319 protein-coding genes, 2 pseudogenes and 1 riboswitch (1 of these 322 cut by a window edge) are annotated in these 461,373 nt (G+C 45.0%); of the genes and pseudogenes, 59 read left to right on the top strand and 262 right to left on the bottom strand.

Features of this window, described 5'->3' with window-relative positions:
* Positions 1 to 58: 58 nt before the first annotated feature.
* Complete coding sequence (locus tag ACSQ8O_RS14915) at positions 59 to 952, top strand: helix-turn-helix domain-containing protein (RefSeq protein ID WP_436242329.1); 894 nt, start codon at positions 59 to 61, stop codon at positions 950 to 952.
* A 132-nt stretch (positions 953 to 1,084) separates the two neighbouring features.
* The gene (locus ACSQ8O_RS14910; protein ID WP_436242328.1) at positions 1,085 to 2,653 is read left to right on the top strand and encodes an MGH1-like glycoside hydrolase domain-containing protein; all 1,569 of its coding nucleotides are present in this window, start codon (positions 1,085 to 1,087) and stop codon (positions 2,651 to 2,653) included.
* A 91-nt stretch (positions 2,654 to 2,744) separates the two neighbouring features.
* Here ACSQ8O_RS14910 and ACSQ8O_RS14905 read toward each other — a convergent pair whose 3' ends face one another.
* The 15 genes from ACSQ8O_RS14905 to ACSQ8O_RS14835 form a co-directional block, all read right to left on the bottom strand.
* Entirely contained in the window at positions 2,745 to 6,314 is a 3,570-nt protein-coding gene (locus tag ACSQ8O_RS14905) for a polysaccharide lyase 8 family protein (protein WP_436242327.1), read from the bottom strand.
* A 182-nt stretch (positions 6,315 to 6,496) separates the two neighbouring features.
* Entirely contained in the window at positions 6,497 to 8,170 is a 1,674-nt protein-coding gene (locus tag ACSQ8O_RS14900; RefSeq protein ID WP_436242326.1) for an extracellular solute-binding protein, read from the bottom strand.
* A 124-nt stretch (positions 8,171 to 8,294) separates the two neighbouring features.
* Positions 8,295 to 9,170 carry a carbohydrate ABC transporter permease gene (locus tag ACSQ8O_RS14895; RefSeq protein WP_436242325.1) on the bottom strand — a complete coding sequence of 292 codons (876 nt, stop codon included), beginning with the start codon at positions 9,168 to 9,170 and terminating at the stop codon, positions 8,295 to 8,297.
* 43 nt (positions 9,171 to 9,213) lie between these two features.
* Positions 9,214 to 10,200 (bottom strand): ABC transporter permease, encoded by a 987-nt coding sequence (locus ACSQ8O_RS14890; RefSeq protein WP_436242324.1) that lies wholly within the window; start codon positions 10,198 to 10,200, stop codon positions 9,214 to 9,216.
* A 164-nt stretch (positions 10,201 to 10,364) separates the two neighbouring features.
* Positions 10,365 to 11,489, bottom strand: coding sequence for a glycoside hydrolase family 88 protein (locus ACSQ8O_RS14885; RefSeq protein ID WP_436242323.1), 1,125 nt, complete (start codon positions 11,487 to 11,489; stop codon positions 10,365 to 10,367).
* Positions 11,490 to 11,742: 253 nt separating this feature from the next.
* Complete coding sequence (locus tag ACSQ8O_RS14880; RefSeq protein WP_436242322.1) at positions 11,743 to 14,364, bottom strand: cadherin-like beta sandwich domain-containing protein; 2,622 nt, start codon at positions 14,362 to 14,364, stop codon at positions 11,743 to 11,745.
* Between the two features lie 92 nt (positions 14,365 to 14,456).
* Positions 14,457 to 18,575: an S-layer homology domain-containing protein gene (locus ACSQ8O_RS14875; protein ID WP_436242321.1), complete on the bottom strand. Its 4,119-nt coding sequence runs from the start codon at positions 18,573 to 18,575 to the stop codon at positions 14,457 to 14,459.
* 46 nt (positions 18,576 to 18,621) lie between these two features.
* On the bottom strand, positions 18,622 to 20,571 hold the full coding sequence (locus ACSQ8O_RS14870; RefSeq protein WP_436242320.1) for a hypothetical protein: 1,950 nt from the start codon (positions 20,569 to 20,571) through the stop codon (positions 18,622 to 18,624).
* Positions 20,572 to 20,644: 73 nt separating this feature from the next.
* Positions 20,645 to 22,513 carry an FAD-dependent oxidoreductase gene (locus tag ACSQ8O_RS14865; RefSeq protein ID WP_436242319.1) on the bottom strand — a complete coding sequence of 623 codons (1,869 nt, stop codon included), beginning with the start codon at positions 22,511 to 22,513 and terminating at the stop codon, positions 20,645 to 20,647.
* A 1-nt stretch (position 22,514) separates the two neighbouring features.
* Positions 22,515 to 23,318: a hypothetical protein gene (locus ACSQ8O_RS14860; protein WP_436242318.1), complete on the bottom strand. Its 804-nt coding sequence runs from the start codon at positions 23,316 to 23,318 to the stop codon at positions 22,515 to 22,517.
* A 21-nt stretch (positions 23,319 to 23,339) separates the two neighbouring features.
* Positions 23,340 to 25,673 (bottom strand): helix-turn-helix domain-containing protein, encoded by a 2,334-nt coding sequence (locus ACSQ8O_RS14855; protein ID WP_436242317.1) that lies wholly within the window; start codon positions 25,671 to 25,673, stop codon positions 23,340 to 23,342.
* Between the two features lie 27 nt (positions 25,674 to 25,700).
* Complete coding sequence (locus tag ACSQ8O_RS14850; protein ID WP_436242316.1) at positions 25,701 to 26,528, bottom strand: carbohydrate ABC transporter permease; 828 nt, start codon at positions 26,526 to 26,528, stop codon at positions 25,701 to 25,703.
* Positions 26,529 to 26,587: 59 nt separating this feature from the next.
* Complete coding sequence (locus ACSQ8O_RS14845) at positions 26,588 to 27,493, bottom strand: ABC transporter permease (protein ID WP_436242315.1); 906 nt, start codon at positions 27,491 to 27,493, stop codon at positions 26,588 to 26,590.
* 73 nt (positions 27,494 to 27,566) lie between these two features.
* Positions 27,567 to 29,174: an extracellular solute-binding protein gene (locus ACSQ8O_RS14840; protein ID WP_436242314.1), complete on the bottom strand. Its 1,608-nt coding sequence runs from the start codon at positions 29,172 to 29,174 to the stop codon at positions 27,567 to 27,569.
* A gap of 312 nt (positions 29,175 to 29,486) precedes the next feature.
* On the bottom strand, positions 29,487 to 30,071 hold the full coding sequence (locus ACSQ8O_RS14835) for a TetR/AcrR family transcriptional regulator C-terminal domain-containing protein (RefSeq protein WP_436242313.1): 585 nt from the start codon (positions 30,069 to 30,071) through the stop codon (positions 29,487 to 29,489).
* 243 nt (positions 30,072 to 30,314) lie between these two features.
* Between ACSQ8O_RS14835 and gdhA the strand changes: the two genes are divergently transcribed.
* Positions 30,315 to 31,685, top strand: coding sequence for an NADP-specific glutamate dehydrogenase (gene gdhA, locus ACSQ8O_RS14830; RefSeq protein ID WP_436242312.1), 1,371 nt, complete (start codon positions 30,315 to 30,317; stop codon positions 31,683 to 31,685).
* 444 nt (positions 31,686 to 32,129) lie between these two features.
* Here gdhA and ACSQ8O_RS14825 read toward each other — a convergent pair whose 3' ends face one another.
* From ACSQ8O_RS14825 to ACSQ8O_RS14775, 11 genes are all read right to left on the bottom strand, one after another.
* Positions 32,130 to 33,020, bottom strand: a complete 891-nt coding sequence (locus tag ACSQ8O_RS14825; RefSeq protein WP_436242944.1) for a glycoside hydrolase family 43 protein — start codon at positions 33,018 to 33,020, stop codon at positions 32,130 to 32,132.
* A gap of 23 nt (positions 33,021 to 33,043) precedes the next feature.
* Positions 33,044 to 34,699 carry an MGH1-like glycoside hydrolase domain-containing protein gene (locus ACSQ8O_RS14820; RefSeq protein ID WP_436242311.1) on the bottom strand — a complete coding sequence of 552 codons (1,656 nt, stop codon included), beginning with the start codon at positions 34,697 to 34,699 and terminating at the stop codon, positions 33,044 to 33,046.
* A gap of 51 nt (positions 34,700 to 34,750) precedes the next feature.
* Positions 34,751 to 35,629: a carbohydrate ABC transporter permease gene (locus ACSQ8O_RS14815; RefSeq protein WP_436242310.1), complete on the bottom strand. Its 879-nt coding sequence runs from the start codon at positions 35,627 to 35,629 to the stop codon at positions 34,751 to 34,753.
* A gap of 17 nt (positions 35,630 to 35,646) precedes the next feature.
* Positions 35,647 to 36,540, bottom strand: a complete 894-nt coding sequence (locus tag ACSQ8O_RS14810; RefSeq protein WP_056620062.1) for an ABC transporter permease — start codon at positions 36,538 to 36,540, stop codon at positions 35,647 to 35,649.
* A gap of 108 nt (positions 36,541 to 36,648) precedes the next feature.
* Complete coding sequence (locus ACSQ8O_RS14805; protein ID WP_436242309.1) at positions 36,649 to 38,310, bottom strand: extracellular solute-binding protein; 1,662 nt, start codon at positions 38,308 to 38,310, stop codon at positions 36,649 to 36,651.
* A 114-nt stretch (positions 38,311 to 38,424) separates the two neighbouring features.
* Positions 38,425 to 40,089, bottom strand: coding sequence for a response regulator transcription factor (locus tag ACSQ8O_RS14800; RefSeq protein WP_436242308.1), 1,665 nt, complete (start codon positions 40,087 to 40,089; stop codon positions 38,425 to 38,427).
* Positions 40,090 to 41,838: a sensor histidine kinase gene (locus ACSQ8O_RS14795; RefSeq protein ID WP_436242307.1), complete on the bottom strand. Its 1,749-nt coding sequence runs from the start codon at positions 41,836 to 41,838 to the stop codon at positions 40,090 to 40,092.
* 632 nt (positions 41,839 to 42,470) lie between these two features.
* Entirely contained in the window at positions 42,471 to 43,880 is a 1,410-nt protein-coding gene (locus tag ACSQ8O_RS14790) for an MATE family efflux transporter (RefSeq protein WP_436242306.1), read from the bottom strand.
* Positions 43,881 to 43,928: 48 nt separating this feature from the next.
* Positions 43,929 to 45,779 (bottom strand): cache domain-containing sensor histidine kinase, encoded by a 1,851-nt coding sequence (locus tag ACSQ8O_RS14785; RefSeq protein ID WP_436242305.1) that lies wholly within the window; start codon positions 45,777 to 45,779, stop codon positions 43,929 to 43,931.
* Entirely contained in the window at positions 45,755 to 47,263 is a 1,509-nt protein-coding gene (locus tag ACSQ8O_RS14780; protein ID WP_436242304.1) for an extracellular solute-binding protein, read from the bottom strand. The genes ACSQ8O_RS14785 and ACSQ8O_RS14780 overlap by 25 nt, the downstream gene beginning before the upstream one ends.
* Before the next feature lie 29 nt (positions 47,264 to 47,292).
* Positions 47,293 to 48,393, bottom strand: coding sequence for an SGNH/GDSL hydrolase family protein (locus tag ACSQ8O_RS14775; protein ID WP_436242303.1), 1,101 nt, complete (start codon positions 48,391 to 48,393; stop codon positions 47,293 to 47,295).
* Positions 48,394 to 48,619: 226 nt separating this feature from the next.
* On the opposite strand from ACSQ8O_RS14775, the gene ACSQ8O_RS14770 reads away from it, so the two are divergent.
* The 3 genes from ACSQ8O_RS14770 to ACSQ8O_RS14760 are packed head-to-tail and all read left to right on the top strand — an operon-like array spanning position 48,620 to position 54,484.
* On the top strand, positions 48,620 to 50,218 hold the full coding sequence (locus tag ACSQ8O_RS14770; RefSeq protein ID WP_436242302.1) for an FAD-dependent oxidoreductase: 1,599 nt from the start codon (positions 48,620 to 48,622) through the stop codon (positions 50,216 to 50,218).
* A 32-nt stretch (positions 50,219 to 50,250) separates the two neighbouring features.
* The gene (locus ACSQ8O_RS14765; RefSeq protein ID WP_436242301.1) at positions 50,251 to 51,309 is read left to right on the top strand and encodes a Gfo/Idh/MocA family protein; all 1,059 of its coding nucleotides are present in this window, start codon (positions 50,251 to 50,253) and stop codon (positions 51,307 to 51,309) included.
* A 43-nt stretch (positions 51,310 to 51,352) separates the two neighbouring features.
* On the top strand, positions 51,353 to 54,484 hold the full coding sequence (locus ACSQ8O_RS14760) for an Ig-like domain-containing protein (protein ID WP_436242300.1): 3,132 nt from the start codon (positions 51,353 to 51,355) through the stop codon (positions 54,482 to 54,484).
* 230 nt (positions 54,485 to 54,714) lie between these two features.
* Here the strand turns inward: ACSQ8O_RS14760 and ACSQ8O_RS14755 are convergent, their stop codons facing one another.
* The 19 genes from ACSQ8O_RS14755 to ACSQ8O_RS14665 all read right to left on the bottom strand — a co-directional run bounded on the left by ACSQ8O_RS14755 (position 54,715) and on the right by ACSQ8O_RS14665 (position 83,614).
* Positions 54,715 to 55,551 (bottom strand): Gfo/Idh/MocA family oxidoreductase, encoded by an 837-nt coding sequence (locus ACSQ8O_RS14755; RefSeq protein WP_436242299.1) that lies wholly within the window; start codon positions 55,549 to 55,551, stop codon positions 54,715 to 54,717.
* A gap of 114 nt (positions 55,552 to 55,665) precedes the next feature.
* Positions 55,666 to 57,198: an extracellular solute-binding protein gene (locus ACSQ8O_RS14750; RefSeq protein ID WP_436242298.1), complete on the bottom strand. Its 1,533-nt coding sequence runs from the start codon at positions 57,196 to 57,198 to the stop codon at positions 55,666 to 55,668.
* 110 nt (positions 57,199 to 57,308) lie between these two features.
* Positions 57,309 to 58,229, bottom strand: a complete 921-nt coding sequence (locus ACSQ8O_RS14745; RefSeq protein WP_236283937.1) for a carbohydrate ABC transporter permease — start codon at positions 58,227 to 58,229, stop codon at positions 57,309 to 57,311.
* 30 nt (positions 58,230 to 58,259) lie between these two features.
* Positions 58,260 to 59,165: an ABC transporter permease gene (locus ACSQ8O_RS14740; protein WP_056620265.1), complete on the bottom strand. Its 906-nt coding sequence runs from the start codon at positions 59,163 to 59,165 to the stop codon at positions 58,260 to 58,262.
* A gap of 448 nt (positions 59,166 to 59,613) precedes the next feature.
* Positions 59,614 to 61,212 carry a response regulator gene (locus tag ACSQ8O_RS14735; protein ID WP_436242297.1) on the bottom strand — a complete coding sequence of 533 codons (1,599 nt, stop codon included), beginning with the start codon at positions 61,210 to 61,212 and terminating at the stop codon, positions 59,614 to 59,616.
* A 20-nt stretch (positions 61,213 to 61,232) separates the two neighbouring features.
* Positions 61,233 to 62,858: a glycoside hydrolase family 10 protein gene (locus tag ACSQ8O_RS14730; protein WP_436242296.1), complete on the bottom strand. Its 1,626-nt coding sequence runs from the start codon at positions 62,856 to 62,858 to the stop codon at positions 61,233 to 61,235.
* Between the two features lie 157 nt (positions 62,859 to 63,015).
* A complete protein-coding gene (locus tag ACSQ8O_RS14725) occupies positions 63,016 to 63,807 on the bottom strand; it encodes an IclR family transcriptional regulator (protein WP_436242295.1) in 792 nt (263 codons plus the stop codon).
* Positions 63,808 to 63,828: 21 nt separating this feature from the next.
* Positions 63,829 to 64,587 (bottom strand): SDR family NAD(P)-dependent oxidoreductase, encoded by a 759-nt coding sequence (locus tag ACSQ8O_RS14720; RefSeq protein ID WP_436242294.1) that lies wholly within the window; start codon positions 64,585 to 64,587, stop codon positions 63,829 to 63,831.
* Positions 64,588 to 64,599: 12 nt separating this feature from the next.
* A complete protein-coding gene (locus ACSQ8O_RS14715) occupies positions 64,600 to 65,919 on the bottom strand; it encodes an aspartate aminotransferase family protein (protein ID WP_436242293.1) in 1,320 nt (439 codons plus the stop codon).
* A gap of 63 nt (positions 65,920 to 65,982) precedes the next feature.
* A complete protein-coding gene (locus tag ACSQ8O_RS14710; protein WP_436242292.1) occupies positions 65,983 to 67,479 on the bottom strand; it encodes a M81 family metallopeptidase in 1,497 nt (498 codons plus the stop codon).
* 1 nt (position 67,480) lies between these two features.
* The gene (locus tag ACSQ8O_RS14705; protein ID WP_436242291.1) at positions 67,481 to 67,876 is read right to left on the bottom strand and encodes a RidA family protein; all 396 of its coding nucleotides are present in this window, start codon (positions 67,874 to 67,876) and stop codon (positions 67,481 to 67,483) included.
* Positions 67,877 to 67,917: 41 nt separating this feature from the next.
* Positions 67,918 to 69,027, bottom strand: a complete 1,110-nt coding sequence (locus ACSQ8O_RS14700; RefSeq protein ID WP_436242290.1) for an alanine racemase — start codon at positions 69,025 to 69,027, stop codon at positions 67,918 to 67,920.
* Positions 69,028 to 69,163: 136 nt separating this feature from the next.
* On the bottom strand, positions 69,164 to 70,309 hold the full coding sequence (locus ACSQ8O_RS14695; protein WP_436242289.1) for an N-acetylglucosamine-6-phosphate deacetylase: 1,146 nt from the start codon (positions 70,307 to 70,309) through the stop codon (positions 69,164 to 69,166).
* 670 nt (positions 70,310 to 70,979) lie between these two features.
* Positions 70,980 to 74,198, bottom strand: coding sequence for a galactose-binding domain-containing protein (locus ACSQ8O_RS14690; protein WP_436242288.1), 3,219 nt, complete (start codon positions 74,196 to 74,198; stop codon positions 70,980 to 70,982).
* Positions 74,199 to 74,286: 88 nt separating this feature from the next.
* Positions 74,287 to 77,397 carry a glycosyl hydrolase family 95 catalytic domain-containing protein gene (locus ACSQ8O_RS14685; RefSeq protein ID WP_436242287.1) on the bottom strand — a complete coding sequence of 1,037 codons (3,111 nt, stop codon included), beginning with the start codon at positions 77,395 to 77,397 and terminating at the stop codon, positions 74,287 to 74,289.
* Positions 77,398 to 77,443: 46 nt separating this feature from the next.
* Positions 77,444 to 78,316, bottom strand: coding sequence for a carbohydrate ABC transporter permease (locus ACSQ8O_RS14680; protein ID WP_436242286.1), 873 nt, complete (start codon positions 78,314 to 78,316; stop codon positions 77,444 to 77,446).
* Between the two features lie 12 nt (positions 78,317 to 78,328).
* Entirely contained in the window at positions 78,329 to 79,297 is a 969-nt protein-coding gene (locus ACSQ8O_RS14675) for an ABC transporter permease (RefSeq protein ID WP_436242285.1), read from the bottom strand.
* A gap of 87 nt (positions 79,298 to 79,384) precedes the next feature.
* Positions 79,385 to 81,025: an extracellular solute-binding protein gene (locus ACSQ8O_RS14670; protein WP_436242284.1), complete on the bottom strand. Its 1,641-nt coding sequence runs from the start codon at positions 81,023 to 81,025 to the stop codon at positions 79,385 to 79,387.
* Positions 81,026 to 81,259: 234 nt separating this feature from the next.
* A complete protein-coding gene (locus ACSQ8O_RS14665; protein WP_436242943.1) occupies positions 81,260 to 83,614 on the bottom strand; it encodes a helix-turn-helix domain-containing protein in 2,355 nt (784 codons plus the stop codon).
* 185 nt (positions 83,615 to 83,799) lie between these two features.
* Here ACSQ8O_RS14665 and ACSQ8O_RS14660 point away from each other — a divergent pair, with 185 nt between their 5' ends.
* A complete protein-coding gene (locus ACSQ8O_RS14660) occupies positions 83,800 to 84,792 on the top strand; it encodes an aldo/keto reductase (protein ID WP_436242283.1) in 993 nt (330 codons plus the stop codon).
* A 23-nt stretch (positions 84,793 to 84,815) separates the two neighbouring features.
* Here the strand turns inward: ACSQ8O_RS14660 and ACSQ8O_RS14655 are convergent, their stop codons facing one another.
* The 3 genes from ACSQ8O_RS14655 to ACSQ8O_RS14645 form a co-directional block, all read right to left on the bottom strand.
* Entirely contained in the window at positions 84,816 to 85,655 is an 840-nt protein-coding gene (locus ACSQ8O_RS14655; protein WP_436242282.1) for an AraC family transcriptional regulator, read from the bottom strand.
* A gap of 48 nt (positions 85,656 to 85,703) precedes the next feature.
* Positions 85,704 to 86,312 (bottom strand): pentapeptide repeat-containing protein, encoded by a 609-nt coding sequence (locus tag ACSQ8O_RS14650; RefSeq protein WP_436242281.1) that lies wholly within the window; start codon positions 86,310 to 86,312, stop codon positions 85,704 to 85,706.
* A gap of 164 nt (positions 86,313 to 86,476) precedes the next feature.
* Positions 86,477 to 86,776: a helix-turn-helix transcriptional regulator gene (locus ACSQ8O_RS14645; protein WP_436242280.1), complete on the bottom strand. Its 300-nt coding sequence runs from the start codon at positions 86,774 to 86,776 to the stop codon at positions 86,477 to 86,479.
* A gap of 47 nt (positions 86,777 to 86,823) precedes the next feature.
* Here ACSQ8O_RS14645 and ACSQ8O_RS14640 point away from each other — a divergent pair, with 47 nt between their 5' ends.
* Positions 86,824 to 87,234, top strand: coding sequence for a hypothetical protein (locus tag ACSQ8O_RS14640; RefSeq protein WP_436242279.1), 411 nt, complete (start codon positions 86,824 to 86,826; stop codon positions 87,232 to 87,234).
* 12 nt (positions 87,235 to 87,246) lie between these two features.
* Here ACSQ8O_RS14640 and ACSQ8O_RS14635 read toward each other — a convergent pair whose 3' ends face one another.
* Complete coding sequence (locus ACSQ8O_RS14635) at positions 87,247 to 88,128, bottom strand: SDR family oxidoreductase (protein WP_436242278.1); 882 nt, start codon at positions 88,126 to 88,128, stop codon at positions 87,247 to 87,249.
* Between the two features lie 129 nt (positions 88,129 to 88,257).
* Here ACSQ8O_RS14635 and ACSQ8O_RS14630 point away from each other — a divergent pair, with 129 nt between their 5' ends.
* The gene (locus ACSQ8O_RS14630) at positions 88,258 to 89,250 is read left to right on the top strand and encodes a helix-turn-helix transcriptional regulator (RefSeq protein ID WP_436242277.1); all 993 of its coding nucleotides are present in this window, start codon (positions 88,258 to 88,260) and stop codon (positions 89,248 to 89,250) included.
* Between the two features lie 35 nt (positions 89,251 to 89,285).
* Here ACSQ8O_RS14630 and ACSQ8O_RS14625 read toward each other — a convergent pair whose 3' ends face one another.
* From ACSQ8O_RS14625 to ACSQ8O_RS14580, 10 genes are all read right to left on the bottom strand, one after another.
* On the bottom strand, positions 89,286 to 89,534 hold the full coding sequence (locus ACSQ8O_RS14625) for a hypothetical protein (RefSeq protein ID WP_436242276.1): 249 nt from the start codon (positions 89,532 to 89,534) through the stop codon (positions 89,286 to 89,288).
* Positions 89,531 to 90,061 (bottom strand): GrpB family protein, encoded by a 531-nt coding sequence (locus tag ACSQ8O_RS14620; RefSeq protein WP_436242275.1) that lies wholly within the window; start codon positions 90,059 to 90,061, stop codon positions 89,531 to 89,533. Before ACSQ8O_RS14620 ends, ACSQ8O_RS14625 begins: the two co-directional genes overlap by 4 nt.
* 357 nt (positions 90,062 to 90,418) lie before the next feature.
* Positions 90,419 to 91,570 carry an acyltransferase domain-containing protein gene (locus ACSQ8O_RS14615; RefSeq protein ID WP_436242274.1) on the bottom strand — a complete coding sequence of 384 codons (1,152 nt, stop codon included), beginning with the start codon at positions 91,568 to 91,570 and terminating at the stop codon, positions 90,419 to 90,421.
* Between the two features lie 107 nt (positions 91,571 to 91,677).
* Positions 91,678 to 92,322, bottom strand: coding sequence for a zinc dependent phospholipase C family protein (locus ACSQ8O_RS14610; RefSeq protein ID WP_436242273.1), 645 nt, complete (start codon positions 92,320 to 92,322; stop codon positions 91,678 to 91,680).
* Positions 92,323 to 92,405: 83 nt separating this feature from the next.
* Positions 92,406 to 94,211, bottom strand: a complete 1,806-nt coding sequence (locus ACSQ8O_RS14605; RefSeq protein ID WP_436242272.1) for a sensor histidine kinase — start codon at positions 94,209 to 94,211, stop codon at positions 92,406 to 92,408.
* 8 nt (positions 94,212 to 94,219) lie between these two features.
* A complete protein-coding gene (locus tag ACSQ8O_RS14600; RefSeq protein WP_436242271.1) occupies positions 94,220 to 95,656 on the bottom strand; it encodes a response regulator transcription factor in 1,437 nt (478 codons plus the stop codon).
* A 153-nt stretch (positions 95,657 to 95,809) separates the two neighbouring features.
* Positions 95,810 to 97,402, bottom strand: coding sequence for an extracellular solute-binding protein (locus tag ACSQ8O_RS14595; RefSeq protein ID WP_436242270.1), 1,593 nt, complete (start codon positions 97,400 to 97,402; stop codon positions 95,810 to 95,812).
* A 130-nt stretch (positions 97,403 to 97,532) separates the two neighbouring features.
* Positions 97,533 to 98,393 (bottom strand): carbohydrate ABC transporter permease, encoded by an 861-nt coding sequence (locus ACSQ8O_RS14590; RefSeq protein WP_436242942.1) that lies wholly within the window; start codon positions 98,391 to 98,393, stop codon positions 97,533 to 97,535.
* Between the two features lie 26 nt (positions 98,394 to 98,419).
* Positions 98,420 to 99,337, bottom strand: a complete 918-nt coding sequence (locus ACSQ8O_RS14585; protein ID WP_436242941.1) for an ABC transporter permease — start codon at positions 99,335 to 99,337, stop codon at positions 98,420 to 98,422.
* Between the two features lie 255 nt (positions 99,338 to 99,592).
* Complete coding sequence (locus ACSQ8O_RS14580; protein WP_436242269.1) at positions 99,593 to 100,486, bottom strand: AraC family transcriptional regulator; 894 nt, start codon at positions 100,484 to 100,486, stop codon at positions 99,593 to 99,595.
* Positions 100,487 to 100,634: 148 nt separating this feature from the next.
* Between ACSQ8O_RS14580 and ACSQ8O_RS14575 the strand changes: the two genes are divergently transcribed.
* A complete protein-coding gene (locus ACSQ8O_RS14575; RefSeq protein ID WP_436242268.1) occupies positions 100,635 to 103,349 on the top strand; it encodes an MGH1-like glycoside hydrolase domain-containing protein in 2,715 nt (904 codons plus the stop codon).
* 69 nt (positions 103,350 to 103,418) lie between these two features.
* Here the strand turns inward: ACSQ8O_RS14575 and ACSQ8O_RS14570 are convergent, their stop codons facing one another.
* The 4 genes from ACSQ8O_RS14570 to ACSQ8O_RS14555 are packed head-to-tail and all read right to left on the bottom strand — an operon-like array spanning position 103,419 to position 105,269.
* Positions 103,419 to 103,838, bottom strand: coding sequence for an NUDIX hydrolase (locus ACSQ8O_RS14570; RefSeq protein WP_436242267.1), 420 nt, complete (start codon positions 103,836 to 103,838; stop codon positions 103,419 to 103,421).
* 18 nt (positions 103,839 to 103,856) lie between these two features.
* Complete coding sequence (locus ACSQ8O_RS14565; protein WP_436242266.1) at positions 103,857 to 104,192, bottom strand: hypothetical protein; 336 nt, start codon at positions 104,190 to 104,192, stop codon at positions 103,857 to 103,859.
* Between the two features lie 31 nt (positions 104,193 to 104,223).
* Positions 104,224 to 104,745: an AAA family ATPase gene (locus tag ACSQ8O_RS14560; RefSeq protein ID WP_436242940.1), complete on the bottom strand. Its 522-nt coding sequence runs from the start codon at positions 104,743 to 104,745 to the stop codon at positions 104,224 to 104,226.
* A 35-nt stretch (positions 104,746 to 104,780) separates the two neighbouring features.
* Positions 104,781 to 105,269 carry an NUDIX hydrolase gene (locus tag ACSQ8O_RS14555; RefSeq protein WP_436242265.1) on the bottom strand — a complete coding sequence of 163 codons (489 nt, stop codon included), beginning with the start codon at positions 105,267 to 105,269 and terminating at the stop codon, positions 104,781 to 104,783.
* Between the two features lie 270 nt (positions 105,270 to 105,539).
* Here ACSQ8O_RS14555 and ACSQ8O_RS14550 point away from each other — a divergent pair, with 270 nt between their 5' ends.
* Positions 105,540 to 106,889 (top strand): MATE family efflux transporter, encoded by a 1,350-nt coding sequence (locus tag ACSQ8O_RS14550; protein WP_436242264.1) that lies wholly within the window; start codon positions 105,540 to 105,542, stop codon positions 106,887 to 106,889.
* 93 nt (positions 106,890 to 106,982) lie between these two features.
* Here ACSQ8O_RS14550 and ACSQ8O_RS14545 read toward each other — a convergent pair whose 3' ends face one another.
* Positions 106,983 to 107,285 carry a hypothetical protein gene (locus ACSQ8O_RS14545; protein WP_436242263.1) on the bottom strand — a complete coding sequence of 101 codons (303 nt, stop codon included), beginning with the start codon at positions 107,283 to 107,285 and terminating at the stop codon, positions 106,983 to 106,985.
* Between the two features lie 197 nt (positions 107,286 to 107,482).
* Complete coding sequence (locus tag ACSQ8O_RS14540) at positions 107,483 to 108,451, bottom strand: helix-turn-helix transcriptional regulator (RefSeq protein ID WP_436242262.1); 969 nt, start codon at positions 108,449 to 108,451, stop codon at positions 107,483 to 107,485.
* 146 nt (positions 108,452 to 108,597) lie between these two features.
* On the opposite strand from ACSQ8O_RS14540, the gene ACSQ8O_RS14535 reads away from it, so the two are divergent.
* A complete protein-coding gene (locus tag ACSQ8O_RS14535) occupies positions 108,598 to 109,080 on the top strand; it encodes a hypothetical protein (protein ID WP_436242261.1) in 483 nt (160 codons plus the stop codon).
* A 47-nt stretch (positions 109,081 to 109,127) separates the two neighbouring features.
* Positions 109,128 to 109,604 carry a GyrI-like domain-containing protein gene (locus ACSQ8O_RS14530; RefSeq protein ID WP_056619875.1) on the top strand — a complete coding sequence of 159 codons (477 nt, stop codon included), beginning with the start codon at positions 109,128 to 109,130 and terminating at the stop codon, positions 109,602 to 109,604.
* A gap of 306 nt (positions 109,605 to 109,910) precedes the next feature.
* Here the strand turns inward: ACSQ8O_RS14530 and ACSQ8O_RS14525 are convergent, their stop codons facing one another.
* Entirely contained in the window at positions 109,911 to 110,366 is a 456-nt protein-coding gene (locus tag ACSQ8O_RS14525; protein WP_436242260.1) for a VOC family protein, read from the bottom strand.
* A gap of 200 nt (positions 110,367 to 110,566) precedes the next feature.
* Between ACSQ8O_RS14525 and ACSQ8O_RS14520 the strand changes: the two genes are divergently transcribed.
* Positions 110,567 to 110,962: a VOC family protein gene (locus ACSQ8O_RS14520; protein WP_436242259.1), complete on the top strand. Its 396-nt coding sequence runs from the start codon at positions 110,567 to 110,569 to the stop codon at positions 110,960 to 110,962.
* A gap of 86 nt (positions 110,963 to 111,048) precedes the next feature.
* Here the strand turns inward: ACSQ8O_RS14520 and ACSQ8O_RS14515 are convergent, their stop codons facing one another.
* The 8 genes from ACSQ8O_RS14515 to ACSQ8O_RS14480 all read right to left on the bottom strand — a co-directional run bounded on the left by ACSQ8O_RS14515 (position 111,049) and on the right by ACSQ8O_RS14480 (position 121,897).
* Positions 111,049 to 112,998: a PAS domain S-box protein gene (locus ACSQ8O_RS14515; RefSeq protein WP_436242258.1), complete on the bottom strand. Its 1,950-nt coding sequence runs from the start codon at positions 112,996 to 112,998 to the stop codon at positions 111,049 to 111,051.
* Positions 112,999 to 113,116: 118 nt separating this feature from the next.
* Positions 113,117 to 114,568, bottom strand: a complete 1,452-nt coding sequence (locus tag ACSQ8O_RS14510) for a glycoside hydrolase family 88 protein (RefSeq protein WP_436242257.1) — start codon at positions 114,566 to 114,568, stop codon at positions 113,117 to 113,119.
* 15 nt (positions 114,569 to 114,583) lie between these two features.
* Positions 114,584 to 116,893: an AraC family transcriptional regulator gene (locus ACSQ8O_RS14505; RefSeq protein ID WP_436242256.1), complete on the bottom strand. Its 2,310-nt coding sequence runs from the start codon at positions 116,891 to 116,893 to the stop codon at positions 114,584 to 114,586.
* Between the two features lie 97 nt (positions 116,894 to 116,990).
* Complete coding sequence (locus tag ACSQ8O_RS14500) at positions 116,991 to 118,490, bottom strand: extracellular solute-binding protein (protein ID WP_436242255.1); 1,500 nt, start codon at positions 118,488 to 118,490, stop codon at positions 116,991 to 116,993.
* A 74-nt stretch (positions 118,491 to 118,564) separates the two neighbouring features.
* Positions 118,565 to 118,960 (bottom strand): Rieske (2Fe-2S) protein, encoded by a 396-nt coding sequence (locus ACSQ8O_RS14495; RefSeq protein WP_436242254.1) that lies wholly within the window; start codon positions 118,958 to 118,960, stop codon positions 118,565 to 118,567.
* Positions 118,961 to 118,981: 21 nt separating this feature from the next.
* Entirely contained in the window at positions 118,982 to 119,857 is an 876-nt protein-coding gene (locus ACSQ8O_RS14490; RefSeq protein WP_436242253.1) for a carbohydrate ABC transporter permease, read from the bottom strand.
* Positions 119,858 to 120,781: an ABC transporter permease gene (locus tag ACSQ8O_RS14485; RefSeq protein WP_436242252.1), complete on the bottom strand. Its 924-nt coding sequence runs from the start codon at positions 120,779 to 120,781 to the stop codon at positions 119,858 to 119,860.
* 12 nt (positions 120,782 to 120,793) lie between these two features.
* On the bottom strand, positions 120,794 to 121,897 hold the full coding sequence (locus ACSQ8O_RS14480; protein ID WP_436242251.1) for an amidohydrolase family protein: 1,104 nt from the start codon (positions 121,895 to 121,897) through the stop codon (positions 120,794 to 120,796).
* 510 nt (positions 121,898 to 122,407) lie between these two features.
* Between ACSQ8O_RS14480 and ACSQ8O_RS14475 the strand changes: the two genes are divergently transcribed.
* Positions 122,408 to 123,277, top strand: a complete 870-nt coding sequence (locus tag ACSQ8O_RS14475) for an SDR family oxidoreductase (protein WP_436242250.1) — start codon at positions 122,408 to 122,410, stop codon at positions 123,275 to 123,277.
* A gap of 102 nt (positions 123,278 to 123,379) precedes the next feature.
* On the opposite strand, the gene ACSQ8O_RS14470 is transcribed toward ACSQ8O_RS14475, so the two are convergent.
* The 10 genes from ACSQ8O_RS14470 to ACSQ8O_RS14425 form a co-directional block, all read right to left on the bottom strand.
* Positions 123,380 to 124,123 (bottom strand): hypothetical protein, encoded by a 744-nt coding sequence (locus ACSQ8O_RS14470; RefSeq protein ID WP_436242249.1) that lies wholly within the window; start codon positions 124,121 to 124,123, stop codon positions 123,380 to 123,382.
* A 357-nt stretch (positions 124,124 to 124,480) separates the two neighbouring features.
* A complete protein-coding gene (locus ACSQ8O_RS14465; RefSeq protein ID WP_436242248.1) occupies positions 124,481 to 127,192 on the bottom strand; it encodes an MGH1-like glycoside hydrolase domain-containing protein in 2,712 nt (903 codons plus the stop codon).
* Between the two features lie 17 nt (positions 127,193 to 127,209).
* Positions 127,210 to 128,760: an extracellular solute-binding protein gene (locus ACSQ8O_RS14460; RefSeq protein ID WP_436242247.1), complete on the bottom strand. Its 1,551-nt coding sequence runs from the start codon at positions 128,758 to 128,760 to the stop codon at positions 127,210 to 127,212.
* A gap of 44 nt (positions 128,761 to 128,804) precedes the next feature.
* On the bottom strand, positions 128,805 to 129,677 hold the full coding sequence (locus ACSQ8O_RS14455) for a carbohydrate ABC transporter permease (protein ID WP_436242246.1): 873 nt from the start codon (positions 129,675 to 129,677) through the stop codon (positions 128,805 to 128,807).
* Positions 129,678 to 129,695: 18 nt separating this feature from the next.
* The gene (locus ACSQ8O_RS14450) at positions 129,696 to 130,658 is read right to left on the bottom strand and encodes an ABC transporter permease (RefSeq protein WP_436242245.1); all 963 of its coding nucleotides are present in this window, start codon (positions 130,656 to 130,658) and stop codon (positions 129,696 to 129,698) included.
* A gap of 196 nt (positions 130,659 to 130,854) precedes the next feature.
* Positions 130,855 to 131,916 (bottom strand): response regulator transcription factor, encoded by a 1,062-nt coding sequence (locus ACSQ8O_RS14445; RefSeq protein ID WP_436242244.1) that lies wholly within the window; start codon positions 131,914 to 131,916, stop codon positions 130,855 to 130,857.
* A gap of 11 nt (positions 131,917 to 131,927) precedes the next feature.
* On the bottom strand, positions 131,928 to 133,727 hold the full coding sequence (locus ACSQ8O_RS14440; protein ID WP_436242243.1) for a sensor histidine kinase: 1,800 nt from the start codon (positions 133,725 to 133,727) through the stop codon (positions 131,928 to 131,930).
* 50 nt (positions 133,728 to 133,777) lie between these two features.
* Entirely contained in the window at positions 133,778 to 136,939 is a 3,162-nt protein-coding gene (locus ACSQ8O_RS14435) for an alpha-mannosidase (protein WP_436242242.1), read from the bottom strand.
* A 51-nt stretch (positions 136,940 to 136,990) separates the two neighbouring features.
* The gene (locus ACSQ8O_RS14430) at positions 136,991 to 138,022 is read right to left on the bottom strand and encodes a LacI family DNA-binding transcriptional regulator (protein WP_436242241.1); all 1,032 of its coding nucleotides are present in this window, start codon (positions 138,020 to 138,022) and stop codon (positions 136,991 to 136,993) included.
* 158 nt (positions 138,023 to 138,180) lie between these two features.
* Positions 138,181 to 139,176 (bottom strand): phosphotransferase, encoded by a 996-nt coding sequence (locus tag ACSQ8O_RS14425; RefSeq protein WP_436242240.1) that lies wholly within the window; start codon positions 139,174 to 139,176, stop codon positions 138,181 to 138,183.
* 90 nt (positions 139,177 to 139,266) lie between these two features.
* On the opposite strand from ACSQ8O_RS14425, the gene ACSQ8O_RS14420 reads away from it, so the two are divergent.
* Complete coding sequence (locus ACSQ8O_RS14420) at positions 139,267 to 139,776, top strand: tetratricopeptide repeat protein (RefSeq protein ID WP_436242239.1); 510 nt, start codon at positions 139,267 to 139,269, stop codon at positions 139,774 to 139,776.
* 83 nt (positions 139,777 to 139,859) lie between these two features.
* Here ACSQ8O_RS14420 and ACSQ8O_RS14415 read toward each other — a convergent pair whose 3' ends face one another.
* The 13 genes from ACSQ8O_RS14415 to ACSQ8O_RS14355 all read right to left on the bottom strand — a co-directional run bounded on the left by ACSQ8O_RS14415 (position 139,860) and on the right by ACSQ8O_RS14355 (position 156,978).
* Positions 139,860 to 140,771, bottom strand: a complete 912-nt coding sequence (locus ACSQ8O_RS14415) for an aminoglycoside phosphotransferase family protein (protein WP_436242238.1) — start codon at positions 140,769 to 140,771, stop codon at positions 139,860 to 139,862.
* Between the two features lie 22 nt (positions 140,772 to 140,793).
* Positions 140,794 to 141,078 (bottom strand): hypothetical protein, encoded by a 285-nt coding sequence (locus ACSQ8O_RS14410; protein ID WP_436242237.1) that lies wholly within the window; start codon positions 141,076 to 141,078, stop codon positions 140,794 to 140,796.
* Positions 141,079 to 141,395: 317 nt separating this feature from the next.
* On the bottom strand, positions 141,396 to 141,746 hold the full coding sequence (locus tag ACSQ8O_RS14405) for an FAD-dependent monooxygenase (protein ID WP_436242236.1): 351 nt from the start codon (positions 141,744 to 141,746) through the stop codon (positions 141,396 to 141,398).
* A gap of 183 nt (positions 141,747 to 141,929) precedes the next feature.
* The gene (locus ACSQ8O_RS14400) at positions 141,930 to 142,544 is read right to left on the bottom strand and encodes a polysaccharide deacetylase family protein (protein WP_436242235.1); all 615 of its coding nucleotides are present in this window, start codon (positions 142,542 to 142,544) and stop codon (positions 141,930 to 141,932) included.
* Between the two features lie 73 nt (positions 142,545 to 142,617).
* A complete protein-coding gene (locus tag ACSQ8O_RS14395) occupies positions 142,618 to 147,549 on the bottom strand; it encodes a sugar-binding protein (RefSeq protein WP_436242234.1) in 4,932 nt (1,643 codons plus the stop codon).
* A gap of 143 nt (positions 147,550 to 147,692) precedes the next feature.
* Positions 147,693 to 149,231 carry an extracellular solute-binding protein gene (locus tag ACSQ8O_RS14390; protein ID WP_436242233.1) on the bottom strand — a complete coding sequence of 513 codons (1,539 nt, stop codon included), beginning with the start codon at positions 149,229 to 149,231 and terminating at the stop codon, positions 147,693 to 147,695.
* Between the two features lie 73 nt (positions 149,232 to 149,304).
* A complete protein-coding gene (locus tag ACSQ8O_RS14385) occupies positions 149,305 to 150,186 on the bottom strand; it encodes a carbohydrate ABC transporter permease (protein ID WP_436242232.1) in 882 nt (293 codons plus the stop codon).
* An 11-nt stretch (positions 150,187 to 150,197) separates the two neighbouring features.
* The gene (locus ACSQ8O_RS14380) at positions 150,198 to 151,163 is read right to left on the bottom strand and encodes an ABC transporter permease (RefSeq protein WP_436242231.1); all 966 of its coding nucleotides are present in this window, start codon (positions 151,161 to 151,163) and stop codon (positions 150,198 to 150,200) included.
* Positions 151,164 to 151,254: 91 nt separating this feature from the next.
* Positions 151,255 to 152,940: a sensor histidine kinase gene (locus tag ACSQ8O_RS14375; RefSeq protein ID WP_436242939.1), complete on the bottom strand. Its 1,686-nt coding sequence runs from the start codon at positions 152,938 to 152,940 to the stop codon at positions 151,255 to 151,257.
* A 154-nt stretch (positions 152,941 to 153,094) separates the two neighbouring features.
* Positions 153,095 to 154,711 carry a response regulator gene (locus ACSQ8O_RS14370; protein WP_436242230.1) on the bottom strand — a complete coding sequence of 539 codons (1,617 nt, stop codon included), beginning with the start codon at positions 154,709 to 154,711 and terminating at the stop codon, positions 153,095 to 153,097.
* 234 nt (positions 154,712 to 154,945) lie between these two features.
* Complete coding sequence (locus ACSQ8O_RS14365) at positions 154,946 to 155,929, bottom strand: zinc-dependent alcohol dehydrogenase family protein (protein WP_436242229.1); 984 nt, start codon at positions 155,927 to 155,929, stop codon at positions 154,946 to 154,948.
* Between the two features lie 111 nt (positions 155,930 to 156,040).
* Positions 156,041 to 156,388 (bottom strand): VOC family protein, encoded by a 348-nt coding sequence (locus ACSQ8O_RS14360; RefSeq protein ID WP_436242228.1) that lies wholly within the window; start codon positions 156,386 to 156,388, stop codon positions 156,041 to 156,043.
* Positions 156,389 to 156,747: 359 nt separating this feature from the next.
* On the bottom strand, positions 156,748 to 156,978 hold the full coding sequence (locus tag ACSQ8O_RS14355; RefSeq protein WP_236284010.1) for a hypothetical protein: 231 nt from the start codon (positions 156,976 to 156,978) through the stop codon (positions 156,748 to 156,750).
* 306 nt (positions 156,979 to 157,284) lie between these two features.
* On the opposite strand from ACSQ8O_RS14355, the gene ACSQ8O_RS14350 reads away from it, so the two are divergent.
* Positions 157,285 to 157,527: a hypothetical protein gene (locus ACSQ8O_RS14350; protein ID WP_436242227.1), complete on the top strand. Its 243-nt coding sequence runs from the start codon at positions 157,285 to 157,287 to the stop codon at positions 157,525 to 157,527.
* Between the two features lie 264 nt (positions 157,528 to 157,791).
* On the opposite strand, the gene ACSQ8O_RS14345 is transcribed toward ACSQ8O_RS14350, so the two are convergent.
* From ACSQ8O_RS14345 to ACSQ8O_RS14335, 3 genes are all read right to left on the bottom strand, one after another.
* Positions 157,792 to 158,592, bottom strand: coding sequence for a sporulation protein (locus ACSQ8O_RS14345; protein ID WP_436242226.1), 801 nt, complete (start codon positions 158,590 to 158,592; stop codon positions 157,792 to 157,794).
* Positions 158,593 to 158,594: 2 nt separating this feature from the next.
* Entirely contained in the window at positions 158,595 to 158,996 is a 402-nt protein-coding gene (locus ACSQ8O_RS14340; protein WP_436242225.1) for a VOC family protein, read from the bottom strand.
* 223 nt (positions 158,997 to 159,219) lie between these two features.
* A complete protein-coding gene (locus tag ACSQ8O_RS14335) occupies positions 159,220 to 160,104 on the bottom strand; it encodes a LysR family transcriptional regulator (RefSeq protein WP_436242224.1) in 885 nt (294 codons plus the stop codon).
* Positions 160,105 to 160,220: 116 nt separating this feature from the next.
* On the opposite strand from ACSQ8O_RS14335, the gene ACSQ8O_RS14330 reads away from it, so the two are divergent.
* The 5 genes from ACSQ8O_RS14330 (at position 160,221) to ACSQ8O_RS14310 (ending at position 165,743) form a co-directional block, all read left to right on the top strand.
* On the top strand, positions 160,221 to 161,615 hold the full coding sequence (locus tag ACSQ8O_RS14330; protein ID WP_436242223.1) for an MFS transporter: 1,395 nt from the start codon (positions 160,221 to 160,223) through the stop codon (positions 161,613 to 161,615).
* A 140-nt stretch (positions 161,616 to 161,755) separates the two neighbouring features.
* Entirely contained in the window at positions 161,756 to 163,273 is a 1,518-nt protein-coding gene (locus ACSQ8O_RS14325; protein WP_436242222.1) for a spore germination protein, read from the top strand.
* Positions 163,260 to 164,426 carry a Ger(x)C family spore germination protein gene (locus ACSQ8O_RS14320; RefSeq protein ID WP_436242221.1) on the top strand — a complete coding sequence of 389 codons (1,167 nt, stop codon included), beginning with the start codon at positions 163,260 to 163,262 and terminating at the stop codon, positions 164,424 to 164,426. The genes ACSQ8O_RS14325 and ACSQ8O_RS14320 overlap by 14 nt, the downstream gene beginning before the upstream one ends.
* Positions 164,416 to 164,649: a hypothetical protein gene (locus tag ACSQ8O_RS14315; protein WP_436242220.1), complete on the top strand. Its 234-nt coding sequence runs from the start codon at positions 164,416 to 164,418 to the stop codon at positions 164,647 to 164,649. Before ACSQ8O_RS14320 ends, ACSQ8O_RS14315 begins: the two co-directional genes overlap by 11 nt.
* Positions 164,650 to 164,657: 8 nt before the next feature.
* A complete protein-coding gene (locus ACSQ8O_RS14310) occupies positions 164,658 to 165,743 on the top strand; it encodes a GerAB/ArcD/ProY family transporter (protein WP_436242219.1) in 1,086 nt (361 codons plus the stop codon).
* Between the two features lie 142 nt (positions 165,744 to 165,885).
* Here the strand turns inward: ACSQ8O_RS14310 and ACSQ8O_RS14305 are convergent, their stop codons facing one another.
* Positions 165,886 to 168,801, bottom strand: coding sequence for a family 78 glycoside hydrolase catalytic domain (locus ACSQ8O_RS14305; RefSeq protein WP_436242218.1), 2,916 nt, complete (start codon positions 168,799 to 168,801; stop codon positions 165,886 to 165,888).
* A 131-nt stretch (positions 168,802 to 168,932) separates the two neighbouring features.
* On the opposite strand from ACSQ8O_RS14305, the gene ACSQ8O_RS14300 reads away from it, so the two are divergent.
* Entirely contained in the window at positions 168,933 to 169,805 is an 873-nt protein-coding gene (locus ACSQ8O_RS14300; RefSeq protein ID WP_436242217.1) for a helix-turn-helix domain-containing protein, read from the top strand.
* A gap of 118 nt (positions 169,806 to 169,923) precedes the next feature.
* Here the strand turns inward: ACSQ8O_RS14300 and ACSQ8O_RS14295 are convergent, their stop codons facing one another.
* The 31 genes from ACSQ8O_RS14295 to ACSQ8O_RS14145 form a co-directional block, all read right to left on the bottom strand.
* Positions 169,924 to 171,093 carry a Gfo/Idh/MocA family protein gene (locus ACSQ8O_RS14295; RefSeq protein ID WP_436242216.1) on the bottom strand — a complete coding sequence of 390 codons (1,170 nt, stop codon included), beginning with the start codon at positions 171,091 to 171,093 and terminating at the stop codon, positions 169,924 to 169,926.
* Positions 171,094 to 171,134: 41 nt separating this feature from the next.
* Entirely contained in the window at positions 171,135 to 172,226 is a 1,092-nt protein-coding gene (locus tag ACSQ8O_RS14290) for a Gfo/Idh/MocA family protein (RefSeq protein WP_436242215.1), read from the bottom strand.
* An 89-nt stretch (positions 172,227 to 172,315) separates the two neighbouring features.
* Complete coding sequence (locus tag ACSQ8O_RS14285; protein WP_436242214.1) at positions 172,316 to 173,332, bottom strand: LacI family DNA-binding transcriptional regulator; 1,017 nt, start codon at positions 173,330 to 173,332, stop codon at positions 172,316 to 172,318.
* A gap of 555 nt (positions 173,333 to 173,887) precedes the next feature.
* On the bottom strand, positions 173,888 to 174,973 hold the full coding sequence (locus ACSQ8O_RS14280; protein WP_436242213.1) for a Gfo/Idh/MocA family protein: 1,086 nt from the start codon (positions 174,971 to 174,973) through the stop codon (positions 173,888 to 173,890).
* Between the two features lie 367 nt (positions 174,974 to 175,340).
* Complete coding sequence (locus tag ACSQ8O_RS14275; protein ID WP_436242212.1) at positions 175,341 to 176,396, bottom strand: alpha/beta hydrolase family protein; 1,056 nt, start codon at positions 176,394 to 176,396, stop codon at positions 175,341 to 175,343.
* Between the two features lie 191 nt (positions 176,397 to 176,587).
* Positions 176,588 to 178,828, bottom strand: a complete 2,241-nt coding sequence (locus tag ACSQ8O_RS14270; protein WP_436242211.1) for a glycosyl hydrolase family 95 catalytic domain-containing protein — start codon at positions 178,826 to 178,828, stop codon at positions 176,588 to 176,590.
* Positions 178,829 to 178,843: 15 nt separating this feature from the next.
* On the bottom strand, positions 178,844 to 179,722 hold the full coding sequence (locus ACSQ8O_RS14265; protein WP_436242938.1) for a carbohydrate ABC transporter permease: 879 nt from the start codon (positions 179,720 to 179,722) through the stop codon (positions 178,844 to 178,846).
* A 16-nt stretch (positions 179,723 to 179,738) separates the two neighbouring features.
* Positions 179,739 to 180,704 carry an ABC transporter permease gene (locus ACSQ8O_RS14260; RefSeq protein ID WP_436242937.1) on the bottom strand — a complete coding sequence of 322 codons (966 nt, stop codon included), beginning with the start codon at positions 180,702 to 180,704 and terminating at the stop codon, positions 179,739 to 179,741.
* An 86-nt stretch (positions 180,705 to 180,790) separates the two neighbouring features.
* Complete coding sequence (locus tag ACSQ8O_RS14255) at positions 180,791 to 182,425, bottom strand: extracellular solute-binding protein (RefSeq protein WP_236284037.1); 1,635 nt, start codon at positions 182,423 to 182,425, stop codon at positions 180,791 to 180,793.
* A gap of 212 nt (positions 182,426 to 182,637) precedes the next feature.
* Positions 182,638 to 184,953 (bottom strand): helix-turn-helix domain-containing protein, encoded by a 2,316-nt coding sequence (locus ACSQ8O_RS14250; protein WP_436235476.1) that lies wholly within the window; start codon positions 184,951 to 184,953, stop codon positions 182,638 to 182,640.
* A gap of 83 nt (positions 184,954 to 185,036) precedes the next feature.
* Positions 185,037 to 186,164, bottom strand: a complete 1,128-nt coding sequence (locus ACSQ8O_RS14245; RefSeq protein WP_436242210.1) for an alginate lyase family protein — start codon at positions 186,162 to 186,164, stop codon at positions 185,037 to 185,039.
* 140 nt (positions 186,165 to 186,304) lie between these two features.
* Positions 186,305 to 191,227 (bottom strand): S-layer homology domain-containing protein, encoded by a 4,923-nt coding sequence (locus ACSQ8O_RS14240; protein ID WP_436242209.1) that lies wholly within the window; start codon positions 191,225 to 191,227, stop codon positions 186,305 to 186,307.
* A gap of 620 nt (positions 191,228 to 191,847) precedes the next feature.
* Positions 191,848 to 193,326: a protein adenylyltransferase SelO gene (locus ACSQ8O_RS14235; protein ID WP_436242208.1), complete on the bottom strand. Its 1,479-nt coding sequence runs from the start codon at positions 193,324 to 193,326 to the stop codon at positions 191,848 to 191,850.
* 21 nt (positions 193,327 to 193,347) lie between these two features.
* Entirely contained in the window at positions 193,348 to 195,387 is a 2,040-nt protein-coding gene (locus tag ACSQ8O_RS14230; protein ID WP_436242207.1) for a dipeptide ABC transporter ATP-binding protein, read from the bottom strand.
* Between the two features lie 17 nt (positions 195,388 to 195,404).
* Positions 195,405 to 196,181 carry an ABC transporter permease gene (locus tag ACSQ8O_RS14225; protein WP_436242936.1) on the bottom strand — a complete coding sequence of 259 codons (777 nt, stop codon included), beginning with the start codon at positions 196,179 to 196,181 and terminating at the stop codon, positions 195,405 to 195,407.
* Between the two features lie 156 nt (positions 196,182 to 196,337).
* A complete protein-coding gene (locus tag ACSQ8O_RS14220) occupies positions 196,338 to 197,264 on the bottom strand; it encodes an ABC transporter permease (RefSeq protein ID WP_171631346.1) in 927 nt (308 codons plus the stop codon).
* A 21-nt stretch (positions 197,265 to 197,285) separates the two neighbouring features.
* The gene (locus ACSQ8O_RS14215) at positions 197,286 to 198,938 is read right to left on the bottom strand and encodes an ABC transporter substrate-binding protein (RefSeq protein ID WP_436242206.1); all 1,653 of its coding nucleotides are present in this window, start codon (positions 198,936 to 198,938) and stop codon (positions 197,286 to 197,288) included.
* A 32-nt stretch (positions 198,939 to 198,970) separates the two neighbouring features.
* Complete coding sequence (locus ACSQ8O_RS14210) at positions 198,971 to 200,305, bottom strand: LLM class flavin-dependent oxidoreductase (RefSeq protein ID WP_436242205.1); 1,335 nt, start codon at positions 200,303 to 200,305, stop codon at positions 198,971 to 198,973.
* Positions 200,306 to 200,439: 134 nt separating this feature from the next.
* Positions 200,440 to 201,333 (bottom strand): LysR family transcriptional regulator, encoded by an 894-nt coding sequence (locus ACSQ8O_RS14205; RefSeq protein ID WP_436242204.1) that lies wholly within the window; start codon positions 201,331 to 201,333, stop codon positions 200,440 to 200,442.
* Between the two features lie 32 nt (positions 201,334 to 201,365).
* Positions 201,366 to 201,659, bottom strand: coding sequence for an HPr family phosphocarrier protein (locus ACSQ8O_RS14200; protein ID WP_436242203.1), 294 nt, complete (start codon positions 201,657 to 201,659; stop codon positions 201,366 to 201,368).
* Between the two features lie 194 nt (positions 201,660 to 201,853).
* Positions 201,854 to 203,053, bottom strand: a complete 1,200-nt coding sequence (locus ACSQ8O_RS14195; RefSeq protein ID WP_436242202.1) for an MFS transporter — start codon at positions 203,051 to 203,053, stop codon at positions 201,854 to 201,856.
* Between the two features lie 85 nt (positions 203,054 to 203,138).
* Positions 203,139 to 203,759, bottom strand: coding sequence for a thioredoxin family protein (locus tag ACSQ8O_RS14190; protein ID WP_436242201.1), 621 nt, complete (start codon positions 203,757 to 203,759; stop codon positions 203,139 to 203,141).
* A 25-nt stretch (positions 203,760 to 203,784) separates the two neighbouring features.
* On the bottom strand, positions 203,785 to 204,843 hold the full coding sequence (locus tag ACSQ8O_RS14185) for an LLM class flavin-dependent oxidoreductase (RefSeq protein ID WP_436242200.1): 1,059 nt from the start codon (positions 204,841 to 204,843) through the stop codon (positions 203,785 to 203,787).
* A 29-nt stretch (positions 204,844 to 204,872) separates the two neighbouring features.
* The gene (locus ACSQ8O_RS14180) at positions 204,873 to 205,151 is read right to left on the bottom strand and encodes a hypothetical protein (protein WP_436242199.1); all 279 of its coding nucleotides are present in this window, start codon (positions 205,149 to 205,151) and stop codon (positions 204,873 to 204,875) included.
* 213 nt (positions 205,152 to 205,364) lie between these two features.
* On the bottom strand, positions 205,365 to 206,795 hold the full coding sequence (locus ACSQ8O_RS14175) for a PAS domain S-box protein (RefSeq protein ID WP_436242198.1): 1,431 nt from the start codon (positions 206,793 to 206,795) through the stop codon (positions 205,365 to 205,367).
* Between the two features lie 210 nt (positions 206,796 to 207,005).
* Positions 207,006 to 212,006, bottom strand: a complete 5,001-nt coding sequence (locus ACSQ8O_RS14170; protein ID WP_436242197.1) for a polysaccharide lyase family 8 super-sandwich domain-containing protein — start codon at positions 212,004 to 212,006, stop codon at positions 207,006 to 207,008.
* A 151-nt stretch (positions 212,007 to 212,157) separates the two neighbouring features.
* A complete protein-coding gene (locus ACSQ8O_RS14165; protein ID WP_436242935.1) occupies positions 212,158 to 213,288 on the bottom strand; it encodes a glycoside hydrolase family 88 protein in 1,131 nt (376 codons plus the stop codon).
* A 46-nt stretch (positions 213,289 to 213,334) separates the two neighbouring features.
* A complete protein-coding gene (locus tag ACSQ8O_RS14160) occupies positions 213,335 to 214,744 on the bottom strand; it encodes a sulfatase family protein (protein ID WP_436242195.1) in 1,410 nt (469 codons plus the stop codon).
* 7 nt (positions 214,745 to 214,751) lie between these two features.
* The gene (locus ACSQ8O_RS14155; RefSeq protein ID WP_436242194.1) at positions 214,752 to 215,630 is read right to left on the bottom strand and encodes a carbohydrate ABC transporter permease; all 879 of its coding nucleotides are present in this window, start codon (positions 215,628 to 215,630) and stop codon (positions 214,752 to 214,754) included.
* A 34-nt stretch (positions 215,631 to 215,664) separates the two neighbouring features.
* Positions 215,665 to 216,555, bottom strand: a complete 891-nt coding sequence (locus ACSQ8O_RS14150; protein WP_056619655.1) for a carbohydrate ABC transporter permease — start codon at positions 216,553 to 216,555, stop codon at positions 215,665 to 215,667.
* 72 nt (positions 216,556 to 216,627) lie between these two features.
* Positions 216,628 to 217,947 (bottom strand): ABC transporter substrate-binding protein, encoded by a 1,320-nt coding sequence (locus ACSQ8O_RS14145; protein ID WP_436242193.1) that lies wholly within the window; start codon positions 217,945 to 217,947, stop codon positions 216,628 to 216,630.
* Positions 217,948 to 218,075: 128 nt separating this feature from the next.
* On the opposite strand from ACSQ8O_RS14145, the gene ACSQ8O_RS14140 reads away from it, so the two are divergent.
* A complete protein-coding gene (locus ACSQ8O_RS14140; protein ID WP_436242192.1) occupies positions 218,076 to 219,548 on the top strand; it encodes a sensor histidine kinase in 1,473 nt (490 codons plus the stop codon).
* Between the two features lie 36 nt (positions 219,549 to 219,584).
* Positions 219,585 to 220,271 (top strand): response regulator transcription factor, encoded by a 687-nt coding sequence (locus ACSQ8O_RS14135; RefSeq protein WP_436242191.1) that lies wholly within the window; start codon positions 219,585 to 219,587, stop codon positions 220,269 to 220,271.
* A gap of 413 nt (positions 220,272 to 220,684) precedes the next feature.
* On the opposite strand, the gene ACSQ8O_RS14130 is transcribed toward ACSQ8O_RS14135, so the two are convergent.
* Positions 220,685 to 221,848: a serine hydrolase domain-containing protein gene (locus ACSQ8O_RS14130; protein ID WP_436242190.1), complete on the bottom strand. Its 1,164-nt coding sequence runs from the start codon at positions 221,846 to 221,848 to the stop codon at positions 220,685 to 220,687.
* A gap of 158 nt (positions 221,849 to 222,006) precedes the next feature.
* The gene (locus ACSQ8O_RS14125) at positions 222,007 to 222,831 is read right to left on the bottom strand and encodes a phytanoyl-CoA dioxygenase family protein (protein ID WP_436242189.1); all 825 of its coding nucleotides are present in this window, start codon (positions 222,829 to 222,831) and stop codon (positions 222,007 to 222,009) included.
* 138 nt (positions 222,832 to 222,969) lie between these two features.
* On the opposite strand from ACSQ8O_RS14125, the gene ACSQ8O_RS14120 reads away from it, so the two are divergent.
* Positions 222,970 to 223,794, top strand: a complete 825-nt coding sequence (locus tag ACSQ8O_RS14120) for an AraC family transcriptional regulator (RefSeq protein ID WP_436242188.1) — start codon at positions 222,970 to 222,972, stop codon at positions 223,792 to 223,794.
* A 5-nt stretch (positions 223,795 to 223,799) separates the two neighbouring features.
* Here the strand turns inward: ACSQ8O_RS14120 and ACSQ8O_RS14115 are convergent, their stop codons facing one another.
* From ACSQ8O_RS14115 to ACSQ8O_RS14080, 8 genes are all read right to left on the bottom strand, one after another.
* Complete coding sequence (locus ACSQ8O_RS14115; RefSeq protein ID WP_436242187.1) at positions 223,800 to 230,036, bottom strand: endo-alpha-N-acetylgalactosaminidase family protein; 6,237 nt, start codon at positions 230,034 to 230,036, stop codon at positions 223,800 to 223,802.
* Positions 230,037 to 230,290: 254 nt separating this feature from the next.
* Positions 230,291 to 231,952: a helix-turn-helix domain-containing protein gene (locus ACSQ8O_RS14110; RefSeq protein WP_436242934.1), complete on the bottom strand. Its 1,662-nt coding sequence runs from the start codon at positions 231,950 to 231,952 to the stop codon at positions 230,291 to 230,293.
* A 47-nt stretch (positions 231,953 to 231,999) separates the two neighbouring features.
* Positions 232,000 to 232,896, bottom strand: a complete 897-nt coding sequence (locus ACSQ8O_RS14105; RefSeq protein ID WP_436242186.1) for a carbohydrate ABC transporter permease — start codon at positions 232,894 to 232,896, stop codon at positions 232,000 to 232,002.
* 1 nt (position 232,897) lies between these two features.
* Entirely contained in the window at positions 232,898 to 233,779 is an 882-nt protein-coding gene (locus ACSQ8O_RS14100) for a carbohydrate ABC transporter permease (RefSeq protein ID WP_436242185.1), read from the bottom strand.
* Positions 233,780 to 233,847: 68 nt separating this feature from the next.
* The gene (locus ACSQ8O_RS14095) at positions 233,848 to 235,164 is read right to left on the bottom strand and encodes an ABC transporter substrate-binding protein (protein WP_436242184.1); all 1,317 of its coding nucleotides are present in this window, start codon (positions 235,162 to 235,164) and stop codon (positions 233,848 to 233,850) included.
* A 127-nt stretch (positions 235,165 to 235,291) separates the two neighbouring features.
* Entirely contained in the window at positions 235,292 to 237,085 is a 1,794-nt protein-coding gene (locus ACSQ8O_RS14090; protein ID WP_056619625.1) for a sensor histidine kinase, read from the bottom strand.
* 75 nt (positions 237,086 to 237,160) lie between these two features.
* Positions 237,161 to 238,174, bottom strand: a complete 1,014-nt coding sequence (locus tag ACSQ8O_RS14085; RefSeq protein ID WP_436242183.1) for an S-layer homology domain-containing protein — start codon at positions 238,172 to 238,174, stop codon at positions 237,161 to 237,163.
* Between the two features lie 309 nt (positions 238,175 to 238,483).
* The gene (locus ACSQ8O_RS14080; protein ID WP_436242182.1) at positions 238,484 to 238,720 is read right to left on the bottom strand and encodes a dockerin type I domain-containing protein; all 237 of its coding nucleotides are present in this window, start codon (positions 238,718 to 238,720) and stop codon (positions 238,484 to 238,486) included.
* 224 nt (positions 238,721 to 238,944) lie between these two features.
* Here ACSQ8O_RS14080 and katG point away from each other — a divergent pair, with 224 nt between their 5' ends.
* Positions 238,945 to 241,134 (top strand): catalase/peroxidase HPI, encoded by a 2,190-nt coding sequence (gene katG, locus ACSQ8O_RS14075; RefSeq protein ID WP_056619617.1) that lies wholly within the window; start codon positions 238,945 to 238,947, stop codon positions 241,132 to 241,134.
* 227 nt (positions 241,135 to 241,361) lie between these two features.
* Here the strand turns inward: katG and ACSQ8O_RS14070 are convergent, their stop codons facing one another.
* The 5 genes from ACSQ8O_RS14070 to ACSQ8O_RS14050 form a co-directional block, all read right to left on the bottom strand.
* On the bottom strand, positions 241,362 to 242,318 hold the full coding sequence (locus ACSQ8O_RS14070) for an NAD-dependent epimerase/dehydratase family protein (RefSeq protein WP_200962472.1): 957 nt from the start codon (positions 242,316 to 242,318) through the stop codon (positions 241,362 to 241,364).
* Positions 242,319 to 242,439: 121 nt separating this feature from the next.
* On the bottom strand, positions 242,440 to 243,924 hold the full coding sequence (locus ACSQ8O_RS14065) for a multicopper oxidase family protein (RefSeq protein ID WP_436242181.1): 1,485 nt from the start codon (positions 243,922 to 243,924) through the stop codon (positions 242,440 to 242,442).
* A 111-nt stretch (positions 243,925 to 244,035) separates the two neighbouring features.
* Positions 244,036 to 244,866, bottom strand: coding sequence for an NAD-dependent epimerase/dehydratase family protein (locus ACSQ8O_RS14060; protein WP_436242180.1), 831 nt, complete (start codon positions 244,864 to 244,866; stop codon positions 244,036 to 244,038).
* Entirely contained in the window at positions 244,859 to 246,304 is a 1,446-nt protein-coding gene (locus tag ACSQ8O_RS14055; protein ID WP_436242179.1) for a DHA2 family efflux MFS transporter permease subunit, read from the bottom strand. Before ACSQ8O_RS14055 ends, ACSQ8O_RS14060 begins: the two co-directional genes overlap by 8 nt.
* A gap of 224 nt (positions 246,305 to 246,528) precedes the next feature.
* Complete coding sequence (locus ACSQ8O_RS14050) at positions 246,529 to 247,050, bottom strand: TetR/AcrR family transcriptional regulator (protein WP_056619603.1); 522 nt, start codon at positions 247,048 to 247,050, stop codon at positions 246,529 to 246,531.
* A gap of 368 nt (positions 247,051 to 247,418) precedes the next feature.
* Between ACSQ8O_RS14050 and ACSQ8O_RS14045 the strand changes: the two genes are divergently transcribed.
* Complete coding sequence (locus ACSQ8O_RS14045) at positions 247,419 to 248,063, top strand: 50S ribosomal protein L25 (protein ID WP_436242178.1); 645 nt, start codon at positions 247,419 to 247,421, stop codon at positions 248,061 to 248,063.
* A gap of 300 nt (positions 248,064 to 248,363) precedes the next feature.
* Here ACSQ8O_RS14045 and ACSQ8O_RS14040 read toward each other — a convergent pair whose 3' ends face one another.
* The 7 genes from ACSQ8O_RS14040 to ACSQ8O_RS14010 all read right to left on the bottom strand — a co-directional run bounded on the left by ACSQ8O_RS14040 (position 248,364) and on the right by ACSQ8O_RS14010 (position 260,207).
* Complete coding sequence (locus tag ACSQ8O_RS14040; protein ID WP_436242177.1) at positions 248,364 to 251,609, bottom strand: hypothetical protein; 3,246 nt, start codon at positions 251,607 to 251,609, stop codon at positions 248,364 to 248,366.
* Positions 251,610 to 251,731: 122 nt separating this feature from the next.
* The gene (locus ACSQ8O_RS14035) at positions 251,732 to 252,733 is read right to left on the bottom strand and encodes a zinc-dependent alcohol dehydrogenase (RefSeq protein ID WP_436242176.1); all 1,002 of its coding nucleotides are present in this window, start codon (positions 252,731 to 252,733) and stop codon (positions 251,732 to 251,734) included.
* Positions 252,734 to 252,760: 27 nt separating this feature from the next.
* A complete protein-coding gene (locus ACSQ8O_RS14030; protein WP_436242175.1) occupies positions 252,761 to 255,040 on the bottom strand; it encodes a helix-turn-helix transcriptional regulator in 2,280 nt (759 codons plus the stop codon).
* 22 nt (positions 255,041 to 255,062) lie between these two features.
* Complete coding sequence (locus tag ACSQ8O_RS14025) at positions 255,063 to 255,926, bottom strand: carbohydrate ABC transporter permease (protein WP_436242174.1); 864 nt, start codon at positions 255,924 to 255,926, stop codon at positions 255,063 to 255,065.
* Complete coding sequence (locus tag ACSQ8O_RS14020; protein ID WP_436242933.1) at positions 255,920 to 256,804, bottom strand: ABC transporter permease; 885 nt, start codon at positions 256,802 to 256,804, stop codon at positions 255,920 to 255,922. The genes ACSQ8O_RS14025 and ACSQ8O_RS14020 overlap by 7 nt, the downstream gene beginning before the upstream one ends.
* A gap of 174 nt (positions 256,805 to 256,978) precedes the next feature.
* Entirely contained in the window at positions 256,979 to 258,586 is a 1,608-nt protein-coding gene (locus ACSQ8O_RS14015) for an extracellular solute-binding protein (RefSeq protein WP_436242173.1), read from the bottom strand.
* Positions 258,587 to 258,956: 370 nt separating this feature from the next.
* Positions 258,957 to 260,207, bottom strand: coding sequence for a hypothetical protein (locus ACSQ8O_RS14010; protein ID WP_436242172.1), 1,251 nt, complete (start codon positions 260,205 to 260,207; stop codon positions 258,957 to 258,959).
* Positions 260,208 to 260,423: 216 nt separating this feature from the next.
* Here ACSQ8O_RS14010 and ACSQ8O_RS14005 point away from each other — a divergent pair, with 216 nt between their 5' ends.
* Positions 260,424 to 260,714: a hypothetical protein gene (locus tag ACSQ8O_RS14005; RefSeq protein WP_436242171.1), complete on the top strand. Its 291-nt coding sequence runs from the start codon at positions 260,424 to 260,426 to the stop codon at positions 260,712 to 260,714.
* A gap of 142 nt (positions 260,715 to 260,856) precedes the next feature.
* On the opposite strand, the gene ACSQ8O_RS14000 is transcribed toward ACSQ8O_RS14005, so the two are convergent.
* From ACSQ8O_RS14000 to ACSQ8O_RS13965, 8 genes are all read right to left on the bottom strand, one after another.
* On the bottom strand, positions 260,857 to 261,525 hold the full coding sequence (locus ACSQ8O_RS14000; protein ID WP_436242170.1) for a CPBP family intramembrane glutamic endopeptidase: 669 nt from the start codon (positions 261,523 to 261,525) through the stop codon (positions 260,857 to 260,859).
* 238 nt (positions 261,526 to 261,763) lie between these two features.
* Positions 261,764 to 262,333: a dihydrofolate reductase family protein gene (locus ACSQ8O_RS13995; protein ID WP_436242169.1), complete on the bottom strand. Its 570-nt coding sequence runs from the start codon at positions 262,331 to 262,333 to the stop codon at positions 261,764 to 261,766.
* Positions 262,334 to 262,704: 371 nt separating this feature from the next.
* Entirely contained in the window at positions 262,705 to 263,709 is a 1,005-nt protein-coding gene (locus ACSQ8O_RS13990) for an asparaginase (RefSeq protein ID WP_436242168.1), read from the bottom strand.
* Positions 263,710 to 263,727: 18 nt separating this feature from the next.
* The gene (locus ACSQ8O_RS13985) at positions 263,728 to 264,600 is read right to left on the bottom strand and encodes a sugar phosphate isomerase/epimerase family protein (protein WP_436242167.1); all 873 of its coding nucleotides are present in this window, start codon (positions 264,598 to 264,600) and stop codon (positions 263,728 to 263,730) included.
* A gap of 20 nt (positions 264,601 to 264,620) precedes the next feature.
* Positions 264,621 to 265,895, bottom strand: a complete 1,275-nt coding sequence (locus tag ACSQ8O_RS13980) for an alpha-L-fucosidase (RefSeq protein ID WP_436242166.1) — start codon at positions 265,893 to 265,895, stop codon at positions 264,621 to 264,623.
* A 35-nt stretch (positions 265,896 to 265,930) separates the two neighbouring features.
* Positions 265,931 to 267,634, bottom strand: coding sequence for an ABC transporter substrate-binding protein (locus ACSQ8O_RS13975; protein WP_436242165.1), 1,704 nt, complete (start codon positions 267,632 to 267,634; stop codon positions 265,931 to 265,933).
* Between the two features lie 97 nt (positions 267,635 to 267,731).
* Positions 267,732 to 268,667, bottom strand: a complete 936-nt coding sequence (locus ACSQ8O_RS13970) for a carbohydrate ABC transporter permease (protein WP_436242164.1) — start codon at positions 268,665 to 268,667, stop codon at positions 267,732 to 267,734.
* Positions 268,668 to 268,679: 12 nt separating this feature from the next.
* The gene (locus ACSQ8O_RS13965; protein WP_056619564.1) at positions 268,680 to 269,585 is read right to left on the bottom strand and encodes an ABC transporter permease; all 906 of its coding nucleotides are present in this window, start codon (positions 269,583 to 269,585) and stop codon (positions 268,680 to 268,682) included.
* 138 nt (positions 269,586 to 269,723) lie between these two features.
* Between ACSQ8O_RS13965 and ACSQ8O_RS13960 the strand changes: the two genes are divergently transcribed.
* The 4 genes from ACSQ8O_RS13960 (at position 269,724) to ACSQ8O_RS13945 (ending at position 274,971) form a co-directional block, all read left to right on the top strand.
* A complete protein-coding gene (locus ACSQ8O_RS13960) occupies positions 269,724 to 271,496 on the top strand; it encodes a sensor histidine kinase (RefSeq protein ID WP_436242932.1) in 1,773 nt (590 codons plus the stop codon).
* Positions 271,493 to 273,013: a response regulator transcription factor gene (locus ACSQ8O_RS13955; protein ID WP_436242163.1), complete on the top strand. Its 1,521-nt coding sequence runs from the start codon at positions 271,493 to 271,495 to the stop codon at positions 273,011 to 273,013. Before ACSQ8O_RS13960 ends, ACSQ8O_RS13955 begins: the two co-directional genes overlap by 4 nt.
* Positions 273,014 to 273,139: 126 nt before the next feature.
* The gene (locus ACSQ8O_RS13950; RefSeq protein WP_436242162.1) at positions 273,140 to 273,913 is read left to right on the top strand and encodes a CPBP family intramembrane glutamic endopeptidase; all 774 of its coding nucleotides are present in this window, start codon (positions 273,140 to 273,142) and stop codon (positions 273,911 to 273,913) included.
* Between the two features lie 443 nt (positions 273,914 to 274,356).
* Positions 274,357 to 274,971: a 50S ribosomal protein L25 gene (locus tag ACSQ8O_RS13945; RefSeq protein ID WP_436242161.1), complete on the top strand. Its 615-nt coding sequence runs from the start codon at positions 274,357 to 274,359 to the stop codon at positions 274,969 to 274,971.
* A 254-nt stretch (positions 274,972 to 275,225) separates the two neighbouring features.
* Here ACSQ8O_RS13945 and ACSQ8O_RS13940 read toward each other — a convergent pair whose 3' ends face one another.
* Both ACSQ8O_RS13940 and ACSQ8O_RS13935 read right to left on the bottom strand, forming a co-directional pair.
* Positions 275,226 to 275,696 carry a pentapeptide repeat-containing protein gene (locus tag ACSQ8O_RS13940; protein WP_436242160.1) on the bottom strand — a complete coding sequence of 157 codons (471 nt, stop codon included), beginning with the start codon at positions 275,694 to 275,696 and terminating at the stop codon, positions 275,226 to 275,228.
* A gap of 156 nt (positions 275,697 to 275,852) precedes the next feature.
* Positions 275,853 to 276,416 (bottom strand): SF0329 family protein, encoded by a 564-nt coding sequence (locus tag ACSQ8O_RS13935; RefSeq protein WP_436242159.1) that lies wholly within the window; start codon positions 276,414 to 276,416, stop codon positions 275,853 to 275,855.
* Between the two features lie 506 nt (positions 276,417 to 276,922).
* On the opposite strand from ACSQ8O_RS13935, the gene ACSQ8O_RS13930 reads away from it, so the two are divergent.
* Positions 276,923 to 278,587 carry a P-loop domain-containing protein gene (locus tag ACSQ8O_RS13930; protein ID WP_436242158.1) on the top strand — a complete coding sequence of 555 codons (1,665 nt, stop codon included), beginning with the start codon at positions 276,923 to 276,925 and terminating at the stop codon, positions 278,585 to 278,587.
* A gap of 186 nt (positions 278,588 to 278,773) precedes the next feature.
* On the opposite strand, the gene ACSQ8O_RS13925 is transcribed toward ACSQ8O_RS13930, so the two are convergent.
* The 3 genes from ACSQ8O_RS13925 to ACSQ8O_RS13915 form a co-directional block, all read right to left on the bottom strand.
* A complete protein-coding gene (locus ACSQ8O_RS13925; RefSeq protein ID WP_436242157.1) occupies positions 278,774 to 279,259 on the bottom strand; it encodes a DinB family protein in 486 nt (161 codons plus the stop codon).
* 74 nt (positions 279,260 to 279,333) lie between these two features.
* Positions 279,334 to 279,654 carry a DUF2809 domain-containing protein gene (locus ACSQ8O_RS13920; RefSeq protein ID WP_436242156.1) on the bottom strand — a complete coding sequence of 107 codons (321 nt, stop codon included), beginning with the start codon at positions 279,652 to 279,654 and terminating at the stop codon, positions 279,334 to 279,336.
* Between the two features lie 119 nt (positions 279,655 to 279,773).
* A complete protein-coding gene (locus ACSQ8O_RS13915; protein ID WP_436242155.1) occupies positions 279,774 to 280,052 on the bottom strand; it encodes a hypothetical protein in 279 nt (92 codons plus the stop codon).
* A gap of 353 nt (positions 280,053 to 280,405) precedes the next feature.
* Between ACSQ8O_RS13915 and ACSQ8O_RS13910 the strand changes: the two genes are divergently transcribed.
* Positions 280,406 to 281,476, top strand: coding sequence for an SDR family oxidoreductase (locus tag ACSQ8O_RS13910; protein ID WP_436242154.1), 1,071 nt, complete (start codon positions 280,406 to 280,408; stop codon positions 281,474 to 281,476).
* A gap of 46 nt (positions 281,477 to 281,522) precedes the next feature.
* Here ACSQ8O_RS13910 and ACSQ8O_RS13905 read toward each other — a convergent pair whose 3' ends face one another.
* The 3 genes from ACSQ8O_RS13905 to ACSQ8O_RS13895 form a co-directional block, all read right to left on the bottom strand.
* Positions 281,523 to 281,903, bottom strand: coding sequence for a winged helix-turn-helix transcriptional regulator (locus ACSQ8O_RS13905; RefSeq protein ID WP_436242153.1), 381 nt, complete (start codon positions 281,901 to 281,903; stop codon positions 281,523 to 281,525).
* A gap of 341 nt (positions 281,904 to 282,244) precedes the next feature.
* Positions 282,245 to 282,745, bottom strand: a complete 501-nt coding sequence (locus tag ACSQ8O_RS13900; protein ID WP_436242152.1) for a DeoR/GlpR family DNA-binding transcription regulator — start codon at positions 282,743 to 282,745, stop codon at positions 282,245 to 282,247.
* Positions 282,746 to 282,794: 49 nt separating this feature from the next.
* Positions 282,795 to 283,673 carry an ABC transporter permease subunit gene (locus ACSQ8O_RS13895; protein ID WP_436242151.1) on the bottom strand — a complete coding sequence of 293 codons (879 nt, stop codon included), beginning with the start codon at positions 283,671 to 283,673 and terminating at the stop codon, positions 282,795 to 282,797.
* A gap of 344 nt (positions 283,674 to 284,017) precedes the next feature.
* On the opposite strand from ACSQ8O_RS13895, the gene ACSQ8O_RS13890 reads away from it, so the two are divergent.
* The gene (locus ACSQ8O_RS13890; RefSeq protein ID WP_436242150.1) at positions 284,018 to 284,281 is read left to right on the top strand and encodes an HAD family hydrolase; all 264 of its coding nucleotides are present in this window, start codon (positions 284,018 to 284,020) and stop codon (positions 284,279 to 284,281) included.
* Positions 284,282 to 284,442: 161 nt separating this feature from the next.
* Here ACSQ8O_RS13890 and ACSQ8O_RS13885 read toward each other — a convergent pair whose 3' ends face one another.
* The 8 genes from ACSQ8O_RS13885 to ACSQ8O_RS13850 form a co-directional block, all read right to left on the bottom strand.
* On the bottom strand, positions 284,443 to 286,800 hold the full coding sequence (locus tag ACSQ8O_RS13885; protein WP_436242149.1) for a family 43 glycosylhydrolase: 2,358 nt from the start codon (positions 286,798 to 286,800) through the stop codon (positions 284,443 to 284,445).
* Between the two features lie 4 nt (positions 286,801 to 286,804).
* The gene (locus tag ACSQ8O_RS13880) at positions 286,805 to 288,826 is read right to left on the bottom strand and encodes an alpha-L-arabinofuranosidase C-terminal domain-containing protein (RefSeq protein WP_436242148.1); all 2,022 of its coding nucleotides are present in this window, start codon (positions 288,824 to 288,826) and stop codon (positions 286,805 to 286,807) included.
* A 24-nt stretch (positions 288,827 to 288,850) separates the two neighbouring features.
* Entirely contained in the window at positions 288,851 to 289,744 is an 894-nt protein-coding gene (locus ACSQ8O_RS13875; protein ID WP_436242147.1) for a carbohydrate ABC transporter permease, read from the bottom strand.
* 13 nt (positions 289,745 to 289,757) lie between these two features.
* On the bottom strand, positions 289,758 to 290,714 hold the full coding sequence (locus tag ACSQ8O_RS13870) for an ABC transporter permease (protein ID WP_436242146.1): 957 nt from the start codon (positions 290,712 to 290,714) through the stop codon (positions 289,758 to 289,760).
* Between the two features lie 27 nt (positions 290,715 to 290,741).
* Positions 290,742 to 292,325 carry an extracellular solute-binding protein gene (locus ACSQ8O_RS13865; RefSeq protein WP_436242145.1) on the bottom strand — a complete coding sequence of 528 codons (1,584 nt, stop codon included), beginning with the start codon at positions 292,323 to 292,325 and terminating at the stop codon, positions 290,742 to 290,744.
* 118 nt (positions 292,326 to 292,443) lie between these two features.
* Positions 292,444 to 294,039, bottom strand: coding sequence for a response regulator transcription factor (locus ACSQ8O_RS13860; RefSeq protein ID WP_436242144.1), 1,596 nt, complete (start codon positions 294,037 to 294,039; stop codon positions 292,444 to 292,446).
* The gene (locus ACSQ8O_RS13855) at positions 294,040 to 295,818 is read right to left on the bottom strand and encodes a cache domain-containing sensor histidine kinase (RefSeq protein ID WP_436242143.1); all 1,779 of its coding nucleotides are present in this window, start codon (positions 295,816 to 295,818) and stop codon (positions 294,040 to 294,042) included.
* 84 nt (positions 295,819 to 295,902) lie between these two features.
* Positions 295,903 to 297,708 carry a family 43 glycosylhydrolase gene (locus ACSQ8O_RS13850; protein WP_436242142.1) on the bottom strand — a complete coding sequence of 602 codons (1,806 nt, stop codon included), beginning with the start codon at positions 297,706 to 297,708 and terminating at the stop codon, positions 295,903 to 295,905.
* A 206-nt stretch (positions 297,709 to 297,914) separates the two neighbouring features.
* Between ACSQ8O_RS13850 and ACSQ8O_RS13845 the strand changes: the two genes are divergently transcribed.
* Complete coding sequence (locus ACSQ8O_RS13845; RefSeq protein WP_436242141.1) at positions 297,915 to 298,754, top strand: helix-turn-helix domain-containing protein; 840 nt, start codon at positions 297,915 to 297,917, stop codon at positions 298,752 to 298,754.
* A 44-nt stretch (positions 298,755 to 298,798) separates the two neighbouring features.
* Here ACSQ8O_RS13845 and ACSQ8O_RS13840 read toward each other — a convergent pair whose 3' ends face one another.
* The 7 genes from ACSQ8O_RS13840 to ACSQ8O_RS13810 all read right to left on the bottom strand — a co-directional run bounded on the left by ACSQ8O_RS13840 (position 298,799) and on the right by ACSQ8O_RS13810 (position 309,011).
* A complete protein-coding gene (locus ACSQ8O_RS13840; protein WP_436242140.1) occupies positions 298,799 to 299,611 on the bottom strand; it encodes a TatD family hydrolase in 813 nt (270 codons plus the stop codon).
* Between the two features lie 59 nt (positions 299,612 to 299,670).
* Positions 299,671 to 300,978, bottom strand: a complete 1,308-nt coding sequence (locus ACSQ8O_RS13835) for an AAA family ATPase (protein WP_436242139.1) — start codon at positions 300,976 to 300,978, stop codon at positions 299,671 to 299,673.
* Positions 300,975 to 302,396, bottom strand: coding sequence for an RtcB family protein (locus ACSQ8O_RS13830; protein WP_436242137.1), 1,422 nt, complete (start codon positions 302,394 to 302,396; stop codon positions 300,975 to 300,977). The genes ACSQ8O_RS13835 and ACSQ8O_RS13830 overlap by 4 nt, the downstream gene beginning before the upstream one ends.
* A gap of 310 nt (positions 302,397 to 302,706) precedes the next feature.
* A complete protein-coding gene (locus tag ACSQ8O_RS13825; RefSeq protein ID WP_436242136.1) occupies positions 302,707 to 303,822 on the bottom strand; it encodes a slipin family protein in 1,116 nt (371 codons plus the stop codon).
* 500 nt (positions 303,823 to 304,322) lie between these two features.
* The gene (locus tag ACSQ8O_RS13820; RefSeq protein ID WP_436242931.1) at positions 304,323 to 305,735 is read right to left on the bottom strand and encodes an RtcB family protein; all 1,413 of its coding nucleotides are present in this window, start codon (positions 305,733 to 305,735) and stop codon (positions 304,323 to 304,325) included.
* 208 nt (positions 305,736 to 305,943) lie between these two features.
* Positions 305,944 to 306,801, bottom strand: coding sequence for a sugar phosphate isomerase/epimerase family protein (locus ACSQ8O_RS13815; protein ID WP_436242135.1), 858 nt, complete (start codon positions 306,799 to 306,801; stop codon positions 305,944 to 305,946).
* Positions 306,802 to 306,944: 143 nt separating this feature from the next.
* A complete protein-coding gene (locus tag ACSQ8O_RS13810) occupies positions 306,945 to 309,011 on the bottom strand; it encodes a beta-galactosidase (protein ID WP_436242134.1) in 2,067 nt (688 codons plus the stop codon).
* A 164-nt stretch (positions 309,012 to 309,175) separates the two neighbouring features.
* On the opposite strand from ACSQ8O_RS13810, the gene ACSQ8O_RS13805 reads away from it, so the two are divergent.
* Positions 309,176 to 309,982: an AraC family transcriptional regulator gene (locus ACSQ8O_RS13805; RefSeq protein WP_436242133.1), complete on the top strand. Its 807-nt coding sequence runs from the start codon at positions 309,176 to 309,178 to the stop codon at positions 309,980 to 309,982.
* Complete coding sequence (locus tag ACSQ8O_RS13800; RefSeq protein WP_436242132.1) at positions 309,975 to 310,175, top strand: hypothetical protein; 201 nt, start codon at positions 309,975 to 309,977, stop codon at positions 310,173 to 310,175. The genes ACSQ8O_RS13805 and ACSQ8O_RS13800 overlap by 8 nt, the downstream gene beginning before the upstream one ends.
* Positions 310,176 to 310,245: 70 nt before the next feature.
* Here the strand turns inward: ACSQ8O_RS13800 and ACSQ8O_RS13795 are convergent, their stop codons facing one another.
* Complete coding sequence (locus ACSQ8O_RS13795; RefSeq protein ID WP_436242131.1) at positions 310,246 to 311,094, bottom strand: helix-turn-helix domain-containing protein; 849 nt, start codon at positions 311,092 to 311,094, stop codon at positions 310,246 to 310,248.
* Positions 311,095 to 311,274: 180 nt separating this feature from the next.
* On the opposite strand from ACSQ8O_RS13795, the gene ACSQ8O_RS13790 reads away from it, so the two are divergent.
* Positions 311,275 to 312,342: a Gfo/Idh/MocA family protein gene (locus tag ACSQ8O_RS13790; RefSeq protein WP_436242130.1), complete on the top strand. Its 1,068-nt coding sequence runs from the start codon at positions 311,275 to 311,277 to the stop codon at positions 312,340 to 312,342.
* A 58-nt stretch (positions 312,343 to 312,400) separates the two neighbouring features.
* Here ACSQ8O_RS13790 and ACSQ8O_RS13785 read toward each other — a convergent pair whose 3' ends face one another.
* The 4 genes from ACSQ8O_RS13785 to ACSQ8O_RS13770 all read right to left on the bottom strand — a co-directional run bounded on the left by ACSQ8O_RS13785 (position 312,401) and on the right by ACSQ8O_RS13770 (position 320,768).
* The gene (locus tag ACSQ8O_RS13785; RefSeq protein WP_436242129.1) at positions 312,401 to 317,014 is read right to left on the bottom strand and encodes a family 16 glycoside hydrolase; all 4,614 of its coding nucleotides are present in this window, start codon (positions 317,012 to 317,014) and stop codon (positions 312,401 to 312,403) included.
* A 212-nt stretch (positions 317,015 to 317,226) separates the two neighbouring features.
* Positions 317,227 to 318,855, bottom strand: a complete 1,629-nt coding sequence (locus ACSQ8O_RS13780) for an extracellular solute-binding protein (protein ID WP_436242128.1) — start codon at positions 318,853 to 318,855, stop codon at positions 317,227 to 317,229.
* Between the two features lie 28 nt (positions 318,856 to 318,883).
* Positions 318,884 to 319,774 carry a carbohydrate ABC transporter permease gene (locus ACSQ8O_RS13775; protein ID WP_436242127.1) on the bottom strand — a complete coding sequence of 297 codons (891 nt, stop codon included), beginning with the start codon at positions 319,772 to 319,774 and terminating at the stop codon, positions 318,884 to 318,886.
* Positions 319,775 to 319,805: 31 nt separating this feature from the next.
* Entirely contained in the window at positions 319,806 to 320,768 is a 963-nt protein-coding gene (locus ACSQ8O_RS13770) for an ABC transporter permease (RefSeq protein ID WP_436242126.1), read from the bottom strand.
* A gap of 278 nt (positions 320,769 to 321,046) precedes the next feature.
* Here ACSQ8O_RS13770 and ACSQ8O_RS13765 point away from each other — a divergent pair, with 278 nt between their 5' ends.
* A complete protein-coding gene (locus ACSQ8O_RS13765; protein WP_436242125.1) occupies positions 321,047 to 322,723 on the top strand; it encodes a sensor histidine kinase in 1,677 nt (558 codons plus the stop codon).
* The gene (locus tag ACSQ8O_RS13760; RefSeq protein ID WP_436242124.1) at positions 322,701 to 324,263 is read left to right on the top strand and encodes a response regulator transcription factor; all 1,563 of its coding nucleotides are present in this window, start codon (positions 322,701 to 322,703) and stop codon (positions 324,261 to 324,263) included. The genes ACSQ8O_RS13765 and ACSQ8O_RS13760 overlap by 23 nt, the downstream gene beginning before the upstream one ends.
* A 378-nt stretch (positions 324,264 to 324,641) precedes the next feature.
* Here ACSQ8O_RS13760 and ACSQ8O_RS13755 read toward each other — a convergent pair whose 3' ends face one another.
* The 10 genes from ACSQ8O_RS13755 to ACSQ8O_RS13710 all read right to left on the bottom strand — a co-directional run bounded on the left by ACSQ8O_RS13755 (position 324,642) and on the right by ACSQ8O_RS13710 (position 342,092).
* Complete coding sequence (locus ACSQ8O_RS13755) at positions 324,642 to 326,981, bottom strand: FAD-dependent oxidoreductase (RefSeq protein WP_436242123.1); 2,340 nt, start codon at positions 326,979 to 326,981, stop codon at positions 324,642 to 324,644.
* 141 nt (positions 326,982 to 327,122) lie between these two features.
* Positions 327,123 to 328,964, bottom strand: a complete 1,842-nt coding sequence (locus ACSQ8O_RS13750) for a right-handed parallel beta-helix repeat-containing protein (protein ID WP_436242122.1) — start codon at positions 328,962 to 328,964, stop codon at positions 327,123 to 327,125.
* Between the two features lie 384 nt (positions 328,965 to 329,348).
* Positions 329,349 to 331,013 carry a glycoside hydrolase family 3 protein gene (locus ACSQ8O_RS13745; RefSeq protein WP_436242121.1) on the bottom strand — a complete coding sequence of 555 codons (1,665 nt, stop codon included), beginning with the start codon at positions 331,011 to 331,013 and terminating at the stop codon, positions 329,349 to 329,351.
* Between the two features lie 18 nt (positions 331,014 to 331,031).
* A complete protein-coding gene (locus tag ACSQ8O_RS13740) occupies positions 331,032 to 332,576 on the bottom strand; it encodes a sugar hydrolase (protein ID WP_436242120.1) in 1,545 nt (514 codons plus the stop codon).
* Between the two features lie 36 nt (positions 332,577 to 332,612).
* A complete protein-coding gene (locus ACSQ8O_RS13735; RefSeq protein ID WP_436242119.1) occupies positions 332,613 to 335,510 on the bottom strand; it encodes a family 78 glycoside hydrolase catalytic domain in 2,898 nt (965 codons plus the stop codon).
* A 29-nt stretch (positions 335,511 to 335,539) separates the two neighbouring features.
* Positions 335,540 to 336,370 carry a carbohydrate ABC transporter permease gene (locus tag ACSQ8O_RS13730; protein WP_436242118.1) on the bottom strand — a complete coding sequence of 277 codons (831 nt, stop codon included), beginning with the start codon at positions 336,368 to 336,370 and terminating at the stop codon, positions 335,540 to 335,542.
* The gene (locus ACSQ8O_RS13725; protein WP_436242117.1) at positions 336,367 to 337,284 is read right to left on the bottom strand and encodes a carbohydrate ABC transporter permease; all 918 of its coding nucleotides are present in this window, start codon (positions 337,282 to 337,284) and stop codon (positions 336,367 to 336,369) included. The genes ACSQ8O_RS13730 and ACSQ8O_RS13725 overlap by 4 nt, the downstream gene beginning before the upstream one ends.
* A 30-nt stretch (positions 337,285 to 337,314) precedes the next feature.
* Positions 337,315 to 338,664, bottom strand: a complete 1,350-nt coding sequence (locus ACSQ8O_RS13720) for an ABC transporter substrate-binding protein (protein WP_436242116.1) — start codon at positions 338,662 to 338,664, stop codon at positions 337,315 to 337,317.
* A gap of 142 nt (positions 338,665 to 338,806) precedes the next feature.
* A complete protein-coding gene (locus tag ACSQ8O_RS13715; protein ID WP_436242115.1) occupies positions 338,807 to 340,312 on the bottom strand; it encodes a response regulator in 1,506 nt (501 codons plus the stop codon).
* Positions 340,305 to 342,092, bottom strand: coding sequence for a cache domain-containing sensor histidine kinase (locus ACSQ8O_RS13710; protein ID WP_436242114.1), 1,788 nt, complete (start codon positions 342,090 to 342,092; stop codon positions 340,305 to 340,307). The genes ACSQ8O_RS13715 and ACSQ8O_RS13710 overlap by 8 nt, the downstream gene beginning before the upstream one ends.
* 350 nt (positions 342,093 to 342,442) lie before the next feature.
* Here ACSQ8O_RS13710 and ACSQ8O_RS13705 point away from each other — a divergent pair, with 350 nt between their 5' ends.
* Positions 342,443 to 342,886: a universal stress protein gene (locus tag ACSQ8O_RS13705; protein ID WP_436242113.1), complete on the top strand. Its 444-nt coding sequence runs from the start codon at positions 342,443 to 342,445 to the stop codon at positions 342,884 to 342,886.
* 361 nt (positions 342,887 to 343,247) lie between these two features.
* Complete coding sequence (locus ACSQ8O_RS13700; protein ID WP_436242112.1) at positions 343,248 to 345,761, top strand: heparinase II/III domain-containing protein; 2,514 nt, start codon at positions 343,248 to 343,250, stop codon at positions 345,759 to 345,761.
* 42 nt (positions 345,762 to 345,803) lie between these two features.
* Here the strand turns inward: ACSQ8O_RS13700 and ACSQ8O_RS13695 are convergent, their stop codons facing one another.
* The 9 genes from ACSQ8O_RS13695 to ACSQ8O_RS13655 all read right to left on the bottom strand — a co-directional run bounded on the left by ACSQ8O_RS13695 (position 345,804) and on the right by ACSQ8O_RS13655 (position 360,962).
* On the bottom strand, positions 345,804 to 348,911 hold the full coding sequence (locus ACSQ8O_RS13695) for a glycoside hydrolase family 2 TIM barrel-domain containing protein (protein WP_436242111.1): 3,108 nt from the start codon (positions 348,909 to 348,911) through the stop codon (positions 345,804 to 345,806).
* 25 nt (positions 348,912 to 348,936) lie between these two features.
* Positions 348,937 to 350,547 (bottom strand): response regulator, encoded by a 1,611-nt coding sequence (locus tag ACSQ8O_RS13690; RefSeq protein WP_436242110.1) that lies wholly within the window; start codon positions 350,545 to 350,547, stop codon positions 348,937 to 348,939.
* 7 nt (positions 350,548 to 350,554) lie between these two features.
* Complete coding sequence (locus tag ACSQ8O_RS13685) at positions 350,555 to 352,306, bottom strand: cache domain-containing sensor histidine kinase (RefSeq protein ID WP_436242109.1); 1,752 nt, start codon at positions 352,304 to 352,306, stop codon at positions 350,555 to 350,557.
* 93 nt (positions 352,307 to 352,399) lie between these two features.
* Positions 352,400 to 353,806, bottom strand: a complete 1,407-nt coding sequence (locus tag ACSQ8O_RS13680) for an ABC transporter substrate-binding protein (protein WP_436242108.1) — start codon at positions 353,804 to 353,806, stop codon at positions 352,400 to 352,402.
* Positions 353,807 to 353,954: 148 nt separating this feature from the next.
* Entirely contained in the window at positions 353,955 to 354,815 is an 861-nt protein-coding gene (locus tag ACSQ8O_RS13675; RefSeq protein WP_436242107.1) for a carbohydrate ABC transporter permease, read from the bottom strand.
* An 18-nt stretch (positions 354,816 to 354,833) separates the two neighbouring features.
* Positions 354,834 to 355,727 (bottom strand): carbohydrate ABC transporter permease, encoded by an 894-nt coding sequence (locus ACSQ8O_RS13670; RefSeq protein WP_436242106.1) that lies wholly within the window; start codon positions 355,725 to 355,727, stop codon positions 354,834 to 354,836.
* A gap of 186 nt (positions 355,728 to 355,913) precedes the next feature.
* Complete coding sequence (locus ACSQ8O_RS13665; protein ID WP_436242105.1) at positions 355,914 to 359,054, bottom strand: alpha-mannosidase; 3,141 nt, start codon at positions 359,052 to 359,054, stop codon at positions 355,914 to 355,916.
* A 284-nt stretch (positions 359,055 to 359,338) separates the two neighbouring features.
* Positions 359,339 to 360,694: a tyrosine-protein phosphatase gene (locus tag ACSQ8O_RS13660; RefSeq protein ID WP_436242930.1), complete on the bottom strand. Its 1,356-nt coding sequence runs from the start codon at positions 360,692 to 360,694 to the stop codon at positions 359,339 to 359,341.
* A gap of 109 nt (positions 360,695 to 360,803) precedes the next feature.
* A complete protein-coding gene (locus ACSQ8O_RS13655; RefSeq protein WP_436242970.1) occupies positions 360,804 to 360,962 on the bottom strand; it encodes a hypothetical protein in 159 nt (52 codons plus the stop codon).
* Positions 360,963 to 361,321: 359 nt separating this feature from the next.
* Here ACSQ8O_RS13655 and ACSQ8O_RS13650 point away from each other — a divergent pair, with 359 nt between their 5' ends.
* Positions 361,322 to 362,020 (top strand): GntR family transcriptional regulator, encoded by a 699-nt coding sequence (locus ACSQ8O_RS13650; RefSeq protein ID WP_436242104.1) that lies wholly within the window; start codon positions 361,322 to 361,324, stop codon positions 362,018 to 362,020.
* Between the two features lie 74 nt (positions 362,021 to 362,094).
* On the opposite strand, the pseudogene ACSQ8O_RS13645 reads toward ACSQ8O_RS13650, so the two are convergent.
* The 7 genes and pseudogenes from ACSQ8O_RS13645 to ACSQ8O_RS13615 form a co-directional block, all read right to left on the bottom strand.
* Positions 362,095 to 362,628 (bottom strand): annotated as a pseudogene (locus ACSQ8O_RS13645) (PhnE/PtxC family ABC transporter permease); the annotation flags it as partial.
* A gap of 48 nt (positions 362,629 to 362,676) precedes the next feature.
* A complete protein-coding gene (locus tag ACSQ8O_RS13640) occupies positions 362,677 to 364,737 on the bottom strand; it encodes a hypothetical protein (protein ID WP_436242103.1) in 2,061 nt (686 codons plus the stop codon).
* A 152-nt stretch (positions 364,738 to 364,889) separates the two neighbouring features.
* Positions 364,890 to 367,748, bottom strand: a complete 2,859-nt coding sequence (locus ACSQ8O_RS13635; protein ID WP_436242102.1) for a carbohydrate binding domain-containing protein — start codon at positions 367,746 to 367,748, stop codon at positions 364,890 to 364,892.
* A 181-nt stretch (positions 367,749 to 367,929) separates the two neighbouring features.
* On the bottom strand, positions 367,930 to 369,783 hold the full coding sequence (locus ACSQ8O_RS13630; RefSeq protein ID WP_436242101.1) for a hypothetical protein: 1,854 nt from the start codon (positions 369,781 to 369,783) through the stop codon (positions 367,930 to 367,932).
* A gap of 69 nt (positions 369,784 to 369,852) precedes the next feature.
* A complete protein-coding gene (locus ACSQ8O_RS13625; protein ID WP_436242100.1) occupies positions 369,853 to 371,334 on the bottom strand; it encodes an ABC transporter substrate-binding protein in 1,482 nt (493 codons plus the stop codon).
* A gap of 75 nt (positions 371,335 to 371,409) precedes the next feature.
* Positions 371,410 to 372,303: a carbohydrate ABC transporter permease gene (locus tag ACSQ8O_RS13620; RefSeq protein ID WP_436242099.1), complete on the bottom strand. Its 894-nt coding sequence runs from the start codon at positions 372,301 to 372,303 to the stop codon at positions 371,410 to 371,412.
* Positions 372,304 to 372,327: 24 nt separating this feature from the next.
* Positions 372,328 to 373,248, bottom strand: a complete 921-nt coding sequence (locus tag ACSQ8O_RS13615; RefSeq protein WP_436242098.1) for an ABC transporter permease — start codon at positions 373,246 to 373,248, stop codon at positions 372,328 to 372,330.
* Positions 373,249 to 373,451: 203 nt separating this feature from the next.
* Between ACSQ8O_RS13615 and ACSQ8O_RS13610 the strand changes: the two genes are divergently transcribed.
* The gene (locus tag ACSQ8O_RS13610) at positions 373,452 to 375,830 is read left to right on the top strand and encodes an AraC family transcriptional regulator (RefSeq protein WP_436242097.1); all 2,379 of its coding nucleotides are present in this window, start codon (positions 373,452 to 373,454) and stop codon (positions 375,828 to 375,830) included.
* A gap of 109 nt (positions 375,831 to 375,939) precedes the next feature.
* Here the strand turns inward: ACSQ8O_RS13610 and ACSQ8O_RS13605 are convergent, their stop codons facing one another.
* Positions 375,940 to 377,085: a glycoside hydrolase family 88 protein gene (locus ACSQ8O_RS13605; RefSeq protein WP_436242096.1), complete on the bottom strand. Its 1,146-nt coding sequence runs from the start codon at positions 377,083 to 377,085 to the stop codon at positions 375,940 to 375,942.
* Between the two features lie 16 nt (positions 377,086 to 377,101).
* Positions 377,102 to 378,007 carry an aldo/keto reductase gene (locus tag ACSQ8O_RS13600; RefSeq protein ID WP_436242095.1) on the bottom strand — a complete coding sequence of 302 codons (906 nt, stop codon included), beginning with the start codon at positions 378,005 to 378,007 and terminating at the stop codon, positions 377,102 to 377,104.
* A gap of 178 nt (positions 378,008 to 378,185) precedes the next feature.
* On the opposite strand from ACSQ8O_RS13600, the gene ACSQ8O_RS13595 reads away from it, so the two are divergent.
* On the top strand, positions 378,186 to 379,064 hold the full coding sequence (locus tag ACSQ8O_RS13595) for a helix-turn-helix domain-containing protein (RefSeq protein ID WP_436242094.1): 879 nt from the start codon (positions 378,186 to 378,188) through the stop codon (positions 379,062 to 379,064).
* A gap of 298 nt (positions 379,065 to 379,362) precedes the next feature.
* On the opposite strand, the gene ACSQ8O_RS13590 is transcribed toward ACSQ8O_RS13595, so the two are convergent.
* Entirely contained in the window at positions 379,363 to 381,036 is a 1,674-nt protein-coding gene (locus ACSQ8O_RS13590; RefSeq protein ID WP_436242093.1) for a ribonuclease J, read from the bottom strand.
* Positions 381,037 to 381,385: 349 nt separating this feature from the next.
* Here ACSQ8O_RS13590 and ACSQ8O_RS13585 point away from each other — a divergent pair, with 349 nt between their 5' ends.
* A complete protein-coding gene (locus tag ACSQ8O_RS13585; RefSeq protein ID WP_436242092.1) occupies positions 381,386 to 382,195 on the top strand; it encodes a hypothetical protein in 810 nt (269 codons plus the stop codon).
* A gap of 157 nt (positions 382,196 to 382,352) precedes the next feature.
* Positions 382,353 to 382,739 (top strand): WGxxGxxG family protein, encoded by a 387-nt coding sequence (locus tag ACSQ8O_RS13580; RefSeq protein WP_436242091.1) that lies wholly within the window; start codon positions 382,353 to 382,355, stop codon positions 382,737 to 382,739.
* Positions 382,740 to 382,905: 166 nt separating this feature from the next.
* On the opposite strand, the gene ACSQ8O_RS13575 is transcribed toward ACSQ8O_RS13580, so the two are convergent.
* Complete coding sequence (locus ACSQ8O_RS13575) at positions 382,906 to 385,488, bottom strand: GH116 family glycosyl-hydrolase (RefSeq protein WP_436242090.1); 2,583 nt, start codon at positions 385,486 to 385,488, stop codon at positions 382,906 to 382,908.
* A gap of 145 nt (positions 385,489 to 385,633) precedes the next feature.
* Between ACSQ8O_RS13575 and ACSQ8O_RS13570 the strand changes: the two genes are divergently transcribed.
* Positions 385,634 to 386,512 carry a helix-turn-helix domain-containing protein gene (locus ACSQ8O_RS13570; protein WP_436242929.1) on the top strand — a complete coding sequence of 293 codons (879 nt, stop codon included), beginning with the start codon at positions 385,634 to 385,636 and terminating at the stop codon, positions 386,510 to 386,512.
* A 40-nt stretch (positions 386,513 to 386,552) separates the two neighbouring features.
* On the opposite strand, the gene ACSQ8O_RS13565 is transcribed toward ACSQ8O_RS13570, so the two are convergent.
* The 5 genes from ACSQ8O_RS13565 to ACSQ8O_RS13545 all read right to left on the bottom strand — a co-directional run bounded on the left by ACSQ8O_RS13565 (position 386,553) and on the right by ACSQ8O_RS13545 (position 390,720).
* Positions 386,553 to 386,969, bottom strand: a complete 417-nt coding sequence (locus ACSQ8O_RS13565) for a hypothetical protein (RefSeq protein WP_436242089.1) — start codon at positions 386,967 to 386,969, stop codon at positions 386,553 to 386,555.
* A complete protein-coding gene (locus ACSQ8O_RS13560) occupies positions 386,944 to 387,129 on the bottom strand; it encodes a hypothetical protein (protein WP_436242088.1) in 186 nt (61 codons plus the stop codon). The genes ACSQ8O_RS13565 and ACSQ8O_RS13560 overlap by 26 nt, the downstream gene beginning before the upstream one ends.
* 148 nt (positions 387,130 to 387,277) lie before the next feature.
* Positions 387,278 to 388,825: an ABC transporter substrate-binding protein gene (locus ACSQ8O_RS13555; protein WP_436242087.1), complete on the bottom strand. Its 1,548-nt coding sequence runs from the start codon at positions 388,823 to 388,825 to the stop codon at positions 387,278 to 387,280.
* A gap of 71 nt (positions 388,826 to 388,896) precedes the next feature.
* The gene (locus tag ACSQ8O_RS13550) at positions 388,897 to 389,805 is read right to left on the bottom strand and encodes a carbohydrate ABC transporter permease (RefSeq protein WP_436242086.1); all 909 of its coding nucleotides are present in this window, start codon (positions 389,803 to 389,805) and stop codon (positions 388,897 to 388,899) included.
* Positions 389,806 to 389,817: 12 nt separating this feature from the next.
* Complete coding sequence (locus ACSQ8O_RS13545; RefSeq protein ID WP_436242085.1) at positions 389,818 to 390,720, bottom strand: ABC transporter permease; 903 nt, start codon at positions 390,718 to 390,720, stop codon at positions 389,818 to 389,820.
* Positions 390,721 to 390,991: 271 nt separating this feature from the next.
* On the opposite strand from ACSQ8O_RS13545, the gene ACSQ8O_RS13540 reads away from it, so the two are divergent.
* On the top strand, positions 390,992 to 391,858 hold the full coding sequence (locus tag ACSQ8O_RS13540; protein WP_436242084.1) for an AraC family transcriptional regulator: 867 nt from the start codon (positions 390,992 to 390,994) through the stop codon (positions 391,856 to 391,858).
* Between the two features lie 4 nt (positions 391,859 to 391,862).
* Here ACSQ8O_RS13540 and ACSQ8O_RS13535 read toward each other — a convergent pair whose 3' ends face one another.
* Entirely contained in the window at positions 391,863 to 392,027 is a 165-nt protein-coding gene (locus ACSQ8O_RS13535; RefSeq protein ID WP_436242083.1) for an FAD-dependent oxidoreductase, read from the bottom strand.
* A 151-nt stretch (positions 392,028 to 392,178) separates the two neighbouring features.
* Between ACSQ8O_RS13535 and ACSQ8O_RS13530 the strand changes: the two genes are divergently transcribed.
* Genes ACSQ8O_RS13530 through ACSQ8O_RS13520 form a run of 3 tightly spaced genes read left to right on the top strand, consistent with a single transcriptional unit; the run spans position 392,179 to position 396,141 of the window.
* Positions 392,179 to 394,512, top strand: a complete 2,334-nt coding sequence (locus ACSQ8O_RS13530; RefSeq protein WP_436242082.1) for a glycoside hydrolase family 2 protein — start codon at positions 392,179 to 392,181, stop codon at positions 394,510 to 394,512.
* Between the two features lie 13 nt (positions 394,513 to 394,525).
* A complete protein-coding gene (locus ACSQ8O_RS13525; RefSeq protein WP_436242081.1) occupies positions 394,526 to 395,176 on the top strand; it encodes a D-sedoheptulose-7-phosphate isomerase in 651 nt (216 codons plus the stop codon).
* Positions 395,173 to 396,141: an ROK family protein gene (locus ACSQ8O_RS13520; RefSeq protein WP_436242080.1), complete on the top strand. Its 969-nt coding sequence runs from the start codon at positions 395,173 to 395,175 to the stop codon at positions 396,139 to 396,141. The genes ACSQ8O_RS13525 and ACSQ8O_RS13520 overlap by 4 nt, the downstream gene beginning before the upstream one ends.
* Positions 396,142 to 396,163: 22 nt before the next feature.
* Here ACSQ8O_RS13520 and ACSQ8O_RS13515 read toward each other — a convergent pair whose 3' ends face one another.
* The 4 genes from ACSQ8O_RS13515 to ACSQ8O_RS13500 all read right to left on the bottom strand — a co-directional run bounded on the left by ACSQ8O_RS13515 (position 396,164) and on the right by ACSQ8O_RS13500 (position 403,822).
* The gene (locus ACSQ8O_RS13515) at positions 396,164 to 398,515 is read right to left on the bottom strand and encodes an AraC family transcriptional regulator (protein ID WP_436242079.1); all 2,352 of its coding nucleotides are present in this window, start codon (positions 398,513 to 398,515) and stop codon (positions 396,164 to 396,166) included.
* Between the two features lie 231 nt (positions 398,516 to 398,746).
* Positions 398,747 to 399,844: an SGNH/GDSL hydrolase family protein gene (locus ACSQ8O_RS13510; protein WP_436242078.1), complete on the bottom strand. Its 1,098-nt coding sequence runs from the start codon at positions 399,842 to 399,844 to the stop codon at positions 398,747 to 398,749.
* A 58-nt stretch (positions 399,845 to 399,902) separates the two neighbouring features.
* Complete coding sequence (locus tag ACSQ8O_RS13505) at positions 399,903 to 402,383, bottom strand: hypothetical protein (RefSeq protein WP_436242077.1); 2,481 nt, start codon at positions 402,381 to 402,383, stop codon at positions 399,903 to 399,905.
* Positions 402,380 to 403,822 (bottom strand): L-arabinose isomerase family protein, encoded by a 1,443-nt coding sequence (locus tag ACSQ8O_RS13500; RefSeq protein ID WP_436242076.1) that lies wholly within the window; start codon positions 403,820 to 403,822, stop codon positions 402,380 to 402,382. Before ACSQ8O_RS13500 ends, ACSQ8O_RS13505 begins: the two co-directional genes overlap by 4 nt.
* A 169-nt stretch (positions 403,823 to 403,991) precedes the next feature.
* Between ACSQ8O_RS13500 and ACSQ8O_RS13495 the strand changes: the two genes are divergently transcribed.
* Complete coding sequence (locus ACSQ8O_RS13495; protein ID WP_436242075.1) at positions 403,992 to 404,780, top strand: helix-turn-helix domain-containing protein; 789 nt, start codon at positions 403,992 to 403,994, stop codon at positions 404,778 to 404,780.
* 67 nt (positions 404,781 to 404,847) lie between these two features.
* Here the strand turns inward: ACSQ8O_RS13495 and ACSQ8O_RS13490 are convergent, their stop codons facing one another.
* The 8 genes from ACSQ8O_RS13490 to ACSQ8O_RS13455 all read right to left on the bottom strand — a co-directional run bounded on the left by ACSQ8O_RS13490 (position 404,848) and on the right by ACSQ8O_RS13455 (position 416,808).
* Positions 404,848 to 405,618: a sugar phosphate isomerase/epimerase family protein gene (locus ACSQ8O_RS13490; RefSeq protein ID WP_436242074.1), complete on the bottom strand. Its 771-nt coding sequence runs from the start codon at positions 405,616 to 405,618 to the stop codon at positions 404,848 to 404,850.
* Positions 405,619 to 408,180, bottom strand: coding sequence for a glycoside hydrolase family 2 protein (locus tag ACSQ8O_RS13485; RefSeq protein ID WP_436242073.1), 2,562 nt, complete (start codon positions 408,178 to 408,180; stop codon positions 405,619 to 405,621).
* A 15-nt stretch (positions 408,181 to 408,195) separates the two neighbouring features.
* On the bottom strand, positions 408,196 to 409,293 hold the full coding sequence (locus ACSQ8O_RS13480; RefSeq protein ID WP_436242072.1) for a GDSL-type esterase/lipase family protein: 1,098 nt from the start codon (positions 409,291 to 409,293) through the stop codon (positions 408,196 to 408,198).
* Between the two features lie 263 nt (positions 409,294 to 409,556).
* Positions 409,557 to 410,357, bottom strand: a complete 801-nt coding sequence (locus ACSQ8O_RS13475) for a pyruvate, water dikinase regulatory protein (protein ID WP_436242071.1) — start codon at positions 410,355 to 410,357, stop codon at positions 409,557 to 409,559.
* Positions 410,358 to 410,381: 24 nt separating this feature from the next.
* A complete protein-coding gene (ppdK, locus tag ACSQ8O_RS13470; RefSeq protein ID WP_436242070.1) occupies positions 410,382 to 413,066 on the bottom strand; it encodes a pyruvate, phosphate dikinase in 2,685 nt (894 codons plus the stop codon).
* Positions 413,063 to 413,251 (bottom strand): hypothetical protein, encoded by a 189-nt coding sequence (locus ACSQ8O_RS13465; RefSeq protein ID WP_436242069.1) that lies wholly within the window; start codon positions 413,249 to 413,251, stop codon positions 413,063 to 413,065. Before ACSQ8O_RS13465 ends, ppdK begins: the two co-directional genes overlap by 4 nt.
* A gap of 249 nt (positions 413,252 to 413,500) precedes the next feature.
* On the bottom strand, positions 413,501 to 414,538 hold the full coding sequence (locus ACSQ8O_RS13460) for a glycoside hydrolase family 88/105 protein (protein WP_436242068.1): 1,038 nt from the start codon (positions 414,536 to 414,538) through the stop codon (positions 413,501 to 413,503).
* 38 nt (positions 414,539 to 414,576) lie between these two features.
* Positions 414,577 to 416,808 (bottom strand): rhamnogalacturonan lyase, encoded by a 2,232-nt coding sequence (locus ACSQ8O_RS13455; RefSeq protein WP_436242067.1) that lies wholly within the window; start codon positions 416,806 to 416,808, stop codon positions 414,577 to 414,579.
* Positions 416,809 to 417,148: 340 nt separating this feature from the next.
* Positions 417,149 to 417,233, top strand: a riboswitch (cyclic di-GMP riboswitch).
* Between the two features lie 151 nt (positions 417,234 to 417,384).
* Between ACSQ8O_RS13455 and ACSQ8O_RS13450 the strand changes: the two genes are divergently transcribed.
* A complete protein-coding gene (locus ACSQ8O_RS13450; RefSeq protein ID WP_436242066.1) occupies positions 417,385 to 419,127 on the top strand; it encodes a methyl-accepting chemotaxis protein in 1,743 nt (580 codons plus the stop codon).
* Positions 419,128 to 419,211: 84 nt separating this feature from the next.
* Complete coding sequence (locus ACSQ8O_RS13445) at positions 419,212 to 422,274, top strand: amino acid adenylation domain-containing protein (protein WP_436242065.1); 3,063 nt, start codon at positions 419,212 to 419,214, stop codon at positions 422,272 to 422,274.
* Positions 422,275 to 422,522: 248 nt separating this feature from the next.
* Here the strand turns inward: ACSQ8O_RS13445 and ACSQ8O_RS13440 are convergent, their stop codons facing one another.
* The 15 genes from ACSQ8O_RS13440 to ACSQ8O_RS13370 form a co-directional block, all read right to left on the bottom strand.
* On the bottom strand, positions 422,523 to 425,252 hold the full coding sequence (locus ACSQ8O_RS13440; RefSeq protein WP_436242064.1) for an alpha-mannosidase: 2,730 nt from the start codon (positions 425,250 to 425,252) through the stop codon (positions 422,523 to 422,525).
* 3 nt (positions 425,253 to 425,255) lie between these two features.
* Entirely contained in the window at positions 425,256 to 428,369 is a 3,114-nt protein-coding gene (locus ACSQ8O_RS13435; RefSeq protein WP_436242063.1) for a beta-galactosidase, read from the bottom strand.
* Positions 428,366 to 429,685: a glycoside hydrolase family 125 protein gene (locus tag ACSQ8O_RS13430; RefSeq protein WP_436242062.1), complete on the bottom strand. Its 1,320-nt coding sequence runs from the start codon at positions 429,683 to 429,685 to the stop codon at positions 428,366 to 428,368. The genes ACSQ8O_RS13435 and ACSQ8O_RS13430 overlap by 4 nt, the downstream gene beginning before the upstream one ends.
* Before the next feature lie 45 nt (positions 429,686 to 429,730).
* Positions 429,731 to 430,651, bottom strand: coding sequence for a carbohydrate ABC transporter permease (locus tag ACSQ8O_RS13425; protein WP_436242061.1), 921 nt, complete (start codon positions 430,649 to 430,651; stop codon positions 429,731 to 429,733).
* Between the two features lie 29 nt (positions 430,652 to 430,680).
* On the bottom strand, positions 430,681 to 431,619 hold the full coding sequence (locus ACSQ8O_RS13420; protein WP_238172796.1) for an ABC transporter permease: 939 nt from the start codon (positions 431,617 to 431,619) through the stop codon (positions 430,681 to 430,683).
* Positions 431,620 to 431,694: 75 nt separating this feature from the next.
* Positions 431,695 to 433,173 (bottom strand): ABC transporter substrate-binding protein, encoded by a 1,479-nt coding sequence (locus tag ACSQ8O_RS13415; RefSeq protein ID WP_436242060.1) that lies wholly within the window; start codon positions 433,171 to 433,173, stop codon positions 431,695 to 431,697.
* Positions 433,174 to 433,348: 175 nt separating this feature from the next.
* Entirely contained in the window at positions 433,349 to 434,869 is a 1,521-nt protein-coding gene (locus tag ACSQ8O_RS13410; RefSeq protein ID WP_436242059.1) for a response regulator, read from the bottom strand.
* The gene (locus tag ACSQ8O_RS13405) at positions 434,862 to 436,685 is read right to left on the bottom strand and encodes a sensor histidine kinase (protein ID WP_436242058.1); all 1,824 of its coding nucleotides are present in this window, start codon (positions 436,683 to 436,685) and stop codon (positions 434,862 to 434,864) included. Before ACSQ8O_RS13405 ends, ACSQ8O_RS13410 begins: the two co-directional genes overlap by 8 nt.
* Positions 436,686 to 436,846: 161 nt before the next feature.
* Positions 436,847 to 439,999, bottom strand: a complete 3,153-nt coding sequence (locus ACSQ8O_RS13400) for a glycoside hydrolase family 2 TIM barrel-domain containing protein (RefSeq protein WP_436242057.1) — start codon at positions 439,997 to 439,999, stop codon at positions 436,847 to 436,849.
* An 82-nt stretch (positions 440,000 to 440,081) separates the two neighbouring features.
* Positions 440,082 to 441,791: a hypothetical protein gene (locus ACSQ8O_RS13395; RefSeq protein ID WP_436242056.1), complete on the bottom strand. Its 1,710-nt coding sequence runs from the start codon at positions 441,789 to 441,791 to the stop codon at positions 440,082 to 440,084.
* A 143-nt stretch (positions 441,792 to 441,934) separates the two neighbouring features.
* Positions 441,935 to 442,804 carry a carbohydrate ABC transporter permease gene (locus ACSQ8O_RS13390; RefSeq protein ID WP_056619271.1) on the bottom strand — a complete coding sequence of 290 codons (870 nt, stop codon included), beginning with the start codon at positions 442,802 to 442,804 and terminating at the stop codon, positions 441,935 to 441,937.
* An 11-nt stretch (positions 442,805 to 442,815) separates the two neighbouring features.
* On the bottom strand, positions 442,816 to 443,745 hold the full coding sequence (locus ACSQ8O_RS13385; protein ID WP_436242055.1) for an ABC transporter permease: 930 nt from the start codon (positions 443,743 to 443,745) through the stop codon (positions 442,816 to 442,818).
* A 12-nt stretch (positions 443,746 to 443,757) separates the two neighbouring features.
* Positions 443,758 to 445,701, bottom strand: a complete 1,944-nt coding sequence (locus ACSQ8O_RS13380) for an alpha-glucuronidase (RefSeq protein ID WP_436242054.1) — start codon at positions 445,699 to 445,701, stop codon at positions 443,758 to 443,760.
* A 138-nt stretch (positions 445,702 to 445,839) separates the two neighbouring features.
* A complete protein-coding gene (locus ACSQ8O_RS13375; protein ID WP_436242053.1) occupies positions 445,840 to 446,631 on the bottom strand; it encodes an AraC family transcriptional regulator in 792 nt (263 codons plus the stop codon).
* 332 nt (positions 446,632 to 446,963) lie between these two features.
* Positions 446,964 to 447,455: a hypothetical protein gene (locus tag ACSQ8O_RS13370; protein ID WP_436242052.1), complete on the bottom strand. Its 492-nt coding sequence runs from the start codon at positions 447,453 to 447,455 to the stop codon at positions 446,964 to 446,966.
* Between the two features lie 261 nt (positions 447,456 to 447,716).
* Here ACSQ8O_RS13370 and ACSQ8O_RS13365 point away from each other — a divergent pair, with 261 nt between their 5' ends.
* The gene (locus ACSQ8O_RS13365) at positions 447,717 to 448,121 is read left to right on the top strand and encodes a VOC family protein (RefSeq protein ID WP_436242051.1); all 405 of its coding nucleotides are present in this window, start codon (positions 447,717 to 447,719) and stop codon (positions 448,119 to 448,121) included.
* Between the two features lie 469 nt (positions 448,122 to 448,590).
* Positions 448,591 to 449,376, top strand: a complete 786-nt coding sequence (locus ACSQ8O_RS13360; protein ID WP_436242050.1) for a HipA family kinase — start codon at positions 448,591 to 448,593, stop codon at positions 449,374 to 449,376.
* A gap of 479 nt (positions 449,377 to 449,855) precedes the next feature.
* Here ACSQ8O_RS13360 and ACSQ8O_RS13355 read toward each other — a convergent pair whose 3' ends face one another.
* From ACSQ8O_RS13355 to ACSQ8O_RS13315, 9 genes and pseudogenes are all read right to left on the bottom strand, one after another.
* On the bottom strand, positions 449,856 to 450,461 hold the full coding sequence (locus ACSQ8O_RS13355; RefSeq protein WP_436242049.1) for a hypothetical protein: 606 nt from the start codon (positions 450,459 to 450,461) through the stop codon (positions 449,856 to 449,858).
* 534 nt (positions 450,462 to 450,995) lie between these two features.
* A pseudogene (locus tag ACSQ8O_RS13350) lies at positions 450,996 to 451,269 on the bottom strand (sigma factor); the annotation flags it as partial.
* A gap of 267 nt (positions 451,270 to 451,536) precedes the next feature.
* Entirely contained in the window at positions 451,537 to 452,517 is a 981-nt protein-coding gene (locus tag ACSQ8O_RS13345; RefSeq protein ID WP_436242048.1) for a Gfo/Idh/MocA family protein, read from the bottom strand.
* Positions 452,518 to 452,541: 24 nt separating this feature from the next.
* On the bottom strand, positions 452,542 to 452,913 hold the full coding sequence (locus ACSQ8O_RS13340; protein WP_436242047.1) for a cupin domain-containing protein: 372 nt from the start codon (positions 452,911 to 452,913) through the stop codon (positions 452,542 to 452,544).
* A gap of 55 nt (positions 452,914 to 452,968) precedes the next feature.
* Complete coding sequence (locus ACSQ8O_RS13335; RefSeq protein ID WP_436242046.1) at positions 452,969 to 455,512, bottom strand: glycosyl hydrolase family 95 catalytic domain-containing protein; 2,544 nt, start codon at positions 455,510 to 455,512, stop codon at positions 452,969 to 452,971.
* 12 nt (positions 455,513 to 455,524) lie between these two features.
* The gene (locus ACSQ8O_RS13330) at positions 455,525 to 457,021 is read right to left on the bottom strand and encodes an extracellular solute-binding protein (RefSeq protein WP_436242045.1); all 1,497 of its coding nucleotides are present in this window, start codon (positions 457,019 to 457,021) and stop codon (positions 455,525 to 455,527) included.
* Between the two features lie 55 nt (positions 457,022 to 457,076).
* The gene (locus ACSQ8O_RS13325) at positions 457,077 to 457,949 is read right to left on the bottom strand and encodes a carbohydrate ABC transporter permease (RefSeq protein WP_436242044.1); all 873 of its coding nucleotides are present in this window, start codon (positions 457,947 to 457,949) and stop codon (positions 457,077 to 457,079) included.
* Between the two features lie 30 nt (positions 457,950 to 457,979).
* Positions 457,980 to 458,837: an ABC transporter permease gene (locus ACSQ8O_RS13320; protein ID WP_436242928.1), complete on the bottom strand. Its 858-nt coding sequence runs from the start codon at positions 458,835 to 458,837 to the stop codon at positions 457,980 to 457,982.
* Positions 458,838 to 459,221: 384 nt separating this feature from the next.
* On the bottom strand, positions 459,222 to 461,373 hold the 3' portion of the coding sequence (locus ACSQ8O_RS13315; RefSeq protein ID WP_436242043.1) for a helix-turn-helix domain-containing protein. 125 nt of this gene lie beyond the right edge of the window; only the last 2,152 of its 2,277 coding nucleotides appear in the window; the start codon falls outside the window, past its right edge; the stop codon is at positions 459,222 to 459,224.

Genomic DNA, 461,373 nt, shown 5'->3' with positions numbered 1-461,373 from the left:
ACACTCTTGAAATATCGGTACACGCGGTATAAAATTCGTATGAAAGGCGGTGGACGTGATGGAAAACCCCAAGTATAAAGCTCTTTTTGACTACCTGACCCATATCAGCCAGCAATATCAATTGCAAATTTGCATTCTTGATTATCAAGGCGTGACCACAAGGGATCATGAATTTGCCAATATGCTGCACCCTTTTTTACTCCATCGCAATCCTTATTGCTTATATATTAAACAGTCTAATAAACGTCTTTTTGACCGATGTTTGTGCAGAAAAGATGTTGCGGAGAAAGGCGAAAAGCTCAAACAACCTTTCTATGGCATGTGTTACGCGGGGGTGGAAGAATTCGTCGTTCCCATCTTTCATCATGACGAATTGGTACTTACCATTTTTGCAGGTGCATTTCGTACCCGTCAGAAGACAGCCCTATATCGGATGAAGAAAATCGCTAAAGCACACAACTTAAGCTACGAGACCATGCTTGAGCATTATTATTCTTCCTTATCTCCAGAAGCCGTCCAGCCGGAACTTATCAACTCTCTTTTATCGATTGCTGCGCAATATTTGACATATATTTTTACCGATGCTGTTAGTCAATTCCCACCCAGCAGTGTCAATGTGAAAAAGAATACACATTCGGATCATATTCTAATCCATGCCTTGGAGTATATTCATAACAATTACTGTGAGCAAATCTTTGTTGCCCAGATCTCCGAACACTGCCACTGCAGTGAATCCTACATCAACCATATGTTTAAGAATAAGATGGGCGTAACCCTGAACCACTACATGAATCAACTAAGAATTGACCGTGCAAAAAAATACCTGATAGAAGCCGATGCACCTATCAAAGAGATTGCAATGAATGTTGGTTTTAATGATCCCAACTATTTTAGTAAAGTATTTAATGACCTGTCGGGGTGCTCCCCCACGCAATATAGAAATAAAGCCTGAAATAACTTGCCGACACAGAGCAGGTTATTTTTTTGCATAATTTTCAAGGGTATATGCAGATCATTCAAGGGAAACACAAGATTTCCTGTTATATAATTCGATCTATAACTATGATTGAGTGAGGGAAATCACATGAGCAGAAAAGTGAACATCGATAATACCAATTTGCCTGAAACCCAAGTCATTTTCGCTACAAATAACGATTCTCTGCAAAGGCTGTTTGATCGTAGTGAAGAAATGATAAAGAAGAATATCACCCCATTTTTGAACAAAAAAGTACTTGTCGAGGGCTCCTACTATCCAAATGTATGGTTGGAAACCCAACCCATGGGTGGGGAAATGGTTGCGAAACGCAATATCGAGGTTGCTCTCAACAACCAACTGATCTTCATGGAACATCAACGAGAGGATGGCAGATTGCCGGGGATGATTTCTATAGTGGACGGGAAAACTCACCCAGATTATGCCTGGTTCCAGGGTTACTGTTTCCCTGTACCAGCATTCAACATGTACTACTGGATCAAGAAGGATCAAGGTTATCTTCAAACGCTATACGAAGTCTTGGAGGCATTCGACAACTATCTCTGGAAAACCCGGGATTCTAATGGGGATGGCTGCCTGGAAACCTGGTGCGTATGGGATACCGGAGAAGATCACTGCACACGTCTTGATGGAGCACCTGATTCATGGGAAGGTGACACCGCACCGCATGGACTCGGCCAAGTTCCTTACGCATCCATGGATGTCATGGGCTTTTCCTGCAACGGAAGAGATGTACTTGCCCTCATATCCAAGGAGCTAGGGAACAGTAAAGAGTGTTATTGGCTGGAAAAAGCAGCTGAGGTGCGGGCCAAGATACAATCTTATCTGTGGCATCCTGAAAAAATGGCTTGTTATGACCGAGACTGTAATAACGAATTTATGGATGTTTTGGTCCACAATAATCTCCGGGTCATGTATTATGGAGGATTCACCCAAGAGATGGCAGACCAATTTATCGCCAACCATATGTTAAATCCAAAAGAGTTCTGGACGCCAATGCCGCTGCCCTCTATCGCTGTCAATGATCCGCTGTTCCGTAATATTCCAAGTAATAATTGGAGCGGACAGCCACAAAGCTTGACCTATCAACGAGCCATTCAAGCTCTGGAAAACTACGGCCATGTTGCAGAAATAACCCTTTTAGGGAGAATCTATTTGAGCGTGATGGAAAAGGCTTCCTTCTTCCCGCAGCAATTTGACCCATTTACAGCCGAACCTAGTGAAGCCAAGGATGGGTATGGCCCTTCCATTCTCTCCGTATTGGAATATGTTGCGCGCCTATATGGCGTATCCATCAGCTGTGATGAAGTGTTTTGGGGTGGGCTTCAGGACGGTAAATATGAGCGAACTTATACCCAAAGATGGGACCAAGACCGTTATACGCTCGAAAGTCGCAATGGCTTCTTCTACGGCTATATCAACGACATACAAGTGTTCCGTGCTAGCCATGGCGTCAGGATTGTCACTGATTTGCAGGGTCGCATCAAAGCAATCATCGGTATCGAACAGGAACCAGTAACGACCCATCTGACCATTGAAGATCAGAGCTATGATTTTACGGTCAAGCCCAATGAGGTTTATGCCATCGAGAACCAAAGAATCATTCAAATAAAGCAAGTAGCTTTTGATTATACGCCGACGGGGTCAACTGCCTCTTAAGTGTTTGTCATTGCTGTGATAGAAAAAAAGGCTGTCTGGGCATGTAACGTCCTAGACAGCCTTTTTAGCTAAAACTAACTACATTAAAACCTTAAGGGTTATAGCTCACATTGACATCATCTACACTCATCGAGCTGGCATTGCCACCGATCGCTGAGCCCAGCCGGTCAACCTTGGTTAATCCGGTATAACGATAGTTCCACTGTGAGCTTTGCAGCTCGCCATTCACGTAGACATCGAACTTCTTCGTTGCTGTGTTGATGATGACTTTCAGACGGTAGGATTCACCGTTCGTGATCGAGGTTAGCACGTTCGTTTGGGTACCACCGTTGTAGCCCCAGATTCTACCGTTCTGCATAATGAGATGGACTGCACTGTTGTTCGAAGTAAGACTGCTGTCAGCGATGACTAAGGCATTTTTCCAGTTGTTGTCATCGGCCGTCACGGTCGCTTCTACGATAACAGTGCTGTTTGCCGGTGCGGTAAACACCTGATACGCCTCGGCTTTACCGTTGGTGGACGTCGTTGTCAGTTTAGCCGCTTTGTTCGTAGTCGATCCGCTTACCATCTGCACTACGCCTGTGTTCCCCGTGATACCACCGTTATCGAATACCCAACCGCCTTGCCCATTCAGGTTACCGAGCGCCAGACCGTTAAAGTTCTCATTAACTAGTGTAGTTAAAGTAAGAGGTGCATACGATACTTTCACATCGTCCACGCTCATCGAGCTTGCATTGCCAGCGATGGAGGTAGAGAACTTGTCGAGTGTGTTCACTCCCGTAAATCGATAATTCCAGCCAGTCGCAAGCAACGTATCGTTGACGTAAACATCGTATTTTTTCGTATACGTATTGATCACAACTTTCAAGCGATACGGCTGGCCATTCGTGATCCCTGTTAACACATCGGTTTTAGTACTGCCGTTATAGCCCCAAATTTTGCCGCTTTGCAGTACCAATTGAGCCGCTACGTTATTGGCAGTTAAGCTGTTGTCCGTTATGATTAAAGCATTTTTCCAATTGCTATCATCAGCTATAACAGTCGCTTCCGCTGTGATGTAGCCGCCTTGAGGCGCATTAAATAGACGATAAGCTTCAGCACTTCCACTTGTTGAGGCAGTCGTTACTTTCAGCGATTTGTCCCCGCTCACGTCATTCTCCTTCTGTACAATAACGGTATTTGCAGCCACGCCTGCGTTATTGAAAATCCAACCGTTTTGGCCGGTCAATGTGCCAGGCAGCATGTCATCAAAATCTTCGTTGACCGTGTAACCAGTAACTGGGCCTGCCGAAGGCGTTGCAAAAAACGCCTTAATGCTCTTGCCGCCTGCGCCATTCACATTGACGGTGAGGGTAGTCGTACCGCCGCTAGTGCTGGCTGTTATCCTTGAATCCTTATAAGCCACTGGCCCCAGAGGTTGGGTGAGCGTAAGTTGAATAGTCCCCGTATTGGCCAACGTTGGATCAGCTACAGAAACTTCGGTTCCATTCTCGGTCGTGCGGACCATCACGGATGCCTTTTTGTTGCTGGTGACACCGCTAACGGTTTTGGAAGCATCATTCCAAAAGTTAATTCCTAGTATGCCAAGTGCATTCTCTTGCACAGCCTGTGCAGCGGTAGAATTCTCAATCACCGTAATATCCGGATTTGCGGCGTAAGTGTCCAATTGCCCACTAGATTTGCCTGGTAGCAACACATAGGCATACCCCGCATTTGTCGGATTTGTGCCATGATCGAACCACATATTCATGTAGTTGCGTGTATAGTTCGTCGTGTATTCCGTACCTGTATAGTACTGATTAATGCTCGACCATGAGTCTGTTCGTGCCTCGCGCACTCCCTTAATTGTCGTCGCTGTCGGGAAATAGTAGCCGATGTCCGAACCTGCGACATTCCCAGCCAAATGAACCTTGTTCACGCCAGTCATGGTTTCGCTCCAACCTAGTGACGTTGACTTTGCAGCACCGTTCACTGTAAGAGCATTGTTTCCACTGCTATTCAATTTGCGGTTTTCAACAATAGACTCGACAACCTTGTTATCAGTAGACGTAATACCCGCACCTAGATTCACAATCTCATCATCAAACATGAACCATGATTTCTTCGCTGTCAGCGTAGCGCCATTTGCCGTATACTGCATACCTGTGATCCCGTATTGTCCCGATATTTCCGTGCCACCAACCCAAGAATTCGGATTTTTAGCATTCGCTGTTGCTGTCGTGTTCTGATTGACCGTCGTGCCAGGTAAGCGATAGCTGTTTACGGTAGGCCAGTAAGAATCCTTATACTGGGTCAAATCCGAATTATAGAGATAAGTCATCCCGTCGCCAGTATGCCAGCCTTTTAAATTCTCATTATTGACGATTTCAAAATTTCCGATTTTATTCGAAGACATACTGATGCCAAATGCGAATCCCGGTCTATGGTGGATGGCCCTAGCCATATTCGGGTATTGTTTGTTCATGACAAGCGCATCTCTCGTGGTAACGGATGGATCGCTCATGATTTGTTTCGTTTGCACGATGGAGCTGATCATTACCAAATCTGCATACTTGGTAGGAGACGTAGCGTCTGTCATCCATTTTTTAACCATAGATTTATAGGCTGCCCGATCTTCGGCGGATGGTGCTGACAAAGCCATCCTTGCCACAGAAGCACCAAGCGCTCCCATTGACGTTAACCCATTATCATCGCTGGCTAATCTTGCAATGTTTCTTCCTCTGACCATATCGGCCATGGAGGTATTATAAAATAAAGGCTCAAAGGCATTATAAATCCATTGATAGATGTTATTCACATCCGGATCCGTAATATCCCAAGTAGACCCTGCAACTACGTACATCACCTTGGTTAAATTGTCGAGCAAACTTATGCCATATCCGCCGTTGTAGGGAATAAGTGCAGTATGTTGAAGAAACGAACCGTCGCTATACATGCCTTCACCGGAAGTCACATAATCAAATACCGAACTAAGCTGGTCTCTTCCCTCAATGATTTTTGCACTGTTCTTAACAATAATCCCGCTTGTTATTTTAATGTTACAAGCCCATACACGATTGGCTCCAGTCAGACCAGCTCCCCAAGTAAGCGCTTGATAGTCTATTACAGCGTGCCAATTCGTAATCTGTGTTGAGGTTAAACTGGAATAAATCCATGTTGTTATGTTGTTGATGCTGAGTGGTGAGGAGATTTGCCAATCAAACCAATTGTCATAGCCTCTAAACGGTACACTAGTGTTATATCTGTTCGTGTACATCCAATCCATGGCACTTTTAATATCTACAAGCAAAGTCGCGTTGTTCTGAAGCGTTGAACCTCTAGTTACATAAGCTAGCGTCATCGCTTCTAAACGTTGGTAACTTCCTGAAACATGCTCCGATTCCGTTGTCGTTGCCATATCACTCCACAGATACGTTCTTCCTGCAGCCTTATTCATCGTATCCCAGTTCGTCTGAGCAAGCGTCGTAATATTGGTAATCTTGCCGCTGATGTCAGGGTCTGCTGGATCGTAAGTAGGTCCTCCCGTGGTAAAATCATAAATTTTTGCTCGTAACGTGTCATACTCATCTGCCGCATAGGCAGGTTGAATGGGCAGTGCCAGTACATTGACAACCATAGCCAGTACTATTAAAAGCGCTTTCATAAAACGAAATTTACCCATTAACATAATTAGCCCCCTCTTAAGTCAAACGATTTGTTGGCTTTTCTTCAGCCGCTCCTTGCAGAAATCGAGTCATTGTATTGAAAAAATATGCTTCCTTCCAAACTAACTTGCAGCAGGAAGGAAGCACATGATGGACTAAAGCATTGATTTAACTGGTTGTGTAAATGATTCTAGTTAACTTACTTCGTCAACAATTTATAATAATCTTTCGTGTAAATAACGTCTTTTTTGTTATCCGTATAAGCTTTTGTATAGAAGTCGTCGACTTTCTTACCGCCGCCTTTTTCCCAAGCCTCTTGTGCATCTTTCATTGCTTGTTCAACCGTATAACTTGCTCCACCAACAACAGCTTTTGTATAAATATTTGTCAATGTATTCTTCAACGTGTTTTTAATAACTGTCAGATCATCCGTCAGAGTAACTGGAAGTACAACCTCGGACGTTGTTGGACGATCTGGTGTGATATAAGCCGCTTTAGCTTGTTTGATCAAATCGGCATACGCTTTATCAACTGGCTTCGATTGATCCAATGTGTTTGTATACTCCACACATTTCCCCATCTCGCCTGTTTGAGACATCATTTGGAAATCGCCATTCCAATTTAATTCTTTCTTGTTTTTCTCTGTATCAATTGGTTTCGGACAACCGTCTACCATTTTATAGTGAACGCCTTCCATCCCATACAGCAACGTCTGTTGAACTTCAGGTTTCATTAACCAATCCACATATTGAACTACGGCTTCTACATTTTTGGCAGTTGCATTAATAGCGGATGTAAATTGCATAGGCACAGCACCAGCTGGTGAGAATTGACCGATTTCAGACTTCGGAAGCGGTAGAATCGTCACTTTGGCATCTGGATTATTTTTGATAAGCGTATTGTAGACATCGTAACCTTTAGCTCCTTCAATTACATCTGAACCGTAGATGCCAAGCTTGCCGTTCACCCAATCTTGCTGTGCTTTAGCCATATTTTTGTCTGTGAACGTATCTTTATCTACAGTGCCAGCATCATACAAACTCTTTTTGAATGCTAAATCTGCTTTTGGACGATCCCATGTCCGTACATATTGATCATTGATCAGATGATAGGACGTGATCATTGGCAATGTTTCATCACTCGCTTGCCCTAGTTGGAACATATAGTCTACGTCCCAGAAAGTCGAACCAAGTGTATCTTTCTTGCCATTACCGTCAGGATCTTGTTCTGTGAATGCTTTGGCAACTTGGAGATACTCTTCCGTTGTTTTTGGCACTGGAAGCTTTAATTTATCCAGCCAGTCCTGGCGAACCATCACATAATGGTTGGCTGCAAAAGGAAGCGTGCGACCAAAGAAGTACGTTTTCCCATTAAATCTTGTTAATTTCTGTAATGACTCATTGCCACCAATCACCTTTTTGTAATTCGTGGAATACTTCGCAATGGCATCATCAAGCGGAATAATTTGCCCTTTGGACGCCAAATCCTTCATATAAGGATTTGAGAATTCCATGATTAAGTCAGGTGCTTGCCCCGAAGCGAACAGTACGTTCCACTTCTCCGAAGAGTTCGTACGTGGAACAGGGATAAACTCAACTTGCACCGGAGCATTGTCGTTAATCCATTTCGTCCAGCGGTTATTTGTAATTGTGCCTTCACCCTCAGGTACATTGTTACGATCATAAATGGAAACCGTAATCTTCGGCTTAGGTCCAGCTGGTTTCGCACTTGCCGCAGCCGTGCTTGCAGCGCCTGGTGTCGTTGTTGCACTCTCTGTCTTTTTATCCGATGCACAAGCTGCTAGTAGTGTCGTGCTTGAGAGTACTAATGCTAAGGAAATGGATGTTGCTTTTAATTTGCTAATTTTCTTCATATGAATAAGTCACCCCTCATGTAATGTACGTGCAATTTTAAGATAACCCCAATAATTTCATCTACTTGTAAAACTAAGACTACCATGTTTAGTGCTGCACATCACCCCTTTCAAGGAATTACCATTATCCTTTTACAGCACCGACCATGACACCCTTGACGAAAAACCGTTGTAAGAATGGATATACGATTAACATCGGTAATGTCATAACAATAACCCCTGCCGCTTTAACACCCTCTGGCGTGATTGCTGCTGCTAATTCAGGCTGTGTATTTGTCAGCTCCTGCATCAAACTTTGATTCTGAATCATTTGTTGCACGAGTACTGCTAAATTCAGCTTGCTGGAATCATTGATATAAATCAGTACATTCATGAAAGCATTCCAGTGGCCTACCCCATAGAATAAGGTTAATGCAGCTAGCACTGGCAATGACAATGGCAACACAATTTGAATGATTAAGCGCCATTCGGAGCAACCATCAATACGCGAAGCCTCTTCCAACTCTTCTGGCAATCCCTCGAAAAAGCTTCTCAAAACCAAGAGATTCCACACCGTGATCAAACCAGGTAACCACAAAGCACCATAGCTATTGATGAGCCCTAATTTTTGGACTAATAAATAAGTAGGAATGAGACCCGCTGAGAAGAGCATGGTGAAAATAATAGCGAACGAATAGAATTTGCGCCCGATAAAATAACGCTTGGACAAGGGGTATGCAGCTAGGATTGTGAACACGATATTCAAGCATGTCCCTACCACCGTAATAATCACACTATTCGTAAAATCCTTGATGATTGGGCTTTCCTTGAACAGCGCGTTATAGCCGTCTAAGCTCAAATTAACAGGCCAAAAGCTAACCGTTCCTGACATTAACGCATGTTTATCACTCAGTGACAACGCTAGGATATGAATAATCGGCAACAAACAGCTGAGACCAATGATCATTAAAAATATATTGTTGAGGGCGTAAAATACCTTCTCTCCTCGTGTATGCTTCATAAGCTTCTCCTTCTTAACTTTTGTCAGTACGTCATGTGATTGCCTACCATAAGCCTTGGCCGAAGCTGCGTGCAATGCGATTGGCTACGAGCACCAAGATTAAACCAACCAAGGATTCGAATAACCCCATTGCTGTCGCAAGGCTGAAATTCGCTTGCTGAATTCCGATTTTGTACATGAAGGTACTAATGACCTCGGAGATTTCAAGGGTGGCATTATTTTGCAGGACAAACACTTGATCGAAGCCTAATTCCATCAGATGTCCGATCTTCAGAATTAACATAATAATGATCGTTGGCAGAATTGCCGGCAATGTAATACGAGTGGTTTGCTGCCATTTATTAGCGCCATCTATGCTGGATGCTTCATATAAGCTTTGGTCAATGGCCGTTAGTGCTGCAAGATAAATAATCGCGTTCCAACCGGCTTCCTTCCAAACACCTGATGCCAGAAAAATGGAAATCCAGGAAAACTCTTTATATAAGAATGGATACGATTCACCAAAAATCTTTTCGATCAGATGATTGAGCGTTCCTGTACTTTGGGAGAATACCGTAACAACAATGCCGCCAACGATAACCCAGTTGAGAAAATGCGGCAGATAAACCAGCGTCTGAACTAGCTTTTTGAACTGAGTCCTTCTTACCTCATTGAGCAGCAGCGCTAATATGATCGGAACCGGGAAGCCAATGACGATGCTTAATCCACTCAGTTTTAAAGTGTTCCAAACGATACTAAAAATTTGTTTCGTCTGAAAGATCATTTTAAAGTTGTCCAAGCCTGCCCAAGGGCTGCCCCAGATCCCTTTAATAAAGCTGTATTTCTTAAAAGCAATAACGAGCCCCGTCATCGGGTAGTATTTAAATATAAAGAAGAAAAGGATGATAGGCACAAACATGATGTACAACGGTATGTTCTGTTTTAATACGCGTTTGCCATACTTCCTTACTAGCCAATTGCTTTTGTTTTTTGCTTTACTCGCCTTCGGATTAACCATCGCTGGTGATGAAGGAGGGAGTGTCTGACTCATCGGTGTCACTTCCTTGCTCTGTAATTTGAACTCATCGTACCTGCTGATCCGTCATCCGTACAATATACATGATTTCGATCAGTTAACAGGCTGATATAATGCGGATATTAGCTGTCCAATATACACTTTTTCTAGGTATATACATGCACGAATGGCTTGATATATTAGGCTTTAGCTATTCCTATTTCCCAGAAAGAGGGATGTCCTTGCAGCTTCGCCAATGCTTCCATAAAGTAATAATCACCGTAAATCAGCGGCTTATTGATATTCTGATTCATGGGCACGTTGCCCGTACCAGAGAGTAGGATCGCTTCTTCGGAATCATCTGCGGAATAATGCTGAGATAAGGATTGCAAGATCGAACACGCTTGTTCCTTATAAAAGAGTGCCCGATCGCCTGCACATACTGCAGCCAGATCCAGCAGTCCGCTTGCCGCAATCGCTGCAGCACTTGTATCGCGCGATGCCCCATCGAAGGTAGGCAATCGGAAATCCCAATACGGCACCTTATCCTCGGGTAAGTGTGCTAAGAAGAATGAGGCTGCATGCTCCGCTGCTGCCAGAAGGTCGGCACGGCCGGTATGACGGTAGCTGAGCACCGAGCCATAGATCGACCAGGCCGACCCCCGTGCCCATGCGGACTCTTCCGCATAGCCTTGGCCACCAAGCGCACCGGTACGTTCGCCCGTCTCAGGGTCGAAGCAGACAATATGATACGCGGAGCCATCCTCGCGAATAAACTGCTTGGCGGCCATTCCCGCGTGGCCCTCTGCAACATGCTTAAAGCGAGGGTCGTTCGTTTGTTGCGACGCCCAGTAGAGCAGCGGCAAATTCATCATGCAATCGATGATCGCCCACCCTACGCGCTCCGGGCTGTTCCAAGCGCGAATGAAGCTTCCCTTGATGTTGAATCGCCCCGCCAAATGACTGGCAATCTTCAAAGCTCGGCGTCTGGACTGCTCATTGCCGGTGAGATGCCAATTCGCTATCGAAGTTAGCGTCCACATGAAACCCATATCATGATCTAGAGGCTCGTAAGCCTCAATAACAGCATCCATTTGTGTTTCACAGCTCTCTGCCAAGAGGCGCAATTGTTCATCTTGGCGATCTTGATAAATGAGCCATAGGATCCCAGGCCAGAAGCCTGCTGTCCAGTAATGCGGCGAAGTTAATTGAAATTGACCCTCGTTCGAACCGTGAGGAAATGCTGCACCTACTCGCAGGCTCGTGTTCTTTACTTTGCGGACGCCTTGTTCCCAGGCGTCTCTTATCCATTGTTCTTGTGTCATTCTCTGTCCACTCCCTCCGTTGAATGTCCCAAGCATATCCATAGGAGGCCGCTTGCTCAATATACATGTTTTCGTTGGGTTAACAGGTTGGGTGTGTGGGCAGCCTGAAACATGAAAAAGGCGCCATGCAAGGGGTTTAACCTTGCATGGCGCCTCGTTTTCAAAATAGTTTGTTGTATAGCCAGAGTTAGCGATTTCTAGGTGAGAAAAACCCGTCAAAGAAGATTACTCTGACGGGTCCAATACTGCATTCTTAATTACTAACACTAATGATGAGACTGCCCAGCCGTACAGCATCCCCTTGCGTTGCCATGACAGTGATGCGTGCTTCTCCTACCCCAGTCAGCAGAACATGACCCGCTTGATCCACCTCAGCAATCGCAGCATTATCGGTATAGAACGCGATTGTGGTCGTATCTGGGTTCAAATTATGCTCAACACCTTCTGATGTCAATCCTTTCACTGACAACTTCAATTGGTCCCCCAATTTATTAGAAGAAGGAGCAAAATACTCATCCCATTTGGAAGCATCTAAATTGGCCTGTTCCTGACTGGAATAGAAACGAACCTCAGAAAATCCGTTCCAACCATCCCGTGTTGGACCATAGCCATAAGATGGCAGCCTGACATATCGGGTCTGAACATCTCCCAGTTGGAACATCTCTGGATACAGAACAGTTCCGCTAGTTGCCTGCATCGGAAGCAACTGCTGCCAGTTCACCCCATCATCCGAAATCTCTACATCGAAATTGTAGGAACGTTCATTGCCCAAATATCCTGCAACAGACATCGAGTGAACATTGACCTTACTTCCCAAATCGTAACGAATCCATTTAACCTCACCTTGGCTAGTAGCCGACCATCTGGTGTTCAGATCATTATCTATTGTCTTATTTGGCGTATTCACATTCGCATATCCGTCATTAGCATCTACATATGCCACTGGAATCCAAGTAGGTACAAATTCCACTTCCTCTTCACCTTCAACCATTACTTTGAGTCCCGCAAGCGCAGGAGGTGATGTGTCCGCAATCGTATCCTCCACGAATGTGAACGAATAGGTGCCGACACCCTCAATAGTCAGAATGGTTGCTTCATCAAGATTCACTGCCTGTTTCACCGTAAAGCTCGTTCCAGCCCCACTCTCGAGGTCAATGAAAGGAATGTGCCCATCTGCTGCCAGCAGAAGACGATATTCTGTCTGTTTGGGATTGAAAAATGCAGCATGTTCACCATCCACTTTCAATCGAAGGTTGAGGAGTCGCGTCAGTTCTTCTTGTAGAGCAGTATCCGCAGGACTGGCGAATTCAAAAGGGCGTTCACTATAAACAAGTAGACCCGAAGTGTCTTCATGCAAATGTACCCCTAACGCCTCCGCAATTTTTTCCGCAGGAAGTGTTACAGTGCCATTGACCATCTGAGCATTGGCCTTAGCATCCAAACGTGTGATGTTGACCATATACATCATTTGTCGCTGTGCCTTTGACGTCACTTCAATGGCAACTGAATTCTCCCCTACAGTCAATGGGATGTTATAAGGCATACCTGAAACATGAGGAACTCCGTTAACTGTCATATGATCGAAAAACCCAGACGTAGAGGCAGGCGTCAATGCAAGTGTGTCTACTTTATTGCCCACATAGATGCTATATGCTGTTCGCCACGGACTGAAATTCAAGGCCCCTCTGGTGAGAAACAAGCTGCTCAGCGTGGCCACTTCTCCCTGTTTGCTCACATGTACGGTATACTCCTTAGTTGTACCGTCTTGCGCTATCACTTGAATAGCGATCACATTATTGCCTGTTACTAGAGGCATCTGGTAGGAAACGCCTGAAGATTGGGAATGGCCATTAACCGTAAGGCTTTTGTACACTGCTGATAGAACAACTGGCGTCACCTCCAGACTGTTCACTTCATCACCCACTTGCACCTGGTAACTGGTCACATCCGGACTAAAGTCCAACGTCCCCCGGTCGAGTGTCAGGTTGCTCAAGGACGCCTCATTGCTTAGCAATATACGATTGATCTGAAGATTATACGTAAGAGTCGTATTATCCTGCGCAGTAACTACAATAGCTATGGAATTGCTGCCTGGCATTAGCTGAACCGTATAGGTACTGCCCGATACCGTCTCCTGTCCGTTGATTTGCAGACTTTTATAAACAGTTGAAGTAACTGTAGGTGTTACGTTGATACTGCTGTACACATTCCCCAGAACATCCAAATTATAGTCTTTGATCTGGGGATTGAAATCAATTAAGCCAGGATTGACCTGCAAGCTTGAAAGCGTCGCATCATTACTTAGGTTGGGAGGCGTGGGCGTAAACATCGGCTGGAATCGCACAGCATCCGCTAACACATGGCCTTCAGCGCCATCCACTTTTATTTGAATATAGTTGCCGTCACCCTCTTGAAATTCAAATTCACCAATCAGAATCCAAACCGCACCTGTGCTCCCCTTCTGGCTCACCGTGACTGAACTTAGCGTTGTGACATTAACATCATTCAAATGAAAAATATCTACTGGCACATTCGTAGAGCGGTTAGATTGTGATCGATACGTTGATAAATAAACCTTGTATCTCCCCTGCTGAAATGAAGCAGGCGTATTGTATTGCAGGAATTGGCCGTTGTGGTCGGCTGGCTTTACGGTCGAATAGTCATTGCCAATTGATCTTTCAGGATTGCTAGCCGTAGAAGTTGTGTCCCAAGCTCCTTGAATCGTTACCCCCGAGTTACTATTGTCAATGACAATATCATGCATTCCCAGGGCATCCTCCAACACAGCAGCTTCAACAACGTGGACATTGCCTACTAGCAAAGCAAGAATCATCACAAGAAGAAAAGCCTTTAAGGTCATTCTTTTTTGTTTCATTGTCATCCTCCTCCTATACACATGCTACCGTAAGCTAAATGCCCAAGGCGAAGGTCGTCGCAGCTGCCTACTTCCCTCGCCCCGATGGGCGCTTACTTGTTATATATCCGGTATAGCATGATTGCTGCTTCCGCTCTCGTGATTTGCTCCTTAGGGCGTATCCCTTGTCCGTCTCCCTCTAGGATACCTGCTCCTGCTAAGAGCGAAATACCCTCTCTCGCATACGATGCCACTTCCGCTCCGTCATTGAAGGAAGCAAGATCCGCTTTCAGCCCCATCTGCTCCAATTTGCCAGCAATCAGTAATGCACGAGCCGTCAAAGTGAATATATCTTGGCGGGATACCGGCGTCTGTGGGTCGAATTGATTGCCTCCTGTGCCCTCGGTTATTCCCAAGATACGGGAGATCCCGACAGCTTGAGCATAATAAGCCTTCGCGTCCACATCACTGAAATTATCTTGGAAAGCAGCCGACAAACCGAGAGACTTTACTAGTAACATAAGGAAATCTGCCCTTGTCATCTGCTCACCTGGAGCGAAGTTAGCTTCGTAGATACCTGCAATAATACCCTTGGATGCTAGTACACGGACAGCTTTGTCCGCCCAGGCATACGCGTTCAAATCTTGGAATTTCTTATCTACGAAAGTTACAACGAATAACGTAGGATCCAAACTGCGGACATGGAAGCCAATCCTACCTGTTGCTTGATCATATTTGCTATCCACGATAGGAACAACTGCGCCATCCGCTCCAATACGCCATACGACGATATGCTCAGAATTCGCCAGTTCCTCAGCTGTCGGCTTATACGGGAGAGAAATTCCGATAGACGGAAGCAAGGTATCTTGCTTCGGAATGGCGACGTCAGTTAACAGATTCACTCGAATAATCGGTTGATCACCAACCACCTTTTGCGTTAAACCATCCAATTGAGCTGGGTTGACCTTTTCCATGACCAATGCAATCCGAGTTGACTCCGTTTGAGTGAACAAGCTGCCTGGTAGTATCACTTCGCCAATTGGAGTACCTACCTCCACGACTAGTTTGCTCCCCTGCGCTTTCATTGTACCGATGGGAAGATCCAGGATATAGGAAGTTGCCTTATCAACGGGTTTGACATTCAATCTTATTCTTAGCACGCCATTGGCGTCAGGTGTTGCCTGCTTCAAAGCATCCAAATAAGCTTTACTATCTACCTTTCCTCTAGCGGGGCCGTCTGATTGCACAATCGGACTTACTTCCACCGAGTTTCCGATTACCTTGTTGCCCTCTTGCGGAATTCCGGGGTTGGATGGAGTAACCGACTCGTTATTCGAACCCTGTGTCTGCTCTTGCAAAGGTAAGACAACTAGCCGATCCTGATATCGGATCATCGTCGTCCCACTTGCTTCATCTCGCTCCACACTGGCTCCAAGCGCGTTGGCGGTAAATTCTACAGGCACCATCAACTCCCCATCTACCTCCACTGGGCTAACGACAGGATTACTTGCATTCACCATGACTTTCGTACCACCCGCATAGGCATAAGGGCTGTTCGCAAGAAGTGCCGCATTATCCCCTAATTTCTCGCTCAACAGCAGGAGATGATCAGGGTCAGCATGCCACTCCGACAAGTTGACAACCTCTGCATGTTCATCTGGCGGTGCTTCTCCACTTTGCAAAGGGACAAACTGTACAGCCAGACGAGCACTTGTTACATCTTTCATGTGAATAGCCAACTTAGTCCCATAGTTGCTGCTTTGAATTGTCGGATTAGGCGACCAAGGAAAAGGTTTCGCATCCATGACGCTGAAGGTCGCATCCTGCGGTCCATCTGCGATATGTGCCCACATTCTTTTCCCATTCTGGGTTAACATGACAGACTTTCCATTATCGGCGATCTGGATGGAAGCAGCCGTATGCATGAACCACCAGACATCTGCAGGCTGTGTCGCCGTGATCTCATCCTGCACGAGCACCTTAGAGCGGTCATCGTATAGCCGCATGCCTCTCCGGGCACTTGTCACATCCCGTGCATACGCCTGTGACATGTCCATGATTCCGAACGCCTCGGTGGAATTGCTCTGATAATCTACAACAGTACCTGTCGCATTGATATCTTGGTCAACGCCGCCTTTGGCCGGATTGATGACCAGTGTATTCTGACCTTCCGCCCGATTATTGTAATATTGGAAGCGTCCCCCAGTGAGGTCATTATAGTTAGGCCAATCGTAGTTGCCGGCTCCTCGCATGGTTGCCCACCTCTGACCCTCTGCCTCTAGGATGAAGGTTCCGATGGAGAGGGACGAGTGATTTTCCCGGTTATATCCTCCCTTTAGCCCTGCATACACACCGTTTGTATCCTGCCATGAGCTTCTCATCAAGACACTGTTCGTACCAGTTGGATTCTGATAGGCCTTATCTAGAGGGAAGCTTTCCGTAATGGATCGATACGCTGAGTTGTACCATAGTAAAGCGTATACAGTTCCCCTGGATGTCACGCTGGCACTATCCTCGGCTGCCTCTTGATTTCGTAAGTAATACCAGGCATACTGCGGTTTATTGAATTGTTTTGCAAACCACATCATCGTCGGTGAGTTGACTTTCCCAATGGAGCTATCCCCATAATTGAAGGAGCCCGTCATGCCTGCCAAATAAATCGGAAATTCGGGTGCTTTGGCAACGCCAGGTGCTTCATATAGTTTGTACTTTGCCGGACGCTGGAAATCCGCTTCGAAAGCGGTTTCAAAAGCAGCCATCGTATAGGTTAAATAATTGGTCCCATATGCCCAATACATAGCCCCTTCTGGGTAAGCACCTAGAGGTGCGTAAGCTGTCAAGCCTTTCTTGATGTTTTCGCTTCCTTTTTCTAGAACGAATTCAGCTACATCGGGATATTCATTGGCAATGGCTAAGGCCGCTATCATCAATCCCCCATTGCAAACCACATTCCAGTTATGGGTAACTTCCGTAAATCGAGTCCCCCCTTGGCTTTTGCCATTATACCGGTCGACACCGTACGTCAATCCCTTATCGAGCATGGTGTCTACAATTAGCTTGCGCTGTTCCTCTGTCCAATCATAATAATTCCAGTCATAGGCGACAGCGTAAGCCTGAAGCATCTCTGCTACGGACAGGAAGCTCTCTGGCTTCCAAGTAGGATATGAAGCGGTATTCTGGATTTCCAGCCATAGTCGGTCCAGATACTTCCGTTCCCGCTCCATTTGGAAAGCCATAGACAGAAGGAAGGTGCGGTTCTCCATTTCCCGCGCATGTTCCAGCACAGCCCCGTTATCTGGATTCGTCCCGAAACTCCTTACCGGCGTATTTAACAATTCGTCGGCTTGAGCTTTGATGCGACTGTACCAATTCATGGGAATGTAATCTGAAGAGATTTTACGCTTAATATCCTGAAAATCCTGAATGAATATCCGTGGATGCTCATTCCGAATATGTGCTGCCACAGGCACACTTGGTGGTATCGTTAGCTTGGTTTCCCTCACGTCGGGGGCTGGAATTGGAATCCCTCTCACGATCAGATTATCCACATAGAAATTAGGTGCGGCGGGGTTACTTTTGGTCAGACTGAATCTAATCTCATTAATTTCGGTAATTTTGGCATCGTTATAAAAGGGTTGGTTGTCCGCAACCTTCGTATTGTCTACCCAGACAGAAAACAAATCGGTTTCCGTGTCCATCTCTACTTTTACCGCCATCCAGGTTTTGAAGGGCATGCTGTCATATCGGATTCTTTTGGTGGGGCCGGTAGGAATATCAAAGCGGAAGAAGTTCTCTGCGTTAATCGTGGAGTTAATAGCCGAAATGGAAGTTAGCAACGTAGCACCAGCATAAATCTCCGGTAATTTAATCTGATCGATTGGTTTACCATCTAACCGCAGATCATAGTTGATTTCTAGCTTACCGCTTAAGGAAGGAAACTTTCTCACGGGTCTGTGTGCGGCGCCTAGCGTACGAATCGTTGACATCAGCGCTTTATTGCCCTCTTCTAACGTTTCTGTTCCACCGTTTTTTGGTCGGTCAACGATTGAAACGGTGGTTGCTGGATAGCTCCAGTCCGCCAAATCGCTATTTCCCTCTGCGTCGTCGAAAGTGTCCTGCACCACAATGGGTAACACCTCGGCTGCTGCACGCGTGTGGCCCGAGGGCAGGAGTAATAATCCTGCCGCCAGTCCAAACAGTGCAATAGTTAGTTTCCCTGTTCTTCTCAACATACTACCTCCTTGTACACTGTATAATCCCTATCTAGTTGAATCGGGCTTATAACGGCTCCAAACGAATGGCATCCGCCATGACATAGCCGCTAGTTCCCGCGCTATTAATCTGTACATAATTTCCTGTGCCCGACGAGAAATAATAATCCCCAAGTGGATACCACATTTTATGATAGGAGGTAATTCTCTGATTGACCGACACTGTCGAGGTTACACCATTATGAAAGATCGTATAAGGTACGCTATTGGAACGATTGGAAGAGCCAATGAAGGTCGCGTAGACTCTGTACATGCCGGCGGTGGAAATGACAGGGCTATAAGTTGCAGTCTGACCAGTGCCGTTATTAACGAAGTTGTAATCGCTGCCGTAAAATTTACCAGGATTACTGTTACCAGTAGACCAGACACCTGTTTTGACTGCTCCCGTACTTGTATTGTCTACAACGATATCGTTAGGTCCTACTGCATTTCGCAGAGCGGCATCTGGGGCCATCGATGGCCAGAACTCCAGATCGTCCCAAAATATTTGCAGCGCGCCGCCGTGGTCTTTAACAAAGTTCGTCAGTGATCGGCTGGTATATAATTTAAGAGGGTGAAAATGCGTGAGCCCTTCTGGTGCTGGATTCTGTGGGTGGTAGGTCCAATTGGTCACATCGAACACTACCCGCTTTTCTCCGCCATCAGGCGTAATGGCCAGATAGAATCTGCCTGAATTCCCATCACCTTGCTTGTAATACACTTCCATATTCAACCAGACACCAGTGGGCACATTCCAGTCATTTCTTTCTTCCCATATTGTCACGAATTGGGTCGTGTCATCTTCACTTGAAGTCGGCGTTGTTTGACCTGAAATACGAAGTTTAAACGGCTTCCCTACACCTAGATCCTTAGTCAAATTAAGAGACATTCGAAATGGGTACTGTGCGCCTGAGGTCCAGCTAGGCTGATTCCAGAACTCTGCCAACGTAAACCAACCGTTAGGATCTACACTTTGCTTCACTAGCTCAATATCGGGATGGAGATACATACGGTATTTGTAGAACACTTCTGTCAGATTCGTATTATTCTTGAGTAGCGCTTGCACACGCCCCCGATCCGCTGATCCGCCGGAATTTCCCAACCAATACTGAAGCACTTTATTCCCGCTCCCGCCAGGTGTGGGATCAGATACGATCTTGGCGAATCTTGAAGTGGACGTGTCGCCACCGGAATGCCCTTCGAAGACCAGGTCGCCAAATTTGGAATACCCGTTCAAATGTGTGGTCCAATCATTCGGGGCTGAAACCGAAGTATCCGTGCCAGTTATTCGCGTAATTGTACCTGTGTCTGAGGGATCAGTCACTCCCACTGAACCCGCTTCGAAGCCAGAACGGAAAATGACCGGTCCTAATGGCTCGTTGACTGCAAGTGGACCCGGATCTACAGGATCAGGTACGGGTACTGCGAAGCGTATGGCGTCTGCTATCACATAACCATTCGCCCCAGAGACGTTAATCTGCACATAGCCGCTGCTCCCAGCGGTAAACGTATATTGCCCCAGCGGATACCAGACTGCGCCATTCTTTTCCTGGTTCACGGTTTGCGTAGCAACCCCCCCTTGATGGGAAACTTGAACAGTTACATTATCCGCACGATTGGAAGAGGAGCTGAACACCATGAACACTTCATAAACCCCCGTTTGGGGTATACTCGGCGTATATTTAATGGTTTGCACCTGCCCTGTACCACCGTTAACGAACTCGTAATTACTTCCAAAATACTTGCCAGGATTACTAGTGCCTGTGCTCCATGTCCCCGTCCTAGTAACGGCAGTATCCGTATTGTCCACAACGATGTCATTTTCCCCCAATACATCACGAAGTGCCGCATCAGGCAGTGGATCGTCAGCCCACGTTTTCGCAGGAATAGCAACCCACAGAAGCAGAAAACTAATGAATGCCAGAACGATAAGCCTACCAACTTGCTTGTGTTGCTTCTCACCTGTTTTAATTTGCATGATACATTCCCTTCCTTTGCCATAGAATGAATGCCCAGTCGCTTCTGCTTTCTCCACGCTGCTATAATCCTTACTATGCCCAACGCAAAAGCTTGCGCTCGACCACCGATCGGATATTCTCGGCGATCGAATAAAGATAAGTACCATTCGGTTTATGCGTAATTCTTTCGATATACTCACCATTGCCAACCGCTTGCTTTAAAGCTGTTCCAATCACCTCCTGCAACGTAGTATGATGCTCGCCGATATGGATCAATGCCATGATGGAATGAGAAAAAAATTGAAAATATACGTCATTGTATTTATTTTGACGTACTTTATCTGCGCCGTCCTCCAGTTGATAGAGCGGCCTTTCCATTTCTTCAGGATCCGTGATGAGGCGGATCAGCTCCAGTACAACATCCTTATCCCGCATTCTTCCTAGAAGGTAAATAGCCATATATCCACGAAGTTGGTTGTTTTTTCTGCAGTCCTGGAGCATGACAGCATCTCGCTCCCTCATCATTTCCCTAAGCATGGGAAGGCAAGCCTCATCATCAATCAGCGCTAGAGCAAAAGCGCTGTGTTTACGAAGCTTCTCATCTTCCTCATGTATCCATGCCTTCAACGATTCGCGTATCGATTCGCCTAGCCTGCTTGAAGACCATATAGCGACCCCCGGTTGAATGCTGGTCAAGCCTTGATGAATCTCCGCAGGATCCGTTAGCCATGTAATCGGCTGCGCTGGTTTCCGATCCCCCGGATAGGCAAATTGATAGCCTTTATTATTCGCAGGGTTAAAGCAGCCTGTTTCCGCAAGATGCGCGATTAACTCCTCATAGGAGATCTCCTTGATGGACGTTCCTTTGGTAATCGCCAGCCACGCCGCTGTTGCCGCTGCTTCCCCAGATTTTTGCATATCACGGTTCATCCTGACACATGTAGACAAATCGTGATCAACAGCCAGACAGCGCCCTGCAGCAAGCAGCCCCTCAAACCCCTTCGGAATCATGGCCCCGAGCGGGATGGGAACGGTTACATTAACAGCACCTAGATTACTTGCTACGAACCAATCCTTCAGTAGCTGACTCTCAAAAGCGTTGTCACGGCCGTGCTTATCAATATCTGCATACGCATAAAATACCGGTTTGTTGGAGGTCTCATCAGCAAAGAAATGTTGAAGTGTAACCGTTTCCTCTCCTTCAATCAAACGCCCTTCCCTGATTCCTAACAGTGGAGCCAAGTGCAGCAGACGGTTCTCATCCGAATAACTATCTTCCAAATGTTGGGCATGTGCAAATACGAGTGCCTTGGATAGTTCATTCCCATCCGTTTGGTTCGTACAACCTGAATCGAAATTTCGCCAGCTCACTTTGTTTCCCGCCGCAAATACCTTAACGCTCGTGAAAGGCTGCGTCTTTCCATCTAACGTCCTGCCGTAATTAAATGTGCAACCAGCCAGATTGCACACTTCACCATCTCCCGTGCAATCGATCAGCACCTTACAGCTAGCCGATTGTATGCCATCAGGTCCGACCCAACTCGCGCCTTTCACTTGTTGTCCATCCAAATAAACGCCCGTAATCGCGGATTCGAAGGCAAGCTCTGCACCGTACTTTATCGCTTCCTGCTCCAACACATATTTCTTCGCTTCTACGTTGTAAGCGCTTGACTTCGTGTAGACGGTATCGACTAGCGCCGTTACTTTTTGATCTAACTGCTCGTATAATCCACCTGAGGATCCGAAGTAGTAGCCGTTAACGGATCCAGCCGTTCCCATGCCTCCCATGCAATTCATTCGTTCAATGCCAAGCACTTTCAGCCCTTTGCTGGCTGCCATTATTAAAGCAATCGCGCCTGATGTACCAAGACCGGCTACAATGACGTCGTATTGTTGATCTAGTTCGATGTCACCGACTTCCACAGTGACCATTTCTCCGTTCACTTTTTGAGATAAATGCAATCTAATACCTCCTTTCAACTAACAAGCCTGCTTCAAACGCTTCCAATGGATTTCTATAAGCAGCTGACGGCATACTGAACCAACTAGGCCTAATTTCACTACCTGTTTCCGGTTCGATTTGCAGCTCAAAGAAGCCAGCTACCGATGAAATCGTCCAGCTTTCCCACTCCTTCGGTCTGCCCGCCCACAATTGATGCAGTTTATGCCTTGCAGTAATCCAGTCGTCTTCCACTTCTACGGGAACCTTCGCAACTACTTCACCCTTTAATTTCCCTTTGGTTAATAAAAGGTAACTTCCAGTTGTAGTTGAAACTTCCGGATCATCCTCCCCACAGTTCAGCATCGCATTTAGGCTCTTCGACTTAATCCAGTGTGATGGTGCGTACTCCGGCCTCGTATCTATGATTCGGTCTGTTCTGTAGCTGTTAAAGCCCGAAGCATTGTAGATCGTAACCTCATAGCCAGCTTCTGACAGGCGGATATCAGCTACATCTGAATGCAAGAGGATCGGGAGCGAATCGCAACCTATTTTGTTATAAAGCACCGGAGCAATGGCGGGAATATGTACTCTGCCATCTTCGGATAATATCCCCCGCTCCAGTAGTTCGTTCTTCAACTTCTCCCCCTCTTTGGAAAGTAAAGTTGCATGCCAGGCTTCACCAAAGTTATAGCTGTTAATAAATTCGTAGCCGACAAGAGCCGATCTTTCGATAAGAAGTGCTTCCTTCCCACAGGCATAGGCTGCACCCAATCCGGCAAACGTCGCTCCCAAAATAATCGTCGGGTAATATCTATTGTCCGACATTATCGAATCACCTCAATTTATTTAATTACTCTTTCCTTCCCGGTAAACACTCGGCGTCACGCCTTCGTACTTTTTGAACAGACGAATATACGTACTGATACTATAAAATCCAACCATATCGCTGACATCACGTATAAAAATATGTGGCTGTTGCAGCAATGTCTTGGATTGCTCAACACGGTATTTATTCAGATAATCCGTCAGATTGTCGCCTACCTGCTCTTTGAAATAGCGTGATAGATAAGAAGGATGTACACTGAAATACTCAGCAATGGTGCTGATGTTAAGCTCTTGGTTCTGGTAGTTTTCACTAATGTGGGCCAAGACGCTTTCCTTCAAGCGTATTTTTTTGTTGCTTTTCTTACGTTCATCCACATACCCGCAAACTTTATGCAAAAACTGGGTCATTCGCTCACGCATGGAAGCTACCGTACTACCGCTCATCAGTTCGCGAATCGCCTGCAAATTCTCTTCATACAGTTCGGATCCATCCATATTGGTCTCCATCGCCGCTTTCATCATCGTGCTGCACATATCAAACATCAGACAACGGATCATATCCACGGATAGGTTATCCCCAGCTAAATTGCTATCAATAATTTCATCCAGCATCGCAGTTGCTCCGAGAAAATCGCCGGCATTCACATTATTGATCAGTTTCTGCTCCATCTCCATCGAATAGTCGTAGGAAGGCTTTTGCTGTTGAAGCTGGTTATGCCAAATAATGGACTGAACTCCTAGCAACATGCGGTATTCCATGGCTTCCAGGGCTTCCAGATAAGCGACCGGAAGTTCCGCAGATGACCTATGGATGGAACTGACTGAAATGGTAAACAAAATGTGAAAGCGATTTCCAATAAAGCGCTGTGCTTCTTCGATCAAGCTCTTCAGATCTTCCAACGCTGATTCAGGTGACGTATCTGGCCGGAAATTTACAATGCATGCCAGCATTTCGTCAACTTCCGTCATCCAGCCCTGATGTTTCTGAGCGGCAAGCTCCTCCACGATATTGGACATAATGTGATGAACGAATTCTCTTTTTTTCTCTGCGTCCTGTTCGTCTTGACGGAAGAAGCCGCTGTAATCCTCTAGATAAAACAAGACGATTGCGAACTTCTCGGAATGGAGCTTAATACCGTACTCTGGCAATACATCAGCTATTGGAAAACCATTTTCAATCCGGCCTTTCAGAAGACGTGTAAGCAAATTCGAACGAAGTGTCTTGTTCTGCTTCTCCAGTGTGCGATTCATTAATGTATAGCGATCTAGTGCATTATCGAGTACTTCTTCCAAGTAGTCATATTCATTCGATTCCGACATGTTAATAATGCTTAATTCGCTTCGTTCTGCAACATTGCGAACTAATCTGCGTAGAGGCGAATAGTTCTTCCTTGCAAGCAAGACGGCAATAATAAATCCGACTACAGCAGCAACTGCAAGCATTAGAACTGTCATATTCCAGACATATTCGGCTTTCTCACTATACAAGCGTGCTGGCAGCACATATACATATTTCCAGTTATTCCGACCTGATTCAATATAAGACAGGATAACTTCTTCCCCATCCCATATGGCAGAGGTCTTAAGAATGCGTTGTTCCCCTTCACCGCGCGGAATATCAAATACGCGTTCCCCATGTCCTTCTGCTTCGGATGTTGCCAACAGCTTATTCTCGGCATCAAGGATATATACTTTACCCTGATTGTAGGATTGAATATTGCTAATAGAAGACATCAGCTGTTCTTCGTTCAACTCAATCGCTAGTGTTGCAAGAGGTACACTTCCAAGTTGGAGTGGTAGTGATTGCGTTTGCATGATTGTGCCTTTTCTCTCTCCGCCAAATTCGCGAAATGTGGAGAATGAACCCTTATGCAATTGCATCAAATAGCCTCTCCATTGCTCTAACGACACCCCTATTGGTGTAAGATGTTGGTGAACAAACATTTCCGTCTCGTAATAGGAGCTGTCGGTCAAAACAAAATCTCCCTCATGAAAGTAAATATAGAAACCACTCACATATCGCTTTGTAATATTATAAGCTTTGAATTCCGCGAGCAACTGAACTATAGAGATGCGTTCTGCGGTGCCAATCTCTTTCTGGCTACGAATCAAAGAGCTCACCTTCGGATTGAGTGAGATCACCTCCGATAAGCGATAGGTATAATCGATGTAGTTGTCGATTTCCTGTTGAAGTTGAGAGAGCAAAGCGGAGTTCGCCTTTGAAATCTCGTCTTCAATGACCCGCTGCGTTTGCAGATGGGTTACCGCCATCACAATAATTGGAATTAGAAGCACAATGGCATAGGACCACAACCACCTGCTCAGCATACCTTTCCATCTCCAATTAATCTTCACTCATCAACACTCCCATAGCCAGTTTACCTACTCTTTAATCGACCCTATCATAACACCTTTCACAAAATATTTCTGTAAGAAGGGGTATACGAACAGAATCGGCAACGTGGCAATGACGATGGTTGCATATTTAATACTTTCTCCTACAGCCTCTACATCTTCAATAGAAGAATTGCCCGACATATAATTCGTATTATTCTGAATTAAGATCTCCCGTAGGATTAATTGCAATGGAAATAGATCCCGATCCCGAAGGTAAATCATAGCTCCAAACCAGGAATTCCAGTGACCTACGCCATAGAATAGAACCATTACCGCCATGACTGGCAAAGAAAGCGGAATAACAATCCGAAACAGGATGGTGAAATCTTGTGCACCGTCCATCCGTGCTGATTCAATTAGACTATCGGGGATCGCACTGAACGACGTACGCAGTATTATCAAATTCCACGTTGAGATGATGCCAGGAACGATTAGTGCAAGCAGATTATTCCCCATATGCAACCAATTATTGACCAGCAAATACATTGGAATCAGACCGCCAGAGAAAAACATCGTAAACACGATCATCAGCATGACATGTCTACTCCAAGCAACCCCTTTGCGTGATAGCACATAAGCACCAAAACTTGTCATGATCAAATTGAGTGCTGTTCCTATCGAGACTAGGAATAAGGTATTGATATATCCCCCTACAACATTAGGATTCTTGAAAACCATCGCATAAGCAGCCAAAGTAAAGCCTTTGGGACTCAGCAGCACACCGGTGTGCGAGAGCAGCTGTTTTGAGTCGCTGACAGATGAGAATACTACATAAATAAACGGGTACAACGTGATCACAATCATTAGCACCATAAATAGCGTATTGACAGTTTGGAAGGTGACTCCTCCCACGTTTTTGCGAATCGTGCCGTTTACCATAAGCTGTTCTCACTCACCTTTTTACTGATTCGGTTAGCCATGATCAGCAGGATAAAGTTAACTGCTGCTTGAAATAACCCAACAGCGGTTGCATAGCTGAATTCGAAGGACCCCTCAAGGCCTTTGCGATATACGAAGGTACTAATCATATCAGCAGTTTCATACGTATTCGGATTATACAGCAGAATGATTTTCTCGAATCCTACATCCAGCATGTGACCGATTTTCAAGATGAACAAAATGACGATAATGGGTAATATTCCTGGTAAGGTAATATGCAGCGTTTGCTTCCATCGATTGGCCCCATCCATTCGCGAAGCCTCATATAGATCAGGATTAATACCGGTAATGGCAGCTAAATAAACGATGGAGCCCCAGCCTACCCCTTGCCAGATATCCGAAATAATATAAATACTGCGGAAATATTGCGGATGTGCCAGTAGTACCTGCCGCTCCATCCCTAACCATACAAGGAAATCTGTAATGAAACCTTCCCTAGCTAAGAACTGAGTGATCATCCCACATACGACGATCATTGAAATAAAGTGGGGGAGATAGGTTATCGTTTGTACGATCCTCTTAAATCTCTGGCCGACGATCTCATTAATTAGGAGCGCAAAGATAATCGGTGCTGGAAATGAGATCAACAACATGTAAACATTGAGGAGAAGTGTATTTCGAATCAATCTCCAAAAATAATAGCTTTGGAAGAAGCTAGTGAAATGATCGAACCCTACCCACGGACTGTGTAAGAAGCCTTCGGCGATCCGATAGTCCTTGAAAGCAATTATCGCCCCATACATGGGCACGTAATGGAAAATTAAATAGTACAGGATAACCGGAAATATCATATAGTACAAATATTTATGCTTTCGGTAATCCTTAGACAGCGCTTTCATTTCCATCCTCCTATCCACCGGTTTAACCGGAGGGCACCTTGCCATTCGGTGCCCTATTTATAGTTAACTATGACTATTTCCTTGTTTTGAATCGCTCGAAAGCTGCTTGCTTGAGTGCAATCGCGCGTTCAATCTTCATACTTTTCAATTGCTTGATATATTTATCATAGTTATCAAACGATTCCGAACCCATTACAAACTTAAGGAACATTTCATCCTTATACGTATCAACCTCTGCCATAATCGCAGATAGTTCTTGTGCTTCTTCAGGAGTTTGAGAAATGCGCGGTATTCGCGTTTGCTCTAGATTTTTATAATATTTATTGTAAACAGTTAAAGCTTCCTTCTGCTGGTCATACTTGTAATACTGCTCCGTATAGCGATCATCTCCAACAAAGCCAGGTGCTGGCGTTGCCACGCGAAGATATTTGGCCATAGCCTCTCCGATGGACAGCTTCTCCGGATTGTTCGTGATCAAGTCCGTATATTTAGGGAAGCCGTTGACCTTATTGAAGGTGGTTCCCTCCACTCCGAACGATTTCAGCGTGTTGCCTTCATCGGAGTATAAATAATCGAGCCACTTTGCCGTTGACGCCGCATTCTTATTGTTAGGCGTTATTACTGCGCTGCCATCGCCGCGATATTCATAGGCTGCCGTGAAAATTTTAGGTTGCTCACCCTTCTTCAACACAGGATGTTGGGCTGCCACCAGATCGAATGTTTTAGCACTTTCTGGAATAGCATTCAAATACTTACCCATACCACTTCCGATATTTGCTGCGAATGCACCAGAGCTGCTATTCGTAATTTTGCCATCCTTCGCTTTTGCGTCCTGAGTAGCAAAATCCTTATCTAGCAGACCTTCCTTATACCAAGCATTGAGCTGCATCAAATAATCTTTAAACACCGGTTCGTACGGTCCATATTTAATCTTGCCGTTGTCGATATAATACGTTACACCTATATTGAAAGCCCCATTTAAACGATCAACCTTAAAATCATCTCTCGTTAACGTCAACGGGCTTTTCGCGCCTTTCTTCTCCTTAAACGCTCGAAGCACTGTAGTCCATTCTTCGATCGTCTCCGGTGTCTTCAGCCCCAGTTCATTCAACCAATCCTTACGCAGCATTAACCCGCTGCTCACGTTAGAGTTTCCAACACCGATCGCCGGGAATGCATAGATCGTACCAGAATCGGTGGTCACGTCCCTCTTCAACTCGGGATGCTCATCCAAATATTTTTTCAAATTCGGCGCATTCTTCGCAATGAGATCGTTAAGTGGAATAGCGACTTTATCGGAGATCGCCTTCTCAGGGCCCCCAGGATAGTTCATGAAATTGTATTCAATGACATCCGGTAAATTACCCGAGGCAATAAGCAGATTGAACTGTTCCTTCTCAGAGCCAATCGCCGGGTGCTGGAAATCAACCTTCACGCTCGTTTTTTTCTCTAATTCCTGATAGAACAGCGAATCATTATAATTCTTCATTACCCGAGCACCGTCTGTAGGCATGCCGACCCAATAAGACAGTTTCAATGGAGCTGCTGGTGCAGTCGTACCTTTTGGTGCTTCTGATGAAGATTCTACATTTGTGCTAGAGCCACAACCCGTTACAAAAATCATAGATAAAGCAACGACAGAAGCCAATTTGATTGGAGCCGTTTTTTTTCTAAAACTCATTTGAGAAGACCTCCTTAATAATGTTAAGTCGCGAATGACAAGGACATGCTTCGTGATTTCCACCTGCGGATCGTGATTCGATCTCTCGCCCTTACATGCCATCATGTTCGTCTTTCATCGATTCGCCCTAAGTATATCTAGCGGCCATTTAGGTGACAATCGCTAATTCGTGATATCAGTTTCCACTGATTGACTATGTCATGAGATGCATATCAGGAGCATCAGATAGAAATTCATCTGCTACAAATGAATACAGCAGAAGCCTTGAACGACTACATTTGTCCAAGGCTCCCGCTGTTTTTCTATTCATTCCTATGAAAGGGTACGCATCATAATAAATTGCTTAGCCAGATAGACAGGTGTATACGGCATATCTTGACGAAGCCAAGCAACAATTGTACCAATTAAGGCAGAAGAACCGTACCATATGGCAATATCCTTTTGAATACCTGCTGTAGCTAAAACGGATTCATCCCCCATCCTCTCAATACGTGAGGTTACCAATTCCGTTAGAAGCCTTAACATGCGATCTGTAAAAATCGGGGTTCGTCTTGACGCAAGTACAACTTTATAAAACTTCGCATGTTCGGCAAAGTGCTCCAGCAAGTTCACCAACATCGGCCAATCCTCTTCTTCCTTTGAATGCTGATTCGCCGACGCATGGGTCAAAATGCGATTGATGTCTTCAATCATTTCATCCGCCATCTTCTCCAACATATCTGGAATATCTCGATAATGCAGATAGAACGTAACTCTGTTAATGGTAGCGCGCTCTGCTATGCGATTGACTGAAATTTTCTCGATATCCATTTCCTGAAGCAATTCGACGAAAGCGTCTTTAAGCAATTGACGTGTTCGAAGAACCCGAGGATCTACGCGTGGTGTTCGATTATCCATGTATCCCAATTCCTTTTCTTTTCCATAATAAACTTGTAACTATGTATGTTGCACATTTTTAACCTAATTCACACTTTGCAAAGTATACTACAAGTTGTAAATTTAGTCTAATGGTCACTTTCGTAACACCAATTAGTAAGCTTACATGACATGTAAATTTTGATTGCCCAATTGGCTCGAATAAGGTAAAACTATACTAATAAACTTTTTTATTATATTTAAATTGCGAAGGTGGATGACAGTGTGTTAGTTCAAGTGGACAATGATGTAGCTGCAAGAGAGTATGTACAAGGCATATACGAAACCGTAGTCAAGCGTAATCCGAACGAGACAGAGTTCCATCAAGCTGTGAAAGAAATTATTGAATCTTTAATTCCAGTTCTCACCAAGCAGCCGAAGTACATGAAACACGGCATTCTTGAGCGGATCGTGGAGCCAGAGCGCTTGATCACTTTCCGAGTACCCTGGGTAAATGACCAAGGGATTACGCAAGTAAATCGTGGTTTCCGTGTGCAATTTAACGGTGCAATTGGACCGTACAAGGGTGGTTTGCGTTTCCATCCTTCCGTTAATGCTAGCATTATCAAATTTCTTGGATTTGAGCAAACGCTCAAGAACTCCCTTACTGGTCAACCGATCGGCGGCGGTAAAGGCGGCTCTGATTTCGATCCTAAAGGTAAATCAGATAATGAAATTATGCGTTTTACGCAAAGTTTCATGACTGAGCTTTATAAATATATTGGCCCGGACACTGACGTACCGGCTGGAGACATTGGTGTAGGCGCACGCGAGATTGGGTATATGTTTGGTCAGTATAAGCGTATTAGCGGTGCTCACGAGTCTGGTGTACTGACTGGGAAGGGTATCATCTATGGCGGTAGCTTAGGCCGTACTGAGGCGACTGGATATGGCTGTGTTTACTTTGTTAATGAGATGCTGAATTCCAAGGGCCTTAGCTTCGAGGGAAGCACCGTCGTCGTTTCTGGATCCGGTAATGTGGCTATCTACTCCATTGAAAAAGCCGTACAATTAGGCGCTAAAGTCGTTGCTTGCAGCGATTCCAATGGTTATATCCATGATCCAAACGGAATCTGTCTCGAAACGGTTCGACGTCTGAAGGAAGTTGAGCGTACTAGAATCAGTGAGTATGTGAAAGAACATCCAACTGCGACGTATCATGAAGGTTGTCACGGCATATGGTCCATTCCGTGCGACATTGCGCTGCCTAGTGCAACACAGAACGAGATCAATGAGGAGTCCGCAAGGATTCTTGTAAGAAATGGGGTAAAAGCCGTAGGGGAAGGCGCGAATATGCCATCTACCTTAGAGGCGATTGATGTCTTCCTGCAGGCGGGCGTTTTGTTCGGGCCAGCCAAAGCAGCGAATGCAGGCGGCGTTGCTGTATCAGCGCTAGAAATGTCTCAAAACAGCATGAGATACTCCTGGCAGTTCCATGAGGTAGACGATAAGCTCCACGCGATTATGAAAAATATTTACAGAAGCGCTGTGCAAGCAGCTGAGGAATATGGCCATCCTGGCAATCTTGTTGTCGGCGCCAATATTGCAGGATTTACCAAAGTAGCCGATGCTATGATCGCACAAGGTGTCGTTTAGAAGCTATTGTAAAGAGAACTCACATGTTCCATTACGGCAAATTTAAGAAATGAACATCGAGTGGGAACTTTAGTGCCTTAAAGGGATAGGGTGTCCCGAAGTAGAGAAATCTGCTTCGGGACACCCTATTTGTAGTTGTTTTTATGTGAGATATACGCCAATTGTTGAAATGGCACGTTCCAAACGCCACTCTATATACCACTAGCTTAGCTCCAAACACACATACAAACACCCAAAAGCCTTCGCGCACACCTGTAAGTCGAAATGATCGACTTACAGACTCACAAAAGCCCTCTCGTACACCTGTAAGTCGATTTATTCGACTATCTCCTCCCGCTAGGGCCCCGTTTCTCTCCAGTTAGTCGATTTATTCGACTATCTCCTCTCCTTCAGCTCCACAAACAAAAAGAGCTACCTCTCGGTAGCTCTCATCATTCCTTATCCCTACATGCCAATTACCCTCAGTTTCCCTGCCACCTCTTCGATTTTCAGAAAAAGTGGGCGCTCATTCGGCGTCTGATTTGGCGTGTGGACAGCCAACATCAAGCTCTCATCGAATGCGTGGAACAGCATCCCATGCCCACCGTCGCTCCGAAAGAGCGCTTCCTCCTCCTGCACCCACGGACCCAGGACGGTTCCTGAGACCGAGGTAGCAACACCTAAGGCATACGTGTTGTTGATAAAACTTGCCCACAACATTAGCAACACGCCTGCACTAGTTCGATACATCGATGGCCCATCGGTCACATAGTTGTCTTGCCCTGGATAACGAGCATGCTGAAATGCCGTTGGCCATGCAGCTTGCGAAGCGGAAAATAAAACCACAGGCTCACCGATTGTTCCCTTAAGCTCCTTAGTCAATCTGACTGCGCACACTTGGCCGTCCGCTACTTGCTGCCATTCACGGCAAAATACAATCCACGGCAATCCTTCTTCATCGATGAACAATGTCCCGTCTAGAGAGCACCAATCCTTCGGTGTAACAGGACCCTCACTGTGCGGCGTAAAAGGCCCTAGCAGACTGTCGCTTACAAGCACCGCTGTCCCCAGCAAATCGTTGTCCTTCCGCCTGAAGGTCGCAAACATATAATAGCGATCCTCGTACTTATGCACCTCAGGTGCCCAGAAATTGTTCTCGGCATAGAAATCCGCTTCTGGTCTAAACACAGCATACGGACCTTCCCACTCCATGAGGTCTCGTCCTACATAGACATTAAATCCAGTCCCTTTGCCCCAAATATTCGTATCGGTACTGCCGAACAGATAGTACTTTCCCTCCTGGGCAACGGGTACAACAAAGGGATCACGGATCTGTAAGTTACTATTTTTTATCATCGCCATACCTACTTACCTCCCTTTTACCGATATGTTGGATAAATAACGCCTACATCGCGCACACTAGTAAACTGTCCATTCACCAACTCAACTTGCTCATTTCCTTTCACAACCAACGAAAACTCTTGCCCTTCATACCGAACTGTCCCCTCAATGGTGCGAACGCTCATCCCGATGATGGCTTTCAATTGCCCTTTACGATCCGTCACAGCCCTTGTTCCGAAGGGAATCTGCAAATATGCCTCTCCATTGCGATATACCGTTCCACCGTCTCTCGTTGTGATGAATTCGAAGGAGACACCGTCGACGATCCGACTGTAACCTGTTTCCGCAGCCATAACCTCGCCATGATCCTGCGGATACGGCACCAGAGCCGTGAACCAAAGCTCACCATCCGGCCTTGGCACGATACCACACATCCGCTCAACGAAGTCTAGCAGGCACAGAATAGCTGGCGAATAGGACTCCGTATAGCCCTCTTTTCCTGTCCACGGGCTTACCGTTTGGGCGAAACGCGTCATCTGCGCCAATGCTGTAACAATCGGGTTCAGCACCCAAGTCAACTCCACATAGCGATGATGATGCTCAAAGGCGTGCGGCGTACGGATCAAGCTCAAGAAATTCGACGTACCAGCCCATGTATTGTAGCTCGAGAAAGGATCGAAGCGCGGATCGTCCATAGCAACGGATGTAAATGGATATTTCGCGAAAAACTTGCTTGTATTGAGCAAATACTTCCGCAGTGACGCTGCGAAGAAATCCCCATCGCCTACCTCACAGGCAAGCACACGCAACAAAACATCAGACTGCACGCGAACCCATTCGTCATTTCGATCTACATCATAGAAGAAAGCATCCTCTTTATCGAAGCAATGTACGAACAAGCTGTTCAAGCTCATCTCTGCCTTTGCATTCCACTCCCCCGCCGTCTGCTCATCCCCAAGCTCCTGCGCCATGCGCGATAAATAAAGACGCTGACAATACACATTCGCCGTCAAATCTGGCGCTAAGAAGGGCAACGTAGGTGAATCGGGGTTATACTGCCGAGCATCGTCCAGATGGGCGGAATCCGGCACGTGCCAGAAACGCGGGGACAAGTCGTGTCCCGTATCGAACGTGCAAAATGCCTCGACACATCCTGTTTGACGAGTATCACGATACGTCGCGAGCCATCCGTCATGACGTACCATGGCCTCATACATTTTCCGCAAGAAGGTTTGATTGCGACCGTTTAACACATAATGGTTCCACACGCTCCTAGCAAGCGGGGTCACCATTTGGATCTGCCTAAACGCTGGACCGTTCTCCGTCACTTTATAAGGTAGCTGACCATCTTCCTTCTGATAATCTGCGAATAGTTGAAAAGTATCCTCCGATACCGAAGGCAGGAAACGCGACAACAATTCATTGTTGATCGTCCCCGTGCTTTCCATCCAGCAGCCTAGATAAATGCCACCCTCATGCAGCACAGGCGCATCCCCCATCGTAGGTACGATGCAATCGAACAGCTTGCTCAGCCCGTTATAATACGTCTCCTCCAAACGCCCACCTGTCGAAGCAAACTTCACACCTGTACCAAGCCACTCTTTTAGCACATCATGATCTGTTGCTTTTTTTAGTTCACCTAACTGTGCCTCCACGGAAATACCACGAAGCCGATTTATCATGTTCTCACTCATACGAATAGTCCCCCTTTAAAAGAAATGGACTGCCTTAGGCAGCCCACTCTATTATCCTTTCACACTGCCCATAACGAGGCCTTTCATGAAATATTTCTGTAAGAATGGATAAAAGATCAAAATCGGCAATGCCGCTAAGAATACTTGCGCCGCCTTAAAAGTACGATCGGATACTTCTGACATGTACAACTCAGTCGACGAAAGTGTACTGGAGTCAGGATTGACAATAATCGTTTGCAAATAGCTTTGCAGCGGATAATTCGAAGGTGAATTCATATAAATTAAACCGTCGAACCACGAATTCCAATGCATAACCACGGTAAATAAGGTGATCGTTGCCAAGGCAGGCTTAGACAATGGAATGTACATGCTCCAAAGCACCTTCCAATGACCCGCTCCATCAATGTACGCAGCTTCTTCAATTTCCTTGGGTAAATTCCGGAAAAAGTTCAACAGCAAAATCATATTAAAGACATGAACAGCTCCAGGAAGCACTAGTGCCCAAATGGTGTCCAGCAAGCCGAGTGCTTTCATTGTCATATAGCTAGGAATTAATCCGCCATGGAATAGCATCGTGATGATAAAAAACCATGCATATACATTTCTTGCCCGAAGCGTCGTTGTTTCTTTGGAAAGTGGATAGGCAATCAAGATCGTAATCACCATATTAATGCCATAACCGAGCACGACTCTTTGAATGGAAACGATTAAGCCTTCAAGAAATTCCTTTTTCGTTAAAGCATGTTTATATGAAGCAATCGTGAAATCCACGGGCCAGAGCTTGACGAAACCACCTGCCGCAGCGCTGCTAGAACTGAAAGAGACAGCCAGTACGTTAATAAGCGGCAATAGACATAGGAATGCGATCAAACCAAGCCCTATATAGTTAACTAACAGAAATACTTTTCTGCTCGTTGTCACTTTCTGCATAACCTTTCCCCCTCACCTTAAAATATCCGATAACCCGTATACCGATTGGCAAGCTTATTCGAAATCACAATCAAGATGAACGCAATAACGGATTTAAACAATCCAACTGCCGTCGCTACACCATATTGCGCATCTACTAAGCCGATCCGGTAAACCATCGTATCAATAATATCCCCTGTGCTGTAGACCATCGGACTGTACAGATTGAACACCTGATCAAAACCAGCGTTCAGCACATTACCTAAGCTTAGAACAGTCATCAGCGTGACAATAGGCAGCATGCCGGGGATTGTAACATGGAGTGTTTGCTTCCAACGATTCGCGCCATCCACAACTGCAGCTTCGTACAAAGATTGATCTATGGCTGTGAGGGCTGCTAAATAAACGATCGTGCTATATCCGAATTCCTTCCAAGTGTCTGAAGCGACAAGTGTAAAAGGAAACCAGTTTTCGTTGCCAAGGAAAAAAATAGGCTTGATGCCAATTAGGCCAAGCATCTGATTCACAATGCCGCCTGAAGGCGAGAGAATATCAATTAATATGCCTCCCAGAATGACCCAGGACAGAAAATAAGGAAAATAAATAATCGTTTGAATCGTACGTTTGAAAGCCGTGCTTATGACCTCATTTAATAGAAGAGCAAAAATAACTGGCACAATTAAGTGTACGATGATCTTCATGACAGCAATGAAAACCGTGTTCCATACTACACTCGAAAAATTAGGCATCTCCAGCATGTAGCGAAAATTATCAAGCCCGATCCATTTGGAATGAAAAATCCCTTTGGATGGTACAAATTTTTGAAAAGCAATGACAATCCCTGCAATCGGGACATAGCTAAAGATAATCGTAAGAATGACACCGGGTAATAGCATAAGATGCAAAGGAATTTCCTGCAGTTTTTTATTCATATCCGTTTGTACTCCTCTCCGTTTGCATACATGGACAAATAACGAAGGGGAAAGCAGTGTACGACCGCTTCCCCCTAAGCTCCAATCTCGTATTAAGCCGTCAACTTCTTATTTACTTTTTGCGTACCATTCGTTGACTTCCTTCGTAATCTGTTCACCGCCAAGCTTCTTCCAGTCTTCAACGAATTTATCAAACGTATCGATGGATTGGCCCATAATAATCTTTGTAAATACTTCCTCTTCCAACTTCAGAAGAGATGCATTCTTCTCAACCATCGTAGGTGTTGCTGCACCATAGAAAGCATCTAACATATAGTTATCATCTTTCACGTACTTGCTGATGACGTCGAAGCTGCTCGGCGTACCGAATACGCGCTCTGTTCCCCAATTCGCATTGTTACCTTTACGGTAGTCTACAATTTTGTCGTAGTAGCCCTTTTCTTCCGTCGTCAGTTTGGACGGATCGTTCGAAGCAATCGCACTAAGCGTGTTGTTATGTGCGCTCAAGTTTTTGTTCGCAGGCTCTGGATTCATCAGGCTATAGAGGTAAACAGGGACATTCGTAGGGCTGAAGCTCATCTCTGGTTTCGGCTTCTTACTCTCGTCATAACCATCCATCGCGAAGTTGAGAAGCTTAATAATCGCTTCCGGATTCTTGCTCTTCTTGCTAACTGCATAATATCGTTGAATTGGCATTTTACCGATTGGTGTTGCCTTCTTATCATCAACAGAAACCAGCGGGATCGCTTTCCAATCTGCTTTCGGATCGTTATCGATGTTCTTCTGAATAATCGACAATGGTGCAGACATGCTGCCGTAGAAGATACCGACTTTGCCGCCGACAACGGATTCTGTAACTTTAGCACGGTCTTTTACACCGAATTCCTTATCGAGCAAACCTTGTGCGTACATATCTTGGAGCTGCTTCAGCGCAGTTTTCACTTCTGGTTGAATACTTCCATACACAAGTTGTTTACCTGATGCGTCCTTCACCCATTTACCCGCATAAGCATGAAAACCGGAGAAGAAGCCCGTTGTTCCGAAATGTGTATCCGCTAAGAACGACTTCGTAAAGGCCATCCCGAAGGTATCATCTTTGCCGTTACCGTCTGGATCTTTCTTCGTGAATGCTTCAGCAACCGCCAGAACTTCCTTCATCGACTTCGGCTCCGAAAGTCCAAGCTTCGTTAACCAATCCGCACGTACATACAAGAGCGGTAATCCGTCAATTGCCGACGATGTCTGTGGAATCGCCATCAGCTTGCCGCCAATTTTAGCTGTATCGAACGCCTTCTGATCCTGCTGCAGAATACTCTTTGCCATCGGCGATGCATACTTGTCATACAGTTCTGTCAAGTCATATAGCATATCATTATCAGCCAAATCGGTGAGTTGCTTGTTTTTCAACCACATAACATCCGGCAGATCTCCCGCCGCAATCGCCACATTCAACTTTTGATCGAATTGCTCAACAGGCACGGTCCATTGATATTTTAAGTTGATATTCAGGTCATTTTGATAAGCTTTTGTATAAATATTATTCTCGATCGTGTCGCCATTTTCATACTTATAAGTTGCTTCTGTGTAGCGCCATGCTGTAATATCCACTGGTTTCTCATACTTCGCCATTAAGTTCGCGTTAGGTGTTGCAGAAGCATTAGGTGTCGCCGTTGCACTATCTTTCGAACCCTCTGTGCTACAAGCAGAGAGCACCAATAGTCCTGCTGCCGAGAGAATTACCGCTGTTTTCGCTTTATCTCTTTGTCTCATGTGAACCTCCCCGAATGATCTAAATATACTAGAGTTGCTACATCTCTAATGGTAATGCGCAATCAATCGGCATTCAATATTCATGTCTTTACATTTGAATCACTTGTTTACTTGTTATTTGTTGAATATCGATGTCCGATACTCCAGTGGCGTCATATGCGTGATCTTGCGAAAATATCTCGTAAAGTTCGTCGCCGTTCCATAACCAACTTGCTCAGCGACCTCTTGAATTTTAATATTCGGATTCTCCAGAAGACTCTTGGCTCTTGTCATACGGGTTGAAGAAATATAATCGGATAAATTGCTTCCTGTCACCTGCTTAAATAATCGTGATAAATAGGACGGATTGAAATATACTAATTCCGCTAATTTCACCAACGAAACCTCATCTGGATTATGGAGGTTATCCTTAATATGCTTTTGAATCAAGGAAATAATGGCATTCGCCCTTCGCTCTTCCTCTTGATTCTGAAGATTGAACAGAATGTCTTCTACGCGGGCTAGATACTCAAATGCAACCTTCCATGACTCATGCTCGCCTGGCTGCATAAGCTTATGCAGTCCAATCTGCGTTGCAACCGTCTCAACCAAATGCCAACGATTCATATAGGATAAAAATACCAATCCAATGGAATAATACAGTTCTTGGGCAGGGACGTCATGCATGCTATCAATCTCCTTCACCGAATCGGCACAGGCAAGCAGCGTCTTGCTGAACTCCACCCGTTGCCCATGCTCTAATTGATCAGCGAGCTGCTCCAATTTGGCTTGGCGGATCTGCGACTTCTCCCGGTGGCTGCCGTCCGACTGCTGAAGCTCTTGCTCCACCATTTGCTTGTCCAGGAGGAGCATACCACCGCCCTGACCAATACGATAATTCATCAACATCGTTAATGTCGCGAACCGTTCTGCTGCTTCGGTCCACGCTACAGTGCTATCATCCAATACAAAGGACAGTAACTCACCGACAGACTCCCGACAAGCCGCCTGCACCAACTCCAGATTCCCTTTTACGAATGTCAGCGTTCGCTCCCATCCCTCTTTATCCAAGTTATTCCCGAGTGGCTGAATCAGCCAAATCAGATCCATATGCTCATTCACCACATCGACAAAAGAAACGTGCGAAGATAAATATTGCTCAGCGATCAGCTTGATCCTATAGAGCTGCCGGGACTTTTCCGAATAAGTCGTCCGATTGGATAAGCTGTTAATTCTTCCGAGCATGATGAGAATAGGCCGATCTGCTTGAAGGGGTATCGCTAGCTCATCAAATTGTTCTTGATGAATCTCTTTCACGTCTAGCTGTTCATTCAAAATCCGCTTCACATACTCGTTCTGAAGCATCCCGCGCATGTTATCCAATTGCTCTTGGGCTATCTTCAGCAATGACTGTGCTTTTAGCTCAGTTTCAATCTCAGCCACCGCATGCTCCACCATCTGAATCACTTTCTCGTATCCTTCGGTCTTCAGTAAATAACTTACCTTCTCATACTGAATAGCGGAGTAAATATAAGAAAATTCATTGTATCCCGTTAGAAAAATGACTCGGCATTGCGGCCATCTCTCGCGAATTTTCTCTAGGAGCTGCAAGCCGTCCAGTCCCGGCATACGAATGTCAGTAAGCACGATATCGAAGCGCGTCCGATCGAATTGCCGAACGGCTTCCATGCCAGAATAGGCTTTATACACATCCAGCTCCAGCTGTGGAATGGTCTGAAGCACTTCATATAACCCGTCAGCAATAATCATTTCATCGTCTACAACCAGTACTCTGTACATTTAAACGCCTCCGCCTCCGTTCGTGTGATCAATCACAATCGTCGCCTTCATACCGCCCCATTCACTACGCTCTACAAATAAACCGCTTGTATGGCCAAATTTCAAACGAATTCGTTGGTGGATATTCAAAATACCCGTCATCTCCAACCCTTCTTGATTAGATAACGCCTCCTTAAGGGACGCAATCCGCTCTCCATTCAATTCCTCTCCATTATCCTCTACGATCATCTGGATCTCGTTCCCAAACTTAAGGAGACGAACCCGCAAAATACCTTTCTCAGGCTTCCGTTCTAGACCGTGTTCGAATGCATTCTCAATGATCGGCTGTAAAATTAACCTCGGTACCATAACGTGTCCGATATTGTCAGGCAAATCATCGAATTCGACTCGAAGCCGATTCGAAAATCGCATTGTTTGAATCTCCGCATATACTTTGGCGTGATTGACTTCTTTCCAGAGCGGCACCTCATCTGAGCTATTCCGTGTGACGAATTGAAAATACTCACCTAACTGATTCGTAAATTGCTCGAGATTTTCGTAATCACCAAGACGTGCCATCGTACTTAGAATAAATAGGTTATTGTAAAGGAAGTGAGGATTTATCTGCGATTGCAGCTGCTTCAATTCCGCTTTCTGCGTTAAAATCTGCTGTTTATACACCTGATCAATTAAAGATTTCAAGTTTCCTAGCATCACATTAAACCGCTTATAAATGTACTGAAACTCGTCATTAATCGCATGCTCGATGCGAACATCGAAATCGCCATGCTCGATTTTCCGGAAAGCTTTGACCAGCTTATCCAGCGGTTTGTGAATGTATTTATACACATATAAAGAGTAAATAACTATAATAATGAGGGCTACGGCTGCTAATAATAGAAACCAACTTCTATACTTCTGGAGCGGTTGAAACACAGCGTTTTCGGGCACGTATTTGCTCAACACAGCGCCAAAAAAGTCAGATGACGTATACACAGCCAAATAATGCTTGTCATGGATGACAAGTTTCTGTGCATTGCCAATATTCGCGTTAGTGGACATATGGGCAGAGATTTCCTTATCGAATGCCGCATCGTGACTTGTTGTGATGACAAACTGTGAGCTATTAAAAATCAATCCCTCATCAGGGGAGTTAATCATTAATTTCAAATGTTCCTCCAACTTTTCCTTGGACAGCTCGATGGCCACAATGAAGAGCGGACCTCTTTTACTGCTAGGCGTAGAGAAGGGATACACAGCACTTAGATACATACTGCCGTCCACATTCATAACTTGCGAATCCAGTGTCAATGGAATATTCCTCAACTTTTCAAATTCTTTCTGATTAAATGAGGAAATCGTCAAGGCTGATACGTTTTTTTGAATAGCAGGGATGTAAGCGTACACATCTTTGATATACGTCGAACTGTTGCGAATGGCATTAAGTCGCTGCTGAAGTCGTAGAATGCTTTGCATTTTCTCTATATCATTCAACGAATCTGGAATAGCTCCTAATGCATTTAAATTATCATCGCTTAACACATCGTACTGCAACGTTTGAATGCGTCTGAACTCTTCCTCCAACCCGCTGAAATACCCCGATACTTGTGAGATCATGGATTTGGATATTTCATCCTGCAACGTTCGGATCCCCCAATTATAAATAATCATACTAAGGATATAGAGCGGTAATAGAATACAAATAAACGAAAGAATCAATCTTCTAAGGGCATTTTTCTTCCAAGGATGCCTCGTTAGATTCAGATTCATAGTAGTCCCCCTTTTGTGGTAAAATTATCCACTTCTTTATTCATTCGGATCCTATGTAAGACTACCCGAAAGTTAGTTTAGTAGCAATACTAACATGAACCGTACCAACTTTGAAGTGAACAATTCAACGCGTTAAGCCTCTATGCAGTATAACCATTCATTGGCGTTAGCATTTCTTCCTCTACTCCTGTTCTTACACTTACACTTACACTTACACTTACACTTACACTTACACTTACACTTACACTTACACTTACTCCTACTCCTACTCCTACTCCTATTCTTATTCCTATTCTTACTTCTACCCTACTCTTACTCCTGCCTCTACTGCGGCAACTACACCTTCCTCCAGCGCCACAAATCAATTAAATGGATTTTATGTTGTTATTTTTGTTGATTATCACCATTTAAGAGCAATAGATGGATTTCCTACAGCTAATTTCTGCTTCAATCCACCAAACTACCAACTTCGCTTAATTTAGATGTAGATTTTCCATTTATTTACTAAAAATCAGCAAAAACGGCAACATTAACTGTATATTTTACATTTATTTGAAAACAGGGCTGCGAAGACAAGAAAAACACCTTCGGAAGGAAGGTGTTTTTCTTGTCTTCGTTACTTCGTGTTTTCCTTATTTGGTATCCGCTGCTGGCTCGATCAATCGATGACGATACCATTGATCCCCCTTGAAGCGCCAAAGGAAGATAAGCCCACGAACGCCCCATTCGATATTCATCGCTAACCACACACCAATAATGCCCATGTGAAACACGATGCCAAGCACGTAGCCCAGAACAACCCGGAACAGCCACATAGACAGCATCGAAGTTACGGAAGTGAATTTGGAATCCCCCGCAGCTCGAAGCGCAGCTGGCAAGAGGAAGCTGATCGGCCAGAGCGGGACCTGTGCAATCGCATTGATCAACACGATGATGAATAACTCCCGAATGATATCATCTGGTGGGTGAAATAAGCTGACCAGCGGCTTAAACAACGGAAGGAGGATCAGCGCCATCAGCAAAAGTGTAAAGGACGCAAGCCAGAGAAACGATTTGGCAAATTTGCGTGCGTCTTTCACATTTTGCCCCCCCATACATTGTCCAATCACAGTTACCGTTGTCAGAGATAACGCGGCAGCCGGAATCTGTAACACACCTGCGAGCGTACCGCCGATTGCATTCGTCGCCATGGCATGCGTGCCAAGACTAACGATAAACACTTGCGTTACAATTTTACCGCCATTAAAGAACATCTGCTCCGCCGCAAATGGAAGCCCGATAAATAAAATCTTCTTCATCATTACGATATTGACATGTAATAAATCGTACAATCGCATTTGGAAATTGGTGTCTAATTTCACCACATATAGGACCGCTACAAATGCCGCGAGAAATCTGGACACATTCACAGCGATGATCAATCCATGTACCCCCATATGCAAGAAATGGATACATATCACGTTCAGTAGGACATACGAAAGATTCATGATTAAAGAGAGTTTCAAGGAAGTTCGGGACTTTCCGATCCCTCTCAATGCACCGCAAACAGCCTCTACAATGGCGATTCCCACATAAGATACACTGCTCCCTATCAGATACGTCTTGGCATAAGCGAACACTTCCGAAGAGGCTGTCCCAAACAGCAGAGACAAGACTGGCGTATGAAACAGAATCATTAACAAGCTAATGCCAATCGCAAATGACGACACCAAGGAAATAGAGCTAGCTGCAGCTTTGGCAACCATCCCGTCGTTACCGCTACCTTTGTACTGGGCGACCACTACCGTTCCACCTGTCGAGACGGCCACGAATACGCTGATCAGAAATATGTTAAGCGAATCTATCATACTTACTGCGCTAACGGCGGCAACACCCGACGAACTAATCATCGCAATGTTCACCAAGTTAAGTCCGACAAGGAAAGACTGGTCAATGAGAATCGGTATATACAAGCCAATAATCTGTTGATAATCCATCACTTTGCCGGAGAAATACTTATGCATAAAAGCTTTTCGTCTCAAGCTAAATGCGGGTTCCATCACATCATCTTCTTTTTCGTATATTTATCATGCTGATTACTTCCGTGAGCGTTACCCTGCCTGCTCCTCTATCGGTGATTCACACATGCCCAGTGGGAGACGGAGAGTAATCCGCGTTCCCATCTGATGACCGCTCTCAAATCGAAATTGTGATTCATTACCGTAATACATCTTCATTCGCGCGACGACATTTCGCAACCCGAATAGATCCTTTTCTTTTTTCGTCTCCGTAGAAATCCCTTCTGCCGCTAGTCTCGCTGCCTCTTCCAATTTAGCGCAAATATAGATCAACCTTTCCTCGCTGACACCGACACCATTGTCGCGTACTTCGAGGACGAGATGACCGCCATCCAAATAGGAGGAAATAGCGAGCTCCCCACCGTTGCTCTGTTTCTCTAAGCCATGCAGCACGGCATTTTCTACCAATGGCTGCAGAAGTAATTTAAGAACATGATAATGCGCGCTTTCCTCCGCAATGTCGAAGCGTACTGTGAAATGGTCCAGGAATCGCAACTGCTGCACTTTAATATAATACTTCAAATGCTCGATCGTTTCCTTAACCGTAAAGGTCTCATTTCCTTTATTTAAGCTTAAACGGAAAAATTTCGATAGATTCAACACCATTTCACTGATTTCATCTGCTTCATAGTTTTTGGCCGTCCAATAAATCGAATCCAGTGTGTTGTAGAGGAAATGCGGATTAATTTGAGACTGCAAAAATTTCAGTTCCATTTTGGACAATAAAAGCTGCTTCTCGTAGTGATCCCGGATCAGTGTTTTCTGATTTTCCGCCATCCGATTAAAAGATTCTATTACGTATCCTAATTCATCAACGCGTGTATCCTCCAGTTGGATAGTGAAATTCCCCGTGCGGAGCTGCTTCATCCCATAAGCTAATTTACGAAGTGGCGCAGATATGCCTCGATAAATGATCCAAGAAGTCCAAATGGCCAAGACTAAACTGACGACTAAAATACCATATGAAAAAATCTTCAGCGAGTCCGTATGACTCCGGATTTCCCATAAAGGCTGCTCCATCATAAGCGACCAACCAGATAACTTCGACTTCACGCTGATCGTTACCATTTCCGTCCCTGTTTGAGGTGATTTACGAATCGTTCTTACCTGGTCTACCTTCTCCCACGTTTGCGCATTTACACTTCCACCTGTCCCTGTGATCGATTTCCCGTCATTATCGAAGAGATAAATATTCGCGTTTTTGGATGGCAGCAGAGGTTTCGCAAGCTCAATTAGAGCACTCTTTTTGACAGATAAAATAAGTAAATTCGGATTCATCAGTGTGCGGTTATACGGATCCATCGTCCGAATCAGATGCACACTGTCTGCATCGAAATAGGATTCACCCGCCTGCGGTGTAAAAAAAATCGTCCCCCCGTTAGCCTCCATCAAATGCTGATACCATTCTTGATTCTCAGCCCCGGATGGCAGCTTGCCTCCACCGAATTTGGTGGAAATAACCGTACGTGAAGGCATGTGGATAATCGTGATTTGGTCCACAATCAGATTGACCGTCGTCATACTTGTAATCTGATCCATTACTTGGGCAAAGTGAACGAACGACTGCTTTTCCGGCTCTTGACCTACAGACTGCAGCGTGGTGTTAACATTCGTATCGAACGCGATCAAGGAGGACAGCTGTTCAATATTTTGCAAGGTCAGATCCAGATAATCCGTCATTGTATGCAGGGCTCCCTGCGTTCTTTCCCCGGTCTGTACTTCCAGAATTACTTGCGATTTGGCTATCGCAAACAGGCTAAATCCAGCTAACGGGAGTAGAATTAGCAGAAAATACCAGGTTAGCCGAACTTGGATATAACCGGTTAGTAATTTACGAATTTTGGATAAGAACTCTTTGATCATTTGTTGGTTTCTCGCCACCATTCATTCACTTCCCCAGTAATTTCATCGCCGCCAGCTTCCTTCCACTTTTTCACAAAAGCGTCAAACTCCTCTATGGGGCTTAAGCCTGCAATAATTCGCGTAAAGGTATCCTCTTGCAGCTTAGACAGCTTAATTTGATGCTTACCCATAGCTGGTGTTGGGGGCCCATTGAATCGGTCAACCATCAGATTCTGTTCGATCCGTTGGATGTTATCATACAGGCGGAACTGTGAACCAAGGGCATCCAGTCGATCTCGTGTCACATTCGGATCTGCCATATCCGCCAATGCACCATAGATACCACGGTAGCCATGCTTCGAATGTTCATCAAAGCGAATGGATAATTTCCCGTCGACCCTCGTCCAAATTTCGTTCTCAAAGCCGAGCTTTAAGCTGGTTTGTCCTGGACCTGCGACGAAATCCAAGAACTTAACGACAGCCTCAGCTTTGTCGCTCTTGTTGGGTATCACGTTGTAGGAACGGACGTTGGACGTGCTGTAGACACCATGCTTCCCATTCGGTCCAACCGGGAAATCCAGTGGAATCCATTCCGCTTTCGGATCGATTTTCCGATTTGCGGCAATATGTGCGCGAGTGTCCGACCAGGCTGCTGAGAATAGACCGACTCGACCGCTAACAATCTTTTCACCTAGCACATCAATTTTATTCAAAGGGAACTCGGGGTCTAGTATGTCAGCATCATATAAGCCTCGCAGATACAGAAGCGCCTCCTTCATTTCCGGTAGTACGCCCGAGTAAACCAATTTCCCGTCGCGTTCATACCAAGCTTTCATTTGTACTCCAAATGCGCCTAGAAATGGCGAAGTTCTGCGAAGCCGCTCCAGAATCGATAGGCCATACGTATCTTTTTTCCCATTTCCATCTGGATCTCTCTCAGCAAATGCCTTCATCACCGCCGTGTACTCCTCGATCGTCTTCGGAGGCTGCAGCCCAAGCTTATCCAGCCAATCCTTCCTGGCATAGATGATCTCAGTTCCTTTCACCTCATTCAAACTCGGTATCGCATAGATCTTGCCATCCACAGTGACATTATCCCAAGCTTCCTTGGGGATTTTGACTTTCAGATTTGTACCGTATTTCTCAATATAATCATTCAAAGGCGTCAGCGCTTTTTGATTTACGAAATGGATAAACCACGATGGATCACTGGTATTCAGCAAATCCGGGGGCTCGCCAGACGCCATAATGACGTTAAGCTTTTCATCATAACCATTGAGCGGAGGAAGCGTCACATTGACCTGAACACCAATGTTTTTCTCAATATAACTAAGATAAGGATTATGATTCTCATCCATCCCCTCCGGAAAATTCATACCTAGGCTGTTCGCGACGATTCGAATAGCAGGTTCGCTTGTTGAACCCGCCTTATTCTCTACCTTCAAGGTCAAATTCGGAATGCCGCAGCCAGCAGTTGAACAACAAGCGAGCATGACTAGAATAGCTGCCCTCATTCTTTTCATCATTCCAATCCCCTTCCATCGTCGGCAAGCAACTAAGCGAGTATTTTCTTAAGAATAGGAGTGAGTCCGTCCGCCATACGCATAAATCCGAGATCAGTCGGATGCACACCATCGACGGTACATTCGTGCGCATGTTCCCCTAGTAAAGTTGATCCATCGTAAAAATAGATGTTGGCATCTCCATTTTCACGCAGTTGCTCGACCGTCCGGAACTGGACTCCTTTACGCTCTTCCTTTTCAAACTTCAACTGCTTGCTGTACCTTTCTTTCGCATAAGGAATACAAGAAACCACGAGAATCGGCGTATGTGGATGTTTATTTCGATAGATACGAATGAATTCGGGCAAAGTCTTTTGCAGGCTCTCCGTGGATACGCAGTTTGCCTCATAATCCAAGACGAGACAGGCAGGATCCGATATTTCTGCTAGAATGTGCGCAAGCTCAGGTTCTCCTTTGCCATTACCTGAAAAGCCTAAATTCAGAAATTCCATATTTACTCGCCTGGATATGATATTGGGATAGGCCATGCCAGGACGGGTAGCACAACCTCCCTGCGTAATGGAAGTACCGTAGAAGAGAATCTTTTTACTGTTATCGTAAGCTGGTGGAGGAGCGATTTGTGCAGATGGGTTTAGGCCAATCCACACCTCTTGAACGCCTTGGTACAGTGGAAAATTCAAAGTAATGCTTCTATCTATGGGTTCCATATCCGTAAACATAACGCTTTCATATTCGGTTTGTTTCGAGTCATAACGAGTCGTACTGTAATAGAACTGTTCACCTGTCTCTCCGATGTAACAATCGAATCCGCATTGACCTGTTGCTGGCATGTGATACATATTCGCAGCGCTGGACAACTTCACCTTAATGGATAGGGAGAGCGCATTCGTTGTAAACCGAATTTGCCCGCCAGCCGTACAATTCGCCAAATTATCCACCGCCTCGGGCAGTGTCCACGTGGGCTTTTCTGGCAGTCTGCGGTATAGTTGCTTCTCCTTCAGCCATCCAAAGCCTGCCAAATAAAAGGGTTGTTCCAATGGTGAGTACCATTCCAATCGTTGATCATCGAGTTGTGGAATCCTCATATTCGCATCCAATTTTAAGACGTCACCTGATTGATGTTGATTATTCATTAAGAATCTCTCCCTAAATTATGATTTCGCATCCACACACTATTATCTTATTAGGTAATCAATCTTCGCCCTCGCTTGTACAATCCCTTTTTTTTCACGGCTAATGGGTTATTAAAGTACCAAAAGAAGTCATGGTCCTCCGCTGTGGCTATTTTCCAGCTGTAATACAATAGGGATAACCTGTGAATGCCTGCAGGCGAATTGGTTAAAGGAGGGACAATCATCGTTGGTTAACACGAAAAGCAATCCCCATACGCACAACCACCAGACTGATATCGTCGTGATTGGCGGTGGAACTGGCGGATATGCAGCCGCACTAGCAGCTGCCAAATCCGGAAAAAAAGTAATCTTGACTGAAGAAACAGATTGGATCGGCGGACAATTAACGAGCCAAGCCGTTCCGCCAGATGAGCACCCATGGATCGAACAATTTGGCTGTACACGCAGTTATCGACAGTTCCGAGAAGGTGTGCGTGACTATTACCGAAGTCATTTCCCACTTACCTCAGAGGCACGTTCACGTACGCTTCTTAATCCTGGTAATGGTGGCGTATCACGATTATGCCATGAGCCGCGGGTTGCGTTAGCCGTCCTGCAAGATATGCTCGCTCCCTTTGTCAACAGCGGGCGGTTACAAATTCTAACTCGCCACCGACTAGAATCCGTATCCGTGGACGGCGATGATGTACGTTCCGTCACAGTTCGCAACTTGACGAGCGGCGATAGCGTGACGCTGCATGCTGCTTATTTCCTTGACGCCACCGAGTGTGGCGATGCGCTGCCGCTTGCGGGTGCGGAATATGTGACAGGTGCTGAGTCTAAAAGTCAGACTGGCGAGCCGAATGCCGTAGAGGGTGATGCACTACCGCAAGACATGCAGGGATTCACCTATTGCTTTGCCATGGATTACATCGAAGGGGAGGATCACACCATTGCGCGCCCCGAGCGCTATGACTTCTGGAAGACATACAAAGCAGACTTCTGGCCTGATCGTCTGCTCAGCTGGTCTGGTGTTCGCCCGAGCACGCTGGAACATGTCTCCTACGAACTGTTTGAAGGCACGGACAAGTACTCCTTATTCTTCTATCGGCGCATTATCGATAGCCGTAACTTCGAAGAAGGCTTTTACCCTGGTGACATTACATTGGTCAATTGGCCGCAGAACGACTACTGGCTAGGCTCAGTTATTGATGTCAGCGCAGAGGACAGAGAGCAACATCTATGGGATGCGAAACAGCTCAGCTTATCCCTGCTCTATTGGCTGCAAACAGAAGCGCCTCGGCCTGATGGCGGGCAAGGTTACCCTGGTCTTCGCCTGCGTCCAGATATCGTCGGTACAGATGACGGGCTGGCTATGTATCCGTACATAAGAGAGTCGCGCAGGATCAAGGCGGAGTTTACCGTTCTGGAACAACATGTGAGCACAGCGTGCCGTCCTGACGGGAAAGCCGAACAGTTCCATGATTCAGTTGGTATCGGTTGTTACCGCATCGACCTCCATCCGAGTACTGGTAACCGTCATTATATAGATGTCTCTTCTCTACCTTTCCAGATTCCACTCGGCAGCTTGATCCCGATCCGCATGAACAATTTACTGCCAGCTTGCAAAAATCTGGGTGTCACCCACATCACCAACGGATGTTACCGACTGCATCCCGTCGAGTGGAACATTGGCGAAGCGGTCGGTTTTCTCGCAAGCCGCTGCATCGACCGTGGCATCTCGCCTCGGGAAGTACGCAATGAGGCTTCTGAGCTTCGCACTTTCCAGAATATGCTTGAAAGCTACGGCATCGAGTTGGCTTGGCCTACGATTCGTCCTGTCTAACATTATTCATTCATAAGAAGAGGAGCATGTACATGAGTAAAATACGTATTGGTGTTATTGGCGCAGGTTCCATATCCGAAATGCATTTGAAATCGTATCATACGAATCCGGATGCTGAACTATATGCCATCTGTGACTTGAACGAGGAACGTGCGAAAGCAAAAGCTGAAAAATACGGCATCACACATATCTATACGAACTATGAGGATTTGCTTGCTAATGATGCTATAGATGCAATTAGCATCTGTACATGGAACAATAGCCATGCCCAAATATCCATTGCCGCCTTGGAGGCTGGTAAAAACGTACTCACCGAAAAGCCGCTATGTACATCGGTGAGAGAGGCGTTAGACGTCGAAGATGCGGTTCGTCGTACTGGCAAAACGCTACAAGTTGGTTTCGTTCGCCGCTACGCTTCGAATACCCGCATCATCAAATCGTTCCTCGATAACAACGAGCTCGGTGACATTTACTACGCGAAGGCATCGTGTATTCGTCGTTTGGGCAACCCCGGCGGCTGGTTCTCCGATGTGGATCGTTCGGGCGGCGGCCCTCTGATTGACGTAGGTGTACATGTCATAGACCTTTGCTGGTACTTGATGGGACGTCCTAAAGTAAAATCTATTTCTGGTAATACCTATAAAAAATTGGGTAATCGCGCCAATGTGAAGAATCTGGCTTTTTACAAAGCTGCTGATTATGACCCTACTCATAATACGGTCGAGGATTTGGCCAATGCCTTGATTCGATTTGAGAACGGCGCTTCGATTCTCGTTGATGTTAGCTTTACACTACATGCTAAGGAAGACGAATTGACGGTGAAGCTGTACGGGGAAAAAGGCGGAGCAGAATTAGAGCCTCAGTTATCCATCATAACAGAGAAGTACGATACCATCTTGAACCTCACACCGCAGATTAATAACCTTTCCTTTGATTTTGTTGCCGGTTTTCAGGATGAAATCAATTACTTTATTGAAGTCTGTCAAGGTAAAAAGGAGACCCTATCACCTGTACAGGACGGGGTTGAGATGATGAAAATACTTTGTGGTGTCTATGAATCTAGCGAAAAAGGTGAAGAAATCCGCTTCTAGGGAAGGAATGTGAAACCAATTGAAAAAATCGAAATGGCTAATCATGACTTTATTGATTACATTACTCGCTTCTTCTTGGTCCATAACCGCATCTGCGGCAACCAGCCCCACTGATTTTATTGAAGTCGAAGCAGCTCCCGTCGATATCACCATCGATATTGAGGGTCCGCGCAAGCAAATCAATGCTATTGATACGGATATGAGTAGAATTACCGATTACGTCGCTTTATTCACCACAGAATTTGCAACATCCGTTACCGTTGGCACCACCTCCGTCGGCGTTGTCGTCGATGCGACAAATCATGTGACTCGGGTTGTCAATCCATCTGTTAACGGCGGTGTGCCCGTCTGGACTGGGCCTACTACGCTGAACATCCCGCAAGGCGGCTTCATCCTTGTCGCGAACGATGACAGTTGGGCGAATAAAACCTTTAAGCAGTATCTGGCGAAAAATTTCAAGGTTGGCGACCTCATTAAGCTGCGTAAAAATGGTGAAGTGGTCCCCGTCTCCGCACTCATGACGGGTCAAGGACTTCAAGCGCGTCTTAAACTCGACAATGACGATTGGTTTACGGTAACCGCGCCGAAAACGACGGTTTCCGGCAAGCTGGAAAACCTGGAATCTGGCGTCACGTATGCAATTCGCATTAACCAAACTTCGGTTGCTTTGCAAGCGAATGGCTCTTTCCAGAGTGAGTTTAGCCTCGCTGAAGGCGTGAATTACCTAGATGTCGTCGCGTCGAAGAACGGCGTTGAGAATGATCGAAAGACGCTTGTTGTATTTTATAAAAAACAAACCAGTGCTGCCAAGGAAGTCGTCCTCTGGGTCGACCAAGGCACCAATATTTTCAAGCTGCAAACGCCTGAAAATATCCGTGATATGCTAACCAAAGCCAAAGATGCTGGTGTGACAGCCATTGCGCTTGATGTCAAAGGCGTCGAAGGCTTCGCCAACTATAAGAAGAACGATTTGACGAATCGTCCGCACATCTCACAAATGACAGCACCGACGCGTGCGGGTGCCAATCCGAATCTGGATATGTTGGAAGAGTTTATCAAGTATGGGCATCAGCTTGGTATCAAAATCCATGCAGCCTTTAACGTTTTTGCTGAAGGCTCACCTGCACATAACGAATATGGACTGCTGAACCAGCATCTGGATTGGGAAGAGCATGTATATCGGCCCGAGGATAATGGTCAAATTTTGCGCCTGCGTGAGAGCAAGTACTATACATCAGGCAAGTCACTTGTAGCTTTTGTGAACCCCGCCAACGATGATGTTAGAGCTTTTGAGCTAAAAAACATGGAAGAAGTGATTAAGAACTACGATGTAGATGGCGTTGTTCTCGATCGTACCCGCTATGACAACGAAACGGCCGACTTCAGCCCCTTGACGCGTGCGAAATTTGAAGCGTTTCTCGCCACACGGGGTAAGCAGTTGACGAATTGGCCAGCGGATGTGTTCAGCTATGTGAACAATGTTCGCCAAGCGGGTCCGCTCATCAATGACTGGTGGGAGTTCCGTTCGCAAACGATCAAAACGTTTACAGATGAGGTCCGTTTACTAACGGATCGGTACTCCGCCTTGAAAGGTCATAAGGTTTATTCATCCGCTTATGTAGGTTCCTGGTTTGAGTCTTACTACTTAAACGGCGTTCATTGGGGCAGCCCGAATTTCAAGTACGACAACCGTTTGCAACTACCGGATGACAGCCTTTATACCGACTCTTATGCGCAGACTGGTTATTCGGGCAACATCGATTTCCTCATGATTGGTACGTATCAAACGACACAAAAGGAAATCGAACATCATATTACCTTGGGCAATATCGTAACCAACGGTGAAGTTCCGATGTACGCTAGTATTGCTTTGGCGAACATTCAAGACCCTCCACTGCAACGTTCTGTGTTCCAAGCTGGCTTGTCGCAATCCAATGGCCTCATGCTCTTCGATCTTTCACAAGTGAACTGGTCCGTGGTGAAGGCATCGCTCCATGATGTGGCCTATGTAAAGGATTATCAAATCGGCTCAAGCATCCCAGGTAGTCCGGAGTCATTCCTTGAAGCGGATCTCTTCAATGTGAGCCGGAACGAGAATAATCTCAACATTTATTCCAATGACTTCGGCCAAACAACAGCCACCAGCACGTTCGGTGTAGAAGCTATCGTGGACAGTTCCGGCAAAGTCACGAAAGTTGTGAACCAACAGCAGGCGCTTACCTGGAACTGGACCAACATGTCGCCGAATAACAGTGTGATTCCACAAGGCGGCTTCGTTATCTCTGCGCTGGATGCTTCCGGTGTACGGACGAGAAGGCAACTGGTCGCTAAAACCTACAAAGTCGGTGATGCTGTACGTTCGGCTGTGCTGCGAGGGTATTTGGATTATGCGAATACGAGTACAGCACTGCGTAATCTAGAGATCAAAGGCGAAGTCGAAGTGATTGGACCGGGGACGGCACGTGTTCTTCTAAACGGCGTACCGGCTGAGGTGTCCAGTAATGGGAACTTTATTGGAAGTGTCCCTCTCGCAATCGGCGTTAATAATGTGCAGATTTCCGTCTATGTGGACGATCGCAAGACGAATGAGAAAACCATTAGCATCACACGTACAGCCCCAACGCTAACAGGCATCGAACTGGATGCTGCAGCTTATCGTCTAGTTGCAGGCGATACGCATGCTTCCGTTACGACCGCTGTGTACTCGGATCAATCAAGAGTCGTTGTCGCTGGACCTTCGTACAGCTCCAGTAATCCATCGGTAGCAACTGTTGCCGCAGATGGTAACGTTACCGCATTGAAAGCAGGTACGACAGAAATTACGGCTACCTACGAGGGCAAAACCGCTAAATCCGTCGTAACTGTCGTGGAGGTAGCGAGTCTCAGCTTCGATGAAAACAAGCACAGTCTTGTTAAAGGCGAAACCTACCAAGCACCGCTTAAAGTAATTTACTCTGATGGCTTAGTTGGCTACATCAACCAAGGCGTGACCTACAGCTCTTCACTTGATAAAGTGGCGTCCATTACAGCCGACGGCATCATCACAGCTGTGAAGCCCGGAACGGCAACAATAATAGCTTCCTATCGTGGCAAGCAGGCTGACATTAAGATTAAAGTGTTCAACAGCTATAAGGACAAAAATGACGATGCCATGATGGAGGAATCCATCGACTGAGATTACTCCAAACAAGTCCCTGCATCTGCACACGAGTTAGTCGATTTATCGATTAACCCGTGTGCTTTGCTCTGTCGGCAACATTAGTCCGAAAATACCGAATTAATCTCAGTATCCGCATTATAAATTCCCGATTAGTCCTAAATCGCCTAACTAAATCCTCACATACACCTAAAAAAGATCCGGCCCCCTCCAGATGGAAGGTGCTGGATCTTTCTATGCGATACGTCTTATGGTAGCTGCAGCCACTGATAAGGCGTCTTCGCAGCTTTCATGCCGACCTCTAGAATCGTAGCAATCACTATCGTTTCCTCTTGGGAAACTGGTGGCTTGCCCGACTCGAAAAACCCAACCAAATTCTCGATAAACGCCCCGAAGAAATCCGACTCAATCTTAAGAAATTTCGATGCCCCTCCATCATAATAAAGGGCCATACTAAATGGACATTCCCAGCCGTATTGATGAAATATCGCTTGCCGGCCATCCCCATATCCAATTAACAACGCTGGCGTTTGGTCCGTGCCAACCCACATCACACGTCTCACATCCGTCCCCATCAAGGAGACGATTGGCTCCACCTGATGAATAGCATAGTTGGCAAACATCCCTGGCCCTAAGCTAATGATGGACTCGATCCCTTGTTTCTCGATGCCCGCATACTCCGCTGCAAACCGCAGCGCAGAGGTCGAATACATCGGGGTGCGGTGCTTCTCCGCGAGCTCAAACATCCGTAAGGCAGCTGCTCGATCTGGAGCAAACGTTTTATCAATATAAGTAGGCTTGCCCGACTGAAGCGCCAACTGTGCCAGCTCTTCATGATACTCGGGATGATCCGGTGAAAGAACGACCAAATAATCGCTCTGCTCCACAACCTCCTCGATCGAATCAAGCAGCTGAATCCCCTTCCTCTGGCTCCATTCTGCATTACTAAGCTTCCCATCCAGATTCGTTTTCCCATAAGCATACGCAACCTGCATGCGTCCACTTGACGCCTTATCGATCCAGCCTGGGTATTTCTCCGCATGCCATTCATCAAGAAAATAATCGATAAACCCAATCTTCTTCATCTCAATATCCACTCCCTCTGTGCATAATAAACGGCTTCACTGTCCAAATCGAACAGGTAGATGCGCTTATCTAGAAGTAAAACCCCCACGGCATCACCGCAGGGGATTTCGCTGCTACTTTTTGTTTGCTGCGTACCATTCATTGGCCGCTTTCGTCATTTCTTCCCCGCCATCTGCTTTCCATTGCGCTACGAACTTGTCATAGTTTTCAAGTGGTTCTGCACCTGTGATGTATTTCAAGAACGTATCTTCCATCAGCTTTTGCAGCTTCAAATTGTATTTTCCAATCGCTTCCAGTGGCGGTGCAAAAGCAAGTGGATCTAGAACAATGTTGCCTTTGGCTGCTTCTTGAATTTTATTGAAGGAATCCGTTAAAATCGGATCTTTGCGAACACGCGCTTGCCAGTAGATCGGGTAATTTTTCTCATCCACACCCGTTAAGAACGTGGAAGCATTGTTATATTCATCATTGAATTTCGGCAGTATAGGGAAGTAATTGCCATTTTCAAACTTATAGTGAACGCCTTCTTTACCAATCGCCGCTTCTTTGAAAATATCTTTATCCAGCTTAAGATCCAAATATTTAATAATATCTTCTTTGTTCTCTGCCCATTTCGGAATACCCACATAGAAGCTGATGCCTGCACTGCCCATGACTTGGACTTTGCCATCATCCCCTTTGAAGTAAGGGAAACTTCCGATTTTGGCATTTGGCGAGTTTTTCAACAACGCATTTTGCACAGTTGGCGCGTTAAAATAAGCATTTGAAATGATCGCCGCTTTACCGCTTGTGAAGTTCTCGATGACTTTATTGGCTTGGTTCAGTGACCATTCCTGATCGATCAATTTCTCCGAGTAGAGCTTTTTCATGAATTCCAAATATTTCTTCATATTCGGATTCTCAATCGCATTCACCAATTTACCATTGACATCCTGCCATCCGGTCGTTGCTGTCGCCGAAACCATCGGTATACCAAACGTAGGAAGTACCTCAGGTAAAAGCGGACTTTTCCCTCCGGTTAATCCAATTACATTTTTCTTCTCTTTCAACGTTTTCAGGACCGTATACAATTCATCACGTGTCGTAGGTGCTTTTAAACCAAGCTCATCCATCCAATCCTGACGGACAATTAACTGTGTATTCACAATTGTCCCTGATCCCGTTTGCGGTATGCCAAAAATTTTGCCATTCAGCTTCGCGCCGTTCCAAGAGGTTTGTGAAATCACATTCTTCATATTCGTACCGTATTTGTTGACCAGCTCATCAATCGGCTCAAGCGCACCAGAGGCAGCAAGCTTCGAATATTGAGGTCCACTGAGCAGCATGTAAGCATATTTCTCTTTGTTCGCCATCAGTAGATTAAGCTTGTCATCTGGATTTTCAACAGGCAGCATGTCGTAGGTCACCTTGTAGCCCGTTTTTTCATTCAGGAACTTGGCAACGACTTCGGTATTCGGATCAAATCGCGCATATTGCAGCAGTGCTTTGAACTCCGGCTTTGGTTTATTGGCTTCTACGGTTGCAACAGGTGCGGTAGATGCAGCTGGCGTTGTAGAACTGCTCGTGGTTTGACTGGATCCACCACAAGCCGTAATCGCTGCTGTCATTGCTGTGATGGACATGAGAACTAACATTTTTTTTACCATGTAAGAGCCTCCCTATTTTTCCCTTTGAGTATGGATACTGCCATATACCAACTATTATGGAACCCTTGTAGAGCTGGCCCACCACCACCCTTCATAATTCGCCTTTGACTTCATCCCTTTACAGAACCTACCAGCACGCCTTTAACAAAATATTTCTGTAAAAATGGATACACACATATGATCGGAAGTGTAGCTAGAATGATCGAAGCAGCCTGAATCGACTGCGGTGATACGTTCAACGAAGCGTCGACATTTGTACGCATGAATGTATCTGTCGAGGAAACGAACAATTCCTTCAAGTACAGCTGCAAAGGCTTCAAATCGGCGGAGTTAATATAGATAAGTGAAGTAAAATAATCGTTCCAGAATGTAACCGCATAGAACAAGGCAATCGTCGCAAGTACAGGCATGGAAAGCGGTAGAATTATTTGCGCAAATATCCGCATATTGCTAGCCCCATCCATTTTGGCCGATTCCTCAAGGCTGTCTGGCAGGCCTTCGAAGTAGCTTTTGACAATGAGCATATTGTAGACGTTAATCATATATGGCAGGAAGAGAACCGGCAGCTTATCAATGAGATGCAGCTTGTGCATGAGCAGATACGTCGGGATCAGACCACCGCTGAACAGCATCGTAAATAAATACATGAGGATGAACAACTTACGTCCCCTTAGTCTAGGTTTGGAGAGCGGATAGGCGGCAAGTGTCGTCATGAACAACGCGATGAGTGATCCAACAAGCGTTACCGTGATGGAGATCGTAAATGCACTCAGAAACATGGCATTGCTTGCCACATACGTATAGGTCCCTATTTGAAAATCAATCGGATATAGATTCACCATCCCCGCAACAACAGCCGCCTCACTACTTAGTGATTTGGCAATCAGGTTAATAAACGGAAAGATGGTCGATAAGCCCAAAAGAATAAAGAATAGGTGATTGGCCACAGTGAAAATTTTCTCGCCGAGCGATAACGGGATGGCTGAGGATTTCCTGCTGGACCTAGGTTGTAAACTGCTTTTCATATTCATCTCAGATCCTCCTTATGCTTGATACACCGTTTACCAGATACCTCGTCCAAAAAACTTTCGGGCCAGCCCGTTACCCGTTAGGATCAAAATAAACGCAACAACGGATTCGAATACCCCTACAGCTGTTGAAAAGCTATAATCCTGTTCGCCGAGTCCGATCCGGTACACATACGTGCCAATCACGTCTGCGACGTTGTAAACACTTGGGTTATACATGACGAGAATTTGTTCCGTTCCGGCTTCCAAAACATAACCCAGACGAAGAATGAACATAAGTAAAATAATCGGGATCAAGCCAGGCAGTGTGATATGTACAATTTGCTTCCATTTATTGGCGCCATCGATCTTAGCTGCTTCATACAAACCAGGATCAATACTAGCTAAAGCAGCCAGATAGATGATCGTATTCCAACCGGTTTCTTTCCAACCTGCCGTCCCAATGAGAACAGAACGAAAAATCTGACTGTCTAAGAAGAATCGAATGGGCTCGCCGCCCATGGCGACAATAATTTTGTTCACGATACCGCCATTCGTAGAAAGTAGATCAATGAATAATCCGCTGACAATGACCCAAGACAAAAAGTGAGGTAAGTAGACTACGGTTTGTACGCTTCGCTTGAACGCCATGTTTTTCAATTCATTGAGTAGTATGGCTATGATGATCGGAAGGGGGAAGAGGAACAAGATTTTGTAAACGGATATGAGCAACGTGTTCTGGAATACCTGCAAAAAGCTTGCTGATGAAATCAATTTATCGAAATGCTTCATCCCAACCCATGGACTTGCTGCCATCCCATCGAAAATATTAAAATCCTTGAACGCAATGATAATTCCGTACATCGGGGTGTACTTGAACAGCAGGAGAAATGCGATGCCAGGCAGGAGTGCGAGATACAAATCCCAATCTTTCCTGACATCGATCCACAATTGACGCATATATCTTTTTTTAACATTTTTATTAATGGGTAGGACCGTTTCTTTCGTCGTGTTCGTTTCGCTCAAGGTGCCTCCTCCTTCGTACTCTCTTTCTAAACTTAGTGTACCATCCCCCGTTTTAATGCGAATTAGAGGAATATTACTTGTTTTGGTACTTTCATAACTTCTCGAATAGGAAAATGAAAATACCGCGTAAGCCGACCTCTTAGGTCGAGTCCTTATCACTGAAGTTAGTCGGTTTCATCGACACTCCTCTCCATTTGCCTCTGGCTCCCTCGAGTTTGTCGGTTTTATCGACTAACTCCTCTCCAATTGCCTCTGGTTCCCTCGAGTTAGTCGGTTTCATCGTTTAATTCCAATCCTTATAAAGAAGTCAACTTATAAATTCTGACGATAAAAAAACCTTCCCGAGAAATCCGAGAAGGCTGCCGAATCGCATATTTGGTTATTAATTACGTATTTCCCCAGGTGTGACACCCCAGTATTTACGGAATACTCTTGTAAAATAACTAACATCTCTGTACCCAACGGCAGAAGCGGCATCATAAACACGCGAGCCTTCTTGTAGGATCGCTTTGGCCCGCTCCATTTTCCGTTCCATCACATAAGTGGAGAACGCTTTACCGGTTTCCTGCTTGAACAGACGGCTTAAATAAGAGGAATTCACATACATCCTGTCTGCAACAGCATGCAGGGTCATTTCCTGATCAATTTCATTTTCCACGAGACTAAGAATCGTCTTGATCATGCCATGACTGCTCGATTTGCGCCTATGGCCTGCATAAGTTAGATACGCCTTAATCATGCGCTCCAGCCAGAATAAGATCTGTTCTTTGGTTGCCAGTTCCGAATGGTTATGAAAATAAACATAATCCTCGCCGGCTACTTCCCGTACGGGCCATCCCTGCTTTTGAATCATCCCGACGAATAAATAAGTAAAATACAGAATATGCTCATTAATCTCATCTACGCTCTCCGCCTTCGCCATCCCGCTGTCCCAAAGTGCCGTTAACATGTCTAATGCCTTTTCCCCATCTCCGGTTTCAAGGGCAATTTCCAGCGTTTTCTCATGGTTCGGTTGAAACGTCAGTTCCGGCTCTCTCCCTTGCTCCGCCCGGTAAGGGATCGCCAGATCATGGCCCAGTACAATTCGATCTTGCAGTGCGCGAACAGCTTGTACATAGAGCTTATTCATATCCGCTAAGCCGCCGGTCATCCCACTGATCCCGGCACTCGCACTAAGTTTGAGACAGCTCTTTACCGTAAATAACAGTTTTTCGGTCAAAGCATTGATTTTTTGCAATGCCAATTTGGGTTCCTCTTCACGATCCATTTGAAAAATGATGACCGTACATCCCGCATAATTAGTAGATACCCAGCAGAGTGTAGACGCTAGAGCTTCCTTCACGATACTACTGAGCGAGAATTGAAGCAGTGACATGTCCTTTCTGCTAAACCGGTTGTCCGTCTCTGAGATTGGGTCCATATCCACGATGGTAACAGCATAAGCGGCATCATTTGGCAAATCTAATTGCAGATCCCTACATTTCTGACCAATCTCCCAGTTTTCGTACTTCCCATTCAACAAGCCTTGGAAAAATTCATTGACCAAGTAAGGAAGATGAAGCTTCCATTTCAATTTCAACTCATCTTCGTTATGACGCTGCTCAAGTTCGCTTTTCAACTTCTCTGCAGCTTCGAGCACGGTCCCCAAGATTTCTTCATCACCTGCTGGCTTTAACAAATACTTCATAATACCAAGCCCCAGCGCCTCCTGTGCATAAGTGAAATCATCATGTCCGCTAAGTACGATGATTTTCAACAAAGGATCTACTTGGCGAAGATGTCTTGCCAGCGTTAATCCGTCCATTTCTGGCATCTGCACATCCAGCAAAATAATGTCCGGCTTTTTACGGTCAATGATTCGAAGGGCTTCCGCACCATTACCTGCTTGGCCCACGACCTCGATGCCATGCTTATCCCATGGAATATTATTAGCCAGCGCATTTCGGAGACGGATTTCATCTTCCACAATTAATAAATTCATTATGAGACCCCCGCTCGGATTTACTTCACTTGCTTCATCTGTGCGTAATGTAGAAGCTCTTGTACGTCTGTTAATGTGTTCGTCAATTGTTCCACGACAACAGGATGAATCATCCCATCCACTTGATGTTGAAGCAGTAATGGCTTGAACTCCGCGATCTTCTCATCCAAAGTGATCGTTAGCTCTTCTCCCTCATGCCTTTGCAAAGCATCAAGAAACACATCCAACCTTGCTATGATGACAAGCGCCGCTTGTTCATGAACCGCAAGCCGAGGAAGGTAAACGTGTTTCATATCTGTTTTTACTGCTTCCAATAAGGCTTGAATCGCGCGTAGTGGATACATCCCTGTGGAAATCGCAGCGTTTCGCCACGGCCCTAAACGCAGAGCACGAATCGTTTCGTCCGTCGCTTGGCCAAAGGCAAAGATGACCGTACCCATGTCTATATCCTGCGCTGCAAGCACCTGTTCAATCGTTTCCTGTGCACCTAATTGTGCGTACATCGGGTAAATGCCGCTGTATACAAGATTACCAGGCATAAGCTCTTTTTTGTGCAACAGGACAGAGGGTCGCACCTCAGGGGCTGTAGCATAATAAGCCTGTGGGATAACAACATCAACGTGCTGCGACCAGTTGCCAATTTTAGTAGACTCCGCCCCTGGCTCAGGTGCAGCCGATACAATTAGATTCGGGCTGATCCGCTTCATCTCCTTGTACAAGTGCGATACAAATTCGTCTTCCTGCTGCTCCAACCATTTCGTCCATATCGTCCAAAGCTCCCTCTGCTCACTAGAAATCTCAAGCGGATCCCAGTGATGTTCACGCTGGAATGCCTCACGGGCATACAAGCTGAAGCAATAAGTATCCTGCCAGTCTTCATCCGTATGGGGGAACCTCATAAAATCCAAATTAATACCAGCAACTCTGTACGTAGAAACAATCTCTATAACAATATCTAAGAGATACTTGCGTACAGAGGGATTAGTCAGATCAAGCCAAAAGTAACCCGTCCCTTGTTGAGGTAATGGCTTCTCTGAATGTGCTTGTCTGTGCGAAAGCGCAGACCATTCTGGATAGGCTCGCAGCACTGGCCCTCCCGTCGTGTCAACACCAACCATGAACCCGTCCAACCAAGCATGAACAGCGATTCCCCGCGACTCTCCCTCCTTAACGAAAGCTTCCAACGGGTCATACCCACGAAACGCTGGATGCTGCGCCTCTATCCCTTTCACCATGGCCGTATGACTCGGGTAGATCGTATATCCCCAAAGCCATGTCTCTAGATACAGCTCATTGAAGCCAGCCGCTAGCATACGGTCCAACGTGCGCCCCACTTCTTCGTGGTTTTTCTCTACGGGTCGATACCAGACACCTCGTGCTTCCGCTACACGACTGGGCAGAGATAATAAGTACCCTTCCCATGCCTCCGTTGACGCAAGCGTCGCTTTGGATCGACATCCCTCCATATCGGTAGACGCTAATTGTCGCGCCTCTTCAAGCAGCTGATCAGCTCTCGCTAGATGAAGTCTAGCCAAGTCATAAGGAGCGTTGATATAGCGATCCCAGTTGTTCTCAATCATCCTTTTCGCACTAGCAATACGCGTAGTAACCTGCTCTAAGCATCGGGCGGTTTCCTGATCAGCCATGGCTTAAGCTCCCCTTTTGAGTGTTTGGTATAGAAAATAACATATCCATCCTGATCTTCCTAGAGGGCTTTGATGACTTCCTTTGGTAATTTGATGTGGGTGAACTAGAAGAAAAAGCAAGTCTCAACCATCAGAGATGGAAGAGCTTGCTTATCTTTTAGTGCACAGTTTCATATCCTAGCTTTCGAGAAATCCGATTCGCTGCTGCTTTCATACTTTCGGCCATTTCAGGAATGACCTCATCTGCAAACCGATGCATAGCACCTGACATGCTAACTGCTCCCTCTATGTTTCCGTACATGTTGAATATCGGTGCGGCTAAGCAACGTGCGCCTTCCACAATTTCTTGATCATCCAAAGCAAACCCTTGCTCACGAACCTGCTGCAGCTTTAGTTGAAATTGCTTTTCTGAAACAATCGTATTTTTAGTTAGTGCAGGCAATCCTTGAAGCATAATCAGTTCTTTCACCTTCTCTTCTGGCAAAAAAGCAGCCATCGCTTTTCCCATCGCTGTCGCGTGGAACGGTGATTTGGATCCCACCGTATCGGTCATCCGAAGTGGCTGTGTGCTTTCCAGAATTTCGACGTACAGCACTTCGCCCTCCAAGAGCACACCCAAATTAATCGTGTCGCCATACATTTCAGAAAGCTTCTTCATTTCGTGAAGCGCTGCCGATCGCAGCGTATTTCTTTCTAACATGCCTCGCGTCAACATCAATTGTTTATAACCAAGACAGTATTTACCGTTCTCGTCATCTCTGCTGATGAATCCACGATTCTCAAGCGTTAACACGATCCGGTAGGTCGAAGATTTGGGCTGATCCAGCAAATCCGTTAATTCCAATAAATTGAGGGAACCGTGTTCCGCCAACAACTCCAGTAAATCCAACGCTTTGTCAATCGATTGAATCGTATAGCGTTCTTGTTTCTCTCCTGTATCCTTGCTCATAATTTCATATGATCTCCTTTGTCAAGATAGCTTGATGAGTTGACCGCCATCTACGACAAGGCAGTGGCCTGTCATGTAGCGCGAATCATTCGTCGCCATAAAAAGGGCAACATCTGCGATTTCCTCTGGGACGCCGGCACGACCCATAGGTATCGTTCGTAAATAAGGCGCAAAAGCAGTAGGATTGTCGATCAAAGGCTTCGTGAGCCGTGTCTCGATAAATCCTGGGCACAGTGCGTTGACGCGAATACCAAGCGGTGCTAGCTCAAGCGCCATCGACATCGTGAGCAAGTTAATGCCGCCTTTCGTTGCGTTATAATGGGCTTGATCACCTTCCGCAGCCAACCCGTTCACACTGGACATATTAATAATGGAACCGCCTTTTCCCTGTGCAACCAGCACTTTAGCAACCGCTTGCCCAACAAGAAAGGTTCCCTTCAAATTAATTGCCATGTGCCTATCCCACTCCGATTCCTCGATGTCTAGGAAAGCAGCCGGGCTGCAAATACCAGCATTGTTAACCAGTACATCTATGGTGCCCCATTGGCTCATTACGGTATCAAGCATGCGATTGACGTCCGATTTTAGCTGCACGTCTCCGTCGATCCAAATGACCTCGCCGTTCTGTGCCGCAATTTCCTCAGCTGTCGCTTGCAGCGCTGCTTTATCTCGGCCTGTTATAGCGACCTTGGCACCTTCTGCAGCGAACCTGACAGCCGTCGCTTTACCGATGCCTGTTGAGCCGCCAGTAATGAGAGCAATAGAGTCTTTCAGCCTCATGTGATGTCCCCCTTATAGATGCGCTAGCGCTCGATCGACCGCTGCCAGCGTTTCTTCAATCTCTTGCTCCCCATGCACAGTGGATAGATACCACAGTCCGTTCGACCTGACGAGCACGCCTTCCTCCAACATTTCACTTGAAAATTCGGAGTACTTCGCAGCATCCCGCTTCGTGAAAGCAGCGAAATCTTCCACTCTGGACTCCTGCGTAAACATCATATGAAATACCGGACCAATCTGGTTGATGATACCTGGAAGGCTGTGTTTGGCGAGTAAGCGGCGAATTCCTTCAACCAGCAGATCGGCGTTCTTTGTCATTTTCGCATAAACCGCACCCTCGTCTTTGGAAAGCTCAGCAATAGTTGCCAAGGCAGCCGCGGTCGCAACACCATTTCCGTTCAATGTACCGAGGTGGCTCACCGTCCCGTTCTCAATTAGCGCCATGATGTCGTGAGAGCCAGCGACCGCGCTTACGGCAATCCCTCCTCCTAACGCTTTCCCGATCGTTACCAGATCAGGCTTCAAGCCGAACTTGCCATGAGCACCACTCAGGCCAAGCCTAAATCCGGTAATCACTTCATCAAGAATCATGACGATGCTCAATTCATTCGTTAGGTTGCGCATCTGCTCCAGATAGCCCGGTTTCGGGAGAACGCAGCCAGAATTACACATCACTGGCTCTGAAATAACAGCAGCGATATCCTCGTGATGGTCACGTAAAGCTGTCTCCAGCGCAGCATAGTCGTTCCACGGCAAAAGAATAATATCTTCAAGCGCAATCTCACTCTGTCCACTCGTACCTGGTAATATGGTTTGATCCACAGGAGAACCTGGTGCAGTTGTATCGGACTGACGCATATCCGAGCTTGGGAATGCCGTGAAAATCGTATCCGACCACCCATGATAATGACCATGAAAACGTACAATCTTGCGTTTACCGGTATATGCTCGTGCTAAGCGAAGCGCCAGCATGACCGCTTCCGTGCCTGAACCGCTTAAGGCCACTTTATCTGCACAGGGTAAAATCTCGGTTAGCTTTCGTGCTACTTCAATTTCTCCCTCGTGCTGAAGTCCGTATGTAATCCCACGTTTCATCGCTGCATAGACGCTCTCCGTGGTTGCTTCATGCGCATGACCCAAGATTAATGGACCGTAGCCAAGCAAATAATCAATATAGGCATTGCCGTCTACATCCCAGATGCGTGGACCCGATCCTTTGGATGCAAACAAGGGGGTGGGCTTCATAGCACTTCTTAAGGAGCTCGCGACCCCACCAGCCAAATAGGCTTGCGATTCGGTGTATTTATGCTTCGACTTCTCAACATTCTTCATAGGGGAACGCCTCCTCATTCTGATGTCTTCGGAGAGTGGTTTCGTCAACAAAAGTCTAAGGTGTCATACATACAATCCGAATCTCGGTTGTGGCTCCGCATCCAATGGATACACGGGCCGACGTACATGGTTATATGGAAAATGCATAAGATTAGCGTTGCAGCATCCTGGTGAATCCACATTGATGATATGTTTCGCAAACGACCCAAACGCCGTCTGCCAGGCGAGCGCCGACTTGGCAACGATGATATGATAATCGCCAGGCCATAGCCCGACTGAGCGCACATGGCCCACATCCCAAGGAGCGACCCGCTTCTCAGTCAAAATGATGGTCAATTGTCCGCATTCGAGGACAGCCGTCTTCCCCATTTCAGCCTGTTGACCAGTCATATACGGTCCGACATGTCGGTAATGACCATCAAACAACAGCCGAATCCGTCCATTAACTGCGACAGGCTTGCCGTGCAAGATATCGCTTTTGCCCCCGATTTCACCTGCAAATGCACCTCCGACACCCATTCGCCATGCGGTTTCCACCGCTTGCTGATCGCGAATCACGATCAACGCTTTGCGTGGTACCGTCGTTAGTTCCGCAAGGAGATGCGTAGCATCTGCTGGGGCACCACCGCCAACATTATCCGAACCTTCCGATAAGATAACCGGTCCTTCTGGCTGTGCCAATGCCTCATCTACTGCCTCACGCGGTGTGACATAGGAAACATTAAATGCTGCCTTGTCGTGGGTAGCCATCTGCGCAAGTTCCGCCGCACAACGCTCGGCTAGCTCCGCATTATCATTTGTCGTCACCACAAATGACATCCCTGCATCCGGCACATCACTGTATGGAAAGCCACCAGCCACGGTCACGTTCAGTACGCCGGGCTGAAGCTCCATGCTAAACGCACGCTCCATCAATGCTTTCATGCTGCCTTCCTCTGTCATCATGCCCTGTGGAACAACAAGCATTCCCGTATGAGCGAGTGCCCTTACCGGGCGGATTTCCCCACGGATTGTTCGGATAAGTAAACCGAAGGCCTCGATAGCCCGTTCATACATATCCACATGCGGGTACGTATCGTATCCAACAATCAGGTCTGACTGTTGAACCATCTCTTGGCTTATATTCCCATGAAGGTCGAGGGTCATTGCGATTGGGAAATCCGCCCCGAACCTAGCACGCAGACGACGAAGACATTCACCCTCGTAGTCAAGGTACTGCTCCGATACCATGGCGCCATGCATGATTAACACGAGTCCGTCCGTTTGACTGTCGAGGGATTCGACAAGTGCTTCGATCAACGCGTCGCCTGTTGACGCATCGACCATGCCGCTTGGGGTTGCCGCGACATACAAGCCAGGAACCAACGCGATGCCTTGCATCTCGGCTGCCGCGATGACACCCCCCATCGACGTTCGAGTTCCTGCGTACCTTGCGGTGAATGCCTCGCCTCCGACCGTCCACTGCTCTCGGAAATGTCCAATGTCGGTAAATCCGGGAGCAAATGTATTCGTTTCATGTAAAATGCCAGCCACCGCAATCCGAAGTTGATGGCTGCTCATGTTAGTTGCTCTCTCCGCGAACGGAACCCGCGTATGCAATTGCATCAATTTCTACCAAATAGCTTCCAATGTTACAACCAATTGAGGTTCTTGTTGGAAAAGGCCGCCTCATGATACTTTCATACGCTTTATTGTAGTTTGGAAAATCTTCTTGTCTGGACACGAAGGCATTCATTTTGACAATATGATCGAGGGAAAGTCCGGCTGCTGTGAGGATTGTTTCAATATTACGTAAACATTGTATGGTTTGTTCTTCGATCGTTTCTCCGACGACTTCACGCGTTGTGGGATCTACGCCGACTTGACCCGAAACATAAACGAAATCGCCAGCCCGGAGCGCTTGAGAGAAAGGAAGAGGAAATTCTGGTGCCAGGTTCGTATGAATTTGTTGTGACATTCGTATCAATCTCCTTTATAGGTAAGGTGTAGATAGGCCAGCTAGGTAACTTTCCCTCTTGCATCTACGGTAATGATTCGCTCAATCTGCCCATTCCGCATGCCGAGCAGCCGATCATGCAGATTCGTTACGGCGCAGCAATGATTGGGGATAATGGCTACTGTGTCGCCAACTTGCAGCGTAATTTCTTCTGGGACGGATAAAATTCCATGCTCTTCACTAAGGCGCTCGACATAAATGTCAGGCAGCTCTGGGATGATGCCAAAACCTCTGCGATGAGCACTGCTGTCATTCGATAGCGTCTTCGAGCCAGAATCGATGATCACTGTTCCCGGCCTCGGTGTACTGACGACTGTGGCATAGATACTCATCGCACATTCCTCTTCTTCGATAAGGCCCGTGTATAACTGCGAACCATCGCCGAAAACGTACGCGCCAGGTCGCATCTCCGTTACGCCTAAACCAGCGAGTGCGCTGATAAACTTTGAAGTCGGTGTGGAACCGACGCTAATGTCCGGCACATCTACGCCCAAGCGTCGCAGCACGCGCTGCGATTCCAAGAGTGCTTCTGCTTCGGCTAGCGCTACCTCCAAGCAATCGTCGGCACGACTCTTGCTGTATGCCTGACCCGCATGGGTCATTAGTGCAGCCAGTCGAATGCCCGGCAGCTTCGCTATCGCCAGCGCCAGCTCCGCTGTTTCTTCACCAGGTTCCTTCCCACAGCGGTTCAAACCGCTATTCACATCTACGTAAAGTGGCACACGCAGCTTCAACTGCACACCGAGATCCGACAATCCCTTGGCCACCTCGTAGCTATCCACGCTGACAGACACTTGTATCCGCTGCAGCAGCCGTGCCAAGCGTTCGAGCTTCAATCGCCCAACGATCGGGTAAGCGATTAAAATATCATCGATGCCGCCTTCCGCCATGACCTCCGCTTCGCCAAGCTTCGCAACCGTAATGCCAGAAGCCCCATGTCGCAGCTGCTCTTGCGCGATCCAAATGCTCTTATGCGTTTTCGTATGTGGTCTTAATCGGACGCCCGCTGTGGCAGCTAATTCAGCCGTTCGTTTCAAATTAGCCTCCAATCGATCGAGATCAATGACAATCGATGGGGTATCCAGCGTTTCCTTCCATGAATCTAATCTCACAACTGCACCGCCTTTAGGTTTCATTAAATAAAACCTTGGTTTCATTAATTTGCATTATATCAAATCACACGAGGATATGACTACCATTTTTTCTCAACTATTTCTCAGAAATAGCGGCATGCCGACTTTCTTTTTATCAGCTCACGAGTTGGCCTTGCAAAATCACCTGTTGTATGTTTATTTCTCCATCTATAAGGATCAGGTTCGCCAGTTTGCCTCGCTCAATGCTCCCCATCCGATCATCCATATGAATGACTTTAGATGGATTTAGCGAGGCCATACGGAACGCATCCACGAGATCTACTTCTGCATGTCTCATCATATTGCGAACAGCCCTATCCATCGTTAGGCGACTACCTGCCAAATGTCCGAGATGGTTCCAATTCAAATCCGAACCATTTCCATTGTCCACGCCAGCTTCAGGCATGGCGTCCGTAATGATGATCACACGGTCTGTTCCTTTGGTTTTGTGAATCAGTTTCAACATCAAGGGACGCACATGAACGCCTTCTGAATCCGGAATGACTTCCGCATAGATGTCGTCATGCACGAGGACAGCTTCGTCGACACCCACTTCGCGTGTTCCACCATATCTAGACGGAGAAGGTGTCGTACCCGATGCGTTCGTACAGTGACAGCCAATGCGAAGACCTTGAGGGACAAACCGGAAAATCTCTTCCGCAGTTGCCTCGGAATGACCGACAGATAACGAAATCTGATATTTCGCTGCCTCGTTCACGAAGGCTTCCTGTCCTTCCAGCTCCGGTGCGAGTGTCCATACCTTGATGCGGTCGCCAGCTACTCGCAAAATTTCCTCGTATTCAACCGGATCAACGGCTCGGATTGGCGAGGTGATGGCACCATATTTTTTATTAATATACGGCCCTTCCATATGGATACCGACTATTGCGTTGGCGAACGGCTCCCTTGAATCCATGGCCTCTAGAATCGTCTGGAGCCCATCTCGTACCTGTTCCCGACTTTCATTGTAAGTAAATGTAGGTAAGATGGCTGTTGTCCCATGTTTCAAATGCGCAAGCGCAAACGCATTGGGATGTTCCCACGACCATACCCCGCCACCGCCATGACAGTGAATATCGACGAAGCCTGGGGCAATGTAGGCGCCTTTCGCATCCACGACAGGTAGATCAGCTGGCACCTCTACCTCCCCCGCTTCCCCGAAATCGGTAATTAAGCCCCCTACAATTAGAACAACCCCATTTGGGATTAACCTGTTAGCCGTAATTAGCGTACCGTTCTGAACAACTAAACTACCATTCACTTGCATCCATCCACCTTCTCTCTAAAAATAAAACCATGGTTTCATTTTATTATATCACCTCAATAACCTCGCTTGAAGAAAATTTTTCCAATCCACATCCTATCCTGAACGGATATACCAAAGACCCTTCTTAAACATGAATCCTACTCCCCTTCATTATCCTTGAAGCATCTCACGTGGATTTCGACTACCAAATACAAGGAAATCACACAATCCGAATATTTCGACCTTTTTTGGAGGTTATTTTTCTGCCTATGATTGAAATTACATGGAATAGGGGGAGGTGAATAAAACAATAAGGGAATGAAAGCGTCACCTAGATCCGACATCAAGCGGTGCATGAACAGCGAATCGTATAGATCACAATTTGATCTGTATGACGCACTTCTTTATGCGGCCGAACTACCGACAGCCTAAGCGCTGCGAATCGATGGAGGGAACCAAGGATGAGAATCATTATGCCTCGTAAGCCGGCAGCCCTACTGCGCATCATAATTTGATGAATCGAGTAAATCGAAGGAATTTAACTACAGAAAATCCAGTTACATGCGGGGAGCAGGTTTATTACTCATCGGACATTAACGAAAAAAGAGGCTATTTCAAAAGTCAAAATTGACTTTTGAGACAGCCTCTTCTTTTCAATTCGTTTCGTGTCGGGAATGCAGCTTTATTAATTATACACCTTGAACTCATAGGCCGAAGCACTTCCACCAGTGTAAGTAGAGCCTATGACGGTAACTTTGACATATCTGTAAGTGGCACTATAGGTATCTGTGGTCAAGCCTTGCGTTGTATTACTTGTTCGATCAAGGATGGTTGTATAGGTCACATCGTCATTGCTTCCTTCAATTTTGTAGGCGTATGACCTTGGATAGGTCGTACTGTTGTACCAGTAGCTTTCAAGCTTCGTAAGCGCCATGCTGCTTCCGAGATCTACTTTCCACCACTGCGGATACGTGTTGGTGACAGCTGCCCACCGAGTTGTCGTTGTGTTTCCGTCGTTGGCATTGCTTACATCATAACCAGTTTGGACGGAGCTTGCCGTCGTTGTCTTACTCTGTGAAACAACTTGCCCTGTTGGGTTTGTGCCTTCAAATACTCTGAATTCATAGGCGGAAGCACTACCACCGCTGTAACTGGAGCCTGTTACAGTAACCCTGACATATCTGTAAGTGGCATTGAATGTATCTGTCGTTAAACCTTGTGTCGTATTACTACTCCGGTCAAGGATCGTTGTATACGTCACATCATCATGACTTCCTTCTATTTTATACTGGTAGGATCTTGGATAGGACGAGCTGTTGTACCAGTGGCTTTCGAGTTTGGAAATTGGCATGGAGCTGCCTAAATCAACCTTCCACCACTGCGGATACGTATTCGTAACCGCTGCCCATCGGGTTGATGTCGTGTTCCCGTCATTGGCATTACTTACCTCATTGCCCGTTTGAAAAGAGCTTGCCGTCGTTGTCTTGCCTTGTGAGACAATGCCTGTACCTGTAGTTGCACTTACAGTTGAACTCCACATACTCGAGCCTTGGCTATTCTTGGCCCTTACCGTATACGTGTGTGTGGAACCATCCGTCAGACCTGTATGTGCATAGGGACTGCTTACGTTACTAACCACTGCGCCATCGACGATCAGGTCATACCCGGTAGCGCCTGTGACATTATTCCAGCTGACGTTGATCTGAGACATATTGGCCGCCGTTGCGCTTAACCCTGTTGGCATCAATGGCAAATTTGGATTTGATGCAACTGGGGTGATGCTCATCGCTTGCGGGTTACTTCCACCAAATTTGATACTCTGAATGCTTGCTTGACCTGAAGAAAACTCCACACCAAGTGCACTTGCTCGGTTAACCAGTCGATACGTCGTTAGCCCATTCAGACTCGTATTCGTTGCCGCTGCGATCGTGGAGGCAGAGGAAGATGGTGTGAGATAGGCAGGTGTTGCGTTTCCGACAGGCAAAAGATACCATTGATCACTGCCGCTTGCTGCGCCATTGCCACCATTTCCGCTTGGATTGGCATTGGCATCGGCTGCACCAGTAATCACCGTCGAACCCATCGCCCGTGTTGCTGGCGCCGTTGACCCGGCCACCTTCAAATACTTACCTGTGGAGATGTTCTGTAAGCGATAAAACCCGCTGTTCTTGGAAGCATCAAATTCATCAGGAACAGGAACGAATTGCCACTGCCCAGCGGTTCCATCTTGGAGAGTATTTCCGCCTATGGCGATGGTATAAGCTGCAGACGTCGAAATCGCCGTACCATTCTGATCTTTTGGTGAGTTATATGCTGAGTAGTACGACTGTCCTGCACTAGGTACCGCTGTCGTATAATTTTTCTGAGAACCCGATAAATCGGAAATTGTTCGGAAGGAATACCCGCTCACTTGTTGATTAGTCAGACTGCCTGTGTCGAGTTGAGACAAATAGCTCCCTACCGTTGAAGGAAGTTTACCTACCACTTTGAATGTGTCTGGTTTACCTAAATCATCCGTCTCGTAAACGTACCCGTCATAGCCGACAGAGCGGTATTTGCCACTATAGGCATTATAGGAGAAGGCATTTTGGTATTGTGTATTGACTGGAAGGAACAATCGTTGCGTCGCCGTATTTTTGAATACGGCATTGCCGCTTGATCCGGCTTGAATGGAAGTCAGGTATCCTGTGGAGTTGTTTTCTTGGTCAATCCAAACTTGGCTGTTTTTAATATAAACGGTTATTGTAGCATCCAGTGCTGGATCTGAGTAGGAGACTGAAGGAATGCTGGTACCGCTCGCATTTTTAATTGTTCCATTGGTCTTATTGGCCGTATAAGTGTTGCCTGCGAGATCTTGGAAGGTGAAATCTCCACTGCTTGTTAGCTTCGTATAGGTGATATTTAAGGCGGAACCGTCCATGCCCGTACCTGTTAAAGTCAGACTGTCTGTAGCTGGTGTATAATTGACGGTCAGATTATGATCACTACCAGCACCCATTGGACTTCCAATCCAACCTGCATAACCTTTCAGTGCGGATCGGGTCCATGTCCCGTTATACCATACATCCCAAGAGCCTTCCGCCATTTTGGCAGAGATTGGAGAGCGGGCCAGACTGAAGTAAGTAAGAATGTTGCTGTAGCCAGGTTTCCAATTAATGTGATTGTTGTAGAGAGCATAGAAGTAACCATTGACATTATCGACAAAAAAACGAGTGCCTGCCACACCATATGACCAAGTCGTGCCAGGAAAGTTCGTACTGGTTGCGGCTTCATTGCTATCGTTCCATGGCGAAGTCGCAACCTGCCCAATTAACTGCCAGGTAGCTCCTTTATCTGTCGAGTAGGTGGATAGAACCCGATTGTTGTGGATACCCGTGGCAATCCGCTCATTGTTCGTCGGGTTATTCGTCGCAAATGGCGAGAATTGATATTCATCATTGATCAATGCATACCAGTAACCTGTATCCGGATCAATCCAGACGCCAATGCCATCATTATGGTCATCTTGGTATGGCGTTGGAATACCATAGGTTTCGTCTATCTTATAGTTGAAGGTTCCCGGTCGATTCCAATACGAATTATAAATGGTTGTCGTACCCCAATTCGTGTTTAGGCTTCCCATGTCTGTATTCGTATTGTATTTAATCCACGATCCCCCGCTGTCCGATGCTGAGTAGTCGGCTAGTGAATACATCCAGTGAAAATCCCCGTCTTTGTCGACGAACGCAGAGCCAGCAATATCTGCTCTGCCCGATGTGAGACTTGGAACGGCTGTATTCTGTACATACGTTGGGAATTTCTCTGTCGCAGCAGAAGCTGTCTGTCCCCCCCCTACTGCTTGAACCGTTAGCAATGTCAGAATAGCAAGTGATCTTGTTAATTTCACTTTCTTATGAACACGCATACCGTAACCTCCATGATATTCATATTTGCCCCGCAACAACCACTTGACCTACATCAGAAATAACTCACCCCCCTTTCAGAAATTTCTTTTATAAGTACGTGTAATTTTTATTGATAATCAACACGTTTACTCGCCACGCCATACCGTTGCAGCTGTTAAATTTAATTCTCACATACCCGTCCTTTCTCTGGGTGATAGGCAATATCTCTGTGGCAAATTGTCCGGCTTTCAATGCCAATTCGGGCTTCCATCTGCTGTGCTGGACGATCTCAATCTCCGTATAGGTGGGTTCCCTCTGATCCCCAGTTACGAATAGCACATCATAACGTCCCTTCGGAAGCTCTACGATAAAAGTGGCATCGCACGTTCCCCCAATGAAGTCTCTGCGCAGCTCATCAGGTACTTCACGATCCATTGCATGTAGATGATCTCTGCTTTCCCATCCGATCCCTGTGTACGGTTGAAACACGGTTTCTGGCGTTATTTTACGAAACGTTTGACCGAGAACGCCCTCCATATGGACCTGTCTTGGCAACACTTTCGTGTAATCTTTCTCCAAAACATGAGAGGCTACACCAAAATCAAGCCGATAGGCAGCCAATCTGGATTCTCGATAATTGCCTGAATAATAGTCAAAAGTAAAATGGTCAAGCATTCTGTCGTGCTGCGTGTCTCTGTTTTTGCCAAGGAATACTCGTCGATGGGTATGGGCTACATGAACCAAGGGATCATTCTTCTTCACCGTTAGGCAAGTAGACTCCGCTGCATAGAGCTCAGGTTGGAAAGATGCCAACACCGGATATATGGCATACTCTGCTCCCTGCTCTGTCTCAAATGAAATGCGCTCATTTTCCTGAACGGCATCCATGGTACGCCACGTTGAACCGACTTTGCATGAAACTACGATTTGTTTATTCGCATCAAATGGGTTGCGCATAACAACCTTGTTCCCTGCCTTACTTCGAATCGTGACCCAAGTCGTGCGACCGTCCTTCATTTCAGCACTCACTTCAAAAGCGCCAACGGCCAATAATCCCCGAAAAGAGCAGTTGCTCCATTTCTCATATTGCTTTACCTTCGTCTCTACCACATGGTCATATAAACCAATCGTCCGTTCCGGTTCAGGCTCGCCTGAAGGCAATGCCGGGAACACCTCGATCACCCCTTGATAGCTCTGCAGCAGCATTTCGTTCACTGCAGCTACCATTTCTCCCGATGCCTCCATCATGTGTGGATGGTACATGGGTTCATTCGTGATGTTGCAGTAGTTCATCCAACGTTCGGTTTCTTCTGCAAACAGACCGTTGCTGCGGAGTGACAAGTCAATGCCTTGCTCATACAGCAGTCTAAGTGCCGTATTGCCCTTGCCCAATCTTGAGGCAGCACAGGAAAGCCACCCGAACTGAAACATGCCATATTCCGTCTGATGTTCCGCATAACGAAGCGTATTCTCTGCTCTTTTCTTCAACGAAAACTCACTGTCTTTATTGATTTCTCCAATCGGATAAATCGGCATAAGCAGCGAAGGATGCCGCAAATGCAAATCAACGGGTGCCCATTCAGAATCCCGCAGGACATCCCCATAACGCTTGGAATCAGCCGTTGGATAAGGCGCCAAATTGTCTATCAATTGTTTCCACTTCAGCTTATCGGCCTCATTTTCACCAAGTAACGCATTCGCTTCAACAGCTATTTTCAACACATATTTGACTGTCGATAGACTGCAGGTTGAGTTTCGGGTCAAAGGCCCCTGTTCTGGCGAAATATCCGGAAATATCTCATAAAGTCCTGACTTCGGATTCACCTGCAAATAGCCTTCGAAAAAACGTGCAATCCCCTTAAATAACGGGTACGCCTTATCCTTAAGGAATTCATAGTCCATACTGTATCGATAGTAGTCCCACAGGAACTGCGCACACCATGGCCAGATGCTGACATACAGCGCATGCGGATAATCTCCGGCAATACCTTCCAGACCATGAAACTCCTTCGACATCTGTGACGCTAGATCAACGTAGGATAGCAGTCCTTCATTGAAAACTTCCGCAACTTCGAGGTGATTAGCCGTATAAAGCGGCCAAAACGCCGCTTGAATATTCACATCCCAATACCACATGCTGCCCCACTTGGTCGGCTGTTTAATATCCCATAATCCGTTCAATCCGCATGCTTGCTCGCGCATCCTGCCGCCTTTTCCACTGCAGCAAGCGATTGCATATAAATTGATATACCAGAGTTCTTCCACCATTTTATCCGGCAAATGAATGGAGGAACGCGACCAGAAGCTGCGCCAATAATCTTGATGATGGACAATCCGTTCCTCCACCTGGGTTGACGCCTCATCCAGTCTCCTCTGAGCAGTAAGAAGCAGATCCTTCGTTTCCTCCTCCGTCACCACCGTTGTAAGCAAGGTTATGTTTTCCTCGGCATCCTCAAGTACAATTCGGAGGGAAGCCGTTGAACTATCGATTCGGCCTTTGGCTCCAATCATCTTCATCATTACGATGAACGTGAAGGGTTCATATTGTTCCCTATCCTCACCATCGGGATAAAAACTGCCTTGGTAGTAGAAGGTCTCCTCATCCAGACCATGATACCCCACTTGCATATCCACATATCTCCCTTGTGGGACGGACATCGCAACGGATTGCAACAAGGATGACGCTGTCTGCTTGATTTCCGTAATGACCAAGTCGCCATCCTGAGCGATTCTCGTCTTCACGTCTAGCTGATCGAGGTCTTTCTCCACTCGCAAGTGAATAACGGCCTTTTCCAAATCAAGCCCAAGGGAGTAATGATCAGGTTCTGCCAGATTCTCCGAAGGAAAGAGCCCTATCTCACCAGTTGGGTAGTGCGATGTTCCACCAGAGGATTTGCCATATTTTCTATACATACTATTGTCAGATAACGCATCCCCATATAGAAATACGGGGTTCTGCTCAGGATCACGATACCTTTCTGCAGCCAGCGCGCTCAGTTCTTCAAAAGTCCGTCCATATTGGAGTGAGAAATCAGGCACTTCCCCCTTTCGGTACTTCTGACTATAACGATGGAGCTTCTGATAATAAACCTCATAATGATTCAGCGCTAGCGTCAGCTTGTTATCCTCGAAATAGGCCATGCCTCCAAAATGTCCGTTGCCAATCGGTAAAGCCTCGTTCCAGCTGCTCGGCGCATTCTCGAATGTAACGCCTCTCACACAGATCTCTCCTTCTGTCTTTCTATCGTGGTGATACGACGTGTATCTATTCCTTAATGGCTCCAATCATGACGCCTTGAACAAAATACTTCTGAAGAAACGGATACAAACAGATGATTGGTAGCGTCGAGACCATGATCGCAGCATACTTAATGGTTTCTCCGATCGCATATTTGTCGTCGCCTCCCCCTGACATCATCGAATCCGTATTGTTGGAAATCAGAATTTCACGGAGCACTAACTGGAGGGGATAGGCTTCCCTATTGCGCAGATAGATCAGCGCGTTAAAGTAGGAATTCCAATGCCCTACGGCATACCACAAGATCATGACAGCAATGACCGGCATCGAAAGCGGGATGACAATTCGGAATAGAATCTTCCAATCTCCTGCGCCATCCATTCTAGCGGATTCCTCCAAACTGACCGGGATGCCTTGAAAAGAAGTACGCATTATAATCATATTAAACGTGTTGATCGCACCTGGAATGAGAATAGCCCACATGGTATTCATCATGCCGAGATCGTTCACGAGCAGGTAACTCGGAATAAGTCCCCCATGGAACACCATTGTCACGACAATAAAGAACATGATGATATTTTTAAAATAGAGATTTGGCCTGGACAATACGTAAGCGCCAATTGCCGTCATAAGTAGGTTTATCGCCGTACCGAGAAACACGTATACGAGCGTGTTCTGATACCCTTTCACGATCATCGGGTTCTCGAAAACGGCTTTATAGGCACCCAGATCAAAGCCTGCTGGCTTGAGCATAATACCGCGTTGCTGCAGCAGGGATGTCGCATCACTAAGCGAAGCAAGTGCCACATACAAGAATGGATATAAGGTGACCGCGCAAAGTATGAGCATGAATAATATGTTGAAGTAGCCGAATGTACGCTCTCCACGGGTTAGTTTCATATGCAAATCTCCTTACCACAGTTTGTTCTCACTAATCCGCTTAACAAAGCTATTGGCCGTTACAATCAGAATAAAGCTGATCACCGAGTTGAACAGACCCACAGCTGCTGTAAAGCTATAACTTGCTTCTAGTACCCCTTTGCGGTACACATAGGTCGAAATCACGTCTGCTGTTCCGTAGGTCAGTGGATTGTACAACAGGAGCACCTTTTCACTGCCAACCGTCAGCATATTCCCCATTTGCAAAATAAATAAGATAACGATCGTTGGCATGATGCCTGGAATCGTAATATGCAGCGTCTGCTTCCAGCGGTTTGCGCCATCCATCCTAGCTGCTTCATACAGCGTTGGATCAATGGTAGACATGGCCGCCAAATACACGATGGAACCCCAGCCAATGCCTTGCCAGATGCCAGAGGAAACGAACAGAAAGCGGAACCAGCCTTCTTTTTGCAAAAAATCAATCGATTCAATGCCAAAGCTGCCCAGGATTTGATTTATGAGTCCATTACGGCTTAGAAAATCAATCATCATCCCCGCCACTACAACAATCGAGATGAAATGCGGCAAATAGGAGATAGACTGCACGACTCTTTTAAACACGCTATGGCGGATTTCGTTGAGCAATAACGCGAGAACGATCGCTGCAGGGAAGCCGAACAACAAATCGTAAAGGTTAATTAAGATGGTATTCTTGATTAATCGCCAAAAGTAAATTCCGTTAAAAAAGCTCTCGAAATGTTTAAAGCCCACCCATGGGCTTCCCAAAATCCCTTTCGCTGGGGAGAAGTCTTTAAACGCAATTTGCAATCCGTACATCGGTCCATAATGAAAAATCAAATAATACGCAATAACAGGAATGGCCATGACATAAATGGACCAATGCCGTTTCAAATCCCTACGTATGGTTTCCAGAACAGTCGGATTGCGATAGGTTTTCGTTGTCTTTATGGCCTCTATAGGTGCATGGCTTTGCCTCATCGTTTCCCCTACCCTTTCATTCAGTGTCTCTAATTAGAAAAAGGGGATAAACCCTAACCGCCCGTTCATCCCCAGTTACACCCTGCCTTAGCGTTTATTGAAACGCTCCAAAGCTCCTTGCTGGATTTTGATCGCATCGTCAATGCCCATGCTCTTAATCTTTTTGACATAGGAATCAAAGTTATCAATCGGTTCCACGCCCATGATGAATTTCAACAGCATTTCGTCTTGATACGTCTGAATGTCCGTCACGATCGAAGCAAATTTGCTGCTTTCATCCTGCGTTGGAGAGACGAGCGGGATCTTACGCTCAGCTGTTGGTTTCGACCAAACCTCCAAGGCTTTCTTTTGCTGTGGCAACGCGAGATATTGCATTTGGAAATTATCGCTGAGGACAAAAGGCGCACTCCAGGTGGCACGATTATATTTGGCAATCGATTGCTGAATGCTCGTTCCCGCTGGCGGGTTCAAAATTTCTGGTAAGAAGGTTGCTTTGCCATTCTCCATCTTATAGCTCGTACCTTCCACACCATAGTTGAACAGCAGATCGCCCTTCTCCCCATAAGCGTAATCGAGCCATTTCACCGTTTCGATTGGGTTCTTGTTTACTGCCGAAATGGCTGCCCCAACACCGTTATAGGCAAAATCCTTTTGTCCCCAAATCGCTTTGTCGCCAGCTTTCAATACCGGATAGGGAGCCGCTTCCAAATCGAATTTAGGATCTTTATCCTTCATAAGACCAGCATATTTCCCAATGCCTCCGCCATTGAAGGACGCTGTTGCACCTAAGAGGTTGGTCGTCATTTTGTTATCAAATAATTTATCGTTCGGAGCTGCGAAATCCTTATCCAGTAAGCCTTCCTTGTACCATTTGTTCATGGTTGCGAGGAATTCCTTATATTCAGGCTGAATCGGACCGTATTTGACTGTGCCGCCATCTTGATAGAAGCTGTAGTTAATGCCCCATGCGCCAAGGAAAGGAGCATCGGTTGAGAATAAATTTTTATCCAGATAGATTGGAATCTCATCCGCTTTGCCATTGCCATTTGGATCTTTTTCTTTAAAAGCTTTCAGCACGGTATACCACTCGTCGATGGTCGTCGGCATCTTGAGGCCTAACTTATCCAACCAATCTTGACGGATTGAGGGTCCAAAAAACACTCTGACTTTATCATCACCACGTAAGAACGGAAACGCATAGATGCTTCCTTCATCTGTTGATATCTGCTTTTTCCAATCCGGATGAGCCGCAAGCAGCTTCTTCAGGTTCGGGGCATATTTATCGATGAGATCGTTCAGCTTAATAATTTTCTTATCTAAAATCGCTTTCTCCGGTCCGCCTGGATAACGGATTACGGCACCACTTGTTGCTCCCCAACTCGCTTCAATCACGTCCGGAAGTTCATTTGTCGCAATCATGAGGTTGAATTGTTCTTGTGCTTGCGGTACCTCGAGCGGTGGATGCTGGAAGTCAACCTTAACCCCAGTAGCTTTTTCGAGCTCCTTATACATGCCCATTTCTGCGTACGTTTTCATTTGACCGGAGGCTGCGGAGTGATTAGCTACCCAATACGTTAATTTCGTCAATTTGGGCGGCTGGGATTCTGCACTTGACTGCGGCGTTGCCGATGAGCTAGAACTGCTCGTATCATCGCCGCATGCGGTTACTGAAATGACTAGGGCAGAAAGCAATACAACAGATCCTACTTGTGTTAATCTTTTCTTCATTTTTCTAGCCTCCCTTTAATATGAGCAACGCTTAACTTGATTGGCACCGATGTTCTCGTCGTCTTCAGTACCTGTTCCCAAGTATGCTTCTTTAGTCCCAATATGAATACTGCCTAGTTCTCATTTCCATTGTATTTTCCTAAGAAATACAGGCGTTCTGAGAAATCATCAGTCCGTATTAGAAATCGGCAGTAGCTATTTTGATGCAAATAAGCAGCCCCTAAAGGCTGCTCTTTATGTGTCTGAGCCGGTATTCTCCGCTAAGCTCGTTTCACGATATTTTCCTGGCGTCACACCTTCAAGCTTCTTGAACGCTCGGATGAAGACGACATCATTGTTATATCCGACCTTCTGTGCGATTTGGACAATTGTCAGTTCTTTGTTCTGCATGAGCTGCTTCGCATGTTGAATCCGTTTCGTTGTGATGTAATCCAGCAGATTCTGACCTTGCTGTTTTTTGAAGAAGGTGGACAAATATTGTGGTGTCATCTGGATACGTTCAGCAATCTGTGCAACCCCCAAATTCGAGTCATCTAGATTATCGTGCACAATACGGACGATTTCCTGAAGTCTAATCAAACTGTGATCAGAACGATCGAGATTAAACGAACGAGTAAGCGTTTCGTATAACTCCTTCGTTTTCGTATACATCCCCTGTGCCGTTGGATAACTGAATACTTCTCTAATCGGATCAAAGTCTGCACCAAGCACTTCTTCTTGATTCGTATTCGTCGCGTTCATAATTTTCAAGAGCGTACTCGTCACATTGAAAAATAAAGCTTTGCCTAGCTCTGGTGTAATCTGATTGGCATCGAAATTCATCGAATACATTTTATCGAGCAATTTCCCTACATTTTCGGCATCGCCGCTGCGCACAAAATTAATCAACTGAATTTCGATTTCCAATGGATAATAATAATGCTGCTTCACATCGACAATATCCTGATAATAAATAATGGCATGTGTACCCTGAATAAGTCGATATTCAAGCGCTGCCAGTGCTTCTGGATACGAATCACGAATAGCTTTAGGGCCTTCATGAATGCCACCAACGGCGATGGTGATACCAATTTGGAAGCGTTGTGACGTGATGGTGAAGAGCGAATGAGCTATTTCCCGAATATCCGCCTCAGCGAATTTTTCCCGATTTGCCGATAGATTCATGAGAAGAGCAATACGATCACGGTCGAGCTCCAGCGAAAATCCGCGATGATGTGTCGCGATGAGATCCGTACCAATATTCGAGGCGATAAATCTGGCATGTGCCCATTGCTGCTCATTTTCACCTAGTAAATCAATATCCTCGATCTTCACGATAAGAACGGCAAAACGGTCACTGACATATTTCAAATCCATGAACTGCAGCGACTCTCCATTAGCTGCCGAAATATCTACATCCATGTGACCATTCAGAAGGCGAGACAAGTAATTCGCTCGAATAAAAGGTGTTTGCTGTGCCAAGGTACTTCGCAGATGTTTCTCTTCATGGATAGAACCTTCAACGGTTAGCCTGATAAACTCGTATTCATTCGAGAAAGGACGCTTAATCAATTCTTTTCCAGACATAATGGCATGTACGGTTTTCTGAAGTGGTTTATACGTACGATATACTCCGACGCTGACCGCGATAAGTCCGGAAAACAAACAGAGGATAAATAGACCGACTGACCAACTCTTAATTTGATTTACCTGCTGCATGAAAACATCGCCCGGCATAATGGACACGTATTTCCATCCTGCTTTTTGCGAGGAAGTAAACGATACGACTTGATCTACACCCGCCAGTCGGTAATCAAATGGTTCCGTACCGCCATGGATACGAGTCAGCAAGTCAGACGGAAACGGTGTCTCACTGTTGCTCATAATGGTTTTTCCCGCATCATCAATGATGTAGACTAAGCTATGGCTGGCCGATTCCATCTGTGCAAACAGTTGCTTAACCTGATCGACGTCAATCAATACGATAAAGCTTCCCAGATTTTGAGATTGTGAATGAATGGGAAGTGACTGTATATAGGTAATAACATCTTTCGGTGATTGTTCCGCTCCATTGGATACCGAAGTGAGCGGCATGTAGGACATGCGATGCTCCTGATCTAGAAGCTGACGCCAACCTTCGTATGACATGTTCTTATAGGAATAGTAGAGGGAATAAAAGGTACGAGAGTTCGTCACCAAATCCGATTTGACAATCGAATCACTGCTTGCGAAATACACGTAGTAATCTAAAATGAAGCTGCTGGTCATACTGTGATATTTACTCATCTTGTCCCGCATGAATTGGATAAACTCATATTTATCCGTATCCGTCGAATTGGCAGGAATTCTAAGCATGTAATCCAGCTTCGGATCAAATACGACTTGGCGCATTAACGTATCCACTTCCGATAGCTTGTTATCGAGTGACAGTTTCAGCTGCTCAAGCATGGCCACATTGGATCTTGTCGAGCTCTTCTCCAGGCTTTGTTCCACCTTCGCGTACAGAAAAAGACCCATTGCAAGCGGTATCAATAAGATAAATAAATTGGAGGCGATGATCGTTGAAAGTGCGCTTTTGCGACTATTGAAAAGACGTAATATGAAAGGCATTTTCAAACCAAGCTCACCATCCAGTCCGCAAACGAATTTACTAAAAATTGTAGCCTCTCTTCATCAAAGTTGCAATATAACATTTTGTGCAGACATTAGGACATAAACAACATCCTTATGAACATTGTCTTATGAATCAAATCTCTCTAGAATGAAACTTATTCACACCATTAGGAGGTTCAAAGATGATTTATTCAGCTAGTACGTCCAGATATGATTCCATGACTTATAACCGGAGTGGTCGCAGCGGCCTGTTGCTGCCAGCCATTTCGTTAGGACTTTGGCATAATTTCGGCGGGATTGACACGTTTGAGAATGGGAGAACGATGCTCAAGAGAGCGTTTGATTTGGGGATTACGCATTTCGATTTAGCGAATAATTACGGACCGCCGCCTGGTTCAGCTGAAGAAATGTTCGGGAAGATGCTGAAAGGTGACCTCGCTGCTTATCGAGACGAACTTATCATTTCGACGAAAGCGGGATACTACATGTGGCCGGGGCCTTATGGGGAGTGGGGTTCCAAGAAGAACTTGATTGCCAGCTTGGATCAAAGCTTGAAGCGGATGCAAGTGGACTATGTCGACATCTTCTATCATCACCGTCCAGATCCGAATACACCGCTTGAAGAAACGATGGCTGCCTTGCATCAAATCGTTCAACAAGGCAAAGCGTTATATGTTGGTATTTCTAACTATAAACCTGAAGAAGCAAAAGAAGCATCCCGTATCTTGAAGCGACTGGGGACGCCTTGTGTGATTCATCAACCGAGTTATTCCATGATGAACCGTTGGATTGAGGATGGTCTTCAGGATGTTTTGGAAGAGGAGGGAATCGGTTCGATTGCCTTTTCACCCTTGTTCAAAGGGATTCTTACAGATCGTTATTTGAACGGTATCGCTCCTGATTCACGAGCTGCAAGCTCAAGCGTATTCCTTAAAGAATCCGATATCAATGAAGAAAGAATTTCGAAGGTTAGACAATTAAACACACTTGCTGCTGAACGTGGCCAGAAAATGTCTCAGATGGCACTAGCGTGGGTGTTGCGCGGTGGTCGTGTCACATCAGCTCTTATCGGTGCAAGTAAAGTCAGCCAAATTGAAGATGCGGTTGATGCCTTGAAGGTTCCTACATTTACCCAAGAGGAATTAAACCTGATCGATGGGATTTTGAATTCATAAGCACACGCAAACTTCGGCAAATATCAGGCGTTCTTATATGTCTGATTCCGAAATTGTTTCGGGGATACGCCTTTTACTCGCTTAAACATTTTGGAGAAGATCAATTGATCCTGATACCCGACCGAGTTCGCAATTTCCCCTATGGCATAGTTGCTCTTCTCCAGTAATTCACTTGCTTTATTCATCCTATATTGCAGGAGATATTGCTGGGGAGGCAGCCCTGTCGCCTCTTTGAAAATAGCTGAAAAATATTTACGATCCAGCTTCAGAAGTGCAGCAAGCCCCTCGATCGAAATAGACTCATTATAATGAGCATGAATAAATTCCATAGCTTGGATCATATAGCTATCCCATTTATTAGGAAATACATCCCCCATCGAAGAGGCGGGAGCCGCTTCAACCAGTGCCGTCATAAATTCATATAAGATGACTTTAAGCTGTAAGTCAGCGCTATGGGCATGCGCATTCGCTTCCGTTAATTGTTCATACATGCTCGGCATGACTCTCCGATCCATCGGAAAAACGGGCTGCTCCGGCGATAATCTTGTTCGTGATAAGATCGATTCCACTTGTACTCCTTGGAAGCCAATCCATGAATACGTCCAAGGCTCAGCCTCATCCGCTTCATAATAACTAATCACATGCGGATAAATAAGAAATCCTTGCCCCGGATTCAACTGATGTGTCTCATTTCCAATTCGGACAAGTCCCGTACCTTTATGAATAAAATGAATCTTGTACAAATCACGAACCCCTGGCCCTACGGTATGACCAGGTTTACAATCCTCTTTGCCCCAATACAACAAATGTAGATCCGGATCCTTCCGATATAAACGTTCCTGATTGTATTGAAAGATCGCCATTCGTCATATCCCCTCCCTCTTGCACACAGACATTATACCATAAAGGGATCAACCATTTATCTTGGCTCCATGAGAAATCGTGAATAAGACAGCTTGCTCTCGATCCATTCGCATGCCCGAAATGGTTAATGATTTGAAATCTACGCCAGCCATTTGGGCTCCTCTGACATCAGCGCCTTGTAAATTGGCTTTGGCGAGGATAGCCATGGTCAGATCACTGTCTCTTAAATCAGCTTTTTCCAAATTGGATCCGGAGAAATCTGCTTCATGAAATTTCACCCCACGCAAATCCTGTCTGATCAATCGGCTATGCCTCAAATTCGTGTAAGACCAATCCCCGCGATAAATCGTAATCCCATCTAAATTCGCGTTGGAAAAATCTGATCCCATCATTTTACAATTATCGAATTTGGTAACAAACAGATTGGCACCGTTAAAGCTACAATTTTCAAATGCGGATTCTTTATGTAGAGAGCCATTTAACGAAGCTCCGCGAAAGTCACAGGCAATAAAGCGACAATGACTGGTATTAATTTCCTCTAAAGAACCGTTCGCAAACGAGCATCCATCAAATAGGCAACTGATCAGCTCGCCGTATCTTAAATCTTGTGTACCAAAGTGAACTCCTGAATAAGTCTGATTCATTTGCTGAAACATGAGATGCCTCCTAAGTGTGGTTATATTAATATAGCACATGGCAGTCAAGTACTTGCATACCATACCATGAATGTCAATCCTATTATTTTTTCATGAGAAGAAGCGCCATCCTGGCTTCAACTAGAAGCTCCCGGTGTCGCCTTATTCCGTGTGTATCAGCCGCACTAAGCGTTTCTGTAGTCCCGTGGATTCATTCCTGTATCTCTAGAGAAAATCTGCGAGAAATAGAAGGAGTCCGTGAACCCGCAGTCCTTCGCGAGTTGTTTAACTGGCAGCTTCGTACTTTTCAGCAAAAATTTCGCCCGATCCAACCTGATTTTGGTCACATATTCGATTAAACTTAACCCTTTATGCTTCTTAAAAGTAATGGATAAATAACCTGGGGACATTGCAACATAATCCGCAATTATTTCCCGGGTGATATTTTCTTGATAGTTGGTTCGAATATAAGCTGAATGGCTCAAGAAGCATACGACGAGAAAGTACCGCGCAAGATCCGGGGAACTTCGGTATGTACGTCATTCGGAAAACGGTGCCTGAGGCCAAGATGAAACAACTCTTAGGCTTTATGGATAAAATTTTATCCGATGATGTCGCAGACCTCGCTGCTTATATTCTTGACAAGCATTATACGATTAAGGATGGATTTAAACAGGCGACTGAACAAGCCAAAGTGGACAACCTCCCTGACGTTTCTAATAATTTGCTACAGATTGCTCAGAAGTACGATAAATACACACGCGCTTACTACAACGGTATTCCCAAAGATTTCTATGATCGCAGCAAGAAGATTATTGATGACCGTGGCGCTTTCAGTAAACCGAATGTCGCGTATGGCCTCATTTCACAAACCAACTTAACGAGCGGTCCTGAATTGAACAAGCCTATTTCGCATCTGCAAGCGTACACTGGTCGTAGCTGATTTAGCCACAACTCAGAATCCATTCTCCTCAGCGTACCTTCCCCAATGTGGACTACGCCCATCGATATCGATGAAGCCGTAATCGTCGGACAAAGACCAGGAACTGAGCAGTTGCCCGGATTTCTCCGCCACCTGCGGATCAGCAGCGAGTGCAGCTATCCCCTGAGCAACGAAGTAAGGGGTCTCGGACTGTAGGAAATGGATGTCCTGCTCCGCAGCATCCCGCCAATTCTCCTCCTGCACCCCGAAATACTCCAACATCGCTTCCGATCGAAGGAAGCCCGGCGTTACCGCAAGAGCTGTCACACCGTGAGGTTTCAGATCTGCCGCCATCCCTTGCGCCAAATGGGAAACTCCGATTTTGGCCAGACTATAGTACAAGTTACCCCGATAGTGATAGCCGACGCCATCTGTGATTTCTACAATAAGACCAGCCTTGCGTTCGACCATCAATGGAGCTGCATAATAAGCGGTCATGATATGAGAGTGGACAGCTTGTTTCTGAATCAACAATCCGTTTGCAAGCGGGGTCTCCCAGAAGCCTTTGCCCCATTCGGTAAGCGGGTCCCCTCCCCAGAGATCATTGACTAGAACGTCCAGACGTCCTTGCTGCTCACTCTTAATTTGATTGAACAGCGCCACAACATCCTCTTCCTTCGTATGATCCATGCAGACTGCGATGCCTTTGCCCCCTGCTTCCGTAACAAGTTCAGCAGTTTCCTCAATCGTCTCTGGTCGGTTCATCGGCGATCGTTTCGCCCTGGTCGAACGTCCTGTCACATAAACCGTTGCTCCAGCACGGCCGAGTTCGACCGCAATCGCGCGTCCCGCTCCTCGAGTCGCTCCTGCGACTAAGGCGATTTGATTACGCAATGGTTGATTTTTCGTTGTCATGGAAACAACTCCTTCAAATATAAGATAGTAAACTGTATGAACTTAACGTTAGTAGCATCATACCTTTTGTATCATGTCACCTGTTGTCATATATGTATGTTAGAATCAAATTACATTGGGGGGATGCAGATGAGAGCGGACCGGTTATTGCAAATAATGATGCTGTTGCAAACTCGCGGCGGCATGACAACTCGAGAGTTAGCCGCAAGACTCGAAGTCTCGGAACGGACCATTCATCGGGATATGGAAGCGCTAAGCACAGCGGGAGTTCCCGTCTATGCGGAACGCGGAGCTGCAGGTGGATGGCGGCTAATGGAAGGGTATCGGGCAGATTGGGCAGGCCTGCACAAAGACGAGCTATTGGCATTACTTGCCGCTGAGCCCCATCGACATTTAACCGATTTAGGTTTCGGCGATGCTTATGAAGCCGCGGTTTTGAAAGTGCTCGCTTCGCTCTCTCCTACCTTGCGACGCGATGCAGATTATATGCGACAACGGGTCTACGTGGATGCAGTAGGCTGGCATCACAATGTCGAAGAATTACCATGGTTGTCCCTCCTGCAGGAGGCCGTGTGGGAAGACCGTCAACTGCGATTACTATACGCCTCAGGTGGTGACGCGGCAGCAAGCGAACGAGTTGTGAGCCCTCTTGGGCTTGTCCTCAAGGGGTCACTCTGGTATCTCGTTGCGGCTGGCATCGAACAAGAACCACGTACCTATCGTGTTTCACGCATCCAGGATGCTTCCTTACTGGATGAGCCGGTGGTGCGCCCGGATCATTTCAACCTCGCTGCTTATTGGCAGCGTTCGGTCGACTTGTTCCGCAGTGGACTTCCACAGTATGCGGCTCAAGCACTTGTGCATCCGAGCGTCTCCACTCGGCTTGAGCAGACCCGCTTCGTTCGCGTAGTCGCATGGCACGAGGGACACGAAGAAGCAACCAGCCCGGCAAGCGCCACCGTGATTTGGCGCAAAGCAGATCTGGAGTTCAACACGCAGAGCTCCGCATGCGAAATTCTGCTCGGCTTTGGGACGATGGTCCGTGTCTTGGAACCATTGGAGCTCCGCGAAGCACTGCTAGAGGCAGCGAACAACATTGCTTCTATGTATAGAAGCACGTGAAGACTCATAATAAGTATGTTTAACCTCAAATGTCCCTATGCTTTTCGCCTAACGTATCGCACGACCCTAGAAATTGCTGCATACATAATGAAAGTAATTACAGCAATGACTGGAAACATGAATGGATCTATATGAACCACGGTGAAGGAAGAATCATGATACTGAAAATCTTCTTGAGGCTCTTGTAAACTACTAAGATTGACACTAGCAACCATTGCAAAATACGCTAATAAAGGTACAATCAAGGATACTAGTATCCCGGCAACCATGTTCTTCCTACTCATTCCATTCGCTTCCTTTCTTCTTCTCCCCATCGCAGAGCCTTCTCAACCAAGTGATTGATGCGATTTTCCTTCACTTGTTGGTATTGATCATTCGGATAGGACGCTAGTATGTCCAGCTTGAGTTGACCGTATTTTTCAGCTTCAGATGGATGTTGCATCAAATATGCTTTAAAATCCAAATAGGTTAGTATCCTTGAATCACCCCTCTGGTAAATATGAACGTGATGTGTTCGTTGTAACTCCCCTTTAGTGAAGTACCTTCTATTCGGAATGCCGTTCTCTCCTCTTACTCGGTATCCGGCTTGGATCATTTGCTCGTTATATACATTCACTTGTTCAATATCTTTCACAATGATCAAAATGTCGATAATCGATTTAGCATAACCAATTGAAGGCACCGAGGTACTTCCAACATGATGGATGTCAACAAGTTCAGTCTGAAAAATTACCCCTAAAACATTGGACTCTTTCTCAAATTGTAGGTCCCATTCCTTTGTCCAAGGTGAAATCGTCCATTGTCTCTTCAATTCATTAACTCCTCCTATACACAGACTGCTTCTAAACTAGCAGGCGTATTTTTTACTATTTCAATATGGATCGGAAAAAACCTCCTCACCACTTGCGATGTAGTACGACGCTACATACTTATACTAACTGGAAAACATGTAGTTAAATTTGGCTCTTTTGCTCAGATCGGGTGAAATGGCTAAAATTAACTGTAGGTTATCCATTTATTCTGCGTTCGACGGGAAAATCTTAAAAATTAACTACAGAAAATCCATCTATTTGCTGGAAGCACAAAGTTGTTAGTATCGTCAGGCGAACAGCAAAAAGGAGCAATGCCCCGCGGCAAGCTCCTCCACTACCGATTCTTGATAGCGTTCCTAGTTGACTTCCTTTTGATAAGTAACCGTTCCGAAATCACCACATATATCAAGAAATACGCCATTCATATCAAAGATCTCTTTATCTTCTTCTAAATAAGCAAGGACCTTTCTCCTTAACGATGTATCCGGTTTCGCATCCTTTACTTCGGTCAACTCATTAAATACAAAATTCCATAAAAAACGCACCGAACCCGCCGTCGGATAGAGATAGAATTGCTCTTGGAATCTGACGATATTGCTAGTAGGCGGTAACATTTCCCTAAGTTGTGGCGTAAAAAGCCATGTATGGCATGCCATACCTTTATATTGGACTTCTGGAAAATACGTAGCATAAAATTTCTTGGCTTGTATGTAGGTGTCTTTGATTTGTTCCATATCAAAAGCCGTATCTCTCGGGATATGAATCTCAAGCATCGTATCTTCCTTGTCTAATACTTTTTCCCATTCATCCCGCTTAAGCTTCACGGGTTCGTTTAAACCTTTGCCATCAGGTGTAATTGGATTTCCAATGAAATAATCATCTGTTTCCTCATATTCCGTCACAAATCCATCCATAGTCTTCTCTTTATTGCAAACACCTTGCTTATCACCATTTGCTCTTAACTCCATGCCAGCACTGCATAACAGCAACAAACTATCTTCTTTCGCGTTGTAAAAGCCTTTAACGATGCCAGAAAAATTCGTTGCAATAAACTGCATGCCACCAATCCGAAACATTCTGGCCTCCAGATGCCTCCAGATCCAACTGAAATTTCTAATGGCATAATACCCTACTAAATTGTAGGCATTTTGAACCCATACACCGATATCCCTTAAGGTTTCTACAAATAACTCTTCACTCAGTCCTCTTTCGGCATACTTCTGCTCGGCAAGAGGCAGTCTTTGTAGTGCTGCATGCAAATAAAACAGGGAAGCCGAATTTCCGAGTACTTCTTCTACATAAGAATCTATAGCCAGCGGTTCCCAAACGGTTGTCCAATGGCCACTTTCAATATTTTTCTTATAAAATTCCATGTAAATATCCAAAAGTTTTGGATCATTATTTATTTGATCGGTGATATTCATCAAGATTTCTGTTGCGCCTTCAGGCATCAAAATTTTCCGGCAGTACTGCTCTGTCACGTCTTTCTTTAATAACAAAAATTCCATACTTGTACTCCTTTCAAATTAAACAATTGTTACCTAAACAATTATAACCGATTGTCTTACGGATAGTAATTCCGTTCACATATTCAGCGCCGCGTATTGTTATTTTGCTAACCATTCTTCCAAGCTTTTATTAGACTTTTCAGCTCATCTACGGTGTCTTTAATAAACAACTTCACAATGTCATCCGTGATATAAATGGGTACAATACAAGGTTCTTTTTCTTCATTTCTAAGATTCTGCATGATGTGCGCACGATACTGCGTAATTTCTTTGCTAGTGAGTAGGTCAGGAACTGAATATTCTCTAGCTTTTAGCAAAGAATCGAAAATCTTATTTGACCAAGCTTCATTCCTATACAAATTATAATCAATTTGACAAACCTCTATATTGTATCGACTTTTAATAGATTCATTTTGTCCGTCTATCACAGGTTTCATTTTATCGACATAATCATTCCAAACGGTCTCAGTCCATTTTAAATCAGCATACAGATGTGAGACATATCCAAGTATAAATTGATCATTATCATGGTCATTGTGCGTTATGTGTCGTTTACAAAAATCAGAGAAGGTTTGAAGATTGGGCATCGTACCGTCATCCTCACACAAATGAGTTCTACCCTTATCTTTCCTAGTGGTATTCGCTCTCATATGAATGGCATCAGGTGCGATACTTCCCAGCAAAAATTCTGGCGATGGATCATGATCAAAACATTTTTCTGCAATGCTAAAATGTACCATTGGCCAAGGCATGATAGTTCACTCCACGTATCAGTTTCACAACATTCAAGCATCATAAAGACGCCAGAAAGTGGAAAATAGTTCAAGCAAGTCCCTCACATACACGGAATCTTAACGATCACCGTAGTGCCGTGACCAATCTCACTTTCAATCCCTACCCCATAACCTTCTCCAAACAGCAGCTGTATTCTGTTATTTATATTGGAAATCCCGATACTGTTCCCAACAAAGCTGTTTTCCACTCTCTCCGAGTAGGCCATATTCAGTTTCGCTTTCATGCTTTCGAGCTGATCTTTACCTATCCCTTTTCCAGAATCCGATATTTGAAAACAGACATCGCCATTGGCATCTATCTGTCCGCTCACACGAAGATGTCCTCCGGCGTCCATACTTTCAAGTCCATGATAGACTGAATTTTCAACAATAGGCTGCAAGATCATTTTAGGCGTTTTCATTTCTAGAATCTTTTCATCCACATTTATTTCCATATCAAACTTGTTTTCATAGCGAATTGAAATAATTTTCAGATAAGCCTGGATGCATTGAATTTCTTCACTGATCATCACAAGATCGTCTTTTTTAATACTATATCGAAAAATCTTTGACATCGATGAAGTGATCATCGCTATTTCCTTGCTGCCGTATTCAAGCCCAATACTGCTTATGCAGTTTAATGTATTATAAAGGAAATGCGGATTTATTTGGCTTTGTAAGGCTGAGAATTCAGCCTGTTTTTTGCTGAGCTCAGACTCATATAATCTTGCTTGTGTGTGGAATATATTGCTTGTCATCTCTTCCATTTTGTCAATCATGCGATTGATATCATAAGCCAACACGCCGACTTCATTGGTTGAACGCACCTTCACTCTAAACCCTACATCTCTTTTACCAATTTTCTTCATATCTGCTATAAGGCCCATAACAGGTCGTGTCAGGTTATTTAAGAAGAAATACCCCAGAATAATCATACTCAGAATGATACCAATGCCAGCTATGATACTGATGTTTTTAATAGCATTCATGTCTGTTGTCAACTCTTGCACTGGAATAATACTTACAATACGCCAGCCATCAGCCTGCTCCAAATCTTTTTCCTGGACGATTACCTCTTCATCATTAATTGTCGTTTTTACCCCATTAGTTAAACGGTTCCGATCTACGGAAAGGATATCCTCGTACAAAATACCACGGAAATTTGCATTATTTGATACAATAACCTCATTTTGGCTGTTTAGAATGTACAACGTAGAGTTAGGCGTTAATTCCGTATTCTCAACCAGTTCTTTCAACTTTTCCGTGTTCACCATAATAGAACAATAGCCTGTCCTCTGAGAGAATTGAACCCCGCCAATCGATTCAATAATGGGTGCTATATAAAAGAAATATTCGTTTCCAGTTTTTTCGTCTTTTAGAAGGTTTGTAAACTGTCCTATTTCAACTGAATCCCTATCATTTTTATAGCTACTAATAAATTCTTCGTATTTTTTCGAATAAAAAATATCACCGTTTCCCGTACTATGGACTCGTCGTCCTTGATTATCATTAATAACAATGCCATTCACATAGGAATTAAAGGATCTCATATATTCCATAAGTTCAATTACATATGTACCTATATCAAAACTCCGCTTATAATCATCATCAGCGATCGTAAATTCTTGTATTTTTTTATTATCAACAGCTATTTTGGTACTAACTTTTATATCGTTAAAAACGGAATTTATCTTTTGGCTTGTTTGTTCAATGATCTTATTCCCATAATTTGCAGCTCTGTTCTGCGTCAGATTATAGAAGCTATAATAGGAATAAAACTCCATTATTGAAAAAATGATAACCGAAAATAAAAATATCAGTAATATCTGATGCTTTAGTTTCAGCCTACTAATCTGCAAATTCCCCACCCCGACCCTCAACTCTTTCTGAACTTCGTAGGCGTAATCCCACTTTGTTTCTTAAATACTTTGTTGAAATAATAATAATCCATATAGCCTACTTTTGCTGCAATTTCATCAATGGACAATTCGGTATGTTTCAAAAGCTCACAAGCTTTCTTAATCCTCAAATCAGTGACATATTCTGAAAAGGTTTTGCCCAAATTCTTCTTGAATAGTTGGCAACAATAGACTTGATTGATTAAAAACTTCACGGATAAATCTTTAAGGTAGAGCTCGCTCTGAAAATTAGTGTCGATGTATTTCACCATTTGGGCAAAATAGGAGTTTTTATCCCCTTCATTCGCAGATTGATAGTTCAGTTGCTTTACGTACGTCATAATGTCAGTTAAAAAACTGCACAATGACTCAAAAGTTTCAAAACGCTCCTTCAGTTCAGAATAATTCAGGAAATCAAGTTCCATGTATTGCAGCTCATCGTAATAGCTGCCAACCAAGCTGCTCACCACTTGATTCCATAAATAAACGACCTCTCCCATCCCTAACTTATTGTGATCAAAGTAATACATGAGTCTATCCAAGATGTCGTCCATTTCTTCAAACTTTTTCTCTTGAATAATAGAACAAATACCATCTATATACGGCTTAGCCAAATTAAGCTTTTGTTCATACTCAAAGATACCATTGGCTTCATTTATAAATACGGTTGACGCAGCGATATCTGCTTCTTTAATAAGCTTTGCCATATGATCATATTGATTCGAAATGCTACTGATTCCTACCGCTTTTATATCTAAATCATTGAAAACGGCTGAATCAAATCGAACATCCAAATCCGTTATATTCTCACTTTTGAGAATATATAGTGTCTTTCTTGATCCCAAATCAACTGTCAATGTAGGTTTAAAATTGAAAGCACTTATGTCATGATCATGCTTTTTCTCACCATTTGCATACATGATAAATACACGGAAGTAGTAGTCCGTTGAATGATCAAATAACTGAGTTAAACGATTCAATTCACTTTTATCCGATGAGGTTAGCGCCTCTAAGATCTGGTTATTTTTTATACCTCTCTTCGTAGAAAAGTGCAACGCCAGTTTCTCTATTAATGGATCTGCCATCTCAATATCTAAAGGTTTTAGGCAATAATCCAGCGCACCATACCTTAGGGCTTCCTGCGCATAAGCAAACTCAGCGAAACCGCTTACAATAACAAATTCAACATCCAATCCCATGTCTTTGGTCTTTTTCATAAGATCAAGGCCAGAAATCTCAGGCATTCTTATGTCTGTAAAAACCAGATCAGGACGATCCTCACAAATAAAATCAAATGCTTTATGAACACTGGTAAATTGGCCAGTAATTTCAAACCCGTATTTCGTCCAGTTAAATGCGTTCCGTATTCCTTTTATCGCCCATGGTTCGTCATCTACAATAATAACACGATTCATAAGTACCCCCTGTGTCAGCTTATTTGATCGTTATAAAATATTAACTCTTTGGTAGCGAGATAACAAGTTGACTACTGTAGACGTTCCATAATAAGAGCCTATGGATATAACGCCGTTATGTCCATAGGCTTTGTACGCTATAAAGCAAATTTATTATTTCTTAGTTGTTTGCATAGCCTTGTAGATCTTCACATTCTCATCCATAACGGCCTGCCCGCCTGCTGCCATATATTCTGCAACGAGCTTATCGTACAAACTATCGAATTCTGCTGGCTTACAGACGATTAGCTTATCCGTCATTTGTTTGTTCATATCCCCAAGCGTTTTGCCAAACTTAATATTGGATTCACTTGGTGTATCAAAGAAGTAACCCGTGTACGTGTCCGTCGTATTTATTTTGTAGGATTGTTCTGCAACAGCTTCGAGTCCCGGAGCCGATGCAGCTAATGCTTTGATATTCTTCTGCTGATCACCAAGCTCCACACCATTCACAATCAATGTAAGATCTAGATTTAGATAGCTGGTTTGCATATTGTCACCTGTTTGATTGATAACCTGTGGAATACCATCTACCATCTTATGATTAACCCCTTCTTGACCGTATTGCAGAAAGAATAATACTTTGGGGTCGGACATCCAGTTTAGATATTTAATTGCCAATTCTGCATTTTTACTGCTCTTAGGGATAAACACATTCACGCCATTTTCGTTGTACGCAATTTTCTTATATTTCCCTTCATAATTCTTGAAAAAATCAATAGGTACAAAGTTTGCGCTAGGCACATTTGTTTTTAAAGGTACACTGATATTTTGACGTAATGGATAATCCCAGTTTGCACTGAAGAATCCGACTTTACCGTTAGTAACATCTGCATCCGCTTGCTTGGCTGTTTTGTCTAACGCAAAATCAGGGCTAATTAATTTTTCATTGTAGAGCTTGTTAAGAAACTTTAGTGCATCCTTATTTCCGGGTTTTAACCAGTTCGGAGCTGTAACGAATTCTTCCTCTGACTGTTTCCCCCAGTAAGATTCACTTAGATTTCCAGTGTTGTAATTAAAACCTGTTGCTGCCAATCCCCATGGAATCACACCATTAACGCCACCTGGATTTTTATCTCGGAACGCAATTAGCGTATTATATAACTCATCCCTCGTAGTAGGAATCGGCATCCCTAATTTATCTAGCCAATCCTTTCTAATAAACATACCACCCCAAGCCAGTGAAGTTCTTTTAGCAGGGATCGCCATCTGTTTCCCGTTGAAAAGTCCATAAGAAAGAACCGTCTTACCTAGATAATTCGTTAGTTCCTTACCCTGTTTAGCCAACAAATCATCCAACTGAAGGATACCATTCACCTTAGCGTATCTTGAGACGGTCGGGCTGTCATAGGTAAACGAAATATCCGGTGCCTCACCCGCTGCCATCAATACATTGAGCTTATCAATTTCCTGGTTCCTAGGAACTGGTATAAATTTAACAATCGCATTATTTTGCTTGCCAAAATTATCATTAATATACCTTGTCCACGTATTATTGTTTAGATCAGGCTGCCCCTGAATGCCTCTGTCAAATATTTCAACCGTTAGTGTAGTCGGTGGACCTGAAGGTTTTGCAGAAGGGGCTTCTGATGTCGTCGTCGCTGACGTTGCTTTGCTTTCATTTTTATTATCGCTGCTACATCCGGCCAATGCACTTGTTAGGAGTGTTAATACTGGTAATATAACCAACATTTTTTGTATTTTCATTGTTCAACCTCACCTTTATCTTATAATGATTTCGAGTTTCGTTCACATAATGATCTAATCGTAGCTGATCGGTAACTGAACCACCACCTTTCATCCTATTAACAACCAACTTGCTTGAGTAACCTATGTCTCAGCCTTTAATGGCGCCCGTCATGACACCTTCAACAAAATATTTTTGAAGTTTAGGGTACACCACTAAGATAGGAACTGTAGCAAACATGACACTTGCAGCTTTCAATGATTCAGGAACAATATAAGCACCAACACTACCTTCACCTTGCTGGGTATCTAACTGTTGATTTGCCGTAATGATTTGGTATAGCTTTAATTGCATGGGATACAAATTCTTATCGGTTATGTAAAAGAGAGCATCCTGGAATCCATTCCATCTGTCTACCGCGTAGAAGAGACTTAAAGTTGCGATCGACGGCAAAGAAAGCGGAAGAACAATTCGAAAAAGTATCCCTAGTTCGTTACAACCATCTATAGAGGCCGATTCTTCCAAACTTTCTGGAAGTGATGAGAAAAATGTTTTTAGAATAATTAAATTGAACACACTCATCGCACCAGGCAATAGTAAGCTCCATATGGAATTCATCATTCCTAAATTTTTCACCAACAAATAACTTGGAATTAATCCACCGCTGAAGTACATGGTAATGACCAAAATCGATAAAAAAAAGCTTCTTCCCTTCAATCTCTTCTTTGTAAGCGGATACGCAGCACATATCGTTAAAAACATACAAATGAGTGTATATACAATGGTAAGCACAATGGAATACCCCAGCGTATAGATCATTTCTACATCACTTAAGATCGTTTTATAGGTCTCAAGTGTGAATTCTACCGGCCAAAGTGTTACCTTCTGTGAAATAATGGCACTATTCGAACTTAGAGAAAGCGCGATCATATACAAAAATGGTACAAGGCATGTAATGGATACAGCTACGATGAATACGATAATACCCATATCAACCCAATTAAATCTCATCTTCTTGCTCAACAAACTCACACTCCCTACCAAATTCCCTGCTCACCAATTTTTTTGGCAATATAATTTGCTGTCACTAAAAATACTAACCCTACAACCGATTGAAACAATCCAACTGCTGTTGCTTGCGAGAAATCCCCAGACCCAATTCCTATTCGATATACAAATGTACTGATGACATCCGAGTATTCACTTACTAGGGAATTCCCCATGACAAAGGGCCGATCAAACCCAATCGAGAGCATCCTTCCAATTTGCAAAATAAGCAAAATAATAATGGTCGGTTTTATGCCAGGCAAAGTAATATGCCATATTTTACGAAGTCTGCTGCACCCATCCATATCTGCAGCCTCATATAACTCCTTATTGATGCCAATGATTGATGCTAAGTAGATGATTGTACCCCATCCTGCACTTTGCCACACCCCAACCGCTAGATACATGATTAGCCAGTTGTTTTTTTGTGAAAGAAACTCCATGTGACCAATACCAAAGCTAGATAAGACGCTATTCGCCATGCCTCCTGAAGAAAACATCAGGTAGACCATACCGCCAATAATGACCCAGGATAAAAAGTGCGGTAAATATAAAATGGTTTGAGTCACTTTTTTTAATCTGACATGCCGAATTTCATTCAACAAAATAGCCATTATAATGGGTGCCGGGAAACCTGCTACTAAATCCAGAAAGTTTAAAACAAGTGTGTTTTTAAGCGCACGGTAAAAACTACTTTGTTCAAAAATGAATTTGAATACGTCAAGCCCAACCCATTCGCTCCCGCTAATTCCTTCGAAAATGTTATAATCCTGAAAAGCCATCACTACGCCGTATATTGGCGCATATTTAAATAGGATTAGATAGGACATTGGCAATAGTAAGAGCACATATAGTAGAAAATCTCTTTTTAAATAATATACGAAACTGTTCTTTCTTCTTAGATTCATATTGTCCTGATACTTTCCTAAAACCGCTTTCAACGATATCATCCCTCCCACTACAAAGTTGTTTTCTCCAGCAATTTGCGCTACAAATCAGGATATCTCATGTAAAAAATTATACTCGCCAGAATTTTTAATAAAATGTATTAATTTAAATTAATTTTGTAATAATTTAATCTTTGGAAATTCGTATAAAGAATGCGTCAAATAGCCCCCACCACGTTGCCGTGTTGGGGGCCGTAATATATCGAAATGGATTATTCACATTTTTTGGAGATTCCTTCTCTCAACAAACTGTCTCGGACTGCAGCCGAAATGCCTTTTAAACAACTGATAAAACTGGGCAGGGCTTGTAAAGCCGACTCTACCGCTTATTTCTGTTACCGACCATGTCTCTGTCAACAAGAGTTGTTCCGCTCGTTTCATTCTACGCATTTGCACATAGGACGTAAACGTCATCCCCATTCCTTTCTTGAACAGCTTGGTAAAATAACTGCTATTGTAGTTCAACTTAGAGCTGATATCTGTGATCTGGCAAGACGATTCTAACTGCTGTTCAATATAGGCTAACGCAGGGCGCAATTTGAGGGCTAGTTGATGATCCATCGGTTCAATAATTTGCTCATCGTCAATTTGAATCAGCGTGTATAGGAGCTTTTTCAAACTAGCATTTACGGCAAGTTCGTAACCTCTCCCTTTATCCGTTATTTCTCGAAGCATCTGAATAAGGAGCTCATGAATGAGTTGAATGCTTAACGGATATTTCCTCAACGCGTCATTCAACCGTGTTAAATTGGCTGATCTACCACTAAATGCGGCCAGATAGGATAGCAACGATGGGTCCATGAAAGCGGACATATCAACATGGCAAACAATGTATATCAGAGGAGATTGTCCGTATTTGTGAGACCGATGAAGCTCATTCGAACCTAACATCACCACATCGCCGGCTTGCAACGTGTATGTTTGCTGTGTCGTCTCAATGGTCATCGTCCCCTTCAGAACCGTGATCCACTCCACTTCCTCATGGTAGTGCCAGGGACCATATTGAATGGTCGCTTGAATTGGATGACTAATCGTCCATATTTTAATCCGGAAATTCGGGTCTGCATAATCGACTTGTTCGTTATCGTAAGCGGTCAAATTTACGGCCATTTTATTATTGTCCTTTCTTTCATATACTCCTGCTATCATATCACGAATGTCCGTTTTCAAGATAAATTGATCCGCTATCAAGAGGCTTTTAGCTTTCAATTATTTTAAAATAAAGTGAATATGACATCTGTAAAAGGAGTGATACTTCATGCACGAATTTGACAGCCTCACCACTGATCATGACCTTAGACTGCCTGCTTGGGGACCTTACACCAAACAATACATGGGTATCTCTCATATTAGTGATCCGGCGAGAGGGTTACGATTTGATCTGAGTTTCATGCCTGGGTTCTATCGAAGAAAAATAGATATTCCAAGTGTCTTATGGGAATCCGGCTATCATCCTTGGGAAGCTACACCGGATTACAGCTTCTTTTCCCACCGCCATGAGCTGGAGTGGAAGGATCGTGTCTACGCTGATATTTCATTCAGTCGGATTGACGATCATAGCCGTCTCATCCGCGCTGCGTTGGCCAATCACACGGAGCATCCACAGAATCTTGTGCTGCACTGGATGGCTTCCCTTCAGCCGCCTCGGCTTCCAGGACACGGTGAAGTTCATGTATACGCGGATGCACAGCTTCCTGAGGGTGTAGCGTGGGTGGATGCGTTAGATTACAGCGAATTGACATTCGCACAACCGCGACCTTCCGATGGATTAGTCTATGATGGATTTGCACGTGGAGAGATTCGTGGACAGCATTATACAGGCGGATCGGCAATCGGATGCCAATTTGGAGAAGATGTTGGTGACATGCTGCAATATGAAGTAAATGTCACAACCCCCTTACAAGATGGTGTGCTTCTGTTACGCTATCAAGCGGCGCAAGGAGGGGAGCTTGAGATTGGACTTGGACAGGAGAGACATAGTCTTCTCTTGGAGCCGTCAGGCACATTGATCGTTGCAGAGCTTCCCGTGGGGAAACTTTCTGCTGGCAAGGTCACTCTTAGCTTGCACAACGCTTTGGGCTCTAGTCCAACGATCATTGACGGATTCACACTCCTTGAGCGCAGCGCATGCAAAGATGTCGCTTTCATTGATCGTCCTTGGCATATTGAGCCTGAATTACTACCAGGTCCCGTTCCAGGAAGTCTCATTCTTCGATATCCAGACAGTCCCTTTCATTATGGCCTCCTGTGGAATTATTCAAATGCCCAGATTCGTCAGATCCGAAATGACGAATTGGATCGCTTTGCCCGCCATACCGTACATAATCACGTCGATGACATTTTGCAGGGAAATGGAAAGGGTCATTACACAAATGTGTTTATACGTCCTATTCATTTACTCCCCGATTCAACCATGATACTTCACGGCATGGTTTGCTCGGGGACTTACGAAGAAGTGCTTGCCTATATGTCCAACTTTACACTTGACTATGAGAAGTGCGAGTCGATCTATCAAGCTGAACGTACCAAGTTGAATCCGCCTCCTTCCTATCCATCCGGTGATCGCTATGCGTTCAGCCAGCAGCTCATGCGTGCTACTTTACTAACGAATACCGTCTATCCCGTCTATACGAAACGAACATATATAAGGCACAGTACACCTGGCCGATGGTGGGATTCGCTGTATACTTGGGATTCTGGGTTTATCGGACTCGGCTTCTCGGATATCGATACTCAGCGGGCAATGGATTGCTTGAATGCTTATATGACGGAGCCTGGTGACCCACAAGCCGCTTTCATACATCACGGCAGCCCCGTACCTGTGCAGCATTATGTGTTCCAAGAGTTGTGGAATCACGGACAATCTCCTGACTTCCTGCAACATTTTTACCCGCGATTGCGGCAATATTACTTGTTCTTCGCTGGCAAAACCAGCAGTTCAACGACCAATACACTACGTACCGGACTACTGAAAACATGGGATTATTTCTATAACTCAGGGGGCTGGGACGACTATCCACCACAGAAATACGTGCATGAGCACGATCTGGAAGCTACAGTTGCTCCCATCATTACAACGAGCCAAGCGATTCGAATCGCCAAGATACTTAAGATGGCAGCAGCAATGTCTGATGATTGGCAAATGGATATTCGGGGATACGAAGAGGATATTCGGCTATGGAGCGAAGCGTTGGAAGCCCATGCATGGGATGAAAAAGCCGGCTTCTACGGTTATGTAGTACATAATCAGCAGGGCGAATCTGTAGGCCATTTACATCATGCCTCTGGTGCCAATTACAACATGGGGATGGACGGCCTCTACCCACTGGTTGCTGGTGTCTGTGATAGCGATCGTGCAAACCGTTTAATTACCGCACTGTTTGATGAAGCCCGCTTATGGACATCAATTGGCTTATCAACCGTTGACCAAAGCGCACCTTATTATCGAGCGGATGGTTATTGGAACGGTGCGGTCTGGATGCCGCATCAGTGGTTTTTCTGGAAAACAATGCTCGACTTGGGTTTCCCTGATTATGCTTTCCGCATAGCCAATACCGCTCTAGAATTATGGAAACGCGAGACCGAGGCTACCTACAATTGTTACGAGCATTTTATCGTACAGACAGGCCGTGGCGCAGGATGGCATCATTTCGGCGGTTTATCGGCCCCTGTCATCAATTGGTTTGCTTCCTATTATCAACTAGGCAAAGTTTCTACTGGCTTCAATGTGTGGATGCTGCAACAACACTTCAATGAAGAATTCACGGAATACCGTGCGGAATTTCACTATGCCGGGGAAGCTGAACAAGCATTTAGCATGCTGATCAATCTAACTGAGGGAGTACCGTATATAGTTGTTGGCACGGGTTGTAACGTACGAAGCTCGCTTCGAACCAGCGGAGGATTGGCGTTGATAATAACTGACTGCTTGCCACGTGCGGAGATATCGATTCAACCTGTTGATAGAGAATGAACGAATAGCGATAAGAAGGGCTCCCCAGGATTGACTCACACACATCAATCCTCGGGATTATGCCCCGACTTACAGCGGAATTTCCAAAAAGTCCACACAAAACGGTTGATCCTCTTCATTTAAACAATATTCTATTCTCTGCCTGAAATTCAGAAAAGTCACCATCTCTAAAGCTCTTTCAATTGGGAAAAAGCCTACCTCGAGAGACTCAGAACTCGTTGTTAACTCTCCTCCGATTGGTCTACCTAAAAACAACGTGTTACAAATAGACTGAGTGACATTTTGAAAAATACCACAAAATTTGGTCACTTCGATCTCAATTCCGCTCTCTTCCTTAGTTTCCCTAATCGCTGCATCTTTTAACGATTCGCCTTCTTCAACCACGCCACCGGGCATTTCCCAACCTCGTTCAGGACCCTTGATTAATAGAATTTCGTTACGATCATTAAGTACAATTGTTGCTGCAGAAAGAAAATGTTTTGGCGTCATCTTTGTGTCATCCTCCTTTTATCTGTGTCGAGACCTAGCATCCCTAATCATCAAAATACCCGCAATCAGGTACATAACTGAAGTAATTCCAAACATTTTAAACATACTCGGGGTCATTGCGGTATATAAACTTATAGGAAGTGACCACACAAATGCAATAAACATTAGCGATGGCCTTCTAATAACTGTCGCTAACAATGCTACACATGCTGGAATAAATAGCGTAAATAATGTAATTACCAAAACGTCATTCTCGACACGCTCATGGGTGTAAGGATTGAACAAAGCGAAAATTATCCAAAGGATCATTGAACCAATTGAAGCGAGTAAACCAATGAGCTTCGTTATTTTCATTTCCCATTTCCTCCAAGATAAAACCTCGTTGTTAGACTTCATTTAAGTACTGGTCTATCCTACGATTATCCTTTATAATCAAAGACTTCATCTTATCCTGACGGAACATATCCAAAATCTTCGGTTTACTTTTCTTTTCGAAGCCAGCATTCCATTCAAACATTCTCATGAAAATTTTAAATGTTGGTGTATAATTTGCTTTTTCGACTCCAAGTTTTTGCAAAATAAATCTTCTTATGATCCTAATAATTCGTACCACATAGGGTGTATCCAAGAAAATGATTATTTCAGCATTATGGAAACATTTGGAAACCCAATCATGATTATGAGCACCTTCTATGATCCATCGGTCTGAAGACATTATTTCGTTCAAAAGATTATCTCTTTCCTCGTCAGATCTTCTTATATCTTCATCTTCATGCCTTTTCCAAACTACGTTATCTAATTCATAGTAGGGTATGCTGTATTTGCGAGATAAATTTCTAGCAAGGGTGGTTTTACCGCTTCCGACTGAGCCTATGATATGTATTTTCCTCGGAATATTCCCGTTCAGATGGAGCACCCCACTTTTGTAAAAGTTGTTCTTTCTTAATTCTGCTCCATATATTTCAAATAAAATATAACTCCCGCTCTATCTACACTCGAGAATTGTAAGGGATCATCACTCATCAATTGTCTTAATTCATCTACGCTAATCCACCTAGGATTCTTCGTTTCATCGCCTAATTGTAGTAACTCGCCTTGTACTTTGCAACGGAAGTAAACACCTACCGAATCAAAAGGACCTTTTAAGGTTTGATACACTCCAAATGGTTGAATACATTCCACTTCAAAACTTGGATCCACCCCCACGGTATCAATCCTTGTATCCTCACCTTCAATTTCTACTACATCAAGTCCAGTCTCTTCCTTAACTTCCCTAATGAGTGCTGTGACTAATGATTCATACTGTTCAATTCTCCCACCAGGAAGTTCAATCCGTTGAGATTCTCCAGGTTTATTTCGTGTCTGAACCACAATCTCTATGGATCCATTACAGGTTCTTTCAATAATTGCACGAGAATTAACTAAAAACATCCGTCATCACAACACCTTTCTTTTTCTACCATTAAAATTTCTAGATTATCCCAACAATCCCTCCCTACACGCCAAAGTTACGCAATGGCTGCAACAAAATGTATCGCCATCAATTGCCTCACATTCTATAAACATAAAATCGGCATTTAATTACGAATTCCCATCAATTTAAGCATTCATTTGCACAAATTTCGCAATGAAAACGATTTCGTTATACCTCAAAATAAAGAAGAGATCCATATCGAGGACTATCGAAGGAGTACCATCCCCATGACGAATCCTAAAAAGTTAAATTTATTTGCTATTACATGGCCTTTATTTATTGAATCGTCACTTCTCGTGTTTATGCGAACCTCTGATACGTTCATCGTCAGTCATGTGTCGGATGAAGCCGTCGCCGCGGTAGGCGTCAGCAACCAGCTTATTATCTTTTTATTCTTGCTGCTCCAGGTGGTTTCAACCGGTTCAGCCATCGTCATTTCTCAATATTTGGGTGCAAATAAACTTAGAGATGTCAAGAAGTTTGCCGCTGGGGCCATCTCGCTTAATTGTATATTCGGCTTCTTCATAAGTGTATGTATCGTTTGCTTCAGCAAACAGCTGCTGCAGCCCTTCGGCTTGCAACCAGCGACACTGGAGCAGGCGCGCATCTTCCTATCGATCGTTGGTTGTTCCTTATTTATTCAAGCCATCAATCTGACCATTTCGGCCATTACTCAGGTGCATGGTTATACGAGATACACAATGACGGTCAGCTTGGGAATCAATCTCGTCAATTTGACCGGCAGTATTTTATTTATTTTCGGTCCTCTCGGCTTTCCTAAGCTCGGCATACCAGGTGTCGCCATTTCAGCCGTATTCAGCCAATTACTCGGACTAGTTATTTATAGCATCATTTTAACCAAAATCGTTCGATTGAACTTATCCTTCCGTGACTTTTACAAAGCGAGATTCGCAGAAATAAAAAAGATATTAACCATCGGTATTCCCACTGCCGGGAGCCAGCTCATATACTCCATCAGTCAACTGATGACGACCTATTTTATCACTCAACTAGGCGCTGAGATGCTTTCCACTCGGATTTACACCCAAAATATCATGACGTTCATCATGGTACTGGCCATTTCCTTGGGACGCGGGACGCAAATCATCATTGGTCGATTGGTGGGTGCAGGAGAAAAGGAAGAGGCCTACAAGCAATTGTTTCGTAGTTTGATACTTAGTTTATTTCTATCACTTGCCGCGGTTACGTTGACCGTTTTGTTCAGAAAACAATTGATCGGTATGTTTACGGATAACGTCGAAATTATCACATTAGGTGCGTTTTTATTGACCTACGGTTTCCTCCTAGAGCCTGTACGCTGTTTGAATATTGTCATTGGAGAGGCTCTTCGAGCTACTGGTGACGCGAGATTTCTTCTCTTTGTCGGCTCAAGTGTCATATTGGGACTGTGCGTCCCGCTAACTTATTGGATAGGTGTCCATCTGGGGTACGGGTTGGTAGGGATGTGGTGCGTGTTCATCATGGACGAAGGGGTCAGAGGACTTCTGTTATTATTACGCTGGAGAAGCAGAGCATGGGAGAAGAAAGTGTTGGTGAGTAGAGAGGAAATGGCTTAGTTTGCAGAAAATCTACATTAGTCTGCTTGAGAAAAGGCAACCAATCCGTCTAGACTGGCTGCCTTCATATTTTTATTGAAATCTCGTTTCTCGTTACCAAAGCTTGAATCTGAGCAAATGATCGGTCAAATGTTCTTTCTTTAAGATTTCAATCTGCTTGTTCCCTATTAGATCGTAATGTGGATATTCTTCACGAAAATGTATGTAAGCTGGATTTAAACCATTCGCCAAGCACCATTCCTTCAATCGTTCTAGATCACAGCAGCCCACCTTCGTGATCGTCTTCACTCCTGGAAAACGAGGCTCTACCCAATAATGCGTCAAAAAGGCAATTTCCCCCTGTGAGCATTTGCTTTTCCATTCATTCAGTTCATGTCTGGATATTCCGAAAGCCATGTCATCTATCTCCTATTCGGTGCAGATGTCCGATTGCACTACTAATAAAAAAATCCGCGTATTAAGCGACTTTCGTTTTAACGGTGTTCTTGTCACTCGACAGCATCTTACTTCCATTTGCGTTAAATATCTCCACTTTGCTAATTCGTTAAATTCTCTACTGGTTTATCGCAAAAAAGAAAAATCTCAGGTACGACTCAAGAGAATCTTAAAGTGGCTAAACGCTCTTCCAAAATTACACGCAGTTCATCAGGAATCCGCTCGAACTTGACCCCTTGCCCCAAAAACAATAGCCAATCCGCATAATACGCCAGCGCCTCAACATCGGTCACATCCAACTGAACATTGAAAATCCCGCTCGACTGAAACATCCCAGTTAAAGACAAAATTATCCCAGGCGGGTGCATACGCTTAAAGCGCTGAATCCCAATCGTATCAAGTTTCACAACAAGATTGGATTCACGTGCACGAAGCAGTTTCTTGTTTAAAATCTCTTGTTCAGTCCACTTCATCTCCTGCTCAGAAATTGCTGAATCCCGTAGCATCTCAACAGGTAGATAAGTAAACTCATCCGTATCAAAATTATAAACCTCGACCAGCCACTGAGCGTTCGAGTTAAATATATGAAGCAAATAAACGTCCAGTAACTGTGGCCAGCCAAGACTCAGCTCATATGTCACACGTAAATGTTTATCCCGCACAGCAAGCGAAATCAGCTGGTTTAGCTCTGCAGGCGCCGCGTCATCGAGCTCCAAAAGATGCGGATTGGCGGGATTCGTATTTTCGAAAAGCAAGATATTATTCAGCTCGATCAGCTCATCTTGCTGGGTTTGCGATGCGATGCCGATAAGTTTCTCAGTGATTGAGCGGCGATTTTGCAGATAAGGCAGCTGTGAATTCTTCGAAGCGATAAAGCTGATAAAAATCGCCTTCAGCTCATCTGGCGTGAAGCGGGCGGCTGGCAAATATTGATTTTGCATGACAAAGTATCCACCACCGCGCCCAAGCTCGGACGTCAGCGGAAAACCCATCGCCTGAATCTCGTTTATGTCGCGGATCGCCGTCGCGCGGGAAATCTTGAACTCTCGTTGAATCTCGGCAATCGTAAAATGTGCGCGGTTATTAATGTAACGCATAATCAGGTTCACTCGTTCTGTTTTCTTCATGATTTTATTATATCAAAAATGTAGCATAAAATGTCAGCACTGACGGTTTTACATTTTTGCTTTCCAATAATAAGTATCAATTTTTGATACATTTGACGAATAGAATCAGTCTTGTAAAGATTAAATACCACAAAGGAGAGAACAATATGACTAACTACTCAATCAACACAATCTCAGAAAACTACAAAATGACTGCTTTCGGTGTTTCATTTGACGACTACAACGACTGGGCAGGTAATGCAGCAAAAACGGCAGCGAAAAAAGCTGAAATCACTGAAAACGGCAAGCTTGCTGAACTTCTCGCACTCGCTGACGGGCAAGAATATCAAATCAACTACAACCTCGACCGCAAGCCTTGGCGCGGCTTCGGCGTAATGGGTGAGTTCAACGTGGAAGGCGCGGTTGTCCTTGATTTCCTCGCTGGCGATTACCTCGTCGTGCCTGGTACAGGTGCTGACAAAGACCGCCTTGCTGACGAAATCACAGGCAAAGTTTTCGGCGGCCTGATCCAAGAAATCACAGAATACAAATACGTTGGACCTGGTAACTCAACGTTCGTTAAAGCAAATGAAACAGGTGAATTCTACGGCGAAATGTGGCTTCGTGTAAATAAAGTCGAAAAAAACTAATCCTTGTCAAATCCACCAGAAGTTATACCGATTAAAGGAGCATGCACATGGCAGAATACACACTTGAACACAAAAAATCATTCACATTGACCGCTTATGGTTTTTCAATCCAGTCGAATTTTCAAGACATGCCAGCTTTGCAAAAAGAGAAAACCGAATTTTGGGACAGACTCAAGGCAGACGGTCGTTTTAATAAACTCAAAGGCGCGGCAAAAGATGATCGCGAATGGTCAGTCAATGAGGTTTATCAAGGAAAACCGTGGAATTATTTCGCTGTAGAAGCTGGCAAATCAGTGGCTGACGCAACGCGCATCATCGAGTTTCCAGAGAGCGAGTACATCGTGGTCGCAGGGAATGGCGACAAGGAAACTTTGTTTGATAAGCTGACTTACCGTGCTTTTGGCGAAGTCCTGACCCAAATCACAGATTATGCTTACATTGGTGGTCCAAATGCGACTTATCGCAAAGATAACGGCGACGGCACTTTCTACGGCGAATTTTGGGTGCCTGTGGTTAAAAAATAAGGAAATTCGGAAGACAAGTAGCCCGATGAAAGAAATCAACAGCTGCCTCTCTCGTATAAAATTTGAGGAATTTTCATGTTATGAAAAATACGACAAAATTATTTCCACAAATGGAAAAGAACCTTGTTAAATCAAGGTTCTTTTTGTGAGCTTTATGTCGTTGTACTTTTTTAAATGCCAACCCACTCGCAATTCAACTACTCCCTTTATTCACCAATATAAATTTTGGAAAAGAGACCCACAGCAACGGGCTGGGGGTCTAATTTATACTTCTTGAATCCGGGACCAAGGGTCGCCCAGAGTCACTTATTTATTATTCAGTTGTTCAGCTAAACCGATTAGAATCCCTTCATTTCCACGAATGTAGCAGAGTCGATACGAGTCCTCGTACTGAACCACTTCGCCAACGAGCTGAGCACCATGCTTAGTGATGAGTCTGGATACCATTTCGTCAATGTCTTCAACAGCGAACATGACGCGAAGATAACCGAGGGCATTTACAGGATCAGTTCGGTGATCTGATATAGTAGGTGGGGTGAGAAATCGCGAAAGTTCAATTCGGCTGTGGCCATCTGGGGTAACCATCATAGCGATCTCTACACACTGTGTACCCAGCCCGGTTACGCGACCAGCCCATTCACCTTCGACAGTAGCTCGCCCTTCGAGCTTCAAGCCAATCTCCTCGAAGAAAGAGATTGCGTCTTCAAGAGATTCTACAACGATGCCAACATTGTCCATTCTTAGTAATTTGTTTTTTGCCATAGTTTTATCTCCTTAGGTGTACCAATTTATTACCTGATCAACTTCATATTTATTCTATCAAGAATTACCGATTCCTTCCAAACGACTAACATCTTGTCATAGTACCGTAATAAGATCGTTTGTAAAAAACTTATATTTCAACAAGGAATGGAAACCCTGACTAGAGAACAGATGATGAAGTCCAATTCTAGGAGGAAACCATGGGAAGAATTGTTCATTTCGAAATTCACGTTAATGATATGGAACGTGCCAAAACATTTTACGGAGAAATCTTCGGTTGGGTATTTGAGGATTGGAGCCAGTATGCCGGCATGCCTTATTTCGGCGCCGTCACTGGCGATGCGGAGGAAATGGGCATCAATGGTGCACTCATGCAGCGGCATGGCCCTGCTCCAGATCCCGGCCAGCCATTGAACGGTTTCGCGTGCACCATCGGCGTCGGAGACTACGACGCTGCGGAAGTGGCAATTCTCCGTCTCGGCGGTACCATCGCTATACCGAAATACGCGCTTCCCGGCATGGCATGGCAGGGATATTATATCGATACAGAAGGAAACATTTTCGGTATTCATCAACCGGATAAGAATGCCGGTTAAGAATGCAAAAAAGGCTGCCAACCAATTTTTCGGAGCAGCCTTTTTCTCTTCAGATATTTTAAGCTTTGACTGAGAACTGTTACAATCTAAAATATGAATTTCATCTTCTCATATCGATCAATGATTTCTGCTATCGCATTAATGTTGATCGGCTTGCTGATGTAGGCATCCATACCTTCAGATAGATATTTCTCACTGTCGCCTTTAATGGCGTGAGCTGTCACTGCCACAATATACGGGCGCTTCTTACCCTTTAACATGTCATTAATTAATTTCGTCGCCGTTAATCCATCCATCCAAGGCATTTGAATATCCATAAAGATGATATCATAAGGATAACGCTTAACAGCTTCCACGGCTTCTTTTCCGTTATGTACTAAGGTCGTTTTGTGACCCAGTTTCTCTAACATTTTCTTTATCACAACTTGATTCACTTCATTGTCTTCCGCAATTAAAATTTTCAATGATTGTTCCGTTGAATTTTCGACAATGTCATTATTCTGGGGCCACATATCATACTGCGATGAGTCAAATTGATTGGATTGGACCCGCAAGTTGGCCGTGAACAGGAATGTTGATCCTGGTTGATCTTTGGAAGCTTCATGCCAGATTTCACCGTCCATGAGCTCAACAAGCTTTTTACAGATAGCTAATCCTAATCCGGTCCCCTCTGTTCTCCGAGTCATAAAATGATCAACTTGATAAAAAGGGTCAAATAAATGACCTGCTTGTTCCTTCGGTACACCGATACCTGTATCCTTGATTGCAAATTGAAGACGAACGGAATTCAGGTCTTGCGACACCGTATCAACACTGATCGAAATCGCTCCATTAGGAGTGAATTTGATGGCATTGCTGAGTAAGTTCATCAATACTTGTCTCAACTTCGTAATATCTCCGTAAACCAAGCTAGGAACCTTAGGACAGACCGATGTCGTGATCTCCAGATTTTTTTCAAGAGCTTTAGACATGACCAAATTAAGCGTTTCTGATAAAATATCTTTCACATTCAAAGGTTCTTCCATTAATTCGGTCTTGCCGGATTCGATTTTGGAGAAGTCTAGAATATCGTTGATAATCATGAGCAGCGTAGCGCCACTCTTTTTAATAATTTGTACATATTCGATCTGCTCTTCATCCAATTCCGTCTCTAAAAGTACATCCGTCATACCGATAACCCCGTTCATAGGCGTACGGATTTCATGACTCATCATGGCTAAAAACTCGCTTTTAGCTTTATTCGTCTTTTCAGCGGCTTCTTTCTCAATGATCAACTTCTTCTGTTCCGTCATGTCTTTCGCAATGATGTAAAAGCCCATAGTCTGAGACTGGATGATAATTGGAGCTAGCGTCACCAACACTTCAACGGAATAACCATCCTTGTGTTGAATGAAAGTAATGTCTTTTTCAACTTTTTCAATTTCCAAATGATCGTTTAAAGCCAAAAGCAAATGCTTTGAACTTTTTTCGCCAATTAATTTGGACATTCTATTACCAATTAGCTCTTCAATGAGATATCCGGTCGTCTGTTGCACCATATTATTGCCATTGATTATAATGCCGTCCAAACCAAAAGAAATAATCGCATCGTGGTTGTATTTCTTTAACGACGTATACCGTTCAATACTTTCTTGCAGCTTTAGTTCCGCTAGCTTGTTCTTGGTTACATCGATAAATTGGGTAATAAAATACAAAGGTTTCCCGTCAATCTCATCACGAACTAATGAAACATATACGGAGGTCCAAACAACATTACCATTTTTATTAAAATACCGATTTTCTAATTGAAATGAAGGGATGGCACCATCCAATAATTCGGTTAGTAAACCCTTAGACTTGTTACAATCATCAGGATGTCGAATATCTTCAAGTGGAAAGTTCATGAATTCTTCTTCTGTATAGCCGAAAATGCTGCAAACCGCCGGGTTAACATTCATCCATTTGCGATCCAGAGAGATTAAAGCGATCCCAATCGGAGCATTTTTATATAAGTGTCCAAATAAGGCTTCGGGGTCAAATAACTTTAGATCCTGCATTCATGCATTCCTCCTTTAGACTTAACGCAACAGCTCCCTCTTATTTTTCTCTTGGCAGCTACTCCTATATTACCATAAAATGAGTACCTGTCCGTTAGCTTAATCTATGTAGATCTATCTAGTGCCTCAAATACGCATAAAGTTGTGCCCAAAGCCCTAGCCCCATTTGTGAGTGTACCCGATATCCGCTCTGTTGCAGCTCCATTCCTCCTGCATTATGTTGGGCAACTCCTGTCAAAATACCATCGGGTGTCAAATAAGAAGATAGCTTCAGGAAATTATGCCGGGCAAGCGACATGTACCCGTTCGGTAACAATTGATGACTAGCGGCCAGTGCGAATGCGGCAGAAATCCCTGCCGATCCCGAGGTATCAATTCCTGTAGTGGCATCATCTAGGAAACAAGACCACAACCCGTCAGGCTGCCTCCACTCTACGGCCACCTGAGCAATGCGGTTGATTTCGGCCTCTAACTCAGCCATTCCTGCCAGACTCGCGAATTGAGAAGCTTTCAGCTCGATGCAAGTCTTGACCAAACCTAAGCAGTACCAAGCAAAGGCCCTCGCCCAGCTGCGAAATGTATGTTCTTGTGATTTCCGATGATAGCGCAGAAACACATGCTGCTCGCGTGCCAGGCAATCTCGTCGTAGCAGGATCTGCGCAATGGCTTGCTCCGCCATATCTTGACGGTTGAATTGCCTCGCCATAACGGCAAGCGGATACGCCACCGTATACGAGCCTTCAGCTGTGACCACGTCACCATCAATGACAGCGCCACCGTTCCTGCGACCTGCAGCTTCAAAAAATTCAAGCGCTTTGAGAATCACAGGATGATCCATGCGATATTTCGCAATGACAGCCAGCGGCAGAGTTGCTTCAATCGTTGTAAACGTACCATCGGACTGTTGACCGTGTAAGTCCTCATAGAGCAAATCTCCTTGAGCGTTAAAAAACTGGCTGAAATGCAAATCCAGGATGGGATTCACACGGTCTTCCCCCAGAATCGACTGTAAACTATGCAGCCCATCCAACACACATCCCTCCATCCAGCCAAAGGGTTGTAACGAGGATAGGGAAAGCATCGTATTCAAAGCTTCATCGACACGTGAATCTGGTTCACCCATCAACAAGTGAGGAACGAATAGCACACGTTCCGCCACATCATCCTGAGCGTCAAATACCCAAAGCGGCTCCTTACCACCTATGAGCTCCAATCGGACCCCCTCATTCAGCACGGCTGCAGTCTGTTCCTCCGTTAGCAGAAGTTCAAAGGGCTGAAATACATAAGCGTACCGAATATCTATGGCTCCGATTCTTTCATTGGATTGAAGCAAGATCACGTCAACCTGCTGGGCATCCCGATAATCTAATGCGACGGTGATCCGCAACCGACTACATTGTCCTGCTGATTGCTTTAACTGATCCCCTTGCAGCTGCCATGTCAAGGATAGTTGCTCCTGACCTTCTCCCAGGTGTACCGCACGCCACCCTCTAGCAATATGTTTACCCTCAGGTAATAGAGTCTTCGACTCACTGATAACGAGGGCCGGAAAATAATGAACTTGTCTCATCTTCGATCCCTCTCCCTATTTGAATTGTTCACGATATTGGCTCGGTGTTACTTGTACAATCTTTTTAAAATTTCGATTGAAGTTTGAAGGAGTGCTGTATTGCAGCCTTTCTGCAATATCCGCAATCTTCATATCTGTCTCTTGCAACCAGCGTTTAGCAACCTCTATGCGATGGTTCGACACATACTCAGAGAAATTAACACCTGTATCCTTTTTAAACACACGGCTAATATAACTAGGATGGTAATGAAACCGCGCGGCAAACATCTCAACACTTAAATCCTGATCAAAATGTTGCTCAATCTCTGAAATAATCAGATTGGATATATTCACATCCTGCTTACGCTGACGCTCCTCAGTCCATGCAAGAAGCGGTTGAATAATCTGTTTCCAGAACCACTCCTCAATCTGCTTGGCTGAATGCATGCGAATCAAAATTTCCGAGGTGAAAATCTCCTTTTGGAAAACTTCTTGTACCGATTCACCTGCATCCTGAACAAGCCCAGTTAAATTGTTAAATAAACGTCCGATAAAATGCTGATAATCGTAGTGATTCATCTGGTTTTTCAGAAAATCAGCAATAATCGCCTGTAATCTTTCCTGTGCCTGCTCTTCATTCGACTGCTTGATAGCCTCCATAATCTGAAATTCAAGCTCTTTCGGATAACGGAACATCTGTGCTTTATTAGGCTCCACCTCGTCAATGAACAGAATGGACTCAGACCCCAGTCTAACGCGATAAGCCAATGCATCCAGACTTTCTTGATGAGCGAGCGACGCATACATAAAATTCGAATACCTCCTGCTAATCCCTATGCTTATTTTCAAATTCAAATATTGCTTAATGCTATTACGTATTTCTTCCGATTTATTAAAAACCTGAACTTTAAATGGCGTATCATCTTCTAGACCGCCACCTAAGAACAGAACGACTCCTTGGTTCTGAACAATCGAGCTGAACCGCATGGACTGAGGGACAATCTCTTCGATCATATTATGAATAGCGTAAAGCATGAGATCCATATCCTTTTCGGAATAGCGCGTCCCTTCCAACGTATCAATTTGTAGGGCCAGCACACACCAACGATCCCAATTTGTCGGAAAATCATGCCGTTCTAATTGATCTTCCATCGACTCAAGCCGAATATCGCCAGATAGCAGCTTAAATACAAAAAATTCACGCGTCTGACTATGCAGAAATACCATTTCCTCCTTTAGCTTCGTACTTGATTTCGTCAAATGATTCAAATGCTCACTGATATAAGTCAACTCATTGTTCTGCCTCTGTTTGTGATCCGGCTGAATAGAGCGATAAATCCGATGAATCGGTGAATACAACTTATGCGAAAAAAAGAAAGATGTGGTGATTACAAGCGTAATCAAAATGGCTACAAAAATAATCGTATATAGCTTGATTCCATTCGATTTGCTCATCACATACTCCAAAGGGGTAATCGATGCATAAATCCAATTGTTATATAGCGCATGATTATAATGAATGACAAACTCCTGGCCATCCTGCTTATAGAAGAAAAAACCTTCCTGCTCACCGCTTGTGAGAATTTGCCGATAATAGCTCTCGGCCTTCATATTCATTCCGATGTCATGCTTGTTCAAACTGGCGACGACGGATCCTAGTTCATCGATAATTAATGTACGTCCTTTACTAACATCACCAGCAAGACGCTTGCTGAGCTCTTGCAAGGGAACATTGATCGAGATAATGCCATCCGGGTTAATCGCATTCAGCGGAATATGCTTAATAAGCTTAAACACATAACCGGATTTCTCATCCTCTGTCATCTTCCAATAAGAACGACGGGAATCATCACGATAGGAGATCAGTAATTTTTGCAAATCATATAAACGTTTATCATGCGTCTCGATCAAGGGACGATCTTTCATTGGATAAACAGCACCGCCCTCAACAATCCAATCCTGACGGTAGCTCATCAAATTGACATCTTGAATACCCAATTCGAACACTTGAATATGGACGAGCTCATAGAGCAGTTTCTCGAAGAGATCATGGTATTCGTAGTCAAAAGGCACATCTAATACCGTCTGCATGGAAATCGCATTCGTCATGACAGTTCCGCTAATCGTTTGCGTCGCTAAGGTATCAATGGTTTTAAGTAAATATTCGACTTTCTCCTTGTTCTGCTTCAGGATGAGTCGATTGCTGGCGATGATCTCTTCCTCCAGAATGGCTGAGGATTTATTAAAGGAGAGATAGCCAAGAAGCACAACAGGCAGTATCCCGATAATGCAGCTAAGCAACACTAGGTTTTTGAAAAATCTGGATGTCTGGAATCTACTCATCATAAGCCCCTCGCTCTTCCCCATATTCCTTACACCATTCATCATATCATGGAAGGGAGTAAAGGGGCTGCATCCTTAGATACGCCCCTTTATGCCTTGCTTACTTTTTCTTATAAAGCTCGGAAAGCTCTTTGGCTACTTGATCGCCGCCAACTTTTTTCCATTGTTGGACAGCGGCATCGAAGCCGACATCATCGATTTTGCCCATAATATACTGTGCCCGCGCATCAATGAGGAGGGTTTTCAACTGCGCATCCTTCTCTGTTTGGGTTGGCGAAATCAGACCCATGGATGGATCCTGAACGCTTGCGGCAGCAAGCTCTGTCATCCGCTTTTTCAATAGGACATCCGTATCTGTCGTGCCTGTTGGGTACACAATCGCATCCGTTGTAATCAAGTTTTTGAGGTCATCTACATTAAATTGCTCTGCCGCTGGCTTTTTATCATTCTCTTGGGAAATACGGACAAATTCTGCTTTTGCTTCATCACTATTTTCTGTATTGAAATAACGTAGAACCTCACGAAGTTCTTTTTCTGTTTTGACACTCGTTTTCGGAATCAAAGCACCGCCGAAATGGCCAGCAGCCGCATACGATTTACCGTTAATAGGCGGACTTACCGTCATTGGATACTTATTTTTCGTGTCTGCCATTTGGAGATAGTAGAACGGTACGACAGCATCAATAGATTCGATACTGAGGCCCACTTTATTGTTGTATAAATCTTTTCTAGCTTCATTCCGCACAACGATCGCAAAGTTTTTATTAATTAAATTCTCGTTATACAATTTACGAAGGAAGGTCAAACCTTCACGATACTCTTTGGTTTCTACATCTTTAATAAAATTCCCACTCTTATCTACCATCCAGTTATTCGGTGCGCCAAACCATGCGAATATATCAGCTGGGATACTATTTTCATAGAGCATGAGGCCATATGTATCATTGACACCATTTTTATCTGGATCCTTCTCTTTAAATGCTTTCAGCACGTTGTAAAATTCATCGATCGTCTTCGGTTCCGTAAGACCCACATTATCCAGCCAATCCTTGCGGATAATTGTACCTATCCGTACAAGGGGACGTGGACGCGGAATCACATAGTATTTCCCATCAATAGCGAGATTGTTTAAGATGTTCTGATCGTATTTTTTCAAATTTGGAAACTCATTTAAGTATGGTGTTAAATCCCAGAACATACCAGATCGCACACCGTTAAGCACCGAGGTAATGAATGGATTTTCTACCATAATCGTTTGAGGCATCTCACCGGAAGTCATCGTAACATTTAATTTCTCGCTGTATACGTTGAATGGCACATACGTAATATCCAACTTCGCATTCGCGATACGCTCTGTCTCTTTGACAACGGGCCCATCTGCTTTCGGAGCCGTGTTGGATAAATACACATTCAACATCGACACTTTAGCAGGTCCTGTCGACGCAGCCGGGCTCGCTGCAGGTCCGGAACTCCCACCTGGACTTGGACTTGATGTCCCCGATGTGTCTGTTGATGTTGTACAGCCCGATAGTATAGCTGACACAGCTAGAACCATCGTGAGTGAGAGCCCCCATGACTTAACCACTTTTTTGCTTTTCACATTAACTCCTCCTTAGTTGTTGAACATGTCTATTTAAGGCGGCTGTATGTCTAAGTATAGCCGCTTTGACACCCTTATACCCACATATAAATGCCATCTGTCTGCAATTCCAGCTCTGCTTTCTCTAAACTTTCCTGCCCCGCACTTGTGAAGTCCAACTTTCCTTGACGAAGCTTGGTCTGAGGATCAACCAGGTGTTCGCCTGTCATCAGATCGAATTCCCAACCATGCCAAGGGCATCTGACAATCTCGTTTTCCCGCCCAAGCTTATACTCGTATACGAGAGAGGGCAGACGCGTCCCCGTAATGATCCCTTTGCAGACGGGAGCACCGAAGTGCGGGCACGCATTGCGCCATGCGTAATATTCGCCCTTCACCTTATAAATGCCGTATTCGGTATTTTTGACTTTTACAATTTTACAAGTACCTTCCATAATCTCATCTTTTGCAGCTACCCAAACCTTTTCCATTAGATCGTGCCCTCCTTTCGACTATCCCTTCACAGAGCCAACTAAAGCGCCTTTTGCAAAGTACTTTTGTAAAAATGGATAGACGACTAAAATCGGCATTGTAGCTACCGTGATCACGGCCATTTTCACTGTTTCTGGGGGTATCGCAGATTCCCCGGCTATCGAGCCCTGCTCGACAAAGCCTGCCTGAGAAACCATGACAATCTGTCTAAGCAGCACCTGGATGGGCCATTTCTCCGTATCGTTTATGTACAGAATGGCATGCATGTAGGTGTTCCATTGAAGCACAGCGTAGAACAAAGTTAGTGTGGCAATCGCCGGTAAGGAAAGTGGAATAATAATACGGAAAAGCATCCGTAAGTCCCCGCATCCGTCGATTTTGGCGGATTCCTCAAGCTCCTCGGGAATGTTCTTGAAGAAATTAATCATGATAATGAGATAGAAAGCGATAATCCCTCTTGGCAAAATCAACGACCAATAGGAATCCAGCAGGCCAAGTTCTTTTACAACAAGATAATCCGGAATCATGCCGCCTTGAAAAATCATCGTCACAACAATGAGAAACATGATACTACGGCGGAAGTGAAAGCGATTCCTCGATAAGGGATACGCAAACAACGTCGTTAACAATAAGCTTGTCAGTGTACCTGCAACGGTAATCCATACGGTAATCCCTAAACTTTTGGGCAGCGCATTGGTTGTAAAGATGTACGAATAAGCCTTCAGGGAGAACTCCGTTGGAAACAGCAGGAACGATCGTGAGTTATACTCGGCAACAGAGGCAAAGGAACTGGAAATCACATGAATAAATGGCACAACCGTAATTAATGCAAACAAGGTAAGCAGAATGATATTAACTCCATCAAACAAATAATTTCCCCAACGTTTATCCATCATTTAGTAGAGACCCTCCTCGCCTGATTTCTTTACAAGCCAGTTTGCCAACACGACAAGGATTAGGCCTACAACACCCTTAAATAGGCCCACTGAAGTCGCATAGCTAAGCTGCCCGTTAACTAAGCCCACGCGATACACATAGGTATCGAATACCTCCCCCACATCACGCGTCAGCGAGTTGACAATATTGAAGACATGATCAAAACTTGTTTCCAAGATGTCACTTATTTTCAGCAAAAGCAGGATCACAATCGTACTGCGTATGCCTGGCAATGTGATGTGCCAAATTTGACGGAAACGTCCAGCGCCATCCATTTTAGCTGCCTCATATAACTCTGGACTTATTGCCGCCAGCGCCGCTAGATAAATAACGGTTCCCCATCCGCTATCCCGCCAGATGACTTGCAGAATGTACATGGGACGGAAAAATTCAGGGTCCATCATGATCGAAAACTTTTGGAAACCTAGTGATGCAAGCAAGGATTGGAATAAGCTTTGTTCGGATTCAAAGATAACAAAAAACATCGCGACAACAACGACCCAAGACATAAAATGCGGAATATAGACGAGCGTTTGAATCCAGCGTTTGAACCATTCACGGCGCAATTCATTCAACATTAAGGACAGTATGATGGGTGCCGGAAAGGCAAAGACCAATTGATAGAACGAAAGCATTAACGTATTGCGCAACAGCATAAAGAAATCGGGATCTGAGAATAAGCGATGAAAATGCTTCAACCCTACCCATTCGCTTCCGAAGAAACCGGTGAATGGTTGAAAGTTCTGAAAGGCGATTATGATGCCGCCCATTGGCCAATATTTAAACAAGATAAAATAGAGAATACCTGGCAAGGCCATGATATACAGCCAGTGATCACGTCGTAGATCTTTGAGCAATGTTAATCTGATTCTGGATGCCTTCACCGATAATCCCCCTCACTTCAAATTCTCTTTCTTATGCAAACCGTATAAGGCTGCCGCATTTCCGCCTTGAACTTTCTTGCGAAGCTCCTTTGGAAAGGCAGAAAGCACCATCTTGGGATGATCGAAATCCCAATGCGGATAATCACTCGAGTAGAGGATCCGATCCTCCATTTTACACATCTGAATAATGTGCACGAGATGCTCCGGCGCGTCCGGTTCCTCAATCGGCTGTGTCGTTACATAGACATGTTCCCGAATGTATTCCGAGGGCAGCTTTGTCAGCCATGGCGTCGTATCCCGCAGCGCTTTGTAGTTCTTGTCCATTCGCCACATCAGATGTGGCAGCCAGGCAATCCCGCCTTCGATCGCGACCACTTTTACACCTGGAAATTTCTCGAAAACCCCTTCGCACACCAAGCTATTCACATGCGCCATATAATTGATAGGCAGAATATTATGCCATTCCATATAGCGCGATGGATAACCGGAAGGGGTCGGCGCTCCTGTCATACCGCGTCCTTCAGTCCCCGGATGGATGGCGATCGGCAAACCCATCTTCTCTGCTGCTTCATAAATAGGATGAAAGAATCGATTCCCATATAAACGCGTACTGCCGCTGCACATGATGACTTGAATAATATCTGGATGTCCCCCGATTCGCGTAATTTCCTTTGCCGCGTACAAGGGATCCGAATGGTTAATCACCATAGCGCCTTTATAGCGATCATCTTTAGATAACCAACGATCAATTAAATAGTCGTTATAGGCGGATATCACCGCATTCCCATAATCGCTATCTGGATTGAGCGACATTTCCAGCACATTTTGCCCCGTTAAAATAACATAATCAAAGCCATAACGTTCAATGTGATCCTTCACCATGAAAACCGGATCACTGCCAGAGCTGCCGCCGTCATCGGGAATTGCATCTCTTCTTAACACACCTACCGGTGAGTAATACGGTTGTCCTACACCAGTCCCAACACCGATCCACTGCTTGTGCCATGGCTTATCCATATAAGGAAGCAAATCTTGAGGGTCTCTAATCCCGTTGTGCACATCGGTATCAATGAGCATCGACTGTGTATGTCCGTGTTGGCTATCGTTGTGATTCATCTGTTTTCACCTTTCTTCGTCGTTGTTATGTCCTGCTTGCTATTTATCTTAGCCCGCCGTTTACTTACCGCCTATAATCAATACCTGACAGTCCAGAAACGTAAGCGGCATAAGGTTTTTTAGATGTAAATAATCCCTACCTTCACACAGATAATCATTACGTGACTACATGACATCTAAGGAAATTTATTTGGGACATAACAAAAAAGGGCAGTTATCACCATCTGCCCTTCCAGTTTCTTACATAATGAGAGTATGTTATTGAATCACATCCGCCGTCGGCAAGGGAATATAGACAGCATCGATTTCACTTTTATCATCCATTCATGCTTTTGCAATTCTATGCCCCCATCATATCGTTTCTTCGTTAGTTTAAAACGCGTGTTGCTGTTTCGTTATATGAAAAACTTGGTTATAAGACCATGTAAGGGTATCACTACCGATTGTAGTATGATTTTCCAACCTTTGCACGTAACTAAAATTTGTAGAGCATGGAAGGAGCCCTTAAACATGGCAACAAAAACACAACCGAAAACTGTTTTTCCTCCCCAGCATCAGAATCAGCAGCCGGGCATCGAATCACAAATGAACCCGCTGCCCGAGTTTGACAATACCGCATACATGGCAGCTGGCAAGCTGAAGAACAAAGTCGCGCTAATTACCGGAGGCGACAGCGGTATCGGCCGCGCCATTGCGCTCGCCTATGCAAAGGAGGGCGCAGACGTCGTACTTGTCTACCTGAACGAGCATGACGATGCAGATGAAACCAAGCGCCACGTCGAGAGTGCCGGTCGCCAATGCCTACATGTCGCAGGCGATATCGGCGACGAAAGCTTTTGCCAGCAAATTATTAAACAAGCGGTGCAAAAATTCGGCAAACTGGATATTCTCGTGAACAATGCCGCCGAGCAGCACCCGCAAAATTGCATTGAGGATATTACAAGCGAGCAGCTGGAGAAGACATTTCGCACGAACATCTTTTCTTTCTTTTACTTAACGAAAGCAGCCGTCAAGCATTTAAAAGCCGGTAGCGCCATCATCAATACGACATCGATCACGGCTTATCACGGGCATGAGCAGCTGCTTGATTATTCTGCCACAAAAGGAGCTATTGTGACGTTCACCCGCTCTCTATCGCTTCAGCTTCATGCCAAAGGCATTCGTGTCAACGCTGTAGCGCCGGGCCCAATCTGGACACCGCTCATTCCTTCTACGTTCACGGAGCAGGAGGTTGCTACTTTTGGTTCGACAACGCCGATGAAACGCGCTGGTCAACCAAGCGAGCTTGCCGCGAGCTACGTCTTCCTAGCTAGCGAAGATTCATCTTATATGGCCGGGCAGGTGCTCCATGTGAACGGCGGTACAATTGTTAACGGATAAGCAGGGGCTTGATCCCCATTCGATAGTTGCACAAATAGACCTGGCTAACGGAACTCGCTGCCAGGTCTTTTTCCTTTTTATTTAGGGATTTCTCCACAGTAGTTATATATCGATAGGCTTCACTTGATTTGTACTTTTTAGAATCATAGACTTTTTATTTGGATCATATTTAAAATGATAGACGTTAATGAAATCCTGTCCCGCCCCATTTCCGCCAGTTACAATAAATTCGCCATTGGCAACTTTGAATGGATGTTGTGGCAATTGGCTTATAGAAGCCCAATTCACTCCAGGTTTTATCTCAAACGTAATCGGAAAAGCCTTCCTATTACTTACTCCGAAAAGGTAAGTTTCGAGACCATGACAATCGGTGTAACGAGGAACATAAGCGAATATATCCATATCTTCCAAGGTAAATGGCTGCATGATGACTGGTGAGTCACTTGGCTGTACAATTTCGAAGTCTATTGGAAACGTACTGATTGGGGTTGCAATTCCCTCAGATTTGGATTCCCATACCGCCTCATAATCTCCTGTCCAATGGAGATCAGTCTCCATCCCATAACAGCTAGGTGCCCCCAAAGGAGCTACGCTCGCTTTGTTCGCTGGTTTGACGAGTAGTCGTCCATCCAAATGCGTACCTATTGCTCTGATGGAGTCATCTTCTTTCGCTAAGTTTGCCTCTGTAACTAGCGGAGACGAACCTGGTGTTGCGCTAAGAGACTCAGATGCTGCAGGCATTGGAGAAAGGGACGATACAGACGTATCTGCACCATTTCCCTTATCCTCACATCCTATGAGCATAAGGAGGAGCAATAATAACCCAAGTGAGATCATGTTTTTCATTCTAATAGCCTCCTCTAGCTGCTGGACGCATTCGACCCGAAATAACGCAATATTAATGGACGGTTCCTTACATTATCTGACGTACTCGCTATGTAATTGTTTCGTTCAAATTTAACATTCCTGCACGTTAGCTTAAAAAGGCCACCGATGCATCTGCACTCCCAGCCAAACGTGTTTCCGACTCGTTTTTATTATACCATATTTTCCTTTTTATTCCATTAAACTACTCGTAAGTGCTATAACGGCTGCCTCAGAAACCCCCAGCATGTTCCCAGCATAGGTAAATTGTTTTCAGTCCCCAAAATACAAACAGCAGCAGCCATGGACGAGAAAATAAAGTCCTTGACTGCTGCTGTTTTATTCCAATGCCTTTATACTCAACCGAACCTCTTTGTCACCAGGCAGTCTTATTTCTAACGTACCGTCTGATAGACTAATCACCTTTATTTCTTGACCATTCCATAAAACCCTATATTGGTGCCCGAAATTCATACAAGCAATTATTGTATGCTCATGGGTTGAATCCCCAAAATAACGGATCTCGGCATACAAGGAGGTATTGCCTTTGGAAAATTCGGAATTATTCACCCAAACGTCATATCCACATGTCAATGTGCCTGGACGATAGTAAGCAGCAAACCAGTTCAGCACGGGTGTGGACAAGCCTCCGAAATGATGCCATCCAGCGCCTCTACCCGATTGGACAATAAAATGCTCGTAACAATTGTAGGTTTGCTCAGCTTCTTTCTTCCATAGACCTAAAGCAGTATATGCTATTCGATGTGCTCCTTCTGACCTGCCATGACTGAGCATCGCCTTCCACATAAACCATTGATGCGGCATCCATACCGCACCGTTCCAATAACCGTCGGCCCGGTAATATGGTGCGCTTTGGTCAACTGTTGATAAGCCAATTGGACTCCATAGACGGGAGGGATCTTGCAGATAATCTAGGAGCCGGTCTTCCTGCTCCTTGGAGGTGATTCCCGCTACCAGTGGATATGCCCCGTCAAGTCCCATATTATAATTGTGACCACTCTCGTGACGCAAAAGTCCTGTAGGGTTACCCTGCTGATCGTGAACCACATAACCAAAATACCCAGCTTCTTCATCCCAGCTATTTTGCTGAATGGAGCTGCTGAAGGAGGCAATATCATTATCGTATTCCTTCACATGATCCTGCATACGACCAATAGCAGTTGCTGCCATCTTTAGAATCTTGGCAATACGGATCCCATGGCAAGAATTAGATATCGGCGCAACCTCTGCCCTTAACTTTTGCTTATGGACATGTACTTGTGGCGGGTAGTCATCCCAACCTCCTGAATTGTAGAAATAATCCCAAGTTTTGAGTAACCCAGATTGAAGCGTGCGTGTAGCGGAGCCTTCACTTTTACCCGCATAGAACAAATAATATTGGCGAAGCCTCGGATAAAAATGCTCTAGCAGTTCCTTTGATTGTGTTTTGTTCCAAAGCTCAAGAAATAAATAGTGCTGTACTGGAACCATGCTGCCATGGTGTATGAAAGCTGCTTGGGTATCCCCAGGGTCCGTCATATAAGCGTTCAAGCATTCAATCGCGCGCTGTGTATCGAGCTGAGCCAAACCAAGCCCTACGAACCCGGAGTCCCATGTGTACAGGCAATCCCACCAACGACCAGGCGTATAGTGCCGAATATAACTACGCTTTGTGTATACGGGATACACGATATTCGTTAAGAGAGTTGCTGACAACAGTTGCTGGCTAAATGCAAATTGCTTACCTTCAGGTTGAACTTCATGCTCAAAGGCAGCAATCTTAGATTCACCCTCTACAAATGCATTCAGATATTGAGGACTTTCCACATTCCAGTCCAAGATCACTCGATTGACCTCATCCAATGATCCGGAGGTTACCATGCCATATAGCGTATTCTCACTTTGCGCGCTAAGCGGAATTGGCCGTAGATACACATTGGTGAAATGACCCTCACCTTCACCTTTGAGTATGGGATGAACATGATGATGGACATTATGCCTCATGAAACGATCCAGCTCATCACTATGGTATTGCTTGATCTCATAATCCTCAAACTGCCATAACATGCCGTAAACATGATCTATACCCTCATATTGTAGAATTAAGCTGTTGGGTACTGGACCTGGTATGAGTTCTGGGTGAACGTTAGTAGAAACAAGGTTAAACTTAATTAGGTCCTTTTGTGCTCGCTCCACCAAGAAAATACCATCCAATTCCAAGTGCCTAGAGCCCTCGCTTTGAGCAATGAGATCGAGTCTGAGCGTCCCTGGTAAGCATCTGCCAATATTGACTTCGACTACCTCGGCCTTACCTGTACCTAGGAGCTCTACACTGCCAGCCCAATTACCTGCGATTGAGAACCTGACAGATTCTCCCTTTGGTAATCTAAACCTCAATCCTAGCTCTGCATCGCTAAGTGTTTGAGATAACTTTATCTGATACGAAACTTGATCGCCTTTTTCCTGTGCAAAGCCCATCCCAATTCCTGAGCCTTTAACAAATTGCTCTGCTCGCACCTCTGCACGATACAAACCATCGTACACAAGACGATCCGTTATCCTTGGCGTCGCAAATACTAGATCCTCATAATCCAATGCATCGAGCCATACCGCTCCTTCTGGATGCTCAACCTCTACGATTTGTAGAACCTTGCCGTGGGAATGCACCTGAGGCAAGTGAAGTGATGCCATCCAGTGGAGAACTAAATTCTGCTCCGCTTCGGTTCGATTAACCAGCTTACAACGGATAAGTCGAATATCAGCACCTGCCGATGCATAAGCGATATCTGCATAAACTTGATCCTTCCATTCCAGCTCATGGCGATGAGAATAATAGCTAAGATCTGGTGATGCCTCCCAAGGGTGATAGCCCGACTCCCACATGACACTTGGAATATCTACTTTGCGCCTATAAAATCCTGGAAACACGCTAAGATCAAACCGGATACCTTGTTCACTATTTGAAATATGGGAAATTCCCATATATTTTTTAGTAAAGGGCCCCCATAACGGGAGCCCCTTTTGATCATGTGTGCCAACCAAGTTTTGCATGATAGATTATCTCCTCTTTATTTATGAGTGCTCTTATACCAATCTGTTGCTTCCTTGATCGCTTGGTCTCCACCCCTCTTCTTCCAATCCTCAACGAATTTATCAAAAGAGTCTACAGGTTCTTTACCCGTGATAATTTTGGCAGCAGTTTCTAACCACAAGCCATCTCTTGCGAGCTCAGGACGCGTTTGCATAGTTGGTAGCGAAGGCATGCCCAGCGCATCATTTTTACGACCTTCTTTGGAAGCAACATCCATTCCTTTAAGCACCTTGTCCCCAGCTGGACGATTTTTCATAAACTCGGCATCCGTCAAATGAAGAGGACCTACCATGCGCAACCAAGTTAAATGCATTTCTTCACGGTAAATGTCTTCCTGCTTCTCCGGATACTTATATTTCATTTTGCCGTTTTCTAGCGTATAGTCCTTGCCTTCAAGTCCGTAAGTAAGGAACTTCTGTGCTTCGTCACTATAGAACCAATCCAAGAACTTGATCACGTTTTCCGGATTTTTGGTCGTCTTAGGAACAACCCATACGTTCCCCCCTACCGTTGATCCAATACTATGGCCACCTTTCCCATCTGGACCTACTGGGGATTGGATAACTTCAAGTTGAGCACTTGACGTTCCTGTCTTAACCTCTGCTGACCATTTGTCAGCAAGGCGCGGAGCATGTGTCCATAAACCTACAATGCCTTGTGCTTTAATTTTCGCATCCCATACTGGCGCTTTTTGTACGAACACCTCATTATCTAAAAGCTTCTCTTCATACATCTTCCGGTAAGTTGCTAATGCCTGCTTCATCTGTGGACGTATAAGGTTAGGGATCAATTGGCCATTCTCAAACTTCCAATCGAGAGGAAGTGCGTCATAGGCTCCAAAGAACGCTTCTGTAAACGCTAACTTTTCACGACCAGAATACGGAATTTCATCATTTTTCCCATTACCATTAGGATCCTTATCACGGAATGCCCGCAGCATATCTAGATATTCGTCTACCGTTTTCGGTGCCTTTAATCCCAGCTTATCTAGCCAATCCTTGCGGACCATCATGACACTGCCGTTTGGAGTCGCGTTTACAGAAGGGATCCCGTAGATTTTTCCGTCTTTACTAACACTTGCGAATTCCCAAGCTTCTTTTGAAATATTTTTTTTCAGGTTCGGACCATATTTGTCGATCAGGTCGTTTAGAGGAATAATTACTCCTGTATCCACAGCAGGTGCTACTTCCGGTTTATTAATACCATGTGTTTGCAATAGATCTGGCAGATCTCCGCCAGCAAAAAGCAGTGTTAATTTCTGATCAAATTCACGGTGTGGTATGAGCTCAAGCGTCACATCAGATTTGGAAATCTCACGAAGCTTCTTCGTGTACTCATCTTCATTGATGTTTGGAGATCCTTCGATGTACTGCAGGCCTTCCGTACCAATGCCTACTTTGAACTTAGCCGGTTTACTGACGCTCTGTGTTGAACCGGGTGTCGGTGCTGCATTGTCGTTAGAAGAGCAGCCTACCATTGTCCCTACTACCGTTACTGCTAAAGCAACCTTCGTCCATTTTTTGTTCATCTGACCTTCTCCTTTTTTTTTGAACTTTTGTCATCGTTTTTATCTTAACCCTTCACAGAACCAAGCATCGCACCTTTAATAAAATGCTTTTGGACAAGAGGGTAGACAAACAAAATAGGAAGTGTCGCTACCATGATGGTTGCCATTTTAATACCCTCCGCTGACTGCAAAGTTAGGCTGACACTTTGAGCGACCCCTTGTGTATCGCCATCAACTAATAACTGCCTTAACTTCACTTGCAAAGGGTAAAGCGCGGGGTTACGGATGAACATAATAGCACTAAAGTAACCATTCCAGTGTCCGACTGCGTAAAATAACCCAACTGTGCTAAGGGACGGCAGTGATAAAGGCAGCACCACGCTCCACCAAGTGCGATATTCGCCGGCACCATCGATTTTGGCGGCATCCACCAACCCCTCAGGGATTTGCCGAAAGAACGAAACCATGATGATCAAGTTAAACGCACTGATCGTCCCCGGGATAATGAGTGCCCATAGCGAATTGAGCATGCCTAATGATTTGACAAGTAGATATCCCGGTATAATTGGCACTTGAAAAATCATAGTAAAAACAACTAAAAGTAATATGAAAGAGCGGCCCTTAAGTTCATTTTTGGCTAAGGCGTATGCCATTAACGATGTGAAGAATAGATTAATGGCCGTGCCCCCTACTGTCAGCAGCACCGTGACGCCGAAGGATTTCCAAATCGCCATATTTTTGAGGACGCCCACATAATTAATCAATGTAAACTCAACGGGAAAAATGGTAACTTTTCCTTGAGAAAGTGCTGATCCTGAACTTAAAGAGCCTGCTACGATATGTAGAAATGGAAGAAGCATGGCGGCACTTGTAAGGATGAGTAACGTATAGTTAAGGGAAGCAAATGCTTCTCGTGAGAAAGTTGGTTTTTTCGTCATTTGAGAGCCTCCCTCCTTTTAATAAATTGAATTGCCGGTTGTTTTTTTACTTAGCTGATTCGCTCCTACGACTAAAATGAGACCTATTACGGATTTGAACAGCCCGATTGCCGTTGTATAGCTATATTGACCACCTAGCAAGCCGACACGGTAAATATAAGTATCAATGATCTCACCTGTCGAAGTGACGAGTGGATTCATCAGCATGTAAACTTGTTCAAAGCCGAGATCGAGAATGTGCCCGATCCTTAACAGCAGGAGCACCATAATCGTAGGCAGTAAGGATGGTAGAGTAATACTGAACACTTGCCTTAATTTGCTCGCTCCATCCACCTCGGCAGATTCATATAACTCTGGGTTAATCCCTGCAAGTGCGGCGAGATAAATGATCGTGCCCCAGCCAACTTCTTTCCATATTCCCGAAGTCACGACAATTGTGCGAAAATAATTAGGCTCTTGCATGAAGAAGATCTTCTCTCTGCCCAGCATGTGAAGAACCTCATTGAGCATGCCCGAGGACGGGGATAGAAAGTTAATGACAAGCCCGCCGACAATGACCCAAGATAGGAAGTGAGGCAGGTACAGCACGGTTTGCACAACTTTTTTGAAAGCCATCTTTCTGACGTCATTCATTAGAAGTGCCAGAATGATCGGAGCCGGAAATCCGAAGAAAAGCTGATATATACTTATTAAGAACGTATTCTTGGTCACCGTCAGAAACTCCGGATATGTAAATAAGTTGATAAAATGCTTCATACCAACGAATTTGCTGCTCAAAATCCCTGTAAACACGCTATAGTCCTGAAAAGCTATAATGATGCCAGCTAAAGGAACGTATTTGAATAAGATAAAGAAAAGAAGTCCAGGAAGTACCATCGAATAGATCTGCCAATATTTAACGACATACAGCTTGGGCTTTACTGTTGGCCGTCCCGTTAATCCAGCTGATCCTGTCACAATTCTCTCTTTACTGACATTCATTGCTTCATTTCTCCTCTCCATGCGCATGCGCTAGCCTTGCTGTGATGTAACTTTATTGTATACGGTTACAAATGCATTAACCATGTGATCTCTTGCGAAAGTTGTGTTTTTATATTCTAAATGGTTACGCTTTCAAATTAAAAAGACCATTCCGGCAAGAACGGTCTCCTTTAGTTCCAGTTAGTTACACAATAAACTAGGAGCCTGTCACCCTTTTTTTGTATTCATTAGGTGACAAGCCATAATATTTCTTGAATGTCTTCGCAAAATGCGGATAATCCTCGTAACCAACCGCCAGAGCAGCCTCGGAGGCTCTGACTCCAGGAGCCTTCAGCAATTCCTTAACCTTCTCCATACGCAGTTTTATAACGTAATCGGTGAAACTTAGCCCTAGCTCATCTTTAAAACAGCGGCTGAAATAAGACAAGGACATCCCTGACTTCTCTGCCGCTTTCTGCAAGGAGATATCCTCTTGGAAATAATTCAAAACAATATAATCGATAGCCTTCGCAATCGATTGTCGCTGTCCCCAATTTCTGGAAGCTCTAACCTTCTCCGCCAAATCTTTCAGGCTGCTTCTTGCTTGCACGAGCCATCCCTCCAGTGGCATTTCATTGCCCTCTGTCAGAAAGGGTTTGCTCGACTCGGACATTCCGCCGCCTGAGCGATGCAGGAGTTCCGCCTCGACCATGGTCAGCAGATCTTCCGTACAACTTCGAGCGACCTCATCAGAAACACCTTCTTCTCTAAGCTTCTGAACCATTTCTTTCATAAGCTGTAGTGCCTCTTCTTCGTTTAACAGCCACAGTTGCTCCGATACAGCTTCACTTCGAGCTTTGGATTGCTTCACCCATTGGCTTCTGCCAGTTGCTAACTTATGTCTTTCTTTAAATCTGCCGTCAATGTCAGAGAGCAGTTCATATAGCTGCTCCTCCTTAAGTGGCTTGAGCAAGTAATCGGTAACGTCTTGCCGTAGCGCTTGTTGCGCATAAGCAAAGTCACCATATCCGGAAATGATAATAATTTCCATGTCCCATTTCCTTCTACGCACCTCTCGAATCAACTCCAAGCCATCCATGACTGGCATAGAGATATCGGTAATCAGCAGGTCAGGACGCAGCTTCTCACATAGTGCCAGCGCCTCCATGCCATCATCAGCTTCACCGAATACTTCAAAGCCATAGGGGCTTTCGGCGATGAGTTTACACAAACTGCGTTTAATCATAATCTCGTCGTCTACAATGAGCACCTTATACATGGTCAGCCTCCTTACTTGTGAGTTGCATATTTAAGCATCAGCTCTACAACGGTTCCCGTCTCATCCGATTTGGCAATGTAAAGACCAAAGGGAGATCCAAAAGAGAGGCGAATTCGCTGATGAACATTCCAAAGTCCTATCGACTCCGAGGAGCCATCTGTTATTACTGCTGAATCTCTACGAAAATTAACATCATTGTTATTGAATGCTTGATTATATTCATTTCTTAGCACATTATCCATACCCTTGCCCTGATCTATAATCCGAAGCAAATAGCCGTCTTCTGAACGTTCACCTGTGAGGCCAATATACGTAGGCTTAATTCTATGTCGTTCATAACCGTGCTTAAAGGCATTTTCCACAAGAGGTTGAATCATGAGGCGGAGCGCTAATACGTTAAGGTGATCCTCATCGTGTAACTTTAGTTCTACTCGAAGCGTTTTAAATCTCTCCTGCTGAATTTCAAGGTAGGTGCTAATATAACGAAGCTCATCCTTAAGTGTCACAGTCTGCTGAGGATGACCAATACTATACCGAAAAATATCAGCTAAGGAGGTTGCCATTCGACTAATAGGTTTGACTCCCTCAATAATCGCATACGAATTCATAATTTCTAGTGTGTTGTATAAAAAATGCGGATTGATCTGAGACTGCATGACCAGAAGTGCCGACTCTCGTTGGCGGAGTTCCATCTCGATCTCTTTCTGCCTAGAATGCTGGATCTCATCAATCAGTCTTCGAATTTCTCCAACCATTCGGTTAAAACTTCGATTTAAGCCTCCAATTTCGTCGTTGCGTTTCTCTGGCGCTCGGACATTTAAGTCCCCCTCTTCCGCCCGGCGCATCAACCGCCGCAAATGCGACAGCGATTGAGTAAGATACACAGAGAAGCCTCCCACCAAGAATAAGGCCAAACTTACAAGCAACAACCCGACCCAAACCGTTACATTACGCCAGCGAACAAGATCGCCATTAAGTTCATTCAGCGGCACCTCAGAAATAAGTGTCCACTTGGTCAAAGAAGAACGTTCGGTGAGGATCAGCTTTTTGGTGCCGTTAATCGTTACAACCGAGTTCCCACTTGGCTCTTCTTGTGTTAAACGTATGTTTTGCTCGTTGACGGCCTTTCCCCACTTTTCCTTGTCTGGGTGATAAACGACCTTACCATCTTGGTCCATAATCCATACAAACCCGCTCTGTCCAAGTTTAATTTTTTCGCATATTTTAATAATTTCATTCATTTTCAAATGCAAAACAAGCAGTCCTGCTGACTGATACGACAAGGTATCTACAAATCTTCGGGTAATCGTCAGCACAGTTGTAGTATCTATCACGGACAACCCCGTAATCTTGTAATTCTGCTCTCCCGTCAGCGCATCCTTATACAGATCATAGCTAGCCTGGGCAGCAATGGCATTATAGCTCGAGGCCACTGTACCGCCCTTGGTTACGATTGATACCCCATATATATCCGGGCGTCCAAATAGAATCGTGGGAAACAACTCATCGGATATTTTTTTACTAATAGCAAATCGTTCATATTGATCGTTCGGATCCAGCTTCATAAAAGTTTGAATTTGGGGATGCAGCAGTAATGGATAGGTAACACGCTGCAAATCCTCAAAATAAGAATCAAGCTGCTCATTGATTTGCCGTACCAGCTGCTCACTATAGCCTATTGCATTCTTCTCAATACTTTCGGTGGAGCTTGTATACCACAAAGTACCGAAGGCAAGTAAGGGGACGCATAGGAAAAATAAAATAATACATACAAGTTTCGCATTAATGGTCAGCACTTTCTGTTTAATCATGGGCAGTCTCATCTCCAAACCGTGATTCCTTATTCATAGTTGTAAACGATTTATTTGGTAATTACAATCATAAATGTTTTAATTTCGTAAGGTTTAATTTCAAAGCGAAGCGCTTCCCCATAGTTAGGCTCCTCTATAGGCCGCTCCATCAGGTCACATTCTTGCCAAGAAATGATCTTCATTGCGCTTTCCAGAACAATCTCATTGCGCGCACCTGTATATTCATGAAGACGCAGGATCAATACATCTTGGTCCTCTGCCTTCTTCACAGCATCCACAATCACATGTCCCCCCTTAGCTTTGAACAGGGACAAAGCCTCCCAGGTATGAGCCGCTCCTGGCGTAATGCGAAGTGGATTATTTAAATCCCAAGCAGCCTCGACGGTACCGCCTTCAAGCCAATCTCCTCGATGCGGAAATAATGCATAGGTGAAAATATGCTCACCTAAATCTGCTGTCGGGTCTGGAACCATCGCCGATTTAATAAGCGTTAAGCGCATAACATTGTCTTTAATGTCATAGCCATATTTACAATCGTTAAGCAAACTGACTCCATAACCGCGTTCTGACAAATCAGCCCACTGTTGGCCAACTGTCTCGTAACGCGCATAATCCCAGCTCGTATTCCAATGCGTTGGCCGCTTCACGTTACCAAATTGAATGTCAAAGGTGGCTTCCGTACTGCGCACCTTTACCGGGAAGGCCACTTTAAGCAGTTGACGACGCTCCTGCCAATCAACCTTCGTATCGAAGTCGATTCTTCGGCTGTCGGCATATACGATCAACTGTTGCGTAATGGTCGATCTCCCATAAAGCCACTCAAAACAAAGGATTGCACGAAACGGGCCGCTTTCAACTAGACGAACCGATTGGAGATCTCCGATCAATCGCATTTTTTGCTGATAAAACAAATCAATTTCCCAGGCTTCATGACGTCCCTTCGGCTTATCCTCGAACACTTGAAACACATTGCCGGATTCGCCTTCAGCGAGCACTTCACGGTTCTCACTCTTGTCATAAATCCGTGTGAGGTGACCGGCGGAATCCCACTCAAGCTTGTAAAAAGGAGTAGACATCCAGTCGTCACCATGTTCGAAGACATCCTTATGATCATCTTGAAGAGCAGCAGGGCTAATCGTATAGTAAATGGTGCAGTAACCCATAGACGGAATTTGTCTAACAGGGATCAACCACTGATCACCCGAAAGGGTGGCGTCGAGCTTTATGCCTTCATGGTCAGTCCAAAATCCTGTTGTGGGCAGTGAATCGCTTGACAGCGCTACAACCCCATCACGATCCCAAAGAGCGCTATTGAATACCAAGTAGCTCTTGTTACCGTCAAGCTCTCTCTTTGGATCAGCCATAGCATCTGCAGCACGATTCCATACTCGATGACCAAGCTCGAATGCTTCCGCATATTCCAACCTACAATCTTCATACACTTCACGAATGGAAGAGCCTGGGATAATATCATGAAACTGATTACGCAAAATGATTTTCCAACCATCTGCCAGTTCAGATTGTCCATATTCCGTCCAATCGGAACGAAGCACGCTGTTCAAAGCACTTAACCATTCTGTCTCCCGGTATAAAAGCTCCAGCTTGCGATTCGCCCGCTTATTGTAAGCTTGGCTCGTGTAAGTCCCGCGATGCAGTTCCAGGTAAAGCTCTCCATCCCATGTGTGCACATATTGATCTGTTTGATCGACCGTTTTCTTTAGTTGTTCAAAATAAGTATCCGCCCGACCTGTCGTCACCTTCGGCACTCCTGGCATGTTCTCAAGTCTGCGTCGCATTTCGAGCATTTCGCGGTTCACACCACCTCCACCATCCCCATAACCGTAGGAAAGCAGTAACGATTGATTAAGTTCCTTATTGCGATAAGCTTCCCAAATCCCTTGTATAGAATGAGGCGTCACCTTTCCGTTGTATGTATAGAAGAAGGCCCCCTCATTACCACCTGGGTCAGGTGTTGTAATGAAATGAGTGAGTACCTCACTACCATCAATTCCTCTCCATTGGAAGGTGTCATGGGGCATCCGATTGTATTGGTTCCAGCTGATTTTGGTTGTCATGAACATATCGATTCCAAATTTCCGCAAAATTTGTGGAAGCGCCCAGCTATAACCGAACACATCCGGAAGCCACAAATATTTGCAATCAACACCGAATTCTTCTTTGAAGAATCGCATCCCGTACATCATTTGTCTGACGAGGGATTCACCCGACGTTAGGTTGCAATCGGCCTCAAGCCACATCGCGCCTCCGGCCTCCCAGCGTCCCTCTTTCACCCTCATTCGGATTCGTTCGTAAATTTCCGGATAGTCCGATTTTATATATTCATAAAGCTGAGGCTGGGTTTGCAAAAAAACATATTCCGGATATTGCTCCATCAGACGGAGTACAGTCGAGAACGATCTAGCTGCCTTTTCACGTGTATGCTTTAAGCGCCATAGCCAAGCTACGTCAATATGCGTGTGACCAATGCAATGCACCGTTACGGGGTGCCGATTCGTTAAAAGCGCAAGTTCACTTTGCAGTGTATCTCTTGCCTCTGAAATTGAGGTGTAGAAATCCTCAGAGCCAGGATAAGACCAATCAATCTGCAGAAAGGCACGATCTAGCGCCTTCGATAAATCGTGATAGTCCGGTGTATTCTCGTTTAGTCCTCTCACCGTATCTAAAGCTGAGCGGGCAGTAAAGAAAAGATCATCAGCTGCTTCATCCAACCAACCTAAACGCGCTAGGCGCAGTGTATTTTCTATAGGAGCTTCAGGAGCATACCCATTCAAGCCGGACCAAAGCCGGAATTGAAGGCTCACACTCGTTCCGATCAACTCGGGAGTGAAGAACACCTCCTCGTGATTGGAATCCACACCTTGATAGGGCTTGCCGTTCACAAATAGCAAGGACTCAAAACCGCTGTTGTGGCCTCCTCCAGTCTGACCGAAATCAAATCGTCCGAGCACTTTACGACCTTCCCATGCTGAAGGAATCTCTACATCTATCCTTAGCCAAAGGTAATAATCACGTCCGGTCCAACGATCCCCCAGGTTTACTTCAACCCATTGTCCCTCGCATGAAGGGTAGGCTCCCACTATTCCCTCATTATCCACCTGCTTGCGAATATCTGTCAGCGTTTTTTCCTCACGATACCTGTAACCGCTTAACTCCTTTAGTCTTGCCTCCAGCTTCTCCATGATCCAAAACATGCCTATTCCCCCTATAACACGTGTTATGTAAGATAATAAAAAAGGGTAGGTCTACCTGCTCCTACCTATCATTACACTATCCCTCATCGATAGCTTTGCTGGTACCCATTGCTTTTCCTTGCTATCAATCGGTTTCTTTCCCTCGATGTACTCGATAATACGGCTTGCAGCTGCTCTGCCCATGTCTGGGTAGGGAACCTCTACAGCGCTTAATGCGGGAACCAAGAATGCATTAACACTTTCTGTGTTATCTGCTGCCATAATATGCACATCTTCACCGATGCGTAGGCCCAGCTTATTGGCGGCACGGTATATATATATGGCCCCTCTCGACCAATTGGAAATGATAGAAACAGGCTTAGGCAGCATCTCCAGCCATTTCTCCCAATCCTTAGGTGCATATAGCCAAGACTCTTCCTGGAGCAATTCAATAGAAACCTCGCAGCTGTGTTGGCTCATCCACTCCCGATAACCTTGTAGTCGTTCACGGTCTCCCCAATTCGGCTTATACTCAGCCCCTCTGTATACTCCCAGATAAACTGGAGGCAACTTAGTTAGCGCCCACATGGCGTTCAGTGCGTCATGCACACTTTGCTTATAATTCATGAGGATCGAAGTCGTTCTCGAGCTCTCTGGGTATCCTTCAACCGAAATGAAGGGAACTTGCTGATCGTTCAGTTCCTTCTCCCAACTCTCATCAGCGTAGCCCGTCGTGTCTTTGGTCACGATGCCGTCAATTCGCTTTTGCATGAACAGCTCGATCAGCTCAGTTCGGTTTTCCACACCGCATAAAAGGACGTGGTACCCCCTCTCTTTGCAGGCTTCCTGAAGCCCCTGCAGCATTTGTGTAAACATCGGGTTGCTTAAATCCCCATGCACTCCGATACAGTAACTTCGACCGGTTCTCATCCCCTTTGCCTGTGCATCAACCCGATAGTTCAGCTCCTCAATTGCGTCCAGAACCGCTTTTCGCTTCTCTTCGCCAACTCCGATACCGGGCGTGTTGTTAAGAACCGCTGACACAATACTTCTGGACACTCCTGCACGTCTAGCGACGTCAAAACTCGTTACGCGCTTTGCCATTCAATCACCTTCTCCAGAACAAAATAACACGTGTTATAACACATGTCAATATTCATTTATGGGATTGCAATCTCCAATTTACATTTTTTTACAACTCCATTCGGATTATACGAATTGCTCTTTCCATTATCAATGCCACTATGGTTGAGAAATTCAAATCAAATCAGGTAATTCTCAATTAGTTTCTTTATTAAAGAACAATGTTTGTTCAACCATTCATTCCTTAATTGAAATTGACTTAGGATGTAATTGAAGTTCTGCTCGATATTTTTACCAGAATAATGTTGGCCTATGTAAATATGAAGTACTGCAATATGATAAATTCGAGTCAAAAGTTCCAGTTGATTTATCTCTTGATATGTACATTTTCGAAATTTAGAGTAGCCTTTTATAAATGCTTCCGTCATATCCCATGATCCGTTTGTCAGTTGTATGACGTGATTAAGAGAGATGGTAAATTCCATAAAACTAATATCATGTGATGTAAAATCAAAATCTAAAACACCATGGATTTTATTCTCTTTTGAGAGTAAGTTGTAGATTAACAAATCATGATGAACTAGTTGCTTAGGCAAATCCATCCATTCAAGTTTCTTCTGTTCTACGAAAGAGATCATTTCTTCATAAAAATTAAGGGCTGCTTGAGAAATTTCAAAGGGTGGGGCCTTCATAAAAGTTGCTACAGCAGAATAATTGGCTAAAGGATGCAGACTATAAAATTCAGTAAAGGGAACCCCTCGATAATTACAATCTATCGTGCATTGACTTAGTGCAGAACTAACTTCACCGACAATAGAGCCAAACTCAGTAGCTTGTTGAATATTGATTATCTCAGGAACAGCACCTTCAACAAATGAAACGATTGCACCTAATGTTCCATCGGACAAGCGTACAAACTGTTCTCTTACATTCGTATATAAAAAAATGGGTACGACAAATGAAAGATTCTGTTTACTCAAACACGATATTACTTGTGCTTCAAATTTAATACTCTCTACATTTTTTGTATGACGATTGTAGTTTCGAATCACATATTTTTCGTCATTCAGTATCATAATTTTCGTTATGTTCGTAAGACCGAATGGTACCGACTCGATCTCGTACAATGTATTCTCAAAGTAATTACGTACGATCTCATCAATAATGTCTTGCATGATAATCCTCCATTCGTTAACTCAATGAGCACAAGCTTATGTTAAGATGTTCTTAACTCAACAGACTACCAAACACAGGATGGTGATCATATGAAGATTGATGATCTAAACAAATTGATAGAACGGCGCGAAGAAGGACGAGCTAAACAAGATCAAGCGATCTTAGGCGAAGTTCGTGCGCATTTATTAGAGCTATTGTCAAATTATCCAGATAATGCGGAGATCAACTACCAAACTGGAATCGCACATGACAATTCTGGTATGGGACGTCAGGCTATTCCATATTATGTACGAGCACTTGAATTAGGTTTGTCTGGTCCTGATCTTGAAAGATGCCTAATGGGACTGGGGAGTACATATCGCTACTGGGGTGACTATGAAAAAGCGGTGAAGACGTTGCGCAAGGGCGCAAGGGAATTTCCGGAGAACAGGGCAATTCAAGTGTTTCTCGCCATGGCGCTGTACAATAGCCAAAACTACAAAGAAAGCGTCGAACTTTTGATAACCACTCTAATGGAAACTACCTCCGACGAAAAGCTGCATTATTTTAAACGCGGGATACTGGCTTACAATGAAGATCTTGATGAAACTGCTGAATGACTACATTATCCGTTAATTAAGAAAACGGCAGCTAACACGCAAGCTGCCGTTTCGTATGTTTAAAAAAACTTTGTTACTAGACTTCAATCCAGAAATTTGGCGAAGCGTTCCGTGATTTGGATGCCTCTATGCCAATCCGTTCCTCCGTCTTCAATCGTCCAGCACGCCTCCAACACACCTCGTGCCACACCCCACATCGCGATGCGACGAGGGTCAAGACCAAGACGATCGGCCATTTTCGCTACTCGGTTATGTAGCACTTGCTCGCAGTCACCACCCCGATCCTCGTAGTTAAGTAGATACTGGACGGTATCAAAATGGATGTCACCGATGATTCCTTTGGGGTCAATGACAGCCCATTTCTCTTCGCCTTGGCGAAGAATGTTATCATGATGCAGATCGCCATGCAGCAAGAAATACTCACTCGTGGTCGCGATGAGATACTCCAGACATTCTTCGGCATTCTCCACCCAGCTCGGAGGCAATGGTCCGTCAACTTCCATGTCTTTGATTCGCTCTCGGTATCGCTCAATTGCCGCAAAATGCTGTTTCATTGAAGGGTACTCACTACCCTTTGGTGGCGGAAGGTGAAGGCTGCGAAATACTTCACAAAAGATATCTGTTGCAAGTGCATCATTCTCAATTGTCGATAAAGGTATGCCTGGCTCGGCACTCTCCAGTAGTGCAACTCCCCATTCCTCATCTGCATCAATCACTTGAATCGCCCCTCGGCCTTCAAAAGCGCGAAGAACACTTACTTCTCTAGCTAGCTCATTTTTCTTGTAAGATAATTTAAGGACGACTCGCTTACCCTCGTTGCGCGTTGCGCGGAGCACGAAGTTATAAGATAAATTAGAAAATGGAACTTCAGGGCTAAAGTCGAAGCGGCTAGCACAGTCGGCAATTAGCCTGGGCAGCGCCTCCGACCAGGCGGCACCTTGCTCACCGTGGAGTTCATGCATTCTTTTAATAAATGTATCTGGGATCGCAATCATCGCCGGAAAAGCTCCTTTCAGGTTAATGATGTGTACTAGTTTTCAGCCTACAAAACAAAATCGCCATAAATATCCAACAGATGGCACCCATCATATACGGTAAAAGTCTAAAATTATAATTTATCACATCATCCATTCCTAGAAGCACTTTAATGGGAAATTGAATGTTTGAAAGTAAGTTAGCGTATACTTGGTAATTTCCTTCTGTTACTCCCTTTTTCCATCCTATTTCGTCAATGAACCAAGCCACAAGTGTGAATAGTGTATACAATGATAATGAGGCAATGCACCATTTTAAATATCTCATTAAAATGAACTCCTTACTTATAGCTCGTTAATTATGCCTTTCCTTACTACTATTAAATCATTATCAGCAACTGATTACATCAACAAATCTCATGCCAGAATCAACAGTCTGATAATTTCTAGATGATATGGATTTGTCACTGCCGAGTACTGTTCCGTCCAAGTCTAATACAATTGCCTTTATGTCCGACATCTACATCTCTCCTCACAAATAACTCTTCCAAATATAACCTAATTTTAGGAGAGATGATGACTCCATTTATAATTAATTTGCCAGTACAACGAAAAGCAGCCGATCGTTTCGACCGACTGCAATCTCTAGCCATGTCCTATGTCGGACGGTGCTTGCGAATTTCTTTCGCGAATGGCTTCTTCAGTGCGTGGTACAAGAAACTCTACGCCAAATTTCGCCGCGCTCGCTTGCACATCCTCAATGAAAGGACGGAAACTCTTATTGCATTCTTGGAACGCAAGTTCGAAATTGCCATGGCATTTTTGGAAAGCATCCGCCAAAGCAGCCGCCCCATCTATTGCCAGTGATCCACCCATGCCAGCAGCCGGAGAGGCGCAGTATCCAGCATCACCGACTAGCGCTACCCTGCCTTTTGACCACGTCGGCATTTTCATTTGGCACAGCTTGTCAAAGTAAAAAGTTTTCGAGTTCTTCACTTTCCTCCAGCAATTCTGGCGTGACTTTGTATAGAATAAAATAACTTTATAAACTGAATATATACACGCCCTTTTCCCCAAATTCACATAGAAAAGCTGCGTAGAATTAAATTCTACGCAGCTTCTCTCATCTACCTCTCAATATTTATGTTGTACGAATGATGTCCAGATTGCTGTTGCTTATTAGGACTCCGCCATTTGCAAGAGCTCACTAACCGTTACAAGTTGATAACCTTGTGCTGTTAATTCCTTTACCAAAATTCGAACGGCCTCTATCGTTTGAGAACGATCTCCAAAGCCATCATGAAAGAGTAAGATGCTCCCGCTTCCAACTTGTTCTCGGGTTACCTCAAGAATGTGGTCTACGCCCGGCATCTCCCAATCCCTTGTGCCTCCGTTATTGGATCCAATGACAGGATAACCCATTTTTTCAGTAATTGCCTGAACCTCCTCGTTGAAATCCAAGTAAGGTGGACGCATGACAACTGGCTTAGTTCCTGTTACCTGTGTAATTAATTCGTCCGTAACAAGAAGTTCTCGCTCACATTCCTCTAAGCTAATTTGAGTCATAAAAGGATGTGAGTACGTATGGTTGCCAATTTCATGTTGCCTGATATGCACATCGAGCGCGGTTTCGGGATAAAGTTCGATTTGTTTTCCCATCATAAAAAAGGTAGCACGACCGGAAACCTCATCGAAAATATCTAGCAATTGAGGCGTATACTCAGGGTTAGGGCCATCATCAAATGTAAAAGCAACAGCTTTCTGTGTTGTTGAAACTTGTTGAATGATATTCATGCGTTTAGCCCCCAATCAATTTGATCTCTGAATTTCGTTCCACGACAAAGTTGCTCCATTCATGCAGTCGCAGTTATGGCAATACCAGCTTCAGCTCTCCGAATGCAGACGTGCTCGACCAGTTATTGGATGTTCCTGCCCATACCGTCTGGCTATGTCGACCGTTTCCATCGTCCTCGTCATTGTTCGCAATGTCGAAGCCGATCATCATCCCGACGGATGGCGTAATACCGAGGGAACTCCATGGAATCGCCATTTCTACACTGTATCCAGCAGCCGTCGCAGCCCATGCATGTTGAACCCCATTCGTGAGGCTTCGAGCCTCGTACAGAGCGGAGTCGTTCCAACCTTTGATAAATTGCCGGTCATAGCTGTCATAAGTTGCGGCTTGGTTATGATTACCGTCAATATAAATCTCGACGGAATCATCGGAGTAAGGCTCCGGCGAATTGTTATACAGATTTCCGTCGGTGACGATGACCCCGACATACAAGTAAGTATTATCCCATATTACACCAAATTGTGTTGTATTGTTAGAGGTTGCGAGTACGTTTTTGTTCGCTTGATACGTTACGGCCCATACCGTTTCGTCCAGCAAGCCATCGACTTGGATGGCGGCATTCGTTTTGGTAACAGGGATCAGCGTGTAGGATGCATCCATCGTGACACTGACCGTGTTGCTCGCTGCCGACACATTGTTTTCCGCGTCTTTTGCTTTAACCGTAAAGCTGTAGCTAGTTCCCGGCGTTAACCCAGTGACCGTATAAGTCGTTGAAGTTACCGTTGCAACTAGATTTCCGCCGTTGTAAATCTCGTATCCGGTAACACCGACATTATCCGTAGATGCAGTCCAAGACAATACTGCGGTCCTGTCCGTGTGCGAAGGCGATGTCAGATTCATCGGGACTGAAGGCGGCTGCATATCCCCGATTGAGACGGAGGAAAGTTGCAAGCTCCCGAATGCGGACGTATTCGTCCAGTTATCGTTCGTTCCGGCCCACATCAGCTGGCTTTGCCGGCCATTGCCGTCGTCCGTATCATTGTTCGCCACATCGAAGCCGATGATAATGCCAGCGGTCGGTGTTAGACCCAGCGTGTTCCACGGAATCGCCAGTTCCACGCTGTATCCGCCTGGAATCGCGGCCCATCCATGCAGAACACCGTTTGGCATTACTCTCTTCAGCCATAGCGTGCTGTCATTCCAGCCCTTGACATACTGTTGATCATAGCTGTCATACGTCGTACCCTTATTGTTGTTGCTGTCGATATAAATCTCGATGGAGTCATCATAATAAGGCAGAACAGAAGTATTATACAGATTACCGTCGATGACTTTGACGCCAACATATAAATAATTATTGTCCCAGAGCGAGCTGAATTCCGCCGTATTGTTCGGAGTGCCAATAATCGGTTTCTTTAATTGCTTGAACGTGGACCACACTTGTTCGTCCAGGGATCCGTTAACGGTAATGGCGGTAATGGATTTCTTTGCTTGATACAGGTACGGGTCTGTCGTAACGCTCAGCGAGGAGCTCGATCCGGACACATTCCCTGCCGCATCCCTTGCCTTTACGCTGAAAATGTAATTGGTATTCGCCGCTAAGTTGGTTGCGGAATACGTGTTGGACGTAACAGTTCCTATTAAAGCTGAACCATGATACACCTCGTAATGGGTTACACCGGTATTGTCCGATGATGTATCCCAAGTCAAATCTGCAGTGGTCTCACTTTTGGACATTAAGCGCAAGTTTCCAGGAGCCGTCGGCGGTGTGAAATCGCGATCATGAACGACTTTCACATTGTCAAACTCAACACTCGTTTTGAAGGCATATAGACCTATTTTTCCCGAGGTAAGACTCGTATCCGTAACCGTTAATTCCTTAAACCCATTCACATAAAACTCGAGTGTGCTGTTGTTTAATACTGCGGTGAACGAGTAAACATCATTCGTCGTCATCGTATAACTTTTCTGAGTCAAGATCGTGACGGTTCCGTTCACCGATTTGCCAATCTGCAGCTTGCCTGCTTTGATTCGGAAATAGTAAAAATTGTTCGGATCTTGATAGCGAGCCGTTATACCAGCTGCTAGGTCGATATCGTTCTGGGTAAGTTTGATATTCGTATCCACGCTATAGTTGGTATATGTGCTGGTATCGACAGTGCTGAACGCATTCGTCCCCAGCCAGGAAGATTGCTTGTAAACCTTGGACCCGCCTGATGTTACGACAGACCATGTACCGTTCGCAGGCGTCCAACCATCCGCGACCCCATCCTGAAAATCGTCGCTGAAGGCAAGCGTGCCTGGGCCTGTCGCAGTTGTCGCAGCCAGTGTGTTGCTAGCTACTGACGTACTGCCTGTGGCATCTACGGAACGAACTGTAACCGTGTACGTTCGGTCAGGCAGTAAATTCGTGAGTGTATACGTACTGCCTGAGGTAGCAGCCACCTGCTTGGCTCCGACGTAAATGGTATATCCGACTACACCAGAGAGATTAGTTGGCGGATTCCAACTCAGGCTGAGGCTCGTGAGCGTAGCCGATGTTGTTGTCAGATTCGTCGGCGGCGCCGGCGGAGGTGCCGTCGTCACACTCAGCGAATTGCTCACAGCCGAGAGATTGCCCGCTCCATCTTTGGCTTTCACCGTAAACGAATAGGTTGTGCTTGGCGTTAAGCCGTTTACAGTATAGTTTGTACTCGAAAGCGTTGTCGTGGCTCCGACATAGACGCCTCCGTTATAAATGTTGTACCCCGCTACACCGGTGTTATCGGTTGAAGCTGTCCAAGAAAGGTTAACGCTCGTAGATGTATGCGATAGAGATGACAGGTTCGAAGGAGCTGTCGGAGCTTCCGTATCGGTTCCTTCGCTCATCAAGGTGTCACCGTAGAAAACACCGGTTCCGTTCGTTCCGATATAAACGCGCCCCCATGTTTGACGGTCGCCCTCCATCGTATTGGCTTCAGCGCCAATCGCCGGATCGATGACGTCAATCTTCACCCAGGTCGTGCCGAAATCATCGGACCGGAAAATACCCACACTATTATCCACCTTGCCATAGACGAAGACAGTAGGATCCGGAGAACCGAGCTTATTTTTACCAAATGCAAACAATGTCGCCTGCTGTACATTCGGCAGCTGCGTCCAAGAATCACCGGAGTTGCTGGAACGCCAGAGGCCTCCCCCATCCAGACTAACCCACACTTCGCCCGCCTTACCCGGAGCTGCCTTGATGCTAAAATACGCGGGAGTTTTTGCCGGAATTGTTGGCATCGTGGACGCAACATTCCAAGACGCCCCTCCGTCTGTACTGCGGAATAGTTTCCACGTGTTACGTTCCAACAGATAGAACGTATTGGAATTGACGCGATCGGACGCTAGCGGCTGGTACCAGACCCAGAAATCGTGAACGGTTCCTGATGGTGCCCCTGTTCCCGGTGTCCATGATTGTCCACGGTCAGTTGAATATAGCGGACTTCCGTGCTGTGGGACCCAGACCATCGTTTCGCTGCCAGCGGATACGGCGATACGGCCTGCGATTCCGGGCGGATTGGGAAACGCCGTCCAGGTTGCCCCGTTGTTGGTGCTGTAGCCGCCGCCCCCTGAGCCGGCATAACGGGTGGAACCGACCCGAGCGATGAAGTTCGGATTACTCTCTTGAAAATCGATGGAAACCGTATCGCCTAGTGACGGACTACCTAATTTGCTGCTTGGATACGTCGTGAGCGAGGTATGACGCATACCATCGACATCCGCGTGCCCACTAATCAGCGGTGCACCGATCGGCGTGCTGCGTAAGGCGAACGTCACCACTTCCTCGTGGCCCTCTTCGTACGTATACCAATGGGATGGACTTGCCGTTATATCATCTGTACGCCACGTGCCGTAAAAGTCGGTTAACCAAACCCGATTTGGAAAATGGGGATCGATGGTCAAGGTCGATGTATTAGCAGCAAACCAGTTACTCGTCCACCAGGGAACATTCTGATGTTTGACGAAAGTGATTTGCGACCAATTCACGCCTCCATTGGTCGACCCGTAGATCGGCGCCGGCGTGTTCGCCCCATCCTCTATGGCTGTCATCACGATGTTCGGGTTTGTAGGATCTACCGTAATGCCGTTGTATCTCCCTACAGCCGGTGGCGATATGTCGGTCCATACGCCGTTTGCAAACTTCGTAACACCAGATTCATATGTGACATATAGGGTGCCGCCATCCGCCAGAACAGCCCGACGTGGAGTAAGCGGGCTTCCATTCATCAGCGTCCATGTTGTTCCCCCATTCACACTCTGGTAGATACCGGTGCCTTTGACCCCGACATAGATGGTTTGTGTCGAAATGCCGGGAGATCCTGTACTCTTATCAAATAATACGAAATTGAGTCCAGTCGGAGCGGCACCGATGCTCGGGAAGTTAGTAACCTGCTCCCACGAGCCTACGCTTGCCCCCGATGTGCTTTTCCACAGCCCGTCATAACGAGTTCCCATATAAATGATTTGACTATTATTGGGGTCTACCGCAAGCCGTTCACCCAAATCTCGTCCTGACCCGTTGCCATAATGCCTGGGAGCAAACCCGGTTGACGTCCATGAGGCTCCCCGATCTGTTGATTTCAGAATATCCGAAGGAGCTCCTACATAGTCGAACTTACCCGCTGCAACGTAAACCACATTCGGATCCGCCGGATCAAGGGCAATGCTGTCAATGCCGTACAAATTGTATTTTTCCCTTGGAAGCGCATTCAATAGTGGGATCCACTTCTGATTAACCGAGTCCCAGCGTAAGGCTCCACCGACGTCGGTACGAATATAGACGAGATTCGGCTCAGTTGGATGAATGGCGATCCCGGTTACAAATCCGCCTCCGCCGATTCGCACATTCTGCCAATTGTAAGGCTCTTGTTGAGCGGCATTGACGGAAGAAGCGGATACTAGAAGCATACCGATCAGAAAGAAGAACATCATGAAACCGAGCAATTTCCACCTTTTCGAAAATTCCAAAGCAATCATCCCTTTTCCCTCCCATAATGGTGTTCATCTTGCTTGTCTTGCAGCATTCACCCCCTCTCATCTTCCTTATACTCGCCTGAAAAGGCACAGCAGATGCGGCAGCCTGCACCGCCTAAGCGAATTCGTCAGCCTGCCGCACTATTTTATTTACGAGTTGTTGCGTACCATGCGTTAATTTCGTCGTAGCTGGTTTGGCCACCGGCTTTTTTGAATTTTTCCGTGAAGGCATCGAAACCAGTAAGCTGCTCGCCACCGACGATGATTTTGACGGCATAATCATTGACCATCTGGTTGAGCTGCGCATTTTCCTTGGAGTAATTCGGGAAGTAAGGCGCTAAGCCCAGTGGATTCTGCTTGAACACTTCTGGCTTCTGCAACTTGTTCAGAAACTCCCAGCCCTTGTAGAGACGATCATCTTTGCGGACGCGAGCCTGCCAGTAGATCGGATATTTGGTTTCGTCGATACCGGTCAAATAGTTGCTCGCAGATCCTCGCTCGTCATTGAAAATAGGCAAAACCGGGTAATAATTTCCGTCTTTCACTGTATGGTGCGTGCCCTCTACGCCGATCGCCATGTTTTTGAACGTATCGGGTTCCAACTTGGCATCCATCCATTTGATTGCATCTTCCGGATGTTTGGAAGCTTTCGGAATAAACGTCAACCTATCGAATCCCGATGATTGTGCCAGACCTGCCTTGCCGTCTTTGCCCGTCAGCGCAGGAATGTAAGCATACGTGGCACCTGGGAAATTTTTCTTCAGCGCATCGTCAATCGACGGAATATCGGCCCAATGCAACACGATGGCACCTGCCTTACCATTCGTAAACTTCTCCTTCACGGTTGCGTCCTTGTTAATCGCAAACTCTTGATCAAGTAGCCCTTGTTTGTAAAGATCGGACATATAAGTCAGATATTCCTTAAAAGCAGGATTCATCGCGCGAGGAATCAGCTTACCGCTCACATCGTTCCAATCGTTCACCATGCCGAAGGCGCCGACGAGGTTGTCGACCAATGGATTGTCGCCCTTAATAGACATCGGAATATTTTTGGCTCCGTTACCACCAGGATCCTTCTCCTTGAATGCCTTGAGTACAACCAACAGCTCGTCAAGCGTTGTCGGGACTTTCAGACCCAGCTTATCCAACCAATCCTTACGGATCATCAGACTCGTGCCGACTGATTCGAGGGTTCGCGTCGGAATGGCATAGATTTTACCGTCGACTTTAGCCATTTCCAGTGTCTCTTTGGACAACGAGGCTTTGATGTTTTTACCGTACTTCTCAATAAGCGGAGTTAGATCGACCAATGCGCCTTTTTTGGCATAATCGGCATAGATCGCTTTGGAACTGCTGTCCCCAGCCGTCGAGACGATATCATAAGGCTCCGAGGAAGCAATCAGAAGATTGAGTTTGTCCTCCGGCTTATCGACCGGAAGCGCTTCGTAATTGACTTTGTACCCGGTCTTCTCTTCCAGCATCGTAGCGATTGGGTCTTTAGCGAAGTTAGGGCCCAATCGCATAAGCGCTTTCAGTTCAGGCTTGGGGCCGGCAGTCGCTGGCTGTGTGGACGGGGCCGGTGTTGGGGAGCTGCTTTTCTCACCTTCGCTACTTGCGCCACAAGCGGTAAGCAGCATCAGGCTGACTGCAACCGGGAGTGCAGCCCATTTCATCGTTTTCTTCATTTTTAAACCCTCCTATATATGTTGTGAAATTTATCATTAAGCAGCGGTGGATTCCGCCGGCGTTAATGCAGCATTAGCCTTTGACGGAACCAATCAATACACCCTTAATAAAATACTTCTGAAGGAACGGATATACGAGAAGGATCGGCACGGTAGATGCGACAACGGTAGCGGCACGGATACTTTCCGGTGACATATTCATCAGATCGTCTGCCGACTTGTTGAGCGCGTTCGCCGTATCGTTCTCCATCACGATATCGCGCAGATGCAGTTGAAGCGTTTTCAATAATGGATCGCTAATGTAAAGCATCGGACTGAAGTAATCGTTCCAAAAGCCGACGGCATAGAACAAGGCGATCGCAGCGAGTACAGGCATACTGAGCGGTAGAATGATGCGGAACAAAATCATATACGTTTTTGCTCCATCCATCCGCGCCGATTCTTCAAGTGCTTCGGGAAGACCTTCATAATAGCTCTTGATGACCAGCATATTGAAAACACTGATCATGGCAGGCAAAATGAGCGACCATAAATTGTTTAGCAAATGCAGCTCACGAATTAACAGGTAATTAGGAATGAGTCCTCCGTTAAATAGCATGGTGAAAACGAACAATACCATGATTCCCGAGATACCGGGCAAATGCCGCTTAGATAGCGGATAAGCTGTAATGGCGGTCACCAATATGCTCAATAGTGTCCCAACTACAGTCACGATAACCGAAATGACGAATGCCCGGCCAAATGCGTAGGAGGTGGCGACTTTTACGAGCGTATCCAGCTGAAAGCCTACCGGGAGCAGATTCACCCGTCCGGATACAAGCGCCCAGTCCGAGCTGACGGATTTGGAGAACACGTGGATCATCGGCAATAAGGTAATCAGTCCTAACACGATCATGAAGCCGTAGACGAAACTATCTAATACCCAGTCGCTGAATGTTCTTTTACGGATTTGCATGCCAGGCCTCCTTACCATATTCCGCGGTTCAGCGTTTTTTTGCTGAGCCAGTTGCCGGAGATGATGAGAATAAAGCCGACGACCGAATTGAAAAGGCCGACTGCCGTGCTGAAGCTGTAATCCATCTTTCCGAGACCTATTCGGTAAACAAAAGTACCGATAACATCGCCGGATGCGTAGACAGTAGGGTTATACATCGTCAGGATCTGTTCTGTACCTGCATCCAGCACCATACCAAGGCGGAGAATGAGCATCAGGATAATCGTCGGCACAATGCCGGGAAGCGAAATATGCCACATCTGCTGCAGGCGATTCGCTCCGTCGATAGAAGCCGCCTCGTACTGTTCCTGCTCAACGCTCGCTAAGGCAGCGATGAAGATGATCGCATTCCAGCCGATCTCCTTCCAGCCTGCCGTGAACACGACGACACTTCTAAATACGTGGTTGTCCATAAAAAATCGTATGGATTCGCCGCCGAACCATTGGATGACGGTATTGACAAGTCCGTCAGAAGGGGACAAGATCGTCATGAACAAGCCAGAGATAATGACCCAGGACAAGAAGTGAGGCATGTAGATAATCGTCTGGATGGTCCGTTTGAACGCTGGGAACCGAATTTCGTTCAACAGCAGAGCGATCAGGATGGGTATCGGGAACAGCAACACAATCTTGTAAATACTGATGAGCAATGTATTCGTGAACACTTGCATAAATTCTGACGATTGCATGAGCTTTCGGAACTGCTCAAATCCGACCCATTGACTTCCTCTGATCCCGTCAAAAATGTTGAAGTCCTGAAAAGCGATTAAGACTCCGTACATCGGTGTGTATTTGAACAATAGCAGTAGAAGCAGCCCAGGCACCAGCAGTACATAAGTATCGAGGTTCCGCCATACCCTTCGCCATCTGCCTTCACGCTTGCGAGAAAACTTGGTCTCCCCTGCCTTTCCATTCAACTGTGTGATGATTTCGCTCATATTGTGGTTGCACCTCCTGCACTTATGGCTTTATTGTACCTACAGGAGAGTACGTCATGTAGAGGGTAATCCGACACTTTCTAGTCGTATCCTACTTAGTTTGTTCCTCTTGCATTGCCTTGAGACGAACGATCACAACAGTACCTTCGCCTAGACGGGAACGGACCGTCAGTCCATAATCGGAACCAGCCATAAGCTTGATTCTCTCGTTCACATTGTATAGACCATACGAGCTGCCGTTTCCTTCAGCATGCAGCAAAGGGCGCGAAGTAGACAACAAACTGGAAGCTAACTGCTCGTCCATGCCAATCCCATTATCTTTGATGGTAATCTCGAGCACGTCTCCGCACCGCTTCGCGTGAATGTTAATCATTCCGATTTTGCCTTTATTTTTGCGTATGCCATGCAGCAGCGCATTCTCAACGATGGGTTGCAGCGTCAGCTTCGGAATGACGCACCGACTCGCCTCCGGATCCGCTTCAATGACGAACTCAAATGTGGAAGGGAAGCGATTCTGTTGAATCTCCAAATAGACTCTCGAGAGCTCGAGCTCATCCACTACGCAGACATGATCCTTCCCTTTATTCAGGCTAAGCCGAAAATAATCAGACAGACTCTCAATCAGATGGCTGATATCATCGGCTTCGCGAGAGATAGCCAACCAATTAATGGTATCCAGCGTATTATAGAGAAAATGGGGATTGATCTGAGCTTGCAGCGCACGCAGTTCCGCCTCTCGCTCCAGCATTTTCGAACGGTAGGCCTCCTCCATCAAATCCTTCACGCGATGCACCAAATGATCGACAACTCGCTCAAGCAACCGAAAGTCGCCTCCCGGCTCCTCCAGCCCTTCAACACCTTCCGTGCGGATCGTCTTGACGACCGATTTGATTCGCCGGTTCATCCCGTTAATAACGAACGCCAATAACATGAACACGAGAATCAAAAACATGATCGTCATGCCAACGACCGTCGCGATGCCAGACCACTGACTTAACGTGGTTGTGCGATGCGTCAGTCCGGTCTTGGGCACCTCCAGCACGAGACGCCAATCCGCAGCACGAATGGGTGCACGCACTTCAAACACCTCTACACCGTTTTCAGACCGTTTGATGATTCCTTCATCCGATTCTCTCTCGAGGGCAGTCTTGGTGCCGATTACTGATTGCTCCGCGCTATAAATGATAGTCCCACTGCGATCCACGATATATACACGACTTTGAGCTGGAAAATTAAGCTCGGAAATAATTTCAGTTAGCATCTTCTCGGGAACGTCAAGCATAAGCACACCAAGACTCTGAGCAAAATTTCGCGGATGTCTCAGCAATCGAGCACAGGAAAGAATCCGTGCAGGTCCCGAGTCCAGATAGTTTTCTTCGTAGATGCCCGTCCACACGATACTGCCGCCAGCGTTCATGACCTCATTGTTCCATGGGCGATCTTTCAAGCTATCTAGCGGAAAAAGATTCAATAAATCGAATCCGTATAAATTCCCTGGATCGGTAAAAACACGCGCCCTAACAATGTCTGGTGCCGTTTGAACCGATTCGAGCAAATTGCGAAGCTCCTTTGACTGAGCGATGCGCTCGATAATCGGAGAAGCGGGATCCAAATTTTCATACAGTTTATTGTTCATAAATATAGAATTGGATGAATTCTGCACATAGTTGAGCCGCGAGCTTAAATTAATACCTGCCTGTTTCAACGTCTGCTGCATGGTCTGGGTCACCTCCTCCTGCAATATCCGGGAGGACTGTTCATAATACACGAACAACATCATACATACTGGCAGGAAAATCATCAGACCGTAGGCGAGCATCCACCTCCTGGCCGCTACAACGCCTTCCCACAAATTAGAGGGACGGATCCTTCTTTTTTGCAAAACCCCTCTCACGGGATCAACTCCTTTTGAATGCTAAACACTTCTTCTCCTATTGTTGGTCCCGATAAGCGCTTGGCGTAAGTCCGGTCATCTTCTTAAACAGCTTGCTGAAATAGCTCGGATCCGTATAGCCGACTAGCTCGCACACTTCGTAGAACTTGATGCGAGGATCTAACAGCAATTCCTTCGCTTTCGCAATACGGACTTTCATCAAATATTCGTAAATCGTCTCGCCAGTCTCCTGCTTGAACAATAAGCTGACGTAAGTTTGACTGAGATAAACGTAAGCAGCGATCTCCGCGATGGCCAAGTTTTTGGCGTAATTATCGGAAATAAACTTCTGAATCTGTTCGATTACATTACTCGATCGTCCGCTCCGCTTCTCCTGAATCCAGCAGCATATGCTATATAGGTAATCGCTAACAAAGGTTTTTAACTCGGCCATCGTTTCCAGCTTCAGGAGTCGATCAAGCGCCCAAGCTTCCTCCTCTTCTTTCTCACGGGTTAGCAAATTAAGATCAAGCAGCAACCTTCCGGCGAGCGCAATCATTTGCAGTCCTACCTGCCGGCCGTACTTAAAGCCGTCCTTGCGAATTTGCGCCAGCGGCTCGAGAATGCTTTCCATTTCCAACTCCAATTGTTGCTTTTCCCCTGATTTCAGCACGGATACCAGTCGCTCACTCTGACTGCTATCGAACCGAATCGGACTGGCAGCTCCAACTTCTAAACTGTCCATCGTGATCACTTGATTCTTGCCCATGTACCACTTTTGATCCGCCGCATCGCGTGCATGCCGAAAAGATGCTGGAAGCATCCGGATATTATCGGCACGTTCGCCTACCCCAATCGTAACGCTGATATTCAGCCAGCGCTTCAGATTGTCGCGAATCTCCTCTGCCAGCAAAAGCAGCGTTGCTTCCGGGTCTTTCATCGGATCATCAAGCACTAACAGTCCAACGAATTCAGCAGCTCTGTTCTCAAATGCATACCCATGCAGGTACTGATCAATCAGTTCTTGAACGACGTTCAAGAGTGAGTACGACAACAACTGCTTGTCCCTCTCCGAACGACTACCTAGAACCTCCCTTGCATCGTCAATGGTTATAACGAGTACAAGATATGGCGTTTCAAGCGGCAGTTCCAGATTGAGAAACGCCGCTCTTTGCAGCAGCACCTCTGGTTTTGCGTCCCCGTCTTGGATCAATGCCATCAAAAATTTCTCCCTAAGCAGTGGCATACTCTGGGTCAATTTGACCTCCATGTCTTTAAGGCGTTGCCGCTCCTTCTCTTCCGAACGCAAGTCTCGCACGACACCTTCAATAACCTTCTGGAGCTCAGTTCGTTTGACTGGTTTGAAAATATAATCGGCAGCATGAACCTGCAAGGCCGAACGCAAAAGGTTGGCTTCATTGTGGCCGCTGATAAATACGATTTTCGTCTCAGGGAGCCGCTCTCGAATCTCCCTCGACATTTGGATCCCGTCCATGACCGGCATCATCACATCTGTCAGTACGATATCGGGCTTTACTCGCTCGATCAGCTCCAGCCCCGTATCTCCATCGTCCGCTGTTCCGGCGAGAACAATCCCATAGTCGCTCCACTGGACGAATTTACTGAGCCCTCCTCGGACGGCAGGTTCATCGTCGACAATGACCAGTTTATACATAATTTCAGTCTCCTTATCAGAAATTGGCAGAATGATATCGAATAAAAATTAACTTCTATTATAAGAGTTTTTCGGTAAATACTGCAGGGGGAATCCTACTATTTCTAGTCTGATGTGACTGAATATACGATCTTTTTTGCAGGTCAGCTCGTTTACATGGAAAAGGCAGCTGATAGTCAACGACCAGCTACCTCCGTGTCTATATTTATCAATCGTTCATCGTATGAGGATCTATCATGTAAGTAGCACTTTCCCCTGTCGGCCCGTTAGTTCGGCTATCTGCACCGCTTTTGTAATCTCGATTAACTTGTAGCTCGCTTCAGCCTTTCCAAAGATGAGTTGCTTTTGACGAAGCAATGCAAAAATCTGTAGAAAGGAATTTTGCCATTCATCGACTGAGATACATTGTATCCATTGTCGCAAATGAAAAATTTTCGATTGAATATCAAGTTCAATTGCGATTCGCTTCCAATCCACTTGCAGCCCTGATAGCAATCCAATGGATATAAAGAAACCACCTCGTCGCACAGCAAGTGCAAGTTCGTATCCTTCTTTTCCACCGATAGAATCAATCGCAGCATGAACACCTTGCCCCTTCGTTAAGTCCATCACAGTTTTATAGACATCGCTCTGTGAACAGTTAATCACATACCAAGCACCTAATTGCAACAAATCTTCTGTATACGCTGAACTTCGCACTACGGCTATAAGCCTATATCCAAAAACAGCTGATAATTGAGCAAAAATTCGGCCGATTGCAGAGTTACACGCATTAACTAATAGAAAAGAATTGTTGGAGCGTTTAAAAAGCTCCTTACAAATGATCCAGGCAGTGAGAGGATTAATATATGATTGGGAAGCCTCATCGTCAGTGATGAAATTCGGTACTTCAATAGACAACGAAGAAGATGTTTTTACATATTGCTGCCAAGTCCCCTCTCCACGGAGAGGTAATACACGCTTACCAAGCATGGACTTTTGCACGCTACTACCCATATCGATCACAGATCCTACGCCCTCATAACCAGGAATACATGGCAACGAGATACGGTGTCTATAAGCACCACGAATAGGAATCAAGTCAGAGGGATTTATTGGACGAACAATCATTTCTACCAAAATCTCATCAGACTTTAGTGGAGTAACTTCTTGCTGTTTTACTCCTAAGACGTCTTGTGGTTCACCGAATTCATGAAAACAAATTGTTTGTCCATACATATGGCCCATCCCTTTATCTATTTCAGTAGTTTAAATATTCTCATTATCTGCTGCACACTACATTCATACATAATAAAGGAGCGCTGCTGTATAACAGGCTCCTCATGCTCATTATTTCTCCCAAAGCTCGATCAATCGACCATCAGGATCTTCTATCCAAACAAACTTTCCATAATCACTACTTTCTTTTTTCTTGGCAAGAGGTACACCAATTTCCTCAAGATGTTTAATAGTCTCGTCTAGATTATCTACTTGGAAGTTTAACATCACTTGTTGATCTGTTGGAAAATAACTGTCATTCTCGGCAAAGAAAGAAAAGATCGTCTCATTTCCTAATTGAGGTTTTATTATAGTCCCATTCCAATTTTCTATCTCAAGCTTCAACACTTCACTGTACCATTTTCTTATTACTTCAAGATTCTTAGTTCTCCAAAAAATGCCTCCAAAACCTTTTATCATCGTATCTAACTCCTGTCTGTCATTAAATTTTTCAACTAATAAGATTACATTAGATATTCGAGCTATACATTTAAGTTCCTTTTTTGACTATTCTGGAATTACGTGGTTTATTAACGATCTCGTTTCTTAGCAAATCTGTTAATCCATTTGGATATAGTATCTTATTCCCAGATAATAATTCTTCTATCAAAAGGATAGCAGCGGGACAACTGCCAAGACGGTCACGCTGGAAGCCTTGAAGTACCTCCGCATTTTGTGATAAGTGATATCCGCAAGTTCATCTGGGGATTTCGGTTAATAAACAATAAAAAGGATGCCGTATATTTCCCGGCATCCTTTTTACCATAGAGACTATCTCCTTAAATCAAACTCTTCATGCCTCGCAGCCACTCATAAAAACCATCATCAAAGAAGAGATCAGGGATGTACGTCTGCGTATAATTGCAATTAGGGCAAAGAAGAACCAACCCTTGTTCAAGTACCTTAGGGTATAATTTCTCGTGCTTACTGTTATTACCGCAAGTGAGTGGGCGAACTCCATCTGCCTGCTGGTAATCCTTAATACGTTGCTTGATATCCTCTTGGTCCATTATTATCCCCTTTATTAGTTGAGCCCTGCATTCTTCCAAGATATAGTTTATTCGATATTTATTTCTTGCATGTTAACTCTACCATACTTGAAACCATCAAATGCAAGTTAAGCCCATCGTTACGGTTATAATTATACACGATCTACTCATTCACAACACCAGAATAATCTAAGCGTTGTCATCTCTAATAATCTCTTAAAAACTAGAAAAAAATCCACTTATTCACTAGTATCTAAGTACAAGCATTTGCCAAAATTTTCCTTATACTATATAGATTTAATATCTATTTTTTAGGAGGTGTTCATTTTGTCAAAGCGTTCACTAGTCGAGAGTGTATTGTCCCTACTTGATATCGAAGATATCGAGAAGCTCAAAGCGGAGTATTTTAATGGTAATGAAGAAAAATTATCATTTAATGATGCCCAGAATGAAGAAGAAAGAGAAGAAATGCTAGAGGAGTGGTTAGACAGCATCAAATGGAAATTTGTAGAGGAGTTAAAGATTGAACTGTACGACGGAATTAAATATAAAATCAAATTTTGTGACTGAACGGTACCTATATGAAACAAATTCACGATTGATTTCAGAGATGGCATAATTGTCATCTCTTTTTGTTTTTAACAAAGATATCTTCCGCACTTTAAATTATTTACTAGCCTCAACTATTATCCCTACGACTTTAAAACTAGCCTTTCTAACTTTCTCCAATATAAAGCCCCCAAACTTTTGATAATTAATTAAGAAAAGGCAACCGATCCAATTGGGTCAGCCGCCTTCTTAACTTCATATGCACTTGTCACCAGACAAGCTTCGTTACACATCCAGCAAGTCGTTAAAAATGCCTCTGAACTTATTAGCCACCGCTGAAGCCCCTTCCTCTAGCTCATCGGTACTGAAGTAATAACGGTGATGGGACTCATCCATATCCATCATTTCTGCTAAAAGCCCGCTAAATCCACGCGCTTTGCGGTCGAATTCCATAAGGATTTTAACCCCGTTATTATCCGGGTAAAATACAAGCTCTAGCTCTTCAACAGAGCGGCTGTATTCGCTATTTTTATAGGGGACAAATTCAAAATTCTGAATAAATGGCAGGTGATAATTATGTTGCGGAAAATATTCGTTCTCTGCTTTATGTAAATAAAAGCCCAAATCCTCCAACGCTTCAAAAATAGCGGAGGTGTGCGGATGAGCCAATACTTCAATATCATCACGATCTGATGGATCAATAGCGTTGTCAATATCCATGCTTGTACGAATCCAGATCGGGCTTACGCCAATAGAAATGGGTGTCTCATGCGGCAGCACGAATTGAAAAGGAATCTCTATCGATTGTCCTGGTGCAAACTCCAAACTTTCTCCCAACAGAATATTGGCTATATCAACCGATTCTGTCACCATACGATTCGGATCGCTCTCAGAGGGCGAGGGCTTGCGGTATTGTGTTATAATTTTAAAATAAATTTTGTCCACTTTTTGCTCTACACTGCCGCCTTTAGCAATAATGACGCCCTCTACCAGCTCACCTGGTATGAAGGCCTCCGTATGGAACTGTGTATCGATATCAATGTTCCCGATCCCTACTTTAGCCATCATCTTCTTAAAAAAAGACATAATTATTCCTCTCCTTTATTATTCTTATTTCCCGAACCGAAACCGATTACATATCCATCTAAATCTTGAACCGAAAAATCTTTCCATGTACCCCAATCGTACGTTGTTTCTTTAGGTTCTGAAACAATAATTGCCCCATTTGTTTTAAGCTCTATGAATAAAGCGTCCAATTCATCATGATTTTTTATATAGGCATATGTATTCCAAGTCCCTTTGTTAGGTCTAACATCTTCTATATTGGTTGCTTGAATTAACTTAAATCCGAATCCGAAATTATCTCGAATAGCCCAAAACTCGTTTACTTCGCATCCAAGGGCATCTTCATAGTACTTCTTAGACTTTTCATAATTGGATACCAACAAGACTGTAAGCGAACTCTCAATCTTCGTTTTGATAATTTCCATATGTATCACTCCCTTGGCTATTGGGAAATCCACCCATACAAACAATAACGAATGTACGTTCGTTTGTAAAGAGCCTTTTCTCTTAAATTGCAAGGGCAACTGCTGATTCCAATAATTCTTGCCCGTTAGAAGTCAACAAGCTGCCAATGATATTGGCAGCTTGTCGTTGTGCTCTCGTTTTGTGAAGCAATACGTAATCGACTCCATAACCATAAGATCTACATCAAGCATTCACAGACATCTCCAGAAAATAGGCGACTACGACTTCACGAAATTCCTGTGCAGCCCGGGAAATGTATCGACTTTTGTGCCATATTAAAGCAATTTCCCGCACCAATTCATGATCTTCGATGTGTAGATAAGCGATCTGTTCCCGTGAGTTTCTTGCAGAACTTGGTAAGAAGGCAATGCCGATCTCAGCTTCCACAAGCGCGCTTAATCTAGCAGGTTCATTCCCCTCATACACATACTTGGGTTCAAATCCAACCGAATTACATATGGAGTCAACTAAATCGCGGGTACCATAGCCTTTCTTTACACCGACAAATGATTCATTTCTAAGCTCGCTTAAGGACACGCTGGTTCTGCCTGCCAATCGGTGCCCCAAAGGAACAGCTAATAGGATTGGGTCCATGCACACGATTTGACATTCGATGTCATCCCCTTGAACCGGCGGTGAGGACAAGCAAAAATCGACCTCCCCACGATGAAGCAGAGTCACCATTTCCTGCGTGGACAGCATTTGTACATGAAATTGGAGATGAGGCTGTTTTTTCCTGAACGCTCGCAGGATATTGGGCAAGGTACTTGCGGCAGTAACCGCCAATTCGAGGGCGCCATGTTCCGGACTGGATAAATCGCTTAACTCCTGCTTCCCCTGTTCCAATTCAAATAAAGCTCTTTCAGCACGCTGTAGGAATCTGCTTCCGAACTCATTCAATCGTAGTTTCCTTCCGATTCGATCGAAGAGTGGAACACCTAAGTCCTCTTCCAAGCGTTGAATCGTTTTACTCAGGGACGATTGCGTAACATGTAAGCTCTGCGCGGCCTCCGTCATATGTTCCAATCGAGCCACCGTGATGAAATATTGCAATTGAAGTAGTTCCATTTTGTACCGCCGCCTCCGACTCATTCCTTCTAATCAATGAAATCATAACATAAAAGTGATTGGAATAAATAATGAAATTCAAGTACGATGACATCAGTAAACAGGGGGTGTCAGACATGAATAGTCGCAGCAAATGGTTGTTGATTTCAGTTGGATTGGGGGTGCTGCTGAACCCCTTAAATTCTTCGATGATTGCTGTTGCAATGGCAAGGCTGCAAAATGTGTACCAACTTGCATTCACAGAGGTGTCCTGGATCATATTTGTATTCTACTTAGCGAGTGCTGTAGCACAGCCTGTGATGGGAAAGGCAAGTGATTTATTCGGTCGCAAGAAGATATTTCTTGCTGGGCTGATTATCGCCTTCATTGCTTCCTTATTAGCTCCTCTATCGCCCCACTTCGGGTTGCTCCTCGTGTTTCGTATTATACAAGCGATAGGAACAAGCATGATGGTTGCAGTTGGCATGGCCATTGTGCGGATTCATATAACGGAGAAACAAGCGGCTGCTCTATCCGTCATGTCCATATTCCTATCCGGAGCTGCAGCACTTGGCCCTTTCATAGGCGGGATCCTGATTCACTGGTGGGACTGGCAGGCAATCTTCCTCGTCAATATTCCGTTCGTGGTGGCGAGCTTTTTACTCGCGTGGAGGTTCATCCCCAATGACCAACAGGCAACATCTCTTACACACGAACTATCTTTTCGAAAATGGATAGCATTGATCGATGCCTCTGGGATTCTGCTGTTCACAGTTGGGCTAGTTGGGCTGCTCGTTGGCGTACTGTCAGCCAAATCAGTCGGACACATCTCCATGATGCATGTCATCGTCGGGCTGATTGGCCTCGTTTCACTGGGGGCTTTCGTACGCCATGAATTAAGAACGACAACTCCCTTTATACCTCTACGCACATTCGCCAAATATCCGGCAATGACAAGGGTCAATATCGAATTCATGCTCGTTAACGTACTATTTTACTCCCTCTTTTTCGGGCTTCCGTCCTATTTGCAGATGGTACGTCATGTCAGTGAATTCCACACTGGGCTTCTCATGTTAAGCCTAGGCTTATGTTCACTCATCGTATCTCCCTTAGCAGGCCGATGGATTGATAAATCAGGACCACGGCCAGCCTTGCTGCTATCCGCGATCCTGATGACACTTGGGTCCATATGGATTGTGACATGGCAACCAACTTCTCCGATGGTCAGTGTATGTTTAGCTTTAGCCGCGTTCGGAGTTAGCAATGGCTTGAACAATGTCGGGATGCAAGCCGCTTTGTTCCAAAGCTCACCGAAAGAAATGATCGGGGTAGCCTCCGGATTGTTCAATACATCCAGATATTTGGGCACCATTCTCTCTTCTTTATTGATCAGCATCGTAATGGGAGATACGTTCAGCGCGGGTGGTTTGCGATTACTCGGGATTATTCTCACAGTGATTGCTATGTGTCTACTATTCTTGAATCGGAGACGCTTGGCCTCCCCACCACGTGAAGCATCCCTGAATTCTTAAATCAGCCATCATGCTGCTCATTTTTACTTAACGCAAGGTATATTTTGGGTGCCGCAAGATGATAATTAATGAGAAACGGTTGCTTCTTATCTTATTCGTTTCATTCAAATAGTTCCTTAGGGTTTACGGAGGGCTTGTTTATGAAACTAAAGTTAGATAACATTAATTCTTCCATTAGCATTAATTTGCAAAAAATCCAACAAATTTTCTCAAACTGTGATTCTTTAGTTATACGTAATTTCACAGGAGGAAAAGGAACTATACACGCTTGCATCATCTACTTAGATGTCCTTATCGATGAAAAAAGTTTGAATCAACATATCATTCGTAAAATTAACGAAGACATGCGTCTCATGTCGAAACTTACTTGTGAATCCATCCTAGAAACGATTTACTCACTTGGTACTATTCATGTAATGACAGATATTGAACATATCGTAAGTTTGATTACAGATGCTGGTTTTGTAGTATTAATTGAAGGCCATACTGAAGCTTATGGCATGTTACTTCCAGGATATGAGACTCGTCCTATCGAAGAACCGAAAATCGAGATCAATGTTCGTGGTCCAAGAGAGAGCTTTACTGAAGATCTACATAAAAATTTGAGCATGGTGTACAGGAAGCTTAAGACACCAGACCTAAAATCACAATTGTACGTTCTTGGACAGAAAAGCAACACAAAAGTCATGATTTTATATCTTGAAAACCTTGTCGATTTAGATATTCTTACTGCTCTACAACATAAACTTGAATCCATTCAATTGGATTTTTTAATTGCTAACACTCAAATTGAGGAGTTGATTCAGGGGAGTACGTTCTCCCCCTTTCCTCAGCTTGTCACAACTGAAAGACCAGATAGAGTGGCTACAGCTCTATCTAGGGGTAAAATAGGAATTATAACGGATGGTACACCCATTGCTTTACTTACACCATCCACTTTTTTTGAAATGCTGCACCCCAGTGAAGATCTTTATGAAAGGTTCTATTTCGCAAACTTTTTGCGGATCATTCGTTTGATCAGTCTGTTTCTATCCTTGTTTGGACCTTCCTTATATATCGCCTTGACGACCTTTCATCTCGAGATGATTCCCACCCCATTAATGATGACTTTTATTTCCTCAAAAGCAGGTATTCCATTCCCTACGTTTGTGGAAGCTCTCCTCATGGAAACATCCTTCGAGCTTCTGCGAGAAGCCAGTCTTCGTCTTCCCCGTGCTGTTGGACAATCAGTTAGCATTGTCGGTGCACTTATTATAGGAGAAGCTGCTGTACAGTCTGGTATTGTATCCCGCCCAATGGTGATTGTAGTTGCAATGACAGGAATTGCCTCTTTTGCTATTCCATCCTTTAGCACGGCTATCGCGTTACGTATGCTTCGTTTTCCTGTCATGCTTTTTACAGCTTATTGTGGTGTGTTTGGACTCTCGTTGTCCTTGTTCATACTTATCTTACATCTATGTTCTTTACAATCCTTTGGTGTCCCTTTTTTAGCGGTCACCAATAATGGCAGCAGCATAAGAAGTAATATCATGAAGTATGTACTCCTTCCAGTCAGATACAGATCTAATATGAAAGGTAAAAACGAAATGACAGGTACTTCTCACAACAAGGAAGGACTACTTTTAGAGGATGTTGAGCAGAATTATGAAAAGGACTAACCTATATTTGATTTTGTGTTCTATCTCCTTATTCCTAGCGGGATGTACACAGGATAGGATAGAAATTAGCGATATAGCTTTAGTTACAGCAACGGGGATAGATTATGATCTCGATAAGAATAGGTATGTATTTACTGCGTATTGCTTGCTTCCATCATCAAAAAGTACCGATAAAACGAGTGGGCTTTCTGAGTGGGTTGCAAGTGCAACCGGCATCTCTATTTTGGATTCTGCCAAAAACTTACGAAGCCGCGCAGGCAAAACATTGACTTGGCAGCACAATAAATATATTCTCGTTGGCGAAAATGCAGCACGTCATTCTTTGTATGAAATACTGGATTTCATAACAAGAAATCGGCAAGTCCGGCTTTCCAGTTATCTTTTTATTAATGATGGCAATGCGGCAGACGTATTAAACTTAAAATCGGAAACTGGAGATTTACTTTTCAACGATTTGCAGGGAAAAGTTCGAAATGAAAAAGAGTGGGGAAAAAGTATTAGTCAGATCATACAAGATGTTGCCAATTGGAGTATTAATCCATACAGAGGCTACGTTGTAGGTAGGTTGAGTACTTCGAAGCAAAGTAAATCTAGTGAGGTTCTATATTTTAACGGTGGAGCAGTAATAAACAAGGATAAAATGACGGATTGGTTGAAGGGATCCGATGTGCTAGTTGTTCACTTATTGGCAGAGAAAAAGAAATGGAACAGCCTAATTTTCAACGAAACTATTCCTTATAACTCTAATAAAGTGACATTATTTTTTAAAGTTAAAAAGAAATTCATCCAAAGCAATTTCGTTGATGGTAAACCCAGCATCGATATTCATTTAGATTTAACTTCAACAATAGGAGAAATAGCTAAACCTCTACCGTTTGCTAATCCGGATACAATCGATCAATTAGAGCAAGAGGCTTCCAAAGTCATAGAAAAGTTGATCCAGAAAAGCTTGAATCACCTACAAAAAGAGTTGAAGGTAGACGTTCTAGGATTCTCTGAGCTACTTAAACAACATCATCCCCATGAATGGAATCGGATAAAAAATAACTGGAATGAGCTCTATCCAACAATTCCGATCCAGACAAATGTTCATGTTGCCATTGAAAAAATAGGATTGATTCAAAATTTAGGAGAAAATGGATATGTTGAATAGTATCATCTGTGTACTGACTATAGGTTATGGCATCAAACAATTCCTAAATTCACGAAATCAAACAAATAATCACGATGCGATAGCCATGCTTCTGCTGTCCGCAGTTATTGTAGGTTACTGTATTCCGATAGGACACTACACCCTGCCAACAGTGGAGTCACTCTACACCAAGTTGTATAAACCAGTCTCGGATTATATGTTGGAACAATTAAAAGTAAGTTAGGGGTCGTCATGAAGTCAGTTAAAATAACTTATGTCCAGTTTGGGTTCTTATTATTCAGCTATTTGTCTGGCTTCTCTACTCTGTTTTTGAACGAAGCTAAGTTCTTAAAACAAGATGTTTGGATTTCCTATACCCTAGGGACTACCCTTGCCATTATTATGATGCAGTTGATGTGCTATATACAGAAGCAGTACCCTAACTTAAAAATGGTTGAGATTTTTGATAACCTAGTAGGAAGCAAGCTAGCAAAATTATTAATTTGTATTTATCTGCTCTACATTCTTGAAATTCAGACGGCAGCCTGTCGGGCTTTATCGTTCTTTTATACGACAGTTGTTCTTCCAAATTTACCATCTAACCAAATCGTGCTATTTATTATCTTATGTACGACATATGCCACATTTCTAGGTCTTGGTACGATAGTTCGGTCCACACAAGTGATTATGCCCTTCTTTTTAGTGGGCATTGCAATCATTTGTTTATTTATTATAAGAGAATTGGAAACCAATCCTTTCCTGCCCCAGTTTCAACATAGTATTTCGGAACTTGTCTACGGTGGGTGGCTTTCCTTCTATTTTCCGTTTGGAAAATCTATCGTTTTTGTTTTTATCCTCTATCGTGTGAAGAATTTGGATAAGATATTCACAATTAGCTTAAGTGCCTTAGTTCTCTCATTTCTCTATTTATTACTAGCGACTTATTTAACATTAGGTTCGCTTGGACTAGATTTGGCAGGAACAATTATGTTCCCCTTTTTCTCGTCAATTCAAATGGTTAAATTCGGAGAATATCTGGAAAGAATTGAGATCGTCATCATCGGTATTTGGACCATATTTACCTTATTCGAAATTGTCGTTCTCCAACATATTTTTATCAAGCTGCTCGCTCATACACTACAATTAAAAAATACGCGAAATTTTATTCTCCCAGTTGGGCTTTTATTTTTTGCGATGACACAAAAAAGCTTTATCCGTATGAGCGACCTTTATCTTTATAACACTACAATTGCGCTGGTTTCTTCCCTACTTCCGACTGCGATTATTCCCATCGTATTAGTTTTTTTAACCTTGATGAGAAAACGCAAGCGAATATAGCGTATCCCGCGGTTTAAATTGGACGATATTCTTGGCATGGTTCGGCCAACGGATCCTAACGGGACTATATTCTTGTCACCCAACAGAACTACACAAAAGGTTTGCCCACAATGTCCCTAAACATAACAGGCAAACCTTTTCCCTATTCAAGTAGCTGCAGTTTCAATTCTTTCACATTGCCTGTATAGCCTTCTGGCATCCGAACTTGAACAGACACACTTGCCGGATAACTGACGGTAAGTTCCATCGTTTTACTAGCTTCGTTCACCGTCCAGGACACATCGATTCGTCCCCCTGCTGGATGTGGAACGCTCCCTTTCGCCCATGTCAATCCACTCGGTGCTGGCGCAACTTCGATCTCTGACCATCCAGGTGCAAGACTTCTCACACCTAGCACTTCCCTGCCCAAGAAATATGCTGGAGCCGAAGACCAGGCATGACAATGACTACGGGTAAGCATGTTCGGATTCGCACGATTTTCAAGGAAATTCGGATACTGTTCCCAACATGTTGTCGCTCCATTGCGAATCATCATCCCATAGTTATGGCGAATATCCGCTAGCACGAGATCAACTTCCCCCAATTTCGCAAGCGCTTCGTAATAGAAGAACGACATAAATGGACTACCAATTTGCACAAAATGAGACGGCGGAGACACGAGGTAACTGTCGATCTTCTGTTTTCGGTCACCGAACGCTACGCCAGTTAATGAGGCAACTACCTGTGTCTGCATACTCACAACTTGCGAGCGTCTTCCATCCGCATGGATGCAATCGATATACGCCAATGCATCCTCATTCCACAAATGGTTGTTGATGGCTGTTTCCAGTCGCAATGCCGCATCTTCGAATAAAGCAACTCCCTGCTCATCGCCTGAGATGCGTGCCATTCGTGCGCCAACTCTTAACGTATGCGCCAGAAACATATTTTGATGCGTGACAATGCCGTCATTCGGCTGATCAATCGGTGACCAGTCGAGTAAATTCCAGCCTTTAATCGCAAAGAGGCCTTGATCATTGATGTTCATTAAATAATGCTCGAGTGTAAATCGGATATGTTCATACATCTCCGAAGCAAATGATTCATCTGCCGTCTGATCGTAATATTCTGCACAAGCAATCGCCCAGAAGAACGTCCAATTGGGAATCACACTGCTCCACCCGCTAGGCACTTGGTCTGCGAACAACGGGGTTTGGTGCTTAGAACCAGGTACAAGGCTTAAGCAGCGTTTAACAATATCTTGCACACCATATAGATAGTTACTTACCAATGCTTCATTCCGACTGTCTCCAACCCAGAATACCTGCTCAAAAGCAGGACAATCTACGAAAGTATCCTCCATACACACCTTCGTTGTGTGGCGGGATATTTCCCAAATATCATTCAAGAGTTCGTCCGAACACGTGAATTGCCCGACTTCTGCAACGGGATAATTACTCTGAATCATCGTGACGTTGTAGAGTTTAATAGGCTGCTTAGCTCCTCGTACCGTCATGGACACATATCGGAAACCTCGCCGAATCGGAGTTTCATAGCGCTGGCGGCCCGCTTTACATACATAGCGAAGCGTATGGTCAAGTCCAAACATGTCCTGTCTATACTCACCTGCCATGTACTCGAAGCCATACCAATCTAGGATATCTCCCTCATTGGCTTCCACCTCGAAGGCCAAATAACCGGAATATTCTTTCCCTAAATCAAATAGCACTTCCGTATCGTATCCTTCAAAAACAGGTACGCTAGCTGCTTCCGCGTTTGGAATAATCGCATTTTGCAGCTGGGGAGGAACTGCGAAGCGAATGTTTTCTTTTCTCCATACACTTAGAGCAAATACATCTGCCTCAGACACGTACTTAGGATTTACAGGTTGAATCCAGTCCTTGTACACGCTTAAGTCTTCCACAGTTCTCACGTTGTCGTGCAGTTCTAGGTAGCTCGGATGTTCCGACTCCAAGGCGCGATCACGTTGGTGATCGATTAACTCAACGACATCGAAAGGTCCTATTCTGAGCCAAGCAGATTCCGCATGTTCTCGGTAGTTAGCTGGCGCCTGGAAGGAGACAACTTGATCTTCCTCCGCGTATAAGCCAATCTGTAGCTTGCCTGTATGAATATTACTAGACACATCAATCAAGAGCAGATTATCTCCTGCCTGAAGATCAACGTCCACGTATCGTTCTGGCGCCGAACCGTAGATGCGATTACTCTTAATCCACTCCCCATTTATCGATAGGGCTTTGAAACATTCTCCGCTTTGAAGAAATCCAATCGTCACCTTGCCGGCTTTGCTGGACACAAGGGATGTCGCTGTGTAACCGAGGAAATGAATGCGATTCGCATGAACCTCGCTTCCGTCCATCCAACCGTTTCGGATATCTAGTGTCGCAGTCACCTGAAACGTCTTGATCTTCGCGAGGGATTCGACTCGAACTGGCGTAATGATTTCTTCCGTCAAAAGAGGAATATCACGCGGTTTAACAACCGTCCACGGTTCCATGCCAACAGGCCCAAGCACGATCGACTGCATCCAGTTTACAGGGTCATACTCCCTCTGCATCCATGACGAATCCCAGCGACTTGCATCTATATATTCGGCAAAAGCATGCTGACAAGATGCTCTCGATGCACGTGGATGATGTCCCACATGCTCAGACGTATGCCATGTCGCATCTGTTGCTGCGAGTACATGTCCCTCGGAATCGTTTACTTCCGCTAGTAAGCCCCCGCGCCCCCTTACATAATAGAAGGTGGAAACACCGAAATGCATGACGAGAACAGCTACAGTGTTCATTTCGCCTGGTTTTAGTAAATGACCGATTTCATACGTATCGTAGGCTAATTCAAATGGCCAAGAGCGAACCGGCCCTCTCCCCACCTGAGTGCCATTTACCGTGAGCACATATCTTGAATCCGCAGTAATTCTTAGCGAAGCTGTAGGATTACTTAGCCCCTCGCTGTGCGGAACTTCGAACGATTTGCGAAAACATCTCCATTCATTCCGCGGACTTTCTTCCCCATCTCCCCAAATCCACTGGGCTTGCCAATTCGTCATTGTCATCGCGTTAGCGTCCTCCTTACGTTCCTATCTCTTCTTTAATTATAAAAAAAGAGAGGAGCAATGTTATTGGTTGATTACGACATATACTAGGTATATGATGACATTATCCTAAACGAAGTAAAGGAGTTCCTATGCGCAGACCTGATATGCACGTTGAGAAAGGCGAAGAGTTTTTTGAGAATGAATTTGCGATATTCGTCAATAAAGTTTATGAACATTTCGATCTTCCTGAACATTTGCATGATTTCTATGAAATCAGCTATGTATGGGAGGGGAGCGGCTTTCACTATATTGGAGATCAGACGATCCGCGTCAGTAAAGGTGATTTATTTTTCATTCCTATTGGCATCTCCCATATTTTCCGCCCCTCATCTCCCCATCCGAATAAGCCACTGCGGATAGGCAACTGCATCTTCGACGCATCGCTATTTCATTTTCTTACCTCCATTCTGCCAGAGCAGTACTACATGTACAAGTTCAATGATCTGGTTGCGCATGGCGGTCAATGGCTGCAAATGAGAGAACAATCGGGAGAGTTTGAACAAATGATGTCATCTCTATTAAGTGAATTCCAACAGAAGCGGACTGGCTACGAAACTATGATGTGCGGATTACTCCTCCAGCTGCTCATCGTCATGGAACGCGCCATAGAACACAAAGAAGCTTCATCCTCTCCCAATCAAGACAGAATGGAAACTGCCCTGCGGTCGATTCGAAGCCGATTAGCTGACAAGATTACCTTAGTTAGCTTAGCTAAAGAGGTGGGAATTGGTACAAGACAATTACAGCGCATTATTACCGAACATACAGGTGCTTCCTTTTCGGAGCTGATTTCTCATGAGCGAATCAACCAAAGCTGCCGTCTATTAGCTGATCCTTCCAATCGCGACCTATCCATTGCAGATATCGCCGCAGCCGTTGGGATTCAGGATCCGAAAAGATTCTATCGACTATTTAAAGAGAAAACAGGTGTAACACCGGCTATGTATCGCAGGAGGAATTGAATGTGATAAACACTCACCTGCTTCATACATCTAGCAACCTTTGGCGGACAAGGGTTGGGAGTAGGCTCAGCTTGGAGCCGAGGTGCGGTTTGGGCGTTATATGTTACATCCTCTTCTGTCATCCCCTAGTCTGCTTTACTTTCACCCATTGCCCCTTCGCATAACTATCCAATATGGCTTCAGTAATCAACATAGAGCAGTGCCCATCCTCAAAGGTCGCAAAGTTAGCCTGCTCTGTTAACGGGTCTTTCCCTTCCCTAAGGAAAGAATAGAAGTGCAACATCATATGCTTGACCGAGTCTGGCCAGCCTTCGTTATGCCCCCCAGGATGATGGATGGTTGAACGTGCTTCTTGTAAAAAGAGGGCTGGGTCAGCCAATAGCACTTCATTAGCTTGGTCTCGATGGCCGATCCACAACTTTTCGGCTTCTTCTTGGTTCCAACATGCAGACTTTTTGCTGCCGTTTAGTTCAAAGCTAAGCTTATTCTTCCTTCCCGCACTCACTTGTGAAACGGAAAAGACTCCTTTGGCGCCATCATCAAAGCGAAGTAGAACAGATGCATAGTCTTCCGTTACAATGGCGGCATCCTCATAGTCAACCGCTGTGCCCCCTTGTGAAGCATAGGTCGTTACTTTGTGAATAGGTTTTTTCCTGATCGGAATGACCGTTGCCAAATCGGCAAATACTTCAACCACTTTTTTACCTGTGACATATTGAATGGTATCGCACCAGTGAGAGCCAATATCTGCAACAGCCCTAGATGCACCGCCAATTTCCGGAGCAAGTCGCCAATTATAGTCCGTTTCATAGAGCAACCAGTCCTGCAGATAACTGCCATGAATAAGATGAATAGGCCCCAGATCATCCCGTTGAATCATAGAGGCAAGCTGCCGTAGAATTGGGAATTGTCTATAATTGAAATTGACGCCATGTACAATACCCTTGGATTTCGCTAGAGCCACTAGCTCCGCAGACTCTACACTTGAGATCGCCAGGGGCTTCTCTGACAAAATATGCTTGCCAGCTAAGATAGCCTCCTTATTAATTTGAAAATGAAGATAATTAGGTGTGCAGTTGTGTACAACCCCGATGTCCGGATCCTGTAGCAGTTCTCGATAATCTCCATAAGCCTTGGGAATGCCTAACCGCTGAGCTTTCTTCTCGGCTGAAGCGAGATTAGATTCCGCGATAGCCACAACTTCTACGAATCCCAGCCTTCTTATCGCTTCGATATGAGCAGGTCCGATAAATCCTGTTCCAATAATGCCTACAGTAATTTTACGCATAAGTTCCTCTTTTCAGCAGATAACACTTTAAATCTAAACGTTTAGATTTTATTACGCGATAGCGCATCCAGGATCATTTTGAAAATAACAAGATCTTGCTTATAATCCTCTGGGGTCGTCTTCGGTGTTAAATCCTGCGTGATGACGTCGTACAGGTATTGCAGCTCTAAGGTGTACGAGTCTGTCCAAGTAGGACGAATCACAGATTCAGTATAGGCTTCGCCGACCGTTTCATGCACATGGAGCTTCGTGGGAAGATGGCGAATATAGGGTGTATCATATTGAACACGGACAGATTTATGCGTCGCATATACTTCCAAATGAGCATCGAAGCGTCCCTGACCGTCTGTACCCGTTTCGAACGTAACTGCAAATTGATCGTAATCGAAGATCGCCGTCAAAAATAAACTGCCATTGTTCGTTACTTTAGCACCAACGATCCCTTTGGGCATACCAAGCGCTTCGCGCATAGCGGAAAGATCATGGCTAGATAAGCCGCAAAGTAGGCGATATAACTGACCATTTGGTGATTCCGCGTTTACCCCCGTCGCTTCCTTCACTAATTTCTCACTTCTATGACGCTTATCCGCCTTCAACGCTTCCGGAATATCATCAAAGGAAACGACATGACTCGTTGGCTTAACGAATAAGCGGTTGGGTCCAATGATATCCCTTACTCTCGCATATTGGATATTCTCAAAGCCGCCAATTTGCTTTACCGCTTCCACGAAGGATGCCGCGTATCTGCGCATATAGCCAACCATGATTTTCACCCCATTGCGTTGTTGGGCTTCAATGATGGCGTCAGCTTCGCTCTCCGTTAAACACATCGGCTTCTCGATCAACACATGCTTCTTATGATTCGCAGCTGCAATCGCACATTCTGCATGGTATTCATCACTATTCAACACAAAAACGACATCCAGATCCGCTTGCTTGACTAGCTCGGCGGCGTCTGTGTATAGGTTTTCCACGTTATATTTGTCACCTAAATGAGCTACTAGCTTTGGCGAAATATCGCATAAAGCTGCAATGCGGAACTGCTTAGGAAGCGTTTCTAGTACAGGCAAATGAATCACTTGCGCGACTTCTCCAAGACCGATAATGCCGACGTTTAACGTTTTCACTGTCATACGTATATCTCTCCTTAGATAATGGGATTTTCAACGATAAAATCTAAACGTTTAGATTTCATGAAAAAGCGATACAGTTAGTTCTTGTATCAGCCTTTTGAGGAGATGGAGCTTTCGCGCACGACCACTGTCATCGGGAATGTAATTTTTCGTGCGATGGATTGCCCATCGGGTTGTTCAATTTGTTCAATGAGTGCCGCAACCACTGAGCCTGCCATCTCACCAATCGGTTGCTTAACAGTCGTTATGGCTGGACTATAGAGCGCAGCCATAGCAATATCATCAAACCCTGCGACAGCCACATCATGAGGAACGCGAAGTCCCGAATCCTGCAACGCTTTGATCGCACCAATGGCAATCAGATCATTCGCGCCAAATAATGCCGTGAATTCACACTTGTCCGCGACCAGCTGCTTCATTGTTTGATAGCCGTACTGACTGAAATTGTGTACTTCCTCGGATTTCCCGTTTCTTACAAGTGCTTCATCGACTGGTATTTCTGCGATAGCTAGCGCATTCCGATAGCCTAACTCGCGTCCAATACCGGTTGACATCGATCCGATGTAGGCAATTTTCGTGTGACCTTGTTGAATGAGATGTTCCACGACTTCTCTGGAGCTGTTCAAATTATCTCCCCACACGGAAGTGACATCCTTATGGACCGGTGCAATCGAAACGAGTGGAATCCTACGATCCATAAACATCTGAATGTAGTGGTCATCAGGATCACTCACGATTCGCCCACCTAGAATAACCCCATCCACGTTTCTTTCAAGCAGCGAGTTGATCGTAAGCTCAGCCGACTTCATCCCTGCGGTGCAAATCATCAGCGTATAACCCCGAAGAATAAGTTCTTCTTGAATTTGTTCAGCAAGCTCCGCCCAGTACTCGTTCGTAAGAAGCGGTACGATTAAGCCAACCGTCCTAGTCTTCTTTTTGATCATCGTTCGTGCAGCTTGATCTGGGACATAATTCAATTTCTGAATAGCTAGCAGAACGCGTTCTTTTGTATTCTTCTTCACCTTATCGATCCCATTGACGACGAAAGAAACCGTGGCAGTAGATACCTTCGCCTCTCTGGCTACATCCTTGATGGTAGCTTTCATTCACTCACACCTCAACAAATTCTAAACGTTTAGATTATGGTCGCACATTCTTCCTTTGAAGTCAATGATGAGTTTAAAGCACACTTAGAATTGCACATTGGGATAGTATTGAATGTCTCAGAAGTCAAAGATGCAAAAGTACACTTAATTTCGGGGAAAATGGCTCAAAGTAGATGAATACGTGCAAATAAGCATCCTTTGTGACCGAAATGGACCAATTTGATACGCGTCAGCAGAAATTGTTGCACTTTCGCAAGCCTTTCAGATTGAGAGGCAATTTCGATGAGAAAGGTTGTACTTTTGTACTTTTGCATGCTTCACAGCTGTATGCACGACATCGGCGAGCGGCAGCTCTTTCCGTTGAAATTCGCCGAAGGGAGTCTCGTCGGGATACCAAGCAGAAACCATGTCGCATGCCGCTCTGGCAATCCCTTATCTCCCCATAGCCGGGAAAAATAATAACACATGGCGGCTTCTCTGAAACTGGAACACCCTCACGCATACGCTCAGGAACGAGAAACCAGGCATGGATTGGCGTCCCAAATGATCCTCCCTCTATTGCGGCTTATAGGTGATCAGCATTTGATCGACCATCATTTTGAATATCGTCAAATCCTGCTTATAGTCTTCCGGTGTCGTCTTCAGGCTCTTATCCTGCGTGATGGATTCATGGAAAATTTCCATTTCAATGGTGTAGGGATCTTTAAACGTCGGCCGATGGACCCGCTCCTCGTAAGCTTCTCCTACCGTTTCACCTATATGTAAGGTCGTTGGCAAATGCCGGATATAGGGTGTGTTGTACTGTATTTTCAACTGTTTCGTGGATCCGAACACCTCGATATGGGCATCGAAACGTCGGTTCTGATCCAGACCCGTTTCATACGTCGCGTAGAAACCATCGTATTCGAAGGTAGCTGCCATACACGAACCCCCTTGCCATTGCACAGCGGAAACGACGCGATTCGGGACACCAATAAGCTCGCGCATTGCTGAAATATCATGTGAACCTAAGCCAAGCAGCAACGAATAGGAATTATAGATCTCCTGCGGAACCTCACCAATCGCTTGCTTCATCAATCGCTGATGGATGGTTTTGCGTTCGATAACCGCTTCAGACGGAATGTCTGTAAAGCGATGAACAGTGCTTGTTTGATTCGTAAAAAAATGATTCATCCCAATAATGCCACGAATTACCGCATATTGAATGCGCCCCATATCTCTGACATCCTGGGCAGCCTGTGTAAATGCCGGTGCATACCGGCGCATATAGCCAACCATAACCTTCACACCATATTCATCTCGTGCTTCTATGATGGCGTCTGCCTCTTGCTGGGTCATCGTCATCGGTTTTTCAATAAACACATGTTTCTTCTGCCTGATTGCAGCAATCGCACATGTCGTATGATACTCGTTGCTATTTAGGATAAAAACAGCGTCAAGATCAGACTGCTTAACGAGCTCCAATGCATCTGTGTACTGCTGGTGGACACCGTATCGAGAACCTGCCCACTGCACTAAACGGGGAGATATATCACAGATCGCAGCTATTTCATAACATTCGCTTAGTGATTCTAGGATCGGCAAATGAATTATTTGAGCAACCTCACCAAGCCCAATGACCCCAACTTTGAGTTTCTTCATGTCAATAACCTACCTCCGATTAACTTCGTAAATTGAACGCTACTTCCACTACAACAAGTAATGGATTGTGGAAGAGCGGCATCTACCTGAACAGTACGATAGTTGAGCGTCGGTGTATATTTCAATTTAGGTCGTTTACTTCGAATCGATGCGCAATCCCCTTACAAGAACACTGCAAAATAAGCCAAAATCTTCAAAATCAGTTTGGATAGCCTCCTATTTCACTACTGAATATAAAGTGATGCACGGTATAGTGAAACAATCGCGTAAAAAAAGTAAAAATCCGCTCCTATGGTTTTAACCATGGGTTCGGATTTCGCTTTTTCTATAAATCCCTGCTACATTAAGCAGGGAGCTCACAGGCCAGTTACTCTTTTGCACGTTGCACACAGCAACCGCTCATAACAGTCCCATCTGCCCATTGAAGATGATACGTATAATCTGCTGAAGCGGTTATTCTAACACTGCGTTCCTCAACGTCATACACCAGTTCAGCGAGATGATTCACAGAGTCTAAATGAAGCTTGAAGTACTTCGTGTACACATACCCGCCAACTAGAAGTTTCCCCTGTAACGGAAGCTGAATTGGCATCGGGTGGTCGCTCCGATTACGCTCTGATTCTACTTTCACTCGGAGTGACTGTTCGGGTCGAATATGCGCTAGATGTCCTTGATCCCCGACACCTGCAAGCTCATCATAACGAACAAGCTGCCCTTTGTTCAGTTGCTGCATCTCATCTACAAAATTACGCGAGTGAGTGACAGGCACCCGAATATCCCCATCACCATGGGTGATGTAGATCGGAGTATGCACATTCATAGCCAAGTGCAAGCCACTTCGTGCCTGGTATCGCTCCATATCTTCTTGCGGCGTGCAGCCAATCCAGACATCCATTTCGTCGCGAAATTCTCCTGTTCGATCTTCTTCGTACCAAACAGCGTAATCAGACATCCCGTACAAGGCCGACGCTGCTGCAAATAGATCAGGAAACTTGGCTACAGTAGCAAGTACATTACCGCCGCCACCACTTCCACCTTCCAAGTAAGTAGGCTCCTCAGCGAGCAGCCAGTCTTTGTACTCTTGACGAACGAACTGGACGGCATCGTAGATATCAATCAGCTCGAACCCATTACAATCTGCGTTCCCTTGGGAGAAGGCACGCCCACGCATATCCACTTGTACAATCAAATACGAGCTTTCATTAGGGGTATCACGCCGTTGCGGCTTCGGCATACTCATATGCCAGCCGTGCAATTGAATAAGGAGTAAACCTGGATTCCCCGGTTTAATCACATTCATTCCGAGTTGAATTCCTGGTGTAACCGAAGAAGGATATAGTCGAAAATCCTGATACGGCGAATAGGCTTCTGTCAAGCCTTCCATCTTATCTAGTCGTTCGGAGTCCTCGTACTGTGCAAACATGCAGCCACCTCATTTTAATTAAAGTAACACACCATCACACTCTGCTATTCGACACGAGGTAAGTCTTCCCCTTTGGCATGCCTGATACAATAAAATGTGTCTACATAAATAAAGCCGTCCTAAAGTAGAAAAATCTACTTATGGGACAGCCTCATTTTCATTCCATTATCGCGCCAGAACTATTTACCTCTTTATTTGTCCGAATGAAACCCGTATAACCGCCAAGGCTTGTGTCCGCCGAAATAGCGCACAACCTTGTCCCTTCCTCCGACCGGACGTATATGGAAATCTGGAACCTCTTCACCTGGGTAGAGAAAAGCCTCTTCACCCTTCTTCAACTCCAGTGATAGTTCATCGTGGATAACCGTTTCACCAGACACTCGCTCCGTGCCGTCCAAACCGATGATGTTCCATCGAATCCGTCCATGCCAGCCCGTCTTGATCAGACATGCTTCTCCAGCCAAGCTCTTCACCCTGATCCACTGTGTGGCACCATCCTTGCGGACAGCGCTGACCAAGAAGGCGCCTTCCCCTCGCAAGTCATGGAAGGCCAGCTCTGTCCACGCTTCCGGCACAGCTGGAAATACCCGCAGCTTACCGCCCCAGCTCTGAAGCAGCATATCCTGGATCGATTCCGCACCGGCCAGCGGCGTTTCGATCACCGGTCCCGCTTCCTTATACATCGTATTCGGCTTGATGATGAGCAGCAGCGATTGCAGAAGCCGCATCGCCTCATCTCCCCATCCAAGTACTGCGGCAATCGAGGCCGCTCCGGTCATACTGAAGCCGCGCAGGTCGCCTTCTTTCGCTAACCAATGACGCAGAGAAGTTGCGATTAAAGCCCGCTCTTCCTCCGCTTCTCCGCTGAACAGATGCAGCGGAAAAATCGCCAGCAAGTGACTAAAGTGACGATGCCCGTAGGCAAGCGGCATTTCGTGACCAACCATAAAGCCAGTCTCATCGACAGGCAGCGGAACCAAACGCGCCAGAATGTTTTCCCATTTCGGATTGAGCGGATCGCTAATGCTCAACCTCTTGCATATCGCAAGCAAGGTCTCACAGCCCCAGCGCAGCAAGGAAAGATCATAATGGCAGTCCGGCACCGTCGTCCGCATGAACGAGCCATATTCGGGAGATATCGTCGGAGGCAGATGCAAGCAACCGTCCTCTCCCTCCTCCAGCAGATGGATATAATAATTCACACTCCGCTTGAGAATCGGAAATAACACTTCCTCCAACATGCCATCATCCATGGTATATCGGTAGTGCCGCCACACGTTATGACAAATCCACGTTAAATTGCCAATCTCATCCTCTACATTCGTCTGCAAGTCGAAGCTGCAGCTTCGTCCTAAACCAGCCGAATCGTGCTGGAAAGGTTCAGGCACATTGCGAATCAGCTGATGCCTATTCGCATGCAGCGAATGAACAAGAGATTCCCCCATCTCCAAACGATTAGCCGTATAAACCGGTGAATAACTCATCTGTACATTCATATTGAACCAGACACCTGGCCAAGGCGTCGATGTAAGCCAAGGACCTTGATTATCAATCAAGGGTTTGTCTTCTCGCGTAGCTGAAGCCAACTTATACATTTGTATCCAGTAAAAGCTTTCTAATCGTCCATCCGGCAGCGAAACGAAGCTTTGCTGGTAATAGCGGTGCCACCAATCCCTATGTGCTTGCACCCATTCTTCGAAATTCGCTGCTGAAGCCTGCGCAACCGCCTCTACAGCTTCAGCCTTTGTCGCTTCACTATGCCCCCGTGCAATGGACAGCCAGCAGATGCGCCGATTCGGCGAAACCTGCACGTCCTTCCAAGCGGTTACGCAGCCATCTTCGCCCGAATACCGCTGGGTACACACGCGGATGCCATCCTCATCTTCCGTATAGGCTACTTCCGTCTGCGGCACATATTGATTTAAATTCACGCCGTCTGCGTTCTTCAGAACAGGATCGACTTCTGGAAAAGGGTACCATGCAAACCGAGCACCACTTTCTCCATCTGTCGTCTCGATCTCTATGGCGATCACCGGATCAAGACTGTGAACGATTGAGCGCAGCTTAACCTCTCCGCTTGTTGTCGTCAGCGTAGCCTGCAATTCAGCGTTCCACAAGCTAATGCGCATCTGTGTGGGATGATAGATCTTCCCTTCCAATTCCAGATCCAGCTCACCAAGCTGAACGCGGGGCGGGAATCCCGGTTTGTCCATGCGGATTGCCGTCACATCCGTACGGCCGGTCACCATGCGAAGCACATTTCGCTTACTCGCATGCTCCTCGCCATAAACCATCGTGCCGAGCAAGCCATTGCCGAGGAAAGCTCCTTCGTCCCAGCTTACAGGCTTAACTACCCATTCCATATCGTTATTGGCCATGTAGGTTTCCCAATCGACCTCTAGTTTAACCGCTGAGCTGTTTACTTCTTTCACGCAAAGATCCCTCCTCTATCCTTTGACGGCTCCGATCAGAGCACCTTTCACAAAGTATTTCTGTAAAAATGGATATACGAACAAAATCGGAACCGTCGCAACGATGATCGTCGCATACTTCAAGGTAGCGGCAAGCATGGCGGCATCGTCATCGGAAGCGCCTGAATTGGCATTGGTTTCCCCTTGCAGCAAAATCCCCCGCAGCACTAGCTGCAATGGATAAAGCGAACGCTCCTGCAAGAAAATCATTGCATTAAACCAGGAATTCCAATGGCCCACGCCGTAATACAGCAGCATGACCGCGATAACGGGCATCGAGAGCGGGAGCACAATCCGAAATAGAATGACGAAGTCGTTCGCCCCATCTATTTTGGCCGATTCCTCAAGTGCATCTGGAATCGCTTCGAATGCCGTCTTCATTAGAATCAGATTAAACGTATTAATGGCAGTTGGAATAATAAGCGACCATAAAGAATCGATTAATCCCACACCTTTGACCGTCAAGTAGAGGGGGATCAACCCACCGCTAAAGAACATGGTAAAAATGATAAACAGCATGATCGGTTTGCGGTACTTCAAGCTCTTTCGCGAGAGGGCGTAAGCCCCGAACGCAGTGAGTGTAATGTTCAGCACCAGACCCGCCAGTACAACAAACAGCGTATTGCCGTAGCCTCTCACAATCATCGGATTGCGGAATACATTCGTATAAGCATCAAGTGAGAATCCGAGAGGACGCCATAACATACCCTTATAGCCCATCAGAGTTCCTGCGTCACTAACCGAAGCAAACAACACATAAATAAGTGGATATACGGTAAGCAGCATCATCAGGATCAGCAGCACAACATTGATCGTATCGAAGCATTTTTCTGCAAAGCTCGTCTTGTTCAGCATCATCATGCACTCTCCTTTACCACAAGCTTGTATCGTTAAATTTGCGGCTCAGCCAGTTGGAGGAAATGAGCAGGGCAAAGTTGATGACCGAGTTAAACAAGCCCACCGCTGAACTGTAGCTATAATTGAAATCCTGCAGACCAACGCGGTACACATAGGAAGAAATGACGTCAGCCGTCTCATACGTGCCCGGATTGTATAGCAAAATAATTTTCTCAAACCCGACATTCATCATCTTGCCAATATCGAGAATAAGCAAAATAATGATGATTGGCATAATCCCTGGCAGCGTGACGTGTGTCATTTGTTTCCATCGACCAGCGCCATCGATTCTGGCTGCCTCGTACTGCTCTTGATCGATTCCGGTTAAAGCCGCCAAAAAAATAATCGTGCCCCAACCAATATTTTGCCAGATGCCGGAAGAAACATAGACGGTACGGAACAGACTAGGCTCAAGTAAGAAAGTTGACCGTTCTCCACCGAAGAAGGCAATGATATCGTTGATGACACCGTCGCTAGTCGTAAAATCTTTCAAAATCCCGCAAATGACAATTAAGGAAATAAAATGCGGCATATAAGTCACGGTTTGCACAATTCTTTTAAAGAAAGCATGCCTTAATTCATTCAGCAGAAGGGCCAAAATAATAGGCGCCGGAAACCCGAATAACAACTGGTAGAAGCTGATCAGAACCGTATTCTTAATCGTTCGCCAGAAATAGGCTCCATTAAAGAAATTAACAAAATGCTCAAATCCGACCCAATCACTCCCCCAAATACCTATTCTTGGAGAGTAATCCTTGAAAGCAATCAGGGCGCCATACATCGGCGCATAATGAAAGACGACATAATACAGCAGAACCGGAAGCAACATCACATAAAGCAGTTTGTTTTTACGTATATCCAGCAGTAGCCCGAAACGAAATACTTTTCGTTTGTCTTCATTGGCTGTAATCGGCTTCGTTTTGGAAATCATGGTGTTCATCGCATCACCTTCTCCTGCCACGGCCCTATTCTTGCGGAAGGTTAGAACAGTTCTTTCTTCCTCCCGCAAGAATTGCCGTAAACTAATTATCGCTTATTGTATCGATCCAGCGCTTGTTGATAAATTTGGGTCACCTTGTCGATTCCCATTTCATTAATCCGTTTGACATAGTCATCGAATTTGCTGATCGGCTCTTTGCCCATGACAAATTTCACGAACATTTCTTCTTTATAGCTCGTAATCGCTGTACTCAATTTTGCCAGCTCTTTGCTTTCTTCTGTTGTCGGCGTCAAGAAAGGAGGCATCACATGCTTAGCAGCGTCCGTTTGCTCCCAAATCTTGACAGCGTCATCTTGCTCTTTGTACGTATTGAAGCTCTTCCGGCTGTCACCCAAGAACGGACCGTTCGGCTTCGTATACTGGGATACCATTTGCTGCAGGCTGAATTTCGGATCTTTGGTGATTTTATCAGTAAACGTAGGCACGCCATTGTTCATCGTATAACTTTCGCCTTCAATACCGAAGTTGAAGAGTAATGCGCCCTTCTCGCCAAACGCATAATCCATCCACTTGACAGCCAGCTCCGCATGTTTGGAATCCCCTGCAACAGCTTTACTTACAGCTGGGTTGTATTTAAAGTCACGTTGACCGATGAAAGCACGTTCGCCTTTGTTCAACGTTGGGTATGGAGCAGCTACTAGCTGGTAGTTCGGGTTCGTCTTCTTGCCCGTATCCATCCATTTACCCACAGCGCTGAGTAAGCCAACTGTCGCTCCGGAAGCGTTGCTCAGTAATTTCGTATCCTGCGATTTGGAATCCGTATTCAACGCGAAATCCTTATCCAGCAAACCTTCCGCATACCATTTGTTCAGCAGAGTCAAAGCATCTTTGAATTGAGGGTCGATCGGCCCGTATTTCACCTTGCCTTGATCATCAACGTAGAAACGGTTGGCTGTTTTATAAGCGCCAATGAAAGCATCCTGGATATTCAATTCATTGCTGTATTGAGCGGTCAAAGCTGCGGAAGCTCCTTTTTTCTCCTTAAATGCTTTCAATACGGTGTACCATTCATCAATTGTTGTAGGCACTTTGAGGTTCATCTCATCCAGCCAGTCTTTGCGAAGCATCGGTCCGCGGAAAACCAGGCCATTGTCCGGACGAATCATTGGAAAAGCGTAGTAGGTGCCGTTGTCCGTTTTAATCATTTTGTCCAGCTCTTTATCCTGTTGCAACAGCTTCTTCAAATTAGGTGCATTCTTATCGATCAAGTCGTTAAGAGGTAGGATGACCTTGTCGGCAATCGCCTTCTCCGGTCCACCTGGATACGCCGCCGTTCCGCCGCCGCCCCAATTATATTCAATCACATCCGGCAGATTGTTCGAAGCGATCAGCAAGTTGAATTGTTCCTTCGATTGACCGTCAGCAGGATGCGTATACTTGACCTTAACGCCGGTTTCGCTCTCCAATCGCTTACCAAAAGGGGAATCGCCAAGGTTAGGAAATAACGTTGTCAAGTTCGGGTTAATTTGCTCCCAAGATGTTAGTGTTTCTTGCGTAGCAATTGGATATTTGCCTGCTGCGGCAGTTGGTGCTGTCGTTGTAGTAGCTCCCGTTTCACTTGGAGACTTCGTTGCCTCTTTGGAACATGCGGCGAACATACTGGAAGCGACCACAACGCTAAGCGCCAGGCTAATGGATTTTCTTTTTGATCGACTGCTCATGTGGAATCCCCCTCATATTGTCTAGTGCGATTGATTTCGTTGCAGCACTGTACCTTCAGTATGGCTCGTAAAGCCCCCTTTTGAATATCGTCAAAACTGCAAATCACTATTTAAAATCCGTAGAATGCAATCATCAGAATCCAAAATCACTGTGCAAATAATGAAAAGTCGCGCAAGCAAGCTTGTACGACTCCACGTTTAACGATAACGTATCACTTTAGTTCTTTGTATTTCCCTGGCGTAATGCCCTCAAATTTCTTGAAGGTTCGATTAAACGTATTGATATCCGCATACCCAACCTTACGTGCAATCTCCATAATGGAAAGCGATTGTTCGCTTAGCAGCTTCTTGGCCTCTTCCAACCGTGTTCGACTAATAAAATCAAGCAGTGCATCGCCGGTTTGTGCCTTAAATTGTTTGGATAAATAGGAAGGTGTAATTCCGAACTTCTCTCCAATCATCGAAATGTTCAAATTATCTTCCGCGTAATTGGCTTTCACAAATGAAATTACAAGCTCGCCAAGCGGACTGTACTCCTGTTTACGCTCAGCTTGGATAGACTGGCAGACCTGTCCAAGAATCGAGAGGATTTCCCCTTTCATTTCTTTCATCGTTTCGCATCCGAAAAGTCGTTCCACTGGATGAAACTGTTCAATAAAGGATGCTTTATTACCTTGCGAGCCAATTTCATTCATCGTTTTCAACATCGTGCTAGCCAGATCAAACATGAGACACTTGCCGAGTGGGACGGACAACACCGCATTAGATGCATTTGTTTCTATAATTTGCTCAATGATGGAGCTCGACTTCTCATAATCGCCTGTTTTGACAAAATTAATCAATTGCTGCTCCACATGCAACGGGTAATAATAATTTCCGGCCTGGTGGGCAGCTTCGGAACTCGGTAATTCATCGTATCTAATGATTGCTCCCCCTCCGACAACAAGTCTATAAGCCATCGCCGACAGCGCTTCTTGATAAGCCCCGGCAATTCCTAACAGCTCGGTATGAATCCCGCTGATGGACACCGTCAAATGGACATGGAAATGGTCAAGCAAGAACAATTTCACCTGCTCGGCAACCTGCCGCAGCTCCTCTGGGTCCTGCCCCGTGTCAAAATTAAAAATACATGCCTGCATGTCATCAATTTCAGTTACGAAACCTCGATGCTGGCTGCCGATCACTTCTTCCACCACATTCATCAGGATGAACTGCATCAACTTCACTTTCTGTGGATCTACCGTGACATCGTCCTGGAACTTGCCAAAATGATCGATATGGAACAAGAGTACAGCAAAATGAGGCGAAGACAGCCGAATATCGTGCGCTGAGAGTGATTCATGCACTGGAATGTCCTGCTCCAGATTCCCCTTTAGGAGCCCTTGCAGAAAATGTGAGCGAATAGCATCGCGGTGCTGATGCAAACGGCGATCAACCTGCTCTTTCTCCGCGAATGTATTGTTGAGCGCATCTTGCAGGAAGCCATACTCATTCGTTCCCTCGGCAAATGAAATCCCTGCTTTCATTGAGAAGCTGCGGATAAGGAGATTAATCGGATTGTAATTTTTGCGAAGGAACAAGAAAGTGACCACTCCGCCTAGCAGAAGGCTGAGTAAAATGCTAGCATACACGAGCCTTTTCATGTATCTCATCTTGTCGTCAAAGCGCTCAGCAGGAATCATCGACATGTATTTCCAACCTGTCCTAGCTGAGGTGGTATAGGATACAGCGACCTGCTCCCCGGCTACATCCCCGTAGAAGAGTCCATTTTCACCAGTAAATTTGTCATAGGTAAGAAATTGCGGCCTTTGCTCAAGACCACTAGAAGCAACAAGTCGGTTTTCTTTATCCAGCAGCGCAACAGATGTCGCTTCAGATGGCGGAAGATTGGCAAGCAGTTTCGTATCTTTCATCACGAACAGAAGCACTGCTCCTGGCTGATCGCGATTCGCCAATGAAACCGATTTGGCAAATAAAACAGCTTTGTACGAATTGTCATTCTCTTTCATCGTCACTGGCATATAGGCCTGGACATAGCGATCGTCTAGAAACGACTTCCAAGCATCATAACCTCTCAGGGTTTGTCCGTCTAACATCTGAAACAATTGTCGGCCATCCGTCCGATTACGAGTCGATATGACCGTATCGCTATTTTTGTAATACAGATAAATTTGTTCAATGAACTCATTCGCTGTCTGGTACACCCGCAAATCATTCGAAATGGTGACTAAATCGTAATAATCGTTATCCGAAAGCGGCAGTGAGGTATTGATAAACGCATTTACCTGCTTATTGAGGGAAATTTCCAGACTTAATCGCTCAATACCTCCCAAACTGTTATCTATCGCCAATTCCATCTGCTTCAATGCGTTCGTGTTGGCACGATTTACTTCCGATTCGACCACATGCCATGAAGCCGCGTATAGAATTCCGCTTATGATGATTGGGACGAGCAGCACGGAAATATAAGAAGTAAACCAAGTAAACATTACGCTGCGTTTATTAAACCGGATCCGATTAAACTTCATTAGCACTAACCCCTTATCCCCATTTGTAACTGTTTTCATATATTATAGCGAAAATAGAGGAACCCGTCTCGGATTTAAGTCCCTCATATCCAAAGCAGCGGCTGCTTAATGGCCATATTCCGCCGCAGTTCATCTTCTTTCGGCTTTTGATCTAATTTATGCCATAACGCAAGAAGCCTTTCAGCATCATAAGCCAACCCTGCAAGCAGTAAAAATGACATAGCTACAGGCCATTGCGCATCATATTCGACATCTCGACCATAGGGCCAAGTTTGCTTATTTTCTATATAGGGTAATAAAAAGTTGATTCCTTTCTCTATACCTCTGCCATCTGACAGCTGAAATTCCCACAAATTATCGTTAGGCGTGGAAAGAAGATGCGTAAGCGTAACGAAATTATCGAGTGTAAAAAGAGAGTAGGCATAGGGCTTCGTACGGGACAATTCCCGCGGAAAACTGCCATCTGTGGCCATCTGTTCGACCAGTAGTTTGGTCTTGTATTGTTCTCTGCACCAATCCAGCATCGTATGTTGACCGGTCAACCGTGCGAATGCGGCCGCCTGCACATACCAGCATACCCCATGATTGTTTGGTTCGTTTCTCTCTTCTACCCCTTGCGGATGCTCATTCAACCATTTCAAGTAATCTGCGAACCATGCGGAAACATCTTGTAGGACGAGAGACTCTGCTAAGGACATATGACCGCGTTGTAGAATCTGAACAGCTGCTGCCACATCAATCAAATGCAGCGTATCGATCACACCGATCCCTCTCCCATCACAGACGCCAGGCACAGCTTGCGCATAAAGCAGATGCGGATTCATTCGTGTGCTCTCATTGACAAAGAATGCGTCTAGCAGCCGAACGGCGTGGGAAGCGTAATGTTGCTCACCCGTTATCCGATACGCGGCAGCCAGACAAGCGACCCGAGATCGCATTCGGCGAAGCAGAATCCGATGTGCATGAAAATTACCTGGATTACTTTCACCATCTCGGCGCACATACGGCAGTCCATCAGGCGTATCGGGATTTGGCCACCAGTAATCACCATTTGAATAATAGTCATGAGCGCTTCCCGGGCTATGCGGGGCTATCTCATCCGTAATCTGTACAGGAAGAGTCGTCAGGCAGGCATCAGCCTGTTGGATTATCGCGGTCAGATCAACATATAAACTCCAATGTTCTTTATTTAGTTGACTAAAATGTTCCATATTTATTGGCTCCCTTCCTATATGCAAACAAAGCACTAAATGCAGCAGGCCAGATCCCGAAAAATACGGGATGCCAGGCCTACTGCATATGATCTTCCCTTTATGTGTAATTGTGCATGAGATATGAGATCGAAATGACGTTATCGTTCCAATAACCGCATAATAATCGTTACCGCTTCCGCTCTCGTTGCTCCAGCTAATGGCTCGAACATATTTTGCTCACGTCCGGTTACTAGCCCTAGGGAAACGGCTTGCGAAATGGCTGGCAATGCCCAAGCTGGAATTTGGGAAATGTCGCTAAATGACACTTGGGATGAAACTCCCCCTTGTTGATTATAAGCCCTTATTAGCATAGCAACCATTTCTGTACGGTTGATCGGCTTATTAGGCCGCAAGGACTCATCTTCATATCCTTGCAAAATGCCCGCTTTCAGCGCTGCCCCCAATTCGCCGACTGCCCAGGCTGGTATGTCTGCCCCATCGGCAAACTTAGTCGCTGACGTTTCGGCCTTCAAACCAAGAGCTCGAACCAGCATAGCTGCAAATTGCATTCTCGTCATGGGCTCGTCAGGTTTGAAGCTGCCATCTGCGTAACCGTTCACGATGCCTTTGGCAGCAGCGCGAGAGATAACCTCCGACGCCCAGTGATTCGGCACATCAGCAAATGATTCCTGCGTCGGTACGACAGGTGGTTTGCCCGGTTCCGGTGTCGGCTTTGGTGTTGGTGTTGGTACAGGCACCGGGATAGAGCCCGATGAGGAACCCGATGAAGACGAACCACTTGCCGCTGGACGCTGTGCCAGTATCGTGTACGTTTTATGTACACCGGAAGGCATTGTCACTTCCAACAGAACTACACTGCCGCTTGCGGCAATGGCGAGTGGTCTGCTCTCACTGCCACTGAGAACGGTTTGCTGTGCACCACCGTCAACGCTAACTTGAAACGCAGCTCCCTTAGATAGGGAAGTCGGCGTCAATGTCAAGCTGTTAATCCCCGTTGGAACCGTCACCGTGTAGTAAGTGATCTCTGAACTGAATGCCGGTGAGATTGTCAGATTCGAACTGATTTGAAGGCCGCTTAAAGCAGGCTTATCCTCTTCGACTGGCACGTTCCGTCCTGCGGCTGGCCCAACATCGGCTGACGTTAGCGGTCGTTGTGTCAGTTCACTTGCAGGTATATACTCATCCGCACCGACGTCAACCGTATTTGTCCGTCTTTGACCGTCCATATCATCCGACGGCAGGTACGGGCCTTGTGCGGCGTCAACCGCTGGACTTAACGGCGATAAACGGATCAGTCCGTCAATGCCACGGACTAGCTTCAGATCACCTTTGTACGTAGCGTTTACAACAGTCGCAGTTGCTGACACAGCCGCAAGACCGTCTGTCATGTTGCCGACATAGGTCGGTCTGCCATCAACCGTAATTTTACTGGTCTCATTAAATATGGTTCCCGCATTGCTGAAGATCACATTATTATACACTTGCGTCCCAGTCGGCTCGAATGTCCGTTTGTCCATTTTCAGCGCGGAAGCTTTGCTGGCTAAATTGACGATCGTATTATTAAAAATCTGTACGTTATATTGCCGCCAATGTCCGCGAAGCAATTCCGTCTGTCTTTCCTCTGACAAGCTCCGGAGTGGAGCCACCTCATTCACGCCGATCCCCCAGTGGATCATCGGATTCGCACTGCCATCCGGTCCCGCATCCTCCGTGCCGCCATCAACTGTAATGGCATCGTCAGTCAAGCCTTCCATGTAATTGTTATAGATTTGATGATCATTCCCATAAATTCGGAATCCACTGGTACCTTCTTTTTTCCCGTCTGCAATAATAAAGTTACCATAGAAGCTGTTACGATGACCATGCCGAGCCACCAAGCCTCCAAAGGAATTCAGAATCGTATTGTACCGAATCGTATTGTCGCTGCTTTTCACCGACACGATCTCATCTTCGCCGTTCAAACCATCGAATAGGTTGTATTGCACGGTCACATGCCCAGGTACCAGAGACAATCCCGAGAGTCCGAGACGAATCGCTTCCATCCCATTGGAGACCCGTGGACCCATATCGTGGAAATAATTGTACTCAATCACGTCGTATTGCGAAACCATATCCTTGCCATCGTACGTAATTGCAGCGCCAAAGCCGGTCTTCGGTCCAATATCGTTGTAGGCAATCCGGTTATGACTGCCGTTGCCCTCTACTCGGATATAGTGCCGATCCGTCCCACCATCCGTGGGCAGCGTTGAGCCCGGTGTATGCGACGTTTCCCCTGTATAGACGGCGTTGTTAGCATTATATTCGCTGCCATAACGGCAGCTGTTCTCCACACCGATGACGCACCAGATGATCTTATTCACACCGTTCTCACTCTTTGTAAAACGGTATTTCTGCCCCGTTTCATCTAAGGCAAATGTGTTGCGCAGAATGGAGACATTGTTGGTGTCATACAGTTCTACACCAGGGTGCAACCCTTTCAAAGTGTCTAAAAAATTATTGTCAACAATACCTCGACTTTTCAACGAATCTTCGCTATTCGCCGACCCGCCGCCGGAATGGAACGTAAGCCCTTCCACGCTGACGTAGCTGGCATTGTGGATATACATATAGCTATCCCCAGCGATAATCGCCTTCCCTTGCTCCACGGCCACCACCCGAATCGGTTGCGCAGCCGTTCCATGCTTATCCTTAATGATGAATGGCCCTTGCTGCTCGTAGGTGCCATTTTGCAACTCAATTGTCGTGCCTGGCGCAGCCTGATCGAGCGCAGTCTGCAACTCGCTTGCTGTATTGACACGAACAACCTGAACTGGCGGCAGCGGATCTACCGGTTTATCTCCCGCTTGCGGTGGGCCAGTTGGCCCCGTTGGCTCGTTCACTTCTGGAGGTGTTCCCGTGTATAGTTCAACTTCGGTTATACTATTCCAACTGCTTGAGCTTCCTGACGCATTATTGCCATACCCAACCAACCGTAAATAGCGGTAGGCTCCAGGCTGACTAAATACATAGGGCTGTAAAATGCTGTCGCCAGCGCGCAGTGACCGGCTAAGCCGCTTGGGCAACAGAACCGTCGATTGCTGGAAATCTGCCTGATTCGAGCCTAGAATTTCAAAGGAAGACAGACGATCGACCGCATTCAAAAAAGCAATGTTCAGATACGTCACTGTCTCCGACTGGCCCATATCGAACTGCAGCCACTCCCCTTGCCCCGAAGCCGACCAACGCACATCGCCATCCCAGATCCCGTCTACGACATTGGCCGGAATATTCGTTGTGTTCGGTTGGTACGAACTGGCAGTCACTGTAGTCGCGTTCATCGGAATGCGGCCGTTCGTTCCTTTGGCCGACAACCGATACGCTTGCAAGGCATATGTATTCATCGAGTTGCCGCTGGATGCGTTCACCTTTATTTTGTTAATTCCAGGCGTCATGGCAATTTGGTTCATATCGCCTACCGGCTGGTTCGCCACCGCGTTGTTCGTCAACGTCGCATCCGCTGAAATCCCAGCGTCCGCCTGCCAATCCAAGCGAATTGTACCCGCATCCTCAGGGACAGTCACCTCATAACCGTCTAGCTTGGTCGGTAAGAAAGATGGTGTCATACCCAGATGCTGACTACCCGCCCAAATGTCCAAAGCGGATAATTGAATGTCCGGCAATTTCTCTGCAAAGGTAAAATACGTACCGTTGGCAAGCATTACATCCGCTGCATAGTAAGTCTCCCCATGCAAGTTAACCTGGGTTAAAGGCAGAGACACGGCATCGCTGAAATCACCGCTGCTGCTCGTTAATAAAAGTCCGCCTGACGGAAGCGTCCCTAGCGGAAATGCGACCTGCACAGCGCCAACATTACCGGTGTTCTGAGCCTTCCAAGTTCGTGTCGATCGCTTAAAGCCTGTGCCGTAAGGAATAGAAGGCGCAGTGCTCTCATTATCTCCCCAGAGCAGATACTGTTTATCGGTGAGCGGTTGTTTTGCGCTGATGATGATTTGCGATGCTGTCGGATCTTCACTGCTTCGGCTCGTATCCAGAACTAACGCGCCTTCCTCGTCCTTGGCAATTCCCGCTACATTATTGTTGAATGCCGCGTTAATCGTGGACGGCCACACTACTTGCGGAGACACCCCTGCCGAGACGTAATCCTTCCCTTTCAGCGGCGTTCCGAATTTGAGGGCCATATATGTTTGCACTTGATTGTGCTGCATAGTGGTCAGCGCACTGTTAAATACAATCAACTCGCCGAGTTGTCCGTCGTAACCGGAGCCACCGCTGAGTGCAGAGCCAATTGTCATCGGATTGCTCCCGACTCCTTTCATCGGAAGTCGTGAAGCTGTTGAAGTCGCATACGATTGACCGTCAAGCGTAACGGATTGGTAGACGTTTCCTGTCACTGGCTGCGAATCAAATTGAAACCCCCAACTGTTATATTGACGAAGAGGGACGCTATATCCTGCTGTAAGACGTGGATTGCTACCCGAGGCGAGATCCCCCGCATCCCACAAAATTTGGGTGTTAGGATTAGAGTAGAAAGGAAGGTATGCCCCCAATTTTCCTTTCCCTTGTAACGTTTCATAGAAAATTTGTGAAGACTTATTCGTTTCCGACAATCCGCCGGCCGTCACATACACACTTGCACGATCTACGATTTCATCTTGTGCGAACAGCCCGTCCCTGTCTACCAAGAGACTGCCTTTGCCTGCGCTGCCTGAACGAATGAATTGCACCGCAGGCTGGTAATTCAGCGAAGAATTAGAGGGAACATACTTCGGGTTCGCCCGGGGACTACTGTCACCTACGGTCCCATCATTAATAAAATCATTCCCGTTCGGACTACTGTCCTTCCAAACGGTCACTTCCCCGCTCCCATTCACGGTCATACTAGCCGGATCCGCTTTTAACCATAATTTCAGCAAGCTCTCGTCTACGCCCCCCGGCGTTCCTGCCACAGCACTATCGGCATGCGCTTTGGATAAACCTGCAGGCAGTCCTGCTAAAGTTAAAGCGCTTGCAAGCAACAAGCTAATGATCCGTTTTGCGTATAAGCTTGATCCTTTCTTCAATTCACCATCACCTCTTCGTTAGGATTGCGCTCTTCGGCAACAGGGCTGATTAGCGTACAAGCAATTACACTCATCATATGGAAACCCTTACAAATAGGAAATCGTCAAAACCCAAACTCATCATCAAAATCTGGAATTGCACTGATCAATATGTAGAATGAACGTGCAAATTAAGGAATCGTTCCGTGCAGCGTATCCACTCATACAAGCTTTCTCACAAACATCACGCTTTCTTAACAGAGTTACGTATAATGAAAAGAAAAACCAGTTACCATCCGATTAGGGGATGGTAACTGGTTTTTGCAGGTGCAGCAAATCGCACACTCGTAGTTTTGGCTCAACAAATTAGTTCAAAACTTTCGGCTTGGTGATACTCCGATATAGACTTGCGGAATGAGCGTGAGATGCGGACGGACCAAGTCACTATTCTTACTCAGCAATCTCTACTTCTACTTCTACTTCTACTTCTACTTCTACTTCTACTTTTCCCTCTCTTTCACTTCTCTTTCTTCTCCTTCAACAATAACTCACTTAACTCTACTCACAACCAACATGTCACTCATCGTTTCGCCCGACCAAAAAGCCTTACGAAAAACTAAGGCGAATCTATTCTTCATTTCTCAAGTACCGCAAAAAGTGCGATAAGGACAGGCTGTTAGCTCAGCTGGACTGGCATAATCAACCTGCTCAGAGGAGTATGCAAAGGGGTTTGTCAGAACACGAAGCAACCGCTCCATCACACGATAGTCTCCTTGATTGACCGCTGATGTTAGTGCTTCTTCTACCCGGTGATTACGTGGGATAATGGCTGGATTATGATTCCTCATGAGTTGATGCGAGTAAGCTTTGGTTCCCTGCTGTCTACTTAATCTAGCCTGCCACAGTTCAAACCACTGCCTGAAATCCAATTTGTCATACATAAGCGTATCCTCAGGCTTATCCAAAGTTAACGCACGAAACGTATTCGTGTAATCCGCGCGATACGTTTGCATTAAAAGGAGAAGTCCTTCAATCAGTGATTCATCCTCTGATTCCTCATGAAATATCCCCAATTTGGACCTCATACCCGTTAACCAATTAGCGCGATACTGCTCGGAAAATTGTGCAATCGCATCCGCGATTAGCTGGGCACCCTGCTTTTGATCATCATGCAGCAATGGTAAGAGAGTTTCAGCAAATCTAGTGAGATTCCAAGCAGCTATTTCCGGCTGTTTACCAAAGGCATAGCGGCCCTCCGTGTCTCTGGTGCTGAATACCGTCGCTGGATCATAGGCATCCAAAAAGGCGCAAGGACCATAATCAATGGTTTCTCCACTGATGGCTATGTTATCTGTGTTCATTACTCCGTGAACAAACCCAACGAGCTGCCAATTAGCAATTAATTGCGCTTGGCGCGTAATTACCTCTTGCAGCAGCGCTAGATAGCGATTCTCAGCAACATCAGCCTCTGGGAAATGTCGAGTTAACGTGTAATCAGCTAGCGCTTGGAGCTCATCCACCGTGCCAAAATGCGAAGCATATTGAAAGGTTGCAAACCGAATATGACTGGCTGCGACACGGGTTAGAATTGCACCTTGTTGTTCCGTATCACGCAAGAAGGATTCGCCTGTTGTAACAACAGCTAGACTTCGCGTTGTTGGAATCCCCAGTGCAAACATGGCTTCGCTCATTATATACTCCCGTAACATCGGTCCAAGTCCCGCTCGACCATCCAAATAACGGGAGTATGGCGTTTTACCTGAACCTTTCAGCTGAATATCAACTCGTTCTCCTTGTGGAGTCAACTGCTCACCAAGGAGATGGGTTCTCCCATCACCTAACATGTTAAAAGTTCCAAATTGATGCCCGGCATAGGCCTGAGCAAGAGGCAGTGCTCCACCTGGAATCAAGTTACCCGCAAATATGGCTAAGCTCTCACTACTTTGCAACACCTCTTCATCCAACCCCAAAGTTGCTCCCAATGGAGCATTCAGTTTAACTAACCTCGGTGAGCTCACAGGAGTTGGATTGATTTTGCTATAAAAGAAATTAGGCAACCGCGAATAGCTGTTGTCGAAGTTCCATCCCGCATCTTTCTTTGCTTGTTTGTCTGACATCATGTCTCCTTCTCATTTAACTTTTTACAAAGGGTAATGGCAGGCCGTCCAGTGGCCTTCCCTGATTTGCAATAAGGCAGGCTGCTCTTCTTTACACCTTGCGGTTGCTGCTGGGCAGCGCGTGTGGAATCTACAGCCAGAAGGTGGATTCGCAGGGGATGGGATTTCCCCTTCGATCTCGATCCACGCTCTCTTTTGAGTAGGATCTGCCGATGGAATAGAAGACAGCAGACCCTTCGTGTAGGGATGGGAAGGATGGAGAAACAGCTCCTCACTTGGAGCAATTTCAACCAGTTTCCCCAAGTACATAACACCAATACGGTCGGATAGATGGCGAACAATATTTAAGCCATGGGCGATAAATAAATAGGTTAATCCCAACTTTTTCTGTAGATCCTGCATGAGATTTACAATTTGAGCCTGTACGGATACATCCAACGCAGATACGGCTTCATCCGCGAGGATAAACTTGGGATTGAGCGCGATGGCTCTAGCAATACCAATTCGCTGCCGTTGACCTCCCGAAAACTCATGAGGGAACCGATCATATACGGAACGATTCAGCCCAACTAACTCCAATAAGTCTTCCACCTTGGCCCGCTTCTCTGTCTTGCTTAACGATTCATGGATATCAAAAGGTTCACCAATAATATCGCCAACCTTCCAACGCGGGTTCACAGAACCGTAAGGATCTTGGAAAATGACCTGCATGTCTCGGCGTGCTTCTTGCAGTCCTTTGCTCGAAAGTTTAGATAAATCTTCGCCTTCGAACAGAACCTCTCCCTCCGTGGCTTTCTCCAGCTGCAGCAACACCCGGCCTAAGGTAGACTTGCCGCTACCTGATTCACCGACTAAACCAAATGTCTCGCCCTTCTTGATCGAAAAGGAAACATCTTCAACCGCGCGAATGTAGGACTTCGAACGACTGAATGTTCCTTTCCCTATGGGATAAAATTTACTTAACCCTTTCACCTCGAAGAGGGTCTCGTTAGTTAAAACATGTTCGCCAACAACATTGGAAGATTCGAGATCTCTCTTTGTATCTACCTGTGTATCTACAACCCCTGCATATTGCTGCCAATCTGCACGCTCAACTAATTCTTCCGAGTACCAACATGCAGTCAGACGTTCATTCACGAGCCGTAAGGGAGGACTATCTTTCACACAGCGTTCCGTCGCAAAAGGACACCTAGGATGAAATCGGCAACCCGATGGCAGATCCGATAGATGGGGAATCGTCCCTTCAATGGAGAACAATCGGGATAACCGATTGCTATCCATCGTAGTAATGGATCGAAGTAACCCTCTCGTATAAGGATGATGGGGCTTAGCGAACAATTGCTCGACACTTGCTTGCTCAACGATTTGTCCCGCATACATCACGATGATTTTGTCTGCCATCTCAGCAGCGATGCCCAAATCGTGAGTAATGAGAAGGATGGACATATTGAATTCTTCTTTAAGCTCCTGCAGCAGATGAAGAATCTGCGCCTGAATCGTTACATCAAGCGCAGTTGTTGGTTCATCCGCAATAAGCAGTTGCGGACTGCATGTGAGCGCCATAGCAATCATCGCTCGTTGCAGCATCCCGCCAGAAAGCTCGCCAGGATATTGGTTCATTCGGATTTCTGGCTCTGGGATGCCTACACGCTTTAATAAATATACAGCCCGTTCCCAGGCTTGTTCCCGATTCCCCTGTTTATGTTGAATAATGACTTCGGTAATTTGACTACCTATCGTAAATACCGGATCAAATGCAGCCATGGGCTCTTGGAAGACCATAGCCATCTTTTTCCCTCGTAATGCCCGAAGATCTTTCTGTGACAATGTCGTTAAATCATCGCCATCGAGTACGATTTGACCACCGGAAATATGACCATTTTCATAATCGATTAAGCGCATGACGGATTTTGAAGTTACCGATTTACCACTGCCTGATTCTCCGACTAGACAGATGGTTTCTCCTACGCCAATTTTCAAAGAAACGTCTTGAATGGCCGTGAACGACCCTTTATTCGTTGTGAATTGTACACTTAAGTTGTCAATCTCAAGCAGTTGCTTCAACTTGCGCCGCCTCCTAGCTATGCCCTTCTCTGCTTTGGATCTAGGGAGTCACGTAGTTTATCTCCAATTAAATTAACGGATATGACGAACAACGTAATCGCGAGGCCGGGAAATGTACATATCCACCAAGCCACTGTGAGGTAACCTCGTCCTTGTGAGAGGAGGGATCCCCAATCAGGAATCTCTTTGAGCACGCCTAGCCCAAGGAAACTTAGCCCTGCACCGACCAGAATGGATGCACCTAAACCGATTGTGGACATGACCAAGAGTGGCGACCAAGCATTCGTTAAGACATGGCGAAAAAATATACGGAATTTAGAAGCGCCTATTGACCTAGAGGCAGTAATGAAGGAACGATTCTTGATGCTCAGAATCTGACCTCGCATGACCCTTGCGTATTGCGGAATGGATGCAGCAGCAACAGCAAAGATCAAATTAAATAAATGAGGGCCAAGGGCAGCAGCTATGGCTAGTGCCAATAGAATGCCTGGAATCGTCATAAGCACATCGATAATCCGCATGAAGATCGTGTCAATAACGCCGCCAATGTATCCAGATAGTGCACCAATGCTTCCTCCAATGATGCCTCCTGCGAGTACAGAGGAGAAACCAATAATGAGCGAATCACGACTTCCATATACGACAAGACTGAACACATCTCTGCCAAAATAGTCCGTTCCAAACAAATGTGATTTACTTGGCGCATGCATAATCTGATCACCGAGCATCGCTGTAGGTGCATACGGAGCAATCCATTGCGGAAAAAGCGCACATCCAATAATAAACAAAGCCATAATCGCTGCTAGATAAACCAGTATCTCTGAAGCATTCCATGTTCTGGGTATCTTTGTAATTCGAAGATTCCACTTATGTTTAAGCCAAACCGTTCTCGCAGAAAGAACATCTTTCATTGTCACCCTTCTCCTCTCCACTACGCTTTCATATCCGAATTATTGTGTTCGGCGAACCCGTGGATCTATGAATACATAAGAAATATCAACTAGCAAATTTACAATGACATAGATGATAGCTGAGAAAAATACCACGCCTTGCACAACAGGCAAGTCTTTGGACATAATGGCGTCCGCGAGAATTCGGCCAATCCCCTGCCTGGAGAAGACGGTTTCGATCACAACGGTACCCGCCATCAAATCTCCGATATGAATGCCAATGATCGTGACCGCAGGAATTAATGCATTGCGAAGCGCATGTCGATACATCACTAATCGTTCGGATAATCCTTTAGCGCGCAGTGTCACAATGAAGTGCTCGTTGATGACTTCGAGCATCGAGTTACGTACCATCCGAACAATAAAGCCAGCTCCCACGAACCCGAGTGTAAGTGAAGGAAGAACAAGTGTAATGAATCCCTTTGATCCCATAGCTGGAAACCAACCTAGAGATACGGAAAAGATGAGGATCAGCAGAATACCAGACCAGAACGTCGGCATGGATATACCGAACAACCCGACAATGCGAGCTAATACATCGATCCATCGATTGCGGTGTACGGCTGAAAGAACACCGAGCCCTACACCGATAATCGTGGATATAAGCGTACTAGCTAAAGTGAGTGCCAACGTTGCTGGGAGATGTTTAAGAATTTTGGGCAACACAGGTTCACTGTTTAGTAAAGATTTCCCGAAATCCCCATGGATCATGGCCATGAAATAATGTCCAAATTGCACATAGAAGGGTTCATTCAAGCCGAGTTGATGCCTTAAATTTGCAATTGCCTCCGGTGACATGGAGGAAGGATCAATCATAGAAAGCACAGGATCTCCCGGCAGCACATACAAAATACAGAATACAAGGATTAAGGAACCAAGAATGACCAGCAATGAAACTAGTAGCCGCTCCGTTAATATCCTGCTCATACCAATTAGCTCCCTATAACATTATTTTTGAATAAACGTATCATTAAAGAGCGGATAACCTAACGAGTCAAATTTCAACCCTTTCACGGTCTTCGAAGCGGCTACCGTATAAGGGAATACATAAATAGGAATGATGACCGCATTATCGATAATGGATTTCTGCACTTGTTTATACAGATCCGCTCTCTTTTTATCATCAGGCTCGATGGCCCCTTGTTCCAGCCACTTATCTACTTGCGGATCTGCAAGTCCTGGAAGCGTTGGTCGAGCTTTCGGATCGCTTGTATGATAGAAGGCATAGAGCGCATTGGGATCCGAGTTCACTTGACTGTTTCCATAGATATCATAGTCACCTTTGGTATAAACAACATTGGCTGTATCCTTTGTAATTTCTACTTCAACTACAATACCTACTTGTTTTAACTGTTGCTGAATGATGACAGCAATATCATTGCGTTTCTCACGGTTAGGTGAACCATCTACGTAATGCAGAGTAAGCTTCTTCCCATCTTTTACACGAATGCCATCTGTTCCCTTGAGCCAACCGAGTTCATCCAATAATTTGTTCGCTTTCGCAAGATCCGGCTTAACCCCATTTTCTAAGGAAGCATCGTAACCGAACACACCAGGAGATAATGGTGACCAAGCACGTGGATATGTCCCCAGATAAAGTGTTTTGACAATTGCATCCACATCAATCGCTGCTTGAAGCGCTTGTCTTGCCTTCACCTCACCCCAGGGAGCTTTTCGTTGATTAATAAATAACGTATAAGGCAATCCATTGGTATTAACTTGGTGAACTTGGATACTGGAATCCGTCTTTAACGAAACAATATTTTGCGGTGGAATCGTCTCACCAGCAAGAACTTGCTTACTTTGAACACTGCCGATCCGAGTCGCTTCTTCCGGAACAATACTAAAGGTGATTTGATCCAAGTAGGATTTTCCTTTGTTTTCAACAATCTCCGGAGCCCAGTTGTAATCAGGACTACGCTTAACTTGAATGGAAGCATTCTCTTCCCATTTCACAAATGAGAATGGACCTGAACCAACCGGGTTTTTACCAAATTGATCTCCATATTTCTTCGCCGCTGTTGGTGAAACAATACCAAGTAACGCTTGACTCAGGTTACCTAGAAATGCTCTGGAAGGTGTCTCGAGATTGATTTTTATCGTGAACTCATCGATGACTTCTGAAGATTTATAGGGTTTAAGTAAAGCCACTGAGTTGGCCGCTTTCGTTGCTGGATCAAGAATCCGATCATAATTGTATTTCACAGCTTCGGCATTCAATGGCGTCCCATCATGAAACTTTACGTCTTTCCTTAATTTGAACGTGTAACTAAGACCGTCAGGAGAAACCGTCCATTCGGTTGCCAGCCACGGTTTAATCGAACCATCAGGCAATTGAACAACCAAACTATCATAAATGGTGCGAAGTACCCTTACTGCTACGGCAAGGCCGCTACGATGCGGATCTAGAGAATCAGGGGAAGTTGCCAGCGCATAAGTAAGCTCTCCGCCAACCACCGCTGTTTGTTTACCCTCTTGCTTTGGACTCACTGATTGTGAGGCATCCGAACTTCCTTTTTCTGCCGAACCACACCCCGTTAACACAAGTGCAATGGCTAACGACAGCGCACTAAACTTAATCCAACCTTTTGATCTATTCATATTCTACTCTCCCCCTTAATTTATCTATCAGATTAGTTACTTACAGTCTCTTTCACATAGCGATTTGTTGGAAAAGGAAGACCCAAATTTCCTCTGAGCGTATCCGACTCATAGTCCGTTCGATAAATGCCACGTTCCTGTAGAATAGGAATGACCAGATCTACAAAATCGCTCAAACCATTCGGAACACCCGATCCAACTATAAATCCGTCTGCTGCGCCGCTCTCGTACCATTCTTGTATGCGATCTGCTACTTGTATCGGAGTACCAATAAAAAGTGGTCTTGGAGTTGCGGATTGCAAGGCAACTTGGCGAAGGGTTAACCCTTGTTCTTGCGCATTTTGTTTGATGCGATCCGTCGTACTTTGGAAGCTATTTTTACCCAACTCGCCCAAGTCTGGGAAAGGAGCATCCAGATCATATTGCGTGAAATCGTGATGTTCAAAGAAACGACCTAGATACGCAAGTGCTTCTCCAATCGTCACCAAGTTGGCGACTTCCTGGTATTTACGCTCTGCCTCTTCTTCTGTAACGCCAATGATCGGACCAATACCTGGCATAACGACAATCTCATCGGGATTTCTACCGAAGTTAGCGGCTCTGCCTTTCACATCTTCATAAAAGCGTTTCGCATCCTCCACAGTCGGTTGACCTGTAAAGATCGCATCAGCTTCTTTAGCAGCTAAATTTTTCCCATCCTCCGATGATCCTGCTTGGAAAATAACCGGTCTGCCTTGCTTCGATCTACCGATATTAAGCGGTCCCTGTACGGAGAAAAATTCGCCCTTATGATCTAAACGGTGGAGTTTATCCGGATCGAAGAAAACCCCCGATTGTTTATCCCTTGTAAAAGCATCATCCTCCCATGAATCCCATAATCCTTTCGATACCTGTAGATATTCAGATGCAATTCGATAGCGCTTAGGATGATCCGGATGTTCTTCCAGCTTCTTATTGTAGTTCAGCGCTGAGCCCTCCAGCGGGGAAGTGACCACATTCCAACCTGCTCTGCCATCGCTGATATGATCAAGTGAGGAGAATTGTCTCGACACTGTGAAGGGTTCACTGTAAGACGTAGATAGCGTACCTACCAGACCGATCTTAGAAGTTACGGAAGCCAGTGCGGATAGAATAGTAATCGGCTCAAACCGATTCAAGAAATGGGGAATCGACTTCTCATTGATGAACAATCCGTCAGCGATAAACAGTAAATCAAATTTGCCAGCTTCCGCTTTCTGTGCTTGTTCTTTGTAATACTTGAAATTCACACTGGCATCCACAATCGCATCTGGATGTTTCCATGATGACATATTGCCACCAACTCCATGAATGATAGCCCCAAGTTTTAGTTGCTTTTGTTTCGGCATCCTAATTCCTCCCTTTTTCAATTAACAATAATTCCTATTGGTTTAATTGGTTTTAAGCTTTGTACTTACTGTATCACCGCCAAATACGACGGTCAATCTTAGATAAAGATGTTCTATTGATGAATAGAATTGTTCTATGTAGCGGTTATTTTCCAATCGAATTCTTTCAATACGTCCAGAAATAAGTGGGAAACATCGAGGCTGGATTCTTTCAGTGTAATGAGGATTGTACGCAAAGAGAGACCTCCCAACGCCTGAATATCAATAGGTACAAGCAGCCCTTCTTTCACTTCTTGACGTACACACAGTTCCGGCAGAAAGGAAATCCCCAAGCCTTTGGCCACAAGCTTCTTGGCTGTTTCCAGGTTATCGATTTGGTACTCAATATGTGGAGGATGATCCAGTGTTGCAAAAAGCCGATGGATCTTCACCCAATCGAGTGATCCACACTCAAAGAAGACCAGCGATTCGCGACCTACATCATTAATCGTCAAAGGTTTCTTTTTCACAAAAGGATGGCTAGGATGAACGAAAAGACGGATAGGATCCTCGTAAAAACCCAGAATGTCTACATGGGGATGAGTCACATTTCGAACAAAACCGATATCAATTTCTTTATTGAGAAGCATCTCCAGAATAGCCTCTGTTGGTGCTGTCGTTACTTTAATCTGAAGATGAGCATGTTTGTTTTTAATCCATGGAAGAATTTCGGGGATCATATAATTGGAAACAGAAACGGTACAGCCGACTCTGAGTTCATTGTAATCCTTATTGACATGTTGGAGCAGTTGCTTCCCCTTCTTATAGGATTGGAGGATTTGCCCCGCAAAGGGAAGAAACTGCTTTCCTTTATCTGTCAGTGTGAAGTTCCTACCTTCTCTATCGAAGAGTAACGTGTTCAAATCACGTTCCAATGATTGAATTCGGGCTGTTACGGAAGGCTGCGATAAGAATAACGCATCCGCTGCCTTGTTGAAACTGTTATAATGAATGACATAGACGAATGCTTCGATATTTTCAATATTCATTTACCCATGACTTCCTCTCCGACTTACCCATCTCAAGAACTACGAGAGTACGTTGTATGTAAAGCATCATCCTGATTTTGTAGATAGGTAGATACACCCTCGAACGCTTCCTGTGCATCGATTCCTTCAAGTTGAAGAGCAATGGTTGAGTGTTCACGAAGTGACATACTCCAGGATACGATGCCTAGTAAGCCTTTCGCATTCACCTTTTCTCCGTGCGAACCTAAATAAATCTGACTCGTATATTGATTAGCCATGGTCACAAAATTCAACACGCGATCCAGCGTCCAAGGTTGATCCAACGTAAATGTCCAATCTATTTTCATAAGAACTCCTCCTCTACGCTATTACCGAAAAAAAGAGACACAAACATCCTAATAAGGATGAAGCATCTCCAGTTATCTGGTTGATTCCGATAATTCCGATTAATTTACTTGTATTTAAATTATAGTAAGTCAGACAACCTTTAGTCAACGATCGTTTTCATAAATTCCCATTTTTTCTTATACGTAAATGACCCTCATCCAAGCAGCTTCTGGTCCGTACGCTTCGTATTGACCACCTTCCTCTTCCATGCAGCTCCAAGAAGAGTTAAACCTGTCAGGAGAAATACGAATTGAATGCTCAGCCAGCTTCCCATGAACCCGCCCAGTAAGGGGCCAACCACAATGCCGAATTGACTGGATGATTGGTTCAAGCTCACGGCTCTACCGCGGAAATCAGCTTCTGTATATTTGACGATAAGCGCATTCAGCGCTGGAAAAACAGCAGCAAAAAACAAACCATAACTAAAACGAAGAATGCCAAAGCCAATAAGATGATGAACGCCGAGCTGTAGCAGATTGCCAATACCACCGCCTAGCAACCCAATAAGCAATACCTTCTCATAACCGATTCGCCCGCCGATGATTCCCCACCGAGGACCCATAATAACCGTGGCTACGCCCACTGCTGAGAATACAACCCCCGAGCTCAGGGTAGCTTTATCTACACTTCCGCCGATTTGCACGACATAGAGTGTCAGCAGCGGCTCCATAATCATAACTGAAGTAGAGACGAGTAAAGTTAACCCTAATATCCCCATTAGTTTGGAGTTACGAGCCGCATGTTTAAGATCCTTGAAGACACTTATACGAGCTTCATCTTGTCGCTTATGAACTTCTTTCACACCCACAAGTACGATAAGAGCAGAAATTAGCGTAATTAGGCCCGAAGCAACGAAGCACACTCGCAGTCCCATCCAATGACTCAGTACACCTCCAACAAGAGGTCCAATAATTCCTCCAGCTGCCGTTGATGTGGATATCACACCTAGCGCGTAGCCGACGTGCTTCTCCGGTGTATTCGTGCCAACTAAAGCGATGGAAGCTGGGCCAAAGCCTGCCATTAGTCCTTGAAATATCCGAACAAGAATGAAAGAGAACAAATCATACACAAAATAATTGGCAAAATGAGCCAAAGCTAAGCCAATACCTGAACGAATTAACATGGGTTTCTTCCCAAACTTATCGGCTAGCGACCCCCAAAAGGGCGCACACAACCCACTTATCAGAAAACTAATGGAGATGGAAATACCTGACCACATTTCAAGCCTATGCCGAATACCTAGATCATTTTGCAAGAAAATTGGAAAGAACGGGACAGATAGGGTATATGCGATATGGCTAATAAATAAACCCAGCCATAATATATGCAGATTGCGTTTCCAATAGCGTTCCATTTGTCACTCCTTTTGTAACCTCCAAGCATGAAAAGAACCTCACAGGCGATGCTGTAAGGCGCATAACGGGGCTATGGTTCTCTCACTAGCCTAGAATGGAGCGGATGATTTGGATGATAGCCGTCTTTTCCAACTCACGCGCTTGTGGGCGCTGTTCCTTTAAATAATCAAATAACGCCTTCCTTACGTCTTCATCGACCTCGGAAAGTGCTTTGCCTTCGCCCTCCCATTCGGGGTGGGATTCCCAAAACTCATCGATCCAATCGCGGTTTAAATACGTAATTTGGTCGGGACGTTCAGAGAAAAAGCCTAATTCCTCGCCCGCACCGTTGAAAAATACATAGGTTGGAATATGATTACGCCCATCTGCGTGCAGGTAAGCGGCAGCAATATCAAGGTTATCTGGGTCTCGTGGTAAAATATGCAGCTTTAGGTTACCCGTGACTTGTTCAATTTTGCCGAATAGCGGTAAATTCGCAATCACATCCCCACACCAGTCATGCGCAAGTACCAGTACATCAATGTGCTCGGTAAGCCCATCAAAATAAGCCAGTTCCTGCTCCGTCAATTCATAACGTTCGAAATTCTCATGCAACCTCTCCACATTTACTTTGGCGCCGCTAACAAATTGCTCATACGTTACGGCTTCTTGAAAGGCTTTCGCCCTTCTCTCCTTCGAAATCCCTTCTGCTTTCTGAATGCTCATCGTGACATCCCTCCAGAAATGGTTTTCAAACCGTTATGCCCACTGGTGAATGGTTCCATACTGTACTTGGAATCTCTCGCCGCAAAATAGGGGCAACCTCGGTGGCAAATCGCTCAATCTGCTCGCGCTGTTCCGTTTCGGTCAAGCCATCTACACTGATACTGACAACTTGGTGACCATAAGCATCATAATAGTTCAGGATCTTCTCGATCACTTGATCTGGACTTCCAATTAAAACAGGCCCATTCCTTACATTGTCCTCAAGGTCTTTGAAAGGTGAATTGTTGACCTGTGATGCCGCCGTTGCATGGAAAGCCTCGTAATAAGGACGAAAGCGCTCAATAGCTTCTTCTGTGGTGTTAGCCAAATACAAGCTTCCAAATCCTGAGCCTACAACAGCCTGTTGCGGATCATGGCCATAATAAGCCAATCGTTCACGATAGTGATCGATTAACGCTTTGTATTTGGCTTGTGGATGGAACGTATTCGAAGAGAAAATCGGTTCACCATATTTCGCAGCCAACTCCGTTGACAATGTACTTGATGCGCTGCCATGCCATACAGGAATAGCAGACTGAAAGGGTCTCGGCTGTGTCGTCACATTATCCAATGGTGAACGGTACTTGCCCTGCCAAGTGACGTTCTCTTCCTTCCACAAACGTTTCAGGAGTGCATATCTCTCCGCAAGGGATTCCCACTGTTCCTCTTCCGTAATGCCAAAAAGCGGATAGTGGCGAGGGTCATTGCCTTTGCCAATAATCATCTCAATTCTTCCGCCTGAGAGATGATCGAGTGTGGCATAATCCTCAGCAACACGGATCGGATCAAGCACACTTAGTACAGTAACCGTTGTTAACAATCGTATACGGGAGGTTCTAGCAGCAATTGCGGTTAGAACGACGGGTGGCGAAGATGAGATAAAAGGTGCGCCATGCCTCTCCCCCACACCATAAGCATCAAAGCCCAGTTCTTCAGCAAGGACGGCCTGTTTCAGCACGTTCTCGAATTTCTGATTAGTAGTCAGGGTTTCTCCGCTTACCGCATTCGGTATATTCATCATTAAGCTAAATAAGGCAAACTTCAAGGTCTACATTCTCCTCTCTACCACCGGGATCAAAACAACGGCACTCTGTATTTATCTCCTTGTTCCGAGTAGAGAATTGCCTCTGAGTTATACAAATCAACTTGCTTTAAAGAGGATTGAATATTCCCTAGCGTTAGTTTATTCGTCTTTAATGCATGCAGCAAAGAAGGGATCTGTTTATGATCCGTACCGATTAAATTCACGTTCACCATTTCTTGATTGAATAGGATATTGGTTTTATTAAATTCAGCCCAACGATCCACTTTATTTAAGCTTGTAAGTTTTAAAGAGTCCAATAATACGCCCATTTACATATCCACTCCTCTTATTAAAATGAGAAAAAGCATGGATTCAAGGATCCATGCTTCCGGGTGACCAGTCAGCTTTTTAATTCCGATTAATTCAATGTGTTTTATAAGTTTTAAATTATCATTGTTTTACTGGAATGTCAACCCAGGCAAAATGATTCGCACACAAAATCTAATTTCAAATTATACCTAGTGAGTTTTAAAAATATTTATTCATATACGATATCTTGAGTTAAATATAGGTAGTGCAATTTCAACGGTAGTCCCTTGACTAATTTGGCTCTGAATGGATAATTTACCACCATGACCTTCCACAATCCGCTTGCAAACCATGAGTCCTAAACCGGTTCCATTCGCCTTTGTTGTAAAAAATGGCTCACCTAACTGGGCTAACATTTCTTCAGAAATACCTATGCCTTGATCTTTAACACAAATAATTAAGTCTTGATTCATTCGATTTCTACAGGATATTTGTATTAATCCCCCACTGTCCATCGACTCTATCGCATTCTTCAACACATTAATTAATACTTGTTTGATTTGGTCAGGTATACAAGTTATGACAGGTATGTCTGGGTCCATTTCCAATTGTATTTGAACATTATACAGAAGTGCATGCGGTTGTAAGAAACTAATGACACTTTGAACTAGCTCTATAGCCCTACTCTCTATGTAATGACTTAGATGTGGCTTTGCTAGCATCATAAATTCATTGACAACATAATTGATATGTTCAAGTTCTTCCATCATAACGTCAACATAGTCTGTATTTTTATATTTAAGTAATTGTACAAACCCTTTTAAAGAAGTCAATGGATTACGTATATCATGTGCGATACCAGCAGCCAGTTGACCAATTAAAGCTAATTTTTCAGACCTAATCATCGTTTCTTCGGACTTTTTACGCTCAGTGAGATCACGAATCACACTCTGAACAACAGGAAATCCCAAATTTTTATAAACATACATAGAAGAAATTTCTACATCAAATAAAGTGCCATCTAACTTCCGCATCTTTCGCTCAATAAATTCACTGTAGTTATCCATATCCGAATGCATGACCTGCTGAAGTCGCGCTACAACGAAGTTCCTATCATTTGGGCAAAAAAATTCATAGATGGATTTTCCTTTGAACTCGTCTGAAGAAGCACCGCCAAAAAGTTTACAACAAGCATCATTGACAAACTGAATGATTCCATCCATATGTAGCGCGATGGGTTCAGGGTTGAGTTTGAGTAACTTTCTAAACTGTTTTTCTCTTTCTAAAAGCTCTTCTTCCGCTTTTTTCTTTTCGCTAATATCCCTTTCCACACCAACAAATCCAATAACCAACCCTTCTGTATTTTTCACAGGAGAAACTGTTACATTTGCGTAAAATGAAGATCCATCTTTTCTAAGTTTCATCGTTTCGAAATTCTTGATGGGCTCGCCATTTATTAATGATTGATATAGTCTAAGCGCATCTTCTTTGTACTCGTCAGGAGTCATCGGCAATACTTGCCCAATAACCTCTTCCCTCGTCCACCCATGTAACTCTTCAAATTTCGTATTTACCTCCAACACTACGCCATTTAAATCAACGATTACTATCCCATCCGAGGTTGCGTTCATTAGGGAATTGATTACATATTCTTTTAGACTCACAAGTAATCGTCCCCCATTTATTCAATCGATTTTGGTTGTATTCTTCTTAAATTGATAAAATCCTCTATTAATCGTCCTTAAATTTGAGAGTTTGTACGAATCGACAAAAGCAGACAGCCAATCTACATCACTCGACTGTTCCACGATACAAATAAATTCTGCGAACAAAGAAAAAGGCAGCCGCTCTCACGGCTACCTCTTACTTGGTTTCTATTTTTTCCTGAGGAAATTGTACAACGCTTCAGCCGCTTCCATTCGTAAAGCTGTGGAAGAAGGAGAGAATCGCTCGTTCGAGATACCAGAAAGAATGCCGAGCTCGATCGCCTTATTCACATCTTCTAATGCCCAGGTAGAAATTTCGCTTTGATCTGCATAGTCATCAAGTTTACTCTTGATAGACGTATAGCTGCCATTCAAATACTCATAAGCTCTGACTAATAGGATCGCCATCTGTTCACGTGTCATTTCTGCATTCGGATCGAATGTCTGTTCCGTTACACCTGAGACCAAACCGGCTCGTCTTGCTGCAGCAACATCTTGGGCATACCAGTCATCTGCCTTAACATCTTCAAATTCCGAAGTCCATGTTGCCTGCTTCTTCAAATGTAAAGAGCGAACCAACAACGTAGTAAATTGTGCCCTCGTCGTTTTCCCATTAGGATTAAATTCACCCGAAGTCATACCTTCAACGATATGTTTCGCAGACAATACCTGCACAGCTCGTGAGGCCCAATGTGATTCAGGCATATCATCAAACTTCTTATCATACGCCAGTACAGCGTAAATGCCCGGTTGGTCCGGTGTGAATAGGACTACTTTAGCCGATAGATCGATTGTTCCACCTACGTATTCCCATTTCCCGCTCGCTTTATCATACCTATATACACCAAGCAACGCTGAATCCTTACCTGCAGGATCAAATGGTAGAACAATTTCAACTCCAGATTGGAGCTCAGTTGCTGACCACGTTTCACCATCCTCAGAACGTATGCGTAGTGCAAGTTCAATAGCTTGACTTGCTAGATTTACACGAACGGTAGGATCTGTTGCACCTGCCTTCAAAATGGAAGGCTCTGAGATGGACCGTACCGTAATATCTAGTGTTGTTTGACTACCGTCGCCAACTACTTTCTCCTTCAGTGCTTTGACTACTTCAGGCTGAACAGTAATTTGAGCTGTCTCTCCGTTAATTTCAAGAGGAACATTCGGAATCTGTGCTGTTGGCACGGAGACCGTTTCCTTGTCATGTCCCATTTCTACAGTAGCTTTATCATCTTTCACGATGATGATATCTGGTTTTTCCGTTGGTTCAGGTTTTGTTTCTTCAGGCTCTGTCGCGTCAGGAGCTGTTGGATCAGGATCGGTTGTGCCAGGTCCCGTTTCTTCTTCAGGTTCAGGTTCAAATTGCAATGAGATATGCTGCGATTTCCCCATCGTATCCTGTACATTTACTTTGAATTTCAACTTAGGGCTTAGCGTTTGAATCTCTATTCGATCATCCTTGCTAATCACGCGTTGAGCATGCTTATCTAACTCAATTTCAATGAACCCATTATTCTCCAGCGTTGGATCAGCAACTGAAATCTCATATGCACCTGTAGATTTATTTCCATGCATCATAATGGATGCTTGGCGATTTGAAGTTAAACCGTCAACCGAAGTTACTTTATCCTTCCAGAAATTGAAGCCCGTCATGCCCAGCTTATTCTCACGGACCGCTTGAACGTCCTGTGAATTAGCCAGAACCGTATAATCGGGAGATAAGGCATACGCAGAGGTTTCGGTCTTGCTAGCATTAGGCAGGATCGCATATTCATAGCTGTCACTGGTTGGATTTGAACCATGATCAAACCACATGGTCAAATAATTATTTTTTAACAACTCCGTAGGTACCGTTGCTTCAGGCGGATTGCTCAGGCTTGTATCCGAATATCGGCCTTCTTGTTCCGCACGCATCAGTTTAAGTGATTGTGATCCCGGAAAGACGTAACCTATATCGGCACCAGCCACATTTCCTTGCAAATGAACCCATTCAGGATGATCCAGAGTTTCTTCTCCAAAGAATCCATTCTTTGGCTCCCCATTCACATAAAGTTCATTCGTATTATTTCCTGAGAGCTTGCGCTGTTCTACGATCGACTCTACGCTCTTATTATCTGTACTTGTAATATCCGAACCTAATGCAATAATTTCATTGTCAAAAGTAAACCACGACTTATTCGCTTTCAGCTGTGTGCCATTCTGAATTAAATTCATGCCCGTAACCCCATATTTACCTAGAACCGCGCCACCAGCCCAGGCGTTCGCAGGAGATGATTCCCCATCGCCATATTGGTATTGGTCTGACGTCCTAGGTCTCACAACGACAGTTGTACCTGGCAAGCGATACCAATTAAGGGTTGCCCAATAATGATTCGTATACTGTGATAAATCGTTATTGTACAGATAGGTCATGCCATCACCGGTGTACCAGCCTTTCGCATTTTCACCATTCGTTAACTCGTAGGTTGCGATTCGTTTAGAACTCTTACTTACGCCAAAAAGATAGCCATCACCTACATGTATGCTGCGAGCCATCGCGTTCATTTCAACATGTTCTGGTAGTTCAGCTATAGGTTGTATAGCTGAGTCTTCCATCCATTCTTTCATCGTATCCGCCAAATCAAAAGGAAGTTGACTGTATGTCAGCCCTCTAGCCAAAAGAAACTGAAAGTGATATTTTATGAAGCTTTTTAAATACGCAGCCCTCTCCTCTGAAGCCGTTTGCGCGATACGGGACATTCCGATTAAAATATTTAGGCCTGATCCATAGGCATCTAAACCTTTCCTAACGATTGCACGGCCACGTGTCATATCTAGGATCTGCCCTTTGTACATGACCGGAGCATATCCTTCTCTGATCCATCGATAAACATGCTCTACCTCAGGAACGACAGGCTGCCAAGTGCTCCCATTCAATAACAGCAGCAAATTGCCCATCCCGCTAATAAGCACTTCACCATAACTACCTGTATAAGCAATCTTACTATGCTGTATAAATGAACCATCCTCATAGAAACCATCGCCCGTTGTCACATAATCAAAAAGAGGCGTCAATCCATCACGTGCATGAATAAGACGATCATAGTTTTTCTCAACAAGACCCATTCGCGTTTCAATCAACATAATATCCGAACGATTGGCCCCTACCTGGGTAAACGTAGGTAAACTAATATCTCCAATGTAATGATCGATGCTTGCTGTATTTCTTGCAATTTGCTCTGGTGTCAAATCATCATACATAAGGATGAGAATATCCGCTAAGCGAGTTGGGGTACCGATATCCCAGTTCCACCAATTACCATATTCCACCCCAGTGTTCGTGTATAGATGATCTAACATCCAATCCATAGCTTGAAGAATGTCTGCCTTTAACTCAGGGTTGTTAGTGAGCAGTGTTCCCTTCGTTGCGTATGACAATGCCATAACTTTCAAACGTGTATAGTGATCGAGTACAAAGGTTGAATCCGAAGCGGAAGGTACTAAATCTGACCATAGCGTCGTACTGGCACCATTTATTTGCAAGCTATCCCAATACAATTGTGCTTTCGCTGCATTATCTTCAATTCTGCTTTTTATCTCACTATTCGTAATGTCCAAAGAGTCTCTGCCCGTTAGCGTTTCTTTCCAACGAATTCTAAGTTTATCGTATTCTTGCGGATCTTTCAGCACAGGAGCCTTAACTTCAATCGTAGCCGTTGCTTGCTTACCATTGGACGAAGTTGCTGTTATGATTGCCGTGCCTACTTTCAATGCCCTTACAAGTCCATTCTCATCAACACGAATAATACTTGGTTGACTCGATTGCCATGTCAGCAATTTATCGGTTGCGTTGGCTGGCTCAACGACAGTTTCCAATTGAAAAGTATCATAGTTGGTCATTTGTAATGGCGCATTCGTAAAACTTACACTTGTAAGGGGAATAAACGGTGTTACGGTTACCGTTGTATGGCTTGTAATCGCATTGTTTGATTCAGATGTAGCCGTAATTGTTGTATGGCCTTCACCAATTCCGGTTACGATCCCACTCGTATCTACGTTTGCAACACTCGGATCGGATGATTGCCAGATCAACTTTTTGTTCGTCGCGTTATCAGGTTGGAATGTGACCTGTAACGGAAGGGATTTCCCTTCTACCAAGGAAGCCTGGTTGGGTAAGGTAACGTTGGTCAATTGGACTGGTTTGATGACAGTTATCGGAATCGTTTTCGTGAATACACCTCCATATGTGCTTACCGAAACGGTCGTGTTGCCCTCCTTTACTGCGCTAACCAAGCCATAAGTGACGGTAGCAATTGTTGGATCGTCCACGTGCCATAAGAAGCGTTGATCGGATGCATCAACTGGTAGGGTAATTGCCGTGATGGTGGAACTGGTAGTCTCAGCTAATTCGAGTGCATCAAGTGAGGTAGTTAGACCAGTCACCGGTACATAATCCGAGAGTTTTAAATCGTCCACATACCACTCACCCAGAACGCCACTTTTAAAATATTGATACAAATAGATATGTCGGATATTCAACCATGCCGCTGGAAGGGGGGCTTCTCCTAGAAATTGACCATTGGCAAAGTAACTAATTCTTCTGGAAGCGTTATCAACAAATAGTTTTAAATGATACCACGTATTTGCTGCATAGTTGGCCAACGCTAGATTATTCGCATCCCTTATTTTCCCTGTGTTATCAAATGAAAGGACAGAGACATTCGTCGTTGCCGAGGCAGGAACTGGCGCGTTTAAACTTCTGAATTGAATATCCCTGCGATGCTGGGTACTATTCATATAAACGGAAGCTTCGAACACAAGATTACCCGAAATCCCGGTATTTCCTGCTACGGAACCGCCTAAGTTGTTTCTTCCCGTATTGATGTTTGTTGTATTGGAAACCATCTTGAGACTGTAATCATCACGCAAAGGAGCTTGTGTCATCATGACATAATCTGTATTAGCAGCAGAATTATAAGTCCCCCAGGCGCCTCCAATCGTACCATTGTAGGTTGTCCCATTGTAAATCTTCGTGTTTTTAGCCGTTGCACTTTCATCATAATTCACACTAACATGCACGGTAGCAGCAGCCTTAGACCTTGGCAACCCACCGCCCCCTGGAAACCCAATTGAGAAACATATTGCAAAAACCACGACACCAGCTAACCATTTCTTAAACGATAGGCTCATACCTTACCTCCAGCATCCATCAATTTTTTCAATCATTCTTATGACAGTTCGCCTATGAATTGGAACGCTCTACACAACCTCCTTGATCAAAAAGAAGAACGTACATTGTATAAAATGTGCGCCCTTCTTCTGCCTAGTTACCTTCGTAAAATTACTTGGTCTTCCGTTCATACCAATAACCTGGAATTCCGCGTTCCAAACGCATTAACGCTTCCAAATAGTAATAATCGCCCCAAATCATATAGTCATCCAAGCCGCTATTGCCTCTTACATGGTAGGAACCGTGCTTCAGCAAGCCTTCCGCTTCTTCGCCAATGGTTGCATACTGGTTCACAAGGGAATTCATGGTTTGATTCAGTCCCTGCTGGATCCAGCTGCGATCTGCATCTTCTTCCGGAATGAGGTCTAGCAGCTCCAGCATTCCGCAGGCCGTGATGGCCGATGCCGAGCTGTCGCGACTCGTATTCGCTTCAATCGGCACGTTGAAATCCCAATAAGCAACATAATCTTCTGGTAAATGATCAAGGAAATAGCTTAACAACCGTTTAGCTGTTTGCAGGAAGGCAGGATCTTTGGTGTAACGGTAAGAAAGTGCGAAGCCGTAGATACCCCACGCCTGACCTCGCGTCCAAGTCGAGCCATCCGTATAGCCTTGATGGGTGCCTCCGCCAAGCGGATCTCCTGTCTCCTTATTAAAATAAAATGTATGATACGAAGAATCATCGCCCCGTACCAGATACCGTCTAGAAAGCTCGGCCTGCTTGTAGGCAACTTCTGCATATTTCGGTAGACCCGTCACTTCGGAAGCCCAATATAACAAAGGCAAATTCAGTAAGCAATCAATAATGATTCGTCCGCCATTTTTCTCATCGTTTTCTGGACCCCATGCTTGCAAAAATCCGCCTTGCTCACGCCATCTTCCTAACAAATGATCCGCCGCTTGCAGAGCAAGATCACGAGCACGCTCGTCCTTCTCTACGATCCATCCGGCTAACGCCGATAGTCCGTACAGGAAACCGATATCGTGATGCTCTAAACATACTTTCGCTCCCAGCCGCTGTTTAAAATCTGCAATTTGCTGCTTCGCTTGATCTAGGAAGAATGTATCTTGACTGTACTCATAGCTCAGCCAAGTAAGCCCAGTATGAAACCCTTCAATCCAATCTTCATTCGCAGACCATGCATACCGCTTTTCATTGGTGATATGCGGAAAAGTGCCTGGATGCTGCTCCAAGTTCCGGCGAATTTTGCCGATTGCATCTTCAATTGCTTCACGCCACATCGCTGTCATCCTCTCTTTGCCCGTTTCCTATTCGTTATTTCAACTCTCATGCCAATTCAAACTTATCATGAGTACGATCTAACCAGCTTTGCAGTTCTTCCTCTAATGACAACAGTAGCTCCGTCTGTGGCCGTTCTTTTAACACAATAGGATTGAGCTGATACGGGTCCTTTTCATGTTCATAAAATAAACGCTGCACTTCTGCGCCAGGCGCATACCCTTTATGCACGACATAGGTGTACTGGCTTGTGCGGATTCCCCGCCAGCCAAATCTCCGATTGTCTAAGCCAGCGGAAGCGAAGAGATCAATTGCATCCTTCCTTCCGGGGAATGCACAGATAAAAGCAGAAGAAACGTCAGTATGGCTCGTTCCAAGAAGATCACCGGACAGATCAACTCCTTCAACTGTCGTAGGAACGGTGACCCCAGCAAGACCGAGTAACGTAGGCATAATATCCACACTATTAAAAAGCATATCCGTGCTGCCCTGCCCAATCGTGCCTTTCCAGCTCATCAAACAAGGGATCGCAATGGATTCCTCATGCCAGGAATGCTTTGCCATGAGTCCGTGAGAGCCCATTAGCTCACCGTGATCGGATGTGAGAACGATCAGCGTGTTCTCCGCAAGTCCAAGATCTTGAATTTCCCGGTAAATTCGGCCGAACTGCTCATCCATCCCAGACACAGCAGCGAAATAATCACGGGTGTACCTGTGCAAGGCCTCATCCCCACTATGAAAAGGCTCACCTGTATGCGCTGCTAGATGCACCGAGCTCACATTCGGACGTAGGTTCAGCTCTCGACCATTGTATAGCTCCTTGTAGCGTTCAGGTACAAGTTCGAAGGGACTATGCGGCGGATTCCAAGAGACAAATAAAGCAAACGGATCCGTTTGTTCTTTTCCTCGAGCCCGAATAAAGTCTAACGCCACATCGGTCTCATGCTCCAAGGACCATTGGTCGACTTGAATCATCTCCGGCGTATCTTTCCAATAATGCGGCTTCAGATGATGATCATACGCACCGTAGGAATACCAGAAATCAAAGCCGTGCCGTTTCGGCCCTGGCGGTGTAAACGCATCCCACTCGCGCGCGCCAGATTCAGGCTCTGGACACACATTTTGCTCAGGTAAATCGAGATGCCATTTACCGATATAACCCGTTTGATACCCCGCAGCCTTCAGCGCATCTCCGATACCTACCTCGTCGGGACTCAGCATAACGTCCGCGCCGATTTTACAGTTCGTATAGACCCCCGTCGATTGCGGATATTTGCCCGTCATGAGCGCTGCCCGGTGCGGCGAGCATAGCGGCGTACAAGAGAGCGCATGGTTAAATACCAAACTCTCCTGTGCGAACTTGTCGATATTCGGTGTGATTACCGGATCTTCACCAGTAAAACCAACAGCTTGCTTTCGCCATTGATCTGCAAAAATATAAATGATATTGGGCTTCATTTCGGGCTCACCCTTTAACCGCGCCTGCGGAAATCCCTTCAACAAAATGGTCTTGGGCCATAAAGTAAATCAGAATGGTTGGAATAATGGCGCATACCGCAGCTGCCATCAACGGCCCATACTCCGTCGCATGCTCGGATTGGAAATGCTGCATACCGAGCTGGAGTGTAAACAAGCTATCCGAATTCAAGTAGATTAAAGGACCGAGGAAATCGTTCCACGCATGCATGAAGGTGAAAATCGTTAAGCTGGCAATCGCCGGCCGAATTAAGGGTAGAATGACCCGAGAATAAATGCCGAACTCGCTTAGTCCGTCAATTCTGGCCGCTTCGGAGAGTTCCTCCGGAATAGCCATAAAGAACTGTCTGAACAAGAACACACCGAATGGACTAAATGCTCCTAAGAGAATCAACGCCCAGTGCGAATCAATGAGTCCGATTTTCTTCATTAACATGAACTGAGGAATCATCATGACTTGGTAAGGTACCATCATCGTCGCCACATATAGGAAGAACAATTTATCCCGTTCAGGAAATTTCACTTTGGCAAACGCATACGCAGCCGTGGAACATGTAACAATTTGCAGCAGCGTGGTAAGCACGGCAATTTTGATTGTATTCAAGTAGTAGGTGAAAAAAGGAAGCTCCGTCCATACCTTGCTATAATTCGACCAGTAAAAGTGGCTCGGTATCCACTGAATCGGGAAGCTGAATATTTCTGCCTCAGATTTCACGGATGCCGAGAGCATCCAAAGAAAAGGAACAACCATGGACAAGGCAACAGCGGTAACGACTACATATAATACTGCTTTTCTAACTACTGCGCCAAGCTGTGGACGCCTCGACAGCCTCATGCTGATCTGGCTTGATTCTAATTGCATACTCATGATGGCTTCTCCTTTCTTTAAAGCAATCCGCTCGTTAGGAATAGTTCACCCAACGTTTTTGCCCTCTAAATTGAATCAATGTAATAATGAGAATAATCGTGAATAGCACGTATGCCATTGCAGAAGCATAGCCGTATTCAAAACGTTGGAAAGCCGTGTAATAAATGTCGTAAACCAACATGTGCGTTGAACGACCTGGTCCTCCTTTGGTCAAGACGAACACAAGATCGAACACTTTAAATGAATTGATGATGCCCATAATCACCGTGAAGAAAATAACAGGCGACAGCATGGGCACCGTAATTTTGCGGAATTGTGCGACTTTACCTGCACCATCGATTTCAGCTGCTTCATACAGATCCTTAGGAATCCCCTGCAAGCCTGCTAAGTAAAGTACCATGTAGTAACCGATGGAATGCCAGATACTGACGATAATCACCGAGGCCAGTGCCCATTGTGTCGAAGCAAGCCACATAGGCGGATTATCGATTCCGATGCTTCTGAGTATCCCGTTAATGGGACCCATGGTCGGGTTATAGAGCAGCTGCCACACGACAGCTACGGCAATCGTTGCTGTAATGTGCGGCAGGAAAATCGCCGTTCGGAATATTTTAACGCCTCTCAAGCCTTTATTGAGGGCGACTGCTGCCAAAATTGCAAGGAACAATGTCACCGGTACAGACACAGCTGTCATAATTAAACTGTTGAACAGTGAGATACGAAACGTTTCATCCTGCCATAAGTGCGTATAATTCGAAATTCCAGCCCATTTAATTTCGCCAAACCCGTTCCATTCTGTAAAGCTCATAAGGAAGGAAGCACACACTGGCAAGCAAATAAAAATTAAAAATCCAAGTATATTGGGAAGCAAAAATGTATACCCTGTCAACCGATTACGTCGTAATGCTTTGCTTGTTACCTTCATATACTTCACCCCTATTGAAGCAATCGAGCCCCACCTTCATTCGGTGAAGCCCGACTGTTTCTGTTCTATGACTTATTTCTTGCCTGCTTTATAATCCTTGGCATATTTATCTGCCCATTCAGAAGCAACACGCTGACCGATCTTTTGAATCGCTTGATCGACGGTTTGAGCGCCTGTTAATGCCATTTCGCCTTCTTGCTTGTAGACGCTGTTCACCAGAATGTTTTTCACACCAGGTAGCAAAGGATATTCTGGATATTCCTTTTGTTCCACGAAATAGTGAATGTTCTTAGGCTTCAAGCTACCGTCGCCAATATACGTCTTGCGAATATCATCATTGATATAGCCTGTGAGGAAGCCTTTGGCTGCGAATTGCTTCGCGCCTTTCACACCAGTCATGAATTGAACCACTTTGAACGCTTCTTCTTTGTGCTTGGAGTTTTTACTGACCATCAAAGATACCGGAGTCGCCAAGCTTGTATTAGCAGCTACGCCTTCTGGATGCGGAACTGGCACAACGTCCCAATCAAAGCTAATTTTCTTCTCTGTTTCTGCTTGTCTAAGCTGTGCCACATGCCAATCCCCGATTAGGTTCATCGCGATATTTCCTTTTTGGAAAGCAGCGTTGTAATGCGCGGATGTTGTAATTTGTTCGGCCCAGCCCATGATGGAGCCGTCTTTCTCCATGTCCATTCGGAATTGAAGTCCCTTCTTGAACGCGGATAAGTCTTTATCGATGATCGAAGCGCCAGTTTGGACGCCTTGCATATACCATGTTTGTGCCCATGGATGTACGAATGCTCCATACACTTTGTTGGAGCCCTCGCCTTTCGTCATCTTCTTCGCTAGTTCACGGAAATCGTTCCATGTCATATCCGCTTTCGGATAAGCAACGCCGGCTTGGTCGAACAACGTTTTGTTGTAGAACAGCATCCAGTTGGATTTCCGATACGGAAGTCCGAACACTTTATCATTTACTTTTAACGCATCGTACAACGGGCCAAATCCGGATACATCTACATTCGCTTTTTTGACATAATCATCTAGAGGCTCTAGAATGCCAGTATCCAAGAACACGTCCATCGTCCCGCCGAATAAATCCATATCCTCACCCGAGGACAGCTGCATGCGAAGCTTCTCATAATACTGCGCTTGTGGAATCGTTTCGAATTGCACTTGAATATTCGGGTTCTCTTTGTTAAATTCGGCATAAGCCGTTTTAAACGTTTCCAAATCATCCGGAAGTACAGTAGCTTTCAAATTAACTTGTGCCGCTTTGGCATCCGGAGAAGTTGTATTTTTATCTCCCGCCGTTGTCCCAGCGGAGCCGCATCCTGCCAGCAATCCCATCAGCAATGTGCCAGTCACACCAAGCTTCAAACTTTTTTTCATTGGACACTCACCCTTTTTTTGATATGATTTGTTTGCGTTTTCTTAATTTGAATTATACGTAGATGCCAAAGAGTCTGACAGATGAATGTTTTATTCCCCCATTTGGCTGCTGAGAAGGAAGTGATCCGATGCTGTTCGTTACGTTAGTCCTGCTAATTTTCACCATTTTATTCACATACAAAAAGCTAAATCATGCGTCAACCCGCTTCATGTACGGCATTATTATCGGTTGGGTGCTTTCTTTCGTATCCTTTACGTTATACCTGAGTAAATTCAATTACTACTTCAATGTCATTCACAGCTTCTTTGATTTCAGCCCTGGCACATGGAATTACTTGGTTTTGACCAAGTTTAACCCCAATTGGCTCATTCGTATGCTGAACGTCGGCGTAGGACTGTTCTACTGCTCGCTGCTTGGCTTTGCCATCGCCTTCACCCGCAGTCTTAGCCTATCCAAGCAGCGGTTCGTTTATGGCGGCATCTCGCTCTTTTTTATTATCGAGACGGCTTACTATGATCCCGCTTTTCATATTGCACTAAGCCATTGGATCGACAGCCTGCTATTCTTGAACACGATCGAAATTACCTTAATGAGCCTTCGCTACCTCATACTTATAGTTGCTTTTGGTGTGCTCATCAACTATTATTTGAATTATCCGAAAATTAGGTTTATCAAAAATTTAACACTGTATCATGTTTTGCTCTTTATTCCACTCGTCGTCATCCATCTATTTATTTTCTCATGGGCCCCGAAAGTATTGGTTAAGGAAACGTATTTGAAAGGATATTTCAACTATCTGCAGCCACCCCTTGGCTATCAGTCGATCTTACTACCTGTATTTCCTTTTGCCATTTATTTAACACTAATCTTGATGATTTACCTGGTTTACAAATTTAACTCGATAGAGAATTACCGCAAAAACCGCGATATACAAATCAATAAAAGCATCGACACGGCGACGCTCGGAACGCGCGCTTTTACACATGCCCTCAAAAATCATTTGATCGGCATACAGTCCGAAGCAAGCTATCTGAAAGAGCGCCATCAGGCGGACAGCGAATCCTTATACAGTCTTGACCTCATCTTACAATCGTCGCAGTCGGCACTCACCAGCATTAACGAAGCCGCAGATAAGTTGAAAAATATGAACTTGAATCTCCAGCCGATGTCTATTGATATTCCGGTTGTGCAGGCTATTGCTCGGTTAAGTGAACAAGCTATTGGCTGCCAAGTCGACTATTCGCCCGGTACACCTGCTACTAGCTATATTGATCCCGGTCATTTGACCGAAGCCATTTATAATCTACTTCTTAATGCCAGCGAATCCCTGCAGTTCCGCGAGGATGGCCGCATTATGGTTGAACGCAGCCAGCAGAACGGCTGGGCGCTTATCCGGATTTCCGATAATGGCCCTGGCGTTGCCGAGGAGCATTTGGATGCGATTTTCGATCCTTTTTTCACCACGAAAGCATCGGTAAATAACTGGGGGATCGGCTTGTCCTACTGTCATAAAATCATCTTAGGCCACGATGGCAAGATTGTCGTAGAAAGCAAGAAAGACGTTGGAACGACCTTTACGGTGTTCCTGCCGATTATCTAAAGAATGGGACAGCTGACGAAAGGGGAGGACTGCACAATGACACAACAACCTATCCGTATTCTCATCGCAGATGACATGGAAGCCCACCTCAGAAGGCTGGAAAGGACATTCGCCAAACACGATGATTTTGCCTGTGTGGCGCGTGCTTCATCTGGACATGATGCCGTTATTCAAGCAGCCCTGCATCAACCGGATGTCATTCTCATGGATATCGAGATGGAATCCCAGTTTGCAGGTATACAAGCGGCGAAATTAATTCATGAGAAATATCCTCGGATGAAAATCATCGTTCTCACCGTTCACAAGGATGAGAACTTCATTTTCGCAGCCTTCCAGACGGGCATCACGGACTATTTGCTTAAAAATGCTGCTGACGGCGAGATCATGGAAGCTGTGCGCTCCGCCTTCATGAATGCTTCGCCTATCCGCCCGATGATCGCCGAGAAGATACGCGAAGAATTTGTACGCGTGAAGCGAGCTGAGAGCTCCCTGCTGAATATTATTCAGATTATTTCGGAGCTTACCCCCAGCGAATTACAGGTACTAAGACTGTTATGTGAAGGCAAGAAGCGAAAGCAAATCGCCGAAGAACGGTGCGTTGAGTATGAAACGATCAAGAAGCAGATCAATTCTATTCTGAAGAAATTTCAAATGCCAGATTCAACGATGGTTATCCAAACGATTAATGATTTGCGTATTTTCGAGGTCATGAAGAAGCTATAGGGATACCGCGCGCACTTCTGGATCGCGATATCTCCGCATCTCGCCGAAAGATACGGAACGTGGTTCCCTTTCACAGTACCATAGTCCTCGCTGGAGCAAAAAAAAGAGGATGTCTCGAAAGGTCGATTTAGACCTTGAGACATCCTCTTTTTCGTTAACTGGAAAACCTCCAGTTAGATTCCTGATTTAATTTGGAATTTGTTGATTAACTGGAAAATAGGTAGGTAATTTATAAATTTCTGCTGTTTTCGGGGTGATTACTTAAAATTAGATGTAAATTTTCCATTTATTACATAAAAATCAAGAATTCTCACAATATTAACTGTATGTTCTCCCGTTATTACGTCTAATCTAAAAAGAACCCAACCAACGAGGCTGGGTCCTCTGTTTAAACGAATATAAGAATCTCCCTCTTAGTCCAATGCCCCGTAAATCGCAGCACGCAGTCGCGGATGTATGAAGGGCTCCTGGCTCGGCAGCATCTGCTGCATGTACACAACGGAAAGCTCTTCTTTCGGATCAATTAACATGTACGACCCGGCTAGACCAGCCCAACCGAATTCACCAATGGAGCTGTTACTGCCACCAGCAGCTGGATCCATCATGACGCGAACACCTAAACCATAGCCATAACCACGCAATTGCTGCCAATTGAAATCCTTGAGCTGTTGCGGATTTAAGTGATTAGTCGCCATCAATTGAATTGTTTTCGAACTAAGAAGACGCACCCCTTCATGCTCCCCGCCTTTGGCAAGCAGCTGTGCAAACTGGCTGTAATCCCCAATCGTCGAAAGCAGGCCACCTCCTCCGCTTTCATAGCGGCTTCCAGGTTGATAGCTGGCATCTGTCTTTGTATTAGGTGTAAGCGCGCCGCCTTCTGGACGATCGTAGATGGTGCATAGACGATTTCGCTTATCTTCCGTTATCCGGAATGAGGTGTCGATCATCCCTAACGGATCGAAAATTTCCTTCTTGAGAAACTCGCCAACCGTTTGCCCCGTAAGCACTTCAATCAATGCGGTCAGAACATCGTGACTGAAACCATACTTCCAGCGCGTGCCGGGATCGAATTCCAGCGGAATGGTTGCCAATCCTTTGGATAACGCCTGCATGTCCATCGTCTCTCTTTTAACGTTCTCCAGCATAGTACGAGTTTGTCTTTCGGTTTCCGTGTCTTCTCCAGGATAGGTAAGCCCAGAAGTCATCGTGAACAGGTCCTTGATCAGGATTGGATTGGTCACAGGAGACAAAGATTTCGTACCATTGTTATCTCGAAATGTCTGTTGATTTTTGAAGGCGGGTAAGTATTCCTCCAATGGATCGTTAAGCAAATAGAGCCCTTTCTCATACAGCATCAGTGCCGCAACGCATGTAATTACTTTCGTCATTGAATAGATCCGGTAGATCGTATCTGGCGTTATCTCCTGCTTCTTCTCCAAATCCGCATATCCTAGGGTTTCCTTATAGAGTACTTCTCCTCGTTGCACAACGGTACAGGCGCAGCCCGCTGGTCCTTTTTCCGTGATACTTTTAAGAAGTGGCGTCAATCGTTCTTCAAGTCGTTTACTTGTGTTCATTTTGCTATTCCCTCCTAGGAACGATTTTTCACCTAAATCTGCTCAGCTTTATTAGACATTCGATAATTAACATATTTATATTCTAACTTTTATTGGTACTTGCTACAATAAAAAAACCAGCTAACATCCGATTTTACGGAGGTTAACTGGCAGTCGACTTATTTAACATGGCCCTTCGGTTTCTTACCGCTCCATCTTTCATCTACTTTCTCGTTCATCGACTGATACCTTGCATCTACACTAATCCGGTACTGGTTCGTCGTATTTTCAAGGGAACAGTGCATCAAGAACATGCCGAAGATAAGCACATCCCCTGCCTGGAATTCGGTTGTTGCCCACTTACCGCCAAATTTCTCCGTAATGAACAGCGGATCATCTGTATAATGATTCACGCCATCACGATCAGCATCCTTAGAACCGTAGGACGCTTTCAATTTTTCGAAACGGTGTGAGCCAAGACAGATAGCTAGACCTCCCATCTCATAGGAGATATCACCCAGCGGGGACCATACCGTATACACATTATGCGTTCCTCTCCCCATGTAAACGATATCATAATGCGCCCCTGTGAAATCACCTTTCCCAACGGCTCTCAGCCATTTGTAGTGGTAGGTTAACGATTTGTCACCAAGAAATTCATCAAAGAAGCGCATAATATGATCGCCATTCAAGACATTTAAGAGTGCTGGCAAATCTTCATTCGTCCCGCCCATGAAAATGGTTTTGCTGCCATCGGCCATCACGCCATCTTCAAGCTGAGTGTCACGATCTAGCTTCCCCATCTGGGCCATTTTTTCCAAAATGCTTGTACGAGCTTCCAACACCTTGTCCCGATTATGAAATCCGCGAATGAGTAAGTATCCATCCTCTTCCATACGTTCACGCAATGCTCCGATATCATGAAAAATATCATTAGAGCTTCTAAGTTCCTCTAAATGCTGCCCATGCATCTCTAATTCGCGGTTGCCGACTTTTACCATCATCTTCATCCACACTCCTCAGCGTTTTCTTGCTTGCTTATAGTCTAAGTATAGGATGAACAGCTCATATCAACCATGGATAAGCGTTATCATTTCATGTATAATCGTACAATAACGGAGCGCTAAACGAAGGAGCACACAATGACCTTTATCAACATTCCTTATGAGTTAGAAAAGAGAGACATTCCTTTCCCCGTCTTTCACTCGATCTGGAAAGTTCATGCCGATAACAGGTATGAAGTATCGAAACGGGAAGGCTTCGATATGCCAGGACTATTCCTTACATTCGATGGGAAAGGCATCATTACACTGGCAAATCATACGTACGAACTGGAGAAGAACACCTTTTTCTTAGTGGAAGAAGGCATTCCCACCATGTACAAATGTCTGAATAATGATTGGAAGTTTTATTTTTTAGATTTCAACCAACTGAGCATGGCTCGCTATCTGCAGCTTCCAGTAGGGGAAGTTATCTCTACCGGCAAAATGGCAGAAGCCACGCAATTGTGCGAACGAATGATTGACGGCTTAATCGCTCAGCCCCTTGGCTACGAATATGCGTCAAATATCTTGCTGCAAGACATGTTACTCCTCTTTACAAGAGAACATTCCTTGGTTGCCCTCTCTCATCACACTGAGCTCAACCAAATCCTCATCTATATCCATCGAAATTTAGACAAGCAAATTCGCATTGAAGACCTGCTCCAGCTAAGCGGCTGGTCGCGTACGACCTTTTTCACCCGGTTCCGTGCACTGACAGGCTTGTCTCCAACCGATTATCTCCTAAAACTAAAGCTAGCGGCTGCGAGAGTTGCTCTCGAAACCACTAGCTTATCGTTGAAAGAAATTGCAGCTAAGCTGCATTTTTATGACGAATTTCATTTTTCCAAGCTATTTAAGAAGGCATTCGACCAATCCCCTAGCACGTACCGCAAACTGAAATTAATGGGTACTGAGAAGTCCTAGTAAGACTAGTTTAAAATCTTAGTAGCAATCCAAGCAAGATCAGCAATATCGATCATGCCGTCCTGATTAACGTCTGCTGCTTTAATGGAATTCCAGTCTGCATCCGCCGAAGTTGCGCCATAGTGCTTCGCAACAATAGCCAAGTCACCGATACTTACTTTGGTATCGTTGTTCAGATCTCCTGGTGTTCCAATAATGACTGAAGCTTTGAAGGTTGCAAGCGCAGCACTTAGTGCAGTTGCTGCTTGTGCAACATCATCTTGGTTAGCAGACGCATTATTAATGACCGCAATTGCCGTGCTAATAGCAGCAAGTAGATTCGCTTTAGATCCAACTGGATATTGACCAACTAGCGTGCCCTCCGCTGCCCCATCATGCCATTGCTGAGCTTCCGATATGAGGGCTTGCAACGCCGCTTTATCCACATAGGCAATGGCTATGCCATGCGAAGTGACTGCGAGACTTGTTTCCTCTCCAATGGCATTGGCGATCAACAGCTTGGAAATCGTAATCGTAGTACTCGACGATTCGTGAAGTGATTTGGATTTCCAATGAAGCTGCAATAGATCGTCGTTAGCAACCGCTTCTGCATGACTTCCAATTTTGACTACAAGAATTCGAACCTGACCTTCTGTCAGTTTTTTGTCTACAATAGTCAAACCGTCACTGACAGATTCCACACCAAGGAATTCTACTTTGGCTGGATCATAGGTGAACGTCAAATCCTGAGCTAAGATGTTATCCGCTGTATTGGCCAATCCGTAGGTCAAATCAAACGTGCCTCCCGTCATGACCGTGTTCACACCATCGAGAAGAACTTTATTCGGTTGTTCTGACTTCGCTGGTACGACAACGGGCAAGCTCACAGTCACGGCTTTGGTACCATCGGATGTCCGCGTTACTTCCAACACGAGATTCACTGTGTTCTCCATACTGGATGGCACTATAGTTCCATCCATGTGAATGATGGCAGGTTGATCCGTACTTTTAATTGCAATGGTATAACCGGCTGGCACATTTGGCAGTGTCAAGCTGCCTGCATCCTGTGCAGGAGCTGTGATACTCGTAATTCCAGCAGCAACTTGTGCAGCTGTGGGCGCTTGCGGATTTGTTAAATCATCAACAACTAAATCATCCACCACAAGTACAACATCTATGGCTGATAATTGCGGCTGTGCCATTTGTTTTACCGAATCAATAGCAATGTAATAATCGTCCTTAGCACCTGTTTCAAAATCTAATACCGCGTTCGCAGTACCTGTAGATTTGATAATTGGCAGCGTAAAACCAGGAATTAGGGACTTACCTGTGCCAGTTGCAGAAGACAACGGCACGCTATAGGTCTGACCATTCGATCTTGATTTAGCCGAGAGCTGATACAGCCCGGCTTTATTCGCCTCATAATTCATGCTGACTTTATAATGGGTATTCGGCAATAGCTTCAGCGTTGATGGTACGGTTGCCAAAAGCTCAGCAACAAGTGGTGTACTTGCATTTGAAATGAAATCTTGTTCGTTCGACTTCAAGGAAAAATTCCCATTAATCACGTAGGTCATCGGCTGTGTAATCGTTGGATCGGCAGCTTTCACTGCATCGCTCACCTTCTCAGCCAAATGCGTTTGACCTCCGCTTGAAGCTGCTTGGAACATAAACGGACCATAGCCTTCTGAGACATTTTCAAAGTCCTCGTAGAAGTAATGAGTGCCAAAATCCGTTTTGCTTGGATTCTCCCACAGCTTCACATCATCCCACCATACATTGGAATTCGCAACGCTCGTAGCATCAGCTTTCAAGTAAATCGTTGCTTTTCCCGTAGCATCCGCCGTAAAATCAACTTTCATCCGTTGATAGTACGTATTTTTGAATTTACTAGGCTCTTCTAAGTTTTTAATTTTCGAAGAAGTAATGAAATTCGTTACTTCCGGTCCGCCGTAGTTTTTCACACCAATCGTAACGGTTCTGTCGGAAGTACTGCGCGACTTATTTTCGTTACCAGTTGATGTAGAAGCATTATTAATGTCTACCCAAACCGAAGCCGTGTACGTTTTCCCCGCTTCAAGTCCATAGACGTTCTGTGTAATCGTAGCATCGTCTTTCCCTGCTATTTTCAGGAAGTTATTTTTCAAAGAATCATGCTCAACGGTTACATTCGCAGCTGTCGCATTCGCAGTAGAGGTTTTCTCCCATGAAGCAAAAGCACCGCTATCAAAACCTGGATCCTTCACAGGCCCACCGAATCCGAAATCACCGGCTTGCTGTGTATCTGCACCTTGTTCCTCGGCTTTGGATTTGTATATGACATACGGAACGCCGATTGTGGTGTTGTTGATCGTTACTGAACCATTGGTAACTGGCAATGTACGCTCCCAGACACGCCCTGTATCCGTCAGTTTATACATCTCAATTGAAGATAAACCACTCCAACTATTAGGCAATTCCCAAGTCGTTGAACCGCCTTTCGGATTCCAATAGTAGATCTTGGATTCATTTTGCGGATCCCACGGTAGGAACAATTGGCTTTTTTGATTACTTACATCCAATTGGCCAACACCGGTATCTCCCCAGTCTTTATGATTCAGCACATCATATTTGGCAATCGTTTTGCCGTCCTTCTTGAGCGAAGCTGTGCCAATGATATAGTTGGAATCTGCGCTATCTGCATGATATTCATCCAAGGAAGCGACGACTCCGCCCCCGAAAACGACCGTTTTATCCATACCGGAAGCATCATGCGTCGTATTGAGAATAGGGAAATGCTGCATATATTTCGTTAACAAATTGTTATTATAAAATAAATCAATCCCGTTCTGAATATCCGTTCTTCCTTGCCAAGTACCAACTCCAGCTTGCAACATACCTCTCAATAGAACGCTGGTATACGGGCTTGGTGCCTGGAACGTGTCTTGATACTGGTTTTTAATAAAACGGATAATCTGACTGCCCGGCGTTTTACTTGGATAATAAGGATCGGTTCCCCAGTGCGTCCAAATCACATTTTCCTCTAATGGCCCAGAGAACTCTGTGGCAAACCAGAAACCTAATTTGTTCTGAATTACATTCGCAAATTGATTGGCGTGCCAACCAGCACCGCTATACACATCATCGTAAATCATGGCAAGGTTAGGAACCTCTTGTTTAAGCTGGGTATATCTTTTCACCAAATCTCCGCCTGCTAAATCTTTGGCATGATCAGACGGATATGTAGGGTCAACCCAGTCATAGTTCGAACTTGTGCTGCCCCAATTTTCGGGTTTTGCATAATAAGCATCTGGATCTTGACCATCGATGTTCGTATGAACGCCGACTTTCACATTGTATTTTAACCCTTCATCGACAAGTGTGTTAAAATCTTTCAGCCCACCTTCACGAATGCCGAAGTGGCCCGCGAGGTCTGGATGACTGTCATCATGCCCTTCAGCCTGATATCCTTTTTCCAAAATGAGCTGTCCGAAGCCATCGTACAAATTGTAAAGCTTCTTCGCGTTATCCAATGTACGTAAGAATGGGTTTTGCGCTAAGCTGTTGAAGTTCATCGCGATATAAGAGACATAATTATTAATTTCGCTTGCGCCAGGATGGAGATTCTCCGACCATACATTGCGGAAATCAATCGCTGCATCTTTCCAATCCGCTGTGTGATCATCGTTCCGATCCGGAGAAATGATGATCTTCGATGAGAAATCAAATTTTGGCGGGAATTTGCTATCGTCGATGATATCTCCTCTTGCCTTCCAAACCCCGTTCCACATCGAAAGTTGCTTATTGATGGCATCGGGCTCGTTGGCAATATTCATGACAATTTTGGCTGGCGTGTCAACAACGTCATTCATAATCGCTGCCGCCAATGTGCCATCACTAACAAAACCATAACTTCTTAGCTTACTGTCTACAGTTTGATCTTTTAATTTCGTTCCATAAGTGGCATCATTTGTATAGAACTCATCATTCATCTGATTCCACTCCCCAGTTACCCAAGAGGACGCCCCTTGTGCATCGGGATTGCTGCTCGATACTGTAACTAACTTATGATTCGGGAATTCCACGGTTCGTACTTTATAACCCGCAGGCTCACTATTGATATGCGTTGCCATGTTCACGATATTGCCCGTGACTTTATACGTAACCGTCATCTTCACAGTGCCTGCTGCCGCTTCTGAGTTATCATCCACGACGGGAACGTCTAGTTGATAAACGACCGTATCCCCTGCCGTTTTCGTTGCACTTTGTACCGTTGCAAAGCCGTCATTGCCGTTTATTTTCACATTGTATAGAAAATCAGTTTGACCTTGCAGGGTTGCATTTGAAGCCTCACTGCCCAGCCACGTATAACTGCGTACGGTCGGGAAGCGATTATCCATGCTTACACTCAATTTGTCTGATGCGATCGAAATCGGCTGTAACGCTGTCGGTTGTGGCGGTGTTGGCGGGATATACGCTTCCTGTGAAATTTGGCTGATCGTTATATTTTTCGATGTGAACCAGCTTCTCAAGCCTACCTTACCTTCGGCAACCGGGAAGTCTGCACTTCCACTGACAACCAAACTATCATTCAACCAGACTTTAATATTTTTGCCGATATATTTAATTTTAAGTGTGTAATCGGTATTCGCTGTAATGTTAGGCCCGCTGGTCGTTAGATCGCCGTAATGCGAAGCATCGGTTTGCCAGCCCCAATTGCCGTTGGTATTATAGTAAATCATCGCGTAAGGCTGTGAAGGTGAGATGTATCTGAAAATAAATCCGATACGTCCCGTATCGATATTCGTTCTGAACTTGATGGTGTACGTACCATCTTGAATCGGCAGCGAATCATTGTCATAGATTTCCCCGAACAGATTGGTAATGTTCAGCTGATTATTCACGATCGCTGGTGTCGGCGAGTAAGCCGTCCCATCGATTTTATTCCAAGTGCCCGTTAAGCCATCGTTATAATTTCGGATGTATGTCGTTGGTTTCGGCGGCGTGTAGACGTCACCTTCTTTATACGTAACTTGCATATCATCTATATAGGTCGTTAATGTGCCCGTGGAGCTTGCGGCGTAACCCTGACTGCCATTCACAACAGCCGTCCCCACTTGTGTACCCGCATAAATCTCCGTACCGTCTACGGTAAGTGTATAGGTATCCCCTTCATAATCTACACCTACATTGTGTACCACACCAGGACTTAGAGGTTGAGGCGTACTCGTTAAATTATATGAGACATCTGCACCGTCTTTTTTCCCCATCAACGTCCAATTACCAGCGCTATCAGTTCTAACTGAACTCCAGTTACTCTCATCAACATATCGGAATAATAGTCCTGCAGAGCTATAAGTGCCGTTCAGCTGCAGTTTGGTACTATAGGTTCCATTTATCGCCAAAGGAGATTTGCTGTCCACCACTTGGCTTGCACCATTGGTCGTGGTTACTTGAGCAACTTTTCCAGTGAAGCCTGCTAATGGCGTTTTAAAAGAATACGTAGGAACTACTGCACTCGCAGCTCCCATTTGTAAGCCTGGTGTGGCGTCATCTGTAAAATTCCTTGTATAGACGACCGCATTCCCCTTATCGCTATCCGTTACTTTCACATCATCGATATTTAATGTCTTTGTAGCGAAATAAGAGCGAAAGCCAACCTTACCACCTGCTATGGGTAGCTTGCCCCCTGAGGTTGACGTGTAAGCAAGCGCACCATCGATATAGACCTCGTACGTATCCCCGCTGAATGTCATTTTGAAGGCATACGTTTTGCCTGGATCCAGTTTAATTGTCTTGTTCAAATAAGTACCCCACACTTCACTGCCCCCATTATACCCATCCCACAACCAACCGTTCCCATCACGAGAAACCATGGCATAATGCGTTGGATCCTTATATCTGGCAATAAATCCGAACTGCTCAGAAGCCCCTCCGTCAATGTTCAGCTTCGCTTCAAACGTCCCATTAGCCACATCAGGCATATCGTTAAAATAAAAGATTTCATTGCCGCCATTCGGGTTTTTCGCAGCTAGAAATTGTCCATTCATTTCCGAGTAGGTAGCCCTTGCGCTTACCGCTGTGTCGGACGTTACTGTCCCTTTATCCGAGAGATTGACTTCTGTTCCATCTTCAAAATTGTTCGTGTAGGTCACACTCTGACCACCCGCTGCTAATGCTGTCGAATTGCCAAACATCTCTAACGCACCTGGTAATGGTAAAACACTTGTAGCTAAGAGTGTAGTTGAAAGAATAACGCTTAATTTACGTCCAGTTGTCCTCATCTTATTACCTCCTGCTTCTTTTTTGAAAAGACCCGAAAGTTGAATGTGATTCGTGTAGCTTTCGGGTCATCTTTTAAGACACGTGTTATTCCAAAATCTTGGATGCTACCCATGCAAGGTCATCACCCTTTCTGGCTATCCAAAAATGGTCTTGCATGTTGCGACAACACTCGACATGATACGACATGTATCATTGAAGACATAACGAATCAAGTGTATCTTCAGCGAAAATACACTTTTTTCATCCAATACAACTACCCGTTCATCAAACTCTCCCGATACAGCTTCGGGCTGTATCCCGTTGTTTTCTTGAACATTCTGCTGAAATGCTCGACATTCAGATACCCGACCGTTTCAGCAATATCCGTAATTTTATTGCCCTTCTTTTTCATTAACCTTTTCGATTCCTCAATACGTAAATTCGTTAAATATTGGATAAAGTTACAACCGACCTCTTTGGTAAACTGCTTACTTAAATACCCTTCGCTAACGCCAACCATTTCGCTGATCAACGTGAGGTTGACGTCCTCCGTATAATGGAGATCCAGGAATTGCTTAGCTAGTGTGACAACACCGCTATAATTAGCCTTTGTCGTCATTCCATGAATGTGTTGAAATAACTGACTACACATGCGATGCAGCCAGGTTTTCGTTTCATCCAATGTCTCCAAACTCTTCATATATTCAAAAGGGTGCTGGAGTTCTTCGTCGAGGTCATCCCAACGAATTCCTTTGCGATACAGCAGCCCGCCAAGCTCCCAAAGCAAATCCTCAAACGCGGTGTGGACATCTTGCGGTCTCCAGCCCCATGTTTGCCCAAGCAGCAGTTCCATCTGCTCAAATTCCTTAGACCATAACTGGGCGTTACTTTGCTCTAGCAGCTGTGCAACCCCTGCTCCCGTTGATTTCAACGTAACCTGCAGCTTACGGGCATGCTCAATTCCGCTCTCAGCACCGTACTTCCCCAGCTCCATACAGCTTTCAGGGTAGAAAACCTTATTAAATCCGGCAAAATAACTCATGGAGGCCAAATGGGCTGCTTGCTGATACAACCGGTACCATGCCTTCATGCCGCTTGCTAGATCGCTAATCCCAATCGAGACGGAGACATTGACATATTGATTAAGTCGCGTTTGAATCATAGCGAAGGCAGCCTGCACTTTTTCTCGAATCATACTTTCACTTCGTAACGCTGCGAACGAACAAAATAGTACATATTCGGACTGGCTCTTCCCATATAAGAGATGCTTCATTGACGTGGCGTCCAGAACGGTTTGCACGGACTGCATGATAAAGCGCTGCGTCTGACTATCTTTTAAGCTTCTCCCCGTCCTTGCTCCCACAGATGAGCCTTGCGAGATAGTAATCACGGCAACCAACTGATTCGATTCTTCCAGCCACTCCGTGATACCAACCCCTGCGGCAGCATAGGCTGTTTCATCCTGCTGTGGATTGATGGATATGAGCTGTCGAATGGTTTCACTTTTCCGATCGATCTCTTCATCCGTACGTTCGACGACAGACGTTAACGTCTCCTGCGTTCGAAGTTCATTGAGTGCCTTCAAAACAACTGGAACTAAGTGTTCCTCATCCATATCTGACTTCACTATGAAATCAATTGCGCCAAGCACAAAGGCTTCTCTGACATAACTATACTCGCTATAGGCACTCAGCATGATGGCGACAGGTCTTCGCTTCTGTACAATTGCCGGATGCGCTCGCAGCAGCTCAATGCCGCCCAGTCTGGGCATCTCAATATCAAGCAGCATCAGATCGATATCGCCTTGCTGCTCCAGAATAGCAAGAGCTTCCATGCCATCGCCAGCTTCAATAACCACCTGGATGCCCATACTATCCCAGTCGATCATATGTTGAAGCGCTAGACGAACGAGCGGTTCATCGTCGACAATCATCATTTTAAACAACCTGTCCATCTCCCATCTGTGAAGTTGATTCCTTCTATTTATCCTTTCACCGCTCCATCCATAAGTCCTTTAAAAATATACCTTTGAAATACGATATAGAAGATGGCACTTGGCAATAAAACGATAATAATACCTGCACAGAGCATAGACAAGTCTGAACTGCGCGTACTCACGAATGAAGTTAAGGAAGTAGCCAGTGTGGCCAATTTCTTGTCAGGCATATATAACTGCTGAACAAAGATATCATTCATGATCGTTACACTTTTTAAGATCGCCAGTGTTGCCGTTGCAGGTAACAGCAGTGGAAAAATGATCGAACGGAAGATACGAACATAAGAAGCGCCATCCAGCATAGCACTCTCATCCAGCTGTACAGAAATCTTTTCGAGAAATTGCATGTAAATGTAAATCTGCATAATATCCGTTCCAATATAAATAAGCAGCGGTGCCCCGAGCGTATTATAAACACCGAGTGTATGCAGGAGTTGAAAGCGAGCAATTTCTGTCGTGTAAGCCGGAATGATCATCGCCATCATAAAAAGGAGGAGAATCCACTTTTTCATTCGGAACTGAAAACGATTGAGCACAAACGCGGTCATCGTCCCGAGCAGCATATTGCCGAGCATACTCAACACGACAAGCAGGATCGAGTTACCAAGCCCACGTATCATATTGCCTTCTTTCAAAGCACTCACGTAATTGTCGATATGAAGAAAGCTCTTCGGAAGCGAAAACGGCGACGTTTCGGCAAGTTCCAAATTCGTTTTAAATGAACCAAATACTACAAGCAAAATAGGGACGAAAATAAGGATAGCCATGAGCGTAAAAAGCACATAGTACACAATATTAGCAGCTGCACGCTGTTTGCTCATCGACCGTGTACGACTTGGCAACGGCTGCTTACTCATTTGTTCAAGCGATAGTGCACGTTCCATGCTAAGCCTCACTCCTGTCTTTCACGATCCATGCTTGCAACGATGAGAAAATAATAATCATAAGTAAGAGAATAACTGCCATCGCTGAGGCCAGACCGTAATTGTTGTAAGTAAATGCCGTTTGGAGTGAAAAGAGTCCAAATGTGCTGCTTGCACTGCCTGGACCGCCATTCGTCATAACAAGCGGAATGTCATACTGCAGAAGGGCTCCAGATACATTCATGAACAAAATAATTTCGATCACACGTCGAATACCTGGGAGCGTTACATACCTTTGTTGCTGCCAAAAGTTCGCTCCATCAATTTCTGCCGCTTCATACAGGTCTTTCGGAATGGATTGCAGTCCAGCTAAAAACAACACGATATGCACGCCGCTGTAACGCCATAAAGAAACAACGACCAACGAATAATTCACAATCTTCGCATCGCTTAGCCAGCTTTGAATCCATGATTCAAGCCCTATTGCTTTCAATAGCTCATTCAATGGACCATTGATCGGATTATAAATATAGCTGAACATATAAGCGACCGCGATACCATTAATAATGTAAGGCATCAACACCGAGAAGCGGAAAAACGCGCTCCCTCGCAGTGCTCTGGTCAAGAGAACAGCCATGATGATTTCAAGCGGAATGGCAATGGCATGTAAAATAAAATACGTGACGTTGTTTCGAATGGCATGCCAAGCTTCAGGAAAATCAAACAGCATTTGCTTATAATTGTTCAAGCCAATGTACTTAAAACTTGGGCTATACCCATCCCAACTCGTAAAGCTATAGCGAAACAACTGCAACGTCGGATAGATCAGAAACAAAAGTAAGAGCGCAACGGGTACGAATAGAAACGAAACGATGACGACTTTCTGCTGCATGCGATAATTCATGTAATCACTCCTGTATACAAGAGAGGGCACTATTCTAATCGCTCAGATAGCACCCTCTATTTAATTACCTATTTGTTCGATTCAACCGCTTTCTTCCACTTGTTGTTCAGTTCTTTCTCCAAGGTGTCGATTGGTTTACCGGAGTATATTTCCTGTGCAGCTTTTTTGAAATCAAATTGTGCCGCACCACTCACTTTAGCAAAGCCTTCATCCGTTGCTGAGTAGATAAATGGTTTAAACGGATATTTTTCTGTCCATTTGTTAAAGAAAGGAAGGTCTGTGCTCACACCATTAATCGTTGAGAACTGTTGCGCCACATTAATGAAGGATTGGTACACATCTTTACTGAACATCCAGTCGAAGAATGCTTTCGCTTCTTCTACATTTTTACTGTTTTTGTTAATTCCGATATTCATATCGGATACAGTCATGGATGTTAATGGCTCGCTTTCTGTGCTGCGGAAAGGAAGAGGGAATACGCCAAGATCTTCATCCGTTTTTACTTTCGTCGCGTAGTCGCCGTAGTACCATTGACCCGCTGCGATCATTGCCGCTTTTTTAGATTCAAATAACTGTGTGGATTGATCAAAGGATATGGATAGGGCATCCGGTCCTGCCAACTTCTTCGTTGACATTTCTTTGATGATTTTCCCAGCTTTATCAAATGTACTTCCCTCTCCGAAAGGCTCTGGCGTCTTGGCCAAATTCGCTAAGTAATTCTCATCCCCAGACAGAATGTGAGGGCCAAACTCCATGAATGGATAGAACGTCCAGTCTTCCTTACCGCCGATTGCGATTGGTGTATATTTACCATTCGTTTTAATTTTCTCCATCGTGGACAAGAACTCAGGCATCGTTTTCGGCACGTCCAAGTTCAACTCTTTGAAGATACTTGGGTGGAAGTAGACAAATTCCGAGAAAGAAACGAGCGGTGCGCCTAATATTTTCCCATCAATTTTCGCTGGAAACTTATTATTCTTCGCTCCTGCCAAGTCATCAAGTGGAAGGAGAGATTGTTTGTAAATTTGCATATGTGCAGGCTTGAGGTAGAACAGATCAGGCAAATCATTGGCAGCTAATCGTACCTTTAAGTATTGACCGCCATTATCCGGTACCATCTCAATATCTACGGTCACGTTCGGCTTCAACTTCGTGTATTCCTTCACTTTGTCTGTCCAGAATTTAAGATCCCCTTTGGCATCCCACATGGCAAGTTTTAACTTAACGGGATCCGCTGGTTTTGGCGTCGATGCTGCTGCTTTGCTTTCGGCTGGTTTGACGGAAGCTGCTGCAGGTGCTGCCGTATCCTTGGAGCATCCTGTCAATGCACTCAGCATAACAAGTCCGCCCACTAGCACTGTGCTTACGAGTTTACTTTTTCCCATTCTTGAAACCCCTCCAATGAATGTTTCTTTAATTCGGTTGATTGTTTAACCTGTCTTTATCATACACGGGGTGAAAACGCATCCAAATGATCTTTTCGGCTATGAAGTTGATCTTTTATGAACTGCTTTAAGCTTCCAACCGAAGTGGTCGCTCTTCTTCCTGGTCACGATGAATAATCGGAATTTTCATCGACACCTTCGTTCCTTTGGGCTCATTCACAGTCAAAATAATACCGTAATCCTCGCCATGGTGCAGCTGAATCCGGTGATGAACATTCGCAACGCCCATGCCTGTAAACGTATGCGGACTACGCCTAGTACGGAACTCCTCGAGTTGCTCTTCTGTCATCCCCTCGCCATTATCAGAGATTACAATATGTAGACTTCCTTCATAAATGCGTGCTTGAATGACGATTTTCCCACTTGTTTCTTTGCCAGCCATACCGTGTACGATGCTATTTTCCAAAATCGGTTGAAGCAACAGCTTGAGCAAATACTTCGATTCTGCCTGTGGATCAATATGCCATTCAACTTCAAATTTGTTTCCGTAACGAATTTCCATGATGTATAGGTAATGCTTTAAATTAGCGATTTCATCGGAGAATCGGATAAGTACGCCGCCTCGGTTAAATGAGGAGGATACAAGACGCATCAGAGCATTGGTCATGTTACGGATGTTGTCCGTCCTACTGATCAGTGCCATTAACTTGATGGCATTCAATGTATTTATAAGAAAGTGTGGATTAATTTGCGACTGCAAGGCAGCAAACTCTGCTTTCCGCTTCGCTTGCTCTTGTTCCTCTCGCTGCCGTAGAAGCAGCTTAATTTGATCAAGCATATGATTGAACGTTCTACCCAGCGCTGCCATTTCCGCAATTTTAGAAGTCCCAATCTTGGCGTTCAGCTCCCCTTCCATCACAAGGGACATTTTCCGGACTAATACGTGAATAGGTCTAGTTAAACTGTGAACTAAATAAAAGGAGATCAGCAAAAATACAACGATAACCGCGATGGTTGCGAATAGGACGAACTTAAAAATACGTTCATAATTGGCCGTTACCTTACTGTAAGGTATCTCTTGTATAGCTTTCCAGCCTGTATCTCCAACACTTGCATAGGTAACCATCATCTGACGACCACTCACCTGATCGATAAAATGGCCCTCGCGCGTACCTCTGATCTGCTCAAGTTTGGCCGGTGTTAAGCTCGATTGATCCCAATTGTAGCTGGCTGTGACAACTTGACCATCCTTGCTGACAATGACATAGGAGGAATCATCGTTGGGCTGTTGTCGCAAGATTTTATCAAACGCTTCTTCATTCAATGAAAAATAAATCATTTCGACATTACTTAGCGTATGGTAGTCACTGGGTGCAATCGCAGCTGTCACGGCTAACGGCTCCCTCACACCGTATAAAAGCGTTTCTTGAAGGCTAAGAAACTGTACACTATCTTTGTGCTGAAGCATGTTCTGATACCATGACGCTGAACGCAGCTCCTGCTCATCTTTGATCAAGTTCTGCTTAAACGAATACACGCCGCCATCTTTATAAAAAAAATGGATCGCCAGAAGCTGGCTGGACATTGAGTACGTGTATCTGCTCAGCGCAAGAGTTAGGTCGTTGATATACTTAAATCGGTTGCTTTCATCCGCTTGATTCAAGGATGTTACCGTTGATAGCACATCGCGATCGACACCGACGGCTGCTGCAGCGTATTCGATCTTACTGATCTCCTGCTGGGCTGAATAGGTGACCGCATGGAGTGTTTGCAGAGTTCGCTCCGTTGTTTGCTGTAGCAAATCGCGTTTGTATACTTGAAGAATCATAGTACTGATCGTCACAATCGGAAAGACAACCATGACGACTAACAAGATATGGAGAGTCACTGAAAATGACCATGGTTTAGCAAATAGCTTCAATACCTTCACCCCATAATTTCAAATACGAAATATGACTTCGTTGACATAGATTCGGTCTAAACAGGGTGATGTCCTTTAATTGTATGTAAGTCGTTTTAGAACAACAACTGCTTCGGCTCGGCTTGCAGATGCCAATGGCGCAAAGTCTGTAGCGGTTCTCCCCTCCATGAGTTTATCTCCAACTGCAAGCTTTACGAAGGCTCCTGCCCAGTCACTTACTGTATCTTCATCTTCAAAATGGATCGTTTCGTCCATTTTCAAATCCTCCACTTTAATTCCATCCGCATAACCCTTAGCTCTTATCAACATCGCTGCCATTTCTTCACGTGTTATGTTTCTCTCAGGAGCAAATTCTGTTGCAGAAACCCCATTAATGAGTCCAGCCGAGTACGCCTTCTTCACTTCCCCTTGATACCAACTGCCTGCTGCTACATCGTTGAATGGCAACTGTCCGCCAACATTATCTTTCAAATTTAATGCTTTAGCTAGCAGGGTCGCGAATTGTGCCCTAGTAACTTTCTTATCCGGTGCAAAATGATCATCATCCATTCCCTCTACGATACCTTTATTCACCATCTGCATCACGTCTGTCTTGGCCCAGTGTCCTACAAGATCACTGAAGATTTTACTGAAATCCGCAGCATCATCCCGAGTAAACGATTGACTTTTCAAATTGTGATCTACGATTTTCAGAGTGGTCCATTTGATGTTCGATACCCCCGCTTTCTTGGCCCGGAAGGTGATTGTCCCGATATCCAGATTCCCCTTCTCCCCATCAACCTTGCCAACTTTGGTATGTGCAATGGTAACTTCATTATTTCGAATAACTGGCGAGACGGAGAATCCATCTATTTTCGTATCTGATTTAACCACTTCGAGCTTATTTGCATCGAAACTGAATTTGGCCTCATACGCATATAAATCCTGGATATTATTTCCTTTCAAACTAATTGTAAATTCACCTGTCGATTCGGTATCTGATGTGATCATAGAAAATTGGGAAGTATTCTCCGCATAAGCAGAAGCTGTCCAAACCAATGCCACACAAAGATGACAGATTGCGGTAGCTAGGATTATTTTCCGTTTCATCCTCACTCATCCTCTCCTATAAAACGACAATATTTGCAAGCGTTTACAAGTATATGATCACCAAATAGCACCGGTTACTCAGAAAATTATAGCTTCTGTTATGGCACACTTTCATGATCTTTTTTGTCCTAAACATGATTATTTCGGATCATTCGACATTCAAACGATCTACGAACAACATAGATCATAAATAATCCTCGCGCCCGTTTTTAAGTTTACAAATGAAAAGAAAGGACATGCCGATTATAAGTCGACTGTCCTCACTGATGTATAACGCCTTAATAAGTTAGCCGGTGCACCAGTGCCCGATTACACGAATCTTCTTGCCACAAAGGTTAGATCATACATATCAATAACGCCATTCTTATCGATATCCGCTTTACTTACCTCTGCCCAGCTGGCGTTTGTCGAAGTTGTTCCAAAATGATATGACACAAATCCCAAATCAGCGACGCTGATTTGGCCGTCGGGAAGTCCGCCTAAGAGTAAAACTATCATGTGTGTATAATGGGCGACGCGGCGACGCTTGAATGGACACGACTCCACATTCTCGTACCTCCTCTCTACAACTGGAGTTCGAAATTCGAATAGTTTAATAATAAGGAATTCATTTTCAACTAGAGCAATATAATTAAGTAAGACAACCATTATTAATACATAAATGGCTTTGGTTTGTACAAAAAATCGTTGATTTTTTCCCAAAGTTCATTGTATATTAATTATAATAATTATCATTTAGAAATTAATTTAATTTGATTGGAGAGGTAGAAATGAATCCAATGGATACTGCTAACTCAGGAAAATGCCCATTCTCTCATGGAAATGGAAGCGCTACAAGTCACAAATCTAGTGGTACGACGAATAAAAACTGGTGGCCAAATCAGTTGAATTTGAACATTCTCCATCAACATGACCGCAAATCAAACCCTCTTGGCGACGATTTTGATTATGCCGAGGAATTCGGAAAATTAGACTACCCAGCGCTCAAACAAGATCTTCGTGATCTCATGACGAACAGCCAAGATTGGTGGCCAGCCGACTTCGGACATTATGGTCCCTTCTTTATTCGAATGGCTTGGCACTCCGCAGGGACTTATCGTACAGGTGATGGGCGTGGGGGTGCTGGAACCGGCACACAGCGATTTGCTCCACTGAACAGCTGGCCTGATAACGGCAACCTTGATAAAGCTCGTCGACTCCTGTGGCCGATTAAGCAAAAGTATGGCAACAAAATCTCTTGGGCGGACTTGTTCATTCTAACCGGCAATGTGGCTATTGAATCCATGGGCGGCAAAACATTTGGCTTCGGCGGTGGCCGTGCGGACGTGTGGCACCCAGAAGAAGACATCTACTGGGGTGTAGAAACCGAGTGGCTGGGAGATAAGCGTTATACAGGCGATCGCGAACTTGAGAATCCACTTGCCGCCGTTCAGATGGGACTTATCTATGTGAACCCAGAAGGTCCGAACGGCAAGCCAGATCCACTTGCCAGTGCTCGCGACATACGCGATACATTTAAACGGATGGGCATGAATGATGAAGAAACCGTTGCTCTCGTAGCTGGCGGACATACCTTCGGCAAAGCACACGGTGCAGGGGATGCTGCGCATGTAGGTGCAGAGCCGGAAGCCGCTGCTATCGAAGCTTTAGGCTTAGGTTGGATCAGCACACACGGCTCCGGTAAAGGTCGCGATACCATCACAAGCGGTATCGAAGGAGCTTGGACAGCAAATCCGACTCAGTGGGATAACGGTTTCTTCGAACTACTATTTGGATATGAATGGACACTTACGAAGAGCCCTGCAGGTGCACATCAGTGGACGCCAATCAATCCTGCTGAAGAGCATCTCGCACCAGACGCGGAAGATGCATCTATTCGTGTGAAGACAATCATGACTACGGCAGATATGGCCTTGCGTGTGGATCCAGCATATGAAGCAATTTCTCGTCGTTATTATGAGAATCCAGAAGAATTTGCAGATGCGTTTGCTCGTGCATGGTTTAAACTCACGCACCGGGATATGGGGCCTCTTCCCAGATATCTGGGACCGGAAGTTCCAGAAGAAGTTCTGATCTGGCAAGACGCTGTACCGGCTGTTACATACACATTAACAGACGCAGACGTTGAGGATATTAAAACAAAAATTCTAGCTTCTGGTCTTTCAGTCAGTGAGCTCGTAACAACAGCTTGGGCTTCTGCCAGCACATTCCGTGGTACGGACATGCGTGGCGGCGCCAACGGTGCTCGCATTCGGCTTGCCCCACAGAATGAATGGGAAGTGAATCAACCAAATCAACTAACCAGAGTACTTACCATTCTTGAAGGCATTCAAGAAGACCTGGATGTCGAAGTGAGCCTCGCTGATTTGATCGTACTTGGTGGCAGCGCCGCGGTAGAAAAAGCTGCACGTGATGCAGGCTTTCAAGTAACAGTTCCCTTCACTCCTGGACGCGGTGATGCAACAGAAGAACAAACCGATGCAGAAAGCTTCGCTGTGCTAGAGCCAATCGCTGATGGTTTCCGCAACTATCAGAAGAAGCAATATCGTGTAAGCTCAGCGGAGCTTCTAGTCGATAAGGCACATCTGCTTAACCTGACTGCACCAGAAATGACAGCCCTTATTGGAGGCATGCGTGTACTAGGTACGAACTTCGGCGGCACCAAACATGGCGTTTTCACCGACCGTGTAGGTACACTCACAAACGACTTCTTTGTTAACTTGCTCGATATGGGCGTACAGTGGAATCCTATCGGTGATGACGTATTTGAAGGACGCGATCGTAAGACAGGTAAAATCGTTCGTTCAGCAACGACAGTTGATCTCGTCTTCGGTTCAAACTCCGTTCTGCGTGCCATTGCAGAAGTTTATGCGCAAGATGATAATAAAGAAAAGTTCGTGCGCGACTTCATAGCTAGCTGGGTCAAGGTAATGAATGCTGATCGATACGACTTGAAATAGTAACTTATTTTATCCATGTAAAGCAGAGAGTGTCCGCAGAAAATAAAGTAATAGACTAATCTTAGAATTTGAAACAGCGACAGCCAAGGACGAGAAAATAAAGTCCTAGGCTGTCGCTGTTTCATTGAACTAAAGTTTTTCGTTAGTTGAATCTACCATCGAAAATATTGCAATATGGACAATTAAGCAAACTCCACACCTCACAGATCCCGCTGTGGGATAAATATTTATTTCTTCAACTGAAGTGCTTTTATCGTTGAGGAAATACCCTCTTGGAACGATGTTGCCACAATCGGGCCTATATAACGTTCGTACTTATTGCGGCTTAGCGTCAGCGGTTCTTCAGTTAAGTAAAGCATCTCCACGACTTCTTTCATGACGGGTAGGCCGAGTCCAAGCAAAGATAAGCCTATTTTCTTCAACGGAATAACCGGTTTGACGCTGCCACTTGACGCTTGCGCAATCTTCACAATATCTCGTCCGCTAATCACCCCGGCTCCTGGGATATTCCAATTCTGCTGGTAAGCGAAGTCCCTGCTGGCCAGCTCAACAATCATGGCCGCCGCGTCTGGTAAATAGATAAATTCCCGGGGAGTTTGCATGTTGCCGATATAGAACGCCATCTTGCCGGCAGCAATGGCTTCCAGAGTTGAGCCTAAATACGAGGCCTCGTTGGCCGTAGGCCCATAATAATCGGGCAACCGGGCAATCAGAACCTTGGCCTTGTTCCACCGCTTGCTGAACAGCATTCGTTCATAGTCCAAACGAACTTTTCCTTTACGAGTATGCGGTTGCTTGGGATGCTCCTCGGTCACCAGGTCGGCCCGTCGCCTGCCGTAAGGATAAATACCATCAATTGCGACGACTCGGGCGGCCATACGCTCCGCCGCCTCCATCACCGACTCGCCCAGCGGAATCAGCTTGCTCGCCATCTCGTGGTAAGGAACATTCGCGCAATGGAACCATACGTCCGCTCCACTTGCTTGGGAAACAATATCGTCGGGTCGCATAGCGTCCCCTACGCCAAGTGTTAGATTCGCGGGGTTGCCTAGCCGATTGGCGAGTTGAACTAATTTCTGGTGCGAACGCCCAAATGCAATCGTGTCAATCCCTCGTTTCACCAGTTCTTCCGTAATCGCGGTTCCTGTTCCGCCGGTTGCTCCAATTACCATTACCTTCATCATCGTCATTACAATATGCCTCCTTCAATTTTTTCAGCTCTGGCAAGTGGATGGCTTCTTTTTGAATCGTCATCGCCTGCACCTGGTCTTTCGTCACAATTTTGAGCTCCATTATGATCTATTTCTATAGGTCAGGAAGATTACCTGACTTGGTTCCCACCCGGTACGGCGTCGTGATGCCTTGGTAATTAATCATCATGCTCATGCCCATCGAGGCATGCTTGAGATCGTGGCAGTGCGCCATCCAGAGGCCCGGATTATTGGCTTCTAACATCAGCTCATAGGTCTCACCTTTCTTTGTTAGGAGTGTATCCAGATACACCGGGCTACCTTGCAAGGCAACACCATCCCTGCTTAGGACACGGAACACATGCCCATGAATGTGGAAAGGATGATCTCCTCCGCCTTCGTTGGAGACTGTGATGAGAATATGATCTCCTTTCTTTACGTCCATCGGAGGAATCTCGTGGAAGGACTTTCCGTTAATGGACTTGGTGAAAAGGGTTTGGCCTAGCTTGAGCTCGAAACGCCGGTCGGGCTCGATATGCAGGGCGGAATCGTTAGGTAATGGCGTACCGTAATTGACGAATAAGAATAACTGCCCGCCTTCCGAATGCTGCGGTTGGATTCCATTACCTATCGTAATCGGTGAACTCTCAGGGGTATTAACGACGACTTGGCCAGACTCCGGAACTTTGATGAGCAAATCATAACGCTGTCCTGCGCCTACCGGAACAATCGTTCCGTCCAGCTGCCCAGGGTTGTGCAAATCATGTCCATCCATAGCCATGACCCAAAAGGGGGCCCCATCGACGTCGAATTCCATCGTTTCATTACCCGCATTGATCAACCTAAGTCTGACTTGTTCGCCCGGTTTGCCCGGAACCGACAGCCCATTCGTGCTTCCGTTCACCAGCATGGTAGAGCCCAGTTGTTGGTAGAGGGCTGTCGCTTCTGATGTCGAAGGATTAGATTCAGGTTGTTGTTTAGGCTCGATGATCAGCGCGCCCAGAAGCCCTTTGCTAGCCTGAATTGAGCTCATCTGGTGGGAATGGTACCAGTACGTGCCTGGTGTCGTTGCGATAAATGTATACGTAAACTGTCCTCCCGGTGCCACGGCATCCTGCGTGACTCCCGCAATACCATCCTGTGAGCATGGAACCGCGATCCCGTGCCAATGAATCGTAACACCGTCCTCGATGTCCTTGTTATGGAGCGTAACGACAACTCGATCACCCTCCGTAACGCGAAGCTCGGGACCCGGGGACGAGCCGTTGAAGGTCCAGGCGTCGGCCGTCTTTCCGTTATCCAACTTCAGTGTCGTCCTTGCCGCTGTCATATCGAACTTGCGTGTTGGACCCGATGATTCCGGCGCCATGATCGCGGCACAGGACACCATGCCTTCTTCGGGATCAGAAACCGCCATGCTCGCCATATGCTCCATGTGCGTCATTCCCGCCATATCAGCCATATTCGCCATGTTGACCTCATCCGGCTTCTGAAGCCGCATCTGCCAAAAATAAGTAGCCACCGCTGCTACGACTATAAGAACCACGGTCAAAGATAAGCCGATATTGATCAGTCGTTTTACGCTTTTTCTTCTACCCAAAAGTATCCCCCCATCAAATAATTAAGCAATCACTAACTTATAATTGGTTACCCCTATTGTTTTCCGATCGAAATAAGAAAGATCAAATCAGTTACCTGCCTATAGGGAGACTCAGCCACGGTATGTAGACACTTTTGCTACATACTTTTCCAACATGTGCTTAACCGTTAAGACCATCCCCTCTTCATACGGGGTTGGTGATACTCCGTCATACGCCATGCTAGAGGTTCCATAAATCTTGCCGTATCGCTCATAGCTATCCAATTTGATCCACATCTCCGGCTCATACCACTGCAGCAATCGCTGCTGCCACTTTCCGATGGTCTCGAACCGCGGCGCTATCTGAATAACTGAACCCGCAAAGCCAAGGAGCTCCGCTTGCGAGATCGAGCCATTGCCACAGAGATGCCAATTGCCCCCATACGCGGATTCTGTCGAAGCCAGCTCATGTACATACCTGGCGGCATCATCTATGAACAGATAATCTCGTCTAATGGATGGATCAATGGGCAGCTTGACGGGCTTCCCTTGAACAATTTTGCGAAGCGCATAATGAATAAGCGTGTTGGAAGCGGCCTCGCCATATAACTCTGGACTGAAGATTCGCATTGAATTTGGACAGGGGATCTTCGCCGATTCCTTCATGTCGACAGGTCGATAGACCCCTTCTACGATTACCAATTTAGCTCCGATTGCTGCGGAGACGCTTCGAGCGGCTTCGAGCATCTGATGCACCTTCTCTGGCTTGTCATCGTAGGTTAAGTAGACTCCGCAGAAAATAACATTCACGCCGTTCGCAGCATCTAGCAGTTCGTCTGGGTTACCGACATCTCCTCTCACTATTCGCAGAAGAGGGGAGGAGATGTTCATCTGCAAGGTTTCCAGCTTCCGTTGCGAGCCGAATCTATAAGGTGTTGGAATATTTTTTAATTGATCAATCACTAACTTTAAAAGAGGGCGATTGTCGCACAACCACGAGAACCGCTGTTGCCCCGATGAGCGCGAATGCTGCAGCTCCGAGGAACACCCAGGAAAACCCTCCAGTTAACGCTTGTGCTTCGGCTACCCCACCGCCAAGCAAGCGATCGATGCGAGCCGAGGCTATCGTCGTAAGTACCGCGAGTCCGATGGCTCCACCGATCTGCTGACTCGTATTGACTAAGCCGCTTGCTAGCCCCGCTTCATCGTCCGCCACGCCGTGGACTGCTAGCTCCGTTCCAGAGATGAAGGCTCCTCCCAATCCAATTCCCATCAAGATGGAAGGACCTAGCAGATTGACAGCGAACGAAGCTTTGCTAGGTGAAAAGGAGAGCCCAATCAGGCCTACGGCCAGCAGAAACAATGACGCCGCCAGCGTCTTGCGCGTTCCAATAGCCTTGACCACAGCCGGAACGGCTCCGGCAATCACGACTAGCGAGCCAGCCAGCGGGAGCTGGGTAAGGCCTGCTTTTAACGCATCATAATGAAGCACTTGCTGCATGTAAACCGAGAGTGCGAAGAACAGTCCTGTCGTTGCTCCTCCGATAAGAAACATGGCCAGATTGCCGCCCGTAACGGACTTGTTGCGGAAGATGCCTAGCGGCATGAGAGGATTCGAAGCGCGCTTCTCGATGAAGATGAACGATCCAAGCAGCACAACTGCCAAGCTTGCGAGAATCAGCGTCTGCGGGGACGTCCAGCCGACCCGATCCGTACCGGAGAGCGCAGCGACTAGTGCTACGATTCCAGTCGTTACCATGGCGGACCCTGACGCATCCAGACTTACTCGTTCGACGTGCGCATCCTTGGGAATAAGATAAGGAACCGCCACCAGAACCAAAGCTACTACAGGGACATTCACAAAGAACACTGAAGACCAACCAAGCGAATCTGTCAGTACACCGCCCAACAAGACACCCGCCGCACTACCAATGCCCGCAACCGCCCCCCAGATGCCGAGTGCCTTGGCCCGATCACGCGGATTCGTGAACAGCTTCGTAACGAGAGCCAGAGCGGCTGGGGCAAGTAGGGCAGCCGATGCGCCTTGAACCGCTCTCGCCGTAAGCAGCCAAACTCCCGAGGTAGCCAGACCAGCCGCAGCCGACGCAAGTGCGAATCCAGAGACCCCGATCATGAATAACCTGCGATGCCCGAAGCGATCCGACAGCCTTCCGCCGAGAAGCAGCAAGCCCCCGAAGGGCAATACATAAGCCGTAATGACCCAGCTCAGTGTACTAGTGCTCAGATGAAGCTCCGAGCCGAGAGCGGGAAGCGCGATATTGACGATGGACGCATCCAGCACTACCAAGAATTGCGCGAGGGCCAGCGCGATCAGAGCCCACCACCGATACTTCAACGTGTCAGAACGATTCGCGATTACCAACTGAACCATGGAATTCATAACAATCTCCTCCTGTTATTGATTGATTAATTAATTTTTTAAAAATTTTTATAATGTCTAACCGTTTGTAAGTAGGGCATTTATATTCATCAACATCGATTAAAGCGTACCTTGATCTCCTCGCCATTTTTATTTGTGATTGATCAATCACTAACTCATTGAACTCACTATAATAGATTGTTAGTGATTGGTCAATAACTATTTTTTAAAGAAAAAATCTCCCCTTATCCTTCCATCAATTCGGGCAGATTAATCGCGACGGCAACATTGCACAGCACTCCGCGTGCGAGGAACAGCATTGCCCGCTCTTCAGCATTTTCCATACCAGCATCACGGAACGCCACCAAAATCATATTGCGGATATCCTTATAGGCGTTGCACATCGTCTGTTGGATAGCGTCCTCCCGAATGGTCTGTGCCTGCATCTGCAAAAGCATCTCGTTCTGGTACATCGACTGAATTTTAACATACTCCTGAATAAGCTTCGTCTCAAGCAATTCCGTAGAAGTCGTCTCCACCACCTGGCGGAACGATTCAATTACCCGATTCCAAGATGCCTCCAGCGCCGCTAACAGCAAAGTTTCCTTGGTCGCGAAGAATCGAAATACGTAGGGCTGGGAGATTTTTGCCCGTTCGGCCACCTGTGCCGTCGTAGCACGAAAATAGCCAACTTCCGCGAACACTTCGATCGCCGCGGAGATGATATCGGATTTGCGATTCACCGATGTTGCTTCGGATTTAGCCATCTTTATTCTCCTCCTATCTGATAGTGATTGATCAATTATAAATCCAGTATACAAAGGCTGCCGCGGCAATGCAACCTTATTAGAAACTTCAATTTCATTGGGAGGCATCCTAACTGATCTATATCGATCAATATCGGTAGCCTCCAAATGTTCATTATTATACTCTCGTTCCTCGATAGCGTAGTAATGGATTTACCTTAGTGAGTCACCTTATAGATAAACGCTTCGATCCAAGAAAGCGCAGCTGTTTATTTTTGGGATGGAACCTCGAAAGTTGGGGTATGTTATGAACTAGCTGTTAATCACCCGGCTGTGCGAGCTTTGGCTCCATTGGATGCTGGGCTAAATTTTAGGGGGTTCTTTTTCATATGGCTGTCTCTTTACAAGCAGAAGTCCGCAAAGAAGCAACAAAATCAGAAATTAAGCAACTGCGTTCCAAAGGGAAAATTCCCGCTGTCGTGTATGGCAAGAACATGGCGAATACGGTCATAAGCATTGATTTGAAAGAATTGCAGGTCGTTCTTCGGCAAAATCCTCATGCCATTATTGATTTGGCTATCTCTGGCAGTACAAAAACTCAACCTGTTATGATTAATGAAATTCAGCGCAATCCGCTGAACCGCGAGTTGTCCCACATCGACTTCCATCAAATTAATATGGATGAGCCGATCAAAACGGTCGTAGCGCTGGAATTTATCGGTGATGCTGTGGGTGTGCATGAAGGCGGGATTTTTCAAATTCAGATGCACAACATCGAGATTCGCTGCATGCCGAACCAAGTTCCGACTTCTATTCAAGTGGAAGTATCTAGCTTGGGGCTAGGTGACAACCTGCATGTCAGTCAAATTGTAGTGCCCGCCGGCATTGAAATGAAATCCGACCCGAATGATATCGTCGTGACAATTCTGGTACCTCAGAAGGAAACGGAGACACCAGTGGCTGCGAACCATGAGGAGCGCGTGGGTGAAGCTGAGACGTCCAATGAGGCTGCAACAGTAGGTCAGCCAAGCTAAGCCGTTAGTCATAGTGCAAAGAAGCCCTGCGCCAACCGTAAAGGCTTCTTTCGCTATGCCTAAATATGTAAACGGTTTACCATCAATACTTTTTAGAGAATAGCTGCTTCCTTTCGACTTCAATTTATTCCTACATCATATCAGAACTTACGTTCGTAATATATCTAAAAGATGAAGTAGGCAACCGATCCACTAGGGTTGGCTGCCTATTTTTGTTGTTATTGAACTATTGTTCTGCGTTTATTTGAACGAAAACCATTTAACGTTCCGCTTTCTATAAGCTCGAACGATAATACCCTGTTACAAATACCCTGTCAGCTTTTTCAGGATTTGCGCCTGCTCGACCGTCAACTTCCTGTCGCTCAGAACGTTTATCTCAATAGCGAAAGCATGAAGAATGCCTTCCTTTATTTTCATGTTGCCACGCTTCTCAGCTTCTTGCGCCAGCATCAATTGCTTGCAGAGACCTTCCGCTATCAGCCGGTCTGAGCCCAGGAATTGACGGATGAGTGCGCACATGCCTTCATAGGTGACATCGATCCGGTACGTAAAGACCGCCGCAGATGTATTGCCAGCCCGGTCCGCAGCTGCAGCAGCGATTTCATGATTGCCTGGCTCCAACGTGTAAGCAGGTACCCCTAAGAGCGGTTCCGAGCATGGATTCACAGTCAATCCGGATAAAACATCCGAAGCCATGCAGCTGATATAAACCGCTTGCTGGACGGTATACACAGGCTGGCCGGAGAATTGAACAACGGGTGCCGTCTTGTCGACCCTAACGTCAAAGGTCCTGGTTGCTTCCGATAAACCTGAAAAGTTAGAGGCGGCATACGTAACTGAAGTGACCCCCTCTGTTGTGATAGGGAAATGAACCGTATTTCCCTGTACGGTCGTTTTGACGATTGGCTGCGCGCCCTCGGCAGCATACGTAATGTTATACGCGCCGCTTGCCTGAACCATTACTTCAGCATCCTGGTTAACCCAGCCGTATTCATTCGGCTGAGGATACATGCTGACGGTTGAAACCGGCATGTAGGTATCTTTCACACTCACAGCGAAGTCATCGTAGTAGGCCGACGAAATGTTATAACGGCTCGTCACGGCGATGAGACTTGCGCTGACCGCACCCACCGGCGCTTTGCCTTGAAGCGTCACCTTCTGCCATTGCGCTAACCGGGATTCGTCGAGATGGATCTCAAGGGTTGAGATTGTTGCGTTGTTTTTGTCAAAGAAGCGGAACATGAAGCCTGGTTGGCCCGATTCAATGTAAAGGTTCATGCTCGCTTTGTATTCCTCGCCCTGGTTTACTGGAATCTTCGCGCTCTGCAAGGCAACGGATGCCGTTCTTAAATTGTCGGTAATTTTCAAGCTCTTCGTGCCGGAGAAGCGCTGAGCATCACTAATTTCATAGCGGTAATCGGCAGCGGTTGCGAACAGCGAGGTCCATCCGGGAATTGTGCTGCCGCTCACTTGCTCCTCAAATCCAGCATTCCGAACAGCAATAGGAAGGCCTGGCGGCGGCTCCACATATTCACCGTCTACCTCCATCCGGTACAGAATCGTATTCGTCGCTTGATCCGTGAAGTACAAGTTGCCGTCCATACCCAAATCGAACCTAGATGTGTCTGCAAGTGTGCGAAATTCCAGTGTCTCCGGATCGATCACCGTCAGCTTATTATTAAACAGGACATAGAGCAGACCGTCTTCAGACCAGCGAAGTGGATGATGAGCCCATTGGCTGAAATTGAGGCTTGGATAAATCTTCTTGCTCTTCACAACGTTGTATGTCACCGGATCAATCGCAAATATATACTCATAGGAGGCTCCCCATATGAGGCCATCAGGTCCTGCCGAGAGATCTCCAATAAAAATCGGCTTCGTTAAACCGGGAACTCGCAGCGGAAACTCGGCGATTTTTTGTGCGGAAGCAACGTCCCACACGAAAATCTTCGCTTCCTCCGCCGTAGGCTCTGAACCAAGACCTCCGCGAATGGTCGTGGAGCCGAATATTTTGCCGTTCAAGTAAGCTGTGCTGAGCAAACTTTGATTCTCCACGACATGACGGTGTACATTGGTTTCCCCTGTAGCCGGGTCATAAATCGTAAGTGAACCGCCCAGCGTACCGTAACCTGAAATCGTGGATATGAACAGCTTACCCTCTGCGCCCGTCATATTTACCAGACGTTCCTGATCGTTCCCCAGCACGGCTAAGCGCTTGGGATTCGTTTCACTCGGTTCGGCGGTCAAATCATACTCATACAACCCGCCCTCCGGGTAAACCCCCATATACACTTTATTTCCTATGGGGTAAACACTGTCCGCCTGGCCGATGCTGAAGGGCTTCGCAGTGTTATTCGTCAAATTCACAAGCGAAGAACGTGCCTGAGAGCCTGTCGTTATCAGCTGTGTCGGGGAAACCGCCGCTATACGGTTTACGACACCAGGGAGACCTGGAATTACCGGAGGCTTCAGAATGACTTGCTTCGTCTCGATATTCATAAACGTGACACCGCCGTCGTACCGTACGGTGACCAATGTTTTGCCTGGCAGCTCAGGGTTCGGGAAATCAGCCCAATCCGCGCCACGCAAGCCGGTTGTGTACTCCATTCCTGACAGCTCCACTTCGTGGGTGGCGAGATCGAATGTTTTCAGCTTTTTGTCGGACATATAGTAAAGCTTACCGCCTACCGAATCCGTGGCATGCAGTCCTGTCACATTCTCCAGCTCCAGATCCAGCCAGGAGGAGGTTTGCGTATCGTAGATATACGCTTCTCCTGGTATGCCGCTGCCGTCCGTATACCTTGCAAACAAATAGCGGTCGTCGATCGTATCCAAATCATACACGGTATCGTTCTTCACCGTGAGGGATGCGGCAATATCCGTCTTTTCCCCGGTTGCCAAGTTCACACGAACAATCTGCTTATGAGCTGTTCCGGCATAAACATTGCCGCCTTGATAGGCGATGGAGCGTACGTACTCCTGATCGGTTGCACCGATGACTCTGCCATAATCTTTCGTCAGCTTCGTACCAGGATCATACTGATACACCTTGCCTCCGGGAAAAGTACCTACATAGACACGGCCTTGCTCATCCGTGGTGATGCTGTTGGGCACGGATTGCCCATCGAACTGGGCCACCTGTACAGGCGTATGGGTCACTGGCGAGTAGCTCCACAATCGGGCTCCACCGCCGTCAGCGGCAAGAAACAGGGTGCCGTCAGGAGCGACAGTGTGCGCCCATGAACTTTCCGAAGGTGCGAGCGGAATGCTTCTAAGCAGCTTATAATCCTCGAGATCGATGACGTTGAGATGACCCGGCTTTCCTTTGCTCGTGGCATACAGTACATAACGCCCCTCTTCCTTTCCGACTGTTCCGTTAAAAACAGCCACTGTATAATTGTTCGGGATGAGCAGCTCCTCTGGGCTCCCGTACGTTTTTTGCGACAAGCGGCTGCCTTCCGCCGAAGCAGCTCCTGCTCCCCAGCTCGCCAATGCGATGAGCCAGCACATCATAAGGATAAGAACTCGAAACCTTGCGTTTATCATGACATGGCCTCCTTAAATTCTTTACATTGTTTTTAAACACGCAGGAATGTAAGCGCTTCCAATGTGCGCAAGCATAAATCCGTGCTCCTTCACTCTCGTTCACCGTAATCAAATTCACACGATTATTTGCCGTAAGTCAAAATTGTTCCCATCCTGTCAGTATGCTGTGCATATCCCTGATAGGCTTCCGCCGCCCTCTCTATCGGGTACTTGTCTGAGATAAGTCCTTGGAGCGAAATCCTCTTCTCCGCAAGCAATCTCATAAATTCGCCAATGTTCCGGCCTTCCGTCCAGCGGACAAAGCCGATCGGGTAGTCTTTATTTTCCAATTCATACTGGACATCGTATCTTCCTGGGCCGCCTGCTCTAGATATCAGCACCTGAGCTTCCTTGCCGAACATAAGCCCTCTTGAAAATTCAGTTGATAAGTCCCCAACGATAACAATTTTCCCTTTATCCCGTATCAAACGAAGAGAGCTGTTGATCAGTTCCTCTCCAGGCCCTCCCGCACATAAAATGATGCTGTCGGCACCATGACCGTCCGTCAACGCAGCTAACTGCTCCTCCAGCTTTTCCTGACTGTCATAAGCGTCTTCAACTCCACGCTGTCGTAGCAGCTCTGCCCGGTGAGCAAGGATATCAAAGCCCGCAACGCGGAAGGCTGCCGCCGATGCGATCTGGGCGATCAGCTGCCCCAGAATGCCCAGCCCCACGACGACGGTGGATTCTCCAAACCGCAGATCAGCCGTGCGGAGCGCATGAATGGCGATGGCGCCTAACCCTGCAAAGGCCGCTTCCTCCGGCTGGACATCTGGAGGGACTGCTGCCGTCAGGTTCGTCGGAACCGTCAGCCATTCCGCATGCCGGACATACGGCGCACCGTAGCAGGCTACACGCTGGCCAACCTGCAGGTGGTGTACATATTCGCCCAGCTCCTCAATCACACCAACAGCGCTATACCCTAACAATCCCATCTGTTCAGACGCACGGCGAATGAAGGTCATTTCCGTTCCTGGACTAATGGCGGAATATTCCGTACGTATCTTCACATGCCCTGCGGGAAGTGGACCAGCCTCCAGCTCTGTAATAAGAATGTTCCCTTTTAAAGCCGCAACTGCTTTCACCTTGCTTCTCCTCATTTCCTTCAGCATTTAATCAACCGGCATCTTGCGAAATTCGCTTGGCGAGATGCCATAATATTTCTTAAAGGTGGTGGTGAATGTGGAGGCATTCAGGTACCCTGTCTTCTCCCCGATTTCGGCCACACTCAACTCGCTATGCTTGAGAAACTCTCTGGCATGCGACAACCTTACCTTGTTCAGATAATCCACATAACCGACGCCGAAAGCTTTCTTGAAATAGTTAGAAAAATACTTCGGACTCGTATTCAGCACTTCGGCCATATGATCAAGATACAAGTTTTCCATGTAGTGCAGCTCAATGTACTGGGTAATAAACTCCAGATTCAGCTTGCTTTTTCCTTCTTGAAGCCGTTTGCTGCCGATCCATTCAACGACTGCTTGCAGAGCGTCCGTGATATCCCTGTAGCTATAAGCGTTATCTACCTGCAGGCAAAACGCCATTTCCAGTTGGAAACTCTCCTTGCTGCCGACAGGCAAAGTCTCTGCATGTTTCATTAGGTAGTAAAAAATGCTTTTCGCAATATGCGCAAACTGGTGATGGTGAATGCCACGCTCTGTATTTTCGTGAACAATGTCCTGCAAAATGTGCTTGGCTTCCTCCGTTTTACCGCTCAGCAGCGTATTCGACAGCTTCTCAATCTTCTCAAATGGAAAGTGAATATGGGATACGTACCGGATTGACTCCAAATCGACGACAGCTCGCTCCGCATTGATGTTCCGGTATATCCGGGCGTTCTGAATATCCTGATAAGCCTCCTGGCAATTGGTCATCTTGGAATCATATAGCTTGCTGACGCTAGCCCAGAGCGCGAGCCCCTGCAGCTCTTCCTTGGCCGCCCGCCTCGTCAAGTCTTCTAAGCATTCGATGACCGCTTTGCGGGCCGAAGGCTGACGAATCGCTACGAGTGCCACAAATTGCAAATGTCCCGTGTAGAAGACTATGGCAGGACCAGCTGCACGGAGATGATCTTCCAGCATACCCGCAATATCAGCTACAGGCATACCTAGCTGCGAATCGCCGTCTGAGGGAATCTTGACTTGCAGCGCAGTCATCACAAATTGTCTTTCAGGAAAAAAGAAAGCATAGTTCTTCTGCAGCTGCATTTCTAGCTCTCGGGAATATGCATAACCATCCAGCATCTGCAGGAAAATGCCTCTGCGAAGCTCCTTATCCGCAAAATCCATCTGCGTTCTCAGCGATTCATTCTCCGCTTGCACCTTGACGATACCGCTGTAAATTTTACGGAAATCGTTCCCCTTCACATGGCCTCCGCCGAGTAGTTTCAAAATATCTTTCACCGGTCGGTACAAGTAGACGCTGAGCAGCGCGGACAGCAGAACCGCACTGATGATCGCTGAAATCATAATCATATGATTGGCTGTTTCCACGGAGCCGATATTTTGAAACTGATAAGGAACTTTGTTGATATAAATGAAATCGTTATAATCCGACTTATAGAAGTTATACTCGAAATCCTTGCGGGTCAGGGTCGCTTCTTTGGCAGGATTAAAATACACCTCATCCAAGATGTCACTAGGATCTTGCGTTTGATCGGTGCTGAGTACAACATTTCGATTAGCATCGAGCACGACTAGGGATGCGCCGGGGATCATTGATTTGAGATCGATTTGTTTAAGCAACCTCTCCGCATTGAGCAGGACCATCACATTCTTATTGGACAATCGGACTTTGTTGCCGTCCATCACCGTCATCAGCTGCTGGGTTCTGCGGGTTAAGCCGTCGGTCGAGACTGCGAAATCCGCAATGGGGAACACCGTCAGAGCATGCTTGGAATCGGAAAACATTCTCCAATAATTAGCACTATAGGTGTCATGCTTATACTTTTTATCAAAAAGGACGCTGAAATCACTCGTTCCCTTGGAAGTAACGGCTAAGTCAAGGCTATCGTAAAATACAATCACATCTTCAACATAATCGATCGATGAGGCAAGCCTGGAAATATGTTCCTGCAGCGTGTAGGCCTTGGACATATCCATGCTCTTATCTTCAGACTCTAGATCGTACGGCAGCCCGTGTACGGTAAAGATCAGATTGTTGACTGCAGCGAAGGAGCTGTCAAACGACTGGATAATATTTTTAATAACAAGCCGGTTGTTCTGGGTCACTTTATCATAAATGCCGGAAATGGAGTTTTTATAGACGATATAGTTGGATACAAACATGATTACGATGACTAACAGCAATGCGAAAAAAATTTGCAGAAGTCCCCTGCTCGCCATTAAACGATGGATAGGCGTCACCTTATCACCTCTTACGATGTTATCCAACTAATATTCCACATTCGTCCCTTCAACCCTTTTCCGAACCGAGCATCACCCCTTTAGCAAAATATTTTTGGGCAAACGGATAGATAAGCAGCACAGGAATCATGGAGAGTACAATCGTCGCATTTTTCATCGCTTGCGGAGCCAGCGCAGCCCGATCGACAAGCCCAGCATCATTCTCAGCGTTGTAGATGAGCATATCTCTCAGAACAACCTGCAGCGGATACATCTCCTTGTCGCTCAAATAAATCATCGGGATGAAGAAGCTGTTCCAATGCCCCATGAAATAAAACAACCCGATCGAGGCAAGCGCCGGCTTGGAAAGTGGAATGACAATGGAGAACAAAATGCGATAATCGGATGCCCCGTCGATGAGTGCAGCTTCGCGAATTTGACTGGACATGTTCTCATAGAAGCTTTTCAAAATAATAAGCTCCATGGTCCATATCGCGTTCGGAATCACAAGCGCCCATACCGTATCTAGTAGCCCAAGCTGCTGCACGACCATATACGTCGGTATGATCCCCGCATTAAAGAACATCGTAATGATGATCATCAGCATAAACCACTTCCGGCCGAAAAACGTGCGCTGGGAAAGCGGATAAGCCGCAACCGCAGTGAAAAGTAAATTAATAAACGTACCGAGCGTTGTATAGTACACGGAATTGAGATAAGCTCTCGGGATTTTATCGTTCTTTAGTACTTCCTTATAGGCATCGAAATTGAACCCCTTCGGAAACAAGAACACTTTGCCCTGTACGACAGCCGATGTATCACTTAAGGAGACGGCCAGCATATACAGCACCGGATAGAGCGTCGCCACGGCTACACCAGAAAGGAGAAGCGCATTCAGAATGGTGAACCAAGTTATTTTGCGGTTTCCTACCATAACCCGTTCCCTCCGATCCTTTTGCTTAAATAGTTGGCTCCCAGCAGCATAATCATCGCAACCAAGGCTTCGAACATCCCAACCGCAGATGCGTAGCTGTAGTTCGATTCCAGCAAGCCCTTCCTGTACACATAAGTGGAGAAGACGTCCCCTACCTCGTAAGTCATCGGGTTGTACAGCAGCAATACTTTTTCATAGCCGATCCGAATCATGGAACCTGTTTTCAAAATAAACATGACCAGCAGGGTAGGCAGCAGCCCAGGAAGCGTGATATGGCGCATCATGCCAAATCTGGTTGCTCCATCGACTTTCGCCGCCTCATACAGTGTCGGGTTAATACCGGCTATTGCTGCCAAGTAGATGATCGCTTCATATCCGATCTTCTCCCAAATATCCGAGATGACATAGATCGGGCGAAACCAACCCGGATCAATTAAAAAATATTTCTTTGGAAATCCAAGAGCCGCCAGAAATTGATTAAACAGCCCGTTATTCGGAGACAAAAAATCAATAATCATGGAAGAGATGATGACAACGGACAGAAAGGCCGGCAGGTAACTCAACGTTTGAACAGACTTCTTGAACCACTTCACTCTTACTTCGTTTAGCAAAATAGCCAGCAGGATGGGAAACGGAAATCCGAAAACAAGTGTATAAATCCCTAGCAGAAACGTGTTTCTAAACAACATCCAGAAATCTTGATTCGTGAAAAATTGAATGAAATACTTGATTCCCACCCAATCGCTGCCCCATATTCCAGTGAACACGCTATAGTCCTTGAAGGCAATAATTAAACCGTACAGCGGACCGTATCGGAACAGAATATAGAACAGCAAACATGGCGCAAAAAGGATCAGCAGCTGTCTGTCCCGCTTCATGTGCCGAAAGACATCGGCAAACCTTGCCTTCAGCGGCTTCTTGGAGCGTGCCGGAGCTCCCGCCCCTACGATTGGTTGTTGCACAATAACTTCCCTCCAATCCGGATAAGTAGCGCCCTTCGGCCTTGCGGCGTTATCTATCGAGGGCGCCTTCCCGGTTATCCGTGTTTCGTCTTATTTAGCTGCGTCATACCGCTTCTGTGCATCGTTATAGACTTTCATATAGGCATCCAGACCTTTTTTGACAATGTTTTTCTTCCATTCTTCCCATTGCTCGCTGCCGTACTTTTTATCCAAAACATACTTGGCGTTAAACTCTTCGGCTGCTTTCTGCAGCGTCGTTTGCAGCTCAGCCAGCGTGGAAATCTCGGCATCGGTGAAATTTAGAATCGGATCAGCCGCTTCCCGTTTATTTCCTTTGAGAATTTTATTCTGAGCCTCTTGTTCTTTCTCTGAGAATTTGTAGTACACGCTGCGGCGGTCCGGCCGGAGATACGCGCTTTCAAGCCACATCGCGTAGCGGTCCTCCAGCACACTGATATCCACGAGCGGCAGATCCTTTAATTCCGGGTACACAGGAATGCCGTCTTTGCCCCATTCGAAGTTAACCCCTTCCACACCCACCGTCATCAATTCACTGCCTGAAGGGCTGGTCAAATAATCCAGCAGCTTCAAAGCCGCTTCTTTGTTCTTGTTATTCGCCACCGTCACGCTGAAATCGGATACCTTCGGCAGCGTTCTGACGTTACCCGTCGGTCCAATCGGATTCGCATACCGTAGATTGTAGTCAGCATTCTTCGATTTAATTTGGTTATAGAACAAATCCAATCTGCCGATCCAATCCCATGTCACGAACGATTTGTCCGTTGTCATCTTCGTTGTCCAAGAATCCTGCGTATCCGTCAAAAATTCAGGATCGATCAGCCCTTCATTGTAAAGCTTCTTCATGAAATCGAGCATTTCTTTATGTTCTGGCTGAATGCTGGCGTACTTCCAGGTTTTATCCTTCTCATCGTAGTAAGCCGGATAGCTCTCGCTGCCGAGCCCCCAACCATAGGACCAATCTTTAAAAATATTGACAAGTCCTTTAGACGCGTAAGGGTACGAGTTCGGGTACGCTTCCTTCAGTTTTTTGAGCGCTTGATAAAACTCGTCTGTATTCGTCCACTCTTTAACACCGAGCTTGTCGAAAATATCCTTTCGATACATAAAGCCATGATTGACGTCCCGGTTCAAATTATAGATGGGCCATGTGTAGAGCTTTCCGTTTTCATCGCCGTAGGATTTCACAACCCAGCTGTTTTCTTCCAGGTACAGCTTTTTGAAATTCGGCAGCATATCTGCATAGTCGTTAATCGCGACTACCCCTTTTTGCTTCCCGATCTTCTTTAATTCTGCCGGTTTCAACCCGTCGAAAATGTCCGGCAGCTTCCCTGACGCAACGATGACTTTCAGCTTATCTTGATACGTTTGAGGTGAATATGTCTGAAATTCTACTTTGATGCCTGTTCGTTTTAAAATTTCCTGGACAACCAACTTATCTTCTTTAATATTGGTGGAATTACTCGGCAGCATCCAGGTTACCGTAGTTGGTTCATTGACGAGGGGTAGCTTCAAACCTCCCGTATCGCCATACTGCTTAGTTGCCGGTGTGCCAGCTGGTGTGCTCGATGCCTGGGTTGGACTTGTCTCATTCTTGACGCCTGCATTCCCGCTGCAGGCAGCCAGAACGGAAGTCATCATGGCGATTCCCGCTACTGCGCTGATCAGCTTCTTTGTCATTTTCGTTCCTCCCTTTATAGCTTGCGTGTTCCATTTTTATAATAAAAGCGCTTTCTACATCCGTAAATAACATGATTTCCATACACTTGTTTTTTTCACTTCCGCACGTAAAAAATGCCGAGAAACCTTGTCAGATCAAGGCTTCTCAGCATGTAGATAATGCTAAAGGAGTAGAAAATCGTAAAATGCAATGACAGAAACATTCCGCGGGAAATGAATTAATTTAGGAAACCGCCTGCGGCTAAGCAAACTTAATTAAACCCAAATTCCACTATGAACTCCCTGTTATAGAAAAAGGTAGCAGCTGCCAGTCCAAACTATTGGTCAAAAGCCCATCCACCCTAGGTCGACATTGTCCTCCGTATTTTTTTCATTCCTGTAACGGTTTATCTGGTACCCAAACGATCCCACTGTAAGTTGAAATATGATACCAATTGACCCCCTCTGGGGAAATCCACTTTTCAAATGATAGGACTTCCTGATCATTGAAGGTGCCTGCATTATGGAAAACTTCTCCTGTCAGTGGGAAATAATAGGTTTTTGTTTCTGAGGTTAATTTTACTTTTTCTTGTGTTATTGTAATGCCCTGAGGTCTTTCAAAGGGTGCTCTATCAAGGTTGACCACTTTCCAACCGAATGGGGTTTGGATACGTGCCCAACCTTCATTTATTTTGTCAGCTACATATGTTCCCGGCTGTAGCCAATTTTGTAGACTAATGTTTGCGTCACCGTCGATGTCGAAATAACGTGTGGCGGTTCGCAGTGTGATCTTTTCGTTATCTAAGTCAGATTGCATTAATGGACCACTCTCAGATTCAGATAGAGGATACGATTTAACCCATTTATAAGTTCCATCTTGTAATTGAATCTTGAACCATCCATAAATTTGAGTCTTAATGTTGAACATGGAGCTTGCAACCGCTTGAACTATTCCAGGAGTCGCTTTCACTCCTTTTCCCTCAACTTCATAGGGATGATCATAAAGCAATTCGTTCCCAGTCATTTTAACGACTCTGTCAGTTGATCTCTCCTCATGCTGAAAGTCTTCAGGGATAAATGGATCGACAATCCACTTCTGCCCCTGTTGTTTAGTAGTAATTCGATACCACATTGGAGCTTCCAACATTGCCTTTCCTGTATGAGCCCCTTTGTATAAATAATTATAAAACGCTGTAACATGCACTTTTTGTGGTGAAATTATATCTTTAGGTGGTTCGTCGCTGGAATAAACACCGACATTGGGTTGGTCATATAACTTCATATCTTCAACAAGGGTTATGTCTCTGTCTTCTTCCCAATAGCCGCCAGCAGTAATTTTGTTATCATCCTCGATCCATTTTTCTCCGATCCAGGTTTTTATACGTATATATTCTTTACCTCGGGTGTTTGCTAAACAGTCCGGTTCATTCAGAGTACAAGCTACTTCTACCATCTGCATACCGGAAATCGAGCCAACGATAGAATTTGGATTTCTATAGTCATCTAGCAGTTTCGTCTCCGATAGAACAACCAACTGTCTATTCGACATCAAATCGATTGTCGCCGTAGCTGAGGTGCTTAAAAAACTGAACCCACCGTACAATAGTGACATCGCCAGTGCATACTTAGCAGCCTTTTTCATGTACACACACCTTTCTCTGATAAAAATTTCGTTAGATGTTCTTAATTGGATAATTATACTAAATTTATCCCATTGACAAATATACTTTACTAAATCTTTACTCCGTTTATCTGCCGTAACTTTAAATAAGCCAGAAAGGAGCTGCTTCAATGCAACTCCTGAACTATCGGGAATTTACGATGGATATACGATAAAGTTACAAATTGCTTAACACCAATGTTAAAATATGCTAATATTGTTAATAAGGCGGTGGTTAATAAAGTGCAACAAATCTCTGATTATCTTTTTATGAGTTCTATAATTCTGCTTATATTAACTTTACTTTTTAAAGGCGTAGGCTCTAAAGGTTCTTCTAATTCAATTGGAAATATCGATTTAGCCATGCATGAAAACCATGGTAATGATTTAAAAAGTCAGGACTCGATTGTCAAAAGTATATTTAAATCAGTTTTCGTATGGATTTCAATTTTAGGAATACTTGTTTCAATTCTCTTGTCGAAATTATAAATTCCTGCCTGAAAACGAGCAAAAAAGGCGCTGGTAACAAAAGCGTCTTTTTTGCTCGTTTCCAGGTAAGCAGCTAGAGAATGACAGCGGGATTACCCCCCCATGACCGCTATTTAACTAATTTTTTCCTTTAGCGGAATGACTAAGAATGCAGCCCATTATTACCCAACTCTATCATTGCTATGAAATCAAAAAATAAGTGTACTAAAATAACAGGGACTATCCTCCTACTCTTCACAAAATATATTGAAAAAACAAAGAACATTAATCCCGCATACAAGGCAGGGATTAATCCCTGATATAGATGGTATGATGTTTGAATCACTGTACTTATTAGCACTGAAATTTCTTCATTTTTAAGCAAATACTTTGCTTCTGTTATGGCATATGCTCTAACAATTAGTTCTTCAAAAAAAGGATTTATAATGATAAATAGTAAGTAGAAAATTGATACGTTTGTTTTTAAAAAATCAATATTTTTTGGTGTCTGTCCAAAATTCGGAGAGATGGCAAGAGCAATTACATATAAAATATAGATTCCAAAAAAGAGAAAGATTCCATGTAATATATCAGTTTTCCGAAACTCAAAACCTATATCTGTATAATCTCTCCCCTGTTTTTTTAATACTAAATAAAGTACTCCCAACGAAACTATTTCCCATATAATACTAGAAATAAATTGCAAATCAGAGCTATTCTCTGAAACCTTATCTGTTAGAAAAAGATATAATGAGTTTACTACAAGTGGAAATATTGAAATTAAAAAAACTGCAACTAATGCAAGTGTGCGAATTTTGGCTTCAGATCTCACTATGTACTCCTTTTATAATAATCTATCCACTACACTTAATATGGTCCCGTCAACATCAAAAAATACTATCTCATACACTGCTAGAATCCCCCTACATTAAAAACACCTTACTCTAATATACGTTAGTAACCCATAGAGTTCCATGCTTAACTGACTTATCTTGCCCGCTAGCACAGTAAGGCTGCCTATTACTGCCGACAGCCTTCTCTCCGTTAGTAGGACACCTTGTACGGCACGGCTATTTCTCCAGCTCATAGCGGGCCGCGATAATACCAGACTTGAACGTCCGGCTGGACAGCAGCTTGAGCCTGATTTTCTCACCGTCGCGGTGGAATGCCGATTTTCCGCCGCCCAAGATGACCGGACAAATCGTCAGTAGGAATTCGTCGATCAGGCCGAGCTCAAGCAACGTCTTCGCCGCCCCCGGACTGCCGAAGATAACGAGATTTTTGCCAGGCTGCTCCTTGAGCGCCTTGATTTCCTCTGCGATATTGTCCTTGATCAACATCGTATTGTTCCATTCCACAATGTCCATCGAGCCGGAAATGACGATCTTCTTAACATCCTGCAGCCATTTGGCATGCTCCATCCCGTGCCTCGACGCATTCGGATCGTCCAGCACCGTTGGCCAGTAGCTCTCCATCATCCGATACGTCGTGCGTCCGTATACGGGAGAGCCGACTTCGGCTACGACCTCCTCGGCGTATTTCTCTAATTCCTCGTTGTACGGAATCCAATCTAGTCCTCCGTTCGAATCTGACGCATACCCGTCCATCGACACATGCATGAACAATACAAGTTTTCTCATGTTTGCTTCTCCTCCGATTTCGAATTTAGTTGTTCGTTTTTGGCAGTTGGCTCGTGGTTCGCCTTGCTCTTACGTTCACTATAAATCATTACGTTACGTAAGGGGCAAGTGGAAATCTAAATTTTCTTCGCACAGGTCTATTGTAGAAAAAATGTTATTAAATAAAATATACCATATATTGGGACTATCCTGCCCTTTAGTTGAGCAGTAAAAAAATAGACCCGCAGCAATGGGCTGAGGATCTAACGTTTATCCAACCAGGAAATGTTGCGAAGAACTAAATAGGGGACATGAGGTTGTTCTCCATAATCTACATTGCTCGATAAAGATCGTCTTCGCCCCCAAGCTAGGGAGTCGTACTTCCATTTGTTTTATTTCAGTTGAAATCCGATTCGATACTGACCAACTACAGCCCCTAAGCTATTGCGAATTTCATCTGGACACAACTTACGGAGACGCGCAATTGTAGTCTCATCCTGATAGCCAATTTGAGTAAGAATGGCGGCCACGACATACGCCCACTTTTCTTCACTTCCATCTGCAACCTTTAAAGCAAAAGCCAATCTCTCTCGTTTCAGAGCAAAACAGTAGATGCCTTTTGCTCCGCCTTTCGCAACAATATTAGCGTCATTCAACAACGCTGGACAGATGAGCCCTGTTCCAGATACCCAATCCGGACAGCCATTCATTGCTGCGGTCAAGTCGCACACAGCAGCGGAAGTGGCTGTATCCTCAATCAGCTCGGGATGTGCGAGCTTCAGAAACGCTTGCGCCGCATGGTACAAGGGTATCGCATAGACAGGAAGTCCGCAGCCGTCTATACCAAGCTGTATGCGATCGCCCTGAAGGCCTGCCATTTCGCCTATGATCGCTCGAATCTCCTGCTGCAGCGGATGGTCATCCTTTTCATATCCATGAAGTGCGTATTCTTCTGCCTGACATACGGCAAGCATGCCTAAGTGCTTCCCTGAACAGTTATGATAGAGCTTCCTTTCCAGATGACCATCATGAAGCATTCGATAATGGCTTGCCGTATGCAGAGGAAAGGATGCCCCACAAACCAATAGCCCTTCATGCAAACCAAGCTTAACGAGCAACCTTTCTAAAGTATTCACATGAAACGACTGACCTCGATGCGAGGCTGTTAGAATAGCCTGTTCCTCCAAGGTTAGATCATATTTCGTATGAAGCTGTCTGCGAAAAAAGGGAATCGCCTGGAAAGGCTTTGCCGCCGATCGTAAATACGTGACATGATGGGGATCGCCTACCTGATATCGGATAATACCCTGCAGGTCGATCCCAACCACATGCCCCCAAAATTCGCATTCCACTAATTGTCCACGCCATTCTTCCACAAGCAATGCTGCCTTCGTCATCCGTAGCTTCGTACCTCCCTACGCCTCAAGCCACAACCGCCTTGCATTGTCCATCGCGATCTTCGAAGCTGCCCTGCATTCCTCCATACCTTCAAATTCAATGGTAAGATAACCGTTGTATCCTGAATCCTTAATGAGCTTCATGATTCGACGCATGTCGATATCTCCTTGACCGACGATCGCGCCTCTTAGATAGTTGCCATTCGCGGTTGTAAACCAAGCACCTTCGCCGGGATGCTCATCGTACGGTCTGAAGTAAAAATCCTTTATATGGATCAGTGAAGCATAGGGCAAATTTTTACGCACACCGATAAGCGGCTGCTCATCTACACACATGAAATTGCCGATATCCAGTGTCGTCTTAAAGTTAGGGCGATTAACCTCCGTTAGAACGCGTTGTACACGATCACTTGCCTGTACGCTGAAGCCGTGGTTTTCAATGGTCGTGGTGATCCCGTAGTGCGCCGCATAATCGGCAATGAGACGACTTCCTCTTACCATCGCGTGTAAATTCGCTTCGAACCATTGAATCGTCATCTTGTCAGGAGGTAAGGTAAAAGCTGTTACATCATGCCGCATATGTGTCATACCTAGCATATTCACCAAATCAACATGCTGCTTGACTCTTACTATCTCTGCTTCGAAAGCCTCTTCCGACTCCTGGACAAAGTTAGCCGGCATCGAATAATTGGATAGTTCAATGCCAACTTCCTTAGCTTTAGATCGGACTGCGGCTGCTAGCTCGGGCTGGTCTATCAGTGTAAAACCGTAGGGGACGATTTCCATATGTTCACCGCCATGGTCTGAAATCCACTGTATGACATCTAGGACTGTCATTTCCCCTGTTTTTAATGCACCCAGTAAGCTATATGTGCTAAGACCGATTTTCAACGCTTATTCACCTCTGCCTCTTATTCGATTTCCAGCGCGATCACCGTATCCATATCGTCTGGTAGTTCGGCGCCGGTCAAATGAATGAATGCCCCGCTTTCAGTATCCGAATAATGTTCTGCCATCCATGGTATAGAAACCTTTAGTTCTGAACCGTCTGCGAGGAGCCTCGCCTTCTTGATTTTCCCCTTAAGCCCCTGGAAATAAATCGGTCCGATGCCTCGATCAAATACGTGGGCATATAGCATATTCCCGTTCTGTGTATAGCGTCCCCATTCAGGCTTCGGTAGCGAGGAAGCTCCGCAGCCATAAATGCTTTCCCCATTACGCCGCATCCAATCACCAACCGAGGTCAAAATTCGAGTGGACTCCTCTGGAATTTCTCCTCTTGCATCTGGTCCGACATTTAGAAGCATATTGCCGTTCTTACTGACGCATTCGACTAAAGCCCGAACGACCTGTTTCGGTGATTTGTAGGCAAAATCCTTCGCATGATAGCCCCAATTGTCGTTGAGTGTAATACAGGCCTCCCAGGGTACATTTAATCCGTTTTCGTCAACAATCCCGCCGGGAGGAACGATTTGCTCAGGAGAATAAAAGTCGCCGGCGTATACTTCCGGTTCTGACTTTTTAATATCTCCACCGAGCCGATTGTCAATAATAATGTCAGGTTGCAGCGAGCGAATCAGGTTAACAAGCTCTGTTGCCCTCCACTTTTCACCTGTCATATCATCGTAGGAGAAATCGAACCACATGATATCTATTTTACCGTAATTTGTAAGTAACTCTTTCACTTGTGCATGCAAATAAGCCACATAACGCTCGAATTGGATGGACCGGTTTTGATAAGCTTCATTGTCTCTCATCGGGTGAATGCGATCCCCATAGGCTGGATAATCATCGTGATGCCAATCAATCAGTGAATAATAAAAGCCGACCTTCAATCCTTCATCGCGAAAGGCTTCTACATATTCCTTGATCAAATCTCGCTGCGCAGGTGTGTTCGTCGCTTTGTAGTCCGTAAACTCGCTGTCAAATAAACAGAAGCCATCATGATGCTTCGTCGTTAGGACAGCATATTGCTGCCCCGCCGCTTTCGCTGCCCTGGCCCAAGCCCGCGGGTCATAGCGGTCCGGTCGAAACTCTCGGAAGTACGGTTCATACGCCTCATTACTCAGCTTCTCGACACTTCGGACCCACTCCCCCCTAGCGGGGATTGCATACAATCCCCAGTGAATAAACATGCCGAATCGTGCTTCCCGGAACCAGTCTGTTCGCTCCCAACGCTTGTTCATGTTTTCCCTCCATTTTTGCGAATCGTTTCCTGCTATCACTTTTTATACACTTTATCGTAAGCATCCTGATAGATTTTGATGAATTGATCCATGCCGGAATCTTTAAGACCCTTCACATAAGCATCCCAATCTTTGTCAATGCTTTTGGCTCCCATGATGAACTGCAGCATAGACTGCTTGACGTAATCCGTAATAATCGGCTTCAATTGCTTCACTTGATTAGCCTGATCGTTCGTTAAGAAAATATCCGTCGGGAACTCTTCCTTCGGTTGGTGTCCCTCATACAATTCTTTGGTAGCCTTGTAAAGACGGGTTTCCAAACCATCCATCGTATAGATGTCTTGGCTTGCTGCATAGGCAGTTTCTCGATATTCCGAGGAACGAAGTCCTGGTCCCATTTGATTCCAATGGTCGTTCTGCACCTGACCTACGCCATAAGTCGTTTCTTTCACCTTGAACTTAGCAGCGGTTCCGCGTGTGTTCTTATCATTCGCATCAGCTTTCACCCAGTTCCGGCCTTCTTCCCCGAAGTTGGACAATGTCGTGCCCTCATCCGAATAGAGATAATCGGCTAGACGAATTGCGGCTTCCGGATTTTTATTTTTATTCGTCACGGCAAACACCGAGTTTCCAATGCCAATGTAGTGAGCCGCGAACGACGCGCCATCTGGACCCATAAGTGGCGCAATTGGATCATAGTCTTTGTGGCGCGTTGCCGTTGGTGAGGCATCTGTGAATTCGCCGAACCAGCCTGCAGGAATCGCACCAGCTATCGCAACACCAGGACTATTCCCTTTTTGGGAAAGTGCATCCGATTTCTGCGTAAAGGCTTCCTTATCAATCAAACCTTCCGCATACAGTTTGTTTAAGAATTGCAGACCTTTTTTGAAGCCTGGTTGGTCGACCGAAGTTGCCAACTTGCCGCTATTCATCATGAAATAATTGTTGTCCGCATTGAAATATACGAACGCATTCATGACGAAAGACTCAATATCCGTATGCCAACCCGTTGGTGAGCCCGTGAACGCAATTTCGTCTGCTTTGCCATTCCCATTCGGATCCTTTTCCTTAAACGCTTTTAACATGTTATAGAAATCATCGGTCGTCTTCGGTGCGTTAAGACCCAGTTTTTGCAACCATTTCGTATTCACCCACATTTTGGCAGAAAACTGACAATGGTAGCACTCATTCACGGATGGTATCGCATAAATGTTGCCGTCAGGTGCTGTAATCGCCTTCTGTAAGTACGGAATATCTGTGAACGCTTTCTTAATATTCGGCGCGTATTGATCAATCAACTTGTTTAACGGGAGAAGAACGCCTTGTTGACCGTACAACAGCTGCTCCTCTTTCGTTAAATTACCTTGCATGAAAATGTCGGGATAGTCGCCACTTGCTAGCAGCAACTGCTTTTTCTCATTCAATGCCGCTGTTTCTCCAGGCACTAGCTGCCAGTTCAAATGAATATTCGTCTTACCTTCCAAATATTTGGTGAACCAATTCGTATTCAAATCGGCAATATTCGCAGATTGCGGCGCGAAGGCAGTCATTGTAATTTTATTTTTGGCAATCGGAAAGCCAGTTGCATTAACGCCTTTTCCGCCATCGGAGCTTGCAGCCCCTGTTGGACTAGCACTACCTTGTGGATCATCATTGGACGTGCAGCCCACTACAGGCAATGTTATAAATAAAATCAGGACCGCCGATAACCAAGTTTTTCTGGTTCCTTTATTTACCATGCGTAAACCCTCCTTGTTATTCATAGCTATTCAATTTCCATGCGGACACAGCCTTAACAAGCTTCCCGGCATCCCTCCCCTCAATGTGTACCTGGTTTCAACCTTTCAGTGAACCAATCAAAAGCCCTTTCACAAAATGCTTTTGTACAAACGGATATAACATGAGAACAGGCGCGCTCGCCACGACGATCAGTGAATATTTAAGAAGTTCTTTTAACCCTTGCCGATCCGCAAGTTCTTTGACATCCTTAATCATCGTGGGATCAATGGAGTTCAAGATCAGAATATTTCGTAAAATAAGCTGCAACGGATACAATTTAGCCGATTTCAAGAAAATTAATGCTTCAAAATAAGAGTTCCAATAACCAATGGCATACATAAGCACGAGAACGGCAATGATCGGTTTAGACAATGGAATGACAATACGGAGTAGAAACTTAAAATCGCTGCATCCATCTAAATGTGCTGCCTCCGTTAATTCCGAAGGAATTGAGGTTTGAAAAAACGTCCTTGCAAGAATGACCTGCCATACCGAAATGGCGCCTGGAATAATCATTGCCCATCTCGTGTCGAGCAACCCCATTCCTTTAACAGTTAGATAGTAGGGAATTAATCCTCCGTTGAACAGCATTGTAAAAATAAACAGTGCGGTGATGACGTTGCGTCCATAAAAATTTTTGCGCGAAAGTGGGTAAGCCGCCGTTATCGTCAACATCACGCTAAGCAGTGTCCCGAAGAATAGATAGAACAAAGAATTTCCGTAGCCCGTCAGGATTTGCGGATTCTGAAATACGGCTTTGTACCCTCGAAGGGTTGGCTCAACTGGGAACAACCACACCTTGCCTGAAATCACAGCTGACGAGGAGCTGAACGAGGAACTAACGATATAAATGAGCGGGTATGCCACAATGATTAAGCAAATAATCAGAAATAGATAGACAAAGAACAAATACATTCTGTCGACACTATTTTCAAGAATACGTGTAGGTGCCTTTCTCGCTTCGAGCAGCACGGTTTGCTCGGAATTCACCATCTCATTTACCTCCTACCACAAGCTTGTCTCTGAATTTTTCCTTGCCACATAGTTGACCACAATGAGCAGTAATAAATTGACAACCGAATTAAAAAGTCCGACAGCCGCAGAGAAACTGAAGTTCGCTCCGACCAAGCCCATTTTGTAAACATACGTAGATATGACCTCGGACGCTCCAACATTAATTGCATTTTGCATCAGGTACACCTTTTCGAATCCAACGTTCATGATTTGACCAGCATTCAGAATAAGTAAGATAACCGCCGTTGGCATGAGGCTGGGTAAGTCGATATTTATCATCCGTTGAAACCGTGATGCACCGTCTACTTTTGCCGCCTCATACAAATGCGGGTCTACCCCTGCCAGAGCGGCAATGTAAATGACCGAGGCATATCCTGTAAACTGCCAGACATCGGAAAGGACATAAACGGTTTTGAAATAAGCCGGCTTTGACATGATATTTTCCGCTGGAAATCCGAATTTATCCGCTAATAGATGAACGAAGCCTAACTGAGGAGAAAGGAACAGCATAATGATCGAAACCATGATAACCGTAGAAATAAAATAAGGAGCGAATGTGACTAACTGTACAGTCCTTTTAAAAATCCCGTTTTTTAGTTCATTCAATGCAAGTGCAAGTATGATCGGTGCCGGAAAGCCAACAAGTAGTGAGTAAAGGCTGAGGAGAGCCGTATTTTTGATTACCCTCCAAAAAATGGGTAGATGGAAAAAGTCCACAAAATGCTTGAAACCGATCCAATCACTTCCCCATATTCCTTTCGTGACCATAAAGTTTTTAAACGCGATTTGAACGCCAACCATCGGTATGTATTTAAAAATGATCAAATAAACAAGTGACGGCAGAATAATCAGATAGAGTTGCCAGTTTTTCTTTACCATTTTAAGTGCTATACTCATGGTACTCCCCCTCGATGCAGTGACTATTCGCTTGTATTAAGCGCTTACAAATCCAATAATAACGAAATATGTCTCATAATTATAGTGATCATTTTTAAGCAGGTAGTGTCCGTTTATAAGGTGGTGTGATTCGTGAAAATGAAGCCTGCTTTCAACTATCAGAATTTGTCGATTGTGAAAAAAATGGCAATAGGCTACATCTTCATCATCTTTATTCCGATTATTTCATTCGGTCTGTTCCTTTATAACCAGAACTACAATAGCTTTCTCGAAGAATACGCGCAAGGCAGACAAAAAATTGTGAATCAAGTCCTTAATAACGTTAATGTAAGTACGGTACAGATCGAATCTGCGTATCAGTTATTCCAAAATAATTCGAACACGATTGCCTATTTAAGCGGGAACTACCGGAGCGATTTTGAACAAGTTTCCAATTTTTTGACTTACATCAGACCTTTGTTTTCTTATATTTTATCATCTAATCAAATGATTGATGGGATGACGATCTACATGGAGCAGCAAAACGGTATGATTTTCCGACCCGAAATGGCAAGAATGGACGAGTTCAAGTTGGATGAGAGCATTAAGAAGCTTCCGCTAGGTATAGGTAAATGGATAACGTTTACGAGTGGCTCCAATCAAGACATCAATCTTCATTATTTTCATAAAATTGGAAATCGGAATTTTGAGCAAGACATCGGACTTCTCGATATCAAGGTGACTTCTAATTTCATAAAACCTTTATTGGAATCGCTTAATTTAAACAGCAAAAGTAATTTTTATGTCCTCGATCAGGATAATCAGGTTATTTCTCATATTGAAAAAATTCCCTTATCCAAAGATTCAGAGATGGCCTTATTGGACCAAGCTTTCCAAACTAATGCCAAATATGCGTATCACACGATTAATGGAAATAAAATACTGATTGAATCCTTTTATTCTGACAGCTTGAAATTGCAGTTTGTAATGATGGAGCAAGTAGACACCGTCTTTATTGGGATCAAAAAAAATAAGTATATTCTCGTATTGATTGTCGCTCTCCTATTACTGCTTCTTTCCGGTATCTACTATCTGATCGCCAGTTCGATAACGAAGCGCATTCTGAAGCTTTCCAAGCATATGCGGCAAGTTGACGAAAACCATTTCCCTATCTATCGCGGGGAAATTAATAAAGACGAAGTCGGACATCTAACTTCCTCTTATAATGCGATGATCAGGCGCATGGATGAGTTGGTTAATACCGTCCATCGTTCGGAAATGCTGCGAAAGGAATCGGCCTATCTCATGATGCAGGCACAAATCAAGCCTCATTTTCTATACAATACACTCGAATCGATTCGCATGATCGCAGAAGCCAACGATGACCCTGAAGCAGCTGAGATGTCCTATACGCTAGGCAAGCTGTTTCGCTACAGTTTATCTGGAACGAAGAATGAGACTTCGCTCCGAGAAGAAGTGGACAATGTCAGAGACTATATTAAAATTCAGCAAATTAGATTGGCTGACCGCCTGAAAGTAACGTTTGAGATCGATGCAGCTATCGATAATTTTCAATGTCCCCACTATATACTCCAGCCGATCATTGAAAATAGTATTGTTCACGGGATTGCAAATGTAAGAAAACAAGGATCACTTTCGATCCGGATTTGGGAAGATTCTGCTTTCATGTTCATTAGCGTTGTTGATACGGGTATTGGGATTGAGGAAGAACGTCTTATACTCCTCCAAGGTGTGTTAAACGGCACCATAGATGTCCATCGTTTGCAGAAAAGTGGCGGAGGTCTCGGAATTATGAATGTAAATGAACGTGTGAAAATGTTTTTTGGCGATCGTTCCGGTATTCAACTAGAGAGTAAGATTCATGAAGGGACGATATGTTTACTTAAGTTAGCTAAGGGGGTAACATCATGAAGCTGATGGTAGTCGATGATGAACCTATCATCTTAAATGGTATTATCCGTATGATTGAGAAAGCGCATACACCATTTATCGAGATCATCGGCGCTAATGACGGCGTTGATGCCATGCATAAACTAGCGACTTTTCAACCTGATTTGATTCTTACCGATATTCATATGCCTGAAATGGATGGACTCACACTGATAAAGGAAATACAATCTTTGAACCTTTGCAATAAGTTCGTTATCTTAACTGGCTATGGAGATTTTGCTTATGCCAGACAAGCGCTTCGCTATCAAGTCATCGACTATTTGTTGAAACCGATTAATAAGGAAGAACTCATGAACGTACTAGAGCGAATCGGGAGAACCATTCAGAATGAACAAAAGCAAATCATCGAGCATGACCTACTTCTGCTCAAAGAACATATCCTTTTCAATACGCAATTTGATGACTTGCCGTTTAAACCTGAACAGTTGCAATCTCTGATTCCCCATCCTTATACGACGATAATTGTGATACAAGCAACTGATCATTTACCGCTTTTGACAACCGAAAGCCTATCTAGTAAGGGTACCCATCTAGCACGTATTTTCCAGAAATTGTACACATTCCAATCTCGCTTCTTGCAGCAAATTATCATTATTACGAATAGTGTGCACCTCCCCACCAATGAAGATCTACAGCTTGCATGTGGAGAGTTGTTCGGTACCGAGAGAAAGCAAGGCAGCGGATTTTGCATTGGGGTTAGCATACGGAAGAATGATAATGAGCGTATACGTGATCTGTATATTGAGGCTATGGCTGCGATGTTATTCAATCGATACTTCTCCTCCAGCACCATAACCCTCTATAAACCGGAGTCGGCATACATACATCAAAACTTTGATAAACTTGTACAATACATTGAACGTTCAATTGACGAACAGCTTTCAATAGAGCAGATCGAGAAGGATGTACAATCCATACTTCCTCATTTTCCGGGCAATACTGTAAGTAATAACAAGCTTCGCGAGCAGTTTCTTATCTGTGTTAGTGTTTACTTGCAAAGTGTTGGCTTAACGCCTGAAGCCATCTGGGGTGAACATGCAGCATCCAAGCTTTTTTTATCGAACAACACGTTACATGCAGATATCCATATCTCGGAGATCATTGCGCAGCTTATTCAATATATTCGCACCTCCAACCACCACCAACCGAACATTCATACAATTGATAAAATCGTCGCTTTCGTGGAACAAAATTACAAGTTGGATTTATCGCTCGATGCGGTTGCCGATCATGTGCAAATGCACCCTAATTACATCAGTATGTTGTTCCGGAAAGAGATGGGACTGACCTTCCTTCATTACTTGCATACCTTTCGAATTAACAAAGCAAAACAAATTATGCATGAGAATCCGGAATGGCCGATCACCACGATTGCGGAGCAAGCTGGTTATGAAAACCCACGGCAATTTTTCAAAGTATTCAAAAAATTCGAGAACATTACACCTGGACAATTCAGGCTTGAAAATTCCTCTTTTTGAAGTTCCACATAACGAGACAGATCACTAAGTTTAATACAACCTTACCATAAATTAAATATTCCTTTTTTATCCAATTATCGATATAATGAGATTTGTTTACATTTTGATGAAAGAGAGGTGTATGGCATGCGCCTTAAATCTGACCAACCTTCCAAGGGTCGGCCAGTTCTATTCTCGCTCTTCCTCGGCATTGTGCTAACCTTATTGATTTCAGTAGCATCAGCTGTAGCCACCGTTCAAGGCTTGGGTGATACAGGCATGTTGATCGCCCAAGGGTGTGCATTCTTCGTCATGGCTATCGCGATTACAATGTATATGCTAAGGAAGGGCAGCACGATGTCCATCTATGGCTTCAAGCGGCTGACAGGAAGGGACACTAAAGCAGCGCTGTACTATATTCCGCTCGGTATCATTGTCTTAATTCAACCTGTGATTGGTGGATTAAATAGTGAACTGTCCTTAGGTAAGGTTGTCTTAATTGTCCTTTTTTCACTTTTAGTCGGGTATACCGAAGAGTCAATCTTCCGAGGGATAATTTGGGTCAAGTTGAGGGAAAAAGGTTCCCTGTTTTACATCCTGTTTTCTTCCATCTTTTTTGGTATCCTACACATGGCCAATGCCCTAAATGGCAGGGACTGGTTGTCAATTTTACTTCAGATAATAAACGCGTTTCTTATCGGACTCATTTTAGCATTGCTGATTGAAATGACAGCTCGCATTCTCCCCTTAATCATTTTTCATTTTATGTTCGATGCACTCGCCCAACTGACAAACTCAACAACAACTGATAACGAAGTTTTTGTTGTTGCTGTACTGAATATCTGCTACTTGCTTTATGGTACTTATTTAGTTGTCAAAGTAACACGCAGACGCAAAACGAACATTCAAATATCTGCCTGATCTTATTGAGTTGTAAAAAAGCATTCCCTGCTGACCTAGTCAAACTGGAATGCTTTTTTGCGTATTTTAGTAGATTTAATTCACATATTAGACGTTAACTCTCGTTCACCCGTTAGTATAACGAATAATATAGACCTAAACAGGCACTAATTATTTGTTTCCCAAAACTTCTTTTTTCATCTGATATCTTGATTGTTAAGACATACCCTATAAATATTAAAAAGAATAAAGTGTTTCCCCGCTCTACTGATACTGGTAATTTAAGGGTATATACTAACAACCTTTATCTGTTCTTTTACTTCGTCCTCAGGAGAACCTCTTGCTGGATTACCCTGCTTGTTTTATTGTAAAGAAAATTGAAGTAATGTTTGAGCTTTCTCTGAATCGGGTATGTAATACTAGGGCTTTTAGCTGCTATTGCAATCATTCAGGAGGTGTTCGTAATGAGTAATTCTATTCAACTATTAGACCGTACCTGTAGACTAAAACAGATGAGAAAGCAAGGGCAAATTCCGGCAGTCGTATACAGCAGCAGAATGAAAAGCGAGCATGTAGCTGTTGAGGAAAAAGTAATCCGCGCCGCACTTAAAAGCAATGCGCACGCGATTATGGAAGTCGTCCTGCCTTCCAAGAAAAAGCATCCGGTGATGATTCATCAAGTTCAAAAGGACTGTTTAAGCGGACAATTGATACATATCGATTTTCTGCAAATCAATATGAAAGAGAAGCTTGATACTGCTGTGGCCGTTCATTTCAGCGGAGAGCCCATCGGCACCAAAGAAGGCGGCATGCTGCAGATTGAGATGCATGAGGTCCTGATTCGCTGTATGCCAAATAAGCTGCCAAGTTCATTGGATGTGGATATCAGCAAGCTGAGCATAGGCGACAAATTGCATGTTTCCGACTTGGAAGCGAGCAAGGATGTAGAAATCTTAACAGATCCAGAAGCAATTCTTGTAACCATCCTGGCAGCTCAGAAGCTAGATGAAACACTTGAGCCTGCAGCCTTAGAACCTCAAGCAGATTCAGATGCCGCGGAAGCGGAAAGCGCAAGGTAGAAGTTTAATCGAACAATCTATGGTACACAAAGAGCCTGGCTTAAATGCCGGGCTCTTTGTGTACTTGAACAGCGGAATTACGGCACCTTTTAATCTCTTTTCGAATTTCCCAATTCCCCAAGCTCCCATGTATGAATAGCCTAACAATCTCTTTTAATGGTTAACGTAATGGAGGCAGCCGATCATGCCGGCTGCCTCCCATTGGTGTTTATTGAACAAACGTTTATCGTTAGCGGAAAATTGCTGATGATGCATTATTTATTTTTTATTAATTCTTCTACTAACACCCCGTTAATCTTCAATCCAGATATATCACAATCGCGAATATCCAGATTTGCTAAATTACAGTTTGTTAGTTGCCCATTAGATAAGTCACAATTTACAAAGCTAGTTGGTTTGTAATCGCCATTTGGATTGTAATTACCATCCCCCTCCATAGGGAGAACAACATTACGAAATTCAGTGCCAATTAAATGAACATGGTCAAGAACAGCATGACTAAAATTGGCATTTTTGATTTCTGTGCCAGTGAGATTAGCATTTGAAATTCTAAAATCAGACATATTCACATCATTTAATACCATGCCTATCATATTTGCATTTTTAATTTGTGTGTTTGTCAAATTAACATTGTCAAAATATAATTCCTCAGCTTTAACCTTTTGAAACCTCGACCCAGAGAGATCAGCCATTTCAAAATCTAAACGTTCGACCTTTAATTCCATCTTCACAAACCTCCAATATTAGTATTAAACCAATTCTTCGACAGCTCACTTTTAAATCCCCCCTAGGAATTAATTTGAGCGGGATTAAACATTTCCCAAATCAACGAATGTTCGCATAAAAAACCTCCCATTTGGAGGTGAATGAGTTATTTATTTTCATAATGTACTAAGTCGTAGTTCAAAAAAATACTGTACAATTGGATGCTTTAACCTCATCTTCTCGGTCATGTTTAGAATTCGTTTTTTTCCAACTCGTCTGTCAACCAAAGCTAGAATATTCAATAAGATATCATTACTCTCTATGCTTTCCTCTATTGAAATGGATAAAAACTTGTTAGCTATAACGATAAAATTTGATTTACTTAATGCTGATTGTGCTGACAAAAGCTCCTTTGCATATTCCGATATTTTTCTACTTCTTGCTATTACTTTTAAACGATCCTCCGGAACACTCCCGTTAGTATCTTTTCTGACCGCTTCAATTTCATCATTATTGATCGGAATCTGGATAAATGAATCATTCTTAATTTCCAACTCCGTCTGATACCATCTGATTAAGGTATCACTCATATTGAGTACTTTCTTTTTATCAACCGCAATATAGCAAAGTCCTGCTTTATCTGGTAAATAGCGGTAGCTGGTTGAAAGGTATTCGACCCTTCCATTTAGCGCAGGACTGAGAAAACTCTCCAGTTGTTGTTTCAATTTGCTCCAGGCCATTTTATCCTCCTGTATTTTGTATTATAAAAAAACCGTTGAAGCTCTCGTTCTATTTTCTATAATACATTAACCACCACATCGATCAAAACAACATTAACCCAATCCTCCCTCCTCTATTTCAGGGTTTGAGTTAATTATAATTAATCTTTCCCTATATTGTGGATAATCTTAATGTTACGATACTGTTGCTGCAAAAATAAAACGTAACGAGGTGAGGACAATGATAACAAAAAAATATACGTCTTATCCTCATGTTGCTTTTTAGTTATTCTTTTACGAATACATTAATCCCTGAGGGTAGATTTCACTCACAGGGCTTTTATATTTAGACAGAAGAAACGTTTACGCTTTCTTGCCGTCTATGACAGCCACTTACGAAGTGGCTGTTATTTTTTTAGGCTTCGTTTCCCGATATTCACCGCTTTCCAAATATGAAAGGATGATGCTTTATTAAAAGACTCGCTCAATATTTTCGCTCATTACAATCCGGACAGTCATCTTACAGTATGATTTATGAAGGTTCATACTATGAAGATGGAGGGACGATATCTGACCCAACCTATTGGAATAATGATGTTGCCTATTACATTGAACGGACACATAAACTCACACTGGATAAGCCATGTATCACCATAAAAATACCTTTTGATCGTCTCGGCTTAGATGAAAATATCGATCAAGTTGTTCTCTCCGATTTTGCATTACGAGAATGGGTTGATCATATTGAGGCATTAAATAAATTGATTTATAACCGGTCTCGTTCTGATAAAGAAAATGGTGCTTTTTATTGTTTTCGTCCAACCAACGTGGTGTTGCAACGGAATGCATCCTTTGTCGAAGTCATCTCCGAAAAATGGTATCTATGCTTAATGATTACGGTTCAACTGCCATTCAAGAATAATGATAAAGCTATGCGCATGCTATGCAAAATGCTTCCCAAAGAAGTAGAGGATTTAATTGCCAAGTGGGATCTCATCCAATTAAATGCTGCCTATGAATTGGTAAAAAAACAAAATAGGATTCGCGAATGGCTGAAATCTAGTAGATATTGTGCGTTTATTGCGAATGGCAGCATATTGCCAAGAAATAATGACAACAGCGGACCACTGGAGGGTGCGTTGCCATTTACATCCCCGGAAGATGTTGAAATTGACATTTATGGTTTGCGAGGAATGGGAATAAAACATGGTGTGACGGTCATCACCGGCGGTGGTTATTCGGGTAAAAGCACATTGCTGGACGCACTAAATTCGGGAATTTACAATCACAGCATTGACGACGGGCGAGAATTTGTGATTACTGATCAAAGTGCAATGGAAATTTCTGCAGAGGAAGGTCGTTCCATAACAAATATCAATATTACGCCTTTCATCAAATGGATTCCCAATGGTTCCGCTGAACAGTTTTCGACTCACTACGCCTCAGGTTCCACATCTCAAGCTGCAAATATTATGGAGGCAATCAACGTTGGGTGTAAGCTTCTTCTTATTGATGAAGACAGAAGTGCAACGAATTTTATGATTCAAGATATCAAAATGCGTTCCTTAATCAAGCATGAACCCATTACACCTTTTACGGAGCGTGTCAGGGAGCTTTATGAGGCTGCCCACGTATCTTCCGTTCTTGTTATTGGAGGTAGCGGTGAGTTTTTATCCGTTGCCGATCAAATCATCTTGATGGACAATTTTGTGCCAATAAATGTAACTCAAGAAGCAAAAAAATTATGTGAACACGACAAACCACGCGAACGTATCCCCTTTACAAAATGGGAGATAGAAAGAAAAATAACCTCCGATCAATTTTCGAGCTATCCCCAGGGCAGTGGTACAGAAAAGCTGATGGTTTCAACCATGGGATACATGATGATAGGCGATGAACAAATTGATATCAGAGGGCTTTATAATATCACATCACAAGCCCAGCTTGCAGCTATTGCCTTTTTAATTCGAAAAATGGCTATAAGTAATCAGGACCGCCTCATTATTCTTCATGAAAAGATCAAAAAAGCTCTCGAAGATATGGAGAGAGAGGGAGTGGATATCGTTTTTTCTACCTTTTTCCCTGGTTTCGAAAGATGGCTTGAATTACCAAGAATTAATGAAGTATTATCTGTCATAAACCGAATGAAACATTTGAATTTTATTCAGCTTGAGCCCTATGAACACCTCTAAATATGACATAAATATACGAATGCCAAAGAGCAATTGTCGCGTGTAAGCGGTCCTTATTTCTATATTCCGAAATTGGAAAGCCACTTTTCAATTTTCACTACTCTAATCTCCCATTACTTGAATGAACAAATAGAGGAGCTGCCGCGATGCAGGCTCCTCTACTATTTATTCTTCTAGATAATTATCTTAGTTCGCAGCTGCTTTCCAACTCTTTTGTAGCTTACGAATATAACAGATTTGACCAATGTGATAAGCATTATGAGTTGAGACGTTCCCGATTATTTCCCACCATTTGGCAGCCTCTGGGAAACCTAATACATCACTTTCGACTTTTTCTTCAGTAAGTAGATCTTGCCATTTTAAAAGCACCTCTAATAGTCGTTCTTTTATGTCAGTGAATTTTTGATCTTCGGGAATAATAAAACTTCTATTATTATTTCCTATGGAAGGCACAGCATTGACATGAGATTTTTGGTACCTGGTTTGCCAAGTTTCATTCCAATACAGTAAATGCTGCACAATTTCAGCGATACTATTACTATCTTCACTAGGTTTCCAAAACGCTACTTCCTCTGACAAATTATCAACTGCATCGGAAAAAGGTAGGTACCAACTAGGGTCATTAGCATTTGCTAACAACTGATTAGATAAAATATCTTTTACATGAAACATACTTTTCACACTCCTTATGAAGGATAAACGGCATACGATACTTCTTCAAGCATTAGAGTTTACTCAGCGTGCCCTTAGGCCTGTTCTGTCTCTTTTAGCAGACGGTCCAATGCACAAGCCGCTATAGCCCCTACAATATATCGGACCAAATCTGCATATAGGAATCCTTTTCCGAGTATTAGCCCGCCAAATAGAGTATTACGTAAGTTGATTATCCATTGTGCTTGGTACAATTGGCTGAATTCAATTACAAAGCAGAACCCAAGACTAATCACGAGGACTTTCATAGTTAACATTCGGATGAATAGTACACGAACGCCGAAATAAATCATAGCCGCCCAGAGAACATCACCGAAATGTTTTACCACAAAATCGGGCAGCGCGGAAGTATTCATCCTCGAACCGAACCCAAGCATTATGCATACCAATACTGCTAGAAGGTACTTCACTCTTGTTCTCACAAATTCCCTAAATTGGAATACCCCCTCTTGCTGTTATATACGCAGAGGAGGTGCTACTCCCCCGATGCAATAGCAGTAATAATTCGAATAACTTGATATACCATAAACGAGGCAAATACAAAGACAGAGATAGTAGCAAATATTCTCTGAGGATTTTGATACCACTTTGGAAAATGGTTGAGGCTTTTGGGAACTTGGAAACCCGAGACAATATCGACATGTTTGATTACATCATTAAAGGGAGCCCTATCTTCAAGGGGATTCGTTTCGGTTTTATTCACAATAAGGTGAAGCGACTCGTCATCAAACGGACTATAGGAAGTATTTTTCATTTTAAACCTCCTCAAATTTCACTATCCATATTATAACATTTTTCTGATAAAAAGCCGTATCTCTCGTGATATACGGCTTCTTGCTTTACTATCCACTTATTTGATGATCATGACTGGACATCAGCTAGATGATAAATCACACTGGTGTGATCCCCTGTCTTTAGCTGGCTGAGTATACCCATCTACCATGATGATTAATAAAGCAAAGAGTGAGTTGACTGACTTCTTTTCGTCTGAATATACCTCGATTACTTTAAAGTACTTATGTCACTTTAAAGTGCGTACTTCCTATGTATGGTTATTTGATGCAAAATAATGTTATACAAAGAATAGTACAGAGGAGCTGAAACACTATGAATAATGAATCTACAACAACACGCAAAGTTGCCTTGGTCGTGGGTGCGAATGGTGTTATCGGTCGCAATCTCATTGATCACCTCATCACTCTTCCTGATTGGGATGTGATCGGCGTATCGCGTCGCGGTGGAGAATCTAACAACGATGTTCGATATGTGGCTGCGGATCTACTTAATATAGACGATCTTCATGAGAAGTTAAGCGATTTAACTGGGGTAACACACATTTTTTATGCTGCTTACCAAGACCGTCCAACTTGGGCTGAACTTGTTCCACCGAACCTCGCCATGTTAGTGAATATCGTAGAAGTGATCGAACCAATCGCGTCGGGCTTGAAACATGTCAGTCTGATGCAGGGATACAAGGTATACGGCGCACATCTCGGCCCGTTCAAAACTCCTGCTCGTGAGACAGACGCTAACCACATGCCTCCTGAGTTCAATATTGATCAGCAAGATTTCTTAGAACAACGGCAAAAAGGTAAGGCTTGGACTTGGTCTGCACTCCGTCCTTCTGTAGTCTGCGGCTTCTCGCTTGGAAATCCGATGAACCTCGCAATGGTCATAGCGATTTACGCATCAATTTCGAAAGAACTTGGAATACCTTTGCGGTTTCCAGGTAAGTCGGGAGCTTACAACAGCCTCTTGGAGATGACGGATGCTGGGCTTCTCGCGAAGGCAACAGTATGGGCGGCGACCGAAGAGCGCTGTGCGAATCAGGCATTCAACATTACGAACGGCGATCTGTTCCGTTGGAATGAGTTATGGCCGAAGATAGCTCAATACTTTGGTATGGAAACAGCGCCTCCGTTGCAGATGTCTCTGGACGTTGTCATGGCGGACAAGGAGCAGCTTTGGAACAAAATGGTTGAGAAGCATGGGCTTGATCGAAATTCCTATAAAGACGTATCCTCTTGGTTATTCGGTGATTTCGTGTTTTCATGGGATTACGATTTTTTTGCCGACGGAACTAAGGCTCGTCGTTTAGGCTTTTACGAATTCGTCGATACCGAAGCAATGTTTATGAACATCTTCAACGACTTCCGCAAGCGTAAAGTCATCCCGTAAACTACCGTATAAAATAAGAAAGCCGACCTTGTATTGGGTCGGTTTCTTAACTGTTATTAACGTCAGTAAGTATTGGATTAGCCAGAACAGTAGCCTTTCCCTCGTACTTTCTCTCTATATGCGAGTCTCCCCAACGACACATCAGATGTAGGATTTCCTTTAGACTCCAGCCGTAGTCTGTCAACTCGTACTCAACTCTAGGTGGTACCTGATTATAGGAAATACGTAAGATGACGCCCTCTTCTTCAAGCTCCCGAAGGTGCTGTGTTAACATCTTTTGAGTAATTGCGGGAATCAAGCTCTTAAATTCATTATTACGCTTCTTGCCGAATGTCAAATGAAAGAGAATAACAGGTTTCCATTTCCCACCAATTACCTCTAATGTTGCCTCTACTGCAGTGTTGTAAATTTTTTCAGTTTCGTTCATACAACTTGCCCCTTTTCGAATATTTCGACACAGGTCATTAGTAACTCCTGATGAATTGGAGCCATTAAATGTCCCTATTAAACATTATAACTACAACCAAAATATTAAGCTATGCTACCAGTTGAGTAACCGATTGCCAGTCTAATTCTTTATTTTCGCAGTCTACATCTTTATTTCCCTAGTCTAATACTATATTCTCTCAACTTGTATCACCTAGTAAAGAAAACCCATCGCGTCTCTCTCCTCAAAACAAATTAATACCAATTAATTACAATTAATCAAACAAATACCCCTCGATAAAACTTAATCCAGAGGCATTTGAATGCATGCCAAGGAATTCATTACGTAACCGCGACCCATGCCACGTCTTTTTTCAATAAATACTCTTCCCATTCCTTCGGTGCTGGGACATCGCTGACGATAATATCAACATCTTTCAAATCTGCTATTTTATAAAATTGGACAAGCCCGAATTTGGAGTGATCAGTGACGACGATATTGTGCTTGGACTGTTCCATCATTTTTTTGGCTAATTGATCATCGATGAAAATAACTTCATTATCCTCCACTAACGTGGCTGCTGCTCTACCGATTTTCCGTTTCTCTTCTGCGTACAGCACTTCGCGCTTTAATTGAGAAGGTTCTTCACGTGAGAGATTGATTTTCACCGCACCGCCATACACCCGCTTTAGCTTGTTCTCTTCCTCCAGCTCCTCCAAATATCTACGAATCGACTCCGAAGACACACCAAGACTCTCAACTAACTCATTTGTCTTTACTTTGCCTTCCAGATTAAGCTGGTTAAGGATATAATCCTTTCGCTCTTCACCAATCAATGACATAACGTGTAACCCCCATTTTTTCATTGCGTTGTAGTGTAATTATATGGTTTTACTTGTGATTTTGCCAAGCAGCCGTTCTCTTCTTCACTTTCCTAAGGATAAGTTCATAGGCGAAACGGATTAGGATATTCGTCAAAACGATTAATATTGACATCGCAGCTGCTGCCGCAACATCTCCCGCATCTTCCATGCTCACTAACGCTACTGCGGCCAAATTCATATCAGCAGAACGTAGGAACACAACGGCTGAAACGGTCACCATCGAGTTTACGAAGAAGTACATAGCAATTTCCACAATAGCTGGTAAGCACATCGGTACAGTTACCTTCATGAACGTTTTGTAAAAGGGAACCCGCATCGATTCGGAAACGAGTTCGAATTCTTTATCCAACTTCTTGAGTGCCGTCGTTGCCGTGATGAACGGGACACCATAGAAATGGGTGATATTTGCTAGCACAATAATCGCAATTGTCCCATATATCCAATTTAACGGATTGGCCGGGTCATTGAAAAAGAAGATATAAGCTAAACCAATCACCATGCCAGGGAGGGCCAGAGGAAGAACGGATAAGAAATAGCCCACTTGACGCAAACCTTTCAAATATCTTGTTTTCTCAATCAAATAAGCAAAAACAAACGTAACGATGGTGCCCACGATTGCTGTCAGAAACGATACCTTCAAGCTGTTCCAGAAAGGGTCAAGACCTGAACCTGCAACATTTGAAAAATCATAATGCTTCAGACTGAAGCTGACATTGTAAGGCCACACTTTAATCAGTGAAGCAAATATAATCGTGCATAGAGGGATCAAGATTGCAATCGTCATCATCCAACAAAACACACGGTACAACCGATCACGCCATTTCCCCTCCGGAATTTGATAAGGTGTTGATTTGGAGGAGGTCATTGAACGTTGCTTTCGATCCACGAATCGATCAACCGACGTGACCGATCTAGAAGCATTATGGGGAAATTTTCACCAAGGCGAACATCCGAATTTTGGCAGAATGCAAGAGTTAGCTCCCCAATAAAGACGTGACGTATGGAGTCAAGGACTGAACGTACTAGGCATTGATAATCCATCATTAGCTGTCCAACTGGCTCATCAATTCATGGAGGAAAGAAGAAATCGTCCTTATATTTACGACGACGCCTTCAACGTACTTGAGGAATTACGCAAAGAATATAAACTATTGCTAATGACTAATGGCGCACCTGACATCCAACAAGAGAAAATAGTATACCTGGACTTGCGGATTATTTTGACATATTGTGATTTCTGGCACCTACGGTGTCGGCAAACCGAATCCTGCCATTTATCGCCATGCGCTGGATCTGCTTAGTCTCTCTCCGAGTGAAACGGTAATGATTGGAGATACGCTTATAACAGATATACAAGGGGCGCAGTCCGCCGGTATCACTAACATTTGGATTAACCGCCATCATGCTCCCCCAGCACTTCCCATTCCACCAACCTTTGAGGTTCACAGCCTAAGCAAAATCCCACAGCTTTTACTTTCGATTCAACGACAATAGATGCCAATCCAATATTAACGATTTGACATGGAAAAACTCAAAGAAAAAAACAAACCGGAACCCCTTGTTTGGAGTTCCGGTCTTATACATGTTAAACAACTTCATTCAATCCCACAATCCGATGATTCCGATGGAGCTCAATCTTCCAAAATACACCACTACTACTTGTTAGTTATCGTCAGTGGTGAAATCGTCCAAGCTGTCGATACGCCACGCAGGCCGACACGACCTAGTAGAAACGCATTCGGATCCTTCCACGTCAAGATAGGTTTATGGCTATCTTCAGAGAAAACTTCCATGAATGTTCCTTTCAGGTTCACAGAAATGTGGCGGGTTTGTCCAGGTTTAAAAGCAAGAGCGCCGGATGTCGCTTCCACCGAATTCTCGTAGCTTACACGCCTTAGCACAACTTTGTCATTCAGAAAAGCAAGCGTGTAGCCCATGAAAGCATCCTTCACCTGATCCTTGAAATCAGACTCGTTCGTAGTCCGCAGCAGGACGCCCACTTCGTCCGACGTTGTTGCTTTGAGTGTCACATCGAAGCTTAAGGAATAATCCGTCCAACCGGGGTCCCCGCCGAATCGATTAACAAGGCCGACGGCAGTCGGTTTAATGACCGTCTGCTCTGGCACAGCAGCAGTTTTACTCGCTTCCACGTATCGAAGCGTGACTTCGCCCTTCGCCCCATGAAGCGACAGCCATTGTGTTCCTGCTTTCAGCTCGAACTCGCCAAGCGGTACCTTTGCCCACGCTGCATCGTCTGCGAATAAAGACGCGTCCAGCTTGATAGACTTGGTGTTTCCGTTGGTTTCAATCGCCAACGTTGAACCTGCCGAAGTCTTGGCTATATTAACTGAAAGCAGATAGGTGCCATCCTCACGAACGTTGATCGGAAAGTTGAGGCCCTCTTCCTTCTTCGAAAGGACGACTGCATCACTGCCATCCGGTGTTAATCCAGATTGGATAACTGGACTGCCTTCAACATCAGCATGAACAGCTTCCAATGTACCGGGTAGCGGTTTGATCACATGCCTATCACTACTGCCGTTCGCTTCATTCGAGAAGGCTGTGTAATGAAGCTCATGCTTCGCCCCTTGCGGCCACGCATAACCAATTCGGCCAACTTTCCCAGCCATTGCGGTTTGCTCGATCTTCAGCAGTCCGTCCCAATAAATGATTGTACCCGAGCTACTTGACTCGATCCGGATCGTATGGATCTTCGCTAGATCCGTCCCTCTCGGAAGCGGCTTCGACGCAACAACTGTTTCGACGCCTTTCACACGGTCGATCAGAGAAAGCTCCATTGTCGCTCCATTCACACGCGTTAAACGGTAATTGTCCGCATCCCCATATGCGAATATGGCATCCAGCGAAGAATTCAGCCCGCTACTTTTCGCATCATTCCATCTAAAATTGTATTCAGTAGTGTACAAGTTACCTGTAGCTGCTCTTGTGAGCAAAATCTCCGTACTATCTGCTTGACTCGCCTGCTCCCATTTGTCAGCAGATGAAGCACCGCCCGGAACGTCGTGAAACACAGGCATTCTTGGCGCTTCCTGCGGTGAACCGTGTGTTGGACCGAGAACAGACATCTTGTCACCGTTGAACACGAGCCTGTCCAGGTTCAGTTTGCGAACAGGCGGTCCTTCTGCAGACCGTCCGACTAGGTTATGATAGACCATATAATAGGAATCTAGATCAGGACCCATGACTGTCGCACTGTGGCCAAGACCGTTGAAGTCATTGGCTGTTGAAATCAGAATCGGATTGTTCTCAGGGATTTTATAGGTACCTATCGGAGATTCATGATTGACCCCGTAATTAACACGGTATCCTTTGCTAAATACGTGATTTCCCGTGTAAGTGATGAAATAGCGCCCGTTACGCTTGATGATCATGGAACCTTCTGTCCAATGTCCGAGCGTGGCGTTCAACTGCTTACCCGGTTCAATTGTATAGGGATCCGTCATCAAGCTTGCCATGATACCGTTCAATTTGGCATGTGTGAAATACCATTGCTCATCATCGTCGATAAATACAGAACCATCGATTGTGAAACCGAGATTGTCCGTCTTCTTCACGAAAGGTCCTGTCGGCTTATCACTTTGCAGAACGTAATGACCCTTGCCCGCCGGTGACGTATACATATAGAATGCGCCGTTCCAATAAACGACCTCGGGTGCATACGCACCTTCACTGATCGCCTCCTCGGTTACCAAGCCTTCATAGCGCCAGTTCACAAGATCGTCAGAGCTCCACGCTTTCACGCCAACTCTCCGATCCTTCGTGCTGCAATACAAATAATATTTGCCGTCAAACCGGAGAACATACGGATCCCCAATGCCGTAATCTTCCCATTCTTGCTCCAGCCCGAACGGATTCTGGTACGTCTGGCTTAAAGATATCGCCATCCTATCGGTCCCTTTCTTTCCCCAGAGCCGGGGCGTAATCGTCACAATTGCCGAAAGAAGTACACAAGCAACTACCATCCAAATCCATGTCTTTTTAACTTGTCGCATCCAATTATCCTTTATAGCGAGTGATTTCCAGTACGTAAACAGACGATGCCTTTAGCTCACAGCTTACTTGGGCGTTCACAACTGGAACGTCAAATCCTTCGCAAACTACTGCCTCCGGGTGATGCACATTATTGAAGGCATCCGCATGTTCCCCTGTTAGTGCTAACAAACGAGCAGTGCCCGACGTAATGAATCCATCCAACAGCACTTCGGTTACGACATTCTCTAAACTCCGATTCACCATGAAGATCGCTAGTGTATCTCCGTCAACACTTTGGCAGGCCACAACATCCAAATTCGGCAAATCATCTAACTTAGGCGCAGTAGGTACAAGACTCTTCACACTAAAGCTGCCACATTCGGTATGACTCTGTACGACATAGCCTAAATCTCTGTTAGCATACATGTTCATGACATAATAGGTTGGTGTGCCATATACGGTTAAGGCGTTCTCCGTTCTGCCCGAGGACTTACCTCGAAACTGATCCGCATAGAAATCCCCTACTCGAATACATCCCCCAAGCCAGCCATTGACTAAATCGGAGAAGCTGCCGATCTCGATTAGATCACTATTTCGAATAAATTCATTCAAATTTGCTGCATTTGCAGCAGCTGCTTCAAGTGTATGTTCATTGGGAAGTCCCTTACGAATTGTATTCGGATAGTACATCGTGTTATATTCGGTGATTGCCAATTTCAGATGGGTGTAGCGCGAATCGGAGTTGATCAATTCTCTCACTTGTCGAACAGATTCCCGTGTCCATTCTGGATAGGAAAGGATTGCTTTATAACGCTCTTCTTTCGGTGTGCGATCATTCATCCCAAATCGATTATAGCCGTGATACAAATGCAACGTTACATAATCCATATGCTCCGCAGCTCGCTCTAACAGGATTCGGTTCCAATCCTGCTTATCATCGCCACAAGCAAGCAGCTTAATCTCAGGATCGATGGACTTCATCGCTTGAGCGAATCGTACGTAACGATCTGCGAATTGCTCTGCACTGCAGTGCCCTACCTGCCAAGGTCCCCAGACTTCGTTGCCAATCTCCCAGTACTTCACGCCATACGGCTCAGCGTATCCATTCGCAGCCCGCAGTTTCCCCATTGGCGTGTCCAAACCGCCATTACAATACTCAACCCATTCGGCCGCTTCTTCCGGCGTGCCGGAACCATCATTCACACAAATAAGCGGCTCCACCTGCAAGTTACGGCAAAATTGGATAAACTCGTCTGTGCCAAAATACTTATTCGTCCAGCCTCCCCATGCTTCGTTAATCACACAAGGCCGCTTATTCACAGGGCCAATCGCCTGCTGCCAGTGGTAAGCACTAATATAATTTCCTGCAAGCCGCATCATGCCGGCGTTCAAGTCCTTCGTCATATCGACAACTTCCTTGCGAACAAGGCCAACATGGTCAGACGGAAGCAGTGAAATATGATCCAGCCAAAGCATTCCTGTGGAGACATGATCTCTCCAGCGTTCATGCTCCGCAGGAACATATAATCTGAACTCCGCTTGCTCACAAAGTCGACTGACCTTGATACGAGAGGCATATCGTTTCCAGTTATGACTCTCGATCTCGATGCGGGTAGACCCCAGCACTTCTCCACTGGCTGTGTCCACGATTTCTGCTGCAAGGAACTTAATTTCAATAGAAGCTCTAGCATAGAGAGCTAATTCGTAGCCATGCTGATCTTCTTTTACAGCAATTGCTTGACGAACTCCTGCATAGGCCTCGTCATCGCTATATATACGTATCAGTTGGCTATGCCCGGAGTGATAAGTAGCAGCGGGTTCGAGCGCGAACACCGTACTTTTCCCATTCGTGAATGGACGCCAGCTTCCAGAAAGCCCTCTATACGTTACATCGTTACTTTCAAAATCCATATCCGATAGCGGATACGCCAACATCGCATCCATATGATCACGAATATCTTCCACAAAATGGCCGAATAGATACGGATTAATTCTGTCCTTACCGACTTGATTCGTATTCACTTGAATCTTAGCTTTTGCTTGCATGAACATAACGCTTCCTTCCATTCTTTATCCTTTTAATGAACCAATCATAACGCCTTTCACAAAATGCTTTTGTACAAAAGGGTACATCAGTAATACAGGTAAGCTGGAAATAATAATGACGACATATTTGATGCTTTCAGCCAATAGGATTTTGGATTCAAGACCTACACTACTGTCCACTACGTCGGCTTGACTAACCATCAGTACTTCACGCAACACCAGTTGTAACGGGTATAAATCTTTGCTGCGAATATAAATCAAGGCATTGAAGAAGGAATTCCAGTGACCAACCGCATAAAATAAGACCATCACCGCCATAATCGGCTTTGATAACGGTAAGATGACATGGGTTAATAACTTCCAGTTGGAACATCCGTCCATATGGGCCGCTTCTTGAATCTCCCAAGGGATGTTGGATTGAAAATAGGTTCTCATCACGATCAAATTATACGTGGCAATTGCGCCTGGAATGACTAATGCCCACATCGTATCCACCATGCCTAAATTTTTTACAAGGAGATAAGACGGGATAAGCCCTCCGCTGAAAAACATGGTTAGCGTGATGAATACCATGAAAATTCCCCGCCCAGGAAGGTCAGGTCTCGACAGCGGATAGGCCGCTAATGTCGTCATGATCAAATTGATAATCGTTCCTACTGCCGTGTACAAAATGGTATTTGCGTATCCGTTCCATATTTGCTCGTTTTGAAAGACGTTCCGATAGGCCTCTAAGGTGATCTGTTTAGGCAGCAAAATCACTTCCCCATTCAAGACCAACGCAGGATCACTGAAGGAGGCACTCACGATAAATAGGAGCGGGTACAGGACCACCACGACGATAAGGAATGCTAGTCCGTTTACCACGGCATCGAATACTTTCTCATCCGACTTCCTTGTCTTGCGCATTTGTTCCTGCATCACAGGTCCCTCCTCACCAAAGACTAGTCTCCGCCTTTTTACGGGCAAAGCGATTCACGAGTAATAATAATGCTAGGTTAATGACAGAGTTAAACAAGCCAATAGCTGCTGTATAGCTGTATTCGCCTTTTAGAATACCTGTCGAGTACACGAAAGTGGAAATCACATCACTGGAATCTAAGTTCAAATTATTTTGCATAAGTAAAATTTTCTCGAAACCGACATTCATGAAATGTCCTACATCTAGAATAAGCAAAATGACGATAACCGGAAGTATGCCTGGGATGGATACGTGCCAAATGCGCCGCATCCGGCTGGCGCCATCCATCTTGGCCGCTTCATACAGCTGCGGATTAACTCCGGCGAGAGCTGCTATATAGATAATCGATTGCCATCCCATATTTTGCCATATATTCGAACTAATGAAGATCGGCTTGAACCACGCTGCCGAATCGAGAAATCGAACCGGATCTCCGCCCAACGCCTCAATAATGGCATTCAAAGGACCGCCACGCGGAGATAAGAACAACATCAGCATCCCTACCATGACGACGATGGAGATGAAATGCGGGATATACGTAATGTTTTGCACAATTTTACTGAATGATTTATTGCCGATTTCGGTAACGATTAAGGCAAGTAGAATAGGGATTGGAAACGCAAACAACAAAGAGAATAAGTTAATCGAGATCGTGTTCCATAACAACCGCCAGAAATAGTAGGATTCTACGAATCGCTGGAAATGATCAAGACCCACCCATGCGCTTCCGCTAATCCCTTTCGCCGGACTGAAGTTTTTAAACGCAATTTGCAAACCATATAAGGGGCCATAATGGAATACAAGGTAGTATACAATGGGAATGAGCAGCATCAAGTAGAGATCATAGCGACTACTTAATGTTTTAAGGAGGCTGGAGCGCCTCGATTTGGTTCGAGACGCAACGCCTGCTGTCTTTGCTGTATTGTTCATCTGTAGCCCTCCAGCCGTCAGTCGTGCTTATTTTTGCTGTTTGAGGTTATCATAGGCGACCTGATACAGCTTCTGCAGTTCATCCATTTTCATTTTCTTCAATGTATTCTGGAACTCTCCCCATTTATCAAAACTCAGGGCGCCGGCAATAAATTTCGTGCTCTGCTCTTCGTAATATTTATCAATATCGTTACGAAGTATATTGATCTGTTGCGCTGTTTGCTCATCAAACATAGGCGCTGCATAGCGAATCTTCGGCATGAATGGATCAAGCTTCTTCTGTGCTTCTTGAACTTGCGGTGGGTTAATGAATGAAGCAACCTTATCACTGATTAAATGCGGTGCCCCGCCTCCAGCGTAAGGGGTGATCTTGGATTGATTGCCAGTAGCCAAGAAAGCATCCGTGTAATAAGGAATCCCATTTTTTAACTCATAATTCTCACCCAGACGTCCGAATCGCAGCATGGTGGATCCTTCATCACCATAGAAATAATCAACCCAGCGCATCGTTGCTTCCGGATTCTTATTTACCGATGTGATCGCAAATGCGCCAAAATCTCTCGGTACCGGAGCGGCTAATTGCAATCTATCGCCATGCGGGCCCTTAAGCGGTGCGATGCCGATATATTGATCTTGAACCTTCCCATCCAACATCGGATTGTTCGTCTGATCAAAGAAGAAGCCCGTATTTCCCGTCCCTTGCTTCGTCAGATATTGCGCTTCCTTTTGCGTAAATAGCTCTGTATCCAACAGCTTTTCCGCATACAGCTTATTCAGATACATCAATAATTCTTTATTCCGGTCGCTTCCCATCCAGAGATTAACCTTGTCATTCTCTAGGTTAATGTTATACCCTAATTGGAAGTCTAGACCGAAAGAGCCAGCCATGATCGGTACGATACTGAGGCCATTACGCGCCGTCATTGGAAGTTCGTCCTGCTTGCCGTTGCCATTGGGATCTTTATCCCGGAAAGCTTTCAACACCTCGTACAACTCATCCGTCGTCTCTGGTTCCTTCAGATTCAACTTCTTCAGCCATGCTTGATTTATCCATTTTTTATCGGTTCTGGCCGAGTTGACACTCACAATACCTGGTAGCGCATAAATATGACCTTCGGGAGTTGTAATAGCGGAACGAATCTCTGGATACGTTTCCATTAATTTTTTCAAGTTAGGTGCGTAAGCTTCTATCAGCTTCTCCAGTGGGATTAATTGACCACCAGAACCATAACGAGTTGCCTCTAAAGGCGTAAGGGCCGAGCGATACATAACATCAGGAAGCTCATTCGAGGCAAACAACAGGTTCTTTTTCTCAGGGAAGCCATCTGTTGGCGCTTCAATAAATTCAACTTGGATATTGCTCATTTTTTCATAGTCCTGGAACACTGGCATATCTTTAAAAGGCCCATTGGACGGCGCGATTCGTGTAAACATTTTTAGCTTTAGCGGCTCTTTAACGATAGGAAAACCTGCTGTAGCAACACCTTTTGGCTCATCCGCCGGGGTTTTACCCTCATTTTCTTTACTAGATGTGTCCGAACTGCAAGCGGAAAGTGTCAAACTGGAAATAACTAACGTTGAGAAAAGTACTGTCCCCCAATTTCTTTTCATGCTTTTGTTCCTCCGATCAAGTTGTTTTCTTGCCCTATTTAGAAAGCGTTTTCTAAGGGTTGCTCTCAGTATAAGGAATTATCACTTTCCAGCGATTCAACATTTATGACTTTCCATTCTACTTTTTTGACTGTTTCAGTTGATCCATATACACCTGAGGCGTCATCTCTGTAATACTTTTAAAAACTTTGAAAAAGTAAGTGTAACTTACAAACCCGACCTCACTACTGATCTGTTTCAACGCATACTTGCCTGACTCCATGAGCATACAGCTTGTTTGTATGCGAACCCGGTTCAAATACTCGGTGAATGTCATTTGCATTTCCTCTTTGAACAGTCTGCTTAAATACGATGCATTCAGATTAAGTGAACTCGCCGTCATATCCAAGGAAATATTAGTAGAATAGTTGTCAGCTATATATTGCAGTGCTTTCGTTATATGGCGCGAATATGAGCCTCCTACACGCTGTTTCTTGATAGCCTCAACAAGGCGTGCATAGTAGTTTACCATCCAAAGCTCAAGCTCAGAGACACTTCCCATACGTCCAAGTTCTGCCCTTGTGGGGATATGCTCGGTATCTTCTAAAGCAGTCTGCGGATTATGCCGTTTCCATGCCATTTCAACGAGATGTAGCAGTTCACTAACTATGATCTGTACGGTCAACCCATACACAGGCTGCCTGCGCAGTTCAGCAAATATCGTCGTAATGAATTGGCTAGCTCGCTCGACATCGGATTGCTCTAGATAAAGAAGCAGCTGCTTCTGTTCTTTCATGCTTGGAGAGGCTTTCAATATGGATGCGTTTAGATCCTGATCGTGTTGGACGTTCAATTCTTGATTCGCTTTGATGTAGCTTGGACCAACCAGTCGCAAGTTTCCGCAAAGCGGCCCTATCGCGTAAACGCATTTTAAGTTAAGGAATTTCTCTAAGGAATGCGATAGCGCACTCATGGCTTGATTCAATTGCGTCGTAACCGCATGTTCACTTCGCTCCTCTGAGGAAAACAAGACGATAAAACGTCCCTCCCCTACATAGCCTACCGTCCGTTTCTGAACATCGCCAATCGCCATCTGGATGACTTCGATCGCTTGAAGCACTAAACGATTCTTCTGCACATCGGTTAAAGTCTCCGTCAACAACAGAAAAGGAACGATTTGTACGGCAGCAGATCCATAATTAATTGAATTCGTATAGAGCTGATTGTCACGTGCATAAACCTGCAGCACTTCACTAGCATCAACAGTATCTCTAGCCAAATTAGCTACATGCTCGCGAAGAATAACCGGACTTAGGTGTTCAATCATTTTGCTATGCGCGTTTCGAGCTTCTTCACTCTGCAGCTCTTGAACCGCTTTATCGAGAAGTGTCAGCAGAGCTGACGCTTGTAATCTATGTTTGAGTAAGTAATCAATAGCCCCATTCATCAGACAAGTCCGAACATAATCATAGTCGTCAAAGCTGCTCAACATGATCATTTTAACCTTTGGAAATCTTTCCTTGATCTCCCGGCTTAGCTCTACCCCATTCATGATCGGCATGCTCACATCCAAGATCGCGATATGCGGTGTCATCTGTTCCATCATGGCAAGTGCCATAGATCCGTTATACGCCTCACCACATATCGTGAACCCGTGCTTTTCCCAATCCAACATACTCTTCACGTCATGACGCGCCAACGCCTCATCATCAACTAATAATACTTGAAACATCATTCATCCCTCCTGAGGCAAGTGATTCTTAACCGGCAGTAATGGAAATCTAATCTGCACAGTCGTATGCGTATCGGGTTCACTATAAACAAACACGCCGTATGACTCCCCAAACAAGCGTACAATGCGTTCATGGACATTTTGAACACCCATACCACTAAAGCGTGTATTCGTCTGGACTTTATTCCTTTCAAACAGCGCCTCGATCTGTTCCTGGGACATCCCTTTGCCGTTATCTCTCACTTCGATTCTCAGCTCTTTGTTCTCCTCATAAATCCGAATCAACACCACACCCTCATACCTCGAGGCCGATAATCCATGAAGAATGGCATTTTCCACAAGAGGCTGCAGCATTAACTTCAGAACGCTATGTTGTAAAAGCTCTTCATTTTCGACATCGATATTCAGTTGCAGAGGCTCTACATATTTGTATTTTTCAATGGTCACGTAACTGCGGACGTACTGCAATTCTTCTTGCAGCGTAAGAAATTCATTCGTATTCCCAAGAACGCCGCGCATCAGCTCTATTAAGGATTCTGATACCTCTACGATATTCGGCACTCCGTTAATCTTGGCTAAATACTTAACCGTATTCAGCGTGTTATAGAGGAAATGCGGACGTATTTGAGCTTGTAAAACGGCCAATTCCGCTTCACGCTTCTCTTTCTCGGTTGTTACTATCCCTTCAAGTAAACGCTTTAATTCTTCAACCATGCTTTTGAATACCTGATATAGCTGCCCTATTTCATCTTTCGAATGAATTTCGACTGCTGGAAGTGTCATATTGCCTTCCATAACATGCATCATCATCGATCTTAACCTTCGAATATTTCTTGTCATTCTGGAGGAAACTTGTAGCGTCCCTATGACGATAATCACAAACACAATAATAGCTACTGTCGCTAGTACATTACGAATCCGCGTCGTTTCCGTCAATAAAGACTTCATCGGAACGAGCGCCACTGTCGACCATCCTGTATAGTCCGATTTCCGAGTAATGACGAGGTAAGATTGCTGGTTAATAACTCTTTCAACCGAACCGTCCGTTCCAGCCAGCTGCTGATTGAATTGAAAGAAGGTTTCCTTATCAAACACACTCTTTTGAGGTTCATATATGAATTCGTTTTTCCTGTCAACAACATACAGCATACTATCCGGTGTCGGTTTGACATCATAGATTTTCTTAATAAATTCGTCATTGAGATCGAACATCACCATACCGATTAAATTTCGGTTATAACGGAGTTCTCGACCGGTAACGATGGAGTTATTGAAGCCTGTTTGATGAAAATAAGCATGGCCTGAGCCATTTTGAAGTAAAGCATCCATCATCGGTGAGAATAACACGTTCTTGTCAAGCCAAGGAGAACCGACGAAAAACACCTTTTGATTCAACCCAATGACGGCCACTCGTGAAATGTAGGATTTGTAAGCAATCAAAGCCGATAAAAATTCCTCGATCCGTTTTTGCTCCTGAAACCACTCGTAGCTTGGTTCCTCTGTCTTGCTAAGCAGCGTATCCAGCACTGTTTTATTCGTAGCAACGACCGTATTTAATCGACTAACCTCCTCCAAGCGGAGATTTAATGATTCGTCCGCCTGCCTTATGCTTTCGTTAACGGAAGTAATCGCATTATTCTTCACAGTTTCTCTCATATATAAATAAACAATACTAGTCACAGCAACGATGCCAATTAACGTAACCAGACTGAATGCTACAAAGATTTTCCCCTGAATGCTCACCGTAGGCGAAATCAGCTTTTTGATAGAGAACAACTTCATGAACGGGTAGCTCCTTTCCATTTCAACTAGCAAAAGAAAAAACATGAACCCAGCCCAGTCCAGAGCTTGATTCATGTATTTATCTTACTCACAATAAGGCTCGATGCATAGCCCCGCTTCATCCTCTTCGACATGAAGTTCGATAATTCCTGGACGCGTCCGGAATGGCGCAGTGCGGTCGTTGCCAAAAAATGTAGACATGAGTCTGCCGTCATGATCAATAAACATCGTTCCGTGGCCGCCATGTGGAACTGCCAATCGTCTTGGGGTATACGGGCCGTACAGCTCATCCGCTACCGCATACATCAAATCGTAGGTACCGTCGACGCGTTTATCACCGTTCCATTCTGCCGCACCCAGAATATACTTGCCTTTATATTTCACGATGAAGGCACCCTCGTAGCCAACACGCTGCCCATCCGTACATAACAACTTGCGAGGATCTTCCGCAAATCCCGTCATATTCGACTTCATCCTGGCAATTTTACCGTCCTGCCAAACAAAATACACTTGACCATCCTCATCTTGAAACAGACTGGAATCAATATCCGTATTCGTCATTCGCCCCATATCGATATAGGGTCCCTCCGCAAGTCCGCTTATGCTTTTAATCATCCCCGTGCCTCCGCCTTGAAGTGAATACGTGATCCAGAATGTATCGTACAGATAGATCATCTCTGGTGCCCATAGACAAGGGTTCTCATAAATGTTATTCTCCCAAGTACCATTTTCGGACAAATCCCATACCTTCGCTACATGCTTCCATTCCTTCAAATCTGCCGAACTCCATACGTGGAGTTGGTTATTTCGATCCCAAAAATTGTGATGCGGCTTATCCGAAGTCCCCGTCAAATAATAAGTTCCATCCGGCCCTATACTAATATGCGGATCACGAATCGGGAAGTCAGCGATGGGTTTAAGCGTTCCTACCCCACCTTTTTCAAGCAATATGTCCTCACTTGGTCTTATTAAACCTGATCTCACCACGGACATTTGTACTACGGAAGGATAATGCTCGACCAGTGAATAGCTGCCACATCCAGAAAAAGAGGCATACAACTGATTGTCTATATCCGTAAATAAGGAGATTTGACCGCCATGAGGAAGTGCCAAATACCGCCTGCTGTAAGGACCATAGATCGATTCACTCACCGCGACAAAGGTATCTACAGCATCGCTCCCCATCCTAGCAAGAGCATCTGCGCAAAACATGTAGTAATACCCGTCCCTTTTGTATAAAAAAGCCCCATACGATCCTACCTGCAAATGCTGACTAAACGAGGGATGATCTTCCCTCCCCGCAACCTTCCAAGGCTGTACTTCTACCATGCGAGGTAATTCCACGAGACCTGTCAGATCCTCCGTCATTCGGGCGATGTTGCCGTTTCCGTAAACCCAATAAACCGCTCCGTCATCATCCTCGAACAGCGAAGCATCCTGCCCGTCAACTGTTATTTTCCCCATATCCCGAAATGGGCCCTGGACAGAAGCAGACAAGCTTTGGAGCAATCCCGTGCCGCCTTCACTTAACCCGTAAGTAATCCAGAACGTCCCTTTCACATAGTGGATTTCCGGAGCACAAATACCGTTAGAACCACTGCTCGCCTTCTGCCATGTGCCGTCTTGCTCCAAGCTCCATATGTTTGCTGGACCGCTCCATGATGTTAAGTCGGAGGATGTCCACACTTGTATATTTAAGCCATCTGTCGTTCCGGTCAAATAGTATCTATGATCCGGTCCCTTACAAATACTCGCATCTCTTAACGAGATATCCAAAATTCGTTCTATGGGTAGGGCAGATTCCGAATAGCCTGTACATGCGGACCATTCCGTCTCAGGATGCGGAGGCTGCATGAGAAAATCGCTTTTCATTTTGATGATTCCTTTCATCTACCTAGTTGTGTTTGTAAGATAAGTATAGCGTGCTTTGTACAAACGCTTAATAGAGAAAGAGGTACGTGAGGTGAGGAAAAGGGACATCTGAAATCAAATAAAGCTGTTGTGCTTCATCATGGGTTCTTGGTAAAATTACCGGAAGATGAAACTACGACAAGACTACTTACCAATAATGAAAGAAGGAACCCCATATACAAGTAATGCTAAATAAACCTGGTAAGTCTGGGCCTATCTATCACCTGCCATTAGTAGGAGAGCCTCCTCCTCTAAGTGTTCAGTTCTTGGGAATTAATTATTGTGAAAAGGATTACAGGAATATTCGAACGCTTGCAACGATTACCGTTTTCGGTTTCGTATTGTCAGGCCAAGGCGTTGTTAGGGTCGGTACCCAATCCCATACAGCTTGTGAGGGCGACATATTTATCCTGCCAGCAGGATGCTACCACGAGGTTACCTCGGACATCCATCATGAGGAGCAATGGAGCTACATCTGGCTTAATATTAGTGGAAACTGGATCCTAAAAATGCTCGAAGCTTATCAATTGCTTCCACATATCGTGACGCAGGATAGCGGGTTAGAGCATCTGTTTAAAGAGGCCATTGAAGCCGCAAAACAAAAATCCGTCGAGGACATGCAATGCGAGCTTCAAATCATCCTCATGCGAATGATCGTGGGCCTTTCTGAAACATTACGTAAAAGAGGCAATGCCTTAACATCAACCGTACAAGCTATCAAGCAATTTCTGGATAACAGCATCCTTCATCCCTTCGACTCGCGAGGGCTCTCCTCCCATATTGGCCTTTCTATGAAGCAAATGAATCGCTTATTTAAACGAGAAGTCGGAACAACCATCTATAATTATGTGATTACTAAGAAAATAGAATCCGCTAAGCTAATGCTGCTCGACACGAGACTAACTATTAGCGATATTGGTTATAAGCTGGGATATGATGATCCGCATTATTTTTCGAACCTGTTCCATAGCAAAACCAGTGTGAGACCAAGCGACTTTCGTCGGATATTTAGTCAAAGTGGATAGGTGAGGAGATGGAGGATCTCCCATTAAAGCTTCAGGGGAGATCCTCACCTATTCATCAATCCAAAAAAATCCTTTGTTGTATGCGCTGTTGAATCCGCAACTTCCTGAGCAGTTTTACCAAGGCATGCTGCAACTGTCGCTGCGATGTGCGGAAGAAAAGCGGGCTCATTCCGGCCATCCTGCGGCTTTACGGGCAAATCTCGCGGTGTGAGAAAAGGAGCATCTGTTTCAAGCATTAGACGATCTAGCGGTACTTGCTTAACAAGTTCACGCAGATGCTTGCCTCTACGTTCATCGCAGATCCAGCCCGTGATTCCAATATAGAATCCTAGTTGCAGATATACGTGAAGCTCTTGCAGAGATCCCGTAAAACAATGGACAACAGCTTTATTGATTGAACCGACATACGGCTTCATGATACGAACGAAATCGTAATGAGCCTCTCGCTCATGTAAGAAAAGCGGCGTTTGCATTTCGCAGGCTAGCTTAATCTGCTCCTCAAACCATTTCCGCTGTACATCGCGAGGTGAGAAATCACGGTTATAGTCCAGTCCACATTCACCAATGGCAACCACTTGAGGCAGTTTCGCCAACTTGCGCAGTTTATCCATCGTATGCTCCTTGCAATTGCGCGTGTCGTGCGGATGGATCCCTGCCGTTGCAAATAATTTCCCAGGAAATTCACCTGCATATCGCGACGCTTCATCGCTGCTTCTTAAGCTTGTTCCAGTCAAGAGGAGTGGGGTCACTCCCGCTTCTATTGCCCTCGCAACCACGTCTTCGCGGTCTCGATCAAAGGAACGATGCATCAAATTAACACCAATGTCGATGAGTTGATTATTAAATTTTGTTTGCATGTTACCCTGTAACATCTCAATCACGTCCTAATTTAAATTTATTGTTAATATCACATTTCTCAACTTACCAAAAATCCAACCCTCACATCCGACTCTTCTTTCATCCATGACATCGTCTGCCCTTTATGCAGATCCGACTTCATCGATTTCACTAGCTTCTCGATATCCACGCTTTGCTCATAATGCCACTGAAGTGCAGCGGATACATACAATTCATTTAACTGGGCAAAAGTAAACCCTTCTGTTTGCTTCGCCGTCAAGAGTATTGAGGCTTCACTCAAAAGTTTCCCTATCCCCTTTTGCTCCAAATAGGTCTGTCTCAGCTCTAGGTCTGGGAGTTTGATTTCGTAAGCACGGTCGAATCTCCCTGCCCGGTTCATCAGGGCCGGATCAATTTGCTCGGGATAATTCGTTGTCCCAATGAGGAATATCCCTTCTTTGGAAGTCGCACCATCCAAAATGTTTAAAAAGTACGACCTTGCCCGCTGCGGCATCGCATCGATATCTTCAATCACAAGAATCATCGGCGCCATTTTTGCAGCAGCTTGAAACGCATCTTGAATAGATTCACTACCGGTATTCTCCGTTATTTGCCAATAAGCAACAGGCGCTTTTACGCTGCCGGCAATCGATTTGACGAGCGTCGTTTTTCCATTCCCAGGCTTCCCATAGAGAAGGATTCCTCTTTTGTAAGGAAGATCATACTCTTTGAAAAAAGCGCGATCCTCCGTAAAAAACTGATCGATAGCGCGATAAATATCTGTTTTCACTTCGCTCTTCATGATGACCTCTGAACGATCAACCATGCGTGTTATGGGCGCCAGTTCTTTTTCCATGCCATGAGGTCCATCCGTGAAAACGGTCACTTGTCGACGGTCTAAATCCCTGCGCCGCTGCCGAGCGTGTTCTAGAAAACGTAGTAAACTCGCATCATCGACAGCAAAAACAAAATCCTCTTCTCCGACGCCATTCATACGAAAGATAGGTACTCTAGCTAAAGCAATTCCCCAGGACGGGTAAGCAAACACATTATTCCGCAGGGTAGGATACGTTCGATATGCAGCATCACTTTCGTCATCAATTCCGAACGCACGTGACTCCATACGGTCGTAGATTCTAGTGACAAATTGCACATCACTTGAACCTGCCTTCACATCTTGTTCAAGCAGTTCCCAATACTCTTCTTTCCTATCATCACTCAAATAGGTTTCAAAGTCGTGGCCATACTTCTTCCCCAGCACGTTTTGAATTCGTTCTAATACATACACATAGTCCCCATAGGCTTTAGGCGAGTTGCCTTCCGGCCTAATCGGAGCTGTTACTGCCGCTGTCTCTTCATTTGTTTTTATACTTTGTACATGTCTCATTTCGCACCTTTTACTGCCGCCATAGGCTTGCATTTAGCAACAACATCAGCCAAACCCGCTCCGACGACACTTTCAATAATTTGATCAACATCTTTGTAAGCTTGAGGCGATTCATCTAGAATCGACTCTAACGACCTATGATTTACGACAATTTCATCATCCGTACCCACTCGCATGGAAGAGGCAAATTCATTCAGCGTTATCAATCTTTTCGTCGCACTGCGTGAGCGAATTCGCCCTGCTCCATGACAGATGGAGTGAAAGTTGGCTTTGCCACCCGGTGCTCCTACCATAATGTAGGAAGCCGTCCCCATTGAACCTGGAATCAGCGCAGGGTGACCTGTTGTGAGATAAGGATGTGGGTTATCAGGATGCCCAGCTGGAAGTGACCTCGTCGCCCCTTTACGATGAACAAAATAGGACTGCCCTTCATGCTTTTCCTCCCATGCATAGTTATGCATTAGATCGTACAGGGTCGTCATTTCAAACTTCGAGCCAAACACATCTTTACCAGCCTCACGAATGGCATAGGCAATCAGATGGCGATTGACAACCGCATAATTGAGTGCAGAATACATCAGATTGACATAAGTCTGCGCTTCCGGATGTTCCAAAGGTGCAAATAAGAGCTTAGGATCGGCTGTTCCTAATCCGTTCATCCGCATCACCTTCAACATATCACTGCTGCAAGTTTGGCTCACAGAGCCACCCCATGCACGCGAACCCGAGTGAATCATGATGACCACTTGACCATCAAATAGTCCCCAGGCTTCAGCCACCTCTCGGTTCTCTTCCGCAATCTCTATCGACTGAATCTCCGCAAAATGATTCCCATTCCCAAGTGTCCCAAGCTGTCGATGTGACCGATGCCAAACATGACTTGGAAATCGATTCAATGCATTTTCATCCAAGGTAAATTTACTGCTCTCAACATGCGTAAGCGATGTTGCCTTTCGAGGCGTATAGCCATCCGGAATATACTTCTTCGGTAGACCATGCAGCCCTTTGGTGACGATGTGTTCCAGTCGTATGTCAGAGAAATGGCCGCGTGCGTGATCCTCAACGGGTAAATACTTCTCGATCGTCTTTACCAGTTTGCGGCGCAGCTTCACATCTTTCAGCTCATCTTTATGCAAATTCGTCATATGCACGCGCATGCCACAGCCAATATCGCTGCCAACAATAGACGGTGATACATATCCGTTATTCGTATGCCATACCGCTGTCGTGCCAATGCAAGTACCAACACCGACATGCACGTCAGGCGTATAACTCATATACACTTGATTAGGTATCTGCAAATTGTTGTTGGCCATCTGAAATACTTGATAATCCAACGCTTTAAATAACTCAGGTCCTGCGTATACATGGACGACTCCCGCTGGGAGCTGGACCTGTTGATAATAATTTTCTTTCATTCGTTTTGTTCCTCTTTTCTTGATATCTGGACGCAAAAAAGCCGTAGACCAACATCGTCTACGGCTTTTCATGTCAAATTTAAATAGGCTAACTCAAAGAGTACCTACGTATTCGTCACAAGTCCGGTTGAGACCGATGGTATGAAGTGCTTTTCAGTTGTCAGGTTATTCATAGAAATTTGATTGCGAATCATATCGTCGGCCTCCTTTCCATTCATTTACAAACATCATACGAGTCAAAGCCAAGAACTGTCAATCCATCTGCGGCGGAAAGATTAATTATAATGATCATACCTATTAATAAAATCTATCAGTCCTTAGAAAGGTTTCTATCTCCAACAAAAGAGTTCAATTGCTCTAATAAGTTGCCTCCACCATGAAAAGAAATCGTCCCGATTTTCTCACAGATCTTCTCCAGGAATTCAAGCTCCTTCAGTCGGAAGAGGGTTTGGTTCTCATCCATAAGCTTAGCCGTATTCAACAAGCTTCTCGTAGAAGCCGTCTCCTCGCGCCGCGTAATGAGATTGGCTTGAGCTTTTTTCTCAGCCAACAGGACCGTATTTAGGATATCCTTCATATCACCTGGCAAAATAATATCTTTCACACCCGCCGACAAGAATTGCACACCATAATCTAGACTTTTCTCATTCAAGCGTGACAACACGTAGGTAGTAACTTCCTGTTTCATTCTCAGCAAATCATCTAATTTCAAAGTACCGACATACTCACGTAATACAAGCTGCAGTTGAATGTACATTTGCTCTTCAAACGACTTGATTTCAAGCGCTCGAAGTGCGTTCAAAATGCGATATTGGCACACAAAGTTAAGTCGCAGAGTGACCTTATCCTCTGTCATCATTTCTTGCCCTGTCATATCCATTTGCTGTTGTCGAAGGTCGACGGTTTTCACAGAGACTCCGACAGGTCCCTTCCAGAAATAATATTTGCCGGGAGCAAGCTCCTTTTGCATGACATGGTTATAATACAAGGCTCCACTTTCGTGACTAGCTACTTCAAATGTTTGATAGTAACCAATGAGCTTAGGAATGATAGCTGGATCAATCTCATTGGGCAATTCAGGATTACGTATGTCTGCCCGAAGATAGGTGTGCTCTTTCAATACATTCCAAAAAGCATATCTTCCAGCTGTCAACAAGCCAACGAATTTGCCATCTTCATAATGCAGAACATATTCATTGTCTTGAACCTGCCTAATATCCAGCTCTTTTTTGAGTATGTCGTCATGCATAAACAACTGAAGATCTTTCCCTTTTACATGAAAAGCGTTCATGATATTTAAAATCTCAACATGATCATCCGAAAATGGTGACAGCCGATAAGTGCCAGGTTGTAAGCTTTTATAGTAGCTGCCTTTACGAAATAGCAGTCCTCGTTCGTCATTGTGTACCGTTACTTTTTTAAACATGTTAAACCTCCTTGAGTGTTAGATCACGTAGTTGGAGTCTCCCTGCGATGAAGGCGGAATTCTGCTTAAGAATGCAAGGAATGAAGAAAGCCATTTGAAATGAGTTGGAGATATTGGGTTCTCACTTGTAAACCATCTATCTTCCCGTTAGTAACAAAAGGTTTTAATCGTTCTTGCCATCGGTATCTGCAGATTACAAAGCCGTAGCGCAGTGTGCGATGTGAAAGCCACTGAAGACTCCCGTACACGATCAATTAAGAATATTTTTTTGCTCGATTAAAAGTCGAGTGCTCTACCACTGAGCTAATCGTTCCACACGATAGGGGATTCGAACCCCTGCACCTGGGGAATGTAAGTCGAAATGAACATTACAGTATACAGACACATAGAGATGTGTCCGCACTGCCGGACGATTTGACATCCTAGCCAAGGTAAAATCATTCGTACTTACATCCAAATTTATGAATACGTCTATTGACGTCCATCATCACTACAATTTCCTAAACACCTTTAATCGCAACCATAGGCTTACAAGTTGCCACCACATCAGCTAGCGATGCACCCACAATACTATCAATAATCTGATCCACATCTTTATAGGCTTGCGGACATTCATCAAGGATGGTTTGCAAGGAGCGATGATTAACCAGAATCTCATCATCCGTCCCAACTTTCATCGATTGCGCGAATTGGTCGACGGTGACAAGCTCTTTGGTCGCTTTCCGTGATCTCGCTCTGCCCGCACCGTGACAAATGGAGTAGAAGTTTTTAAGGCCTTCGTCTCTCCCCACCATAATATAGGATGAGGTTCCCATGGAACCTGGGATTAATGCGGGATGACCCGTTTCTTTATATGCAGCTGTATTCAGGAAATGACCTGGCGGCAGTGCTCTTGTCGCACCCTTCCGATGTACGAGCATCGGTTGATTGCGGTGAAATTCCTTTAGTGCATAGTTATGCATGAGGTCATACAGTACAGGCATTTCAAGATCTTCACCAAATACTTCTCGGAACGCCTCTTGAATACCGAAGGCAATCATATGTCGATTGCTTACTGCAAAGTTAAGAGCGGAATACATGAGATTTAAGTAAGTTTTCCCTTCATGACTTGCAATTGGCGCATATAAGAGATTCCGATCCGGATTTACGACACCCCAACTGTTCATTACCTCTCTGAAAACCTTGGTGAATTCTTGACCCAACATGGCTCCCCATGCACGAGAACCAGAGTGAATCATGACGACAACCTGACCGTCAAACAAGCCCCATTTTGCCGCTAAATCCTTATGAGCTTCTGCCACTTCTAGATACTGAATCTCTATAAAATGGTTCCCGCCACCAAGGGTTCCAAGCTGCCCGTGAGCATATTGACGGATTTTTGCTGGCAAATTCTCAAGATAGCCCTGTTCAAACTTGAACGTAGACTCTTCGACATGAGTTAACCACTGCTCGCTTGGTATGTATTTTTCTGGGAGTCCATTTAATCCGTTTTTAACGACATCCATGATATCGATATCTGAATAATTCGTATTTGTACGCTCATTGGTTGGGACATATTTCTCGATCGCTTTGATTAATGCTCTACGAACACCCTTGTCTTGAATATCACGTTTATGCAGTGAAGTCGTATGCACGCGCATGCCGCAGCCGATGTCTACTCCAACAATGGAAGGGGAAACGAACCCATCCTTCATACTCCAAACTGCCGTTGTCCCAATGCAAGTACCAATACCAACATGGGCGTCAGGGGTGTAACTCATATGCACATTACGCGGAATACGTAAGTTATTATCTGCCATTTCGAATACTTTATTTTCGAAAGACTGGAACACATCCGGGTTAGCAAACACATGTAAATTGCCATGCTCTAGATCCATTTCGTAATGATTACCGCCGTGTATGATCGCTTTCATATTCATTGGGTTAACCTCCGTATTTCTTCTAAAGCTATCTTCGCTTATTTCCCTAAGAACGAACATGGTGAAAGTATGGCGACAGGCAAAAAGTTTCCCATTTACTTTCTCGTTTCCTGTTAACGAAAAAAGATACCCACAGACTGAACACTTTTTCAATGTGTCCCGTCTATGCGTACCCGTGTATTGCATGCCGTCCGTCTTTACCTCATCTTTGTTCCCTAGACAACATTTTTTGGACTACTTGAAAATCATACATCAGCCGCTCGTAGGCAGGAAATGGCGCATGGCATTCCAAGGTTATCCATCCGTTATAACCGACTTCTTGCAGCGCATCGAACATCGGTTGATGGTCAGCTTCCCCCTCGCCCAAGCGACTTTGCAGAAACGCTTCTTCTCCGCGATGCGTCAAATTAAGGAAAGTGCCAGGTGCTCCAGCCTCCTTCACGCGAATCTCATCTTTGACATGAACATGGAACAAATACTTGTCCAGATTCACAATAGAATCTCTGCCATAATCCGTTTCTGTAATATACATATTACCCACATCGTGAATCATCCCCACATTGTCATGCTGGATCAAATTCAATAGCTTCAAGCTGCTGCCAACGGTTTCTACAAGCGATTCATTATGAATTTCAAGCAATAGTTTTATTTGAAGTTTTTGAGCCATTTCAGCGCATTTATTCAGCCAGTGCGCCGCTTTGGCATAGTGATAGTCGTATGCCATGAAAGCATTCGGCCCTCCTGGTGATACCCGAATCATTGAAGATCCCAGCTCTCCGCCAATTTCCAACAAACGATTGAAATCGCTGAATGCTTGCTCACACTCTGGATCGCTAGCCGTCGAGAACCCGCCCATATATCCGGCAAGCACCGGAATTTCCAGTCCCAAATCCGCTGCTAGCGCCTTAATTTCCTGGATCCGCGGCGTACTGGTTGTCGGAGAAAGATGTGGCTCGCGAGCAGCAATTTCGATCCCATCCATACCCAGCTTTTTGGTCAATTTCATAGCTTCTTGAATACTGTGTGCCATAAAAACACCGCTAAATGCTGCAAATTTCAATGATATCTCCTCCTAGAGATGAAGTTGATTTCTACTATACCAACAATGCTTCTCTTAAAGTTGACTTTTCTTTCGAAGAATATAGGCATTTTTTACAAAATACAAAATAAACCGGAACCCCTAGTTTGGAGTTCCGGTCTTATTCACACTTCCTTTGCTGGGCGTTTTAGCAGTACAATCCCATTTACCGGTAGATCGATTACACCTTTTACCGTTTCATTCGACTCCAACAACGTGTAATCTCTGTCGTCAAGCGATATATGTTCAGTTTGTCCACTGAAATTCATGATAAATACATATTCCGTTACTGCATCCGTTCGCACCTGAACGGTTACTCCCTGAGGGAGGTACGTGTTCATCGCTCTAGCAACGCCCGTTTGCTCAATAAGTTTCGAGTAAAAGGCCTGAAGAAAATCCGCCTTCAAACGCGTAGCCATGTGATAAGCTTTCCCTTTTCCAAAACGATTAACCGTAAGTGCGGGTTGCCCTGCATAGAAGCTGTCCGTATAGACACCCAGCACCTCTGCTCCTTCGGTATGGATCAGTTCACAGATCTCATGCGACTCGAAAGTGCCCGTGAGTCCCAGTTGATTATCTATTGACATCGATAGGCCATTACGATCGTGATCATATAAACCTTCAATCTCTTCTGCCCAAATGCCAAGCGTTTTCCGAAGTGGTCCCGGGAATCCACCCAGATGACACAAATCGTGCTCGTTGACAATACCAGACCAATAGGTTGTTACCAACGTTCCGCCTTGCTCTACGAACCTTTCCAGTTTACGACCCGTTTCTTCACGACATAGATACAACATAGGCGCAACGACTAGCTTGTATGAAGATAGGTCATCCTCCGAACTAATAACATCGACCGGCACACCTTGTTCCCAGAATGCTTGGTGATGCGCAAGTATGGTTTCCTCATAATGAATGCCCATATTACGCGGTCCTTGTGCGTCTTTCACGGCCCAGCGGTTATCCCAATCGAACAGAATCGCTGTTTCCGAAGGCGTCGTAGTGCCTATTACTTCGGAAATAGTGGATAAGGTCTCTCCCAACTCTGCTACATCTTTAAACACACGTGTATATTCATGTCCGCAATGGTCAACGACTGCTCCATGGAATTTCTCACTGGATCCTCTGCTTTTACGCCATTGGAAATATTGTACGGAATCCGAGCCATGCGCTACAGCTTGAAGGGAGGACAATCTGTGCATGCCGGGTTGCTTCAGCTTGCTGACCGACTGCCAGTTCGTAAGGCTAGGTGTGCTTTCCATCAACAGAAAGGGCTTCTTCTTCAGCGAGCGGAACAGATCATGATAGAAAGCAATGGAAGCACCTAATTGGCTGTCATTCTGCCCTTCATGCCAAGTTGGATAGGCATCCCAAGAAATCACGTCCAATATTTCGGCAAACTTTCGATAGTCCAGGCCTTCAATTAAATGCATATTTGTTGTAACGGGAAGAGCAGGATTAGATCCCCGAACCGCATCAATCTCATGCTTGCAGAAATTTACTGTTTGGTCCGTAACGAATCGACGCCAATCCAGATTATGCCCATGTACCATATACTCACCATGTGGTGCTGGAGATTCGACCTGCGACCAATCCGTAATCGTATGTGCCCAGAATGAGGTCCACCAAGCCGCATTTAACGCTTCCAGCGAACCGTATTTCTTTTGCAGCCACTCTCGAAAAGCATCCTGACAATACGCACAATGGCAATCTCCACCAAATTCATTAGAAATGTGCCACCCAATGACCGCTGGATGATTGCCATACCGTTCAGCAAGCTTGGTGTTGATTATCGCGGTCTTTTCCCGATAAATGGGACTGGTAAAGCAATGATTGTGCCTAATGCCATGCAAATTACGTACGCGGTTCGCCTCTACCCTTCTAACTTCTGGATAGCGTTCTGACATCCACGCAGGACGTGCTCCACTAGGTGTTGAGAGCCATGCATAGATGCCATTCTCAGCAAACGTATTCAAAATCCGATCCATCCACTCGAAAGTAAAGGTTCCCTCTGCAGGCTCTAATGCAGCCCAAGCAAAAATACCAATAGCCATCACGTTGCAGCCAGCCAACTTCATCAGACGAATATCTTCTTCCAACACCTGTGGATTGTGAAGCCATTGGTCTGGATTATAATCAGCGCCGTGCATCAAGACGGGGAGCTTAGGGCTAATTGGATGAAATTTGTGAGTCATTTTCAAATCATCTCTCCTCTATGTTTATCCTCGTATTCTCTTATATATTTTGATTATAGGACAAATAGCTGATAAAATAGTAGAACTTATGAATTAAAAAATCGTACAATATGAACATTGGTGGTGAAAATAGGTTGATGCCTTTCCTTTTTGCTGAATTTGCTATGCTCGATAACAAATTGCCCCTCTATGTGTATTGTGTAGGCAGTCATGAGCAAAAGCATCTTCTAAGACCTGATGGGTATCCAGCTCATCAACTTTTCTTAAGCCGACGCGGGAAGGGAATATTTCGCATACAGGGTAGTCCGGATATGGTGATGACGCCTGGCGCCATGCTAATCCTTCCCGCTGGTGTACATCATGAATATTTTCCTGATCAAAGTGAGGAAGCTTGGGAACTAGGCTTTGTGGCTTTTAGCGGCTCCATTGCTAGTTCCATTCTCGAGCATCTTGGCAACCACAATCCCACGCTACTAAAGAATAACCAGTTTCAGGAGTATTGGAATAAGCTTGAATCCTTATGGCAGCTTATCAATTTGAATAGCGAAAGTGGTTATTGGGAAGCGTCTAGAAAAATGTATGATTTCCTATTGTCTGTCATTGAAGGACAGTCCGATCAAGAAATAAATCAGCGCATTAAACCAATTGGACATTCCAATGCTGCTTTACAAGAAGCGATTAAGCTTATTCATGATCACTATAATGAACGCTTGCATTTATCCAACTTGGCAAGAGCAGTCGGATATTCTGTTCAACATTTCCATCGTCTGTTCGTAAGTATTTACGGTATGTCACCCATGCTATATATCCAACAAATCCGAATGCGCCGTTCTATTCAACTATTTGAAGAGAACCCTTCAATTACTGTTGAAAAGGTGGCACAGCAACTGGGTATGGAGACAAGTTATTTTATACGAATTTTCAAACGAACTTATGGCAAGACGCCTAAACAATTTATTAAATATGAATAAAGTTCCTTTGAAATTCAAATATAAAAATAGCCCGGCCATAGAAGAAAATGGCCGGGATAAGGCCAGCGGAGCTGTTCCTGCACAAGACGTGATGATCGCTATACCCCTTAATTTTGCAAGATATATCAAAGTTACACAGACGAGATCCGCGAGTAATTCTTGGTCCATCGCTGAGTTCAATCTGTACCATTAGAAAACAAAAGGTCAATCTACTCAGCAGATTGACCTTTGGTTTCGTAATCAGCCAGCTATAACATCTGATTTCATAAATCGTTGCCGATGGACCTCCCTTCGTCGACTTGCCAGTGTTGCGTCCGATATTCACTAGGACTTTGCCCATATTTAGTACGAAACGCGCGGCAGAAGTAAGGATAGCTGCGGAAACCAGATGCTTCAGCAGCGTCCTCAAGCCGCATGTCACTGTACAGAATACGTTCGCTGGCAATGACTAGACGAACCTCAACGGCATATCGCATAGGCGGCAAGCCAAAAGCTAGCTTAAACATATGGGAGGCGGTTGACGTACTGACGCCATTACGCGCGGCCAGCTCCTCCAGCGTGAGCGCTTCCGTCGCATGCTTTTCAATATAATGCTTAAGCTTATTAGCAATGAAATGTTCCTTGCGACCGACGCCGGCCAACATTTTAACGACGGACCGCTCCAGCGTCAAGCAAAGCAACTTGGCGCAGCAGGCAATTATTTCTGTGTTGTTCTCATGCAAATTCCGTTTTTCATAAATTAACCTCCGCCACAGACTAAGCAAATCATCATTGACCTCAATGTGAGCGACATCGGTTAAGGTCTGACTGGAGAGCCATTGGTCAACCCATTCCCCCCCACATACCACATAGTAATCCGCACTATCAACAAGGCACTGTTCATCCAGCCCCCTCTCTTCGCCTATGAATAACTGATAGGTGCTTCCTGGTCTGGAAATAATCAAATCGCCGGTGCGAATGCGATGTGAAATACCATTGAGCTCAACACGGCAAGTCCCATTCACTTGCAGCCTCATCAGTACGCCGTCGTTTCTACAATCCAACTGGTTGCGGTGAGGTGCACGATGGTGGGAATAACCCACATGTATATAACGAAATCCGTAATTTTCCATGGTCGCCTCCCTTATTCACTTTCAACTCTTATATTTTAATAAAATGCAAAATAAGTCAACTGATACAAGATCGGGCATTCCTCCTCATAAACGCATTTCTTATAATAAATTTGCATGAACGAAATTTGCAAAAAATTAAATTGGATAAGCATGTGTGAGCACATGGAGGAGGATTGAACAATGAGATCAACATATCGAATTGGCATCGCTGGAGCTGGCGGCATTTTCAAGGAGTCGCATTTGAAGGCCTGGCAGGAAAATCAAGAGTGCGAGATCGTCGCCATCTGCGACGTGAATGAAGCACGTGCACACGAAATGGCTGAGTTGTCGGCTGCAAAACTCGTTTACACCGATTATAAGCAAATGATCGCTGAGGCTAATTTGGATGTCATTGATATTTGTACACCAAATCTGTATCACTCGGAAATTGCAATTGCCGCCTTACAAGCGGGAATCCATGTTATCTGCGAGAAACCAGATGCGGTCTCTCCCGTCGAGGCGCAGAAGATGGCTGATGCTGCGGCCCAAAGCGGTAAGCTGCTCATGACGATCCGCAATAATCGCTTCCATCCGAACGCCCAGTTCCTACAGCAGTATGCAAAAGAAGGCGGCCTTGGTGAGATCTATACCGGACGCTGCGGCTGGATTCGTCGCAGGGGAATCCCCGGCAAGGGCGGTTGGTTTACGACGAAGGAATTATCTGGCGGTGGTCCTTTAATTGATTTAGGCGTTCATTTTATCGATATCGCGGTGTGGGTCATGGGCAATCCCAAGCCAGTCGCCGTCAGCGGAGCCACCTATCGGAAATTTGCCGACAGCGATGTATCGGACTCGAAGCATAGCAGCTTTGGGGAGAAGCAGACGGGTGGAACGTTCGATGTGGAAGATTTGGCTGTAGGTTTTATCCGCTTTGACAACGGCGCTACGCTACAAATCGAGTTCAGCTGGGCTTCCAATATTGAAGAAGAGACTTATTTTGTTGAGCTTCGCGGGACGAAAGCAGGCGCAACTTACCGAAATTTCGAGTTAGGTCTATTTTCAGAAATGAACGGCCAATTAGTGGATACCAAGTCTTCCCGTACCCAAGGGAAACCAGTTAAGATGCATCATGCCAATATTAATCACTTTATCGATTGTTTGGCAGGTCGAGCAGAGCCAATTATTCGTCCGGAACATGGTGTGGAAATGATCCAAATCTTATCCGCGATTTATGAATCTGCGGAAACAGGCCGAGAGGTTCGCCTCTAGGAACAGGAATGAAAAACGGCGGAACGCATCAACTGCGTTACCGCCATTTTATTATGAGTTATGGTGCTAATCTCACCTCAACATCATCAAAATAAACTTTGAGCAAATGCGTGTACACACCGATCTTCCCTGCCGAGAATGTGCTGTCTGTAGCGGTAAGAATTGGGTTCCCATTCACATAAGCCTGCAGGGTATTCCCTATCACAGTGAATCGCAGCGTATGGTACGTGCCAGCAACAAGTGGTGTAATCGCAGCTGAAATGGCTAAGTCAGTTATGCTACCGTTCAGCAACTTACTCAGATACACCTTCTTCGTGAAGGTATCATACGTCATCGTGTAATAGTTGTTATAGTCGACGTATCTCGCTACTAACCCCATTCTGCCGCTACCTGTCTCCATTTTCCCCTTAGCTTCTACGCTATAGTTGGTCCATGTTGATATGCCTGCGACTGACTTCGTTCCTCCTTTATCCGCATTATCAGATAAATAAGCTTTGGAGCCGTATACGTCTGATACGACGGAGTAATTCCCCCAAGAAGAAACGACCGACCACCCAAGCGCGTTACCTGACTCGAAATTATTGGTCAGAAGCGTGCTGTTCGTCGTGACGACGGTTTCACTGCTAGCTTCGGATTGATTGTTCGCCGCATCTAACGCCTTGACCGTATAGTGATACGTCGTAGCGAGGTTCAATCCCGTATCTTTGTACGTATTCACCGCACCATTAACGGTACCTACTAATTGCTGGTCACGATAAATAGCATAGCTAGTTACCCCTGTATCATCGGATGATTGTGACCAGGACAACGCTACTTCTGTGGATGATAAAGCAGTGGCCGTTAGTCCTGTTGGGGAAGTCGGCGGCGATACGTCAGGCTTTGGAAGTAGTTTCACCACGATGTCATCAAAATAACCTTTCAACAGGTGCGTATATACACCGATCTTCCCAGCTGGAAACGTACTATCCGTGGCCATGGCAAGCAGTTGCCCATTCACATAACCCTGCAAGGTATTTCCCGACACGGTGAATTTCAACGTATGGTATGTGCCAGCCGCAAGCGGTGTGATCGCAGCTGAAACGGCTAGGTCGGTAATATTACCGTTTTGCACCTTACTAAGGTACACTTTCTGGGTATAGCTTTCATAGGTCATACTATAGTAGTTGTTATAGTCAACGAATCTAGCTACAAGTCCAATTCTGCCCCTCGTTTGGTCCATTTTAGCCTTGGCTTCTATCTGATAGTCGGTCCACGATGATTGCCCCGCAACAGATTTCGTAGCCCCTTTGTCCGTATTGTCCGAGAGATAGGCTTTCGTACTGCCGTCCGTTATCACGGCGAACGTTCCCCATGAAGATACGACAGTCCACCCATTCGCGCTTCCAGACTCAAAATTATCTTCCAGCAGCGAGCTTTTTGTCGTTGCTATGGCATTACTACTTACAATAGAATAATTATTCGCTGGGTCAAATGCTTTAACAGTGTACGCGTAGGTAGTACCAAGACTTAAACCCGTATCAATAAAGCTCGTGCTCGACCCGCTGACTGACGCAATTTCTTGCCCATCTCGATAAATAAAGTAGCCAGCTACACGGTCATTATCGGTAGATGGGGTCCAAGAGAGTGATATTTCATATGACGAGAGCGCGGTTGCCGTCACATTGGAAGGTACGGAAGGTGCACTGACATCTCTATATGCAACAAGGAAATTATCATAAGAAACTGGCCCCATAACCCGCTTTACGATTTCTAGTAATTTTGTTAAAAAAGAACCGTTTGAACTTGTGACCCCTTCATTCAAATATCCCTTAATCGCGCTTCCTAGCGTTGCTAACCATTGTTGACTAGCCGCACCAAAAGGGAATCCTGCTGGCAGTACAAGATCCTTGGTTAATATACCTGCGGATCCATTTGCAATCGTGCTATCTGTTGCTGTAACGACTAATTGACCATTTATATAGCCATTCAAGCGATTGCCCGCCACGTCAAACCTAAGTTTGTTCATGACATCTAGCGGCATTGCCAATCCAGAGGTTGATTGGAGAACAATTGTTTGATCATTATTCTGTCTCTCGATGGATGCCTTGCCAAGAAGTGCATCATAAGTAAAGCTATAATACTTGCCTTGATTCACGTATCTCGCAACAAGCCCTATCGTATCCTTAAAACTTGTGATTCGAACATCAGATTCAACGAAATAGTCCGTTCCGTAGGTTTGTGCAACAACGGATGTTGATTGTTTTGTCGTCCGATACACATGGTTGCCATTGCTCTCCGTTTGAATCCCGAAGTTCCCTTTGACCGTGGTCCATTCCGCTACACCTGACTCAAAATCCGTGGAATATAGCGGATCGTATACGAGCTCAAAGGCTAATCCTTTATCCGTATCCAAGGTAACAGACACTATCTGACCATTCACGGTCACAGGTATTTCCTGAAGACGCGCACCGTTCAGCGCAAGCTTATAAGCTTTAAAGCCTCCAGCAGGTTTCGTCGTTGTTAACGTGAACTTAGCCCTTTGCTGCTTCACTAAGGTTGGCAGTGTACCTTTGTAGTATTTGATTTCACCAGAAGGCAGCGAAACATATTGTTCCCCTGTAGCTGCTACATCCGTTGTATAGACAAGCAACATACGGTCGCTATCCTTCAGCGCATTCCCGTCCAAGGAGGATGCGAAAAAAGTACCCTTGTCGACATCGCCTGTCACTGTCGTTTGCCCCAGTGCAAACGTATGATTATTCATTGTTCCCGCTGCCGCGATGACTTTCGGCGTATTCACGAAGTAGGTGTCCAGATTGAGATCAAATGTAAGCTCACCGGTATCTGATAGCAGCTTATTCTGACTCAATGCAGCTAACATTTCAGCTTTCTTGTTCGCATCATCCAACGAATGAATGAACAATTCGGCCATCTGTCTATTCGACATCGAAGACGAAATTGGCAGTTTGTTGGCTTCTGGCAGATTGCCGCTAGCAATCTGTTCTGATGTGTTGTCAGGCGTGATTTTGTACACAGTTAACGGCACATTCGGTTTATCACCATACACAGACACGGTCTTGAACAGATGTGGAATGTACATCATGTTCGTCAGATACGCGTCGCCTTCTGAGGCTGCTGCCTTATCGCGCGACCATGTGCGATCCCATACGAACACGAATTTCGGACTTGCGGCTTGAATGGCCTCATTTCGGAATAAGAGCGCCGCTTCTGCCTCCGACATAATAGCAAGCGGATCACCTACGATAGAGAACTCTTCAGGAGCACCTAACTTCATATTTTTATAAGCATCCCCTATATTGACGCCGAAGGAGTATCGGTTCATCATGTCCCAGCCTTGGTAAGCCCCAACTGCGCCATTGAAGATACCGATATCTTCACGCCCTTTGACGGGTTGCGTATCCTGAAACTCCGTAAGCACAAATGGTTTGGCATATGGCTGCCTTAATGATAGGGCTGGATAGTAAGATCCAAAATTCGTATCCGTCGGCCAATCCTTCGGATAATTGGCAATTGTAGTGCTATTGAACGCCATACTTAGACGAGGCTCCTTGAGCGGATTGTACTGATAGCCACTCCCATTACTGTCCGTAAATCTATTGTTTGAAAATTGGTAATAGGCATGTGTTTCATACACATCCGACGCTTGATCGCGCCAATAGTTCACATTCGGGCTATAGATGTAATTTAATCCGCCAATAGGCGCTTTAACGCCAAGATCATCTTTCAAATAAGTTCTCATCGCATTTGAGACATGAATGGTTTTATTGGAATAATACGCACTAAGCTGATCCTTAATGTCCCCTGCTGCATCCCAATAATTGCCTGGGAAACTTAAGATGTCTTGCTTACCTATCGAGCCCAGATACTGGTTGAAATCATGGAGCATATAATCGCGCAAAGGCACCTTCATGCCGCTAAGATTCATATTCAGAAGCAAGGATTCATTCCACGGGCTAACACCGATTAGAACGGGATCATGCTTCAAAGGGAGACCCGTATAGGGGTTAACATGGGATAGCCACATGTCTGCAATCGCTTTCCACATGTCGAGCGCTTGGGGGAGAAGGGGAAGCAAATAAGGTGATTTCGTCCCATCTGCGTATTCGCCAAGCCCCGGTATATTTTTGAAATCATACAGGTGAAAAATGTCAATTGTTACGTAAATCCCTTTAGACTTCAACTTTGCAATAAAGTACTCTAATCGATCCAATCGATCCACATTTAGTTGTGGCGTTGTTGATCCATTTTGGATGAAAATGCCTTGTGCCCAATCGGCCATTGCATCCTGTGCATGTATTCTAACTGCGTTATAGCCTAAACGTGCCAGGCGATTCGCAGTTTGATCCGCATCATCATGTGAGCCGTAGAACATATTCCATGTTATATTGGCTCCGTATAACTTCACCTTTTTTTGCGGTGCTTGCTCAAACGTATAGTCGCCGTCAATGCCTTGTTGGATGAAGCCATATTTACCTGCTGGCGCATCATTCAATCCAGATAAATCCAGGGTACTGCCAGGAACCGTCATCGGCTCTGTATCCATAGGCTTCCATACATCAGCTGCCTGAGCTGTCGGTACATGGCCTAAGATACCGCCACTGCCAATAACAGAGAGTACCATGGTAAAAATAAGCAAAACGGTTATACGTCTATGGATCGATTTGTACGTCATTATTTAGCTCCTTTAATAGAGATTACAGTGGTTCCCTCCATGTATCCAATGGCACAGTACTAGACTTAAGTCGTCTGTGCTTTATATTTGAGTTGTTTCCCTTATCCCCCCTCTCTATAAAAGTCCGCAAAAAGGCATATGCAAGCGTGTGAAGAAAGCTATCCACTCACGAACGTTGCATATGCCAATGTGCTACTTATACGATCAAAGTTTTATTTCTTGATATTCGTCGGCCAAACGAACTGTACACCTAAAGCTTTCTTGGCTTCTTGGAATTTCTTGTTTTGATAGTCCAGCAACTTTTGAGAACCCAGTTTTTCTTCTTGATCGATGCCATCTTTGTAGAGTTTCTCTACATCCTCTGGTGCTTTAGCCAGAATCATTTTTGCTCTTGTTTTGACACGAACTTCTTCACGTTTCGCATTGATGCCCGCTTCTTCTGTTCCGCCAAGCGGTGAAGTGGATTCGAAAGCAAGCATGTCGTACGTATATTTACTGAAATAAATATTCGATTTGGTTCTTTCCGTTTCTTGTACACCGTTCACTGGCAATGTGCGTTGAACAGGGACATAGTTAATCAGCCAATCTAACGTGCCATTTCCGTATTTCAATTTCGTTTTCGCTGCATCTTCGCTTCTAGCCTTAATAAACTCATCGGATAATTTAACCTTACCATTCGCATCATAATCCCACGTAATGCCTTTAGGACCATAAGTCACATTCAAACTCATTTCATCGGAAGAGAGATAATGCATGAGCTTAATAATGCGATCCTGATTTTTGGCTTTACTGCTTACCATCGTCAGTGTCCAACCTGAGGCTTGAACGGGATCAATAACAGGCTGTTTGCCTTTATCACCTAGAACCGGTCCAACAGAAACTAAGATCGCCTTCGGATCCTTGGCATATAAGGCATCCCATTTAATTGCCTTGTTTGTAAGCGCAAAGACTGCACCGTTATTCACTTTCTCGGTAAGCTGTGATTGATTCAGCGTTTGACTATCTTCTGGCAACAAGCCTTCCCGATATAAACGGTTGAGGAATTGATACGCTTCCAATGTCTCCGGAGTTCTTTCACGATCAACAAGATTACCTTGCGCATCTTCACGTGCAGCGCCGAAGAAACTTGAGATGACCCAACTCTCGAAGTACGCAGGCACAACGTCAAAGCCATTGTACTTCGTCTTTGAATCCTTTACTTTACGCAGCGCTGCAATCACGCCTTCCTTGGTATTGAAGTCCTCAGGTTTGATGCCAAGCTGATCCATAATATCTTTACGCGCATATAAGCCTTGGTTGCTGTAAATGGTATCTCCTGGTTTAAACGTTTCTTTGGCCCAAAAATAATTGGCATACCCATAGAAATGGCCATCTGGATTACGGAACCAATCTTGCATGGATTTCGCCACATTGAACGATGGATCATGTTTCTTAATCAACTCATCTAGAGGAGCAACCAAGCCAGATTTCTCAAGCACACCTCGCTGCGGTGCGCCTTTATCCACGGTAATCATATCAGGGATATCTCCTGATGCGATAAGTGCGCTTAATTTATCATCATTTCCTGATGTAAATTCAATAGAAACGCCCGTATCCTCTGTAATTTTCTTATCCAGTAAGTTATTCACTGGATCCCAGTTCTTCTTGTAGGATTCTTGATCGACGAACCAAGTAATCTTGATTGGAGATTTATCATCAGGCTTTGCTGACGCTGACGCTGCAGCTGCTTCGGATGCCTTAGGCGAACTCGCCACCTCTGCTCCCTTATCTGCCGAACAACCAACAAGCAAAGTTCCAACTAGCGTTGTGACAAGCCCTATACTAACTAAACTTCTTTTCATTTGCTTTGCCCCCTTTGATATGCGTGAACTAACCTTTCACAGAACCAATCAGTACACCTTTAACAAAATATTTCTGCAAAAACGGATAAATCGCGACGATTGGTGCTGTTGTTGCGACCATCATGGCTAGCTTCAACGTAGCTGAACTAACATGCTTTGCTTCTTCTGGCATAAAGCTCATGGCTTGCTGACTAAATGATTCTCCATAGGAAGCATCTGTCACCATCCGCATAAGTACAAGTTGAACGGGCTCTAAGGATGATTTTGTCGTAAACATTAACGCATCCATATAAGAGTTCCAATGATATACTCCATTAAACAAAGCAATAGCGGCTAAGACAGGCTTTGTCAACGGCAGTACCAACTGCAGCAAAATCCGATATTCCCCGGCCCCATCCATCTTAGCCGACTCGATAATTTGTTCAGGGATCGTTCGAAAGAAGGACATGATAATAATCATATCCCAAACACTGAACAAGGTGGGAATAATATAAACCATAAAATTGTTTAACAGGCCGATTTCTTTATACAGCAAGTAAGTCGGAATAAGTCCACCATAGAAGAACATGGTCGTGAGCATAATCACGAGATATATGTTGCGTCCACTAAGTCCTTTACGAGACATACCGTAGGCAACGAGAGCTGTAAAAGCGATATGCGTGGACATACCGAGCAGCGTTCTGCTAATCGTAATGAAAAACGCATGATAAATGGTTGTATCTGAGAATACAGCTTTATAATTCGCAAGCGTAAACTCCCGAGGCCATAAATACACGCTTCCTCGCAAGTAATCCAACCCGTCATTAAAAGAACCAACCAAAGCAAACCAGAACGGAGCCAGCGTTACGAATACAACTGTAGACATGAAGATGATGTTACCGATGTCAAACCATTTGTCCCTTCTAGAACGGATATTCATTATGTGTTCCTCCTTACACGCAGGCATCCTCTTAGAACAAGCTATTGTCTGTCACTTTACGAGATACATAATTAGCAGCAAATAACAGAATCAGGGCAACCACTGATTTCGCTAAGCCTACCGCAGTCGAATAGGAATACCTCATTTGCCGGAGGCCTACCTTATAGACATACGTATCGATTGTTTCACTCACATCCAGATTCAGTGGATTCTGCATGACCATAATTTGCTCGAAACCCGTGTTCAATATAGAGCTTATCGCAAAAATGAGCATAATCACGACGGTTCCCATAATAGCTGGGAGTGTCACGTACCACATCCGCTGAAATCTGCCTGCACCGTCAATCTTCGCTGCATCATACATTTCCTGGTCCACACCGGCTATCGCTGCGATATAAATAATCGCTCCCCAGCCAATACCTTTCAATATTTCAGCGCAAACCATAATCATCCAGAACAGATGCGGTTTCGCAATGAAATTAATCGGTTCATCAATGATATGCAAACTCGTAAGTAAGAGATTGAGAATCCCATTCGAAGGTGATAGCACCGTCAGCACTAATCCTCCAAAAATAACCCACGAAACAAAATGAGGCAGATAAGAAATCGTTTGTACGAAGCTCTTGAATCGTTTCTTATTCAGCTCATTAAGAAAGAGTGCAAACACGATGGGTGCAGGGAACCCAAGAACCAACCCCATAAGATTCATCGCTAGCGTGTTACGTAGTACATTCAAGAAATTCGGATCATTCAGAAATTCCTGGAAATGTGTAAACCCGATCCACGGCGAATTCATCACACCCAAGAAAAGATCGTACTCCTTAAATGCAATCAGAATGCCATACATCGGAATGTACGAGAACACAAGCAGAAACAAAATCCCCGGCCATACCATGCTTTGCAGCGCGAATTGGCTCTTGAAGCGCAGCCATCTGCCCGTCACTGATAATCGTGGCGACCGAACACGTTGTTTTGCATTTACGGCTCCATCCACTTGACTTACCTCCCCGATTTACTGCCCCAAGTCGTGATAACCAGATGACAGCGTTCTCTATAATGCTAACTCTACTTCTGCTATAGCAAAGCAACTTCGGAAGCATATTCTCACTATACATTTTGAAAGCGCTTATAAAAATATCATCATTTTAGTTTTGATACCTTCATTTGGGCTCTGCCTAGTTAACGAAAGGTATAGCATGCCTTTTGTCGAATACCTCCCTACCAACATCTTTGAAGAAAGAAGGAGTGACCTTGCAACGTACGATTTATGCCATGAGTATTAAAAGTAAAGTGACGCTGGCCTTTATTTTTTTCATAGTTATCCCTTTCAGTGTGCTTGGTTTGTATACCTATAATCAGTCTCAGCGCTACATGCAAGATCAACTGCTGGCCAATTCACAAACCACCGTCAAACAGATCAAATATACGATTGAGAATAAAATCGACCTAATTGAAAGCGTTAGCAACAACATTACGTTTAACTACCGCTTGCAACAATTTCTCGGAGAGCCCTATTCGTCCGACTCCAATTCTTTAGATACGTATTTCAATTTCGCTGCTCCACTTGTTAACTATGCGATGTTATTCCAGAAAATCAACATCCAGAAAATTTCCATCTATACAAACAATGCTTCCATTCCGGAAGGTTTTGGTTCCTTTTTCTCCGAACAGAAAATTAAAAAAGAGGCATGGTACGATACCTTTATGGCTTCGGATCAGAAATCTCTCTGGGTGCTGGACACGAAGCAGGCAGACGGTAGTGACATTTTCCGCTATATTCAAAAAATGATCTCTATTGAAGGTTATTATCTCGGCATAACGATTGTTGATGTGCGCTCGTCCGATCTGCTTGAACCCGCTGAGGGCCCGAATGTTGTCAATCAGCCTGTTTATATATTGGATGAAAATCAAGGATACGCTAAGGAATCCGGCTTTTTATACGTCGCCGACTCGTTAAAAGAGGTCCAGCAAGTCATCGTCATGGCGATTCCGCTCCCACCGCTGCTCGGTTCCTTGCAGGTTGTGGCTAACCTTGCTTTTATTCTTACGCTCATTGTTCTATTGTTTGCTTTCTACTTCATCCTCAAGATGACGTTAAGTAAAATGAAAACGAGCATTAAACAGATGGATGTCGCCATTGAAACAGGATTTCAGCCCATTCCTATTGTACGAAAGGACGAGTTCGGTGTCATTACCGAGAAATTCAACATTTTGCTTAATAAAATCACCCTGCTGTTAAGCGATATGATCAAGAAAGAGACCATGCACAAGGATGCACAACTCATCGCACTCCAATCGCAGATTAACCCACATTTTATCTATAATACGTTGGATATTTTTAGTGCCAAAATGGAAATCGCCGGGCAGTATGATGTGTCCGATGCCATGGCCGACTTTGGTAAAATGATGCGCTATAATATGGACGGTCACGCTAAATTCGCAACACTCCAAGATGAACTTCGTTATCTCGGGCAGTATATGACGCTTCAGAAGGTCAAATACGGAGACAGTATTCACTTCCGGGTCCATGTACCCAATGAGCTGCTTTCCATTCAGGTCTTAAAATTTATCTTACAACCGATTGTCGAGAATAGCGTGAAGCATGGCTTCGCTAAGCAGGACACACTCGATATTGATATTTATGCCAGCCAAGAAAGTGATCTATCTATCCGTTTATGTGTAAAAGATAATGGCATTGGCATCGAAGCAGCTCGATTGGAAGAAATCAACGAACAATTCCGTACTTCCGTGTATATGGCCAAAGGTGAGAAAGACCGAGAAAGCATCGGTTTAGGCAACATTAATGAACGATTGAAATTATTCTACGGCGAGAATTATCCCTTACAGATCCATAGTATTCAAGGTCAATTCGCTGAGACGATATTAACCCTTCCTTATGACGCAAGAAGAAGCGAGGAGAATGACGATGTATACCGTATTAATTATTGATGACGAAGAATTGATTGGCAGCGGCGTCAAAGCCAAATTAGAAAGGGCCAATGTCGCTGGTATACGGGATATTTATGTCGCCAACGGTGGTCTACAGGGACTGGCCATGGCTAAAACCTTACTACCCAACATCATTATCACGGACATTCGTATGCCCGAGTTAGATGGCATTCAATTGATAAGAGAACTTACTCCACTGCTAACACGCACCAAATTCATTATGTTAAGCGGCTATGGTGATTATCCCTATGTCCGTGAAGCCTTCAAATACGGCGCACAAGACTACTTATTGAAGCCAGCAGCGTCCGATGAACTCGGCCAGCAAGTACAGTCCGCCATTGCGAGTATTGAGAAAGATACCCTCAACGACCAGCTCGTCGAAAGAAACCAAACGGACGCTCGGGCACTGCTTATTGCTCGATTACCCCTCGTCATCCACGGGTCGAACGCCCTGGTGAGCAGCAAAGATTCCGAGCCACAGCAATCACTCGAAGCTTACTTTACTCATCCGCTATTCGCCGTTTCCATGCTTTCATTCGACGATTTTACCTTCAGCGAAGAGCATTTGGATATGGTAAGTGAATGTTTGGAACAATGTGTTCAGGACGATGATTTAGCCCCACATCTACGTTTCCTAGCGTTTCATGATGTGCTAGGATCGGTGTGCCTTGTGTTTAATTATGCGGCATCCATTTCCTTTGATACCGTTCAGGGTATACTTAGTAAAGCTGTTATCCTGCTTAGGAAAGGCAATCTACGAACGCCTACGGCCTCGATTAGTCAATCAGGGCAAAGCCTGGATGATTTATCTCTTCTTTACAAACAAGCGCATCAAGCGATGTCGGAGCGGATTTTACGAGAACCAAGCGAGGTCTTCGTGACACTTGAACCCAGGGGTAGGACGGATGCTTGGCTGCCTGCCAAAAAGGAAATGGAGGAGTTCAAGCAAGCTGCCGAAACCCTGCATGTGGAACGTATCGGCCTCTGGGTTGACCGCCATCTAAGCGATTCTTTTCGTACACAGATGTCTCTGGAACAGCTCAAGTCCATTTATGACCTGGTGCTTTCTGAAATCCATCGCCATGTCCATGAGCGCTTTCTTTTTGAAGAGACCGAACGTGCGACGGCTTTCGATACCTTTCACACGTTAGGCGAGCTCCGGCATTATTTAAAAAGCTACGCCACCGATACGAAACAGCTGATCTCGGAGCAGGCTAATTTGGGCGAAACCGTTATTACTGTAGCGGAATCCATCGTTCGTGAGCATTACAGCCGCGATCTGCAGCTAGCCGAAGTGGCCAATCGGGTATCGATGAATTACTCGTATTTCAGCAAGCTTTTCAAAGAACGAACTGGGTTAACTTTCACTGCCTATTTAACCAAAGTACGCATGGAAGAAGCCCAGAAGCTGCTCAAAAACCCCACCTTACGGATCAATGAGATCTCAGAAAAGGTTGGGTATGGCAATCTCTATCACTTCTCGCGTGCATTCAAAAACTATTTCGGCGTTTCCCCAAAGGAACATCGGAAAACGATGTAACGTGAGATTCGCACTTTTGCAGGCTGGGCAGCTTTTGGGGATTAACTGGATTTCCTACATCTATTTCCGGGGAAAACTAGCCTTTGATGATTTTAACTGGATTTTATGCATTTAATTTTGCCCGAAATGTTCCGTTTGGCGAAATTGGCCAGAAATAACGGGAGGAAATCCAGTTATTTTACGAAAAGCCGTGATTTCGCTTGAATTAGCTGCAGAAAATCCAGTTATTCTCCTGGCCAGGAGCAACGCCTCACACCATAACCCACGCTGATAACAAATAAATAAGGGTAAGCTTCTCTTACCCAAAACCCCAAACATATAAATTCTGGGGTGGTAAAACAACAAGCCCCAGTTCATCGAACTAGGGCTTGCATCATATTAATAACAACGCACTTCATAGATTGCAGCGGACGGGTCACCGTTGGTTGCTTCAATAACAACGCGCAGCTTATCGGTTTGAACAGACTGGACTAGCGTGTGACGGCAATGACGCTGGTAATTGCCCTTCACTTGGAGGAGCTCCTGCCATCCACCGTTCACATACGCTTCAATCCTATAATCTTTCGGACATTGCGGGTCACGATAAAACGGTGCATATCCATGGTACTCCCATAGAAGGCTTCCCGGGAATGTGAGCTCAATCTGTCCAATGAATTGTTGATGATCCCATTTCAATTCCAGCCATTGCGGAAGCTCCTCTCTCGCATCCGAACGCCACAAGTTCGTAAAACGATATGGTCGCGCTACACCACTAATGACATGTTCAGGACGGTAGGCATACTGCGGAGGGTCCACACGGAAGCTACGGGTCGGACCATTCCAATCCCGGCGCATCTTGCCCTCGCCCATTTCATATGCGCACGTATGACCTGGAACTATGCCATCCCCGCAATGCCAAGCAATGTTGGGATTCGCTAGTAAATCCAAACGCACATAGGTCCCTGACTTCAAGCCATCCGCCTCGCTCAACTGCACTTCCCAATCGATCCATTGATAGGTCCCTGGATTGATTTGCAGTTCCGTTGTGGCCAGCGCTGGGTTTGCTTCGCAGCGGTAGTCCCAGATATGATCCACCGGAATAAGTTTCGCTTCCACGATTTGAAGGGTGTCGCTCGTATTCGTCACACAGACAGATACGCGGTTCAATACTCCCTCCGAAATGGCAATCCATTGTCCTTTACGTTGGCGGAGTAGCTCTTCTTGATGACCCAATTTGCCAGATGCTTGTAGCTCCGCCTTCACTTCCGAACCACTGCTCGCAGCCTGACTGCTAGCCGTAACGCGCGCCTTGCGTGCCAGATCCAGCTCGTCCTCGTTCGTCGTGTTTAGGAGGAAACAGCCGTCACGCAGCAGCGTTTGCTTCACTTCTTGTATAGCCAGACCCGGTACGTCCGCGAGTGTTAATCCATGCCTCAATGCAATTGCAGCCGACGTCCCCACGGCCTGCCCTACCAACGCGGTTGTTGCCATTACGCGTACCGTACCTAACGCGGCATGAGTCACAGAGATATTCCGACCAGCCATCATCAAGTTATCGACATCCTTGGCAATTGTTGACCGCAAAGGAATGCCATAAGGGCCACAGTAGCTTTTCACCATATAGGCGGAGGTTTCATCATAGCCTTCTGAGCTGGCATGCTCACTGGTAGGCGCAAGAAGTCCCCCCGGTGTATGCAGATCAAGAAACCAACCGCCGTACGCAATTTCATCCTCAAATACCGTTCTATTCAGCGGGTCATGTTCCGTCATCAGATATTGACCCATAATTCTGCGGCTTTCTCGTTTACCTGGCACTTGACCGATCCAATCAATTGCATGATTAGCTGCCAGCTCTTTCGTGAGTGGATCCTTATTCTTAATCCAATCCCAAATGCCTAACACATACCGTGTCAGCTCATGACGAATATCTTCACTTTCATAGATGGTGTGCCAAGGCATGCCGATCTCGATCCACCAGTATCCACCACGCATATCATTCGGGTTCCGACCCTGTTTATAGAAATAGTCGGGATTATCAAGCTTCGCAGCCCAATCAGGAGCCGTGAACGGAGCCGGGGAGCCAAGGTCTTTCGTTTTAAAAAGCAGCGAACTCCCCATTACATCTCCGCTAGCCTGCAGTGGTGCATGCGGTTCGGCGTATTCCTCGCGTCCTTCGGAGCCCATCCGCCATTCACAACCTGCTCGGTCGGCAACAATGCCGTCGCCTGTGCAATCAACGAATACATCCGCAAGGAGCTCGATCTCCATCTCAGCGTTCGCTACATAACCTACGACCGACGCAATCTTGCGCTCACCCGCCATCCGAACATCCAGAATGGACGTATTCAGATAAAAGGTCAAATTCTCCGTTCGCTGCGCCATATCATACATCGTCATATCCCATACGCTGTTCGTCCAGCCATTCTCAAAAATCGGCTCATGATTTCGTGCGCGTTCCTCAATCAATAACTCCGATATGATCCCTGTTTCCTTCGCGTAAACATGAAAGGCAGCAGCGCCATGAGGCGTTACTCTGACCTCGGACGAACTGTTTCCCCCGAAGACAGGGCGGTCCTGTACCAAACATGTTTTGGCCCCATGTCTAGCCGAAGCAACCGCTGCGCAAAAACCCGCCAGTCCACCCCCGCAAACGACAACATCATATTTCTCCGTCTTTTGCCCATGCTTTCTCGCTGAATGATTGCCCTCCGTACGCATACTCCTGAAGTCGTTAACCATATTCTTAGTCTCCCTTTATGTAGCCGCACCTACCTCTGCGTAGATGTTAGCGTTTTCTTTTCCTCCTTTACACTTTATCCTGAATAAGATCACAATAAAATATCACCGTTTTTGATTTGATGCCTCCATTTTGGCTTGGAATTATCTAGGCACAAATTTGACAGCATCCGCAATAACAAATCCAGCTGTCCCTATATTGCTGATAATCACATTTCCCGATGTCCCGGCATTAAATGCGTATCTCCCTAGTAAGTTCCACATCCCACCGTTGGCCTGCTGATTGACTATTATACTGTCTGGTCCACCAGCATGATTTATAGTGACGGGTACATTATTTGCTCGATTCGTATCCGCATTCCACCACATGTAGACATCATAAGAGCCTGCAGATGCGAAATCAGGTGCATACTTAACGTTCTTGGATCCCTTCGCTGTATCCCCGTCATGCAGATAGTCCGCACCAACTCTTTGACTGCTGTAGGTACTGACCGTCCAAATCCCCGTCTGAGTTATTCCAGTTGGATGACTGTTATCCATAAGGATGGTAGGTTCGTATGCGCCAATGCTTGGCGGATTGCTCCTAACGTTCTTGAAGTAATCCTCTGCTACATCGGTTAGATTATTCTTCCCTTTAGCAATACACGGAGAAGTGCCCTGCAGTTTGAAATAGTCGGGTCCGAATGTGCCGCCTACAAGCAATGGATTGCCAATGACATCATTCACATTCGAAGCAACACCAGTAACTGCGCTGGACCAACAGTTATTCGAGAAAATCAATCCCGGATTCTGATCTACAAGTTGTAAAGCACCCGTGTTCGACTTAAATATATTGTTTTCTATCCTTGTGTTTACATGGCTTGCACCGCCAGTAATGGATATATTCGTACTTGTAGAATCAATAAAAGTGTTACCTGCAATGATGTCATTATCCAAGCGGGTACCTGTAGCTAATCCCGTGTTCCAATACGCAAAATTCTTGCTGTTCCCTTTCAGAAAATTATTAATAATCTTCCTGTTGTATCCTGCTGTAAAACTTTGAAAAGGCTCATCCGCTATGGCAATCCCCATACTTGGACTTCCACCCCTGAAATAAATCGCATTCCCCGTGTTGTAGATTAAATTTCGCTGTATAATTACGTCGTGAGCCTTGTCTACATAGACTTCCAAAGCATAATTATCATAAATAACGTTATCCTCCAAAACTACATCATGTGTGTTGTACCACAAGCCTACCCCTTCTCCCCAATTGTGGTATATGGTGTTGTTCTTGATTGTTCCATAGGCACTGCCTCTGATCATGACAATTAAAGGCCAGTTCATTTCAATTGATAATCTGCTAAAACGTCCAAAATTGGCATTCTCCCACACCCTATTGCCGTCCAAAGTAAAATAATCAACATTCTCTACCTGTATCGCCTCACCACGGTTCTCATGAATCTTCGAATTTCGAATGATAATATCATGATATCTGGTTGTCGCCGAGTTACCGGCATAAATTCCAGCACCATAGGATTGTGTCAATTCAAGACCGTCAATGGTAATATAATTGGCCGTAATACTCATCAGCGAATTCCAGGAAAGCGTGAATTGCTGTCCGTTCGTATAGGTTACTCCGTCATTGGTAACGGTAGGTCCCGTATATGTAACAGTTTGAAGACTGAGACTGTGATTCGGGTACGTATTCTGACCAGAAATGACTGGCGTCTCCCCTGAATATGCCTTGATCGTAATTGGGTTACCGCTTGTTCCTGAAGTAGTAATACTAATCGTTGATGTAATATTGTACGTTCCGCCTCTCACAATAACCGTGGAACCAGGGCCGGCAACCCCTGCCATATTTACAGCTTGTTGGATCGTAGCAACGGGTTGGCTCAGCGTACCAGGATTACTGTTGTTTCCTGTGTTAGACACATAGTAGGTTGTTGCAGCAGCGCTGACTTCTGTCTGAAGGCAGATTCCCAAGGCAAGCAGTATAAGGGACATTACCAAAATCACGATTACCAAGGATCTTTTTCCCATGCTTCTTGTTAACATCATCTAATCTCCTTTTTTGGTCGAAGTAAATTTGAATGTCTAGTGTAACCGTTTACAACAATTCTTTTAACTTCAGTTTTTGGTAGTTCTATCACCTCTTTCCTTTGCTGCTTTTATGTAGATGGTTCGGCGTGCCGCCAATTTACCATAATTAAGCTTATTTAAAAATACCTTTATTTAACATTGGATACCCTTATTTTAGGTGAATACATGAACTTGAAGACAATCAAAATATTCGGCTCCGCTGTCCTCTGAGGACGGTGCGTTTATGGTGAAAAATAGCCAATAATAATAAAAAACATCCATCGGAAGCAATCCGAGGATGTCTCTTTTTTAAAGCCTAGCCAACGCTGATCCGCAAAACGCATCTACGGGCGAGGTGCCTATGAAGGGCTGTTTGCCCAGTAAACAATTTAGAATCTCCCTTTGAACAATCGCCGAGGCATTATAGCCATTAATCATGGTCGGCATCGTAGGCATTTCATATAAGGTATACGGGTTACCTAACGAAATGAACAGCGTTGGTACGTAAGTAGAATACCAAGTAAAGATACCTCCCGCCTCCTCAGGTGACATACGCAGGGAATTCTGCATAAAGCTCGGCGACTTCTGCGTCACATAAATGACCAGATCGATGTCATTCTCTTCTTGTTTGAGGTGGTAATTTCTGACCACTTCAAACCCTTCCGTTACCAACATCTGCTCAAAGCCGCTGCCTCCTGCACCATTCTCTGTGAATAATGAGCCTTCACTCCCAGATGCAATGAGCAGAACTCTGTTATGCTTTTCAGGTGAAATGGGCAGTACGTTTTGCGTGTCCTTCACTAACGTCACCGAGGTTCGTGCGATTTCTTGGGCTAAACTCACATGCTCATCTGATCCTACGCAAGCTAAATCCTGCAGCGCTGGTCTTTCAAGATGCAGCCCCAACGAAGCTTTCAGTGCTAGTACTCTCGTAACCGCTTCATTCAAACGTTCCTCTGTAATAATGCCATCGTTGACTCCTTGAAGCATGGCTTCAAAGTCGTATTTGAGATCAGCTGTGAATAGAAACATATCCACACCGGAGGCGATACACTGGGGAACGATTTCATGTCGCGGCCCCCAGCTCGTCATGCCGACCATCGCTGACGCGTCGGAAATGATTAACCCGTTAAAGCCCAGTTCTTCTCTTAGCAGTTTCACATTGAGTTCATAGGAAAGCGACCCTGGCGTATGCTGCTTTCTAACATCATGGATGCCAAGCTCCTCATAGTAAGCGGGAAGCGCAATATGCGCACTCATCACACTTTTTACACCCGCTTCAAAAGCGGAACGATACACTCGCCCATAAGTTTCACGCCACTGTTGCATCGGCATGCCGTTTACGGTCAGAACCTTATGCTGATCGCGGTCATCCATGCCATCACCTGGCCAATGTTTCACGCAGGCTGCCATTCGACCGGTTTCCTGTACACCCTCTACAACTGGGATTGCGTACGTTTCTACTACTTCAGGTGTGTCTCCAAAGGCACGCGTATTGACAATCGGATTTTGATAATTATAGTTAATATCCAGCACGGGCCCGAATACCCAGTTAAAGCCGATTGCCGAGCCTTCTACTTCAATTCCTTTACCAAATGCCTGCGCCAACTCTGGCTTTCCCGTAGCCGCTACCTGCATGTTCATGCCAAGATTCGTGCCGTCAACGGCTCCGCCAAATCCGCCGGATTCCAAATCTCCAGTCACCAATAATGGCAACTTGCTGCGGCTTTGCATATTCGCTATTTTCGCCTGTTGATTAATCTTAGTCGCATCAGGACTAAACGCGAAGAGATGCACCCCACCGGGTTTAATGCTGAGTAAATCCTCCGGCTCCGGTGAAAATGGCTTCTGAACTACTACAAACAGCTGTCCGACTTTCTCTTCCAAGCTGAGTCCATCACGCGTTTCCTTCACCCAAGAGACGTCAAACTCTGATAAATAAAATGGTTTTTGACGAAGTTGATCATCTTTCATTTCGTGTACGACCTCCAGTTACAGTAAATACTTCCGAATAAAATACGTAGGTGTACAGCTCCATGCATGGCAATAGCTATTAATTAAATTACTGCCATAGGGCGATAGCTTTTTATCATTGGGGTTGTAGATTTCCCAGAAGCAATCCGCTCCGTCTTTAACCATTTCTCCCCAATATGCTCTTATTTGCTCCAAGGCTTTTTCGGATCTGCCGCTTTCAAATAAAGCCTCAATTAAATGATGATACATATAGGGTGTTGTCATTCCAATTTCTGGCGGGGACTCGAATAGCCGATCCATTAATTGACCATTCTCTTCCTCGTTCAACACGCCTGCCAGAGCCATCCACACCTGAGATGCCCATGAAACCTGCTTAGTTACTCCACTTATAAAAAAGCCTGTTTTCTCATCCCATAAATGCTGAAGCGCGCTGCTTGTCACACGATCAATTTGTTCTGAAATGAATGTTGCTTCTTGATCTTTTTCCAGCTCTTTCGCCAGTTCAAGGCCCCTTTTGAGACAATACAACAAAATAGCTTGCGCGGATGCTTGTTTATTAAGCTCTGGATGCCAATCCGTGAAGCACCACCAGGTTTCATCATCACGCACCAATCCGTATTCATCTAGTCGCTCTAATCCGATCTGTATTTGTTCTAGGGCAACTGGCCATAGTTCTACTAGCGCTTCTCTATCCTTGGACGCCTCATAATAATCGAATAGCGTCGCTACGAAAAAGAGGGAATAATCATAAAGCCGCGTATCATCGACTAACGGATTAGGCTTTTCAAAGACACAGGCCCCAACTGCTCCATCATCAAGTGTCATACCGCCAAATAAATATAAGCATCGCTTCACCAGATCATGGTGATGAAAGGTCTGATAGTTCGCCAAGGCTTGTAGTCGTAAATCCCCGATCCACAGCCTGCGATCCCGCTTCGGTCCGTCCTCGAACACCGTTTGCATACAGTCCTGAAGCGTCTTGATACTAATGGCATCGATGGCTTGTAAGTCTGCTGGAATATTAGCGGGCAGCGGCGTTAGTTCCCTCACATCAGCAGAGGTAACCGCCGTACAATGAATATCGGTAAAAGAAACCGTAAACTTACGGGATGTATCGATAATCATCATTTTTACATACCGGAAACAATATCTACGAGGCAGCTTTAGGACTGTAGGAAGCACATCAACATATATCGTCTCTTCCTGCAGCCAGGATTTGCTTAACCAACCATCATAGCTGTCAAAAGGTTCCGCAACCTCACATGGCATTTCGCCAAAGATTAGCTTCAGCCCAAGCGGGGCATCTTGTGGACTACCCACTGACTTGATCGAAAGAGAGATATAACCAACTTGATGATCGCCAAAATCTAGAATGAAACTTTCATCCTTACCGAAGGATTTGGATTGTAACGCGGAGATATTCCCCATTTCTTGCGTTCTCCACCCTTGAAACGCTTCTTCATCCGCTACAACCTCAATGACTGATTTAGGCAAAACAATAGATTCATGCAAGTCGGGAGTGAGCTTTTCCGCTATTTCCACAAACTTTTGATGAATTCCCATATCTCTTCAACACTCCTATCTGATCTTGCAGATACCTTATATGAGAACTAATTCCGCAAGCATCGCATCTATTTGTTTCCGTGTTATGCCTGTCATCGTGTTCTCCCCCAACTGCTTAATCGTCGATTTGCGAACGAAATTAAGAAAGGGACCTTCGAATAAGGCTGACATATGTGTTTTGAAAATTGCTGTTGCCGCTTCATGATCCAGCACATCATTGATTCTCGAATGTTCATTAAACGTTACACGGAATAGATCGCTATTCGAATACGTAAATGTGTAATCACCTGATCCTAGAAGGACACGCACGCCTTGCTCGGCTTCACTTATGGATTGAATGCCAGGGATCGAGGTGTCGAGGGAAAGCCCCCCTTCTTGCACGCTGCCGATTACGGCTCCTATCAAAATAACTTCTGCGGTTGTATTCGCTGGAATACGAACCCTCATTTGAATTTGCCCCTGATCCACTTGCCATCCGGATTCGATGCGTCCATATAGGGAGTTATGTGCGGTTTTGGCATAAGTGAGACGATTCCCTCCAAACAACGGCTCGATATGAATACGTTTGAAGGCTGGTAGAGTAATGTCCATGTCCAAGCCAGCTATTTTGCGATACATCCAGTCTCCGATGGCTCCATAAGCGTAGTGGTTAAAAGAGTTCATATCATCGCTCCAGAAGGAGCCGTCTGATTTAATGCTGTCCCAATGCTCCCAGATGGTTGTCGCACCCTTCGAGACGGAATACAGCCACCCCGGATAGCTTTCTTGCAGCAGCAGCTTAACCGCTGTTTCGTGATAGCCGTTATTCGAAAGCGCGAAGCACAAGTAAGGTGTGCCTACGAAGCCCGTTGATAAATGATAATCATTATCCAGAATCAGTTCATTGAGATCCTTCGCGACTCTTGCACGCACCTCATCTTCCACGAGATCGAAGACGAGCGCAAGGATATGCGCAGTTTGAGTCGGGGCAGCGACGCGCCCATTTTTCGTTATAAATTCATCTCGGAATGCTTGAATTACGCCTTGGTAAAGCTCATCAAAGGCTTGCGCCTCTTCCTCATGTCCTAGCGCTCTTGCGGCATCGCGAACAATACGTGTCGAATACGCATAATAAGCCGTTGCAACTAGCGCAACTGGTGTCGCACCGATGTAGCTATTTTCCTTAGCATCCAGCGCAAGCCAATCGCCAAAATGGAAGCCTGTGTTCCATAAATATTCCTGATCACCTTGAGATCGGATGTAAGAAATCCATCCTTTCATGCTCTCATATTGTTCAGCAAGGAGACGCTTATCTCCATAATATTGATAAACCGTCCAAGGGCAGATCACCGCAGCGTCTCCCCAAGCAGCTGAATTCTCGCCGCCTACAACATCTGGGACAACAAAGGGAATACCACCATTAGGTCTTTGTTCGGCTTTCATATCATGCAGCCATTTCGTGAAGAAGGGACCGCCTTGGTAATTAAATAGCGCCGTAGAGATGAAAACCTGAGCATCTCCCGTCCAGCCTAAGCGTTCGTCACGCTGTGGACAATCCGTCGGCACGTCAAGGAAATTACCTCGTTGGCCCCAACGAATGTTGCTTTGCAGCTGATTCACCCTGGCATCCGAGCATTCGAACTCACCTGTCGGCTCCATATCGGTATGCATGACTTCACCGATAAAAGCATCCAGAGGCAAGCCATTTTCTTGGCCTGGAAAGCCCTCAACCTTCACATAGCGAAAGCCCATGAAGCTGAAATAAGGTGCATAGGTTTCAGGGCCATTCCCTTTGGCGATATAGGTCACGACCTGCTTCGCTGGACGCAGGTTGCCGAAATAGATATTGCCTTCTTTATCTAAGACTTCAGCATGCTTTAGCTTAATTTGCGTACCCGCAGGAGCAGTTACAGTAAAGCGCACGCGGCCCACCATATTTTGGCCCATATCCAGTAAGTGATCGCCTGCAGGCGTTATGAAATATGTGATAGGACGTATGATTTCCGTTACACGCGTCGGTGCGTTTTCTTGAGGCACTAGCACATCATGGCTTACATCCGAACATATCTGTGTAGACATCCACTCGTCATCGCGGAAATTCACCGAGCTCCAGCCCGCTTGCTCCAAACGCGCATCATACGTTTCACCATGGTAAATTGTCGAGTATTGAATCGCTCCTGTTGAAGCCTTCCAGGTAGTATCTGTGACTACAACAGTTTCTGTGCCGTCTTGATATCGAATATGCAGCTGTGCGAGGGCAGCCCGGCGCTCGCCATATTTAAAGTTTTTATTCTCAAAGCCCATCCCGCTTTTGTACCAGCCATCACCAAGCAGAATGCCAATCCCATTGCCATCGCGTTGGAGCAGATCCGTTACGTCATAGGTTTGAACCTGCATTCGCGTTGGATAACTCGTCCAGCCTGGCGACAGCAGCTCATCGGAAACACGAGTGCCATTCACATACAGCTCATAAACGCCTGCAGCCGTCGCATATATACGTGCAGACAGGATTTCTCCTCCCACCTCAAACAGCTTGCGAAGCAGAAATGCAGGCTCGGACTGCGGATCCATCTCACTTTCGTGAGGTGTGATCCACTCGGCTTGCCATTCCCCTTGATCTAACAAGCCCATCTCCCACCAAGCGATTGCACTCCATTCGGATTCACAGCCCCTGTTATCCCAGACTTTAACTTTATAGAGGTAACGAGCTCTTGATAGCAACTCCGGCCCCTCATAAACAATTTGAATCGACTGATCGGATTCTATATAACCTGTATCCCATACCGGATTCGTAAAATCACCATCTTCGTTAGCTACTATGATCCGATACCCTTGCTGCAGCGTACCGCGGCGATCGGATTCAATTTGCCAACTTAACTGCGGGTTTCGCGCTCCTATACCAAGCGGATTCGTTCTATATTCACATTTCAATGCCGTAACCTGTAAATTCCCCATTGTAATCCTCCTCAACAAAAGTCCCATGATTAGCCTTTAACTGAGCCAGCTGTCATACCTGCTACAATTTTTTTATTAAAGAAAATGAATAAGACGAGTGGCGGTAACGTGATCAGTAAAATATTCATAAATAGCAAATTCCACTGCGTGACAAATTGACTTTGGAAGTTATACAAAGTTAATTGTACAGTCGCATTCTTGGCTCCCGGAAAGAAATACAGAGGGTTCGTAAAGTCGTTGAAAATCCCGACAGATGACGTGACAATAATCGTTGCCGTTACGGGCTGCAGAAGAGGCAGAATGATTCTATAGAACAGTCCAAATCCGCTGCTTCCATCTACCACAGCAGCTTCATCTACCTCACGAGGAATGCCAGACATAAACCCCTTATACAACAAGACCCCAAAAGGAAATCCGAGTGCAACCTCTACTAGAACGAGACCAGGCAGCGTTTTGAACAAACCAATACCATTCAAGACCCAGATCGTCGGTACGATAGCCGGCGGTATAATTAATCCTGACAGGACAAGGAAGTTGAGCCATGGCGTCGCGCGATCACTTCTACGCTGCATCACAAAGCCTGCCATCGCACACACAAGAATCAACACGGTAATGGATATGACGGTCAGCAAAGTACTGTTGTAAAATGCCCGCAATAGCATGTAATCCCGGGCGGTGATCACTTCCTTCAGATTATCCCAAAGATGAATTGTGGAAGGCCACGCTAAGTTTAATAAGGAAGATTCTTTCTTGTCTTTGAGTGCATTAACTACGACAAAGTAGAAAGGAATCCAAAAGATAAGAATGGTCAGAAGAATGGCAATGACTTCGATACCTAAGCCTTTTATTTTTCTGCTCATAGTTCCGCCTCTTTTCTGTTCAGGTAGGAATACAGCGGAAGGGCAAGCGCCGTTACCACAATAAATAAGATCACGTTTCCTGCTGTAGCCAGACCATAATAACCGCCTTGATACTGCTTATAAATAATGGACGCGATAAGGTCAGTCGTAAATCCTGGCCCCCCTTTGGTCATCGCCCAAACGAGGTCGAAGGAGCGCAAGCCACCAATAAAGGAGAGAATAATGACTGAATTCGTTGCCGGTCGGCTTAAAGGTAGTATAATATTCCAGAACTTATGGAATGCGCCTCCGCCATCCATTTCCAGGGCTTCATAATACTCTTGTGGAATAGAGAGAATTCCTGCGATATAGATAACCGTAGCGAAGCCCACACCTTTCCAGACATCCACAAGCGCCACAGACAACAGCGCTATGCGTGTATCGCCTAACCAATCTGGACCAACAATGCCGATTGCGGCTAAGGCTGTATTGATTAAGCCTTGTGTTGGATGCATCATCATGCTGAATGTGATTCCGACTGCAATGGTACTTAGCAAAGTTGGGAAAAATATGACAGACCGCAGATAACCCTTGGCTCTTATTTTTGAAGTTAGAAATACGCCTAGCAACAATCCCAAAACAACCTTTAACACACAAGTTACTACTGCATAAATGAGGGTATTCTTAAATCCGATCAGGAGCGAAGCTTCTTGAAAGAACATCTTAAAGTTATCTAATCCGATAAACGTCCAGCTCGTTAAATTCCATCTTGTCAAACTGAAGAAAAAAGACATAATGGTCGGAAAAATAAAAATTAATAAGTAGATAATGGCTGCAGGAATAAGAAAAGCATATGAATACGTCCGTTTGAATACCTTGGCCACTGAGATCACCCCTAATTTTAAGAAAAGAGCCGGTCTGCATGAATTTCGCATCGCCGACTCCTGTCTGATTAAACTTATTTATTACCAGCCTTGCAGACCTAATTGCTTGGCTTGTTTTTCAACATCTTTATCATAAACCTCTGCACCCTGTTTACCCGTTTTGATAGCTGCGCCGACTTCCGTTGTAATTTGTGGCAAGCTGGATCCTTTAATTGGGGACACGAATTCCAAAGCTGGCGCTGTTTTGTTACCGTCAAAATATGGCGTCATATCTTTCACTGCTTGTGCAACGTTATCTGGCAGCTTTGCACCTTTAATCGCATAAGGACCTGATGGCATGGAAGCAGCCGACTGAGCAGCAACACCATCCATAGAAGCGATGAATTCAACAAATTTTTTCGCTTGCTCCGCATGTTTAGTTGCTTTATAAATATAAGCACCACTTGGCATCCACACCGTCAAACCATTCGTAGCTGCACTATCCCCCGGTTGTGCAAAGAAGCCGATATCCTTCATTTTGTCTGGGAAATTCTGCTGCAGCGCTGGTGTTGCAAAAGATAGCATCGGATATTGAGCGCCTTTGCCTTCCGCTAGCATCTTTAAGCCCGCATCATATGTCGTTGCTAAGAAATCTTTGTTCATGTACCCTTTTTTAGCAATTTCCTCCAGCTTTTCGAAACTTTTAAGTGCCGCTGGATCCGTCGCATATTTCGCTTTATTCGCTGTATAATCATCCGCAAACTTCGGATTGGCGGCTTGTACATTGTAATAATCCGCTAATACGACGAGTTGTGATGTCCAATCATCTTTATAAGAACCAATGACAGGCGTGATGCCAGCAGCTTTAATTTTTTCACTGTTAGCCATCAATTCTGCCCATGTTTTCGGCACGGAGAGACCGAGGTCAGCATAAATCTTTTTGTTGTAGAACCAACCGCCGGCCATCGTTGAGCCAATCGGGCCCGCATAGACTTTACCTTTCGAAGAGACAGTTGGTTTAAAGGAATCAATCACATTCGCTTGAAAAGGTTCATTTGTCAGGTCAAGTAGATTTTGTTCTGGATTAAGCGCTTGCATAAGTGAACCGCTGTTATAGAAAAACACGTCAGTCATATCTCCAGTAGCTAGACGGGTTTTGACGATATTATCGCCTTCTCCGCCGCCTGGGCGTGTCTCTTGTTCAACATGAATGTTCGGATACTTTTTTTCAAATGCCGCGACAATCCCTTTTGCAACATTGACAGAATCCTGTGTATTATCGATTAGAAGTGAGATGGTTACCTTCTCATCTGTTTTTTTGGTACCCGTATCCGTTGCATTTCCTTTTGTATCTTCGGATGATGTGGATGTCGTTCCACAGCCTGCTACCACACTAGCTAATAATACCGAAGTGGACATTGCGGCAACCCATTTTGTTGTCTTTGTACTCATCTTCAAATCCCCCTTAGTCGTCTTGGTTAGGATGAATCGATTGCTAATTTCGGGCGCGAGTTCGTTTTCCCCGTGCTTTAATCTTAATCGCTTTTCCTAACCCCAGGCAGTGCGTCATTCTTCTGATTGATGTCCGTATTTTTCAGATTCCCGAGGGGTTGGTTAACTGCTCTTTATATTGTCCAGGTGTATAACCCGTGTATTTTTTAAATACTTCAGAGAAGTGTCTATACGTATGGTACCCAACTTTCTCACTCACATCACTTACTTTCAAACCGCGGCTAAGCAGCGTCTTGGCAAGCTCCATACGAATCCGCGTCACATATTTAATATACGACTCACCAACTTCCTCCTTAAATAACACGCTGAAATAGGTGGGATTCATGCCAACATGCTCTGCTACCTCTTGGAGCGTGACATCTCGCGTATAGTTTTGCTCCATATAATTACGAGCACGTGTGACGGAGGCATGTCTTGAATGTTCACGAGCATCGATCGTACTTCCAACAATCATTTCAAGTTGACTGCGAAACCATTCCGTCATTTTCCCTCTTGCGGCCATTTCCCGAAATTCCACATGCGGACGGTAATCTTCAGGAATGTGACTGGCTTTGTCCCCAGCTGACTTTCTCGCTTCTTCGAGAGCCAAATAAAGCAGCTTAAGCATCTCATGCTCTGCTACTTCGCTATCCAATTTTTCCATTTGTATCCATGCAATGAAACGATCAATCTGCTCAAGCATGCCTGCCTTATTACCAGAACGCAAACTCAGAATAATGGCTTCCTCTCGTTCGCTTAAGCCCTCAGGACGCGTAATCAAATCACCTAAATCTTCGAAACGCACAATCCCTTTCTCCCCCAGAAAATGAGCGGATCGCAGCGCACGAAGCGCTTCTTTAAAGCTATGTGCGGCATCTTTCAGCTCTGCATAAGTCCGACCGCTCCCAACAGAGACGTCAGCTTGCTCGGACTCCAATTGTAGCTGCTCCCAGAACTCAGGGGTTGGCTGTTGGGCATGCACGCATACAAGTAATCTCTCTTGGCCATGGCGCAGCGGAATCACCGTACAGGCCGTATGCTCAGGAATCTGCAGGCGATCTGACTCCGTCGCTAGAACGGTCACTCCAACGAGGGGTCCCGCCCCTGCACCATAAATGTCTCGCCATTTCACTTCCGCTTCTTCGCCGATAAATAGTAAATCGAATGTCGCCTTCTCCAAAAGCTCGCGATGACTGCTGCTTATTTTTGTTTTAAGATCCAGCACTTCTTGCTCCTGGCTGATCTTGTCCATAACCTTGCGAATCGCTTTCTCAATCATTGGAATTGTAATTGGCTTCTCCAAATAATCAGCAACCCCGAGATTGATAGCTCTTTTCACATATTCAAATTCATTAAACCCGCTAAACACAATACAGAGCGTCTCCGGTGCTTCCTGCATAATTTCTTCAATCAGCTGGAGTCCATCCATTCCTGGCATCCGAATATCAGTAAAAATAAGCTTGGGCCGATGCTCGCGAAATACTTCGAATGCAGACAATCCATTGTCAGCCGTGCCAATGAGTTCGATTCCAAAGCTTGACCAATCTATCATTTCACGAAGGCCTTGAAGCACAATATATTCATCATCAAACACTGCGGCCTTAAGCATCTGTATCCCTCTTTTCACCGAATAGTTGAAAGCGAATTTGGATCTGAGTGCCTTGATTGACTACACTCGAAATCGTTAATGAACTGGTCGTTCCGTAGCACAAGGTCAATCGTTCACGTACATTTTTCAAACCATATCCTTGTTCCGTCGCATTTAAATCAGCTATTCCTACGCCGTTATCTTCCACAGTAAAAACAAGATATCCATCATCTCTTTTTCCGGTAAGCCGAACCGTACCTTCTCCTACCTTAGGTTCTAAGCCATGATAAATGGCATTTTCAACAAGAGGTTGAAGCAGCAGCTTCATAATCTCCATACCCATTATGGCAGGCTCTACTTCTTCTATATATTGAAAGCGATTATGATAGCGAATATTCTGGATCGTCATGTAATGCTCAATATGCTTTAATTCCTTATAAACGGAAATGGTATCTTTCCCTTTGTTCAGGCTCAATTTAAAACTTTCCGATAAGGAAATCGCCATCTGAGCGACATCATGATTCTTTTGCAAAGTCGCCATCCAATAGATCGAATCTAACGTGTTATATAAAAAATGCGGCTTAATTTGCGCCTGCAGCGCCCGAAGCTCCGCCTCTCGCTCCTTTAACTGGGAATGAATCAGCCGCTCATTTAATTCTTTATTTTCAGAGACAACGCGTTTAAAAGTTTCCCCAATCGTCCCTACCTCGTCCTGTTCGAACGTCTCTTCGAATTCTCGAGCTCCTTTCGTCCAATCTACCATCATTTTTTTGATCTGTAGAAGCGGACGAGTAATACTGCCGGATATAAAAATGGAATACAATAGCGCAATAACCCCCATAGAAACAGCAATGAGTGTTGTTATTGTCCTAATTTGATTCGATTGCTTAAGCAGTTCATTCACTTTAATCAGATGAATAAATGTCCAATCGGTCGTTTGGTTCTGGTATTGGCTAATGAGATACCCCCTTTGCTCCAATTGGAGAATAAGAGATTCATTGTCTCCTTCTTTGAGTTCGGCATTGTCGGTTAGACCGTTATTAAACACGACTTTACTTCTTTCAGGAGTATTATCCAGCGCCATGAAACCACCGGCATTGCTGTTTTCATTGAAAATATTGGTGAAAATATCCGTTGATATATTCACAACTAATAGACCCATCGTTTGTCCGTTTGGACTTGATGCATCGCGAAATAATTTGACTGTGGAAAATGAATTCTTCGAATGATCGAGTACATCATAGCCAAGAAAAACAACTTTACCCTGATCTTGTAAAGCACTTTGATACCAATCGGTTTGCCGGATGAGCTTGATTTTGTCTGGCTGTTCATAAACCCCTGCATCATCAGAGCGTCCAGCACAGAATGTCTTGAATTCCAAATTAAATACACAGATGGAGTTTACAAATTTGGTATCAAATTGATTGTTATTAATCGCTTTTTGCAGCTTATTGGAGGTCCATTCACTGGTGGATTCCGTTGCATCCGCAGATTTAGGTTCATTGCTCTGAGCCAAGTTACTGCTTGACAAAACCTCCCGCACCTCATTGTTCACCACGATAGAACGATTCATATTAATAATGCTGCGAAATAATAAATCCGCCACTTCACTTGACGTTTCTAAATGATTTTCATAGGTTTGCGCATTCGTTTCCATCAGTGTGTTCTTGGCAATATCGAAAGACATATATCCTACAATCATAATTGGAGGCAAAGAGATAACGATCATTGCAACGAGAAACCGACTACGAAGCCGTTGTAAACGGAATTTCGATACGAGATACCGCAATCTGTTTTTCATATTGTGCATCCCCCATCCCTTGTGATATTTATCTTGAGATAACCTGAAAGCTATACAGGTATTATAACTAGATCACCCCTAATTACATAATGTGCTTATTTTTTGGGTGAGTGTCCGTTTTTTTTGGGAAAGAGCCTGGTGCCTTCCCAGAGACATCTTGATTTCCAATTGCCTAGGAAAATAGAAATAGCTAACTATCATATGACAGTTAGCCCTTCTATTCGTTTTGTTTGCATCTTTCGAAGTATTTCGACAAATTTCACTTGTTAATTGTCTGAAAATTCTGTCATTTCGTACTGATTGTGTTATAATAGATATGTAACTAATAAACACTAAACGGGGTGGTTATCATGTTATTCGGTAAAATTCTTGTGGCGTATGACGGTTCAAAGTTATCTAAGAAAGCGCTTGAAAAAGCTGTCTCATTGGCCCAAGAAATTTCAACAATCACGAGGCCGACTAGATTAGAAGTTATCCACGTCTTGTATCATCCACCTGTCAATATTGGTGAAGCATTTGTTACTATTCCAGTGGGTACTAGTTCCAATTACTCCGAGAACCTTCAGCCAATTATTGATGAAATAAAAGAACTGAGCTACCCATTAGAACATGTCGAAATTATTATCAAGCAAGGAATCCCCGTAACAACCATTCTGGAATACGCAGAAGAAAGTGGCACTGATTTGATTGTTATGGGCAGCAGAGGACTTAGTGGTATCAAAGAATTCTTTCTTGGAAGTGTAAGCCACAATGTCGTTCAGCAAGCTCATATCCCCGTCTTAATTGTTAAATAATGATTTATGCAACTCTAGCGTGCCATGATATGGGCTTTAAATATAATAAAGAATTCATCATATACGGTTCGGTTGATCGACCAGATGACCGTACTACCTTGCAGTAAGCCTGAGCAATCAGGCTTTTTCTTTGCAAATCTATGCATATATCGATGAAAATTAGTTACGAAGAAAGGAAGATTTTTTTGAAATCAATGAACTTGCTCGCCTTAGTTAATGCAAAAAACAATCTAACTACTTGCCGTAAGTTTTCAGTTGATTTCCCCCACTTCCTTACGTGGATTGTCCCTCTCTCTTGATCAAACCTGATGCTATATTAGTAGAAGTGAACTATATAAATCATGATCGGGAGGTACATGAGATGAAAAACCACTCAAAGAAAGGGACGACCATACGTCCTTTTGCCTGCTATGATGCGGAGCAGCTGGAGGGCATTCGTACCCGGATTTCCATGCAGCCTGAGCTGCTGGAGGAATATAAGCGACAGTTGATGTTGTCCGATGCCTTTGCCGAAGTGGAATTGTCTTTGCCTATTCAACGAATGAACGCTTTCCGAACGAATCCCTTTGTGTTCCAAACACCGGAGAACGCTGCACATATGAAGGTAACTTTTCATATCCGAGGAAAGGGCGAGGTGTGGATCAGACAAGTGAAGCTTACCCATTCGGAAAGAGGATTGCCTATCCCGATCGTAAACGGCAGCTTTGATCAGGGGTTAACGGAGTGGGAGACTACGTCGCACTCCTCTTCCAGCTCGGTTTCCCTTGAACCATCCGATGACCCCAGGCTGGGGCAGTGTTTGTACGTGAAGAACATGTCGGATGACGACCAGGTGCTTTTGGCAATGACAAATACGATTCCGGTATATGCCCAAGAGCATTACAGCATTCAGACGACCCTTCGACTGGATGAACTCTTATCGGAGGACGGCGTATACGTCGAAATCAGGTTCTTGGGAGCTGCTGGGCAGCCCATGGATGAGGTATATTCTTCGTGCCCCTTTAACCGTAAAACGCCGACCACTTGGGCTACACTGCTGGAGACTGCTGGAGCAGATGCGGACGCCTACATGGTGACGGGGGATGCGGTATACGCGGAGCGAGCCAAACGGAAGATCTTGTACATGTTGCCAGATATGTGCCAAGGCATGGATATTTTCAGGGCAACTGGCTGGCATGTGGATGATACATACGGGGCCGTCCATATTGGACGAGGCATGGCTGTGACATCGGTCATTTACGACCAGATTGCGGACTCCGGAGTTATTCTTCCAGAGGAGGATGCAGCCATCCAGTCTCACTTCCGCTATATAGCAGCAATGATGATGGACACCGCCTATTACCGTTTCGATTTGGAACAGTTTCCGGATGAAAAGGGAGGCAAACGCAGCAACTGGAATGCGGACCGTGCCACCGGCCTCGGGATCTACGCACTGATCTTCCCCGAAGAAACACTTGCCGAAGAATATCTAGAGCATGCCTGCGCTGTCGTGGATTGGCAGCTCGAGCATGTCGTTGATAAGGATGGCGCGTGGCCTGAAAATATCCGTTACCATGGTGCTGTGCTGCATCGATACTTTCTGTTCTTCACGCTGCTGCAGCGACTTCGGGGGATAGACTACTGGTCCCGCGACAAGGTAAAGATGATGTATCGGTTCTTGATTGGGACAGTGACTCCGAAGGATTCCGTTCAGGGTGGACCCGACTCGGAGCCCAAACTGCTGTCTCCCGCTGTTGGTGACTCAACGGTTGACGATAATTGGTTCCGTATGTTCGCCTATGCTGCACCTTTCTATGTGAAATTAGATCCCCAGCTAAGCAGGGAAATGATGTGGGCCTGGAAGCACGGTGGCGGCGTGGTACGTGATACAGGGGCTAGTCCCTGTACGCTGCTCGCCCTTCTCTACCCACAGCTGGAGCTTCCACGGGAAGCTCCAGAACTGACTTCCGTTTACTTTGCTGGCATTGGGTATGTCATCTTCCGGCAGCATTTCGGTCAATGGGGACAGGAAAACTACGCCATATTCGAATCTTCACCGCTAACCTATCATGCCCACCACGACGAAGGTCATTTCTCCATATGGGCAAATGCTACCCCGCTGACCCTGGACCCTGGAACGGGTGGGTACTATAACGGAGACCGACACTGGTACGTGAACGGACATGCGCATAACGTAGTTCAATTTATGGACGAGGCAGGTATTGTACAGAATGGCCCGCTAAAGAGCATCTGCGAGGAAGTTTACTTCTCGGACCAAATGGATTATGTCCGAAGTTGCATTCCAGATGTCCATGCCGATGCTTATCATCGCCACTTTGCCTATGTGAAGGCTGGCGCTGACGTTTATGTGGTTTGGGATCATATCCGGAGTCAGCGGAAAAGCGTCTGGAATCTGCATACATTAAGCTCCTCCTCAGATATTGAGAAGAACCGGATCACGGCACATTGCTTAAATGAGATGAAACTGGAAGTTACGTTCTTGGAGCCAGGCAAGATCTCCGCATCAACGTCTCATGGGGCTGTATCTGGAGCTTATCCATTAGCTGCACAAGAACACCTTCGAATTACTGGTGATTGCGGCAGCGATTATCTGACCCTGCTCTTTCCGAAGTCCGGGGAATCATCTGGGCTTACCGTTCGCATTTTACCAGTAGATCCCGATTCTCCTGAACTTCGGATGTACAGAGTACTCCGAGATGAACAAACTTTGTTCCTCTTGCTGGTGAACCGCGCTGACCACTTAAAAACTTTCGCATTCCAGGCAGATAGGCCACTTTTGAACCTTTTAGACAAAACATCTTGTAAGCCAGATGCCAACGGTCAATGCCACATTCAGTTGAACGGCGGCAGGCTTGCTATTTTTATTGCTATTTAAACAAACAAGGTCAATCGATATTTCATCGACTGACCTTGTTTGTTAGTTATGAATAATACCTTTAAACGTAAAGCTGTATGCGTAACTACGGTTTGCATAAAGCGTAAATTCGGGATGCGTCTTCGACATCCAACTATCGTCGCCGCCGACCCCCATCTGCCGGTAGTTCACTCGCAGCGCGACTTTGTCGCTAGGAGGCAGTTTATACATATGATCGTGCGCTTCTAGTTCGAACGGCGTATACGGCAGCGCGTTCAACTCCACGGCCCGAGCACCTTCAATCCGTAATCCAATACCATCGGCACGGGTCAGTTCTGCCCATCGAACCTCCGTTTTGTTTCCACATTCCTGAGGGCGCAGATACGGCACATATTGGTCTACTACCTTCCCCTGATAAATACCCAACCTTGCACTTTCCGCACGGTCCCAATGATTTTCATGCGGGCCCTTGCCGTACCACTTCAGGTTCTCGAAGCTGGCATCCAGCTGGAACATCATGCCGATCTCCGGAATTTCCGGAAGATTATGGCCTGGCAGCAGTTCCTCTCGAATCTGAATCCCGCCATCCCCTGCCACGACATATAATAAGTTGCAGATCGAACTACTTGTCGTTGGTAAGATATACGCTACTGTAATTTCTAGCTTATCCCCATAAGAATGAACATGCATAGCATGCAGCTTACGCTCTTGAGCGGCTTCCCTCCAAGTCGCACTGCGTTCTGGCAGCTTGTTTCCTTTATCGTTATCGATACTAGCACGCCAGAAGTTAGGCCTCGGTGCTTCTTTCATGAGCTCGACTTCTTTATATACATAGGAGGTTAAATCACCTGTCTGCTTGCTGAAAGTTACACTAAAATCTGAATTGAACGCTGTAAATGACATATCCGACTCTTCCGTATGCAATGGCATAGTATCTAGGGCTTGCACTGCATGCGTCTCAACTGGCAGCAAGAACTGTTCAAACGCCACTTCATGACCGGCAGGCGCCCACAACCTGTCTATCATCTCTACCAGTCGAACAGTCAATATGCACTCCTCTCCATTGCGTATGGAAGCAGGCAGGTGATAAGGTAGTATAATGACTTCTGTAGCCCCCGCTTCCAAAGCAAATGAAGCGTTCCCTTCCTCAATTAACATGCCGTTCTTAGCCAATTCCCACTTAAGATCATAAACGAATAAGTTCGTAAATAAATAGTTGTTGGTTACACGGATATGGCCTTGCTGCAGATCTACTTCCTCGAACTTCACATTCTGGTAACATTTTTTCACTTCATATAACTTGGGAGTTACACTGCGATCTGCGAAAATGAGACCATTCCCGCAAAAAGTACCATCGTTGGGTGTATCACCGAAATCCCCGCCGTAGGCCAGATACGAGGTACCATCAGAGGTTTTGGTGCGGATCGCTTGGTCGATCCAGTCCCAGATAAATCCACCTTGAAGAATGGGATACTTGTCAAACAACTCACAATATTTAAAGAGATTCCCATTGGAATTCCCCATCGCATGGCTGTATTCACACAAAATAAAAGGCTTCTTGGGATTAGAACGTGCATACTCTTCGACTTTGTGCGGCAGTGTATACATTTGACTCTCCATATCAGAAGCTGCATCAGATTTACGGCAGCGTGTCACACCTTCATAATGAACGAGCCGAGTCGGATCATTGGATCGGAAAAAGTCATGCATTTTAACAAAATTGTCTCCGCCCCACGATTCATTTCCTAGTGACCAAATGATGATAGACGGATGATTTTTATCCCGCTGCAGCATGGAATTAGCACGGTCTAATACATTTGCAGTCCATTCCGGTTTACTCGCAGGGACTGTCCATCCTTCCTCCTCTTGGAAATTAGACCAACTGCCGTGCGTTTCAAGATTCGTTTCGTCAATGACATACAAACCATACTCATCACACAAATCATACCAAAGCGGATGGTTCGGATAATGCGAAGTGCGGACTGCATTAATGTTATAAGCTTTCATCAGTTGAATATCGCGAACCATATCCTCATATTGAATGGTACGGCCCGTATCGCAGTTAAACTCGTGACGATTCACACCCTTGAACAAGATGCGTTTGCCATTAATCTTCATCAGCCCGTCCATCAATTCGAACCTTCGGAACCCGATGCGGCAGCTCACCACTTCAATCAAATTCTCGGAAGAATCTTTCAGCGATAAAACCAAACGATATAAATTCGGCGTCTCAGCCGTCCACTTCATTGGGTTCTCTAGCTTAGTGTGAAGCTGCAGCTCGTGCTCATTCTCACCGTTTAGCTCTACGTCAGCGAACAATGATCCTTGTACAAGATTTCCATTCTTATCGTACAAGTTGGCTTCTAGCGTGTGCCTACCTAGCTGCTCACCGAATGCATTCGTCACCATTGCCTTTATTTGCAAATGGCCATGTTTGTACTCATCATCCAAATCCGCGACAACACTGAAATCGTAAATATGAGCTTTCGGCGTGCTGTATAAATAGACATCGCGGAAGATCCCGCTCATCCGCCAGAAATCCTGGTCCTCCAACCAACTGGCATCGCACCAGCGATAGACCTCAACGGCAAGTTTGTTTTCTCCATCTTGCAAGTAAGGAGTCAAGTCAAATTCCGCAGGCGTAAACGAGTCTTCACTGTATCCGACCAGATCGCCATTCACCCAGACGTAAAAAGCTGATTCCACACCTTGGAAACTAATATAAACAGGGAGGTCCTTCCAATTTTGGGGCACCGTGAATGTTCGCACGTAGGAGCCAACGGGATTGTACATTGTCGGCGCAAAAGGGGGCTTGATATCCTCCTTGCCTTCCCACGGATATCTAACATTCGTGTACTGCGGGTAATCGTAGCCTTGAAGCTGCCAATGCGACGGAACTTGAATAGAGTCCCAGCCGGTGGTATCGTAACCCATTTCGTAGAAGTTCGTACTCCGCTTATTCGGAGTCTCAGCAAAGCTGAATTTCCACATGCCATTCAGTGAAACTGTGTATGGAGATGCGCTTCTGTCGCCTTTGAGCGCTTCATCTACCGATGCAAATGGCATTAAAGTCGCATGAGCTTTCATTCGGTTTAATTGGAAAATTTCTGGATTATTATTCCACTCGGGGTAACCATTCTTCGGATGTGTATAGGCATATTTTTGACGCATATCGCGCACCTCATTTGCTAAATTTTCACCGTGTGTACAGCTGTTTAAAATCAGATGGTGTCATTCCTGTATGTTTCTTAAACAATTCACTGAAATGCCGCCTGTCTTCGTATCCCAGAGCCTGAGCGATCTCTTGAACCTGCTTTCCTTCAAGCAGCATCGCCTTCGTCTGCTCCATCCGCTCTGTCGTTACAAATTGGGTGACGGTCATCCCTGTAACCTTCTTGAACAGATTGGCAAAATAACTGCCGCTCAAATAAACCAGTTTGGCATAATCATTGACCGTCATATTTGACGATACATTTTGACGTATATGAGCAATGACTTGCTCGACAACTTGGTTCACATCTTCAACATGGCGTTTCTGAATGAACTCACAACCCAACCTGCACAATTCCTTAATGTTCTCTTGCAGTTCCTTCAATTTATACGATGATAGATTTTTAATGTGATACTGGTAGCGTTCAATTCCTTCCATCTCGTCACGCGTTAGTTTTTCAGAGAAGACGCGGTTGATAAGAAAGGCCAACTCATCACACATTCCTTTGACTACTTCCGGAGCTGGAGGGGTTGAGGCGTGGACGGTTTCCTCAAACAGTTCATCCACAATGCTGCACGCTTTCGGCAAGTTCCCCGACCGTAAGCAGTAAAAAAGCTCCTTCTCCTTCTCGGGGGAGTAGCGAGGTAAGGTTTGATGAACTGGGCTCAAATCTCGGTAATTATAAACGGTATTTCCACCCGTATAAAAATTATAGGAGATGGCAGCGAACGCCTGGGAATAGGAGTATGAGATCTGATGAATCTCCTGCACTTCTTCCCCCAGCCCAATGGATATGGTATATCGGGAATATTTATTGACATTCTCGCGGCATTTCTCCGCAATGGCTTCTGCATGGAAAGAATCCGAAGGATTGAATATCGCTACATAGCGATTCGTATGATCTCGGAAAACAAAACCTTTGGTATGCTCCCTCAAACTTTCCTCCAAAATATTGTGAACGGTAAACCGGATGAGTTCTACCTCCTGAACAGGCAGTGTATCGGTTTGCTCCGTGAATTGATCGATTTCTGTCAGCATAACAACAAAACGCTCACGCTCAAGTCCAATATTTAAAAAATCCCAACGTTTTTGCGCTTGTTCAGGGGTCGTTCGGAATTGGAGCAGCAGCTGAAAATATTCCTGTCTCAGAAATGGCAAGCTTTCCCGAAGCTTTCTTTCCATCTCACGGTAGCGCTGAGTTTCATGAATCTCCTCTTCAATCGATTGCTTAGCCTTTAAAACGACGTCGATAATTTTTTGCGGGGTATACGGTTTTACAATATAATCGAACGCACCTAATCGAAGCGCCTCTTGGGCGTACTCAAAATCTGTATAGCCGCTTAGAAAGACGATTTTCGTTCGTGGAAACCATGCCAGAATCTGTCTCGTCATCTCCAAGCCGTCTATTTTGGGCATTCGGATATCGGTCAGAACAATATGTGGCTCCATTTGTTTGATAAGCTCAATACCCTGCTCACCATTGCTAGCTGTCCCTGCGATGCCAATACCGTATGACGCCCAATCTATTTGGTTGGCGATGCCTTGCACAACGGTTTTGATATCGTCGATTACACACATTCTAAGTTCAGTCGTCATTGCTTGATCACTCGCCTGTCAATGGGATAGTTAGTTTCACCGTGGTGGAGACATAAGGCTCGCTGCTCAGACTAATATCTGCTTCATGGCCATAGTAAAGCCGCAGTCGTCCATACACATTGCGAAGCGCGTAGCTTTTTTGTGGGGATTGCTCTCTCCGCATATCAATGTCAACGGTTGCGACATCCATGCCTTCGCCGTTATCCTCCACTTGAAGGATCAGATTATCTTCGGAACTTGAAATGGATATCTGAATTTTCCCCTTACCATCCATACTCTGAAACCCATGCAAGATGGAGTTTTCTACTAAGGGCTGTAAAATAATTTTCAAAACGGGAATATCTAGCAAGGACTCATCCTCTAACTCAATCGAATATTCAAACAAATCTTCATAGCATTTCTGCTGCAGGATTAAATATTGCCTTACGTGATCAATCTCTTTGGCTAAGGTTGTCATATCGTTTCCGCCATTTAGACCAAACTGGAACAAGAGAGACAGTGACGTAATCATCTCTGTGACATCTCTGTTTTGAGACGTTTCCGACTTCCAAATGATCGTGTTCAGTGTGTTATACAAAAAATGCGGATCAATCTGCGCTTGAAGGGCTTTTACCTCCATCTTGCGCTTTTCGTACTCGGCTTCTTTGACATCCTCAATGAGTGAAGAAATTTCCTCCAGCATTCGGTTAAACTTCAACCCGACCTGTGTCACCTCATCTTCATATTTACTGGTGAATCGTACATCAAGATGATTTTGTTCCACTTTTTTCATTAACCCTTGAAGTTTGTGCAAAGGCTTCAACAGAAAGCTCGATATGACATTGGATAGCACGAATGCCAAAACGGCGCAGCACAGCATAATCCAGAGTGTAATTGTTTTGATACGATTCACCTGATGAAGCAAATCCGACTGCGTTTGTACGCTGACCATCATCCAGTTGTCCGCCATCGTGAGCCTCGAATAATTGACTAAATACTTCTTACCTTCGATGTCATGTTTGAAAAACCCACGATCTTGATTCTGCAACTGCTCTAAAAAGGAAGAGTCACTTTGAAAGGGAGGCGTCTGGCTGCTTAACGGAAGTACCGATTCGCCGTTGCTTGATATGAGATAATAGTTTGTAGACTGATCCAACAGACCATCCGTAACAACACTGCTAATGGCATCTTCCTTCACATTAACGACAACATAGACATCACGAACATCCGCTTCGGTGACAGGCTTCATGATCAACGAAATAACTCGCGCCTTTCCTAAAAAAAGCGGATCCTCGTGATCTTTCAGCCATACGACACGTTCTGTTGTGTTCAGATACTCGGAAAATATCGTATCCTTGAAACGAATCTGTCCGTTACGAAGATCATTCGTCGCATACATTTCGCCAACAGGCGTGTAGATCAAAACAGATTGAATCGAGGGCTCAATGAGTTTCATTTGCGCTAGTGGCGTTTGCAAAGAGGATAACCGTGTATAATAAGAGGCCGAATTATTCGCAAAGACATCCTCCATGGCGTTCTTGAATGGATCACTCAGCATCATCGAGGAGGTCGAGATAATGATGTGCCTGAACTTTTCATCAAGCACACGCGCAGATTTATTTAACGTATTTTGGCTGGAAATGAACGCTTCACTTTCGGTGGATCGAAAAGCAATCCAATAGGACATGATGCCCGTCAATGCAATGGAGACAACGGTCAGCATCAAAACCGAGATCCATAACCTCCGGCGGAGCGATAGCCGATAAAACCATTGCTTCAAGGTGACTCCTCCTTCTCCGCGCAATAATAAGGAAGAGACGCGCTGCATTTAAGCCGCGCGCCCCTTACCTATTGTATCCATTTAGATGCAACCCTATTTGGCAAGGCTGCCCTGCAGTTTACCCGGATCAAAATTCGGATCCGCCTTCAACTTCGTTTCTCCCGCGGCACGCGCTTTCTCTAATGCCGTATTATAGCGAGTGGTCAAATCATTCAAAAGTTTGTCCACATCTCCGCCTTCGAGCATATATTTAATAATGACATTCCCTGTTTTCATTCCTTCAACCTTTGTTTCTGCCACGCCAGTCGGAGTCGTTGCATACAAAGCGTCGAACTTCGTAGGTAAGAAACCTTCAATACCTGGCATAGTTGGCTTTTTCGCAGAGGCATTCACATCCGGTACAATCGAGATCCCAAAGCCTTTTTCGTAATATTCCTTCTGGAAGTCCAGATTGTAGATATATTCTAAGAATTTCCATGCTTTATCTTTGTTCGGTGTATCTTTGTTGATTCCAATATAGTTACCCGTATTCGCAACAGCTACAGTTCCTGTTTGTTTCCCGTCAATCGTTGGCGGCAGTGCTGCGGTCCAGTTCACTTTTGTCGGGAATTGGCTTTGGTACACGGCAGGTTCACCGGAGTGGTTAAAGTACATGCCGATTTTTCCAGCAGCGAATTGTGCACGAAGTGGATCAATGTCGAGAGATTCAACACCAGGCAGCATGCTGCCGTCCTGCTTCATTTGTCGAAGCCCTTCTATAATAGGCTTATAAGCAGCAAAATCATACTGACCCGTTTTATAATTATAGCCATCTAACACGGACGTTCCGCTGAACGATCCAATAGGGTTGGCAATCCGTGAGAAGGCAGAGCTTGGATTTTTGAAGTTTTCGGCAAAACCGTAAGCTCCAATATCTTTGCCGGCTTCGGTAATTTTCTTGGCATCTTCAACCATTTCCTGAATCGTTCTTGGCGGTTCTGTGATTCCGGCCTTTTTGAACAGATCTACGTTATAGATTAATCTCCAATATTGCCCTGTGTTCGGAAGGGAATAGATTTTCCCATCCACCATATTGCTATCTTCAATTAGTAAATTATTATATCGTTTCTTCATATCGTCTGTCATCATATCGTTCAGCGGCAATAGATAACCTTTCTTCACAAAGCCAGGGAAATCGTTAGTCCGAAAGATGTCAGGTGCTTGTTTGCTTGCAAAAGCAATATCGACCGACTGATTAAAGTTATCAGCCATAACTGTCATTTCAACTTCAATGTTGTCTTTGTTCGTGTCATTGAACTTCTTGATAACTTCCTTCATATAATCAGCGTCATGACGATCAATCGTCCAATAGGTAAGCTTTGTCTTCGGTCCGCTTGCTGCAGGTGAAGTAGTTGCACTTGCACTATTGTTCGTAGGCTGATCCGTTTGTCCACCGCATGCTGCAAGTGAAGCTACCATTGTTACGCCAAGCAGCGTGCTCATTACGATCTTTTTACTCATGTCGTTAAACCCTCCCGTTTTCTCTTCCTGTAGTTGGATACATGCATCATGTAACTGTTTTCATGATAACCCTATATCAACACGAACCGTGAATGACAAATCAACTTTCCATGTGGGGGAAATTAACTCTTTGTCTGTTCGGGTACGGCTATCCTTTTACGCTTCCTGCCGTTACCTGGATGAACGACTTATTCGCCAAGACATACACAACTAGGATCGGCAGGAATGACAAGCATGCGCCAGCCATCATGAGATGTGCCTCAGCAGCAGCACCAATACCGTAGCGCAAATTAGCAAGACCAACGGTCAGTGTTTGTAGTTTCGGGTTCGTCATGGTGAAAACCAATGGCAAAATATATTCATTCCAAGCACCTCGGAACGTGAACAAGGCAGTAACCCCTAGTGCAGGACGCAATAACGGAAGAATAATCCGCCAGTAAACCGTAAAGAAATTACAGCCGTCGATATAGGCCGCCTCGTCAAGATCCTTTGGAATCGCCTTAAAAAAGCCGATCAGCATAAAATAGATCACCGCATGCGAGCTAATCAGGATGATGATGACACCCCAAAGTGATTTATTTAAACCAAGCTTAACCATGAGATTAAACTGCGGCATCAAAACAACAGCACCAATAGAAATAAACATCGTACTAGCTTGTAAAGAAACATACAAGCGCTTCCCAGGGAACTTCGTTCTATCCACCGCATAAGCGGACATCGTAGCAACGAGCAGCGTTCCGATCGTCACGATGATGCTTATAAAGAGGCTGTTCCACGTAAACTGGGCAAAGTTAGCCTGCTTCCAAGCCGTTGCATAGTTCGAGAACTTCCAGACAGAAGGTAACAGCGTAGCCCCGGCTGTCAACTCTGCATTCGTTTTTACAGAGCCTAACATCGCCATAATAATGGGGAATATCGTAAAAAAGGCGATTGCGATCAAAAATATCCATTTAATACTATGCCCAATAATTCGGTTGCCCAGGAAGCCACCTGATTTCATAGTTGTCATCTTGTATACCCTCCCTTTTTAATCCTGATTCAATCGTTTGGACATCCTGAAATATGCAATCGTAATTAACCCGACTATGAGTGCCGTTACGAAACCAGCAGCGCTACCGTATCCAATCTGCTGTACCGTCGGAGAAGTTGCCGAGACTGGGAAAAACAGCTTGTACACATACAGATACATGACATCGGTTTTGCCGAAAGGTCCGCCCTCGGTCATGACCATAATACTTTCATACCCTTTAAGGGAGTTAATAATAGCGAGCATAACGATCATCTGCAGGACAGGGCCGAGCATCGGAATCGTAATGTACCAAAACTTTTGTACGACATTCGCTCCATCTATGGATGCACTTTCGTATAAATCATCTGGAATCCCTTGCAATCCGGCAATGAATAGGAGCATATAGTTACCGATCGCGCCCCATATCGCCATAATAATCACGGTTATCATGGCATAATCCGGCCCCAGCCAATCGATTGATTTGGAGATTAAGCCATACTTGAGCAAGAATTGATTGAGAAGTCCGTTATACGAATTGAAAATAGTGAAAAATACGATGGCCATAACGGATGTGCTTATAATCGTCGGCATGAAATACACGGCGCGCAATAATACTTTTCCTTTTATACCCTTATTCAGAATAACAGCAAGGATGAGTGAAAGCGGCAGAACGATAATGAGTTTGCCACCCGCATAAATGAACGTGTTGTACACAGAGTGCCAATACTCCGTATCCCTAAACAATCTTGTAAAATTATCAATTCCGATGAATTTCTCTTCGCCATACCCCTGATAATCGTAAAACATATAGCGAAGCGCCCAAACTAGCGGATATATGCCTAGCGCCAAAGTTAAAAATAGACTTGGAAAAATAAAAACATAGGAATTGAAGAGGGAATTCCTTTTGCGCATCTGTCATCTTCTCCTTAAACTTAATGTAGATTAAGCATATTACAACCGCGCAGCAAGGCGGGAGTGGTAATTCAACTGTGTCCGTATGACAAATCAACTGTATTCCTCATAGGAGGATGCACGAGGAGATACGGACGAAATGCAAACAGACCCCAAAGTGATTTGGGGTCTTGTTGGCATGTAGGTTTAGTTGAAACGGATCATAAATGTCCTAATTTCATAAGGTTTCATCTGAACACTTATTCGATCAACATGCTGCTGCTCTCCTTCAGGACGTTCGAGGAGATCACATTCCTGCCAGGACACGATCTTGGCATCGCTCGAAATCTCCAACTGTCCGCTTATGCCTGCGAACTCGTGAATGCGCAAAATGACTGCGTCCTGATCCTCTGCTGCTTTAACCGCATCGATCGTGACATTGTCACAGGATAGACGGAACATGCTGAATGCAGCTTTCTCAGGCGTTCCAGACGCATACGTAAGTGGATTGTTCAGCGACCATGCGGATTGCATCGTTTTACCGTCATACCAATCTCCAGCATGCGGTAGCAGCGAATACGTGAAGTGATGCTCACCAATATCTGCCGTAGCGTCAGGAACCATCGCGGACTTGATCAACGTTAATCTCATCACATGATCTTTGATGTCATACCCATATTTACAATCATTCAGAAGGCTAACGCCATATCCTCGTTCAGACAAATCAGCCCACTGATGACCAACCGTCTCAAACCGTGCGTAGTCCCAGCTGGTATTCCAATGCGTTGGACGCTTCACGTTGCCGAATTGAATATCGTATGTCGCTTCCGTCGCCCGAATGCGCACTGGAAATGCTACTTTTAACAGTTTACGCGGCTCAAGCCAATTGACCTGTGTCTTGAAATCGATTCTGCGATTATGCGTATAGAGCACCATATCTTGGACAACAGTAGAGTCCATATAAGACCACTCAAAGCGGACGATCGCCGCCAAAGCACCCGTGTCCGTCACTTCCATGCGGGTCACACGTGTTACTTCCTGTTTTTTCTCGGTATAAAAAATGTCAATATCCCACGCCTCATGCCGACCTTTCGGCTTATCTTCAAACACTTCGAATCGGTTGCAGGTCTGCCCCTCGGCGATAATTTCCCGCTTCTCAGTCCGATCATAGAGTCGCTCAATCTGACCACTGGCATTCCATTCGATTTCGTAAAACGGGGTAATTAACCCCTGAGGCAACTTCGTGAATGGATTCTCCTTCAACTTTTGCATATACGTATCTGCTCGACCGGCTTGTCGAATCACCGTGTACCCCATTGATGGCACTTCTTCAACCTTAACCCACTGCTTCCCATCCACGAGTTGAGCCTCCAGCGGACGATTATGCGCATCCAACCAGCCCTCCCCTTGGGGCAAGCATACGATATCCGTCTGCTCCCATGGCGAACTATTAAATACCAACATTTCACTTCCCTGCTTGCCATCTGTCAAATACGATGCGGATTGTTTCCACACGTTATCACCAATAGCATGCGCCTCACTGTATTCAACCCTGCTGTCCTCGTAGACTTCACGAATCGACGAACCTGGGATAATGTCATGGAACTGGTTGCGCAAAATAATTTTCCAGCCTTCATAGAGAAGACGTGAGCTTTCGACATTCGCTGCATGTGCGCTAGCATTCAATAAGCCGCTCATGACTTGCAGCCATTCCGTTTCTCTGTATAGCAGCTCTAGCTTACGATTCATAAGCTTGTTATACGCTTGACTCGTATAGGTACCGCGGTGTAATTCCAGATACAACTCACCATCCCATGTATGTACATAGGAGTTTGAATTTGAAACCTGTTGCTGTAGCTCGGTAAAATAGTCATCAGCGCGTCCCGTCTTCACCGCGGGAATACCAGGTATTTGATCTAATCGGCGCCTCATCTCCAGCATTTCCCGATTGACACCGCCTCCACCATCGCCGAACCCGTAGGCGAGCAGTAAGGAAGAATTGAGTGCCTTATCACGATAGGCGTCCCATATGCCTTGCACCGAAGATGGCGTAACTTTCCCGTTGTACGTATAGTAGAAAGCTCCTTCGCTAGAGCCGGGATCCGGTGTCGTAATGAAATGGGTCAGTACTTCCGATCCATCAATCCCCCTCCACATAAATGTGTCGTGAGGCATGCGATTGTATTGATTCCAGCTGATTTTCGTCGTCATGAAAGATTCAATGCCGGACTTCCGCAAAATTTGCGGCAGTGCCCAGCTATAGCCAAACACATCAGGCAACCACAAGTATTTGCATTCTACACCAAATTCCTCGCGGAAAAATCGGGTTCCATATAAAAGCTGCCGCACAAGCGATTCACCAGATGCGAGGTTGCAGTCAGCCTCCAGCCACATCGCACCTCCAGCTTCCCAACGTCCTTCTTTGACACGTTCCTTGATGCGTTCATAAATTTCCGGATAATCCGACTTCATATATTCATACAGCTGTGGCTGTGTTTGTAAGAAAATGTACTCCGGGTATTGTTCCATTAAACGGAGCACGGTTGAAAAAGATCTCGCTGCTTTTTCCCTCGTATGCTTCAACTGCCAGAGCCAAGCGACGTCGATATGCGTGTGCCCTATGCATTGAACGACAACGGAATGCAGCTTCGGCATGGAGGACAGTCCCGTTTGCAATTGTTCCTGAGCCCTCGCCACGGAGTTGTAAAAAGCGTCGCTCCCTGGTCTCGACCAATCGAGCAAGAGAAAAGCTTGATCCAACATAGTCAGCAGTTCGTGCCGTTCCGGACGACGTTCATCTAACATCCGAATCGTTTCCAGCAACGCTTTGCCCGTGTAATACAGATCATCGCAAGCTTCATCCAGCCAGCATAAAGCTGCTAATTCCAACCTGCTTTCCATTACTCGCGAGCTTTGGTAACCGCCTAATCCAGACCACAAGCGGAAGCGAAGCTGCACCTCGGAACCCACAACTTCTTGGGGGAAAAATACTTCCTCATGATTCGAATCTACGCCTTGAAACGGCTCACCGTTCAAAAAAAGTAGCGATTCGAAACCACTGTTTGTCCCCTCACCAGTTTGTCCAAGCTTAAACCGGCCAAGTACCTTCTTTCCTTTCCACTCATCCGGAATAAACAAATCCGCAGCTAGCCAATAGTACACATCGCGGCCTTTCCAACGGTCTCCGATTCGAATGCTATTCCACTCACCGTCTTCGGATGGATAAGCTCCAATGACGCCATCGGCATCTAATTTGATTCGAAAAGTATCTATAACCCTTTCACCACGATAACGAAAAGGTTCTAGTTCATTAATACGCGCGTGCAACTTATCCACAGTCCAAAACATCCTGATACCCCCTTCAATCCTTTGACGTTGTTGCCGTCATATGAATTAACCATTTTCCTGAGAATGTAAAGATTCTATCTCTCAGGGATAGTTATGTGTATTTTAAAGGATAACAACCAGAAGACGTGATAGGCAAACTAATGATTCATACGGGGTAAATTCATTTTTATTTGATCCGGGATATTCATGCAACCGACATCACAACAGCATATTTTTTGAAACAACTTCGTAAATGCATAAAATAAGCCCGTGCACTCACTAAAGTACACAGGCTTATTTCGATATCACGACTTTTTGGTAAGTTGCAAGAAACGCTCCAACATGGTCGCCGCTTGCGCGCGCGTAGCCGGCACCGCTGGAGACAGTAAATCGCCATCGAGACCGTTTACTAGTCCGCTTTGCAGCGCTGCGGCCATCTCTGGTCGCGCCCATACGATGCTGCTGCTGTCTTTGAACTTCGCCAGCGCAGACTTTTCCGACTCGGCGCTTAGCGTAGTACTCGCACCAGACGCTTGCAGGGCGCGGACGAGCATCGCCGACAGCTCTTCGCGAGTAATTGGCGCACCAGGCTTGAAGTTGTGATTATCGTAGCCCGTAATCAGCTTCGCCTTCACAGCTGCGCTCACCGGAGCGGCATACCAGTCGCCGTCAGCGACGTCTTGGAAGCCGCTCGACGCTGCGGAGGTCGGCAGCTTCAGCGCACGGACCAACAAAGTGGAGAACTCGGCGCGCGTGATGCTGCGGTTCGGCGCAAACGCCAAATCATTGACACCACTAACGATTGACTCGCTAGCGAGAAGCTCTATGTCTTTTTGAGCCCAGTGGCCGATAATGTCGCCGAAGCTCGGTGCGTAAGTGCCCGGCGCTTCCAAATACAATGCTTTCAGTTCTTCAAGGTCCTGCGTAGTCACGCCTAGCGCTTTCTCAAAAAAGGCGTTGTAGGTGCCGTATTGCTTTTTGATCTCATCGAGCGAGGCTTGCAACCACTCCGACTCTACACCAAGAATGGAAGTGGCGATTTTCTTCGAATCCTCCGTTGTCATCATAGGGGCCATATACTTGAGTGTCGCCTGATTGCCGGCAGCCCGGTAGTCATTACTTAGTAAGTAGTCCTGCATAATTGTTTTCTCGTCAACCCCAAGCGCTAGCAAAATAAGCGCCGAACCCAAGCCCGTACGGTCCTTGCCTGCGGTACAGTGGTAGACGATTGCGCCGTTTGACGGATCTTTCAGCAGCTCGAACATCGTTTTGTAGGCTTGTACTTGCGGATCGCTGACCATGTTACGTTGGCCGTCTTCCATCATCGCCATCATGGAGGCGTAGTCCATTTTGAAGAGCTGAGTAATGTCCGTCGAATTACCCAAGTCCTTCATAACCGGATCCCAAACGTAGGTCATGCCTGGAATTTTCGGGTCGGGCTTCTGTGCGACTTCACCTTGAGAGCGGAAGTCGATGTCGGTGCGAATGCCGAGGTCCTGAACTATTTGCTTGTCGTTTTCAGTTAACGCCGCCAGCTCGTTCGCCCGGAACAGTTTGCCCCATTTGACGGTACGCCCATCTTCCGTGCGGTAGCCGCCTAAGTCGCGGAAGTTGTCGAGCCCTTTGACGTTGACTTTCCGCTCCGCTGTGATAACGGACATGCCGTTGCCTTCGATAAGGAAATACGTGCGGCCTTCCGGGTTCGGATCCTTCACGGCGATGGAGCTTTCTTTGACTCCTTGAGCCAAGACATGATGTTCTTTATCAAAGTTATAAGGAGATCGGCTCCAGGTAATGCGTACGTCCCCATTTTGCCCCGCACCTAATTGCCAACTCAGCTTGATCGTTCCATCTGATTGCCGTTCCGCCCCAGCGGATACGGTGATGGTTTGCTGCTGTACTGCCTCTGCTGCGTGAGCCTCGTTCCATCCTCCTGTTGTCTGAATCAGCGTCATGCCTAACACGACTACCGCTGCTTGTACTGCTATCCATTTTTTCATAAGAAGTCTCCTGTCTCCTGTTAAGTCATTGTCTCGATGCTTCAGGTATTAGATTAGAACTGTATTGTTATTGGAATATTCGACTTATGTAAACGAACTGTTAATCTTAATGTCACGTGCTGCTGCGAAATCGCCAAATCCCCCGGTATAGCGGAGCGAAACCTAGGAAAATAGCGTTCGCAGCAGGCGAGCAATTTCAATTTTTCTTCATCCACTTTATATTCAGCTTACATACATCATGCATAATAGACATTATCGACTCTACTTGAAAAGGCGGCTTGTAATGAAATGACTTCACTTGTACCCGATGCACGGAACACATCGAACCAATTAGGCTCTGCTAAGTCTTCCCTTGAAAAATTAGCCTATCAACAAATTCGCGAGAATATAATCAATGGTCATTTCCTGCCAAGCACACTGCTTTCGGAAAATGAGCTGGCCGAGCAACTCGGCATGAGCCGCACGCCAATTCGAGCAGCGATTTCCCTCTTAGAAACAGAGGGATTCGTGGAATCGATTAGAGGACGTGGTGTCTTCGTAAAGGAGATCTCGTTTCGGGAGTTTCACGACATGTTCGAATTCCTGTCCTCGATGCAGCTGTACAGCCTCGAAATCGCTGCTTTCAGGAAGCTCAGCTTTAATCTGCCTGAGCTGGAATATCTTCTTGCGAGGCAGCTGAGTGCTTCGGAAGAGGACGACTACCGCACCTATTACGAATGCGGACTTCTCTTTATTGAAACCATGCTGCTTCTTGTAAAGAATGCGAACATGCTGCAAGTTCTCGAGCAAATTAAAGGGAAATATATGTTCAAAATCATTTCTTACCGCAAGTTGCATGCCCACACGTTACCGAAACCGCAGCAATCGGTAGAATTCAATCAACGCATCTATGATGCGCTTGCAGCAGGAGATTTGGACGAAGCGAAGAGAATCATTCTAGCGCTCATCGAACAGACACGTCAGCAATTTCAGTCTTTTGGGATTTAATACAGGTCAAGGATAACGAAAAGCCTGTGCGTACCGAATCTCGGTCTCGCACAGGCTTTTCAATCGTAAATACATTAGTTTTGAACCCTTAACTTCTTCTTAATCTTTCCTGCCACTAGCTCAAGCAGGATGGCAAACGTAAGAATCAGATACGTAATTGCTCCGATTTCTCTCACATCATAATAATAGGAGCTAGCCATAAACATATCATATCCAATTCCTCCTGCACCAGCTGCAGCACCCATAGCTAACGCTACGGAAAAGTTGATTTCAAATCGCATAAACGTCCATGAAATCAAGTATGTGATCGACGAAGGCAAAACGGCTTGGAATACGATTTGAAGCCAATTCGCACCACTTGCTTTTAATGCTTCAATGACGCCTTTATCTAACTCCTCGAAGGATTCCGAATACGTCTTCACGAGATAACTGACAGAATGGAACGTCATACCAATGACCGCTGCCACACTGCCTAACCCCGCAGCAACCGCAAAAATCAATACCCATAGCACAGTTGGTACCGCTCTAATAAATGCAACTATACCTTTAACTATAACGGATAGTGTAGGATTGGATAGATTAGTGGCGGCCATTAAGCCGAGCACTAACCGAGTTCATATCGACTCGAAAGCGGTAATCTAGCTGTTTGTGGGAACTTAATTTTGTTCTATAGCGAAATGAAGGGTTATTGGTTTACTTGCATCCTTACTAATCCACTGTGCTAAGCGATAATTGCCGTTGCGATTCGGCATTAGCGAGGGAAGAACTTCAAGTTCAATGTCTTTGGATTCTGAATGTGGTTGGATTGCATATACCGCATTCGAATATTGGACGAACAGCTTATTGCCTTCGACACGGATGACCGATTCATCCGTTCCATTGGACACTAACACCGGTACGGTTACACCGACACCGGTTAATTCCGCAGCCTCCGCCACTTCTACCAACCATGACGTTGTTACTCCCTCGTTAGCGACCCGATATGATTCTGTGATCACTGCTACCCCTTCGATGCCTGGCCTTGGCAGTATATCTGCGATAGCACGCAAGAGGACTGGATGCATATTTGGATCTGGGTCACGCAAATCCATATCATTCAGCTGTTGAAGTCCAGTGGATGTATAGCGAACTTGGAAGGATAGCACATCACCAGCTTCATCTTTATTATCAACTGACGCATGCCAATGCATCTTCTCATCCTTGGTCGGCACCCCGTCCTCATTCAACGATGCAAAGGTTTCGTGATTTCTTCGGCCATAGTTGGCTAGTCTGTGCCAAGTACCGTACCCATCTCGCCATGTCAGACCAATAGCTGCCGGCGTGTGCGGGCGTGGTATGTTCTGTTTGGCCACTAAATAATTCATGTGAAGATTACCACTGAGCCCAGCTATCCCCATGGAGAGCGCGGTTTCTTCTTTCACCTCCGCTTTATGCAGCCTCACCCAACCAGTTGCATCATGCCCCATTTGCGCAGCTGTATCTATCACGAGATGATAGGCGCCTTGCCGTGGTCCAGTCGTGGCATAGATGCGATTAAAGGATTCAATCGGAACAACATATCCCCCCATATCCGCAGGCGTTGGCTTCTCGGGTATGCTTTCATCCGCACATTCATAGCAAGAAGCCGCAATTTGCGCAGCATACAAGCTGTAGGTCGAGTAATACGCATAGAACTCCCAACCGTTACGCATCTCGCTGCTGAATCGATTCTTCAACAATCGGAACTCGGCGGGATCCTCGATCCAGCGCTGAATGGATCCAAGTGCTTTTCGAGCAGCTCGTTTAAAGGTACCTGCCCACGCTAGTTCACCCGCTTGCGCATATCGCGTAGCTTCCCGTTCACAGAGATTGGCAAAGGTCAACTCATTCCAAATAATCTGGTTACTTCTGCCCCCGCAGCTAGTGCCCCCCGTGCTAGATTGCATAAATAGCATGGTTTGAGCACCTTTGCGAAGCTGAGATTCAAGAAATAGCTTCCATTCGCCGTTATATCCGGCGTCTAGTAAGCCACTAAGCTGCTGCCGCGCAGCCATGTCATAAACCGCCGGAAGATTAGGATCACGGTATAACCCTTCTGGCGTGAACCGCGTCATTTGCGGTTGTAAATATGTCTCGATAAATGCGTTCGACTCCGTCAAACCCTCGCTGAACCGCATCATTTCGCCATGCATAGCATAAGTAGCCCAGTTACGGATCGTACGAATGTCGGGGAAATTGCGGATCGTTTGGCTATACGTTAACTCAGGCTCAATTTGCGACAAATGCTTCTGCCATCTGTCACTACGCTCACGTCCTGCCATTTCCACAAGAAGCTGATATGCTCTAACCAGCATATGAGAAGTGAAATCGGCATGATCATCTGGGACTTTATTCTCGCCTAAACATTGGCTAGCCCAATCCATCGCTAGCATAATCTGATCTTGCAGATCCCTACAGCGGCCGTTTGCTACTAAAATAGCTCCGGCTTTTACAAATGCAGCCGTGGCAAATTCGTGCTCTTTCCCATCGTTAGGCTCCAAAATCCCTCCGTATTCACTTAGATAAGGAACAAATTGACGTACACGCGCTTCGGCAAAGTCCAAATATAGATCACAAGATAGTCCAGTTTCTGTGATCTCATTGTTTTTGCTGTTTTCTTTGAAAGCGTCGATATGTGGTTGAATAGGATTAGACCCAAATAATCGTTCGATATATGCTAATTCTTGTGTTGAAAACATACGCTACCTCCAAAACGATGACTGTATTCTTACGAAACTCGAAATTCCCACAGAAATATAATAAATGTATATAAATGTAAATTCATCTATTTGCCAGTTCGAACTAAAAACAGGACTGGAGCGTTCCCCGCTCCAAGTCCACTCTTACCATTCTACTGAATACTTATATCATCAAAATATGTTGTATTCGTATTACCAGACCATAAATCTCCAATCGATATTCTTTTGAAGTTCGTTAAACCCGTCGGCGATGAAACCAATACGCCATCGATATACATATCTACTTTTGTACCAGACGTATAGTCCCACTTGAACTCATGCCAGCCTGTTGTTCTGGTTACAGTCGTTGCAGAATGTGTACCGCCTAACCGTACGGCATATTTTGTAGTTGAAGTCGGGGTATTGACCTCAATTCCCCGAATCGTTACATTGTCATCGACAAAACCTGCTACTTGCATGTTCGTTACGCTGGCATTGTCATAGAACCACATCGTAACCACTTTATTGTAGCTAGAGCTAAAATTTTGCTGAATAGCGTCCATATCCTCATTGACGATGTAGCTATTACTCCCAGAATGTTTCACGGTTGTACTCGTCGTTGGCGTCCCTTTCCCAGGTACAACTACCCAGTTGCCCAGTCCGCCTTCAAAACCGTCAAATGCGTACATGGATTGGTAAACGGTTGAATCGGGGATAAGTCCTGCATCATCCGCATAAGCCTCTCCCGAGCCTGATGTTTTCTTAAAATAAATCGTAGCACTCGTATTCGCTGCACCTGTCGTAAACGTGACCTTCACAAAGGTCCAAGTGGCACTGTTGGATGGCGTCGTTACATCAGATCCACCATAGTTTTTAACACCTAAAGCAGCCGTTTCACCCCCCGGTGTTCTCAGCCAACCTCCAGCAACATAACTCGTATTTGGTTGCAATCCTGTGATTGTCTGTTCAACCCCATCTACGCCACCGCTCAACTTGACGCCATACAATTGAGATCGCGAATGTCCTGCATTCGCTGCGAGTCCCCAATGATTTTCGTTGTATGCAACAGCGTTGCCAGCATCCGTAGCCACCCAACCCGAGAGGTTGCCCAGCTCAAATCCTGCGTTGGACACCCTATTCATGGTTGGTGTACTTGGAGTTGCATACGTCGGACTAGGCGGAGCCGCAAAATTATGACCAGCCGTCCAATTTGTGCCGCCGTACTCATATGCACCAATATCCGGGGCACTGCCTACATAGCCATCCGTAATGCCAGGTATGATAATACCCGCATCTCTGGCTGCTGAAGTCGAAAGCAACTGATAGTCACGAGCTGCTTCATTCACAAATCCCGGCGTCGTTGTCAGATTGCTTCCAATGGTCGTATAGGCTGTTGTTTCAGCATCATAGCCCTTCACAATGTTGTTAAAGATTCGGTCCCCATACATATCCGTGGTAAAAATATTCCCCCAAGCTTGAACCGTCCCTGCATTCGTCCATGAGGTATTATTGTAGACGAGGTTATATTCCGATGGGATATTCAACTGCAAACCGGCATTATTCCAAGTCACATTATGATGAATAATGAAATTGTTCGTGTAATTATCTAGGTAGATCCCCATGCCTAAACTGGCTGATTTAGCATCGTGTACCCAATTGTGATGAATCTCCGTATTCCCTCCATCTGTATTCGGTCCATAGAGCATCCCAAGGTCATTGGTCAGCCAGCCGGCATTATAGACATTGTTATATTGAATGTCATTTGCGCTCATACCCGCATAGAAGTAGATGGTAACCCTGCCTGAATCACTTACCGTATTGTGGCTAATCAAGCTATTTAACCCTTTCAGATTCACAAGTCCTTCCCAATCAGGTACATAACCCCCATCATGGATGTAGCTGTTAATCACGTGGTTCGAGGTGCCCTTTACCGTAACAAGACTGCCTGAGCTATAGGCAAGCTCACTGTCTCTAATTACATTATTGGTTCCGTCTAAAATGATGCCTAAATTCGTTTGCTCGTTCGCAATCGTATTGAGCTTATTATGTGAAATATATTTGCTTACGAGTCCTTGTAGCAAACAGTTATTCGTCGAACCATCCATTTGGATGGTCGAGGCAATCGTTTGAATGCCTTTAATATCTACGAAACCTTTACCGGATAGGTCGAAGGCAGTTGTTCTTTTTTTCGCTTCGACAGTTTGACTGGATGGACTTCCGCCACCTGGTGCCCATAAGTAGAGCATGGCGTTTGCCGAGTCGTACCACCACTCCTTCTCCACATCCAATGCACCTTTAATCCCAGACAAATAATATTTGTTGCCTGATGCTGGCACGTACGACGCTCCTGTCGACTTTAACGCACCAAAAGTCAGTTTCTTCGTAGTAGCATCAAAAGCTGTGATCGTTGATGTCATGGCAATCCATCCGCTTCCACTTGTCGTCCATAGGGTTGCTCCATTCCAGAACCCAGTGGCCCCAGGAAGATTCGTGTCGACGATGTGCGTTAAATCCGATCCAGACTGCATAGACGCACGGGTCGGCTGAAGCAAGGTGCCCGTTTGGTTGGGCCAACGTGCTTCATCCATCATTACTCCATTCACGAACACTTGGTTACCTGCTCCTAGGGTCCAATTCATTGGAGCTTTATATATATTCCCAGCATCAACAGTCCAACCGGAAACAACATCATTTCCACTTACGATAACAGTTTCACCTGAATAGTTCTGATAGGTAATCTTGTTTCCAGTTGTCCCTGAATTAGCTGGCGTAACGGTTTCTCGATACGTCCCTCCCCGAATATTGACGGTATCTCCTGCTTGCGCTGTGAGTGCAGCCTTCTGAATCGTAAGGAATGGCGTGCTTAACGATGTCCCATTATTGGAATCGCTTCCATTTGTAGCTACATAATAGGTCGTTCCTGCAGCATGTACCTCAGAAATAGGGACTGCCGTGACCATTGGAGAGATTAATAAGGCACTTAATACGCATTTCAATAATCGATTCTTCCATCTGATCTGGATTGAATTCATGTACACATGCTCCTTTTTGATTATTTTGAGTGTTCCATTGGTTTGAGACACAATCAAAATCTTCTTGAGACTGAGCAGCGATGACGATCCCTAACTGTTTCCTCCCTTCGTTACAACCGATTGCGATATTTGAAATAGGCAGCCTGTTCAACCATGTAAACAGGCTTACCTGTACCGCCGACTATTCACCAATTTCAAAACAAAACTCAGAAAGCATCTCTCGCTCCATCCTCGTACGATTCAATACGATTCGGTAGAATGGCGTTCCTATTTTATAATGAGAGTCCACTTTCATTTCTTCCATGTCCAATTCCCACTGCTCTGAATTGTAAAGCAATGTCACCTTATTCATCTGTATCCGGCCTGCACCGATGACTCTAGGTTGTACACAACTTATGAAAATCTCTTGGAATGACTCCGGCTTTGTATTACAAATGACGCGATCCCTGACGATCAACTGCGGGGCTTTATGCACCGAATGATCCCATAGAAATTCTCGAGTGAAAATGTCCAATGAAACGCAATCATAGGCTTTCGTCAAATCCATAACGACATGAACTTGATCATCTGAAATTTGACTGTGAAGAATTTCAGAACGATACGACTTCCCAAATCCCTGTCTGCAGCCATCCACAATCGGAACGGAATGTCCGTGAGAACCCGCATTGATCATCTCGTACCGATAGCTAGGTTGGAAATATTGTTTGGTATATACCCCAAGCCCTAGATCGGCCAACACATTGTCACCATCAACATGTAAAATAAAATGCCCAAGATCATTATGATTGTGAGGCTCTTCATTATGTCCACCTTTGGCAGCAAAAGCAGTCATCCCACCTTCAGCATCCTTAATTTTCGAAATCACCCATTGATTACCGATAAATACCTGCTCTTGAACCCTTTCTCCGTCATTAGCAGATATTAATGGTTCTGAGTCTAATGACCAAAGCATCAACCTTGTAACATCCAGCCAATTCCCTATAACTGGCTTCATGCGATAGTAGTCGGTCGGAAGCTCAAGCGTTGATACATATTGTTGCAATCGTTGAATAAGACCTGGATTCAAAGTGACTTCTTCTGGAGAATCGGAGAAATTGACAACCTTCCCACCCGATAACATACAGAATTGCGGAAATTGCGAGATGGCCTCGACCTTAGCGTCTGTGAGGAGTGCAATGCGTCCCTGTGTTCGCTCTTTCAACAATTCCGCGAAATACACAAAGTGTGAAAATCCAAATTGCCAATAAGCAGGTCCCTCTGGTGTTGCGCCTTGCTCGTCAAAGCCTGAGAAGTAATTCCGCAGCACCCCAATCACACGCCAGAGCATACCTGCCAGCTTCTCACTATCTTCGATCATATAGATCGCCGTTGCTCCGATACTTGAGGAGCAAACTGCCGGCCAGTTGTTCGTCTTCAGTTCCCAATTTTGCGGTGTAGGGTCATTGAAATAGACTTGAAATATGCGATTATCGATTTCTTCGTTCACACGATGAATGATCCACGGATGCAACCTGTCTTTCAGCAAATGAACGGTCTCCGCTAACGTAAATGCGGTCATTCCTGCATATAGATCTACCGTTTCTCTTGGCGGAAGAGGCTGATCCCAGATCCCATTCGGATAATCATTATGGTAAAGTCCAACATGCGCTGGTGAAACCCATGTATACTGGTTACATATATGCCAAATTGCGTTCTCTAATCCGGTCTTCCACTCCTGCTTTTCCTCTGTTAGGGCAAGCATGCTAAACATCGGGATGCCAACGAACAAGTCATCTTGCTGTTTCTGATAGATCGCCCTGTCACCTGTATCCCCGAACAAAGTGAACTCTGAAAATAATGGTGCACGTACGGGGTTTTCAAGTAAATGTGTCGCTTTCTCTTGCAATGTATGCCAGAATTCTGCGTAATTCACATCTTCTCTTATGCGTTTCCATTGCTCAGAGGAATGAGCTTCTGAATAAAGTGTTCGTGGTTGGCGCTGTGTTTCTTCCAAAGCATTCTTAAGCTGACGAAATGTTATATGCTCTAGCATCATTTTCATCCCTTCTTTTAACAAGTAAAGGGGGAACCACGAAATACTGGATCCCCCGCTATTCGTCAATCATTATTTCTGAGTCTTTCTCCACGCATCGACTTGCTTTTGAATTTCTGCCAACACTTTATCCTGACCTGCTGCTTTTCGTTTATCGGTGTAAAGCTTCATCATTTTGTCCGGATCATCAAGTCCGTTGATAAGAATTGGCTTAAACTCTGTTGTTACAGCGGTCAACTGAGCAAGTTCATTTTCCACATTCGTACGGTCAAATGTAAATCCAATTGCAGGATCAACCACAGAGGTATCATTCAGTTTCTTCGTTTGATCCCAAACATCATCCGGCTGTCCAGGTACAACAAAGCTATTGAATTCGTTACCGAATAACCAGCCAGGTACAGAGTAAGCATTTGGTTTCGGTTCAATGCGGTTGGCAGAAACCTTGGTATAATCCTGCCCCTCAAGTCCAAACTTCAGCAAGTTGAACAGCTCTTTATTGGTATCAATCAAGTTGATCAACATCATGGCGCGATCCGGGTTTTTCGAAGTCGTGCTTATGGCATTCAACGTACTCGTTACTGCAGATTTACTAATGACAGAAGGGCCGGTTGCGAAATTCACAACGTCAAATCCATACGAAGCTTTTAGTTCGGCGTCGACACCTGGTTTTTGACGACTGTATCTGCCAAATACTTTTCCAGCTTTGATTAAGGACAACTCGTCTTTCAGAGTAGCAACATCTTGCGGGAAAAAGCCTTTTTGGTACCAATCTCTCATCAGTTTAAATTGAGGTGCCAACTGTTCATATTGGTTAGTTACTTTCCATGTCTTGGTATCAACTACAAAAGTATCCACAACTAATGAAACGACATCATTATAAGCCACATTAATGCCGTTACCATCCCTAAGGGCAGAAATGCCTGGTTCTCCGTCTTTAATGGTTTGTAGAACGGGTGTCAAATCATTTAACGACTTCACTTTGGTCAAGTCAATTTTGTACTTATCTACAAGATCCTTCTTCAACCAAAATCCTGGCTGGTCGCCCATGATTTGGTTATTCGGAACACCATACGTTTTCCCATTGACCTTCACGGCATCCCAAATTTCCTTTTTAAACATGTTCGTCAAATCAGGATATTTTGCCAACAGATCGTCTAACGGAATATACGCTCCTTTACTGACGTTATTCACATAGTTATTTACCCAGCTTGCAGTGAAAGCGATATCATATTCCTCGCCAGAAGACATAACGAGCTGCATCTTTTTATCGTAGTCTGCTGGAGCGACATACTTGAATTCAACCGTTGCCTTAATTTTCTCATTAATAATTTCGTTCGCTTTTTGCATGACAGCAGCCCCGTTTTTAGGCTCTGCGGTTCTTAAATACCAAACTAACTTTACGGGCTTTAATTCTTCCGGTTTTTGAGACACTGTTGCTTGAGCTGTGCTGGTACTACTCGGTTTATCCGTACTGGTTGAACAACCTGCTAGAAGAGCCCCAATTGTTAGAATCGAAGTTAACGCTACAGTCATCTTTCTTTTTCTGTTTACCATGAACAACCCTCCATTATTATATGCTTATCTTAAACCTAGAATTTTGGGAATTCTAGTCTTAATTCATGTTCAGGGCTAACCTTTGACAGCGCCCACCGTTAATCCTTTGGCAAAATACTTTTGAAAGAATGGGAAAACAACCAGCATAGGTGCTATCGCTAACATACACATGGCCATCCTGGCTGATTCACTCGGTAATTTACTCAAGGCTGCCGCATCAACGATTCCACCATCTTGCATATTTTTCAAAATTTCTTGGATGTTACTTAACATAACCTGCAGCAAATATTGGAGCGGATACATCGATTGTTTAGTAATAAATAGAAGCGAAGCAAACCAAGAATTCCAGTAGACAAGTAACGTCAACAGCCCCACAGTTGCTAAAACGGGAGTTGAGAGTGGAATAATGATCGTTAGGTAAATTCGCATCTCGCTGGCACCATCGATTTTAGCTGATTCAACTAAGGAATCGGGCAACGCCTTGAAGAAAGTGCGCATCAAAAACATGTTCCAAATGTTTCCTAATAGCGGGAGAATCAATGCCCAATACGTATTTTGTACATGGAAAACTTTCGTCATTAATATATAGTAAGGAACAATTCCCCCACTGAATAATGTTGTAAAGAACAAATAAAAAGTGATGAACCTGCCATATTTAAAATCCGACCTAGACAACGCATAGGCACACATGGAAATGATGAGTACGGATGCAAATGTACCTACAGCAGCCATGATGATCGTAACTTTATAGGCATTAATAATGGTCATTGGATATTCCAAAATATAACGGTAAGCGCTAAAATCAAGATTTAAGGGAATCAATCGATAACCAAACTTCGATAAGTCTACTTCATTAGAAAGTGAAATTGATACGATTGCCAACAGTGGAATGACGAACAAAGCAGAAATAGCGATAAAAAATAGATGAATCGGCAACATAGATAACTGGTATTTCCTCAAACTAGCCATGTCCTCTCTTCCTCCTCCATTTCTCTAAAATAACGAGTTGTCTGCATTTATTCTACGCACCAATGCGTTCGTACCCACAACAAGCAGTAAACCTAGAACCGATTTCGTTAATCCTGCTGCGCTTGACATACCCACATTACCTGAATCCGTTAACGCTCTGAAAATATACGTGTCAATGACATCTGTCGAGCTGTATACAGTTGGCGAGTTCATTGGAAGCTGGTAGAACAAACCAAAATCAGCCGTAAAGATATGCCCAATCGCTAATATCGTAAGAATGGTCATGAGTGGATACAGAAACGGTACAGAGATTTTGGTAAGAATCTGCCACTTGCTAGCTCCATCCATCTTGGCTGCCTCATAATAGGTTGGATCAATACCAAGAAGTCCTGCATAATAAATGATGGCGCCTATCCCAACCTCTTTCCACATATTAGCTATTGGCATGATGTAGATCCAAGGTCCCGACTTATTGTACCAGTCTATGGTTCCTAAACCGAGATCAGCTAACCACTGATTTAACATCCCCGATCTTGGATTTAGAAAAGAGTAAGCCATATAGGCAACCACTACCCAAGATAAGAAATGAGGGTAGAACATGATCGATTGATACGTTTTGAGCAGCTTCTTACTTGTTATTTCATATAAAAGCAAGGCTACAAATACGGATCCTACTAAATTAAGAACAATAAACGCGGAATTGTATCCCAATGTGTTTCGAACAATTCGCCAGAGGTCGGGCGAGCCGAATAAAAACTTAAAATTGCTTAAACCCACCCATTCACTGCCCAAAATACCCTTGTTAAACTGGTACCTTTTGAATGCGACCATAGCTCCAAACATCGGTACATAACTAAAAATAGTTACATAAATCACGAGTGGTAATGTTAGAGCGAGCAACACTTTATTCTTCCGAAAATCCTTCCACTTTTGTCTTAGCTGCATGATGCCATGACCTCCTTCTGGGATTTATCGTAACAGATGATTTAGGAGGTAAGATAGGCACAAAAATGAAGAATCGGTTTAAAACCAGGGTTTAAATTATGTGAATGAGTTCAATTCGATGCAAAATAATTCCATATTCAATGCCTTTCATCTATAATAAAAAAGGACAGCACATGATTTTATCGAAAAGGTGGAATCGCAAGGTGACGAGATTTTTTCGAACGGGTCAGTTATATTTTTACAGCATGTTTACGAAAATTACATTCTTACTTACCCTAATCATGCTTGTGCTATTATTGTTTCTACATTTTAACTTTACGAGCTACAGCATTGGGCTGCTTAATTCGTCAAATCAGAAATTAATGAACCAGATCTATCAGAATGCTATGCAAATAAACAACTCTGTACGAACCTACTCGAATGCGATTTTCAATAATCCCAATACCGCAAAATTAATGTATGGCGAAGACATTTCCATATTGGATGAACTGAACAGCATTAAGACGATTGATCTCTCGTTAGGAAGTGCGCCATTCATCTATTCCGCTTATGTGTATAACGGGAAGACGAACACCTATTATGCCATTGGACCGAACACTGTCACTCGGAAAAATCAGTTTTATGACACGGAATTGGTTCAAATGTTTAAAGATCCCAAGCTATTACTGTCTCATACACCTATTCCAAGAAAAATCCCAGTATCAGAATTAGATCCTACGAAATTCGAGAATGTATTTTCCTACATCCTGCCTGAGTATTTTCCTGATAAACAGTTGAAAAATGCACTCGTTATCAATGTCCGAATGAATTGGATTTTCAATTCTCTTGCGTCCTATCAGGAATCTGATTCATTAACAGGCAATAATATCTTGATTATGGATCACAACGGGAACGTCATTGCCAATTCGGATCAAGAAAAAGACCTATTTCTAAGCAGTTTGTCCAATGAGCCTTTCGTTTCTCACGTATTACAATTCACTAACCAATCTGGTGTTTTCACAGCTGACTTCAGAGGGACCTCCTCGATCATTACTTATACGTCATATGAGACATCGCCATGGATCTTGGTTAACATCACACCTTACAAATATATTGCTGGAACCGTGAGTAAGGTGAAAGCGATTACAGTGACGATAGGACTTGTTATGCTCATCATCTGTCTCATTACAGGATTTTTACTATCCAAGAATTTGTATAATCCTGTGCGAAATTTAAGAAAAATAATCGGACGTCTGAACCACGCACAGGAGCCAAAACAGGATCATCACAATGAATTCGAGTACATCACTGATTCCATTGAGTCCACTCACTATCAACTAAACTCCCTTGAAGATTTCCGTAAGACCAATCTGTTCACGTTGAAACAGACGTATTTGAAAGATCTTCTCTTGAGTAAACATGTAAAAGAAGTCGATTATGAAGCGTTTTTCAAACAGCATAATGTTCATTTTGATCCAAGAAGCTCCATTGCCCTTATTCTCTTCAAAACAGATCATTATGCGGCTTTTCATGCGAACTATAGCTCGAAGGATCAATCCTTATTACGATACTCGCTTCTTAATATAGCGAATGAAATCGTGCATCCTTCCTATCCATGCGAGTCCATCGATGCAGGTAGAGATCATGTGGTTACCTTATTTAATATGGAGGTATTTGGTGATCATGAGCCTGGTTCCACAGATCAGATTGAGCGCTTGAAGAGCTTAGTTCAAGAAATTCAGCAAGTGTACGCCAAATACTGTTCGATTAGCGTTTCAGCCTTTATTAGCGAACCCGTAACTTCCATTAAGGATGTCCGAGCCCTGTACGAGAGAACATTGGAGCTTTCCCATTATCGAATTAAATATGGCCATGGTTGCCTGCTCACCCAACAAACGATAAATAAGGTGAATTGGTCCGATTTTAATATCAATACGGCTTCTGTGCAGCAATTTCTAGACTGTATTCAGAAAGCCAAATTAGAAGAAGCCAAAACAGCCTACTGGAATTTGATGCAAGAATTAACAGATTGCAGCTTCAATATCATCATGTTTACCTTATCGTATTTGTCCTCCAGCATCTTCAACCTGGTTAATCTCATGGAGCGAAATGGGACGATTTCCTTTGGTCTAGACTTCGTTTCTTTTGACAATACAATGAAATCAATGGAAGTATTCGACGAGATCAATAACGAGTTCATTACCCTTATATCCGCGATTGTTGGGAAAATTGAACAAAACCGAAGCGAGAAATCAGATATCGTGGTTTCCAACGCAATCCGCTTCATCGACTCCCATTATATGGATACAACCCTAACGTCCAATCGAGTAGCAGACCAGTTTAAATTAACGCCGGCTTATTTAGGCAAGCTCTTCCGTGAGCATTCTTCACGATCGATCGCTGACTACATATCTGAAACTCGACTAGTGAAAGCATCTGAATTGCTCAAGGACTCGTCATATAACGTAGATGAAATTATCGAAAAAATAGGTTGGGAAAATAAAAAGCATTTCTTCACCTTATTTAAAAAGCGGTTTGGCACTACCCCCACCGAATATCGGCTTAAATCCAGAGTGAGTGATATTCAGGAGATCTCACCGTAAATAAAAGCGGCCATTCTCCACTTGGAGAAGGCCGCTTTTGGTGTTCGAATTACTGAACTATACTAACTTCAATATCTTGTTCTTATCTCAAAAGGCATACGTCTAATTCCTACCAGAAGGTGTCGTGTACGCCGCGCAGTTTGCAAACTGCCTCTGCGAAGAAGAAGTCCCCATAGATCATCGGTACATTCACATGGGCATTCCGAGGCCGATTAGCGGTTCCCAATCTCAGAATGGCTTCCTCGTTCGGATCATCCCACGCCGTATAATTTTCGTTTAATTTATAAATTAATTTCTCAGCCGCACGGCGATAGAACTCAGCTTCACGATCAGGTACCAGCAAACTCAATTCTAACATGCCCGTAGCTGCGCAAGCTGTCGAGCTCGAGTCCATTGCCATTCCTTCTTCCCATGGTGCTCGGAAGTCAAAGGGAGGTAACCCATCTTCAGGTACATTCGCTAGGAAGAAATGTGCTGCACGTTTAGCTGCATCGATATAGCGTTGATCTCCTGTATAGCGTGCGCTTAGGGCCATACCATATAAAGACCATGCCGTGCCTCGCGCCCAAGCAGAATCAGGCGCATAACCTTGCCCGCCAAGGGCCTCTAGTCTCTCGCCCGTTTCGGGGTCAAAACACACGATATGGTAAGTCGATCCATCTGGGCGAAGAAACTCACGCAACGTTGTATCCGCATGTAAAACTGCCACATGCTTGAAACGAGGATCTCCTGTTTCTTGGCTAGCCCAATACAGCAGCGGTAAATTCATCATGCAGTCAATAATCGCCCAACCAACTCGCTCAGGCTGGTTCCAAGCACGAATGAAACCGCCTTTCACATTCAAACGACCAACGAGATGACTAGCTACCGTCAATGCCCTCCGCTTCGAATCTTCATTGCCGAACAGCTTGTATTGGGCCACGGAAGAGGGGCTCCACATAAAGCCAACATCATGGTGCAGTGGATAAAAGTCGGCAATCACCGTGTCCATTTTAACTTCAATCTGAGCAGCTGTTTCTTTGAGGCTTTCATTCTTGGTCTCACGATATACCATCCAAAGAAGACCTGGCCAGAAGCCATTCGTCCACCAATCAGCCGCTTCTCTGTTGTACTTGCCATTCTCCGAAATGTAGGGGAATTCAGCGCCAATAGACGCATTCATGTGTTCAACTTTGTTTACAATTTGATTCCAAACCTTATCTAACCATCGCGCATGCACGGCTTCCGCTTTCATATTTGTTTCTAACTTAGACATGGGCTTAGTTCTCCTTTTACCACTGTAGTGGCTGACCTGGGAATAAAGACAGCAAGCGATCTAATTCATGTTGCAGGATACCTACGCCATCGCAAAAACTGGCATTTAGTCCTAGCGATCGCAAGGAAGTAGTTCCAGTTAACGTTACCGTAATGTCAGGGCTAGCAAGGCTGAAGCGCATCGCAGGCTCAATTAATCCTTTCGGTTCTGACTTACGAAGGAAAGCTAACTGATCGATTCGTTGCTGCGCTTCGTTATATAAAGGCGAATCTGTCTTGATGAATGGCGCTGGCGCTTCTGCCAGAAGACCCATGCCGAGCACGCTGCCGTTAATAACGGCGACATTATGCTGTTTCGCCGTCGGTAGAAGCTCATCCATAGCCGTATAGTCGATCAACATATAACGGCAGAAGGTTTGCACGGAATCGATGTGGCCAGATCGAATAAATGGCAGCAACAGCGACGGATTGAAAGCATTAACTCCGATAGCCCGCACTTTGCCCTGCTCCTTCAACTTCAGAAAAGCCGGGATAGTTTCGTTCATCCCCATTTCTGCATTCAACTCTGAAAGCTCGTGCATCTGAATAAGATCGACATAATCCGTCCCTAATCGCTTCAGACTATCTTCCACAGACTGAATGGTATTCTCGTATGTATAAGGAGTACCTCGCATAACCGCCTTCGTCGCTAGAAAAATTTCTTCTCTCTTGCCCTGAATCGCCTTCCCAATTCGTCTTTCACTTTCACCTGCACCATATAAAGGTGCTGTATCGATGAAATTGATTCCTAATTCCAAAGCCCGACCGATTACTTCAATGACTTGTTCATCCGTAACCGGACCGAAATCTCCACCAAGCGGAGCGCCTCCAAGTCCAAGCTTTGAAACCCGCATTCCTGTTCTGCCAAATGACGTGTATTCCAATATAATCACATCCTTTTTTCATGATTGTTCGAACTTACAATGTCTTCATTATATGAAATCTGCCCGTGTCAAAGTTATTCTCATTCGCATATAATTGTTGTTTTTTTGTCATATTTTCATAGATCATGTTACACTAAGTTCGCTGGACAATTCTATGCGATGACGGGGGAAACATCGAATGAAATTATTGGAAGATGTTGAATTACATGAAACTCCCTTTCGCTTCAGTTATCGCAAATTTACAACTGATTTATATAAAGGATTTCACCATTGTCATCAAGGAATGGAACTATTATTCGTTCATCAAGGCACCGGTCAAATCGTGGTAAATCGCCAAGTATATCCGATTAAATCGGGTACATTCCTCTACCTGCAACCCTATCAACTGCATAACATACAGGTTCATGTACAACCAGACTCACCATTTGAGCGCACGATTGTCACATTAGAGCCTTCGATATTTGAACACTATTTCTCTTCATTCCCCCACTTAGAGCGTTATTTTCAGCACCTGTGGAAAAATGAAGTCCAAGAACAGGTTCTCCAAAATGTTGACCAAACGCGGTTCATCTGTGAGTTATTCTTGCATTACAAAACTAATTTCGCCAATTATCAGGAGCATGAAAAACAACATAACTTCGCTTTAATGCTTCTGCAAATATTTCATTTTCTCTATGCTAAAGGATTTGGTAATCCCGTTGAAAATAACTTACATCCGCAAAGACAGCTTCGCTATTCAGAAAAAGTAATGAATTGGCTGGAAGAACATTATTCCGATGATCTATCCCTTGATACCTTAGCAGAGCATTTGCATATATCCAAGTATTATGTGTCTCGCATTTTCAAACAAGAAACCGGCTCAAGTCTAATGGCATATATCCTTGCAAGACGAATACGGCAAGCTTGTCTACTCTTACATATTACCAACAAAGGGGTAGAACAGATCAGTATTGAAGTAGGCATGAATAATTTCCCTTACTTTTGTCAAGCTTTCAAAAAGCTTGTGGGTACAACGCCAATGAAATATAGAAACAAAACAGCAACAAAATTGACATAAGATAAAATAACCGGTCAATATACAGAACAACCTCACTTCAATTGAAGTGAGGTTGTTTGTTGAGACTTAAATTATTTATTAGCCACCAGAATTATTATTTGCATCATCAATATCGTTATTGCTGCTGTTTTTATTATTGTTACTTGGCTTTTGGTTTTTTTGCTTTGCTGATTTTACGCTCTTTTTCTGGTTCGTCATGACTTTAGCCCACCCATCTTGAGTAATTTGAAACACAGATATTATATGTTTTTAGAATTAATTTACACCATCCATATAGTGGTCGTTATTTCGCGCAATATTAAACCTGAATGATAATTGGCAATATCATTGGCCTTCTTTTGGTCTGGGTATATAAATATTTGCCAATCGCTTCTTTTAGAGCTTGCTTATAAAGCCCCCATTGATTCGTTTTCGCATCTTGTAGTTGTGTGATTGTAGTTAATGCAATCCGGTGTACATCCTCCATCAATCCCTCGGATTCTTTAACATAGACGAATCCACGGGATATGATATCTGGCCCCGATACAACTTTCCCATCCGACTTACTCAGGGTAAGCACAAAAATTAATATCCCGTCTTCAGATAAAACTTTTCGATCTCGCAACACAATATGACCTACATCTCCAATACCAAGCCCATCAACTAATGTATTTCCATTTGGAACATGACGCTCTTTACGAGCTTTGGAGTCTATAAAGTCTACAACCTCACCGTTATTGATTATAAAAATGTTATCAGAATCTACACCAACTGCTTCAGCTAATAAACGGTGCTGATGAAGCATTCGGTATTCCCCATGTATAGGGATAAAGTATTTTGGCTTCATCAATGTCAGCATTAGCTTTAATTCTTCTTGACTTGCATGACCAGATACATGCATTCCTGTTACGGATCCAGATCCGTAGATGACTTTAACCCCTCTTGCAAACAAGTTATCTACAATGCGCGCTACGTTTCTTTCGTTACCAGGAATTGGCGTTGCCGCAAGTATAACTGTATCACCTGGGGAAACTTCGACTTGACGGTGTGTACCGCTGGCCAAGCGGGCTAATGCTGCCATGGGTTCCCCTTGACTTCCCGTACAGAGGATGACGAGCTCATCTGGAGAATACCGATTCACATCTTGAGCTTCAATTAACATATCAGGGGGCATTCTCAAGTACCCTAGGGATACAGCTATGTCTACGACATTGACCATGCTTCTTCCTAATAGACCGATTTTACGGTTCGTTTTCTCTGCTGCGACAATGACTTGCTGTAACCTGTTGACGTTAGATGCGAAGGTCGATAAAAATATTTTTCCAGTAGCCTTTGCAAATGCTTCCTCAATATGATCGCCAACAAAGCGTTCAGAAGGTGTGAATCCTGGCCGCTCAGCATTCGTACTTTCGGAAAGTAGAGCAAGTACACCATTTTGGCCAATAGCTGCCATTTTATGTATATCCGCATATTGTTCGTTTACCGGTGTTAAATCAAATTTGAAGTCTCCAGTATGCACGACAGTCCCTTGCGGGGTATCGAAGACGATACCTAGGCAATCAGGAATGCTATGGTTCGTTCGAAAAAAGCTTAGTGGAATCACCCCTAAAATAAGGCTAGAATTTGCATCAATCTCATGCAAAGTAGTCGTGTTAAGAAGACCATGTTCTTTAAGTTTCCCCTTTATGAGGCCAAGGGTAAGTCGTGTAGCATAAATTGGCATGTTCAACTGTTTGATTATATAGGGAATACCACCAATATGATCCTCGTGTCCATGAGTTATAACCAACCCCCTTACTTTATCTCTATTTTCAAATAAGTAGGAGATATCAGGGATAATTAGATCTATTCCCAACAGGCTTTCATCTGGAAATTTGGACCCACAGTCGATAATGACGATATCATCGTTATATTGAATAACGTACATATTTTTGCCAATTTCATTTACACCACCGAGGGCAATGATGGAAAGCTTATCCTGGTTTGAGCCCAATATAAAGACCTCCATAGCTTGTACGATTAAATTTTAGGTAAATTTCGACGCTTAACAATGGTACATATAAAACATTTCGCTTTTTTTCCTTTTAACAATTGCTCATTCTCGCAAAGTAAACAACGCATGTGATCACCTCTGTTGTATTGTGTCCAAAAGAAATAATCAAAAATTCACTTTACAGTTACTTTATTCTATATCTAGTTATAACTATCTGTCCCGACCATGGACGTTCTGTCTAAAATGTACGGGTAAATACCCATTAATTCACAGGATAAAAGCAGGTTGAATCCTTATAATAATGTAGGCTTCTACGGCCAAGATAGATAATCTAGGAGGGACTATTCAAATGAATCAATTCGGACAGCAAAGCCTAAACAATGCATCTCAATCGTCTTATACAAACGGATACGCTAATTCTTATACTGCGCAGGACCCGGTCATTTCTCATTACGGCGGCTATCAAACTCAACATACACAGGACAACGCATTTACACAGAATGCTTCACAACCAGTCATTTCTCATTTTGGAGGTTACCAAGCTCAAAATCGGGAGCAGAGCGGACAGCCTTACCATCTTTCTCAAATGAATGCTTTCTCTCAAAGCGCTTCACAGCCTGTCATTTCTCACTTTGGCGGTTATCAGGCACTGAATTCCCAGCACAACATGCAGCCTAGCCATGCATCCCAAATAAATGCTTACTCTCAAAGCACATCACAGCCGGTTATTTCTCACTTTGGAGGCTACCAGGCACAAAGTTCCCAACACAACATGCAGCCTAGCCATGCATCCCAAATAAATGCTTACTCTCAAAGCGCTTCACAGCCTGTCATTTCTCATTACGGCGGCTACCAAGCACAGAATTCCCAGCACGGCATGCACCCTAACCAAGTATCCCAAATGAATGCTTACTCTCAAAACGCCTCACAACCGGTCATTTCTCATTACGGTGGCTACCAGGCACAAAATTCCCAGAACAGCATGCAGCCTAACCATGCATCTCAAATGAATGCTTATTCTCAAAACGCCTCTCAGCCGGTCATTTCTCATTACGGCGGCTATCAGGCACAGAATTCCCAGAACAGCGGATATCCACAACAAGGATCCATACAGTCATCACAACCGGTCATCGCGCATTACGGGTATAGCAGTAACTAATTTAGTCGAATAGTAAATTGAGGACCTTCACCTCTAGTGTTAAGGGAGATGAAAGTCCTCTTTATTCTGTGCCAATAACTCCCCCATTAGAAATGGCCACTGTTGAACATCCTAACTAGTGTTGTCAAATAAAGAGTTGAGAGGAGATAGGGACATTATGAAAAAGGTTCAAACTCTTACGTTTGCTATTTTATTAACATCAGCATTAAGTTTTGGAACAGTTGGAGCACATGAAAATGCAGGTGTTGGAATGAATTCTTCAACAGGTTCAACAAGTATAAATACAAATAATAATGTGAATAATTACAGTCATTATGGAACAAATACAGGAACGATTAGTTCACCTCCTGTGTCTCCCAGTACTAAGCTAAATCAAACCAATTACGGAACTGGGCTAAATTCCTACTCTACTAATTCAAATTCTATTCGCGCATATGATACTGCAAATTCGGGATCGAATGCTTCGAACTGGGGCTGGCTTGGATTGCTTGGTCTGATTGGCCTAGCTGGAATGAGATCAAGAAATAACGTTGGAGAAAGATAAGCTAGTTGGTCAAGATTCACAGATCCTGAAATTTCAGCCAACATATATCTAAAACAGCGGAGCTCGGATCCCTTAACATCAGTGGGATCCTGCTCACTTTTTTAAACTATGAAAATAACTTGGATTCAATCGATGGCTAATGACAGGAACCGCATGGCACCAAATGTCACTTACGGAGCTTTATTACAAGCGGATGTGTCGTATCTAGCGTATACCCACCAGCAAAATGTATCTCATTACCTTCGATTGTGTACGCCAAGTTTTCGCCATTATATTGAATTTGTTCAATAGCAATGAGTTGCTCTATGGGAAGTTTAAATTTCTTTAAGTAGAGTTGCCCTCCTAAAATTTGAAGGCGTATTTGCTCCTCACGTTTCTCGAAGGTCCCCCAGCCTGCATCGAGTGACCAGAAGGTACGGAATATCCCCTCTTCGAATTGTACGGGTTTGAAACCAATCATACCTGTAACCATATTGTACTCAAATCCGCTGAAAGCCTGCAGCAAGGAGTAACTGGCCATCGATCTGGCGTAGTTGCTGCCGCACTCGATCTCGTTCCAAGGATTGCGCTTTTCGCCGTCGTAACGATCACGAATTGCTTGAACGATGGACATCCCCTCATCAATGAATCCTTCTTGAATCATGTGCGAGGCTGCTTGATATTCAAAACCCGTCATTGTTTCCGTATTGTACGTCAATGGAATCGCTAGTTTGCTTACTCCTTCGGGCCATGTGCAGATCACAAGTCCCCCCTCATCACCCAGCGAGTACAACCTCCAGGTATTAGCCTCGTGTCTCATGCTGGTTTTAAAATTATACTTATACAATGACTGCAAGGCGGTACGAGTTTGGCCTTTATCAAAAATCTCGCCTAACCCCGATAAATTAGCATGCCACTGCGCAATGACCTGGTCGATCACACAGCCTTCGGCAACCTGATATTTGATTTCCCCTAATTCCACATTCCAATAGTGAAGAACCGTTTCCTCGTCGAATTGATCTAGCAAGGATTTATCCGATAAATCCACTCGTTGAACGTAATACTGGCCATTGAATAGGTGCTCATCTACCCACTGTTTACCGGTTTGAAACAAGTTGCTGAATTCCTCTGATGTCTTCTGATCGCCTAAGAACTCAGCCATTTCGGCTCCCGCTTTGAGCGCAGCCAAATAAAATCCGCTCAACCAGGAGTTTGGACCGTAAAGCTCCATATCCAACGTATGGTGTTGTCTGCCTACAAGAACTCCTCTCTTTTCGGTGTCCCACTTGTCCTCATTGGTGTCAGACCAAGCGTATTCAATCGATTGCTTGATGGCGGGCCAGACAGATCGCAACCACTCCGTATCTCCTGAGATTTTCCAATCGCGATAAGCTTTCATAACACCGCCGAATTGTCCGTCCGCACAGGCGCGGAAGTCCATCCTCTCGCGACCTAGCGGGAGCATCAAGCGGAATGACATTCGGCCATCCTCGCGTTTGTTGTACGTGAAATCTAGATCCCTCATGCTGCGTTCCAGCCTCGGAAACAAAAACGGCAATGCGTAAGCGTAATTCCACACATGTGTACAAGATCCTTCGCAACATCCGGTGTCCTCGATGACACCTTCAAATCCATAAAAAGAACCATCGGTTAGACGTAAGCTAGTCGCCGATTTAAGGACAGATAAGTTCGCGGAAACCGCGTCTTTGACAACGTCAGGGACGGTGGAAGAAAACAGAGCTTCTTTAAATTTAAGTGTCTCTCCGAATAAACGCTTCCAATGTTTAAAAGCATACTTCGCGCTTGCCCGAGAATCTTCAAATAGGGTCGCATAGTAATTTCGCCAGACATTAGGACCATCTGGATTCGGATTCCAATAATTGTTCACATTCGGGAAGCTCCAACTAATTGTGAATCTGATCTTTTTCTTCTCGCCAGGCATCAACTCCGTATGCGCAGCCAGCGAGGCCGTATCTCTCCTGCGCACGGGTGGCTCATCTTCGCGATACTGCCTGTTGTTCAAGTGCCCAGGGTGCGTGAAGTCATGCCAGAACATCTCAAGATTATCGCACCACCCGCCACGGTACCAGAATTCTTGGTAGCTAATATCTGCCGCATCTGTGGCAATCGTTATATCGCCAAAAAAAGGATCTTCACTGTCAAACTGATTCGATCCTAACAGGATCGAATGGACGCCATCGCTTTCACTGTACTGGTGAACAACCTTCTCTGTTGGAATCGGATTGCCGGCAGACAGACATAACGTATAGGTGAGCGGCACTTCTTCCGTATTTTCCAGCTCCCACTCGAAAAAGGCAGCGGGTATACTGGAATCATCCTCTTGAAGGGGGATAAATGGATTAAAAGCTACTAATTCAATACGTCCTGGGAACCTTGATTCCGCGAACGACATTTCAGCAAATGGGAATTCTCCCCTGAACTCAACTTCTTCGAAATGCGGCATGCCTGCCATTGTCTGGCTCTCCGGTCCGAAGCCATATCCGCTATGTAAAGGAGCGTTTCGAACGTGTTCGCCAACGTAGGATGCTTGCAAATCTCCGTTTATCACGCGTGCATCCAGAATTCCCCCCTGACTTTCTGCTTTTATTGCAAAGTGGCTAAAACCGTTGAAGCTCTTTTTGTTTGGGCGATTAAAAATTTCCCAGTCCACCAATCTACCATTCCCCGACAAGCCTATACATCCGCTTCCTATTCCACCTATTGGAAAGCTGATTTCTCTGGTTTTGGCGCCCTTATAACCATTTCTCATGTATTTCCTCCACCTGTAAAATGTTATACTTAGGTCATCTACTCCCTTAATCATAATGGAAAAACCGACTAAATTCTTTGTGGATAAAATGCTTTTTTTATGTAAAAAACAACTGCAATCGCATCCTGAAAGAGGTGTAAAATTGGTGATTTTAGAAAATTATGCAGTAGCTCCTTTTATTCGAATCGCGGGCTATGCAGTCCGACCTCCGTTTATTTTAGGCGAACGCAACCTGCTGGATTACATTCTCTTTTATGTGCAAGAAGGACAGTTTGAGATTCAGCTGGGCGGTGACCTACATATATTGAAGGAAGGCGACCTATGCCTGTTTCAACCTGGTGATGTGCATACGATTAGGGGGATTACCCCTACGATTAATCCATATATTCACCTTGATTTTTTCTATAATCCTTTGAGGGAAAGCAGCTTTGTAACCCTGCCTGGGCAATTGGACATGACTCCCTACGCCTCTTATATGCAACCTAGGATGCATGATTGCCAGGATCTCCGAATCCCATTTAAGCTGGAGACGGCCCACTCGCATAAAATGAGAGATCTGGTGCTGAAAATGATCGAGTGCTGGCAGTCTCAAACGTATACTGGCGTCATGGAAGCCAATCAGCTTGCCCACGAATGGCTGACTGTTATATTCAAAATCTACATGAAACCCCAAACGGTGTCGGTATCTCCCCAGCCTTTTTTGAACTGGATAACGTCTTACTTTGCATTTCACATTTCCGAACCGATCAATGTCATCGATATGGCCAATAGAGCCGGGCTTTCGCCGTCTAGGTTTAACGTACTCTTCAAACAGCATTTTGGCACGACACCTTACCAATATTTGTTGCATTTACGCATCGAACATGCACGAGAATTATTAAACGAAGGCGTCTCTATTCAGAAAGTGAGTGAATACTGCGGCTTTACGGACGTTCATCATTTCTCCAAAACATTTAAATCCATTATAGGTACTAGCCCTGGTACTTATAGAAGAAACGAAAAAAAAGAATGGTCTGCCTTTTGAGCGTAGCCATTCTTCTTCAAATGATGAGATCGCCTTCTTTTTACAATTGAAATATAACTTCAGGATCTGTTGCTACGTTACGGACCAGTTCTCTGTAAGTTCCATTGTAAGTCATGCCAAATGTATAAGAACCAGGCAATAACTCCTTGCTGATCCCCCCGCCTGTTGTAACGCCAATCGTCTGCCAACTGCCCGCATAGTAACTGGCCGTACCACCATCCAACAGATTCCCTTGGTTATCCTTTACCTGTACCGTGACCTTGACCGTCTGAAAGACGATTACAGGGTCCGTTCCGATATGCTGCACTTTCTCCTTATAAGCACCCGCATTCGTCATGCTGAAGGTATAGGAGCCAGGTAATAGTTCCTTGCTGACCTCTCCGCCCGTTGTTTGGCCGAAAGTCCGCCAGCTTCCCGCATAATAAGTCACGTTACCATACCTTAATCCCATACTCAACGTTCGCTGCATAGGACTGCAAGGTTAACGGAGTACCTCCAGATGTTTCAAGGATAATTGAACTCCCACTCGTAGCGACGCTCACACCAACAACATCATTACTCAACAGCTGCCATTTCAAACCATCGATGATGGCTAACGGTTTAAAGCGATATTCCATGATGATAACCCCAGCGCTTTGGGATACAAACTGCTTATTCCTAAGAGCTTTTACCCATCATTAAGCTCCCTTTCCTAATGAATTAGCTTTTATAAAAACAATGACCCTACTTATAATTAGTAGAGTCATTGTTGTCACGAGTTTAACTTTATTTATTACCAGCCTTCCAAGCATCGTATTGCTTCTGGATCTCAGCCATCACTTTGTCTATGCCAGCTTCCACCAGCTTTTTCTTCGTGTCCTCGACGTACTTCGGATAATCCGGCATGGATCCCGTCGTAAAGATCGGATTGGCCTCTTTATTGACCGCATTGATTTGCGCAATCTCCGTCTTAACCGGCTCATTATTAAAGACAAATCCGAGAAGACCCGATGCCTTACCGTTGTCGTTTGTTTTTCTCATCGCTTCTAAGGCTTTCGTTGAATTCCAGTTCGAATCCCATTGATCCCAAAGCGGTCCAAGCCAGTTGTGCCAAATCGCCCACGTTTGTTCAGCACCGCTTTTGGCTTCGATCGTTGGGTTAGCATCTTTCACCGTACCCGATTTAACGGTGTAATTTTTACCTTCAACGCCATAAGCAAGTGTATTCAATAAGTACTTATCACTCCAAATATAGTCGAGCAGCATCATCGCTCTTTCTGGATTCTTCGACGTTGCACTAATCGCTGTCGCAGCAGCAGTCATGGAAGCAGTTGAAATCGTCGGCTGTGAGCTGAATGTTTCAACAGTTGGGAATCCATACGTGCTTGTCGATTTCGACCCATCCTCGGTATAACCGCCTGAATCACGCAGCACGGCATATTTCCCTGATTTCGCTTCAGCTAGATAATCCGTTTTGATTGCAGCATCTTTGGCAATATAGCCTTTCTTATAGAAATCATTCATAATGCGATAATTTTCATAATTCTGTGGAATATCAAGGGTTTTGACGAATTTACCATCCTTCTCGCTGAAAGATATGCCACCAACGACAGTTGTATAGTCGGGTAATCCTACGCCAGAGGTCGCTCCATTGGCCGTAGCAATGACTGGAATCATGTTCGGTTCATTTTCCTTAATCGTTTTCAAGAATGGCTCTAAGTCACTCAGGCTCTTGACGTTCTTATAATCGAATTTATACTTTTCAACTAAATCTTTTTTAAATACATAGGCAGATGCCGGACTGTAAGGGGTCTGTGCAGGAATCGCCATGATTTTCCCTTTATAGGTAACAGCCTTCCAAGCGCGAGGATCTACTTTTTTCAAAATATTTTGACCATACTTCTGCAATAAGTCATCGAGGGGCATAAAGGCACCCTTTTGCACATTCGCATTTAAGTTATTGGAAGAATTGGAAGTAAACACAAGATCGTACGGCTCGCCAGCAGCTGATTTCAACTTGATTTTATCTTCCCAGCCCGCGTTATCAATTAAATTAAAGTGTACATTGGCGTTCAATTTTTCCTTGATCAGTTTGTTCGCTGCCGCTTCAACCGCTTCCTGATCCTTCATATTGTCGATCGGTTTTGGCATGTACCAGCTAATATCAACATAATCTTTCGTCGGATTCGTACTTGCTGCACTACTAGCAGCTGGACTAGCGCTTTCACTCGTTTTGTTATCCGTACTGCAGCCGCTAATCACAATCGTTGTTGCAAGCAAGACGGATGTTCCTGGTCCTAACCATTTTGAAGCTTTTGTTTTTTGACCTTTCACGTGGATTGCCTCCCTTATATTGTCTTTATATAATTTACAGATGCAGCGCGTTTCTCCTGCACCTGAAACTATTAACCTTTGACAGAACCTACCGTTAACCCCTGCACAAAATACTTCTGAAACAGTGGGAAAACAAGAAGCATCGGTCCTGCAGCCAAAATACACATCGCCATGCGAGCAGTTAATGAAGGTACTTGCATACCTGGTTTCACAAGTCCATACTGAATGGCCTCAGCCGAATTCAAATACTCCATATTTTTTAGAACACGAATAAGTAAATATTGCAGCTTCATTAAATTGCTCTGATCCATGTAAAGCAACGTCAGCCACCAATCATTCCAGTATTGGAGAGCAAAGAACAGGCCTAATGTTGCCAGTGCCGGTTTGGATATTTGCAGAACAATTTGCGTAAATATGCGCAGCTCGCCTGCGCCATCCATTTTAGCTGACTCGATAATGGCATCCGGTATGGTCTGCAAGAATCCTTTCATGAGGAGCACGAACCAACCGCTAATCAGATACGGCAAAATGAGTGCCAGGATATTGTTGCGGAGTCCCAACCATTTCACCATGAGAATATAAGAAGGAACCATCCCCCCATGAAAGAGCATCGTGAAGAAGATGAAGAAGGCAAGGAACGTACGGTAGGAATAATCTTTGCGCGAAATCGCATAAGCGTAGGTCGTGGTTACCCACATCCCAATCAAAGAACCGATGACCGTCGTACCGATCGTAACCAGATAAGAGTTCAGCAGAACAGTTGGCTCACGCAGAATCACCTTATACGCATCTAACGTAAAGTTCTTAGGGATCATGGAATACCCATATTTGATAATGTCATTTTCCGTTTGAAATGAGGTGCCGATAATGACAAGAAAAGGAAACACGCACACCGCACACAACAAGATAAATGAGATATGAATCACTAATTTTCCTATGGTCAGTGTAGGTCGTAACCGAATTGCTTTGTGAGGATTCATAGTCGATGCTCCTTAGAAAAGTGAATTTTCAGGATTAATCCTTCTTACGATCGTATTGGTTAACAAAACAAGGCAAAACCCGACGATGGATTGAAAGAAGCCTGCTGCCGATGCCATTCCGATATCCCCCATATCGATCAAAGAGCGATAAACGAAAGTATCAATAACGTCCGTCGTCTGATAGATCAAGGATGAATTCAACGTGACATTATAGAACAAACCGAAATCACTGTAGCAAATACTTCCGATTTGCAAGATAACTAACATGGTAATCATCGGTTTGATCATCGGAATGGAGATGGAAAATGCTTGGCGAAACTTACTTGCGCCATCAATTTTCGCTGCATCATAATACTCAGCATCAATGCCCATCAGAGCTGCGTAATAGATGACCGATCCATACCCAAGTCCCTTCCAAACTGCAGCTGCTACCAGAATGTATGGCCAATACTGAGGTTCGCTGTACCAGAGGATCGGTGCTTTACCCACGGCAATCAAGAGGGAGTTGATGACGCCATGATCCATATCAAACAGCGCCCGAAAAGCAAATCCAGCAACCACCCAGGAAATAAAGTAAGGAATGAACAGGATCGTTTGATACACCTTCACAAATTTTCGACTCAGTTCAAATAGTAATAGCGCAATGACGATGGAGAGAAACGTCCCCAAAATAATGAAAACCGTGTTATACAGGAGCGTATTGCGCAGAACGCGATACAGCACATTCCCATTAAATAAGAAACCGAAATTGTCTAGCCCGACCCACGGGCTATTCCAAATCCCCAAATTGTACTTATAATTCTTAAAAGGAAGCAGTAATCCGTAAAGCGGCACATAATTAAAGAGTAAAATCAATAGGAAACCTGGCAGTGCCAGCAGGGTCACTCCGAAATTTTTCTTGAAAATTCTTACCATCCATCCAACACATCCTAGCTTTGTAATTTTGACTGCCATCTTGGTCGATACCCCAACTTTAGGTGATGCCCTGGCGATTGTATATTATGAACTAGGTATTTTCCTCTAAAAATGTGTAGGTTAGGTCCCTTTCGACAGGATAGAAAACTATAAATCAAGTGAGTTCCTCTAACCTTCGTAGCTTTGGAACGGAAACTGCGTTGCAGCCTCCACCTAAGGCGAATGATATTATATACTACACACATGGGAAGACATGGAGAGGAGCGTATACATGCGAAAAGGATTAGTGCCATATCGCTATATGATCGATGAATTTCTTACTCCGTCTTTTCATTTCAGTATCTCCGAATATGAAGTAAGCCGGTTTCACGATTTGCATGGCCATGAATTTTTTGAGATGGAGATTATTTTATCTGGAAAAGGCACACAGATTTTGAACGGGGAGTCCTCTCGACTCATCCCCGGCTCGGTTTACCTTTTAACCCCTGTCGATTTCCATACCATTATTCCTGATCCTGGTTTTCCTCTTCGTTTAATTAATTTGAAATTTACCGAGGAGTGGCTCGATGAGGAGCTGCGACTCTTGCTCTTTAGCCAGCCTAATCGCTTGTCCATTTGCTGCGAGAGCGAGCAACTAATTTACATCGAAATGGAGTGCCGCCGATTATTGGCGGAAAGCATGGCGTCTCAAATCGGCAAAAAACAAGCAATCCGCGCCACGTTGGACAGATTGCTTGTTGATCTGCTGCGTATGATTCCGACTGATCCTCAGACTATCCTAGAAATGCCTTCCAGCGATGTGCCAGAACGGATTAAACTGCGCAAAGCCTTAAACTATATCGATTTCCATTTTCGTGAACCGATTACACTAAAACAAGCTGCAGCACACACACCATGGAGCCCGAACTATTTTAGCGAAAAATTCAGTACCATCATCGGTCAATCGTTTCAGCAATATGTGCAGGAGCACAGGCTTCATTATGCCCATAGGCTGCTGCTCAATTCCAGCTTGCCCGTTACGGAAATAGCACTGGCATCCGGCTTTAATTCCTTGCCTTATTTTATTCGTTGTTTTAAAAGTAAGTATGGGGTGTCTCCGAGTGCTGGGCGGCGGGCTTGTGTAGACAAAAAAGCTTGATTTCTCAAGCTTCTTTCGGGATTCGAACAAAATGAACGCCTTGCTTCGTTAATTCTTCATGAAGCTTCTCCATAGGAACATCCCTCAGCTTGCACTTACAGTCTATGGCAATCCAAGCAGCTACCCCCGCCGCTTGACCAAGTGCGTAGCAGGTAGCTTGAATTCGCATCGATGACATCGCCACATGGGTGGTGGAAATGGTTTCCTTCAAATTTAGTAATATCCGAAAATCGTGCAATTTTTCTGAACATACGGCAAGTTTTATCCTAACCTCTCTTTTACAATGAGTTCATTGGCACTTAATTTAGGGAGGTTTTCAAATGACAAATGAACTGTGCCTGGACGGACAATGGAAGCTTGTTTATTATCCGCAAGGAGAATGGCATATCCACCATCCAAATGAATTGAGCAAATTAGGTTTGCCTTCTATTAATGCTTCTGTTCCCGGGAATGTGGAGCTCGACTTGGTAAACAGCGGTCTTCTTCCTGAGCCCTTCCTCGGAACGAATATCAATGAACTCCGTCCTTACGAGCTTTATGAATGGTGGTACAGTCTGGAGTTCACCGCTCCATCGACGATGGAAGGAAATAAAACCGAACTGGCGTTCCAAGGTGTAGACTGCTTCGCAACCTATTGGCTGAATGGGGAGGAGCTTGGCTCCAGCGACAATATGTTTATCGAGGTAAGACTTGAGACAACGAATTCACTGCTCTGCCATGGTGTAAACAAGCTTTATGTAAGGCTGCGTTCCCCCATTATAGAAGCCGGGCATCGCAGCACTGACGCCATTTGTTACGGGCCCCTTACGAATGGCGAGCAGTTATACGTACGAAAAGCGGCTCATAGCTTCGGATGGGATATTATGCCCCGCGCGGTTTCTGCAGGCATATGGCGATCTGTATCGTTGGTTGCAATTGAGGATCATGCGTTGAGCGATCTGTATTTCTATACATTATCTGTTGAAAAAAATCTTTCAGCTGCAGAAATCGGACTGTTTTACAGAGTAGTAACTGATCCCTCGTATTTTTATCATGGATTGGAGATTCGGGTAACAGGCAAATCGGGAGCATCGGAGTTTCAGATATACAAGCCAGTGTTATTCAACGTTGGCTCCTTAACCATATCCCTCAAGGATCCACTGCTCTGGTGGCCAAGTGGGTATGGGGAAGCCCATCTATATGACGTTACGACCGAATTGCTGCATCAGGGACGTGTACTCGCTTCACGTACAGAGCGGATCGGCGTGCGTCACGTCCATTTGATTCGCACAGAAACAACCACCATGGAAGCTGGCGGCGAATTTCTATTTAAAGTCAATCACACCTCCATCATGTGCAAAGGCTCAAATTGGGTTCCGATGGATGCGTTTCATAGCCGAGACGCCAGTCGCTACGAGACGGCTCTCCAGCTATTCTCTGAAACAGGATGCAACATCGTCCGATGCTGGGGAGGAAATGTCTATGAGGACCATGCTTTTTTTGACTTCTGCGACAGTCATGGGTTGATGGTTTGGCAGGACTTTGCAATGGCTTGCGCTGTCTATCCACAAACGCCTGAATTCCGTGATGCCATGCGACTTGAGGCTCGCTCCGTTGTCCGGAAATTACGGAATCATGCTTCGCTTGTTCTATGGTGCGGGGATAACGAATGTGACGAGGCTTATCAGTGGTATGGTTTGCCTGATCCTGGTGTGAATCAGATCACCCGTACACTGCTTCCGCAAGTTATCCAGCAATATGATCCTCACCGGGCTTATTTGCCAAGCTCTCCCTACTTGTCTCCTGAGGTTATCCGATCAGGGAACATGAACTTAGCTCCTGAACGACATCTTTGGGGGCCGCGCGATTATTATAAAAGCTCCTTTTATAAGACGAGTACGGACCATTTTATCAGTGAAATCGGCTATCATGGCTGTCCGAATTTATCGTCAATCCAGAAGTTCATTGAACCTGCGCATCTATGGCCATTTAACAATAAGGATGAGCAATGGATCGCCCACGCAACGGAAGTTAGCGGCTCACAAGGTCATAACGCGACGCGTATCCAATTGATGGCGAATCAAATTAAGGAATTGTTCGGAGCCATTCCTGACGCTTTGGAGGATTTCATACTTGCTTCGCAAATTTCCCAAGCTGAGGCCAAAAAGTTTTTTATCGAGACCGCTCGGCTCAAAAAATGGCGGAAAACAGGCATCATCTGGTGGAACATGATTGACGGTTGGCCGCAATTCTCAGATGCAGTCGTTGATTATTACTATGGTAAGAAATTGGCTTTTCATTACATCCAAAGAAGCCAAGTCCCCGTTTGTATCATGATGGATGAGCCTGAGAATTGGCATGTGCGAGTAGCCATAGGCAATGACTCCCGAGAATCAGCTGCTGGTACTTATCGCATTTGGGATGCAGATTCCAAAGAAACGCTTATGGAAGGGAGTTTCGACGTAGAGGCTAACGGAACTTCTGAGCTAGGAAAAATCCCTATTTCTCACGCCAAGCAGCAATTGTTTCTGCTGGAATGGAGCCTCAATGGACGAACCTATGGCAATCACTACCTGCTTGGCTTCCCGGCGTTTTCCTTGGAAACCTATAAAGGCTGGCTGCCGCAAATCGCCGCAATTTCTAACGATTTCCGAGCCGATGAGATCGGTCGATAAAGGGGATTTTACTATGGAGAGAATGTTAATCGAAAACTATATGCAACAACTCGTGGAGCGATACCCAGACTTGGAAAGTTGTACATCTGACGTTGTTGCAGCATTCCATTTATGCGCAAACACGTTCCATTTATCTGGTAAAATGCTGCTATGCGGCAATGGGGGGAGCGCCTCTGATTGTGATCATATTGCCGGTGAGCTGATGAAAGGCTTTCTATCCAACAGGCCTGTCCCCGTATCTTTTCGTGGTTCCTTAGTCAATGAGTGGAATGAACAAGAAGGTACCTATTTAGCAGATCATCTGCAGCAAGCGCTCCCCGCCATTTCACTTACCAATCACTCTGCCTTGATAACCGCGTATGCCAATGATGTAGAACCAGAGATGATTTATGCCCAACAAGTGTATGGCTATGGGAAAAAGGGAGATGTCCTCCTAGCTCTCTCCACTTCCGGGAAATCCACGAATGTGATTCGGGCTGTTCAGATCGCGAGAGCACTGGGTATGCCTACCATCGGATTAACCGGGAAACACGGTGGTCGATTAAAGGAATTATGCGACGTGACCATCAGGGTGCCTTGGGAGCGTACACCGGATATCCAGGAGCGGCACCTGCCGATTTATCACATTCTATGTACGATGTTGGAAAGGGAGTTTTTCGGATGATGACGATCCTTGCTGGCATTGATATTGGAGGAACCAAGTGTGCCGTTACCGTCGGGCGACGGATGAATCATAATGAGATTACCCTACTTGGCAAAGTTCAATTTCCCACTCCCAAAGATCCGTATGAGACCATTACGAAGCTTAATGCTGTCTTAGCGCAATTAATGCTTGAACAAGGTGGTTCCCTCGCAGCGATTGGCATCAGTTGCGGGGGGCCGCTGGACAGCAAAACAGGGGTCATCCTTTCACCACCGAATTTGCCTGGCTGGGATCACATCCCCATTACTTCGTTAATCAAGGAACACTTTGGTGTTCCGGTTGGCTTGCAGAATGATGCCAATGCCTGTGCGTTGGCAGAATGGCGCTGGGGTGCTGGCGTTGGAACCCGGAATATGATATTCCTGACCTTCGGTACAGGTATGGGCGCTGGTCTTATTCTAGATGGCAAGTTATATACGGGGACCAATGATATGGCTGGTGAGATCGGTCATATGAGACTTGAGCCTACAGGACCCATCGGTTATGGCAAAGCCGGTTCCTTCGAAGGCTTCTGCAGCGGAGGCGGCATTGTTCAATTGGGACGAATGAAAGTCAAGGAAGCTTTGGCAATTGGGCAGCCTCCAAGCTTTTGCCAGTCCGAGTCGCAATTGTACGCGATGACAGCTCAGCAGATCGCGGAGGCCGCGCAATCAGGGGATCTTTTAGCGTTACAAGTATTTCGTACTGTGGGGGTACAGCTTGGAAGAGGGCTATCTGTCCTGGTGGACCTTCTAAACCCCGAGTTAATCGTAATTGGCAGCATTTATGCCAGACAGCGGGACCTGCTTGAAGCTTTCGCACTTGAGGAACTTCAAAGGGAGGCGCTCCCTCACGCTTATCGTGTATGCCGCGTTGTCCCTGCCGGGTTAGGAGAACTTGTAGGCGATTACGCTAGTCTGTCCGTTGCGGAATATCAGGTGATGTGACCTAGCCAATGGCTTTGCTATCTTACTTTTGAATCAAATTCGTCATATTTCTCCGTAAGGCATATTCCTTCGGTGTGACCTTATATTTCTTTTTGAACAAGCTGAAAAAATAGGTTTCATTCAAGATCCCGACCTTTTCAGCAATTTCATACACACTAAGGTCATCTTGGATGAGAAGGTCTGCCGCTTTGGCTAATCTAAACTCGTTAATAAAATCAGGAATCGAGATATGCGTAGCTTCCTTATATGTCTTGCTTAAATTCCTTGTCGATATTTTCATCATCGAAGCGATCGAAGTCAAGCTCAAGGAAGGGTCTTGATAGTGGTTATGAATATATTCCGTGACCGCATCTACCAAAAAGTAATTGAGTTTATTGGCATTTCCCTCGAAATCTTTTTTGAACGAATCTTGCAGGGCACCTACAATGATCCGATGAATCTCGGCAATCGTCTCCTTCTCCAAGATATTGCGACTGATCGAAGAGATGTGCAAAGATGGCGCAGCTGTCACTTTCATTTCTTCTAGCGTCTCAATAACTACATCCACAAGTCTAATGATGGAGACTAAAGCATTGTGATAGTTTAGCGTGCCCAGCTCTTCAAATAGATTCCCCAAAACCTCTTCTATTACTGCGGTGTTGCTCGATTTCATCGCTTCCACAAGCCATTCCTCATGATTTTTGGAATATCCTGTTTTTTTGCTTTCCACATTTTTCTTAACCGTTTCGTAGGTAATGACGGAGGAATGCCCTAGTAATAAGCGATACATCCCCTGATCGAGAGCCTTATGATACATGCTATTCAATTCCTGCATCTGACTCGTCTTTTCACTAATCGATGCCGTAAAGGAGATTTTAAAAAATCGGGAAACATTCTCTTGAACTTCTTTTATAAGCGAGTGGATATGTGAGTGAAACTGATCATCTTCTTCCGGCATACTGACAATCAATACGACATGATCGTCCTTCATATCAAGTCCTTCATTAGAGTACTTTCTAGCCATAATTTCTGATGCAATATTGATCATAGCAAAGCGAATCGTATCTTTATCCTTGGCATGGAACGCATGTTGAAATTCCTTATAGTTATCAATCTTTAATAAACATATGGCATAGGAACCATCCAAAACTAATGAAATTCTCATTTCTTTAAAAATGCTTTCCAATTCTGACCTGCCGATTGATAAGCTTTCCGTGAGCAGTCTGCTTAACCAATAATGCTTCATGACGTCTTTATATTGCATCTTTTCCTTATCGTAATGATCTAGCATTTCCATAGATTGTCTGTAAACGGTGTTCAAATAAGAGATCTCATCGACGACCTCGTCTTTGTCCGATCTCCGTATCCGATCCAGCATGATCGAATTCACCAGTTTCCCCACTGGACCATATATTTTCCGGGAAATAACAATGGATATCACAATTGCCATGACAAGAAAAATGAGCGTGATGATGATAATGCTATTTCTTAAGCTGTTGATATAGGTATAGATTTCAAGAACAGGCTGCGTTTTTAACAACGTCATCCCCGTGTTGTCGACATTTGTGTAAGTGACTAAATATTTCGTTCCGTCATGCTTACTTTGAAAAAAACCATCTCGATCGGCCTGTGGATGTGCTGTTTTATACGCCAAAAAGTCAGTTTTCAGCCACTTCTTGATGGCAGCATCATTGGTACCATCATCCAAGTACTCGCCAACCTGATCCAGAATAAAAACGTTATCTCCCTTTTGTTTATCAATCATATTGATTAGATTAATATTCTCCAGCAACCACTCCGGTTTAACGTTAATAACGACAACGCCATCCGGCTTAGCCCCACTTACCGTCGTTTCGTATATGAAATAGGAGAATACATATTCAGGCTCGGTTACCCCATTTACCAGTTTTTTGATATCACGGAAAATCGGTTTCAACTTTGGCAGCGCTTGATCCGAATTAATAAAGTCGTAGAGCATCTGATCTTTAAAAAATAAAGGAAAACCCGTACTATAGGATTGATCCAGATTCCGATTATAAATACCAATCGAGTGAATATAAGGAATAGCTGAAGTGACAGAGCTAACGACTTTAGACATGTGGCTTGACACTTCAATCATATCTTCCTTTTTCGCATACATAATAGCGGTTACATCGCTGTTCAAGTAAAGAAATTTCGATAAATTGGAAATCGTTTGATCCATAAAAGACATATTATACTTGACCTGATAAAGTATTTTCTGATTGGCTGCATATTCATTTTTGACCAAAAGATTTTGCGAATTAATATAAATAACCGTTGAAAGAACAACAACAAGAATCAATATAGCTACGCTAATCCAAAGAACCATTTTTATAAAATAGGCTTTAGCTCCTAAAAAAGCTTTTATGTTCATGCCTTTATATTCTCCTCTACTCGAAGTGAAAGCGACTGGCATGCACCAGTCCCACCGCGCAATCCAACGACAATACACCTACATTTAGGTTGTCATCTTAATGTAATTGGATGAAGCTCGAATGTATACTTTAATATAAGTCATTTCCTATGAATATGGGAACTTTAAAAAATCGCCTTGCCCGGAACTACGATCCGGGCAAGGCGATCTACAAAATAGTCTAAATAACTGTTAGTCAATCAGTTTCCCAAGAATAGGGCTAAGTGTTTCCGCTATCCGAAAATAGCCTAAATCCGAAGGATGAATACCATCTGTTGTACATTCCTGGTAATCCGCCCCTAACAACTCCGCACCGTCACAGAAGTGGAGATTCGCATCCCCTTCTTGCTGCAATCGCTCAACGATAGCCATTTGAAGCTGTTTGCGTTCTTCGCGACGGCGAAGCATAGTTTCGTCAAAAGCTTCCTTCGCTAGTCGAATCTGTGATAGGACGAGAATTGGAACTTCAGGATGGCGGGAACGATAAATCCGGATAAATTCAGGCAATGATTCCTGAAGCCGTTCTGTACTAGGCGTATTAGCTTCATAATCCAGAACAAGCAACGCCGGTTCATCGATTTGACTGATCAAATGGGCAAGCTCCGGCTCTCCTTGTGCATTTCCAGAAAAACCGAGATTCACAATTTCAATAGGAAATTTCCGACTTAAAATATTGGGATAGGCCATACCAGGCCTCGATGCGCAAGCGCCATGGGTAATGGATGTCCCGTAGATAAGTACTTTCTTGTTGGTGGCAAAGCCAGGAAATCCAGCTACCGATGAAGAAGGATCCAAACCTATCCAAATCTCCTTCACGCCTTGATATAGGGGAAGATTAAGTGTGATATCCCGCATTTCCCACGGTATGGATTCAAAAAGGATGGATTCGTATTCATTTTTTGACTGATCAAAGCGAGTGGTATTTATATAAAGCTGAGCTCCAGTTGCACCGACGTAGCAATCAACGCCACATTGACCAGTGGCAGGCATTTGGTACATGGTGGCCCTGTCAGCCAAAACGACCCTTACAGAAAGTTTTGGTGAATCTGTCTGGAAACGAATCTGCACGCCAGCCGTATAATTCGCAAGTCGATCTACCTCTGATCGAATCGGATGGCTTGGTTCAAGCGGCAATCTTCGATATACGCCGTCTTGTTCCAGCCAAGGCAATCCTGTTATCCGAAAAGGTTCATTGCGCGGTGAGTACCATTCCCAGTCGCTGTTGGTATCGACATCCAATTTCATACTACTGTCCAGCTTCTCTATCTCATTCTTCCTTGATACATTCATCCGTTTTCACCAACCTTTTATATAACTGATGGTTTCATGCAACTAGACGATTAGACGCCTACCATGAAATATCAATGCTCCCGCTAATTTGGGTTAATCGTATACAATTCCCCACCACTTTACCAAATATTTCCAAATATTGCTCACCGTTCCTCACTTCAACGTCACCTGCTTGCAGCTGTGCAAGAGGCGGATAAATGGTAAGATCGGCCTCAATCAGATTATTCACACTAAAATTACGAAGCGTACGGTTATGCTTCCGAGGTGTAGGATCAGGCGATTTTTCTTTACACGTAATGCGAGATGTTTGCTTTTGCTTAACAAACACGCGGCATTCGTCATGAAACGTTCGATCAAGTGTATAAGCCGCAGTCATTCCTTCTCCAATCATAACAGACTGCCCGATAATAAGTGGAGCGCCATCGGGAAATTGAAGCTGCAGCCCAACGGATGTATCCTGCTTACAGCCAGTAAGGATAAACGCATTGTCATTCCTTGTGATGAACATCAATGCTGATTCAGATGCTGCCTCTTCCTTCACCTGATACAAGGAGTAGCCAAATTGTTGCAGGACATACCGTACGAAGAGCGAGGAATCCAGAAATTCTTTTTCCTGACGAATCGGCAAATGCGATACACCAGCAGATTGGAAGGGCAACGAACCGCGTACCCACCCCACTTGGCCTCCATCCCATTCAGGTAAAGCTCTAGTTATCGTAAATGCACGTTCTAGCCCACTCTGATTCACACTTGCATGAATTTGAGTAGAGCGATCAGCCACATCGTCCACAACTTCACTTAACCCACCGCCTGAAATGTGCGGATAATGTTGCAGTCGATGAGACCCCTCACCTGTGCGCTCCTCGTTCTTGATCGTATCTTCTGACAATGAGAGGTTAACGGAAAAAGCACCTTCAAGCTCAGGCTCGTTTCTGAGATTCAACAGGTTGAGTAGGTCCGGATCTTCGACACGGCCATAGAAAATGATCTTTCCGCCACGACGAACATACTCGACGATTCGCTCCGCTTTCTCCCCTTTGATCCAAAAGGCCGAAGTAAACAAGATCGTATCTTGCAACTTATGGAGGGCCTCGTCCTGCATTGCGAAGAAGTCATCGGTACTAAGCACCGTATTCAGCGGCAAGCCTTGGTTAATTGCATTGCGCACAAACCAATCATGAAAGAAAACGTCGCTCGAATGCTCGCCCGATTCCGCCATCGCTTCATGCAATTCTCGGAACGGGTACAACCAAGTTAAAATCCCCGGCTGGTCGGGTGCATCTTTGAAGGCCTTCTTAATATGAGGGATAACTTCCAACGGGATATCTGCATCCATATCGCCTTTTTCCGAATCGATGGTCAAAATCTCTACAACACCTGGACTCTCCAGTTCGCCCTCCGTGTTAACTCGAGCGACGGTGAGTGGACAATAAATGTCATGTGGCTCCCGATCATAGAGATCCCACCACGGATTTTGCCAGAACCAAGGATCATTGGCATAGAACCGGAAGAGGTACGTCTCTGCCGGCAAAACAGCGATACGCGACATATAGCCCGTGAGTTCTAAGCCGAAGTCATAGTTAAGAGCTCCCCATGGCGAATTCGGCGGCGGATATTCCACATATTTTCTCTCATATAGATCAAGTAAGGGGATACAGTCCTTGGCAAGATCCATGCCCGTTCCGTAGTTCGTCCCTCTGATTTCTGTGCGGAAATTCGGACACTCTTGCTTGAAAATTTCCCAGAATGACAGCATCTTAGACGATAGCTCTTCATACTCCGCCATCGCAATCTGCGTGCCATCATAATTAGCTCCTAAATACGTCCACGGAAAATACGACAGCGCGAATCCATTGGAAAACCATATATAATCAAAGCCTAATGTAGGTAAAAAGCTGGCACACTGCCGCCCCAGAAACTCGCCAAACGCTGTGCTTTCGGGAATGCCGTCAGGATAAGCCGCATACGCTACGTGGTCCTCTTTCAGCTTCGACCAACTGCATACGACGGTATAGTCCGCCTTCAGTGAAATGAATTGCCCGCCAACTTCGGCGCGATTGATTTCCGGGTGCAGCTTATATTTGAAATCCGAGTAGGCAAATTCAGGTCCTGCGTCAAAGGTGGCCCCCACCTCCATGCGAATGCCATAACGCTCGGAGGCAATTCTTTTAAAAGACGCAATAATAACTTGCAAATCACCATAGGTGATTCGTGCCGGTTCACTAATGTAAGGCGTGGCGATGCGCGGGTCTTTGTCGTCCTTGATGTGGCCGAAATACTCCTCATTGGCAAATCCGATATAGCGGCCCCATTCAATCTCGCGCTGCAAATCGCCGTCCCAAACTAGGATCTCGCTTCCATCAGCGACCCACAGCAAGATCGAACAGCTGTCTGCCATGCCGATTAGTGGAAGCCATTGCCGAATAGCCTCGGTACACACAGCTTCGATAGCCTCAGGTACCATACTCTTGAATGGCTTTAGACTCATTTCCAGTGTAACTCTCTGCAAGGACTTCTTTGGTTTTACGCGTATTGTCATATCACTTCCACCTCAATGCCTAGCACTTTCGCTACATTACGAATCTTGGAACCCACATGCCCTACACCAAGCGCAAAGTGATGCGTAGGACCTGCTGAGCACCATTTTTCCACGAATTCTGAAACACTGTAATCAAATTTACAACGTGTATTGGTATTGCCAGTCTGTGGAATTTCACCTTTGATGGATTCACCTTCCGTGGCGATCATTTTGTATTTGCCATTAGCGGTTTGTGAAATACTGAGCAAAGTAACAGGGCCTGATTTGATGCTGAATTCAACGCCGATGCCAGAACCGCTTTTACCATGAAATAGATCCAATCCACGAATGATCGGCTGCCCGTCGCTAATTTTAATATTATGCGGCCCGTCATGTCCGACCAACACGATATCGTCGACAAAGTCACAAGGATGCAGCTCCGCGAACGAACCTCCAGCATCTAGACGATCCATGATTAGCATCGCTGCGCATGTCTTCAAATCGGCCTCTCCGGCAAGCGGAACTCCTTTGCCTGTCAACAGCGAGTTGCCGAGCACCATGTTCGATCCGATCCGTTCGTATTCATTATTGTCGAGACCCCGGTAATAATAGGCCAGACCTGTTAACCCATTTTCCACAATCAGCTTATCCAGCCCAACCGCAACTTTAGCTGACCAATCAAGATCCTCTTGTTTGATCGGCCTTGTCACCGGATCGATAAAAGGATCGGATATTTTGAAAACGCTTTTAATTTCATCCAATTTATTAGCTGTTTCCTTAGCCGTTACACCATTGACAAGCTTGGCTAAATCGCACATCTCCAGCATTTGCACATGCGAACCAAAAGCAGCCGTAAAAGCTGTAGGATCGGAGTTCATATCATACATACCTTCATAGGTATGTCCCATATAGCCGATTTTGGCATATTTAAATGCTCTGCGTGTATTGGCGACTTGGCACCAACCTTGTAACTCCTTCATCGCGCGTGGATCGTCATAAAGCGTTCCTACAATCATCCCTGCCGCAGGCTTTCCTGCCCGCACAAGCACGCCTCCTATTTCTGGAAGTGAACAAATATTATCGTTAGCTAACTGCATATACGTCGTCGTATTTCTATAGTCAAGACGCTTCCTTGGCTGCAACGCAACAAGTACCGTCGGTACAGACAAGTTCAGAATCGGGGTAGCAGCTGTTGATGACGTCACATACGTGCTCAAGAAGCAAAATAAGAAATCAACATCTTGGCTTTTCAAAAAGGATGAAGCGGCAAAAGACTTATCTACGGTATCGACAAAGCCTGCCGACACCACTTCGACGTCATGCTTACGAAGCATTTCCTCAAATTCACGTCCGTAGCCTTCCAGCTCCTCTTTTAGCCCCGGAAATTGTACCCAATATGGCTCGTGACCTACCGTCATCACGCCAACACGCGCTTTTACCTTTTGGAATAAACCACTCATTTCTCCCTCATCCTCTCCGCATATCTTTCATCTTAAGCTTAGTAAAATCAGGCTATTGAAACAATGAACTATACAATAATTATTTCAACAATTCTACGATTTCAGTTATACTAAGAAAATGAGCACAAGACCTGACAGAGGCGAAAGTATTGTGCGAAAGGAGCACGCTATGATCCAACCTGTTGCTATTTATTTCGAGCATTGTGAGCCGAATTGGCATGTACCCAAGAGTAAGACGAACAACCATATTTTAATTCTCATGACCAATGGAACCATTCACTATACCGTTGAGGATCACACCTTTACGATGCAAAAAGGCGATCTTTTATTTGTCCCTCAAGGTGTTTGGCGCAGCGCGATGAATTCAACCAAGGAACCACATGATATGTACGTCGCACACTTTCATTATCAGGGGGATGGGGATGGACTTCCGCTGCTAATCACACCTGATCGCTGCTTAACCAGACCTTTTAACTTTGACTATATGAAGCAAAGGTTTTCATTGTTGACCCAACACTGGCTGCGCAAATCCGTCTATTCAGACACCATCTGCCACGGCATCCTGCTTGAAATGCTCGCGGTAATCAACGAAGAAATTGATTCGCAATCCACACAGGGCAAATCCTATAGCATCGTTATGCTGCTTCAAGCCTACATACTCAATCATTATCACAGAACCATTACTTTAAGCGAATTAGCCGAATACGCGGATCGGACCCCTAACTATGTCAGTACCATTTTCAAACAGGTTACCGGACAATCCGTCACGGACTACATCCAGCAAATCCGTATTGCCGCCGCTTGTGACCTGTTGACTAACTCTCAGATGAATGTAGGAGAAATCTCCGATTTTCTCGGATTCTGCGAGCAGTCGTACTTTAACAAGGTGTTTAAAAAATGTACCGGCACCCTGCCCTCCACTTATATGAAAGAGAAAGTTCAGGTTTGGAAGTCTTAGGGGGTAACTTACGTTCCCTTGCAAAATAAAAAAGAGGCTCTCCCTTACGGGAAAACCTCTATTAGGACTATGTATTTTCCCCAAGTCTTTCTGCAATTCGGTGTAAGTTCTTTAAGCTAAGCTTCACGCAATCCATGGGATTACCTTGACACACATCCTGCTCCACAACGTACCACTCCACGCCATTCTGCTCTCCCCATATCAATATGGGATCGAAATCGATCACGCCCGTGCCAATTTCGGCATACGTCCCCCTCTCATCGTTGGTCATATCCTTTACATGCATCGTTGGCATCCGGTGGCTATATGGACGAATGAAAGCAGCTGGATCTTTCCCCGCTTTTTTCACCCAATATACATCTATTTCTGCCAATATCGCATTATCCGCAGAGGGTTCAATCAGATATTCCAGAGCATTTGTCCCATTAATGCTCGTTTCAAACTCGAAAGCATGGTTGTGAAAGCTTAGTGTGAAGCCATCCTCCTGTACTTTCTTCGCAATCTCATTTAACTGGTTGCGAAATTGCCGGTAGCCCTCCTCATTTCGAAGCTCATGGGGGACGGAAGGACAGATTAAAGTTGTCGTACGACAACGTCGCGCCTCCGTAAGCACACTCTCCAGCTCACTACTCAAACGCTGAAAAGAAACATGCATACCTGCCGTTTGTAACTCTGTTTGTTGCAGCACATCGGAAATCTCTTCGGCCGAGTAACTATGTAGACCTGCCAGTTCAACCCCTGCCCAGCCCATCTGTTTCAGTTCTCTTAGCACCCCTGGAAAATCTTGTTCACATTCGTTACGCAAGGTATACAGTTGTACCGCAAATTTCTGTTTCATTCATACGCCGCCTTCTCTATTCGTTAGTCTGATTGATCGTGGTACGATCTGATCTCTTGTGAGGGCAATTTCCCCGTGTCGTATCGTAATCTCCCGCTTCTCACCTGGAAGCAAGTCAAAATATTCGTCACTCAACTGAATCGTTTCATCCAATCTAAAATGCACCGCATGCGCAAAAGCTTCACTTGTAACCGTACATCGAATTTGCCCTGGTTCAATGGCATGAATATTTGACACCTTTAGTCGTGCGTCAGGCAAAATGAGATCGCGAAACACTTCGTTTTGTATCACAGCTGGCAATATTTCGCTGGATTCACCTAACGCTCTGACAAACAAACACGCCTCTCTCGAAGAATAGTCAGGTGTTGCCCATTGTAAGACGACTTCCCGCGAGAATGGCTGGAGTTCAACTTTTACCTCCGTCGATTGCGTCCCGCTCCCATCATAGTAGATAAGTCCGTATTCTAGGACTTCACGAATCACGGAGCTAGTTTCATTGATCGCCGTAAGCTGAATCATCCCATCCTGCTCGCGTAAAATGAGTTTCACCGGCGCTAATGCTCGTTTCACAAAATAATACGAAATTTTGCGCGTTAGGTAATAATCAAGGATCGACCAGCCTACCTCCCCCCAGCAGTCATTGTACATCCAGAATAACGCGCCGGAACAAAACAACTTGGATCGAATCGCCTCAAGCGAATACCCCAGCATTACACCCTGACATAAGCCTGCGTATAGCAAGTAATCGTCGATTCCCAAGTGTTCGGTAGTCAAATAATGCTTGTTTATACCGGCAAGTACCGTATCTTTTTCGAAAACATTCGTATGAAGCTGCCAAAGCTTACTCTCACGATTAAGTGGTAGACGATTATGGTAAATCTCCGTGGTACTTTTCCGACATGGACCGATATACCCATACTCCGAAACAAACTTAGCGCTCACCTTGTCATATTCCTCGGGTGTAATTCGCTTTTCCATGTCGGCATGCATCATGCAGTCATTCCAATGATGGGTATCGCCCGATTGGTTGCCATTCGGGTGCTCACCACCGTAAGGCGAGCTATTCCAATAGGGAATAGCTGGACAGTTCCGCTGGACTAGGCGGGGCGCGATGTCATTGTAACAGACCGCTCCCCCATAGAAATCGGCAGCTTGCGTCTCATTCCACCATTCCTCAAAACCCCAATGATTCTCATTGTTGCCACACCAAAGCGCGAGTGCAGAGTGATTACGAAGCCGCCGAGTTTGGTAATCGATCTCCCGCTCTACTTCGTCCCGAAACCAAGCCAAGTGATCTGGATATTTCGCGCAGGTGAACATGAAATCGTGCCAAATGAGAATCCCGTACTCGTCACATTTGTCATAGAAAATGTCTCTTTCGTAGATACCTCCTCCCCACACACGCAGCATATTGCAGTTCGCTTCCTTGGCTTCACTGAGCAGAGCTTCATATTTAGCATCCGTGACCCGCGCATAGATGGCATCCGCAGGAATCCAGTTTCCACCTTTACTGAAGACAGACACACCGTTAATTTCAAAAGTGAACGAACGTTCATCCTGACTCTCCAGGATTTTATCCATGTTTAGGTACAGCGTGCGTATCCCATATGAAAAGGAGGGATATTCCACAGCATGCGTTGTCGTCTGCAGCATTGCCCGAATCGCATACAGCGGCTGCTCGCCCATCCCATTGGGCCACCAAAGCTTAGCATCAGGCACCTCCATTGGAATTGTGACGTAGTTCAGCCCGGAACGAAGACAACAATCTTTGTGAATAAGCTGCACTTCCTTGCCATTAAAAAGCAGTGCCAGTTTCAGCTCTGTTTCTAACGTTTGAAAAGGGTGCAGATTCAGAAGCTCCAATTGAAACTGTAAGTGTGCGGTTTTGCTCGCAGCATCCAAGCTTGTCGTGGTTACGTGAATGTCTCGAATTTGGAAACGATGGGCAAACTCAATACTCACCTCTCCCATGATCCCACACGTCACGACCCTTGGTCCCCAATCCCAACCAAATACATATTGCGGTTTTCTCAGCATGCCTCGACGATGATCGCCTCTGTGCCCGATCTGCTCGTTCTCGTATACCACTTTGGCCTCACTAATTAGCGCAAGATCATTCTCCGAATAGAGCTCCAACCCCGAAGTAACACGCACAAAGAGTTGATTGACCCCTTGCTGCGCCTTGCCTTTCACATCACAAACAAACGGATAAAAGGCGCTGCGATGATGGCCCAGATGGCAATCATTCAACCAGATATCGGCTTCTACATCCAAAGATTCAAATCGAAGAATTACTTGGTCTGCATGCAGCTGATCATCCGTCAGCATAAAAGTCTTCTTAAACCACCAAGAGCGGTTCTCCGTCCATTCACTCGCAAAGCACTGATCCGCTACTAGCGGCTCTGCGATGATCCCTTGCGCAATGAGCGGCATATGCACATCGCAAGGCAAATCGGCCCGCAGCCAATCCTGCTGTTTATTTTTAACTTGTATATACTCTGCCGTCTGGCGATAGAGTGGCTCCCACGTTAGCTGCCAATCTTCATTTAAAAGTAGTTTCATCGTCATCGCACCTTTTTACTTAACTATTCCGATAAGTCCCAAATGAAAATTCGTCCCTCTACATTCCTCTCTGTTGCCGTGAACAACCTCCAGCTCCATATGATGCAGCCCGTCCTCCAGATCATCCGCGATCCAATAGATAAGGAACCAGCCTCCATCTTCGCACCAAGTAGGCCGATCCCGACAAGTCGTGATTGCATGACCTCCGTCGAGCTTATACGTGAATTCAGCTGATTTTTTGCCAAAATCAAAGGCTAATGCCAGCCCCTTGCCTGTAAACGAAAAAGACAGCTTCGCCCCGACCGTTGATGTGCTCAATATCTGATCAACCCAAGGCATGTGAGCCGCTGCCCGTCTAATCATCCAAGGTCCTTCCAACTGAACTTCATCGAAAGAGAGCGTATCCACATGCCCCCAGTTATTGTTATTAAGCGGCGCTGCGAGCGGTTTATAGGTTTCGGCTTTCTCCTCATCGGGAGACGTTAGCAATTCTTTTTCCAAATAGTCGATTACACACTGTCCATAACTCAGACTGCCTCGATGCGTAGGATGAAGTCCATCCGGCAACCATTCGTCCCAGGTCATTCGGCCTTTCTTCACTTCCTGCCAGGCATGCAGTCCGACCCAAACCGTGTTAATACCGTAATGCTCGGCTAGCTCCTCGAATTCAGCGATGCTGGCAGGGACCATACCCCGTGACATGTCCTCGTACATTTTCTGACAGTAGGTATAGACGAAAACGAGCTCACTACGCCCACCTGCCAAAAGTTTACGAATCAAACCTTCTCTCGCCCTCATCCGCTGTTCAGACGGTGTATTGTAGTCATTGACGGCAAATTCAATGAAAATCAGATCACATTGACGGTTAATCAAGTCCCGGTCTGCACGGAAAACAGCCAAATCGCTGCCTGTCGCACCAATCGCTGCATTCTCCACTGTAATGCGTGCGTGAGGAAATGATTCAACAAACCAACGCGCGACTGGCTCCGGCCAATTCGCCATCACTTTGCTATCTGCGGTTATAGATCCACCAATGAAACCCAACGTTAATTGCCCTGTTTGCAGCTTACCTTTGACTTGCGTTAACCGATTTCGAAGCTGTATTGTCTCCATTGTGCATTCATCTCCATGTGACTTTCGAGTATGGTGAGCCATCTTGGTAGCAGCCCCATCCTTCATTAAACGTAGCTAACACACGATAGAATGTATACTGTAAATTAGGTCGAATCTTCTAAAAAATGTACTAATTAAGTTCTCTTTGAAATTAAAAATGCGTTCACCCAATAGAGTGAACGCATTTGCAGAGTACGGTCAAATGTCCTATACATATTCGTCTTATATCATCAGGGCGTTATTTATTTTTGCGAACGAAATCCTTACATTGCGTCCAATATAATGCCAGCTGTTTCCTCAATAGCTTTCTCCGTGACATCTATGACCATGCATCCAAGCTGTTTATACAAGCCGTACGCATATTCCAATTCTTCGACAACCCTCTCTAACGCTGAGTATTTAGCGCCAAATGGCAGCCCTACCGCTTTTAGCCGTTCGGTACGGATCTTGACTAGTTGATCGGCGCTCATCGTCAAACCAACTAGTTTGCTTTTGTTTAACGTAAACAAGCTCGTTGGCGGCTTTACTTCTGGCACTAGCGGATAGTTGGCCACTTTGTAACCTTTGTGAGCCAAAAAGATGCTTAGTGGTGTTTTCGATGTCCTAGAAACCCCAAGTAGAACAATATGCGCTTGTTTTAATGCACTTGTATCTTTACCATCATCACATTTGACAGCAAACTCAACGGCTTCCACTCTTTTATAATATTCTTCGTCCATTTGATGAAGTAATCCAGCTTTCTTTTTAGGTGAATCTTTATACGTATCCATAAACGCTTGCATTACAGGACCTAAGATATCTATACTAATCACATTTAAGCGTATTGATTCTTGACGCATCATCTCTCTTAGTTCCGGAAGAACGAGTGTGTAGACTACAAAACTGCCTATTCGAGAAGCTTCTTCCATCATTTTTCGAATGTCTTCTTCCGAACGCATGGATCCAAACCGTTTCACAGAAATCTGACTCGTATTAAACTGACGAATTGTCGCTTGAACGACTGTATTCGCTGTTTCCCCAACTGAATCCGAACATACGAATATCGTATGAACTTTCTCTTCCATTCTTGCCTGCCTCCCATATTCCTATCAAACTACTTGACTTATTTTTATTTCATTAGGATTACCATGTAGGATGAATGCTTGTGCAGCAGCTATGCGTGCCAAAGGAATGCGGAAAGGAGAACAACTCACATAGTCGAGTCCCGTCAAATGACAAAAGAAAATCGATTCTTTATCTCCGCCATGCTCACCGCAAATACCTGTTTTGAGCGAAGGCTTCATGGAACGCCCTCCATGCACGGCTAATTCAATTAATTGTCCGACCCCTTCGGTATCTAACACTTGAAAGGGGTTATGCGGAAGCAGCTTTTGATCGACATAATGGGTTAGAAATTTCCCTTCCGCATCATCACGGCTGTACCCATATGTCATCTGTGTCAAGTCATTTGTGCCAAAGGAGAAAAAATCCGCATAGGCCACAATTTGACGCGCAGTCAGTGCGGCACGTGGTACCTCAATCATTGTCCCTACCTTATATGGGCATTCTCTAAGGTTGTCTTTTCCCATCACCTGTTCGGCGACGAAATCAACTAGCTCCCTTAATACTTTAAGCTCATTCGCATGGCCAACTAGTGGAATCATAATTTCAGGAATGACTCGAATACCTTTGTTATTACACTTAGAAGCTGCACGGAAAATGGCCTCGATCTGCATATCATAAATCTCTGGAAAAACAATGCCCAATCTACAACCCCGCTGCCCTAGCATGGGGTTCGTCTCATGAAGCGCTTGTACTTTGCGCAGAAGATCAGCTGTCTCTTCTCGTTCCGAATCTGCCCCCTCTGACTCATAGGTCAGCTGTATATGTCTTTTTTGCAGTTCCTCGATGTTTGGCAAAAACTCATGCAAAGGCGGATCTAACAATCTTATTGTTACCGGTAAACCGTCCATTTCCTCGAATATTCCTTCAAAATCGGATTGCTGCATAGGAAGCAGCTTCGCAAGTGCTTGCAATCTTTTCTCCTTATTATCCGCTAAGATCATTTGTTGAACGACAGGCAACCGAGTTGGTGAGAAAAACATATGCTCTGTTCGGCATAATCCGATTCCTTGAGCACCTAATTTTCTGGCCGTTTTGGCATCTTCCGGATTATCTGCGTTAGCATATACGTTCAGTGTTCGAATCTCATCCGCCCATTGGAGTACAATTAGCAGCTCATCTGTCATTTGAGCTTCTCGCAAAGGCATAGCACCAAGAATAACGCGCCCGGTCGCTCCATCAAGGGTAATCCAATCTCCTTCTTCCACGATCCTGCCTCCAGCCGTCATCTGCTTATCATTAAGCATAATTCGAACTTCTTCACAGCCGCAAACACAAGGCTTACCCATTCCTCTTGCCACTACAGCTGCATGGCTTGTCATCCCACCACGGCTTGTAAGAATACCTTCGGAGGCAATCACGCCATGAATATCCTCGGGAGTCGTTTCATTTCTTGCCAGAATAACTGTCTTACCAGCACGGCTCCACTCTGCCGCAGTATCCGCGTCAAATACAAGCTGTCCGACCGCAGCACCCGGCGAAGCCGGAAGTCCTTTTGCCAATACATCCTTAATTGCCTCTTCATCAATTCCTCTATGCAAAAGCTGATCAAGATGAGACACTTCTATGCGTCCAATAGCTTCCTGCTTTGACAATAATCCTTCGTTGACCAGATCGACCGCAATTTTCAGAGCAGCTTGGGCATTTCTTTTCCCATTACGTGTTTGAAGCAAGTAAAGCTTATTATTTTCAACCGTAAATTCGATATCCTGCATATCTTTGTAATGCTTCTCAAGCTGCTTGGAAGCCGCAAACAATTGCTCGTAAATCTCCGGCATCTCTTCCTTCAAAGCAGCAATCGCAAGCGGAGTCCTTATACCTGCTACAACATCTTCGCCCTGCGCATTAATGAGATATTCACCGAAAAATGTATTCTCACCCGTAGATGGATTTCTTGTAAAAACAACGCCTGTGCCACAATTCCCTCCCCTATTACCAAAAACCATACTTTGAATGTTGACTGCTGTCCCTTGATCATCTGGGATCCGATTTATTTTACGGTAAATGTGAGCCCGTGGGTTGTTCCATGACTTAAACACAGCCTCTATCGCCATTCTCAATTGCTCATAGACATGCTGCGGGAAAGCACGACCTGTTTTGGCCAAAATACACTTCTTATAATCCTCAATGAGAAGCTTCCAACCGATAGCCGAAATATCTTGATCATGCTCTGCACCTTCTTTCTCTTTCAAGCGATGCAATAGCTGTTCGAAATGGTAGGATTCAATGCCCAGAACCACGTTTCCAAACATCTGCATCAAGCGACGGTAGCAATCGTATGCAAATGTTTCATTACTTGTAAGAGCGGCCAACCCTTGTACGGTGAGATCATTAAGTCCAAGATTCAAAATGGTATCCATCATACCTGGCATCGAGCTTACAGAACCCGATCGTACAGAAACCAAAAGGGGATTGGTGTCATCCCCGAACAGTTGACCTTTTTGTTTCTCAAGCGCTTTGAGCGCTGCTGAAATCTGATCAAGCAACTCATCTGAGATCCGATTTCCCACTTTAAAAAAAGTTAAACAAGCCTCTGTCGTAATTGTAAATCCCGGAGGGACAGGAAGGCCAGCACGAGTCATCTCTGCTAAATTAGCCCCTTTTCCTCCGAGAAGCATTTTCATTGAAGCGTCTCCCTCTTGGAACAGCAGCACTTGTTTCTGAGTCTTCATTTGTTAGCCTCCTTATTTCTTTCGATACACGTCATATTCTTACACAAGCCATAGAATTTCTTATACCCATCCGTTGGTAACGTAGCAATCACTTCATTACACGATTTGCAGATCAGGATACCCAAATCAAAACGTTGAATAGCAGCTAATTCTACATGAGCTGTTCCACTTATCCCAACTCTCATCACTGGCCTCCTTAATAAAAATCCATTATTTAGTATGTCATAAATATATCATTACATTATTAATGACACAATATATATTTTAATTATTATATAAAATGTACTATATAGATGAATTAAGGGATTTAACATCATATAGTGTGTCATATTCAGATTTTTTTAGCTTTCGATTATACGCCGACTGGATCGAAAAAATAGCCTGTCTCAAAAGGTCTAAATTGACCTTTGAGACAGGCTATTCCTAGGCACCACTTAAATCTTACTTACAATCTTCCTGTTCTGAAGCAATGCAACGAGGTAAGCCAAGGTCAATCCTTGACCCCATCCCTGAACCCGCTTCTTGGAAATTACTTTATAGTCATCCGCAGAATACATAACTGCCGTACCAGCCGATACGTTCCGAACCGAACCGTCTTCATCAATGTTGGCCAGAATGCCCGCGTACGCATTAGCCATATAGTTTTGATGTAAGGGATGTCCATGAATGGACATCGCAGCTGCGATGCCGGCGGAGGCGGAGGTTTCTTCATAGGAGGTTTCATCATTCATTACCGTACGCCACAGCCCATTAGGCGTTTGCAGCCTCACTAGTGCGCTCAATTGGTCGCCAAGAGCGCCGCCGATTTGCATCCACATGGGCATAAACGGGTTCAGCATCTTGTAGGCCTGGGCCATGGTGTATGCCGCCCATGCATTGGCTCGACCCCAGTAAATACCGGACAGGTGGTCCTTCCTCACGTTATCCCATGCATGGTAGAAGAGATTGTTCTTGGGGTCCTGAAGATATTCCTCGTGCCAGTAGAATTGGTTCAGCGCATCTTCAATGTATTCCTTGTTATCTAATTTGAAGCCTAGCCTCAGCAGGAAGTATGCCGCCATGAACAGCGTGTCCGCCCATGCCTGCTCGGGAAAATCGTTCTCTGAGGAAACCGTGTGCTGGAATACGCCTTCTCCGAACCGGATAGCCTCTTTGCGGAGATACTCTGCCTTCATTAAAGCCAGGTCCAGATATTTTTTATCGCCAGTAGCCTCATGCAGGGTTATCATTGTATGTCCCATGGCGCAGGCATTCACCATCATCGGTGGAAGCCCCAGTTCCAGATATTCGTCCACCCAATTCACCAGAAAATCGATATATTCCTGATTTCCTGTTGCTTCCCAAGCTTTGGAGATTCCATAAAAGGCCACTCCGCAGGACCAATTCCAGGTAAAATCAATATTCATTGTTCTGCGGACAATCCGGTCAATAAGCTCCTTCACTTCAGCTTCGTTGCATTCAAACTTGCGCATTCCATCCATCTCCTTTATTTCGATGCGTATTGGATTTTTCAAAATTCTGTTCTTAACAAAAGATCTGGAACAGGCACTTTGGACCAATTCATATCCGTACCTAGATAAAAGCTGGTGTAGCAGGGCTGGTTGTACACCACGTTCTGCCAGGCTACCCCTGTTCGGTACTGGGGATCATGCATCAGGGTGTACAGTTTTCGATCTGTCACCTCAGTGCTCATATAAATGCGGATGGCCTTGCTATCCGTCGTTCGCACCACCAGTTCCTCCCGCCAGTCTCCGAACAGATCCGCCACCAGGCACGGATTGCCCTTGGTGCCATTGTTGGAGCGTGTGCCTTCGGCCGTCAACAGCCGGCCCCGCTTCCAGTCTTCGATGGTAACCGGTTCGTCAAAGGTGCCACTAATGAACTGGCTGGTCATGTCTGCCGCCCATTTGATGCTCATATTGGTACCGGGGGCCTTCTCATCTAGCCTTTCGCCCTTGGCCGAGCGTAATCCCCGGGACGGCTCATGAGCCAGATGACTTTCGCTGCACCAGGTTTGCAGCCCGGGGATCTCCGGATCCACTTTGCCGATCATGCCCCGGCCCACATCTTCCTTGGCAAATGCACCGTACAGCACCTCTCCGGTTGCCGCATCCCGCAAGGTATATCCATAAGGGCCATGAATGCCAGCCTCATGGACCATATAGATCTGGAGACCGTCCCTATCCGGATCGATAACCGCCACATGCAAAGCATCCCCGTGACCCAGCTTGGCATACGCCCCTGGATCCGCGCTCCCCTCCGGCAGAATTCCCCCGGAGCTGTATAGAATGCTTCCGTCTTGATCAATGGTAGCCGACCCGTAGACGATTTCCTGACAGCCGTCTCCGTCCACGTCGGCGGTCGATAGTGAATGGGCACCCTGCTTGGCCAGCCCGCTGAAGCCAGGATTCCGGCCGTCCTGAAGGTGCAGCGTATCCCTGAAAGGATTGTTCATCGTGACCCATCCACTGTCGGTGAACCATATTTCCTTCAGCTCCTGACCGTCCCAGCTGTAGGCTGCCATGGTAGCCCGGGTGTAATACCCGCGGGCAAATAAAGCATAAGGCTTGCAGCCGTCCAAGTAGGCAACCCCTGCCAAGAATCGGTCCACCCGGTTCCCTGGCTCAATACGGTTCCAGGAATAGTCCCCCCACATAAGCCCGTCGTCATGGCGTCCCGGTTTGTAGCGGAGCGTTTTAAGCTCCTCTCCCGTTTCACCGTGGAAAACGCTAAGGTACTCCGGTCCTCTCAGAATAAAGCCCTCGAATTGGCGTAGCTTGTTGCGTTCACTTCTTCCGGGTGCATACACATCTAGGAAATAATCTGCCAGATGTACTGCATCTTCCCGAGATAGCGGATAGTCATACTGCGGGGAAATACCGAAGCATTCCTCAAGCGTAGCCGGCCAGCGTCCTTCCATTACTTCCTCATGCTTGTGCCAGCCCTGGAACATATCTGCCACATGCTCCGCATAATCGGCGCTGCTCATGCGATAATCATCATCATGACTGCAGCCGGCTTCCACATCCTCTGGCAGTAAAGTGATGAAGGTTTCAGAAATGGGAGTACCATCCTGATAACGGATCACACGGGTACCCGGGGCAGTTTTGAACATGAGCTCCGCCTTGCCATCCCCGTCGAAGTCATAGACTAGGAACTGCGTGTAATGGGCACCTGCCCGAATATTGACCCCCAGATCGATACGGTACAAAAGGGTGCCGTTTTGCTTATAACAGTCCAGAAACACATTCCCCGTATAGCCTACATGGGAGACATCCTTGGAGTTGGACGGATCCCATTTGACGATATATTCGTATTCCCCATCGCCGTCCACATCGCCTACACTCATGTCATTGGCGCTGTAGGTATAGGATTGACCCACAGGCGTAACTCCGTCCGCAGGCTTCTGCAGCGGAATTTCCAGATAGGGGGCTTCCCATGGGCGGACATCGGCGCACCGTTCCTGCTCCTTCCCGTCCATCACTGCGGCTACCGAATAAGCCGATTCTCGGGTACCGACTTTATCCAGATAATTGGTACTGTCACCGATCTCCGCAACAAGTAAACCGTTGCGGTACAATCGGAAATCCGCGCCGGTTAAGCCGTGGTCAGAAGCACCTGTCACCTCCTGCCCCAAAAGCCGCCAGCTGATAAATATTCCCTCGGAAGTGCATACTGCCGCCAACCCCCGGTCCAAATTCTCCATTTGTACGCTCATTCCAGATCCTCCAGTACTTATCATACATATTCACAATGACCCACACGGGTAGCCTTTTCCCATCTATGCCTTGTGGATGTCAAAGCTTCAAAAAATCAACACCTGTAGCGTACTTCCTCGCGCAACTTCCGGCAATGGGACATTTTTGTCCAGAGTTATACTATTTTGAGCAGATGCATCTCCATTTGGAGTGACTGATACAATATGCCTATGTAACATAGCATATTACGATACTTAAGTATGACCTGAAAGTCGCATATTTGACACATGTTTACAATACATATATACAAATAGTATTTACAGAAATGTATCGTTAATTTATAATAGTCATAATTTGTAAGAGTAATATTTTGTAAATAAGCTATAACTGTAAAGGCAAACTTATCGAAAGGTAAGGGCGCAAAGTTATGGGCCTAAAGCTACGAAGCTATGGCTGCCAAACCGCCAGTTTGTGATAGTAAGCCTATCCCGAACCTTTGGGATAGGCTTTTTTATGTCTCTATCACTACGGAGTCTGAAAAAAATGTCGAAGAATGGGGGATATTCACAGAATATAGCGTTTCGCGTCAATACAAATAGCATCTAAGGAGTGCAGTTAAATTGAAGACCAAGAACTATTTCGGCAAAAATCTTTTATTCTCGATGTTGAATTTGCTAGTCATCGGGGTCGTGCTTATTTCCATCAGCGCTTATTTTCAGAACCAAATTTTAACAGATACATTGAGAACGCAGACCCATAATATGACATCCGTGTGGGCACAAGGTATAACCTATAAAGACGTCCAGGGTGCATTAAGTGATAAGAGCTATGAAGCAAGCGAGCAGCAACGATTAACCAAACAATTTGATAGTTACACTGCCTTCAATGCCAATGTAGCACAAGCTTATATCTTTGGGGTTGAGTTAGCGGATGGAAATAAAACATCGTTGATTTCGTTCCCGAGTCACGTTGTTAAAGCTTTTAAGGAGGCAGGTTTGAACATCGGAGATATGTATGAGCAACCGAAAGGGATCGTCAAGGGTTTGAAATCCATGTTGAAAACTAAAACCGAGACCTTCACTTCATACTATAAAGATGATTACGGCACATGGGTCAGCGTCCTTTATCCCATTGTTGACGATAATGGCAATGTTGTAGCTTACTTTGGCGTGGACGTAGACGCTAAAGTGATTCCCGATGCTCAAAAATCGTTCCTTCTGAGTTCGATCATTTTACTCTTAATCGCCTTGGTGATTTGCAATGGGGCGCAATATTGGGTGGCAAGAAGAACGCTTATGCCGATCAACCAATTAATGCGAGGAATCGAACAAGCCTCTAACGGAAAGTTCAATTTTACATTAGAGGAAAACGGCGGTTTCGGCGAATTAAATCAAAAATTCAATATGATGCTTTCTAATATTCGCGAAATATTATCAAGTATTAAACAAACAGCTTCAAGTGTATCCGACGCTTCCAATGAACTGTTCAACATCACTGAAGACAATCGTCAAAGCATTGAACTGATCACAACTGAAATCAGAGACATGAATACGCATGTCGACCAGCAAAAAAATTCTACAGAAGAATGCGGACGATCCGTTGAAGAAATTGCAGCTTCTTTGCAAGTCATCGCTCAAAACGCAACCGAAGTTGCTAATGCTTCTCACGCTATGAAAAATCTATCCGAAGAAGGCAATATGGCCGCTCAAACGATATCGGATCAAATGGGACGCATCAATACGAACTCAATTTCTACCGCAGACACAATCAAGCTCCTTGAATCGAAATCAGAAGAGATTGGCAGTATTCTCAACCTTATTAAGGACTTAACTGCTCAAACCAATCTACTTGCATTAAACGCAAGTATTGAAGCTGCGCGAGCTGGCGAACATGGCAGAGGGTTCGCAGTTGTAGCTGCTGAGGTACGTAAGCTTGCCGATCAATCGAAAAATTCGACAAGTCAAATTGAAACGCTTGTTGCCGACATTCAATCAGAGACTCACAACACAGCTACATTCGTGACACAAGGTACCAATGAAACCAAAAAAGGATTGGAAATTGCCAAAAGCACAGGAGAATCCTTTACTAATATTTTGGATGCCTCGCAGGTCGTATCGAATCAAGTTATCGATATTTCATCCGCTACACAAGAAATGTCTGCAAGTACAGAGCAAGTGACTGCTATGATGGGGGAATTGGGAGGAATATCCAGAAAAACAGCGCAAAGTACTAACAAAATTATGGAATCGGTTCTAACTCAGGAATCATCCTTACAAAGCATTTCAACTTTCGCCAGCAAGCTCTCAACGGTTGCTGTGGAATTGAGCGATATGGTAGGCAAGTTTGATATAGAGATGAAATAAACGGATAGGAATTCCGGATTACATGGCGGTTGTCGCCCTGTAATCCATTCCAATAACATAGTTCACATATAGAGGAGAGAGACCATGCTGAATCTCGTCAAAGAAAAACCGTCCATCTACAGTGAAATCAACCATACGGACGAAGCCTACCCAGAAACAGAAACGATATCCTCCATCTTTCGGCGCGTAGCAACGAGGTATGCAAATAAAGCAGCAATCTCTCATGGTGACATTGAAATTCTTTACGCCGATTTGTTCACAAAGAGCTCTCAGGTTGCGAACGCTTTGACCAATGCCGGCTGCCGTAAGGGCGATTTTGTCGGTATTTATATGGAGCGCAGCCCCGAAACCGTTATCTCCATTCTTGGAGTATTGCGTATGGGCGGTATTTATGTCCCTATTGACCCGGAGCATCCTATTGAACGCAATCGGTATATCGTACAAAACGCTAGTTGCAAACAATTGATCATCAAGAAGAACCACGTGGAAACTGCTGCAGAGTTATGTCTTACCTTAGGTGTCGATACCCCGATTTCGATAGAAAACTGTTTTTCGAACAGCGCAACCAGCTTCGAGGATGCGAACATTACTCCGGATGATTTGGCTTATGTGATTTACACTTCCGGCTCCACCGGAAATCCGAAAGGTACGCTGATTGCTCACAGAGGCGTTGTAAATCTTTCGAATACGTTCACCAACAAATTGGACATTTCGAGCGCAGATGTGCTTACTCAGTTTTCTACATTTAGTTTTGACGCCTCTATTTTAGATACGTTTAACTGCTTGCTCAACGGTGCAACGCTTGCTATTTTAACTAAGGAAGAGCAATTGACACCTGACCTTTTTTTGTCCCTTCTTGAAAGCAAAAAAATTACTATCATTGGTTGTATTCCCACATCTGTATTTAATCGACTATCTGAGACAACAATTTCCAATCCCAAATCAATGTGGCAGACGGTAAGAAACATTACCGTAGGTGGGGAAGCACTTCTCTCCGACCATGTACGCAAGTTCCAAGACAAGTTTGGCATGGATACCGTCATTTTTAATGCTTATGGACCAACAGAGTGCACGGTCGTTACAACGACCTTCAAGATAACTGACTATTGGAACAGCAATTCGATAACTGTCCCTATCGGCTCCCCTATCGGCAATTATAAGATTTATGTTGTTAAAGCTGATGGGACGCTTGCGGAAGTCGGCGAAGAAGGAGAGCTTTTCATTGAGACCTTTGCTCTTGCCAAAGGATATTTGAATCTCCCTGACAAAACGAACGAAGTTTTCATTACGAACCCGTTCAGCAGCGCTCCTAACTCCAAGGTTTATAAATCGGGCGATATCGTCAAAGTGCTATCCGACGGCAATCTCGAATTCCAATATCGTAAAGATGGGCAATTAAAACTACGTGGCTTCCGTATTGAAATTGGTGAAATTGAGAACGCTTTGTCCAAGCATCCTTCCGTTCTCGATGCAGCCGTAGTGGCTATCCAAGAGAACAATACGGTAAAGCATCTTTCCTGCTTTTACTCTACAAAATCCCATGTATCCAGCACTGAGCTGCGTGAGCATATCAAATCTTACGTCCCCTATTATATGATTCCAAGCTTTTTCTATAACCTACAGGAAATACCGCTCTCTCCTACAGGCAAAGTAGACAGGAAGAAGCTACTCGCCATGGATAATATCGATTTAGCAGAGACGAATAGTCCTTATGAAGAGCCAGCTGGCGAATTAGAGCATGCCATTGCATCGGTATGGTCTAAAATTCTAGGACTTGCGCGAGTCGGTCGCAACGAAAGTTTCTTCGAGATTGGCGGAGACTCTCTAGGTGTTATGGCGGTTTTATCACGTTTAAAACAGAATTACCTCAACTTGCGAATGAATGATTTGTATCAATATCCAACCGTGAAAGATTTGGCTGCCTATATGTCTACATTATCTAGTAGTACTGACGAGGTTGAAGAAACGTCCTTCGCCGAGTACATGCTACTTAAGGAGCTGCCAATACTTCCAAAGGTGCATATGAATACCCAAAACGGTTTAGGTTCGGACATTTTGTTAACTGGGGCAACCGGATATTTGGGTTCACATTTGATATACGAGCTGTTGACAACCACAGATGCTAATCTCCACCTACTGGTTCGTCCCAAATTTGGTCATAACGGGATTGCTCGGGTTTGGGAAACCTTGGACTCCTATTGGGGTCAAACGTTTTTTGCCAAGTATACGAATAGGATTTTCGTACTCGAGGGTGATTTGGCGAATGCTGACTTAGGCTTGGGCGCCGAAGAACGCAAGTTTGTTTCTACTAAAATTAGTTCTATTATCCATGCTGGTGCGGATGTTAGACATTTTGGCAGTATAGATGATTTTCATGCAACCAATGTGATTGGCACTCAAAACCTGCTGAAATTGGTATACGATAGGCCTACCGTCCCCTTCCACTTCATTTCTACAATAGGAATACCGGAAGATATGGCATCATCAGGATATTGGGAAACGGTATCGCAAAATTTCCAGGAGTTTTATAGCTTGAAATTGGAAAATGTATATACAAACAGTAAACTTTTAGCAGAAAAATGTGTCGTTGAAGCTATTAGTGCAGGGCTGCCATGTTCGATATATCGAGCAGGCAATTTGTCGTGCCACAGTGTGACCGGTCGCTTTCAAAAAAATATACATGAAAACTATTTCTATCGTATGATTAAGGCATTCTTGCTTCTAGGTAAAGCGCCTATCGTTGACGCATATATGGATATCTCTCCCATAGACTTTGCAAGCAGCTTTATGGTCTCCTTAATGAAGCAGCGAACATTCGGTGAAATCTACCACATTTGCAATCCGGTTCAAGAACATTATGATGCATTCATTGAAGCGCTGAGAGAACTAGGATATGCTATTGACCTTTTACCGCAAAAAGAGTTTGAAAAGTGGGTCATTACAGTAGGCAACAACATCAGTACGGAAGCTGTTCAATTAGCCATTCCATTATTGGAAGGCGACGGGGTTAGAACTTCACCGTACCTTTATAGCTGTGAGAGCTCCATTCAGAATGCTAGTTCCTTAACTCCCTTGCCAAGCTTGAGAACGTTGGTAGCCGCATTGGTCGAACATGCAGTCGATCGTGGATATTTCCCCAAACCGTAGAACCTAACATCTGAGTCCTCTGGGCAAGCCATCATACTGAATAACGGATAGACAAGTTGAATGATATTAGGGGCAGACAAATTTTTCAATTTGATCTGCCCTTTTAACTAAACATTCTCCAACAACTGCCCAAACGGCGGCTAGCTAAACAAATATGGAGGAAACATCGCTCCCCCTTGAACAACAAAAAAATGCCTGAAAAGACCAGATTAGCCTAAGCTAATCTGGTCTTTTCAAGCTGATTATGACTACCGCTGAATCCCGATTGTCACGATCTCACAGGGGCCTACTGGCAACGTCAAGCCGCCATCTGCCTCCACGGCCAAACGCTCACCTTGTATCTCCAAGATCGTACTCTTATAGAAATTCCGCTGCGGAAGTTGCGTGCTGACCTTAACCGCCGCATGCTGTGAACGCATGTTGTACCAACGAAGCAGCACATCACCTGATGCTTCATTCATTTTCATCGAGGATAAAGCTAGCCCCTCACCTTCCCATTGGAAAGGAGCAAATGTCGAAGCAATTCGGCCATAATGGATGCTGGTTTGTGCCACTGTCCAAGGAATTTGGAACTGGTATGCAGCCGTATAGGCTTCATATTTGTCGCCATCACCAGTATGCGGGAAGATCGCCAATCGAACCGTATGTTCACCCAGACACTGAGCCTCCGGAGTCGGGAACAAGCCCCAATCGCCGAGCTCGCCAACAGCGCGCAGAAGTGTAACGGCGATCGTATTCCGCCCATCGCGCAGAACTTCGTATTCGTTCAATCCGAGATTGGCAACGACCAAGCCCGCCCCCGCTTCGCTGACATCAACGAATGCCTGTTGATGCTGAGTATTACTTGGGTTTTCCCACTCTGCGGCTGGCGTATTATCCCGTTGCACGACTTCAAACATCGAATCAACATGATGCGTCTGCGCAGTCAGATCCGTTGGGAATAACATCCGCAGACGATGATCCTTCGCCTGATTGTTGTAGGATGACTCGATCTCAACTCCCTGGCCGGCTCGGCTCAAACTAACCACCGTGCGGATCCGCATCGGAATCATGCGCGTTGAACGCTGTGCTTTGCGATGCGGATAGTACACCAAGTCACGTTGTTCAACGTCCAGCATGTCGTCGCCCGACGCAGGAATCTCCCAATCATGGACGATTTCGACGGAAGCTTGGTAGGCCGTATCTTGGAGCACACGGATTTGAGCTCGTAATTCGCTCGTTGTTAGTGGCTTTTCGCCATCTGGTTGGCGGAACATATACTCGTTTCCAATATCTCCGGTATTCTCGTATACACCCAAATCCCGGTACGTGCGCCCGTTCTTCTTATCCGTCAGCGTGAATGAACCGTTATCCGCGATTTCAATCTTGATCGCTGCATTTTCCATGACCCGCTCATTTGTGAATAACGAGGAATCGGCTAGTTCTGTTTCCCTCTTCACCCAAGCGTAAGTTTTCAAGCCTAGTGCCGGCACCTTATCTGCTTCAAAAGTCAATCTTACTTTTCGGCACATATACGGCTGACGGAACTTGTCGTCCGGCAAATCGTAACCGAATTGCAAGCCAAGATCCTCGACTGTGCATGGCAGAGCCTCCGATGATGCATCCACGAGTACTCGTCCTGTGATATCTGCCGCTTTGGCAAAAGCGCTTGCTTCTTCCAGCGTATAGCCATCTCGGAAATAAAGGCGTAAAGCATCGATCTCAATACCGACAACCCCCGAGCGTTCCCAACCCGACGTATTAAACACGACTACGGGCAGAGCGCCTTCGCCCGCCAGGGTAAAGTCAGTTGTATCGATTGCGTCTGCAATGGCTTGCTTGCTGTCATCGATAATGGCTTCAGCAACATGGCGGCTCTTATCGAAGCGCGTGACCATTTCACGGTGCACTTCATCCACGGAGCAACCGCAGATGCTATCATGCGGATGGTTTTGCATTAAGGTTTTCCAGGCATAAGTGAACAGATGATGCGGGTACTTCTCCCCAACTTTAAGGACATGAGCGAAAGCCGCCAGCGGCTCGGCCACTTTCTCCAACATCGCTTGTCCCAGCTGATTCATCTGCTTCAAATACACACGCGCCGAAGCCGTATTGACAAGCGTTGACCATCCGTCCGTCCGTTGGCTGCGCAGCTCGCCTTTGACTGTCGAAAGTTCCTGCTTGCCTGAACGCTGAACGGCCGCCAAATAATCGTTAAAATTCGAATGAACAAAGGTTGTATCCGGAAAAAGCTCGCTCGCAGCTTGAATCGCTTCCGGTAGATCCAACTGAGCAGGCTGATGATCGCAGCCATTCATGAAGAGCAGTTCGCCTGTGGAAGCGTATTTCTCAGCGTCCGCCAGTTTGCGTTCCCAATACGCTTTGGCTTCTTCCTTATCAACCGGGATCTCATTGCCGTTGGAATACCAGTTGGCAAATAGAATACCCAGCACCTGGGAGCCATCTGGCCCCTCCCAAATCAGCTCCGAGAAAGAGGATTCAAAATCACCGTCCGAGACTGTGTTGTTGAACCCCGTCGGCTTCACGCCTCGGCCGAATAAAGCATTCGTGATGCCGGACTGCTGCATCAATTGCGGCGTCTGCCCGACTAAGCCGAATGTGTCGGGAAAATAACCGATTTTCGACACATCGCCATACGCTTTCGCATCTTGATGTCCAATCTGCATATTGCGGACATTGGCTTCGCCGCTCGTCAAGAAGGCATCCTGCAAAATATACCAAGGTCCGATGAGGATACGGCCATCTCGAATTAATTTGCTTAGGCGATCCTTTTGTTCGGGTCTGACCTGCAAGTAATCCTCCAGAATAATCGTCTGGCCGTCCAGAAAGAAACTGCGATAATTTGCATCTTGATCCATTTTATCTAATAACGTATCTACGAGTTTAACTAGACGCACGTGGTGCTTCTCATATGGTAAATACCACTCCCGATCCCAATGGGTATGGGAAATGATATGAGCCGTTCGCTTGGTACTCATGGGTTAGCTCCTTTCAATGTGGACTTCATCTGGGCGGTAAATGGAAATAACTTGCCCTTGTTGATCTGCGGCAAAGAGCACGGAACGCTCTTTCTCCAGTGTAAAAGCATACGTTGTCTCACTATCGGTGTCCCGCACTTTCACATTCACGTCCCATGCAAATTCGGATACAAATACATACAAGTAACCGCCCTTGAAACGCAGCTTCCTTCCGTAGATCCCCGCCACATCGCCTTGAAGCCACTGCAATCCGCTGCTGCAACCCGCTTTATTCACTGCGTATCGGTACAGCGCCTCTACGGTATCCATCCGGTCATTTACTTCCACTGGCAGCGGACTCCATATCAATCGGCCATTGCCTAAAGGAAGTTCAACAACGCGATCTCCGCCAGCACTTGGCTTCGCTTCCGAACTTCCAAGTCGTACTTCTTTCAACGTTTCAGCAATTCGGCGTCGCCCATAGGAAACAGGGTACAAAGTGCCTTCCAGCTCAAGCATTTCTTCACGGCGCACATTGTGGAGTTCTGCTTCACCCATCTCACCCTCGAGTCGCGGTGTTTGTTTCCAGTATGCGTCAAGACTGATTGGACCTGTAGCGAGTAATGTCGCACCCGTGCGCTTCACAATATCGATCAGCTTTATCCATGCTTGTTCATCCAAATTATGCGCGCTTGGAAGCATAATCAGCTTCGCCGGTTGCTGTTCCAGCGCCTCCAAATGATATTCCGAAGCCGCGCGGAACGGCAGCTTCATCCCGTATGACAGCACGCGAGTCATGGACGTCGTGGCATCGAACGCTAATTTCCGGTTGGAGAAATCGTTGGAATAAGGAAATACAGTCACAATTTCTTCCAGCTCTCGTTCCTCGAATAGATCTCTGATCTCGGCCATAAATCGGCCGAATTCATAAGAAACATCCGCTTCCGGTTTCTCTGTACCATCGGCACGAAGCGCTCCGATATGTGACTCGTTCGCGTTATCCATATAGAAATTGGTGTTCCAAATCCAATGAACAGCTCCTGCGCCTCCCGTTGCAAAGGCGTAAGCATATTTCCGCTCCAACATGCTGCGCAGCTCGATCTCCGAACGTTTAGCACGTCCATCCGGGGTCTCTACATACATAATGCCAGTCTCTTGAATGACATTCGGTTTATTGGCTGTTTTGGCAAAGATGCCATCCCAAACGAGGTTATCGTTCAACCACCAGGAATGGACCGTTGTGTAATCTACCGCTTCTTCGTAGAAAAGCGGTGATGGCCGCTGCGCGCCAAGCGCTTCATCCTGGCCTACCACAACGAGATGCCCAGGCACAATTTCTTTGATGGTGTCATATAGCTGTTTGGCCCACTGGTTGTGCATCTCCATCGAGAATAAGCAATAATCCAGCCAGCGTGTCCCCTTTTTCGCCCGATGCATGTCCTGCACATCGAAATTGATGTCAGCCGCCTCCGGAATGGCAGCCGCTTCATAAGTCGGAAGCTGCATAGGCGTCATATTCCAGCGTTCTTGCAGCAGTTCGATGCTCTCATGACGCTGCATGAGCCACGCAATGAAAGCCTCTTTCTCATACTTATCCCGACTGGAACGAGGTCCATCCGAGAAAATCTGAGCTGGATCGAACATCGATGGCTCGTTGATCAGGTCCCAATCCACATGGGTTGTCGCCTGATGTCGGGAAACGATGGAGCGGATAAACCGCTTTTGAGCCTCCACGCTTTGCGGATCGAGATAGGGATTAACCCCTTCCCAAGTTTCAGGTGTGAAGGAGAAGAAGGTAAACGTTACCTGTAGATGATGCTTTTTGGCTGTCAGAAGAAAAGCATCAATGGCTCTCAATACTTCTTCCGAAGCATGGCCATCTACCTGCATGATATTGCGGTAGGCGGTCCAGATGCCCGTACGAATCCAGTTAATGCCTGCTTTGGCCATTTGGGCCATATCCCGATCCCAGACATCGCTATTCGGCAGGAATAAGAATTTGCGAGCCACATCGGACGTCATGTACGTCATGCCAACTACAGGCAGCGGACGACCATCCTTGATGAAATAATCGCGTCCGCAAGTGATGGGCTGACCTTCTGCGAGAAGCCCTGCATCGTGCCCCCAGAATCCTTGATGAAGCATACGCAGCTCGCCATCTTCTGAGGTTGCCTTGCACGTTACGCGATACAAACCACGTTGTATATCAAGCGGTACGGGAATGCGCACCACATTGAATTCCTTGTTAACTTGAACAGTTAGACGATGCGTCCAAACATCCTGTGTATCTTTTTCATGTTCGACACGAAGATCCAGTGTCCACGTCTTAACGGCATCAGTAGCCCCGATAAGTTGTGTCTGAATCGTAAGCATCGCGTGCTCGCCAGGTTCATAGCTGGCATAATTCGGCTTAATCCACAGCTCTGTCACTCCGTTCGCACAGAATTTCGCCCATTGGACCAATTTCTGCGCGCCGCCTTCGCTCCAGAACGAGGGACTCAGCGGCACATTGACGAACATCCAACGCGAACCGATAAACGCACCGCGCGAATTTTCCCATAGGACAACAGGGGCCGCTACTTCGCGGCCTGTCTTGCCTAGGCTTTTCAGCAGCGGATAAATCTGCGTGCTCATCGTACCCGCCGCGCCCATCTGATGAGGCAAATCACTGTCGCGCGTCGTATGCGGCACCATATTCCATGTATCGGCAAGCGCGAATAGGGATTCTTTCCCTTCCAACAGCGGTAACGTTTCCGATGTGATATAGGAGCGGATTGGCGTACCTTCAACGCGTAGAATTTCATGAATATGCAGCTGTTGGTGGTAGCCCGTCTGCTCAGATTCCACCTGCCAATTCTCATCTTCCCAGCGGACAGGACGCTTGAAGGCTGCGCCGCCAACACTCAGCAGGCCGCCGCCGCGCTGCAAGAACGCCAGAATCTCAGGCCACGCCGCTTTCGGAAAATACGGCGCATGCAAATTTACGAAACAACCGCCTGCTGCTGATCTCAGCGCCTCTCCAAGTGCATGGGCACCTACCACAACTGCGCCTTGCGCCGTCAATTGCGTGATGGGCACATCGCTCCACGAACTGCTCGGGAATCCGGGTTCATAGAATATAAAGACCGGACGACTCATAGAAGACCATCCTTCATCGCTTGATACACCAATTGAGAGAACAGACTGTTCGACCAAGCAAACCACTTCCGCGTGAATATCGATGGGTCATCCACGTGAAAACCTTCATGCATGAATCCCGTATCCGCATCTGTCGCTTCCAGCATCGCAATCATCTCCAGCTTCTCTTCCGCCTTCGATGCCGTGATACCTTGCATGGACAGTGCCATATGCCAAATGTAGTCGTCCGGTGTATGTGGACTGCCGATACCTCGAGCTACCTTGCCTTCAAAGTAAAACGGGTTCTCTTTGCTGAGTGCAAAGCGTCTTGTGTTTTGATAAATAGGGTCGTCCGCGGTCACATAGCCCAAGTAAGGAATCGACATAAGCCCGGGTGTCCCGGCATCATCCATCAAGCAGTAATTGCCGAAGCCGTCCGTTTCATACGCATAAATGGGACCAAATGTCGGATGACGATAAATCCCGTACAATTGAATGCCATGGTCAATATCCGCTTCGAGCGCTTTGAGTTGTGCAAGGAAATCCATGTCCCGAAACACCCATTCCGCGAATTCTTGCATATGGCGAAGAGCGACTACCGCGAACATATTCGCTGGAATGTTATAATGAAAGTCACACGCATCGTCACTGGAACGGAAGCCTGACCACACCATCCCCGTATAATTCACAGGCATACCCAAGCCATGATTGCGGAGAGAATCGGTTGGTATCCCGTTATTGCGGGTAAAGCGATAAGGTGACTGCTCGAAGTGATGCTGCTCTGTTAGGAACAACTCATAAATCTTAACCATCGCTGCTTTAAAACCAGCGTCAAAGATATCCGTCAGTTCGGTTTCCTTCCAATACGCGTAAGCCAAGCGCATCGAGAAGCACAAGGAATCGAGCTCAAATTTACGCTCCCATACCCATGGCGACATCTCCGTTTGGTCTGCTTTGTTCCAGTGCCAGTCATTGGCCGACTCATTAAACGCATTCGCATACGGATCAATATGAATATACTGGATATGACGTTTAATTAAACCGCTAATGATGCGTTGAAGATCCGTATCTTCTTTGGCAAAAGGCACGTAATGCATGACCTGTTCGACAGAATCACGCAGCCAGGACGCCGGAATATCTCCCGTGATGACAAACGTGGTGCCATCTGGCATCAGCTTGGTTGTTGTTTCTAAGGTATTCGGAAAACAATTTTTAAATAATTGCAGGAGTTTAGGACGATGCGCCAGCTTTTCTTCGGCTTCCAACAAGACATCTTGAATGGCTTGTGGCAGTTCCAGCTTGGGCATCGGAATTTTGGGCAGTCTGAATTGTTCCACGGTAAATCCTCCACATTTCTATAATCTACGAAGTTGGTTAGGGCACTACTCTTTTACAGCACCGATCGTCAAGCCTTGAATGAAGTAACGCTGGAAGAACGGATAGGCGAATATAATCGGTCCCGTCGCTAGCACAACCATAGCCATCCGCGAAGTATCCTGCGGCAGCGATTGCAGCAAGCCTATGCCAACCGATGGGTTGCTCGTGTTCTGGAGCAAGAACTGCATGCTGTTCTCAATCCGCATCAGCATCGATTGCAGCGGCACCAAGTTCGGCGTGTCGATGTACAGCAGCGCATTGAACCAATCATTCCAGTACCCCAAGGTACTGAATAACCCGATCGTCGCCAGCCCTGGCAGGGACAGCGGCAGCACGAGCTTGACGAAGATGCCGAATTCGCCGGCTCCGTCCATTTTGCCCGATTCAATAATGGCATCCGGTACGGATGTACTAAAGAAAGTACGCATAATCATGATATAGAAGGCGTTGCCCGCTAATGGCAGAACCAAAGCCCACAGGGAATCCTTGAGCCCGAGCAATTGCGTCATGACAATATAAGTCGGCACAAGTCCACCGTTGAAGAGCATCGTAAAAAAGGCGAAAAAACCGAAGAAATTACGGAATTTAAAGCTTTTTCGGGAAATCGCGTAGGCGAATGTAGCGGTCAAAATCAAGCTGACAAGCGTACCTACAACCGTCACAAGGATCGTGACGCCATAGGACATCAGCAATTGGTCACCTGCTTTGAAGAGATAACGATACGCTTCCAGGCTCCATTTCTCCGGGATGATGCGATATCCGTTCGTATTCAGCGATTTCTCATCGGTGAACGAAATAATCGTCACAAACAGAAATGGGAACACACAAGCAAGGGTAAAAAGACCCGCGGCCAAATGAGCAAACACATTTAAAAGCGGCGGCAATTTATGAAAGTCTTGTTTTTTCATCGCTTTGACAGCATTCATTATCAGTTCCTCCTTTCCGCAATCTTGGGCTAAAAGAGTGCATTATCTCTATCGAATTTTCTAACGACATAGTTCGAAGTCATCACAAGAATGAAGCCGATTACGGACTGATACAAACCTGCGGCTGTACTCATGCCGATTTCCCCCGTAGATTTAAGGCCGCGGTATACGTACGTATCGATAACATTGGTTACGGAGTACAACGTTCCCGAATCTCTAGGCACTTGCAGGAACAAACCAAAGTCTGCATAAAAAATGCGTCCGATCGCCAGCAGCGTCAGAATCGTCATTAACGGTTTTAACATCGGGAACGTAATGTTGCGGATCTGCTGCCATTTGCTCGCGCCGTCAATCATGGCTGCTTCATAAAGCGATTTATCGATCCCCATGATCGCCGCCAAATACACAACAGAGCTGTAACCGACTGATTTCCAGAGATAAACGAGAATAATGATCAGCGGCCAATACGTCTTGTCGTTGTACCAACGAATTGGATCCACGCCAAACCAGGGAAGTATATGATTAAGCATTCCTTTATCCACACTTAGGAAACTGAATACGAAATAGCCAACGATGACCCAAGATAAGAAATAGGGCATGAACATACCTGTTTGATAAAGCTTAGCAAGCTTTTTATTCGTGATTTCAGATAACACAATGGCGAGTCCAACGGACAGCACCAGACCTGCAATAATGAACACAATATTGTATAACAGCGTGTTGCGCGTAATGATATAAGCGTCGTTCGTACTAAAAAGGAATTTAAAGTTCTGTAAGCCAACCCACTTGCTCTCCACAATACTTGCCCAAAAACCATCACGGCTGTAACGGTACTGCTTGAAAGCAATGACCATGCCTGCCATCGGTAAATAAGAGAAGAACAGGAACCAAAGTGTTGCTGGTAATGCCATGAGCAGCAGCACTCTGCTTTGTTTAACATCTTTGAAAAAAGTTCCTATTCTGTTCATACAATCACCCCTTCGCTGATATTTAGACAAAGATCAGGTGAATGCAGAACATTCACCTCATCCTTAAACTTGCCTCTATTTTTTGTTAGCTGCTTTCCATGCATCAATTTGACTTTGTGCTTCCGTCATAATTTTATCCAGTCCGGCTGCTTTGAATTTCTCGTTTGCAAGCGGAATGTATTTATCTGGATCAACGGTCCCCGTCATAAGTGTTGCCCAGAACTCTTCTTTCACGTTCTGTACAGCGGCGATTTCGTTGATTACTTTGGTTGGATCGAAGTTAAAGCCAAGCAGTGGAGCAGGTACGCCTGTATCGTTAAATTTCTTGAATTCTTCCCATTTGTTCTCAGGGTCTTTGACATCTCTGTATGTCAACAGCACATTACCAAGGGAGAATGTAGGCATATCATAGTTTTTGGATGCTGGTAAGTTTTCCATTTTGTCGTTGTCGACTTTTTTATAGTGTTCGCCTTCAATACCGGAATCGACCATGTTGCGAAGTACAGGATCTGTGTTAAGCAGGTTCAGGAATTCCATCGCTTTTTCCGGATATTTGGAGTTGGCCGAAATTGCTTGCATGGAACCCATAACGGACCAGTTATAAATTAGGGCAGGGCTTGCTGGTTTGGAAACAACAGGGTATCCATAGCTTGCTGACCACAGGTTGTCCGCGAAAGGTTGATTTGTCGCTTTATCGGAGAACCACTTGCCAGTCACTTGTACATCATTCAAGGATGTCAGCGTGGATGCTTCTGTTGGAATGTAGCCGGCTTTGTAATATTTATTCATTGTTTTCAAAGCTTGTTTCATTTCTGGTGTATCTAAAATGTTAACGACTTTCAAATCTTTGTTGTCTACGCTAACTGCCATTGGCATTTTCTCAATGATGTAATCGTATGGCACATACGGCATGTAGTTTTTATCAACAGCCAATCCGTAAGTGTTCGGCTCTTTGGCTTTAATTACTGAAAGCAGCGGCTCTAAGCTTTCCAGTGATTTTACGTTATCCAGACTAATGTTATATTTGTCAGCCAGGGTTTTGTTGAAACGCCATACGTCTTGTGCTGGCAGCTCTTTGTTAGCTGGAACACCGTAATTATGTCCATCTACTTTGGAGCCGTTAAGGAAAGCAGGGTCCAATGCTTTGACGATGCCTTGTCCATTTTTTTGCAGCAGCTCGTCAATCGGCTTGAATGCGCCTTTACGCGCATTTTGCACATAATCAAATGCCCATGAAGACGTGAACATAATGTCCATAGGTGTGCCAGAAGCAGTCATAACTTGCATTTTTTGAGCATAATCGCCCCAATCCGTCATATTCATCTTCACCGTAACGCCGATTTTCTCCGCGGTGTACTTACTGACTTCAGCCATAACGCGATCCACATCTTTCTGTGGCGTTCCGATTGTATACCAAATTAATTCAACGGGTTTATTCGTTGCCGCATTCCCTTTTGCATCGTCGGCATCTTTGCTGCCACAAGCGCTAAGCGTCAAGGAAACAGCTAACGTTAATCCTAGTGTAGTGACCAAGTTTTTTTTCATTTTTCTCATTTTTTGAGTCCTCCCTAGTGAATACTCGTTTTCTACGCCCGTAGGGGCTATATTTACAGTACTGCATGAAAGCAATTACAAATAGACGATAAACTAAATGAACCCTGTCTAAACTAAAGAAAAAAACGCTATCAAATCATTTTCGCACAAAAAAAAGACTGCTTCTAAGTTTTCCCTAGAGCAATCCACGATAATCCGTTGGCGAGATGCCAACATACTTTTTGAATTGTTTATAAAAGTAACCCAATTCGGAGTAACCTACCTCTTTGGCAATCTGATGAACCTTCGCATGCGTTGTCTTGAGCAGTTCTTTCGCCTTCTCAACCCGGAAACGGTTCATATACTCCGTAAATGTCTCATTAATCTCTTTGTGAAACAATTGCCCTAAGTAAACAGGATGGATGTGGTAGTAGGCACCCAACATTTTGAGCGAAAGCTCCTCCGCATAGGACTGCTGCACATATTTCAACACCTGCTGCACAATTGGACTGCGAACATCCGAAATCAAAAAGCCAATTGTCGTCTCGGCAATCTCCAGGATGGCAGCTTCCAGCTCTTCCAGCGCGACCGCCTCGCGAATCCGGTCAAAGGCAAGATGATACGCCTCCAATTCTTCGGTATGTCGGATTGCTTTGATTTCCAACTTGAAATGAATGACCATCTCAAAAGCAATATTCTGAAAATCCCGCGGCGTAATTCCCGGCACGGCTTGAATTCGCTTGAAGTCGCTACGAATGCAAGCACGCAGGTTTTCTATATCTTTGGCAATAATAAGCTTGGCATAGGCCGGCCAATCAATGATCGAGAAATCCACCTTGGGATTGTCTTGATGCATGGCCAGCTCCTGATAATCAATCAATGGCAGCTCAGGATAAATCCAGAAATACTCCTGTGCCTTTTTGGCGGCTTCATAACTTTGCGCGACGCCATCCGGCAGGTGACCGACGGTACCTATGGAGATGCGAACCGATTGGTCTTGAAGCGCGGTATGAAGCTGATGAAGCAAGGACATCAGTTCTTTTTTGCCCTCTTCCATGTGATCTATGGATGCAAGCAGCAGGATATCTCCGTCCATATCGCGGAAAACGGTCACCCATTCGTAGGCATCCAGCCGGCCAGTGATAAATTCCATGTCCTTATCTGCATCAACAGGCATTCGCAGAACGGCTGCGACCATATAGGCACTTGCTAAGTTGATGCCTAGAAGTTCTGCACGCTCATAGAACTCGAGCGGCGCAATCTGCTGTGTCAACCAACGATGCAGCGTGTTGTCCTTCAAAATTTGCTTGCTGTATGCCTGAACCAACTGTGTTTCGTTCATGGTATTCAGCTTCTGTACGGTATTTTGCAGCGACGCTTTAAGTTCTTGGATGTTAATGGGCTTGAGCAAGTAATTTTCGATGCCTAGCTGCATGCCCTCTTTCAAATAAGAAAACTCATCGAATCCACTGAGCACGATCACTTTCAATTCCGGATGAATGGATCTTGCATGCCGAATCAAATCCAGCCCATTCATAATCGGCATCGAGATGTCTGTTACCAAAATATCGACGGATGTTTCCTGCAAAGCGTCCAAAGCTTTCTGTCCATTGCTGGCATGCCCCACAATTTCCAATCCGACTTCCGCCCAATCAATAATGTCATACAACCCTTCTATAATGAAAGGTTCATCGTCCGCAAGAAAGACCCTAAACATCGTCCACCTCTGCTCCTCCGTCCATCGGCATCCAGATATCAATGGTCGTTCCATGGCCTGGTTCACTATGTAATTTCACGCCGTATTCACTGCCGTACAGCAGTTTAAGCCGTTGATTAATGCTTCGCAACCCAAAAGACTCCCCTTCCAATTCCTCATCTTGCAGAAATAACGCCAATTCCTTGAGCCGCTGGGGTGCAATCCCGTTGCCGTTGTCTTCAATCTGCACATGCAGAAACGCTTCTACCTGCTTCACCCGGATGTGAAGCTCATTATCCGAGCTTTCGCTTCGCAAACCATGCACAATGTAATTCTCAATGATCGGTTGCAGCGACATTTTCATCACACGCACAGACCCGAACCGCCTGTCCCAATCTATGGTATACGTAAATTTATCCTTATATCGAATTTGGAAAAGTTCCAGATACAGACGACAGGCTTCCAACTCATGTTTAAGCGTGTAGATTTTCTTCTGTTGGACAAAACTTCGGAACAACGCCGATAAGCTGTAGATCATTTCCCCAACGTCATGTGCGCCTTGCGAAATTGCCCGCATCCGAATCACTTCCAGCGTGTTGTAGAGGAAATGAGGATTAACCCTAGCTTGCAGCGCCGTCAGTTCTGTCTGCTTTTGCTTAATGTTCGCTTTATACACCCGATCAATATAAAGGTTCAATTCCTCAATCATCTCGTTAAAGCTCCGTGATATTTGCCCGATCTCATCCTCCCGCACATCGGGTATCCGCACACTAAGATCGCCTTGCTTTACCTTTCGCGTGAAACGGATGATTTGATTGGTCCGTTTGGCGACACTCATCACAACTAGGAACGGAATCAGGATGGCGAAAAAAATACAAATCGCACTGATGAGGAAAATCGTACTGCCGATTTTCTTCGAGGAAGCATCTAGCTCTTTGCGGGGGATGATGCTGACCGTGCTGAAATTCCCCTTGCTTTGCGTAAGCTTCGTCACATAGTCGCCTTGGCTGGAACCACCATTTTCATACATCGCATTGATTTGATCCATATGTGGATAGATCTTCCCAACGTTTTGATTAGAAGAATCGAACAGCACACCGCCGTCCGGGGCCAAGACAAGAATCATCCCCTTCAGCTCGTCCTTATCGTTCTGCAAAATCTTCCAAATCCCATCCGTACTAAAATAAACGACCTGCTGGCCAATCGTCTTGAGCGTTAACTTGTCCGTGATTGGCGTTCGAATCGCATACAGGTTGGGATCCCATTGTCCGATCGCTTCACGCACCCAAATATTTGGCAATTCCACACTCTTGCTTTCGAGAGCCATCACATCCGGGATATAAGAGCGTGCGCGATTGGCGGTAACGAATTTCATCTGCCCATTTTGACCCAGCGCATATAAAGTCTGCTGATCCTCGCTGTATAGCAGCAAATTACGGATATCTTTGTTGTCTTCCACCTGATTTTTAAAATATTGCAGCCCATCGCTCCACATGCTGTTACCGCCTAAATTATACTGCTCCAAACCATGTTGGACATATTCTTGAAAAGGATGCTGCAGCATAAAAGAAACACCTGAAGCCAGCGAGCTATCTCGATAGAGGCCAAATAGGATTGACTGGGCTGAATCATATTTTCCACCCAAATAATTGTTAACGTTCGTCAGCGCTTTCTTCTGGATATCCAACTCTCGGTTGATCGCCGCTTGAGACATCGAGTAGTACATAAAATAAGAAAACGAAATAATCGTTAGAACTGTAATCATGGAAAAGAGGAGCAGCAGCCTCATAAACAAATTATTTTGCAAATAATTCCGATATATCTTGCGCAGCACCATCCAGTTATCATCTCCTGCTGTTAATCGGGTACATTATAGCATAAAAATCTAAAAGGGATGAATTTCGGCCCACTCGCACAGAAACCTAAAAGAGCTGCCAAGAGGCAGCTCTTCCAAGTTAAACTATCATTAGCCGTTTTAGATTAAAAACAACGTAAATGTTAATGGATAAATCGAAGCCAGCCGATGTCGATGTTGCAGCCGGGGAGAAAAATGAGTGACACGGTGTTTTTGCCTGTGATCGATTCGTCTAGACTGAACACGCTACTTGCGTACTCATCCCTGCTTGCCACTTCTATCATTTTTCTGATTTCACGCTGGCCATCGGTAAACACGAGCTGTATCGAATTTGGTTCTATTTTTGAACGCCAGCAAATTTCAATTTGTCCTGCACCTAATTCACCGAAGTTCATATTTTCATACACGAGAGATACGTTATTCCCTATATTTTCAATCGTATCCTCACGAATGGTAAAGCAATCGCCATAAACCCTTGTAACTTCAGTGGCCTTCAACTTTTGGAACGCCTTTTGATACTCCGCAAAGGTAAAGCCTTTGATGTGTACCTTTTGTCTAAACACAAGACATAAGGTGGTCAAACCTATCAGTCTACGCGGGAGCTTACAAACCACTTCCTGGTAAGTGTTCCAAATTGATCCTTTATCATAGTGGATAGTGCTGAGATGCTCGCCTCCATCCAAAGGCATTCCCTCCCAAATTTCAAAAGTAAAAGGGTCTTTACTCAAAGGGAATAGAGGCAAAGTAATCTCATCCGACCCGTAATCTCCAAAGTCCAAGTCTTTAAACCCGACATGACTTTCGCCATCTCTTAACGTAGCTATGCCACGCTCATTGCCATTGGTCAGCTCTACGTTGCTCGCATTGTACAGTCCGCCGGATACGAACTCATAAGGGTTAATAAAGGTCTTTCCTAAGCCTTGAATTTGCAGGGTAATCATCGAGATAAAAGCAAAATGATTTCCACCGTTTTTAGGGGAACAACGCACATAAACTTCGCCGTCTCCTCTAGGCTTGATGGTTGCACTTTGTCCATCTTCAGATACCACAATCGTGGCCAACTGGCTATCAATACCAGCGGAATCTGTGACCCGCCAATATAAGTCGCTATAGGTTGCATGTTCTGGAAATGTCTTTGCCATCACATGGTAACCATCCACTGTTAATTGGATTTTGCGAATAGGTACGTCACTCTGCTCTAATTTTGCATGAATGACAGGAACGCTATGACCAACCCGCTTTACGATGGCCAATAGCTTTCCGCTAAAGAGCCGCCTGGAGTCCGTCTGATACGGGTCATAGTCCGTAGCATCGCCGTTATCCAGTGCGAGCAATGTTCCGCTCTCGACGGATACCTGGACACGACAGTTGGCATTTTCAACGGGATTGCCTTTGAAATCCAAGGCTGTAATCGTTGAAAAAAGAAGCTCGCCTCTGATTTCGTTTTCAAGTTGCAGCTTTACAGCATCACCAAAAGATGTTCTGCTCTGCTTTGCAATCTGTTTGCCATTTTCATCGTAAGCCACCGCGCGAAGCGTTCCGGTGCGATATTTGATTTGCCAATCCGCAACAATTCTATCGTGATCCAGCGACACAATACCTTGACTTTCCTCATTTACAAACAATTCGACTTGAGCAGCGTTGGAGCAAACTCTTACGTCGATGACCTGACCTTCCGAAAAATCCCAGTACGGATACAGATGGACAAAAGGCTCTTTTCGATAGTCGGTCCATGCAGCTTTAAACAAGTAATACGAATCTTTTGGAAAGCCTGCCGTATCTACATGTCCAAGATAGGTGTTCTTGGTGTGGTAAGGTGTTGGCTCGCCAAGGTAGTCCTGACCTGCCCAAATAAACTGTCCAAGAGAGAAAGGAGTGTCTGCGTCTGCTTGGATACACCATTCCACGCTTTTGGCTCCCCAGCTTGTGGCGCTGTTGCCAAGAGCCGAACATTGCAGGTCATCGTCCGCTAAAATTGATTGTGACAGTGGAAAATGGTAAATGCCTCGGCTTTGCACCGTGGAACAAGTCTCGCTGCCATAGATGATCCAATCCGGATGATCAGAATGATGCTTTACGTATAATGGCTCAGCGTAGTTATAGCCGATTAGTTTGATAACGTCAGCGCATTGTTGCGTATTTTCCCAGGGCATGTAGTTGGAGCATAAGGTAACAGGCGCATGAACATTGGGATCATGCTTTTTCACCAAATCCATAAGGTAAGTCATCGTTGCTTTTCCAGACTCTGCATCTGCATGCGTATCATGAACTTCGTTGCCAATGCTCCACATGATAATCGAAGGATGGTTGCGATCCCGGCGAATCCAAGAGGTCACATCCTTTTCCGCCCATTCATCAAAGAAACGCGCATAGTCATGTTTCGTTTTGGGACGTTTCCAAACGTCGAATATTTCGCTCATGACAAGGAAACCCATTTCATCTGCAATATCGTTAAAAATGCTAGCTGGCGGGTTGTGAGCCGTACGGATTGCGTTGACTCCCATTTTACGGAATATCTCAAGCTGCCTGCGAATAGCGTCCGGGTAAACTGCTGCACCCAATCCGCCGAGATCGTGATGGAGACAGACGCCATTTAACTTGACATGCCTGCCATTGAGAAAAAATCCCCGATCTGTCGTAAACGCGATCGTCCTAAAGCCAAAGCGGGTATCCACTGTATCTGTCATCTCACCGTTAACAAAAAGTTCGCTTCGCAGGGTGTAAAGCTGGGGATTCTCAACGTCCCACTCTACAATTACGTCATTCTTTTCTAAAAGTGTGTGGTGAACCTGATAAGGCATTCCTTCGGTTTCTACTTCCACATCTACTTCGTAACTCCACTGACCGCCCACTTTACGGGTCGTAATATAGATTCCGTCAGATACGAAGTGACAGGCGTTTTTTACAATCAGAAACACATCCCGATATATGCCCGCCCCTGTATACCATCGGGAGTTTGGCGCTTGATGAACGACCTTGAGCAGAATGGTGTTTATGCTGTCTTTGCTTATAAAACCTGTAATATCAAATTCAAAAGCCGTGTACCCATACTTCCACTGACCCACCTCTTTGTCGTTAACAAACAAGGTACTGTCCATATACACGCCATCAAAGCGGATCAATAGACGCTGTCCGTCTTTTACGTTACTTGCGTCTAGATCACGCTTGTACCAGCCGATGTCATCTTTGTACAAATTTTTTGTATCTGCAATCAACCAGTCATGAGGAACGCTGACGGGTACAAACTCGTTTGGCTCCCCTTTTGCAAACTGCCAACCATCATTCAACATCTGCATACGAAATCCTACCTCCATAAAAACCTAGAGGCTTGCATGTGCAAGCCTCTAGGTATTATCCATCTTTTTTGCTCGTAGAATGCTATTTCAGCTTTGTTTCTTTTCCGAAAGCTTTCTCCCATGCAGCTGTTCGCTCGTCGATAATCGCTTGACCACCTGAACCGAGGTAATCCTTCATGCCTGCGTCATATACAGCGTCAAATTTGTCAACAGGTGCCACAACAGCCTTGTTCAAGAGCGTATCACGTTTCTCTTTAAGTGCTTGACCTTGCCCGTCTTCTGCCTTAATAGCACCCACATTGGCATTCTTGCCTACACGTCCGTCATGCGTTGTAATTTGATTCGCTTTCTCAATATATTTGGCGTCAATACCAGCATAACCGTTGGCAATTGATTTGACTGTCTTCGCTGGATCGCCAAGATCAAGACCATTGCTTGTGATCGTGTAGTCGATGTTTGCTGGAGAGTTCATAATTTTTTCGCCTGTTGCTGCAATTGTCTTCACGGAACCGTCAGGCAACGTTTGACGAGTAACGCCTTCTTCTCCAAATTGCAGGAATACGCGATTGTCAAGCTTGGAAATCCAATCTAAATAGAGTAGAGAAGCAATTGGTTCTTTGTTTGTAGCTGGGAAAAATATTTTACGATCAACAGGACCTGATAAAAATTTCTTATAAACACCAGTATCGTTGGCAAATGGTTCAACAGCAATATAAGCTGCATCTGGGCCAACAAGCTTCTGAAGGCCTGCCTGAATGCTGTCGGCGCCGTTACGATACGGGTAATCCCAGTTGTGCATAAATGCGCCCACATAGCCTGCTTTCATGAGATTATCTTCCGTTTTATCTCCGGCAGGATAAAGTGCGAAATCCTTCCAAACCAGACCTTGGTTATACCACTTGTTTAACGTTTTTATGCCTTCTTTGTAGTTCGGATAGAGAAAACGTCGATCGTCAAAGTCGTGCGTGTAGATGTCCTTGTCTGTTATATTAGAAGGCACGTAGGCCGCAGTCAAATGATCTGTACGCCAACCGACGTCAAAGCTCGTTGAAAAAGGAATCATCTTGGCGGCATCTTTTCCTAAAAGTGTGGAGGCGTTGTCTTTAAATGCCTTTAGCATGTTTTCAAATTCTGATAACGTTTTTGGCGCTTGAAGATTGAGCTTTTTTAACCAATCCTCGCGCACAAAGGTATTCGTGCGGTTAAGGTTGTTCAAACGAGACTCTATTGCCCACAAGGTTCCTTTGCTAGGATCCTTGTCCCAATAGATGTTTGCTTCGGTTAAATAATTCCACATGTTTGGCAGAAGGTCTTTGTTATCTTTGAGAAGAGGGCCTAGGTCAAGGACACCACCCATATTGGCGTACGTTTGGATGGTTGGATAAGAGTAGGTGAGACTGATATCCGGCGCTTGATTCCCTGCCAAAAGATTGTTAATCGCCTCGCCCTCTGTCCAACGTGGAACAGGAACAAATGTAACGTCTACATTGTGGTCACGAAGCATTCCGTCTTTGATATATTTTGTATAGACGTTGTTCTCTGGTTTGCTTCCCCCGGGATTTCCACGGTCATAAACCTCTACCTTGATTTTACGAGTCTCCTTGAATTTGAAATTGGCATCGAGACCTAGCTTTTCTAGTGCTGCGTTGCTGTTGCCAGGAGCACTAGATGCAGGTGCTGAAGCAGATGGAGTTTCGGATGAAGCTGGTTTGTCGCTGGTGGTACATCCTGAAAGTGCTCCAGCTAGAATGGTACTAGTCGCTAGAACGGACAATACTTTGCGAAATTTCATGTTTATTCCTCCTCATTCTTGTTTACTATTTGGCGATAAAACCTTCCTCTACACGCGGTCGCTCATCTTTGAATGGCCTCGATAGAGGTTTTCTCATTGATTTATAAAAATTGACGTAGCCAATTCCTATCATGCCGTTAAAATTAACCTTTTACCGCGCCGATTGTGACGCCGGAGATAAAGTATCTCTGCAGCCACGGATAAATGAGCAAAATCGGTACGGTTGCAAACATAACTGTTGCTGATTTAATCGTTTCAGACAGGCCTGGGCTTGAAAAGCCTTCCTGCGTAGCCACCTCAATACTGCTGACACTATTAAGTATGTTGTAAAGCAGTAATTGTATCGGGAAGTAGGTTCTATCGGACATAAACATCAATGCATCAGAGAACCCGTTCCAGCGGCCTACTGCATAGAAAAGAGCCAGCGTTGCAAGCACAGGAGCGGAAAGCGGTAGATAGATGTTGATGAGTACTCTAAGAGGTCCTGCTCCATCGAGTTCAGCGGATTCTCTAAGACTCTCCGGAATCCCGAAGAAGAAGCTGCGCATGATGATAACATTAAATACACTAATGCAGTTTGGCAGAATCAGCACCAACGGATTATTGAGCAAGTGCAGCTCTTTCAACAGCAAATAGGTTGGGATTGTGCCTGCACTAAAGTACATTGTAAAGATTATGAGTGCCGTGATAATCCTTTTCCCTTTCAGGTTGTCATAGGTAAGCGGGTATGCACACATAATAGTCATTAACATCGACCAAAGCGTGGTAATCACGGTTAGTATTGCTGTCCACAACAACGCCCATGTATATTTGGAATCTCCAAGTACCGTTGAGTAAGCATCGAAATTCAGGCCTACAGGCAGAAGAAAAACTTCATTTTTCACCAAGGAACCCGCAGAGCTTAAGGATCGTGCCAATATATTCAACAACGGCAGGAGACAAACTAAAATACACAAGAAACACATGAAAGCGATAATCCAGTCTCCGATTCTAGTCCCTTTTGATTTAATCATGTTACAGCCTCCTACCAGATGCCACGTTCGCCAAATTTTTTCGCCAAAGCGTTTGCTGCAAACAAAAATATGACGCACACAACGGATTGAAATAGACCGACGGCAGTGGTGAGAGAGAATTGCAATCCACGAATACCGTTGTTATAAACGAATATGGAAATAACGTTGGAAACTTCTGAGACAAGCTTATTGCTGAGTGCGTAAGGTCTGTCAAATTCACTGCCCAAAATGCGCCCAAGGCTTAGAATCAGCATAACAATGATCGTAGGACGAAGTCCTGGCAGCGTAATGTGCCAAATATTTCGTAAACGACTTGCTCCATCCACCGATGAGGCCTCGTACAGTTCTGGGTTGATCCCTGTAATAGCAGCCAGATAGATGATGGTATTCCAGCCGCAGCTTTGCCATATGCCCAGTAAAATATAGGTGACCACCCAATACGAAGGTTCATTCAGAAACGGAATTGATGCAAAGCCCATCTTGTTTAGCACGATGTTGATAAGCCCTGTAGTCGGAGCAAAAAGCTGTAGCGCCATACCTGAAATGATAATCCATGATAAAAAGTGCGGCATATAGACGATCGTTTGGGTGAATCGCTTAAAACGTTTGAAGGCGAGTTCATTTAAGAGAATAGCCAGAATAATAGGTGCAGGGAAGCCAAACAGTAAGTCAAGAAAGTTAAGACCGATAGTGTTTCTAAGTGAATAAAGAAAGTCGCGATTGGAAAATGCCTTAATAAAATATTCGAACCCATTCTGTCCTGCCCACTCCATCTCCGATGGGCTTTTTACAATGCTATAGTTTTTGAATGCAATTTGAATATAGGCCATGGGGATGTAACGGAAAACGAGAAAGAAGGCAATTGGGAGAACCAACATTGCATAGAGTATCCAGTAACGTTTCATATACCTGAACGATTGCCTTTTATTTGTAATTTCCATATCTGCACCACCTTACATATAAATTTTTCTTCCCTTTTCATCGTCAATTCCTGTTTTGCGATAGAAATACGTATTCACTTGATCTCGCCACTCACGAGCATTGAGAAGTTGAAGTTGAAGTCGCGCTTTCACCGAGTTAAAGGCTTCCTGTGGAACTCGGTTCTCCAGAGTCTCCCAGGTTTGTAACAATGCTTCCGCTTGCTGAGCACCCTCAAAGTGACTGTCATATATGTACTGAAGCAAGGTTCGTCCGTCTTTCATTTTGTAGTCGTACCGAACTCGATGGAAAAACAGCAATAGTTCCTCAGGACAACTTTCTATATGGTCATACATCCTTTGGAGTGACTCTGGATACTGAAGTGTAAATCCCGTTCCTTTGGAAGTTCGATCGACACCAATCGCATCAGAGCTTGCTCTGTGATAAGTCCCCCAATTGGAAAACTCATAACCGTCAACATTAGGCCCGTAGTGAGAACTTGGATTTACCATAAAGCCAATACCAAGAGGAGCTGTATAGCTCTCATAAATCCCTCTTGATGTAAGCAGCATCTCTTCTATCGTTTGGCGTCCATGCTCATCTGTTTCAAACGTAATTCGAATCCACTCACAGATCAGCTCTTTAGCAGTAAGTTCCGGATTCCAAGCCATTCTCCCGAAAGCGTACAGATTGCACTGTGCAAGGGTGTTGCCTGTCCAGTTCATGTTATTTCCTGTATTTGTAACCGCTGTCACAGCAACGATTTCTTGACCAAACAAGCTTTTCAACTGCTTCCCTTTGTTAACTTCAGTTGTCAAAATTTCTTCCCACTGTACAGCTAGGCTGAACAGGTCGATTTGCTGACCTGTGTACTCCTGAGCAATTTGAAACTCAATGGCCTCACGAGTGTTTTTAAGGTTTGAAAAAAGAGGCGATACTGGCTCTCTCGTCTGAAAATCTACTGGGCCATTTTTGATTTGAAGAATGACGTTCTGGTCAAATGTACCATCCAGTGGCTGAAAGTGCTTATAAGCCGCCATTGGACGATCGGTTTGTGCATCTCTCCAGTCCTGCTGGCAGTTATACACGAAGCAGCGCCAAAAGACCAACCCTCCAAATGGAGCGACCGCTGCGGCAATCGTATTGGCACCGTCTGCCTGAGTTCGTCCAAAGGCCTCCGGACCGCCTCTAAACTCTGAGTCCGCTTTCACCAAATAACCTAAAAAGTCTGGGATTTTATCGTATACAACTGCGGATTGAACTTTCCAAAATTCCTTTACTCCCGCATCCAGCGGATCAGAGGTTGTAAGCCCGCCTACGATCATCGGAGCGTCAAAATGTACGGATACCAATAATCGAATGCCGAAAGGTCTAAACAGTCCAGCTAGTTCTGCCATGTCAGAAAGCAGCGGTTCAGCAATCAGACCAGCGCTTACTTTGTTCACGTTCACATTGTTAATACAAATTCCGTTAATCCCGATAGAAGCCATCATTCGGGCATAATTTTTAATTCTTTCTTGATCGTAATCAAATTTATTATTATGGAAAAAGAAAGAATTACCGGCATATCCGCGTTCAATGTGCCCATCCATGTTGTCCCAATGATTAATAATTCTATAGTCCACTTTGGGTGCTGAGTGTTCTTGAATCGTTTCCATGCTTTCTCCAGTGGCAAGCCGGTTTAGGAAACGATAAACCCCATATAAGAGCGCATTCTTACTGCCGCCTGCGATTTCGAATCCATTTTCCAGTGGGGTAAGTGAAAACTCCTCATGCTCCAAGTCATTCATTTTTAATTGCAGCGTGTACTCCTCGCATTCTTGAATTTCTCCCCATAGGCGAATTAAACCTAGACGACATTCTTGATGGATAAAATCTAAATCGAAGCCTGCACGGATTCGCAAAGCTTTAGGCTCTAGACTGGATTTTGGCTGCAGCCAAGCATTGTATTCGGAATATTTTCGTAGTGTGTGATCCATGAAGCACCTCTATTAGTTAATTAAAGCGTTTTCTTAATTAAGAATTTAGCATTCAAGATATCTTTCAACAATAGTCTGAATATAGTTAACCATGCCTAATTAAAGATATTATTTGCAAAAAAAAAAGACTAGCGTAAGCTAGTCAGGTTGATTTCTGAGACAGTGTGACGGTGAATATCCTTTGATCATTTTAAATTGCTTTCGAAAATGCGACAGATCGCTATACCCGCAACGCTCTGCAGCTTCGGTTACGTTGCATTCACCATTTTGCAGCATGTCCTCTGCATGGTTAATTCTCGTTTGCGTCAAGTATTGATTGACCAGGATGCCCGTTTCATTTTTAAATAGTGCCCCAAAGTATACGGTATTGAGTCCTACGAGATTTGCAATCTCTTTTACAGTAACATTGCTCGCGTAGTTTTCAGATATATAGTTGATAGCCTTTTTCACCCGATAATCTGATCTTGCGGGATCTTTTTTTAAGAGAATCAACTCATACAATCTGTGCATAATGACAAGTAGCAGACCTCTGGTTTTTGTGTGATACCCAGTTTCCTTACGAACCCAGGCATTCGATAACTCGCGAAAGAGCCCGATGAGGTCGCTTTTAATCCCAATATGCGTCAGCAAAGGAAGAGGCAGGTCGGCTTGTTGTCCGTTCATGTCATAGAGTTTGAAGTTAGCGGAATATACGTTCATAAGGTCATCGACAATGCATCGGGCCATACGGATACTTCCGCGTGGAATGCAGAGAAGATCACCGCGTTTCACCTCGTATTGTACGCCATTAATTGTATAGATTCCTCTCCCTTCTATGACATAGGTGATGTCACAAAATGAGATTTCATTTTTGGCGATTTCCCATGTTGGCGTGCACTTTCTATATATTAAGTAGCCGATATCAGGCACTAAGAAATCATTAATTTCCACTGACAAATTGATCTCCCTCCACAAATAATATCTTTAATTTATACCCTATAACTTTAGTTCAACCATTGTCAACAAAAAATGTAAACGCTATAATTCGTTTGGAAAAAAGGGAGACCAAACCTATCATTTTCCTTACAAACTGAAATAGCCCTACGATTTCTCGTAAGGCCAATATCCATTACTGTATTTTCAAATCTAAGACAACTCCGACGGAAAATGCTTCCGTCGCATGCAGCACCAGCGGTTCCCGCTGTTTCCTCGTCAGCCCGCGAGCTTGGTGGACGAATCTGGTATTGATGTTTGGCAAACAACACGCATGGAGATAACTGGATTTACCGGAAGCGTCGACAATTTTTCGGGCATTGTCGCACATTTTTTTGCGACAAGATCCGTATCGTTTTTTTTACATCGGAAACATTGAGGAATGAGGCGTTCTGCTCTCCATCATACATTGCTTTTACTTTTACCCTACACCAAACTGCGCCGAAGATGCTATTGAATACACCAGGAACATTAGGAGTAATATTTTTTACTTGAACGACTTTCTCTTCTCTGAACTTAACGCCAAAAGACTTTAATATACTTCTGACGATCCAAAGATCGCTCGGACTTTCCGTATCGGGTGAACCCGCTACGAGCCTAAGACTATTACTGTGGTTGTGTTTTTTAATGACAGTGATAGCGGTTATATTAACACGTTGCCTCGCAACTTTGGCCAAAATACAACTTAACATACGATCTTTTGCTAAAAAGATAAATTGTGTACGGATGGAATAGTTGAACTTCAATTCAATCACCCCTATGCATATTTCTGTATTCATCATATGAAATGCTGCTAGTGATGATTGTACAAATGAATTGAAAATTTGAATGCTGCCCGTTAGCCAAACGGTAAGTCCAGATTTCAACAATTCGGGAGTAAGCCCAAAAAAAAGTTAAAACACTACTGACATACTGTTGTCAGTAGCGTTTTTTTATAATCGGTGTAAGTAAACATAAAGGAGTGGGAGATAAATGCGAAGTATTCTGGCCCAAAATGAAATGATACGGTATTGTATCATTTATTATAGAAAGGATGGTATCTCGTGAATTTTGCTTCTGTACGCATCATTACCGACGACGTGGATCGTCTCGTCAAGTTCTATGAGAAAGTCATGGGTGTTTCGGCGGAACGCCCCGCACCCGTATTTGCCGAACTCGTTCTGCCATCGTGCACCCTGGCGATCGGCCACTCCCAGACAGTGCAACTGTTCGGCGCTGGTTCCGCAGTGGCGGCTGAAAATCGCACTGTCATCCTCGAGTTCCGCGTCCACGATGTGGACGCCGAATACGAGCGCTTGAAGCCATTTGTCAACGAGTGGGTAAAGGAACCAACCACGATGCCTTGGGGGAACCGTGCTGTGCTGTTTCGCGATCCCGACGGCAATCTGGTTAACCTCTTCACGCCTGTGACCGAGGAAGCGATCAAACGGTTCAGTGGCAGGCGTTGACGGACAGTTGAAGTGAGTGAGGCCTCAATTTGGGGAGTGACAACGATTCGTATGGCCATTTTGGCCGAATGTGCCGATACCATTTCTCCGATGATAACATCGTCTTTCCCGGTATGATAATGAACCCGAATGGGGCAACACGACTACCAATGTGTATATATCTTATGGTAAAAACTACTCCAATTTGTGGTCATTATCATTTAGTATGTAAGAATTAACAAGTCAAAGGAGCAGCTACGGCTGCTCCTTTACTGTTTCTGGTCTCAGTAGAAAATAAAGTCCTAGACTGTCACTATTTCATTGAACTAACGTTTTCCGTTAACTAATGGCCTCTCAACCCTTATCTATGATAAGGTTCACCGCGATTCAGCAAAGGCAAGTTAGAAAAATAATATCCCTTTTGTCCATACTCTTAAATTATTATTGAATATTGTAATGTTAGATTCTATCAAAGAAAGGTTGCTGAGCGATGACATCATTAGAACCGATAAAATATTTGGAGACGCTGTCTGGAAAAGCCGCACATTTGTTGTCATTTAATGATGGAAACCGTTATGCGGTAAAATGTAAAAATAATTTTCACGGAACAAGGGAACTGGTAAATGAATTCGTGATCGCCAGATTAGGGCAACATCTTTCTTTGCCTGTGGTGCCATTTAAAATAGTGAATATGACAGAGCAGCAGATACAATATATACCGAAAAAGTTTTCTTCTAAATACAATCCAGGCACCCAATTTGCGAGCCTATTTATAGACAATTGCAGAGGCCTCTCGAAGGAACCTCCTCATCCGACTAAAATGGATATCAAAAATAACCAAGTATTGGCCGGAATTTTCGTATTCGACCATTGGGTGCATAACTCTGATCGTACAAAAAGCAACATTCTTTTGGAGCGGCTACCGGAAGGCAAATATGATATTCATATGATCGATCACGGTAAATGTTTTCCGGGAGGATATAAATGGAATAAAGTGACATTACAAAAGCACGATAAGTTTAAGAAGGATTCTATCGTTCATATTTGGACTGTGGGCATGCTTGAAGATCCATCGATACTCTCTTCATATATTGAACAGATCCTTGCTTTACCTGAAAACCTCATTGAAGAAGTGATTTGGGAAATTCCTGAGGATTGGGGTGTACCGATTCAAGACAAAGAGGCCCTTATTACTTATCTCATAGTACAGAAAAAAACATTTGCCGATTCGGTGTATCAATTTGCGAAAAAATATGGAAGGGGCTTAATTTCTTGACGATGGTGTTACCACGCTATACTGCCCGTGAGACCGTAATCCCGTCAGCTAAACTGTTCACCCCCTACTTGTAGAAACATGTTTGAGGCTGGTTGAGACAATGATCTCGAGTAACACGCGAAGCTATGACCCTGCAAGAAGGATTAGGGGTTGCCGCAAATTCAGTATTAGGATGGATAGAAGAATGAATCTAGTAATTGGACTGGATATAGCAAAAGTAGCGATGATCGCATGTGTGAACAAGTATTTACGCTAACTTACTTATTCGATGATGATTACTTCCTTTAACAACAATAGACTGCCGATTTGGCCGGCAGTCTATTGTTGTTAAGTGAACCCTGATCTTACTTTTACCAGGACTAAAAGTAAAAGTCTTTACAAATGAACACATATTTGCTCATTATCAACCGAGACATCGAATTTCTCCACGCTTACTTCATAAGATTTGGTGCGCATGGCTGCATCTACAATCATGCAACCTATTTCCATTGATGCCAAGGACAGCGTACGATTTCCCCTTCCCTTTCGTACTGGAAATCTCCTACCTTCGATGAGACAATGGCCGCCACTTGAGGTGCGGCTAATTTGGGTTCATCATGAATATTCAGCCATTTGATGACGGATAGGAGCTCACTATCTAATTGACGACTATAATCATCTAACGAGATATTTACCTTTGTTATTAAAGAGTTATTTTGCTTATACTGAGAGACCCGTCCTTCATTGTAATACAATAAAACAGAGTCCAGCATCGTGTAGCGATCTAAATAAGAGTCCAATGCTTTATTCATAAAAATATAATCTTCTGGTTCTAAAACTACTCCCGGATCATCTGTCTTATTCATGATAGAGATCCATTCGGATTTATTTTCTAGCCCGATTAATTCCGCAATAAATGCAGTTAATTTGTCAGTTAATAAACTTTTCGTTTGGACAATCGTATCATTTAAGTTGGTGAATGCGTTCTCTTTTAACTGTTGTGAAGCTAAGATAAATGAGAGCGTACCTGTAACTACTACAAACACAATGATGATGGGGATAAATAACCAAATAATCGTTGATTTTAATGATCGAATTACCGGCACAGAAATCCCCTTCCTTAATTCGGTTTCATTTGTAATCGCCTTAATATTTCAATTTTATGACAGAAGGATTTTATGGAGAATAAAACATCTTTATCAAAATGTTCAAGATCATTAACAGATATATATACGCTAATTAAGCGCTTAACTTACCAATCAAACATCTTGGTTTATGTCACACAGCCTTCGTTTCCGAAAACTTGACTGCCTGCTTCTGGATCTACTTTACGTTCCTTTTCGAGCAGCTTTTCATCATCTACGATAATTGCTTTGAGCACTACTATCAATTCTTAGTTCAATACAATTAATTCTACGTATCTAGGAGCTACTTGAATAGGGTGACATTATAAAGAAATAGGTATTAAAAATTGCTTTTCAATAGAAAAAACTCTAAAATTCACTATATAATAAGCCTATAAAAATAAAAATGCTAAGAATCATGCCGCATATTTTATTCAGATGTATTCTTCTAAAGGAAGTCTGCCATTGTCTAATAAAATTATTGTTGCTGCTCTTTCTTCTTCGGTATAGAAAATTATCGCTGCCCAGTATGTCGATGAGTGTAATTTCATTCCCCTCTTTGTCCGTTCCACTGGGGTCATGCAGAGTCACATCTTTCCGCGTTTTCTTCAAGGAGCGAAGATGCATCAGAATCTCGTTCTCGATACAACGCGTGGCAAAAGTCGCCAGTTTAGTGCTTATTCGGCGGGAAAGACTCGATAGCTTTGATCAGTCCGATCGTCCCGATGGAGATCAAATCTTCCAAATCTTCTCCGGTGTTATCGAATTTCTTGAGGTTGTGTACAACAAGAAACGTAAAGCCATAGCAAAATACAGTCAAACAGAACAAAGAGTTGCCACTAGGCAGCCCTTTAGAATTTTGAACAAATAGCCCTACGATTTCTCGCAAGGCTATAATCTTCTTTAGTTTTTTATTAGACTCCCAATCTAATGAACCAACCGCCCCTCCCGAAACTGTCCAACCCAGCCTGCATATTGATCCCTATTGGGCATGTGTATTAATCGAATCTATAAACGATTGTCCCGAACTGTAAAACAGCGTAATCACTTGATATGGTTACACCTCTCTCAGTGCTTCCTCCACGGAAAGCATTTTGCCCGTTCTCGAAGATACGGCTGCAGCATGCACCAAGCTTTGCGACTTCAAATAATCTCTTCCGCTAGGTCTTGGCTCTCGCTTCTCCTTCAAAGCGGCTAAAAATTCATCGATCGACAGCACGTTACCTACCCCGTCGAAGGTGTACACTTCATCGGCTTTTCCTTCCTTCATAAGCTGCACTCGGTTGCTCGTTACCGCAATCGCTCCTTCCGCACCTTCGAAACGCCAATCACCGTACCATTCGGTTAGTTTTCCCTTGGCCATCATGTTGCCGTGATAATCCACGACCGTCCCGCCGTCAAGCTCCATCCAAGCGCTAAGGTGAATCGTCGTCGTCTCCGTCCAGCTACCAGGTGGATTGCTATTCATGGCGAACACTTTCACGGCTTCCTGACCGGTAAAATAACGGATCATATCGAAATGATGAATAGTAACATCTTCCAGCAGTCCGTTTGCCAGCCGACCGAAATAAGGAACGGGTACGACATGATAACGGTCGAATTCAATGTGTACCGATGACAAATGTCCGATGACGCCGCTGTCTAAAAGCTCCTTCGCCTTGAGCACCGGAGCGAAGAAACGGTAATTCTCGGAAATCATGAACGGAATGTTTTTCAGTTCAGCCTGACCGACAATATATTGCGCGTCCGTAATATCGTTCGAAATTGGCTTCTCGCAGAGCACCGGCAGGCCATGCGAGAACGCGATCTCGTTAATCGTAGTGTGAACGTGAGGAGGTGTAACATTAATGACGAAATCGGGGCGTTCGCTGATAATCGCTTCTTCCAAAGTCAAATAAAACGGTGTTTCCGGATCAATCGTTTCCCGAAGTTGGACGTTTGATTCAACAACACATACCGTCTGCACACCCGGATGACGTCTTAATCTCTTGTACCACCCTAAACCGAAGTTTCCTAAACCAACTAGAACTGCCTTCATGATACTCATCCTCACTTATCTTTATTAAAATTGATTTTTGTTTCGTGACGGCCCTGCATGAAACCAGACGACGACGATAGGATCTTCCACGCTTGAAATGAGATGATGATCCTCTCCCGGCTCAATAATGACGACATCTCCCGTCTTAACGGGATGCATGATTAAACCTGCTTGTTCTTTGATTTCAACCTCGCCCTTGCCCTGCATGATCAGGAAAGCTTCGCAATCTTCATGTACATGATAGTCGATCCCGCCCGGCCCGTCGTTCGTATGAGCGCGTGCTCCTGGCTTCTCGAAGGCAAGTCCACCGTAAGAAATGTAATCCCCCGGCATGATGTCTTTCAAAATATGTCCTTCCATAACATCGGCGAGCTGCTGTAATCGATACGTTCTCATTTGAAACCACTCCTTATGAAATATGGTTCGATCTTTTAGGATTCTCGATAAATTCTCACTCTATGATGGCAAAGACGAACGACTCGCCTGCACCAGTCGCAAACTCAAACAATAAACCGCTCAAACTCTTAACTTCACGACCTCCCTGTACTACGGACACTTGCCGTTCCCCCCAAGGGTTGCGCATTCTGCAAATACCGCCGAGCGTGGATTCAATACTTAACGAAACGATAACACCTTTTCGGATCTCAGACGTAACTTTAAAACCTCCGTGACTCCAAAGCGAGAATTCCACATCCCACCCATCAGGGACTGTGGGGAACACGTTAATGATCGGCTCTTTGCCAGGGGTGCCGGGCCCGCTTTGACAGAGTGCAACCTGTAAGGCGTACGCCACATTTCCGAGCCTCTGTGCGCTGATGGCGTTGACACCCTCCCGTACCGTCAGCCGATTGTCGTAATATTTGATTTTCCCCGTATCTGCATAGTAGCAATATTCACGATCGGCATTCACACATTCCAGCTGCGCCACGACAGCTTGTTTAAAGCCTTCGGCCACTCCCATACCGGCTAGCATGACGGCAACGGACGACATTTCGGACACAGCCTTGCTCCAGTCACCACCCAGCATATTCTGTTGAAAGGCTAGGGTGCTTTTGCCTGTTTGGAACCAATCCAGATTTTCGCTCGCGGTCTCTAAGGAACAAAGAATAAAATCCCGCATCGGATCGTTTGCGATTTCCCGCCGATCGTCAAGCACATGACCGATCGCCCCAACCCAAACAGGCTCCTCATCTTCTTTTGTTCTAAAGACAGCCTCCGGATGATCGCTTCGCGGGAGCGGAGCCAGGTTGCGATAAAACTCATCCCACACCGGCCACATGTCTTTATCCACATCCAAAATATGGGCGGCCTTCAGCAGCACAGGCATGATCCCGTGAAGCGAAGACATTACTTGAATCGTATCTTTGCCCCCGATGTACTTCTCACCGCTAATCGTATTGTGCATATGGTATTTGCCATCATCCTCCTTTCGCAAGTGCGGATAATTACGCAGGAATTCCGCAGCCCCTTTGATCATCGGATATGCCCGTTCCTCCAGCCATACCCTGTCTTTGGTGAATTCATAATAATTCCAATAATGATAGGCGATGCCCGCTATGTTCCAAAACATATGGGTCGTGGATCCGAAAGGGCCCCAGCCCTTATCGGAATAGACCAGATCCCCGTCTACCCATGATTCATGTCCCTTCCAGTTCCAACGGCTCTCATGCGGATGCTTTTTATGTGCGTATTGCTTGAATTTTTCGGAGCGTTCCTCCCAAGGCTTATGAAGCAAGTAAAGCTCTCTCATCTCGGAGGCAATATCTTCAGGCATCTCATCCACACCGTTAAACCATACAGTTTCGGGAATATAGATCCCCTTGCTGCCCCACTGCTGCTCCGCCGCTTTGGCGCACGAATCATACATGCCCGAATACATGTTGAAATAGGGCTGCATCAACTCATAGTGACCTGTTGCCAGAACCGCATTGTAATATAACCTCAGGTTGCTCCACCATTGCATAGCTCCCCAGTGTCTAAAGTCACCGCGCGGGCTCAACAACATGCCGCCGAAGTTGGGAGCATATTTGCCGCCTCGGGAATTTGACGCCATCAGATACACATAGTACGTGTAATGCTTCTCCACCAACTCGGCGCTGCCGTCATCGCTGCTCAAACGAATGAATGATTTTTGCCAAAACTGGTTCCACCAAAGCTTATGCTCCTTCAACAAGCGCTCATAGCCCGCTTTTCTTGCTGCTTCCAATTGATTTATTGCCAACGCTGAGACGTCCACTGTTTCATCAAAGGTAGCGCTGCTTGCTATGTAGACTTCGAATCTTCCCGTTCCTGGTTTAATGCATAAGCGCATTTCCGTCTCATTCGGCTGCCCAAGTACTTTGCTCTCTCTAAAATCGGTGACCGGCCCCCTTCCGCCAAGTTCATCGTTCATCCGGATGATCCCTTCGCGGTCAGAGATTCCGACCGCGACCGCCGAGGAGCAGTAATAGCTGCCCTCCCTGAATTCCTGCTTCAAGATCATCACGTCTTTGTGCATGATGAGTTTGGAAACCGCCGTATGACTCTTCGTCGCGACTTCCGCAGGCCGGAGCATCTTCAACTTGATGTTGATGCCTTGCGGGCTTTTCCTTCCATCCTCGACCTTAAAGGCATACACATCGCTGTGGTCATAAGCAATCGCTTCGAGATCAACTCCGTTACCGTGGATGGAGGCCGTCGCATCGTATAAACTTAAATGCTGGCGAACCGTTCCGTCCTTAAACACGTCTTCCCCGTAATCCACAAAATCGATGTCGACGAAACCGCAAGCGTAGCCGTAATCCAGATGCCTTTGATTGAAGCTGTTCGTCGAGCGGTCATTGGCAAACACATCGACGCGATTTACCTGTAATTTCACAGCAGACGGGGATGTCCAAAGAAGGCTTCCCATTTTTCCGTTTCCGATCGGCAGACCGCCTTCGTTTCTTTTGACGGTGTGTTCGTAGTGTAAATCTCCGCGAGACACAAGCTCTCGATAATTCATCCCTGAATTCACGCTCCAAGTCTGTTATTTCTTGTATTTGTTGTACAGCTCAGTATATTCCTTGATAACGTCGGCGCCGCCCGACTGCTTCCATTTCTCAAGCTCTTTACCCCAGCCCGCTTCGTCGATGACGCCCATGATGAACTTGATTTTCGCGTCGTCGATGATTTTCTTATTCGTCGACAGCTTTTTCTTACTATCATCGCTTAGGATGAGTCCGTACGATGCGTCCGCAACGCCGTACTGCTTGATTTCCGCAAGTGCATCCATCGCCTCTTTCGCAAGCGGCGTTCCGTTGTTGATCAGGACCGAACGCATGGCGAGGTGTTGGATCGGCACGACTTCCTTGTTGTATTTGGTGTCGTCCAAAATCTTCTGTACACCGTTCTCATCCTTGTAATGAACCCCATCAATGCCGAGCAGGACCGTTTTCACTAACTTGTCGTCGGCCATCTTGTCAAAGAAGCTCAAAATCTTCTTCAAATCCACTTCCGTCTTGACGCTCGACTTCGGAAACATATACATGCCCAGGTACCCGCTGCCCTTGGCAACCCGCTTTTGACCGATCGTGGATACTAGCGCCGGGATGAAGTGAACGTCTGCGCCCGGCAGCGTCTTGCCAAGGCCGACGAACGTTTCGCCTCGGTAAGCTTCGACGATGTTTCCTCGGATGCCGATTTTCCCGTTGGTCCAATCCTCCGATACTTTGGCGCCCGGCACTGTGGCAAAGTCCTGGTTGAGGATCTTCTCGTCGTATAGCTTTTTCATGAATTTCAAATAGTCCACATATTCTTTGGACATGAAATCGGGAACCATCTGGTTATTGATATACCCCCAGCCATACGGCGCACCGAACAGGAGCGGAAACGTATAGGTGCCTAAATCTTTATTTTCGGTGATGCCCCAAGTGTCCTTCTTCCCGTTTCCATCCGGGTCATTCAACGTAAATGCTTTTAGCACATTATAATAATCATCCACGGTTTTAGGCAGCTCTTTAACCCCTGCTTTATCCAGCCAATCTTTCCGGTAATACATGACGATCCTTTCCGGGTAACGACCCCGATAAAGACCATATATTTTTCCGTTGATCCGGGTATTGTTCAGTGTATCTTTATCTAGTTTGCTTAGGTTCGGATAGTCCTTCAAATAGGGCTCGACATCCCAGAAGAACCCGCTCTGTGCAGCGCTTACGATGACCGTATCCTGCGGATTGACAACAAGCATCGCCTGCGGCAGGTCCCCGGATGCCATCGATACGTTCAATTTATCCGTATAATTGGAGTTCAGCACCCATGTGATATCGAGCTTCGTATTCGTCTGCTGTTCGATGTATTTCACAATGGGGTTGTCCGCTGTCGGGGGCTCTGCCGTTTCAAATTGGCTCATCATTTTGATTCGAAACGGCGCTATTTGATCCGTACCGACCGCGGACGGATTGCTGTTACTTCCGGAACATCCGGCCAATGCCGCGATAAGCAGCATCGACACCGCAGGTGCCATTCTCTTAAACCCTTTTCTCATAAAGCATGACCTCCATATTTTTATTGAATGGTTTTCCGCTCCCGAGCCGTCTTTCCTACTCTTTTACGGACCCGAGCAGCACGCCTTTCGCAAAATGCCGTTGCAAGAAAGGATATACAAGCAGAATGGGAACTGTAGATACGACTGTAACGCCCATTTGGATCGTTTTCCCGGGCGGAATCACCCCCTCGAAGTTGTTTGCGGAATCACCAATGCCGGTTTGTGACAAAAGGACAATTTGACGCAGCCATACCTGGATCGGAAACTTGCTTGCATCATTAATATAGAGAAGAGCGTTTAGAAATTGATTCCAATGCCCGACTGCATAAAACAGCGTTAATGTCGCAATCGCCGGCATCGACAGCGGAATCACGATCATGAACAAGATCTGTGGATCGCTAGCGCCGTCGATTCGGGACGAATCCTCCAGTTCATCCGGCAGCTGAGCGAAAAAGTTTTTCAATATGATCAGATAAAAGGCGCTGATGGCCCCAGGAAGCAGAAGTGCCCCGTAAGTGTCGAGCAATCCTAGATTTTTCACGACCAAATAGGTCGGAATCATACCTCCGCTGAACAACATGGAGAAAATGACCATCAGCATGACAGGCTTGCGTATCCGCAGCCGTTTATTGGCCAAAGGAAACGCCATCAAGGCGGTAAGCACAATGTTAATGGCCGTTCCCGCAACCGTGATGAAAATCGTGACCCATAACGAGTGCGGAATCGTATTCGTGCTGAAAATGTACCGGTAAGCGGCGAGTGAAAACGTCTCCGGGATGATCACAAAGCTTTTCTGGAGAGCTTCCTTGGGAGCTGCGAACGAGCCGGTCACGTTGAGCAGAAACGGAACGACAGTAATCACGGCCATCAGAAATAAAAGAAAATAATTAACGCTATCGAACAGCTTACTGCCCCATGATCTGTGCATATCTATGCCCTGACCTCCTTTCCTGTTAGCTTAGTAGATGCCTTCTTCCCCGAATTTTTTGGCCAGCCGGTTTGTGAGTAAAACCAAAACGAGTCCGATCACTGACTTGAACATGCCAACCGCCGCGCTGAAGCCGAATTGGCCGCCTAAGATCCCCACCGTGTATACGTAGGTGTCAAACACCTCCCCGACTTCTCGGTTGAGCGTATTCAGCATCAGATAGATTTGCTCGAAGCCGGTATCGAGAAACGATCCCAGCCGCAGAATCAACAGGATGACGATTGTGCTTCGAATCGAAGGCAGTGTAATGTGATAAAGCTGCCGCCAGCGGTTCGCCCCATCCATACGGGCCGCCTCATAAAGTTGAGGATTGACACCAGCCAGCGCCGCCATAAAGATAATCGTTCCCCATCCCGTCTCTTTCCATATGACTTCCAGGGTGACCATCGGTCTAAACCAACGGGTGCTGTCCAGAAAATGTACTTTCTGGAATCCCAGAGACTGCAAGATTTCATTAACAATACCGTTCTCGATCGTAAAGAAAAAATAGAAAAAGCTAACAACGATTACCCACGACAGAAAATGTGGAACGTAAACCAGCAAAACGACAAACTTCTTGAACACTTCATGCCGGACTTCATTGAGCATTAGCGCGATAATGATAGGCAATGGAAAAAACAGAAAAATGTTGTACGCCGCGAGAATCGCGGTATTTCGCAGTAGCATCCAGAAATCAGGGCTACTGAACAAAGCATGAAAATGTGCGAGGCCCACCCACTCGCTTTTGGAGATTCCAAGGAACGGCATATAGTTCTGAAAAGCAATCACCAGCCCCCACATGGGAAGATAGCGGAAAATCAGAAAATATATTACACCCGGCAGCAGCATGAGATATAACCAATAGTCCCTTTTTACTTCTTTTAAAAACTTGCTCCTAACCCCTTCCGTTTGGGCGACGTTAGGATGGTGATGGTTCTCCGCCACTTCTGTCAACGCTTTCAATTTGATTCCTCCCATCTCGTGTTTGATAAGGCTAAGGTACAAGAAGGGGAGGCAGATTGTAAATAATCCACACCGCAGTACTCTATTGATCATTCCGTTTTCCTGGTTTTCGCGGATAATCTCGAGCACAGTAACGAACTGATTACCCAAAAAGTGACGACTGCCTTCGAAGTTAAATCCGATTACTTTTGGGGGAGCACCCTCATAGCCAAAAAACGCGCATCCCACGTGCTCTTTCGAGAGCGATCGGCCTGCGCTGTCCAAGGTATTTTATTCGTTATGCTTCACCAAATGATCTCGGTACTGTTTAGGCGTAATGCCTTCCATCTTCTTAAAATAACGAATAAAATTTTGCGAATTGCTGAATCGCAGTTTTTCGGCGATCTCCTGAATTTGATCATCGGTCTCCGCCAGAAGTTTTCTCGCCATATTTAACCTATAATGGGATAAATAATCGCTAAAGCTGCTTCCCATTTCTTTTCGGAATATTTGCCCCAAATAGTTCGGGTTATAATGAAGACGGGAAGCGCAGGCTTCCAACGTCAACTCAGAATCGTATTCATCATGGATGTTTTGAATCAGTGTTTTAATGATATTCCTCTGCTGGGATTCGCTGCGAGCCAACATTTCCTTCAATATCGGTTCCACGACATGATCGTATATCCAAGTCTCCATTTCTTGGACGGACGTCTGCAGCAGTTGATCCAGCTTCTGAAAAATCGGTTTTTCTTTAAACAACGAGATGAACATTTCATCTGATTGATGCGAAATCTTGATCAAATCCATCAGCAACAGAAAAATATACATGGAACAATATCGATAGCCATAGTGACCCGAACACATTTCCGCAATGATATTATGAAGTGTGCGCTTAGCTTGCTCCACGTCAGCGAATTTGATCGCATCGATTAATTCTTTCACCATAAAACCGGGGTATTTACCGGTATTGCCCGATTCGTTCACATCAAAATCGGAAGCATACAGGATGGCTTCCCTGCCCTGGGTAAACCTTGATTTTAACGCATCCGCTGCCTCGCCATATGCAGTAAAAGCATCTACCGGCTGGTTGAACGGACGGCTGATCCCAATGCTTACTTGAAGACGCAAATACTGTTTGACAACCTGCTGGATAGAACGAGACAGTACATATAGTTCCTCCTTAAAAGCGTCAACATTTTGAAACTCAGTGCCAAGCAGAACGACTTGCATGTGATTCATAATGACCGGATTTAGGACTAACGACTCCGAGGCGGTTTCGCCCAACATATTTTTTATGGCAAATAATAAAAGATCGCGATCCGTATCCGTATAACCGGTATCTGTTAATGTGTCGATCTGCACTGTAAGTACACAAAAATGATTCCAGTCCACATCAGGCCCGAGGTTACTTGCAATTTCCTGAGGCCTCACTTCACCTTGAAACAATTTATATGCGAAAAAATCGATCAGCTGATTCTTTTGAATATGTAACTGGCCTCTGAGTTTCTGGCTGTCCTGAAAAAAAGCATGCATGCGATTATTTATATAATCCATTTCGTTGCTTTGCGACTGGACATTCAATTTATCTGAGGAGTTGAACGCGACCATATGGTACAGCCGTTTGATAGGCGAGTATAGTCTTCGGGTACCGTAAAAGGAAAACACGAAAAACACGCTAATCACAACAAAACCTGTGATAAAAATAAACAGACCGATGAACCGGGAGTTTTGCTCGGCCTCTAGGGTCGATACCATCGATAAATAGGTCCATTTGTATTTCTCTGAATGCCGAAAAGTGAACGAATATTTGGATCCATTGATCCTGGTTAAGAAATTACCTTGGGGGAATTGCATCACTTGCGATTGAGTCATTTGGGCAATCTGGTTCACATCTTGATCGCGAAGGTCATACTGCGTTATGTTCCGAATCACGCTGCCCTTGTCGTCAATCATCGTCATTTGACCTAAGTCTTTGTTCGCCATCAACTCACGAAACGAATCGATGCTCGAAATCTTTGTTCTCACGATTCCCTGGAATCGGTCAAATGCTGAAAAGGGCACCTTCAATGTGTACTGAAAAAAATCAGAATCAATCGTTTTACTCCATGTTGAACCTGAGGCGACTTGCCTAAGCTGATTCAATTCTTCACCGGTATATACCTCGGTTATCGGAAGTACCCCGCCATTTCGTAAAACCCACCCTTTTTCTAAATTGATAATTTCCAGACTGTTGATGATCGAGGAATGCGAATATAAAGAGCTAATCTCTCCTACCATATTTTTAACTTTTACATAATTGTCATAGTTGTTCATCGTAAGGTTATCGTTCAATATACTTGTAAAGCTCGGAAGCAAAGTAAATTGGATGATGGCGCTTTCAACGGATTGAAACGAATTTTCCAACTGGAGCTGGGTCTGAAGGAGAAGCTGTGCATTTATTTTA

Origin of the sequence: Paenibacillus sp. LjRoot56 (genome assembly GCF_964253335.1) — a bacterium.
In the GTDB taxonomy this organism is placed as follows: domain Bacteria; phylum Bacillota; class Bacilli; order Paenibacillales; family NBRC-103111; genus Paenibacillus_E; species Paenibacillus_E allorhizoplanae.
This window is presented reverse-complemented; position numbering and strand designations above follow the sequence as displayed.

What these genes read in the sequence shown, in the direction of transcription:
- ACSQ8O_RS13580 (WP_436242091.1), top strand. Translation starts at nt 382,353, where the DNA reads ATGAAAAAGGTTCAAACTCTTACGTTTGCTATTTTATTAACATCAGCA.
- ACSQ8O_RS14580 (WP_436242269.1), bottom strand. Translation starts at nt 100,486, where the DNA reads ATGGCCGTAAATTTGACCGCTTACGATAACGAACAAGTCGATTATGCA.
- ACSQ8O_RS14665 (WP_436242943.1), bottom strand. Translation starts at nt 83,614, where the DNA reads ATGCCTTTCATATTACGTCTTTTCAATAGTCGCAAAAGCGCACTTTCA.
- ACSQ8O_RS14625 (WP_436242276.1), bottom strand. Translation starts at nt 89,534, where the DNA reads ATGAGTAGGAAGAACATGGTTGCCGGGATACTAGTATCCTTGATTGTA.
- ACSQ8O_RS14005 (WP_436242171.1), top strand. Translation starts at nt 260,424, where the DNA reads ATGTTAAAATATGCTAATATTGTTAATAAGGCGGTGGTTAATAAAGTG.
- ACSQ8O_RS14515 (WP_436242258.1), bottom strand. Translation starts at nt 112,998, where the DNA reads ATGCAGGATCTAAAGTTATTTGACCCCGAAGCCTTATTTGGACACTTA.
- ACSQ8O_RS13675 (WP_436242107.1), bottom strand. Translation starts at nt 354,815, where the DNA reads ATGACAACTATGAAATCAGGTGGCTTCCTGGGCAACCGAATTATTGGG.
- ppdK (WP_436242070.1), bottom strand. Translation starts at nt 413,066, where the DNA reads ATGAAGACTCAGAAACAAGTGCTGCTGTTCCAAGAGGGAGACGCTTCA.
- ACSQ8O_RS13525 (WP_436242081.1), top strand. Translation starts at nt 394,526, where the DNA reads ATGGAGAGAATGTTAATCGAAAACTATATGCAACAACTCGTGGAGCGA.
- ACSQ8O_RS13865 (WP_436242145.1), bottom strand. Translation starts at nt 292,325, where the DNA reads ATGAAAAGAAATTGGGGGACAGTACTTTTCTCAACGTTAGTTATTTCC.
- ACSQ8O_RS14640 (WP_436242279.1), top strand. Translation starts at nt 86,824, where the DNA reads ATGTACGTCATTCGGAAAACGGTGCCTGAGGCCAAGATGAAACAACTC.
- ACSQ8O_RS14260 (WP_436242937.1), bottom strand. Translation starts at nt 180,704, where the DNA reads ATGAACACCATGATTTCCAAAACGAAGCCGATTACAGCCAATGAAGAC.
- ACSQ8O_RS14150 (WP_056619655.1), bottom strand. Translation starts at nt 216,555, where the DNA reads ATGAAGGTAACAAGCAAAGCATTACGACGTAATCGGTTGACAGGGTAT.
- ACSQ8O_RS14425 (WP_436242240.1), bottom strand. Translation starts at nt 139,176, where the DNA reads ATGCAAGACATTATTGATGAGATCGTACGTAATTACTTTGAGAATACA.
- ACSQ8O_RS14145 (WP_436242193.1), bottom strand. Translation starts at nt 217,947, where the DNA reads ATGAAAAAAAGTTTGAAGCTTGGTGTGACTGGCACATTGCTGATGGGA.
- ACSQ8O_RS14360 (WP_436242228.1), bottom strand. Translation starts at nt 156,388, where the DNA reads ATGATAAAAGGTTTTGGAGGCATTTTTTGGAGAACTAAGAATCTTGAA.
- ACSQ8O_RS13950 (WP_436242162.1), top strand. Translation starts at nt 273,140, where the DNA reads ATGCGCCTTAAATCTGACCAACCTTCCAAGGGTCGGCCAGTTCTATTC.
- ACSQ8O_RS14490 (WP_436242253.1), bottom strand. Translation starts at nt 119,857, where the DNA reads ATGATGGATAAACGTTGGGGAAATTATTTGTTTGATGGAGTTAATATC.
- ACSQ8O_RS13820 (WP_436242931.1), bottom strand. Translation starts at nt 305,735, where the DNA reads ATGAAAGCGATCATACACGGCGGTAATCATTACGAAATGGATCTAGAG.
- ACSQ8O_RS13535 (WP_436242083.1), bottom strand. Translation starts at nt 392,027, where the DNA reads ATGCGAATTCAAGCTACCTGCTACGCACTTGGTCAAGCGGCGGGGGTA.
- ACSQ8O_RS13625 (WP_436242100.1), bottom strand. Translation starts at nt 371,334, where the DNA reads ATGGTAAACAGAAAAAGAAAGATGACTGTAGCGTTAACTTCGATTCTA.
- ACSQ8O_RS14760 (WP_436242300.1), top strand. Translation starts at nt 51,353, where the DNA reads ATGACTTTATTGATTACATTACTCGCTTCTTCTTGGTCCATAACCGCA.
- ACSQ8O_RS13945 (WP_436242161.1), top strand. Translation starts at nt 274,357, where the DNA reads ATGAGTAATTCTATTCAACTATTAGACCGTACCTGTAGACTAAAACAG.
- ACSQ8O_RS13910 (WP_436242154.1), top strand. Translation starts at nt 280,406, where the DNA reads ATGAATAATGAATCTACAACAACACGCAAAGTTGCCTTGGTCGTGGGT.
- ACSQ8O_RS14505 (WP_436242256.1), bottom strand. Translation starts at nt 116,893, where the DNA reads ATGATGAGTAGATTCCAGACATCCAGATTTTTCAAAAACCTAGTGTTG.
- ACSQ8O_RS14040 (WP_436242177.1), bottom strand. Translation starts at nt 251,609, where the DNA reads ATGATAAACGCAAGGTTTCGAGTTCTTATCCTTATGATGTGCTGGCTC.
- ACSQ8O_RS14915 (WP_436242329.1), top strand. Translation starts at nt 59, where the DNA reads ATGGAAAACCCCAAGTATAAAGCTCTTTTTGACTACCTGACCCATATC.
- ACSQ8O_RS13955 (WP_436242163.1), top strand. Translation starts at nt 271,493, where the DNA reads ATGAAGCTGATGGTAGTCGATGATGAACCTATCATCTTAAATGGTATT.
- ACSQ8O_RS13425 (WP_436242061.1), bottom strand. Translation starts at nt 430,651, where the DNA reads ATGAATGCTGTCAAAGCGATGAAAAAACAAGACTTTCATAAATTGCCG.
- ACSQ8O_RS14125 (WP_436242189.1), bottom strand. Translation starts at nt 222,831, where the DNA reads ATGATGGTAAAAGTCGGCAACCGCGAATTAGAGATGCATGGGCAGCAT.
- ACSQ8O_RS13545 (WP_436242085.1), bottom strand. Translation starts at nt 390,720, where the DNA reads ATGGTAAGAATTTTCAAGAAAAATTTCGGAGTGACCCTGCTGGCACTG.
- ACSQ8O_RS13665 (WP_436242105.1), bottom strand. Translation starts at nt 359,054, where the DNA reads ATGTTTTGGACTGTGGATAAGTTGCACGCGCGTATTAATGAACTAGAA.
- ACSQ8O_RS13515 (WP_436242079.1), bottom strand. Translation starts at nt 398,515, where the DNA reads ATGAACATAAAAGCTTTTTTAGGAGCTAAAGCCTATTTTATAAAAATG.
- ACSQ8O_RS13870 (WP_436242146.1), bottom strand. Translation starts at nt 290,714, where the DNA reads ATGAACAATACAGCAAAGACAGCAGGCGTTGCGTCTCGAACCAAATCG.
- ACSQ8O_RS14735 (WP_436242297.1), bottom strand. Translation starts at nt 61,212, where the DNA reads ATGAATTTATTAATTGTGGAAGATGAAATCCGTCTCCGAAATGCGCTG.
- ACSQ8O_RS14170 (WP_436242197.1), bottom strand. Translation starts at nt 212,006, where the DNA reads ATGAGCCTATCGTTTAAGAAATGGTTAGCTGGTGTCGTGGTTTTTGCA.
- ACSQ8O_RS13440 (WP_436242064.1), bottom strand. Translation starts at nt 425,252, where the DNA reads ATGAGTACCAAGCGAACGGCTCATATCATTTCCCATACCCATTGGGAT.
- ACSQ8O_RS14810 (WP_056620062.1), bottom strand. Translation starts at nt 36,540, where the DNA reads ATGAATAAAAAACTGCAGGAAATTCCTTTGCATCTTATGCTATTACCC.
- ACSQ8O_RS13700 (WP_436242112.1), top strand. Translation starts at nt 343,248, where the DNA reads ATGAAAAACCACTCAAAGAAAGGGACGACCATACGTCCTTTTGCCTGC.
- ACSQ8O_RS13785 (WP_436242129.1), bottom strand. Translation starts at nt 317,014, where the DNA reads ATGACGTACAAATCGATCCATAGACGTATAACCGTTTTGCTTATTTTT.
- ACSQ8O_RS14630 (WP_436242277.1), top strand. Translation starts at nt 88,258, where the DNA reads ATGAGAGCGGACCGGTTATTGCAAATAATGATGCTGTTGCAAACTCGC.
- ACSQ8O_RS14165 (WP_436242935.1), bottom strand. Translation starts at nt 213,288, where the DNA reads ATGTGGCGTGAAGCAATTGAAGATGCAATCGGCAAAATTCGCCGGAAC.
- ACSQ8O_RS14140 (WP_436242192.1), top strand. Translation starts at nt 218,076, where the DNA reads ATGCTGTTCGTTACGTTAGTCCTGCTAATTTTCACCATTTTATTCACA.
- ACSQ8O_RS13960 (WP_436242932.1), top strand. Translation starts at nt 269,724, where the DNA reads ATGAAGCCTGCTTTCAACTATCAGAATTTGTCGATTGTGAAAAAAATG.
- ACSQ8O_RS13575 (WP_436242090.1), bottom strand. Translation starts at nt 385,488, where the DNA reads ATGAGAAATGGTTATAAGGGCGCCAAAACCAGAGAAATCAGCTTTCCA.
- ACSQ8O_RS14010 (WP_436242172.1), bottom strand. Translation starts at nt 260,207, where the DNA reads ATGAAAAAGGCTGCTAAGTATGCACTGGCGATGTCACTATTGTACGGT.
- katG (WP_056619617.1), top strand. Translation starts at nt 238,945, where the DNA reads ATGAATCCAATGGATACTGCTAACTCAGGAAAATGCCCATTCTCTCAT.
- ACSQ8O_RS13745 (WP_436242121.1), bottom strand. Translation starts at nt 331,013, where the DNA reads ATGAAAGATGATCAACTTCGTCAAAAACCATTTTATTTATCAGAGTTT.
- ACSQ8O_RS14495 (WP_436242254.1), bottom strand. Translation starts at nt 118,960, where the DNA reads ATGGAAAAGGTTTGGGTAGCTGCAAAAGATGAGATTATGGAAGGTACT.
- ACSQ8O_RS14220 (WP_171631346.1), bottom strand. Translation starts at nt 197,264, where the DNA reads ATGAGCAGGATATTAACGGAGCGGCTACTAGTTTCATTGCTGGTCATT.
- ACSQ8O_RS13800 (WP_436242132.1), top strand. Translation starts at nt 309,975, where the DNA reads ATGAATAAAGTTCCTTTGAAATTCAAATATAAAAATAGCCCGGCCATA.
- ACSQ8O_RS14420 (WP_436242239.1), top strand. Translation starts at nt 139,267, where the DNA reads ATGAAGATTGATGATCTAAACAAATTGATAGAACGGCGCGAAGAAGGA.
- ACSQ8O_RS13760 (WP_436242124.1), top strand. Translation starts at nt 322,701, where the DNA reads ATGTATACCGTATTAATTATTGATGACGAAGAATTGATTGGCAGCGGC.
- ACSQ8O_RS13915 (WP_436242155.1), bottom strand. Translation starts at nt 280,052, where the DNA reads ATGAAAAATACTTCCTATAGTCCGTTTGATGACGAGTCGCTTCACCTT.
- ACSQ8O_RS14570 (WP_436242267.1), bottom strand. Translation starts at nt 103,838, where the DNA reads ATGACGCCAAAACATTTTCTTTCTGCAGCAACAATTGTACTTAATGAT.
- ACSQ8O_RS14095 (WP_436242184.1), bottom strand. Translation starts at nt 235,164, where the DNA reads ATGGGAAAAAGTAAACTCGTAAGCACAGTGCTAGTGGGCGGACTTGTT.
- ACSQ8O_RS14805 (WP_436242309.1), bottom strand. Translation starts at nt 38,310, where the DNA reads ATGAGACAAAGAGATAAAGCGAAAACAGCGGTAATTCTCTCGGCAGCA.
- ACSQ8O_RS13995 (WP_436242169.1), bottom strand. Translation starts at nt 262,333, where the DNA reads ATGAGAAAACTTGTATTGTTCATGCATGTGTCGATGGACGGGTATGCG.
- ACSQ8O_RS13475 (WP_436242071.1), bottom strand. Translation starts at nt 410,357, where the DNA reads ATGGAAGAGAAAGTTCATACGATATTCGTATGTTCGGATTCAGTTGGG.
- ACSQ8O_RS14120 (WP_436242188.1), top strand. Translation starts at nt 222,970, where the DNA reads ATGACCTTTATCAACATTCCTTATGAGTTAGAAAAGAGAGACATTCCT.
- ACSQ8O_RS14450 (WP_436242245.1), bottom strand. Translation starts at nt 130,658, where the DNA reads ATGAATGTCAGTAAAGAGAGAATTGTGACAGGATCAGCTGGATTAACG.
- ACSQ8O_RS13690 (WP_436242110.1), bottom strand. Translation starts at nt 350,547, where the DNA reads ATGACGACTGAACTTAGAATGTGTGTAATCGACGATATCAAAACCGTT.
- ACSQ8O_RS14825 (WP_436242944.1), bottom strand. Translation starts at nt 33,020, where the DNA reads ATGATAAAAAATAGTAACTTACAGATCCGTGATCCCTTTGTTGTACCC.
- ACSQ8O_RS14250 (WP_436235476.1), bottom strand. Translation starts at nt 184,953, where the DNA reads ATGAAGTTTAATCGGATCCGGTTTAATAAACGCAGCGTAATGTTTACT.
- ACSQ8O_RS14190 (WP_436242201.1), bottom strand. Translation starts at nt 203,759, where the DNA reads ATGAGCATTCAGAAAGCAGAAGGGATTTCGAAGGAGAGAAGGGCGAAA.
- ACSQ8O_RS13405 (WP_436242058.1), bottom strand. Translation starts at nt 436,685, where the DNA reads ATGGTGCTGCGCAAGATATATCGGAATTATTTGCAAAATAATTTGTTT.
- ACSQ8O_RS14020 (WP_436242933.1), bottom strand. Translation starts at nt 256,804, where the DNA reads ATGAAGCGGGACAGACAGCTGCTGATCCTTTTTGCGCCATGTTTGCTG.
- ACSQ8O_RS13380 (WP_436242054.1), bottom strand. Translation starts at nt 445,701, where the DNA reads ATGGATCACACACTACGAAAATATTCCGAATACAATGCTTGGCTGCAG.
- ACSQ8O_RS13480 (WP_436242072.1), bottom strand. Translation starts at nt 409,293, where the DNA reads ATGGAGACAATACAGCTTCGAAATCGGTTAACGCAAGTCAAAGGTAAG.
- ACSQ8O_RS13930 (WP_436242158.1), top strand. Translation starts at nt 276,923, where the DNA reads ATGATTTATGAAGGTTCATACTATGAAGATGGAGGGACGATATCTGAC.
- ACSQ8O_RS13605 (WP_436242096.1), bottom strand. Translation starts at nt 377,085, where the DNA reads ATGTCTAAGTTAGAAACAAATATGAAAGCGGAAGCCGTGCATGCGCGA.
- ACSQ8O_RS14595 (WP_436242270.1), bottom strand. Translation starts at nt 97,402, where the DNA reads ATGAAAATACAAAAAATGTTGGTTATATTACCAGTATTAACACTCCTA.
- ACSQ8O_RS13505 (WP_436242077.1), bottom strand. Translation starts at nt 402,383, where the DNA reads ATGACAATACGCGTAAAACCAAAGAAGTCCTTGCAGAGAGTTACACTG.
- ACSQ8O_RS13730 (WP_436242118.1), bottom strand. Translation starts at nt 336,370, where the DNA reads ATGAGCAGAAAAATAAAAGGCTTAGGTATCGAAGTCATTGCCATTCTT.
- ACSQ8O_RS14410 (WP_436242237.1), bottom strand. Translation starts at nt 141,078, where the DNA reads ATGAGATATTTAAAATGGTGCATTGCCTCATTATCATTGTATACACTA.
- ACSQ8O_RS13715 (WP_436242115.1), bottom strand. Translation starts at nt 340,312, where the DNA reads ATGCTTAAGGCCGCAGTGTTTGATGATGAATATATTGTGCTTCAAGGC.
- ACSQ8O_RS13735 (WP_436242119.1), bottom strand. Translation starts at nt 335,510, where the DNA reads ATGGGGAATTTACAGGTTACGGCATTGAAATGTGAATATAGAACGAAT.
- ACSQ8O_RS14160 (WP_436242195.1), bottom strand. Translation starts at nt 214,744, where the DNA reads ATGAAGCCCAATATCATTTATATTTTTGCAGATCAATGGCGAAAGCAA.
- ACSQ8O_RS14375 (WP_436242939.1), bottom strand. Translation starts at nt 152,940, where the DNA reads ATGTTGTTCGTGTATTATGAACAGTCCTCCCGGATATTGCAGGAGGAG.
- ACSQ8O_RS14395 (WP_436242234.1), bottom strand. Translation starts at nt 147,549, where the DNA reads ATGATTGCTTTGGAATTTTCGAAAAGGTGGAAATTGCTCGGTTTCATG.
- ACSQ8O_RS13750 (WP_436242122.1), bottom strand. Translation starts at nt 328,964, where the DNA reads ATGTCCCTTATACTGCTTGCCTTGGGAATCTGCCTTCAGACAGAAGTC.
- ACSQ8O_RS14755 (WP_436242299.1), bottom strand. Translation starts at nt 55,551, where the DNA reads ATGAAGAAGATTGGGTTTATCGATTATTTTCTTGATGAATGGCATGCG.
- ACSQ8O_RS14870 (WP_436242320.1), bottom strand. Translation starts at nt 20,571, where the DNA reads ATGCAAATTAAAACAGGTGAGAAGCAACACAAGCAAGTTGGTAGGCTT.
- ACSQ8O_RS14130 (WP_436242190.1), bottom strand. Translation starts at nt 221,848, where the DNA reads ATGAACACAAGTAAACGACTTGAAGAACGATTGACGCCACTTCTTAAA.
- ACSQ8O_RS13880 (WP_436242148.1), bottom strand. Translation starts at nt 288,826, where the DNA reads ATGCAAGCAAAAGCTAAGATTCAAGTGAATACGAATCAAGTCGGTAAG.
- ACSQ8O_RS14205 (WP_436242204.1), bottom strand. Translation starts at nt 201,333, where the DNA reads ATGAATATTGAAAATATCGAAGCATTCGTCTATGTCATTCATTATAAC.
- ACSQ8O_RS13640 (WP_436242103.1), bottom strand. Translation starts at nt 364,737, where the DNA reads ATGTTTTCAACACAAGAATTAGCATATATCGAACGATTATTTGGGTCT.
- ACSQ8O_RS13920 (WP_436242156.1), bottom strand. Translation starts at nt 279,654, where the DNA reads ATGAATACTTCCGCGCTGCCCGATTTTGTGGTAAAACATTTCGGTGAT.
- ACSQ8O_RS14545 (WP_436242263.1), bottom strand. Translation starts at nt 107,285, where the DNA reads ATGGCTTTCGGAATATCCAGACATGAACTGAATGAATGGAAAAGCAAA.
- ACSQ8O_RS14740 (WP_056620265.1), bottom strand. Translation starts at nt 59,165, where the DNA reads ATGCGTCAATTGTGGATCGATGTCAGGAAAGATTGGGATTTGTATCTC.
- ACSQ8O_RS14635 (WP_436242278.1), bottom strand. Translation starts at nt 88,128, where the DNA reads ATGACAACGAAAAATCAACCATTGCGTAATCAAATCGCCTTAGTCGCA.
- ACSQ8O_RS14280 (WP_436242213.1), bottom strand. Translation starts at nt 174,973, where the DNA reads ATGAAGAAACTCAAAGTTGGGGTCATTGGGCTTGGTGAGGTTGCTCAA.
- ACSQ8O_RS14265 (WP_436242938.1), bottom strand. Translation starts at nt 179,722, where the DNA reads ATGCTGAACAAGACGAGCTTTGCAGAAAAATGCTTCGATACGATCAAT.
- ACSQ8O_RS13530 (WP_436242082.1), top strand. Translation starts at nt 392,179, where the DNA reads ATGACAAATGAACTGTGCCTGGACGGACAATGGAAGCTTGTTTATTAT.
- ACSQ8O_RS14215 (WP_436242206.1), bottom strand. Translation starts at nt 198,938, where the DNA reads ATGAATAGATCAAAAGGTTGGATTAAGTTTAGTGCGCTGTCGTTAGCC.
- ACSQ8O_RS13345 (WP_436242048.1), bottom strand. Translation starts at nt 452,517, where the DNA reads ATGAAGGCAGTTCTAGTTGGTTTAGGAAACTTCGGTTTAGGGTGGTAC.
- ACSQ8O_RS14110 (WP_436242934.1), bottom strand. Translation starts at nt 231,952, where the DNA reads ATGATGATTGTCGACGATGAACCGCTCGTTCGTCTAGCGCTTCAACAT.
- ACSQ8O_RS14480 (WP_436242251.1), bottom strand. Translation starts at nt 121,897, where the DNA reads ATGAATCACAACGATAGCCAACACGGACATACACAGTCGATGCTCATT.
- ACSQ8O_RS13395 (WP_436242056.1), bottom strand. Translation starts at nt 441,791, where the DNA reads ATGAAATTTCGCAAAGTATTGTCCGTTCTAGCGACTAGTACCATTCTA.
- ACSQ8O_RS14840 (WP_436242314.1), bottom strand. Translation starts at nt 29,174, where the DNA reads ATGAGTTTTAGAAAAAAAACGGCTCCAATCAAATTGGCTTCTGTCGTT.
- ACSQ8O_RS13420 (WP_238172796.1), bottom strand. Translation starts at nt 431,619, where the DNA reads ATGAACAGAATAGGAACTTTTTTCAAAGATGTTAAACAAAGCAGAGTG.
- ACSQ8O_RS14655 (WP_436242282.1), bottom strand. Translation starts at nt 85,655, where the DNA reads ATGGCGATCTTTCAATACAATCAGGAACGTTTATATCGGAAGGATCCG.
- ACSQ8O_RS14875 (WP_436242321.1), bottom strand. Translation starts at nt 18,575, where the DNA reads ATGTTGAGAAGAACAGGGAAACTAACTATTGCACTGTTTGGACTGGCG.
- ACSQ8O_RS14895 (WP_436242325.1), bottom strand. Translation starts at nt 9,170, where the DNA reads ATGAAGCATACACGAGGAGAGAAGGTATTTTACGCCCTCAACAATATA.
- ACSQ8O_RS14340 (WP_436242225.1), bottom strand. Translation starts at nt 158,996, where the DNA reads ATGGAAATTATCAAAACGAAGATTGAGAGTTCGCTTACAGTCTTGTTG.
- ACSQ8O_RS14880 (WP_436242322.1), bottom strand. Translation starts at nt 14,364, where the DNA reads ATGAAACAAAAAAGAATGACCTTAAAGGCTTTTCTTCTTGTGATGATT.
- ACSQ8O_RS13795 (WP_436242131.1), bottom strand. Translation starts at nt 311,094, where the DNA reads ATGGAAAATTACGGATTTCGTTATATACATGTGGGTTATTCCCACCAT.
- ACSQ8O_RS14210 (WP_436242205.1), bottom strand. Translation starts at nt 200,305, where the DNA reads ATGCCGAAACAAAAGCAACTAAAACTTGGGGCTATCATTCATGGAGTT.
- ACSQ8O_RS14675 (WP_436242285.1), bottom strand. Translation starts at nt 79,297, where the DNA reads ATGAGGCAAAGCCATGCACCTATAGAGGCCATAAAGACAACGAAAACC.
- ACSQ8O_RS14670 (WP_436242284.1), bottom strand. Translation starts at nt 81,025, where the DNA reads ATGAAGAAAAGATTAACACAAGTAGGATCTGTTGTATTGCTTTCTGCC.
- ACSQ8O_RS13680 (WP_436242108.1), bottom strand. Translation starts at nt 353,806, where the DNA reads ATGAGTAAAAAGATCGTAATGAGCACGCTGCTTGGCGTAACAATGGTA.
- ACSQ8O_RS13650 (WP_436242104.1), top strand. Translation starts at nt 361,322, where the DNA reads ATGACTTCACTTGTACCCGATGCACGGAACACATCGAACCAATTAGGC.
- ACSQ8O_RS13835 (WP_436242139.1), bottom strand. Translation starts at nt 300,978, where the DNA reads ATGAGACATGTACAAAGTATAAAAACAAATGAAGAGACAGCGGCAGTA.
- ACSQ8O_RS13595 (WP_436242094.1), top strand. Translation starts at nt 378,186, where the DNA reads ATGAAATTATTGGAAGATGTTGAATTACATGAAACTCCCTTTCGCTTC.
- ACSQ8O_RS14400 (WP_436242235.1), bottom strand. Translation starts at nt 142,544, where the DNA reads ATGAATATCATTCAACAAGTTTCAACAACACAGAAAGCTGTTGCTTTT.
- ACSQ8O_RS13435 (WP_436242063.1), bottom strand. Translation starts at nt 428,369, where the DNA reads ATGAGTCGTCCGGTCTTTATATTCTATGAACCCGGATTCCCGAGCAGT.
- ACSQ8O_RS13850 (WP_436242142.1), bottom strand. Translation starts at nt 297,708, where the DNA reads ATGAAAGGAATCATCAAAATGAAAAGCGATTTTCTCATGCAGCCTCCG.
- ACSQ8O_RS14390 (WP_436242233.1), bottom strand. Translation starts at nt 149,231, where the DNA reads ATGAAGAAAACGATGAAATGGGCTGCACTCCCGGTTGCAGTCAGCCTG.
- ACSQ8O_RS14730 (WP_436242296.1), bottom strand. Translation starts at nt 62,858, where the DNA reads ATGGCTGATCAGGAAACCGCCCGATGCTTAGAGCAGGTTACTACGCGT.
- ACSQ8O_RS14100 (WP_436242185.1), bottom strand. Translation starts at nt 233,779, where the DNA reads ATGAATTATCGCATGCAGCAGAAAGTCGTCATCGTTTCGTTTCTATTC.
- ACSQ8O_RS14750 (WP_436242298.1), bottom strand. Translation starts at nt 57,198, where the DNA reads ATGGTAAAAAAAATGTTAGTTCTCATGTCCATCACAGCAATGACAGCA.
- ACSQ8O_RS14430 (WP_436242241.1), bottom strand. Translation starts at nt 138,022, where the DNA reads ATGGCAAAGCGCGTAACGAGTTTTGACGTCGCTAGACGTGCAGGAGTG.
- ACSQ8O_RS13330 (WP_436242045.1), bottom strand. Translation starts at nt 457,021, where the DNA reads ATGAGAAAAGGGTTTAAGAGAATGGCACCTGCGGTGTCGATGCTGCTT.
- ACSQ8O_RS14015 (WP_436242173.1), bottom strand. Translation starts at nt 258,586, where the DNA reads ATGACAAAGAAGCTGATCAGCGCAGTAGCGGGAATCGCCATGATGACT.
- ACSQ8O_RS14435 (WP_436242242.1), bottom strand. Translation starts at nt 136,939, where the DNA reads ATGTTTTGGATCATGGAGAAGCTGGAGGCAAGACTAAAGGAGTTAAGC.
- ACSQ8O_RS14245 (WP_436242210.1), bottom strand. Translation starts at nt 186,164, where the DNA reads ATGGAACATTTTAGTCAACTAAATAAAGAACATTGGAGTTTATATGTT.
- ACSQ8O_RS14370 (WP_436242230.1), bottom strand. Translation starts at nt 154,711, where the DNA reads ATGTATAAACTGGTCATTGTCGACGATGAACCTGCCGTCCGAGGAGGG.
- ACSQ8O_RS14470 (WP_436242249.1), bottom strand. Translation starts at nt 124,123, where the DNA reads ATGAAAAACATGATCTCACTTGGGTTATTATTGCTCCTCCTTATGCTC.
- ACSQ8O_RS13445 (WP_436242065.1), top strand. Translation starts at nt 419,212, where the DNA reads ATGCTGAATCTCGTCAAAGAAAAACCGTCCATCTACAGTGAAATCAAC.
- ACSQ8O_RS14475 (WP_436242250.1), top strand. Translation starts at nt 122,408, where the DNA reads ATGGCAACAAAAACACAACCGAAAACTGTTTTTCCTCCCCAGCATCAG.
- ACSQ8O_RS13810 (WP_436242134.1), bottom strand. Translation starts at nt 309,011, where the DNA reads ATGACTCACAAATTTCATCCAATTAGCCCTAAGCTCCCCGTCTTGATG.
- ACSQ8O_RS13415 (WP_436242060.1), bottom strand. Translation starts at nt 433,173, where the DNA reads ATGAGAAAAATGAAAAAAAACTTGGTCACTACACTAGGATTAACGTTA.
- ACSQ8O_RS14720 (WP_436242294.1), bottom strand. Translation starts at nt 64,587, where the DNA reads ATGAGGCTGAAAGACTCTATTGCTCTCATTACTGGCGGCTCAACAGGC.
- ACSQ8O_RS14045 (WP_436242178.1), top strand. Translation starts at nt 247,419, where the DNA reads ATGGCTGTCTCTTTACAAGCAGAAGTCCGCAAAGAAGCAACAAAATCA.
- ACSQ8O_RS13975 (WP_436242165.1), bottom strand. Translation starts at nt 267,634, where the DNA reads ATGGTAAATAAAGGAACCAGAAAAACTTGGTTATCGGCGGTCCTGATT.
- ACSQ8O_RS14600 (WP_436242271.1), bottom strand. Translation starts at nt 95,656, where the DNA reads ATGAATCGTGTTATTATTGTAGATGACGAACCATGGGCGATAAAAGGA.
- ACSQ8O_RS14885 (WP_436242323.1), bottom strand. Translation starts at nt 11,489, where the DNA reads ATGACACAAGAACAATGGATAAGAGACGCCTGGGAACAAGGCGTCCGC.
- ACSQ8O_RS13465 (WP_436242069.1), bottom strand. Translation starts at nt 413,251, where the DNA reads ATGAGAGTTGGGATAAGTGGAACAGCTCATGTAGAATTAGCTGCTATT.
- ACSQ8O_RS14115 (WP_436242187.1), bottom strand. Translation starts at nt 230,036, where the DNA reads ATGAGGACAACTGGACGTAAATTAAGCGTTATTCTTTCAACTACACTC.
- ACSQ8O_RS14330 (WP_436242223.1), top strand. Translation starts at nt 160,221, where the DNA reads ATGAATAGTCGCAGCAAATGGTTGTTGATTTCAGTTGGATTGGGGGTG.
- ACSQ8O_RS13970 (WP_436242164.1), bottom strand. Translation starts at nt 268,667, where the DNA reads ATGGTGAATTCCGAGCAAACCGTGCTGCTCGAAGCGAGAAAGGCACCT.
- ACSQ8O_RS13670 (WP_436242106.1), bottom strand. Translation starts at nt 355,727, where the DNA reads ATGCGCAAAAGGAATTCCCTCTTCAATTCCTATGTTTTTATTTTTCCA.
- ACSQ8O_RS13490 (WP_436242074.1), bottom strand. Translation starts at nt 405,618, where the DNA reads ATGAAACAGAAATTTGCGGTACAACTGTATACCTTGCGTAACGAATGT.
- ACSQ8O_RS14195 (WP_436242202.1), bottom strand. Translation starts at nt 203,053, where the DNA reads ATGGAACGCTATTGGAAACGCAATCTGCATATATTATGGCTGGGTTTA.
- ACSQ8O_RS13935 (WP_436242159.1), bottom strand. Translation starts at nt 276,416, where the DNA reads ATGGCCTGGAGCAAATTGAAACAACAACTGGAGAGTTTTCTCAGTCCT.
- ACSQ8O_RS14550 (WP_436242264.1), top strand. Translation starts at nt 105,540, where the DNA reads ATGACGAATCCTAAAAAGTTAAATTTATTTGCTATTACATGGCCTTTA.
- ACSQ8O_RS13360 (WP_436242050.1), top strand. Translation starts at nt 448,591, where the DNA reads ATGACATCATTAGAACCGATAAAATATTTGGAGACGCTGTCTGGAAAA.
- ACSQ8O_RS14105 (WP_436242186.1), bottom strand. Translation starts at nt 232,896, where the DNA reads ATGGAACGTGCACTATCGCTTGAACAAATGAGTAAGCAGCCGTTGCCA.
- ACSQ8O_RS14820 (WP_436242311.1), bottom strand. Translation starts at nt 34,699, where the DNA reads ATGAGTGAGAACATGATAAATCGGCTTCGTGGTATTTCCGTGGAGGCA.
- ACSQ8O_RS13860 (WP_436242144.1), bottom strand. Translation starts at nt 294,039, where the DNA reads ATGATGTTTCAAGTATTATTAGTTGATGATGAGGCGTTGGCGCGTCAT.
- ACSQ8O_RS14415 (WP_436242238.1), bottom strand. Translation starts at nt 140,771, where the DNA reads ATGATTGCGATCCCAGATACATTTATTAAAAGAATGCATGAACTCCAC.
- ACSQ8O_RS13885 (WP_436242149.1), bottom strand. Translation starts at nt 286,800, where the DNA reads ATGCGACAAGTTAAAAAGACATGGATTTGGATGGTAGTTGCTTGTGTA.
- ACSQ8O_RS13370 (WP_436242052.1), bottom strand. Translation starts at nt 447,455, where the DNA reads ATGATGAATACAGAAATATGCATAGGGGTGATTGAATTGAAGTTCAAC.
- ACSQ8O_RS13400 (WP_436242057.1), bottom strand. Translation starts at nt 439,999, where the DNA reads ATGCAGATGTTGAATGATGGTTGGCAGTTTGCAAAAGGGGAGCCAAAC.
- ACSQ8O_RS14365 (WP_436242229.1), bottom strand. Translation starts at nt 155,929, where the DNA reads ATGTATGGACAAACAATTTGTTTTCATGAATTCGGTGAACCACAAGAC.
- ACSQ8O_RS13320 (WP_436242928.1), bottom strand. Translation starts at nt 458,837, where the DNA reads ATGCTGCTGCCGGGTGTAATATATTTTCTGATTTTCCGCTATCTTCCC.
- ACSQ8O_RS14725 (WP_436242295.1), bottom strand. Translation starts at nt 63,807, where the DNA reads ATGAGCAAGGATACAGGAGAGAAACAAGAACGCTATACGATTCAATCG.
- ACSQ8O_RS14285 (WP_436242214.1), bottom strand. Translation starts at nt 173,332, where the DNA reads ATGAAAGCTACCATCAAGGATGTAGCCAGAGAGGCGAAGGTATCTACT.
- ACSQ8O_RS13830 (WP_436242137.1), bottom strand. Translation starts at nt 302,396, where the DNA reads ATGAAAGAAAATTATTATCAACAGGTCCAGCTCCCAGCGGGAGTCGTC.
- ACSQ8O_RS14255 (WP_236284037.1), bottom strand. Translation starts at nt 182,425, where the DNA reads ATGAGCAGTCGATCAAAAAGAAAATCCATTAGCCTGGCGCTTAGCGTT.
- ACSQ8O_RS14610 (WP_436242273.1), bottom strand. Translation starts at nt 92,322, where the DNA reads ATGCCTTGGCCAATGGTACATTTTAGCATTGCAGAAAAATGTTTTGAT.
- ACSQ8O_RS14345 (WP_436242226.1), bottom strand. Translation starts at nt 158,592, where the DNA reads ATGTCTTTTTTTAAGAAGATGATGGCTAAAGTAGGGATCGGGAACATT.
- ACSQ8O_RS14155 (WP_436242194.1), bottom strand. Translation starts at nt 215,630, where the DNA reads ATGAGTATGCAATTAGAATCAAGCCAGATCAGCATGAGGCTGTCGAGG.
- ACSQ8O_RS14660 (WP_436242283.1), top strand. Translation starts at nt 83,800, where the DNA reads ATGATTTATTCAGCTAGTACGTCCAGATATGATTCCATGACTTATAAC.
- ACSQ8O_RS14715 (WP_436242293.1), bottom strand. Translation starts at nt 65,919, where the DNA reads ATGAAGAATGTTGAGAAGTCGAAGCATAAATACACCGAATCGCAAGCC.
- ACSQ8O_RS14795 (WP_436242307.1), bottom strand. Translation starts at nt 41,838, where the DNA reads ATGAATCTGAATCTAACGAGGCATCCTTGGAAGAAAAATGCCCTTAGA.
- ACSQ8O_RS14305 (WP_436242218.1), bottom strand. Translation starts at nt 168,801, where the DNA reads ATGACAATGACGAATTGGCAAGCCCAGTGGATTTGGGGAGATGGGGAA.
- ACSQ8O_RS14440 (WP_436242243.1), bottom strand. Translation starts at nt 133,727, where the DNA reads ATGATTAAACAGAAAGTGCTGACCATTAATGCGAAACTTGTATGTATT.
- ACSQ8O_RS13755 (WP_436242123.1), bottom strand. Translation starts at nt 326,981, where the DNA reads ATGGTTAACGACTTCAGGAGTATGCGTACGGAGGGCAATCATTCAGCG.
- ACSQ8O_RS13855 (WP_436242143.1), bottom strand. Translation starts at nt 295,818, where the DNA reads ATGAAGTTGTTCTCTATCAAAAAGCTGATTTCGCCTACGGTGAGCATT.
- ACSQ8O_RS14525 (WP_436242260.1), bottom strand. Translation starts at nt 110,366, where the DNA reads ATGGCAAAAAACAAATTACTAAGAATGGACAATGTTGGCATCGTTGTA.
- ACSQ8O_RS14315 (WP_436242220.1), top strand. Translation starts at nt 164,416, where the DNA reads ATGTTGAATAGTATCATCTGTGTACTGACTATAGGTTATGGCATCAAA.
- ACSQ8O_RS14510 (WP_436242257.1), bottom strand. Translation starts at nt 114,568, where the DNA reads ATGAGACAAGTTCATTATTTTCCGGCCCTCGTTATCAGTGAGTCGAAG.
- ACSQ8O_RS14565 (WP_436242266.1), bottom strand. Translation starts at nt 104,192, where the DNA reads ATGAAAATAACGAAGCTCATTGGTTTACTCGCTTCAATTGGTTCAATG.
- ACSQ8O_RS14585 (WP_436242941.1), bottom strand. Translation starts at nt 99,337, where the DNA reads ATGAATCTAAGAAGAAAGAACAGTTTCGTATATTATTTAAAAAGAGAT.
- ACSQ8O_RS14540 (WP_436242262.1), bottom strand. Translation starts at nt 108,451, where the DNA reads ATGAAGAAAACAGAACGAGTGAACCTGATTATGCGTTACATTAATAAC.
- ACSQ8O_RS13410 (WP_436242059.1), bottom strand. Translation starts at nt 434,869, where the DNA reads ATGTTTAGGGTCTTTCTTGCGGACGATGAACCTTTCATTATAGAAGGG.
- ACSQ8O_RS14310 (WP_436242219.1), top strand. Translation starts at nt 164,658, where the DNA reads ATGAAGTCAGTTAAAATAACTTATGTCCAGTTTGGGTTCTTATTATTC.
- ACSQ8O_RS13655 (WP_436242970.1), bottom strand. Translation starts at nt 360,962, where the DNA reads ATGGAACGAGGCTCACGCAGCAGAGGCAGTACAGCAGCAAACCATCAC.
- ACSQ8O_RS13460 (WP_436242068.1), bottom strand. Translation starts at nt 414,538, where the DNA reads ATGCGCAAGTTTGAATGCAACGAAGCTGAAGTGAAGGAGCTTATTGAC.
- ACSQ8O_RS13825 (WP_436242136.1), bottom strand. Translation starts at nt 303,822, where the DNA reads ATGTTTAAAAAAGTAACGGTACACAATGACGAACGAGGACTGCTATTT.
- ACSQ8O_RS14835 (WP_436242313.1), bottom strand. Translation starts at nt 30,071, where the DNA reads ATGGATAATCGAACACCACGCGTAGATCCTCGGGTTCTTCGAACACGT.
- ACSQ8O_RS14690 (WP_436242288.1), bottom strand. Translation starts at nt 74,198, where the DNA reads ATGCGTGTTCATAAGAAAGTGAAATTAACAAGATCACTTGCTATTCTG.
- ACSQ8O_RS14780 (WP_436242304.1), bottom strand. Translation starts at nt 47,263, where the DNA reads ATGATGAAAAGAATGAGGGCAGCTATTCTAGTCATGCTCGCTTGTTGT.
- ACSQ8O_RS13875 (WP_436242147.1), bottom strand. Translation starts at nt 289,744, where the DNA reads ATGCAGGAACAAATGCGCAAGACAAGGAAGTCGGATGAGAAAGTATTC.
- ACSQ8O_RS14900 (WP_436242326.1), bottom strand. Translation starts at nt 8,170, where the DNA reads ATGAAGAAAATTAGCAAATTAAAAGCAACATCCATTTCCTTAGCATTA.
- ACSQ8O_RS14275 (WP_436242212.1), bottom strand. Translation starts at nt 176,396, where the DNA reads ATGTTTGCACAGTACGAGGACTCCGAACGACTAGATAAGATGGAAGGC.
- ACSQ8O_RS13710 (WP_436242114.1), bottom strand. Translation starts at nt 342,092, where the DNA reads ATGAAAAACAGATTGCGGTATCTCGTATCGAAATTCCGTTTACAACGG.
- ACSQ8O_RS14320 (WP_436242221.1), top strand. Translation starts at nt 163,260, where the DNA reads ATGAAAAGGACTAACCTATATTTGATTTTGTGTTCTATCTCCTTATTC.
- ACSQ8O_RS13900 (WP_436242152.1), bottom strand. Translation starts at nt 282,745, where the DNA reads ATGTCATTGATTGGTGAAGAGCGAAAGGATTATATCCTTAACCAGCTT.
- ACSQ8O_RS14850 (WP_436242316.1), bottom strand. Translation starts at nt 26,528, where the DNA reads ATGGTGCTAATGATTGTGATCACGTTGTACCCGTTTATTTATGTAGTA.
- ACSQ8O_RS14890 (WP_436242324.1), bottom strand. Translation starts at nt 10,200, where the DNA reads ATGAGTCAGACACTCCCTCCTTCATCACCAGCGATGGTTAATCCGAAG.
- ACSQ8O_RS14765 (WP_436242301.1), top strand. Translation starts at nt 50,251, where the DNA reads ATGAGTAAAATACGTATTGGTGTTATTGGCGCAGGTTCCATATCCGAA.
- ACSQ8O_RS13510 (WP_436242078.1), bottom strand. Translation starts at nt 399,844, where the DNA reads ATGAATGTATCAAGGAAGAATGAGATAGAGAAGCTGGACAGTAGTATG.
- ACSQ8O_RS14180 (WP_436242199.1), bottom strand. Translation starts at nt 205,151, where the DNA reads ATGGGCGTATTATTGGACTCTTTAAAACTTACAAGCTTAAATAAAGTG.
- ACSQ8O_RS14380 (WP_436242231.1), bottom strand. Translation starts at nt 151,163, where the DNA reads ATGAGCGAAATCATCACACAGTTGAATGGAAAGGCAGGGGAGACCAAG.
- ACSQ8O_RS14335 (WP_436242224.1), bottom strand. Translation starts at nt 160,104, where the DNA reads ATGGAACTACTTCAATTGCAATATTTCATCACGGTGGCTCGATTGGAA.
- ACSQ8O_RS13385 (WP_436242055.1), bottom strand. Translation starts at nt 443,745, where the DNA reads ATGGAAATTACAAATAAAAGGCAATCGTTCAGGTATATGAAACGTTAC.
- ACSQ8O_RS14455 (WP_436242246.1), bottom strand. Translation starts at nt 129,677, where the DNA reads ATGACGAAAAAACCAACTTTCTCACGAGAAGCATTTGCTTCCCTTAAC.
- ACSQ8O_RS13485 (WP_436242073.1), bottom strand. Translation starts at nt 408,180, where the DNA reads ATGAAACTACTTTTAAATGAAGATTGGCAGCTAACGTGGGAGCCACTC.
- ACSQ8O_RS13980 (WP_436242166.1), bottom strand. Translation starts at nt 265,895, where the DNA reads ATGAACAAGCGTTGGGAGCGAACAGACTGGTTCCGGGAAGCACGATTC.
- ACSQ8O_RS14225 (WP_436242936.1), bottom strand. Translation starts at nt 196,181, where the DNA reads ATGGCTTTGTTTATTATTGGATGTGCGCTTTTTCCGCAATGGATTGCT.
- ACSQ8O_RS13455 (WP_436242067.1), bottom strand. Translation starts at nt 416,808, where the DNA reads ATGATAAGTACTGGAGGATCTGGAATGAGCGTACAAATGGAGAATTTG.
- ACSQ8O_RS13660 (WP_436242930.1), bottom strand. Translation starts at nt 360,694, where the DNA reads ATGTCCGTTATCACAGCGGAGCGGAAAGTCAACGTCAAAGGGCTCGAC.
- ACSQ8O_RS13390 (WP_056619271.1), bottom strand. Translation starts at nt 442,804, where the DNA reads ATGATTAAATCAAAAGGGACTAGAATCGGAGACTGGATTATCGCTTTC.
- ACSQ8O_RS14235 (WP_436242208.1), bottom strand. Translation starts at nt 193,326, where the DNA reads ATGATGTCAGACAAACAAGCAAAGAAAGATGCGGGATGGAACTTCGAC.
- ACSQ8O_RS13725 (WP_436242117.1), bottom strand. Translation starts at nt 337,284, where the DNA reads ATGCGAAATTCATGCAGACCGGCTCTTTTCTTAAAATTAGGGGTGATC.
- ACSQ8O_RS14295 (WP_436242216.1), bottom strand. Translation starts at nt 171,093, where the DNA reads ATGCGTAAAATTACTGTAGGCATTATTGGAACAGGATTTATCGGACCT.
- ACSQ8O_RS14355 (WP_236284010.1), bottom strand. Translation starts at nt 156,978, where the DNA reads ATGGACCAAGAGGATATCAAGCAACGTATTAAGGATTACCAGCAGGCA.
- ACSQ8O_RS13560 (WP_436242088.1), bottom strand. Translation starts at nt 387,129, where the DNA reads ATGGAATATCGCTTTAAACCGTTAGCCATCATCGATGGTTTGAAATGG.
- ACSQ8O_RS14200 (WP_436242203.1), bottom strand. Translation starts at nt 201,659, where the DNA reads ATGAAAATAGATTGGACATTTACGTTGGATCAACCTTGGACGCTGGAT.
- ACSQ8O_RS13990 (WP_436242168.1), bottom strand. Translation starts at nt 263,709, where the DNA reads ATGACGAAGGCAGCATTGCTTGTGGAAGAATGGCGTGGACAATTAGTG.
- ACSQ8O_RS13540 (WP_436242084.1), top strand. Translation starts at nt 390,992, where the DNA reads ATGCGAAAAGGATTAGTGCCATATCGCTATATGATCGATGAATTTCTT.
- ACSQ8O_RS14025 (WP_436242174.1), bottom strand. Translation starts at nt 255,926, where the DNA reads ATGGTAGGAAACCGCAAAATAACTTGGTTCACCATTCTGAATGCGCTT.
- ACSQ8O_RS14680 (WP_436242286.1), bottom strand. Translation starts at nt 78,316, where the DNA reads ATGAAACTAACCCGTGGAGAGCGTACATTCGGCTACTTCAACATATTA.
- ACSQ8O_RS14775 (WP_436242303.1), bottom strand. Translation starts at nt 48,393, where the DNA reads ATGAATAATCAACATCAATCAGGTGACGTCTTAAAATTGGATGCGAAT.
- ACSQ8O_RS13840 (WP_436242140.1), bottom strand. Translation starts at nt 299,611, where the DNA reads ATGCAAACAAAATTTAATAATCAACTCATCGACATTGGTGTTAATTTG.
- ACSQ8O_RS14460 (WP_436242247.1), bottom strand. Translation starts at nt 128,760, where the DNA reads ATGAACAAAAAATGGACGAAGGTTGCTTTAGCAGTAACGGTAGTAGGG.
- ACSQ8O_RS13775 (WP_436242127.1), bottom strand. Translation starts at nt 319,774, where the DNA reads ATGAATATCCGTTCTAGAAGGGACAAATGGTTTGACATCGGTAACATC.
- ACSQ8O_RS13705 (WP_436242113.1), top strand. Translation starts at nt 342,443, where the DNA reads ATGTTATTCGGTAAAATTCTTGTGGCGTATGACGGTTCAAAGTTATCT.
- ACSQ8O_RS14530 (WP_056619875.1), top strand. Translation starts at nt 109,128, where the DNA reads ATGGCAGAATACACACTTGAACACAAAAAATCATTCACATTGACCGCT.
- ACSQ8O_RS14290 (WP_436242215.1), bottom strand. Translation starts at nt 172,226, where the DNA reads ATGACAGTGAAAACGTTAAACGTCGGCATTATCGGTCTTGGAGAAGTC.
- ACSQ8O_RS13765 (WP_436242125.1), top strand. Translation starts at nt 321,047, where the DNA reads ATGAGTATTAAAAGTAAAGTGACGCTGGCCTTTATTTTTTTCATAGTT.
- ACSQ8O_RS13740 (WP_436242120.1), bottom strand. Translation starts at nt 332,576, where the DNA reads ATGGGAATTCATCAAAAGTTTGTGGAAATAGCGGAAAAGCTCACTCCC.
- ACSQ8O_RS14325 (WP_436242222.1), top strand. Translation starts at nt 161,756, where the DNA reads ATGAAACTAAAGTTAGATAACATTAATTCTTCCATTAGCATTAATTTG.
- ACSQ8O_RS14445 (WP_436242244.1), bottom strand. Translation starts at nt 131,916, where the DNA reads ATGTATAAGGTGCTCATTGTAGACGACGAGATTATGATTAAACGCAGT.
- ACSQ8O_RS14815 (WP_436242310.1), bottom strand. Translation starts at nt 35,629, where the DNA reads ATGCAGAAAGTGACAACGAGCAGAAAAGTATTTCTGTTAGTTAACTAT.
- ACSQ8O_RS14860 (WP_436242318.1), bottom strand. Translation starts at nt 23,318, where the DNA reads ATGTCGGACAATAGATATTACCCGACGATTATTTTGGGAGCGACGTTT.
- ACSQ8O_RS14615 (WP_436242274.1), bottom strand. Translation starts at nt 91,570, where the DNA reads ATGGAATTTTTGTTATTAAAGAAAGACGTGACAGAGCAGTACTGCCGG.
- ACSQ8O_RS14710 (WP_436242292.1), bottom strand. Translation starts at nt 67,479, where the DNA reads ATGAGCAGCCATCAACTTCGGATTGCGGTGGCTGGCATTTTACATGAA.
- ACSQ8O_RS14085 (WP_436242183.1), bottom strand. Translation starts at nt 238,174, where the DNA reads ATGAAACGGAAAATAATCCTAGCTACCGCAATCTGTCATCTTTGTGTG.
- ACSQ8O_RS14050 (WP_056619603.1), bottom strand. Translation starts at nt 247,050, where the DNA reads ATGGCTAAATCCGAAGCAACATCGGTGAATCGCAAATCCGATATCATC.
- ACSQ8O_RS14705 (WP_436242291.1), bottom strand. Translation starts at nt 67,876, where the DNA reads ATGTCACAACAAATTCATACGAACCTGGCACCAGAATTTCCTCTTCCT.
- ACSQ8O_RS14575 (WP_436242268.1), top strand. Translation starts at nt 100,635, where the DNA reads ATGCACGAATTTGACAGCCTCACCACTGATCATGACCTTAGACTGCCT.
- ACSQ8O_RS14465 (WP_436242248.1), bottom strand. Translation starts at nt 127,192, where the DNA reads ATGCAAAACTTGGTTGGCACACATGATCAAAAGGGGCTCCCGTTATGG.
- ACSQ8O_RS13500 (WP_436242076.1), bottom strand. Translation starts at nt 403,822, where the DNA reads ATGAGTGGTTTATTCCAAAAGGTAAAAGCGCGTGTTGGCGTGATGACG.
- ACSQ8O_RS13615 (WP_436242098.1), bottom strand. Translation starts at nt 373,248, where the DNA reads ATGCAGCTAAGACAAAAGTGGAAGGATTTTCGGAAGAATAAAGTGTTG.
- ACSQ8O_RS13695 (WP_436242111.1), bottom strand. Translation starts at nt 348,911, where the DNA reads ATGCGTCAAAAATATGCCTATACACATCCGAAGAATGGTTACCCCGAG.
- ACSQ8O_RS14520 (WP_436242259.1), top strand. Translation starts at nt 110,567, where the DNA reads ATGGGAAGAATTGTTCATTTCGAAATTCACGTTAATGATATGGAACGT.
- ACSQ8O_RS13925 (WP_436242157.1), bottom strand. Translation starts at nt 279,259, where the DNA reads ATGTTTCATGTAAAAGATATTTTATCTAATCAGTTGTTAGCAAATGCT.
- ACSQ8O_RS13905 (WP_436242153.1), bottom strand. Translation starts at nt 281,903, where the DNA reads ATGAACGAAACTGAAAAAATTTACAACACTGCAGTAGAGGCAACATTA.
- ACSQ8O_RS14535 (WP_436242261.1), top strand. Translation starts at nt 108,598, where the DNA reads ATGACTAACTACTCAATCAACACAATCTCAGAAAACTACAAAATGACT.
- ACSQ8O_RS14745 (WP_236283937.1), bottom strand. Translation starts at nt 58,229, where the DNA reads ATGAATATGAAAAGCAGTTTACAACCTAGGTCCAGCAGGAAATCCTCA.
- ACSQ8O_RS13940 (WP_436242160.1), bottom strand. Translation starts at nt 275,696, where the DNA reads ATGGAATTAAAGGTCGAACGTTTAGATTTTGAAATGGCTGATCTCTCT.
- ACSQ8O_RS14055 (WP_436242179.1), bottom strand. Translation starts at nt 246,304, where the DNA reads ATGAATTCCATGGTTCAGTTGGTAATCGCGAATCGTTCTGACACGTTG.
- ACSQ8O_RS14800 (WP_436242308.1), bottom strand. Translation starts at nt 40,089, where the DNA reads ATGTACAGAGTACTGGTTGTAGACGATGAAATGATTATTGCTGACGGG.
- ACSQ8O_RS13720 (WP_436242116.1), bottom strand. Translation starts at nt 338,664, where the DNA reads ATGAGTACAAAGACAACAAAATGGGTTGCCGCAATGTCCACTTCGGTA.
- ACSQ8O_RS14905 (WP_436242327.1), bottom strand. Translation starts at nt 6,314, where the DNA reads ATGGGTAAATTTCGTTTTATGAAAGCGCTTTTAATAGTACTGGCTATG.
- ACSQ8O_RS13325 (WP_436242044.1), bottom strand. Translation starts at nt 457,949, where the DNA reads ATGCACAGATCATGGGGCAGTAAGCTGTTCGATAGCGTTAATTATTTT.
- ACSQ8O_RS13635 (WP_436242102.1), bottom strand. Translation starts at nt 367,748, where the DNA reads ATGAATTCAATCCAGATCAGATGGAAGAATCGATTATTGAAATGCGTA.
- ACSQ8O_RS13620 (WP_436242099.1), bottom strand. Translation starts at nt 372,303, where the DNA reads ATGGCTAGTTTGAGGAAATACCAGTTATCTATGTTGCCGATTCATCTA.
- ACSQ8O_RS14385 (WP_436242232.1), bottom strand. Translation starts at nt 150,186, where the DNA reads ATGCAAATCCGTAAAAGAACATTCAGCGACTGGGTATTAGATAGTTTC.
- ACSQ8O_RS14590 (WP_436242942.1), bottom strand. Translation starts at nt 98,393, where the DNA reads ATGAGATTTAATTGGGTTGATATGGGTATTATCGTATTCATCGTAGCT.
- ACSQ8O_RS14135 (WP_436242191.1), top strand. Translation starts at nt 219,585, where the DNA reads ATGACACAACAACCTATCCGTATTCTCATCGCAGATGACATGGAAGCC.
- ACSQ8O_RS13965 (WP_056619564.1), bottom strand. Translation starts at nt 269,585, where the DNA reads ATGAGTATAGCACTTAAAATGGTAAAGAAAAACTGGCAACTCTATCTG.
- ACSQ8O_RS14070 (WP_200962472.1), bottom strand. Translation starts at nt 242,318, where the DNA reads ATGATGAAGGTAATGGTAATTGGAGCAACCGGCGGAACAGGAACCGCG.
- ACSQ8O_RS13495 (WP_436242075.1), top strand. Translation starts at nt 403,992, where the DNA reads ATGATCCAACCTGTTGCTATTTATTTCGAGCATTGTGAGCCGAATTGG.
- ACSQ8O_RS13585 (WP_436242092.1), top strand. Translation starts at nt 381,386, where the DNA reads ATGAATCAATTCGGACAGCAAAGCCTAAACAATGCATCTCAATCGTCT.
- ACSQ8O_RS13780 (WP_436242128.1), bottom strand. Translation starts at nt 318,855, where the DNA reads ATGAAAAGAAGTTTAGTTAGTATAGGGCTTGTCACAACGCTAGTTGGA.
- ACSQ8O_RS14650 (WP_436242281.1), bottom strand. Translation starts at nt 86,312, where the DNA reads ATGTTTCAGCAAATGAATCAGACTTATTCAGGAGTTCACTTTGGTACA.
- ACSQ8O_RS14785 (WP_436242305.1), bottom strand. Translation starts at nt 45,779, where the DNA reads ATGGTGGCGAGAAACCAACAAATGATCAAAGAGTTCTTATCCAAAATT.
- ACSQ8O_RS13805 (WP_436242133.1), top strand. Translation starts at nt 309,176, where the DNA reads ATGCTCGATAACAAATTGCCCCTCTATGTGTATTGTGTAGGCAGTCAT.
- ACSQ8O_RS13520 (WP_436242080.1), top strand. Translation starts at nt 395,173, where the DNA reads ATGATGACGATCCTTGCTGGCATTGATATTGGAGGAACCAAGTGTGCC.
- ACSQ8O_RS14555 (WP_436242265.1), bottom strand. Translation starts at nt 105,269, where the DNA reads ATGTTTTTAGTTAATTCTCGTGCAATTATTGAAAGAACCTGTAATGGA.
- ACSQ8O_RS13845 (WP_436242141.1), top strand. Translation starts at nt 297,915, where the DNA reads ATGCTAAATAAACCTGGTAAGTCTGGGCCTATCTATCACCTGCCATTA.
- ACSQ8O_RS14910 (WP_436242328.1), top strand. Translation starts at nt 1,085, where the DNA reads ATGAGCAGAAAAGTGAACATCGATAATACCAATTTGCCTGAAACCCAA.
- ACSQ8O_RS13550 (WP_436242086.1), bottom strand. Translation starts at nt 389,805, where the DNA reads ATGAATCCTCACAAAGCAATTCGGTTACGACCTACACTGACCATAGGA.
- ACSQ8O_RS13340 (WP_436242047.1), bottom strand. Translation starts at nt 452,913, where the DNA reads ATGAGAACGTATCGATTACAGCAGCTCGCCGATGTTATGGAAGGACAT.
- ACSQ8O_RS13790 (WP_436242130.1), top strand. Translation starts at nt 311,275, where the DNA reads ATGAGATCAACATATCGAATTGGCATCGCTGGAGCTGGCGGCATTTTC.
- ACSQ8O_RS14845 (WP_436242315.1), bottom strand. Translation starts at nt 27,493, where the DNA reads ATGAAAGCGCTGTCTAAGGATTACCGAAAGCATAAATATTTGTACTAT.
- ACSQ8O_RS13630 (WP_436242101.1), bottom strand. Translation starts at nt 369,783, where the DNA reads ATGATGCTAGAGCATATAACATTTCGTCAGCTTAAGAATGCTTTGGAA.
- ACSQ8O_RS14300 (WP_436242217.1), top strand. Translation starts at nt 168,933, where the DNA reads ATGCGCAGACCTGATATGCACGTTGAGAAAGGCGAAGAGTTTTTTGAG.